General features: G+C 42.6%; 383 protein-coding genes, 2 tRNA genes, 1 other RNA gene and 5 pseudogenes (2 of these 391 cut by a window edge). 159 read left to right on the plus strand and 232 right to left on the minus strand.

The genetic code is table 11. The features are described from left to right. Both OKW21_RS20865 and OKW21_RS20870 read right to left on the minus strand, forming a co-directional pair. Positions 1-270 carry the start of a DUF5723 family protein gene (locus OKW21_RS20865; protein WP_277482963.1) on the minus strand. 1,038 nt of this gene lie to the left of the window's left edge, so 270 of the gene's 1,308 nt are visible here — the first part of the coding sequence; its start codon is at positions 268-270; its stop codon lies beyond the left edge, outside the window. Between the two features lie 9 nt (positions 271-279). Beyond that, positions 280-1,905, minus strand: a complete 1,626-nt coding sequence (locus OKW21_RS20870) for a hypothetical protein (protein ID WP_277482965.1) — start codon at positions 1,903-1,905, stop codon at positions 280-282. Between the two features lie 198 nt (positions 1,906-2,103). Between OKW21_RS20870 and OKW21_RS20875 the strand changes: the two genes are divergently transcribed. Further along, complete coding sequence (locus OKW21_RS20875) at positions 2,104-2,229, plus strand: hypothetical protein (RefSeq protein WP_277482968.1); 126 nt, start codon at positions 2,104-2,106, stop codon at positions 2,227-2,229. A gap of 655 nt (positions 2,230-2,884) precedes the next feature. On the opposite strand, the gene OKW21_RS20880 is transcribed toward OKW21_RS20875, so the two are convergent. Then, on the minus strand, positions 2,885-3,583 hold the full coding sequence (locus tag OKW21_RS20880) for a hypothetical protein (RefSeq protein WP_277482970.1): 699 nt from the start codon (positions 3,581-3,583) through the stop codon (positions 2,885-2,887). A 101-nt stretch (positions 3,584-3,684) separates the two neighbouring features. Between OKW21_RS20880 and OKW21_RS20885 the strand changes: the two genes are divergently transcribed. Next, entirely contained in the window at positions 3,685-4,653 is a 969-nt protein-coding gene (locus OKW21_RS20885) for an acyl transferase (protein WP_338130077.1), read from the plus strand. 97 nt (positions 4,654-4,750) lie between these two features. Further along, entirely contained in the window at positions 4,751-4,888 is a 138-nt protein-coding gene (locus OKW21_RS20890; RefSeq protein WP_277482974.1) for a hypothetical protein, read from the plus strand. A gap of 40 nt (positions 4,889-4,928) precedes the next feature. Here the strand turns inward: OKW21_RS20890 and OKW21_RS20895 are convergent, their stop codons facing one another. The 6 genes from OKW21_RS20895 to OKW21_RS20920 form a co-directional block, all read right to left on the minus strand. Continuing rightward, positions 4,929-6,080: a sigma-54-dependent transcriptional regulator gene (locus OKW21_RS20895; RefSeq protein WP_277482978.1), complete on the minus strand. Its 1,152-nt coding sequence runs from the start codon at positions 6,078-6,080 to the stop codon at positions 4,929-4,931. 14 nt (positions 6,081-6,094) lie between these two features. Continuing rightward, an RNA gene (gene rnpB, locus OKW21_RS20900) (RNase P RNA component class A) lies at positions 6,095-6,518 on the minus strand. Positions 6,519-6,547: 29 nt separating this feature from the next. Beyond that, the gene (locus OKW21_RS20905) at positions 6,548-6,955 is read right to left on the minus strand and encodes a hypothetical protein (RefSeq protein WP_277482981.1); all 408 of its coding nucleotides are present in this window, start codon (positions 6,953-6,955) and stop codon (positions 6,548-6,550) included. Positions 6,956-7,056: 101 nt separating this feature from the next. Further along, positions 7,057-8,235 (minus strand): acetyl-CoA C-acyltransferase, encoded by a 1,179-nt coding sequence (locus OKW21_RS20910; RefSeq protein WP_277482984.1) that lies wholly within the window; start codon positions 8,233-8,235, stop codon positions 7,057-7,059. A 51-nt stretch (positions 8,236-8,286) separates the two neighbouring features. Then, positions 8,287-9,165 (minus strand): hypothetical protein, encoded by an 879-nt coding sequence (locus OKW21_RS20915; RefSeq protein WP_277482988.1) that lies wholly within the window; start codon positions 9,163-9,165, stop codon positions 8,287-8,289. Next, positions 9,162-10,130 carry a VWA domain-containing protein gene (locus OKW21_RS20920; RefSeq protein WP_277482990.1) on the minus strand — a complete coding sequence of 323 codons (969 nt, stop codon included), beginning with the start codon at positions 10,128-10,130 and terminating at the stop codon, positions 9,162-9,164. The genes OKW21_RS20915 and OKW21_RS20920 overlap by 4 nt, the downstream gene beginning before the upstream one ends. Before the next feature lie 234 nt (positions 10,131-10,364). Between OKW21_RS20920 and OKW21_RS20925 the strand changes: the two genes are divergently transcribed. From OKW21_RS20925 to OKW21_RS20935, 3 genes are all read left to right on the plus strand, one after another. Next, positions 10,365-10,453, plus strand: a tRNA-Ser gene (locus OKW21_RS20925). 50 nt (positions 10,454-10,503) lie between these two features. Further along, a tRNA-Pro gene (locus tag OKW21_RS20930) sits at positions 10,504-10,578 on the plus strand. Positions 10,579-10,864: 286 nt separating this feature from the next. Beyond that, on the plus strand, positions 10,865-12,115 hold the full coding sequence (locus OKW21_RS20935; RefSeq protein ID WP_277482992.1) for a site-specific integrase: 1,251 nt from the start codon (positions 10,865-10,867) through the stop codon (positions 12,113-12,115). 35 nt (positions 12,116-12,150) lie between these two features. Here OKW21_RS20935 and OKW21_RS20940 read toward each other — a convergent pair whose 3' ends face one another. The 3 genes from OKW21_RS20940 to OKW21_RS20950 form a co-directional block, all read right to left on the minus strand. Beyond that, complete coding sequence (locus tag OKW21_RS20940; protein ID WP_277482997.1) at positions 12,151-13,464, minus strand: HlyD family secretion protein; 1,314 nt, start codon at positions 13,462-13,464, stop codon at positions 12,151-12,153. Beyond that, on the minus strand, positions 13,461-15,650 hold the full coding sequence (locus OKW21_RS20945) for a peptidase domain-containing ABC transporter (RefSeq protein WP_277483001.1): 2,190 nt from the start codon (positions 15,648-15,650) through the stop codon (positions 13,461-13,463). Before OKW21_RS20945 ends, OKW21_RS20940 begins: the two co-directional genes overlap by 4 nt. A gap of 187 nt (positions 15,651-15,837) precedes the next feature. Further along, positions 15,838-15,972 carry a hypothetical protein gene (locus OKW21_RS20950; protein WP_277483005.1) on the minus strand — a complete coding sequence of 45 codons (135 nt, stop codon included), beginning with the start codon at positions 15,970-15,972 and terminating at the stop codon, positions 15,838-15,840. A gap of 236 nt (positions 15,973-16,208) precedes the next feature. On the opposite strand from OKW21_RS20950, the gene OKW21_RS20955 reads away from it, so the two are divergent. From OKW21_RS20955 to OKW21_RS20975, 5 genes are all read left to right on the plus strand, one after another. After that, the gene (locus OKW21_RS20955) at positions 16,209-17,345 is read left to right on the plus strand and encodes a sensor histidine kinase (protein ID WP_277483007.1); all 1,137 of its coding nucleotides are present in this window, start codon (positions 16,209-16,211) and stop codon (positions 17,343-17,345) included. Between the two features lie 14 nt (positions 17,346-17,359). Then, a complete protein-coding gene (locus tag OKW21_RS20960) occupies positions 17,360-19,516 on the plus strand; it encodes a prolyl oligopeptidase family serine peptidase (protein ID WP_277483009.1) in 2,157 nt (718 codons plus the stop codon). Positions 19,517-19,576: 60 nt separating this feature from the next. Further along, positions 19,577-20,350 carry a LytR/AlgR family response regulator transcription factor gene (locus OKW21_RS20965; protein ID WP_277483011.1) on the plus strand — a complete coding sequence of 258 codons (774 nt, stop codon included), beginning with the start codon at positions 19,577-19,579 and terminating at the stop codon, positions 20,348-20,350. A 46-nt stretch (positions 20,351-20,396) separates the two neighbouring features. Continuing rightward, positions 20,397-21,149 (plus strand): LytR/AlgR family response regulator transcription factor, encoded by a 753-nt coding sequence (locus OKW21_RS20970; RefSeq protein ID WP_277483014.1) that lies wholly within the window; start codon positions 20,397-20,399, stop codon positions 21,147-21,149. 156 nt (positions 21,150-21,305) lie between these two features. Next, positions 21,306-21,527: a hypothetical protein gene (locus OKW21_RS20975; protein ID WP_277483017.1), complete on the plus strand. Its 222-nt coding sequence runs from the start codon at positions 21,306-21,308 to the stop codon at positions 21,525-21,527. Positions 21,528-21,634: 107 nt separating this feature from the next. Here OKW21_RS20975 and OKW21_RS20980 read toward each other — a convergent pair whose 3' ends face one another. The 16 genes from OKW21_RS20980 to OKW21_RS21055 all read right to left on the minus strand — a co-directional run bounded on the left by OKW21_RS20980 (position 21,635) and on the right by OKW21_RS21055 (position 35,922). Beyond that, positions 21,635-22,222: a hypothetical protein gene (locus OKW21_RS20980; RefSeq protein WP_277483022.1), complete on the minus strand. Its 588-nt coding sequence runs from the start codon at positions 22,220-22,222 to the stop codon at positions 21,635-21,637. A gap of 26 nt (positions 22,223-22,248) precedes the next feature. Continuing rightward, positions 22,249-24,117 carry a type IV secretory system conjugative DNA transfer family protein gene (locus tag OKW21_RS20985; protein WP_277483023.1) on the minus strand — a complete coding sequence of 623 codons (1,869 nt, stop codon included), beginning with the start codon at positions 24,115-24,117 and terminating at the stop codon, positions 22,249-22,251. Continuing rightward, entirely contained in the window at positions 24,114-25,109 is a 996-nt protein-coding gene (locus OKW21_RS20990; protein ID WP_277483025.1) for a DUF5712 family protein, read from the minus strand. The genes OKW21_RS20985 and OKW21_RS20990 overlap by 4 nt, the downstream gene beginning before the upstream one ends. 79 nt (positions 25,110-25,188) lie before the next feature. Continuing rightward, on the minus strand, positions 25,189-25,620 hold the full coding sequence (locus OKW21_RS20995) for a BfmA/BtgA family mobilization protein (protein ID WP_277483027.1): 432 nt from the start codon (positions 25,618-25,620) through the stop codon (positions 25,189-25,191). Positions 25,621-25,777: 157 nt separating this feature from the next. Beyond that, positions 25,778-26,461 carry a P-loop NTPase family protein gene (locus OKW21_RS21000; RefSeq protein WP_277483029.1) on the minus strand — a complete coding sequence of 228 codons (684 nt, stop codon included), beginning with the start codon at positions 26,459-26,461 and terminating at the stop codon, positions 25,778-25,780. Further along, a complete protein-coding gene (locus OKW21_RS21005) occupies positions 26,409-27,296 on the minus strand; it encodes a helix-turn-helix domain-containing protein (RefSeq protein ID WP_277483031.1) in 888 nt (295 codons plus the stop codon). Before OKW21_RS21005 ends, OKW21_RS21000 begins: the two co-directional genes overlap by 53 nt. Beyond that, a complete protein-coding gene (locus tag OKW21_RS21010; RefSeq protein WP_277483033.1) occupies positions 27,293-27,571 on the minus strand; it encodes a helix-turn-helix domain-containing protein in 279 nt (92 codons plus the stop codon). The genes OKW21_RS21005 and OKW21_RS21010 overlap by 4 nt, the downstream gene beginning before the upstream one ends. Positions 27,572-27,789: 218 nt before the next feature. Continuing rightward, on the minus strand, positions 27,790-29,298 hold the full coding sequence (locus OKW21_RS21015) for a hypothetical protein (protein ID WP_277483036.1): 1,509 nt from the start codon (positions 29,296-29,298) through the stop codon (positions 27,790-27,792). A 114-nt stretch (positions 29,299-29,412) separates the two neighbouring features. Continuing rightward, positions 29,413-30,198 (minus strand): hypothetical protein, encoded by a 786-nt coding sequence (locus OKW21_RS21020; protein ID WP_277483038.1) that lies wholly within the window; start codon positions 30,196-30,198, stop codon positions 29,413-29,415. Positions 30,199-30,255: 57 nt separating this feature from the next. Next, the gene (locus tag OKW21_RS21025) at positions 30,256-31,089 is read right to left on the minus strand and encodes a PD-(D/E)XK nuclease-like domain-containing protein (protein ID WP_277483041.1); all 834 of its coding nucleotides are present in this window, start codon (positions 31,087-31,089) and stop codon (positions 30,256-30,258) included. Continuing rightward, complete coding sequence (locus OKW21_RS21030) at positions 31,037-31,660, minus strand: hypothetical protein (protein WP_277483043.1); 624 nt, start codon at positions 31,658-31,660, stop codon at positions 31,037-31,039. Before OKW21_RS21030 ends, OKW21_RS21025 begins: the two co-directional genes overlap by 53 nt. Before the next feature lie 87 nt (positions 31,661-31,747). Next, positions 31,748-32,365 carry a hypothetical protein gene (locus tag OKW21_RS21035; RefSeq protein WP_277483046.1) on the minus strand — a complete coding sequence of 206 codons (618 nt, stop codon included), beginning with the start codon at positions 32,363-32,365 and terminating at the stop codon, positions 31,748-31,750. A gap of 524 nt (positions 32,366-32,889) precedes the next feature. Continuing rightward, positions 32,890-33,255 (minus strand): helix-turn-helix domain-containing protein, encoded by a 366-nt coding sequence (locus tag OKW21_RS21040; protein WP_277483049.1) that lies wholly within the window; start codon positions 33,253-33,255, stop codon positions 32,890-32,892. A gap of 541 nt (positions 33,256-33,796) precedes the next feature. Beyond that, entirely contained in the window at positions 33,797-33,973 is a 177-nt protein-coding gene (locus OKW21_RS21045) for a hypothetical protein (protein WP_277483052.1), read from the minus strand. 289 nt (positions 33,974-34,262) lie between these two features. Then, positions 34,263-34,733, minus strand: coding sequence for a JAB domain-containing protein (locus OKW21_RS21050; RefSeq protein ID WP_277483054.1), 471 nt, complete (start codon positions 34,731-34,733; stop codon positions 34,263-34,265). Positions 34,734-34,998: 265 nt separating this feature from the next. Continuing rightward, positions 34,999-35,922 (minus strand): ArdC family protein, encoded by a 924-nt coding sequence (locus OKW21_RS21055; RefSeq protein ID WP_277483057.1) that lies wholly within the window; start codon positions 35,920-35,922, stop codon positions 34,999-35,001. A 626-nt stretch (positions 35,923-36,548) separates the two neighbouring features. Here OKW21_RS21055 and OKW21_RS21060 point away from each other — a divergent pair. Further along, positions 36,549-39,899 (plus strand): Piwi domain-containing protein, encoded by a 3,351-nt coding sequence (locus OKW21_RS21060; RefSeq protein WP_277483060.1) that lies wholly within the window; start codon positions 36,549-36,551, stop codon positions 39,897-39,899. Positions 39,900-40,118: 219 nt separating this feature from the next. Here OKW21_RS21060 and OKW21_RS21065 read toward each other — a convergent pair whose 3' ends face one another. Together OKW21_RS21065 and OKW21_RS21070 are read right to left on the minus strand one after the other, a co-directional pair. After that, a complete protein-coding gene (locus tag OKW21_RS21065; RefSeq protein ID WP_277483065.1) occupies positions 40,119-40,934 on the minus strand; it encodes a nucleotidyl transferase AbiEii/AbiGii toxin family protein in 816 nt (271 codons plus the stop codon). Then, entirely contained in the window at positions 40,931-41,725 is a 795-nt protein-coding gene (locus OKW21_RS21070; protein WP_277483067.1) for a type IV toxin-antitoxin system AbiEi family antitoxin domain-containing protein, read from the minus strand. The genes OKW21_RS21065 and OKW21_RS21070 overlap by 4 nt, the downstream gene beginning before the upstream one ends. A 357-nt stretch (positions 41,726-42,082) precedes the next feature. Here OKW21_RS21070 and OKW21_RS21075 point away from each other — a divergent pair, with 357 nt between their 5' ends. The 12 genes from OKW21_RS21075 (at position 42,083) to OKW21_RS21130 (ending at position 52,248) form a co-directional block, all read left to right on the plus strand. Beyond that, positions 42,083-42,370, plus strand: coding sequence for a hypothetical protein (locus OKW21_RS21075; RefSeq protein WP_277483068.1), 288 nt, complete (start codon positions 42,083-42,085; stop codon positions 42,368-42,370). A gap of 50 nt (positions 42,371-42,420) precedes the next feature. After that, positions 42,421-42,795, plus strand: a complete 375-nt coding sequence (locus tag OKW21_RS21080) for a hypothetical protein (RefSeq protein WP_277483072.1) — start codon at positions 42,421-42,423, stop codon at positions 42,793-42,795. A gap of 13 nt (positions 42,796-42,808) precedes the next feature. Next, positions 42,809-43,114 (plus strand): hypothetical protein, encoded by a 306-nt coding sequence (locus OKW21_RS21085; RefSeq protein WP_277483075.1) that lies wholly within the window; start codon positions 42,809-42,811, stop codon positions 43,112-43,114. A 29-nt stretch (positions 43,115-43,143) separates the two neighbouring features. Then, positions 43,144-45,630, plus strand: coding sequence for a VirB4 family type IV secretion system protein (locus tag OKW21_RS21090; RefSeq protein ID WP_277483077.1), 2,487 nt, complete (start codon positions 43,144-43,146; stop codon positions 45,628-45,630). 75 nt (positions 45,631-45,705) lie between these two features. Next, complete coding sequence (locus OKW21_RS21095; RefSeq protein ID WP_277483079.1) at positions 45,706-46,671, plus strand: TraJ family protein; 966 nt, start codon at positions 45,706-45,708, stop codon at positions 46,669-46,671. Positions 46,672-46,707: 36 nt separating this feature from the next. Beyond that, positions 46,708-47,319, plus strand: coding sequence for a conjugal transfer protein TraK (locus tag OKW21_RS21100; protein ID WP_277483082.1), 612 nt, complete (start codon positions 46,708-46,710; stop codon positions 47,317-47,319). Continuing rightward, entirely contained in the window at positions 47,316-48,083 is a 768-nt protein-coding gene (locus OKW21_RS21105) for a hypothetical protein (protein ID WP_277483086.1), read from the plus strand. The genes OKW21_RS21100 and OKW21_RS21105 overlap by 4 nt, the downstream gene beginning before the upstream one ends. Before the next feature lie 84 nt (positions 48,084-48,167). Further along, positions 48,168-49,217, plus strand: coding sequence for a conjugative transposon protein TraM (traM, locus tag OKW21_RS21110; protein ID WP_277483088.1), 1,050 nt, complete (start codon positions 48,168-48,170; stop codon positions 49,215-49,217). A 17-nt stretch (positions 49,218-49,234) separates the two neighbouring features. Beyond that, the gene (locus OKW21_RS21115) at positions 49,235-50,059 is read left to right on the plus strand and encodes a hypothetical protein (RefSeq protein ID WP_277483090.1); all 825 of its coding nucleotides are present in this window, start codon (positions 49,235-49,237) and stop codon (positions 50,057-50,059) included. A 19-nt stretch (positions 50,060-50,078) separates the two neighbouring features. After that, entirely contained in the window at positions 50,079-50,894 is an 816-nt protein-coding gene (locus tag OKW21_RS21120; RefSeq protein WP_277483092.1) for a hypothetical protein, read from the plus strand. 15 nt (positions 50,895-50,909) lie between these two features. After that, on the plus strand, positions 50,910-51,710 hold the full coding sequence (locus OKW21_RS21125; protein ID WP_277483094.1) for a hypothetical protein: 801 nt from the start codon (positions 50,910-50,912) through the stop codon (positions 51,708-51,710). Positions 51,711-51,723: 13 nt separating this feature from the next. Beyond that, complete coding sequence (locus OKW21_RS21130; RefSeq protein WP_277483097.1) at positions 51,724-52,248, plus strand: hypothetical protein; 525 nt, start codon at positions 51,724-51,726, stop codon at positions 52,246-52,248. A 70-nt stretch (positions 52,249-52,318) separates the two neighbouring features. Here OKW21_RS21130 and OKW21_RS21135 read toward each other — a convergent pair whose 3' ends face one another. From OKW21_RS21135 to OKW21_RS21170, 8 genes are all read right to left on the minus strand, one after another. Beyond that, complete coding sequence (locus OKW21_RS21135) at positions 52,319-52,984, minus strand: methyltransferase family protein (protein WP_277483099.1); 666 nt, start codon at positions 52,982-52,984, stop codon at positions 52,319-52,321. A 41-nt stretch (positions 52,985-53,025) separates the two neighbouring features. Next, entirely contained in the window at positions 53,026-53,802 is a 777-nt protein-coding gene (gene cmoA, locus OKW21_RS21140) for a carboxy-S-adenosyl-L-methionine synthase CmoA (RefSeq protein ID WP_277483102.1), read from the minus strand. 50 nt (positions 53,803-53,852) lie between these two features. Beyond that, positions 53,853-56,273, minus strand: a complete 2,421-nt coding sequence (locus OKW21_RS21145; RefSeq protein WP_277483104.1) for a TonB-dependent receptor — start codon at positions 56,271-56,273, stop codon at positions 53,853-53,855. Between the two features lie 67 nt (positions 56,274-56,340). Beyond that, positions 56,341-57,591 (minus strand): ATP-binding protein, encoded by a 1,251-nt coding sequence (locus OKW21_RS21150; protein WP_277483106.1) that lies wholly within the window; start codon positions 57,589-57,591, stop codon positions 56,341-56,343. Next, on the minus strand, positions 57,588-58,265 hold the full coding sequence (locus OKW21_RS21155) for a response regulator transcription factor (RefSeq protein ID WP_277483108.1): 678 nt from the start codon (positions 58,263-58,265) through the stop codon (positions 57,588-57,590). Before OKW21_RS21155 ends, OKW21_RS21150 begins: the two co-directional genes overlap by 4 nt. Positions 58,266-58,416: 151 nt before the next feature. After that, the gene (locus OKW21_RS21160; protein ID WP_277483109.1) at positions 58,417-59,607 is read right to left on the minus strand and encodes a TolC family protein; all 1,191 of its coding nucleotides are present in this window, start codon (positions 59,605-59,607) and stop codon (positions 58,417-58,419) included. A gap of 17 nt (positions 59,608-59,624) precedes the next feature. Further along, positions 59,625-62,711 (minus strand): efflux RND transporter permease subunit, encoded by a 3,087-nt coding sequence (locus tag OKW21_RS21165; protein WP_277483114.1) that lies wholly within the window; start codon positions 62,709-62,711, stop codon positions 59,625-59,627. Positions 62,712-62,723: 12 nt separating this feature from the next. After that, positions 62,724-64,229, minus strand: a complete 1,506-nt coding sequence (locus tag OKW21_RS21170) for an efflux RND transporter periplasmic adaptor subunit (protein WP_277483116.1) — start codon at positions 64,227-64,229, stop codon at positions 62,724-62,726. Positions 64,230-64,262: 33 nt separating this feature from the next. On the opposite strand from OKW21_RS21170, the gene OKW21_RS21175 reads away from it, so the two are divergent. Next, positions 64,263-64,415 carry a hypothetical protein gene (locus tag OKW21_RS21175; RefSeq protein WP_277483118.1) on the plus strand — a complete coding sequence of 51 codons (153 nt, stop codon included), beginning with the start codon at positions 64,263-64,265 and terminating at the stop codon, positions 64,413-64,415. A 147-nt stretch (positions 64,416-64,562) separates the two neighbouring features. Here the strand turns inward: OKW21_RS21175 and OKW21_RS21180 are convergent, their stop codons facing one another. The 47 genes from OKW21_RS21180 to OKW21_RS21400 form a co-directional block, all read right to left on the minus strand. Then, complete coding sequence (locus tag OKW21_RS21180) at positions 64,563-65,003, minus strand: hypothetical protein (RefSeq protein ID WP_277483120.1); 441 nt, start codon at positions 65,001-65,003, stop codon at positions 64,563-64,565. A gap of 243 nt (positions 65,004-65,246) precedes the next feature. Then, positions 65,247-66,656, minus strand: coding sequence for a PQQ-dependent sugar dehydrogenase (locus OKW21_RS21185; protein WP_277483124.1), 1,410 nt, complete (start codon positions 66,654-66,656; stop codon positions 65,247-65,249). Positions 66,657-67,023: 367 nt separating this feature from the next. Beyond that, entirely contained in the window at positions 67,024-67,509 is a 486-nt protein-coding gene (locus OKW21_RS21190) for a heavy-metal-associated domain-containing protein (RefSeq protein WP_277483127.1), read from the minus strand. Positions 67,510-67,527: 18 nt separating this feature from the next. After that, complete coding sequence (locus OKW21_RS21195; protein WP_277483130.1) at positions 67,528-68,364, minus strand: hypothetical protein; 837 nt, start codon at positions 68,362-68,364, stop codon at positions 67,528-67,530. A gap of 10 nt (positions 68,365-68,374) precedes the next feature. Next, complete coding sequence (locus tag OKW21_RS21200; RefSeq protein WP_277483136.1) at positions 68,375-68,779, minus strand: hypothetical protein; 405 nt, start codon at positions 68,777-68,779, stop codon at positions 68,375-68,377. Positions 68,780-68,783: 4 nt separating this feature from the next. Beyond that, the gene (locus OKW21_RS32865; RefSeq protein ID WP_477099977.1) at positions 68,784-69,110 is read right to left on the minus strand and encodes a four-helix bundle copper-binding protein; all 327 of its coding nucleotides are present in this window, start codon (positions 69,108-69,110) and stop codon (positions 68,784-68,786) included. An 80-nt stretch (positions 69,111-69,190) separates the two neighbouring features. Next, positions 69,191-69,460: a thioredoxin family protein gene (locus OKW21_RS21205; protein ID WP_277483137.1), complete on the minus strand. Its 270-nt coding sequence runs from the start codon at positions 69,458-69,460 to the stop codon at positions 69,191-69,193. A 223-nt stretch (positions 69,461-69,683) separates the two neighbouring features. After that, on the minus strand, positions 69,684-70,055 hold the full coding sequence (locus tag OKW21_RS21210; RefSeq protein WP_277483141.1) for a metal-sensitive transcriptional regulator: 372 nt from the start codon (positions 70,053-70,055) through the stop codon (positions 69,684-69,686). A 77-nt stretch (positions 70,056-70,132) separates the two neighbouring features. Beyond that, complete coding sequence (locus OKW21_RS21215; RefSeq protein WP_277483144.1) at positions 70,133-71,476, minus strand: dihydrolipoyl dehydrogenase family protein; 1,344 nt, start codon at positions 71,474-71,476, stop codon at positions 70,133-70,135. After that, positions 71,473-71,694 carry a GDCCVxC domain-containing (seleno)protein gene (locus OKW21_RS21220; RefSeq protein ID WP_277483148.1) on the minus strand — a complete coding sequence of 74 codons (222 nt, stop codon included), beginning with the start codon at positions 71,692-71,694 and terminating at the stop codon, positions 71,473-71,475. The genes OKW21_RS21215 and OKW21_RS21220 overlap by 4 nt, the downstream gene beginning before the upstream one ends. 1 nt (position 71,695) lies before the next feature. Further along, on the minus strand, positions 71,696-72,340 hold the full coding sequence (merTP, locus tag OKW21_RS21225; RefSeq protein ID WP_277483149.1) for a mercuric transport protein MerTP: 645 nt from the start codon (positions 72,338-72,340) through the stop codon (positions 71,696-71,698). Beyond that, the gene (locus tag OKW21_RS21230) at positions 72,337-72,711 is read right to left on the minus strand and encodes an ArsR/SmtB family transcription factor (RefSeq protein WP_277483150.1); all 375 of its coding nucleotides are present in this window, start codon (positions 72,709-72,711) and stop codon (positions 72,337-72,339) included. The genes merTP (OKW21_RS21225) and OKW21_RS21230 overlap by 4 nt, the downstream gene beginning before the upstream one ends. A gap of 73 nt (positions 72,712-72,784) precedes the next feature. Continuing rightward, complete coding sequence (locus OKW21_RS21235; RefSeq protein ID WP_338130122.1) at positions 72,785-73,003, minus strand: YnfA family protein; 219 nt, start codon at positions 73,001-73,003, stop codon at positions 72,785-72,787. A gap of 431 nt (positions 73,004-73,434) precedes the next feature. Further along, a complete protein-coding gene (locus tag OKW21_RS21240) occupies positions 73,435-73,779 on the minus strand; it encodes a SpoIIAA family protein (RefSeq protein WP_277483155.1) in 345 nt (114 codons plus the stop codon). Positions 73,780-73,809: 30 nt separating this feature from the next. Further along, positions 73,810-73,983: a hypothetical protein gene (locus OKW21_RS21245; protein ID WP_277483157.1), complete on the minus strand. Its 174-nt coding sequence runs from the start codon at positions 73,981-73,983 to the stop codon at positions 73,810-73,812. Positions 73,984-74,049: 66 nt separating this feature from the next. Continuing rightward, entirely contained in the window at positions 74,050-74,691 is a 642-nt protein-coding gene (locus OKW21_RS21250; protein ID WP_277483159.1) for a cation diffusion facilitator family transporter, read from the minus strand. Positions 74,692-74,835: 144 nt separating this feature from the next. Beyond that, positions 74,836-75,630, minus strand: a complete 795-nt coding sequence (locus tag OKW21_RS21255) for a cation efflux transmembrane domain-containing protein (protein ID WP_277483161.1) — start codon at positions 75,628-75,630, stop codon at positions 74,836-74,838. Positions 75,631-75,635: 5 nt separating this feature from the next. Next, positions 75,636-76,016, minus strand: a complete 381-nt coding sequence (locus OKW21_RS21260; protein WP_277483163.1) for a DUF3703 domain-containing protein — start codon at positions 76,014-76,016, stop codon at positions 75,636-75,638. An 18-nt stretch (positions 76,017-76,034) separates the two neighbouring features. After that, positions 76,035-78,527, minus strand: coding sequence for a heavy metal translocating P-type ATPase (locus OKW21_RS21265; protein WP_277483166.1), 2,493 nt, complete (start codon positions 78,525-78,527; stop codon positions 76,035-76,037). Positions 78,528-78,534: 7 nt separating this feature from the next. Further along, positions 78,535-78,957: a Fur family transcriptional regulator gene (locus OKW21_RS21270; RefSeq protein WP_277483169.1), complete on the minus strand. Its 423-nt coding sequence runs from the start codon at positions 78,955-78,957 to the stop codon at positions 78,535-78,537. A 10-nt stretch (positions 78,958-78,967) separates the two neighbouring features. Beyond that, entirely contained in the window at positions 78,968-79,330 is a 363-nt protein-coding gene (locus OKW21_RS21275; protein ID WP_277483172.1) for a P-II family nitrogen regulator, read from the minus strand. A gap of 39 nt (positions 79,331-79,369) precedes the next feature. Next, entirely contained in the window at positions 79,370-80,599 is a 1,230-nt protein-coding gene (locus OKW21_RS21280; protein ID WP_277483174.1) for an efflux RND transporter periplasmic adaptor subunit, read from the minus strand. 48 nt (positions 80,600-80,647) lie between these two features. Next, positions 80,648-85,072, minus strand: a complete 4,425-nt coding sequence (locus OKW21_RS21285; protein ID WP_277483176.1) for a CusA/CzcA family heavy metal efflux RND transporter — start codon at positions 85,070-85,072, stop codon at positions 80,648-80,650. A gap of 327 nt (positions 85,073-85,399) precedes the next feature. After that, entirely contained in the window at positions 85,400-85,729 is a 330-nt protein-coding gene (locus OKW21_RS32615; protein WP_338130078.1) for a DUF6660 family protein, read from the minus strand. 101 nt (positions 85,730-85,830) lie between these two features. Further along, complete coding sequence (locus tag OKW21_RS21290) at positions 85,831-86,040, minus strand: heavy-metal-associated domain-containing protein (protein ID WP_277483178.1); 210 nt, start codon at positions 86,038-86,040, stop codon at positions 85,831-85,833. A gap of 33 nt (positions 86,041-86,073) precedes the next feature. Then, positions 86,074-88,338, minus strand: a complete 2,265-nt coding sequence (locus OKW21_RS21295; protein ID WP_277483180.1) for a heavy metal translocating P-type ATPase — start codon at positions 88,336-88,338, stop codon at positions 86,074-86,076. Positions 88,339-88,477: 139 nt separating this feature from the next. Continuing rightward, positions 88,478-89,050: a helix-turn-helix domain-containing protein gene (locus OKW21_RS21300; protein ID WP_277483182.1), complete on the minus strand. Its 573-nt coding sequence runs from the start codon at positions 89,048-89,050 to the stop codon at positions 88,478-88,480. Between the two features lie 132 nt (positions 89,051-89,182). Next, the gene (locus tag OKW21_RS21305; protein WP_277483184.1) at positions 89,183-89,623 is read right to left on the minus strand and encodes a hypothetical protein; all 441 of its coding nucleotides are present in this window, start codon (positions 89,621-89,623) and stop codon (positions 89,183-89,185) included. Between the two features lie 52 nt (positions 89,624-89,675). Then, positions 89,676-89,921: a DUF2911 domain-containing protein gene (locus OKW21_RS21310; RefSeq protein ID WP_277483186.1), complete on the minus strand. Its 246-nt coding sequence runs from the start codon at positions 89,919-89,921 to the stop codon at positions 89,676-89,678. Further along, positions 89,896-90,630 (minus strand): DUF2911 domain-containing protein, encoded by a 735-nt coding sequence (locus OKW21_RS21315; protein WP_277483188.1) that lies wholly within the window; start codon positions 90,628-90,630, stop codon positions 89,896-89,898. The genes OKW21_RS21310 and OKW21_RS21315 overlap by 26 nt, the downstream gene beginning before the upstream one ends. Before the next feature lie 25 nt (positions 90,631-90,655). Next, a complete protein-coding gene (locus OKW21_RS21320) occupies positions 90,656-91,708 on the minus strand; it encodes a class I fructose-bisphosphate aldolase (RefSeq protein WP_277483191.1) in 1,053 nt (350 codons plus the stop codon). Between the two features lie 24 nt (positions 91,709-91,732). After that, a complete protein-coding gene (locus tag OKW21_RS21325) occupies positions 91,733-92,968 on the minus strand; it encodes an MFS transporter (protein ID WP_277483193.1) in 1,236 nt (411 codons plus the stop codon). Then, positions 92,968-95,055 carry a copper-translocating P-type ATPase gene (locus OKW21_RS21330; protein WP_277483194.1) on the minus strand — a complete coding sequence of 696 codons (2,088 nt, stop codon included), beginning with the start codon at positions 95,053-95,055 and terminating at the stop codon, positions 92,968-92,970. Before OKW21_RS21330 ends, OKW21_RS21325 begins: the two co-directional genes overlap by 1 nt. 12 nt (positions 95,056-95,067) lie before the next feature. Further along, on the minus strand, positions 95,068-95,799 hold the full coding sequence (locus OKW21_RS21335) for a PPK2 family polyphosphate kinase (RefSeq protein ID WP_277483196.1): 732 nt from the start codon (positions 95,797-95,799) through the stop codon (positions 95,068-95,070). Between the two features lie 6 nt (positions 95,800-95,805). After that, the gene (locus OKW21_RS21340; protein WP_277483199.1) at positions 95,806-96,495 is read right to left on the minus strand and encodes a hypothetical protein; all 690 of its coding nucleotides are present in this window, start codon (positions 96,493-96,495) and stop codon (positions 95,806-95,808) included. After that, a complete protein-coding gene (locus OKW21_RS21345; protein ID WP_062303416.1) occupies positions 96,488-97,384 on the minus strand; it encodes a ribose-phosphate pyrophosphokinase in 897 nt (298 codons plus the stop codon). Before OKW21_RS21345 ends, OKW21_RS21340 begins: the two co-directional genes overlap by 8 nt. A gap of 3 nt (positions 97,385-97,387) precedes the next feature. Next, positions 97,388-98,908, minus strand: a complete 1,521-nt coding sequence (locus OKW21_RS21350) for a thymidine phosphorylase family protein (RefSeq protein ID WP_277483204.1) — start codon at positions 98,906-98,908, stop codon at positions 97,388-97,390. Beyond that, entirely contained in the window at positions 98,908-100,266 is a 1,359-nt protein-coding gene (locus tag OKW21_RS21355; protein ID WP_277483207.1) for an MBL fold metallo-hydrolase RNA specificity domain-containing protein, read from the minus strand. Before OKW21_RS21355 ends, OKW21_RS21350 begins: the two co-directional genes overlap by 1 nt. A 20-nt stretch (positions 100,267-100,286) precedes the next feature. Continuing rightward, the gene (locus tag OKW21_RS21360) at positions 100,287-101,135 is read right to left on the minus strand and encodes a restriction endonuclease (protein WP_277483210.1); all 849 of its coding nucleotides are present in this window, start codon (positions 101,133-101,135) and stop codon (positions 100,287-100,289) included. A 123-nt stretch (positions 101,136-101,258) separates the two neighbouring features. Continuing rightward, entirely contained in the window at positions 101,259-102,377 is a 1,119-nt protein-coding gene (locus OKW21_RS21365; RefSeq protein WP_277483212.1) for a site-2 protease family protein, read from the minus strand. A 48-nt stretch (positions 102,378-102,425) separates the two neighbouring features. Then, positions 102,426-103,442 carry a type II glyceraldehyde-3-phosphate dehydrogenase gene (locus OKW21_RS21370; protein ID WP_277483214.1) on the minus strand — a complete coding sequence of 339 codons (1,017 nt, stop codon included), beginning with the start codon at positions 103,440-103,442 and terminating at the stop codon, positions 102,426-102,428. An 88-nt stretch (positions 103,443-103,530) separates the two neighbouring features. Then, a complete protein-coding gene (locus OKW21_RS21375) occupies positions 103,531-103,872 on the minus strand; it encodes a DUF5676 family membrane protein (protein WP_277483215.1) in 342 nt (113 codons plus the stop codon). Between the two features lie 155 nt (positions 103,873-104,027). Further along, the gene (locus OKW21_RS21380) at positions 104,028-104,861 is read right to left on the minus strand and encodes a universal stress protein (RefSeq protein WP_277483217.1); all 834 of its coding nucleotides are present in this window, start codon (positions 104,859-104,861) and stop codon (positions 104,028-104,030) included. Next, positions 104,858-105,202, minus strand: a complete 345-nt coding sequence (locus OKW21_RS21385) for a P-II family nitrogen regulator (protein ID WP_277483219.1) — start codon at positions 105,200-105,202, stop codon at positions 104,858-104,860. Before OKW21_RS21385 ends, OKW21_RS21380 begins: the two co-directional genes overlap by 4 nt. Further along, a complete protein-coding gene (locus OKW21_RS21390) occupies positions 105,199-105,411 on the minus strand; it encodes an SHOCT domain-containing protein (protein ID WP_277483221.1) in 213 nt (70 codons plus the stop codon). The genes OKW21_RS21385 and OKW21_RS21390 overlap by 4 nt, the downstream gene beginning before the upstream one ends. 132 nt (positions 105,412-105,543) lie before the next feature. Then, a complete protein-coding gene (locus OKW21_RS21395) occupies positions 105,544-106,404 on the minus strand; it encodes a helix-turn-helix domain-containing protein (protein WP_277483223.1) in 861 nt (286 codons plus the stop codon). A 240-nt stretch (positions 106,405-106,644) separates the two neighbouring features. Then, on the minus strand, positions 106,645-107,112 hold the full coding sequence (locus OKW21_RS21400; protein ID WP_277483224.1) for a hypothetical protein: 468 nt from the start codon (positions 107,110-107,112) through the stop codon (positions 106,645-106,647). A gap of 215 nt (positions 107,113-107,327) precedes the next feature. Here OKW21_RS21400 and OKW21_RS21405 point away from each other — a divergent pair, with 215 nt between their 5' ends. Further along, complete coding sequence (locus OKW21_RS21405) at positions 107,328-108,341, plus strand: IS701 family transposase (RefSeq protein WP_277483227.1); 1,014 nt, start codon at positions 107,328-107,330, stop codon at positions 108,339-108,341. Between the two features lie 92 nt (positions 108,342-108,433). Here OKW21_RS21405 and OKW21_RS21410 read toward each other — a convergent pair whose 3' ends face one another. Further along, the gene (locus OKW21_RS21410; RefSeq protein WP_277483230.1) at positions 108,434-109,480 is read right to left on the minus strand and encodes a hypothetical protein; all 1,047 of its coding nucleotides are present in this window, start codon (positions 109,478-109,480) and stop codon (positions 108,434-108,436) included. A 157-nt stretch (positions 109,481-109,637) separates the two neighbouring features. On the opposite strand from OKW21_RS21410, the gene OKW21_RS21415 reads away from it, so the two are divergent. From OKW21_RS21415 to OKW21_RS32870, 22 genes are all read left to right on the plus strand, one after another. Next, positions 109,638-109,775 (plus strand): hypothetical protein, encoded by a 138-nt coding sequence (locus tag OKW21_RS21415; protein ID WP_277483231.1) that lies wholly within the window; start codon positions 109,638-109,640, stop codon positions 109,773-109,775. A gap of 274 nt (positions 109,776-110,049) precedes the next feature. Continuing rightward, positions 110,050-110,628 (plus strand): YceI family protein, encoded by a 579-nt coding sequence (locus tag OKW21_RS21420; RefSeq protein ID WP_277483234.1) that lies wholly within the window; start codon positions 110,050-110,052, stop codon positions 110,626-110,628. A gap of 13 nt (positions 110,629-110,641) precedes the next feature. Beyond that, a complete protein-coding gene (locus tag OKW21_RS21425) occupies positions 110,642-111,910 on the plus strand; it encodes a hypothetical protein (protein ID WP_277483236.1) in 1,269 nt (422 codons plus the stop codon). A gap of 58 nt (positions 111,911-111,968) precedes the next feature. Next, positions 111,969-112,163 (plus strand): hypothetical protein, encoded by a 195-nt coding sequence (locus OKW21_RS21430; RefSeq protein ID WP_277483239.1) that lies wholly within the window; start codon positions 111,969-111,971, stop codon positions 112,161-112,163. Then, positions 112,163-112,753: a YceI family protein gene (locus OKW21_RS21435; RefSeq protein ID WP_277483241.1), complete on the plus strand. Its 591-nt coding sequence runs from the start codon at positions 112,163-112,165 to the stop codon at positions 112,751-112,753. The genes OKW21_RS21430 and OKW21_RS21435 overlap by 1 nt, the downstream gene beginning before the upstream one ends. A gap of 164 nt (positions 112,754-112,917) precedes the next feature. Beyond that, positions 112,918-113,337 (plus strand): HYC_CC_PP family protein, encoded by a 420-nt coding sequence (locus tag OKW21_RS21440; RefSeq protein WP_277483244.1) that lies wholly within the window; start codon positions 112,918-112,920, stop codon positions 113,335-113,337. A 102-nt stretch (positions 113,338-113,439) separates the two neighbouring features. Continuing rightward, positions 113,440-117,264: an efflux RND transporter permease subunit gene (locus OKW21_RS21445; RefSeq protein ID WP_277483247.1), complete on the plus strand. Its 3,825-nt coding sequence runs from the start codon at positions 113,440-113,442 to the stop codon at positions 117,262-117,264. Then, the gene (locus OKW21_RS21450) at positions 117,261-118,508 is read left to right on the plus strand and encodes a TolC family protein (RefSeq protein ID WP_277483251.1); all 1,248 of its coding nucleotides are present in this window, start codon (positions 117,261-117,263) and stop codon (positions 118,506-118,508) included. Before OKW21_RS21445 ends, OKW21_RS21450 begins: the two co-directional genes overlap by 4 nt. A 1-nt stretch (position 118,509) precedes the next feature. After that, positions 118,510-120,300, plus strand: coding sequence for an efflux RND transporter periplasmic adaptor subunit (locus OKW21_RS21455; protein WP_277483253.1), 1,791 nt, complete (start codon positions 118,510-118,512; stop codon positions 120,298-120,300). 144 nt (positions 120,301-120,444) lie between these two features. Next, positions 120,445-121,017 (plus strand): DUF3347 domain-containing protein, encoded by a 573-nt coding sequence (locus OKW21_RS21460; RefSeq protein WP_277483255.1) that lies wholly within the window; start codon positions 120,445-120,447, stop codon positions 121,015-121,017. A 66-nt stretch (positions 121,018-121,083) separates the two neighbouring features. Then, positions 121,084-121,533, plus strand: coding sequence for a hypothetical protein (locus tag OKW21_RS21465; protein WP_277483258.1), 450 nt, complete (start codon positions 121,084-121,086; stop codon positions 121,531-121,533). A gap of 198 nt (positions 121,534-121,731) precedes the next feature. Beyond that, the gene (locus OKW21_RS21470; RefSeq protein WP_277483259.1) at positions 121,732-122,175 is read left to right on the plus strand and encodes a hypothetical protein; all 444 of its coding nucleotides are present in this window, start codon (positions 121,732-121,734) and stop codon (positions 122,173-122,175) included. Positions 122,176-122,574: 399 nt separating this feature from the next. Continuing rightward, positions 122,575-122,835 (plus strand): hypothetical protein, encoded by a 261-nt coding sequence (locus tag OKW21_RS21475; RefSeq protein ID WP_277483262.1) that lies wholly within the window; start codon positions 122,575-122,577, stop codon positions 122,833-122,835. A gap of 247 nt (positions 122,836-123,082) precedes the next feature. Then, on the plus strand, positions 123,083-123,667 hold the full coding sequence (locus OKW21_RS21480; protein WP_277483264.1) for an AraC family transcriptional regulator: 585 nt from the start codon (positions 123,083-123,085) through the stop codon (positions 123,665-123,667). Positions 123,668-123,772: 105 nt separating this feature from the next. Next, the gene (locus OKW21_RS21485; protein WP_277483266.1) at positions 123,773-126,100 is read left to right on the plus strand and encodes a multicopper oxidase domain-containing protein; all 2,328 of its coding nucleotides are present in this window, start codon (positions 123,773-123,775) and stop codon (positions 126,098-126,100) included. Positions 126,101-126,147: 47 nt separating this feature from the next. Beyond that, positions 126,148-126,711, plus strand: coding sequence for a DUF305 domain-containing protein (locus tag OKW21_RS21490; protein ID WP_277483269.1), 564 nt, complete (start codon positions 126,148-126,150; stop codon positions 126,709-126,711). Between the two features lie 158 nt (positions 126,712-126,869). Beyond that, entirely contained in the window at positions 126,870-127,256 is a 387-nt protein-coding gene (locus tag OKW21_RS21495; protein WP_277483272.1) for a DUF302 domain-containing protein, read from the plus strand. A gap of 11 nt (positions 127,257-127,267) precedes the next feature. After that, positions 127,268-127,732, plus strand: a complete 465-nt coding sequence (locus tag OKW21_RS21500; RefSeq protein ID WP_277483274.1) for a DUF302 domain-containing protein — start codon at positions 127,268-127,270, stop codon at positions 127,730-127,732. Then, entirely contained in the window at positions 127,729-127,968 is a 240-nt protein-coding gene (locus tag OKW21_RS21505; protein ID WP_277483276.1) for a hypothetical protein, read from the plus strand. The genes OKW21_RS21500 and OKW21_RS21505 overlap by 4 nt, the downstream gene beginning before the upstream one ends. Positions 127,969-128,030: 62 nt before the next feature. After that, a complete protein-coding gene (locus OKW21_RS21510; protein ID WP_277483277.1) occupies positions 128,031-128,627 on the plus strand; it encodes a hypothetical protein in 597 nt (198 codons plus the stop codon). A 75-nt stretch (positions 128,628-128,702) separates the two neighbouring features. Further along, positions 128,703-128,906 (plus strand): SHOCT domain-containing protein, encoded by a 204-nt coding sequence (locus OKW21_RS21515; protein WP_073094060.1) that lies wholly within the window; start codon positions 128,703-128,705, stop codon positions 128,904-128,906. 3 nt (positions 128,907-128,909) lie between these two features. Beyond that, entirely contained in the window at positions 128,910-129,344 is a 435-nt protein-coding gene (locus OKW21_RS32870; RefSeq protein ID WP_338130079.1) for an amino acid permease, read from the plus strand. A 301-nt stretch (positions 129,345-129,645) separates the two neighbouring features. Here the strand turns inward: OKW21_RS32870 and OKW21_RS21525 are convergent, their stop codons facing one another. Next, positions 129,646-130,554: a transposase gene (locus OKW21_RS21525; RefSeq protein ID WP_277483283.1), complete on the minus strand. Its 909-nt coding sequence runs from the start codon at positions 130,552-130,554 to the stop codon at positions 129,646-129,648. Between the two features lie 61 nt (positions 130,555-130,615). Here OKW21_RS21525 and OKW21_RS21530 point away from each other — a divergent pair. Then, positions 130,616-130,992, plus strand: a pseudogene (locus tag OKW21_RS21530) (amino acid permease); the annotation flags it as partial. A gap of 3 nt (positions 130,993-130,995) precedes the next feature. On the opposite strand, the gene OKW21_RS21535 reads toward OKW21_RS21530, so the two are convergent. After that, a complete protein-coding gene (locus OKW21_RS21535; RefSeq protein WP_277483285.1) occupies positions 130,996-131,988 on the minus strand; it encodes an IS4 family transposase in 993 nt (330 codons plus the stop codon). Between the two features lie 581 nt (positions 131,989-132,569). Between OKW21_RS21535 and OKW21_RS21540 the strand changes: the two genes are divergently transcribed. From OKW21_RS21540 to OKW21_RS21645, 23 genes and pseudogenes are all read left to right on the plus strand, one after another. Continuing rightward, positions 132,570-132,887 carry a cupredoxin domain-containing protein gene (locus tag OKW21_RS21540; protein ID WP_277483289.1) on the plus strand — a complete coding sequence of 106 codons (318 nt, stop codon included), beginning with the start codon at positions 132,570-132,572 and terminating at the stop codon, positions 132,885-132,887. Positions 132,888-133,109: 222 nt separating this feature from the next. After that, on the plus strand, positions 133,110-133,337 hold the full coding sequence (locus OKW21_RS32795; protein WP_420870118.1) for a GDCCVxC domain-containing (seleno)protein: 228 nt from the start codon (positions 133,110-133,112) through the stop codon (positions 133,335-133,337). A gap of 40 nt (positions 133,338-133,377) precedes the next feature. After that, a complete protein-coding gene (locus OKW21_RS21545) occupies positions 133,378-133,812 on the plus strand; it encodes a DUF2231 domain-containing protein (protein ID WP_277483292.1) in 435 nt (144 codons plus the stop codon). A gap of 45 nt (positions 133,813-133,857) precedes the next feature. Beyond that, positions 133,858-134,046, plus strand: coding sequence for a hypothetical protein (locus OKW21_RS21550; RefSeq protein ID WP_277483295.1), 189 nt, complete (start codon positions 133,858-133,860; stop codon positions 134,044-134,046). Positions 134,047-134,246: 200 nt separating this feature from the next. Next, complete coding sequence (locus tag OKW21_RS21555) at positions 134,247-134,627, plus strand: hypothetical protein (RefSeq protein WP_277483300.1); 381 nt, start codon at positions 134,247-134,249, stop codon at positions 134,625-134,627. A 17-nt stretch (positions 134,628-134,644) separates the two neighbouring features. Beyond that, a complete protein-coding gene (locus tag OKW21_RS21560) occupies positions 134,645-135,271 on the plus strand; it encodes a hypothetical protein (protein ID WP_277483303.1) in 627 nt (208 codons plus the stop codon). Between the two features lie 202 nt (positions 135,272-135,473). Next, positions 135,474-137,009, plus strand: a complete 1,536-nt coding sequence (locus OKW21_RS21565) for a vitamin K epoxide reductase family protein (protein WP_277483305.1) — start codon at positions 135,474-135,476, stop codon at positions 137,007-137,009. Between the two features lie 75 nt (positions 137,010-137,084). Then, a complete protein-coding gene (locus OKW21_RS21570) occupies positions 137,085-137,741 on the plus strand; it encodes a class I SAM-dependent DNA methyltransferase (protein WP_277483314.1) in 657 nt (218 codons plus the stop codon). Beyond that, the gene (locus tag OKW21_RS21575; protein WP_277483317.1) at positions 137,738-138,763 is read left to right on the plus strand and encodes a potassium channel family protein; all 1,026 of its coding nucleotides are present in this window, start codon (positions 137,738-137,740) and stop codon (positions 138,761-138,763) included. Before OKW21_RS21570 ends, OKW21_RS21575 begins: the two co-directional genes overlap by 4 nt. A gap of 1 nt (position 138,764) precedes the next feature. Next, positions 138,765-139,160 carry a hypothetical protein gene (locus OKW21_RS21580; RefSeq protein ID WP_277483320.1) on the plus strand — a complete coding sequence of 132 codons (396 nt, stop codon included), beginning with the start codon at positions 138,765-138,767 and terminating at the stop codon, positions 139,158-139,160. A gap of 25 nt (positions 139,161-139,185) precedes the next feature. Next, positions 139,186-140,052 (plus strand): annotated as a pseudogene (locus tag OKW21_RS21585) (MGH1-like glycoside hydrolase domain-containing protein); the annotation flags it as partial. A gap of 134 nt (positions 140,053-140,186) precedes the next feature. Next, positions 140,187-140,510 carry a four-helix bundle copper-binding protein gene (locus OKW21_RS21590; protein ID WP_277483323.1) on the plus strand — a complete coding sequence of 108 codons (324 nt, stop codon included), beginning with the start codon at positions 140,187-140,189 and terminating at the stop codon, positions 140,508-140,510. A 176-nt stretch (positions 140,511-140,686) separates the two neighbouring features. Continuing rightward, positions 140,687-141,049 carry an NADH-quinone oxidoreductase subunit A gene (locus OKW21_RS21595; RefSeq protein WP_277483328.1) on the plus strand — a complete coding sequence of 121 codons (363 nt, stop codon included), beginning with the start codon at positions 140,687-140,689 and terminating at the stop codon, positions 141,047-141,049. 6 nt (positions 141,050-141,055) lie between these two features. Further along, positions 141,056-142,678, plus strand: coding sequence for an NADH-quinone oxidoreductase subunit D-related protein (locus OKW21_RS21600; RefSeq protein ID WP_277483330.1), 1,623 nt, complete (start codon positions 141,056-141,058; stop codon positions 142,676-142,678). 10 nt (positions 142,679-142,688) lie between these two features. Continuing rightward, positions 142,689-143,591 carry a complex I subunit 1 family protein gene (locus tag OKW21_RS21605; RefSeq protein ID WP_277483332.1) on the plus strand — a complete coding sequence of 301 codons (903 nt, stop codon included), beginning with the start codon at positions 142,689-142,691 and terminating at the stop codon, positions 143,589-143,591. Further along, positions 143,588-144,103 carry an NADH-quinone oxidoreductase subunit J family protein gene (locus tag OKW21_RS21610; protein ID WP_277483335.1) on the plus strand — a complete coding sequence of 172 codons (516 nt, stop codon included), beginning with the start codon at positions 143,588-143,590 and terminating at the stop codon, positions 144,101-144,103. The genes OKW21_RS21605 and OKW21_RS21610 overlap by 4 nt, the downstream gene beginning before the upstream one ends. Before the next feature lie 4 nt (positions 144,104-144,107). Further along, a complete protein-coding gene (nuoK, locus tag OKW21_RS21615) occupies positions 144,108-144,413 on the plus strand; it encodes an NADH-quinone oxidoreductase subunit NuoK (protein ID WP_277483338.1) in 306 nt (101 codons plus the stop codon). 2 nt (positions 144,414-144,415) lie between these two features. After that, positions 144,416-146,302, plus strand: coding sequence for an NADH-quinone oxidoreductase subunit 5 family protein (locus OKW21_RS21620; protein ID WP_277483340.1), 1,887 nt, complete (start codon positions 144,416-144,418; stop codon positions 146,300-146,302). A gap of 3 nt (positions 146,303-146,305) precedes the next feature. Continuing rightward, a complete protein-coding gene (locus OKW21_RS21625; RefSeq protein WP_277483342.1) occupies positions 146,306-147,784 on the plus strand; it encodes a complex I subunit 4 family protein in 1,479 nt (492 codons plus the stop codon). Beyond that, the gene (locus tag OKW21_RS21630) at positions 147,781-149,145 is read left to right on the plus strand and encodes an NADH-quinone oxidoreductase subunit N (RefSeq protein ID WP_277483345.1); all 1,365 of its coding nucleotides are present in this window, start codon (positions 147,781-147,783) and stop codon (positions 149,143-149,145) included. Before OKW21_RS21625 ends, OKW21_RS21630 begins: the two co-directional genes overlap by 4 nt. 1,230 nt (positions 149,146-150,375) lie before the next feature. Further along, positions 150,376-150,615, plus strand: coding sequence for a hypothetical protein (locus tag OKW21_RS21635; protein WP_277483348.1), 240 nt, complete (start codon positions 150,376-150,378; stop codon positions 150,613-150,615). A 174-nt stretch (positions 150,616-150,789) separates the two neighbouring features. After that, entirely contained in the window at positions 150,790-151,083 is a 294-nt protein-coding gene (locus OKW21_RS21640) for a recombinase family protein (protein ID WP_277483351.1), read from the plus strand. Then, a complete protein-coding gene (locus OKW21_RS21645) occupies positions 151,084-151,362 on the plus strand; it encodes a hypothetical protein (RefSeq protein WP_277483353.1) in 279 nt (92 codons plus the stop codon). Positions 151,363-151,382: 20 nt separating this feature from the next. Here OKW21_RS21645 and OKW21_RS21650 read toward each other — a convergent pair whose 3' ends face one another. Genes OKW21_RS21650 through OKW21_RS21665 form a run of 4 tightly spaced genes read right to left on the minus strand, consistent with a single transcriptional unit; the run spans position 151,383 to position 153,961 of the window. Then, positions 151,383-152,729: a dihydrolipoyl dehydrogenase family protein gene (locus OKW21_RS21650; protein WP_277483356.1), complete on the minus strand. Its 1,347-nt coding sequence runs from the start codon at positions 152,727-152,729 to the stop codon at positions 151,383-151,385. Between the two features lie 31 nt (positions 152,730-152,760). Then, complete coding sequence (locus tag OKW21_RS21655; RefSeq protein WP_277483359.1) at positions 152,761-152,982, minus strand: GDCCVxC domain-containing (seleno)protein; 222 nt, start codon at positions 152,980-152,982, stop codon at positions 152,761-152,763. Positions 152,983-152,984: 2 nt separating this feature from the next. After that, positions 152,985-153,590: a mercuric transport protein MerTP gene (gene merTP / locus OKW21_RS21660; protein ID WP_277483360.1), complete on the minus strand. Its 606-nt coding sequence runs from the start codon at positions 153,588-153,590 to the stop codon at positions 152,985-152,987. Beyond that, complete coding sequence (locus tag OKW21_RS21665; RefSeq protein ID WP_277483362.1) at positions 153,587-153,961, minus strand: ArsR/SmtB family transcription factor; 375 nt, start codon at positions 153,959-153,961, stop codon at positions 153,587-153,589. Before OKW21_RS21665 ends, merTP (OKW21_RS21660) begins: the two co-directional genes overlap by 4 nt. Positions 153,962-154,468: 507 nt before the next feature. Here OKW21_RS21665 and OKW21_RS21670 point away from each other — a divergent pair. The 6 genes from OKW21_RS21670 (at position 154,469) to OKW21_RS21690 (ending at position 158,049) form a co-directional block, all read left to right on the plus strand. Continuing rightward, positions 154,469-155,095 (plus strand): recombinase family protein, encoded by a 627-nt coding sequence (locus tag OKW21_RS21670; protein WP_277483366.1) that lies wholly within the window; start codon positions 154,469-154,471, stop codon positions 155,093-155,095. An 85-nt stretch (positions 155,096-155,180) separates the two neighbouring features. Further along, the gene (locus OKW21_RS21675) at positions 155,181-155,480 is read left to right on the plus strand and encodes a recombinase family protein (protein ID WP_477099978.1); all 300 of its coding nucleotides are present in this window, start codon (positions 155,181-155,183) and stop codon (positions 155,478-155,480) included. Between the two features lie 19 nt (positions 155,481-155,499). Further along, positions 155,500-155,616: an IS66 family insertion sequence element accessory protein TnpA gene (tnpA, locus tag OKW21_RS32800; protein WP_420870119.1), complete on the plus strand. Its 117-nt coding sequence runs from the start codon at positions 155,500-155,502 to the stop codon at positions 155,614-155,616. A gap of 184 nt (positions 155,617-155,800) precedes the next feature. Beyond that, positions 155,801-156,157: an IS66 family insertion sequence element accessory protein TnpB gene (gene tnpB / locus OKW21_RS21680; protein WP_277483369.1), complete on the plus strand. Its 357-nt coding sequence runs from the start codon at positions 155,801-155,803 to the stop codon at positions 156,155-156,157. 41 nt (positions 156,158-156,198) lie between these two features. Beyond that, a complete protein-coding gene (tnpC, locus tag OKW21_RS21685; RefSeq protein WP_277483376.1) occupies positions 156,199-157,695 on the plus strand; it encodes an IS66 family transposase in 1,497 nt (498 codons plus the stop codon). A gap of 48 nt (positions 157,696-157,743) precedes the next feature. Then, the gene (locus tag OKW21_RS21690) at positions 157,744-158,049 is read left to right on the plus strand and encodes a recombinase family protein (protein WP_420870120.1); all 306 of its coding nucleotides are present in this window, start codon (positions 157,744-157,746) and stop codon (positions 158,047-158,049) included. Positions 158,050-158,090: 41 nt separating this feature from the next. Here OKW21_RS21690 and OKW21_RS21695 read toward each other — a convergent pair whose 3' ends face one another. The 6 genes from OKW21_RS21695 to OKW21_RS21720 form a co-directional block, all read right to left on the minus strand. Next, positions 158,091-158,651 carry a GNAT family N-acetyltransferase gene (locus tag OKW21_RS21695; protein WP_277483380.1) on the minus strand — a complete coding sequence of 187 codons (561 nt, stop codon included), beginning with the start codon at positions 158,649-158,651 and terminating at the stop codon, positions 158,091-158,093. 103 nt (positions 158,652-158,754) lie between these two features. Next, entirely contained in the window at positions 158,755-159,288 is a 534-nt protein-coding gene (locus tag OKW21_RS21700) for a GNAT family N-acetyltransferase (RefSeq protein WP_277483383.1), read from the minus strand. Further along, on the minus strand, positions 159,285-159,644 hold the full coding sequence (panD, locus tag OKW21_RS21705) for an aspartate 1-decarboxylase (RefSeq protein ID WP_277483386.1): 360 nt from the start codon (positions 159,642-159,644) through the stop codon (positions 159,285-159,287). Before panD ends, OKW21_RS21700 begins: the two co-directional genes overlap by 4 nt. A gap of 188 nt (positions 159,645-159,832) precedes the next feature. Further along, a complete protein-coding gene (locus OKW21_RS21710; RefSeq protein WP_277483388.1) occupies positions 159,833-160,684 on the minus strand; it encodes an ATP-grasp domain-containing protein in 852 nt (283 codons plus the stop codon). Positions 160,685-160,945: 261 nt separating this feature from the next. After that, a complete protein-coding gene (locus OKW21_RS21715) occupies positions 160,946-161,479 on the minus strand; it encodes a hypothetical protein (RefSeq protein WP_277483390.1) in 534 nt (177 codons plus the stop codon). 256 nt (positions 161,480-161,735) lie between these two features. Continuing rightward, positions 161,736-161,933 carry a hypothetical protein gene (locus tag OKW21_RS21720; RefSeq protein WP_277483392.1) on the minus strand — a complete coding sequence of 66 codons (198 nt, stop codon included), beginning with the start codon at positions 161,931-161,933 and terminating at the stop codon, positions 161,736-161,738. A 215-nt stretch (positions 161,934-162,148) separates the two neighbouring features. Here OKW21_RS21720 and ltrA point away from each other — a divergent pair, with 215 nt between their 5' ends. After that, positions 162,149-163,522 carry a group II intron reverse transcriptase/maturase gene (ltrA, locus tag OKW21_RS21725; protein WP_277483394.1) on the plus strand — a complete coding sequence of 458 codons (1,374 nt, stop codon included), beginning with the start codon at positions 162,149-162,151 and terminating at the stop codon, positions 163,520-163,522. Between the two features lie 7 nt (positions 163,523-163,529). Here the strand turns inward: ltrA and OKW21_RS21730 are convergent, their stop codons facing one another. Together OKW21_RS21730 and OKW21_RS21735 are read right to left on the minus strand one after the other, a co-directional pair. Next, complete coding sequence (locus tag OKW21_RS21730; RefSeq protein ID WP_277483397.1) at positions 163,530-163,961, minus strand: hypothetical protein; 432 nt, start codon at positions 163,959-163,961, stop codon at positions 163,530-163,532. 39 nt (positions 163,962-164,000) lie between these two features. Further along, positions 164,001-165,374 carry an IS110 family RNA-guided transposase gene (locus tag OKW21_RS21735; protein ID WP_277483401.1) on the minus strand — a complete coding sequence of 458 codons (1,374 nt, stop codon included), beginning with the start codon at positions 165,372-165,374 and terminating at the stop codon, positions 164,001-164,003. Positions 165,375-165,921: 547 nt separating this feature from the next. On the opposite strand from OKW21_RS21735, the pseudogene OKW21_RS21740 reads away from it, so the two are divergent. The 3 genes and pseudogenes from OKW21_RS21740 to OKW21_RS21750 form a co-directional block, all read left to right on the plus strand. Continuing rightward, a pseudogene (locus tag OKW21_RS21740) lies at positions 165,922-166,125 on the plus strand (phage integrase N-terminal SAM-like domain-containing protein); the annotation flags it as partial. Positions 166,126-166,137: 12 nt separating this feature from the next. Next, positions 166,138-166,752: a tyrosine-type recombinase/integrase gene (locus tag OKW21_RS21745; protein WP_277487759.1), complete on the plus strand. Its 615-nt coding sequence runs from the start codon at positions 166,138-166,140 to the stop codon at positions 166,750-166,752. Continuing rightward, on the plus strand, positions 166,752-167,876 hold the full coding sequence (locus tag OKW21_RS21750) for an IS91 family transposase (RefSeq protein WP_277483403.1): 1,125 nt from the start codon (positions 166,752-166,754) through the stop codon (positions 167,874-167,876). The genes OKW21_RS21745 and OKW21_RS21750 overlap by 1 nt, the downstream gene beginning before the upstream one ends. 262 nt (positions 167,877-168,138) lie before the next feature. On the opposite strand, the gene OKW21_RS21755 is transcribed toward OKW21_RS21750, so the two are convergent. Then, a complete protein-coding gene (locus OKW21_RS21755; protein ID WP_277483406.1) occupies positions 168,139-168,732 on the minus strand; it encodes a toxin-antitoxin system YwqK family antitoxin in 594 nt (197 codons plus the stop codon). 208 nt (positions 168,733-168,940) lie between these two features. Here OKW21_RS21755 and OKW21_RS21760 point away from each other — a divergent pair, with 208 nt between their 5' ends. Beyond that, the gene (locus tag OKW21_RS21760) at positions 168,941-170,476 is read left to right on the plus strand and encodes an IS1182 family transposase (RefSeq protein WP_277483408.1); all 1,536 of its coding nucleotides are present in this window, start codon (positions 168,941-168,943) and stop codon (positions 170,474-170,476) included. Positions 170,477-170,562: 86 nt separating this feature from the next. Here the strand turns inward: OKW21_RS21760 and OKW21_RS21765 are convergent, their stop codons facing one another. From OKW21_RS21765 to OKW21_RS21795, 7 genes are all read right to left on the minus strand, one after another. Then, positions 170,563-171,036 (minus strand): hypothetical protein, encoded by a 474-nt coding sequence (locus tag OKW21_RS21765; RefSeq protein WP_277483411.1) that lies wholly within the window; start codon positions 171,034-171,036, stop codon positions 170,563-170,565. 74 nt (positions 171,037-171,110) lie between these two features. Further along, positions 171,111-171,758: a hypothetical protein gene (locus OKW21_RS21770; protein WP_277483413.1), complete on the minus strand. Its 648-nt coding sequence runs from the start codon at positions 171,756-171,758 to the stop codon at positions 171,111-171,113. A gap of 76 nt (positions 171,759-171,834) precedes the next feature. Beyond that, on the minus strand, positions 171,835-172,185 hold the full coding sequence (locus tag OKW21_RS21775) for a hypothetical protein (RefSeq protein ID WP_277483414.1): 351 nt from the start codon (positions 172,183-172,185) through the stop codon (positions 171,835-171,837). Positions 172,186-172,334: 149 nt separating this feature from the next. Next, entirely contained in the window at positions 172,335-172,685 is a 351-nt protein-coding gene (locus OKW21_RS21780) for a hypothetical protein (RefSeq protein WP_277483414.1), read from the minus strand. 150 nt (positions 172,686-172,835) lie between these two features. After that, entirely contained in the window at positions 172,836-173,279 is a 444-nt protein-coding gene (locus OKW21_RS21785) for a hypothetical protein (protein ID WP_277483415.1), read from the minus strand. 761 nt (positions 173,280-174,040) lie between these two features. Continuing rightward, positions 174,041-174,688 carry a hypothetical protein gene (locus tag OKW21_RS21790; protein ID WP_277477158.1) on the minus strand — a complete coding sequence of 216 codons (648 nt, stop codon included), beginning with the start codon at positions 174,686-174,688 and terminating at the stop codon, positions 174,041-174,043. Positions 174,689-175,283: 595 nt separating this feature from the next. After that, on the minus strand, positions 175,284-176,144 hold the full coding sequence (locus OKW21_RS21795; RefSeq protein ID WP_277483418.1) for a tyrosine-type recombinase/integrase: 861 nt from the start codon (positions 176,142-176,144) through the stop codon (positions 175,284-175,286). Between the two features lie 137 nt (positions 176,145-176,281). On the opposite strand from OKW21_RS21795, the gene OKW21_RS21800 reads away from it, so the two are divergent. Then, positions 176,282-176,704 carry a DUF2116 family Zn-ribbon domain-containing protein gene (locus tag OKW21_RS21800; protein ID WP_277483420.1) on the plus strand — a complete coding sequence of 141 codons (423 nt, stop codon included), beginning with the start codon at positions 176,282-176,284 and terminating at the stop codon, positions 176,702-176,704. Positions 176,705-177,418: 714 nt separating this feature from the next. After that, complete coding sequence (locus OKW21_RS32805; protein ID WP_420870121.1) at positions 177,419-177,571, plus strand: hypothetical protein; 153 nt, start codon at positions 177,419-177,421, stop codon at positions 177,569-177,571. 301 nt (positions 177,572-177,872) lie between these two features. On the opposite strand, the gene OKW21_RS21805 is transcribed toward OKW21_RS32805, so the two are convergent. The 11 genes from OKW21_RS21805 to OKW21_RS21855 form a co-directional block, all read right to left on the minus strand. After that, a complete protein-coding gene (locus tag OKW21_RS21805) occupies positions 177,873-179,405 on the minus strand; it encodes a sialate O-acetylesterase (RefSeq protein ID WP_277483421.1) in 1,533 nt (510 codons plus the stop codon). A 39-nt stretch (positions 179,406-179,444) separates the two neighbouring features. Then, positions 179,445-180,869 carry a sulfatase family protein gene (locus OKW21_RS21810; protein WP_277483423.1) on the minus strand — a complete coding sequence of 475 codons (1,425 nt, stop codon included), beginning with the start codon at positions 180,867-180,869 and terminating at the stop codon, positions 179,445-179,447. Between the two features lie 443 nt (positions 180,870-181,312). Beyond that, on the minus strand, positions 181,313-181,507 hold the full coding sequence (locus OKW21_RS21815) for a sulfatase-like hydrolase/transferase (RefSeq protein WP_277483425.1): 195 nt from the start codon (positions 181,505-181,507) through the stop codon (positions 181,313-181,315). 573 nt (positions 181,508-182,080) lie between these two features. Continuing rightward, the gene (locus tag OKW21_RS21820; protein ID WP_277483428.1) at positions 182,081-183,079 is read right to left on the minus strand and encodes a family 43 glycosylhydrolase; all 999 of its coding nucleotides are present in this window, start codon (positions 183,077-183,079) and stop codon (positions 182,081-182,083) included. Positions 183,080-183,217: 138 nt separating this feature from the next. Next, entirely contained in the window at positions 183,218-184,717 is a 1,500-nt protein-coding gene (locus OKW21_RS21825; RefSeq protein ID WP_277483431.1) for a glycoside hydrolase family protein, read from the minus strand. 129 nt (positions 184,718-184,846) lie between these two features. After that, complete coding sequence (locus OKW21_RS21830; protein ID WP_420870122.1) at positions 184,847-186,328, minus strand: sulfatase; 1,482 nt, start codon at positions 186,326-186,328, stop codon at positions 184,847-184,849. A gap of 67 nt (positions 186,329-186,395) precedes the next feature. Then, entirely contained in the window at positions 186,396-188,795 is a 2,400-nt protein-coding gene (locus OKW21_RS21835) for a right-handed parallel beta-helix repeat-containing protein (protein WP_277483434.1), read from the minus strand. Between the two features lie 349 nt (positions 188,796-189,144). After that, positions 189,145-189,375 (minus strand): hypothetical protein, encoded by a 231-nt coding sequence (locus tag OKW21_RS21840; protein ID WP_277483436.1) that lies wholly within the window; start codon positions 189,373-189,375, stop codon positions 189,145-189,147. A gap of 64 nt (positions 189,376-189,439) precedes the next feature. Further along, positions 189,440-191,041 carry an alpha-L-fucosidase gene (locus tag OKW21_RS21845; RefSeq protein ID WP_277483438.1) on the minus strand — a complete coding sequence of 534 codons (1,602 nt, stop codon included), beginning with the start codon at positions 191,039-191,041 and terminating at the stop codon, positions 189,440-189,442. Positions 191,042-191,101: 60 nt separating this feature from the next. Continuing rightward, complete coding sequence (locus OKW21_RS21850; protein ID WP_277483440.1) at positions 191,102-193,003, minus strand: glycoside hydrolase family 97 protein; 1,902 nt, start codon at positions 193,001-193,003, stop codon at positions 191,102-191,104. Positions 193,004-193,040: 37 nt separating this feature from the next. After that, positions 193,041-194,414: a sulfatase gene (locus tag OKW21_RS21855; RefSeq protein WP_277483442.1), complete on the minus strand. Its 1,374-nt coding sequence runs from the start codon at positions 194,412-194,414 to the stop codon at positions 193,041-193,043. A gap of 685 nt (positions 194,415-195,099) precedes the next feature. On the opposite strand from OKW21_RS21855, the gene OKW21_RS21860 reads away from it, so the two are divergent. The 5 genes from OKW21_RS21860 (at position 195,100) to OKW21_RS21880 (ending at position 203,441) form a co-directional block, all read left to right on the plus strand. Then, the gene (locus OKW21_RS21860; protein WP_277483445.1) at positions 195,100-198,252 is read left to right on the plus strand and encodes a SusC/RagA family TonB-linked outer membrane protein; all 3,153 of its coding nucleotides are present in this window, start codon (positions 195,100-195,102) and stop codon (positions 198,250-198,252) included. 40 nt (positions 198,253-198,292) lie between these two features. Continuing rightward, a complete protein-coding gene (locus tag OKW21_RS21865) occupies positions 198,293-199,786 on the plus strand; it encodes a SusD/RagB family nutrient-binding outer membrane lipoprotein (RefSeq protein ID WP_277483447.1) in 1,494 nt (497 codons plus the stop codon). Between the two features lie 47 nt (positions 199,787-199,833). Then, the gene (locus tag OKW21_RS21870) at positions 199,834-200,295 is read left to right on the plus strand and encodes a hypothetical protein (protein ID WP_277483453.1); all 462 of its coding nucleotides are present in this window, start codon (positions 199,834-199,836) and stop codon (positions 200,293-200,295) included. A 57-nt stretch (positions 200,296-200,352) separates the two neighbouring features. Then, positions 200,353-201,642, plus strand: a complete 1,290-nt coding sequence (locus tag OKW21_RS21875) for an NAD(P)/FAD-dependent oxidoreductase (protein WP_277483457.1) — start codon at positions 200,353-200,355, stop codon at positions 201,640-201,642. Positions 201,643-202,706: 1,064 nt separating this feature from the next. Continuing rightward, entirely contained in the window at positions 202,707-203,441 is a 735-nt protein-coding gene (locus OKW21_RS21880) for a hypothetical protein (RefSeq protein ID WP_277483459.1), read from the plus strand. A gap of 968 nt (positions 203,442-204,409) precedes the next feature. Here OKW21_RS21880 and OKW21_RS21885 read toward each other — a convergent pair. From OKW21_RS21885 to OKW21_RS21895, 3 genes are all read right to left on the minus strand, one after another. After that, on the minus strand, positions 204,410-208,387 hold the full coding sequence (locus OKW21_RS21885; RefSeq protein ID WP_277483461.1) for a PAS domain S-box protein: 3,978 nt from the start codon (positions 208,385-208,387) through the stop codon (positions 204,410-204,412). A 179-nt stretch (positions 208,388-208,566) separates the two neighbouring features. Then, the gene (locus OKW21_RS21890) at positions 208,567-209,805 is read right to left on the minus strand and encodes a T9SS type A sorting domain-containing protein (protein ID WP_277483463.1); all 1,239 of its coding nucleotides are present in this window, start codon (positions 209,803-209,805) and stop codon (positions 208,567-208,569) included. Between the two features lie 27 nt (positions 209,806-209,832). Then, entirely contained in the window at positions 209,833-211,017 is a 1,185-nt protein-coding gene (locus OKW21_RS21895; protein ID WP_277483465.1) for a sigma-54-dependent transcriptional regulator, read from the minus strand. A gap of 937 nt (positions 211,018-211,954) precedes the next feature. On the opposite strand from OKW21_RS21895, the gene OKW21_RS21900 reads away from it, so the two are divergent. From OKW21_RS21900 to OKW21_RS21995, 20 genes are all read left to right on the plus strand, one after another. Beyond that, entirely contained in the window at positions 211,955-212,698 is a 744-nt protein-coding gene (locus OKW21_RS21900) for a FadR/GntR family transcriptional regulator (RefSeq protein WP_277483468.1), read from the plus strand. 541 nt (positions 212,699-213,239) lie between these two features. After that, positions 213,240-215,486 carry a polysaccharide lyase 6 family protein gene (locus OKW21_RS21905; protein ID WP_277483470.1) on the plus strand — a complete coding sequence of 749 codons (2,247 nt, stop codon included), beginning with the start codon at positions 213,240-213,242 and terminating at the stop codon, positions 215,484-215,486. Positions 215,487-215,489: 3 nt separating this feature from the next. Next, the gene (locus OKW21_RS21910; RefSeq protein ID WP_277483472.1) at positions 215,490-217,736 is read left to right on the plus strand and encodes a heparinase II/III domain-containing protein; all 2,247 of its coding nucleotides are present in this window, start codon (positions 215,490-215,492) and stop codon (positions 217,734-217,736) included. Then, positions 217,723-218,091: a cupin domain-containing protein gene (locus tag OKW21_RS21915; protein WP_277483475.1), complete on the plus strand. Its 369-nt coding sequence runs from the start codon at positions 217,723-217,725 to the stop codon at positions 218,089-218,091. Before OKW21_RS21910 ends, OKW21_RS21915 begins: the two co-directional genes overlap by 14 nt. Next, positions 218,081-219,373 carry an MFS transporter gene (locus OKW21_RS21920; protein WP_277483478.1) on the plus strand — a complete coding sequence of 431 codons (1,293 nt, stop codon included), beginning with the start codon at positions 218,081-218,083 and terminating at the stop codon, positions 219,371-219,373. Before OKW21_RS21915 ends, OKW21_RS21920 begins: the two co-directional genes overlap by 11 nt. Before the next feature lie 26 nt (positions 219,374-219,399). After that, positions 219,400-220,167, plus strand: coding sequence for an SDR family NAD(P)-dependent oxidoreductase (locus tag OKW21_RS21925; RefSeq protein WP_277483480.1), 768 nt, complete (start codon positions 219,400-219,402; stop codon positions 220,165-220,167). 21 nt (positions 220,168-220,188) lie between these two features. Further along, entirely contained in the window at positions 220,189-220,941 is a 753-nt protein-coding gene (locus OKW21_RS21930) for an SDR family NAD(P)-dependent oxidoreductase (protein ID WP_277483482.1), read from the plus strand. A 231-nt stretch (positions 220,942-221,172) separates the two neighbouring features. After that, positions 221,173-222,210 (plus strand): sugar kinase, encoded by a 1,038-nt coding sequence (locus tag OKW21_RS21935; RefSeq protein ID WP_277483484.1) that lies wholly within the window; start codon positions 221,173-221,175, stop codon positions 222,208-222,210. A gap of 513 nt (positions 222,211-222,723) precedes the next feature. After that, complete coding sequence (locus tag OKW21_RS21940) at positions 222,724-223,941, plus strand: 6-phosphofructokinase (RefSeq protein ID WP_277483486.1); 1,218 nt, start codon at positions 222,724-222,726, stop codon at positions 223,939-223,941. Next, a complete protein-coding gene (locus OKW21_RS21945; protein WP_277483488.1) occupies positions 223,938-224,948 on the plus strand; it encodes a sugar kinase in 1,011 nt (336 codons plus the stop codon). Before OKW21_RS21940 ends, OKW21_RS21945 begins: the two co-directional genes overlap by 4 nt. 13 nt (positions 224,949-224,961) lie before the next feature. Beyond that, entirely contained in the window at positions 224,962-225,633 is a 672-nt protein-coding gene (locus tag OKW21_RS21950) for a bifunctional 4-hydroxy-2-oxoglutarate aldolase/2-dehydro-3-deoxy-phosphogluconate aldolase (RefSeq protein WP_277483490.1), read from the plus strand. A 217-nt stretch (positions 225,634-225,850) separates the two neighbouring features. Then, positions 225,851-226,570: a FadR/GntR family transcriptional regulator gene (locus OKW21_RS21955; RefSeq protein WP_277483492.1), complete on the plus strand. Its 720-nt coding sequence runs from the start codon at positions 225,851-225,853 to the stop codon at positions 226,568-226,570. Positions 226,571-226,820: 250 nt separating this feature from the next. After that, positions 226,821-229,907, plus strand: a complete 3,087-nt coding sequence (locus OKW21_RS21960) for a SusC/RagA family TonB-linked outer membrane protein (protein ID WP_277483494.1) — start codon at positions 226,821-226,823, stop codon at positions 229,905-229,907. Between the two features lie 14 nt (positions 229,908-229,921). Next, a complete protein-coding gene (locus OKW21_RS21965; RefSeq protein WP_277483496.1) occupies positions 229,922-231,307 on the plus strand; it encodes a RagB/SusD family nutrient uptake outer membrane protein in 1,386 nt (461 codons plus the stop codon). A gap of 111 nt (positions 231,308-231,418) precedes the next feature. Continuing rightward, complete coding sequence (locus OKW21_RS21970; RefSeq protein ID WP_277483501.1) at positions 231,419-232,186, plus strand: SDR family oxidoreductase; 768 nt, start codon at positions 231,419-231,421, stop codon at positions 232,184-232,186. Between the two features lie 91 nt (positions 232,187-232,277). Next, positions 232,278-234,602 carry a chondroitinase-B domain-containing protein gene (locus OKW21_RS21975; protein WP_277483503.1) on the plus strand — a complete coding sequence of 775 codons (2,325 nt, stop codon included), beginning with the start codon at positions 232,278-232,280 and terminating at the stop codon, positions 234,600-234,602. A gap of 5 nt (positions 234,603-234,607) precedes the next feature. Next, positions 234,608-236,272 (plus strand): PQQ-dependent sugar dehydrogenase, encoded by a 1,665-nt coding sequence (locus OKW21_RS21980; protein WP_277483505.1) that lies wholly within the window; start codon positions 234,608-234,610, stop codon positions 236,270-236,272. 13 nt (positions 236,273-236,285) lie between these two features. Then, positions 236,286-238,643, plus strand: a complete 2,358-nt coding sequence (locus tag OKW21_RS21985) for a heparinase II/III family protein (RefSeq protein ID WP_277483507.1) — start codon at positions 236,286-236,288, stop codon at positions 238,641-238,643. 28 nt (positions 238,644-238,671) lie between these two features. Next, the gene (locus OKW21_RS21990; protein ID WP_277483508.1) at positions 238,672-240,984 is read left to right on the plus strand and encodes a chondroitinase-B domain-containing protein; all 2,313 of its coding nucleotides are present in this window, start codon (positions 238,672-238,674) and stop codon (positions 240,982-240,984) included. A 156-nt stretch (positions 240,985-241,140) separates the two neighbouring features. Beyond that, positions 241,141-241,890 (plus strand): hypothetical protein, encoded by a 750-nt coding sequence (locus OKW21_RS21995; protein ID WP_277483510.1) that lies wholly within the window; start codon positions 241,141-241,143, stop codon positions 241,888-241,890. 322 nt (positions 241,891-242,212) lie between these two features. On the opposite strand, the gene OKW21_RS22000 is transcribed toward OKW21_RS21995, so the two are convergent. Further along, a complete protein-coding gene (locus OKW21_RS22000; RefSeq protein WP_338130080.1) occupies positions 242,213-242,956 on the minus strand; it encodes a ribonuclease activity regulator RraA in 744 nt (247 codons plus the stop codon). Positions 242,957-243,334: 378 nt separating this feature from the next. Here OKW21_RS22000 and OKW21_RS22005 point away from each other — a divergent pair, with 378 nt between their 5' ends. The 10 genes from OKW21_RS22005 (at position 243,335) to OKW21_RS22050 (ending at position 254,940) form a co-directional block, all read left to right on the plus strand. After that, on the plus strand, positions 243,335-244,600 hold the full coding sequence (locus OKW21_RS22005) for an NRAMP family divalent metal transporter (RefSeq protein ID WP_277483513.1): 1,266 nt from the start codon (positions 243,335-243,337) through the stop codon (positions 244,598-244,600). Positions 244,601-244,811: 211 nt separating this feature from the next. Beyond that, positions 244,812-246,059: an alginate lyase family protein gene (locus tag OKW21_RS22010; protein WP_277483516.1), complete on the plus strand. Its 1,248-nt coding sequence runs from the start codon at positions 244,812-244,814 to the stop codon at positions 246,057-246,059. 192 nt (positions 246,060-246,251) lie between these two features. Then, positions 246,252-246,383: a hypothetical protein gene (locus tag OKW21_RS22015; RefSeq protein WP_277483519.1), complete on the plus strand. Its 132-nt coding sequence runs from the start codon at positions 246,252-246,254 to the stop codon at positions 246,381-246,383. Between the two features lie 217 nt (positions 246,384-246,600). Continuing rightward, complete coding sequence (locus OKW21_RS22020; RefSeq protein ID WP_277483520.1) at positions 246,601-247,455, plus strand: hypothetical protein; 855 nt, start codon at positions 246,601-246,603, stop codon at positions 247,453-247,455. Positions 247,456-247,543: 88 nt separating this feature from the next. Further along, positions 247,544-248,047: a hypothetical protein gene (locus OKW21_RS22025; RefSeq protein WP_277483522.1), complete on the plus strand. Its 504-nt coding sequence runs from the start codon at positions 247,544-247,546 to the stop codon at positions 248,045-248,047. A 180-nt stretch (positions 248,048-248,227) separates the two neighbouring features. Next, positions 248,228-249,268: a sensor histidine kinase gene (locus OKW21_RS22030; protein WP_277483527.1), complete on the plus strand. Its 1,041-nt coding sequence runs from the start codon at positions 248,228-248,230 to the stop codon at positions 249,266-249,268. Positions 249,269-249,271: 3 nt separating this feature from the next. Then, entirely contained in the window at positions 249,272-249,988 is a 717-nt protein-coding gene (locus OKW21_RS22035) for a LytR/AlgR family response regulator transcription factor (protein ID WP_277483529.1), read from the plus strand. A 252-nt stretch (positions 249,989-250,240) separates the two neighbouring features. Then, complete coding sequence (locus tag OKW21_RS22040; protein WP_277483532.1) at positions 250,241-251,641, plus strand: S41 family peptidase; 1,401 nt, start codon at positions 250,241-250,243, stop codon at positions 251,639-251,641. Positions 251,642-251,787: 146 nt separating this feature from the next. Beyond that, positions 251,788-252,198 carry a hypothetical protein gene (locus OKW21_RS22045; RefSeq protein WP_277483534.1) on the plus strand — a complete coding sequence of 137 codons (411 nt, stop codon included), beginning with the start codon at positions 251,788-251,790 and terminating at the stop codon, positions 252,196-252,198. Beyond that, positions 252,199-254,940 carry a TonB-dependent receptor gene (locus OKW21_RS22050; protein ID WP_277483536.1) on the plus strand — a complete coding sequence of 914 codons (2,742 nt, stop codon included), beginning with the start codon at positions 252,199-252,201 and terminating at the stop codon, positions 254,938-254,940. Positions 254,941-255,692: 752 nt separating this feature from the next. Here the strand turns inward: OKW21_RS22050 and OKW21_RS22055 are convergent. The 28 genes from OKW21_RS22055 to OKW21_RS22190 form a co-directional block, all read right to left on the minus strand. Further along, on the minus strand, positions 255,693-255,995 hold the full coding sequence (locus OKW21_RS22055; protein WP_277483539.1) for a CREC-EF hand family protein: 303 nt from the start codon (positions 255,993-255,995) through the stop codon (positions 255,693-255,695). 202 nt (positions 255,996-256,197) lie between these two features. Further along, positions 256,198-257,418 carry a TolC family protein gene (locus OKW21_RS22060; RefSeq protein ID WP_277483540.1) on the minus strand — a complete coding sequence of 407 codons (1,221 nt, stop codon included), beginning with the start codon at positions 257,416-257,418 and terminating at the stop codon, positions 256,198-256,200. A gap of 4 nt (positions 257,419-257,422) precedes the next feature. Continuing rightward, positions 257,423-258,409, minus strand: a complete 987-nt coding sequence (locus OKW21_RS22065; protein ID WP_277483542.1) for an HlyD family secretion protein — start codon at positions 258,407-258,409, stop codon at positions 257,423-257,425. After that, complete coding sequence (locus OKW21_RS22070; RefSeq protein WP_277483545.1) at positions 258,409-259,080, minus strand: DUF4956 domain-containing protein; 672 nt, start codon at positions 259,078-259,080, stop codon at positions 258,409-258,411. Before OKW21_RS22070 ends, OKW21_RS22065 begins: the two co-directional genes overlap by 1 nt. 11 nt (positions 259,081-259,091) lie before the next feature. Further along, positions 259,092-260,303 (minus strand): lamin tail domain-containing protein, encoded by a 1,212-nt coding sequence (locus OKW21_RS22075; protein ID WP_277483547.1) that lies wholly within the window; start codon positions 260,301-260,303, stop codon positions 259,092-259,094. Positions 260,304-260,413: 110 nt separating this feature from the next. Continuing rightward, the gene (locus tag OKW21_RS22080; protein WP_277483551.1) at positions 260,414-261,823 is read right to left on the minus strand and encodes a CotH kinase family protein; all 1,410 of its coding nucleotides are present in this window, start codon (positions 261,821-261,823) and stop codon (positions 260,414-260,416) included. Positions 261,824-262,102: 279 nt separating this feature from the next. Further along, a complete protein-coding gene (locus OKW21_RS22085; protein WP_277483554.1) occupies positions 262,103-262,717 on the minus strand; it encodes a hypothetical protein in 615 nt (204 codons plus the stop codon). Positions 262,718-262,739: 22 nt separating this feature from the next. Then, a complete protein-coding gene (locus OKW21_RS22090) occupies positions 262,740-263,384 on the minus strand; it encodes a hypothetical protein (protein ID WP_277483556.1) in 645 nt (214 codons plus the stop codon). A gap of 7 nt (positions 263,385-263,391) precedes the next feature. After that, positions 263,392-264,384: a YHYH protein gene (locus tag OKW21_RS22095; RefSeq protein ID WP_277483558.1), complete on the minus strand. Its 993-nt coding sequence runs from the start codon at positions 264,382-264,384 to the stop codon at positions 263,392-263,394. A 286-nt stretch (positions 264,385-264,670) separates the two neighbouring features. Next, positions 264,671-265,708, minus strand: coding sequence for a YHYH protein (locus OKW21_RS22100; RefSeq protein ID WP_277483562.1), 1,038 nt, complete (start codon positions 265,706-265,708; stop codon positions 264,671-264,673). Between the two features lie 271 nt (positions 265,709-265,979). Beyond that, on the minus strand, positions 265,980-266,633 hold the full coding sequence (locus OKW21_RS22105; protein ID WP_277483566.1) for an SCO family protein: 654 nt from the start codon (positions 266,631-266,633) through the stop codon (positions 265,980-265,982). Then, positions 266,575-267,174, minus strand: coding sequence for a toxin-antitoxin system YwqK family antitoxin (locus tag OKW21_RS22110; protein ID WP_277483568.1), 600 nt, complete (start codon positions 267,172-267,174; stop codon positions 266,575-266,577). The genes OKW21_RS22105 and OKW21_RS22110 overlap by 59 nt, the downstream gene beginning before the upstream one ends. Positions 267,175-267,193: 19 nt before the next feature. Next, the gene (locus OKW21_RS22115) at positions 267,194-267,940 is read right to left on the minus strand and encodes a YHYH protein (RefSeq protein WP_277483570.1); all 747 of its coding nucleotides are present in this window, start codon (positions 267,938-267,940) and stop codon (positions 267,194-267,196) included. A 156-nt stretch (positions 267,941-268,096) separates the two neighbouring features. Beyond that, on the minus strand, positions 268,097-268,480 hold the full coding sequence (locus OKW21_RS22120; protein WP_277483572.1) for a hypothetical protein: 384 nt from the start codon (positions 268,478-268,480) through the stop codon (positions 268,097-268,099). A 79-nt stretch (positions 268,481-268,559) separates the two neighbouring features. Beyond that, entirely contained in the window at positions 268,560-268,862 is a 303-nt protein-coding gene (locus OKW21_RS22125) for a hypothetical protein (protein WP_277483574.1), read from the minus strand. A gap of 2 nt (positions 268,863-268,864) precedes the next feature. After that, on the minus strand, positions 268,865-269,467 hold the full coding sequence (locus OKW21_RS22130; protein ID WP_277483576.1) for an RNA polymerase sigma factor: 603 nt from the start codon (positions 269,465-269,467) through the stop codon (positions 268,865-268,867). Positions 269,468-270,068: 601 nt separating this feature from the next. After that, positions 270,069-270,866, minus strand: coding sequence for a haloacid dehalogenase type II (locus tag OKW21_RS22135; protein WP_277483578.1), 798 nt, complete (start codon positions 270,864-270,866; stop codon positions 270,069-270,071). 80 nt (positions 270,867-270,946) lie between these two features. Then, positions 270,947-271,510 (minus strand): carboxymuconolactone decarboxylase family protein, encoded by a 564-nt coding sequence (locus OKW21_RS22140; protein WP_277483579.1) that lies wholly within the window; start codon positions 271,508-271,510, stop codon positions 270,947-270,949. Between the two features lie 73 nt (positions 271,511-271,583). Further along, the gene (locus OKW21_RS22145; RefSeq protein WP_277483580.1) at positions 271,584-272,099 is read right to left on the minus strand and encodes a TetR/AcrR family transcriptional regulator; all 516 of its coding nucleotides are present in this window, start codon (positions 272,097-272,099) and stop codon (positions 271,584-271,586) included. Positions 272,100-272,599: 500 nt separating this feature from the next. Then, positions 272,600-273,577 carry a sugar phosphate isomerase/epimerase family protein gene (locus OKW21_RS22150; protein ID WP_277483582.1) on the minus strand — a complete coding sequence of 326 codons (978 nt, stop codon included), beginning with the start codon at positions 273,575-273,577 and terminating at the stop codon, positions 272,600-272,602. Positions 273,578-274,087: 510 nt separating this feature from the next. After that, positions 274,088-275,566: a sulfatase family protein gene (locus OKW21_RS22155; protein ID WP_277483584.1), complete on the minus strand. Its 1,479-nt coding sequence runs from the start codon at positions 275,564-275,566 to the stop codon at positions 274,088-274,090. Positions 275,567-275,569: 3 nt separating this feature from the next. Then, a complete protein-coding gene (locus OKW21_RS22160) occupies positions 275,570-277,144 on the minus strand; it encodes a sulfatase family protein (RefSeq protein ID WP_277483586.1) in 1,575 nt (524 codons plus the stop codon). A gap of 13 nt (positions 277,145-277,157) precedes the next feature. Beyond that, the gene (locus OKW21_RS22165; protein WP_277483588.1) at positions 277,158-278,495 is read right to left on the minus strand and encodes a sulfatase-like hydrolase/transferase; all 1,338 of its coding nucleotides are present in this window, start codon (positions 278,493-278,495) and stop codon (positions 277,158-277,160) included. Beyond that, complete coding sequence (locus tag OKW21_RS22170) at positions 278,495-279,997, minus strand: RagB/SusD family nutrient uptake outer membrane protein (protein ID WP_277483590.1); 1,503 nt, start codon at positions 279,995-279,997, stop codon at positions 278,495-278,497. Before OKW21_RS22170 ends, OKW21_RS22165 begins: the two co-directional genes overlap by 1 nt. A gap of 33 nt (positions 279,998-280,030) precedes the next feature. Continuing rightward, positions 280,031-281,386 carry a SusC/RagA family TonB-linked outer membrane protein gene (locus tag OKW21_RS22175; protein ID WP_277483594.1) on the minus strand — a complete coding sequence of 452 codons (1,356 nt, stop codon included), beginning with the start codon at positions 281,384-281,386 and terminating at the stop codon, positions 280,031-280,033. Then, positions 281,364-283,460, minus strand: a complete 2,097-nt coding sequence (locus OKW21_RS22180; RefSeq protein ID WP_277483596.1) for a SusC/RagA family TonB-linked outer membrane protein — start codon at positions 283,458-283,460, stop codon at positions 281,364-281,366. Before OKW21_RS22180 ends, OKW21_RS22175 begins: the two co-directional genes overlap by 23 nt. A gap of 75 nt (positions 283,461-283,535) precedes the next feature. Next, positions 283,536-284,567, minus strand: coding sequence for a FecR family protein (locus OKW21_RS22185; RefSeq protein ID WP_277483598.1), 1,032 nt, complete (start codon positions 284,565-284,567; stop codon positions 283,536-283,538). 130 nt (positions 284,568-284,697) lie between these two features. Next, the gene (locus OKW21_RS22190; RefSeq protein WP_277483601.1) at positions 284,698-285,339 is read right to left on the minus strand and encodes an RNA polymerase sigma factor; all 642 of its coding nucleotides are present in this window, start codon (positions 285,337-285,339) and stop codon (positions 284,698-284,700) included. Positions 285,340-286,014: 675 nt separating this feature from the next. On the opposite strand from OKW21_RS22190, the gene OKW21_RS22195 reads away from it, so the two are divergent. The 8 genes from OKW21_RS22195 to OKW21_RS22230 all read left to right on the plus strand — a co-directional run bounded on the left by OKW21_RS22195 (position 286,015) and on the right by OKW21_RS22230 (position 305,514). Then, positions 286,015-290,160, plus strand: a complete 4,146-nt coding sequence (locus OKW21_RS22195) for a hybrid sensor histidine kinase/response regulator transcription factor (RefSeq protein ID WP_277483602.1) — start codon at positions 286,015-286,017, stop codon at positions 290,158-290,160. A 334-nt stretch (positions 290,161-290,494) separates the two neighbouring features. Further along, positions 290,495-293,746, plus strand: a complete 3,252-nt coding sequence (locus OKW21_RS22200; protein WP_277483604.1) for a SusC/RagA family TonB-linked outer membrane protein — start codon at positions 290,495-290,497, stop codon at positions 293,744-293,746. Between the two features lie 8 nt (positions 293,747-293,754). Further along, positions 293,755-295,656, plus strand: coding sequence for a RagB/SusD family nutrient uptake outer membrane protein (locus OKW21_RS22205; protein WP_277483606.1), 1,902 nt, complete (start codon positions 293,755-293,757; stop codon positions 295,654-295,656). 237 nt (positions 295,657-295,893) lie between these two features. Further along, positions 295,894-298,197, plus strand: coding sequence for a heparinase II/III domain-containing protein (locus OKW21_RS22210; protein ID WP_277483608.1), 2,304 nt, complete (start codon positions 295,894-295,896; stop codon positions 298,195-298,197). Positions 298,198-298,380: 183 nt separating this feature from the next. Further along, the gene (locus tag OKW21_RS22215; RefSeq protein ID WP_277483610.1) at positions 298,381-300,267 is read left to right on the plus strand and encodes a heparinase II/III domain-containing protein; all 1,887 of its coding nucleotides are present in this window, start codon (positions 298,381-298,383) and stop codon (positions 300,265-300,267) included. A 134-nt stretch (positions 300,268-300,401) separates the two neighbouring features. After that, a complete protein-coding gene (locus tag OKW21_RS22220) occupies positions 300,402-301,151 on the plus strand; it encodes a DUF1961 family protein (RefSeq protein WP_277483612.1) in 750 nt (249 codons plus the stop codon). Between the two features lie 13 nt (positions 301,152-301,164). After that, the gene (locus OKW21_RS22225; RefSeq protein ID WP_277483614.1) at positions 301,165-302,547 is read left to right on the plus strand and encodes an alpha-L-fucosidase; all 1,383 of its coding nucleotides are present in this window, start codon (positions 301,165-301,167) and stop codon (positions 302,545-302,547) included. A gap of 162 nt (positions 302,548-302,709) precedes the next feature. Further along, a complete protein-coding gene (locus tag OKW21_RS22230; protein ID WP_277483617.1) occupies positions 302,710-305,514 on the plus strand; it encodes a heparinase II/III domain-containing protein in 2,805 nt (934 codons plus the stop codon). 67 nt (positions 305,515-305,581) lie between these two features. Here OKW21_RS22230 and OKW21_RS22235 read toward each other — a convergent pair whose 3' ends face one another. The 11 genes from OKW21_RS22235 to OKW21_RS22285 form a co-directional block, all read right to left on the minus strand. Continuing rightward, positions 305,582-307,444, minus strand: coding sequence for a beta-N-acetylhexosaminidase (locus OKW21_RS22235; protein ID WP_277483619.1), 1,863 nt, complete (start codon positions 307,442-307,444; stop codon positions 305,582-305,584). A 113-nt stretch (positions 307,445-307,557) separates the two neighbouring features. Then, positions 307,558-309,141: a sulfatase family protein gene (locus OKW21_RS22240; protein ID WP_277483620.1), complete on the minus strand. Its 1,584-nt coding sequence runs from the start codon at positions 309,139-309,141 to the stop codon at positions 307,558-307,560. A gap of 117 nt (positions 309,142-309,258) precedes the next feature. Continuing rightward, entirely contained in the window at positions 309,259-310,800 is a 1,542-nt protein-coding gene (locus OKW21_RS22245; RefSeq protein ID WP_277483623.1) for a sulfatase family protein, read from the minus strand. Between the two features lie 96 nt (positions 310,801-310,896). Then, positions 310,897-312,363, minus strand: a complete 1,467-nt coding sequence (locus tag OKW21_RS22250) for a sulfatase family protein (protein ID WP_277483626.1) — start codon at positions 312,361-312,363, stop codon at positions 310,897-310,899. A 420-nt stretch (positions 312,364-312,783) separates the two neighbouring features. Continuing rightward, positions 312,784-314,361 carry a sulfatase-like hydrolase/transferase gene (locus tag OKW21_RS22255; RefSeq protein WP_277483628.1) on the minus strand — a complete coding sequence of 526 codons (1,578 nt, stop codon included), beginning with the start codon at positions 314,359-314,361 and terminating at the stop codon, positions 312,784-312,786. Further along, entirely contained in the window at positions 314,354-314,896 is a 543-nt protein-coding gene (locus tag OKW21_RS22260; protein WP_277483629.1) for a hypothetical protein, read from the minus strand. The genes OKW21_RS22255 and OKW21_RS22260 overlap by 8 nt, the downstream gene beginning before the upstream one ends. A 10-nt stretch (positions 314,897-314,906) precedes the next feature. Then, positions 314,907-316,184 (minus strand): arylsulfatase, encoded by a 1,278-nt coding sequence (locus OKW21_RS22265; protein WP_277483631.1) that lies wholly within the window; start codon positions 316,182-316,184, stop codon positions 314,907-314,909. 33 nt (positions 316,185-316,217) lie between these two features. After that, the gene (locus OKW21_RS22270; protein WP_277483634.1) at positions 316,218-317,717 is read right to left on the minus strand and encodes a RagB/SusD family nutrient uptake outer membrane protein; all 1,500 of its coding nucleotides are present in this window, start codon (positions 317,715-317,717) and stop codon (positions 316,218-316,220) included. Between the two features lie 29 nt (positions 317,718-317,746). After that, positions 317,747-321,244 carry a SusC/RagA family TonB-linked outer membrane protein gene (locus tag OKW21_RS22275; protein WP_277483636.1) on the minus strand — a complete coding sequence of 1,166 codons (3,498 nt, stop codon included), beginning with the start codon at positions 321,242-321,244 and terminating at the stop codon, positions 317,747-317,749. A gap of 28 nt (positions 321,245-321,272) precedes the next feature. Beyond that, positions 321,273-322,265, minus strand: a complete 993-nt coding sequence (locus OKW21_RS22280) for a FecR family protein (protein ID WP_277483639.1) — start codon at positions 322,263-322,265, stop codon at positions 321,273-321,275. A 191-nt stretch (positions 322,266-322,456) separates the two neighbouring features. After that, the gene (locus OKW21_RS22285) at positions 322,457-323,032 is read right to left on the minus strand and encodes an RNA polymerase sigma factor (RefSeq protein ID WP_277483641.1); all 576 of its coding nucleotides are present in this window, start codon (positions 323,030-323,032) and stop codon (positions 322,457-322,459) included. Between the two features lie 227 nt (positions 323,033-323,259). On the opposite strand from OKW21_RS22285, the gene OKW21_RS22290 reads away from it, so the two are divergent. Both OKW21_RS22290 and OKW21_RS22295 read left to right on the plus strand, forming a co-directional pair. Further along, the gene (locus OKW21_RS22290) at positions 323,260-323,517 is read left to right on the plus strand and encodes a hypothetical protein (protein ID WP_277483643.1); all 258 of its coding nucleotides are present in this window, start codon (positions 323,260-323,262) and stop codon (positions 323,515-323,517) included. A gap of 82 nt (positions 323,518-323,599) precedes the next feature. Next, the gene (locus tag OKW21_RS22295) at positions 323,600-324,508 is read left to right on the plus strand and encodes a homocysteine S-methyltransferase family protein (RefSeq protein ID WP_277483645.1); all 909 of its coding nucleotides are present in this window, start codon (positions 323,600-323,602) and stop codon (positions 324,506-324,508) included. Positions 324,509-324,640: 132 nt separating this feature from the next. Here OKW21_RS22295 and OKW21_RS22300 read toward each other — a convergent pair whose 3' ends face one another. The 14 genes and pseudogenes from OKW21_RS22300 to OKW21_RS22370 form a co-directional block, all read right to left on the minus strand. Beyond that, positions 324,641-325,819: a hypothetical protein gene (locus OKW21_RS22300; protein ID WP_277483648.1), complete on the minus strand. Its 1,179-nt coding sequence runs from the start codon at positions 325,817-325,819 to the stop codon at positions 324,641-324,643. Between the two features lie 11 nt (positions 325,820-325,830). After that, positions 325,831-328,791, minus strand: coding sequence for a hypothetical protein (locus OKW21_RS22305; RefSeq protein WP_277483650.1), 2,961 nt, complete (start codon positions 328,789-328,791; stop codon positions 325,831-325,833). Positions 328,792-329,056: 265 nt separating this feature from the next. Further along, positions 329,057-329,998: an RraA family protein gene (locus OKW21_RS22310; protein WP_277483652.1), complete on the minus strand. Its 942-nt coding sequence runs from the start codon at positions 329,996-329,998 to the stop codon at positions 329,057-329,059. 375 nt (positions 329,999-330,373) lie between these two features. Then, complete coding sequence (locus OKW21_RS22315) at positions 330,374-331,408, minus strand: cellulase family glycosylhydrolase (RefSeq protein WP_277483655.1); 1,035 nt, start codon at positions 331,406-331,408, stop codon at positions 330,374-330,376. Between the two features lie 443 nt (positions 331,409-331,851). Further along, positions 331,852-333,240, minus strand: a complete 1,389-nt coding sequence (locus OKW21_RS22320) for a sulfatase family protein (RefSeq protein WP_277483657.1) — start codon at positions 333,238-333,240, stop codon at positions 331,852-331,854. Positions 333,241-333,281: 41 nt separating this feature from the next. Continuing rightward, the gene (locus OKW21_RS22325) at positions 333,282-334,790 is read right to left on the minus strand and encodes a sulfatase (protein WP_277483660.1); all 1,509 of its coding nucleotides are present in this window, start codon (positions 334,788-334,790) and stop codon (positions 333,282-333,284) included. A gap of 11 nt (positions 334,791-334,801) precedes the next feature. Next, complete coding sequence (locus tag OKW21_RS22330) at positions 334,802-335,629, minus strand: RagB/SusD family nutrient uptake outer membrane protein (protein WP_277483662.1); 828 nt, start codon at positions 335,627-335,629, stop codon at positions 334,802-334,804. A 109-nt stretch (positions 335,630-335,738) separates the two neighbouring features. Then, complete coding sequence (locus OKW21_RS22335; protein ID WP_277483664.1) at positions 335,739-336,467, minus strand: SGNH/GDSL hydrolase family protein; 729 nt, start codon at positions 336,465-336,467, stop codon at positions 335,739-335,741. Beyond that, positions 336,455-337,870: pseudogene (locus OKW21_RS22345) on the minus strand (sulfatase family protein). The gene OKW21_RS22335 and the pseudogene OKW21_RS22345 overlap by 13 nt, the downstream one beginning before the upstream one ends. Beyond that, on the minus strand, positions 337,857-340,826 hold the full coding sequence (locus tag OKW21_RS22350) for a glycosyl hydrolase (RefSeq protein WP_277483666.1): 2,970 nt from the start codon (positions 340,824-340,826) through the stop codon (positions 337,857-337,859). The pseudogene OKW21_RS22345 and the gene OKW21_RS22350 overlap by 14 nt, the downstream one beginning before the upstream one ends. Positions 340,827-340,838: 12 nt before the next feature. Beyond that, positions 340,839-342,347, minus strand: a complete 1,509-nt coding sequence (locus tag OKW21_RS22355) for a glycoside hydrolase family 88 protein (protein WP_277483668.1) — start codon at positions 342,345-342,347, stop codon at positions 340,839-340,841. Between the two features lie 44 nt (positions 342,348-342,391). Further along, positions 342,392-342,592, minus strand: a complete 201-nt coding sequence (locus tag OKW21_RS22360) for a hypothetical protein (protein WP_277483671.1) — start codon at positions 342,590-342,592, stop codon at positions 342,392-342,394. Positions 342,593-342,631: 39 nt separating this feature from the next. Continuing rightward, the gene (locus tag OKW21_RS22365) at positions 342,632-344,110 is read right to left on the minus strand and encodes an L-fucose/L-arabinose isomerase family protein (protein WP_277483674.1); all 1,479 of its coding nucleotides are present in this window, start codon (positions 344,108-344,110) and stop codon (positions 342,632-342,634) included. Positions 344,111-344,230: 120 nt separating this feature from the next. Further along, a complete protein-coding gene (locus OKW21_RS22370; RefSeq protein ID WP_277483676.1) occupies positions 344,231-345,481 on the minus strand; it encodes an MFS transporter in 1,251 nt (416 codons plus the stop codon). 283 nt (positions 345,482-345,764) lie between these two features. Between OKW21_RS22370 and OKW21_RS22375 the strand changes: the two genes are divergently transcribed. After that, positions 345,765-346,520 carry a GntR family transcriptional regulator gene (locus OKW21_RS22375; RefSeq protein ID WP_277483679.1) on the plus strand — a complete coding sequence of 252 codons (756 nt, stop codon included), beginning with the start codon at positions 345,765-345,767 and terminating at the stop codon, positions 346,518-346,520. Between the two features lie 19 nt (positions 346,521-346,539). Here OKW21_RS22375 and OKW21_RS22380 read toward each other — a convergent pair whose 3' ends face one another. The 12 genes from OKW21_RS22380 to OKW21_RS22435 all read right to left on the minus strand — a co-directional run bounded on the left by OKW21_RS22380 (position 346,540) and on the right by OKW21_RS22435 (position 363,285). Continuing rightward, positions 346,540-348,039 carry a TolC family protein gene (locus OKW21_RS22380; RefSeq protein ID WP_277483682.1) on the minus strand — a complete coding sequence of 500 codons (1,500 nt, stop codon included), beginning with the start codon at positions 348,037-348,039 and terminating at the stop codon, positions 346,540-346,542. A gap of 69 nt (positions 348,040-348,108) precedes the next feature. After that, positions 348,109-349,116, minus strand: coding sequence for a thiopeptide-type bacteriocin biosynthesis protein (locus OKW21_RS22385; RefSeq protein ID WP_277483684.1), 1,008 nt, complete (start codon positions 349,114-349,116; stop codon positions 348,109-348,111). A gap of 26 nt (positions 349,117-349,142) precedes the next feature. After that, positions 349,143-351,965, minus strand: coding sequence for a lantibiotic dehydratase (locus OKW21_RS22390; RefSeq protein WP_277483687.1), 2,823 nt, complete (start codon positions 351,963-351,965; stop codon positions 349,143-349,145). Positions 351,966-352,009: 44 nt separating this feature from the next. Beyond that, complete coding sequence (locus tag OKW21_RS22395) at positions 352,010-353,773, minus strand: lantibiotic dehydratase C-terminal domain-containing protein (RefSeq protein WP_277483693.1); 1,764 nt, start codon at positions 353,771-353,773, stop codon at positions 352,010-352,012. 11 nt (positions 353,774-353,784) lie between these two features. Next, complete coding sequence (locus OKW21_RS22400) at positions 353,785-355,482, minus strand: lantibiotic dehydratase C-terminal domain-containing protein (protein WP_277483695.1); 1,698 nt, start codon at positions 355,480-355,482, stop codon at positions 353,785-353,787. Between the two features lie 126 nt (positions 355,483-355,608). Continuing rightward, entirely contained in the window at positions 355,609-355,836 is a 228-nt protein-coding gene (locus OKW21_RS22405; protein ID WP_277483697.1) for a pinensin family lanthipeptide, read from the minus strand. 104 nt (positions 355,837-355,940) lie between these two features. Next, positions 355,941-357,077, minus strand: a complete 1,137-nt coding sequence (locus tag OKW21_RS22410; protein ID WP_277483699.1) for a quinone oxidoreductase family protein — start codon at positions 357,075-357,077, stop codon at positions 355,941-355,943. Positions 357,078-357,081: 4 nt separating this feature from the next. Then, positions 357,082-358,407, minus strand: a complete 1,326-nt coding sequence (locus OKW21_RS22415; protein WP_277483701.1) for a putative HlyD family type I secretion protein — start codon at positions 358,405-358,407, stop codon at positions 357,082-357,084. Then, positions 358,407-360,599: a peptidase domain-containing ABC transporter gene (locus OKW21_RS22420; RefSeq protein ID WP_277483703.1), complete on the minus strand. Its 2,193-nt coding sequence runs from the start codon at positions 360,597-360,599 to the stop codon at positions 358,407-358,409. The genes OKW21_RS22415 and OKW21_RS22420 overlap by 1 nt, the downstream gene beginning before the upstream one ends. A 569-nt stretch (positions 360,600-361,168) precedes the next feature. Beyond that, the gene (locus tag OKW21_RS22425; RefSeq protein WP_277483705.1) at positions 361,169-361,933 is read right to left on the minus strand and encodes a DUF2262 domain-containing protein; all 765 of its coding nucleotides are present in this window, start codon (positions 361,931-361,933) and stop codon (positions 361,169-361,171) included. 108 nt (positions 361,934-362,041) lie between these two features. After that, positions 362,042-362,344, minus strand: a complete 303-nt coding sequence (locus OKW21_RS22430) for a hypothetical protein (RefSeq protein WP_277483706.1) — start codon at positions 362,342-362,344, stop codon at positions 362,042-362,044. A 200-nt stretch (positions 362,345-362,544) separates the two neighbouring features. Continuing rightward, a complete protein-coding gene (locus OKW21_RS22435) occupies positions 362,545-363,285 on the minus strand; it encodes a hypothetical protein (RefSeq protein WP_277483708.1) in 741 nt (246 codons plus the stop codon). A gap of 925 nt (positions 363,286-364,210) precedes the next feature. On the opposite strand from OKW21_RS22435, the gene OKW21_RS22440 reads away from it, so the two are divergent. Beyond that, entirely contained in the window at positions 364,211-364,420 is a 210-nt protein-coding gene (locus tag OKW21_RS22440; RefSeq protein ID WP_277483710.1) for a hypothetical protein, read from the plus strand. Next, a complete protein-coding gene (locus OKW21_RS22445; protein ID WP_277483712.1) occupies positions 364,404-364,862 on the plus strand; it encodes a PQLLE family protein in 459 nt (152 codons plus the stop codon). The genes OKW21_RS22440 and OKW21_RS22445 overlap by 17 nt, the downstream gene beginning before the upstream one ends. A gap of 317 nt (positions 364,863-365,179) precedes the next feature. Here the strand turns inward: OKW21_RS22445 and OKW21_RS22450 are convergent, their stop codons facing one another. The 7 genes from OKW21_RS22450 to OKW21_RS22480 all read right to left on the minus strand — a co-directional run bounded on the left by OKW21_RS22450 (position 365,180) and on the right by OKW21_RS22480 (position 370,744). Continuing rightward, a complete protein-coding gene (locus OKW21_RS22450) occupies positions 365,180-366,925 on the minus strand; it encodes a TonB family protein (RefSeq protein WP_277483714.1) in 1,746 nt (581 codons plus the stop codon). Further along, entirely contained in the window at positions 366,922-367,284 is a 363-nt protein-coding gene (locus tag OKW21_RS22455; protein ID WP_277483718.1) for a BlaI/MecI/CopY family transcriptional regulator, read from the minus strand. Before OKW21_RS22455 ends, OKW21_RS22450 begins: the two co-directional genes overlap by 4 nt. Before the next feature lie 254 nt (positions 367,285-367,538). After that, positions 367,539-368,264, minus strand: coding sequence for a DoxX family protein (locus OKW21_RS22460; RefSeq protein ID WP_277483720.1), 726 nt, complete (start codon positions 368,262-368,264; stop codon positions 367,539-367,541). A gap of 176 nt (positions 368,265-368,440) precedes the next feature. Next, a complete protein-coding gene (locus OKW21_RS22465) occupies positions 368,441-369,199 on the minus strand; it encodes a hypothetical protein (RefSeq protein WP_277483723.1) in 759 nt (252 codons plus the stop codon). After that, positions 369,180-369,371, minus strand: a complete 192-nt coding sequence (locus tag OKW21_RS22470) for a hypothetical protein (protein WP_277483724.1) — start codon at positions 369,369-369,371, stop codon at positions 369,180-369,182. The genes OKW21_RS22465 and OKW21_RS22470 overlap by 20 nt, the downstream gene beginning before the upstream one ends. Before the next feature lie 356 nt (positions 369,372-369,727). Then, the gene (locus OKW21_RS22475) at positions 369,728-370,378 is read right to left on the minus strand and encodes a DNA alkylation repair protein (protein WP_277483726.1); all 651 of its coding nucleotides are present in this window, start codon (positions 370,376-370,378) and stop codon (positions 369,728-369,730) included. A 231-nt stretch (positions 370,379-370,609) separates the two neighbouring features. After that, positions 370,610-370,744: a hypothetical protein gene (locus tag OKW21_RS22480; RefSeq protein ID WP_277483728.1), complete on the minus strand. Its 135-nt coding sequence runs from the start codon at positions 370,742-370,744 to the stop codon at positions 370,610-370,612. 7 nt (positions 370,745-370,751) lie between these two features. Between OKW21_RS22480 and OKW21_RS22485 the strand changes: the two genes are divergently transcribed. The 6 genes from OKW21_RS22485 to OKW21_RS22510 all read left to right on the plus strand — a co-directional run bounded on the left by OKW21_RS22485 (position 370,752) and on the right by OKW21_RS22510 (position 380,103). Then, complete coding sequence (locus OKW21_RS22485; protein WP_277483731.1) at positions 370,752-371,069, plus strand: hypothetical protein; 318 nt, start codon at positions 370,752-370,754, stop codon at positions 371,067-371,069. 705 nt (positions 371,070-371,774) lie between these two features. Next, on the plus strand, positions 371,775-372,380 hold the full coding sequence (locus OKW21_RS22490) for an RNA polymerase sigma factor (protein WP_277483733.1): 606 nt from the start codon (positions 371,775-371,777) through the stop codon (positions 372,378-372,380). Between the two features lie 106 nt (positions 372,381-372,486). After that, positions 372,487-373,521 carry a FecR family protein gene (locus OKW21_RS22495; protein WP_277483735.1) on the plus strand — a complete coding sequence of 345 codons (1,035 nt, stop codon included), beginning with the start codon at positions 372,487-372,489 and terminating at the stop codon, positions 373,519-373,521. Positions 373,522-373,597: 76 nt separating this feature from the next. Beyond that, positions 373,598-376,996: a SusC/RagA family TonB-linked outer membrane protein gene (locus OKW21_RS22500; RefSeq protein WP_277483736.1), complete on the plus strand. Its 3,399-nt coding sequence runs from the start codon at positions 373,598-373,600 to the stop codon at positions 376,994-376,996. A gap of 13 nt (positions 376,997-377,009) precedes the next feature. Further along, on the plus strand, positions 377,010-378,491 hold the full coding sequence (locus OKW21_RS22505) for a RagB/SusD family nutrient uptake outer membrane protein (RefSeq protein ID WP_277483738.1): 1,482 nt from the start codon (positions 377,010-377,012) through the stop codon (positions 378,489-378,491). Between the two features lie 10 nt (positions 378,492-378,501). After that, positions 378,502-380,103 (plus strand): sulfatase, encoded by a 1,602-nt coding sequence (locus OKW21_RS22510; protein ID WP_277483741.1) that lies wholly within the window; start codon positions 378,502-378,504, stop codon positions 380,101-380,103. Positions 380,104-380,340: 237 nt separating this feature from the next. Here the strand turns inward: OKW21_RS22510 and OKW21_RS22515 are convergent, their stop codons facing one another. The 7 genes from OKW21_RS22515 to OKW21_RS22545 form a co-directional block, all read right to left on the minus strand. Continuing rightward, positions 380,341-382,179 (minus strand): glycoside hydrolase family 2 protein, encoded by a 1,839-nt coding sequence (locus tag OKW21_RS22515; RefSeq protein WP_277483744.1) that lies wholly within the window; start codon positions 382,177-382,179, stop codon positions 380,341-380,343. A gap of 320 nt (positions 382,180-382,499) precedes the next feature. Then, positions 382,500-383,234: an NAD(P)-dependent oxidoreductase gene (locus OKW21_RS22520; protein ID WP_277483746.1), complete on the minus strand. Its 735-nt coding sequence runs from the start codon at positions 383,232-383,234 to the stop codon at positions 382,500-382,502. A 230-nt stretch (positions 383,235-383,464) separates the two neighbouring features. After that, positions 383,465-385,519, minus strand: a complete 2,055-nt coding sequence (locus OKW21_RS22525) for a PAS domain-containing sensor histidine kinase (protein ID WP_277483749.1) — start codon at positions 385,517-385,519, stop codon at positions 383,465-383,467. Between the two features lie 443 nt (positions 385,520-385,962). Then, complete coding sequence (locus OKW21_RS22530; RefSeq protein ID WP_277483752.1) at positions 385,963-386,364, minus strand: hypothetical protein; 402 nt, start codon at positions 386,362-386,364, stop codon at positions 385,963-385,965. Between the two features lie 49 nt (positions 386,365-386,413). Then, complete coding sequence (locus tag OKW21_RS22535) at positions 386,414-387,283, minus strand: SMP-30/gluconolactonase/LRE family protein (protein ID WP_277483754.1); 870 nt, start codon at positions 387,281-387,283, stop codon at positions 386,414-386,416. A gap of 97 nt (positions 387,284-387,380) precedes the next feature. Continuing rightward, entirely contained in the window at positions 387,381-387,773 is a 393-nt protein-coding gene (locus OKW21_RS22540; RefSeq protein ID WP_277483756.1) for an iron chaperone, read from the minus strand. Positions 387,774-388,228: 455 nt separating this feature from the next. Next, positions 388,229-388,633, minus strand: a complete 405-nt coding sequence (locus tag OKW21_RS22545; protein WP_277483760.1) for a DoxX family protein — start codon at positions 388,631-388,633, stop codon at positions 388,229-388,231. Between the two features lie 100 nt (positions 388,634-388,733). Between OKW21_RS22545 and OKW21_RS22550 the strand changes: the two genes are divergently transcribed. Next, a complete protein-coding gene (locus tag OKW21_RS22550; protein ID WP_277483762.1) occupies positions 388,734-389,078 on the plus strand; it encodes a winged helix-turn-helix transcriptional regulator in 345 nt (114 codons plus the stop codon). Between the two features lie 167 nt (positions 389,079-389,245). Here the strand turns inward: OKW21_RS22550 and OKW21_RS22555 are convergent, their stop codons facing one another. Then, on the minus strand, positions 389,246-389,653 hold the full coding sequence (locus tag OKW21_RS22555) for a cupin domain-containing protein (protein WP_277483765.1): 408 nt from the start codon (positions 389,651-389,653) through the stop codon (positions 389,246-389,248). A 664-nt stretch (positions 389,654-390,317) separates the two neighbouring features. Between OKW21_RS22555 and OKW21_RS22560 the strand changes: the two genes are divergently transcribed. The 7 genes from OKW21_RS22560 (at position 390,318) to OKW21_RS22590 (ending at position 401,534) form a co-directional block, all read left to right on the plus strand. Beyond that, positions 390,318-390,665, plus strand: coding sequence for a hypothetical protein (locus OKW21_RS22560; RefSeq protein WP_277483770.1), 348 nt, complete (start codon positions 390,318-390,320; stop codon positions 390,663-390,665). A gap of 634 nt (positions 390,666-391,299) precedes the next feature. Continuing rightward, complete coding sequence (locus OKW21_RS22565; protein ID WP_277483773.1) at positions 391,300-392,187, plus strand: DMT family transporter; 888 nt, start codon at positions 391,300-391,302, stop codon at positions 392,185-392,187. Between the two features lie 325 nt (positions 392,188-392,512). Beyond that, on the plus strand, positions 392,513-393,139 hold the full coding sequence (locus OKW21_RS22570; protein WP_277483776.1) for an RNA polymerase sigma factor: 627 nt from the start codon (positions 392,513-392,515) through the stop codon (positions 393,137-393,139). Positions 393,140-393,242: 103 nt separating this feature from the next. After that, entirely contained in the window at positions 393,243-394,352 is a 1,110-nt protein-coding gene (locus OKW21_RS22575) for a FecR family protein (protein WP_277483778.1), read from the plus strand. Positions 394,353-394,438: 86 nt separating this feature from the next. Next, the gene (locus tag OKW21_RS22580) at positions 394,439-397,783 is read left to right on the plus strand and encodes a SusC/RagA family TonB-linked outer membrane protein (protein ID WP_277483779.1); all 3,345 of its coding nucleotides are present in this window, start codon (positions 394,439-394,441) and stop codon (positions 397,781-397,783) included. 10 nt (positions 397,784-397,793) lie between these two features. Then, a complete protein-coding gene (locus tag OKW21_RS22585; RefSeq protein WP_277483780.1) occupies positions 397,794-399,506 on the plus strand; it encodes a RagB/SusD family nutrient uptake outer membrane protein in 1,713 nt (570 codons plus the stop codon). Positions 399,507-399,605: 99 nt separating this feature from the next. Next, positions 399,606-401,534 carry a glycoside hydrolase family 97 protein gene (locus tag OKW21_RS22590; protein ID WP_277483784.1) on the plus strand — a complete coding sequence of 643 codons (1,929 nt, stop codon included), beginning with the start codon at positions 399,606-399,608 and terminating at the stop codon, positions 401,532-401,534. 265 nt (positions 401,535-401,799) lie between these two features. Here the strand turns inward: OKW21_RS22590 and OKW21_RS22595 are convergent, their stop codons facing one another. After that, entirely contained in the window at positions 401,800-402,675 is an 876-nt protein-coding gene (locus OKW21_RS22595) for an isochorismatase family protein (RefSeq protein ID WP_277483787.1), read from the minus strand. Positions 402,676-403,030: 355 nt separating this feature from the next. Between OKW21_RS22595 and OKW21_RS22600 the strand changes: the two genes are divergently transcribed. Next, positions 403,031-403,825, plus strand: a complete 795-nt coding sequence (locus tag OKW21_RS22600; protein WP_277483789.1) for a 3-keto-disaccharide hydrolase — start codon at positions 403,031-403,033, stop codon at positions 403,823-403,825. Between the two features lie 40 nt (positions 403,826-403,865). Continuing rightward, on the plus strand, positions 403,866-405,167 hold the full coding sequence (locus OKW21_RS22605) for a Gfo/Idh/MocA family protein (protein WP_277483792.1): 1,302 nt from the start codon (positions 403,866-403,868) through the stop codon (positions 405,165-405,167). 922 nt (positions 405,168-406,089) lie between these two features. Here OKW21_RS22605 and OKW21_RS22610 read toward each other — a convergent pair. Both OKW21_RS22610 and OKW21_RS22615 read right to left on the minus strand, forming a co-directional pair. Beyond that, complete coding sequence (locus OKW21_RS22610; RefSeq protein WP_277483794.1) at positions 406,090-407,709, minus strand: GAF domain-containing protein; 1,620 nt, start codon at positions 407,707-407,709, stop codon at positions 406,090-406,092. 344 nt (positions 407,710-408,053) lie between these two features. Then, positions 408,054-408,422 (minus strand): hypothetical protein, encoded by a 369-nt coding sequence (locus OKW21_RS22615; protein ID WP_277487849.1) that lies wholly within the window; start codon positions 408,420-408,422, stop codon positions 408,054-408,056. A gap of 1,199 nt (positions 408,423-409,621) precedes the next feature. Here OKW21_RS22615 and OKW21_RS22620 point away from each other — a divergent pair. The 4 genes from OKW21_RS22620 (at position 409,622) to OKW21_RS22635 (ending at position 415,213) form a co-directional block, all read left to right on the plus strand. After that, positions 409,622-412,786 (plus strand): SusC/RagA family TonB-linked outer membrane protein, encoded by a 3,165-nt coding sequence (locus OKW21_RS22620; RefSeq protein WP_277483796.1) that lies wholly within the window; start codon positions 409,622-409,624, stop codon positions 412,784-412,786. Between the two features lie 29 nt (positions 412,787-412,815). Further along, positions 412,816-414,378 carry a RagB/SusD family nutrient uptake outer membrane protein gene (locus OKW21_RS22625; RefSeq protein WP_277483802.1) on the plus strand — a complete coding sequence of 521 codons (1,563 nt, stop codon included), beginning with the start codon at positions 412,816-412,818 and terminating at the stop codon, positions 414,376-414,378. 411 nt (positions 414,379-414,789) lie between these two features. Then, positions 414,790-415,044: a recombinase family protein gene (locus OKW21_RS22630; RefSeq protein ID WP_277487764.1), complete on the plus strand. Its 255-nt coding sequence runs from the start codon at positions 414,790-414,792 to the stop codon at positions 415,042-415,044. Beyond that, positions 414,947-415,213 carry a hypothetical protein gene (locus OKW21_RS22635; protein WP_277483805.1) on the plus strand — a complete coding sequence of 89 codons (267 nt, stop codon included), beginning with the start codon at positions 414,947-414,949 and terminating at the stop codon, positions 415,211-415,213. The genes OKW21_RS22630 and OKW21_RS22635 overlap by 98 nt, the downstream gene beginning before the upstream one ends. A 112-nt stretch (positions 415,214-415,325) precedes the next feature. Here OKW21_RS22635 and OKW21_RS22645 read toward each other — a convergent pair whose 3' ends face one another. The 8 genes and pseudogenes from OKW21_RS22645 to OKW21_RS22675 form a co-directional block, all read right to left on the minus strand. After that, a complete protein-coding gene (locus OKW21_RS22645) occupies positions 415,326-415,949 on the minus strand; it encodes a class I SAM-dependent methyltransferase (protein ID WP_277483808.1) in 624 nt (207 codons plus the stop codon). A 165-nt stretch (positions 415,950-416,114) separates the two neighbouring features. Next, complete coding sequence (locus OKW21_RS22650) at positions 416,115-416,585, minus strand: GyrI-like domain-containing protein (protein ID WP_277483809.1); 471 nt, start codon at positions 416,583-416,585, stop codon at positions 416,115-416,117. 22 nt (positions 416,586-416,607) lie between these two features. Then, positions 416,608-417,582, minus strand: a complete 975-nt coding sequence (locus OKW21_RS22655; RefSeq protein ID WP_277483812.1) for an SRPBCC domain-containing protein — start codon at positions 417,580-417,582, stop codon at positions 416,608-416,610. Further along, entirely contained in the window at positions 417,579-417,905 is a 327-nt protein-coding gene (locus tag OKW21_RS22660; RefSeq protein ID WP_277483814.1) for an ArsR/SmtB family transcription factor, read from the minus strand. The genes OKW21_RS22655 and OKW21_RS22660 overlap by 4 nt, the downstream gene beginning before the upstream one ends. 306 nt (positions 417,906-418,211) lie before the next feature. Further along, positions 418,212-418,868, minus strand: a complete 657-nt coding sequence (locus tag OKW21_RS22665; RefSeq protein WP_277483816.1) for an ATP-binding protein — start codon at positions 418,866-418,868, stop codon at positions 418,212-418,214. Next, a pseudogene (locus OKW21_RS32810) lies at positions 418,832-419,280 on the minus strand (AAA family ATPase). Before OKW21_RS32810 ends, OKW21_RS22665 begins: the two are co-directional and overlap by 37 nt. 573 nt (positions 419,281-419,853) lie before the next feature. Continuing rightward, positions 419,854-420,336 (minus strand): YybH family protein, encoded by a 483-nt coding sequence (locus tag OKW21_RS22670; protein WP_277483818.1) that lies wholly within the window; start codon positions 420,334-420,336, stop codon positions 419,854-419,856. Between the two features lie 131 nt (positions 420,337-420,467). Next, positions 420,468-421,802: a sensor histidine kinase gene (locus tag OKW21_RS22675; RefSeq protein WP_277483819.1), complete on the minus strand. Its 1,335-nt coding sequence runs from the start codon at positions 421,800-421,802 to the stop codon at positions 420,468-420,470. 339 nt (positions 421,803-422,141) lie between these two features. On the opposite strand from OKW21_RS22675, the gene OKW21_RS22680 reads away from it, so the two are divergent. After that, a complete protein-coding gene (locus OKW21_RS22680; protein ID WP_277483822.1) occupies positions 422,142-424,778 on the plus strand; it encodes a M14 family metallopeptidase in 2,637 nt (878 codons plus the stop codon). A gap of 90 nt (positions 424,779-424,868) precedes the next feature. Beyond that, entirely contained in the window at positions 424,869-426,563 is a 1,695-nt protein-coding gene (locus OKW21_RS22685) for an amidase (protein WP_277483823.1), read from the plus strand. Between the two features lie 39 nt (positions 426,564-426,602). Here OKW21_RS22685 and OKW21_RS22690 read toward each other — a convergent pair whose 3' ends face one another. From OKW21_RS22690 to OKW21_RS22700, 3 genes are all read right to left on the minus strand, one after another. After that, positions 426,603-427,976, minus strand: coding sequence for a SusD/RagB family nutrient-binding outer membrane lipoprotein (locus OKW21_RS22690; RefSeq protein ID WP_277483824.1), 1,374 nt, complete (start codon positions 427,974-427,976; stop codon positions 426,603-426,605). A 29-nt stretch (positions 427,977-428,005) separates the two neighbouring features. After that, positions 428,006-431,257 carry a SusC/RagA family TonB-linked outer membrane protein gene (locus tag OKW21_RS22695; protein ID WP_277483825.1) on the minus strand — a complete coding sequence of 1,084 codons (3,252 nt, stop codon included), beginning with the start codon at positions 431,255-431,257 and terminating at the stop codon, positions 428,006-428,008. A gap of 512 nt (positions 431,258-431,769) precedes the next feature. Beyond that, positions 431,770-432,384 (minus strand): redoxin domain-containing protein, encoded by a 615-nt coding sequence (locus tag OKW21_RS22700; RefSeq protein ID WP_277483827.1) that lies wholly within the window; start codon positions 432,382-432,384, stop codon positions 431,770-431,772. Positions 432,385-432,510: 126 nt separating this feature from the next. Here OKW21_RS22700 and OKW21_RS22705 point away from each other — a divergent pair, with 126 nt between their 5' ends. Continuing rightward, on the plus strand, positions 432,511-433,773 hold the full coding sequence (locus OKW21_RS22705; RefSeq protein ID WP_277483829.1) for a monooxygenase: 1,263 nt from the start codon (positions 432,511-432,513) through the stop codon (positions 433,771-433,773). Between the two features lie 142 nt (positions 433,774-433,915). Here the strand turns inward: OKW21_RS22705 and OKW21_RS22710 are convergent, their stop codons facing one another. The 8 genes from OKW21_RS22710 to OKW21_RS22745 all read right to left on the minus strand — a co-directional run bounded on the left by OKW21_RS22710 (position 433,916) and on the right by OKW21_RS22745 (position 451,968). After that, positions 433,916-434,872 (minus strand): hypothetical protein, encoded by a 957-nt coding sequence (locus OKW21_RS22710; protein WP_277483831.1) that lies wholly within the window; start codon positions 434,870-434,872, stop codon positions 433,916-433,918. A gap of 12 nt (positions 434,873-434,884) precedes the next feature. Next, positions 434,885-436,627 (minus strand): SusD/RagB family nutrient-binding outer membrane lipoprotein, encoded by a 1,743-nt coding sequence (locus tag OKW21_RS22715; protein ID WP_277483833.1) that lies wholly within the window; start codon positions 436,625-436,627, stop codon positions 434,885-434,887. A gap of 60 nt (positions 436,628-436,687) precedes the next feature. Then, positions 436,688-440,128, minus strand: a complete 3,441-nt coding sequence (locus OKW21_RS22720) for a SusC/RagA family TonB-linked outer membrane protein (RefSeq protein ID WP_277483837.1) — start codon at positions 440,126-440,128, stop codon at positions 436,688-436,690. 1,720 nt (positions 440,129-441,848) lie between these two features. Next, entirely contained in the window at positions 441,849-443,285 is a 1,437-nt protein-coding gene (locus OKW21_RS22725) for a RagB/SusD family nutrient uptake outer membrane protein (protein WP_277483839.1), read from the minus strand. 13 nt (positions 443,286-443,298) lie between these two features. Then, positions 443,299-446,334, minus strand: coding sequence for a SusC/RagA family TonB-linked outer membrane protein (locus OKW21_RS22730; RefSeq protein ID WP_277483840.1), 3,036 nt, complete (start codon positions 446,332-446,334; stop codon positions 443,299-443,301). Positions 446,335-446,894: 560 nt separating this feature from the next. After that, the gene (locus OKW21_RS22735) at positions 446,895-447,227 is read right to left on the minus strand and encodes a hypothetical protein (protein WP_277483843.1); all 333 of its coding nucleotides are present in this window, start codon (positions 447,225-447,227) and stop codon (positions 446,895-446,897) included. Between the two features lie 29 nt (positions 447,228-447,256). Next, a complete protein-coding gene (locus OKW21_RS22740) occupies positions 447,257-448,771 on the minus strand; it encodes a SusD/RagB family nutrient-binding outer membrane lipoprotein (RefSeq protein ID WP_277483845.1) in 1,515 nt (504 codons plus the stop codon). Between the two features lie 14 nt (positions 448,772-448,785). Then, positions 448,786-451,968: a SusC/RagA family TonB-linked outer membrane protein gene (locus tag OKW21_RS22745; RefSeq protein ID WP_277483847.1), complete on the minus strand. Its 3,183-nt coding sequence runs from the start codon at positions 451,966-451,968 to the stop codon at positions 448,786-448,788. Positions 451,969-452,054: 86 nt separating this feature from the next. Between OKW21_RS22745 and OKW21_RS22750 the strand changes: the two genes are divergently transcribed. Beyond that, the gene (locus tag OKW21_RS22750) at positions 452,055-452,189 is read left to right on the plus strand and encodes a hypothetical protein (protein ID WP_277483849.1); all 135 of its coding nucleotides are present in this window, start codon (positions 452,055-452,057) and stop codon (positions 452,187-452,189) included. Between the two features lie 357 nt (positions 452,190-452,546). Here the strand turns inward: OKW21_RS22750 and OKW21_RS22755 are convergent, their stop codons facing one another. The 3 genes from OKW21_RS22755 to hemE form a co-directional block, all read right to left on the minus strand. Further along, entirely contained in the window at positions 452,547-452,852 is a 306-nt protein-coding gene (locus OKW21_RS22755; protein ID WP_277483851.1) for a carboxypeptidase-like regulatory domain-containing protein, read from the minus strand. 109 nt (positions 452,853-452,961) lie between these two features. Further along, on the minus strand, positions 452,962-453,990 hold the full coding sequence (locus OKW21_RS22760; protein ID WP_277483853.1) for a glycoside hydrolase family 113: 1,029 nt from the start codon (positions 453,988-453,990) through the stop codon (positions 452,962-452,964). Continuing rightward, positions 453,990-455,036 (minus strand): uroporphyrinogen decarboxylase, encoded by a 1,047-nt coding sequence (gene hemE, locus OKW21_RS22765; protein WP_277483854.1) that lies wholly within the window; start codon positions 455,034-455,036, stop codon positions 453,990-453,992. The genes OKW21_RS22760 and hemE overlap by 1 nt, the downstream gene beginning before the upstream one ends. 262 nt (positions 455,037-455,298) lie before the next feature. Between hemE and OKW21_RS22770 the strand changes: the two genes are divergently transcribed. After that, a complete protein-coding gene (locus OKW21_RS22770; RefSeq protein ID WP_277483860.1) occupies positions 455,299-456,666 on the plus strand; it encodes an NAD-dependent succinate-semialdehyde dehydrogenase in 1,368 nt (455 codons plus the stop codon). A gap of 413 nt (positions 456,667-457,079) precedes the next feature. Here OKW21_RS22770 and OKW21_RS22775 read toward each other — a convergent pair whose 3' ends face one another. The 3 genes from OKW21_RS22775 to kdsB form a co-directional block, all read right to left on the minus strand. Further along, positions 457,080-457,793 (minus strand): hypothetical protein, encoded by a 714-nt coding sequence (locus OKW21_RS22775; RefSeq protein ID WP_277483862.1) that lies wholly within the window; start codon positions 457,791-457,793, stop codon positions 457,080-457,082. 27 nt (positions 457,794-457,820) lie between these two features. Then, positions 457,821-458,300 carry a DinB family protein gene (locus tag OKW21_RS22780; protein WP_277483867.1) on the minus strand — a complete coding sequence of 160 codons (480 nt, stop codon included), beginning with the start codon at positions 458,298-458,300 and terminating at the stop codon, positions 457,821-457,823. A 113-nt stretch (positions 458,301-458,413) separates the two neighbouring features. Continuing rightward, entirely contained in the window at positions 458,414-459,157 is a 744-nt protein-coding gene (gene kdsB, locus OKW21_RS22785; RefSeq protein ID WP_277483868.1) for a 3-deoxy-manno-octulosonate cytidylyltransferase, read from the minus strand. A gap of 116 nt (positions 459,158-459,273) precedes the next feature. On the opposite strand from kdsB, the gene OKW21_RS22790 reads away from it, so the two are divergent. Next, a complete protein-coding gene (locus tag OKW21_RS22790; RefSeq protein ID WP_277483870.1) occupies positions 459,274-459,876 on the plus strand; it encodes a hypothetical protein in 603 nt (200 codons plus the stop codon). On the opposite strand, the gene OKW21_RS22795 is transcribed toward OKW21_RS22790, so the two are convergent. After that, positions 459,873-461,373, minus strand: partial view of a polysaccharide biosynthesis tyrosine autokinase gene (locus OKW21_RS22795; RefSeq protein ID WP_277483872.1) — the 3' portion only. Its footprint extends 890 nt past the window's final position; the window shows 1,501 of its 2,391 coding nt (coding positions 891-2,391); its start codon lies off the right edge, out of view; its stop codon occupies positions 459,873-459,875. The genes OKW21_RS22790 and OKW21_RS22795 overlap by 4 nt on opposite strands.

Here is a 461,373-nt window from a genome sequence, read left to right on the forward strand (position 1 = left end):
ATTTGCCAGTCTTCCAATATCCAATACTCGCTGACCTGTTTCAGTAGTTTCTACCTGCGCAAGGAATTGATTGTAAGTGAAACCTGTATTTTTCACATTGACATGATAAGATGACCCAAGCGTCAGGATCATTTTATGCATAGGTACTGATGAAGGGTTTGTATGCGCAGACTGAACTACTCCATTCATATTACGCAAGGTAAGCTCCTGCTGAGCCTGTACTCCATGTACAGATATTATGAGAAAGCTTAATAAGTATATATATTTCATTACAGCTAATTAGTTTGAAAGATTAAGAGAAGACTTAATTTGCATAGCCAGACTAAAGCGTATATTGTAGTTATCATACAGCTTTATCATTCCATCATCCTCACTTTGGCTTTGCAAACTTGCTTGTACTAACATACTGCCAGCCTGTTTTATCAGTTCATACTTCTCCGCATCAATAGTGGCCGATATAGGCATATCAATTGTGGTTGAATTTGTTTCTCCTGTGGCAGAATTAATAATCTGTGCAGCTTTGAGCAATTGGGCATCTTCCCCAAATAAGCTCACCACTTTACCACTATTATCATATATTTTTTCACCCTCTTCATCTAAAAAGAAAACCTGAAGTCCGGCATTAATAGGAAACCCATTTTCAGTTTTGATAAGCACCTTAAACTCTTCCACCTCTTGTTCAAAGCCCAAGTCTACAGCAATGGTATCTTCCAAAATGATATCAAACCTTCCTTCCAGGGGTAGTTCTACTTCCATATCTATACCCACTGAGCTATTTTCAGATACGAAGCTAGTATCTCCTTCAGTACTATTTAGTTCAAAGCCAAAGAGATAAGCAATCCCTCGCGGAAGCTCAGCGAATGCATCTTCCAGGTTTGAGTTTGTCCGGTCTACTTTTTGGGTCTTCATTGCAGGCAACTCATTACGGTCCAGCAGATAAGGAAAACCATATTCACCGCTGAAGAACTGGCTTTCACCTTCATCTTCAAGTTTTACTACCATACCACTTTTCCGCTTTACGTATATGTTGCTAAAATCAGTTACTATGGGGACTCCAAAGCTATTGATAAATTCAAATGTAATATTAGGGTTCAGCGCTACTTCACCATTTACGGCATTTGCCAAAAACGGAACTTCAAGTGTGTCCGCATTTACCGGAACAGTAATTCCCTTAAAATTTCCTTCCAGATAAGAAAAGTCTATATCTTCTATGCTCAGGTCAAAAGAAATTTCATCAGTAGCGTCAATAGCATTTCCTGTTCCTTCTATGGAAACCTCCATAATGTAGCTTATCTTTTCCTGGTCAATATTAAGACTATAGCCTGTGAGGTCTTTGGTTTTGAAGCTATAATCGCTGGCCCAACTAGGAAGGTTGAATTCCAGTACCAATGGTTCATCGTTTGCATCCAGGACCTCAGGCAGGGTGAGACTGACATACAGATCATGGTCATAATCCGAAGTGAGTCCGACCTTCAATTCACCTTGTTTACACTCCACTTTGTATAGCGTAAGCTCTCCAAGATCAAGAGGTATTTCACCATCAAAAGAAACAGGTTCAGGAGATAAGGTAAAGGCGGGAGCGCTTATTCCCAACGATATACTTTCACTGAATTGTTGACTCGGAATAGGAGGAAAATATTCTCCCAACCTTTTACTCTGAACATTCTGACGATAGAAAAGACTATAACTTCCATCTGAATTTTTTTCCAGCAAACCTCCATCATCCGTTCTGATAAGATCACTTACTTTGAGATTTGTATTCAAAATGGGAAGAGAAATTGATGGAGAAGGAGCCAGCACTTCTATATCCTGGAAGTCGTCTTCCGGCATACAAGCGGCTGTGAAAATTACAGCAGTGGCTAATGCGGTATGCTTTAATTTATTAGTAAAAAATTGTTTATTCATACAACTGGTGAATCTGTTAATACATTTGAGCCTCATACAAATGCAATATCACCACTAATAAATGATAAAAATAACACTACTAATGGGTTTCTATACTTGCGTGATAAATTGGGTGGAATTTGTACTTCTTTTAAATCAAAGGGTTGAATACCACATAAGCTAGGTTGACAAATGGGTTAAATGCTTTTAACCCAGTAAATGAACAGGTACATAATAGAGGTGAGAGAACGGAGCAAATTCTTTGATGGTAAGCCTACCGTTGACCATGTCTCCCTTCAGTTTGATGAAGGTCAAACCATAGTTCTATTGGGTACTTGTCGCTGAGATAAAAATACTAATGTGAAAATGATCAACTGACTGATTGGATTTACATTGTATGTCAATCATCTGACTTATTGAGAAGGTTTTCTTAAAAATAAGTAGACCCAGCCACAAAGGGTGGTGCTCGTCAGTACTTTGTCAATCAACTCTCAGCTTATTTTACTTGACGAAACTTTTGCAGTCCCCAACCCAACTCGTAAGCAGCAAATACGAAAAGAATTTCTCATGGCAAAAACACTAAAAGAAATGTCAATGGTAACACATAATGTTTTTGAAGCAGTAAGCCAGGGAGACATCATTTATCGGACGGACCAGGGAAAATTCAACAAAAGGGGACTCCCGATGAGCTCGTTTTTTTAAGCTGCATATAAGTTTTCCGATACCCAAAGCTTCGCTTCAGACCTGAACTACAGATCATAATACTCAGCGATATCATATAACCCATACTCCTAAAGAATTACTCGCTGAAGCTACAGGAGTAAATATGAGCCCTGATACCAGCCTGCTGAATACCATGGAAATATTAGAGAGGAAAGAAACACCCTGGTTCAGCGTGAATTACGAGGATAATAAACAAAAAAAGCCGAGTATTTTACTCAGCTCAGCCGTTAAAGCTCATCTATAGTTCTATCCGATTAAAATTGAAATCGGCTAACTTTTATTCATCCACATAAATACTTCCTTCACTTACCAGTACAAAAGGCCTGCTTTCAATCACATTACTCACATTTAGGGATCTATCCTTTATCTGTACCGTCAATTTAAGTGTGTCATTTCGGAAAAGGCTCTGTAGACCTGCGGATGCTATTCCGTACTGAATTACACCTTCCAGAGGCTTGGTATTATTAAAATCATCTTTTAATGGAGGGAAGCGTCCACCCAGGCGAGACCTGCAAAGTTCTTTCAGCAGATCATATTCCTGAAAAGTACCATCCTCTTTCACATAAATGCCTATATCAAAATTAGAATAATATGGATTACGCTCCACCAGCACTGTATCCCTGATAGTATCCCTGCCATACACATTGACAAAAGCATAAGTAGTACAGTCATATTCTCCTACTTCAGGGCTGTAATAAAAGTAGTCTCCATTATCATCCAGGGGGATAAAAAATGGCTCTCGCAAAATAGGGCTTGGTTCGTCACTAACTAATCCTAAGTCACCATTACCGTCCTGAAATTGCACCCGAATAATAAGTGAGTCAGCTACGGTATTAGGGACATCTACAAACCTAATCCCATTATCACCGTCAAAGCCTACCAGATGAGGCTCCAAAGCAAAATCAGGCTCCTCATAACAGCTACTTAGCCCCATTAGAAAAACAAAGCCTAACAATAAGAAAGAATAATACTTCATATGACTAGTCAAGTAATATCATCTTTATAACGCACTTACTATCATTTTGATATATTTACATCATGCAAAATGCACAATTTTTTAAAGATAAACTTTTCAGCTTGGATGCTCAAAATTTTGAAGAGCATGCCTTATCGCTTTTCTACTGGCAAGCAAAGCACAATGTTGTTTACCGACAGTACCTTTCACACTTGGATGTAAAAGCTGAAGATATACAGAGAACAACTGAAATTCCCTTTTTACCCATAGCTTTCTTTAAGCATCACAAAGTAATCACGCAGGAAAATGTCAAAGATGCAAGCGCTTATACCTATTTTGAAAGCAGTGGCACAACTGGTCAGCAAAAAAGCAGGCACTATCTGAATGATGCAGACTTTTATCTGCAAGTGTGTAAGAAGATATTTGAGGAGCAATATGGCGAGCTTAGCCAGTTTCATATATTTGCACTTTTACCCTCCTATCTAGAACGACAACATGCTTCTCTGGTAGCTATGGCTGATTATTTTATCGAACAAAGCCAATCTAACTTATCAGGCTTTTACCTTCATAATTACGACGATTTATTAGAAAATATGCGCAAGGCAAAGCAAAGTGGCTGTAAAGTGCTTTTGTTAGGTGTCACTTTTGCCCTCTTAGAGCTCGCAGAGAAACATAGACCTAATCTTGAAGGTATAATAGTGATGGAAACTGGAGGAATGAAAGGAAGAAGAAAAGAGTTGATCCGTGAGGAACTTCATCAGATATTAAAAGAAAACCTTCAGGTTGATTATATACATGCTGAATACGGAATGACTGAATTGCTTTCCCAAGCTTATGCAAAACAGGATGGAGTGTTCCGATCCCCTCCCTGGATGCGTATCCTGATACGTGATATCAATGACCCTTTCTCAATAGATCAGCACCTGCGGTATGGTGGAATTAATGTGATTGATCTGGCTAATATAAGCTCATGTGCATTCATAGAAACTCAGGACTTGGGTAAGTACAATACTAAGAATGACACTTTTGAAGTATTGGGACGCTTTGACCATTCTGATGTCAGAGGATGCAACCTTATGATTTCTTTATAACAGGCTTACAAAAATTAAACTTTTCTCATTTCAAATTTGACATATGTAATATTTATTGTATTTTTACATTAAATATTTAAATAAAAAAAGCTTTGATATGAGATTCAGAATATTATTTATTGCAATGATTTTAGCTTCTATGTCTGCCTGTGCTCCACGAGTACTCTGTCCTGCATATGCTATTGATGATGCGCAGGCTCCAAAAGAAAAAGTTGAAATACAAGAAGGCATGTAAGAAAAGTACAAAAGAGCAGAGGTTTCTGCTCTTTCGTTGTCTAAGCATATTTAGATACGTCTTGACCGGTGATCTCTGTATCACACATGATGACAAGGCGCTCAACTACATTACGAAGTTCCCGGATATTTCCGGTCCATTCAAACCCTTTTAGCTGTTCAAAGGCATCTTCAGTGATCTCTTTCTTTGGTGCTCCATATTCTTCGGCAATATCATTCAGAAACTTATCCACCAGCAGAGGGATATCATCTTTTCGCTCTTTCAAAGGTGGCACATGAATTAAAATTACACTAAGACGATGGTATAAGTCTTCCCTGAAGTTTCCTTCTTCAATTTCCTTTTTCAGGTCTTTATTGGTTGCAGCCACTACCCTTACATCTACATTAATAGCTTTATCACCTCCTACTCTGGTAATCTTATGTTCCTGCAGAGCTCTTAATACTTTAGCTTGAGCAGAAAGGCTCATGTCACCGATTTCATCCAGGAAAAGAGTTCCTCCAGTAGCCTGTTCAAAACGCCCTTTTTTCTGTTTTATCGCTGAGGTAAATGAACCTTTTTCATGGCCAAACAACTCGCTCTCAATAAGTTCTGAAGGAATAGCAGCACAGTTTACTTCTACCAATGGTCCGGAGGCACGATTACTCATAGCATGCAACCACTTAGCTACCAGTTCTTTACCTGTACCGTTAGGCCCTGTGATAAGTACTCTAGCTTCTGTAGGAGCTACGCGTTCAATGGTGTTTTTCACCTCTTCAATTGGACCTGACTCCCCTACAATATCTACTACACCAGAGATTTTCTTTCTCAAAACTTTGGTCTCAGCCACCAGATCAGATTTATCTAGCGCATTTTTTATGGTCACCAGTAACCTGTTTAGATCCGGTGGTTTCTCAATAAAATCGTAGGCGCCAATTTTTGTAGCTTCAACTGCAGTTTCAATGCTTCCGTGTGCCGAGATCATAATAAATTGAGCAGCATTACCAGCATCTATCGCTTTCTGAAGTACTTCAATGCCATCCATATTAGGCATTTTGATATCCAAAAGTACGATATCGTACTGCTCCTTGTGCAGCATTTTCAACCCTTCTTCGCCATCTTCGGCTTCATCTACTTTATATTTCTCGTATTCAAGGATCTCTTTCAGAGAACCCCGGATCGCTTTTTCATCGTCGATGATCAGAATTTTTGCCATACTAGGTTTATGTAAAAAAAAGCAAGCCGATAAGCCGGGTCCTGTACCAGTAATTGCTGGGCAGTTACTGGTTCTTGCCATTTATCTAGGACGTCTGTCACCAGCCGCCTCCATCGGTCTACCCGTACTGTGTCTTTAAAAAAGAATAGGGCGAGCAGCCATACATTCCGGCATAGCCGGTCTCACAGCACTTATTTGACCTTTCAGCCCGTAAGGTTTACCATGCCTCCACTGTCACCAGCAGAGCGGTGAGCTCTTACCTCACCATTTCACCCTTACCCCGACCTTCATCGGGGCGGTATATTTTCTGCTGCACTTTCTGTAAACTGACCGTCACCAGTCAGCCTCCTTCCTGTTAGGAAGTACGGTGCTCTATGCTGCCCGGACTTTCCTCATGCAAAGTATTGCTACGCTACATGCGGCAAGATGGCTTGCTATAAGTTCGTGTAACAATTGTACGACTTTTTTTAGAAAACGTCTAACCCGGTAAGCTTATACTCCCATTTATCAGCCATTTCAGCTACCTCTCGGATCATATTCTTTAAAAAGTCCTTATTTTGTTCGTTGACAAACTCCAGAAAGACCGAAGCTTCAATTTTAATGAAATTTTGATTTACGGTAAATTTTGAGAAGACCATCTTCTTGTTTTCAAACATAAAATCTACCAAATCCATTTGGTGGTAGTAAGGACACACCTTGGAAGTAAAGGTAATAGTTTTTGTATCCTGATCGTCCAGCGTGTGAACATGACCCTGAACAGACTGAAATCGACCGTCACCCAGAGGAACGGTAATGACGGAGGTTAATTCATCATACTCTGAGAAACGCCCTTGAAGCTCCTCCGCTAAATTTTGCATGAATAGTACTAAGTCCATGGATTTTTTGCCATTTTAGATTAAGCAACGAATCTAAGGAACAATAGTAAAAGTAAGCACCCAACCTGCTCCACACTCTTACATTGTACTATTTCACAGATTTATATCATTTCAATAACCAGTGCTGAAGCACCACCTCCTCCATTGCAGATACCAGCGACTCCAATCTCTCTCTTTTTCTGGTGCAAAACATTGCACAGGGTGGTTATGATACGTGCACCTGAACAGCCCAGTGGATGACCTAAGGCTACAGCTCCTCCAAAGACATTCACTGTTTCAGGATTCAGATTCAATTGTCGGTTATTGGCAATGGCTACTGCTGAGAAAGCCTCATTAATTTCATAAAAATCTACATCAGAGTGGCCTACACCAGCCAGTTTCATAGCTTTGGGTATGGCTAATGAAGGAGCGGTAGTAAACCAAAGCGGGTCCTGGGCAGCGTCTGCAAAGCCCCGGATTTTGGCGATAGGATTAAGTCCTAACTCTTCTGCCTTCTTTTTGCTAACAAGTACCAATGCAGAAGCGCCATCATTAATTGTGGAAGCATTGGCAGCAGTGACTGTGCCTTCACTGGAGAAAACAGGGCGAAGTGAAGGTATCTTGTCAAAATTTACTTTCTTAAATTCTTCGTCCTCTTCTATCGTGAGTGGATCACCTTTTCTTTGAGCTACTTTTACCGGCACTATTTCGTGACGAAAAAATCCTGATTCTGTAGCTACTGCTGCTCTTTTATAAGAATTAATCGCATACTCATCCTGCTCCTCACGACTGATGTTCATCTCTTTGGCTGTATTGTCAGCACAATTGCCCATAGCAAACTTATTGTAGACTTCATATAAGCCATCTTTTTCCAAGCCATCAATCAATTCACCTCCCCCATATTTATAGCCAAAGCGTGCTTTTGGTAAGTAGTAAGGAATATTAGACATACTCTCCATTCCTCCTGCTACGATAATATCTTGCTGACCCAGCATAATAGACTGGGAAGCAAACATCACAGATTTCATTCCTGATGAGCAAACTTTATTGATGGTGGTACAGGGTACTTCATAAGGAATGCCTGAAGCGATAGCTGCCTGCCTCGCTGGGGCCTGCCCTAAGTTCGCTGAAACGACATTCCCCATCAAAACTTCCTGCACCTGCTCCTGTGCTACATTGGCTTTTTGTAATGCTCCTTTGATTGCTGCGGCTCCCAAATCAATAGCACTTAGTGAAGCAAGGCTACCTCCAAAAGAACCAATAGGAGTTCTAACAGCGGACACAATATATACCTCTTCCATTTTTTGGTTGATTTAAGATAAAAAAATCATTACTACTTCATACGGCTTAGATTACCAGTCGGGCTTTGTTCTATCCCGAGGTTTCTCAGGGCGACGACGATTCTGCTGAATATACTGCATTTCGTTATTTCGCATTGCTTCCAGGATCATGCGTGCTTTTTCTTCGCTGATATTCATCTCTTCCAACCTCTCACTCATAGGAGAAGTGGATTGTTCTTCATCAGACTTTTCTCCTTCCTGCTGCTGTTCTCCTTGCTGTGCATTTTGCTCATTAGGATCCTGAGGGCTTTCTTCACTCTCACCCTGTTGCTTTTGCTCCTGCTCTTGCTTTTGTCCTTCTTGGTTATCTTCAGACTGTTCACCCTCTTCTCCCTGCTGCTGCTGTTGTTGCTGGTCTTGGTTTTGCTGCTGGTCCTGTTGGTTTTGTTGATCTTGCTGTTCCTGTTGGTCCTGCTGCTGATCCTGATTCTGCTGGTTTTGCTGTTGCTCTTCCTGCTGCTTTTTTAATAGTTCTTTTACTAACTCATAATTGTAGCGAGCCTCTTCGTTGGCAGGATCAGCTTTCAAAGATTCTTTAAAAATTCCAAGTGCTTCTTCATATTTTTTCTGATCGCTGGCAATGACACCCATCTGCTGATAGGCTACAGACTTGACATTACTGTCCTCTACACTTACCAGCCGATTGTAGTTTCTTTGTGCAGAAATGGTATCACCTGCCTGAATCAGAGAATGTGCAAGATTAAGCCGGACATTTGGGTCTTCTACATTCAGTGAATCTACTAAGGTCTGGTAGTGAGCTATTGCTGTTTCGTAGTTGCCATTTTGATAAGCCTGTGCCGCCTCCTTTTTCAACCTGTTAATAGTAGCTATGTTATCTATTACGCCAAGTACTGTAAAAGCTGCTACTACGATCCCTATGAGTAACTTCATATTTTTACTGTTTTAAATTTAAACAAGTGGTCAACCGCAAAGAGGACTGCCCCTACTACTAAAAAATAAAGATACTTATTAGATGATGTATCTACCTGACGAGAATCTCTCAACTCCCCTTCAATCTGACTGATAGCATTGATGAGCCGGGAAGAATCATCTCTTCTGTCATTCACTTCAAAATATTGACCACCAGTTTCATCAGCCAGTTGTTTAAGTGAAGAACTTTCTAATTTCGTAACAACTACATTACCATCGCTATCTGTTTTGGGAACCCCTCTGACCAGAATTTGGCTTCCGTCTTGTGTTCCTACTCCCAATGTAAATAATTTAATTCCAGCGTTCTTGATTTCCTGAGAAACATCGGACGTTTCATCTCCAAAATCCTCACCATCACTAATAAGAATGATCACTTTGGATTTTTGTTGAGAGGGAATACTTTCGTCACTATCTAACTTAGACAATGCCATACGTAAAGGTGGACCAAAATCTGTACCGGTATTGGGTACTAATCCCGTATTAAGCGTTTCTATAAAAAGGTTTAATGCACTTTGATCATAAGTGAGTGGACACTGTACAAAAGCTTCAGAAGAAAATATAATTAAGCCAATACGGTCAGAACTAAAAGCTTTTACTAAATCTCGTAGTTCATATTTTACCTTTTCAAGACGGCTGGGTTGCACATCCGTTGCGTTCATAGACTGAGAAAGATCTACTGCAACAAAAATATCTTTTCCCACTGCCTGCACTTCTTTTGTAGCATTTCCCATAAGCGGGCCGAGCAAAGCCACCATAAATAGTAAAAAATACAAGGTACGCAATACCACTTTTGCTACGATAGCAGGAAATCCGGTATTAAGTATACGGCTGATCCTGATCATACGACTGATGTATAAGACATAACCTAAAATAAAAAGTCCTATGAATACAAATTCAGTCTTTCCAAATTGATGATACCATTCCATAAATTATAGCTCCTCCAAAACGAAATTACTCTGTATAACGAAAAAAGTCATGGCAAAGTGCAAAAATTAAGCTCCTCCTACAATGGACGGTATGAAAATATAAAAACAAAGGGGAAATAGCTTGGCATGTAGGTAGAAATTTCTTGCCTAATACTTTGGTGATGTAAAAAATCTTATGCTATATTTGCACTTCCAAAAACAGGGGAGTATTACTTGTTTTTGTTAATAAGCTACGGAGAGATGGGTGAGTGGCTTAAACCAGCAGTTTGCTAAACTGTCGTACGTGTCAAAACGTACCGGGGGTTCGAATCCCCCTCTCTCCGCACCGAAGATAAGATTTCGTTTTCAGCAGCGAAATTGAAAAGTAATGATTCGGGGCGTAGCGCAGTCCGGTTAGCGTACCTGCTTTGGGAGCAGGGGGTCGCAGGTTCGAATCCTGCCGCCCCGACATTTTAAAGTTCATAATTCATTAAAACCCTTTAAATCGTATGATTTGGAGGGTTTTTTATTTTTTTACCCTCCAATTTATACATACAGTTTCAATAAAAATGTGTCCATTTCGTGGTCCATTTTTTATTACTACATTTTGGACACAGAAATAGAGATAAGTAACTGATTTACAGTTTACTGTGATTATAAAAATTGTCTCAATTTGTGCTCATTTGAACTACTATCTGTGTCCAATTTTAAATGGACACATCAAATCAATGTAAAACCATTTAAAAGAAACTGTCATGAGAGCATCCAACACTTTTAGCATTCTCTTCTTTGTGAAGAAACATCGTATCTCAAATGGAAAAGTTCCTATTTATTTAAGGATTACCGCAAATGGTAAACGACTTGATTTATCCGTCAAACGCAGGATTGATGCAGATAAATGGGATGAAGCTCGTGGGGTTGCAAGGGGATCGAGACAAGAAATTAAAGCTTTAAATATGTATCTCGATCAAGTCAAGAATCATCTTTACGAATGTCATCATCAGTTAGAAAAAGAGAAAAAGTTAGTTACAGCAGAAGCTATTAAGCATCGCTATTTAGGAAAAGATGATCGTGGAAAAACTCTAAGTGAGCTTATGGAATACCACAATGAAGAAATGAAAGATGAATTAGCCTGGGGTACTCAGAAGAATTATTTCACAACACAGAAATATGTATGTGAATTTCTACATAAAAAACTTAAGACCTCAAATATTTTCCTAGAAGAATTAAACTATAAGTTTGTCAAGGATTTCGAGAAGTATCTTAAGCATCGCACTCCAGATGGTCATCAAAAGCCCTGCGGTCAAAATGGAGCAATGAAACATATTCAGAGGCTAAAAAAGATGATTAACCTTGCTATCAAAGAAGAATGGTTAGTAAAAGACCCCTTCCAGAAATTCAAACTCAAATTAGAGAAGAAAGACAGAGGTTACTTAACCAAAGAGGAATTAAAACGAATTGCAGAAAAAGTCTTTCCTATTGATAGGTTAGATCAAACTCGAGATATTTTTATTTTCAGCTGCTATACAGGGCTATCTTACGCTGAAGTTTTTGATCTAACATCCAATAATATTGTTGTAGGTTTAGATGGTAATCATTGGATTCAAGGACAACGCCGTAAGTCAAAAGAGTGGTTCAAAGTACCAATACTACCGCAAGCAAAAGCTATAATAAAAAAATATCAGGATCATCCACTTAGCAAGACCCATGGGAAAGTGCTTCCAGTTTATACTAATCAGAAGACAAATGCTTATCTGAAGGAGATAGCTATATTATGTAAAATTAGTAAGAATCTCACATTTCACCTTGCACGACATACCTTTGCCACTACAATTACCCTTTCCAATGGAGTGCCTATAGAAAGTGTAAGTAAAATGCTAGGCCATACCAACCTGAGAACTACCCAGCTCTATGCCAAAGTAGTAGAACAGAAGCTTAGTGAGGATATGAAAATGTTGAAAGGAAAACTGACTGAAAGTACATATGAAAAGAAAATGACCAGTTAAAGGTCATTTTCTTCAGTCCAAAGATCATAGGCTGATTAGAGCGCACTTTCAATAAGAGCTTTGGCTTTCAGCATATCAAATAGACGCTCTAGCAACCTACGTTCTTCAGTAATAATTTCAGCCCTGCCCTGTAAATGATGCTGGGCGGGAATCTGATTTCCATAATGTGTTTTCAGCCCTTCAGGAAAGCTAATAATGACACGATAGTATCCATGCTGGGGCAAATCAGAAATATCTTCTACTGTAGCAGGGAGTGTTCCATATTCTTCAAAAGGATAATTGTCCAGATAGACCTGTACTTTTTGCCCGACCTTTACCTTACCAAAATTCTGTATAGGAACCAACAAACGACCCAACACTGGCTGATTATTATCAGGCACTATTCGCATCACCGTATCCTGGATATGCACATATTGATTTGCGTTTTCAACATCAAAAAGTGACACCTGACCCGATAGTGGAGCTTTCAATACATATAGTTCTTCCCATTGAGAAAGAGCTGCAATCTGGTTGTCTAAAGCGCTATGTAATGTGCTATGTAACTGTACTTGGGTCTGATCCTGCTTAAGCGCTAATTGCTGCTGCTTTTGTATCAATTGACTCATATTCAATTGAATTTGAGTAAGCTCACTGGCAATTTCTTGGGCAGCGTATTTTGCATCTATCCATTCCCGTTCACTTATCTCTAAAGCTTTTTCGGCAATGGACTGAGTTGCATAAAGCTGTTTGTTACGAAGAAAGTCCTTCTCAACCAAATCGGATTTACGATTGAGTAACTTATGTTCCGTCTGCTTTTGAACAATTAGTTGTTGATACTGAACTAACTGGCGTTCCAAAGATAAACTTTCCTGGTAGTGAGGGTTAAGTTTTTGATATTGCTCATAGGCTGACCAGGCAGACTGCAATTGGCTGTAATACTGCTGCATATTACCAAGTTGATATGTAGGAAATACCAATGAATCAGCTAAAGTCCAAATAAGATTGCGGGGATTGAGTTGTCGCAAAGTCTTCTCTATTCGAACTACATCTTCATAACGGGCCGGGTTTTGAATAATAGCCAGAATTTCTCCTGCCTCAACAGTGTCATGGTCTGTCACGAGTAAGTCCATAATATACCCATCTGTTTGGGCAATGATCCCGATGGGGGGATTGGCAGTGGTAATGACAAGTTTCCCGGAAATGCGATCAGGATAACGAATGAACCATGCCAATATCAGCAGAACTATCACCAGCACAAATACACCTACCTGCCCCCATCGGAATATCCAGCGTGGTGGAGTGGCAAGCACTTCTTGCAAATATTCAGAAGGCTCACTAAGCTCAGTAACAGGTTCAGGAAAGACCGTCATGCGCCTAGCTCTAATTGGTTTTTGACTAAGTTGTAATAGTACCCCTGGAGACGGGCAAGTTCTGAATGAGTGCCTTGTTCTACGACTCTTCCCTCTTCCAGTACCAAAATCTTGTCAGCATGTTTGACTGTGCTGAGGCGATGGGCTACAATAACAACTGTTCTGTCCTGGAAGAAGTTTTCCAGGTTATTGACAATAAAGCTTTCGGTTTCGGCATCCAGGGCACTGGTGGCCTCATCAAAAAACAAGTATTTGGGATCTTTATAGATTGCCCTTGCTATCAGTATACGTTGGCGCTGTCCACCTGAAAGCCCCATCCCGTTTTGACCAATATGTGTATGGTAACCGTTGGGTAATGATTGGATAAAAGATTCCAGATGGGCAATATGCACTGCATGGGCTAGTCTAGACTTATCCAAAGGATTTCTACTGTCCGATTCCGTGATGTTAGCAAGAATCGTATCGTCAAAGATATATCCATCCTGCATAACCACCCCGCACTGGGAGAGCCAAGTAGTTGCAGGCAGTTTATCCAATGAGTTATTGCCTGCATAAATGTTACCTTCCGTTGGCTCATAGAATTTGAGCAACAGCTTCAATAAGGTAGTTTTTCCGCTGCCACTTGTGCCTACTATAGCCGTCACTTGCCCTTGAGGAATAGAACAGCTTATATTTTGTAGCACGGCAGCTGAGTCAGGGCCTTCATAGCGGAAAGTGACTTTATCCAGGTGAATTGTATGATTGTCTTCAGTATTCAGCAAGATATCAGGTCCTGTATGCTCACTGGGTTTTTGAAATACTTCGTTCAACCTGGCCAGACTAAGTTTGGCATCTTGCGCAGACTGCATAAATCCAATCAATCCCAACAAAGGGGCATTGAGCTGTCCCAGTATGTATTGTACTGCTATTAACATCCCTAAAGTCATCTCTCCTTTAATTACAAGAAAAGCCGAAAGGAAAGAAATGCCAATGTTTTTGAGTTCGTGGATGAAGGCCCCGCCACGGGTTTGAAGTTGGTCTACCGAAAGGGTTTGGACAGTAACCTGATGCTGTTTGATACGCACCGCTTCCCAACGCCAGCGCCGCCTTTGCTGGGAGCCATTAAGCCTGATTTCCGGCATACCATATAGTAAATCCTGTAGCTGGCTTTGGTGTTCTGCTGATACATCAAAACGCTGGTACTCGAGCATAGCCCGCCGTTTGGATAGTAGCAGAATCCAGCCTATGTAGAGCGATGCCCCAAACAAAAACACCAAAAAAATGAAAATACTGTAGAAAGCTAGGATAATACTAAAAATGCCAACCGTAAGTAGGGAGAACAGCACCGTGAGGGACTGTGCTGTAAGAAAGTTTTCAATGCGTTCATTATCTATAATGCGTTGAAACAAATCACCCAAATTCTTTTTCTCAAAAAAAGGATGCGGTAACTGCATCAACTTTTGCAAGAAGCTGGAAAGCAGCGATATACTCACCCGGTTGCCCACATATAGTAGCAGATAACTACGGACAACCTCCCCTACAGTTTGTGATACAAACAAAACCAATTGAGCAATCAGGATGATATAAACAAATTGTAAATTTTGATGACGAATCCCCTCGTCTACCAATGATTGGGCAAGGAAAGGAAAAATAAACTGAAGGATACTGATCACCAGCACACTCAGAAGTAATTGGTATAAATAACGCTTGTATGGGCGAAAGAAAGGTGCTAAGAAATGCCAACCTGTACGAGTGTTTACCCCGTGTGTCAGTTGTTGTTGAAAGTTAGGGGTAGGTTCCAGTAGCAATAAGATTCCGGACTTTTCCTCTACTGATTGCCAACCTTGCAGGAATTCTTTCTTGCGATAACGCAGTTTACCGGCTGCCGGATCAGCGACATAAACATGTTTGGAGGTAATCCGGTAAATCACGATGTAGTGCTGATCTTTCCAATGCGCAATGCAGGGAAATACTACATCTTTACTCAGGGTTTCCATGTCGGTCACTACCGCTTCGGTACGAAAACCAAGCTGCTCAGCTGCTTGTGAAAGGTTTAGTAGAGAGGTTCCCTGATTAGAAGTAAATGTTTTCTCCCGTAATTCTTCCAATGAATAATGCTTCCCATAATGTCGGGCGACCATGCGCAGACAAGTCGGGCCACAGTCCATAAAATCAAGCTGACGGTAAGCTGTAAAACGATCTATCATAACTTATTATCAACTTGGAAAATTACTATTAAAAAAGTTATAGTAAAAATTAAATAGTTTAAATTTATTTGACTGTATACAAGATTTTCCAACTCGTCTTATTGAGGGAAAGCGATCAATGGATATGGAGGAGATATAAAAAAAGAAAGCCATGATTGGCTTTCTTTCAATTTAATGTAGTTAAAAGTTAATGTTCGCTTCGGTTTACCAATTTTTCCAACCACTTGGGAAACTCCTTACCTCCTCTGATTTTAGCTTGGGCTTCAGTACTCAAAACTTTCATTTTTACCTGTTTCTTACCAGTTTTTGTTAAATTTGACATAGTGAAATGGTTAATTTGTATAATTATTTACATTTGCAATTTATGTCTCACAGGAAATGTACCAAACCAAAATCCACTAAATTTCATGAACTTCACCAAAAAGGACATGAACTAGGCAGAAAAGAACACCAGTAAGACTTTAGCATACATGAACTGTTCTCAACCAAAAAATGAATTGCAAAATATTTTATACTATTGAGCTTGGATGAACAATCGCCACTTTAAATTATACATAATTGAAGCTAAATATTCAGAACGATAAGTCAGGCATTTTACTATCGTTAAGTAAAACTGAAAAAATTACCCATTTGGTCAGTTGGATAGGTTTTTTGATTGTGATGCTTATCTCTTCAATGATTATTGAAGATAAACCTATCTGGCTGGTGCTCCCTGTAAATCTATTTTTGGAATTACTCTACGCTCTCTTTTTCTATCTACTTATATTTCATATCTATTCCCTGTGGTATACTAACAAATTGGGGTTTTACTTCCGGGCATTTGTTACCACTGCTTTTTTTACTTTTTTATTCTTTAGTTATGATTACTGGCTTGAGCCATGGTCGGGATTTGATACGACGTATTCCTTTTCGGATAGCCTCGTAGGCGCTGTGCTCAGTGCTTTTATCTTCATCGTTGTATCAATAGCCGTTTTTGCGTATAAATATAGTATAGCAAAGATACGTTACCTGAGCCAAAAAGAAGTTCAACTGGCCTGTAGCAGACAACAGCTTACACAAAGGGAGTTGGAACTCACCAAACTGGAACTACATTCCTACCGCAACATCTTCAATACACACCTTACCTTTAATACGCTTTCACATATCCATGCCAAAGTAGCAGAAGACCAATCAGTGGCCATACCGCTTTTATTGCTATCGGAAAACCTACGCTATAACCTAAAGACCAAAGGCCACCAGTTGGTCAGCCTCTCAGAAGAGATCCACTATATCCAGGACTATTTTGAATTGTATCACCATATTTTCCCGGGCTTACAAGTGAGCTTCACTGTTGAAGGGGATACACAGTCTATTGCGGTACTTCCCAGGGTATTTTTGAATTACGTGGAGAATGCCTTGAAACACGGAAAACGTAATGACCAAAACCATCCTATCAAAGTGAGATTCTGGGTGGATGATAAAGTACGGTTTAGTGTAAGCAACGCCAAGAAACTGAACTATACTGGTGTGAGTACCGGAGTAGGCTTAGAAAATACGTATCAGATACTGAAAGCTTACTATGGAGAAGAATTCACTTTGGATATACAAGATCAAGATTCATCCTTTGAAGTAAAGCTAAGTTTGCCCAAAGTCGCCTACCACGGTGATTTACAATACTATAGTCCTTTAAGTATCAATAAAGCATCATCCATTTAATAATAAGTACTACCATGAGGTTTTTAATTACGCTACACACTTTTTCACTATGCCTGTTGCTTTTGCATGCCAAAGCGCAACCAACACCGGATTCATTAGGCGCTGTTACTGAAGTTAAGTTTGGTATTCAATTGCATGATCCTTACCGGGGGATGGAGGAAATGGAAGATCCATTGGTAAAGCAATGGATGAACTGGAAAAACAATCAATCCAAGCAAACACTTTCTAATATCACTGGGTACAAAGAGCTACATAGCGAGATTGAGAAATTAATGACCTCCTCGGATGTGCGTGCCCAGGTGCCCAAAGTAAACCAGGATTATATTTATATACTGCAGTTCGTATCCTCAAGTAACAGTAATCAGATTGTCCGCTATCAAAATCCTTTAAAGGAAGGAGAGGTCGTTTTTTCTACCCAGGAAATCAACCGTCGGGACAGCGCAACTTATGGAATTTATTCTTTCTATCCTTCACCGGATAATCGTTACCTGGCCCTTCAGATGGATAAAGATGGAAACGACTGGATGGAAATTTATTTGTTTGACATGAAGGAACAGCGCATTACTGACCGGATTGATGCTACCATGTCTTTTTTTCCAAGCTGGATTGATAACAACAGCCTGTTTTATACCCAAATCAATATCACTGATGACCCCAATGAGTTTTTCAGCAATATTAAAGTAAAGTATCACCTACTTGGCACCGATCAGTCTGAAGATAAGATTATGCTATCCCAGGAGACCAACTCTAAAATTGATTATCAGGCGGGCGATTTTCCTTCCTTTACCGTATTACCCGGTAGAGAATATGTACAGTGTGCCATTGCCCGAGGCGTTTCTCCTTACCCGAAATCATATCTTGCCCCCTTGAAACAAGTACTGAAGGATAGTGAGTCACCTGGCTGGCAATTAGTGTATGATTTTGATGACCATATTGCCCAGGATGCAGCTGACAACGAGTATTTCTATATGTTGAATGATAAGGTAGGTGAAATCCTGAAAGCTCCCTTGGCAGGGCCAACAAAAAGAAGTGTTGTACTTTCTTCCCAAAGTGAAGGCTATCTACAGGATATGAAAGTGACCAGCAAAACAGTTTATGCCGAAATTGTCCAGAATGGTATTTCTTCTTTATGGGATGTCAATAATGATCAACTGATACCCACACCGTTCAAGGGAAATATAGACCTACACGAATCCGGCTCAAGTGCTATCAGCGATGGAGAACATCTTCTTTTTAGTCTTACAAATTGGTCACATGGCTACGGTATTTATTATTATGACCCTCAAAAAAACAAAGTGGTAAGGACCAATATGCGTCCTGCCGGACCCTATGACATTCCTGAAAACCTCATGGTGGAAGAAGTTGAAGTTATTGCCAAAGATGATGATAAAGTACCTTTATCTATTATTTATGATAAGTCTATTGTCAAAGACGGAAATAATCCCACAATCATAGAAGTGTATGGCGCTTATGGCACTTCATTAGAACCCTATTTTTCAGTAGAAATGCTCTCCTGGTACGAAAGGGGTGGCATTCTGGCAGTCGCCCATGTGAGAGGTGGTGGGGAAAAAGGCCCAGACTGGCACAAAGCTGGGATGAAGGGAAAAAAACCAAACTCCTGGAATGATTTAATTTCTTCTGCTCAGTACCTGATTGATCAGCGGTTTACCGGTCCTGAAAAATTAGGGGTGATGGGAGGAAGTGCCGGGGGCATTACCGTTGGCCGTGCCATCACTGAACAACCCGGGCTTTTTGCCGCAGCAGTCTTGGAGTTTCCATTGCTGAATACTATCCGGATTGACCAACAGGCGGGAGGATATGTGCAAAGCGAAGAATTTGGTTCACCAGAGGACTCTATTGAGTTTGGTTATCTTTATGAGATGGATGTGTACCATCATATTCAAGAAGGAGCAGATTATCCGGCGCTTTTGTTTACTGCGGGCAAGAACGATCAGCGTACTTTAGCCTGGGAACCAGCTAAGGTAGCCGCAAAATTTGAGACCCGACGGGGAAATAATCACCCTACCTTATTCAGGTTATACGAAGGTGGCCATGGAAGCAGTAGCACCGAAGAAAGTGTAGAAATGCTCACTGATAAGTTTTCTTTCTTTAGCTGGCAGTTAGATAATCATGATACCAACAAATCATCCAGTGCCTCAGGACAGGAATAAGCTTAATACTTAATAACTTTAATGGCATTGATTTAACTTTGGTGATCCTTCTTAAACGATATGGAAAGAATATTACGTGCTATTGCAGTTGACGATAATCCTGCTGCACTCATAACGATTCAAAGCTACGCTAAAAAGATAGATTGGCTTTACCTGGATCAGTGCTTTACTGAGGCTTTACCGGGGGTTAGTTACCTGAAAAACCATCCGGTGGATGTGGTTTTACTGGATATAGAAATGGACGATATTTCCGGCTTAGACTTTATTAATATTGTCAAGGATAAGGGTATCAGTCATCCGCAATTTGTCATCATCTCAGCCCATGAGCAGTATGCCTTAAAAGGATTTGAACTCAATGTGGTCGATTATCTTCATAAACCAATTTCCTATAATCGCTTTGTGCATGCTTTGGAGCGGGTCAATGACCGCTTATCCCTTACCCGCAATCAAAAGGAGGATAATATTCCAACATCAAATAACCACGGACATCCCTTTTCGGATTATCTCTTTATTCATCATCACAAAAAGCTGATCAAAATACTTAAAGACAATATCACTTACATTCAATCCGATGGACACTATTGTTATCTGTACCTGACAGATCAATCACGCAAGCATATTTCCTATAGCTTAGCTGATATGGAAAAATTATTGTTAGAAAGTAGTTTCTTGAGGGTTCACAAAAGCTTTCTTGTCAACGTGAGGCATATTCACGAAATAGACTCCCGATCTGAAGCAAGCAATTTACTCTTAGACGATGGAGAGGAAATACCTATTGGTATTACCTACCGTCCCCTGGTACAACAGCTTTGTCGTAATCTTTCAGGCTTTTGATTTCTTAGCATAACAAACAACTACTTCTTTTTCAAATACTGTATACATGATTTGTTTGGTCATTGATGATAATCCCTCTGACCGGGAATTACTATGCGCTCGTATTGATCAAACAGCAGGTTTATCATTGATAGCCTCGTTTGACCTTGGACTTCCTGCCCTGGAATTTATACAGCATAATAAACAAGTTTACCTCATTTTTCTGGACATTGAGATGCCAGACATTTCTGGCTTATATTTTTTGGAATTGTTACCCCCAGTGCATTCTCACCTTATTGTTTTTACTTCGGGGCATACAAGTTCTGCCATTTTGGGCATCAACCTACATGATCAAGTCATAGGCTTTTTAAAAAAAATCTATTCGTATCAAGAGTTCTTTCAAGTTATTCAGAAGGCACGTCGCCTACTACCGAAAAAAAATGTTAATAATACCCTCCATAATAAGCTATTGGAAAACAGTACCACAGTTTTTATCAAAACCAGCTTTAACCGTAAGGAACGATATGAGCGAATTGATCTGAATGAACTCCTATTCATCAAAAGTGACCGCAATTATATTCACCTGGTAACTGACAAAAATGAATATCTAGTGAAGAACTCACTCACTGATATTGAAAAGCAACTTTTTAGAAAAAGCTTTATCCGGGTTCATAAGTCATACCTTGTTAATCTTGCCCGTATCCGGCGAGTTGAGGTGAAACAACTTATCATGGATGATGGAAAGACAGTACCTATCAGCGAGACCTATCGGTCAAATTTAATCGGTAGACTCAGCGAATTATCTATTGAGGACAAGTAAACAAATCCTTTTGTCCCTCTCTAACCCCTGTTCATCCCCTTCAGATGGTGCCTGGGAAGGAAGTGAATCAATCGCTTGGCTCACCTGATCATCGTCCCTACTTTTAGCTTAAATCATAAGTCAAATAAGCAGCTAAAAGATAACATACCTTTCCTCATGGGAGATCAAATGAGCCAAGCAGAAGATACGAACCATCAGCATTCCTTCTTTGCTACCGGTAGTTCTGGGGATCATCTCCATCATTTATCCTCAAGTCAATTTCTAGCAGAAGATCAACAGCTCTGGAAAGCTTATCAAAGTGTAAAGCAAGAACGTGATATGCTCAATAAAGCGCTCCATGCTTACTTTGCAGGACTGACTTTGCCTAAAACTCTCTAAATCGTCACCATCTTATTTTCTTATTCTTTCTAACATTTTTTAAGAGGTAAAATATTCCCCCTCAAGCACATACAAATGATCCTGATGGTGAATAGATGAAGCTACTCTCAAAAATAGAACAGCTGAAAATTTCCTCTCTTTCCATCCTCATCAACTACTGAAGCCGCTGCTGAGACTTTTCTACGATCATAGTAAAAGTCAAAATCAGCTGCATTGGCACGTGAAAGCAAGAGAAACTTCCCTTGAGAATCAATGACAAAACCTTGTGCATCGTATATCCTTTCCGTGCCCTGATACCATCTTGAGCTGATGGTCAATAGACGAGTTGTATTTCTAAAGCTTACATTATAGTTCTGGTTCCACAGGTAGGTCTTGCCTGCATACTCATACTTGAAAGCTTCATTGCCTACGACATAAATCCTGCCTCCTGAGTAGAGACGAAAAACAGTCCGAACCTTAGGGATTGTTGGAAAAAGATAGCGGGCATTTTCAGCTATCCCTAATTCTTCCATGAGATACTGTTCAAACTCCTCCTTATCCTTGTCGGTAAGTATCACTACTTCATCGGTCAAATCAATGGTTTCTATTGGATTATGATAATGATTATCAGGAAGCACTTCATTCTTCTCACAAGAGGAGAAAAAGGTAAAGAGCATCATGGCTAAGACCAGCCTGAATTTTTGAGACAACTGCATAACGATAAGTGGTTTATGGTGAATAATTAGTGATAGAGATTTGGGTATTGCTCAATGATCTGCTCAGCTTCCTTTCTGATCTGTCGGAAATTGAGCAGCAAGATTTTTTCCTTCTCTTCAATGCTTGCAAAGGGTGCGATTGGATGTTGATTACTTACCTGGCTTTTCTTGACCCTGGTCCAGAAGTAAGGCATGGTAGATTCTACAGTCTGCCCCACAAACTCTCCTGGCTGGAATTGCATGATCTCCTGGGATTTGATGATATACCTTTCCTGCTGAGAAATGCTAGTGTTGTAAGAGAGATTTCGCCCACCTTTACTTCCTCTACTGCTTCCCCTGGAATGGTTGGTGATGAGCCTTTCTTCCTTTCCTATCATCTCAGAAACTGCTTTGGCCGTTTGTACTGAGCTTATTTTTCCATAGAACTGGTTAGATAAGTTGGCAATGATAACTTCCGCTTTTTCTTTTCCATACATATCAATCATCTGGGCGTAGTCCTGGGCCATGTAGACACTGGCAATTTTATTACTCCTGGCAGTGGCCGGAATCATCTCAAATTTGGGGATGTAGAGTGTGGGTGCTTCGTCCAACAGAACAAAGCTCTTGTGTTTTCCATGCAGGTTCATCTGCTTTAGAGCTACTGTAATGATCAAAGATATTACCGGACTGAAGGTATCCACTAGACTCGGATCAGAGCCCAAGCATAAGAGCTTGGGATGAGCAGGATCATTGATATTCATGTTCAGATCATCACCGGTCAAGGTCCAGACCATTTCAGGACTGTTGATCTTGCTGACCATGATTTGTAATGATGCAATCACGCCTGCTATCTGTTTCTCCGCTTTGTTTTCAATGGCAGTGGCAATACTGCGGCTCATATCTGCACTTTGAGTATTGGTTTGCAACATGCTAATGACATGGGTATAGTCTTTATAAAGTGCGGTATTGATCACATGAGGCAGGGTACAATGTTGAGGATGTTCACAGCGAAAGAACCAAATGAGAGAAGAAAGCCAGGCTATGGCAGAGTTAGAAAAGAAGTCTCTCTGTTTGATGGTGCTGGTATCCAGGTTGTTGACAATTGCCCGGGCATATTCTTCAGCATGTGCCACAGTGGGTATATTTTCAGGTGAAAGAGGATTACAGCGATGAGATAGCTTAGGATCTTGAAAGTTGATGATGTAGTACTTTAAGTCAGTGTTTTTCCCATACAGGTACAGGGCTGTATTGACTTCAGTGGCCAGGGTAGGAAACTTGAAGTCATAAAGAACGCCGCAATATCCTTTTTGTATGAACTGATGAATGAAGGCATTACCAATGCTCTCTGACTTGCCAGATCCAGAGGAGCCTATCACCAGGGTTCCCCTAAAAGGATTAGTAACATTGATCCATCCTCTTTGGGTTTGGAGGTGGATGCTATCTTCACTTTCTAGTTTGCGATGCTCATACTGTTCTTTTCTTCTGCTATTCCTAGAATAGACACTTTGCAATACCACCGGTACACTGATCAGCATTCCTGCTAAAGAAGAAGGATAGAGCCAGTAAATGGTAAATGATGGATAATTATCTGCTTTGAAGAGCAGCACAAAAGATAATACCGCTACTAAGCTTCCTGCCACAGTTATCCAGAAAGGCAATGGTTTTCTTTTCTGTTGGGCTGGATCAGGGCTTAGAAAAAGTACTACTACGCTCAGGTAGTTCAGCAGAGAAATAAACCTGATCCCTTTCCCAAAAAACAGAAGTAGCTGAACCACTCTTTGCAGCAGGGGATGCAGCTCTTCTGTTGCTAAGCTATTAGCATGAATCAGCAGATAGTACTCGGCTCCCATCAGGGCAAGTAGAAAAAGAAAGCACAGCAGGAGCAATTCTAAAGTTGTGGTATGCTGGCTCATCATCTTTCTTGCTCTATGTCAATATGTCTTCTCTTTTTCTTTCGCTCAGCAAAGAGTTCCTCATCCTCTCCTGTTTCCTGGCCTAGCTTCTGGATACCTTTGGCAAAGCTGCTTATTGACCTTTCCGGATATGTGATCTTATCCTCTTTTCCTTTTTCAAGCACCTGGTATGGATCATGGACAAGCTTTCCCTGCTGGTAATGCTGGGTTAATCGGTACAGGTTAAAGAAGAATCCTTTTCCGTATTGCTTCTCTTCAGCAATGGACAAAGCTTTGTCTACCTCTACCTTCTGGTTTCCCACAAAGTACTGGTTCAGGTATTCCACCCTATACCGGATACGTTCCCGATGCCTCTCTACCTGCTCCTGAGGCATGCCTTGTGTAAGCTTTTCTGAGATTGTCGCTTTCTCATAGCCAAACATTTGCTGAAAGGTCTTTCCATTCTGCACCTGCCAGTCTTTGAAAGTGAAGTGGCTTTTTCTTCCTCTGGGATTGAGTCTGTGCTCTCCAGATTTGTCCTTTGCACTCACCAGAATATGAATGTGGGTATGGTTACCGTTTTTGGTTTGTCCTTTTTGCTCACCTTCTTTTTCCTTCCGCTCCTCATGAAAGGTAGCAAACCAGATGATGTCAGAAGATCTTAATCTCTTCTTATTGGGTAAGTTAAAATTCCCGGCATAGTTCTCCATCACTTGCTGAGTATAACTTTTTAGCTTTTGTGGATCATTTCCAATATGTTCCAATTCTGAAGGAGAGGGAGAAAGCACCAGGGAATAGAACTTTTCCTGATGTTTTCTCAAGCCTTTGGTATTACCATCAATGACCTCTTTCACCTGCCCTGCCCTGATATCTGATTTTTCATCGTTGAAGAAGCTGGCCTCCTTATCCTGTTCTCTTGCTTCGTGTCCCAAATAGCTAACGGTCTTACTACTGGAAGTGCGATTGGCAAACACAAATCGTCCATCCCTTCTGGGGTTAATGATTTTACTGTGCATTGGCTAAAGTTTGGAGTTTAGGGTTTACCTCGGATTTGATCCTGAAATATATTCAGGACCTGATCCGGAGTTTAAGTGCTTATGGTTTTGAAGATTGATTACTAGCATCCAACTGATCAGCCACCTGGCGTAAGCGTTCTGACAAGTATTGCTGATCCTGTTGCTGTAATTGCTTGTAAGTAGCCTGATCTTCTGTAATGAGAGTAAGCAAATGGTTGACTGCCAATTCACCCATGATTCGTGCCTTACTGGCTTCGGTATGCATGGCCCTCAAGATATGCTGTTCCTGAAAAACCAGGTAAGAGAAAATACGGTCCACAGCATGGCGCAACAACTGGGCAAACTCATCACTCTGTCCTGCCTGATAACTTCGTGGGTCAATCTTGCGGGAAAGGAAGAACTCTCCTGCTGCTTCCAGGTACTCTTTGTAAGAGAGTTTGAGCCGCTGAGACTCCGCTTCCAACCGCTTGTGAAAAGCGCTGGATACGTTTACTTTTTTAGAGGTACTCATGTATAGGTACTTGTTTGATGTTGATAATGAGAGGGTTAAAGGGCAAAAGTACTTTCCATAAAAACCATGTTTTTACAACTATTTGAAATACAAGTATTTACAAAGAACTTGCACTTACCCATCTTGCTGTGAAAAACTCTGGATTTATTCATTAGCACTACTTCCTTCTGTCCGGTGCTTCCACTGGAAAGCTGATCAAATTGAACATTTCCCTCAGCCGGGAGCGTACCCGGTCGCCGTACAATCGTTCCAGTGTGTCGGCGCTCAGATTGGTGGTCATATGGGTAAGCATGCCGTAACGGACGAACTGATCGTAACGGTCCAGTAAAATCTCAGCCATGACATTGCAGCCGTTTCCATAGACTTTCGTGTTGGGTTCCACCCCCAGGTCATCAAAGCAGTAGGTAATCGGCTGGTCGTACTGCAATATCGGACCATGCCCTAAATGCTTCTTTCGGAAGGACTGTGTTCCGTAGCGTTCCAAGACTGAATGACCATCCTTGATAAAATTTTTGGCGATATCCCGGGTAGCTACCAGATGGAAACGTTGATGGGCAAACAACTGCATGATGGTTGTTTTACCACAGCCTACCGGACCGAGCAAAAATAAGCCCTTTTCCGGATTGATGCCCAGTTTCTGATGCCAAGTCTCATTACTAGTAAAATAAGCCAGTACAGCCTCTAAAACCGGGCGATTTGTGGCGTCCACAGTGAAGTTGGGTATCGTGCTTTGCGCGTGCTCTACAAAACACTCCCACAGGCTTTCAAATTTCATAGGATTAGGTTCGTTAGAGCGGAATGCTGTAGTCTTGCCTTCCACCGGTGTGTAATCTGCTTGCATAGGGGTCAAAGTTTGGAGATGAGATATCGTTTCTTGAAAGTTTACTTGCTTGATTAGCATAGTCTTTGGCATTGAGTAGCCAGTTGTTGGCCGCTGCCTGCCAGTCCTGCATATCGTTACGGCCTACTTTCCAGCCATTGGCTTCGTAGTAGTTGACAAAGCGAAGGGCCTGTCCTCGGGCAGTGAGGCTATCCGGGCAGAGTTCTGACTGGCTTTTCATGTACTCCTCCACCTCACTCACCGAAGGCTTGACAAACTTCTGGGTTGGTTCTTTTTTTCTTGGAGGGGGGGACGCCGCAACCGGGGGGGAGGTTGAAGTTTGGCGCTTTACCTCGCCAGTAATAGATCTCCTTTCTTCTGGTTTTTTTTCTCCTTGCTCCCTCCACTTTAAAGTAGATGAATCAAGGGTAGATACACTATGTATTCGATCATTATAATCGATAAAATTATTAATAAGGTGTAACTGCCCATCCGATCTATTATTCAGTAGACCGGCCTCTACTTTTGAGTTGCCCCCATCTACTGAAGAAGGGGGTGGGGCACCCTTTTCCGGTAGATCGCTGTTGATAAAAATTTTACGTTGATTTCCGTGACAAACTTCAACCTTTATATACCCTTGTTCAGCAAGCTGGTTGATCCAACGAGAGGCCACTTTAGCTTGCACATTGTAGAGAAATGCCAGGTGGTTGTTACCCGCCCAGCAGTAGCCTTGCTGATCACAGAGGGCTTTGATTTCACCGTACAAGAGCTTGGCGTGGGCGGACAGATTAGGATCAAAACGTACCTGCGCTGGCAGATTGATCTGGTAAGTGGGTAATGAGTGCTCCTTTCTCATAGCTGATGGGCGTTTACCAGGTTCTCCTCTATGACTTTCATAATGCCGTCGTAAGGGTAGTAAATCACTCCACCTACTTTGCTGTAGGGTAAGGTGCCGTTGATGCGAAGGTTTTGTAGTGTTCCCGCTGAGATGGCCAGCATCTTCCTGACTTCCGGGGAGCGCAGCCATCGCTTTGGTTCATGATGGGACTTAGAAAGAACCACTTTAAGTTCTTCTACCAGCTCCTGCTTGAAAAGAAACAGGTCATCGGTGGTGATAATTTGTGCAGACATAATTTCAATTTTTGTTGATGAATAATATGTCTGCAAGTAGAAAAAAAGAGGAATACCAAAACAGTTAACGGGGTTAATCAACCCCCTGTAAACCCCTTGACAATCAGAAGATTATAAATTTATTTTTTTTGATTCCCCTTACTTTTGTATAGTGAAAAGTAGCAAGATTTTAACTGCTTTACTCCAGAATGAAGACTGTTTTGGCCTATGTTTACCTGCTACGATATTTTGTTTAAGTAATTCAGCATGGCAATGACTTTGTCCTTCAATATGGATATGGTATGCTGGTCATGCTGATAGAATTTAGCTTTCAGGCTTTTGGCCGACACTTCCTCTTGTTGAGTAGAGCTTAAGATCTCACTAAAGCGCCGGTAGATATTATTTTGATTCTGCTCTGGAAAAAGATCTACCTCCAAAAATAATTTTATCAAAAGTGAGACTTGTGCCACTGAAAGGTTGGTCTTGACCTTTTCATCATTGATAGTAAGCAAGGGTTCAGACACTAGTGAAGGATACTTTTCCAGGTAAGCAATCTCTTCCCTGAGCCAGCCTAAAATTCGTTCATTTGCTGATATGTTTTCTGTTTGTAAGCTGTACTGAACAGGCAACTGCTTGCAGAATTTTTGGTAGTAGTACAAAATTCCTAGCTTTTCACTTTTTGTTTGCTGTATGTCTAATTTTACTTTCAATCGGTCAATAAACCACCCTACAAATGATTCGTCGTCAAAATTGTGGGAAATCAATACCGTAGTCAGTTCTTCTTCATTGAAATGTCTTTCATTTACTATTTTTTCAAGTCCCTGCAAAAGCTGTTGGTACTTTCTTAATTGAAGATAACTGGCTTTCTGATGGGCAAGCCCCTTGATTTTGACAAAAAAGCCTGATAGAATGCCGTGTAGGGATGGATCTACCTCAGACTGTGCTAAAGCATTTTGAACTGTGTTAAGCTGCCCCGACAAGTGGTTAAGGATCTGTATATGATCGTGATAAGGAACTGCTGCATGGATGTCTATATACTGGGCAAATTGCTTTTCAATAAAGCCAATGAGTTCTTGTAACCCCAGGAAAATGTGCTTAGAAATGTCCGGGAGGCTATATTCACCTGAGAAAGTATACATCAGCAAATCTGTGTCCCCCAATTGTTCCATGAGGTGTCTGGCATAAGTGATTAATGTTTGCTGATGGTCCTGCACATACTTTTGGGCTACATCCTTTGAAGCAGCCTGAAAGGTGTAGTTAAGCATTTTCTGCTGTACCAATGCTACCTGCTCAATCAAAAGCTTTTGGTAAAAGTGGTAACGTCTTTCCTCAAAGCTTAAGGAATCCAATGGATAATAAGCATACAGTTCCAAGTGAACGCTACCGCTTTCATCTTGCCAGTGGTACCATTCAATGATTGATTCAGAGGCAAGGGAAAGCCGTTGTAGTACCATGTCTAAAAGTACTTCACCTGCTTGCTGTTCGTAGACTTGTACTTTATGGTTTAAAGCTACAAATACTGGAGGGCGATAGCGGTCTAAAAGTTTTATGTCAAGGGATTCAACTGAAAGTGACTGATCTTCAGATTGCCCAAACCGAGCATGAATTTGTCTGGCGCAAGTCTTTGGCACTTCTGAAAGGTGCTTATAAAACCGGGCTTGCTCTGAAGGTTCAGTAGGAAAATACAAAGGTGACAGGCTTCCCTGTACTACTTGGTGAATGATGTTGAGTTCGTAGGACACAATCATTGGTTTTTAGGATACCATATCGCAGTAAAAACCAAATTTATATATAATTATTTATATTTTATATACTTTAAATTATATCCCCATCGTCTTCTGGTAATATTACCCTTACAACATCTACTTTTCAGCGACTACTTTTCCATTACTACTCGTCTGCTTCTGTGCTTTTCTTTTTAGCTGACACTGCTCACAGTCTCTTTTGTAGCGGGAGAGTTGTTGATAGGTATCGGCTTGAAAACCACAGCTAACACACATCCGGTTCTCAGCCACCATTTGTAGTTCCTCCTGGTGCTCTCGTTGTTGCTTAGTTAAGGTTTGTTGTAATTTCGTTAAAGCCTGCTTGCCTTCGGAAAGCTCTTCGTTACGTTTGGTGAGTTGTGCTTGCAAATTGGTTAGGGATTGGTGAGCAGTGGTAACTTCTTCCTTGAGTCTGGTAGCTGCTTGCTGAGCCTGTTGTAAAGCCTGCTGATCAGCTTGTTGGCCTTTCAACTCTTTCCACTTGCCTACGAAGAGGTATACAAACAGGTAGTTGATCACTGCGATCAACAGGCTAAAAAGTTGGCTTATGAAAATATCCTGAGTAGATTTACTAAAGTCCCAGGCATCAAAAAAAAGAGTAGTAATGAAGTAACCGGCAAAAGCAAAGAGTACCGGAAATGCCTGATGGACAAGTTTACTGTTGGCTGCAGTGGTAAGAATTGTCAAGTGAATAGCTACGGAGAGAAACCATGCTGCCCCTTTTCTTTGCCAGCCGATGATCGTATCCGGTAATTGGTTAATTAACAGTGCCTGGCTTTCATACACCAGATAAGCATACATGGCAAACATGCCAATCATGATGGGAGGCAGGGTAAACAGACTCTCGGCAATCTTTTCAAAAAACTGATGTATTCTTCTTTCCATTGGGTTTGGGAGTTTACCTCGGACTTGATCCGGGGTCTTAGGGTTTAGAATAAAAAATCAGAGATAAGCTGTAGTAGGTTCATGCAGGTGAAAACTACCGTTTTTGCGTTCGTAGTAAATCGTTTCAAACAGGTCTAGCTCTTTGACTCTTTGTAGCAGGTGTTGGTATTTCCTTCTTCCTTCGGCGATAAACTGGCTGTTGCTAAACTTTTGGACAAAGAATAGCCGTTTGGCTTTTTTGCTTACCCCAATCAGGCATACCTGCTTGGCATCAATACTATCAGCATAAAAAGCCATCTGCCGGTCGTAATGATACTCCTGACAACTTTGAATAAATGCGGCAAGGCTGGTAGTAGAAGTCGTCTTAAAATCTATCACTGATGGGTTATCTGTCTCAGTGTTAACAATCAAATCAAGTTTACACTTACACAAAATACCGCTGGTTGGCTCCTGCCAGAGAATGACTTTTTCCTTCTCTGAATCTTGAAGCAATCCTTTGCAGAATTGGTTACTGATGACAGTGCGGTACATGCGATAAAGCATTTTGATGTCTAAATCAATGCAGCTTTCAGTTCGGAATTTCTCCGGCTCTAAAAGCAGTTCGTGAAAAGCCCCTCCCAAACGAAAAGCTGCTTCCGGCTTCTGGTAAGGTGTATTGCTTAGGATATGCTCAGCAATACTTAAATCGCTGTTGCTGATCCGCTGTAGTTGGTAGTAAGACATGACAATGAACAATGTAGAATGCCGCCGTGGAGCGGAACAATGAGCTATGATGAAAGAGGAAGCCGGAAACGGAAAACTGTCTCCGCTCTTCTGTCTCCCTTTTCCATCCTTACTGCTACCGATAAACCGTTTGTTGCTTCTGGAAGATGGACAGTCCGGCAATATCACGTTTTCCCTCGCGGATAGCCTGTCTGACTTTCTGCTCGTCAAGCATAAGGTAGTGGCGGGGCACTTGGGAAAGGTCTTTGACCTCAAACGTCCAGACTTTTCTCACTCCATCGATACTATGCTGGGCTACTGCAATCTGTCGCTTGAACTGGCTTTCCTGGCGTACCTGTTCAGCGTTACCGCCTTCTTCTTTCGAACGTTGCTGTTCTTCCCGGGCAATTTTGTCCAGCATCGCTTGTTGCTCAGCTGCGATCCGGGCGTTGAACTGTTGAATCAGATTATCGGCTTTCTGGATGGCTTCTTCAATAGGAGTAATCAATTCTTTTTCCCTGGCGATCCAGTTCTTGATTTCATCCTGCATAGGGGTGGTGATGGCCTTACGTGCTGCACCTACCTGTTTAATCAGCTGCTTACCTTCACGGATGGCGGCAGCCACTATGGCCTTATCCCCTTCGTCATTGACGACTTCAACCATCTTCATCACCCGGACCAGGTTGTTGATTTTCTTGTTGGTTTCAGTTTGAAATTTGATGATCGCAGAGGATTTAATTTGGGTATATTTAGCTAACATGATTCGGTTTGGTTTGATCGTAAAATGAAAATGAATGGTAGGGAGAGAAAGGTAAATCTCTCTCCCTTTTAGAATTCAAATAACAGCTTACCCTAATGGGTATTCCCCTTCAAAGATTTTTTCCAGGTCACAGGAGACTTCCCCTAAAGCGGTTTCAATCTCTGCGGACAAAGGTTTGGGAGGGCTGACTACTACTGTGTAATCAGTATTCAGGCCCTCACCTTTCTTTTCTACGGTCAGGTCATAACCGCTAGGGTGGCCGTACTCCTCGCTTTCAACATAGCTTTTCAAAGCTTTCAAGACAGACTTTTGTGTGATCTCTAGGACCTGTAGCTTTTCTTTCTGGTAGTTGTACACCAGACTGGCAATGAAATATTTTTGGCGTTCCATCTCACCGTCTTTCTTCAACTTAGCATTACGGTTGATCATTTCCTCTACGGAGAATTCACCGTCTACTTCCCGTCTGCGGTAGGGCTTGGTAGTTTCTGTACCGTCCTCCCGTTCCATCGTGCCGTAAAAGATAAAACCTGATACCGGGCCTCCTACAAAGCGGAAACGGTTCTTCCCGTATTCCATCTTCATAAACTGGTTACGTTTTTCGGGTATCTCATGCCCTCTGTCAAAAAAGTTGGGCGTTGCTAATACAGCAGCATTGTCGTTACCTGCTTCGTTGCTAACCTCTGAAATGTCTTTTACTTTTGCCATGATCTTTTAAAATTTTGTGTTAGAAAATAAGGTTAATTCATACCTCAACCCGGGGTGCACCTTGCTGATTGATTATACTTCAATATACAACTATTATGCGTATAAAACCAATATTCAATAGCAAATACAATATGAATAAATCAAGTAAATTAGCCTCTACAAGCTGATTTTATGGTATTATATGTAGATAATTTCGGAGTAATTATCAAAAAGCATGAAATAAATACGTATTTTATGACAAGTTGGTATGGAAAATGCACTGTAGTTAACCTCTCCCCCACAAAAAATCAGGAATTGGCAAGAGGACCGGACACCGCTGCCAGCCTTCCCCCACATGGGACAGATAAGCAGCCGGGTTTCTCTGTCAAGGACAGGCGAGGAACGAGGCTGATTCATTTTGCCTTGACAGAGAAAATTAGAGGCTGCTTAACTTACAAAGGATGGAAGGTGGACGGTCCGGGGCGTAAGATGGCGCGAAGGGCGTTTTGCTACCTAAAAAATCGATTATTACAAAACGCTCTTGATCATTTGTTTTGAGTGTTTTCCAGTCGTTGGATGAGTTCCTGGTTCTGGGCTTCCAGCATGGCTATTTTTTGCTCCAGGTGTTTGATACGGAGGTTTTGGACATCAGAAGCTTGGGAAAATAAGTTCATTTCTTCTTCAAACATGGGCACGTCATCTTTGAAGTAGTAGTTGACGTTGACCTGGGGATAGAGTTGAATGATTTCTGAGAGCGTTTCAAAGCTGGGTTTGGCCTGGCCTTTTTCTATCTTGTAGTATTTATCAGGACGGCTTAAACCTAAGCGTTTGCTTACCTGATAGGCATTGGTGCCTAGGGCTTTGAACACCGCATTAAACTTCTCATGAACACTTTTTTGATCTTCCGACATAGTATTACGTATTGTTTTCCGCTAATTACGAACTTTACAGTAAGCTTTCATACTATTTGTTTTTAATTGTTGGAAGATATAACACGGTATACGAAATAAAAAAGAAAAACTGAATATCCTTCCCCTTCTTTATTGGGATCAGTTTTCCCGAGTTGTGTGGGATAGACACAGCTTTCAAAGTGGCAGGCAAAACACAATGCAAACAGTAGAGCATTGCGCTGGCCATGGAGCTTCTTGGAATGGCAGGACTGCGGAGGCTGGTGGGTTAGCTTTGTACTGCGTTTTAAAGAAGCGGAATGAGTGGCAAAGGGCTAGCCTGGTTTGGGTTGTGGTGGGCGACCAAGAGAGGTCACTGCAGCGATAAATGTGCAGGCATGATTTCTCTTGGGCGAGGGGCTAATTAACACATTCTAACCCATACAGCTCCTCCGCTAAAAGGGTGGGTGGGATTAGTAGTTAAGTTTGTTTCAATTTTGAAGAGATCGTTTTTATAGTGAGCAGGTACCTCTTAAAAAACTTAGGTACCTGCAAACTCTGGTTTTCACAAGTCATACAATTGAGGATGAAAACCCATTGGAAAGTCATCGGGGTCTGCGAGCCTCTGGATAGTTTCATGTTGGCTTGCATCATTCTCAGACACTTCTGTGATAGCTTGGCCGCAATCCGGGCAGTAATTCCAGTCAGCTTGCGTGTTTCGTTGGCATTGTGTGCAGTTCATAGCGTAAAAGTTTTAAGTGAAAAATTAATGATGACCGCAACCAGGGTTTTGGGACATTAGTGCAAATATGGGTATGAGGAGAAGCTAAATAGCAAAGCGGTTTACGGTGCCTGGATTTGCACTATTGGCTCCAACCAACCCTAACTTTGTTACCATTCATTTTGAGCTTGTGCGTTTGGAGTGTGTTTGGCAAGTGAGTTTTAAAGCGTTTTCACCTTTCAATTTTTTTTACGTCTTCATTAAAAGATTGGTCTCCACGGTGGGTGGGTTATCAAATAAAAGGAATGCTCTAAAGCACCCCTTCATCAGCAAATGAATAATAACTTGGGTCAGGTGTAATAATAATATGATCCAGTACTGGTAAATCCAGAAAGCTTCCTGCTTCTTTGAGTTTGCGTGTAAGCTGCAAATCCGCCTGGCTGGGCGTCAGATTCCCGCTCGGATGATTATGTGATAAAATAAGGGAACTAGCAGAACTTTTTAAAGCAGCAGCAAATATCAGCTTGGGATCAGCTACGGTCCCGGCAATGCCACCCGAAGAAATGTTGACAATACCCAGCACTTTGTTGGCACGGTTGAGCAGCAGGATTTTAAATTCTTCCAGCAGTTCCAATTTGTTTTTGTCCCAATGTAGATGGAGGATACGATAGGCATCTTCTGAAGAGGTAACCTTGGGACGTAGGGAAGCTTTTACTTTGCTTTGGTAGTGAAGCGTGATTTCTGAGACTTGGTAAAGTGGTGAAGCAGGTGATGGTTTCATAGCATTTTTTCTTTAGGTGACACATCATGTTTGCCTCACCTTAGCTTTGCTCCACTTGTGGGTTGTGGGTATCTGTGTCAAGAGGAAAAGGCTTATACTCGCTGAGCCTGAGCACCTGGCTTTATGACGGAAGCTCTTGACACAGATGAAGGCAGGAAAGCTATTTTTGCAAACCATGAATGTGCCACCGAGAGAAAGTAGATGCTATATCATCTCCAGCTCTCACTTGGAGTATTCTGTAATGGTTTTAGCAAAAAAAGGAAGGTCAATCTCCCCCCTCGTTATTACCTAGTATATAATCTACTGCTTTCTGGGCGTGTTGGGCTGCTTCTACGACGAAACGCTTGTCATCATGCAGTACTTTGAGCCATCCCTGGATATAGGCAGCTGAATCGGTAAGTTCTTCTTCGGTTTGCAATCCCATCAGGTTGGAAAGGAAGCTTGCTCCCATCTCGGCAATAAGTTCCTCTTGGCCATACGTCCATGAGCCAAAACGTTGGGGTTCAGTGACACTGGTACGGTTCAGGCGCTTTTGGTGGCCAGTAGCATGCGTAAGTTCGTGGTAAAGTACCTGAAAATACGCTTCGGTGCTATAAAATGCTGTCATGGGTGGCATATTGATGTAGTCCCTTTTTGGGTGGTAGAAGGGCGTATTGCTCTCGGTCTTGACAGCTACCGGATGCGGCATGGTGTTAAGAGGTTGTAAGCCTTGCATCAGTTTGTCTTCATCATTTAAAATTAAGGTGTTTTCAGACGGTAAATCAAAGGCAATACCTTCGGTATCCTGGATATTAAATACTGAATAGTAGCGCAGGAAGGCTTTGCGTTCCACTTCAGTATTAGGCAGAGCTTTGGCTTCTTCTTCAGTGAGCTTGCGGCCGGTAAGCTTGCGGTAAAAATTCCACTGCCAGTAGATCACCGGAAGCGATTTGGAACCCTTCTTTATTCTTCCTCCCAGTTGTTGGGCTTGCCGGAAAGTGAGGAAGTAAGGCTGGGCAAAGTTAAAGCAGTTGAGCAATAATGCATTGATGCCACGATAGGGTTTCTTGGTGAGATAATTGGCAGCTGGGCCTTGAGCGTTCCAGCGTTGTTTCCAGGGGATGACACCTTGGTCTAATTTGTCAAGGATAATGTCAGTGATTATCTGGTAGACATCCTGACGTACCGGGGATTTTCCGTGCTTTTTCATACGTGTAATGGGTTTGTGTCCCGGGGTGGGACGGTGAAAAAAATTGATGAGCAGACTATCAGGCTTGAGGCTGGAATTCGGGCAACGAAGCAACGGAATAAACTAGCGGAGGGATTGAGGGATAGCTTTATGCCGGAATTTCTTGCTTATTTTCCAGCAACCAAGCCTAAATTGCTCTATCCATTTGCATGAACCTTGTGCGGTGGGTATTTGTATTTTTTGTAATACTTGAGAGTGTATTTAAAAAAAAAGACCAGTAGTAGAAGGATTGGGCGGCTATAGAATTGACTAATCCGTTTACTTGAGGAGCTTGAGTCTAGGAAAAGCTTTAGTAGACAATTTTACTTGGCTAAATAAGTCAGTTCGTAGAGCAATGTTTTGAAAACCCCACCAATGGCGAATTACTATGTGATGATAAAAATGAAGCACTAATTAAAATCTGGCTACCAGAAAACAATAAATATATTCTCGAGAGCACATTTCAGTTGTACTTCCCTACTGAAAAGCAATGACTGGATTAGTTGAAAAAGCTTGATAAATAGCGACAAATAAAATTTTTTGTTTAATTGCACATGTACTATTATTATTTGTTTTATACAAAGACTTCAATTTAATACCTAAACTTAATGTCGAACAACTACTTACCAAAAGAAGTATATGATAATCCAGGAAGGTATTGGGATTTTCTAACCGTCAGCGATGACAGGAGTTTTGAGGGGCAGCACTTTGATAGAAAAGAAGTTTGCAGAGCAGGATCAAATGGACAAGTAAGTAGAGGCGACCTTAAAAACTTTCGGAACAGTCAGATAGCTGAAACAATATCTGCATTTGCTAATGAAAACAAGGAAGGTGGATTGTTAGTATTGGGCATAGCTTCTGATGGAAGTGTACCGGGTTTAAATCATCTATCTGAGGAACAAGTAAATTCACTATGTAGCATAGACTATTTGGTGGGTCATAATTATCAAGCAAAAGTTCATAAACAAACAGTAGTAGGAAACGACGTAGAAATAGTTTTGATCTATACCTCCTGCTCCGTTAACACTATTTGCGCTACTGTAGGTCAGTCCCGCAAAGCTTTCCGAAGAGGTGGCATACAGAATTTGGAACTAAATGATCAAGACGTCGAAAGGCTAAAAAGAGAAAAAGGAATTGTAGATTATGAGAATACTAATTGCTCAAGGTTTAGCGAAGATGAAGTAGATCAAGGTGTTTACAGAGAATTTGTCAAAGGCTTTTTGAGTAATACTTCCTACGAATGGGCTACTATTGATTGTTTAAAGCGCGCTGGTGGCATTGATATCACCGGAGAATGGTTCACTAACGCTGGAAAATTGTTTTTCTCTCAGTTTCCGGGAAACAGTATCGCACACGCGTATATCCGATTGCTGCGTTTTGATAGTTCCTATGAAGAACGTGACAACCGCCCCACTCCCACATATGATAAAAAATTCAAGGGACCCTTAACAAAGCAAATCCGCGACTTCAGGACATTCATAAGCGAATCAGCTTTCTTCGAAACCTATCAGAAACGAAAAGAAGGTGGTGGATTTACCGACGAGCCGGAATACCCCCTTATCGCTATTGATGAGGCTGTTGTTAATGCTGTAGCGCATAGAGATTATGCTATCACTCGCCCTATCCAATGTGAAAAATATACAGATGCTTTCGTAGTAATCAATCCTGGTAATATTATTCAAGATCACAGCGTCCCTGATCATTTCTCTCTGGATGATACAAGGCTACAGCACTACAGCAGAAATCCTAAGATTATGGAATGGTTGGGTCAAATGAAGGATGTGCAGGGTAGAGCCTTTGTGTTAGCCTTACAAGAAGGAACCCGAAGGATGCGTGAAGAGACGGCTAAGCTTGGTTTACCCGCGCCTGAATACAAGACGACAGCCGTCGAAACTACATTGGTACTTAGAAACAATGCTTCGCTTCGTAAAGACGTACCAAATCTTAACGCAGCCGAAGGTTACCCTGAGTACACTAATCTGTATCGGCTAACCGGATTCTCTGATAATATTGAAGAAAACAGACAACGCCGTCGTGAGATATTATCAACTTTTAAAAATAAGCTAGCAGCCAACGGTTGGTTTATTGACAAAGACAGATATGGACTCCTAGTAGCACATAGAAAAGGATTATCTAACCCAGCACCTGATAAGGTATCAGAGATTGTTCGGTTGTTCCCAGCTTATTCTTTTCAAATTAGGCAATACTTCGGAAAGCAATATTTGATAGTAGACTATACAGTAGAACTACAAAGCGTAATCAATCTAGCTACGTGCCTCGAGTGCTTTTCAACGCAAGTTTTAAATGGTTATAGTTTAAGATGTATGGCTAACCTTCAAGGATGGTCTAAAGGCAAGATAACTACCGTTGAAAGCGAATACAGCGAAGTATTTGTCTTTAATACTGATTTGGTAGAGAAGATACCTAACAGTAAAATAATTCCAAGGTTACCTTTGGCACTTATTGAAAAGGTGTTGGAAAGGAAGAATGTCCGCTACGATTTAACCAAAGAAATTAAAAAAGCTTCTCTGATGCAGGGTAGAGATGCTTCAAGACTGCGGGCTGAGCGCACCCAAAATCTAGTTGATGATCTGCTACGAAATATTTTTCCACTTAGCTTTTCTAATCAAGCAATCTCTCTAGCAAGTACACCTCTGCTTATATCTTCTCGTGGCGATGGACTCCATCAATTGAAAGCAGATAGCCTAAAAGAGCCGCAAGTTGAATTTTCTAGACACCATGCTGAAGCAGATATAAGGCAAGGGATTACCGCTTTTGGCTCTTACGAGAACAATCCTAAAGATGTAGAGATCATCCCTCTGTGTAGCCGGGCTCTCACATCGCAGATGGAAGATTTGATTAGTAGACTAAGAAATGGAAAATTTAAATTCAAGGGAAGCGAAAGAACGTTCGGAACCAAATTTCTCTATAGTACCATCATCAATGCAGACCAAGAGCATCTGGAGAAAGAGGTAAAGAGACTATTAGAACAACACCCAAACTGGTACGGTAATACTAATCTACCAAGAATATTTCTGGTTCATTGTCCAAATGAGGGATATGCGAAGGATGATGAGAACTCTCCTTACTACAAAGTCAAGAGAATACTATTTGAAGCAGGGATACCTTGCCAAATGATCAGTTCAGCCACTCTATCAAATCCCGATTTCAAAGACTTGAATCTAGCCTTGAATATCGTTGCCAAATGCGGACAGACACCTTGGGTGCTTCCAGAATCTATTCCTGATTGTGACTTTTTCGTTGGCTTATCGTATACCCAAAGCTCTAGAGCGCAAAACAGTCGCCTGATGGCATTCGCTAACGTATTTAATCAATACGGAAGATGGGAATTTTATTCAGGAGGTAGTGACGCTTTTTCTTTCGAAGAAAAAGCTAAGCATTACGATCAACTTGTAAAAACTACACTGGCCAGACTTGACCTTTCAGAAGAGCCTACGGTTTGTTTTCACTACTCAGCTAAGTTCTCCAAAGAAGACCGAAAGGTAATTTTACAAGCTGCTAGAAGTATCCGCCCCAGAGGAAACTATGTGTTTGTCTGGATTAATACAGATCACAAACTACGTTTCTACGACAGCCGCGCTGAAACTAACGGAAGTTTAGCCAGAGGTAGATATGTTGTCGGTAGTAGTAATCAAATCTATCTCTCTACTTCCGGTCATAACCCTTATCGGAATGCTTTGGGAACGCCCAAAGCTTTAGAAATTAACGTCTACAGTGAGGATGCAAACGGAAGAGTTATTGAACCGGACATGCGAATTTTCGCCTCTCATGTGTTAAGCTTAACTAAGCTAAACTGGGCATCTACAGATTCTTGGTGTGCTGAACCGATCACTACTAAGTACGCAGGAAATATAGCCTATCTAACGGCGGCCTTCCTCCGGCAAGGAGGTAATTTTAAACTTCATTCAGCTTTGGAAAGAACTCCTTGGTTTATTTAATCCCTATTTACTATCTCTTTTCTGCCTAAATTTTCTAAAAAAATCTAAACATCTCTTAGTGCCATCTTTATATGCTCTCAAACTTTACTAATAACTCTTCCAATCCTCAGAAGGTAACATTCCTACTGCTTCCGTCAAGCCAAAGATCCTGAGCAGTAGTCCGGTGAGGTACAGGTGGGATTGAAAAAGATTGGTCTATATTTGTTAATAGGCGTTTCGTTATCTGAGGTTCAATCCATCTTCCACCAAAGATTTTACCCAATCAAAAGCTTTGTCCGCATCGTAAGTTATACCAGGTCGTAAAAGTCCTTCCAGATCTCCTGTAAAATCAGGGTTTGCTTGTTTCTCTTCCAGGTTAAGCAGGAATTGTTTCGCGGTGGGGGACTTACCTACTACAAATGCCATATACTCCTGATAACAATGTATGAGCTGATCTCTATCAAAGGCTATATGCTGATCTGCATAGAATAAGTCAAAGAGATCTCTGCCTTTGCTGCGCTGGTATAATGCCCTGAGTTTGGTGCCTAATAATTCGTTGATATGATAGGTGGTAATTTCAGCTTTGCCGGAGAACCAATCATTGCTGACTTTAAAAGGAAAAGATTGCCACTCCAATACATTAAAATGTTCCCTGCAATTGATCTCTATTTTTAAGCGCAGCCGTATGTCCGGTGCATACTCAGAATAAAAGCGGTAAAGCAAAGTATTGTTATTGGCCTTAACTTTCACCACTCTTTCTTCTTCAAAAAAGTTGATAACCTCTCCAATCTGCTTCAAGATAGGCTTGATGGGGCCTTCTTTGATCTGTACCAGATCAATATCTTCGGAATACCTTGGAGGCGGAATGTCGCCCACAGGTTTCAGGTAGAGTTTGTGCAGTGCGGTACCTCCTCTGAAGGCCAGATTTTCCCTAAGGAAATCATCTGAAAACAAAGCGACCAGTGTTCGGGAGATGATCAGGTCTTGCTCTACCTGTTCGTTTGTATTCCAGGGAGCATGATCTTTCCATTGGGCTATGTATGGTTTAGGAATCATAAATCACTTTCAAGTACTATGTTGGCATCTATTTTCCAGCGGTTACCTGTGCTGCCGGCTTTCTGTCCTTTATGTGGGCTTAGCAGAGTAGAAAAAAAATTCTCTTTGCTGAGGTGACCGTAAATGACCTGAGCTAAGTTATTATTCAGTTCTATTTCCTCCAACAGGAAACCCATGCGCTGTAACACACTTTTATTATGATACCAGGTAAGCAGGTCTTCTACATCCTTTTTCTCTAAAGATTCTGAAAGTTCTTCTAAAATAGCCAGCATCCGGTTTAAGCCGCCTAACTGATGTTGGTTTTCAATTAAGTCCGCAAAGGTGAGTGCCGGAGAGGAAAGTTTGAAATATCCTGCATCCGATTTTTTTTGTATGATGTTTTTATCCGGCCAGTTCTGGCTGTTGAAGAACCTGATTTTGATATTTCCTTTAGTAATATTTCTCAATGCCGGTGGCACGGTGATCATATAATCCTGCTGAACCCTTTGGTGTGCTGCACCTAAATAGGCTGCTGCTGAATAGAAGCCGATATAATAGGGTTTCTTTAAAAATTTGAAGAGCTTCTCTACATATAGTTCAAGGGGTAATTTGCCGTAATGCTGATAACGCGGAGGAATGATAAGATAAAATCCTTTCCGGAGGTTGATGACCTGCCGGTCAGAGGAAAGCCTGGCGAGCTCTTTTCTGACCGATGACTCTGGGGCAGCCGTCTTTTGCAGCAACTCCTCTGTGGAGAAAGCAAATTCCTCGTAAGATTGTAGTTCTCTGACAAATGCTGCTACAGTGCCCATAGTTTGGTTTTTCGTTGCGGAATATACCTATTTTTGGTGCATTTCGCAACGCAAAACTAATAATATTTATTTAGCATAACAGACCTATGCGTTTTCAGATGATGTTTAAGTATACTTCACATCAACTAATAATTGAACTTTTACAATATTGTTCTACAAAATTGCTTAGAAAGGAAAGTAATTTTTTGCCCCATTAATTGCCATGCAAAAGAATATTTTTACTATAATCACCTAACAATCAATAATTTATAAATAATCATTTTACGTTATTTATCCATATTTATAGCTATTTGATACTTTGGTAATAATTATATTTTTAAGAGAAACATCAAAATGACACAAAGTCTATCAAACTTAATGAACTCACCCCTAGCCTTGGTTGCCCTGCTGTTGTGGGTATTGCTGATCTTTTTGGTTGTCCGGCAGTGTAAAAGGTGGGCAAAAGCCAGTCAGCATGAAAAAATTTTCTGTCAAAATCATCCTGCTATTCCGGTTAAAGAATATAAACTTTCTGAGTTTGTGGTACATGATGAAGTAGAGGAAAAGTCAAAGCTCATCTTAGCCAGTAAACTCAAGCAGCCTAAGCTCAACCCGGAAAAGCAGGTAGAACGACTGGAAATGCTAAAGCATAGCTGGGATGTCTGATGCAGAAAGTATTTATTAACTCAATTTTGTACACCAAACCCTTTTTACTTATGCAAAACTTATATGTTTTTGTCAAAGCTCGTGTCTTGCACCTTGCCACACACTTATTCCAGAGCAGGCCGCTGATGCTACTCACATTATTTGTTGTGCTGTCCATGCAGCAATCCTTTGGACAGGCTATGGTAGAGAATGCTATGAACAGCATCAAAAGCTGGATCGTCATCATCCTGAATGTAGCATTTCTGATTGGCATTGCTATCGGCATATTCAAAGCCGCCATGAAGTTCTTCACCGGGGCACCTGACAAAGTAGAGTTCATGATCGGAATCGTGATTGCTATTGCGCTTTTCGGAGGCTTTCAGTTCATCGTGGATGACCTTGCCGCATTCTTGGGAGGAGATATCCTTTTAGACGATACCAACTAGAAAAGACTTCAGAATGAAATCATTTAAATCCATTGAAAGAAAAGCACAGCTGCTGGGACTGCCCATGCAGGATTTGTTTGCTCTGCTCTTTGGTTTGGCGCTGGCCATGGTGCTGGGCATTGTGATCAACTTCTTTTTGCCGGTAAGCAAGTATTATTTCTTTGCGGTGCTGGCAGCAACCGTTATTGCTTTCTTTCTTTTGAAGCGCGTCAATCTGCGTCGGCATCCCAGTTTTCTTTTCTCTTTGCTTTCCTATCGTTTCTTTCAGCCTAAGTGTTTGGAAGTCTGGGGAAATAGGAGAAATGATCTATCAAAATGACTACTATTAAATCCACATTAAACCAAACCATGTTGATCAAACCAGTTAAGAAAAAATCTGCCTACTTGCGTGACCGGCTTCCCATCTTTGCTTTGGAAGAAGATAAAGTCATCTTCAAAGACGGAAGGGTAGGCATAGGCTTTCGTGTGTCTGGGGCTCCATTAGAGTCCTGGACGGAAAGCCAGTACAGTCAGGCCAATGATGTGCTCAGCCAGCAGCTCAAGATGCTGCCGGTGGGCACCGTAGTGCAAAAGACGGATGTCTATTTTGACAAAGAATACAAAGCAGAAAACATAAAGAGCTCAGCTTACTATGAATCTAAACTGCATGAGCATTTCTTTGCCCGATTAACGCTTTTGCATGAGAGTTATCTGTTTCTTTCTTTTCCCAGCAGGGCCAAAGGAAGAATGGACAACACATCTATTCACCGGATCAACCCAGTGAGCAGCATGTTTGCTTATGGAGGATCAATCTTAAAAAATCCATTTGATGGCATAGAGGACTTACTCAAAGAAGCTGAAAATCTGGCATCCTCCTTTATCAAAGGACTCTACAGTTTAAAAGATGTGTCATTTAGCAGACTTAAAGAAGAGGAGTTGAATCACCTGTACCTGCGCTACCTCAATCTTTCTTTTGATGAGTCGTGTACAAGTCTCAACCGGGTGATCTACAATGATCTTTCAGGTCTTGCAGTGGGAGAAAAGAAAGCCAATGTCATTACTATGACCGGTCAAGGCAGTGAAGTCTTTGCCAGTGTCAAAAATCACTATGGAGTGAGTAGTCCCTATACCTATCAGCTATCCCAGTACATGCAATTTCCTCATGTGGTAACCCAGAGTTTGCTGGTGGAAGACACTGAAAAAGAGCTGAAAAACCTGGACTTCGAGAGAAAATTGAACGATTCACTAGAGTGGCTCACCACCCAGGATCATGAGTTGAAATCTCGGGAATTAGAAGAGTTCACCGCTTATGTCAGATCAGGTAACACTGGCCTTGTGAGCCTTCATCAGTCAGTGATGGTCTTTGAGAGTGATGAGCCCTTAAGGAAATCCTATGTTGAAAGGACCATCTCAGCCATTCGTCAGTTCTATGGAGCAGAGGCTATTGTGGAGAGTTTTGATACGGCTAATCTATTCTTTGCTTCTTTGCCGGGCAACGGTTTTCAGCACTACCGCTGGCTCATCACCTCCGCTGACCTTGCTGCCTGTTACCTGCACTTTATGACTTCTTGGCATGGAGAACGAGTAGGCGACTACCTTTGTGACAGGTTTGGCAATCTTTTGCTGGTAAATCTCTTTAACACCCGGCAAGCCAATCAGAACTGTGTAGTCATTGGCCCTTCAGGTTCTGGCAAGTCTTACACTATGGGTAACTTCATTGCCCAGAGGTTAGAGCGAGGTGCCCGGCAGATCATCATTGACAAAGGAGGTACATACAGGAATGTGATCTATGCCCTGAATGGTAAACGGTTTGATGAGACCTATTTTGAATACAGTGCGGAAAAGCCCCTGGCTTTTAATCCATTCTTGTTAGAGAAAGATAAGCAAGGAAAGTATGTGCTTACGGCAGAGAAGAGTAACTTCTTGATTGCAGTGCTAAGCACCATTTGGAAAGGAGGTAAATCAGAAGGATCAACTAGCCAGGACTTGAAGCCTGCTGAAAGGGCAATCTTCAAATTGATCCTTCCACGATACTACCAACATCTGGATGAGAACCCTTCATCCTATCCGGGGGTTAACTCTTTCTTTCATTTCCTTCGGCAGTACCACAGGATTCACCACACAGAAGAAGAATACCGCTCTGAGATCAGGTACTTTGATATGGAGCAGTTCTTAACGGTGCTGAGGCCTTTTGTCTCGGGAGAATATCGGCAAGTGCTCAATGCAGTACAGGAGATTAGCATCAGTGAGCATAGACTTGTTTGTTTTGACATGGACAAGATCAATACTGATCCGGTTTTGTATCCACTGGTAACACTTCTAATCACTGAACTTGCCCTGGACCAGATCAGAAAGTATCCTGATGAAATCAAGTACCTCTATCTGGATGAAGCCTGGACTATGCTTTCAGGAAGCTTGCAGGAGTTTATCAATGAGCTTTTTAGAACGATTAGAAAAAATAACGGTGCTGTTTGCATCATCACACAAGGCTTGGGAGAGATCAAAAAGTCCAGTGTAGGCGAAGCAGTACTGGTCAATGCTGATACTAAGATCATCTTAAAGCATCAGGACAAAAGGCTGGTAAGTGAACTGGCGGCCCATCTTGGCTTTACCGATCATGAAGTAGACCTGATCCACTCCATGAGGGTAGAGAAGTCATTTAGAGAACTCTTCATTAAGCAGGGAGAAGAAGCAAGAGTCTTCAGACTGGAAACCTCTCCTCATATGGATGCGGTGCTTTCTTCCAAACCCGAAGAGCGAAACTATCTCAAGAAGCTCATTGAGCGCTATCAGGGCAATCTGCCTTTTGCTGTCAACCAATTTGTTCAAAATTCCAGATTGAAGATTACAAATTGAAAATTATTGAGACTGTATATATTCTTGAGGGCCTACTATTCCAAGCAATTTTTAATCTTCAATTTTTAATTTGTAATGAACAACGTTGCTGCGAGTGCTGAGTTTTTAGCGGCTGTCAATACCTTGCTGGAAAGGACATTAGGGATTGGACTGGCGATGATTCCGGTCTTTCTGTTGATCGTGATGTTCAACCAGGTCTTTGCGGCACTGGTCTTCTCCCAGCGCTTCCGCCTGGACTTTCAGCCTATGGTGAGAGGCGTGGTGCTGTGGATTGGACTTACTTTCTACACAGACTTTCTGGATGTAATCAGTGCAACCATTCAATCTATCTCAGATTATATAGGCCCTGACAGAACTTTCATGCAGAAGCTTGCTGAAATGTGGAACCTGCTCTTGCCGGGAAGTCAGAACGGAGAGTTGCCCAGCAATATGGAAGAGCTGTATGCATCCTTTACTCGCCTGATGCAGTTTGACCTGGTCAACTGGCTATTGGCTTTGCTGGAAGGATCTTTCGTGCATATCGTAAGAAAAGGCATTGAGCTGATCCGTCTGGTGCTGCTGGCGTTTCTCTACATCGTAGGACCACTGGCCATTGGATTGTCTGTGATTCCTGGCTTGAATAACCTGGCTATGAAGTGGCTGCAAAGCTATCTGACGGTGCAGTTCTGGAGCGTTACGCTCATTATTCTGGATACCCTGGTATCAGAGTTCAACAGCCTCTACTTCAATGGTTATCTATTCCCTGATGAGCTAAGCACCACCAACTTTGTGCTGGTTAGTCTGGTCATTGTCATTCTCTACTTTATGGTACCCCATCTGACCAGTTATATCATCGGCCATTCGCATGCAGCTGTTTTTCAGAGCAGGGTGTTTAGTACGGCAATGCTTGGTGCAGGGATAGCATACCAAAAGGGAAAGGCGGCCATGCAGGCCAGTAAAGTAGTCGTCGGTACCGGAGCAGCAGGTAGTTCATCAGCCAATGCTGGTGTTCAGGCAGCTAGATACGCTCATAGACAACGACCCCAGGGAGGATCATCCTAATGTTCACTTTATTCAAACCATACATTTAAACGAACCATGTCAAACGTAAAAGACTTTAACAAGACCTTCAAGACCATGCAGATGCTGGCAGCTGTCAGCATCCTGGGTTTTATCACTGCTACTGTGATCTACATCATACAGTACAGAAAAGTAGCAGAGTATTATCAGCAACAGACCTATGTCATTACCTCCTGGGGCACCTTTCCTGCCAGCTACTATGATGGAAGAAAAGTATCACGCATTGAGACCCAGAACCATGTGGAGACTTTTGTCAAGCATATGTTTGCCCATAGTGCTGAGACGTATTATGAGCATATCAACTATGCGCTGAACCTCATTGATGAAGAATCAGGTAAAAGAATATACCATGACTTTGAGGAAGGGGAAGTGCAGAAAAACTATGTCCGTTATGGCTCTCATACTGAAGTCAAATTAGACTCTGTGGTACTGGATATGAACACTTTGCCCATAGAAGGTAAATTCTATGCTTTACAGGAGGTACATATCGGAGACAATGTCCGCAGTCTTCCCATTGCAGCAAGCTTTAAAGTGGTTCAAGCCTACCGGCATGAAAAGAATCCTTATGGTCTTTTGCTCACTGATTTTGATTTTATCGCCTACCCTCGTAAAGAAGACAAGAAACTATGATCAGATTCAGTGTATTACTCGTTTTATTGTTCTTATTATCTACTCACAGTTTTGGCCAAGATACCATTTATGTGTCCGATCAGGCGAAGTCTTACCTACTCTTTGATGAGGTGGTGAGTTTAGCAGACATAGGAAATCCTATGCTTTTTCAAGCCAGCATTGAAGGCAAAAGTGTCATGGTGATTGCAAAAGCTGATACTGTCCCTCCTACGCCATTTTATGCTGTGGTAGGTGGTAAACCTTTTCAAGGGGTGCTTGTCTTTCATTCTCATCCTAAAGCCTTCTATGACTTTAGGAAAAATATTTGGGAGCAGGAAGAGTCAATGATTAGTGAAGTTGAAAAGAGATTCAAAGTACTTGAGAGCCCAACAGATCTTCATTATGTCGGCAACAAGGAAAATGGCATCACTTTCAGGCTGGTAGGCATACTGCATGATCATCAGGCTACCTATCTCAAGTTCAGGGTGAAGAACCATACTTCCGTAGTCTATCAAACTGAGTTTGTAGGTTTTGAAAGACTCAAAAAGTACAAGAAAGGGTTCTTTGCCAAAACGCAGGTGGCTCACTTTCCGATAACAGAGACTGAAAATCTGCAGATCAATGATATCTTACCTTATTCAACTGACTATCTCTACTATATACTACCACTGCAGGCACTGGAAAGAAAGGAGTCTGTTATTGCTACGCTTAGAGAAAAAGGAGCACGTCGCAGTGTCTCGCTTAAGCTTCCTTATCAATTGATCAAACGGGCGAATTTGTATTAGTTCACTGTTCACAGTTCAGATTCAGACTGGGAGATTAAGACAACTTTGAACTCTGAACATTGAACTTATAAACTTCAAAAAAGGATGGATTTTAAAGATAATATTGATGAGGAGCATATAAACGCTGAAAAGCTTCGCTTTGAAGCCCCGGTGGCAGCCAAAAGCTGGAAAGAGAAACTCCTGAAAAACTTATCCAGATACAGTCTCTTACTCATTGTAGGTGTAGCAGCGGTGTTTATTACATTGCTACACTTCAAGGGTCAAGGACTTTTACAGGCACTAAAAGGTACACCTCTGCCAAGCTTTGGCTGGGAAGAGAATATTCATCCTAAAAGCCTTCCGGATAAGACAGCCGTCTATGAGGAAGTGCTCAAAAAAGAAGCAAAGGAAAGAAGAAAAGAGATGTCTAGTAAAGCCTCAGCGAAACTAAAAGTGACAAATCCTGATTGGCAGATGATGCATCAAAAAGTGAATCCTAAAGCTGTATCGGTAGATGACTCTGTTTATATAGTCGCCGATACATTGAAAACAGTAGTGGTTCAGGCTGCACCTCAGCACGAAATTAGGTATAGAAAGAATACTGCAAAACCAATAAAAAGAAAACCCCAGCTTGCCCAAAAAGCAGCAGCAGTGATCCAACAAGAAATTGAGGTGAAAAGCACAGATTTCTTTCAGCCGGTGAGAGTAGCTGCTACTGCTTCTCAACAAAGCTTTACAGCCTGTGTAGTGCATGAAGATCAGCTGTTGAGCAACAACAGCATGCTGAGCCTGCGGTTAACGGAAGATTTGTCTTTTGATGGACAAAGCTTTCCTGTGGGAACCATCTTGTATGGAACAGCAAGAATAGCCCAGAACCGTATCCTGGTTATGGTTTCAAGGATTCTTCAGACTCCGGTACAATTGCAGGTCCATCATCATACCTATCATGAAGGTATTTTGCTGGATGAATCTAAAAATGTACTGGAAGAAGCCACAAGGCAAACGGTTTACCGTCAGGGACAGCGGTCTGTGCAGGATCTTCCTTTAGATGTCGCTACTGAACTGGGACGCAATATCCTGCAAGGCTCCAGAAGAAAGAAGATCACGATCTTTTTACCGGACGGCTTTCCCCTGTATTTATCTAAAGAAAATTAACCTTGAAAGTATTAATCATGAAACAATCAATCGTCATTATCTTAGTTATGATTACTCTTTTTGGATTTACCTGTGCCCAAGGAATACCGGTAGTAGATCCTGCCCATATTGCCATCACCATTGCCAATGGAGTAACGTTGGATGACCAACTAGACAAACTGGAGGATCAGCTTGCGGTTTCCTTTTTGATCAGAGATAAAGTTTCAGATATCTATGAACTACAGTATGACTACAAGGAATTTCTAAAGCAAGCTGAAACGGTTCAGGAACTGCAATGGGCAGACCTGGTGGAAAGCGAAGCCCATGCTTTAGCCTTACAAACTTCTATGGATGTTTATGTACCGGCTTATGAAGAAATTGGTATGCTCAAAGAGGCATACCAAACCCTTGAAGGCATAGAAGGTGGTCTGAGACTTTACCAGGAGTTGGATGGCTTTGGATCAGATAGTCCACTACCTCCTAACTTTACTGCTTTGCAAATGACGCTGGAGAAACTCTCAGTTAATCGGGCGGCCTTTGATGAGATGGCTTATAAAAAGAAGTTACAGGTAGCGCTTTCTTACAATCAGGTAGCAGCAGACTTGCTGGAAAAAGCCCAAGAACTTAGCCAGGCCCTGCTTGTCAATGAACGTTTTTCTATGACAGAAGGAGAAAGGCTTTCCAGCATCAAACAGGCTCATGATTATATCTTAAAAAGCATGGATCTCAAGCTGCAATCCGATCAACTGGTGCTGGATGTGATGAAGGAAGCAGAAAAAAGTCAATCAGGGCCACTCAAGCATTACGAGCAACAACTTGAAAGAGAAGTGCTCTCTGCTACTCCTTTGTATGTATATGATTAATCAAACTTTTCTCTTCCCCATGAAAAAAGCATTTATTCTTCCACTAACCATTGTATTGATATTCAGCTTTCAGGTGCAGGCCCAGCAAATGATTCCTGTAATGGATAATCTGCTCAAAGAAAGCCTGGATGACCACATGAAAACCAACCTCAAACAGGCAGCGCTGCTGGAAGTGATCCGGGAAGCAACTGAAGATACCAAAGAAAATGTGGAAGCTACTGACCAGCTTCAGTATGACTACCGGGAATTCCTCAAGCAAACTACCAGCACCGCAGGACTTAGGATTTCAGAGGCTGGACAAGAACAACAGGCTATAGGTCAGGCAGTAGGTTCTTCTCATCATCTGGATGACTATACTTTTGCTGCTCAACTTCATGAGCTGTATCATGAGCAGACTGAACCTATAGAAAAAAGCCAGATGCTACATGACCTTATCATACCATATCGGGATGATATCATCTTTACCCAGCTTGCTCCCTTTGAAGCTTATCAACAACAGATAAATCTCAATGTCACTGCCTTAGAAGAGATGAGTCAGAGACGAAAGCTACAGCTTGCCATAGCCTGGCAGGTCTTAGCACAGACGAAGACAGAACAGGCAGAGGAGCTACGTACATTGCTCAATACGGATCAGGTATTTTCCATGACTGAAGCAGAACGACTGGAAATGATTAGCCGGATGCAGGATCATTTACTTGCAGCGAAGCAGTTGAAGGAGAAAGCCGATCAGTTGATTAGGCAGGCTTCAACACCTTCCTTTCAAAAGCAACAGGTGGTGAATACATACAAGCTTAAACAGGAAAGGGAAGTACTCTCAGCAACTCCATTGTATTGAATTAATAACATGCTTATGATCTGGAAATACCTCTTGATGCTCATGCTTTTGCTATCATTTTCAGCAAAAGCCCAGCCCTATGTCATCTTTGTCATAGACAAACAAGCCATTGCCAAAAGCAGTGAAAACCTGGCACTAAACATCATCAAACAACAGCAGTACAAGAAAACTCTGGACTTGACTGAAGATATCTTTGCCAGCTATACCCGTATTGAAATGCTACAGCAACAGGTACTGGATGATCTCAAGCAGGCAGAGAGCATACGGGATCTGCACTGGGCAGATTTGTCTAAGTCAATTTATCTGGCCAATGAGTTGGTCAATGGAGTAGTACAGCCAGGATTGGAGATAGATTTTGTTGTGGAGCATCCTCTCTTTGAAGACTCTCCGGATAGGATTTATCGGGATGTATTCCTTACAAGCTCTGCTGATCCTTTGCCTGATGATCTGTCTTCTTTTCGGGAAGCGAAACAAAGATCTCATGCGCTTTCCAACAGCTTTCAAAGCATAGCCAATGAACGAAAGGCCTATGCCGCCGTGGCTTTTCAATATTTAGCAGAAGACCTGATCTTAAAGTCTACGGAAATGGATGAAGTCCTAAAACAACCAACTCGTTTTTCCATGACAGAAACTGAAAGGATGCGACTGCAATCTTTCTCTGAAGACTATCTGCAATTAGCCAGTGAGATGCTAGAAAGATCAGATAAGTTTTTGTTAGAAGTGGCTCATTGCCGATCTTTACAGACTCAAAGAGATCAGCAACAAAAAAGACTGGAAAGAACCACTATTGCCAATACCATAGTACTGGATTATTAAATTTTTATACCCCATGAAAAACTATTTTGCTTTTTTCTGGCTAGCCATGCTATGCCTTGTTTCCTGTAATTCTCAGGTTGAAGTTACACCCAAGTATCCTCTCAAAGAATTACTGCATGAGAAAAGCTGGAAGGTAGTCTCCATACAGGCAGAGAGAAAAAGTGATGGTGAAGTGCTGGACTGGTACGAACAACTACCTGCCTGTATCAAAGACAATATCTTCTTCACAGAAGCTCCCGGTACCGGTGCTGTAGGCGAACTGCATGCTGAAGAAGGTAGTACACTTTGCAAGGAGAATGACCTATCCTACATCCCCCACATTGCCGGATGGAAGCTCAATGATGACCACAGTATCTTTTCAGTCTCTCTTTTTGACTCCGGCCACAGCATGCTCTATGGCTATGAAACAGAAGAATCCTACACTTTTGAAAACTGGATGGTGGATGAACTGAATGAAAAATACATGCAGATCAAGGTAGATAAAATTTTTGAAGAGCACGCTTATACTTTTACGATTAGGTTTGAGGTTACTAACTAATAATTCTATCCCCCTAGTACAAATCGAAATTAAGCAACTTTTTGGCACATCCGAAAATTAGTCAAACTACTCAGGCACTGGTAAATCTTTTGATTTTTTTCAGGTACTTAATGGTACCATAGGTCAATGTAATCAAGGCAATCACCCCGATAAGAATGTGCAAAGCATTATCAAACGCTGCTGTAGGTTCATGCTCATAGGTCTGTTTCAGGATCAAGAGCATGCAGCCCAGCAACCAGATATACGAGGTGTTGTACTCTTTAAGAATGACCCGCTTCCACTGAAAAGTCATGCTGTTTAAAGTCGTACCCAGCCCTTTGAATTTAGGAATCCAACGTCCGGTAGTGGCTTTGTAGGCTTCAAACTCAGCGCCAAATTTGTTATGCAGAAAATTTTCTTCTGCCATGATGATTGCCTGATACACAAAGATAAAGAAAGGCCCTCCGATCAGTAGAAAGTATAAACTATTGGCCAGTACTCCGGTACCAATCAGCATCAGCACATTTCCTACATACATGGGGTTCCGGCAGTGAGCGAAAATACCGTCAGTAACCAGCTTCTCAGCATATACCTGTCGGTTTTTGCCACCACGGATAATATACACCAATCCTATGGTTGTCCAGCGTATACTTTGTCCCGTAAGGGCTATGATTCCTCCCAATATGATGGCTGTTACATAATGTCCAAAGATGGGAGGAGAGGGAAGAAAAAGTGCCAGATAAAATACCGGAAACATGAAGTTCCGGTAGTGAAAGATGAAATTACCTATTTTAACCATTATTTTACAGCTACGAGTCCACAGAAGTTATACCATTTGAAAAAGACCTCAAAGTACCGGAATTTATGGTTGAGCAGCATTTCCCGGTTCTCCATCAGTTTGTAAGGGATCAGCACATTTTCCAGCGCCTCACGCTTCTGCGATATTTCCATTTCACTATAGCTATTCCTTCGTTTATAATTATAATAGTAGTTGATAAACAGGCGGTTGAAAATAGAATCTTCACCCAGCACTTTCTCCACCAGGATTAATGCGCCATTGGGGTTCATCTGCTCATAAATCTCGGTGATCAGTTTGTCCCGGTAAAGGGGACGCACAAACTGAAGGGTAAGGCAAAGCACCACCACGGAAGCATTCTCTAATTGTATACCTTGGTGCAGATTCGTATTCCTTAATTCGTACGCTCTGGTGAAATTTGCTTCTTTGAGCTTCTCATCACACTTGCTGAGCATATCATCCGACTCATCTATGCCCACAAATTTAATACTGTTGTCCAGCATGCTGTCCATACCAATCATAGTGGTACCGGTAGAGCAGCCCAGGTCGTAAACCACTGAGCCGGGCATAGCAAAATCAGCGGCGATTTCAGCCACCATGCGCTGCATTTCCCCGTAGAAGGGAACAGAACGGCTCACCATGTCATCAAAGACGGTAGCTACTTTTTTGCTGAATTTAAAGTCATCTACCCGGTTGGTAGGTTCTTTAAACACCTCATCTTTAATATCAATAGTCTTTTCGGAGATATCTTTCACTCCTTCGTTTACTGAATCTTTCATAAAATTAAAGTCAATTACATGCTCTACTTAAATAATTTGCATTGCTTAAATCAAAACTTATAGTTAAAGTCTAGTCGCATTACCTGCGTCTCGTAATTGTTCTCATAACGAGCTGTAAAGGCTTCCTCCACAATATCCTGTCGGATACCAAAATTGTAAAACATATCGCTGATAGAGAAGGTGAGTTCTCCTTTGCCATTCATCATGCCTTTTTTGATACCTAAATCCACTGAGGAACGGGAAAGCTGCTCTCCCTGGGGAATATTTTTCGGTGCGTAATAGATTCCTGTCAGTTGAAGCTGAATATCTCTAGGCAAGTTGAACAGGCCATTGAGTTTGAAATCCCAGGTATTATCATCAGACTCATTGATGTTAAATGGACGTTCATAAGGAAAAAGTATTGTGCCCGTATAGGCATCAATATGATTGTTGTACCAGTTGAAACTACCCGATAGCTTGGCAAATTCATTGATATCCTGGGTAAGGATAAGTTCAACCCCAGTATTGGTAGCCCCCCCGGTGTTTTGATAAGTTTTGTTGATGATATTATAATCAGTATTACTGCTGTCAATGGCAAAAATACGCATGAAAGGATCTTCAATAATACGATGAAAGCCCGCCACATACATAGAACCAGTGGCCCAGAGGTATTTATAGGCCAGCTCAAAAGTCTGGGTAAATTGAGGGCGAAGGTAAGGATTACCTACTTTGAGCAGTTCAGGATCATCAAATTTGGGGAAGACCCGCAGTTCGGGCTCGCCGGTTCTGTCTACCCGGTTATTGTAAAAAGCTGAAAGGCGGTTGCTTTCATTGATTTTGTAGGTGAAGCGGATATTAGGAAACAGCCGGAAATAATCATAAGCATCATTGGTGGGATAATAAGCATTAGCCGGGTCCAGATTATAAAACACTTCGGTCTGCTCTGCCCTTATACCGCCCTCAATATCATAGAAGGGCTGCTCCAAGATATAGTTAAGGTAAGCAGCATAGAGATCTTCTCCCCATCTGGACCAATCGCCCAGATCAGGATAAATGATAGAATTTTCTCCGGGAGTGATGGCATACTCTACCGGCAGTCTTCTGATTCTTACTTTGGCACCGGCTTCCAGCCTGCCGCTCATCAGCGGTTTCACATAGTCAATACTGGCGGTGGTGGTATGTTCAATCGCCAGGATATTGGTCTTGTCTTTACCTTGTCGCACAGCTGAGCTATCGTTGAGGGAATAGGTTTCGTCTTCCCAGCCCCGGGTGTACTGAAGCCCAGCGTCCAGCGTATGCCCGGCGGATTCAAATTTATGTTTGTACTGTGCTGAGAGATTGATATAGCCGGTTACCTCTTCCTCATTCCAGGCGTAGTAGCGGTAGCGCCTTTCTGCATTCTGATCAATGTAGGCCACCTGTGCTGTATCCACGTGTCTTTCAAAGTCATAAATACCAGAGAAGGTAAGGGTGTTATTGTCATCCAGGTTCCAGTCTACGCCTCCGTTCAGGATATAGTGTACCTGTCGGCGGTTTTCAGGTACCTGTGAAATGGTATTCCGCCCATCACTATAGTTACGGATGGTAAATTCATTGTTGGGAAGCGCCTCCTGCAAAATGACTTGCGATTGCAGAAAATAATTGAGCTTGGGTGTACGATAGTTCAGGTTGAGGCTGGGGATAGCCTTAGGGTTATTTTGGAAGCTGCCAAGTTCGGTGGGCAGATCTTCCCTGGGTGGTGCTGAAAACGCGCCTAAACCAAGACTTAATCCCACATCACCGCTGAAACCGGATTCTTTTTCTTTCTTATAAATGATATTGATGATACCGGCCATGCCTGAGGCATCGTACTTAGCAGATGGGTTGTTGATGATCTCAATGCGTTCAATATTGGCAGCGGGAATATTATCCAGGGCTTTCTGGTTGCCAAAACCGGTAAGGCTGGACTGCTTACCATCTATCAGGACTGCCACTTTATCGCTCCCCCGGAGGATTACTTTTCCCTCCTGATCTACCGTTACGCCGGGCATGGTTTTCATCACATCCAGTACTGAGCCGCCAGACTGGGAAAGGATATTGTCTACATTAAAGGATTTTTGATCAAGGCCGGAGGATACAATTTCCCTTTGCCCTTCCACCACTACCTCATCCAGTTGAGCGCTAACTGCCTCCAGCGCAATAGTACCTACATCAAAATACGTATTGAGTTCACCTAACAAAACATCCACATTCCTGGGCTGATAACCGACAAAAGAAAAATGCAGGCTATATTTACCTTTCCTTAAACCTTCAATAGAAAACAGCCCCTCTTCATCAGTAATCACTCCGCTCACCAAGGTACTGTCCGGGACAGAAAAAACAGAGACGGACGAATAGGGAAGCGGTTCATTAGCACTGGCCTCCGATACTTTTCCGGAAATCGTATTGTCTCCCTGAGCCGTCAATGATGCTGAAAGTAACATCAGTGCGAGTAAAAAAATGTAGTGCTTCATTTGCCTGCTTTGAGTTATGCAAATGAATGAAGTAATTCTGTAGAAATTCTGGATATTGAGGTGGCTTTCAAAAAAGAATATGAATGGTATGGGTTTGCTCCTTTTGTTGATAAGTGACTTTCCAGTGATAAGTCTCACAAATCTTTTGCACCAGTGAAAGCCCCAGGCCCGATGATTCATGACTGGGATTTTCTTTGACGAAACGCTCAAAAAGTTTTTCCGGTGGATTCGTCAAAGCCAGTCCGGTATTACTGAATTCTAGTCCTTGGTTATCCAGGTAAATATTGATCTCCCCTTCTGCTATATTATGTTTGATAGCGTTGCTCATCAGGTTATTGATGAGTATGCCTGCAAGGGCTGGATTTATAGGAAATGTCCGCGTATATTCCTCCGAAATAAACTTGATGCTCAGCTGTTTATCGGCAAGCATCTCCTTAAAGTCTTTCAGGGTGTTGCTGATGACCTCCTTTAAATTGATCTTTTCCAGATGCTTAAACTGCCGGTTTTCAATTTTAGAAAGCAACAGCAGGCTTTGGTTGATTTTAGAAATGCGGTGAAGCCCCTGGCTGATTTTAGTTACAATTTTAGCGGCTTTCTCCTGCTGAATCTCTTCCTGTAAAAGGTCCAGGTTACTTTTGATGACCGCCAGCGGTGTTTGTATTTCATGGGAGGCATTTTCAGTAAATTCTTTTAACCTCAAATAATCTCCGTGGATCTTATCAGTCATTTTTCTGATGGCTGCATTAAGCTCCTGAAACTCCTGGATATCGGATTGGGTCTCTTTAACGGCCTGGGGATTATCTAGTTCGTAGCTGCGCAAGAGTTGAATATTTTCATAAAAACCTGCCCAAAGTTTTCGTATCTGAAAGTAGTTCACCAGCAAAAGTGCCAAGACCATGAGCATAAACAACAATACCAGAGACACTGTGACTGCAAGCAGTAATTTATCAGATTCTATCAAAGACTCCCTAAAAGTGAGCTGAAAAGGCTGACCTTCAAAAGTTTCGTATACGGTGATCTGCCGATAGGGTATCCATTGCCCCCGGTAGTGGTCCCATAGTACGGTATCCTGGAATGTGCGGGTATCCTGATAAGTATCAACTTGTTTGATTTCAAACTCTACTTCAGCAATATTTTCCAGCGGTATATCTTGCGCTCTAAGTTCTTCTATCTTCTTTTCTATCTCAAAATCCAGGATTTCAGAGATTTCCTCCCTAATGGCTGCCTGTATCATAAAATAAAACATCAGGCCTGCTGTCAGAAATACAGGCGTAGCGAGCAGCAGATAATAGCGGTTGGCCTTAGAGAGCAGCTTCAATCTTTGACGAATTTATACCCCATTCCATAAACAGCATGAAGGTAGTGGTTCTGACTATACTGATTCAGCTTTTTCCTCAGGTTTTTGACTTGGGAATAGATGAAATCATAAGAATCGGCTACATCCATATGGTCACCCCATAAGTGTTCGGCAATAGCCTCTTTGGAAATGACCCGCTGCGCATTGGCCATAAAAAACTCTAACAGTAAATATTCTTTTGGCGTCAGGTCTACAGCATGGCCATTGACATAAACTTCTTTGCGCTCAGGGATAACCAGTATATCCTGAAAGTTAATTTCATTGTTGCCCTGAAAGTTTCGCCTTCTAATCAAAGATTTGATGCGGGCGTTTAATTCTGCCAGGTGAAAGGGTTTGGTTAAGTAATCATCAGCACCAATATCTAGTCCTGTGATTTTATCATCCAGGGAATGTTTTGCCGAAATGATGATGATCCCTGCCAACGAGTAAATTTTCTTTAGCGTGCGGATAATCTCCAATCCATTTCCACCCGGCAAAGTGATATCTACCAGAATACAATCATACTCGTACATATTGACTTTCTCCTCGGCGGCCTTATAATCACTTGCAATCTCACAGAGATATTTTTCCTTGCTAAGAAAACTAACAATCGCTTCTGATAGTGTAGAGTCATCTTCAATGAGTAGAACCTTCATAAACAAATATGATTCCTGTTAATATAGTAAGAAAGTGATTTGATCTTGTTGTTGATTTGATTTTCTTAAAACGATCGTGGCTGTTACACAAATAAAATTTCAGTTCGTATTTAATAATAGTCCATCAATAAGAGAACTCATTTACGTGAGTTCATAGCTGATACTTCAGCAATTCTGCCACAGCCTGCTGATACTCATTTTCCAGTCTCAGATACTTGTCTTCTGCTTCATAGAAATACATGATTTCCATAAAGAATTCTATGGATGAGATTTCTCCCAAGCGCAAAGCCTTTTCCAGCAATGCGGTATTGTTTAGTTCTGAAAGCAATCCCTCATATTCCTGCAAAGTGTTCTGTAAAGTCTGCTGTTTCTCATACAATCTGCGAATTGTATAGAGATGCTCAGTCCTTTCTCTTGCCACTGCCTGATTACTCCAATTGATTTGCGCTTGCGCTAGCTTAATTTTGTTTTTATCTTCCCAAAGTGGAATGGAAATGCCAGCCATAAAGCCATTGTATTGCTGACCTAAGATAGCCTGGTACCGATAACCTGCCTGAAAAGAAGGTAAAACTAATGCCCGGTTTACTGACAACTGTTCCTGACTGACCTCTTGCTGCTGCTCATAATAATTAAGTGTCGGATCATTGGCTTCGGTGAGAGGCTCCAGTACCTCAAACTCAGGAATGTTATCCATCTCAGGATAGTTATCGGCAGTAAACAACATTTCTTCCCCTCCATTCAGGGCTGTAAGCTTTTCTGTCATTTGCACAATCTGACTTTCCAATACTATGAGTTCATTATTCAAATTGAGCCTCAGCAATTTGGCTTTGTTGACTTCCAAGATATTGGCATTCCCTTGCGCTAATCTGCGCCCATAATCCCGTACCAATTGCTCAGCATTGCTAAGGCGTTGGTTGAATACAGCCTGTTGTTTACGAGCATAAATTAACTCCAGGCAAAGCAGTTTGGCTTCCAAAAGCACTTGCTGACGCAATGAATCCAATACAAAAGAGAGTTGGTTGATCTGTGCTTCTGCTAAGTCTTTTTTTCTGAAATAAACAGAAGGAAAGTCAAAAGCCTGGGATACGGTCAAGTCTTTCTGCGTTCCTGCCTCAGCAGGTGTGCCGGGCAGGTATTCAAAAGCAAGCATTGGGTTGGGCAGGTAAATATCTGTCTTAAAGGACAAAGCCTGCGCTTCAACGTACTGTCTTCTGGCTTGTAGTGTAGGATTATTTTGCTCCACAGCACGTAATACTTCCTCCACGGTGTTTTGTGCCTCTACTTTCCGATTCAAGCCAAAGATTATAGTCAGCAGGATGATAAAAAAACAATATTTTTTCATAGCATAGGATGCGTTAATCATGCGTATTTTTTGCGGTAGAGCAGAAAGAACACTGCCGGAATGACGGCCAGGTTAAGCAGGGTAGCACTGAGTAAACCTCCCAATATCACCACTGCCATAGGGCTTTGTATTTCATTGCCTGCTTCTGCCCCGGATAAGGCCAGAGGAATCAGGGCCAGCCCCGTAGTAAAAGCAGTCATTAGAATGGGATTCAGCCTGTCCAGAGAACCTTCAATCAGGGTTTCATACAGGTTTTTTCCTTCAATGAGCAGACTTTGGTAATGCGAAATAAGCAATATGCCATTACGGGTGGCAATGCCAAACAAACTGATAAAACCAATGGTGGAAGCAATGGATACGATACCGGAAGTAAAAAAGACAATGATCACCCCACCAATGAGTGCTAGTGGCAGATTAAGCAGTACAATCCCGGATAACGTCAGATCATTAAACTCTAGATAGAGTAAGAGAAAGATAATGATCATAGCAGCAATAGAAGCCAGGAGAAGTAAACGGGAAGCATTGGCCTCACTTTCAAACTGTCCACCATATTCTATCCTGTATTCCTGAGGTAGTTCTACATTTTCAGCAATGCGCTGCTGAATCTCATTGACTACTCCTCTTAAATCTCTTCCTGAGACATTGGCGGATACTACCACTTTACGCTGTACATCTTCCCGGTTGACGTTATACGGACTACCGGCTACACTGACATCAGCTACATAATAGAGGGGTATTTTTTTACCTTCATAAGTATCCAGTGGGGCATTGCGGATACTTTCCAAATCACCACGGCTCTCCTCTTCATAGCGCAGGACCAGATCAAAGCTTTGCTGTCCTTCATACACTTGAGAAACTGTTTCTCCCGCAAAAGCCACGTCTACAAAGTCCATGAGTTCCTGCATACGGATACCATATTTGGCCAGCAGTGCACGTTTGGGTTTAATCCTGAGTTGAGGCACTTCTATCTGCTGCTCTACATTCAGGTCTACCAATCCTTCCACCCCTTCAATTTGCGTTTGAATTTCATTACCCAGGTTGAATAAGCGAGAAAGGTCAGGACCGAAGATTTTGATGGCGATATTGGCTCTTGTGCCGGAGAGCATATGGTCAATGCGGTGGGCAATAGGCTGGCCTATGGTAATATTAGCCCCCGGCACTACACTGAGCTTTTCCCTTAAGTCTGATAGAAAGGCTTCTTCTGAGCGATCCTGCAAAACAAAGGGTGCATCCACTTCAGAGGCATTGACCCCTTGCGCATGTTCATCCAGTTCTGCCCGGCCCGTACGGCGTGAAGTGACCTCAATCTCAGGCATGGAAAGCAGTATCTCTTCCACCAGTGTACCGGTTTTATCTGATTCTTCTAATGAAATTCCAGGAGGCGTCACTACGCTGATCACTAACGAGCCTTCGTTAAATTCAGGCAGGAAACTTCTGCCCAGCTGCGTCATCATCACCAGTGCTACTGCAAAAAGCACTAGCGTACCCGCCAGCACTGCTTTGGGCAATTTCAGTACGCGTTCCAGCACCCAGCGGTAACGGTGAGATAACCAGCGTTCTACTTTACTACCTTCCGCCTGTTTGAGGAGGCGGTCCCTATTCTTGAGCAGATAGCTGCTCAGTACCGGAGTAAGGGTTACGGCTACCAGCAAAGAAGTCAGTACGGCGGTGATAAAAGAGATTCCTAAAGGACGCAGCAGTCGCCCTTCCATCCCGGAAAGGAAAAACAAAGGAATGAAGGCTACAATGATGATCAGCGTAGCAATCATGATGGAGTTTCTGATCTCTTTGGATGCCTGATAGACAATTTGTACGACTGGCATACGCTCAGCTTCAGACTTTCGGGCATTCTCCCGCAGTCGTTTATAGATATTCTCCACATCTATGATGGCGTCATCTACCAGCACCCCAATGGCAATGGCCATCCCTCCCAGACTCATGGTATTGATGGTCAATCCCAATAGCTTAAGTACAATGATGGTCACAAACAAAGAGAGCGGAATAGCCAGCAGAGAAATGATGGTAGTCCGAAAGTTGAGCAGAAACAGAAAGAGCACCAGCGTTACAAAAAAGGCTCCTTCCAGCAGGGTTCTTTGTAGATTGTCAATGGAAGCCTGGATGAAGTTGGCCTGCCGGAAGATGTGGGTATTGATGTTAACCCCTTCAGGAAGTTGCGTCTGCATATCCGCCAGTTCTGAGTCTATGCGCTCGGTGAGTTCCAGCGTATTGGTTTCAGGTTGTTTGAGCACGGTCAAAATCACCGCATCTTCTCCTTTCATGGAACCATCCCCGATCTTGGGAGCAGCGCCGATGGTGAGTTCAGCCACATCAGCGATGGTGACTGGCGTTTGGTCTACTACTTTGATGACAGATTGCCCCATCTCAGGAAGCGCAGTGGTTTTCCCTTCTCCACGGATGATGTATTGATTACCGTATTCATTCAAAAAGCCCCCGGAAGCATTCACATTGGCTCCGGCCACTGCTTCTTCCAGTTCTGAGAAAGTGACACCATAATACTTCATCCGTTCCGGTGAGGCCAGTACCTGATACTGCTTATAATCTCCTCCAATGACAACTACTTGAGAAACTCCACCTACCGATAACAAACGTTTCCGGATGGTCCAGTCAGAAAGGGTGCGCAGTTCCATGGGGGAAACTTCATCAGAACTCACACTAATAAGCATAATCTCTCCCATGATAGAAGATACCGGTGCCAGCACCGGACTTCCGATACCCGGGGGCAGGTTTTCTTCTACCTGAGTAAGCTTTTCGCTGACAATCTGCCTGGCTCGGTAGATTTCCGTTCCCCATTCAAATTCTGCCCATACGATGGAAATCCCCATCGCAGAAGAAGAGCGTATCCTGCGTACATTGGGAGCCCCATTGAGTGCAGATTCTATCTGATAACTCACCAAACGTTCCACTTCTTCAGTAGCCATACCATGTGCTTCGGTAAGCACGGTTACGGTGGGAGCAGTGAGGTCAGGAAAGACATCCACATCCATTTCAAGGGCAATGACCGTACCGGCTACAGAAACTGCCAGTGCCAGAAAAAGGACCAGCAGGCGGTTTTGTAAAGATGCATTGATAATTCTATTCAGCATAGCTGTTCTGCTTTAGTGGGAATGACCATGCGCCGGTACAGAAGAAGACATAGAAGCCATTTTGACCTGATAGGCCCCTTGTGTAACCACCATAGCCCCCGGAGCTATGCCTTTTAACACTTGTACCTGCAATCCATCATCAGCACCCAACCGAACTTCTCTTTTGGCAAAAGACTCACCGCTGATCTGTTCATAGACATAATAGGTGCCGTAGTCTTCCATCAGTGCTGATTTGGGGATGACCAGTACATTCTCCAGGGTTTGGGTTTTGAGGTAAAGCTCCAGAAATGAACCGGAAAGCAGATTTCCCTGATTATCAAGCTCAAAGTAGACTGGCAGATAATGCGCATCTCCTCCGGCACTCTTTCCATAGGATAGCAGCTTACCATTAAAGCTGTCCAGATCATGTACCTGCTCCTGATAAGAAGTCTTGAAATTGGCTGAACGTATCTGGGGAAGCTTCTGAAAGTACTTTTGGGATACTTCTCCTTTGATCATCAGCCGCTGATCTTGTGAAATAGTAGCCAATGGAGCACCGCTGTTGACATAAGCTCCTTCTTCTACCAGTATATTTTTGATAAACCCCAGGATAGGTGACTGTATCTGTTGGCCTTGAGTGCCGTAATTATTCGCCAGATTATTATAATTGGCCTGGGCGACTTCAAAATCTGCTTTGATCTCCTGAAAGTTTTTTCTTGAAATGATCTGATCTTCTACCAGTGCCTGTGCTCTTTCATAATCGGCCTGTGCCCGTTCATATTCAGCCCTTGCCTGTTGCAGGCGGGTGCCAAGGTTGTTTTCGGTAAAACCCGCAGACTGAATATTGAAAATTCTTTCCCCATTTTGCACAGGCTTACCTACTACGATCTGAGAACCTGCAAAAGTAACATTACCGCTGGTCCGGGCATTAATCACTCTTTCTTCCCCTGGCACGGGCATGATCTGCCCGGAAGTTTTGATTACTTCATGGATGTCTCTTTTCTCGACAGCCTTTACCTGAAAATTTACTTTCCAGGCTTGCTCTTTCAAGAAAGTGACTTCTCCTTCCTCCTGTTCGGGGGCATGCTCCACAGCCTCTTCGGTAGTGGCATATACTTCCAGTGAATCAATGATAATACGCTCCTGCATACCAGGCGCATTCAATTCAAAAATAAGCCGGGCTTGCCCTGCCTGTTTGGGCTGTAAGGCAGGGTTGAAGATCCCGGGTGAAGAAGGCGCATCCACCTTTTGACGTATGCCCTTATCTCCCTGCACCAGGCTCACGGTTACTGAACCTTCAGTGACCGGTTTATAATCTTCTAATCGGGTAAAGTGCGCGGCAAAAGAGCTGAGCTGTCCCACTATCAAAGGCTGGAATTCTACAAACAGCTCCAAACTATCGGTCCATACGGTATAGGATAAAGCCTCAGCACCATGTTCGTGCCCGCCTTCTCCATGCGTATGTTCCTCATCTGGGCTGAGCTGGCAACCATAACCCAAAAGGGCTATGGCCACCAGAAACCATATTGGCTTATACATGATAAAAATAATTTTTAGGTGCGCTTAATGATCATGATCCTCTCCGTCCTCATGCATCTGTTCGTGATGCGTAGAGTCGGATACACTGAACTCTTCCTGCTCATGATCTTCATGATCGGCATGGGTAGAACCATCTTCGTGAGTATGGGTGCCTTCATCATGGCTATGTCCATGATCATCAAGTAGATGTACCAGTGCAGGCAGATAGGTATAGAATTGATAGTAAAGCGATATATAAGAAGCTTTTCATTTTCTTAAAAATTTGAATGTTAAAACAAGGGAATAGAAAAGACAGACCTTTACCTGTAATGTGATAAAGATCCCATGCAACATTTAAGAAAATGAAGGAGGGCCACGGCGGGAAGTAGTGTTGAGATATAAAAGTTGAAGTGCTTTATGGTGTTGCCATTCGGGAGGCTTGGGAATCTTGAATAAAAGAAAGAGGCTCCAGGCAATGCTATAGAGCAGGAATAACAGGACCGCTACCAGAGGAACAAACAAGCTTTTGTTACTGGTAAAGTCGGTAAAATGGTTTACTCCCAGATTGGCATGCGCCAGTAAGCTGGTTAGACCCAGAAGCGAATCTGTATCTTCTGAAGAATTATTCTCTGAACTTTCGCCGTGATGATGATGTGATCCATCACTATGATGATGCGTTACGGAATGATCCACCTCTTCTGCTTCAATATGTACATGAGGTATAGCATTATGCAACAATACACCTGCATAAAGAATAAGCATCAAAGTACTTGCTATGGTAGATCGCCAGTTCATTAAGCCAAAGATAAAATAATTTTCCTGACTTAAGGACATTTCATGCTCTTCTTTCTCTTACAGTAAAAGCTAACTGATATGGATAAATTTGATTTGGGAGCTTAAGTAAGAAAAGTATATTAATTTTTATCGTACAGCAAAGAGGCCAAAGACCACAAAAGCTGACAGCCCAAATGATCAGTATGATTACTTTCCATTAATGACTAAGGCTATCAGCACGCTGAGGGCTGGAAGAACCTGGCCTTATTTATCTTTTTCAACCATCATATATACCTTACCTGAATGGCCGCTTGGACCTTCCGTATCAGAAGTTAATATGTAGACTTCCCCTTTGGAATTTTGTCCAAAGCCTAACAAGTAAGAGTTCAAATCACCAGTGGGTGTGTTAGTAAATTCTATCTGATGGAAATCCCATAGCCCTGCACTCCCTTTGGGTTTTGCTATGAACACCAATCCATTAGGTGCTTCATGAGTGGCACTCCAGGTACCAAAAATATACTGGCCGTTCCATTTTGGTAATTCATCTCCCCTGTAAACATATCCCGCCACTACCACAAGACCTAAACCACCAGGTTGTTTAGAATTTTTAAATTCAATGACAGGATCAATCAGCGGATCTCCTTCCGGATCGGTATCCGGGCAATCAGCAGGAACATGTTCAGGGTTTTCTGCATCAAAGCAGTGGGAGCCTTCTTTTACATTCCAACCATAGTTGCCTCCTTTTCTTACAATGCTTACTTCCTCCCATAGTTCCTGCCCTGCATCACCTGCAAATAGTTGGTGGCGGCCTTCCATGTCAAAGGAAAAGCGATACGGATTCCGGAAGCCATAGGCATAAATCTCATCCAGTCCTTCCTTATCTACAAAAGGATTATCAGCCGGTATGCCATAAGGATCACCACCATCCACATCAATCCTCAGGATATTACCCAGCAGGTTTTCTGTGATATCCTGTCCATTACCACCAGCATTATCTTCGTACCAGTCATCTACATGGCCCATGCCCTCATCATCCCGATTGCCACCATCGCCTACAGAGATGTAGAGATAGCCATCCATAGGCCCGAAGACCAGTGTGCCGGCGTTATGATTTGAGTAAGGGAAGTCAAAATGTAAGAGGGTCTTCTCCGAATTAGGATCAGCCATCAAAGGTGCTGCCGAGGCGGTGAACTCAGATACATAATTGGTATGGTCCCAATCATCAGGAGCCTCTGCCCGCAGCGGTGCGCTGTAGTAAACATATAATTTACCGTTGCTGAGATGGTCGGGATGCAGGGCTAATCCCAGCAGCCCTCTCTCATCGTAATGCTCATTGAGCTCTACTAATTTGTCGCGGATATCTAAGAAAGGCTCTTCCCGGAGTGTCCCATCCGGCATCACTACCCGAATCAGGCCAATTTGATCCACAACAAGTAATCTTCCGCTGCCATCAGGTACCTCAGTGACCATAACTGGCGCGGTGAGTCCTTCAGCAACCAGTTCAAGAGCTGGTTTTTTTGCCTTGTCTTTTTTGTCATCCAGCACATCTTCCAAGTCATCTATAAAGCGACAGCCTGATATACAAGCAAAGACAGCAAAAATGACAAATAGTTTGGTAGCTGTTGATCGATAAGTAATAGCCCCGGGTTCGTTGTTTAGTGCATAGTTCCTCATGATTATTCATTTTATAGTGAAAAAGTATTTAAAAGCACAAAAAGAGTTTGTACTTTTCTATTATTTAATTATAAAAAAATGTTCTTCATTCGAAGTGGAACCAGGCTATTGGAAGGCTTATATTACTGAAAGAACCTAAGTATGAATTGTGAAGAGTTCTATCAATTTTAGCCTTAGCTTAAGAATTATTGCTAACAAAGTTACTAATTAAATGCAGCAAATGAATGAGCATATCTTTACCTATTGCATAAGTAAGCTTGCTTATTATGCCCTAAAACAAAGGAGCGATAAACACATATTAAGCTTTTAAATCCGTATTGGAAATTTTTACTTTTATTCACAGTCTTGGTAACAAGTCATCATCACTCTAATAGATTTCTGTTACCTCAATTTTCCATAAATTTTCCACATTGTCTTCTTCTTCATCGTGAACTAATCCTTTTAGCTTTACCGTTCCAGGTTTCATAGCTGTAGTAATCCTGCCCTCAGTATCTGAATCTATCTGAAAGGTCTCGTTGTTTACATTGACCTGCCAGTGATTTCCTTTTTGCTGTAACTCGCCTTGCAAAATTACTTCCGCACTTTTGGCTGAAAATCCATTATTCTTCACTTCTTTCTGGATTTTTTGCAAGGTAAGTTCATTGTCGGTAGCAAGCGTAAGATAAGCTTTGCCGTCATTGAGGCTTACTTTTACACTTTCCAGCCCATCCATTTTCTTGAGCCCACGCTCCAGACCATAGGCACACGGAGCACAGTCCATTCCAAATACCTCCTGATCTACTTTGATCAACTGAGCCATTGAACTACTGAAGCTGAAAATGGTTAATGCTACTATTATTCCTATCTTTTTCATATTTTTGTTTATTTAATGTTATAACCAATAACTGATATTCATTGAAAGTCTGTATCGCTCTTTGGGGCTTTGCACTACATCCTGATAGACCGGAAATAAAGCTCCGAAGGATATACCCCAGGCTCCATAAAGCCCGAGGAATGAAGGCCCAATCATTACTTTTTTCCCTCTTTGGTCAACGGGAGTAAGCTGACCTTCAAGGGTATTAGCTCCCGGAAACTCCGCTAGTGATTCAACAAACATTCTCCAGTCCGGCTTTGGATAATCACCCATAAATATATTCGGCCGATAACCGACTACCAGACTTGCATAAGGAAGGTCACCCAACTGATCATTAGACTCTTTGAAGTAATACTGATAACCACCGCCTATCCAGGCGTACCAGATACGGGAAGCATAGCCGGTAGAGATCGCTCCGTGAATGGAGTTGCTTACATTGATCTCTCCTCGGGTTTTCTCCGTTGGTGCCGAAACACTTAAAATGGCGGTGGATTCAAAGCGTTTGCCAACGCCAAATGCATTAGAAAAGAAACGATACCAGACAGATGCTTCTATGTCCCCATTCGCTGGCATATTGCTGTTACCTCTTGTTCTGGGGGCTTCAGACAGTCTGTTGATCATGGTGGGTGTTGTAATGTTGAGTTGCAGATCTTCAGTCACCCCATACGACCAGATGTATCTAAGCATAAAGGATTGATCATCTTCGGTGGCTAAGCTCATGGCTGCTGCATTAAAATCTACCCCTCCTTTCACCAATGTGGGGGTTTGTAAACCATAAAGCGGTCCGTGTCCCTGAGCTTTTACCTGAGAAATGACTATAATTGTTAGTAATGTTATAAAGATTGTTCTTTTCATCGTATGCATTTCACATTCCTAAAAGTTGTTGAAGCGGAAGCAATAGATAAGCAGAGAATAATCCGAGTATGTATAGCCCAAATGAAACCCAAAGAATCACTTTGCTCCATCGGGCGGCTGTATCACATGGTGTTTCATTGCCATATTCGTCAATTTTACATACCTGATTATTCTTACGTCCATAAAACAGCCAAAAGTTAAATCCGATCAATATTCCGGCTCCTAGAAAAGTCCATTCCTTGTACTTGCTCAGCCAAATCAATGCCGGAAAGTCCGAAACTAATCCTGCCACTACCGCTCCCATACCAACAGCCACCAGTAATGATGGAAGGGCACAGCACAGCAAGGTAGATACTGATGTAAATAAGGAAGCTATGCTGACGAAATCCTGCTTTAATGATTTTAAGACTTCCATAAGATTATGCCGCCATTTTAGCACAACTTTCTGCGCAGGCTGCACATTTTTCTGCACACTGCTTGCACACTTCACTGTCAAATTTGCCGCACTCTTCTGCACACGCCTTGCAAAGATCCGCGCAAATAGCACATACCCTGCGGGCGTAATCGGACTGGGAGGCCAACATCTGTGTACATGCCGTACAAAGGGCAATACAATCCAGGCAAAGCTGGTGGCACTTTTTCATGTCCGGCTCGCCTAAGTGCTGATCCAGACAGATGCGTGCTGCGGTGATACATTCGTTACAATTGTCAATGCATTGTTGTAAATCATTACTCAATGGTTTCATAATTTTTGTGATTTAAATGAATTCCCTTGCCTGCACGGCAGCAAGGGGAAAATATAATGTAAGCCGTGCCTTACTTGTTTTTACCCTTGTCCTATACCCGCTTTGATCAGCTCTTCTTTAGAAATCCCCTGATTTTCACAGCAGGATAAAAGTGAGCCATTCACAGCAATAGCAGGTACTTTTTTGATTCCATATTCTTCCAGCTTGCTCAGACAGGTTTTGTCCTCACACTGTTTTACCAAATCATAAATTGTGATCTCACATTGCTCACATGCCAAATCTTTCACTATTTGAACTACCGGATCGCAAACAGGGCAGTTTGCTGTAAATATTTCTACTTGTCTTTTCATCTTTACCTCCTTTTAAAATGTACAGTTTTATATGTTTGAGGGTCTCTCTGGATAAGAACAATTCAAAGGTAAGTTCAGGGAGGGGGTGGTAGCCAAGTGAATAAGGCTAGAAAATTTGATTTATTTTTTTTGTAAGGATAAAGGTTAGTATAGGAAGCACGGAAATGGCTAAAAATGGAGAAAGATCGATATTTGTGAAGGGTTCATGAATAAGAAAACTGAATTATTCCTTCTCTTGGCCATTATCTGAGCCTATGCGCTGTTTTAATTTAGCAATCTCATTCATCATAGTGGTAAGATTGTCCAATTCTAGATTAGGAAATTGTTGACGGATAAATTCTATACGGTCTTCATTACCACAATTGCCCGGACAGGCTTCTACGGTTTCGGATATTTTAATGGCTAATGCTTTGCGGTAGGCTTCATCCAGTAATAAATAATGGGCTTTGTCCAACCCTTTTTGGGCTGCTTTGAACTGTATCAAAATTTTTTCCGGATCTTTTCCTTCATCCAGCATTTTTATCAGACCATCTACCTGGCCTTTGATACTTTGCAGGCGGGTTTTTATATCCTTTGTTAGGTCTTTGGGTATCATAATACTTCGCTTTTTGTTAAAGGTACGTTTCCTTCCGGGGTGGTAAACAACAAATTTTGTGGTTTTTCTAATTTCAATTAAACCATTGACCCGATATCCGATCCCATGGAGGGATAGGAATAAACCATGTTTCGTATATCAGATACTTTAAGTTTTCCACGAATGGCCATCGCAAAAAGGTTGATCATTTCCTCTGCATGAGGCCCGATGATGTGTGCTCCTAAAATGTATCCTTCTTTGTCAGAAATGACTTTATAAGCATAGGTTGATTCATTGATCCGTTTGGCATTGTACCACTTTGATGCAGAGCCGCCTTTTACCTGATATTCAACGCCTGACTCTTTTGCCTGTTCTTCCGTCATGCCAACCGCAGCAAGTGTGGGTAAGGTAAAGACTGCGCTCGGCATTTCCGTATAGTCAGGCTTTTTGGAATTTCCCCGGATAATATTGGCTGCCACTGCATGACCTTCCAATACGGCCACTGGGGTTAGATTAAGCCCCTTGCTAGCAGCCGCATCACCTGCTGCGTACACCCGCTCATTTATTACACTTTGTAGGTATTCATTTACTTCAATTCCTTTCTTTCCGTAGGAAATATTAGCTTTTTCCAGATTAAGGCTATCCAGTTCCGGTACTCTACCGGCTGCATTCACTACCAAATCCGTTTGTATGGTTTTTTCACCATCTTTTGCTTGAGCCTTTACCGTATACCCTTTATCTACTTTTTCAATGGCTACCACTTCTGACTCTAGATGCAAGGCAATCCCCAATTCTTCGGTAGCTTTCACAAGGTGTTTCACAATATCGGGTTCAAAGTTTTCCAAAGGCAGCTTCCCTCTATGCAGGATAGTAACCTTGCTACCTGCTCTGGCAGCCAGATGGGCAAATTCCATAGCTATATATCCACCTCCGATAAACGTAATATATTTGGGAAGTCGTTCTAAATCTAAAAAGCAAGTGCTGTCTATCGAAAGATCACCTCCGGGAATGCCTGGTATTGCAGGTCTTGCTCCCGTTGCAATGACTATTTTCTCAGCTTGAAGCAAATCTTCCCCGATGCGTACCGTGTTTTCCGACTCAAAGCTGGCTGATCCATGATACATTTCTACACCCGCTTTTTCATAGCCCTTCTCCACGCCTTTAGGCATTTTGGAGACAAACTCATTTTTGTAAGCTATCAAATCCTTCCAATTGATGGAGATATCCCCTTCAATACCGATTCCTTTCATTTTATTGGCCCGGTCAATGATCTCAGCAGTTCCTACCAATATTTTCTTGGGGTCACAGCCACGCAAAGCACAGGTGCCTCCATAAGGGCGGGAATCGGTTATGGCAGTTTTTAGTCCTTTTTTGGCGCATTTATTGGCAATGGTCATCCCCGCCATGCCTGATCCGATTATTATTACATCGTATTTTTTCATCCGCAACAATTGTTTTTACTGCCTTCCTGAATAGGTGGGCAAGCGATTGTACCATAGGAACAGTAAACACAGCAATCTCCATCTTCAGGCCTGATTACTTCTTTACAATTTTCACATTCGTAGAAATACTGACATGCATCTGTGGGCATGGTTTCCTCTTTCTCGTGTCCACAGTAGGGACAGGTAATAATGGATTGTAAAATGATTTCTTTCTCCATGCTAATTCTCGTTAGGTTTGTCAACTACTTTGTATCCGGTCTTATTAATTGCTTCTACAATCTGTTCCTCTTTTACTTTTTCAGGGTCATACTTAACTACTGCATTCTCATTTTCATAAGAGGCTTTTACTTCCTGAACTCCTTCTAATTTGCCAACCTCATTGTTGACATGAGACTCGCATCCCGAGCAAGTCATTCCTTTTATCTTGAAAGCTGCTTGTTTGACATCTGACGGCTGTTCGTCAACTACTGAACTTGAACTATCCGAATCAGGATAAAAAATTTGTGAGTAACTAGGAAAGGCGAGCATTAACCCTACAAAAACGGTGACAATGCCAAGAAATCTCTTTGATTGCCAAAATGAAGGTTTCTCATCTTCCTCACAGGCACATTCAATGCCTTCTTTTGTCCATGGTTTTAATTTCTGATACCAGGCAAAAGCCAAAACCCCAATTGTCAGTGCTATTAAATAGGGTCTGAATGGCTCCATCCATGAAAAGGTGGCGGCAATACCGCTGATACCTGCTAGCAATGAAAAAACAGGAGTAATGCAACATAATGAAGCTATAATTGCTGCGAATAATCCAGCACCAGCGCTTTTAGTTGATAAATCTGTCTGTTTGGAATGTTGGTTACTTGTATTCATGATGCAGTAGATTTTTGTTCACTTAGAGCAAGACTTTTTAAAATTGGGTTGATTACCTTCAGGTTTTCTTCATGAAGTGAATAGAAAACCGTTTGCCCCACCTTCTCACTGGTTACAAGACCTCCTTCTCTCAATTTCTTTAAATGTTGGGAAATGGCAGGCACGGTCATTTCCAAAATGTCACTCAGGTCACAGGGACATAGCTTTAATTCCCTGCTGAGTAGGTAAAGGATTTTAAGCCTGACCTCATTGCCCGATAAGCTCAAGGCATTGGCAACACTTGCGATTGATGGCTTCACACGGTCTATTTCGATTTTACATTGCTGGATCTGCTCAACATCTGCAAAAACACGAATACACGATTTACTCATATCTCTTAATATTTAAGCAACTACTTAAATAACGAAGATAAGAGATTAAAGTTTAAGCAAATGCTTAAATACTTTAATGCGCTCTCGGTGCGTACATAATGATTAACATACCAAGAAGGGCGATTATCCCACCAATAATGTCATACCGATCCGGAATAATACCATCTACTTTCCATCCCCACAGTATGGCCATGATTATGAAGATTCCACCATAAGCCGCATAAACACGGCCGAAATTAGCAGGTTGCCAGGTAGCAACTACACCATAACCAATGAGGATTAGGCTTCCAATAGCACCAACCCACCACGATTTGTTTTCCCTTAAGGCAGATCAAATAGCCCCCGCCTATCTCACAAAGTCCTGCCAGAATAAATAAGAAAATAGACTTTAAGATTGCAATCATAAAGAAATATAGTAACCTGAACTTAAAAACAAAAAGTGTAAGAAGCGTAAAAATATCCTAGCGGGCTTTCCTAAAAGCCTCGTATAAGCATCTAGCAATACACTTTCTTCCACGACTTTGGAGGCTTTCTCCACATTGTATGAGAGTTTGCGATGGTAGAGCTTGTGGGTATGCCCAAATAGAGTGATGGATTTTGAGTTTGGTGGTGATACCTTGTGAGTATCAATTGCTAGTAGCGAGAAAGTGAAGCATAATTCAAGTCAAGCCGAAGGATTGCTTTGGCCTGACTCTTTTCTAAAACCTCCTCCTATATTATTTTCTACTGCCCAATCCATTCCTTTGCTTCTTCTTTTTCTTCCAGATCAAAGTAACGGATCTCTGCATCGGTAAACGGTTTCATGAATTGAGTGATCCAATCCTGCCATTTCTTTTCGCCTACCATTGCAATTTTTTCATAATCACTGGCATGGGACATATCCATTTTTAAATCCTTCCAGAACGCATTGAATTTCCATCCGGAAAAATTCTCCATCTCAAAGTACCACCGTACTTTTTGTTCACGATTCACAATATTATGAATCAGCGGATGTATTTTCTGGATATCCGTTTTTGTCAGGTTATCCTCAGCCCTGGTGGCTATTATATTGTTTTTTGGTGAATTCAAGTATCTGTAGCATAGTGGTCAATAGTTAAGTTATAATTTTCTTTTTTTCATTTCAGCTTTCGCAATTGCCCGGTCTATGGCTTCTGCCTTTGTGCATTTATCATGGACGTAGAATTCTTCGGCATATTTTAAAGCCAGCTTCCTGATATCCTCATCCAATGCATTGAGACGGTGCTTATAGTCGTTGAATAAGTGCTCTGTCATTTTTATTACTTCAAATTTAAAATGCCCGACTTGCTACTCTATTGTCTTGCTTTACCGCAAACTTTCTTATTTGCTTGGATCATATGAAATCTTTCTTCCATTCTGGAAAGCTTCCCATCCTTCTTTAAGAGCATAGGGTACAATTAGAAAGGCCGCAACGGGATCGGCCCACCACCAATCTAAATAGCGAACAACAAGCAAACCACTCAATACCGCAATGGTTTGATAAAGGCATACAAAGGTATCCTTGGAATCTGCAATAAGCTCTTTGCTATCCAGCTTTTTGCCATAGCGGTATTTGTACCAAATGAGAATAGGATTTACTACAAGGGAAATGACAAGTATAATTACTCCTGTTGTACTCCATGAAGGAGTTTTCTGAGCTAATAGCTTTGAAATAGAATCGTAGGTAATAAACAAACTCACCAGTAAAAAGGAAGAGGCAATAACAAAAAAGGTTATCTTTTCCCGCTTCCGCACCTGTTGTTCCTTAATGTCTTTTATTTCTCCGTGCAAGCGCCACCACAATGTACTTGCCGATACCACTTCAATTACACTGTCTAATCCCCAACCGATTAAAGCAGCACTGCCAGAAGTGAAACCTGCGATCAGAGATACTATTACTTCAATCGTATCATAAATGATATTGTAAACCTGAACTTTACGAGCTTTTTTGAGGTATTTTTCCCTTTGCTTCTCCATATACATTTAGTTGATATTATTTCATTTTCTTATTTTTCCAGAATTTATCAAAACACCGAATCTCAGTATCGCTCATAAAGTCTTGCCATCTTTTTCGCCAACAATAGCAGCTTCTTTAAGGTAAAGTTTTCCTTTAACAGGCATGCATTTTCATTTAGCTAATTTCAAAATCCTTACTGCCCCCCTCATCACAAAGGCGAAAACTATCCCACCAATCGCCAGATCAGGCCATTTACTTTCCAGAAAATAAACCAACACACCGGCCAGGATCACTCCGCCATTAACAATAATATCATTAGAGGTAAAAATGGCGCTGGCCTGCATATGCGCTTCATCGCTTTTGGCTTTATTGATCAGCCAGAGTGAAACCAGGTTGCCGATGAGGGCCAGTACTGATATGATGATCATCCACTGAAACAGAGGTGTTTCGCTTTCGCTGAAAAACCTGCGCAATACTTCTGAAAAGCCTAATAGTGCCAGACCCATTTGAAAATACCCACTGATTTTGGCTACTTTTTTCTTGCGAGACATAGCTGCACCTACAGCAAATAAGCTCAGGCCGTAGACGATGGAATCCGCTAGCATATCCAGAGAGTCGGCTATTAAGCCCATAGAACGGGAAATCCATCCGGTAGTCATCTCTACAACAAAGAACCCGAAATTGATGCCCAGTACCCACCACAGGATTTTGCGCTGGTGAGAATCGTCAGCAGCTAATGGCAACTCAGCTTCATCTTCTGTGTTTTCCAGCCGGTCGTTGAGTTTGAGTTCGCTAATGGCCTGATGGATCTTGTCTACTTCTTCCGTGTGATATACCTCCAGTTTACGGTTTGAGATATCAAAAGAAAGCTGCTTTACCTCTTTATAAGGTTCCAGCTTCATACGGATCATCTGCTCCTCTGAGGGGCAGTCCATTTTGCTGATATGGAATGTGGTTTTTTTCATTCTATTTATGCGAGCGGCTTTACACCGGATCTTTTAAAAATATCCATAATTTCATCGGGAATCGTCATTGGCTTAAGAGGCGGAACATTCGCCCCTCCGGTATTGCCAACCGGAATATGACCCACAAATGATTTTACACCTCCAACTAAAAGCCGAGGAATCTGTCCAATAATTTCTTTGGTGTTCTTAATATGGATTCCAAACAGGAGCATTTTCCAGTGAACATAACTGTGGTGCCAGGGATAAGTCTGGCCTAAAATGTGCGCCCTTTCCAGATGATACCATGCAGTACGTAGATCGTTTTGATTTTTATAAAACCTATACTGATTCAGCTCTTCTTCAAAGTAGGGTTTGAGCGAATTGGGCATTCTTGTATTTAGTTTCATCCTTTTAATTTTTATATGCTACTTCTTATAAGCTAACAATCTCAACGCATTAAAGACTACCAGCAAAGTGGAACCTTCATGGATCAACACAGCAGGCCCGATGGTCGCAATGCCTGAAATCGTCAGAGGAATTAAAATACCTACAATACCCAGGCTGACCCAAAGGTTTTGTTTGATAATGCCTTTGGCTTGTCTACTTAAACCGATAGCAAAAGGCAGTGTTTCCAGCTTGTCGGCCATCAGGGCAATATCAGCTGTTTCCAGGGCTACATCACTGCCTGCTGCTCCCATTGCAATACCCACAGTACTATTGGCCATGGCCGGAGCATCATTTACGCCATCACCGACCATCGCCACTTTGGATTCTTTTTCTCTGAGTTCTTTAATGGCTTCTACTTTTTCTTCCGGCAGCAGGCTGCCCCAAGCATCCGTGAGTCCAATCTCTTTGGCCACTGCATCGGCTACTTTCTGATTATCACCCGTAAGCATAATCATACGCTTGATACCGATTTCTTTCAGTCGTTCCAATGTGTTTTTAGCTTCTTCCCTCGGGGTATCCATCAGGGCAATTATGCCAATGTATTTGTCATTTTGACGGATCAGCATGGTGGTATTGCCATCTGACTCCAGTGACTTTACTTTTTCTTCTGTTTCCTTCTCCGGCTTATTATCATCCAGGGATTCAAACAGGTCCAGGTTGCCGATGTACACTTTGTCATCACCCAAGGAGGCTTTGATCCCCTTACCAAGCACCGCTTCCAGATCTTTCGCATCAGGTATATCAGTACCATCCAATCGCTCTTTACCATCCCGCACTACAGCTTTGGCCAGTGGATGGTCACTGAGGTTTTCTACGGCTACTGCTATTTTTAACAGTTCTTGCTCGTTTACATCACCTAAAGGAGTTATTTCGGTGAGCTTGGGCTTACCTTCTGTTAGTGTTCCGGTTTTGTCAAAAGCCAGGGCGGTGAGTACACCCAGATCTTCCAACGGACGGCCACCTTTGATAAGCACCCCGCTTTTGGCTGCCCTGGCTACTCCGCTTAGCACTGCACTTGGTGTGGCAATGGCCAAAGCGCAAGGGCTGGCTGCCACCAATACGGCCATTGCACGGTAGAAACTTTCGCTAAACGTTTCGTCCAGTACCAAAAAAGCGAAATTGAGTATGACCACCAAGACCAATACAGAAGGCACAAAATACTTCTCAAATTTGTCGGTGAGCCGCTGTGTAGGTGATTTCTGGGTCTGGGCTTCATTCACCAGTTTCACCAATCGGGAAAGTGTAGAGTCTTTGGCTTCTTTGATCACTTTGATTTCCAGCGTATTGTTGCCATTGATAGTACCCGAAAAAGCACGGTTCTCGTCTTTGATGTCTTTTTCCTCCGACCAGTCTTTATCAGGATTATCCACCGGTTCTTTATCTACCGGCACACTTTCCCCGGTGATAGGAGCCTGATTGACACTACTGGTACCGCTGACAACCACCCCATCGGCCGAAATTTTGCTATTGGGCTTCACCACGATGATATCACCGATGCTCAATTCCTCAATACCGACTTCTTTGGTCTTACCATTTCTCTTAAGCAATGCCGTTTTAGGAGCGAGCTCTGCCAAAGCAGCAATGGATTTACGGGCTTTGTTCATGGCATAGTGTTCCAACGCATGCCCCATGCTAAATAGGAACAATAACAAAGCACCTTCGGCCCATTCGCCTAAAATTGCTGCACCAATGGCCGCTACCAGCATCAGGAAATCAATTTCAAAGCCGCCTTTTGCCACTGTTTGAATGGCCTCTTTGGCCGTGAAATATCCGCCAAAGAAATAGGCTCCGATATACAATGCGAGGCTCACCCAGGAAGGCACAGCCTCTACATAAGACAATCCAAAGCCAATTCCGAGCAATGCTCCACAGATAATGGAAAAAATCAGCTCGGTGTTTTTACCGAAAATGCCCCCATGCGAATGAGAATGTTCCTCACCTGCTCCATGACTATCACCTTCTTGGTGGTCATGCTCTTTTTCAGTTTTTTCTACCTGCTCAAGAAATCGTTCGGCACTTACCTGGGTATCCGGTATATCAAGCCCCTCTTTTCTCATCGCTTTCAAGATTTCCGCCTCATCCACCTTGGCCGTATCATACTCTACCCGCACCATACCGGATGCCGATACTGAGGCTTCCATAATACCCGCTATATCCCGAAGGTCACGCTCAATGTGACGGGCATGACGGGTATGGCGAATGCCTTCTACCTCTATGAGTTTATGTCCAAATTTCTGAGTGATTTCCGCCCCGGTTTGCTCTGCCATCGACTGAATGCGGTCAATAGAAATGACTTCAGGATCATAATGAAAGCAAAGCTGAGGCACACCATTGTCTGTTTCGTCAGCCACATGCACTTTTTCCAGGCCTTCTTTGTCTTGAAGCTGTTGAATAAGTTTTTGCACACATTGATCCTTCTCATCCGGTACTTCGGGCAGGAGCAATGGTATATTTATTTGTAATTTTTTCATAATTTCTCTATTTATCTTCTGAGCAATTATCACAAACACCTTTTACCACTAAGTTGGCCTCTTCAGGAACATACTTCGGAGGCAAATCCACTTCGGGAATTTTATAACTGGTCAGACATTTGGTTTGTCCACATATTCTGCAGTGAAAGTGCAGATGTAAGTCCCTTTCAATTTCGCATTTACAACCTTCTTCACACAAGGCGTATTTAGGAACACCTGTACCATCATCAATGCTGTGTGCCAAGCCATTATCCTCAAAAGCCTTCAGCGTTCTGTAGATAGTCGTCCGGTCCGATTTCTCAAAGTCTTTATACAGATCGGTCAGGCTTACTGCGGCTTCCCTACCCATGAGGTACTCTAATACCAACAACCGCATAGCTGTAGGTTTGATATTGTGAGCCTTTAAGTTTTGTTCTAAATCCTTGATCATTTGCTTGAGATTATTCTTTTAAAGAATCACATGTCTTTATTCTATACGCATCATCTATTTCAGAGACGTAAATGATCCCATCGCCTGGTTCAGGGGTTTGTGCCTTGCCACATATTAATTGTACTGCTTTTTCCAATTCTTCATTTTGGCAGACCAGCTCTAATTTGACAATCGCGCTATCGGTAAAGTGAAAGTCAAGGGAAGGAGATGCATCGGGATCTTTATGAGCTCCTGTTCCCTCTCCTTTAGATAAGGTCACACTTTCAAACCCTGCATCGCGCAGAGACTTTACCACTACTTGTACTTTTTTCGGCTTTATAAGTGCTTTGATTTCTTTCATCTTGCTATTTTTTTCAGTTTTTAATCTTTTCAAAGTTTGGCAGTTGACATGTTTTCTTGTCAACTGCTTTATTTAGTGACTATGTGAAGTCTGGCTTTTCTGCATCTCTGAAATCAGGTAATAGGCATTATTCCAAGCTACCAAAGTGCCATTAGGAAGCGGCTCTAGCAGGTTGATCTCGGTCCAGCCCTCGTCAGTAATACCGGTTCGCACTTCAACAGGGGTAAATGCCCATTCCGTTTTTCCCTCTTCCTCATGGGCTTCCGCCATAAAAATGTAGGGTTTGCCTTCTTCTTCAATGATCGCTGCTTCTGGCAGTGCTTTTACCTCCTCATTTTCTGTGTGGATTTTACCATTGATATACATTCCCGGGATCAGAAAATCTTCCTTGTTCTCGATCTCTGCATGCACATGCACCGCTTTCGGATTTTGCTCAAACTGCTTACCCACTGAATAAATTTTGGCAGTCAGCGTATTTCCCGGAACAGACTCCACAGTAAAGGACACTTTCTGCCCTTTCTTCACTTTATATACATCCTTTTCAAACACCATCAGGTCGGCATGAATGTGGTCGGTATTGACAATCATAAACATCTCGGTCTGAGGGTCTACATATTGACCGACCTGAACTTTTACTTTTTCAATATATCCATCTATGGGACTCACTACGGGTACGTATTGATAAATATCACCGCTTTGCACCTTATTCTCATTCAGGCTGAGTTGCCTGAGCTGAGCTTCATAGCCTTTTACTTCCCCTTTCATGGCTTGGTAGTCCGCCTGTATTTGCTGGTAGGTTTTTCCGGAACCTACTTCCTCTTCGTACAACCTTTTTTGTCGTTGGTTTTCTTTTTCCAGAAACTGTAGTTGGCTGTAAGCTCGTATATAATCCGTCTGCAATTTAGACAGGTTGGGATGGGAGAGATATGCCAATACCTGCCCTTTGCTCACCTGGTCTCCCTCTATCACTTTTATGGAAGTAACATTGGCTCCCAGAATAGCCGTAACGGTAGCCTCATGCTGAGGAGGCACTTCTAACTGGCCATTGGCTTCTACCACACCCGATAGTGGGCGGGTGGGTAGTGTGTCAACTTTGATGCCCAAGCTTTCAAATTTGAGGTCCGAAAGGTGGAGCTCGGCCATTCCTTCTTCACTATGACCTTCCCCTTCCTGCCCCTCTTTACCCTCATTATGCGCTTCATGGGAAGCTTCATCCTGGTTATCAGCCGACTTGCTTCCGCAACCCGTAAATACCGATACAATCAGTACCAGGGTCAGTATATATATAATTTGCTTTTTCATTTTGCTTATATTTTTAATCTGATTATCCATTCAGATTTTATTAAATGCTTAATTTGATGTTTTTAAGTAGTATTCCAGTTGGTAGCGGCTATCCAGGTAGTTGCCAAACGCATTCCAAGCATCTATCTCTATTTGGATAGCATCCCGGATATTTTGCAGGAAAGAAACATAATCAATAGCGCCTTCCCGGTAAGCTGTAAGGGCACCTGCTCGCTGTTCTTGTGCCAAGGGCAAGGCTTCTTCCTGGTAATAATTCCAGGAATTGAGCCATTTCAGGTACTGCTCTCGCATACTTTGATAGGCTGTATTTAATTCCAATTGAGTTTGTTGCAAATCTTGGTTGGCAATTTCCCGGTTAATTTTTGCCGCTTGAGTCCTACCTAATTCTGGTCCAAAAAACAAGGGAATCCGCACCCCAAGCTGATAGGTATAAAAACCACTTTGTCCGTCTACTGTTTGTTTTCCGTACTGGCCTTGTAGTTGGGGATAAAACTGAGAACGCCTTTCCTTTATGGTTGCGTCGGCCACGTTCACTCTTTGGCGAAAAACATTGAGTACAGGATGACTACCGAGAGAGTCGGCTACATAGTTTAAGGGTTCATCCAACTGATTTGCGGGAATGTCCGGTACAGTGAACAAGGTGTCATTGACAAACCATAAATTGAGGCGCTGTAAAGCACTCAAATAGTCACGATAATACTGCTCTTTTTGAATCTTCACCTGATTGGCCTGGTTAGAAGTTGCCAAGTATTCTAGCTTGGAGGTAGCCTCAACTTCAAGCCTAATTCTGGCTGCCCGCTCAATATCCGTAAAGACAGAATCCAACTGCTCATAGACCTGATAATTATTTTTGGCTGCATATACCATTGCCCATGCCTGGCTTACTTCCCTTTCCAACTCTATCACGGACAGGTCAAGGGCGGATTCGGCCAGTGCCACCCGTTCTTTTTGCAATTTCAAACGGGGTGCTATCCCAAAAATGTCAATCTGTTGTTGTTGAATGCCTATTTGGGTGTACACTCCTTCAGCACTCACCTCCGAACCATTGCCTACCTCTTCTCTCCCGGTGAATATTTGGGTATTGCCAAAATCCCAGGCAGTTTTCTTCAGGGCTTGTTGGCTTTCAATTTCCAGACGTGCCGATTGAATTTTAGGATAACTCTCTACCGCCCGCTTCCTGGCCTGTTTTAATGTGACTGTAGGCAGGCTGTCTTGCTCTTGTTCCTGCTGTTGGGCATTGGACACAGCCGGTAATCCTAGCAATCCACCGCAAACGATCAGGACAACAATCACGTTGGCATTCGGTGCTTTCAGGCTTTTTCTTCTGTCACTTCTGCCTTCTACAAAAGTGTATAGCACGGGCAGCACTACCAGCGTAAGCAAAGTTGCGGTAAGCATACCACCAATCACTACAGTAGCCAAAGGCCGCTGCACTTCAGCTCCTGCAGATGCTGAAAAAGCCATGGGCAGAAATCCGAAAATATCTGTTGTTGCGGTAAGCATAATGGGTCTGATTCGTTCTTTTGTTCCTGTAAAAATGCGGTCTCTGATGCTGGTGACTCCTTCCTCTTTTAGGGAATTAAAGCGGTTAATCAAGACCAGGCCATTTAACACAGCCACTCCAAAAAGCACAATAAAACCAACGCCCGCTGAAATACTAAATGGCATATCTCTAATCCATAGAGCAAATACACCCCCAATAGCTGCCAGGGGTATAGCGATATAAATCATGATGGATTGTGAAAATGACTGTAGAGCAAAATAGAGTAAAACGAAAATCAGAAACAGTGCTATTGGAACAACAATGGCTAATCTGCTCTTAGCCCGTTCAAGGTTTTCAAATTCACCGCCATAGGTAATGTAATAGCCTGGAGGTAAATCTAGTTGTGTATCCAGTTTCTCCTGTATTTCATTCACCACTGACTCTACGTCACGTCCCCTGGTATTGACTCCAACATAAGTTCTTCTATAGGTGTTGTCACGCGATATCTGCATAGGACCCGGTACATAGCTAATATCAGCGACTTCTTTGATGGGTACTTGTGTGCCATCGGGCAGATCAATATAGAGTGTGCGCAGGTCATCTATACTTTGACGGTGCGCCTCATCAAAGCGGATGACTAAGTCAAACCTTTTTTCTCCCTCAAAAATTACCCCGGCCACACCACCGGCAAAAGCAGAGCTTACATACTCATTGAGCTTTTGAATATCCAGGCCGTATTGTGCAATTTTATCCCGGTTGTAACGAACGGTCATTTGGGGAAGTCCTGATGTCCGTTCGGGGTTTACATCACCAGCTCCTGGCACGGTAGAAATGATATCGGCCATCTCCTGCACTTTTTCGGAAAGCACTTCCAGGTCTTCACCATAGAGTTTAACGGCAATATCCTCCCGTACCCCTTCCAGCAACTCATTAAAACGCAGCTCTACCGGCTGGGTAAATACCAGGTTTACTCCTGTAAGATGCGTCTCAAGCTTATCCTTGATTTGCTCAATTAGTTCATCTTTAGTCTCTGCAGACACCCATTGGTCTTTATCTTTTTCTAAGATGAGGTACATATCGGCTATATCCATCGGCATAGGGTCGGTAGGGATGTCCGCCACCCCGATCCGGGCAGTTACTGTTTTTATTTCGGGGAAACTTTCCAGCAACAGGTTCTCAATCCTGATAGATACCTCTTTTGATTCGCTTAGGGAACTTCCAGGCCTGATGAGTGCCTGCATGGCGATATCTCCTTCATCAAGCTGAGGCACAAACTCACCTCCCATCCGTGAAAAAATGAACCCGGCTGTTCCCAGCAGCACAATAGCTACGATAATCATTATTGCTTTAAAACGCAGGGCGCTTTTTAGCAAGGGCAGGTAAGCCTTTTGAATACCACCAATAATTTTATCACTTAGCCTTTCCAGCCAGCGTTCAAACTGGCCAAACCAGTTTTTCTTATTTTGAATGGGTTTCATAAAGAGAGCAGACATCATCGGTACATAGGTAAGGCACAGGATAATGGCACCAATCATGGCAAAGCCAAAGGTGTAGGCCATGGGCTGGAACATTTTACCTTCCACACCGGTGAGGAATAGGATAGGAGCAAAAACAATAAGGATGATAATCTGTCCGAAAAATGCCGAACTCATCATGGTACTACCGGCATCATAAGCCACCTCGTCCATCACACCCTGATTGAACTTAATTTTCCCTGATCGGATGCGTTTCTGGATATCGTAGACCGTACCTTCAATGATGATCACCGCCCCGTCAATGATGATCCCAAAGTCAATAGCCCCCAGACTCATGAGGTTGGCCCACACATTAAACTGCTTCATCAAGATGAAAGCAAACAACAAAGAAAGTGGAATGGTGGTAGCTGTGATGATGCCGCCTCGAAGGCTACCCAATAAGATAACTAGGGCAAAGATTACGATAAGTGCTCCTTCCAGCAGGTTGGTCTTCACAGTATCGGTAGTCCGGGATATCAATTCACTCCGGTCAATGATCGTATTTATGGCCAGTCCCTCGGGAAGTGATTTTTCTACTTCTTCCATGCGTTCTTTTACATTCTGAATCACGGCATTCGGATTGGAGCCTTTCAGCATCATAATGATACCCCCTACAGCTTCCTTTCCATCCTGTGTGAAAGCTCCGTAGCGAACCTGATTGCCAAAGTGAACTTTAGAGGCGACATCACCTATCGTAACCGGGATTCCGTTTTCCGTTTTTATGACGATTTTTCTGATATCGTCCAGGGAGCGCACTAGTCCTTCTCCTCGGATAAAATTGGACATGCGGTTCTTTTCAATATAAGCACCTCCCGTATTGACGTTATTTCTGACCAAGGCCTCATAGACCTGAGAGATGCTAACATTCATAGCATTGAGCTTCTCGGGGTTTATAGCCACTTCATACTGTTTGATATAACCGCCAAAAGAATTGACTTCAACTACACCATCAAGTAGTGTAAGCTGCCTTTTTACGATCCAGTCCTGAATAGTAAGCAGCTCCATGGGTGAATACTGCGCCTCATAACCTTCTTGGGGTTGAATGGTGTATTCGTAAATCTGGCCTAAACCTGTAGAAATCGGGCCCATTGTAGGGCTGCCAAATTTCTCCGGAATGGCTTCTTTTAATTCGTTCAGTTTTTCCTGCACCAGTTGACGGGGCAGGTAAGTACCCATATCGTCTTCAAAAACAATGGTGACTACCGATAGGCCAAACCTGGAAATAGAGCGGATTTCGTCTACCCCTGGCAAATTACCCATGGCCAGCTCCACCGGATAGGTCACAAATTGTTCTATATCTTCTGTGGCAAGGTTGGGCGATACGGTCATTACCTGTACCTGGTTATTGGTGATATCAGGTACAGAACCCAGATTGACCGTGTACATGGAGTGTATTCCAACTCCAATGAGGGCCAGGGTAAGCAGGCCCACTATGAATTTATTCTTTATGGAAAAAGAAATGATTTTATTGATCATACGACTTTTAATTATTTGAAATGGACAGAGAAGAAGTGATAAACTATGGCAACCATAGCTACTATCAGTATGATGCAGACCAACACAATAAAAAACCACTTAGAATCTGTTTGACGGTGATTTTCTTCCTTCTCTTTTTCCTTTTTTTGGTTTTGTTTTTATTCAATTTTTTCAACTTTCTGAATAAGATTGAACACAATGAAAGGATGCCTTTGAAGATTAAAGGTTCATTAAAGAAAATGCCTGAGTGGTAAGTAAAATGCCTGATCAGTCCTGATAAAGGGGACTTTAACGACAGCGCATACTTATCCTATCAGGCAGGAAGGATTATGATCTTGGGGGCTTGAGAAATCCAGAGATTTCAATGCTTCTGAAATCCTGAAAATAAGAAGTGTAAATAGCAGGTAATTTCACAACAATCTGTGTGAAGTCAACTCCCGAAGTAAATAAGAAATGTACATGGCAACAATGACAAACGCACAGTGGGGAGCAACCGTCCCAACCCTGATTGTGGTCATGGTCATGATTGTTATTAGCAGTATTAACTACCGTGATGTTTTCTGAAGTATCCCTCTGAGGTACTGTATCGGCACAGGCAACCCCTGCCAGGGCCATGAAGTAGAAGCTCAATATGTAGCACGCGATTTTCACTATCACAAATATACGGATTAATGCAATGCAAGGATATTGCAAAGTTGGATCAGACTACTAAAAAAGAAGGACTTCTGATATCTATTCGGATATCAGAAGTCTTTGAATTACAACGAATCAGCATTAAAACCCGCTTTCTGTACCGTTTTCTTTACTTCTTCTTCAGTCAGATCAGAAGTTTCTACAGTAAGTATGCGGTCATCACTTTCAAGGTTGACATCCCATTTTTTTATGTTCTTTTCCTCGTTCAAGAAGGGAGTCACTTTTGAAAGGCATCCGCCACAATTGATATTGGTTTTGAATTTTAAAGTGTTCATTATTTAGTCTATTTAAAGTTTATAATTTGATTCTTAAATTTTTGCTGCTTTCAACCGCAGACTATTGGCTACTACCGATACCGAACTGAAGGCCATCGCCATGCCCGCAATCATCGGATCAAGTAAAAAGCCGTTTACCGGGTATAAAAGCCCGGCTGCTATCGGGATACCGATAATGTTGTAAATGAATGCCCAAAAGAGGTTCTGACGAATACCCAATACGGTTTTCTTAGATAGCTTAAGTGCTTTGGGTATGGACTGCAGGTCTGAAGTTATCAACGTCATCTTCGCCACATCCATTGCTATGTCAGAACCTTTGCCCATCGCAATACTCACATCGGCTTGTGCCAGAGCGTGTGAGTCGTTGATGCCATCTCCAACCATCGCCACAATTTTTCCTTTGACTTGTAGCCCTTTTACAAAATCTGCTTTGTCGGAAGGCAATACTTCTGCTTTAAACTCCTTAAGGCCTACCTGTTCGGCAACTGCATGGGCTGTTTGCTGATTATCACCGGTGAGCATGTACACGTTAATGTTTCTTTCCTGAAGGGTTTCAATAGCTTTTTTAGATGTTTCCTTAATCTTATCGGCAATTGCCAGCACAGCTAAAGCCTGATCTTGATTGGCAAAAAAGATGACTGTTTTAGCTTCCTCCCGAAGTGTTTTGGCTTTTTTGTCAAGTTGATTACTCACACTGATATTATGTTCGGCAAGCAATCTTTGGTTACCGATATAGAAGCTCGTGCCATTTTTATACTTTGCTTCAACCCCCCGCCCCGTAATGCTGTTAAACTGTGAAATGGTTGCAGATTTAATGCCTTCCTCTTTTAGCTTTTGAACCACCGCTTCTGCCAAAGGATGTTCCGATTGCGACTCCATGGCCAGTACCATGGGCTTGAGCTTTTCGGATTGCTCCTCATCTTCCCAAAAGATATCCGTAACGACCGGCTTCCCTTCGGTGATGGTGCCCGTTTTGTCTAAAACAACAGCATTTACCTGATATCCTAATTCCAGGCTTTCAGCGTCTTTGATCAGAATATTGTTTTCAGCGCCCTTTCCGACACCAACCATAATAGCCGTTGGGGTAGCTAGCCCCAAAGCACAGGGGCAGGCGATCACCAATACAGCTACCGAGGTAAGCAATGCATGCGTGAAGGCATCATCTCCACCTACCAACATCCAGGTAATAAAAGTCACGATGGAAATAACCATTACTATCGGCACGAATATTCCGGCTATCTTATCCACCAGCTTTTGAACCGGGGCTTTACTCCCCTGGGCTTCTTGCACCATTTTGATTATTTGGGCAAGTAAGGTCTCCCCGGCTACTTTCTCAGCCGTAAAGCGAAAGCTACCTTTCTGGTTGACCGTCCCTGCAAACACTTTTTCACCTTTGCTTTTCTCCACCGGTATGGGTTCTCCTGTAATCATGCTTTCATCCACAAAAGAATTTCCCTCGGCCACTTCACCATCTACAGGTATCTTCTCCCCCGGACGAACCAAAATGGTATAACCCACCTCAACCGAGGCAATGGGCATTTCCACTTCCTCTCCATCCACAATCACTCTCAATGTTTTCGGCTGTAAACCCATTAGTTTTTTGATGGCAGAAGAGGTATTGGATTTCGCTTTTTCCTCCAATACTTTTCCCAGTGAGATGAAAGTGATGATTACGGTAGCCGCTTCATAATACACATGTGGATGTATGCCCCTATTGTGCCAAAACTCAGGAAATAAGGTATTGAACAAGCTGAAAATGAATGCAATCCCCGTACTCAGGGCCACCAACGTATCCATGTTGGCCTTCCCGTGCCTGGCTTGTTTATAGGCATTAATGAAAAAACTTCTGCCAAACCAGAATAAAACCGGAATGGTAAATGCCAGAGAAATCCATCTGCCCGGCACCCAGTCCATGTAGAACATGCCCAGAATGAATACCGGTAGCGTTAAGATAGCAGACCAAATGGTTCGTCTTTTTACTTCCTGATAATGCTTTTCCTGAAGCTCCTGCTGCGCTTCTGATGGGTTTTCAGCGTCAACAATCAAATCATAACCAACTGACTGTAGCGCCTTACGCAAATCCTCTGAGGTGAGTGAATCGTTATATTCTACTAATACCGAACTATTAGCGAAATTGACACTTGCCTTGGCCACACCTTCAGTATGGGCAAGGATGGACTCCACGCTGGAGGCACAGGAGGCGCAAGTCATCCCCGTTACCGGAAAGGATTTTTTTAGTGTCTTGCCCATCTTTTGAGATGGTTTTCTGTTTGGTTCAATAATATCTATGGCTTCCATATATCATTTTTTAATCTATATGTTCTGAGATGAACAATACAAAATTCGGAAGTGCAGAAGGAATAAGTACTATAGGATTTGCTTAAGGTTTTACAAAATTGTCAGTATGCCGAAGCATCTGGATTTGAATATTGAATAATTATATGTTATCCAATGTGTTTCTTTTTCTATCAATGGTACTTTTAAACTGAGAAGGTGTCATACCAGTGACTTTTTTAAATTGACTACTTAAATGTGCCGCACTGCTGTATCCTAACTGAAAGGCTATTTGGCTCAGTGTAAGTTCATCATAGATCAGCAATTCCTTAATGCGCTCAATTTTCTGGCGGATGATATATTGCTCAAGGGTGATGCTTTCTACCGAAGAAAAAAGCATGCCGAGATATTTATAGTCATAGTTGAGTTGGTCAGCGATCAAATCAGCCCACTTCACATCTAAAACCTCCTGTGAATGATGAATCTTTTGAACAATCAAATTTTTCATCTGCTCTATCAGTCTGCTTTTGCGATCATCTATAAGCGAAAAACCCACTGTTTCCAGCCCTTCATTTAACCTGCTTTTTTCCTCATCCCCTAATCCTTTTTTGAGTTCAATCTTACCCAGTTCCACATTTTGAAAGGGTATCTCTAATTCTTCCATGAGTTGCTTAACCGCTGTTATACAGCGCGGGCAAACCATATTTTTAATATGTAGAATTTTACTGTCTGTCATTTAGATATGGCATTTATCATCATTTAAATAAACACTTTTTAGTGCGTTATGATTTATAAAATTCGGTGTTTGATGTACGAAATTATTGGCTTATACGGTTTGATGGTTCACTATTTTTATTCAATGAAAATACTACGAAAAAACAATTTTACGAGCGCATATAAAACTCAGTATTGGATTGACTATAATAGCCAGGAATGGTGACAGTCCTATATCTAAGAAAGGTACAACAGGCATTTGCTCATTGTAGCTCCAAAAGTCTAGTTCTACAGCCACCCACTCTGCTGTTAACGAAACTAAGCTGGCCATTATGAGGACGATTAGCAATATTTTAAAATTAAAATTTCTAATCCAGTACTTGTCTTTGAGGACAACAGCAACAAGGCCGTATATGATGAATGTGAGTACAACATCTCCAATCGTGCATCCGAGGAAGTAGATGCTTTTCATAAAGAGATTGTACTCATTATATAAACCGGCATGAAGGTTTTCCCAGATAAAGTTCAGAACGAAAGCTATCAGCGCCATCCATGTTAATAAACTTTTAGCTTTAATTGTCTTAGACTCCTCCATGTTTAAAGTTCAGGAATGGCTTTAATGCAATACCATTCCTGCTATTCTGATTTTACAGTGATTTCACCTCAAAAGAAACCTTCAGCTTTTCCCATACGATAGTTACTTCTGCTGTTGAATTGCCCGTTTCATTCACCGCATAGGTAAGCGCTTCCTGGTTTTCTGATAGTTTCTCAGGGTTCACTTTTATTCTTACTACATCAAGGGATGGATCATAGTCATCACTCATGTGCTGATCCCAGTTTTTATTGATGATCAACGTCCATTCGTTTTCACCAGGAATAGTGAAAAAAACCATATTTTCCTGCTGGAACTTTGGTGTTATTAATCTCTACATCTTCTGAAAAATTGATGGCTGTTGCCCTGTGTGCGCCAGTGGCCCATACTTTGTCATATTCTACCAGGCCTCCCCAGATTGTTCTACCCCGCACACTTGGGGAAGAATAATCAATGTGTATGTGTGTATCTCCTGCATTTCCCATAGCTGCCGTCTTTGGACTCTTGGGTTTAGACTTATCATCATTATCTGCACCATGGGCAGCATGATCGTTTGCAGGCTTGTTACAACCTCTGGAGAACTGAAGGTGAACAATCTTCCACATACCTTCCTCTACCTGCATGGAAAGGGTTACCAATCCGGCAGAATTAATCTGCTGGCCTTGCATCTCGCCCTTAATCAAATAATTGCCTCGCAATAATGTCATCTCTTTGTTGACCAGAGATTCGGCAACTTCAACAGAGAATGTCATCTCCTGCATCTCCTCAATTTCTTTTCCCAAATGACCGTCTCTGTAGTGCTCCCAGGAATCATCAACCGATCCCTGTTCGTATATTTTTGCTTTTGGAGAGAAAACTGCATTCAACGGCTCCAGATTTTTATCATTTACTGAACTGACAAATAAGTCCAGCACTTCGTTGGCTGTATTTTTGGGTTTGACTGAATCATTGCAAGAAATCATTAGTACTGATAAAGCCAAAATAGCGGTGGGAAATAATTTTTTCATCATAGATTATTGGGTTAGTTATAAATATTTAAGCAATCGTAATTTCTTCATCCAGATACACCTGCTGGATTAAATTAAGTAGTTCAATCCCTTCCTTTCTTGGTCGCTGAAATGCTTTCCTTCCTGAAATCAATCCCATACCTCCGGCCCTTTTATTGATCACAGCCGTCTTTACAGCTTCTGCATAGTCCGAATCACCGGATGATGCCCCTCCCGAGTTGATCAGGCCTATCTTGCCCATGTAACAGTTGGCTACCTGGTAGCGGCACAGATCAATTGGATGATCCGAAGTATATTTCTCATACATTTCTTTAGAAGTCTTACCAAAATCCAAAGCCTTGAAACCGCCATTTGTTTCAGGCAGCTTTTGTTTGATAATATCTGCCTGAATGGTGACTCCCAGATGGTTGGCCTGGCCTGTGAGGTCAGCGGCTGTATGGTAATCCTTGTCCTTGGTTTTGAAGGCTTCATTTCGGGTATAACACCACAAGATAGTGGCCATCCCTAATTCATGGGCATAAGCGAAGGCTTCTGAAATTTCACGGATCTGCCGGTTTGACTCTGCCGACCCAAAGTATACGGTAGCCCCAATGGCGCAAGCCCCCATATTCCAGGCATCCTTTACCGTTCCGAATAAGATCTGGTCATGTTTGTTGGGATAGGTAAGCAGCTCATTATGGTTGATTTTTACGATATAAGGAATTTTATGCGCATACTTTCGGGCGTTAAGCCCTAATACACCAAAGGTAGAGGCTACACCGTTACAACCTGCTTCCAAACCAAGCTGTACAATATTCTCCGGGTCAAAGTAGTCCGGATTGGGGCCAAAAGCGCTCCCAGCGGAATGTTCAATACCCTGATCTACCGGAAGAATTGACAAGTAGCCCGTGCCTGCCAGGTTACCACTATTATACAATCTTGATAGTGAATTAAGCACCTGCGGATTTCTGTTTGTATTCAGAAAAACCTGATCCAGATAATCCGGTCCGGGTATGGTAAGCCTTGTTTTGTCAAAGGTTTTGCAGCTGTACTCTAACAGGTATTCAGCCTGATCTCCTAAATATTCATTTATCTTTTTCATATCCATTCTATTTACAGTTGACAATTATTGACGTTTTTTACTTGTTGATTTTAACCTCGGGACGACCAGAACGGTTACAAGTAGTAATACTGTTCCGATGATCGGGTATGGCCAGGATTTGCCAAAGGTGTACAACCAAATACCCAAAATAGGCCCCAGTACCTGACCGATGCTATTAACAGATGTTTGTAGCGAAAGATTAGCTCCGGTATGATTTTTATCAATGAAAGAAATCATAGCGATAAGATTTGGCGTAACCATGGCTCCTCCTACCGCAAAAACGATGATCATAGCGTAGACAAACAAGTTGTGTGTCCAGAAAGAAAAAGCGAACATGGCCAATGAGGCTATTGCAAAGCCGATAAATAGTTGTGTGTTTATAGACAATTTTTTCTCATCAAGACTGGCAAAGAGGGGCTGTAGTGCCGCCATGATCAAACCACAAAGCATAAAGCCCAGGCCTATCTGTGAAGTAGTAAAAGTAAGGACATCCTTAGCGTATACGGAAAAGACCGTTTCAAATAAGGTAACTGCTAATTGAATAACCAATGACATCAGTAACAGTAATATAAAATCTAATCTGATGCTCAATCTTGATTGCTGTACTTCTTGTAGAATATCAAGGTTACGTCTTTCGGGATTTTTCAACCATCCGATGGTTAGAAACAAAATCAATACCCCTAATAATGCCACCGCAAGGAAAGGAACGCTGAATTTATCTAGCAGTAAATGCCCGAAGCTGGTATTAAAATGCAGGTTGGTTTGAGCGAGATAACCACCGATCATCGGCCCGGCTATCACTCCCGTACTTACAGCCACCCCGGACCATGCCAAGACTTTCCTTCGCTGCATGCTGTTGGTAATGTCACTGAGGTAAGCATTACCAACGGGGATAACCGAAGATGAGAAGATCCCTCCAAGGATACGGGCCATGTACAGCATGGTTAAAGAAGTAGCCAGGCCGGTTAATGCCTGCATAACAACAAAACCTGTCAGCCCCATAATGATGAGTAGTTTACGACCGAAACGGTCAGATAACTTACCCCAAACTACCGCAAATAATAGTTGAAAAAATGGGTATATGCTGGTAAGGATACCAATGTGATAGTTGATATCCTCATCCGCCACTACACCGGACTTTAAAGCAAGTCTTTCCGTATAGTAGGGTAAAACGGGCAGCAGTACGCCATACCCGCTCATAACCACAAAAATACTCAACAGGACAATTATTATCCTGCCAAGGATTTCTCTATTACCCATTACTTGCTACCAATTTTTTTCTTTAAAAGTTGGGCATTGATTGCCACTATAATGGTACTCAAACTCATAAATACCGCACCTACAGCAGGCCCTAATACAAAGCCGGATGTGTAAAGCACCCCTGCCGCAAGAGGAATGGCAACCGCGTTGTATCCCGTAGCCCATATCAGGTTTTGGATCATCTTATTGTAAGTAGCTTTTCCAAACAGGATCAGATTGGCAATGTCTTGCGGGTTGCTATTGACCAAAATAATGTCGGCTGTTTCGGCTGCCACATCGGTTCCTGAGCCCACGGCAATACCTACGTTGGCCTGTGCCAGTGCAGGCGCATCGTTCACCCCATCACCGGTCATAGCGACAAATTCATTCTTAGCTTGTAGGTCTTTTACGATTTCAACCTTCTGGTGTGGCAATACCTCTGAGTAGTATCCGTCCAGGCCTAGTTCTTCACTTACTGCTTTGGCGACTGTTTCATTGTCACCGGTAGCCATCATCACTTTAATGTTATTGTTTTTGAACACTTTAATTGCCTGGGCACTTTCCGGCCTGATCTCATCGGCCAGGGCGATGTACCCGGCCAGTTTATTATCCACCAGCACAAATACAACTGTCTCCGCAGCACTGCTGTAGGCACCATCAGGTAGGGAAATATTCTCATCTTTCAGATAACCCGGGCTCACTACTTTTACATCTTTTCCTTCCACTTTTGCTTCTACCCCTTTACCGGTAATGGCATTGAAGTTTTCCGGTTTGGGTACGGCTATGTCTTTCTCTTTTACTTTTTTGATAATACCAACGGCAATAGGATGTTCCGAACTTTGCTCCAAAGCACTGGAAAGCCGAAGTAGTTCGTCTGCCTCAAATTGCTGATCTACCGCTTCTACACGGGTAACGCCAAAATCGCCTTTGGTCAGGGTTCCGGTTTTATCAAAAACGAGGGCCGAGATCTTTCTTGATTCCTCAAAAGCAGTCCTGTTTCTAATCAGCAGACCATTCTGTGCCGAAACCGCAGTGGATATGGCTACCACTAATGGTATGGCTAAGCCAAGCGCATGCGGACAAGCAATGACCATGACGGTAACCATTCTTTCCAGGGCATATACGAAAGGAAAGCCTAAAAACAACCAGGTAGCCAGCGTACCAAAACCAATGGCCAATGCAATATAGGTAAGCCACTTGGCGGCACGGTCTGACAAATTCTGCATTTTTGACTTAGACTTTTGCGCCTCTTGTACCAGCGTAATTACCTTATTGAGGTAGCTGTCTTTACCTGTATGCTCTACTTTTACTTTTAGTGAGCCATTGCCATTGAGTGACCCTCCGATTACTTTATTCTCAAGGCCTTTTTTTACCGGTTTGGATTCCCCGGTCAGCATAGACTCATTCAGGTAACTTTCCCCCTCTACGATAATGCCATCAGCCGGAACTTTTTCACCGGGTTTAATCAAAATAATATCATCTTTTTGCAAGTCTTCCAGCTTCACATCTTCTACCGTGTCACCTTTGACCCGATGCGCTTCTGAGGGCATCATGCTTACCAATAACTGCAGGGCTTTTGAAGCTCCCAGTACGGATTTCATTTCCAGCCAGTGGCCGAGTAGCATGATATCAATCAGGGTGGCCAGTTCCCAAAAAAAGTCTTCTCCTTCAAGGCCGAACACTGTTGCGGAACTATAAAAATAGGCAACACTAATGGCCATGGATATTAAAGTCATCATGCCCGGGGCACCTTCCTTCAGCTCATCCTTCAATCCTTTCAGAAAAGGCCAGCCTCCGTAAAAATAAACGATGGTAGAAAGCCCGAACAGAATGTAAGCATTGCCCGGCAGCAGCCACTCATAACCGAAAAATCCCTGGATCATTGGCGAAAAAACAAGTATAGGGACAGTGAGTACCAGCGATATCCAGAATCGCTTTTTGAAGTCCTCTATCATCATTTTATGATGATCATGTCCCATTTCACCATGCCCGGGGTTGTGACCCGAATGACTACTATGCCCATGTCCTTCATGTCCGGAATGATCTTCATGCTTTTTACTTTCTTCGTGCTTATGGTGTGTGTGATTATGCTCTTTATGATTTTCCATAATGACTATTTTTTATTTGTTCGGGTATTTCAGATTTAGTTTTTCAAGCTGTTCGGCTAAAATTTTAGCTGCTGTATAATTACGAAACCAGCGCTTATCTGCTGGGATGATGTGCCAGGGCAGATGGTCGCAGGCATTCAATATGGTATGATACGTTTTCCTGTAGTCATCCCATTTTTTTGGGATAAGTTCATCTTCTTTGGCATATTTCCATCGTTTGTGCGGTTTTGTCTTACGCTCCTCAATACGCTTTACCTGCTCGTTAGCCGATAGGTGTAGATAAAACTTTAAAATCAATGTACCATTCGCCATCAGATGATGTTCCAGTTCATTGATCAGGTTGATGCGGTGCTGCAAGACATCTTCTGAAAGGCTCTTGTTTGTAGCCGGAACCAGAATGTCTTCAAAGTATGACCTGTTAAATACCCTGATCATACCTTTCTTGGGAAAATGTGGATAAACGCGCCATAAAAAGTCATGTTTGAGCTCATCAATTGTGGGTTTCTTAAACGATGTTACCTGCACGCCCTGCGGGTTCATGCCGCTAAAAGCGTGACGGATCGTACCATCCTTTCCGGAGGTATCAAGCCCCTGCAAGACAATGAGCATGCTGTATCTTCCATCGGCATAGAACTTATTCTGCAACTGAAAAAGCTCCTTTCGGAGTTTTTTCAAGGCTTTCTTTGTTTCCGCCTTATCGGCATCTTCCGGTGGCAGTGTTGATATGTGTTCTAACTCAACCATCTGATTTTATTCAATTTCTTTTGCGTTCTGTTCATATTTCATGGTAAACCAGGCCCCATCATCCTCTGTAAACTGCTGACGTTGCAATACGAAATCGTTAGTCAGGTATTCTTCCACGACATAGTTTATCGTTTTAATACGGATTCCCATCATGTATGCTTCAATAACAGCCTCACTACTTATTTTTACTGATTGGTTCACTAACTCCTTTTTCCTGTTTTTTATGGTGACCAGGCTTTTGGATCCGAAAAAACTTAACACCCCCGATTCAACACTCATCTTCAAATGAATATCTTTTAATTCTTCTCCTTTACCCAGTTCATACAGTTGCTGAAAGTCTTCTGAAGTGACATCCACTTTTATCTTCTCGTCATCCGGATCAGTAAAAGGAAATACATTCAATAGCACATCAAACTCATTGGGATTGCACTTATATGTGGTCGTGTACTTTTCCGTAAGCCGGCCGCTTTCGTCATAGAGCTCGGTTATTACCTTTATCCGATAAGTTTTACCCTGCTGCTCTAACTCACCCGTTAAAAATATCTGCTTGCCCTGCAGGTCTCCATTTTGATCATAGTTTTCACGTACTATTCTTTTTTGCGCTATTTGCTGAATGAACATTTCTTTCTCCTGACCATACAAAATTGCAGGGGCAAGTTGCAGACACGCTATTAAGGTGAGTAGCGCACTACGCATGATGCTTCATCAGTTGGTTAATCTCTTTTGCCAGAATATCTGAAAGGTCAATCTGATTACTTTCATGAGGGATGGTGTTGCACGTGACGACCTGTTGTACCCCTGCATTTTTTAGATCCGCATAGGCTGAGCCAGCAAATACGGCATGTACCCCAACACAAACCGGTGGGTGCATTCCGGCTTTTTTTAAATGGCCGACTGTCTCTATCATCGTTCTGGCGGTGGAAATTATATCATCCACCAGTACCGGGGTGTGGTCTTTGTATTTTGCTACATCGGGGACGGACACTTCCACATCCCTGTCACCGTGCCTCACCTTCTCTAACACCGTAAAAGGTGCTCCGGCTTCTTCTGCTACCTGAGAAACCCATTGCTCACTTTCACTATCCGGGCCGATGAATACCGGCTTTTCAATATTATCGCTCACCCATTTTGAAATGTGTGATGCCGCATGGATCAGTTTATTAGGTACGGTGTAAATCTCACTTAACGAACTTCTACGGTGAAGGTGTGGGTCAACGGTGGTCAACGTTTCTGCAAAGCCTGATATTAATTCAGCAAAATACGTAGAGGTAATACCTTCTCCCGGATTAAACTGCTTATCCTGACGCATGTAGGCCAGATAAGGCGCTACCAGGCACGTACAGGCAGCACCAAGTTCTTTGGCCGTCTTACTTAAAAAGTACAGGGGCAGCAATTTGGCATCCGGCTCGTGTAATGTGCATACCATTACCACGCATTTATCTTTAACCTCAGAGTGAATCTGCACATAGCTTTCCCCATCGGGAAACTGCCGGATGGTTGCCTCTCCCTTTTCAGCCTTAAGGTGTCCTGCTATTTTTTTTGTAAGTTCTTCGTTGCCCGGTAAGGCAAAAACTATCATTTCCATATTTTAAGTCGCTTTGATTTTAATAATTTGTTTTTGTGCATCCAGGTAAGAAAGGGCGTATTCAAGCTCTCCTTGTGACTCAGCATGGATTTCAAACAGAGTATCGTTCTCTTCCACATGAGTACCCAATGGTGTAAGCAGCAAAATGCCTGCTGTCATCGCACCTGGAGCACCGGCCAGCTTAGCCACTTTGGCCAGTCTGCGATTATCAATTTCTGAAACTACTCCACTTGCTGCGGATCTAATCCTATGCTTATGGGGCGCTACCTCAGGTTCCCTGAAAAAACCTTGTGCCTCGCAGATAGCAGTGAATTTTTTGTAGGCGGCTCCACTTTTCAAAACTCTCAAAGCTTCAAGAGTACCTGACCCTTCGGCTGCTTTTCCTCCCATTTCAAGTAACCTGCCTGCCAATATTATTGCTCTTTCTCGCAGGTCATCAGGTGCATTGTTTTCATTTCTCAAGACGGATAAAACATCCTTAGCTTCCAAGGCAGGCCCTATACCCCTCCCCACAGGTTGTGACCCATCGGTTAATACAATATCAATATTCAGCCCGATGGCTTTGCCTACCGCAACCATCTTTTCTGACAGATGCACAGCAGCCTCCTGCGACCGCACCTTAGCCGTAGCTCCAACAGGAATATCAATCACCACATCGGTAGAACCTGCTGCCGCCTTTTTAGAAAGCACGGAAGCGATCATCTGCCCTTCGCTATCAATATCCAAAGCTTTTTCTACACGGATGAGTATATCATCTGCCGGACTTAGCTGTACTGATCCGCCCCAGGCAAGGCAACCGCCTTCCTGTTCCACGACATTTTTCATTTGCCCGGTGGTGAGATTTACGTTGGTGACTATGTCCATGGTGTCAGCAGTACCGGCAGGAGAAGTAATGGCACGGGAAGAAGTTTTAGGGATGGTCAACCCAGCTGCGGCAACAATAGACACTACTAATGGAGTAGTTCTGTTACCAGGCAAGCCTCCTATGCAGTGTTTATCATAAACTTTATCCTTGCCCCAGTCCAGTTTGAAACCCACATTGATCATAGAACGGGTCAGGGCAATCACTTCGTCCTGATTTAATGAGTTCCCTGTGCTGGAAGCCAGAAAAGCCGACAATTGAATATTAGATAAGTTACGATTGACGATATCGCCAATGATCCTGTCAAACTCGGCCTGGTTCAGTCGGTGTCCATAAATTTTCTTACGGACATCACTCATGGAATCAAGCGCATCTAAATGGCTCAGCCTAAGTAAGTCACCTTCTTTAGTTTCCAAGGCTTCAATAGCGGCATCAGAAAGGCCCAATTGGTCATGACTTAATTGTGACTCATCATCCCAAACGATAAGAGACGCTACAATGGTTTTTTCTCCTTTTGAAACTTTTATACGATTTAAAGCCTCAAACCCTTCCGATATACAAACCGGGCAGTCCTTACTCATAAATACCATATATTCGTTTCGGGCATCTATGCCTAATCTTACTAGTTTTAATACGTTATGCCGGGTATCCTTTGCTTCCATCACAATTCTACCTTTTGATTAAGTTGTGGGATATCTGTTTGCCATCCTTTATTATCTTCCAGGGCTTTTGACAAAGCTTCTGCCTGCTCTGCTTCCCCATGAATAATAAACACCTTTTCGGGTTGTTTTTTAATTTCAGAGAGCCAATCAATCAAATCGTTTTGATCACCATGTGCACTCAGTCCTTCAATGTGTTCCATCTGCATGTTGAATGGCAGCCATTTGCCATACACTTTAATTTCTTTTGCACCTTCAAGTAGCTTTCTTCCTCTTGTTCCTTCTGCCTGATAGCCTACAAAAAGTAGGGTGTCGTTACTATTGCCTGATCTTGTTTCCATGTAGTTGAGTATTCGTCCGCCCGTCATCATACCGCTACCTGCAATGATGATCTTGGATTTATTGTCTTCCCGCAGTGTCAGTGTTTCCCGATAGTTGCTCACTTCCTGAAAATGAGAACACATTTCATCACATTCTTCCGGCTTAAGCTTGTGCCAGTCCCTGGAAGCATGAAATAGATGGAGTACATTAGCACCCATAGGGCTATCCATGATCATTGGTATTTTTGGAATCCTTTTCTCCTTCAAAAGCCTCCAAAGCATTAGCATCATGAGCTGAGTGCGCTCTACGGCAAAACTGGGAATGAACAGGCTTCCTCCACGCTCTACCGTTTCGTTGACTATACGTTCCAGTTCAGGGACAATACTTTCTTCTTCAGGATGAATCCTTCCTCCATAGGTGGATTCAATAAGCAGGACATCCGCTTTTTCAGGCTTTTTTGGCGTATACAAAAGCAAATCTTTTTTTCTGCCAATATCACCTGAAAACACCAGGCGGCTATCGTTGGTCTCTACTTCAATAAAAGTTGATCCAATGATATGGCCATTGTATTGCCACCTTACTTTAAAGGCACCTTCAATTACATGCCATTTACCTTCTGAAACAGGGTTGAAAAGTGGAAGGGTATTTTCAACGTCTTTTAAGTCATAGAAAGCCTCTGCCGGACTGTGCTTACTGTAACCCTCTTTATTTGCCCTGGCTGCCTCTTCTTCCTGAATTTTGGCGCTATCCTTTAAGATAATTTCTGCGATTTTTAAGGTAGGCGCACTACCATATATTTTTCCTCTAAAACCAAGCTTTACCAAACGAGCCAGGTAGCCGGTATGATCAAGATGTCCGTGCGTAAGCACAACAGCATCAATGGCTTTCGGATCATATTCAGGTTGTTCCCAATTGAGTAAACGTAATTCTTTTAATCCTTGAAACACACCGCAATCCACCATCAGTTTTTTATTTCCTGATTCAAGTAAATATTTGGAGCCTGTAACCGTACCAGCGGCTCCTAAAAAGTTTATGGTCATTTTATCATTCATTTGTTGTGTTACGTACTACCTGAGCAAATTTCCTCTCCCTCTTTGATGATTCTTTTGACTCGTGTATGAGAAATGCCCATTTCTTCAAGTAATTCGGGTTTATTGCATAACTCCTTACAAAGCACGATCATCTTATCAATCAGCTTTTGCTTCTCAGCCTTTGTAAGGCTGGTAAGACATGTAACAGGGTGCAGACCAGACATATTTATCCGGTCGCTAATGCTTCCTTGCTGTGGATAATCCCAACCTATCAGTATTAGACCTGAACATTTGCCATATTGGATGGCATCTTCGGTAAACCGGGTATTGGTCACCACCCAGCCTTCATGAAATTTTGTCGCGTGTCCTTTGCGCTTTTCCCATTGCTTTTTCACATCCTCAAACCGGGATTTGATATAAAGTGGAATTTTCACATCACACTTATAACCTTGGCGGTTATGAAATTTGCACTCCACCATGAAGTGCTGATTATCTTTCTCAGCCTCCACATCTATTTCGTGAGAGACGCAATGACCCTGAATGATTACCCCGACTTTAGTACGGTACCCCTGATGTTTTAAAATTTCACCTACAAACTTTTCAAAGGGATAACCAGAGGGACCCAGCTCCAGAATCGCCTGCTTGATCTTATACCTACCTGCTACAGGTTTTGAGTGCTTCCGTAGCATGGAGAATGCCTGGCTGTAGATTTTCTTTGTGGACATACCATCAACAAGCTGCGCTTCAATCTCACTCACAATCCGATCAATAACGGCAGAAACTGCCCCTGCCTTTTCAAGGGATTGCCTGAGTTTGGTTGGTGAAAATGGAGCTTTTTCACCGGAAGCCTTGGTTATTAAAACGGTCTTTTCTGGCATTCAATCTACTTTAACAATTGGATGTTAAAGTTAGAATTTTACACTCGGAGGTTTTTATGATATCTCACTTTCGATGTACGAAATTACGTCTCTGATTTCAGCCAACCTTAAGCTACAAATTTTCTACTTATTGAGTAGCATTTCGGTCTTTATAGCCTCATTTACCATAAGCAACTCATTGATATTTTCTTTATCCACAATGCCAATAAGTTGACCATTGTCCAGTACTGGGGCCACCGAGCAGTGGCTAGCCATCAGTTTTTGATAGACCTCCTGTAGTGCCATAGTCGGGTGCAGTGTCAAATAATCATTTCGCACCATACGAGACACCGGTGACGCCTTCCCGTATTCGGACAATCCTTTTATCAGTTCTTTTCGCGTTAAAACACCATGAATATGATTGTTTTTAGTAACTATAAATTCTTGTTCCTGGCTATCAAGTAGCACCTGTACTACCTTTTCCAAATTGTCTTCCGGTACTAAACGGGTAAACTTTCTCATCAGTACATCTTTTGCCGTATATCCGGATAAAGCGGATTTTGTTGATTCGTACACCGCTTCTGAACCGGCTCCCAGGTAGATGAACAACCCTATGAATACCAGCCAGAAATTGTAGAAGAACCCGAAAAACACGAAGGCTATGGCGAGAAATTGTCCCACGGTTGCCGCAATGCGTGTTGCCCGTGGGCGATCCATAGTAAAGGCTAGCACGGCCCGTAATATCCGGCCTCCATCCATAGGAAAAGCCGGAATAAGGTTGAATACCGCCAGGATTAGATTAGCGGCAAAAAGATTAAAACCAAAGGGCCGACCGAGCATATGCGCGTTTTGATTTTCCACTTCCAGCATTGAGAGATCGGGCACCTTTCCAGTGTACTGTAGGTAGATCAACAGTATTGCTGCAATTCCCAAGTTTACGGCTGGCCCCGCAATGGCAACCAATAATTCCTGCCGCGGCTTCTCCGGCATCGCCTCCAGGCTGGCTACGCCACCAATGGGATAAATAGTGATGTCGCGGGTTAGGATATGATAACGTTTGGCGGTGAGGGCATGCCCAAACTCATGTAATACTACGCAGCCAAACAATGCCAAAATAAACAGTACCCCCCATAACCCTTCGTAGATACCATGTCCCATATTGTAGTGCATCAGAAAAATCCATCCAATAATTATCCAGAAGGTCCAGTGAATGAAGACTTTAATGCTGGCATAACTGCCTATGTACAGTGACCATTTTTTCATTTTAGGTATATGTTTTTCGTTCGCTTGATTAAACCTAAATATCCTATCTTACTTAATCCCTAAACTTTCATTCGTCTTTTTAATAGAGCTTTCTGCACTTTTCTCTATTCCCGTCAATGCCCTTATAGCATCAATTGTTTCCGGTATAACAATAGCCTGGTTATCGACCACATACGCATAATAGAGCTCATCTCCCTCGACTTTAAGCATATCTTGCCAAAGGGCTACTTCATACATATCGCCCCAGGGCCGTCCCATATCCAGGTACTTTTCTTTGATCGTATTATTGGAAACCAGACCATCGCTGTAGTTAATCAATTTGATTCGCGTAGATGTCTGAAATGCTTCTATCACCTCTTTTTTATCTGCTTTCCGGGTAAGACGGACATTCCAGTAGTGCAGGTGGCTAAGGGTTTGAGGTACTTTCACAGCCATGGTTACTACATCCAGTTCAGAGTCCACGCTCTGTGCGTCCGGCCCCTGGTGGCTGGGAATATCTTTCTCTGGCACGAGCGTATTCATGATGCCCCCTAAATGGCTTTCCCAGGGGTCTGTTGCCCTGCGCAGCAAAGTTCCCCGGGCACTCTGTAACAGATCCGCCTTTTTAAGAGCGGTAAGCGTACGCAAAATGGAGGTGGTGTTGCAGGAGACCACACGGGTACTGTCCCGCTTCAGGGCGGAGGCATAGTTATTTTCCGCACTAAAGGAGTGGCCGGTAGTTTTGTGTTTTTCTCCACCTTGCAGGATAAATTTTATTCCCCGCTCTTTATAAATTTTTACATTTTGTGCGGCTATCTTCTTTGGCGTACAATCTACCACCAGGTGAGCAACCCCTAATAGGTCTGCCATATTACCAGCCAGGGGAATACCGGCCTTTTGCATGTAACCACTGGCATCTTCGGTAGCTGCATAAACAGGGTATCCTTTATTTACTGCAGCTTGAATGCGCCAGTCGCTGATCACATCACATACCCCGGCTAATTCCATATCGTCTTGTAAAGCAATTGCATCGGCTACTCTTTTGCCGATTACGCCATATCCTATAAGTGCTATTTTCTTTTTCATGATATCATTGGTTTTTAATTGAGGTGTGAATATTATTAACATGGAAAAGCCCGAATACGACCAGCACAAAGCTTTACCGGGTCTCCAATCAGCGGTACTTTTTATTAAACGAGATGTTATAGACGGATGCTACCAGGGCACCAAACAACCAGCCTAATATAAACATTTCTACCAGACCTATTAAGGCTTCAGTCCAGGGCACGTCCATTCTAATTACAGCACTTGTATCCAGCCCGTGTAACAGGCTATTAAAAAACAAGATGGTCCCCTCACGGCCTACTGTTGCCATTAAAATAATACAACCCAGGTAAAATATGGCCCCTGCCACTCCCCAGGCTAATGCGAATTTCTTAATGTTGATGTGTTGCATGACCGCTTTCTTTTTTTGATTGTTTATCTTCATGACTTCTGTGCCCGCCATGTCCCCCATGGCTGCCCATTATAAAGAGGTGAGCCACAAAAAAAATGATCATAAAAACAAACAGTGAATTGGTTCCATTGAACCCAAAGACAGGCAATAGGAATAGTAGAAGGAATATTCCCAAGCACCCTATTAACATCCATAGCATGTGATTTTTCATATCGTTATCGGTTAAGGTTAATACTTAGTATAGGTATATCGGCATGGTTTGCCAGGTTTTCGGTAATGCTCTTTCCTATCAGGTTAAAAAAGCCGGACCTCCCATGTGTAGTTAATGCAATAAGGTCAGCATTTACAGATTCGGAAAACTTTAGAATGCCACGTTCTTCATTTAGCGAATTGTAGATGTTGGTGGTGCAGGTTCCTCCGCGAGGACAGGTTTCATGAAAAGCATGCATTTTCTCAAGGCTCCTGTCCGTCTCCTCAAATGAAAACGGCACATTGACATAAAGAAGGTGAATATTGGATTCGTTGAGATCAGCGAACTTCACCACGGTCTTAAAGGGTTCTTTGACATCTTCTTCAAAATTGGATGCAAAAACCACATTTTTAACGGGCCACTTAGACTTTTCTTTGATGATCAATACCGGAACCGAAGCGTCTCTTAGTACCTTTTGGGCATTGGACCCTACAAACAATTCTTTTGCACCAGAGGCGCCATGGGAACCCATGACCACAAAATCATGATGATGAAAGGGAATATGTTTGAGGATTTCCTCTCTACCCACATCAAACACTAGAAACTGTACAGCTTTCAAACCTTTGTTTTCCGCTTCCTTTACCAGCTTATTAAGCTCGCTCTTCGCATGCCCGATTTCCTTTAATGTTTCGGGAAATCGCTGCTCCTTCTCCTTATTAAGTTTAACCCACTGCACTGGCGTGATCTGTAAGTGCAAAAAATGAATCTCCGCACCTGATTTCTCGGCTATGGCAATGGCAATATCCGCAGCCCGGTTAGCTGTTTCTGAAAAGTCGGTTGGAACTAAAATATTTTTCATAAGTCTCTGTTCTCCAAGTCGGGTTCTAATGTTTTTACTTTGACCATCTCACTAACCTCTGTGATATAAATAATACCGTCCCCGGAGTGAGCTGTTTTTCCGTTTTGATGTATAATCTCTAGTGCTTTCTTCACCTTCTTTTCGGGTAAAACAACTTCCAGTTTTGCTATTTTAGCGTGAGAAAATGGGTGTCTCAAAGACGGAAAATCCTTACGCTCATCGGTATAGTGACCGGTTCCCTCTCCTTCGAAGACAGTTAAGCAACAAACTCCTTCTTCGCGCAGATGATTTACAATATCAGGTAATCGATCCGGTCTGACGAAAGCCTTTATTTCTTTCATTTTTGTAACGTCTTTTTTATGTCTTCATACTCTTCTTTGCTGATTTCACCTTTGGCATACCTTTTTTTCAAAAGGTCTAATGGTGTTTCTTTTATCGTTCTTTGTCCGGGTATATCCCAAGGGGTTGCAAAAATCCAAATGATGAAAATCACCCAGATCACCCACCAGATGATGTGCATACCCCAATAGTGTCCTTCAAACCAATGCATGATATTTAATTTTATGGTTTCAAATAATTTATCAACCCTTGATCACTGATTGTTATTCAAAATTACGAGAAAGTACGGCTCTCTATTTTCGAAATCTTGTCTTTGATGTACGATATATTGTTCATAAAGTGGTTACCTTTTTTTTGTATTTTCTTTTTCATTCAACTTGTTAGAACTCCTGAATAATGCCTTGTTTTGTTGATTGCTATTGTCAATGAGTAGTCCTTTCAGGCCATCTTTTGTTTCTATACCATAAATAACAGACTTGCCTGCTGCATCTTCATTTTCATCAAACCGGTAGAACTCTGAAATATTCAATTCCTCAATTTGAAAGCTGGCACACAGATCCTTACATTCCAGACAATCTTCCTTCCTGTTGAAATTATAGGTGTAGCCTTTTTCCCTTAAGTCGCCCAGTGCTTCAGATAAGTTCTTGTAATACCGGTTCTCGTTTCTCATTACTTCTTTATAATCAGATACAGACAGACCGGTAACACGCTTAAATTGACTGGATAGGTAATGGACGGAACTGTATCCGAGCTTAACCGCAATCTCACTTAAGTTCAGTTCATCATACTTTATCAGCTCTTTTACCCTGTCCACTCTTTTGTTTATGTAGTAGGTCTCTATCGTAAGCCCCTCAATTTTTGAAAAGAGCTTGCTAAGAAAATTGTAATTTTTACCAATTTCGTGTGCCAGAAAATCAGACAACATCACCTCTTTGGTAGATTTTTCAAGGATTTCTATATAGTGTTGAATTCCAAGCTTAATCTTTTCCATCAGGATTTCTTCTTTGTCTTCAAGAAGTTCAAACCCATAAGTATTTAACCTGGACGCGATTTTGTCCTTGTTCAGGGCCTCAGGCACTTGTATTGTAGCATGCCCAAGCCGGATCGTTGAAATAATTGCTCCGAGTTCCTCTAATTCATTTCGTACAACCAGAATGCATCTCGGGCACACCATATTTTTAATATTCAGATTTAATGTTTTCATCTGTTATAGGGGTTAAACTTTTTCTGATCCTGGATTAAATCCAGTGATTGCGAAGGAGTATCAGCCGATCTAAATCTTATTGCTCATTACCAAATGAATGATTTCAACAATAATTTAAGGTCGGCAATACATTGCCCTCGCAGAAAAAGTGATTAAGAATTATTGAAAAGAATAGAATAAGGCTGATAAGCTTGCGGAGTAGAACATGGCAAACTTCACGATCAGCCTAACAGATGAATGCTAATTGAGGAAGGATTGAATAAAAATACGAATATGGTTACCACTAACCGGTGGTGGCAGATTGGTATATAAAAACGGGAGTAATTGCTGATTAAAAGTTTCAACCTCAAAATCTATGGCGTACACCTGATAAAGCACGTGAAAGATGGGAGTCTCAGCCGCTATTTGCTTTAGCTCATATTTGATTAATGAGGCATAGAGGTTATTCACTACTTCATCACAACACTCATCTTCCTCGCTATCATCATGGCTATGCTTATCATCGTGATGATGATCAGTAGCGGCTTTGTTATGATTATGGTCATGTGTTTTTTTTGGGTGAGGATCAGCTTCTTTAACCATAGCAGGATAATTCCCCCACGATATTAATCCTAAATCACATAGCGCATCGCATACAAATACACTGATAAACCCTGTAAGGAGCAGGGTTACTATGTATTGTTTGATGTTATGCAATTTTCTTATCATGACCATTGGCAGTGATACTCTACTATAACATAAGTACATGGTTTAGGGTGGTATTTAAATGACATAAATCATTTTTTTCAATGATTTATGTCATTTTGCCCCCTAACACTGCACTAATAAACAAGATTCTTCTTACAAAAATGAGAATCAAAAATAAATCAACTTGTTTTATTTAGGACTTTCGCTTTGCATTAAAGATAGCTTACATTATTTGGATGATAAAGAAAGAAGACTATATCCGCTACCTGATTAGTACTCACACTAATTATACAGCTACGCATCTTGCAGAGCATAGTGCTAAACTAAGTCATGATGCGGTAAGTGATTTTTTGCGGCGTGAGCATTTCTCACCCTCTCAGCTTTGGGAAGTAGTTAGTTCTCATATTGATGATCATGCAAAGTCGGCCATTATCGTAGATGATAGTGTTCAAGATAAGAGGTACTCCCGCTTCATAGAGTTAGTCAAATGCCAGTATTCAGGCAATGAGCATGGCACTGTGCGCGGTATTGGCTTAGTGAATTTTGTACATTCAGGTGGGAATGATGGGGATTTTTGGCCAATTGACTACCGTATCTATCATCCAGATACGGATGGCAAGACCAAGAATGATCATTTTCAAGAGATGTTTGCCAGACTTATTACTCACAAACACTTTAAAGCCAGAACCATCCTATTTGATACCTGGTATGGCTCAGTGGATAACCTAAAGCTAATTCATCGCAGTAGTTGGACATTCTTTACTACCCTAAAGAGCAACCGTAAGGTGAGTGTAAGCCGAGACATCGGTTATCAACATCTGGATGAATTGATATTTAATGAGCAGGCTTTAGTGCAGGGATTAGTGGTCAAACTACAAAAATTGCCCTTTCAAGTGAAACTTTTCAAGATAGTGGCCACAGACGGCCGCATTGAATGGATTGTTACAAATGATCTAGACCAGAATGTTAACTGCTTTGTTGCTGAATTAAAGAATGAAAACCGTTGGCAGGTGGAAGATTTTCACAGTCATGCCCGACCGGGAGGGTTCAAACAGTTAACTGGTTCAGAAAAATGTCAATCACGCAAAGCACGTGCCCAGCGAAATCATCTAGCCTGTTGCTACCACGCATGGATCTCCTTAAAGGTAAAAGCCAAGCAACTAGGTACAACGATCTATCAAATTAAGCATGGGCAACTTACTGATTATTTGGTGAATCAGCTTTATAACACAACTATTCAAGTTATATAAATCATTGAAGCGAAAGTCCTATTATTTTACAGCATATTTAAGAAATTGTTGAGAAGAATTGACTGTAGCCTGACTGTAAAATTAACTTTACACTATTCTCTTTTGGAATAAATTTCACTCTCGTTTTCCCATACACAGAAGGTACTATTATCTTTCAAAGATACTACCTCAATAAAAGCGCCTTCTCCTACCTGAATTTCTTTGCCTGAATCCAGAGACTTGATTTTTAATGTACCGCCATCTTGCCAGGCAACCACCGGGTTTTTCTGCCCTCTGATGCTACTGGCTCTTCCCTCTCCAACTTGCATTTCCTTTTTTCCAGGTTGGGCATAGAATATTTTGCCCTCCCGCTGCCAGCTCGTATGCACTTCATTTTGATCATCAATCAAAACTCCACCACCATCCATAGGGCAACCTTTTAACGGCCAGGTCTCTTCCCCCAATTTTTTTGGGAGAGCAAATGAAAGTTTATCAGCCTCAGATTGCATCACATACATATCTCTGGAGCCATCCAACCAATTTCTAAACATCACATAAACTTTAGAGTCGCCCAAAGCAATGTTAGGTTTACAGCACTCACAGACGGTTCCATCAGGGGATTGATAAGCCAATACATTTTTTGACCATTGCTCTCCTGCTTTTCTCTTAGCTACATAAACCTTGTTATTTTTGTCTAATCGGACGTCAAGCCAGACCGCAAAAAAATTATCCTGATCATCAGCAGCAATACTCATCAGACCTTCAGGAGCAGATGCGGGAACATCATTTACATTGGCGATCTTTTTCCATTGATTAATTTCATGATTAAGCTGAAAGGTATGAATATTTCCATCATTACTCATAGCAGTGACAAGCGAATAGTTAGCAGAACTGGCTATCTGAGGACCTCTTGACATACCCAGATGCATTCCTTTTAGCTGGGCTATAAGTTCAGGTTTTGAGAAAGTTTTGCCTTGATCTGAAGAGTTCATTACCATGATTGAATCATTGGTTCCAAACACGATACGCATTACTCCTTGTGGATCTACAGATATTTGAGGTTGCCTGCCCTTGGCCAGTTGATTTTGTGCATTCGCATGAGAAAACACTTGCAGGTAGAGAGCTACACTCAGAAACAAGAAAGGTAAGAAGAGTTTCATAAGTTATTGGTTACAATATGATGGCAATCTAATACACATAAAATTAATATTTATGGCAAGCTTAATTCTTTTTTAACTTTTTACATCTCCATGATTATAAGGGTTTCAATTAACCTTCTTATTCTTCATAAGAATAAAGGTTTTTAACATGAGGACTGTGATCACTTTATATATCAAAAACATGGTTTGTGACCGTTGTATCATGATGGTAGAACAGCTTTTCCATCAAGCAGGATTGCCCCCCCTGTCTGTTAGCCTTAGTGAGGTAAAAATTGAAGGAGAAGCATTGACATAAGATCAAAAAGCGCAACCTCATGACTTAATGACAAAAAAAAGGTTTTGAAAGAACATAAGCATTCGTCCGGAATCACTGTAGCAGGAAGCGCAAATCAATGTTTTTCATTCAGCTCTTTCAAAACAAGAATTCATACATAATAGACATAATACTATACAGCTTACTCAAGCTTGTCTAAATACTTTTGAAGGAAATTTCTAAAGAGATAATAATCATGCATTTCAATCTCAAAAAGACCTATATGACATGATTATAAGGCTAAAATGAGTAAGTGATGAGATACATTAAAAAATATGGTTGGGTTCTGGTGCTGGCTATTTCGCTAATGGCAGGCAGACAGTCAATAGCGCAACAAAGCTATGTACTTTCTTCTGATCAGCAGTTGAAGGTAGAAGGCACTTCTACCATTCATGATTGGGACATGATATCTGATAAAGCCACGGGCAATGCAAAGATTGAATTGAATGCCGACAATATCACAGATATCAACTCATTTGCTGTCAACCTGCCTGTTATTTCCTTAAAAAGTGGCAAAGGAAGCATGGACGACAATGCTTATGAGGCACTCCTGGCAAAGCAATATCCGCAAATACAATTTGAACTGACGAAGGTAGAAAACATTACAGGTCAAATGATCAAGGCAGAAGGTAAAATCACTATTGCCGGAACCGCTCGCGTGATTCTGCTTCAAGTCAATTACAAGGTTTCGGAGGGGGAGATTCTTTTTAGCGGGGGATTTCCCATCACTTTCACACAATATAAAATTGACCCTCCAAAAGCCATGTTTGGAACAATCAAAACTGGCGATGAACTACAAATTTCTTTTGAAGCAACTTTTAAGTTAATAAACTAAAATTCAGATAATTATGAAAACGAGTAACAATTGGTATAGAGCCACCATACTTTCACTGGTGCTTCTTACATCAGGTGCAGTGTATGCGCAGCAGCCTGCCCTACAGTATTTCCGGCCTAATGATAAAGCCGGGCTTAATGTATTTGAACCTTCCAAGCAAGATACCGTGGAGTTTGATGGAGTTAAAGTACGTATAGGAGGTGATTTTGCCATGCAGTTCCAAAGTATAAACCAAACAAACTCATTGGACAGCCTGGTAGAATTGGGGACAAATTTTAACCTTCCTACAGCCAACCTCAACATTGATGTCCAGCTATATGATGGATTGAGAATGCATTTGAGAACTTATCTATCTTCTCAAAACCATCGCGAAGCATGGGTAAAAGGAGGTTATCTTCAAATTGACAAATTGGACTTTATAAAACCGGATTTTTTGCAAGGTTTTATGGATGTAGCCCGTATAACCATTGGCTTGGACGAGTTCAATTATGGAGATGCCCACTTCAGAAGAAGTGATAATGCACGGGCCATTTTTAATCCATTTGTAGGCAATTATATCATGGATGCTTTTTCTACCGAGGCTTTCGGTGAGCTTACTATTATGAAAAATGGTTTTTTGGGAGTCATTGGAATAACAAATGGTAAATTGAATCAAAATGTAGTAGTCAATGACAACTCTGACAACAAAGCTTCCTTTTTCGGAAAACTGGGTTATGATAACCAGTTGAGTGATGATTTCAGATTGCGTTTGACAGGCTCCTGGTATATTAACAAAGGAACCACTACAGGAACCTGGATCTATGGTGGAGACCGTGCCGGGAGCAGATATTATAGCGTAATGGAGACCTTAGATGGAGATGGAGGGCCTTTTGAAGGGAGGTTCAACCCAAGATTCAGAGAATTAACTGCTATTCAGATCAACCCGTATATCAAATACAAAGGGTTGGAATTTTTTGGTATATACGAGGTAGCCTCAAACAGTGACGATCAAGGCGGAGGAGCTTTTACACAGTTAGCAGGAGAACTCCTTTATCGTTTTGGAAATACAGAACAGTTTTACCTGGGAGGACGATACAATACCGTTTCCGGAGAAATGGTAGAAAATGCTCTAACACAAGAAATAAATCGCCTGAATATAGGAGGTGGCTGGTATATGACCAAAAACGTAATGGCCAAGCTGGAATATGTAAATCAAAAATATGAAGGTGAAGGCTGGACAGGTACCAAATATAATGGAGGCGAATTTGATGGTATCAACATTGAGGCAGTAATTAGCTTTTAAACAGGGGAAGATGTGCCGGATACTAATTCCGGCACTTTTCTGAATACTGATTTACAAAATGGACAAGCTTGAATACTGTAAAGAGATTCTTGAAAAAGTGAGTTTTGATAAAGAGCTTTTAAGGAAGGAGTATGAAAAAGCCTTGATATCTCTTACTGATGAGAAAGCGGATTTACTAGATCAATGGTATAAAGAAAAGTTTGAGAATAGTTACCGCGAGTCATCAGATGACAACAGGACCGATAAAAACTAATGTTGTTTAATTTACTTGTAGCAATAATAAATATTAACACACTTCTTTCCTGTAATAATGGAGATTGTCAGGAAACAAGCTGGCAGGTTAGAGGAAATAGTCGGCTGGAAATATCGGGTACAACCAATATCAATGAGTTTCATTGTCTTTCTGTAAGCTATGGAGGCGAAGACATTATGAAGGAGGACTATTCCCAAGCTTCTGAAAGTTCGTCTCTCAGTGGTGAAATCGTTATGAAATCATCTGGTTTTGATTGCCATAATTCCATGATGACCCGTGATTTTTCCAAAGCTGTCAAAGCAAGTGAGTTTCCGGAGATAAGCATCAGGTTTATTGGGTTAAAAGAGAACCCTTCCCGCAAAAACGTACTGTTTGGGAAAGTAGAAATTACGTTGGCAGGAGAGGCTAGAATCTATACGGTTTCTTGTATAGTTAAAGAGGAAAGCGAGAAGAGTAAACATCTCAAAGGTACCCGGACATTCTATTTCTCTGATTTTGGCTTACAACCTCCACAAAAATTATTTGGAGCTGTAAAAGTAAAAGATGCAGTTTCAGTAGATTTTCATCTCAAATTGCAAAAATTATTGTAAAGGTGTTAGTTGAATGAATTGCTTAAAGGCGGTATTACCTTTGAGAGGAAGGTATGTCGGAGTGAAATTTCATACATTTAAAACAAGATATTGAACAGAATCTGGAATCATTTAATCTTAATTTTACGTTTCACAAACTATTAACAAGGACGAAGATCAACTTCTTGAAAAAATTAATCTCCATATCGCTACTATTCATCTTGCTTATCGGTAATTCCGGTTTGGCAGTAGCTACTCATTATTGTGGAGGATTGGCCGTGGAATCACAATTTGTTCTCGGTCATACCAAATTAAACTGCGGAATGTCCGATATGGACAAGAGTTGTGAAACCGGTTCGTCAAAAGAAGAGCATACCAAGAAAAAACCTTGTTGTGAAAATGAGTATCAATCTCTTGAGCTGGAAGATGAATTTAAACCTCAGGTTATTGGTAGTTCTTTGAATTTAGAATTCGTAGCTGCTTTTGTTATAACTTTTACAAGCAGTGCAAATGCTTCTAAAGCTGATAAAGCAAAGTATAAAAATTACTCCCCTCCGCTGATTGAACGTGATATACCAGTGTTCGTTCAATCCTTCCTTATTTAAGCATTTCATTCAATTGATCGTGATCAAGGCTTAGCTCTTTAGAGCCTTGGGGCATTATTACTATGCCTTTTTAAATCAATTCAAAAGTTGAATGTAAATAACATGCTTAATAAAATCATTAAATACTTTCTTGAGAACAAGTTAGTTACCGTTCTCATCTTAATTGGCTTCATTGCCTGGGGCATTGTGACCGCCCCTTTCGGTTGGCAGATAGGTGCGTTACCTTCTGATCCCGTTCCGGTAGATGCTATTCCGGATATAGGAGAAAACCAACAGATTGTCTTTACCCAGTGGCAGGGCCGATCACCACAAGACATAGAAGACCAAATTTCCTATCCGCTGACTACCTATTTATTAGGTATTCCGGGCGTAAAATCTATACGGAGTTCTTCTATATTTGGCTTTTCCAGTATCTTCATCATTTTCAGTGAAGATGTAGAGTTTTACTGGTCACGTTCCCGTATCCTTGAGAAACTAAGTTCCTTGCCTTCCGGCTTATTACCGGAAGGGGTTCAGCCCGCACTCGGCCCTGATGCCACTGCGCTGGGCCAGGTGTATTGGTATACGATTGAGGGCAGAGATAAGGACGGAAACCCTTCCGGAGGATGGGATCTCCACGAAATCCGTACCGTACAGGACTTCTATGTTAAATATGGATTAAATGCAACAGAAGGCGTTTCGGAAGTGGCTTCTATTGGTGGCTTTGTACAGGAATATCAGATTGATGTTAACCCTGATGCCCTAAAAGCCTATGATATTCCCTTGCATAAAGTAATGCAGGCGGTACAGAAATCAAACAAAGACGTGGGGGCTAAAACCATTGAGATCAACCAGGCAGAATACCTGGTGCGTGGTTTGGGATACATCAAAAAAGTAGAAGACATTGAAAAGGCCGTGGTGGCCGTTCAGGAAAATGTTCCCGTTCGTATTAAAGATATAGGTGTAGTTACCCTGGGGCCATCCACCCGTAGAGGCCTGCTGGATAAAGACGGTGCTGAGGTGGTAGGTGGCGTAGTGGTGGCCCGCTATGGTGCCAATCCCTTGCAGGTCATTAACAACGTCAAGGATAAGATCAAAGAAATAGCCCCGGGACTGCCTAAAAAAACGTTGGCAGATGGAAGGGAAAGCCAGTTGACTATCGTTCCGTTTTATGACCGCTCCGAGCTAATTTATGAAACATTGGGAACCCTGGAAGAAGCCATTTCGCTTCAAGTGCTCATTACCATTTTAGTAGTGATCGTGATGGTGTATAATCTCAGGGCTTCATTTCTCATTTCAAGTATCCTGCCGATTGCGGTATTGATGGTGTTTATCGCCATGCGCTATTTTGGTGTGGATGCCAATATAGTGGCCTTGTCTGGAATTGCCATTGCCATTGGTACAATGGTGGACTTGGGAGTTATCCTTTCTGAAAATATTATCAAGCATATAGATGAAGCTCCTCCCGGTCAAAAACTGATAGATACCATTTACAATGGAGCTTCAGAAGTGGGTACCGCTATTCTCACCGCTGTTTCCACCACCATTGTCAGCTTCATTCCGGTATTTACCATGCAAGCTGCCGAAGGTAAATTATTTGGCCCTCTGGCCTTTACTAAAACCTTTGCCTTGATAGCTGCCCTGTTGGTGAGTCTGTTGATCATGCCTACTTTGGCACATTGGTTCTTTGGGTTCAAAATCAAGAATAGGTTTCTTAAGAAATATGGCGGCTACGCATTAGTGCTATTTGGAATTATAGGGCTCTTTATTGGGCAGATATGGGGGGGTGTATTGCTGGTACTATTTGGTGCAATCGGAATTGTAAAGAATTTTTTTGACACTAAAAAGGAACGCTTTTCCAGGCCTGTATTATTTCTCTTTAATTATGCCGAGCTGATCATTGTACTCATTGGCGTAATCTGGCTTTTAGCTAAATATTGGCTACCACTGGGAGCCTCAAAGTCTCTGTTACTCAACTTTATTTTCGTGACCTTATTGGTAGGATTTATCCTGGGGTCGTTTACGCTTTTAGAATATTACTACAAATCTATATTAAAATGGTGCCTGGATAATAAAGTAACTTTTTTATTGATACCTACTTTCTTGATTTTGCTTGGTGCTAATGTTTGGTTGGGTTTTAATACCATTTTCGGGTTTATCCCTAAAGCATTGGACAATCTCGGATGGGATGTACGGACAACTACAGTTTGGTCAGGCTTGACCCATACCTTCCCGGGTGTAGGAAAAGAATTTATGCCTTCTCTGGACGAAGGAAGTTTCCTGCTGATGCCAACGTCCATGCCGCATTCCGGTATTGAGTTCAACCGTAAAGTAGTTGGTCAGTTGGATATGCTCCTGACCAACATTCCAGAAGTAGAATTAACGGTAGGCAAACTAGGCCGGGTAGAATCTGCACTGGACCCGGCACCTATTTCCATGTACGAAAATATCATCAACTATAAAACGGAGTACATGCTCAGTGAAAAAGGGCACAGGCTAAGGTTCAAAGTTGATAAGGAAGATCGCTTCATACTCAATAGCGGTGATAGCCTTTCTAATGAAGAAGCCATTAACCGAGGGGTTACAATAGCGGAACTCATCCCTGATGATAATGGGAATTATTTCCGTAACTGGCGGCCGCAGATAAAATCCCCGGATGATATCTGGAATGAAATTGTAAAGGTCACCAAAATTCCTGGAGTTACTTCTGCACCAAAGCTGCAGCCTATTGAAACCAGGCTGGTCATGCTCCAAACAGGCATGAGGGCTCCCATGGGTATCAAAGTCTATGGTCCTAATCTTAAAACTATTGAGGATTTTGGCCTTCAACTAGAGGAAGTACTAAAAAATGTTCCTTCTGTAAAAGAGGAAGCGGTGTTTGCTGATCGTATTGTGGGCAAACCTTATCTCCATCTCAACATCAACCGGGATGAGATTTCGCGCTATGGGCTGAATGTGGAAGATGTACAGCAGACCATTGAAACTGCCATTGGAGGAATGAAAATTACTTCTACCGTGGAAGGACGCGAACGTTTTCCGGTGAGGGTACGCTACCCGCGCGAACTCAGGGACGATCCCGAATCATTGGGTAAAATTCTTTTGCCTACACCTACAGGAGCACAGATACCAATTAGCCAGGTGGTGGACTTTGAGTATGTGAGGGGGCCACAGGCGATCAAAAGTGAGGAAACCTTTTTGGTGGGTTATGTACTATTTGACAAAAGGGACGGATACTCGGAAGTTGGAGTGGTCAATGATGCCCAGGCAGCTATTCAGGAAAGAATAGATACAGGTGATTTAGTCGTTCCTGCCGGGGTCAGCTACAAGTTCTCAGGAAGCTATGAAAATCAGGTAAGGGCTGAAAAGAGGCTTTCAATCATTGTTCCGTTGGTATTGGGTATCGTCTTCCTCATCCTTTACTTCCAATTTAAGTCTGTAGCGACTTCATTAATGGTGTTTACTGGTATTGCCATGGCATTTAGTGGAGGCTTTATCATGCTATGGTTGTATGGCCAGACCTGGTTTGCGGACTTCTCCCTTTTCGGTACGAATTTCCGAGACTTGTTCCAAATACATACTATCAATTTGAGCGTGGCTGTTTGGGTCGGGTTTATTGCCTTGTTTGGTATAGCCACTGATGATGGGGTATTAATGGCTACTTATTTAGATCAAAGTTTTAATCGTAATAAAACAGACAGTCTGAAAGGAATAAGAGCGGCAACAGTGGAAGCTGGTCAACGAAGAATAAAACCTGCCGTGATGACCTCCGCCACCACCATCATTGCCTTGCTGCCTATACTTACCTCAACGGGTCGCGGAGCAGACATCATGATCCCAATGGCTATTCCAGCATTCGGAGGTATGTTCTTCGCAGCCGTCACCTACTTCATCGTGCCGGTTTTATACGCTATGAGGGAAGAAAGAAAATTTAAAAAGACACAACCATGAAGATTATTGTAAATATTGTAATACTTGTTTTCCTCGGAACCAGCGTAAGTCAGGCGCAGGTCCTGGATGACTATTTTAAAATAGCAGCGGAAAACAATCCGGGATTACAGGCGAAATATCGGGAATTTGAAGCGGCCATACAGAAGGTGGAGCAGGTAAATACTTTACCGGACCCTAATTTCTCTTTTGGTTATTTCATTTCACCGGTGGAAACGAGGGTAGGGCCACAAAAGGCAAGGTTTTCCCTGACCCAGATGTTTCCCTGGTTTGGGACGCTACGGGCACAGGGAAATGCCGCAGCTTTAATGGCAGAGGCACAATATCAAGCCTTCTTAGACGCTCGTAACAGGTTATACTACCAGGTGGCAGCAGCCTATTATCCGCTTTATGAACTTAATCAATGGAAAGAGATTGAGCGGGAGAATATTGAAATACTGGAGTCTTATAAAACCATTGGTACTAAAAAGTTTGAAAATGGAGAGGGACCGATGGTGGATGTACTTCGGGTGGATATTATGCTCAAAGAGGCGCAGACCAATCTGGAAATTCTTTCTAAAAAAGAAAAGCCCCTGCGAGTCACTTTTAATAACCTGCTCAACCGAAACGAATCCGAAGAGGTAGAGGTATCTGAGATATTGCCCACCCCTGTGTTAGAATCAGATTATAGAAAAGATTCTTTATTTGATAGTAATCCGGTATTGGAAGAACTGGACTTAAAAACAGCCTCCAGTGAGGCAAGTGAAGAGGTAGCTTACAAACAAGGACTTCCAAAGTTTGGCCTGGGTCTGGACTATGTGTTGGTTGGAGACCGCACAGACTTGGCCTCCGATATGGCTGCTCCGCAAGACAATGGCAAAAATGCTTTGATGCCTATGGTTTCTGTCAGTATTCCCATTTTCAGGAATAAATACAAAGCCGCTGTTAAAGAAGCACAGCTCATGCAGGAAAGCTATTCACTCCAAAAAGAGGATTTTGCCAATGCCCTTACGTCAAGCTACGAAATGACCTGGTTTGAAATTCAACAACAGCAGGAATTGCTTGAGTTATATGATCAACAAATTCAGGAATCCAATCAGGCTTTAAATCTATTGTTTACGGCTTATGGGAATTCAGGAAATGAATTTGAAGAAGTACTACGTATGCAGCAACAGTTGCTAAAGTATGAAAAGATGAAGGCAACGGCCGAAACACAATATCAAATTGCCCTGGCCAGACTCAATTACTTAACTGCAAAAACATATTAAGATGAACGCAAATAAAAAAATAATAATCATAGCACTGTCAACACTGGCAATAGGTTTAATGCTGGGTTGGTTGATTTTTGGTGGTTCATCATCCGAAAGTAAAATGGATGATGAGCACCAGCACACTACAGAAATAGCAGGAGAGACCGTGTGGACTTGCTCCATGCATCCTCAGATCCGTCAGGGTGAACCTGGAGACTGCCCTATCTGTGGCATGAACCTTATTCCTTTGGAGGATGATCAGAATGAAGTACTTGATCCCATGGCAGTAAGTATGTCGCCTACCGCCATGCAACTGGCTGATATCAGAACGGCTGCTGTAGGTACCATGGATCCTGTAAAGTCGGTCAGATTGAACGGAAAGGTACAGGAAGATGAACGATTGGTTTTTTCTCAGTCTTCCCATATACCGGGCAGGATAGAAAAGCTGATGGTCAATTTCACCGGTGAGTTCGTAAGAAAAGGGCAGGCCATTGCGTATATATACTCTCCGGATTTGGTTACTGCTCAGGAAGAATTATTTGAAGCGCAAAAAATTAAAGAGACACAGCCACAATTATTTAAATCAGCACGGGTAAAACTCAAAAACTGGAAGCTTTCAGACAGCCAGATAGATAAAATATTAGAAAGGGGCACCCCTTCTGATGAATTTCCAATCACGGCAGATATTTCAGGCTATGTGTTGAGCAAAAATGTAAATGTGGGTGACTACATTAAGCGAGGAGAGCCCATTTATGAGATTGCGAATTTATCCCGCGTATGGGTGATGTTTGATGTGTATGAGTCGGATATGCCCTGGATAAATAAAGGAGACCAGGTGCAGTTCACAGTTCAATCACTGCCGGGACAAACATTTGAAAGCAAGATAAGCTTTTTAGATCCGGTAATTGATCCAAAAACCAGGGTAGCCAAAGCACGGGTAGAAATGCCCAACAAAGACAATCAGCTAAAACCTGAAATGTTTGCATCCGGTACGGTAGAAGCTATATTGCCCAAAAAATCAAACAACATAGTAGTTCCCAAAACTGCTGTTATGTGGACAGGCAAGCGTTCGGTAGTTTATGTAAAAAACACTACCGCTAGTGGAGTAAGTTTCATGATGCGTGATGTGACGCTTGGGCCAGGTTTGGGTGACAGCTTTATCGTGGAGAGTGGCCTTGAAGAAGGGGAAGAGATAGCAGTCAATGGTACCTTTAGCATTGATGCGGCAGCACAGTTGGCTGGTAAGCCAAGCATGATGAATCCGGAAGGAGGCCCGGCTATGACAGGGCATAACCACGGGGGTATGGACATGCCAGCTTCATCAGACCAGGTCATGAAAAAAGAGACCAAGCCAGTGTCAATTAGTCAGAAGGCGAAAGAAGCATTGCGGCCCCTTTATACTGAATACCTCAAATTTAAGGATGCCTTAACGACCGATGAATTTGATCAGGCTCAAAAAGCCGCTTCCGATCTCAAAACAACACTGGATAAGGTGAATATGTCTGCTTTTACCGGTGAGTCACACAATGCCTGGATGAGCTATAGCAGTGACCTGAAAAATGCATTGCAACATGTTCAGCACCTTAAAACGATAGCCGAACTACGAACTACATTTCAGCAGGTATCTGAAGGAATGATTGCCATGACCAAAACCTTTAACCCATTGGATCAGACACTGTACGTTCAGTTTTGCCCAATGGCAGATGATAATAAGGGGGCGAATTGGTTGAGTACCGAAGAGGAAATCCGCAATCCCTACTTCGGGGAATCTATGCTCACTTGTGGGGAGGTACAGGAAAATATCAAGTAAAATGAAAGAATGCTGTAAAGCGGGGGATGAACAAAAGCCCTCAAAAATAAAGAAAACTGTAAGTCGGACCTTATGGTCTGTACTATTCATCATCATCATTACTTTATCTATTATTCAAATTTTGAACCTATAAATTTTAACATCATGAAAAAGCAAATTTTAAGTGTAGCACTCGGATTAAGTCTGTTGGCAGTTGGTGCAAAGGCACAAAGCCATGATCATAGTAAGATGACCGAAGGAAATCATCACAGCACAAGTGCAACTTATCAAACGCCTGAAGCTTTTCAGCAGCAGCTTGCTGAAGTTTACCAGGCAAGTCTGGATTTAAAAGAAGCTTTTGTAGCTTCCAGCAAGACCCAGGTGAAAGAGGCTGTAAATCCCGTGCAGGAAGCTTTATCTAAAGTGGACATGAAGCTTCTGAAGGACCATGCACACATGGACTGGATGGATCACCTCAAAACAATTAAAAGTAATTTGGAAACCGTAGAAAAATCCAATGCTATAGATGAGCAGAGAAAAGGCTTCACCCATTTTAGCGAAGCACTCTATCAAAGCATTAAAGCCTTTGGTATAGGTGATGAAGAAGCCTATTATCAGTACTGCCCAATGGCTAATAACAACAAAGGTGCTTACTGGCTCAGCGACAATAAGGAAATCCGCAATCCTTACTTCGGTGATAAGATGCTGAAGTGTGGAACAGTCAAAGAAAGCCTGTAAGGCTGAGTATTTCAAAGAGGCACTCTTTTTTGTGCCTCTTAATCCACCCTATAAAATCCTGTTATCATGAAAAAAAGCAAAAAGAACAACACAAGCGGTGTAATTACTACCATTGCAGCTTTATCCGTTTTGGTTATTGCTTTATTTGGCTTCACCTATTTCAATTTCACTAAGCTGAATGAAGATAATCAGATCCTACCTGTACAACAGGCACAGGATATAGAGCAGGAGGGGATTTCTCCTGAACTGGTATGCATGGTCAATGATGCCTATATGGGAGGTAAGAAGCAAATTCCTGTCGCCTATGAAGAAAAAACATACTATGGCTGCTGTCAGATGTGTGTAGGCAGAATTCAGAATGATGCTCAGGTAAGATACGCCACTGATCCTTATTCGGGAGAGGTAATAGATAAATCAGAGGCTTTTATTGTACTCCAATCCGGCAGTGACAATCAAGTCTCTTATTATAAATCAGAAGCCACTTTTCATCTTCATCACCAGTCCCTGACAAAATAAGGATACTTTTTTATCAACTGAAGATATATAATATGGTTTATCAACCAGCAATGCATCCATAAATTATTATTATAATATTTGTAATGTCTATAACACAATAAAGTCTATTACATGGATAGCTTGGAACCTAACATATTCATCGTACCAGTAGCTGCTCTGGTCCTGTTAGTAACAGGTTATGTGTATTTCTTAAGGAAAGTGTCTGATCAAACAACATATAAGAAGTTGGTAATCCATATACTGATTTTGGCTTTTCTGTTTAATCTGGTTTGGGAAGTTCTACAAGGACCTCTTTATGAAGGTTTCCAATACAATATTAAGCATATTTCAATTTGTGCACTAGCCTCAGTGGCTGATGCTATGTGGGTGATGCTACTTTACTATATTTTTGCCCTGATTTACAGAGATTTTTTTTGGATTCAGAAGTTAAAAAAAAAACGTATTGTATTAGTAATTTTGGTTGGTGGAATGGGGGCAATTCTATCTGAAATGAGTCATGTCTCTGCTGACCATTGGGCTTACGCTGAAAGCATGCCCATCATTCCTGTTATTGAAGTTGGCCTTTCCCCATTCTTACAGTTTTTAGTTTTACCCATTTTGATTTACCTGATAAGTAAATACTTTTTGAAAGCCTATGGATAGGCTCAGTTAGTCTGACAGGGAATGACAATACTAGAGTGGAATTTTAGATATTATGTTTATTTGTTGTAAGTCAGCTCCATATTTTGTGTAGAAAGTAGTAATTAAGGTTAAAGGGGTTTCTAATTGAAATGTAGATTAGTTTACCTTAACTTAATTATATAACTTTTATCACCCTCTTTAGTTTTATAATAATCAATTGTACAGAGGTTGCGAAGAAAAAATAACATATCACGAATAAATATTGCCAGTTCTTTACTGGTTCTTTATGCTTGCTTTGGGAGCATTAGTTTTAACTGTGTTATTGGTATATGTTTTTGTCATAGTGAGATATTTAATAAGTCCGATACTCATTCAAGCGTTTCTCATGAGATTCATGATGCCACTCATGCTCATGGAGATATGGACGATAAGCTTCCGTATGATCATGCTGAAAAATGTTGTAATGAGTTTTCAGAATCACTGATCGGAAAGGAACTGGTACTTAAAGACAATTCATCTGAAAGAACAAAAACCTCTCAGGCATTTCTTCCTCTTTTCATTTTGTCCTATCGGATAATGCGTAATAGTAGTTTGGAATCTGATATTCCAAACATCAGGTACAAATATCCCCCTCCTAAAGTGCCTGACATACGGATATTTATCCAATCTTTTCTCAATTAGCCATCGCTATATCATTTCTTGGATAGCCTGGGACTGCTATATCTCATAGCGAAGTAAATTTATATTGCTAACCACAGATGCATTATACAGTGTGAGCGTGCGGGTTTTTTCGCGGCTCTTATGCTGTTAATAAGATAGTTGGTTACAAAGCATCCTAATATTTTCTTCCATATCCCGTCTGGCTATCACATTGTCTTTTTTAAACTACAAAAGCCTAAGCAGAAAGCACTGGTTAAATGATACCGTTATGAAGAAAACGAAGCTGCATATAAAGAATATGATCTGTCCACGTTGCGAAACAGTCATCCGCATTGAGATGAAATCTTTAGGAATCAAAGTGATAGACTTCAGACCCGGTTATGCTACAGTCGTAATCCCTGATTCAGTTAACCTCACTACTTTGGAGAAAAAACTTGACAACCATGGATTTGAACTGTTAAACGACCCGGAGAGCAAGTTGGTTGAGCAACTGAAATCTGCTGTCCTGGATTACTTGCTGCTTCAGGAAACTGTGGCAGGGCAAAAAAAAGAAATACCAATTTTTTCTGCCTTTCTCATCGCTCAGGTAGGAAAGAACTATGCACATCTAAGCAAGTTTTTTTCAAAGCACGAAGGCAGGACATTGGAAAGTTACTACATCCATTTGCGAATAGAACGGGTAAAAGAACTTTTGGATTATGGCGAACTCAATGTAAGTGAAATTGCCAGAAAACTGGGTTATAGTAGCGTACATTATCTATCCGCCCAATTTAAGAAAGTTACCGGCATGTCAATTTCTGATTATAAGAAGAACGCAGAAAAGATAGGCAGGACTTATCTCAACAGGATTTGAATTTATTTCATAAAAAAAATACAGAATTTCTAACATTTATTTCAAGCTCACTTTAAACAGCACCTTATCTGAGGGATTGTTATACTAGACATATCAGTTAGCATAATGAAATTACATATTTACTTTTTATCCTTATCGTTTTTATTACTTTTCACTTCACATATTGTCTATAGCCAGGATACACAAGATACAGTAGTGTATAACCTTACCATCAGACAAGAGATGGTTAAGAAGGCTGGAAAAGAATCTATGGGTATGACGGTCAATGGAGGTATTCCGGGGCCTACAATTCGCTTTAAAGAAGGAAATTATGCTGTTATTTATGTGAAAAATGAGATGGATGTAGAAACATCTGTCCACTGGCATGGGCTATTGTTGCCCAACTTCTATGATGGTGTACCTTACTTGACTACTCCTCCTATTGAACCCGGTCAGACGCAGAAATACGAGTTTCCGTTGATACAATCGGGCACTTATTGGTACCATTCTCATACCATGTTGCAGGAGCAGAGTGGGGTCTATGGTTCTATCGTGATTGAACCTAAGGAGGGAGAAATCCTGGATTATGACAAGGAGTTAGTGATGATACTGTCTGACTGGACTCACCAGAAGCCAATGAATGTATTGCGGAACCTAAAACGTGGCAATGAGTGGTACAATATCAAGAAAGGGACGGCCACACCGCTGAACCAGGTGATCGCCCGGGGTGCTTTCGGTGCCCAGCTGAACTTCTGGAGACAGAGGATGGAAAGCGCAGATATAGCAGATATTTATTACCCGGCTTTTCTCAATAACGGCCAGGAAGTACAGGAATACCCCCAGTTTGAGCCGGGAGATAAGGTTCGTCTGCGGATTATCAATGGTGCAGCCTCCTCGCAATTTTGGATGACCTTTGGTGGAGAAGACCCATTGTTGGTAGCAGCAGATGGTTTAAACGTGGTACCGGTGAAACGCAACAAAACCTTTATTGGCATTGCTGAGACTTATGATTTTATCGTCACAATTCCTGATGAAGGGAAGATAGAGTTTAGAGCCACTGCACAAGATGGTTCCGGCTACTCTGTGGCTTACCTTGGGACCGGTGACATTATTCCTGCTTCGGAAGTTCCACGTCCTGATAAAATCAAAATGATGCAACAGATGGCAAAAATGGATATGCGGATGGGAGCTCCGGCTATGAAGTATAACCCAAGTGAAGAAGAACCACAGGAAATGATGAAGAATTGGGGCATGCAGATGGATAGCGAAATGAACATGGAGGGTATGGATCATGCTGACATGGACCACCATATTTATAAAAATGGAGACATGGACATGCCTGATGAGGATGCATCCAAACAAATAGATCATGAAAATAGTATGGAGATGAACGAGTCGACATCAGGTGATCAGATGGCAGGTATGAATATGTTCGCAGAATACAACTATAACTATTTGAAAGCTCCTACAAGTACCACTATAAGCGAAGATCAACCGGTAAGAAATATCCTCCTTAACCTTACAGGTAATATGTGGCGCTACATATGGAGCATGAACGGTGTCCCTTTGTCTGAAGCTGACATGATCAAGATTTCCCAGGGAGAAAAGGTGCGCATCACCTTTAACAATTTGACGATGATGCACCATCCCATGCACTTACACGGGCACTTTTTTAGAGTGGTAAATAAGCACGGAGAATACTCTCCTTTAAAACATACCGTCAATGTACCCCCTATGCAAAAAACGGCGATTGAATTTGATGCCACTGAAGACAGCGACTGGTTTTTGCACTGCCACGTACTCTATCACATGATAGGAGGTATGGCCAGAGCCGTAAGCTACGATACAGAGCGCGATCCACGAATGGAAGAATTTCCAGCCAAAATTTTATTTGGAGAAGGTAACCACTTTTATAGTTGGGGATTGGCTGATGTCGCCTCTCATATGTCAGAGTTGAACCTCGTTTCTTCCAACATCAGAAACCAATTTAATTTGAATGCCGAGTATGGATACAACCAAAATATGGAAGCCGAACTTACCTATGAGTACTATCTGTATGATTACTTTAGGATATTTGCTGGGATGAACGTAGAAAACGAGATAGAAAATAGCCTGGATGAAATTTCAGCAACCGCTATTGCCGGTATCCGATTCTTTACACCCTACATGTTCAATCTGGATGTAAGAGTCGATAATAAATTACGACCTGAAATCCGAATAAGCCGAGAGATCATGATATTTCCCCGTACCGCTATTTTCGGGAACTATGAGTATCAGGCAGACTTTGGTTGGGTAAACACTTTAACTGAAGAAGGAACTGATGTGCCGCTAGATTATAAGGAAGAGACCACCTGGTCAGCTGGTGTGGAATATTTCCTGAACAGAAATTTTTCACTTATGGGGAGCTACGATAATCGCTTCGGCGCGGGAGGAGGTTTATCCTTAAGATTTTGACCAAACTATAAACTTTTAAAACAATTAAATTATAAAAACTCAAAAAGATGCAAAGCGAACAGAAACACGGCAACAATTACACTAAATTTTTCGCAATGATTGCAACCGCTATGGTAGCAATGTTTTTTTTAATGTATACCCATTCTTATCAGATTATTGATCATTTCTGGTTCAGTGAAACGAGGCTTTTTATGACGCTGATCATGACTGGTTCCATGATCATCATAATGCTCCTGTTTATGCTGAATATGTATCAAAATCGAGGGGCAAACATAGCGACCATCGGATTGGGTATAGTATTGATTGCCGGTGGTATAGGTTTGGTAAGAAGCCAGGTCACTGTTACGGGTATTGACTACATGGAAGGCATGATTCCACATCATTCAATTGCTATTTTGACGAGTGAGCGTGCTCAAATTGAGGATATAAGGGTAAGGGAACTCGCTGATGAGATCATCGAAGCCCAGCGTAGGGAAATCATGGAAATGCAATGGTTGATCAATGACATCAGAGAAAATGGTGTGGTAGAAACAGAAGAGGAAGAGAAAAACAGGCCCTTGCCTGAGTTTGAAGGTTTGCTTGAAGAAGAAACACGAAACCTGACTGAATAGCAGGCTGACCTAAGCTTGTAAGGTAATCATTGATCGTCTCAAAGTGATAGGGATCATTTACTAAGGGTTAGCTATACAGATGTGTAACAATTGTTACATCGTTTTACAATTCAAATCACTATAATCTCTTAAGACGAAACAGAAAAAAATATAAACACATGAAATACTACCACGAAAAAATATTAAAAGACGCAAGCTTCGAGGAAGCTATTCAAAAAGTAATGGATGCCCTGAAAGATGAAGGCTTTGGTATCCTTACCGAAATTGATGTAAAAGAAACGCTTAAGAAAAAGCTGGATGAAGATTTTCGGCCTTACAAGATTCTGGGTGCCTGCAATCCGCCTTTTGCGTATAAAGCATTGTTAGCCGAAGATAAAATTGGCGCGATGCTGCCCTGCAATGTAATTGTACAGCAAGTTGATGATGGCGTTGAGGTCGCGGCAGTGGATCCGGTGGCCTCCATGCAGGCGGTTGACAGCCCAAAGTTGAACGACCTCGCCAAAGAAATTAGCATCAAACTCAAAGCCGTTATTGAGAAACTATAAATCAAACTTTTATGAAGAATAAAGATCCACTTCCTCAGCCCGATTACAAAGAAAGTAAAGAGACCTCATACTGTTTGAGCAGGAGGTTCTCGAACTTAACTTTTGATGAAACAGTGGCAAATACCAGGCAAGCTTTACATGATATAGGCTTTGAGATAATCAGTGAAATGAAGATGCATGAGTACTTTAAGCAACGACTGAGCAAAGATATTAATCGTTATACCCTTATTGGTGTGTGCAAAGCAGAACTAGCTTATGAGTTGCTTCAGACAGAAAACAAGCTTGGGGTACTATTACCTTGCAATATTGTGATACAGGATGTAAAGGATGGGCAACTAATAGAGGTATCGCTAATTGATGCTGCTGTCTCCTGGGGACTTTCCAAAAATACAATAGTAAGCCAGAAAGCTAAAGAAGTAAAAGAAAAATTTAAATCCATATTGGATAAAGTTGAACAATCTAATACAAGCATATGAAAGCTAGATATAAAATCAGAGCGCTCATTTTGATGATCAGTTTAGGTTTTATCATGTTGAGTTGTGGCCGCGCTGAAAATGAGCAGCAACAAAATGATCACGGTGATATGATGGATGATGAACAGACTGAAATGATGGAAGGTGATAATGATCACATGTACGAGGACGGGCAGTCTAACGAACACCTGATGAACGATACCACTTCAATGGATACTAACGAAGAAATGGAACAATAGTACCAACTCAGGCACAACTCGTACCAGATTAAATTAATTAACCTAACCAATAAACAATAGAAATGATGAATACTAAAAAACTAACAATTGCTACCCTGCTCTTCTTTTCATTAAGCTCCGCTTTACAGGCGCAAAACGTGGAGAAAATGATGAAAAAAGAAAACAAGCAGGAAGAGGTCTTTGCTACCATCATGAATGATGAGCAAATGATGAACAAATTCATGCAACAGTTCTCAAGCAACCCTGAAGCGATGAAGGCCGTGCATCAGCAAATGATGCAAAATCCGGAGCACCGAAAGATGATGATGAAAGATATGATGGGAAATAAGGAGGAAGGCCAGATGATGATGCAACAGATGATGGCTGACAAAGAAAAGAAGCATATGATGATGGAAAAAATGATGGGTGACAAGGAGGCTAAAAAGCAAATGATGGAGCAGATGATGGAAGACCAGTCCATGAAAAAGATGATGATGAAGGAAATGATGGAAAAACATCACGACCAGATGATGGAGAAAATGACGGATAACCCTGATATGATGAAGAAGATGATGCAAAAGATGCACGACAAAGGCATGATGGACAAGAACTCCATGATGAAGGGACACGAAATGATGGATAAAAAGAAAAAAGGAAAGGGCAGTCAGGATCAGAACTAATAGCTCTTCTTTTTCAATATTCAAGCCTGTCAGGAATTTAAGATTTGACAGGCTTAAAATTTAAACACTCAAATTATGATGTACGGATGGATTATCGGGGTAATACTCGTCATCGTTCTGATTGTTGCGCTGGGTAGAGGTGGTATCTTTCAAAAAGGAGCCAGTCAATCCACCAGTAAAAGCTCAGCGATGGAGACGCTAAAAAACCGCTATGCCAAAGGAGAAATTGACAAAGCGGAGTTTGAAGAAAGAAAAGCAGAACTGGAAAAGACCAAATAGACGGTGGGTAAATATAAGAAGAACAGCCTTTCACTCACAGGAGCTATTTCTTTGGGAACCGGGGTAATGATTGGTGCAGCTATTTTTGCCTTGCTGGGACAGGTGGCTGAATTTTCTGGTTCATTGTTTCCGATAGCCTTTCTGGTCGGAGCAATAATAGCAGGGTTTAGTGCATATGCCTACATAAAAATGTCAAATGCTTATCCATCTTCCGGAGGTATAGCCATGTACTTAAAGAAAGCTTATGGTAAAGGTATCATAACAGCTGTAGCTGCGCTATTGATGGCTTTCGCCATGGTCATTAACCAGAGTTTGGTAGCACGTACATTCGGATCTTATACCATGCAGTTATTTGATGGAAATCAAAACGATTTCTGGATACCCCTACTGGGCGTGATTTTATTGGTCATCACTTTTTTTGATCAACATTGCTGGTAATAAGGTCATTGACAGGGTTTCCTTCGTCATGGCAATTGTCAAGGTTGGCGGTATAGCCATTTTTGCCGTAGGAGGACTTTGAGCGGCTGGTTTTTCATTTGGAGAAGCTATCCCTTCTGAAATTTCAGGCGACTATTCCGTAGGGAGTTACTTAGGCGCCCTCGCGCTTGCTATCCTGGCTTATGCAGGATTTACCACCATCACTAATAGTGGTGAGGAAATTGTAACGCCTCACAAAAATGTAGTAAGAGCGATATGAATATCACTCCTTATCTGTACTAGACATTATTCTGATAATTTGTTAAGAGGTTCTAGCAGCAGTTCTCATGTTATGTAAACCACAGGCGATGAGTATGACTTGATCACGAGCATCTTTGAAACGTAACCTCACCTTTTCTCTGACAATATTGAGCCTCTTCACTCCTGCCATTACATGTTCTACTGGCACTCTGATTCGGCTTATATCTGTATTTTCCTGTTTCTGCTGTTGTGTTAATTCACCATTTTTGGTTTTTTTATGAGGCATCAACACGCTAATGTTTTCTAGATCATAACCCTGATAGCCTAAATCCTTTATAAGCACAGTATTATCCGGATAACAATGCCCCGCTTCATCAGCTAGCCTCTTGTCATGTACACTCCCTGGATAGGTACTACTGAGAAACAAGATTTGGTCTTGCTGATCAACAATTAGATTGTTGGTAACGGTATGGGCTTTCTTCTTACCGCTGTATTCATGCTTTTGCCGCTCATAGTCCACTGAGCGGGGTATAGGGCGTTCTGTTGCATCCATAAGTAGCACATAACGAGTAAAGGTCTGTAAAAACGCATACAAGGCACTGCCGAAGCGTTTGGGTAATACTTTTAACTGACCTAATGCTCTTTCAAGCAGGGGTAGTAGCACTTTGATCCATTTGCTCACACGGGGTTGTTGCACCCTGAAAAGTTGGCCATGAAAGTGTTGGCGTGGATTTTCCTTCATATAAATCAGAATAAAAAGTAGTTTCTGTCCGCTGCCTGGCAGACTGCACCGTGTATCGTCTTTGAACTTAGGGATACGCCGGGGATTCCCCTCCAAATCATAATGCTGGAAGTAGTTGCGGCACAAGGGGGCAAAGACGGAAAGCAAATCCATAAACTCAGCGGGATGTAAACTCGTTAGTTGTAATAAATTAGGGTGATCTGTTAGGTTATTTTTGTTAGTTTGCATATTAAAAATAGCCAGCAAATTGCCCTTTTTGTTCCTATATTAATTTATCAGAATATCCTCTACTATTGTCTATTTGCTGGTCGCATTCGCGGTATCGGTCAATCTTTCTGTTCCAAAGATTATAGAAGCAAAAGATTACTCCCTGTCTGAAGCGGCCAGGCCTACTTTCGGAAAATATGGCCTATGGTTCACCGTTGGAATCGCCATCATTGCTACCGTATCCAGTGTTTTGGCCAATGTATTTGCTATGTCCAGAATGACAACGATGCTTACCGAAATGAAGCTGATACCTCATAAGCATTTTGGAATGCCGGGTAACCTGCAACAGCATATGTTGACTTATACCATAGTCATCGCCATCACCTTAACCATAATTTTTTTGATCTCAGCAGGATTGCATCTTTAGGAGCAATCTTTTATCTGATTATGGACATCATTACTCTACCCGATGATATTTATCAGTTGATAATCGCAGGCCCCAGTTCGCTCTACTCTTCGCAGAAATAGTTGAAGCAGCCTATCAAAGTCAGCTTGATGCTTGCCTTTTAAATACTGCCGGAACCAATCTAACCCTCTGCGGAAAGTACTCTTGGCTGGATAGCCGTGCTTTTTGATCGCTACTTTTTGTGTTTTATCCAAGAACTCTCTGCCTAAGGACAGGCAAATAGCAAAAGCAATACACACTAAAGCAAATAGTTTTTTCCACTTGTCTAGACTTCGTAAATGTGAACCTTCCAATTTGAAACCGCGTCCTTTCAAACTTTGAAAGAAAACCTCTATGGTCCAGCGTTTGCGATATATGTGCGGAAGCTGCTTAGCAAAGTGAGTACCGATGACATACAACATTTCTCGGTTAGCCAGTCTTCTAATAGCTACATTAACTCTTACTCCATCCACAATAGCATTTTGAAAGTACCGTGTAGACTGGTGAGCCATTAATTCTTCGGCTTGGTAGGTTTCACCGTTACGCAAGGTGATAGTATGATGTTTAGGAACGCGGACACAGAAGGGAATTTCAGCCTTCTGAAGCCAAGTCAGCCACTGATGGCCGATAAATTCTCTATCCATAATGACTGAAGCGATGCGTGCTTTACCTAGCAGCCTTACACACTGCTTCAGTAGATCGATCCGATCTTGATAGTTGCTATTCCCACTTTTATTATCCAACATCTCAAAGTATAAAGGCAAGCCCACTTTACCTACACAAGCGGTGATACATAAAATATTAACCTGGCACTGGCCAAAATCCCATTCCGTACGGTCAAGACTCAGACTCACTTCTCCGGGGGGTAGAAACCTAGATAGAAGGGCCGCTACTTGTTGATAATCAAGAAGAGCATCTTTGAAAAAAGCTTGGATGCGCCGTTCATTTGAAGTCTCTCGTACTTCATCATTCAGTTCCGTAGCTAACTCACAGAATTGCACAGTGCGCATTTTGATAACTGTTTTTACAAACTGCCAGACAAATTTCTGTCGTGACAAATGGCGGACAACAGGAAAGGCATTCAAAGTTTTTTTATCTTTGATTCTAATAAATATTTCATGGTAAAGCTGAGTTTAGAGTGTATGGTAACCTCAAAATTCAGCTTTTCTTTTTCTTACTCAAAATCATCGGGTAGAGTAGGACATCATTATACAATGGGGCATTTTTAAACATTTACGGAAAGAAATCAAGGCAAACGGAGCAATATTATTGGCCACTATTGTCCTTGATGTAGTTGTTTTGGGGGCCTTCATTTGGATGAAAGAGCAAAGTGACATGCTCCTCATTATTGTTTCGGCAGTTCTATTACTACTAATTTTCATAGGGGAAAAGTGGTTTTTGAAAATGAGGAAAGACAAGGTGGAATTAAGTAAAAACTAAGACAAAAAATTATGATGGATCAAGGAACAGATTTTGGAATGCATGGTGGAGGCTGGATGTGGCTTTTTTGAGGGCTGTTGCTGGTAGTCCTGATGCTTTTGATTGTCTGGTTGGTAAAGCAAATACGGAAATAATTTAAACCTAAAGAGATATGAAAGAACTTTTCGGAATAAACAGAAGAAAATTTTTGGCAAAGGTTGGAGCAGGCGCTGCGGTAACCATGATATGGCCTTTCTTTTCTTCTTGCGACAGTCAATCTTCTACTACAGCAAAGCCTGAACTCAGCAAGGATTTTCAGCCCGATGTAGATTTGGAACTGAAAGCGGTGCAACGTGACTTATCCATTTTATCCGGGCCAAAAACGAAGGTGTGGGTGTATGAGGGGAAATTAATTAAGGGCAACAAAGAGGCGTTTAAACCCTTAGAAGGGAGTTATCTGGGGCCGGTCATCAAAGTACGTAAAGGATAGAAAGTCCGTATTCGCTTTACAAATGACTTACCAGAAGAGAGTATTATCCACTGGGATGGTATGAAGTACTAGATTCCGGCTACACTTAAAGGCTTTTGTGCACCCCTTCTTAGAGGCAAAATAATATACAACAAAACCATATTACCATACAATATTTTATGCTTTAAACTACTGATTCCACTGCTAATCACTTAGCTTAATTCAGGCGTATTTTGTCAGATTATGAAGGTACAAAAACTCTCCACCCTTAGATGTCCGATTTGTAAACATCAAATTTTGAAAAGGATGCCCCTGGAAAAAACAATTTCGGAGTTTGTGTGCATGAATTGCTCCTCAATCATTAAAACAAAAAGGCATGAATGCTGTGTATTCTGTACTTATGGTTCTGTAAAGTGTCCAAGAGCACAAGCATGGAGACTTTTGGAAAATATCCTGGATGGAAACCTTTAAAATATAATAATCATATAAAATCTTTATTAGAAAGCTCAAAATGAAGACACAAACTATTTTGACATTTTCTTTTTTTATTCTATTTCAATGTACCTATCCACTTCATGCACACGAAGGTGAGAATCATCAACAAACTCAGCAAGAAACTACTGTACATGAGGAAAACAATCATTCTGAAGATGAAGAAGATATTGAAGCATTAGAAGAGGAAACTGCGCACGCTAGTTCTAAAGAGATTAGTGCTGATTTTGATGATTTCCCTAACCTGGACCCTCTCCTTGTGCATTTCCCGATTGTACTGCTAATATTGGTAGCTATCTTGGGAATATTTAATATTTTCTTCTTAAAGCAAGAGTTAAATTGGGTTTTGACCATCGTAATTTTTGTAGTTGCTCTGGGTGCTTACGCAGCAGGACGTTGGTATCATCCTCACACACATGCCCTCACAGAACAAGCAAAACTGGTGCTGGAGTAACATGATTTGTATGCTGATTGGACAATTTATCTGTCAATTGCTGCTTTGATAGCACAGCTAACCCACCTTTTTGTAATCAAAGGAAAACGTTGGTCTATGGTAGCAGTAGCCCTTATTCTTATCGGAGGTGCATATACTGTGAGTCAAGCAGCACATTATGGCTCACAATTAGTCTACATTGAAGGAGGCGGGCCTCAGGGAGATTTTTTAGAAACAGAAGCACACAGCCGCTAAGCATGGCAATTGACTTTAAGTCTCCTAGATTTAGGGTCTAAAATAATTTCATACAAAAAATACAGAATTCTGAACATTTCTAGAAGCAACTTACCAAACAATTAAGTAACTATTATTTTATTATGCTCTGAGATAATGGCTTTAGACATCAATAAAGAAGCCATTCCATTCCATTCCATCACGCTGAACTAAGCATTTTTATGGAATACAATCATTGTATAAACAAAAGATACAATAACCTTTACTTTGATGAAGCGATACGCAACATCAAATATGGGCTTATACAAGCAGAGTTTGATACCATTAATGAATATGTTCTGGATGAATACTTTTATCAGTTAATTGAGGAGAAAGTAGGTCGCTCCCTTGTATTGGCAGCAGATAAGTCAAAATTATCTGAAATAAGTGATTTAACGCCTTCGTCATGCAATGTTATCCTCATAGAGGTAGTAAACATGCAATTCATTGATATAACATTAATTGACCTAACAGCTCTGGCAAGCATGAGTGATCCAAAAGCTACTATGCCAAAAAATGACATGAGAAAAAGACAATTTAAGACTATTTTGAATTATGTATAACAATTAAATATTAGCCTATGAAACTCTCAAATACAGCTACTTACATTGCTTTAGTTATTAGTTTTACCTTTCTCATAACCAATTGTGTTGGAACAGAAAAAGAGCAGGAGCAGAAAGAGAGTGAAATGATGGGAGATGATCATGAAAACATGATGGGGGAAGGGATGATGGGGAATAATGAAATGAGGGATGAAGAAATGCGAAAGGCCATGATGTCTGGCGAGATGGGCGAGAGTATGATGGGTGATATGCGCAACATTCATCAGCTGTTAACAAATCATGAGAAAATCCAACGCCGTGTTGAAACCCTGGACAATGGCGTCAAAACCTGGACAGAATCCAATGATCCTGAGTTGGTCCCTGTGATACAAACGCATGTACGACAAATGAAAGAAAGAGTAGAGAACAATCGCCCGATCCGGCAGATGGACCCGCTTTTCAGGGAAATTTTTGAACATGCTGATGAGATTGAGATGCAAATTGAAAATACAGAAAAAGGCATATTTGTACTGGAAACCTCCGATAATGCCCAGGTAGTAAAGCTGATACAACAACACGCCCAACGGGCGGTAAGTGAATTTGTGGAACAGGGGATGTCTCGGGCTATGGAACCTACTCCTTTACCTGATGGATACGAGCAATAAGATGTTAAAACAAAAATTTCATAAATAATGATGAATCAAAACGGAATGGGCTTGGGAGGTGGAATCTGGATGTGGGTATTTGGCATCTTGGTATTTATCGTACTTGTTTTGCTGATTATGTGGATGATAAAGCAAATCAGGAAATAGTGTTTATCTTATAATAGGCATTTAATTTTTTAACCTTACATAAACTAACTTTTTTATGGCTAGCAAAGATGATAAGCACTCTACAGGCATGGGTTCCCGCGGTGTGGTCCGCCCTATGGATATGCATCAAAATAATAGCAACGACCATCAGGACCATGAAGGGGGCGGCCATGAACATCATAAGATGGATCACCAACAACGTCTGCAAATGTTGCACATGCACCATCAGCAAACTTTATGGATCTATTGGATGCTTGTGCTTTTAGGCTTCTGGCTGGTTTTGTCACCCTTGACTTTTAGCTATGGGATAGGAACAGTAGAACCTAGTGGGGGTCGGGAAGTTTGGCTTTCATTATCCCAAAGAATTACTGTACTCAAATGGAGCGATATCATCAGTGGGCTGCTGCTGATCTTCTTCGGTTGGCGGTCGCTGACACCCAACCGGCCTGTGAGTCTTTGGATATGCTGCTTTATTGGTGTATGGCTCAACATAGCGCCGGTGTTGTTCTGGGCACCAACTGCGGTGGCCTACTACAACGATACGCTGGTAGGTGCGCTGATTATTGCCCTGACCATCCTGATACCCGGTATGCCCAACATGATTATGTACATGAAGATGGGTTCAAAAGTACCTTCGGGTTGGAGCTATAACCCTTCCAGTTGGCCTCAGCGCTGGATCATGATTGTCTTAGCCTTTGCCGGATGGATAGTATCCCGCTACCTAGGGGCTTTTCAATTGGGTTACATAGATCAGATATGGGACCCTTTCTTTGGAGAAGGGAGCCGTTTGGTACTCAACTCTGATATGTCCCACTCCCTTCCGGTGTCTGATGGAATGCTTGGAGCCCTGGCTTATACTTTTGAATTTCTGATGGGTTGGATGGGAAGCCCTTCCCGCTGGCGCACTATGCCCTGGATGGTAGCACTATTTGGTATTCTAGTAATTCCCCTTGGTCTTGTACATATCTTCCTGGTGATTTCCCAGCCTGTAATTGTAGGGTATTGGTGTACACCCTGCTTGCTGGCCGCAGCTATTATGCTGCCCATGATTCCGCTGGAGTTTGATGAGGTAATAGCGATGGGGCAGCACATGGTACAGGCTAAACGGAGAGGAGACAATTTCTGGAAAGTATTCTGGAAAGGTGGAGAACCGTTCGAGCACAATGAAGATGAACGTTCTCCTAAGTTGATGGAGCTTTCGAAAAGTCCCGGAAAAGTAATCAAAGCCTCCATCTGGGGGATGAGCATTCCCTGGACGCTCGCTGTGTCTACGCTATTAGGCATTTGGCTGATGTTTGCTCCCGCTGCATTTGGGGTTAGTATAGAAGCTTCGGCAGCCGACATCAACCATCTGGGAGGTTCACTAATAGTAGTGGTATCGGTGATAAGCATGGGAGAAGTAGTGAGAAGAGGGCGTTATCTCAATATTTTGTTAGGATTATTAGTAGCTGTAGTCCCCTGGTTTTTACAGGATAGTAACTTTGTATTAAACCTAAGCAGTGCGATTACAGGGCTGCTAGTAGCCGGACTTGCTATACCACGAGGCCCTAAAAAAGAAAGCTATGGCCTATGGGATAAGTATGTAAAATAGTTTTGGTGTTTAGCTGCAAGCTTTCTGTTTATCATCATACTGAAGCTTGCAGCTATTTAGCACAAAAGACATCTGATGAAAATGTCAGTCAACTACTACAAAAATATAGCAGACTCGTATGATAAGAAATGGAAGAGCTATACAGACAATACATTAGAAATAGCCATACAGCATTTCCCTGAATCATTGGAAGGAAAAACAATGCTTGATTTTGGCTGTGGTACTGGGGAACTAATCAGAAGGATATTGGAAAAACATCCTAATCTGGATCATATTACGGGTTATGATCCTGTAGAAGAAATGTTACACCAGGCCAGGAAGAAAATTCAACATCTCCCTGGGTACTTAAGAGATAAGGTAAAAATGCAAAATCAGAAAAACTTTGAGAATAAATATGACCTCATAGTATCTACAAGTGTCTTCCATTATCTTCAGCACCCTGATTCAGAGATGGTCAATCTTAAAGCACACTTGCAAAAAGACGGTATGTTGATTTTGTTAGATTATATAAAGAGCGGATTTCTAGCAAAGTACTTTGAATGGGCTATCAAACGCATAGACAACATGCTCATCAAGTGTATAGCCTCTATCAAATTCAAGAAATTCTTGGAAGAGCAGGTTTTAAAATTATCAATAGTGAAAAATTTACGATTACTTTTTTCTGGAAAGGCGTTGTGGTTTGCGCTACCCATAAAGAGTAAATTTCCGGATAAAAAGATTCTATGCCAATGAATGTAATCGTATTTTTAGTGGGTTTATGCATCATATTGATAACCGCACATGACTTTTTCTATACTACCCTTTCTTCCAATGGAGCTGGAATAATCACGCATAAGGTCACTAAAGCTATTTGGAGCCTGTTCCTAAACGTAAGCAAGCTGAGGAGTAACAGAAGCGTATTGAAATTCTCTGGAATTACCATCATGCTATTTCTTTTTAGCATGTGGATTATGCTGCTCTGGATAGGTTTGTTTGTCATGCTGGTCAGTGAAGAAATTTCCGTAGTCACCTCTAGCAAAGGACTATCAGCTAGCCTACTTGATAAGTTTTATTATAGCGGTTATGTTTTGTCAACCATGGGAAATGGTGACTTCAAACCGGGAGCTGAATTTTGGCAGGTCATTACTGCTATTTTTTCGTTTGCAGGTTTCATTTTTATCACCACCGGTATCAGCTACATCATTTCTGTTTCTTCTGCTATTATCAACAAGCGAACGCTGAGCCTCACCATCAGTAACCTGGGTAACACCCCCCAGCAAATATTGCTTAGGACCTGGAATGGAAATGATTTCTCTCGGCTGCTCAACTATGTTCCTCAACTTCAGCAGCAGATCAACAGGCATGTTCAGAATCACATGGCCTTTCCGATTTTACATTTTTTTCATACAGGCCGGAAGAAAGATGCTATAGCTGTCAATATCACTAATCTGGATGAAGCACTCAGTATAGTTTTATTATTTGGTGAACCTGACAAAACCAATCAAGGGCTTACTGATGGTCTACATCCTTTGAGAGATGCCTTGTACTTTTATCTTGCTTCATTAAAAGGCCCTTTCATTCAAGCCACTGATGGTGAACAGGATTTTCCCAACCTTTCTTCATTAGAGGGAATGCCCATAAAACCGTCTATATCCGGGGATGAGATAAAAAATAATTATGATCCTTTAAAACAAAGAAGAATGTTGCTTTCCGGTTTATTACAAAATGGCGGATGGAATTGGAAAGACATTTACCCTTCAGAAAAAGTGCATTAAAATGACGGAAAATGAAATTCGTAAGAAAGCCAGTGAAGTGATATATAAAAATATGGTCACTGGTTATTCCAAGTCAACCAATACTCATTTTCATTATACCAAACCTTCACCGGACACATATCCTTATCAGTTTTTTTGGGATACATGCCTTCATATTTTCATCCTTACTACTTTAGGCGAGCATGATATGGCTAAAAAGCACCTTGTTAGTCTCTTTGCTTTGCAGGAAGAAAATGGGTTTGTGGGCCATATGAACTATTGGAACAACATCTCACCCGGTAGATTTACCGATATCTTTCAGTCTCACCCCGGCCTGAAATGGAAGTTGTTCAAAACCCATATGAGTGCTTTAATCCAGCCTTTTAGTAGCTCAGGCAGTAGCGAAAGTTTATCATGACACTGGCGATCGCGAATTTCTTGAACTTATGCTGCCCAAACTAAAGAAATATTATCACTGGCTGGCTATTAATAGAGATTTTGAGGGCGATGGATTGCTCTCTATTATTTCTCCTTTTGAGTCAGGAATAGATTGGAAACCAACTTTTGATGTAGTGGTAGGTTTTCCGCAGAAAAAAGCAGACTGGAGGCTATTTTGGAGAGTGATATGGGTAGATGTGCGTAATTTCTGGCATCGCTACAATAATGAAACAATCTACAAAAAAGATTATTTCATCGTCAAAGATGCAGGATTCAATACAATCTATGCTCAAAATCTAAGGGCATTAGCTGAGCTATGCCAGGAGCTTGATGATCCGGATGTTGATACCTTCAGATCCAGGGCTGGCCAAAACATACAAAGTATGATCAGTATTATGTATGATGACAATACAGCAGCTTTTTATGATGTATATGGCAGAGAAAATACAAAAATCCGGATATTGACTCCCACAATTTTTTTTCCAGTAGTAATCAAAGGTGTGCCTGATGAAATTTGCGAAAAAGTAATAGATACTTATTTTTTAAACAAAACAGAATTTGACGTACCCTTTCCAATTCCTTCAGTGTCTAAAAACCATCCTTCTTTCAATCCTACAGAGTCCCTATATATCTGGAGAGGGCCTACCTGGATTTTATTTAGCTGGTTTATACACCAATTCTTACTAGAAAAAAATCATAAAGAAGAAGCTCACCGCTTGGTAGAAAGTATCCAAAAACTGATCAAAAAAAGCGGTTTCAGGGAGTATTATCACCCTTTTACAGGTGAAGGCTATGGTGCAAATGATTTCACATGGGCTGGCTTAATAATAGATATGATGAATATGGAAGAAGGATATAAAAGAAAAGAATAATTAACCTCGTAGGTCTGTATAAAATCAATATTTCTAAACATAAAACCATAATTTTATACAGCTTATCAATAACAAGTCTTTAAATTAGTAGTCTATTTTTTATCAACTTTTTTACCATTTAATAATTTTTTAACATGAGACAACATCAGGATTTTATCCAAAAATTAGCCGAGTGTGCCGCAGCCTGCGAGTACTGTTCTGACCAATGTTTAAATGAAGATGATATTGCTAAAATGGCTGACTGTATCCGTACAGACCATGACTGTGCAGACTCTTGCCATGTAGCGATTAATTTCGTTGCCAGAGGAAGTAGTCATGCAAAAGAAGCAGTTCGCTTTTGCCAAACCCTCTGTAAAGCTTGCGCTGATGAATGTGACAAGCATGAAGCTCAACATTGCAAAGCGTGCGCCGAAGCTTGTCGGGCTTGTGAAGAGGCTTGCAAACAGTTCTTAGGCTAATCTATTTCAATCAATACAACTACCTCATTATCCAGATAGCTCTAGATTTGGGTGATGGGGATTGTTTAATTTAAAACATGCTAGCGTGTTGTCCTGTGAGATGGAGGAAAAACCCATGATAAGTAAAAAAGAAGTTTTGATGCACTAAAACTTTTCACTAAGCTTAACCTATACCCATGTCGCCACTTATACAGTACCTGATTCTATTTGGCATGCTGGTATTTACAACCGGCTTGGTAGGCATGATCTACCTGATCAAAAAATCATTGGAAAAAACGCTGGAAGAGCCAGGAAAGAAAGTGCCTGCTGAAAGTGGAAACTTATCGCCCAAGCCTGCCTGGGGACGCTATCATGTCCATTATTATAGCTTCGCCCTACTATTCCTGGCCTTTGATATGGAAATGGCTTATATGTACCCATGGGCAGTAGTGTATAAGGAGTTGGGCATTATGGCTCTGCTGGACATGGGTGTATTTCTGATGATTTTATTTCTGGGATTGATTTACACCTGGAATCAGGGAGGTTTAAAACGCCAATAACATTTGATGATGGAACACCCGATGAAATACGGTGCCAGAAAAGGCGTTTGGAATTTTTTAAGGCGATGGGCTGCCAAAGCGATGGCTCATGAGCAATATGTATTTCCTGTGCCCGGGGCAGATGTATTGAGGAGCTATGGCCTTCATCTCGAGAAAAGAGGTATTAACATAGCAGCTACGCCCCGTGAAGCCAATGTGCTCCTTCTCGTGGGTCCTGTTTCTGAAATGCTGGCAGAAAAGGCAGCTGTGGTTTATGCTCAAATTCCCCGGCCCAGAGTATTGGTATTTGCCGGACTTGATAAAGCCCATCCTCTTCCAGAACCGGATATAAAGCTTTCTTTAAAAGCAGAAAACTTACAGGAAGAAATCAAAAAGCTATTGACCCAACATGGCTGGAAAAAAGAGACAGAGCCATTTGCTACAGAAAAAATAAAAGAAGCGGTAGAAGATAAAGATGAAGACCACGGCCACATGCATCATGGACATGAAGGAGAGCAGGATGGGGAGCATGGAGAGGAAAAAGAACCTCAGGAGAGCCATCAAAACCAAGGAGAGCATGAAGAGCATGAGCATCAGCATGACGGGGGCGGCGGACATAATCATGGTGGTGGAGGCTTCATGTCTATGGTAGCCATGACCAAAGATATGCCTCGCAGTATGGATGGTCTGGCTATGGAAATGAACCCCGTCCATTTCGGTCCTTTCTTCCCCGGATTTCCGGGAGGCTTAAGTATTTCCATGATGCTGGATGGTGATACGGTGATGCAGGTAGAAATAGAAAAAGGGCTTCTGTGCAGGAATTTGATGGAGACTTTCCCCTCAGAACCCAAGGCATTTGTGGGACATATTGCTACGATCAACCCTTTAGCCCCGGTAGCCTTCCGTATACTGGCAGAAAAAGCGGTTGCCAACGCCTTAAAAATGGAAGATGATGAGCAGAAAGGTATAAATGATCTTGTTCTGCTGGAAAAGGAAAGAATTTTAAGTCACCTGAACTGGCTGGCAGTTTTCAGTCAAACAATAGGTAGCCCTGTCATGCACTTGAAAGCTATAGACTTACACCGGCAGTATCAAAGAGGAAAGGATAATGAACAGGCTATCCTAAAGCTCATAGAACAAATTAGAAAAGCTCCCTATCTGAAAATGAGATTGAAAACGGTAGGTATGATCCCTAAAAATCTACTGCACCATGCCAGCGGAAGCATTGCCAGAGCTGGAGGAATGCCCCAGGATGCCAGAATACAGGATAAAACTTACGAGAACTTTTCCTTTTCACCCTTGCAAGGTCAGCACAACAATGCCTGGGGAAGATTATTAATGAGGTTGGCTGAGATGGAACAAAGTCTTAAGCTAATTCAAACAAATGAAAAACTATCTGTCACCGGACATGAAAAGGCAATACCCTATAATGAAAGTTCGGGCGAAGGTAGGGCAAGAGTAGAGACATCTAGAGGCATAGCCGAACTGGGCGTTCATATCAGTGCAGGACAAGTAAAAAAATTTCATCTAACCACTCCTTCTGCCTCCCATGCGGCATTTATTCCGGAAGTAGCAGAAGGCCAGGAATTGGGTGATGCATTGATAGGCATAGCTTCCCTGGACATTTCCCCCTGGGAAATAGATTTATAAATGTACCACTATGAGCCAAACTATTTACTGGATAACAACCATATTTTTATTTGTAGCAGGTGTATACCTGCTGGCTGTGATGGAACGTTGGATAACCTACGGCAGATTTGACCTGCTGGCTCCTTTCAAAAGATCCTTGGCGCTACTGGGACAAGAATCTGTTACTCCTCGCAAAATGGATAAAGTATTTTATGAAACGGCCCCACTGCTGTTTATTGTAGCTACCTTGATGGCAGCTATGGTATTACCTTTTGGCAAAGGAAGCCCGGCAATAGATTTAGCTACTGGTGCTTTATTTATCAATGCAGCCCTGGCTTACATTATGGTATCTATATTGATGGCTGGCTGGGCACCTAACGGAGTATATGCTATGATTGGTGGATGGCGGTTTCTGGGACAACTTATTGCGTACTCTATGCCTATCGTGATGGCGATCACCGCCACGGTGATGCGGGCTGAATCTATGGCTTTGACTGAAATAGTAAATTCCCAACAAAGTTTATGGAACATCATCTATCAACCAGTGGGATTTTTGTTGTTCTATCTGTCAGCAATGGCTATGGCCTTTCTACCCCCTTTTGACTTGCCTACAGCTCCAGGAACCTTAGCCGGGGGAGTATGGGCTGAGTTTACAGCCGAACGCTTATTGGTTTTTCGCATAGGCAGGCTCGCTTTGATCATGACCTTATCTTTGGCTACTAATGTACTTTTTTTAGGCGGCTGGTATGGCCCCTGGCTGCCGGATTATCTCTGGACTTTTCTAAAAACATTAGCAGTAGCTGCTAGCTTTTTCGGGGTCAGCCGCTTTGCCGTACGCATCCGATACGATAGCCTGCTGGAATGGAGCTGGAAATTTGCCACTCCGGCCGCTTTATTTAATATTCTTTGGGTAGGTATACTTTTATTGTTATGAATGAAACACGTTTCATATTCCTGATATTTTTTGGCTTAGTGGCTATCTGGTTCGGCTGGCGTGTATTTATGACCAGCTCTATGGTACGCTCTGCCCTTTCCCTGCTGGCTTCTATGGTAGCCATCGGTGCGATGTTTTTTGCGATGGAAGCGGAGTTTCTGGGCGTACTCCAAATCATGATGATGGCTACGGAAATGAGCATCATGGCAATCTTTATGATGATGTATATGATGGACCCCGGTGGCCTGATGGGCATGGACATGAGCCATCAGAAATCAGCTTCCATCAGCGGTGGCATATTGGTAGGGGCATTTGCGATCGGGGTAGCAATGCTGACCAGTTGGGGAGGAATGGCTTTGGAAGCTCCCTTGCCTTCAAAGCAGAATCACGATTTGGGCATTGAAGTTATGAAGAGGTCAATGATGATTTTTGAATCAGCCGGAGTAAGCATATTGGTCGCTATGATTGCTGCCACAGCCACCGCTTTGCCTTACAAAAATAATCAATTGTAGGACTATGGAACTAAGCATTACATTAATTATAAGTGCCATATTGTTTGGCATAGGTCTATACGGAGCCTTGGGGCAGACCAACCTGGTCATGATCATGATGGGTGTAGAACTGATGCTGGGAGCAAGCATGCTCAATCTGGTGGCTTTCTGGCGATTCCTGCATCCTGAAACCTTCTCCCTACAAATGTTTGTGCTGGTGGTGATGACTGTCATGGCCCTGGAAGCAGCGGTAGGATTTGGGATTGCCACCCAGCGATTTCGTACTAAGGGTTCAATAGAATCTGAGGAAGCCAGCGACTTAAAAGGATAGCTATGATAGCAACACTAGTTTTAACTCCCTTCATCGCCTGCATAGGCATCTACCTGTTCAAAAGAAAAGCAGATGTAATCGCTTTGACAGGTGCACTACTAAGTCTGGTGGCAGCCTTCCTGCTGGTATTCAGGGTAAAGGGCGATAGTAGGGTCAAAGTAGAAATAGCCGGTTTGCCTGAGATGCCTTTTCTGCTGGAAGCTGACCAAAGTTCTGCTACACTTGCGGTGGTAGTCGCTGTCGTGGTTTTCTTCATTTTCCTCTACGCCAGAGGGTATATGGCAGCAGAAAAAGGAAAAGTGTGGTTCTGGGCAGGCATGTCTTTGTTTGTGGCTGCCATGCAACTGCTGGTGATGGCCGCTGACTGGATCTTGTTCATCACCGGCTGGGAAATCATGGGCTTTGCTTCCTATCTGTTAATAGGCACCTGGCACTGGGAAAAGCATGCACAAAAGAGTGCCAATAAAGCTTTTTTACTTACCCGCTTCACAGATCTGGGATTATACATAGGTATTTTTATTATCATTATCGACCAGGAAACTAGTCAGATTTCGGCAACACCCACACAGGGAATTTCTATACTAGGCGCTTTGGCCGTACTGCTGGCTGTAATGGGAAAGTCTGCCCAGGTACCTTTTCAGAGTTGGCTTTCCGGAGCCATGGCCGGCCCTACCCCTGTATCTGCTCTTCTGCACTCTGCCACTATGGTCGCTGCGGGAGCCATCCTGTTGCTCAGAGTTTATCCTCTGTTGCCAGAAAGTTCACTCATCTGGATAGGCTTCGTCGGTGGTATCACCATCCTATTGACCGGAATGACAGCTATTGTCTCAAGAGATGTTAAACAAATGCTGGCAGCCTCTACATCCAGTCAGTTAGGGTTCATGCTATTAGCGGTAGGCGCCGGATTTCCTGGCGCTGCTTTTGCACACCTGCTGGCACATGCTTTTATGAAAAGCAGCCTGTTTCTTGGATCTGGCATTTACCAGCATGCAAAAGATTCCACTTCTTTTGCCGATATCGCCGGTCTGGGGAAGAAACTTAAAATTTCATTTTTCGCCTTTGCTATAGCTGGAATTGCCCTGGCAGGTATTCCTCCTTTCATCGGCTACTGGTCCAAGGATGGTATACTAGCTGCAGGACTTCAAGCCTCAGTAACCGGATGGTATTTTCCGGTAGCCCTTATCGGGGCTTTCTTTACTGCCATCTATATGGGAAGAGCCATCCGAATTTTATGGGGAGATGCTCCTGAGCACGAAAAGAATGAACATTTTATTGAAAAGGTTAACTGGATGCGGGCGGGTTTGCTCGTGCTGGTATTGGTAGTGGCTATCGGAGGATTCTGGCTGGAGCCTTTGGTAAAATTTGCTGAATACAAAATTCCTAAAAATGAAATAGCCAAATATAGTGGATTAGCAGTGGCAATTGCTGGTTTGGCAGCAGGCTGGTTTTTGCATATGCACTCTCTTTTCGGGAAGTCAAGTAATTTTCTGGCCAGCCACTACCCATTGGCAGGGGGTTACCAGTCTATCATTGTAAAGCCTGTTCTCAAATTAGCATTCTGGACAGACCGGCTTGATCAGGTGATTCATGCTGCGGTGCTTAAGGCAGGAACTTCTTTTGCTACTATCTCCCACTTTACCCAGGAGATTGACCAGTTCTTTAGCAACCTCACAAACAAGGCCGGCAGCTTCAGCCTAAAATTGGGCGGCCTATCCCGTAAGCTGGAAGAAAGTGGCATAGAGCTCTGGATAGCTTCTCTTACCTCATCAGTTCAAGAACTGGGTAAGTACAGCAAACAAACCCAATCTGGTAGGGTGCACAAAGAGCTGGTGTGGTCAGTAGGCGGCATGTTGGTACTTATGATAATTCTCATTTTTTCAATGATATAAACTATGGAAGATTTTTCTTTTCCTATACTTTCTATCATCATCTTTCTCCCTCTTATCGGGGCACTGGTGGTGCTTTTTACCAAACCTGATCAGTCTAAACCTGCCTATGGAATCGGGATCACTTCTTCCGCACTTTCATTGCTAAGCGCTATCCTGTTATGGATCAGAGGTGTGGAAGGTAGCTTTTCACAAGTGGAAGAGCTTACCTGGATTCCTTCCCTGGGAGCAGCCTATCGGGTGGGCGTGGATGGCATCAGCTTTCCACTGGTGTTACTTACCACATTGCTGTTCTTAACCTCCCTTATTTTCTCCACCAAGATCAAAGAAAAGGCTCAAACCTATGTAGCCCTGGTATTACTGCTGGAAACTGCCTGTCTGGGCGTATTTTTATCGCTGGACCTGCTCCTTTTTTATGTTTTCTTTGAAATTACGCTGGTAGGTATGTACTTCATCATCGCAGGCTGGGGACATGAACATGCCAAGAAAGCGGCCCTGACCTTCTTTATTTATACCTTGGTAGGAAGCCTCTTCCTGCTACTGGCGCTGCTCTCCCTATACTTGCATGCTGATCCGCATACTTTTGACATGCGGGAGTTTATAGCTGCACCTGTGCTTAAGGGACTGGCGGCAGCGCTTACTTTCTGGGGATTTTTCCTGGCTTTTGCCATCAAAACACCGCTTTTCCCTTTTCATACCTGGTTGCCTACCGCCCACACTGAAGCCCCTGCTCCCGGTAGTGCTATCCTGGCCGGAGTTTTACTGAAGTTGGGGGCATATGGCTTTATCCGTTTCGCCCTACAAATGATGCCCGAAGCCTTTCGTGAATTTGCCCCCTTTGTGATGGTGATAGCAGTTATTTCAGCACTCTATGGTGCTTTTGTGGCCCTGGCACAGACAGACATCAAGCGGATGGTAGCTTATACGAGTGTAAATCACATGGGGTATCTTGTATTTGGAGTGGCGGTAGCGGCGGTGGCAGGAAACACTGCCCGAACACAAGCATTGGATGGTGCTGTGCTGCAAATGGTTAGTCATGGCGTAGTGACAGGAGCCCTTTTTCTCTTAGTGGGGTCTTTACAGGATAGGGTACAAACCCGTGAAATGGCTAATATCAGTGGCTTACTCCATACTGCCCCCGTACTGGGTGGGCTTTTTATTCTAGCCTCTTTTGCCTCACTTGGTCTTCCCGGACTGGCACACTTTCCAGCCGAGTTTCAGATTTTTCTGGGTGGATTTAGCGTATACCCCGTAGCTGTAGGTTTTATCGTCATCGGGCTGCTCATTACCTCCGGGCTTTACCTAAGGGCGATTCAAAAAGTATTTATGGGCAAAAAGCCTGAAGGGCTAACAAGTCGGGATGATTTACATGCTTATGAACTATGGGCACTTATCCCCCTAATACTATCTATTTTGACCCTTGGTCTTTTTCCTGAAATTCTGCTCTCAGTGATTCATGAAACCACAAAAATGCTTGGAATATGAGCCAGATGGCCAGAGACTTAATCCTGATCATGCCCCAGATCATCGTCCTGCTCACCGCAGTGGTAGCTTTGATATGGGAAATGTTCAGAAAACCTTTGGGCAGTCTCCTTGCTTTGGCGATTGGCATGTTAGCTGCTGCCGGTCTGAGCATTAGTAGGTTAGGGTTAGACACTACAGCTTTCTCCCAAACTTTCAGGATAGATGTGCTCAATCACTGGTCAGTCATCATCCTCTGCCCTGCCTCTGTTCTTTTCGCTTTGCTGGCTCGGAGAGAACTCCGAGGCACAGACCGTGAAGGAACCGTCTATAGTCTGCTGGGATTTTCTACGCTGGGTTCTCTCTTACTGGCAGGAAGCGGAGATGTGATGTTTATTGTACTAGGAATACTGATGAACAGCCTGAGCGGTTTTGCCCTGGCTGCCTATCCCAAAACCGACAAGGCTACCGAAGGCGCCATGAAATACTTTGTATACGGATCAGTGACGGGGGCGCTTATGATCTTTGGCTTAACTTACTGGGTTGGCATAAGTGGCAGCACTTTGCTTTCCGCTTTAAATGATTCAACTTTGCCTCCTTTGCCAATGATTTTTGGGTTGGTAACGCTAGTGGTAGGCATCAGCTATGCAGCCTCAATCTTTCCCTTTCATTTCTGGACTCCGGATACTTTTGAAGGAGCACCCGTTTCCATCGCAGCTTTTCTTTCTGTGATACCTAAAATAGGTGCCATTTATGCACTAGCTCAGGTAGCTCGTGAGATTCCGACAGAACTGTTGGACTGGCCTCTTATGCTTGCTATTCTTGCTGTGCTCTCCATGACATTTGGTAATGTGGTGGCTCTGTGGCAGCAAAATATCATCAGACTGCTTGCTTACTCTACTGTTGCCCAGGCAGGATATTTTTTGTTAGGCGTTGTAGCCATGCAGCAAAGCAGCTTGGCAGAACAGTCGCTGGTTATCTTTGGAATTGCCTATGCGGTGATGAATACCGGAGCTTTTGCCATTGTCTTAGCCAATGGTAATAAGATGGAAGACTTCAAGGGAGTTGGCAAATCATCTCCCTGGACTGGCGTAGCCATGACCATCTTTTTGTTTTCGCTGGTAGGTATTCCTCCCTTAGCAGGGTTTGCCGGTAAATTCCTGTTGTTTGGCGCAGCCATTGACAGCCAGTTTACCTGGCTCGCCATTGCTGCTATCCTGAATAGCGTAATCTCTTTGACAGTGTATCTGCGCATCATTGTGCCTATGTACTTTCAGCAGGATGCCTCCGATAAACATACAAATTCTCGGTTAGTGTCTTTTGTGTGGCTCTGTTGTCTGTTTTTTACTGTGGCAGTAGGACTTGGAATGCAGTTCTTCTTGTGAACTTTCAGAAAATGATCAGCATTACTAAAGTAGTATATTTTGTCGGCTTGAGGAAAATTTCGGAGAGGAATACACTTGGTTTTAGTACATAAAGGGTATCAATTCAAATACTTCTGACACTGTTCCATATTGTGTTATTTTATTTTTGTATAGGTTTAAATAAATAAACTCGGCAAGCAGATTAAGAAAAGCTCAAACTTTATGATAAAAATTAATGTCTAAAACATTTTCTAGGGGAGAGTGTCCCCCAACCAAATGCCATAATATCCGCTTTTATGATCAGTAATTGCACAGAATGTTCATCCAAATCCAAAGTATCTTGATATTTTCAACGGTTGGCATCATGGAGAACAACAACTCCTTTTTCACTTGGAATTTCTTTACATTTCTTCACACAATGAGTTCTGGCTCTCCCATCAATAATAATTGCAGATTAAAGTAGATAAGGTATTTGAAGAGCAAGCATACACTTTTAGGTTAGGTTTGAAGTTATTCGTTGATAATACTTGAGTTTCTTAACATAAACGGTAATTAAGTAACTTCAAAGATTTTACATCCATCTACTATACATTACACCGTAATATTGTCACGCATTTGCAGCGGTATTTTATCGCACTAATAGCGTACTTGGTATTTCAAAACTGACGATAAATAAATAAAAGCCCGGCATCCCATCGCATAAAGAGCCGGGCTTTTGCTTTTGATAACAGTATGGTAACCCTGCCTTAACTTTTCCTCTAATCTTTCTTTGTAGTATTGCAGTGTTGTATAACCATTATCAACAGCTCAAAGACCAAGAAGAGCAGCCGCATTGTGGCAACTCCGTTGTGGCTACCTTACTTTTTTCTTACCAGGTAAGTTTACCCAAGAACTGCGTAATGAAAAGTCCGCTATACTTGCGTTATTTACAGTATTATTCAATCTCGTAAGTTATACCATGATGAGCCTGGGGCCTGATTCTCTCCAGGCTTTTCTTTTACCCTATTATGGAAAAGAAACAATGACCTTGGAGGAATTCATGACCCTATCCATTGAATACCGTGCTCAGTCCCTCTAGGCTACTGGAAGTCACTCTTATAACACCCTTTGTATATCCTAAGGGTCATGAAACTTTTCTAAAAGCTGGTATGGAATGCGTTAAATTGTAGGTGTCTTCAGTAGAGAACATTTAAAATTTACCGTTATGAACCCTCAAGAACTCACCCAGAAGATTACTCAGAGGCTGGAACAATGGCAAAAAAGCACAGGAAAACCAGACTAGTGGATATCAATACGAAAAGAGCTTTACAGAACTGTGGCAGCAGTTGGGACAAGAGGTTTTTCAGCCATCTATGGGTGAAGCGGCATATGACAAGAACTAAAAAAATCAGGACAAGCTGGGGAGAGGTAGTAATAGACAAAGCACATCCTTTGGCTCAATGTCCTAACGGTTTTCGTATCTCGAGTCATTTACAAGAAATTATCGCTTGAGTCCGCTCATCGGGAGGTAATCCAGCATAGACTCAAAAGATCCGGACAGAGATGGTCTAAATCGGGTGCTCAGCAGATCGCTCAACTTCGGGTTGCCAAAAAAAGCAATCAATGGCAAAAGGTTATTAATATTGCTCAATTTGGCAGAATAGCAACCTGACTTAGAAAAGTTTCATGCACCCGGACAATCAGCGCTATGAAATCCTTAAATATGCTGATGTCAAAAAACTTTCCATTGATACCTGGATAGAGGAAACTGTCAGTGGCTCCAAAAAAGTAGAGCAAAGAAAATTGGGTCCTTATTTGAACAAGATGCAAAGTGCTTACTTACTGATTGTTTCTGAGCTTTCCCGTCTAGGCCGTAACCTTATGGAAGTCATGAGTATCCTTCATACCTGTATGGAGAAAGAAATCAAAGTTTTTACAGTGAAGGAGAAATATGAGTTGGGCAACAACATCAATTCCTAAGTGCTGGCTTTTGCCTTCAGTTTATCACCTGATATTGAAAGCCAACTCATCAGTCAACGCACCAAAGAGGCTTTAGCACGAAAAAAAAGCGAAGGTAAAAAACTAGGCCTTCCTATGAGTGGCCTGTCAAAAGAAACCAAACTTACTGGTAAAGAGCAGCAAATAATAAAGCTCCTGGATAAAAAGTTCATCTACAGTGCGGTTGGACGAATCTTTGGAGTACACCGAGTGACTGTTAAAAACTTCATAGATGGTCGGGAATTGGACAAAGTCATTTAGCATTGACAACAGCCTAAAAGCTACACCATATGCGAAATATCGGAGGCAAAAGTGGGATAAGCATAGACCATGTTTTTTACATCCTTCGTGGTCATCTTTGCTTTGATAACCATCGCAAACAAATTGATGACTTCCTCCACTTGTGGCCCCACCAGATGCGCCCCTAAGAGCGTGTCGTTGTCTTGATCTACGATTGTTTTAAACGCATAGGTCTTTTCGTTCAAACGCCGGGCATTATACCAATTAGGCACGATATTTTTATTGACCTTGTAGTTCTTACCCTGCTGTTGGGCCTGCTCTTCGGTCAATCCCACTGAGGCCATGGCCGGAATGGTGAAAACCACGGTTGGCATTTCTCTATAATCTGGGGTTTTAGTATTCCCTCGCAAAATGTTGCTAGCAACAATATGCCCTTCCATGACGGCCACCGGCGTTAAAGGCAACCCGCTCGTATCGGCTGTATCCCCTGCCGCATAGACATGAGGATTGGATACACTTTGCAAATACTCATTGACCTCTACGCCTTTTTTACTAAATGCCACGTTACCTTTGGCAAGATCAAGCGCATCTATCTCAGGTACCCGCCCAGCCGCTTTGATCACTAAACCAGATGGTACTGCCACCTTTCCTTCCGAATTGCTGCCATGTACAACGAAGCCTTGTCCGCTCTGAGTGATTTCCTGCGCTTCTGTTTCTAATAACAAATTGATACCTAAATCTTTGGATGCTTTGACAATCTCAGAAACCATCCCTTGTTCAAAATTCTCTAAAGGATATTCTCCCCGGTGCAAAATGTTCACTTTCGCCCCGGCTATAACTGCTAAGTGGGCAAACTCAAAGGCGATATACCCCCCACCGATAAATGTGATTTCGTCGGGTAGCTCAGAGAGGTTCAAAAAATCTGTACTGGTCAGCGCATGTTCTTCCCCCGGAATGTTGAGCGTTAAGGGTTTGGCACCCGTAGAAATAACGAACTTTTCAGCCTGTACTTCTTGATCACCAATTCGCAGGGTTTGTTCACCCGTGAATTGCGCCGGGGCATGAAAGGTATCAATGCCCATCTTCCGGTAATTCTTTTCTATGTTTTCCGGCACTGGCTCCGTGAAGGTTTCTTTGAACTTCATCAGCTCCGCCCACTGAATGCCAAGATCACCCGACAATCCCTTTCCCGAAAGCTTTTGGGCATAGTCTACAATTTCAGCGACTCCTAACAATACCTTTTTGGGGTCACAGCCCCGTAGGGCACAGGTGCCCCCGTAAGGACGGGAATCCGTTACGGCCACACGCTTATTTTTACTGGCGCATTTTTGGGCAATCGTCATTCCGGCCATACCGGAACCAATCACCATTACATCATAGGTTTTCATAGGGTAAGTTCCTTTAAAAGATTAAAAAAAATTAACGGCAACAATCCGTATTCCCGCCTTCCTGTATAGGGGGGCAGGCAACCGTTCCATAAGAACAATACACGCAGCAATCTCCCTCTTTGGGCTTCACGACTTTTCCGCAGGCTTCACACTCATAAAAATACTGACAAGCATCGGTGGGCATCGTTTCTTCTTTCTGATACCCACAGTGGGGACAGGTAAGGGTCGATTGTAAGATAATCTCTTGTTCCATGCTTATTGCGGTTGACTTACTTTATATCCGGTTTCTTCTTCAATGGCTTGTCCTATCTCTTCAATATCGACTAGACTCGGATCAAATTTGACTTGGGCAATGCCTTGCTCATAATAGGCATTCGCTTCTATTACTCCATTCAGTTGTAGGGCCGTATGCTTTACATGCTCCTCGCAGCCGGTACAGGTCATACCCTGCACTGCGAATTGCGTTTCTTGTAAATCAGATGGCTGAACGATCACGGCTTGATGTTCCGTCTGAGGAAAAAAGACATCGGCATAAGAAGGAAAGAAGAGCAGTGCCCCGGCTACGACGGTAACGATAGCCAGAAACTTTTTGGATTGCCAAAAACTCGGTGGCTCATCATCTTCGCAGGCACAAGCAATTTCTTCGGCGCTCCGGGGCTTGAGTTGTTGATACCAGGCAAACCCCAATACAAGAACAGTAAGCCCAATCAGATACGGGCGAAAAGGTTCAAGCCACGAAAAGGTGGCCGCTACGCCACTGGCTCCAGCTACAAAAGCCAGTACCGGGGTGATACAGCAAAGCGAAGCAGTAATGGCAGTCAATATCCCTAAACTCGCGGCAGAATTTTTAGACGTCTTCATGATACAGTGATAGTTTTATTGTCGGTAATCATGGCAAAAAAGGGACGAAAGAGTTGCGCGTATTCCGGGGCAAGACGATAGAAAATAGTTTGTCCTATTTTCTTGGTTTGGACGATGTTCCCATCTTTAAGCTTTCGAAGGTGCTGAGAGACGGCAGATATCTTCATACCCAAAATATCGCTCAAGTCACAAACGCATAGCTCAGCTTCCTCATCTAATAGAAACAAGATTTTCAATCGCACTTCGTTACCAGCTAGGCCTAAAGCGTTGGATAAGCCAGCCACCGAAGGGCTAACTTGTTCTACGCGTTGCTGACAACGCGCAATTTGCTGTTGATCAGCAAATACCCGGATACATTGATTTTCTTTCATATCACCAATATAGCTAACTTTAATACTTTAGCAAATACTTAAATACACAACACATAATTTGCTGAAAGGTTTCTTCACCATTTAGATCAGTGTCTTGTAGCGGTTCAACTTGACAACAAATCTATAATCCTATTGAGAATTCTGTCCCTTTATGTAGAGCAACCCATTATTGTGTGTGTCTTGCCTCTCCTAAAAAGGTCTCTTTCTAACACCTCCCCTCCTACTCTATTTCATGCCTGTTCATTGGATCTCTTTTTAATATTCTAGTACCAAAATCCGGTACGACATTCATAGTGCTAAAAGGTAGATATGATTTTGGCTTTTGATTCACTTAAAGTTTGAAGTGGTGGAAATTAATTTTTTCATTGCTGCCAAATTGACTTGAAAAAATTATAGAAAAAACCTCCGTTTAATTGGTAATGATAATTTAATGAAAATCACTTACTTTAAAGTGTTTATTATTATAAATAAATATTCATCTTTGGGTTTTCTTCTAATTACTAAGAAATGAGCCAAAATATCGCATCAAGAACTGTTGCTTACCTTCGCGTCTCTACTATAGATCAGGATTTGGAAAAAAACAAAGCTGATATCCTTCACCTGGCCAATGAGAAAAATTTGGGAAGGGTAGAATTTATGCAGGAGAAGGTTTCCGGTAAAGTCTCCTGGAAGTTGAGAAGAATTGGTCAACTCATTGAAGAGCTCGATAAGGGTGATGTTATTCTGCTAAGTGAATTTTCCCGTTTAGGACGGAGCATGCTGGAATGCATGGAGATCATCTCTATTGCCATGCAAAAAGGAATCAAGATTTACACCGTCAAAGGTAACTGGCAATTGGATAATACTATTCAAAGTAAAGTCATGGCAATGGTCTTTTCTATGGCTTCCGAAATAGAGCGGGACCTCATTAGTAAGCGTACTCGTGAATCACTCAAAGCCAAAAGACTAGCCGGCGTAAAGCTCGGCAGACCTAAGGGACCAGGGAAAAGTAAACTGGATGCCTACCGTCCTGAAATTGAAGCCCTTCTATCCAATGGCTCTACCCAAAAGTTTATCGCTAATCGCTACAAGGTCACCGAAGCCACTTTGTCCAATTGGATCAAAAAGAACAACATTAAGAAAGCTAGCCAATAGGCAAATTAGCGATGAAAAAAAGCGGCAATATAATTCTGAAATTCACAGGTTAATGAAGAATTAAACTTTAAGACCCCAATATTATATGCTTATTGGATATGCCAGAATCTCTACTCATGACCAGAACCTCAACCTGCAAAAAGATGCTTTACAAAAAGCAGGATGCGAACGCATCTTTGAAGATACCATTTACGGTGCCATAGCTGAACGGCCAGGTCTTGCTAAATTGAAAGAGCAGCTCAGATCAGGAGATACTTTGGTAGTCTGGAGACTAGATCGTTTAGGAAGGACCTTGAGGAATCTCATTGAGTGGGTTACCTGGTTAGAGAGTGAAGGGTATCCGTCCGGTAAAGTAGCCTTGCTTACAGACAGGTGTTCTTTCTAATATAGCAGGAAAAAGATTTATGCGTACATCAGCAGAAATGTTTCCTGTGGTAGAGGAGTGGCTACAGAGTGGATTGACCCAAAAAGAATATAGTCAGCGTCATCAACTAGCCCTTCATATCCTGCCTTACTGGTAGGTAGATATCGGAAAGAAAAAGCAGGCCTATCAGAGCAAGTCTCTCTACCCTCATCTGGTCACTTTATACCGGTATCTAGTGATAAGGAGATGATCAGCGGTATGGAGGTCGTCTTACCTACCGGAGTGGTAATCCGTTTTGCCAGTCCGGTACCGGTAAGCTATCTTCAGCAAGTGCTCAAGGTATGTTCGGCCTGAGCCAACGGCAGCAATTCTTTTTGTTTAGCCAGGCTGTGGACATGCGGAAAGGGTTTGACGGGCTAAGTGGCATAGTGCAGCAGCAGATGGGCAGAGATGTCTGCTCAGGTGACGTATACATATTCTTAGGTAAGCGGCTGGACAGGATGAAGCTTTTGGTCTGGGAGTCTAGTGGTTTTGTGCTGTATTATAAAAGATTAGAGGCCGGAACCTTCAAGCTGCCAAAGGTACAGGATCACTCCATTAGCCTTACCTACAGTGAATTATCTCTACTACTTGAGGGATTAGAAGTGGAAGTAAAGTACAGACGGAAACGCTACTCTAAAACATTTGAAAAAGTATAATACAAGCTTGCTGGTGAAAGATTCTGTCGATATATTTCGGTATGTCAAGCTCTTCACTCCAGGATGAACTAGCCCTACTTCAGCAGGAAAAGCAGCGTCTGTTAGCAGAGAATCAACTGCTCAAAGATGAGCTTGCTGAACTCAAACGGCTCATATTTGGCAGTAAAAGAGAACGCTTTGTGCCTGCCCAAAAAGATGATGCTCAACTGAGTCTGGAATTAGCCACAGAGACTACTGATGAAGAGCAGGCAGTAGTCAAACAGACTGTAAGCTACCAACGTGCTGTAAAGCAGGCGGGCAAGAAGCCAGTACGTCAGAGTTTCCCGGATCATCTGCCTCGCATAGATGTAGTGTTGGAGCCTGAGGAGGATGTCTCCACTATGCGTAAGATTGGCGAAGAAGTAACGGAAGAGTTAGATCTTGAGCCTGCCCGTCTGTTTGTGCGCAGGTACATCCGCCCCAGATATGTATGTGCAGAGGAGAGTTTTCATATAGCTGAGCTACCAGCCAGGCCCATAGAGAAAGGCATACCAGGACCTGGACTGCTGGCACAGATCATTGTAGATAAGTTCGTCTATCACCTACCTTTCTATCGCCAAGCACAGAGATACGAAAGAATGGGCATGAAGATTCCGTCCAGCACTTTGAATAGCTGGCTACCTGCTGCCTGTAATCTATTAGAACCTCTTTATCTGGCACTCAAGTTTGAGGTACTCAAATCTACCTACTTACAGGCTGACGAGACTCCGATTCCGGTGCTGGATAAACAGAAAAAGAAGACCCACCAAGGCTACCATTGGGTGTACCATGCTCCAGAAAAGAAGCTGGTACTCTTTGATTACCAGAAAGGTAGAAACAGAGAGGGACCTAAGCAAATGCTCAAAGATTATCAGGGGTACCTTCAAACTGACGGATACCAGGCTTACGAGCAGTTCGAGGACAGAGAGAATATTATCCTGGTGGGATGTCTTGCTCATGCTCGCAGGTATTTTGAGCATGCTAAGGACAGTGATCCGGTAAGATCAGAGCAGGTACTGCTTTTGATCCAGCAACTATATGCAGTTGAGAGAGAAGCCAGGGAGCAAAATCTTGATCCAGAAGATCGCTACTCTCTGAGACAAGAAAAATCTGTCCCTGTCATGGATGCCTTAGGTCAGTGGTTGGTCAATGAGTATCCTACAGTATTACCCAAGAGTAAAATTGGAAAGGCCTTCTACTACCTCATTGCTCGCTACAACAAAATTTACATCTACCTTCAGGATGGCAGGTTGGAAGTAGATAACAACCTCATCGAGAATAGTATTAGACCAGTGGCGCTAGGTCGCAAGAACTACCTCTTTGCTGGCAGTCATTCCGGTGCAGAAAAAGCTGCTATAGTGTATAGCCTGCTTGGTAGTTGCAAACTCCAGAACATTAATCCTTATGATTATCTCCAGGATGTGCTGAAAAGATTACCAGAGCATCCCGTCAACCAGCTCCATGAATTACTACCACCAAACTGGAAACCTGCTAAGGTAAATACCGAGGTGAAAATTTAATAGGCTACTTCACGGGACGGATACAGTGAAGGTATCTCTTTTAAGAGTTTGCAGGAATCTATTGATACCACGACTTCCGAAGGAAAGTTGATTTTTCATATGTTCGGAGCTTTGGCAGAATTTGAAAGGAACCTGATCCGGGAAAGAACTCAAGCTGGCTTATTGTCAGCCAGAGCCCGTGGCAGACTGGGTGGCCGCCCTCCTGCCCTGGATAAAAAGAAACAGAAGCTAATTGTCAAACTTTACCACGATAAAGACCATACCATTGCTGAAATCCTGGAGATGTTCCACATCTCTAAACCTACGCTTTACAAGATCGTTCGTGAGAATCCTCCTGAAAAGGAGAATTCTTAAAAGCTTGAATGTATCTTGATCCCTTTTTATCACACAGAATCTTAGTTGTTGTGCCTAGTACTATTTCTTTTATTCAACAGGATGAGTAAATAGTTTTTTCCACTAAAGTCATATGTTGAATCCATTTCATTTGAAATTTTTAGTATCGTTTTCCATCCTTTCTTTACCAAACTCTCTAACCTGTTTTGATTTGCAGTGCCAGTTCCAAATTTAATATCATTGTCATACTGGAAAGCAATTCTTGTCCAATCTAGTTTATTTCCAATTCCATTTCCTTGAAAGGATGGGTGTACAACTTGTCTTGAATATAAAAGAAATGGTCTTTCAAGAGGCCATTCATTATATGCGCTAAAAATTTTTGGGTATATAATATTTTCAAATGATTGAAGTATTGTTAAACGTGCAGCTCCAATTATTTTTTTCTTTGGGTCAATGCACACAAAATGAATACTCTCGTCATCCAAACTGTCGGAGTAACCTTCTGGATATTTATTAAAGTTAATAGTTTTAACCTCATCATTATTCTCCCACGCCAAACATCTTAACTCAAAGATTTCTTTAAGTCTTTGCCGGTCGTTAAGAATTTTGATTTCATAGTCCATAAATTAATGCCAACGGTCTCGGGTATGAAATGTAGAACATTTAGGAGATGCGTACTTATCCTATTAAGTCAAAGCTTGCTAAAAATCCGATAGAACTAGTCTTTCAAATATGCTTATAAATAATTTCACCGTTACCCAGTTCCCAATTTCCTGTATAATTCTCTGAATTTATTAAGCCTGAACTTTTGAATCCATCAGAATTCAATTTATGCCAAAGTCTTTTTGATTGAATATGAGTCCATCCCAAAATCATTTTAGCTCCTAGTTCTTTGCTTTTCTTATATCTAATTTTATCAAATTCTTGGCTAAATCCCTGACCATGATATTTAGGAAGAACGATTAATTTCCCTAAATGTCCAACAGGCCACTTAAAAGAAATATTTCTGCTCTCATAAACTTCGTAATCAGGTATTTCTTTTAACTCATGACAAATTTTTAGCCTAGCTCCACCAATAATTTCGTTTTCATTTCTCATGATATAATGATATGCATCTGGACTATAGTCATGCGTTTCTATCATGCCATGTGGGTAATTTCTTGAATCGACTTTACTTATATTTTCCCAGCAGAGAACACGCATTTTGAATATTTGAATCAATTCTTTGAAGTTATCTGTCTGGTATAGTTTAGTATTCACAATAGTACTGGATTATCATTGCTTCCATTGAATTTGAGAATTTGTGGACTATAATACTCTAACTCACTGTTTTCTACATTGTGGAAGGCGCATATAATGACTTTATCGCCCTTTTGAAATTGTCGGGCAGACGGTCCGTTTAGACAAATAGTTTGACTATTTTCTTCTCCCCTAATAACATAGGTTTCTATTCGAACGGCATTACTTTGGTTTATTACCAATACCTTTTCCCATTCATTCAAACCAACTTTCTTCATAAATTCTGAATCAATCGTTATTGAACCTTCATATAGTAAATTGGCATCTGTTACGATAGCATTGTGAAGTTTACATTTTAGTACAGTTGTCTCTTTCATTTTGATTTTTATTAATAATTAACTCTAACAACCGAAGCTAGCTGCTGGACTGAGTTGTGGGCGATTTTCTTTCAAATAATCAATTTTACCGCTTGGCGTAACTAGCTTTTCGACTCAATTTTAGAGGTCTTACATCCGCTTTTTGTTAAACTAAACCTGCGGTATTCTCTTGCGGTTACCTGCAGTTTTTATTTATTAAACATCCAACCTATCATTTCACGGCTGTATTTTTCTCCAGTAATTTTCTCATGTTGTACAAAATTATGCGGAAGATTTACCTCTAAAACATAGGCTTCCTTATTTTTTCTATCAACGATTATGTCTATTCCTGCAAAATTTAAATTTGAGGCGTGGGCTGCTTTAATGGCAATTTCGTTAATCTTGCTTCCTAGCTCAACCTTTCGTACCGACTTACTGTACCCATCACTTCTGAATTCTTGCTCTTTTATTGGTCTTGTAATTGAATACAGGACTTTATCTCCTAGAACAGTTACTCTCTCGCAAGAATTTGATTTAATAAATTGCTTTATTTGAAAATCTTCATTTTTCTTAACCAGAAAATCTGTTATACTAAACAAGCTAGAATAACTATCAATTCTAATTACACCCACTCCGCTTACACCACCATAAGTTTTTACTATCAACGGGAATCCATCCAAAAAATCAACATACTTATTTAGGAGATTTCTATTATTTGTCCCCTTATATATGGTTTTAGGAGTGGGAATGTTTTTCTTTTGTAATTCAATAGTAAGAATATTACTATCATCTTTTTGACTAAGCACCTCATAGTTCCGATAGAAAGTTTTAACGTTTTCATTTAGCATTAATCTTTCTGTAATGAAACTTCCCCTTGCACAATTATATAAACCGTCATTAGAATTAGGAATAGGTAAAGTTGAAAAATCTACGAAATCCTCATCAATTTCAACAAACTCTATGGAGTGGAAATTGCACCCCCCCTTTAAACTGTCTAATCTTTCTTTTAAATCAAGACTATCTGTATAAACACTGTTATATATACAAAAAAACCTACTCATTTCCTTTGCTATATTTCAATATAAAGATAACTATCAAGCCCGATGTAACAATTCCTAGACCTTGGCCTAAGATAATTGTGTAGTCTATTACTGGGAACCCATGAATAATCCAAAGGACATAAGTTGTAAATACCAAAAGCCATTGAGTTAAGGAAACACTTATTGAGTTTTGTTCTCTATAAATTCGTTTAATCTGGCTAGGTGCTCCTATCAGTTTGAATGCAAGATCTTGAAATGACAGTTAGGGTAGATATTATTGCTTCAAAACTCATTTTTTAAAGTTTTTATTATAATGTCTACTGGATGCTTTTTAGATAATTCATGATATTTTATTTCAGTTTTTCCGTACACTCTAAAACCTAATTTATTTGTCATTAACTCCGTCCTAGTATTTGATAATCCGATTATCCAATTGATACTTTTGATTTTACAGTAGTTAATGACAAACTCATCAATTTTCTTTGAGATGCCATACCCTTTCTCATTAACAACTAAACGACTATAATATCCCAAAGGGCCTTCCCTAGGTAATTGTACATGATTAATTAGAGAGAAAAATGGAAGACTTTTAGTTTTTTCATAAAAGTTAAGTCTTGCAGAAGCTATTATTTTCTTCTTTCCATCGTGAACTATAATATGGTGTCCTGATGAATCCAAATTATCTGACCAGCCATTAGGAAATAGGTTTTTATTTACTATTTCATGAAATGGAGATTTTTCCCAAACCTCGACCCGTAAATCGAATATTTCCTGAAGTTGATTAATGTCATTTGTTATAATTGGTTCAAAGTCCATTTTTGGTTGTCTAAATTCTATGTAACGTCAAGGGTGAGCCGATCGGCCGGGCTTGTTTAAGTTGATTTTTCAATTTACAATTTTCGTGCTTGGCGAAACTAACGCTCATGCTAAATAATGCTAGGCTGTCGGCTGCAATTTGTGTGTGCCTTGAATGGTAAATATAGTTCTTTAAAAGGATGTCCCAAAGGGTGAAAGTTCTGGTGTAATATTCATCAGGAAATAGTACAGTAGGCGGGGGAGTCATTTCCCCAAGCTAAGCAAGTGGCAAGGTGGTTTGGAGTAATCCATGCACTGAAGTAAGCCAGACTGCGGTGTCTGTACTGAAGAACATGAACCACATAAGGAGGCTATTAGGTCGGATGAGGTAGCACATCATACTGAAGTCCAACACCTCGTAAGAGGACAGCACCAAAATAGTAGATGTGGCAGCGATAGACATAAGGATATTCATCTTACCAAGGGAGGCCTTAACTGCCTAATTTAGGTAGTTGAGGAGTCAGCAGAGGTCATAGTAGTCACTGGGAACGAGCTGTAAGAGCTACAGAGGTCTCACAAGGTGATGAAGGACTGAACGTTAAATTCGTCCCAAATGCTACCGGGAGGTTCACAGATTAAGAGTCTGCCAGCCCGGTGATAGGTGGGACAGGAAAAGTTAAGTAGTAAAGGATGATTGAAAAGGTTATTGACCGCAAGAACATACGGAAAGCATACCTCCAAGTCAGAGCTAATAAAGGCTCCGCAGGCGTGGATGGCATGACTGTGAATGATCTTACTGAGTTCCTAAGGGAACATCGAGACAGAATATCCACAGCCATATGTAGCGGTAAATACCTTCCTCAACCTATCCTGGGGGTAGAAATTCCCAAAAGCAACGGAAAACGTCTCTTAGGCGTGCCAACTGTCGTCGACCGCGTGCTACAACAGGCGGTTAGCCAGGTGATAAGTCCGAAGTTCGAGCTACAGTTCAAAGAACATAGCTATGGATTCAGGCCTAATCGTAACGCCTTACAGGCGGTAAAGCAATCGCAGAAGTACATCAATGAAGGTCACCAGCATATTGTTGATATAGACCTCAAAAGCTTCTTTGACGAGGTTGATCATTGTCTGCTTCTACAGCTTGTTTATCGCAAGGTAAAATGTCCACTCACGATGCGCCTGATCCGCAAGTGGCTAAGGGCTCCCATTCAAATTAATGGAAGATTAGTCAAGCGCAGAAAAGGCGTTCCACAGGGCAGCCCGCTCTCTCCAATCCTATCCAACATCATGCTTCATGAATTGGACAAGGAAACGGAGAAAAGAGGGCTTAAGTATGTCCGCTATGCAGATGACTTTAGTATTTATACAAAAAGTCAGTCGGAAGCTCGGCAAGTAGGAAACAGTATTTTCTTGTTCCTCAGGGACAAGCTAAAACTGCCTATCAACCGGCAGAAAAGTGGCATACGCAGACATGTGAACTTTGAGATACTAGGCTACAAGTTTGTACCAGTATTTGAGAAAGGAGTGAAAGGACAATACCAACTTACGGTAAGTGATAAAAGTTGGAAGTCTCTGAAAAGAGAACTGAAAGCTATCACCAAGAAAACCATTCCGAGTTCTCTATCCGAACGCTTAGCCAAAATCAAACAAGTACAGAGAGGCTGGCTCAATTATTTCCGATTGGGAAATATTCACGGTCGTCTCAAGTACCTAGATGGCTGGCTAAGGAGTAGAATCAGGTGTTGTATCTGGCATGATTGGAAGAAGCCTGAAAGGAAAAGGAAGAACCTAATCCGACTGGGACTCCGATATGGTCAAGCATACTCCTGGAGCAGAACAAGAATGGGAAGTTGGGCAGTAGCATTAAGCCCTATCTTGAGTACTACGGTCACAAAGGCCAGGCTCAAAAGAAGAGGCTTTGAACCTTTGCTGGATTATTACCTAAAGATTACCCAGAAATTTAACGAACCGTCCGGCGTGGAGCGCTCAGTACGAGACCCGTACGCTGAGTGGTGTGAGAGGCGCACTGGCAGTCAATTGACTGTCAGCCGTCTACTCGATTAGCAAGTGTTTAATGATTTTTGAATTCTACTTCTCCTTCCCAAAAGCACGCTACTAAATAGTCTTGATACGGATCACCCCCAGATTTATTGAAACACCATTGCCAATCCACTATATCTTCATTAGTCGGAATCAATAAATTACTTCCATTTTCAAATTCAATGGTCAAGTTGTATCGGTCATCAAGCTTCAATCCTATTACAACTTTTCTCATATTAGCGGCTACAATAGCACTCTTAGCAATATTTTCTTTGTCAACAGTATCTTTTGAATATTCATAGTTATTCAAAATCCATTGATTTAAAATTTCTTCATCTTCAGAAATTATATTCTGTGCAACTAGCCAGTACTTTCCGAAATATATTTCCCAAGTATCGCCTACACTAAAGCGAGAAATAAATGCTCCCAATAGTTCTTTTTCTAAAATTTCTTTTGGATTCATTTTTCAATTCTGACTAACGTAAATTCACCATGTTGAAAATCAGGTAGTTACTAATCCTAATTCTTCATTAGTCAAACCGAATTTATCAATTTGTTTTCTAATTCTCTTGACCAACCCCAGCTTTCTTTTTTGATCCAGATAAAGATATCCTTCCGGATTGACATAAGGCACCCCCTTAACCACCATATTCCAGATAATTACTGCTAGTTTCCTGGCTGTAGCACTAATAGCTGAAACTCGTCCTTTTCTGAAGTTAATGCGCTGAAAAAAGTCTCTCAATGGTGTGGAGTCTTTCAGGTTTCCTATGGCATTAGCTGCATTCCGCAGGGCTATTTTCAGTCTGTTACTTCCTTTAGGTACTTTGCTGGATAGCAACTTGCCTCCGCTTACTTTATTATTGGGTGCTAACCGAAGCCATGATGCGAAGTGCTTGGCCGTTTTGAATTTTTTGATCCCTTCAACGCCCACTTCGCTCATCAGGGACAGTACAGTAGAAAAGCTCATACCTTCTATAGCCAGTAAATCCGTACCCTCAAACATCTGGTAGGATTTTAGATTCAAGTCAATGTCCTTCGGGGTGTTTTTGTTAATCCTTTTGTGAGGTTTGGGTTCTATGTAGTGCTGTCTTTTGTTGTTATCATTGCCTATGATCTCTTCCAACTTCGCTGCTATCTTTTTATCACATTCTTCAATCTTAAGTTGAAGATGATCATACATGTCCAATTCCTGCTGAAGTGCAAAAAGATAGTCCTGTCTGCCATTGGACTGGAGTGCCCTGGCAATTTCCTCTTCACTTTTCCTGCAATTACCATGACGTAAGGAGGAAAGCTTTGCAGGATCTGTTTCTCCAGCACAGACGGAGCGGATAATCAGCAGACCTGTAAGACCGCATATATCCTTCACTACCACATCAAGTCTGAGATTGAGCAATCTCAAGTACTTCTGCATCTTCTTGGAGGTAGATGCTGCTGAATGAAGTAAATTGGAACGATGGCGACAATAGGTTCTGAGTTCTTCAGTCTGACCATCTGGAAGAAAACTGCTGGTGAGTAACCCCAATGTATGAAGCTTCTGTATCCATCGCCGGGCGACCCCGTGGCAGTCTTTGATATCAGTTTTTTTTCCTTTGATGTTCTTTGTGAATTTTCCGTTGCATAGAATGACATGAAAACCTTTTGAAATGAGCACTGCATACAGATTTTGCCAATACGTGCCGGTGCTTTCCATAGCGACAGTGCTAATGTGTCTTTCATTTAACCAATCTACCATAGCGAAAAGATCTTGATTATAGACCCCAAATTCCCGAACATCTTGCTCGGATTGACCAACAGCCACCCAGTGAGATCGGCTGCCCACGTCAATGCCCGCAGCCTGGGGATTGACGACTTCCATTGAAATTGATTCCTGTTCCATGATATAGTATTTTTTTAGCTCTAAGGAGATGTGCTTTTGGCAAAGAAAATATTCTGAACGGGGTTCCCGAATACTCAGGACCGCCACTGGAGTCATCGCATACACCTCAACCAGAATGCACCTCGTGCTTAATTGCAACACTTAGAAAATCGGCCTTACATAGAGCTTCATTAAATTTAATAAAAGCTAAGGAAATGTAGCCCATCGTTAGCTTGAGGAGTCAATCTTTTTAATATAGGAGGAATGCCTGCTAACGACAAGGCTAGCCATCATACCGGGCCTTATGGGCGCATTTATTTCAAATTACAATTTCCTACCGCTTGAGCAACCAAACGATCATGCTATCATTTCCGCCCGGTTGGGGCTAGGTGATGTTGAACTAAACCTACGGTAGCCTTTAGCAGCAGGGTTTTTCATGATATTCTTATCTTGATGAAGGTAATTTAAACCATTTATATCATGAAAAAAAACACATCGCGCCAAGGGTGAAACCCTTGTAGAAAGAACATGCCGTGAGGTTCCTGATTTTCTCCCATTCTATCAGAAACTAGAAAGAAGTCTCTCAGTTGCTGGCTACAGCCAGAGTACATTGACAAATTACTCGCGTTGTCTGGCCCAGATGGCCCAGTATTACAACACTAATCCAGTTCTGCTGGATGAAGAACAAGTGTTAGACTATTTGCATTACCTTAAACAGCAGAAGAAAACACCATCTGAGAGTTTTTTTAAGCATACCGTCTATGGCCTGAGGTATGTTTACCGGATGGAAGGTCTCAAAGAAAAGCGTGTTGTACTTCCTTCCATTGAACAACCTAAAGATTTACCGGTCATCCTGAGTAAGGAGGAGATGCGAAGGTTGCTACTGGCACCCAACCTGATGCGCCACCGGCTCATCATCGGTATGCTTTACAGTTGTGGGCTACGCTGCTTTGAGCTTTGTGGACTCCATATCAAAGATGTAGACTTTGATCGGCTGGCAGTACATGTCAGACGTGGGAAAGGGCGCAAGGATCGCTACCTGCCTTTGAGTAAGCACCTGGCCAGAGGACTGCAGATTTATCTCAAAAATGAGAATCCTCATCAGTGGCTCTTCAACGGTAAAGAAGAAGACGGTCAGAAAATGCCCCTTTCCCAGAAAGGAATATGGTGGGTAGTAAGCCATGCCCGTAAAAAAGCTGGATTGGCAAAAGAAGTCACCACCCATATGCTTCGGCATACTTATGCCACACACCTACTTGAAGACGGATTAGACATCCTGAGCATCAAAGAACTACTGGGACATGCACACATAGAGACGACATTGATATACCTGCACGTCTCTCAAATGGGAAGGCGAAAGCCATTCAGTCCTATGGATACGCTTTATCCGGATAAGTAGTGCGTCCCAGGCATGAAGTAGCCGATGTGCTGAACAGGAACAGGCATCGGCTCGGTAGCTACTGTAGTAACAGTTGGCAGGTAAGGACACTGCATGCCCTAAGAAAATGTAGGACTGCTGATCTTGGAGGACATATAGATCAGTGCGATAGCTGTGGCAATCTGTCTATCAGCTACAACAGTTGCAGAAACAGGCATTGCCCTAAATGCCAGGGGGAACAGAGAGAAGCATGGATACAGGCTAGAGAATCCGAGCTTCTGCCTGTGCCTTACTTCCATCTGGTCTTTACCCTGCCTGAACAGGTCAATCCTCTGTGTCTGTATGCTCCTGCCAAGGTATATGCTTTGCTGTTCAGTACAGCCTGGTCAGTGATGCAAAGCTTTGCCAAAGATGCCAAGCACCTGGGGGCCAAGCCAGCTATGATTGCTGTACTCCACACCTGGGGCCAGAACCTCTCTCTTCACCCGCACTTACATTGCATCGTTCCTGGAGGTGGCGTGACCAAGCAAGGTAAATGGAAACCTGCTCGGAATAAAGGTAAGTTCCTTTTCCCAGTGAAGGCTATGAGCAAGGTCTTCCGGGCCAGGTTCGTGGCTGGCTTGAGAAGAGAGTTTCCAGAGCAGGAAAAGACCTTCTTTGCCAATTTATTTAAAAAAGAGTGGGTGGTGTATGCTAAGCGCCCTTTCCAACATCCTAAAGCCGTGGTAGAATATCTGGGGCGCTACACTCATAAGATCGCCATTAGCAATCATAGACTTATCGGCCTGGATAACGGCCAGGTTACTTTCAGCTATAAGGACTACCGGAAAGGAGCGCAGAAAATGCAGATGAGCCTTACTGACAAAGAGTTCATCAGAAGGTTCAGCCAGCATATCCTGCCCAGAGGCTTTGTGAGAATCAGGCACTACGGCTTCCTATCCAGTAGTTGGAAACCTGAAAAGCTATCTAGTCTCCAGCAGATGCTTGGTCTAAGCGTTGCTCCTGATGATCAGAAGGAATTGGTATCTCACCGTAAGTGCTGTGCCTGTGGCAACGGTACACTGCAAACGGTGAGCATGTTCTATGGCAGAGCGCCTCCAAAAATATGGCTGGAACGGATCGCAAACCAGAAGAGCAGTCAGTAAAAAAACTCCATTCTAGGGCGTAATGGGAGAGCTATGCCCTATCCGGTATAAAGTGCTGCTTTTTCCTGACTTTGGATAGTCGATTTTCTAGTTTGGCCGATAGAGATGGCGCTCCACTAACTCGGAAACAAAAAAGGAGGTTTACTACCTTCTCAATACACTCCTCGCAAACCCTACCTAATCCCCATAATAACATCCTCGAGCAGGTTCAGTCAACATAGGATTCATGTTGGGCCGTTCCGGCCACACGAATCCTTAATTGTTAGGGCACGTGTTTATTTTTCCATTCTAAAGCGATCTTATCCTCACTCTCAGATGGAAACATAATCAAATATCCATCCTGTTCTTCAATTTCAATAGTATTAAGTTGGTGTCGCACTGAATCTACTATCACATTTTTTTCTTCTATTAATCCGTAGGTTAAATTATCTCCACCTTCGCAGCTTGTATCAATATGTAAGCTCTTGGGTTCATATTTAACCTCATAGGAAAGTTTACCATGCTCATCAAAGTATTGCCATTCACCAATCTTGTAATGGTAAAACTGTGTGCAGGGACCTCCCATACAACAATTTACATACTCACCCATTTTATATCCACCAATTCCCTTAAGCGATCCATTTGAATTATACTCAGTCCAAGTACCAGTTTTATAATTACTTATCTGTCCTTGTGAATCAATGGCAAATTGTCCAATTCCTTTAATTGATCCATCGGAATAAAATATAGTATCTACTTGAGTCTTTTTTGGATAACCATGCTTCAAATCCCCAAAATCATGTTCATTAAAAACGAATGCCCGTTTAGTAGTGCAGCCAATGCTTAAAAGCACTATGAGGATAAGATTTAGTTTCATTTTTTCAATGTGCCCTAACGGGCCGCATGCAGCGGATGGCCCGGCTTTGTTTGCGTTTATCTTTCAATTATCAATTTTTGTGCTTGGAGCATAAAGCATCAAAGTGCTATTCAAACAGGGCTGACCGCTGCATGATGTGCTTGTTGCACAACTATTCCAAGATAGCGGAAAAAGGTTTATCTTAATAGTATAAATCACTCCTTATTGTATGCTGGGTAAGAAATACTATCAACCAAAATTATTTACCGAGTTTAATTTAGCCGACCGGGTACCGGATTATAATTTTTATCGCAGATTAAAGTCCGTCCTAAACCTGGATTTCCTACACGCAAAGACCAAAGCCTACTATGGTAGCTGTGGTCAAAAGTCCATTGATCCTGCTGTGTTCTTTAAAATTATGCTCGTTGGCTATCTGGAAAATATAATCTCCGATAGACAACTGATGCAGCATTGCTCTATGAGACTAGATATTCTCTACTTTTTGGAGTATGATATAGACGAAGAACTACCCTGGCATAGCACGATATCCAGAACTAGACAACGATTACCTCAGGCTCTATTCGAGGAAGTTTTTGATCGTGTTCTTTCTTTATGTGTAAATGCCGGAATGGTATCGGGAAGCACACAAGCAGTAGATTCTGCTTATGTTAAAGCGAACGCTTCACTGGATAGCTTAGAGCAAAAGCTACCCACTGATACTGCCAAGAATCATCTTAAAAAGGTGTTGGAGCAGGACCAGAACCAAGAGCAAGATTCATCAGAAAATGCAGGTGATTATGAGCAAGAAAACGATGAGGATTACAAGTACATCTCTGTCAATGAGCGGAAGTTGAAAGACATTGCTGCTAGAGAAAAGCTGTGGGCGGCACGTCATAAAAGAAAACCAGGCACACATGACCCTAGAAGTAAATTCTTGAGTAACAAATTACATTATAGCCCTACTGATCCTGAGGCCAGAGTTGCTGTTAAACCAGGTAAACGTCGCCAACTTTGTTATGCTGCTCAAGTGGCTGTTGACACCTCTCATCATGTTATCTCACATATTCAAGCTGATTTCTCAGACCGTAAAGATTGCCAGATATTACCCTCTCTTCTACAGAACCTCATACACAGATTCAAAAAGCATGATCTGAAAGTAGATAGACTGTTGGCCGATACCGGATACAGTAATGGGGAAAATTACGCCTTACTAGAAAAGCATGGCATAGAAGGTTACATTCCTGCACATGGTACTTATAAGCAGGAAAAAGAAGGCTTTACCTATGATGAAAAAGAGGATGTCTGGATCTGTTCTCAAGGTAAGAAAGCTACTTTCAGAAGATTCTATATGGAAAGAGGTAATCTAGTGAAGCGTTACTACACCAAGAGAAAAGACTGTAAGGATTGTCCTATAAAAATAGCATGCATCGGAAAGCAACATGAAAAGAAGATTTCAAAAACCGCTTATCAAGCTGAGTATGAAAGAATGATTGCAAGAGTAGAAAGTAGCAAAGGCCAGTATCTTAAAAAGCGAAGGCAAGCCACGGTGGAGCCAGTCTTAGGCACACTAATCAACTTCATGGGTATGAGAAAAGTCAATACCCGAGGCCTTGCTTTGGCTCACAAGAATTTTGTCTTAGCCGCAGCCAGTTACAACCTCAAAAAGTACCTCAATTTCACTAAAAAAAGGGTATTAGCCCAGGTAAATGCTCTGGAAGGGCAAATATCAGCTATTTTCAATATACCTTCTTTTTGCTTGAGCTGAGGTGAAAAGATTCCGAATAGGTTCCGCTTTTACTCAAAAAGAAATCTGTCATAGTAGAAAATGGGGTTGCGCATCAGCCACAAATGTTAGTGGGCGTTTTCAATCATATCCATTGAAATCACTTCTCCGTATGTTTTAGAATCCCAATACTCAATTTGATCAACCTCAGTCGCCGATAGTTCTGTTAAATCCTCATCAGAAAATTCTGTAGTAAGCAATTCAGGATTCAAATAAGTAAATTTCTCATCGAGACACATTCTTATTTCTTGTGGTAAATCAACAAATTGAAGTTGCATCCACTTACTATCCGATGAAATTCCAGCATAAAATGGATACTGATTATTGATGACTATATCAATCCGCTGTTTTGTTATTTTGTGTTTACAAATCAATCTAAAGTAATTGGATGAAGCATCAGGGCACAAGATTTCTTTCAGTCTAAATTCAGTTAAATTACCACAGTGATAAGCATGTTTTTTTAATTCATTTTCATCAATCTGGGCGTAATCTTGATCTCCATTAGCCTTTCTAAATCCGGTAATTCCTTTCTGTAATTTCATTTTAATTCAATGCCCACTAACGGTTAAGTGCTAGGCATGGCCCGCAGCGAAGCAAGGGTCTGGCCTGCACGGTGTTAGCCGTTTGTTATTTTTCTAATTGAGATTTTATCTGCTTTTTTTCCAGTATTAATCAATATCTCTGTCTCATATTGATCGTTTGAATACTTTCCTATTCTACTTTGTGGATTTGTTAAAAACTCAACTATGTATTCAAAATTATCTTTGATAATGAAGTATTCACTATTCTCATCTAGTGCATTCAAATATAATTTAGAATCAGGATAGTGATTAATAAATTCTTCAACAGACATACCTACATGGATATTAGATTTTAATTCCACTTTTTCGCTCAGTACTTGAATCTCATACAATGAATCACTATCCCATTTTGACCATGCAAAAACCATTGGATCAAATTCTGTTGAAACCAAAATACCCTTTGATTCTGAGTCCACTCCATATTCGTGTAAAAATGGATGCGAAATATTATATTCCTCACTAAAAGATGTTAAAAAGGTATTTTTATCCATCTCATTCAGAATTTTCTCAACATTGATTGGTAATGATTTTTGAATTTCACCTTTCTCTTTTGCTTGATTAGATGAGGCATCACACGCCAGTAAGAACACTACTATTAAGTAAATTTTTCTCATTAGAATAACGGCTAACGAGCCCGCTAGCTGACGGGCTGCGCTTGTTTGATTATATCTTTTATTTCGCAAAAATGGTGCTTGGTGAAGCTAACTTTCAAGTACAGGATTCCGCAGCCTGACAGATAGCTTTTGTTACCCAGCGTGTTCAATCCTTTTTTCTGATTATCAAGTCAAAGCAATTCAACCGAATTTCTTTCCCCCCATTTCTCGCTACTGCCCATTCAGAAATATTATTTAATTCCTGCTCATCTACCATGACATACTCTGTAAAATAAGAATCACTGCCGTCTTCAGGAATTTTAATTACTTCTATTTGAGCAGCATTTAATCCATGTTCCGAGCAAAAGTCCAGATTTTTAATCGCAGCAATCATCTGAGATTTTAAGTCTATTTTATCGGCAGAGTTTCCTTCTTCAACTTTGATTTCTTCATCTAGCCTTTTGATCTCTTTATTCAGAAATTCTACTACCAGATTTAAGCTCTTCTCTTTTTTCATCTATTTACATGCTGGGTAACGAGCCCGCTAGCTGACGGGCTGCGCTTGTTTGATTATATCTTTTATTTCGCAAAAATGGTGCTTGGTGAAGCTAACTTTCAAGTACAGGATTCCGCAGCCTGACAGATAGCTTTTGTTACCCAGCGTGTTCAATCCTTTTTTCTGATTATCAAGTCAAAGCAATTCAACCGAATTTCTTTCCCCCCATTTCTCGCTACTGCCCATTCAGAAATATTATTTAATTCCTGCTCATCTACCATGACATACTCTGTAAAATAAGAATCACTGCCGTCTTCAGGAATTTTAATTACTTCTATTTGAGCAGCATTTAATCCATGTTCCGAGCAAAAGTCCAGATTTTTAATCGCAGCAATCATCTGAGATTTTAAGTCTATTTTATCGGCAGAGTTTCCTTCTTCAACTTTGATTTCTTCATCTAGCCTTTTGATCTCTTTATTCAGAAATTCTACTACCAGATTTAAGCTCTTCTCTTTTTTCATCTATTTACATGCTGGGTAACGCCAAGGGCGAGCCGTCGCCCGGCTTGTTGGCATTTATATTACGATTATCATTTTCAATACTTGGAGCAACTAACGTGCAAGTAGCTATTTTGCCAGGGTGAGGGCTGCCTGATGTTATGCCTAGGCTTCTCATCCTATCAAATCATTATTTATCCAAACATGCCAGTCTTTACTGACCTCCCAACTCTCTATAAATCCTTCTTCACTATGCTTTCCAGTCGGAAAATCTCCTTCCCGACAAGGTTCATATTGTAAGTGCCAATTTCCGTTGAAAATAATCTCAATTTCCATCTCATTTGCTTCCTGACATCGGATACCGCCTAAAATAACATAATTAATTTCTGGCAAATCCAGTTTTCGCAGAGCTTCTTTTGTCTGATCATGTAATTCATCGAAGCCTACGAGCTTATTTTTCTGATCAATTAAAGTTGCATCATCATACGCGGCACTTACAAAATTATCGAAGTGCTGCGGGTAATTCTGATAATGGTCAACAATTTTCTTTTCTTCTGAATGACATGCAGTCAATACCCAAATAAAAAGGATCAATGTACCAGTTATCAATCTTTTCATTTTAACTTAGGCATAACGTTATAGCTACCGGTCGTAGAGGCAAGATGTGACTTTTTGATGAGATATTCTGCTTCATCTTGCTGGCTTTATTACGTCCTGATAGTTGTATGACCGGTAGCGGGATGTTGTAGGCAGTGCCTCCCCTTTTATCTTTATCATGTAGGGCACGGTGTTCTATCATTTTCTCCGCTCCTTCCCTTTTCCTGATTTTAAATTTAGACTATGATGTTTATGTCTGCATAGACGTTCGTGGTCTAAATTGGGCCAGTAAGAAGCCTAAAGAGCTTTATCTTGTATCATTATTTCCTTCTGACCCCCTCCAATGTATGTTTCCGATAAAGTCTATCCAGCAATTTTGATCTAAATTCTTTATCTTCAAGTCTTCATTGACGTCTTAGCGTCATCAAACACGGTTTGAACGGCAAAGCCGACAGAAGACTTGGGCCAAAATCAAAGATTTTCTCCCTACATACATCCCGCTCCTACAGAAGGAAATCTCCATCTTCTTACTGGCAAAATTAGGAAAAATGATCCCCGAAAATGATTGAATTGCCTATCAACGTTCTGTGTATGGACAGTAGGGCAGGTTCAAAGCAAATCACTTTCGGTTTACCACAAAGCCAAAACAAACGTTTTTACTTTTAATTTTCTTTTTTGTTAAACGTCAAAACTTTGTTTTGGCGCTGCCTGCTCAAAGAACGGGACTTTCAATTTATCTCTAAATGCACTATTGGCTATACACCTTGTTGTGGTGTCGTTTTTTATTTTTCTCCAAGCCAAACAACTCCTTTCTTAAATGAATATGATTCTGTGGCTTCTCCAATCGGTTCTTTAAATTTCGTTGTCCTGTGCGGTTTCTTTAGCATTTTTTTAAAATACATTTTGCTTTCTTCATAGTCCGCCATCGTTGCGTATAAGTCCGGAGCACCTGGCTCACTATTATCAAAGTGATCTTCGTCAAGCCTATATTCCCAATTAAACTTTTCAATTTCATTTTTCAATGCTCCATAATTCTCGGGATTCATTTTCTTCGAATCTTCTGGTTTGAAAAATGTGTTTTCATAAAAGTCTAAATAGTCTCCAATCGCGCAAACAACTTGAGAATTAGCAAACCTTGGTTCAAAGAGCCATATTCTCAAATAATAATTTTCGCCAAGTTTGTCCAATTCCCTTTTCCAAGAATCATAAATTTCAATAAGTCCACTTATAATTTTGGTCTTTGTTTGTCCTTTTGGTTCGGGTGTTTGGCTATTAGTCAAAGAAATTCCGCTCCAAGGGTGAACTCGAATTTTCGCATAATCTCTTTGGTATTCTTTCAAATAGTCCAAGTCGAGATTCTTATGAGTTTCAACCCAATGGTCAATATCATTCCATCTTCTTTTATGTCCGCGGATTTTCTTTGTTTTCACTGTTTCATTTTAATGCACCACAACGTTATAGCTACCGGTCGTAGAGGCAAGATGTGACTTTTTGATGAGATATTCTGCTTCATCTTGCTGGCTTTATTACGTCCTGATAGTTGTATGACCGGTAGCGGGATGTTGTAGGCAGTGCCTCCCCTTTTATCTTTATCATGTAGGGCACGGTGTTCTATCATTTTCTCCGCTCCTTCCCTTTTCCTGATTTTAAATTTAGACTATGATGTTTATGTCTGCATAGACGTTCGTGGTCTAAATTGGGCCAGTAAGAAGCCTAAAGAGCTTTATCTTGTATCATTATTTCCTTCTGACCCCCTCCAATGTATGTTTCCGATAAAGTCTATCCAGCAATTTTGATCTAAATTCTTTATCTTCAAGTCTTCATTGACGTCTTAGCGTCATCAAACACGGTTTGAACGGCAAAGCCGACAGAAGACTTGGGCCAAAATCAAAGATTTTCTCCCTACATACATCCCGCTCCTACAGAAGGAAATCTCCATCTTCTTACTGGCAAAATTAGGAAAAATGATCCCCGAAAATGATTGAATTGCCTATCAACATCCGAATAAACACACCGGAGTTGTGTTTATTTACAATATAGGTTTTCCTCTTTTGCCCCACAAGATAGGGTATCAAAGGGGCTCACTACTGACTGAATGTATCTATGACTTACGTGCGTATAGATTTCCGTAGTTTTAACGCTGTTATGGCCCAACAATACCTGAATCATCCTCAAATCTGTTCCCGACTCTAGTAAATGCGTAGCATAACTGTGACGAAGCGTATGAACAGTAGCTTTTTTCTGGATACCCACTGCTTTTTTGGCTCTTCTGAAGATATGCTGGATACTACTTTTACTGTAGGCCCCTCCTGTTTCTCCCTCAAACAAGTAATCTTTGGGCTGATACTCCAGATAGTAGGAACGAAGTTCTTGAAGAAGCTGCTTGGAAAGCGGTACCTGGCGGTCCTTTTTACCTTTGCCTTGTCTTACTACCAACACCATCCGCTTGGAGTCTACATCCTTGATTTTAAGTCTTATTACTTCTGAGATTCTTAAGCCAGAGGCATAAATGGTGGACAGAATCGCATGATGTTTTCTATTCCTTACCTGCTTCAGTATGGCCCCTACTTCCCGCTTGGATAAGACTACGGGTAAGCGGTATTCCTTTCTGGGGCGATCTATCTGATAATAGGTCCGGGGACGTTTTAGAATTTGCTCGTAGAAATACTTGATGGAATTGATGAGCTGGTTCTGATAGGAAAGGGATTTGCCCTGGCAGGCTTCTACCAAAAATGCCCTGATCTGCTCTTCTTCCAAGCTTCTTAAGTCCTGGCTTGGAAAGTGTCCCAGAAATAGCCTTAGCATACCTACATAGGTCTTCTTTGTACTTGGGCTATAGTTCATTTGCTCCAATCTTAAAGCTACTTGAGAGAGTATCTGATCCATAACCACTAAAATAAGCACTTAAACCCATGGCCGAATCATACCTTTCGATTAGATACGACTATAAATGTTTGTAAACGTTTGTAAGCGTATAGCCTTTTAAACGTATATTTCGCTATACGTTTACAAACGACTAATACATGACCGTATCCAAGACTTGTGCCATCTGCCACACTCCTATCCACGGCAGAGCGGATAAGAAATTCTGCTCTGATGCCTGTAGAGCCTCTTTTCATAATCATCAGAAAGTCGCTAGAAATGCTTTGATCAGAAAAGTCAACCAACAGCTGCTCATTAATCATAGAGTGCTGCTTGCTTTCATAAAAGATGATCCTCAAACTTTTCCGGTGATAGATAAGCAAATGCTGCTGCAAAAAGGATTTGATGCGCAGTGGCATACCTCCCGAAGGGTTATCTCAGGAAAGGCTTTCTATTTTTGTTATGATGTGGGTTATACAGTGCTCAATGCTGAGCAGGTAATGCTGAGGCTACTCCCCTCCTATCCAATGAATGATGGGCTTAACTCACAAGTAGAAGAAGAGGTAGTAGAGTATGGCTTTTGACATTTTGGCTGATAGGGTAAATAAGCCTGATGAGCTGAGTACTTCTGCTTGAAAGTGTAATAATCGCTTATATGTTAAGGAGCTTGAATTAACTATAGCGTTGTAGGAAAGTGTATAATAAAACTGATTAGAGCTTTGATAAATAGTCGTCCCACAGTGGCAAAATTCTCAGTATAGTAGAGATACAAGGTTCAAATACTTCTAACCCTACAATTGATATGAATTCGCTGATTTTAGTATTCTTCATTGTATTCTAGGCTGGTATTCCTTATTTTTAATTTACGTTCTTTCAATCATACGGATTGTTCCTACTCGTTATTCATTAAAAGGTGAACTATTCGGTGAACTGATGAAAAAAGTTCTTACAAAGTATTGATAATTAGAGAGTTATAAACAGGATTTTCGTCCTGCCGCCCCGACTTAGTAAGAATCAAAAGTCGGTAAAACCCCTTAAATCATACGATTTAAGGGGTTTTTTATTTTTCTACCCCTCAATTCATACATACAATCTCAATAAAAATGTGCCTATTTCCTGGCCACCCCAGCGGGGTCTATTTTTTATAACTACCTTTTAGGCACGGAAATGAATGTACAATATTGAAGGTCAATTCATTACGCTCATAAAAATTGTCTTTTTAGCTCCGTTTGAACACTCTTCTGTGCCTAAGTAGGATTTAGTCACACCAAACGTATCTAAAACTTTTTAACACGAAGTTGTATGCGCAGTCACAAAACCTTGGAATCTCATTCTTTGCCAAAAAGTATCAGAAGGACAAAAACAAACAAGTACCTATCTATGTCCGTGTCTCGGCCGATGGAAAGAGATTAGATATTTCCGTTCAGCGAAAAATATCTCCGGACCGATGAGGTGATGTTCGGGAGGCTGTTTGTGGTACTAAAGAGGAGGTCAAACGCCATCAACTTGATTTGATCAGGTGAAATGCCATCTAAATGGATTGTAAAGATGAATTGGTGAAAGAACAGAAAATTGTAACAGTAGCCTCTATCAAAAGCAGGTATTTGGGTGAGGATAAGTGAAGAAAACGCTGCTTGAAGTAGTCAACCATCAAAATGAAGAATGATTGAACTCAACAACTTTTCGTCTGAACAATGGCTATTTCACTATCAGCAAAACCAAAAGATAAACTTAAACATAAGGTAGCTTTACTTACTTTTTCCAATTATCTGTTCTAAATGGATAGGCAGGCAGCTCACTTGCATTGACCAGATTGACGGTGGGCTTGCCCGCAAAGGCATAGCGGATGTATTTAGGTCGCTCTATATTGGGAGAGCTTAAGATCACACTTTCTCCTTCAATTCTGGCATCGGCATATTCCCACTTTTTTGAATCATCGGTTATCCAGAAACCGGATGGAGTTTTACCATCTATGGTTTTGAGGCCGTATGCGTAATCAAAATGAACGACCAATTGATCACCCTCTACATCCACCCTTTTCAGCATGGGCCCCATGGCTAACATATCTTGTCCGGGCATATTTTTAGCAGCCAGAAGCGCTCCTCTTTGACCAATGGGAAGCTTGTCTTTTGGATGTACATTATCTATATCGCCCAGGTCAATGGTATTGACCACCGAAGTGTGGGGAAGTTCAAGCGATGTTAATTGTGATTCTCGCATCCAGGCCCAGGAAGGTTCAGCAGGGCTTTCTGGATCAATCTTACTGTGGTTCATTGTGCCTTTACCATAGCCAGGGAGCATAATTACCATAAAATTCATTTCATCATTTTGCCATTGTTTACGATAATGAAGCATCCATTCTTTGAGAACTTCTCCGTATTCTTTCATACCACTTACGCGATGAAACCAGTTGGACTCGTCTACCTCGGGCATACCGGCTAAATAACGGGTATGCCTTTCCCCCTGATACCAAACCAGCCCTCTACAGGCGAAAGGGACGAGTGGATGCATGATGGCATTGTATAATATGTTGGGTTGCCTTCTTAAGAAAATATCCTCTTCCCTGTTCCACCCATCAGGTGAAGCAAGAATTTTCCGGATACGCGCTATCCTTGCGGTGTCAGAGTCAAACTCATCCATGATTGTCTTAAAGTGGGGTAGTATCTGTGTCATACCTCTTGGCATCCAGGCTTCAATGGAGGAGCTCCCCCAGGAAGTATGGATGATTCCCACCGGTATATCAGTCAGATCATTGAGAAAATAAGCAAAGGAAAAAGCGATAGCACTCTTAGGATGGGTTGCCTTCCACTGTCCCGAAACTGATTCTTGCTCCTCCAGGGCTACTCTATGTGCTACTTCAAAACTGCGAATGTTTTTTGCAAACGGTACCAGTCCTCTCACTTCCGGAACATTTGATACACCGTATTGCATATTGGACTGACCCGAACATATCCACACTTCGCCAATCACCACATCCGCAATATTGATCTCGGTTTTTCCCGCTATTTTCATTGTACGCCCTTCCTGGGAGGCTGGTAGTGGATCAAGCGTAATCCGCCATTTCCCATCTTGGCCGGATATCGTTGACTTGCTCTGCCCGGCAAAGCTTACCGTAACCTTTTGATTGGGTGAGGCATCTCCCCACACAGGCACCGACACATCCCTTTGCAATACCATGTGATCACAAAAAAGACCAGCCGGTTTAAGGCTTTGAGCTATGCTATTACCAACACTATAGCAAAAAGCATTCAGGGAAACTAAGAGGACAAATAGATGCTTATTCATTACGTTTTTTGCCTTTTAACTTTAATGATTGTCTGGACCTCACAGTCTGTTTCTCTCCTCGGAAAATAGTTTATTATCTGGTTTATCGGGCAGGCTGGATTGCCATTCTTCTATTTGATGGACCAGTCGTTCGACCACTTCTGTATTTTCTTCCTTTAGATCATGCTGTTCATATACATCCTTAGTGATATCATAAAGTTCAACATAAGACAAATCACTGTTACCCACCAATTTCCAGTTTTGGTCAACTATGGCGTATGAAACCCAATGATAAGGTTTATTTTTGTTGATGGGCCAACTACCATCCATCTTCCAAAAGAGGGGTTTCGTTCGGGAAGGGTAAGGGGTCCCCTTTAGAGTACCTAGCTGGCTGATTCCGTCAGGGCTATATGAATCTGGTAATTGCACGCCGGCAATCTCACAGAATGTAGGAAGCAAATCTACTGCAGATATTAAAGAGACTGAATCCACTGCACCTGCCTTTATTTTTCCGGGCCATCGGGCAATAAACGGTACGCCTATTCCTCCTTCAAAAAGGGCCGCTTTATAGCCTTTTCTTCCGCCGGTAATTCCTTTTGAGCCCGCTATATTATAACCCACCCCTGTAGCTGTATCATGATAGGTTTCCAAGGCAGTTGGCGTAGCCGCCCGGGCCGGGCCATTATCAGAGCTAAATACAACAAGCGTGTTTTCTGTCAGATTTAATCGGTCCAATGCATCCAATACTTTACCAATTCTTTCGTCCGCATGGGACAATACAGAAGCATAAATATTATCGGTTTCCTCCAGTTCACGGAACCCCCACTGGTATTTCGGGATCACATGATGAGGGGTATGCGGTTCATGTATCCATAAATTGATAAAAAATGGTTGGTTCTCCCGCCTGGCATTTTCCATGAATTCAATGGTTTTATCGGCATCCTCATAAAAGGGCATTTGTTCCCCCGAGCAATTAAAAGCGCCGTAGGTATCATATCCATACCTTGCAGGAGTGGGTGAGTCCGGAATCATATTATTAGAAAGGTGCCATTTTCCAAAATGAGCGGTAACATACCCACTTTGTTGCAATAAGCTGGGCAAAAGGGTTGCTTCATTATCGAGCCAGTCAGGCATATTCCGCTGTGCATTCTGTGGTACCCAGGCAAAGTGACCATTAATATTAAATCTGGCTGGAAAATGCCCGCTAAGTACAGCTGCTCGGCTCGGTGAACATACACCACTCGCCACGGTAAAACGGTGAAAGTCGGTTCCCTCTGCTACTAAGCGATCAATATTCGGGGTCTTGACATAAGGATGGCCATGAGCACTCAGATCGCCCCAGCCCCAATCGTCAGCAAATATGAAAAGGATATTGGGTCGGGATGGTTCTCCCTCTTTAGCCGACTGCTTTCCAGTTCTTTCCGTGCAGGCCAATAAGCTCCCAACAAAGAAGCTCATCGCAAGAATTCTTAAAAATCTATCCATATCATATTAGTTATGTATCCAGGTTAGCATGCTTCAAACTCAGTAATGTATGCCCCCCCTAAGGTCTTGAAGGCAGCTGTTCTTCATTGAACTCACCTACTTTCTCAATGGCCTGGCTAATTCTACATATCCTGCCGGCCGACATTGCTCACTAAAGTCAACGCCTACTCCAAGTAATTTTCAAATGTTGTTAAATAAGCCTTCAGCGCTTTGACTATTTCGGGGTATTGATTTATCATATTCCGGGTCTCTACCCTATCTTCTTTCAGGTTGAACAACATGCTATTTACACCCCGCTCATGATATTTGCTTTCTCCAGATCTTACGGCTGGTAGTTGATTGCCCTGATAATAGTAAAATTGCTGATGCGGTGAGCTTGCTCCGACATTAAGCTTCGGCCAGATGTCTTTCCCATCTATTACTCTATCCTGAGGAGTTTCAGCTCAGCATAGTTTAACAAAAGAGGATAGCAAGTCCATGACAGTCAGTATTTCATCAGCAACAACGCTCCGGGAAATTTTTCCCAGCCACCAGGCAATTGCTGGTACAAACATACCTCCTTCAAAGATATCACTTTTTCTCCCTCTCAACCCTCCTGTACTCCCCAGCCCTCCTTGGTGAGGACCATTATCAGACATTAAAAAACTAATGTATTCTCTTCCAACTTATTAGCAAGGAGCACAACCAATATTACCCCAATTGAAGCATCTATGGCACTGGAGGCCTAAGGGTATAGTGGGTCACGAAGCTTAAAATTTACCGTTCCATTTTCCTGAGCAAGAACGTTTTGTACGGAATCCATTGCCTGCTTTTCAAATTCCGGGAAAGCATAAACCGGCCGGTACGGTAGCGGACGAGAGGCATAAAAAAAAAGGGTTTCCCCTATTATATTCTATGAAAGCCCCTACCCAGGTCATCGGCATAAATAAAAACTACATTGGGCTTAACCTTCTTTTCCTTATAAGATGTTTGTCCTCTGACTCCACAGGGTATTGAAATAAGCAAAATGATTAAAAAGTATAAATGATTGTTAGCTGTTCTCATTGAGTTTATTTATTAAAGTAAGCGCAATTTCAAATGGAGTTTTCCTACACCTGTTTTGTTGATTTTTAGCTATAATCTGTGGCTCTTGGCGAGATAGTATTAATAGCGTACCACTTTACAATGCAGCTAATTATGCTGTCTTATATTTTCTCAGAAACACTATTCGTTTATTGCTTTTCTATCTCATATCTAAGCAAATAGGCTTCACCTTCATTTTGAATCATTGAAATCCCCCAACCCGGAATTTCTTCTGCAGTATTTCCATCTTCCAGATGTGGGCGGTATAAGCCTGGTGCTTTGGGGATATCTTTTAAATTGTTATACATATTAGAAAAATTAATACCATCGGGAGCCAGGTTGATAGAGGAACTTATAGATGCCAAAGAAGCCACCCCTCCCTCTTCTAACCAAACCAGCACTTCGTGACTTTCATCCAGAATTGGCCCGTCATGTTTTTGGTAAGGCCCCTCAGGCTGGTCGGCAAAGGCTACTCCCATATTTGTAAGACGTGGACCTTCCTTTCCATGGCTTAATGAGCGACCTTTGTAGTACAGCCATATCTTATCATCTCTCACCATCAAACTGGCATCATCAATGCGGTAGCTATCAAACGCTTTCGGCTCCTCGCTCACTTTCAGGATTGGATTGTTTTCTACCCTGACAAACGGACCATCGGGGCTTTCGGCCACCGCTAATCCTATTGCTGTGAAATCGTTGGTTGCATTGTTTTCAAACTCATTATCTGGATTGTCTGGGGTAGGTTTCACCCCGGTGTAATAAAGGTAATACTTGCCACTATAAGCCAGAATATTTGGTGTAAAAACGGAGTGGCTGTCAAAACCTCCTTTCTCTCCCAGTCCCAGCGCCATGCCCTGTTCTTCCCAACTATGTCCATTGTCTTCAGAGGTTGCATACCAGATTGTGCCCCAGTAGCCAGACCTGATCGGGCTATTCATGCGGGTATACCACACATAATGTTTATCGCCCACCTTGATTACATCGCTGGGATCCCTTCTGTTGTACAAAGAATCCTGCCCTATTCCTTCAACTTCTGAATAGGAAAAGCTTAAAGTTCCTGCTTTTTCTTCTTCTTTATTTTCAGCTTTTTGAGAGTTTCCTGAAATACAGGCACTTAACAGTAAAACGGATATTGCAAATATAGCCATCCTGGTGTGTATAAGCGGATATTTGACTTTTGCTTTCAGTATCATTTATATATCATTATTTGAAGTATTTTCTATTCGCTTTTATCCTGTGGTTCCTTACTATTCAACTGAATGTTTACCCACATGAACTATTAATCACTACTCAAACTCTACCACAACTTTATCAAGAATCGGTTTTGACTTGTTTTCAGTGTCATCTATAAGCTGAACTTCAAATTGAAAACCATATCCTTCAGGAAGCTCTGAAAGTTCTAACTTTGCCGGGATTCTTCTAATCTGCCTGGCAAAACCTTCCATATCTTCATATTCTTCTTTAACAACCCCCCAATCGCTCCAATGGTCAATGACACCGTCCTTGGAAGTATCTACCCCCATCCGTACTTTTACTGTTTCTACCCAGGGTCCGGGGCTTATATAATCAGTATCCATCTGAGTCAGTAAATAAAACTGTCCTTCGGCAAATACGATATCAGGATCTGGGTGCCCCTGACCGATGTTACCGCAAAAAGTGAAAGGTTTATTGATGTCGTCGGAAGTAAACCAGGCCACACTCATATCTTTTCTACCATGGCCCCCAGCCGGGTCAAAATCAGCAAATAAATAGTACTGTCCACCGATTGAGATGGCGGCCCAGTCGCCATAGGCATTCTGCGCTGGTTCGTGGATTTCGTATTCAGCAAAAGCCCGTGTATCTCCTGCTTTGATTCTGTGCTGGGGTACATCTTCGGCTACTGTTCTTCCAGGAAATCTATCAGGAGCTTCCGCATGCCAGTGTGGATGGGCATACTCTGCAAATTTTCCGGTAGCTTGAGTACGTTCATCCACTGGTGGATCCAGAATTTCAAAATTATTAAATCCGTCAGGACTCACAGCATGCACGGCCAGAGGTGAATCCCAGGCGTGCGTTGAAGCATCAATAGGTGACCAGTCTTCTGCGATAATATGAAAATTTCCTTCTAGATCCCGGATTACGGCGCAGTCGGAACCATGAGATGGGTCGTGGAAAGCCATTCCCATATTTTTTCCCGGAACACCATCGGTAAGGTCTTCGTCAATGTACAGGTGAGGATCCTGATCGTTGGGGAAGTCATAATAGAAATAGAACTTTCCATCAGCATATTCTGCGGTAGTCATCCAGCGAGAAAAGTGCTCAGACACAGCACCATGATGCACCCAGTTTTTCATATCCCTGCTTTGCCAGGCATGATAACCTCCTTTACCGGGCTTCAGGCCCCCGGGGGCATCAAACTGATTTTCAAAAGGGGTAGTTTTTAATTCAACATCAAACCCCTCCAGCTTTGCAGTTCCACCCTGGAACGTTCCGTCTTTTTGACCTCTACTTTTATTATAGCGGCCAAACATCCAATAGTTGCCATCTCCTAATTGCAGTGCTATCGGCGCATCGCCCAGGTTGGAGGGACCCACATTGGAAACCGGCTTCCAGTTCAGCCATTCTGTTGACTGTGAAAAAGTGATTGACTTTACAGATCGCTTGTCAGTAAACTGTTTTATGGAACTTTGAAAAGTTGCTACCATAGCTGCCGGCACTGCTTTTCCTTCGCTAATTTCCAAATCTGAATACCGGTCTATGCTCGCCTGCCAATCCTGCTGAGATTCAATGATCCAGGCATTATTCATTGATGAATCAACTTGCTGTATATTTTGAGATTGAACATCATGAGTTTTCCCGAAAAAACTTATGCATACCGCTAATAAAGTGTACAGTTCTATTCTTGTATTCATTATCAATTATTATGTCCATTTCACTTAAAACTTCAGTATAGAAGCATTGGGAAGCGGGACCTTATTTTCCTTTCTCCAGCTAATAAGTTCTGCTAATAATTCCTGGGTGATCTGCGCCTGCTCTTCTGCAAGGTTTTTACTTTCTTGAAGATCTTCATCAAGATTATACAATTCAACGCTGCCGTCATTCAGGAACTGTATAAGTTTCCATTTCCCTCTTCGGATAATAGAGCAAGGAGGGTTTTTATAAGTGCTCGCTATGTGCCAGAAAAGTGGGCGTTCAGGAAATTCTTCACGTTTATAAATAGTCATCAGGCTTTGACCATCCAGCACTCCCTGATAATCCCCAATGCCCGCTACGGCTAGGAAAGTGGGGAAATAATCCAGGCCACAGATCGGAATATCCGTTGTTCCCGGGCTAATGACTCCCTCCCAATGGGCAAGGGCTGGAACTCGCAAGCCTCCCTCATAAACCTGACCTTTTGCCCCTCGCAAGCGCTTATTAGTACTTTGTAGTCCGTTGAATCCGTTATCAGAAGTAAAGATGATCAGCGTATTTTCACGCAACCCCTGTTCATCCAGGTAATCAATGATACGCCCGACATTCTCATCCAGCGACTGGATCATGGTGGCGTAGCCCACGATTTCTTTAAGATTTTCAGTACCTTGTCCCGTTACAGAATCAGGCATTTTGTTGAGATACTTCTCCATCCACTGCTGATCTCTAACCACCGTAGGCCGGTGCGGAGCATAATAATGAAGGTTCACAAAAAAGGGCTGGTCTTTGTTTTTATCCATAAAGCTGATGGCTTCATCTGTGAGCCGGTCGGTGAGCCATTCATCAGTTACTATGTCGAGGATAAAAGGATTTTTAAAAGGAGCTTTATACCCTCCACTTTCGGACTTATAGCCTTCCTTATACCCCCGGGCCGGATCACCCCACCAGCTACCTCCAATGTTTTCATGAAACCCTCTACCTGTCGGGTAATAGGCCTGAATCTCCTCTGACTGATGGCTGGCCAGCCAGGAAAGCTCACCATTGGGCGGCTGTGATAGCGGCTCATCAAAAGGGTAGTCAGTTGCCAGTTCCATCTCCGGATCGGGACCAACAATATGCCATTTACCCAGATGAACAAGTCGATAACCAGCTTCTCGCAGCGGTTGCGAAAATAGCGTATGTTCCTTTCCGACTGTCCAGCGGGAATAGATGTTTTGATCGGCTGCATGCTTCTTTTCCAAGACAGGTACATTATACACCTGGGTTCGGAAAGACTGTTTGCCGGTAAGTAGCGCCGCCCGGGAAGGCGAACAGGTGGGGTACATATAAGCCTGATTGAAGACCAGACTTTGAGTAGCTAAAGCATTAAGGTTTGGGGTCTCAAACCACTCGCTACCCATAAAGCCTACATCCTGCCAGCCCAGATCATCCGCCATGATAAAAATGATGTTGGGCTTATCCTCTTTCCTTTCCGAATACCCAGAAAGCCTTGTAGTTGCCAAAATCATTATTAAACAAAATACCCTTCTCATTGCGCTTCTATGCACTTTATTCATTAGGATGATTGTTTTTCCTTTACGGTATAAATCTGATTGTTGCTTTTGCCTGATTTCTTACGATGGTAAGTTCCAAATCCCCTTCCTTTTGATTAGCTGTTACTGACTGGAACATTTTTCTGTTTTTAGTAGGCTGTTTATTTACTGCCAAAATCAAGTCCCCGGCTTTAAGCCCTGCCTTTTGCAAAGGGGAGTCATGTTGAACTTCTTTTACTGCTAAACCACCATCACTTTTGGCTACCCCAAAAGCCGAGAACTCTTCCCCTTCCAGCGCTTTCAACTTTGCACCCCACCAGTTGAAGGTAACAAAATCATTCTTTTTCTTTTGTCCGAATGCCAATCCACCTCCATCATTTCTTACTTCCGGAATTTCTGGCGTTTCCGCTATCGCCTTTAAACTCGGTTTCTTGACACCAAACTGATCCATTGGAAAGTTTTTAAACCCAATTTCAAAAGCTGGGGATCCTTCTTTTACTCTAAAATCACCATTTTCAGGATCCACAAATAAGGGATCTCCATTGATGGAATTGAGATCCCAGTTAAACTCCCTGAAAGCATCTTTTGCATCGGTAACATTTCCGTAAAACAGATTTTCGTCTATTCTTTTACCATTGGATAACTTCTCAGGCACCCCTATCGCCCGGTGCTTACCTGTAATGATATTTCCGTAAAACTCATCTTCGCTATGATTGTACCACACATGCGGATGGAAGCCATTGTTGATGATGACGTTGTTCCAGGCTCTCCTTTTAAAGCCTTCTCTAAACTTCAAGCCGCCGTGTAAGAGTAGGTTATTGTAAATTTCATAGTTGCTGGATCCATCGTCCAGATCTATATCCCATCCGTGCTCGCACTTCCAGCGACTGTTTCGTATCGTTGTAGTTGCCATAGCGTCCAGGTAGGGCAGCTCAGGATTTTTGTCAACGAATTTCTGGGAGGTAGGCCTGTCCTTTCTCCAAAACCTGTCCCTTCCCCATGAGTTAAACGAGCCATGGTCATGTGTTTCCAATACGGTATTGAACACGTCACATCTTTCGATCAGGTGACCGCCCCATGCACCATCTCCAATGTTAATTCCCGCACGAGCACAATCGTAGATGGACACATCCTTCACAGTAATGTATTGCGCCATTTCTATCTGTACCCCTGCCGGTTGTCTCTCTGTTCTGCCAATTCCGTGTATCAGGCAATCCTCCACAGTAGAATTCGCCGGGTAATTGTTTGTTTTGGGGCCTGGCCTCAGGTCAATTTTTGAGAGGTCGTTTATTTCATTATATTCAAAAAGTGGATTTCTTACGGCATTAGTGTCTCCCACGAAACAAACCCCACTAGCTCCAACATCATGAATATGACACCCTTTGACCAATCCATCCCTGTTGTAATTGTTAAAGAAAATGGCATTACCGCCCACCTGATCAAACTCAGAATCTAAAATGCTAATATGCTCCGTACCAGTAAGCTTGATGGCTCCACCCCGATAAATCGTCCAATCGGATCGTAACATGGGTTCTTTGGTATCCATGAAGGTCCTTGCTGCATGCCTGAATACAAATCCTTTTAAGTTAATATAAGATACAGGCTCACTTTCAGTACCTTCAAATTCTATCAGGTGTCTTAGACGAACGATTTCTACTTTTGCATTTTTTAAATTCAAGCCTTCAGGAGGATAGTAATACAGCATATTGGTTTTAGCATTGTGATACCACTCTCCGGACGCATCCAGTTCTTCAAAAATGTTCTCGACCATGCGAAATTCTTCATGCATGCCCATTTGTCGATTATTTTGCCAACCTCCCTCATATGTCACCTCACCTTCTTCATTTTTTCCTGTAATCCGGTAATGATAGCCCCCCCACCTATTTCTATGCATGGCATGGATGTAGCCACCTGTCGGATCTGCCCAGCCCTCTGCTCTCTCTTTAGAAAAAGCATCCGCCGCAAATCCCTGGTATGCTGCTGTTTTCCTGCTTGCATCATAGTTGGGATAGCGCGCCATACGCTGGTTCTTTTCATTGATAAATACCTGATCAATGTTTAGACCTTCAGGTGTTTCTGCCTGATAAATACCGTCTTTGTACGGTTTCCAGTTGAGTTTTAATAATGAGCCTCCGCTGATGATAGCCTTTCCTTCATTTACGGCCTGATAAGTAATTTCTTTACCTTCGGCACCAGAGTCTTCTGGTCCAAACACCAGTGTATTGGGCAGATAATAAATCCCATCTTTTACATAAATATTAACCTCCTGTTCCCCTGCTTTCTCCCGGGCAAGTTCCTGAGCTTTTTGCAATGTGGCCACAGGCTTGTTTTCGGAACCATCATTCTGGTCGCTTCCCTCATTGCTTACATAGATCTCCACTCCAGAACAGGAAATAAGTATTACAGATAAAAGGGCATATAGTATTGAGTTTAGGTTTTTCATTTTTAAATCATCAGGTTACATGTTTTCCAGATTATTTTATTTGCCTCAGACCGCCGTGCCGGAAATCTGGATGCCTAAATATTGCACGGACTTTGTACCTGCCCCCCCTATTAGGGACTGCTGCAGACGCTGGTGCATTAAGTTTCTTTAGCTAAAATTCAGAAGCCTCAATGAGTACTTTTCCTGCCTGAAAAAACGCTTCTGCATCAGCGAATTTTTATAGTTCACACCATCATCTACATACTGAATGATGTTGACGAGGTCTTTGATTCATCTGTAGATGTAGCATGTCAAACAAATGCCTTGTATCCCGTATGTAATTTTGAATACCAGACACCATACAATTCAGCTACTTTGATATTATCACTGAGATCACTGCGCATAACTTCATCTTCCTGACCGAAGTCAGGGATTTGGAATAGCTTACTTTGACCGTTTTTGCACCTGCCGGCCTATCAAAGGAGGAATCTGATACTACGATCGTTATTCCTGCATTTTTAGATGAGATGAACGAAGCAGAAAGCAAGCCCAGAAGCAGGAGCAATATTTTACCTCCTGAGATGTCGTTTCGCTTTATCATTACTGGTCTTTTTCATTTTCCATCCACCCTGGCCATATGGCATACACGACCTTTGACTCACACCTTAGTGATCCCCATCCAGGTTTACTTTTTTAGTTCCCTGTAAGGCTTCTTCAACATCTGTTTGCATGGCATCGGGAGAATACTGCTTTGTGCTCGTTTTGATCTCAAAAGCCCAGGCAAGCCTGCTTTTTCCAAGGTCAGCCGGCGGTTTTATCACCAAACCTTCAGGGCTCATGCGCCAATCTATTGCAGCATTTGAGCCAAGTAGCCTTACTGATTGCACCTCATGCTTACTCCAGTCTTTGGTAGCTTCTAGAGTGATGTCCCCCCTTGGTTTTTCAAGTGCGATAGCGAACAGTGTTTTTTCTTTTGCTGTGAAGGCCAGCTTCCCTGCTTCTTGGTGGTTGACTTTCCAGTAGCGGGTTCCGTAAATAGCCTCACCATTAACTTTCAGCCAGTCACCCATAACATGCAATAATGCCAGTTGCTCTTCAGGTATAGTACCATCGGCTCGCGGGCCGATATTCACTAAGAAATTTCCATTTCTGGAGATAACCTCCACCATTTCAGTAATGATCTCCTGAGGTGATTTGTACTGATCGTTTTCAAGATAGCCGAAGGAAGTTCCGAAGGTCGTACAGCTTTGCCACTTGGGCCCAATCTCTTTAAGCTTCAGATTGTCTTTTTCTAAACAACCTACACCATCGGGCCAGTTACGATTTCCCCCTTTGTTGTTGACATAAACCTCCTGACCTCTGCTTATTCCATCATTCATAAAGTCTGTGATCATAAGACGGCACTGATCGTACAGATATTTAATTTCCGGCTTAAAAAGTCCCTGAGCCGCATTATTTCCGTCACGTGTGAATATGGGGATATCATCTATCCATAAAAAATCAGGTTTGTATTTCGTTTGTATTTCCTTCCAGCGAGCTACGTATTCATCCACAGCTTTTTTGCTAAAACCAAACGGACCGTAGAGTGACTCTGCTTCCGGAACTCGCCTGATTTCCTCAAGAATATCTGGACGTGGCTCGGCCTTAACCACGTACTTTTCTGTGGTAAAAAAACTGGTATGTCTTTCTCTATGGTAAGAAGGGGCATACTTAAGGCCATATTTATGAACAGCTTTACCCAAATCACCCACCAAATCTCTTTTGGGTCCCATGTCCATGGCATTCCAGGGCGTAAGTTCTGAATCCCAGTTGGCCCAGCCATCATGATGCTCTGCTGTAAACACCACATATTTAGCCCCTACCTCAGCAAAGAGTTTCGCCCAGGCTTCAGGCTTCCATTTCTCTGCTTTGAATTCGGGAATAATATCTTTGTATCCAAACTCAGGTGGAGCAGCCCCCCAGCGCTTCCTCAGATAGTCATAATAATGAGCAGAATCTTCGTAAATAAGTTTCGGAACATGTTCGGCATAGCCTCTTCCCCCCTTACGATACCCTATGGCGCTGTAAGGCCCCCAGTGAATAAAGATTCCTATTTTACCATCATTAAACCAATCAGGAACCGGCATTTTTTGAAGTGATTCCCAGCTTCCATCATAGAGTGGCGTCTCGTCATTGCTATTTGCTTTTTGTTGGCCATAGGCGGTGTAGCCCGATAGAATACTGCTGAATATGAGTAAAAAAAATAGGGTCGTTGTATTAGTTTTCATTAAATAAAATTCGGTTGTCGTGAATCTTTTTACATGAAGATTAAAGCTTTATCTGTCGGTTTACTTTTGCCTTATCCACATGCAGTGCCCTCCTCCCGGCGCCATTTTTGCCTTTACTATATCTCCTTTTCGTACAGTACCCTTGCGAATCTGGTAAGCCTCAGGATTGGACTTGCCATGAGTTTCATAAGTATCTTCATAATAGGTTACCTGGTATTCTTTTCCGGGCTCCAGAAAGTCTAATACAATATTCAATGTACCTCCCTGCTGATCATGTACTGAACCTACAAACCATTCATCGCCATGCCTTCGGGCGGTGGTAATGTACTCGCCTATTTTGGCATGGAGGACATGGCTTTCGTCCCATTTACCCACTGGTAGTTTCTGAATGAATTCAAATAAGTCGGCCTTCTCACTGTAGGCTTCGGGTGCATCGGGGATACAGACCAGTCCGCTGTAAATAATGAGCGTTCTGGCTGCTTCTGAAACCACCGTGGATACGTAAGAGTGGGTCTTTCTAGGACCTTTTTCCCGATCTCCCCTATTGATTCCCGTTAAATCAAAATTGCCATTGTTCATATCCAGCGGTCCCTGGATCGCATTGATAAGCGCCATCTTGATAAAAGTTTCCGGGGTAAACGCCCTGCGAGAATCTTGCTGGGCATGGCAATATTCTTTGGTAATAGCATTCGGATATGTTCTTTCGATGCCCGTTAGAGGTACCGGGCCATCATGAAAATCAATAAGCAGATGATTTTCAGCACTTTGTACAATTGCTGATCTAGTAAAAGATACATCACTTCCCATAAAGCCATATTTTATCCCTTTCATTCCCAGAGATGCATAGTAATTGAATAATTCTTCATCCCCATATTCACCATGCCGCCGATCATAGTAAAGTAGAAGCTCTACCTCCTTCTTGGCAGCGTAGGCAATCACTTCCTGTAAATCTAATTGATCTGAAAGTTCAAAGTGTCCTGCTGATACATGGGTATACCATGCGTCATCAATTAAAAAATACTCGATACCTTTTTCTGCTGCAAAGTCGATAAAGCGCTTGTAACTCTCGGTATTGATGCCATAGGTAAATCCATCCGGCGCAGTATAGCCGTGTACCCGCCAGTCCCAAAGTGTTTTTCCGGGTTTGATCCATGAAGAGTCTTTTATTTGTAGTGGTGCGGCAAGGTTAAGTGGAACCGTATTGGTCACGAGGTCTCCCACCTTATCATCAATCAAAATCACTCGCCAGGGCGTAATCGTTTTATCTCCGGTCAAATTAACATCATTGGAAGAAAACAAGGAATTCTCTTCAACATTGTAATCGAGTTTCATCACTTCAAAACCTGGAGCAGAATACAAATCGGATTCAAGAATGGACAAATACGGATCGTTTGTCTTTTCTACTACAAGAGGCACACGGAGTGTGGGTTTCTCTTCAAAACTATTTAATGCTTTGATAGTAGCTGGCCCCAGTGGCTCTCCTTCTCCACTGGGAGAATAAATCGCATGCTCCTCTGTCAGTTTATATTGACAGTATAATGTAGCCTCAGCCCCTTCCTCATAGTTTTCCAAAGCAAACCTAAAGCCGAGCCCATGATCATACAATCGTACATAAAGCTTTGTTTCTGTTTCTTGATACTTAATATCTACTATCAGTTCATTGTAACGATCCTGTACTTCACTGAACTGTCCCCAGCTGGGTTTCCATTTCTTATTCTCCGAATGTTCCTTAGATGAAGTGATTACACCCTCTGAGCCCGGAAAAATGGATAGCTCGGAGGAGTTTATCAATACCTTGTCTTTCCAAAAAACAGTGTAATGGATCTTCCCTTCCTTGTTCTCAAGGCGAACGGAAACGTTCTTATCAGGAGAAGTGATTGTTAAGGGGCTTTCCCTTTGATTGTATGCAGAAAGTAAGGTAGTTACTACCCATATAATTAAGGTTGTGGTGATAAATCTCATGCCCTTTTATCTTTTAAATCTTTTATTCCTACTTAATTTACTGTCTGGGCATCTCTGCCTTCACTTCAACTTGCCAACGCTTCAGCTTTGCTAGCATCTCACTCCCTCTGTCAGGATGTTTTACCATCAGGTTATTGACTTCTTCCAGGTCTTCCTGAAGATTGTAGAGATAGGTACTATCCGTTTCAAACTCCCAGATAAGTTTCCAATCTCCTTCCCGGATGGCTGCCCCCATAGCTAATCCTTCACTTCTAAAGTGTGGGAAATGCCAATAAAGGGGTCGTTCATCCAATGCACCTTGCCCCATTAAAAGCGGCTTTAAACTCACCCCTTCAAATTCATAAGCAGGTTCATCAGCAATACCCAGCATGTCTAAAACGGTAGGAAACAAATCAATGCTTGTTACCGGAGTATCATTTTTACCAGCCTCAATTTTGTCTGGACAGCTAATTACCAGGGGAACTCTGATACCTCCCTCGTGTAATGACCCCTTCTTGCCTCTCAATGGAGGATTGCCCCACAACCCACCATTGTCAGAGTAAAAGACAACTATGGTATTTGCTAAAAGACCTGAGCGCTCTAACTGATCCATCACCTTACCTACATTCTGATCAAGCTTTTCAATCATGGCGAAATAGGTGTTGCCATTATTCTTATCGACTACCTCTTGGGGGGCCTTCAGGGGTGTATGAACGGTATAGGTGGAAAAATAAAGCAGAAATGGCTTTTCTTCGTTCTGGGCTATAAAATTGACGGCTTCATCTCCCAGCCGGTCAGTCAGGTATTGCTCCTCTTCTTTTTCAGGAATTGTGGCGTTGTGATAAGGCGCAAACCAGCTCTTTGGCTGACCGTAAGCACAACCTCCAATATTTACATCAAAGCCCTGGTGTTCCGGATGAAAGCGGGCTTGTATTACTCCCTCGCTGTTACTACGCGCAGAACCCGATCCTGCGAGATGCCACTTCCCAAAAAAGCCTGTGGTATATCCATGCTCCTGGAGCACCTCGGACAGGGTCACTTCTGCCAGGGATAGATGGTCAAGAAAATAAGCTTCTCTGAGTGATTTACCTTTATGTTGGCGCTCCAGGTAACCTTCCATGGGCAGGCCAGGAATATGACAGGTAAGTTGTAATGAGGCTGGGGATTTGCCCGTTAAGATACTGGCTCTGGTGGGAGAACATACCGGTGCGGCAGCATAGGCTTGCGTAAATATTTTTCCCTTTTCAGCAAGCCTATCTATATTTGGTGTACGTAAACCAGCTTTATGCTTCATGTAGCCGACATCCGAATATCCCAGGTCGTCCACCAGGATAAAAACAATGTTGGGTCGCTCAACGAGATTAGAAAAAGCATGGTCCCCACTGCCCATCACCAGGGTTACGCACCACAGTATTAAGTTGCATTTTTTCACATTCATTAGTTTTGATTATTCAACACCCTCCGAGTATACCACTGCTTCTTTTGTTTCTCTAATAATTCGCTAAAAATTTTTACCATCCCTGCGTATAGGTCATAAAGATTGTTTTGCTCCTGCTAGTCATTTTCCATACCATACAATGACAAGCGGACCTGCCTCCCTTTGGCTCATCGGTGGAAGGCTTACAAAACCCTTAACCACGGATTTGGTGTGTATTTCCATTTGTCTTTTCGGAGAGCAAATACACTATGATTTGTACCTAGCCGTATGCTATTCCACTTTTTTAGTAATAAACCAAAACCTCATAAAGAGGCATCCTGAATCCACTTCCCTATCATATTTAAACAGAATATAATTTTACATTTTTATATATTTTTAGATTTTAATATCAATTTATTAAATTATTTTGATTTTAAATTTTATATAAATATTAAACAAAGAATAAAATTTTGTTTTTGAAAATATATTTTATAGGTTTGGAAAACATATGCATTAAAGAATATTATTCCGATTATATATTAATATAAAAAATTAAATATTGATTAAATTAATTTTAAATATTTAATTTTAAAATTTTGCAATTTACACAATTACTTATCCTATGGGAAGAACATCTATCAATAAGCTATCCTCATATTATTTGTGGAAAATTAAAATCAGACTTAAATGTTTTTGTGTAATGTGTCTCATTAGTTTTTCTGCATTGGCACAAGAGCATATTGTAACTGGTACAATTATCTCTGCAGAAGACAACTCACCTATTCCAGGTGTGAACGTACTTGTACGGGGATCTACTACTGGTACAATATCAAATATTAATGGAGAGTACAGCATAGAAGCCTCCTCAGATACTACTACCCTGGTATTTTCATTCATAGGTTTCCAAACAAAGGAGGTTGCTGTGGAGAATCAAAGTGTTATAGATATCAAAATGCAGGCCGATGTCGCTGAGCTCTCAGAGGTAGTGGTAACTGCTTTTGGTCTCGAAAGAGAAAAGAAAGCCCTGGGCTACACTGTTCAGGAAATAAGTGGGAAAGAGTTAGCTGAAGCCAGACAAGCCAATGTGGCAAATAGTCTATCTGGTAAAGTAGCTGGGGTTCAGGTGATTAGCAATGCTGGCCCGGGGAGCGGCTCTACCATTACCATTAGAGGTCAATCGTCGATATCAGGAAATAATCAACCTTTAATTGTAGTTGATGGGGTCCCCATAGAGAACTATAGTAATCCTTTTGGTAGTGATGAAAACCAATATGGGGGCGGGCTTTCGGAAGTTAGTCCAGACAATATTGAAGATATTAGCGTATTAAAAGGGCCGAATGCCGCTGCGCTTTATGGTTCAAGAGCAGCTAACGGAGTAATACTTATTACTACCAAAGACGGTTCAGGCACGAATGGCATTGGCATCTCTGTTAACTCAAATGTAACCTGGGATAGCCCTTTAGTGGTTCCTGATTTTCAGGATATCTATGGCGGGGGCACCGGAGGTATCACCTGGTATGCAGATGGCAGAAATGGTCCAATTACTGACCCAGCTGCTATCAACCAATTCCAATCTTTATATCCCAATGCGCCATTAAATGGAACAGCGGGAGTCGATGAAAGTTGGGGAGCGCCAATGGATGGAAGACTGGTGCAAAAATGGTGGTCTAATGGTGAGCTTGTTCCTTTGACACCAAATCCTGATAATTTTACTGAGTTTTTTCAAACAGGCCACACCCTAACAAACAATGTTGCTATTGCGGGATCTAATGACAAGGGAAATTTTAGGCTTTCTCTCGGAAGATTAGACCAAGAAGGGATGGTACATAATAATGACTACTACAGAAACAACTTTAGGATTAACACTGGCTATAATTTTACCGATAAGTTAAATATAACACTTTCAGCAGAATACATCAAGTCAGGATCCAATAACAGACGCTATACAAGTGGAAGTGAGTTTATCTGGCATCAACGCCACTTAGACTTTAGCAAGTTAAAGGAATTTGATAAGTACAAGCCTGAAACTGTCATCCAACCTGATGGCGAATACTATCCTTACGCAAATTGGCAATATGAATATTTCACAAACCCCTATTATACCCAGGAGTTCTGGACGTATGCTAATGAAAAAGACAGGTTGCTTGGCAATATTACTTTAAATTATCAGCTTACAGATCATTTATCTGTAATGGCACGTTCTGGTACAGACTTTTGGACCGATAGCAGAGAAAACATCATCGCTGAAAAAGAATCAAGATACTACCCTAATGGCGCATACGAAGAAAGTGTACTCCGACGCCAAGAAACTAATTCTGATTTCTTGATTACATACGACAATTCGTTTGGGGACTTCTTAGTTACGGCCAATGTTGGTGGAAATAATCGGGCTAATTTTTATAAAAGAAGCTTTACCCGTCTTAATGACCTTACAGTAAATAAGCTTTATAATCTGGGTAATAACGCTTCACCACCAATTACCGAAAGCGCTATAGAAGAATATGAAGTAAACAGTTTGTATGGAGCTGCAACATTGGGTTTTAAAAATTATTTATTCCTTGATATTACAGGACGTAATGATTGGTCTAGTACACTCCCTGTTGACAACAACTCTTACTTTTATCCCTCTGCTTCGTTGAGTGCGGTAGTTACTGATATGTTGGATATTCAATCAGGTATTTTTTCTTTTGCCAAGCTGAGAGCCAGCTGGGCACAGGTTGGAAATTCAGCTGATCCCTATCAATTACAACAAGTATATAACCCAGAAGCATTATGGGATGGAAATACTCCGAGTTTTTCAGAAAGTACTGAAATTGCGAATTCAGAACTTAAACCCGAAATTACTACAGGAATTGAGTTAGGCGCAGATTTACGGTTTTTGAATGGAAGGTTAGGCCTGGACTTTACCTACTACAATCAATCAACCAAAGATCAAATTTTAGCTGTTGAAATATCTAAAGCAACCAGTTATAACAGTAGAATCCTAAATGCTGGCGAAGTTACCAATAAGGGGGTTGAGGTAATGCTTTCCGGTACTCCTTTACAACTTAATAATGGGTTGCGTTGGGATGTTTCATTTAACTTTTCAAGAAATAGAAATATAGTTGTTGAATTGGCTGAGGGGCTAGATGTTTACACTTTAAATACTTATTACATTTCTTCAGAGGCCAGAGTAGGTCAACCTTACGGAACTTTATACGGCAGACCTTTTGAACGGGTGCAGGAAGGTCCTTATGCTGGAGAACTCATCATGAGAGACGGACTGCCTGTAACCTCAACCGAAACAGCTATTCTGGGAAATATTCAACCTGACTGGTTAGGTGGGTTTTCAAATAGCATCACATATAAAGGACTTACTGTAAGTGCACTGATAGATGTACGCAAAGGAGGAGATATGTTTATGCTGGAAACAGGTATTGGAAGGCGTACAGGAGTTTATGAAGAAACAGCCGTAGGCAGAGAAGAAGGTGTAATCGGAAAAGGAGTTAGAGAAGTTTTCGATAATGAAGGAGAGCTTATAGGGTATGAATCTAATAATGTTATTGTTTCTGCACGGGACTACTATTACGAAAATATACCTAGAAGTAGGCATGAGGCGGGGATATTTGATGGTAGCTATGTAAAGTTAAGGGAGGCAACGATTAGTTATCAATTGCCGGGTCGTTGGTTCAACAATAATTTCTTAGAATCTGCCCGAGTATCTCTGGTTGGCAGAAACGTCGCAATTTTATTCAAAAACACACCTCACCATGACCCTGAAGCTGATCGTTACGGAGGTAACCGGCAGGGATTTTCATATTCACAACTTCCCACAACGCGCAATTTAGGGTTTAATGTGAATGTCAATTTTTAGTAAGGGTCAGTCAGGTAGAATTCTATAAATAGTAAAAAATATGAAATCAGGTATTTATACTAGAATCAAGAAAACAGTATTTATCCTAATTATAGGCAGCATCATTGTTAGTGCCTGTACAGATGGGTTTGAAGAAATGAATACAAACCCTAATAATCCAACTTTAGTAACCCAAGATATTTTACTTCCTTTTGCAATAGAATCAGCCATAGATAGATACTGGGGCCATCAAAACAGGTTTGAGCGTTTAGGGTTAGATGGAGGTGTATGCTGGGTACAGTACTTTGCCAGGAGAAATTTCCCTTCTGAAGGGGATAATTATGAAGTTCCCATTACAGTAACAAGCAGTATATGGCAAGGGTTTTTCAATGATGTTATGCTCAATTTCGAGCGCATAAGAAAACTTTCGGTTGAAGGAGGTGAATTTACTAATTCCAACTATGAGGGGGTGGCTTTAGTCATGCGTTCCTGGGTATTTTCATTACTTACAGATATCTACGGCCCCATTCCGTATACTGAAGCTCTAAAAGGAACTTTGGATGGAGGGGATCCAAATTACATTCCAACATACGATTCCGGTGAAGAAGTATATTCCGGAATTTTAGCAGATCTTGAACAGGCCAACGATTTACTTGACCCCGATGGGCCAGCCATCTTTGGAGATATTATGTTCTCTGGAGACATTCTAAAGTGGAAAAAAATGGCAAATTCTCTGCGTCTCCGTTTGCTCAACAGGCAGGCTGAACATGTGGATAACTCTGGTTCTCAGATGCAAGCCATACTGGCTGATCCAGCTGCTTACCCTGTATTTACCAGTAATGATGATTATGCACAATTGATCCACTCTAGCGCCAGACCAAGTAACAATGAGTGGCACGAGGTGATGGTACAAGGTGGACGCACTGATTGGCGGGTAAGCGAGACCCTTGTCTCCAGGCTTAAGGAAAGAAATGATCCCAGGTTGACAGTTTATGCTCAGCCTGTCGGAGGGGAAGGCGATATTTATACAGGTCTTCCCAATGCTCTACCCGAATCAATTGCTTTAGGACTAGGGGGGGAAACCTCTTTTCCTGGCACAAAATTTATGGAAGCAGGAACACCCAGTGTGATTATGTCTTATGCTGAGCTAATGTTTGTATTAGCTGAAGCTGCATTTGATGGTGATGTATCAGGTGATCCACAATCTTACTTTGTGGAGGGGATTAAAGCTTCATTTGAGCAACATGGAGTAGAAATGCCGGCTGAATACATTGAAAGCATAGGCGTCTTAACGAAAGAAAAAATCATGATGCAAAAGTGGATTGCCCTCTTTGGCCAGGGGATTGAAGCTTGGGCTGAGCTACGTCGTACAGGTATGCCTTCATTACCTGCTCCTGATCCTCGGGCAGTCTTCCGTAACAATGGCGTAGTGCCAACAAGACTTGAATATCCCCCTTCGGAGTATTCTTTGAATAGTGAGAATGTCCGTGAAGCTATTCAACTTCTGGATGGTGAAGATAATATGCAGACAGAACTGTGGTGGGTGGAGAATTGATCTCAGAGTACGCCTAATAGCATAATCAGAAACTAAATTGATAGAAAATGAAAAGAATTAAATATGTAAACATTGTAATTGCTACTGTAATAGGCATAGCTTTCCTTGCCTGTGAGGAAGACCCTATGCTTTTAGACCGCATTGCAGCTCCTGCATTAATTACGCTAGAAACAGCAGACAATGATTTTTCCTTTCCGGCAGACACACCGGTTGAATTTACGCTGGGCTTCAGGAAACTTGAAAAAAACGGTGTATACATTGACACTCTAGACTATGGATCAGCAGATATCAATTCGGTAGATATATATTCATTTGTCAACTCACGATATAATCAGGTGATCACCGATCTGCCTGTAACCCAGGGTAAAGCCGATGTAAGTTTATCATGGGGAGAGATATTACAAGGTGTAGATCCTGAAGATGCATCATCTATTAGATTAGATATTACAGGGGAGATTGATGGACAGGAATTTAACTGGACAGAAAACCTGACGATATCTATTGAGTAAGAGTACATCATCCATAGGATTGACCTACCTATTTCTTGAATGAATTTAAATATAAAAATGAAAAAGAATCACGAAAAAATTAGAAAAGGAATCAACCGTAGACAAGCTATTAAATATAGCATTAAAGGTGCTACTATCGGAACAATGGGTAGCTTATTGCCGCACTCTACTAAAGCCGACTTTCCTAATCTAATAAGAAAAAGAAGCAAAGATAGTAAGGTAGCTGTTGTTGGAGCGGGAGCATTCGGGGGTTGGACAGCACTTCATTTGTTACGTATGGGATATGATGTAACGCTGATTGACCAATTTGGCCCTGGGAATAGTCAAGCCAGTTCCGGGGGGGAAACAAGACTTATAAGACCATTTTATGGCGATCAGGAGGTTTACTTCAATATGGTTCTTCGCTCTCTGGAATTATGGACGGAGAACGAAGAAAAAATGAATGAGAAAATTTTATATCAGAATGGACTGGTCATTTTTAATCAGGCAGCCAGTAATCCTAGGGTTGAGGACGCATTACCCATGTATAAAAAAGCAGGGCTTAGGTTTGAAAAGATTAGCCCGGATGAGGCAGCAAAGAGATGGCCGCAAATCAAAACATCAGACCTTGATCATGTGATGTATGATCCAGTAGCAGGTTTTCTCAAAGCCAGAGAAGGCTGTAAAGCCGTTCGTGATTTATTTGTAAAAGAAGGGGGTAATTTTATTCAGGATCAGGTAGCAAAAGAAAATATAGCAGGCGGCAAAGCTAACTCATTAAGTCTTACCAGTGGTACTACAATTGAAGCCGATAGTTTCGTATTTGCCTGCGGCCCCTGGTTAACCCGCCTGTTTCCCGAAATGCTTAATAAGCTCAATGTTACACGCCAGGCATGTTTCTTCTTTGCTTCCCCGCCTGGCCAGTCAGATCTTATGGAAAATAAATTACCTACCTGGTTTAATCGTGACCTAGATGGGGTGTTTGGTGCATATGGCGTTCCAGGGAGTGACTACAGAGGCTTTAAGATCGCCTTTGAACTTGAAGATATTATTACAGATAAGTTTGATACTTACCATCGTTATGTTAAACCCGAAGAACAAGAGCATGCAAAAAAAATACTTGCATTGCGCTTTCCTAAAATGGCGGGACGCCCCCTTCTGGATCAGCGGGTATGTCAGTATACCGAGACACCTGATCGGAATTTTATACTAGACAAACATCCGTTGGCACCCAATCTTTGGATCATGGGTGGGGGTTCAGGCCATGGCTATAAGCATGGTGCTTCATTTGGAGAAATGGCCGCTCAAAGTGTCAGCGGAGAAAGAGAAGTAATGGATATGTTTGCCTTAAACCGTCTGTTAACATAATACAAAAATGGTCCTATATTAAGTGATTTGTATCATAGAAAGCTCTTATATGAAGAAGCCTCTGTCCTACCCAGAAAGCGATAAATTAAGTGATATTGTCATTTAAGCAGACTGAATACAACATTGTACACGGCTATTTCATAAGATGTCGCTATACTTAAAAAGAGCCGCTCTGACCCGTTTTACACTGCAAAAGAGAACAAACCGCTTTAAATCTTATGATTTTTGGTGGTTTTTCTTTTTTCTACTCCTTATTTCCTGCATCTACTCACAATAAAATGGAATAGAGCGCTCATGTTTAACTTATCAATCGTCCGTTTTATCCACATATGTATAAGGGGCGAAAAGGAACAGGTAAAATTAGTTCTTCCCCCCTTGTCTTCCCAAAAAACAGTGTCGTTCAACTTATTTTAAATGCCCTTTTTTTATAGTTATTCAGACATCTCTGTAGAATATCTGTTCAGTCAAAAACTTATATCTTCATAAAGAAAAACATGTCAACCTGTTATATCAATTTGGGCGGTCTGATGCTTGTAAAACTAAATTCTAAAAGTGAGGGTGTAAGACTGTATTAGCATAGCAAACTCCCCGCTTATGTTAAAGGCAATATTTTTCCGGAAGTTCCCTGCACCCAAACTATAAGTGAATTACATGCTGAAAATGGTGAGCTGCTTTGTCAAGAATTGGCATGTTAACATAAGTCAAAATAAGTAATCTTAATCATATCAAGTATTTTTAGTAAGAATAATGACATATCATTTCAAAGAAAATGTAAAGAAACATACATTGATAGCAATTCTTTGCTAACACAAAATAAGATAATATCAAACAGACATTTGATAACTATCCCCTTTTTATTAGTACTGATGAAGCAATTTAAGTTTTTATTTTATAGTTATCTAAATGACTTTAACGAAATTAGGCAACAGTACAAAAAACCTTACCTTTATTTTGCGAGTATTAATACTTAAGTACTAGGATGGAGTACATGCAATTGATATGTTTGTGATATGAAAAATCAGATATCAATTTATTACTGTTTTAAAAATCAATCCTAGTTTATTATGCTTTCTGCTTTTGCAAAGTTTGGAATATTGGTAATAAGTATATTTTCAACATTTATATTCAATTCAGTTAATGCACAAATAACCCATGGGCAAAAATATTTCAATTATCAAATTATTAGTTCAATTCCCATTAATTATTTATATCCAGGCAAGATTCTAGGACTATGCAGTACAGAAGATGAAGTGAGTATGGTATCTACTCAAATTTTAAAAGGTGATCTACCAGAAGGTATTTCCATTTTTGATGATGGTACAATTGGTGTAAAAAATGTCAACCAGATAAAACCTGGGAAATTCAAAATCAAAGCTGAATTCATTGATGTTCATGGTAATAGCTTTACGGAGAAAATTAAGTTTGAAATCCTGGAAGCGATCAGTTCTGTTGATATTGAAACTTCCATTCATATAATGAAGCCCAAGTTCATCAATCCCAAACTTACCAATCATTACAAAACAGGAGACGTCATTGCTCAATTTCATGACCCTGATGGAATGATTATCGAGGCTAAGCTTATTAGAGGTGTTATTCCTCCAGGGGTTAAGCTAGTACAAAACAAAAAATTTATTGTTACTGATCCGGAAGTTTTAAAAGAAGGTGAATATTTCTGTCTGTTCTTTCTAAAAGATGAAAAAGAAGGCAATACTTTTATAGCAACTTCTTTGGCCATAGGCATCGATATGGATAATATTAATGATCTAAGTGAGTCTAGCAATAAAAGTGTTGAGAAATAAAGCTCACCTCCATACCTTTTAAGCGCAAGGAAATTTGCTAAGCAGTGTTTTAGGCTTACGAAAGAGCATAACTTTATCATGATATGCTGTAAACCATTTTTTGTTATTGCCTAGCGTGTAAACCTTCAAACTCTTTATTTTTGCTATTGTTGAAATCAGCTCTATCTCTGTATCCTAAAGACAATATAAAGTATATTGATGACACTGAGCATGTCTCATAAACTATGTTCTCTTTTAGGCCCCCATTCTTGAGTATCAAACATCAGCACGGCAGCCGCCTGTCAGTTAAGTTGCTTGAGTGATTTTTCATCTCTAAAATTTGATTCTTTCCTGAAGATACTGGCACCTGTCTTTCTTTAGGAGAATTTCCAAACTTGCTCTCAGTTTATATTACCTCTCTTATTGAGTAGGCTACTGGTGCTTAAGCTGTTTTGTGTAGGTTAGGTACTAGCTGCAGTTGGTACGACCTACTTATGAAAAGCTTTGTGGCAGGAAACCGTTCATCTAAAAGAAAACATATACTATTTCAACCACTGGACTGGCGGCCGGTGAAGCAACGAATGTGTAGCAATTACTTATCAGGTAAGGAAAAAGGCAATACGACCAACTCCCTTTAATATACTGACAAACTGGGGTTAAATATTGTACTTGCCCAGAAGCATATCAGTCAAAAAGAATGCAAGAGGGCTAATTGTCAACTTTTGGAAAAAATCTCATCAAGAGGCATTTACAGTGCCCTGCCGGTAAGTCTGATCTGGCTCATGAACTATACGCAAAGCATAGAAAACTGTCCAAGATTATGAACTGTTATTTTTCAAATAAGAACCTATCTGAAAGTTAACTAGTACTTCCAGACCCTGTTATGGTATCAGGAAACCAGGCATCATGACTACTGCTCCGGTTTACAGAAAGGAGGTCAATGGCTAGAAGATGAAACGAGTTATAAAACACAAAATGGTTTTAGAAAGCTATTCATTGAATGTAATAGAATGTCCTTCCTTCAAAATATCGTTAATTAAGTCCAGTACTATATGTATCTCTTCGTCAAGAGATGCGATAAGCCCCTTAATTTTTTGGTGATCAAATACATTTTGTGCTTCCAGTGTTTTAGCAATCTCAGCAATAACGTACATATTTGCTGAAGAAGTTGTTCCTTTCAATCTGTGGCCCAACTCTTTTATTGACTGCAAATTTTCATTTTCAAGAGCTTCATAAAGTTTTAATTGAGTGTCTTTTATTTGTAGAGATAATTCGCGCAAAAGTTCTAACAGGACTGATTCTTCAAAGCCAGTTTTTTCTTTAAAAGCCTGAAAGTCAAAATGATTTTTTGATACAGCTGTATTTTCTTCTATCGTAAGAACTTCAGTTTCCAGACTGAGCCACTTTTTTAGAACTGAACACAATTTATCATAAACAATAGGTTTGCTTAAATACTCATCCATCCCTGCCTGAATACAACGCTCATCCTCCCCTTTTGCAATCCCCGCAGTAAAGGCTATAATTGGAACATGAACATTCTTTTCTATTTCCCGGATTTTTTGAGTTGCTTCAAGTCCACTCATTTTGGGCATTTGAACATCCATCAGAATTATATCAGGGGTATTGTGATCACAGTATTCAATAGCCTCCTCTCCATTTTTAGCTTCAGCAATTAATGCACATGGTAGAATTTTATTTACCATGCTTTTAGCAAGTAATATATTATAAGGCACATCATCTACTATCAAAACCTTAAATGGATAGGTAAAACTATTATTTGCTCCATCTTCTAGTGTAGAGGTGATAATTTGTTCATCGTTTTTCTGATTGCTAATATTACTTAAAGTTGCAAATAACTGTTCCAGCGAGATTGGCTTACTTATTCTACTTTGAACATCAAGTGTCTCACAGTCCTGCTGGATTGTAGAATCCGCTTGTGAGCTATGTAATAAAATGATGGGTAGTCGATCTGAAGGTATCTTAAGATCGCCCCTAATTTTACCGATCAGTTCAATACCATTCATTGTAGGCATGACATAATCAACAACTGCAAGGTCATAATTATTACCACTAGAAATCTGATCAAGAGCATTAATTCCGCTAGCGGCTATATCTGAATCAATGTTTTTGAGAGAAAGCATATCCTGAATGATCACACAATTGTGCATATTATCATCAACAATCAATATTTTTTTATAATTTTCTAAACCTTTCCATTGTGTCAAATCATCCTCCGAAGTTTTTACTGAGATCGTGAAATAGAAACGGCTTCCTTCCCCAACCTGACTTTCTAACTCTAATTTGGAATTCATCATTAAGAGCAACTTATTTGAAATGGTAAGTCCTAAGCCTGTCCCTCCATATTTCTTAGTAACCGAATGATCTTCTTGTGCAAATGCTTCAAATATTTTTTGCTGGTTCTGCTGACTTATGCCAATTCCAGTATCTCTTACAGAAAATTCTATTTTTGTTTCTTCCTTATTTTCATTGGGTAAACATCTAATGGAAAGCTCAATTTCTCCATTTTCCGTAAATTTAGTTGCATTTCCCAGGAGGTTGATCAACACCTGTCTTATACGAACAGAGTCCACCCAGGCATATCTTGGAGGCAGGTCGTTAGAAATATTCAGTAATAATTCTACTCCTTTTTGACTGGCATTGTATTTAACAATTTCAGTAACGTGAGAGACAAGCTCCCACAGATCGGTCTTCTCAATTGATAGCTCTAACTTTCCAGCTTCTATTTTTGAAAAATCGAGAATATCATTTATCAAATCTAAAAGTGAATTCGCAGAATGATGAACTGCGTTCATGTATTGGTATTGTGATTCATCCAAGTCAGTATTGATCAGTAACTCACTGAAGCCAATAACACTATTTAAGGGAGTGCGAATTTCGTGACTCATGCTTGCTAGAAACTCTGACTTAAATTTATTTGCAGCTTCAGCTTGATCTTTGGCTTCAAGCAAAGTTTTTTCAGCTTCTTTTCTTTTTGTGATACCATTAATTTGAGACACAAAATGAAGTGGTTCTCCTAAATCATTTTTAACCAACGAAACCGAAAGCAAGCCCCAGATAACATTTCCATCCTTACGGATATACCTTTTTTCCATTTGATAGCTGGAAGATTTTCCAGCAAGCAAATCTTTTACATGACTAATATCTTTCTTTAAGTCTTCCGGATGAGTAATTTCCTGAAAGGTCTTTTTCAGTAATTCTTCATTGGAATACCCTATCATTTCACATAGGCTCGAATTTACTTTTAGCCATTTACCTTCTAAACCTACCAAGGCCATTCCATTTGCGGAATTGTTAAACGCTCCCTTGAATCTTTCCTCACTTATCTGTAATTGGATTTCTTTTCTTTTCTCAGTATCAATATCCTGAAATAAGCCATAGAGCTTTTTACATTGACCATTCTCAAACTCAGTAATCCCAATTGCGCGTACCCATTTTAGGTTATTTTTAGCGGTATTAATCTGTAGTTCTATATCATATGAAACGCCCTCTTCAATCGCCTTCTTTATTAATTCTATTAGCTTATCTTTATCTTTTTCTGGGAAAAATTGAATCGCTGATTCCATGTCTGGAATGAAATTTTCATCTACTTCATGGATTTCTCTGGTTACTTCATTCCATATTGGTATGTTTTTTTCTAAATCAACTTCCCATGTTCCAATACGGGCGACGCTATTAGTTTTATCCAGTAGATTTCTATACTGCGTTAATCTCGTTTCGTAATTCTTCCTTTCGGTAAATTCCAAATGTGAGCCTGCCATCCAGAGAGGTTTTCCATCTCCGGTCCAACTAATTACTTTTCCTCTGATTAATACCCAGATCCAATGACCATTTTTATGCTGCATACGAGCTTCACATTCGTAAAACTCACTATCGCCATTAAAATGTTTTTCCAAATGTTCGTCTGATATTTTCAGATCATCCGGATGTGTGTATTTAAGCCAGGTTTCAATTGAAACAGGTTGAATTTCATCTAAGGTATACCCTATAATCTCAGCCCACCGTTCGTTAAAAATTGTTTCTCCTGTCTGTATATTCCATTCCCAGGTTCCTGCATTTGTAGCTTTAATAATCTGGTCAAATCTCTCTCCCTCAAATCTAAGTATTTCATTTGCTTTTTTCTTATCTGTGATATCTCTCGCAATTGCATACAACTCACCAGTAGAAAGATCGGGAGTAGTTACCCAATGCAGTTCTCTATATTCGCCTGTTTTTGTCAAAAACCGACTAAAAAAAGACAAAGTAGTTATGCCACGAGATAATTTTTCTAATTCTTCTGTATTAGCCTGTAAATCATCAGCATGAACGAAATCAAAAAAAGGTCTTTCAAGAAGTTCTTTTTCGCTCCATCCTAATAGCTTACTGAAAGCAGGGTTGACCTTTTTAAAGTAACCATCCGTGTCCGCTACGCAAATCATGTCCATTGAAAGCTGGAAAAGTTTGTCGAGGCTTCCTAGGCGCTTTCTTTCTTTCCTGGCTTCAATATGGTCAGTAACTTCTTGGGCTAAGGACTTCAATATATTCTTTTGGGTGCCAGTTAGTTTTTTTGATTTATTATCCATGATACATAAAGCCCCCAAGGTATATCCTTCAGAAGAAATGAGAGGATATCCTGCATAAAAACTTATTTTTGGTTCTTCTTTTACCCATGGGTTATTCTTAAAACGACTATCCTGGGAAGCATCCTCAACCTCAGTATAGGTGTTATTAAGTATCGTTTGTTGACAAAATGACACTTCTTTTGAGATTTGATCTATTTTAGTACCTAGCTTTGCTTTATTCCATTGTCTTTCATGGTCTATAATACTTATCAATGCGACTGGTACTTCAAAAATCATAGCGAGCAAATGCACAATTCGATCAAAACATTCCTCTGGAGGAGTATCAATAATATGATAATTGCTTAAAGCTTTTATTCTTTGATCTTCTTCTTCTCTAAAAATGCTCATAATCTTTGATTTATCCTGCATATTGAGGCTGTATGTTCAGGATCAGGTGTCTGATCTATTCTTATTTGAATAATCAATATACGGGTCTACATCTTAAAACTCTTGACTCTGTTTTGAAGTAATGTTGATTTCAAAACGCAGAACAGCTTATTGATTTTGTATATGAAAAATTTACTCTTTTAGTTTTTAATTAATTTGAAAGACTTAGACTTATAATTAGCATGAGTCAGTGTCATCAGATAAATTCCTTGTTTTAAGCCATCGGTATGCTGATATTTATATTGATTTCTTCCCTGATATGCCTCAATCCGCTCACTTGCTACTATCATCCCACTCTGGTTCATCAACTGTAATGATACCTCACCGTACTCAGGCAGATTAAATGCTACTGTAAATGAATCATTAAAAGGATTTGGGCCTACACTTATGATCTCAAGGGATTGTTCACTGGTGAGTTTTGAGTCTTGAGAATTGACCGTAATAATGTCAAAGTATTCAAATTTACCATCAAAATCGGTTTGTTTGAGCCTATAAAAGCTTTGGCCTGACAAAGGTTGCTTGTCAATAAATTGATAGTTCAATGCTTTATCGCTATTACCAGCACCTTCCATTGTACCGATCACATAGAACTTTTTTCCATCGGCACTACGCTCAAAAGTAAAAAAATCGTTATTGATCTCCTGAGCTGTTTGCCAGTATAGCACCACCCTCCCATCTTCTGCTATAGCTCTAAAATATGTTAAGGTAATGGGCAATGCAGTCACACCATTTTCTGATAATATTGTATAAATGCCATTTTCCTCACTCTGAAGCTCTGAGGCATCTTTCTGTGCGTCTGTAGCAGTGTCATTACCCGATATTTCTCCTACTACAAAAAGTTCCCCCCCACCACTTCCGTCATAGGTATCCTGGTTATTGGAAGGAAAATTCAGGTCTCCTCCTACTGCAATTACCCCTCCATTGCCTACTACAATCTTATTGTCAGCATTGAAATTACCAGTAATGATTAGCACCCCACCCTCGTTTACAGTTACATCATTTTTATTACCCATTGTTAAATCTCCAACAATGAGAAGTGTATCATTAACAGTCAAAGTTTTTTTCGCGCCGCTTGCATAACTTAAATCACCATATCGGGTAACATATTCGTATATCTCAATATCAGCATTGATGTTATTGGTAGGAGGTGCTGACCCGCTGTACCAGGTAGTACCGCTCTCCCACTCCCCATCCGCTACGGAATAATAGTCGGGTGATGCCGCCTCACTATCTGTATTTGAGCCTAAATTGAAATAAATAAATACAGCACAACCCACCAGAAGAGTAGCAAATAAGCTTCCTACTATTGTGTAAATAAGTGCCTGTTTCTGCTTTAGCCCAGTTGAAGGCTTAAGGTTTTGTTTTCTTCTAGTTTTCATATTTTCAAAGAATATGTATTGGTTTGCTTAGACAATTGAAGGAGAAAACAACATATCCTCGCAGCTGATCTTATCATTTTCACTGATCAGTGCTGTTCTTTCAACAAATGATTTTAATTCCCTGATATTTCCCGGCCATGAATGTGAAATTATTGCTTCAATCGCTTCTTTACTGAAAGTTTTCGTTCCCAGTTTGTTCTGTATACAAAAAGCATTTAAAAAATGATTAGCAAGAAGGATAACATCATTCTCCCTTTCTCTGAGCGGTGGTAAATTGATGATAAATCCCTGCAATCGGTAATAAAGGTCTTCACGGAATTTTCCTTCTTTCACCCGTTGCGCAAGATTCTTATTGGTGGCTGCCAGTACTCTGGTATCAATTGGTATTTCCTTGTTACTCCCAATTCTGCAAACAGTATTTTCCTGCAAAACGCGCAAAAGCTTGGTTTGAAGATTGATATCCATTTCACCCACTTCATCCAAAAGAATAGTACCTCCATCTGCTTCTTCAAATTTGCCTATCCTTTTACTGTTAGCCCCTGTAAAAGCTCCTTTCTCATGGCCAAAAAGTTCACTTTCTATTAAATCTTCCGGAATAGCGGCTACATTAAACGCTATAAATGGCTTTCTTTTACGTTTGGAATTATAATGAATGGAGTTGGCCACTACCTCTTTGCCAGTACCACTTTCTCCTGTTATGAGGACCTGAATATTATTATTTTCAACTTTTTGCAGCAATCCTATAACTTTTAGTATTGCCTGGCTTTCTCCAATGATAGATGAATATTTGTGCCGGTCAATTATCTTGTCTTTTAAATGGTTAAGTTCTGTTTTAATTCCAATTTGACGGATAATTTTACTGATACATTGCTCGAGCTCTGAAAATGTATCAGGGTTTTTTACTATATAGTAGTCAGCGCCATTTTTATAAGACTCCACTGCCACACTTACATTTTCTTGACCTGATATAATAATCTTCGCGATATCACAGTTGTGATCATTCACTTTCTTAAGAATCTCCAAACCACTTAAACCGGGGAGGTTAAAATCAATTGTGACTAAGTCTGGGTTTTGGTATAAATGACTGATAAGCTCCTCTCCACTAGTAAAAACAGATACTTCTATGTTACTATTTTTTTCTAGTGTTAGCTTTATCATCTGACCATAAAATGGATCATCCTCAACACAAAAAGCTTTGATAATTTTTTTCATGGTAAATACTATCTATTTCAAAGGCACAATATTAATATTTTAATCAATGGAGAATTTTTAATTCTCTAATGATAAGCTTGTATGTAAGAGATTTCTTAAAAAATATTATTCAGGCATAAGCTGCCCTAACCATCATTGCACATCAGAGCATAATCAAGGATTTAATGGAACTATTTGCCTCAGCAAGTGAGCATAATTTGAGAGTAAGTTGGCCTTACTGCTTAGGTAAGAATGGAGTGAGATAAAGCATGACTGGCCCCCGGACCATAATCAGCAGACCAAAGGCCGGTATAAATGCAAATATAGCCTTAAACAATATGTAGAAAGCGGTAAAGTCGATATCAATTTGCTTAAGTCATAAAATCAGTCCTATTGAGTGTCTTTCTTTGCCGGGCATCTGTAGTGCGGCAATAGTTACCTTCTGTTGGTGGGAGCTATGTCAAAAGTTTATTCAGCCTGAAGACTTGCGTTTGTGTCCATCATAATAATTGAAGCAAAGCAGGTACTATATACCTCTGATGAAGGCCAAACTGGATAAAATATGGCTGCCGTGCGTGAGCTTTGTGAGAAAAAAACGAATAAGCAGTAGATAGGGGTTGCGCAGTGTCAGAATACATACCAAACTATTGCTGCCCCGGTAGTCTGATTTTCATATCGCTAGTAGAGGAAGAGAGGCAGCCCGCGCATTGTGGAAAAAGTGCCAAATCTGTTAGATTACACCATTTGCCGCAATCGTGCCTCTGGCCCTGTTTATTACATGTAATTACCAATTCGCCATATAGTTAAATACTTCACTCAACTTACTATCATTATTTATTGATAAGATTATATTTTTTAGTGTAAATATTTATTTTTATACAAAAATCATGATAAAGCTTGCTAATCAAGAACAAACAATGTAAATTGGTTGACCAGTTGTTGGTATACTAGTTACATTATGAAAGAAAAATACTTAAATACTTTTAAAGAGATCATTCTGGAAAAGCCTGTTGATAAAATTATTCAGCAGATCAAAGAATTGATCTCAAGTGGCCAGTTAAAGCCAGGTGACAAATTGCCATCTGAACGAGCGCTGAGCGAGCTCTTGGGGGTAGGGCGCTCTCATGTGCGGGATGCAATACGAAAACTTGAATTCTATGGTATACTCAAGACCTTACCCCAGAGCGGAACCGTAGTGGCGGGGCTTGGTATTACTGCCTTGGAGGGGTTAATTACCGATGTCCTACAGATGGAAGGCAGAGACTTTTATGCCTTGGTAGAAACCAGAGTATTGCTGGAAACAAATGCTGCAAGATTTGCTGCCCTTAGAAGATCAGATGATGACATTGTAGCAATATCTAATTCACTTTCTGACTACGAGAAGGCTGTATCATCAGGAGGGGATTCAGTAGAATATGACTTATTATTTCACCTTAAAATAGCTGAAGCAAGTAAAAATCCGGTGTTAAAGTCTTTGATGCTTATCATTACCCCAGACATACTAACTCATTTTAAAAAGAACAATGTTTGTGCCGGCAACAGGCCTGTTTCAGCATTAGAAGAACACTACAAAATTTTGGATCATATTAAAAAGAAAAATAGTGAAAAGGCTGCCGAATCAATGAGAAGCCATTTACAAGAGATACTAAACTTTTCTACTAACGAAAACCCATTGGAAAAAAACAATGGCAAACGGAAATAAAAAATGGATTAGCTACTAAATTAGACTAATCCATTCGGACAGAATCACAAGAAAGTACCTCACAATCGCCAAATTGAAACAGTATTTTCGAGTGAGAGTAATCTGCTCTTCAAATATAGCCAAATTCTTTTTGGCTTGTCAAGCAGTTTCATGTCCTTTCCCTGATCTATCAATACTGACACCTAATTGATTACTCATGAAACAAAATCTATCCCCCCCGAAGAACCGGACGTAAATATTGTATCCCGATTGCGCTAATCGAATAATTCAAATTACACCATTCGGTCAGGACAGGCAAGCTTGAGCTGCAGTTAACACTGAATGCTAGAAGTATGCTTAATTGACAACGAAATACTGATACACTATTGCATACCCATAGAATAACAGGGTGTATTTGAAAATTACTTTAAAGCCGAAAAACACCTCGCTACCAAAGACGAATGTGCTTTGACATCGTGAAATGCTACGGACTTAATGTAAATCAAAATAAACTCTTTGAGAAAAGTAACTCCTGCATGCAGGAGTTCTTGAACTAAAAGCTATGATAAAACATCGCACAACCTATCTACTGATAATTATTCTGGTTTCCAGCCTTTTGAACTCTTGCAAAAGTACAGGTCCATCATTAGTGAAAGACGAAGAGGAGCTGGAAAAAGCCATTGCTGATGCCCGCCCGGGAAGCACAATAACGCTGGCCAATGGTATTTGGAAAGACACAGAAATTGAGTTTGTAGGAGAAGGAAAGAAAGACTCATTAATCACACTCAAAGCAGAAGAAGCGGGAAAAGTATTTATTGAAGGACAGTCCAATTTGAGTTTGTCTGGAAACTATCTGGAAGTGTCTGGCTTGGTGTTTAGAAATGGCTACTCACCCACCAATTCGGTAATTGCTTTTCGTACCAGTGAAGATAAGCTGGCCAATCACTCAAGAGTGACCAATTGCGTCATCGATAACTTTAGTAAACCCGAACGATTTGAGTCAGATATATGGGTGACCATGTATGGCAAAAACAATAGGTTTGACCATAATAGCCTGATCGGGAAGAGAAACCTGGGGGTAACGATGGCCGTCAGGCTCAATACTGAAGCGAGCAGAGAAAACAGTCATCTGATAGAGTATAACTACTTTGGCCCGCGTCAAAACATGGCAGCGAATGGAGGAGAAACCCTACGCATCGGCACCAGCCATTATTCATTGACCGATAGTAAAACCACTGTCAGCAATAACTATTTTGACCGCTGCGACGGTGAGCATGAAATCATCTCCAATAAGTCAGGTAGAAATGTATTTAAGAACAATGTGTTTGACCAATGTCGGGGTACCCTAACCATGCGCCACGGTCAGCATACGCTGGTAGAGAACAACTATTTTCTTGGCAGAAGAAAGCCAAATACCGGTGGTATACGAGTGATCAACGAGTATCAAAAGGTGATCAATAATTATATGAGTGGACTTACCGGTTATCGCTTCAGAGGGGCCTTGGTGATCATGAATGGTGTACCCAACTCACCCATCAATCGCTACAACCAGGTAGTAGATTCCAAAGTAGAAGGCAACATCATGATCGATTGTGACCATGTACAGCTATGTGCCGGAAGTGATGAAGAGCGCTCGGCAGTACCGGTAGGGACTACTTTTACTAACAATATAATTTTGAGTAAAACCAACACGGAGCCTTTTACGGTTTACGATGAAATTTCAGGCATTACATTTTCTCAAAACCTGATTAACCGGGAAGCTAAACCTCCCCTGCAGAACGGCTTCAAACCGGTAGATTATCAGGTAGAAGAAACAGCGCAGGGCCTTATTGTGCCATCAAAAAATTTGCTGGAACAGATTGGTTTTACCGAGCCTAAACTACCGGTGCAGAAAAGTGAAACGGGAGCTGATTATTACGCACAAGAGTTTAAGGAACCTGCATTTAGAACGGGTAAGCGCATCAAAGTGCCTTCCGGTACCAATACCCTGCTGGAAGCTTTAGAAAAAAGTGAATCAGGGGATGTGCTGGTCTTGGAAAGTGCAGGTGAATACCTGTTGACTAAAGATTTTCCCATCCATCACCTCATTACAATACAGGCAGATGCCTGCGATAAGCCAGTCATTCGTTCAGAAAAAAACACCTTTTTTAGAATTGAAAATGAAGGTGGCCTGGAGCTGGTAAATTTAAAGCTGGACGGCTCAAAGTCTCCAGATATGGCAGGGAATAGTGTAGTCAGTACCAGCAAGTATTCCATGAATAGAAACTATAAACTATTTGTCCGCAGCTGTGAGGTGAGCGACCTGGATGTCAATCACACTTTTGATTTTCTGAAAATCTACCCCAGTACGATGGCTGACACAGTGCTGATAGAAAACTCCAGTTTCAGAAATGTCAGCGGCTCAATCGTTTCTATGGCTGAAGAAGTGGATGATCTGGGCATGTATAATGTGGAGCATGTAATCATTAAGGATAGCCATTTCAATCAGGTAGAAGGTTCGGTTGCAAATGTCTATCGTGGAGGAACAGATGAGAGTACCTTTGGTCCCATCGTAAGCATTACGAACTCAAAGTTTACTGAGGTAGGTAAAGGCCCGCGTAATAAAACAGAGGCCTCGCTTAAGTTTCATGGTGTACAAAACCTGATGATCTCCGACTCTCAATGGCAATCAAGTGCCCCGCTGACGCTGTATCTGACAAACGGAGAACCCATTACTCAAATCGAGAATATTACACTTGCCAACTCTGGAAACATTGTAAGTAACAGCCCGGAGTACAGTAAAAGTGAAGTTAAAATTATAAGCCAATAAGCCTTGAAAAGCAACCTATCTATACTAATCTACATTTTACTGCTCATTCTTCCTGATGTGTATGGACAGGAGCATCCAAACCTTATTCTAACAGAGGAAGGGGTTATCAACATGAGAGCAAATCTGGGAAAGATCCCCCTTTTTGATCAGTCATTTGAAACTGTTCGCCAGCAGGTAGACGCAGAAATTGAAGCAGGCATTGCTGTTCCCATTCCTAAGGATCTGGCCGGAGGATATACCCATGAGAAACATAAGGCCAACTTCTTCACCATACAAAAAGCAGGAGTGATATTTCAAATTACCGGTGAGGAAAAATACGCCATTTATATACGAGATATGCTTCTCGAGTACGCAGGAATGTTCCCAAAACTGGGTAAACATCCAGCCACACGATCTTATGCACGAGGAAAGCTTTTCTGGCAATGCCTCAATGATGCGAACTGGCTGGTGTATACCAGTCAGGGCTATGACTGCATTTACGACTGGTTGGATGAGGAAACCAAAACAAGGCTGAATACTGAGCTTTTCAGGCCATATGCTGATTACATCTCACTTGAAAACCCTCGGTTCTTCAACCGTTTACATAACCATAGCACCTGGGGAAATGCGGCGGTAGGGATGATTGGTTTGGTGATGGACGATGAAGAACTCATTGACCGGGCGCTTTATGCATTTGACATCGAGGATTCTGTTAAGCTGAAATCTGATAACGATGGGGGCACAATAGATTTGCAAGGGTATAAAGCAGGCGGGTTTCTGGCACAAATTGATCACTCCTTTTCCCCAGATGGTTATTACACGGAAGGGCCTTATTACCAACGCTACGCCATATATCCGTTCCTGGTTTTTGCACAGGCTTTAGCGAACAAAAAACCTGAACTAGAAATTCTGAACTATCGGGATCGTTTGTTACTTAAAGCAATTTATGCCCTGATTAATCAAACGAATGCCCAGGGGGAGTTCTTTCCAATCAATGATGCACAGAAAGGAATGTCCCTGGCCTCCCGCGAGCTTGCCTTTGCAGTGACTATGGCCTATCATTATGGTGGAAACGACCCACAATTGCTTTCCATTATCAAGGATCAGGCTAGGGTTCCGTTAAATGATTCCGGCCTGGCTGCTGCAAAAGCAATCGCTGAAGGTAAAACGAAACCATATCAATACAAAAGCCTGGAACTTACCGATGGTGCGAGGGGTGATGAAGGCGCTATAGGAATTATCCGCGCTGATGGTCTGACCCTGGTTATGAAATATGCTAAACACGGTATGGGGCACGGCCATTTCGACCGATTGGGATTCTTGCTGTACGATGAACTTGGTGAAGTAATCCAGGATTATGGTTCGGCACGTTGGGTCAACATAGAGCATAAAGATGGTGGAGGATACCTGAAAGAGAATCATAGCTGGGCGAAGGAGACAGTTGCGCACAATACGCTTGTAATCAATAAAGATTCGCACTTTGATCATAATGTTAAAGCGGCTGACAAATCCGCGGGTACACCCTATTGCTTTTTGCCGGGTGATACGGTCCAGATCATGAGCGCTAAAGAATTGAATGCTTATGAGGACATTGAGATGCAGCGGACTATGGCGGTCCTGAACATTGAGGAATTAGAAAACCCCATCATCATTGATCTTTTCTCAGTACAGGCTCCTGAAGGAACGAGATACGATTTGCCGCTTTACTATTTAGGTGGGCTCATGTCAACGAATCAGGAAATTGAAACGAACAACAACCTGATGCCCATGGGTACCAATGATGGCTACCAGCATTTATGGCAGGAAGGTCAAGCTGCGCTTGAAGGGAATGTATTAAGGTTTACCTGGTTCAATCATGGAAAATTTTTCACCATGAACGCTGACATTCGTGAAGGAGATGAGTTGCTGTTGACCAGGATAGGGGCCAATGATCCCAATTTCAACCTGCGAAGAGATCCCGGCTTAATTCGTAGGAGAACAGAAGGTAATACCACTTTTGCCAGCCTCTATGAGATGCATGGTTCTTATGATTACGCCAGTGAGATTCCCATTAACGCATTTACTTCTGTCACTGATCTGGAAGTACTTCATGAATCAGCGGATTATGTCGCTATTCAATTTCAACTCAAGAGCGGTGAGCATTATCAGTTTGCATTCTCGCTCAATGATAAGCAGGAGAACAGTGAACATTCAATAGAAACCACAACTGGTCAATTAAAATGGAAAGGAATTTATAATCTAAAAAAACACAAAAACTATGGAGAGAAATAGTGAAAAGTACATTTTAACAGAAGGTATGAACTGGGAAGAACTTGGAGGGGGCGTTTCCAGGAAAATGCTCGGCTATGATAACCAGATCATGATGGTACTGGTCAAGTTTGAGAAAGGTGCTTTGGGCACACCTCACAGTCATTTTCATACGCAGGCTACTTATTGTGTGTCAGGAAAATTTGAATTTGATATTGATGGGGTTAAGCAAATCGTAAGTGGAGGAGATGGTGTATATATCGAGCCAAACCTATTACACAGTGCCGTCTGCCTTGAGGCCGGAATGTTAATTGATACTTTCAGCCCGGTGAGAGAAGATTTTCTAACAGGTAATAAACCATCATATTTTGGAGACTAAGACTAAAAAACCCAAACTGCTGAAAATTAATGGACTACGCTGGTGGATCATCGGGCTGGTCTGCCTGGCAACCATTATCAACTACATAGACCGTTCAGCACTGGCTATCATGTGGCCCGACATTTCCAATGACCTGGGAATGGATAAGAACGATTACGCGCTGATCCTTAATGTTTTCCTGGTAGCCTATGCTATCGGGCAATCGGTTTCAGGGAAGATGTTTGACAAGATCGGAACCCGTTTAGGGTTTGTCGTTTCAATTACAGTCTGGGGGCTGGCAACAGCCTTGCATGCCCTGGCAAGAGGAGTGCTTACCTTCAGTTTTTTCAGGGTACTCTTAGGATTAGGCGAAGCAGGAAACTGGCCGGGTGCGGTTAAGAGTAACGCAGAATGGTTTCCGGTGAAAGAACGGGCGTTGGCACAGGGTATCTTTAATTCCGGAGCGGCCATGGGTTCAATTGTTGCCCCACCACTCATCGCAGTTGTGTGGGTTGCCATAGGATGGAAAATGACCTTCTTGTTGCTGGGGATACTAGGGTTAATATGGGTAATCCCCTGGTTGATTTTTAATAAAGCACTACCATCAAAACATAACTGGATCACCGACGAGGAAAGAGACCATATTTTGTCCGGGATGCAACAAAAAGAAGAAGCATCTGACAAACCGGGCCTCAGTATGTCGGCTATTCTTGCCCATCGTGAATCATGGGCCGTGCTGGCTTCCCGGTTTTTTATTGAGCCGATCTGGTGGCTTTTTGTCGGATGGATGCCAATATACCTCGCTGATGTTTATGGGTTCAATGTAAAAGAAATTGGTCTCATGGCATGGGTTCCTTATGTGGGAGCAGCGCTCGGAAGTCTTTCCGGAGGGTATTACTCAGGCAGATTAATGATTAATGGAGCATCAATAGATAAAGCAAGAAAGCAAACCATACTCATTGGTTGTATCATCATGTTCCTGGGAATGGCGGCAACCATTTTGTATGGTAACACCCCCATAAAATTTGTGGCAATCGTAGCAGTAGTGCTCTTTGGCTTTCAGTTTGTTATTTCTAACATCCAAACGATTCCGAGCGACTTGTTTAGTGGTAAGTCTGTAGGCTCGTTGGCCGGATTAGGAGGCACTGTTGGTATCTTTTCAGTGATCATCATGAACTTTCTGGTCCCGGTAATTACCGAAAACTATTCCTATACCCCAATCTTTATCATGATTGCTGCTTTTGTGCCATTAGGCTACCTGTCCATCAGTTTTTTTGCTAAAGAAATTAAATCAGTTGACTAAAATTTAAATTATAAAAACAATAAAATATGAACACTAAACCTGAACATAAAATAGCGATCGTTACCGGTGCAACCGGAGGTATTGGTTTTGAGGTGGCAAAGCGCCTGGGAAAAGATGGGTACAGGGTGATATTAAATGGCATTGATGATGAGATGGGAGCGCAAAGAGTGGAAGAGCTTACCCAGGAAGATATTAAAGCAGAGTATTATGGTTTTGATGTTACCAACGAAGAAGAGGTAAAGGCTAACATTAAGGCCATCGGTGAAAAATATGGTAGAATAGATGTGCTGGTCAATAATGCCGGTGGACTTGGGGGCCGGTCGAGGTTTGAGGAAATGACGACCGAGTTTTACCGGAAAGTAATGGCACTTAACCTGGACTCCGTTTTTTTTACTTCAAGGGCAGCCATTCCTTACCTCAAAAAAGGTGAAAATGCCACGATCATTAATTACACTTCTAACGCTGGTTGGAACGCGGGAGGGCCCGGAGCCGGTATCTATGGTACATCCAAGGCGGGCGTACACGCCATCACCAGAGCATTGGCAAAAGACCTGGCCGAGTATGGCATCCGGGTAAATGCCGTATCCCCGGGCACCATTGATACGCCATTTCACGCGCAAATCAAAGAGACCAAGCCGGAAGTGTTTGCTTCCTGGAAAAACAATATCCTGTTGGGAAGATTAGGCGAACCGCAAGAAGTAGCTTCCGTGGTTTCTTTTCTTGCCAGCCAGGATGCGTCTTTTATCACTGCCGAGACCATACAGATAGGTGGTGGACAGGCACTGGGTATTTAGTGACCATCAAAACCAGATAACATGAAACTAGAAGGTAAAGTAGCTGTGGTTACTGGCGGAGCCCGTGACATTGGGCGGGCAATCTGTATCAAATTAGCCCAAGAAGGCGCCAGGGTCGTGGTTAATTATTTTGGCAGTGAAAAGGATAGTAAGGATACTGTTGCTTCCATTACTGCCGAAGGTGGAGAAGCCATTGCTGTGTATGGGGATGTAAGCAAGCAGAAAGATATTGACAACCTGCTGGCTGAAACCAAAGCAGCCTTTGGTGACCGGGTGGATATCCTGGTAAATAACGCGGGAGGTCTTTTTGCCAGAAAAACCATTGAGGAAATTGATGAGCAGTACTACAAGCTGGTCATGGATGTGAACTTCAAAGGAACTGTGTTTGTCACGAAGGCATTTAAGCCGCTCATGCTTGAAGGGGCATCTATTGTAAATGTGGCATCACAGGCAGGACGTGACGGAGGCGGCCCGGGTTCAGCAATTTATGCTGCCTCTAAAGCCGCGGTGATGACGTTGACACGCAACTGGGCTAAAGAAGTTGGTCCCCAGGGAATCCGGGTAAATGCAGTCTGTCCGGGAATGATCGCTACGAAATTTCACGATGAGTTCACCAAAGATGAGGTAAGAAAGATGGTAGCCGACAAAACCCCGCTGAAGCGCGAAGGAGAGGCAGAGGAAGTAGCGGACTTAGTGGTCTATCTGGCTAGTGAGCAGTCATCTTACATGACAGGGAATAGTGTTGATATAAACGGAGGTTTAGCATTTTCTTAGAAGTATCCGGCTTACTATCCGTTGGCAATAACCTTCTGACGCCCGGCGTTCGGCCTTCCAAGAAAAGTTTTTGAGGCTACTGCAATACTAGCGTTTAGTAACATTACAGCCAAAAAAGCTGAATGCTGGCAGATGCCAAGCAGTCAATGTGAGGATGAACTGTTACCGGAAGTATAAAATTTATAAGTGTTTTAATTAATAACTGACTAAACCAATTAATAATAATATCAGATGAAAAAAGTAGTAACCTTTGGAGAGATCATGCTTCGCTTAGCTCCTCCTGACTTTCTGCGCTTTTCTCAGACCACCTCATTTGATGTGGTGTATGGCGGAGGAGAATCAAACGTGGCCGTTTCATTAGCCAACTATGGGATTCCGGTAGACTTCGTCACCCGCCTTCCTGATAATGATATCGGAGAGTGCGCCCTTATGGAAATGAGAAAAAGAGGCGTGGGCACCGGCAATATCATCTGGGGAGGCGATCGTCTGGGCATCTATTTCCTGGAGACCGGAGCCGTATCGCGGGGTAGTAAGGTGGTCTATGACCGCGCTCATTCAGCCATCGCTGAAATAGAAAAGGGAATGATTGACTGGGAAAAGGTCTTTGACGGCGCTCAATGGTTTCACTGGACAGGGATTACTCCGGCTATTTCTCAAGGCGCGGCCGACGTTTGTCTTGAGGCGGTAAAAGCAGCGAGCGAACTTGGCATTACTATCTCTACCGACCTTAACTATCGTAAAAAGCTTTGGAAATATGGTGTGGAACCAGAAGTGATCATGACTCCGCTGGTTGAACATTGCGACATCATTCTGGGCAATGAGGAGGATGCCGAAAAGCATTTCGGTATTCATCCGCAGGGAGTGGACGTAACCCAGGGCGACTCAATTAGTGGTCAGGCTTTTGAGTCAGTCTGTAAGCAGATGATGGAAAAATTTCCGAAAGCAAAAAAAGCAATCACCACCCTGAGAGGTTCTATCAGTGCCAGTCACAACAGCTGGGCAGGTGTTTTATATGACGGTACGATCTTATTTGAGTCACCTACTTATCAGATTACTCATATTGTAGACAGAGTGGGTGGCGGAGATTCATTTATGGGTGGGTTGATCTATGGATTACTACAATATCCGGATGACGATCAAAACGCACTGAATTTTGCCGTTGCAGCTTCTTGCCTGAAGCATACCATCAAAGGTGATGCTAATCTGGTAAAGGTAGATGAAGTAGAAAAACTTATGGCAGGAGACGCTTCAGGGCGAGTATCACGCTAATGTTAGGGCGAGGGTAAGGGACTTCCCAGTTTATGTAAGTATTCATAAGCTAGACTTGCCCTCCTTCTTTCTAATTACTTCCAGTACCTTAATATCAGTTAGGACTCATTCGTAAGCGATGTAATACCCGATTTTGAGTTTCCATCGGTCAGATACTGATTTCAATTATAGTTTGTTTCTTTTCGTACCAACAGCAATAGTAATATGACAGGCACCTACGTAAAAGTTAAAACCCCTGACCTGAAAAGCTAGCGTAACCAAGCTTTCGGAAAGCACTACCAACCACCAAATGATTAGTGGGGCGTTCTCGAAATATGCTAATCAGTATTTCTAAAAAAAATAACAGAAAGTGAGAATTATATTCCTGTAAATCAGTAGGGTTGACTGAGCACCCCATGCCGTTGGCGAGATCGTTCACGTAGTAAGCAAGCTGAGAGAGGCTCCCCTACTCTTCTCCAGTTGCTAATAGAAAATCTTTAAACGCAGTTTAGCAAGCAAATAAAACATAACATTATGAAACCAGCCGTAGCAATCATATGTGGTGGTGGCCCTGCCCCGGGTATTAATACAGTCATAAGCACTGTGGCAAAAATATTTCTGAAAGATGGTTACCGGGTGTTGGGCATACAGGAAGGTTATAAGGGCTTGTTTGCCGATAAGCCTGAAATAAAAGAGTTTGACTTTGATCATGCGGACCGCATATTCAGCCGGGGTGGATCTACGCTGATCATGAGTAGGTTCAAGCCTAAAGACGAAGACTTTAATACCAGGCTCTTTTCCCGAGAGAATATAAACCTACTGGTGACCATCGGGGGGGATGATACAGCCTCAACCGCTAACCGAGTCACCAAGTTTCTGGCCAGCAAGCATATTATTATTTCCAATATCCATGTTCCTAAAACTATCGACAACGACTTACCCCTGCCAGATCGCAATCCTACGTTTGGGTTCCACTCGGCCAAAGACGAAGGCGTACGCATCGGTAATACCATCTACGAGGATGCACGCACCAGCCGTAACTGGTTTGTCGTTACCACGATGGGCCGATCTGCCGGTCATCTGGCATTTGGTATCGCTACCGGCTGCCACTTTCCCATGATGATCATTCCTGAGATGTTCAACAAAACCACACCAACACTGAGTAAAATCATCAACCTCATTATCTCTTCTATTGTCAAGCGCAAGCTATTAGGCATTGAGTACGGGGTGGCATTGGTAAGCGAAGGGGTATTTCATATCCTTGAGGATAAGGAGCTGCGAAAGTCGGGCGTTGAGTTTACGTACGATGCTCACGGACATCCGGAACTAGGCAACGTCAGCAAGTCACACATCTTCAATATACTGTTGCAGAAAGAATTGAAGCGGCTAGGCATACAGCTAAAAAGCCGTCCGGTAGAACTTGGCTATGAGCTCCGCTGCTGTCGTCCTATAGGGTTTGACCTTACGCTCTGTACCCTGCTCGGAATAGGGGTCAAAAAACTTTACGACGAAGGAACAAGCGGTTGCATCGTAAGCGCCAATTCACGCGGTGAAATTACCCCGCTTTATCTATCTGAATTTGAAAATGAAGATGGCAAAATACCACCCCGCCTGGTAGATACAGAGTCTGAGATAGCAAAGCTTTGTTTTCAGAACATGCACTATATCTTGGAAAAAGATTATGAAAGTGCATCTACCATGCTTTCTGAGCCAAGTGTTTACAACTTCAATAAAATACTGAATTGGAAATGAAAAGGATAGTCACCTTTGGAGAAGTAATGATGCGCTTGTCACCTCCCGCATATGCTAAGTTTTCACAAGCTACCAGCCTTGACCTTGCCTACGGAGGCGGAGAAGCAAACGTAGCCATTTCATTAGCCTACATGGGTATGGATGCGGTACATGTTACCCGTTTTCCCGATAACCTGATTGGAAAGTCTGCTACTCAGTTTTTGAGACACCACTGGGTAGATACTTCCAGTATCCTTTACGGAGGTGATTTAATGGGTAAGTACTTTCTGGAGAAGGGCGCTGTACACCGTTCCAGCAAAGTGGTTTATGAAAGAGAGAAATCTTCGTTTGCACAAGTAGAGCCAGCGATGTTCAACTGGAATACCATATTTCAGGATGCTGACTGGTTTCACTGGACAGGTATTACCCCCGCCATTTCGGTAGGAGCAGCCGAATGCTGCAAAGAAGCTATACAGTTTGCCAGAAGCAAAGGTATTATAGTATCGGCTGATATTAATTCTCGGAAAAACCTGTGGAACTATGGTAAAAAACAACAGGATGTCATGCCTGAATTGATCGCCGGATGTGATGTGGTCATAGCGGGCAGTCGGGATATCCGGGAGATTTTTGGGTTTGATGTAGAGGGGAACAAAGAAGAAGAGTTTATCAACGCTGCCATTCAGCTGTCAGAAGCCTGTGAGGGAGTGAAGAAAGTTTTTGATAAAGAACGAGAGATGCTTAGCGCCTCCCACAACCGAATACAAGGCAAAGTGTGGAATGGAAAGCGCTTTATCAAGGCCAAAAAGCTGGACGTTACGCACATCGTCGACCGGGTAGGAACTGGTGATGCTTATGCTGCGGGCGTCATTTATGGACTGCTGCACTACCAAAAGGATGAAGAAGCTCTTTCGTTTGCCACGGCTGCTTGCGCGCTGAAGCATACGGTGGAGGGGGATGCGAATATCATTGCTCTCGAAGATGTACAGGAGTTAATGCATGGAAATACAAGCGGAAAAATTAAACGATAACCTTAAATAATTCATGGCACAATTTACAAGAATAGAGGTCGCACTAACAATGAAAGAAACAGGGATAGTGCCTGTTTTCTACCACAGCGATTTGGAAGTATGCAAGCAGGTAGCTAAGGCTTGCTACGAAGGCGGCGTGAGGGTTTTTGAATTTACCAACCGGGGTGATTTTGCGCACGAAGTTTTTCGTGAACTAAATCGATACGTGTCTGACGCGCTCCCGGAAATGATCATGGGAGTAGGCTCAGTAGTAGATGGTGGCACCACCTCACTTTACTTGCAGCTAGGAGCAAACTTTATCGTATCGCCTATACTAAACCCTGAAATGGCGAAGGTTTGCAATCGAAGAAAAGTGGCCTGGTCACCAGGGTGCGGCTCTTTGAGTGAGATTTCTTATGCCGAAGAACTGGGGGCCGAGGTAGTTAAGATATTTCCCGGTTCACAGGTCGGAGGACCCAGTTTTATCAAAGCCGTAAAGGGACCTTTTCCCTGGACCAGTATAATGCCTACCGGCGGTGTAACTCCTGCTGAAGAAAACCTGAAAGCCTGGTTCGAAGCGGGAGCACATTGTGTAGGCATGGGATCGCAACTTATCACCAAAGAAATTCTGGCTGAAAACAAATACTCAGCGCTTGCTGAAAAAGTTTCCGAAGCCATTGCGATTGCAAAAAAATATAAAACCTGATGATACCCTGTGCTACAACTCTGATTACCAAGCATTTATTTGGTTTATGATGTTAGTACTTCCAGCGATTTTTCATATTGATACTTTTTAAATTCTCTATCTCGTAAACTGTTGAATTAAAGCTGCATTTGTTTGGATGGTAAATTTTAAATCACGATATTGGTTTACCAATTAATTGGATCACCAATATCTGGTAAACCAATTGAAAGCTTAGCTTATGGACAATTTGACGACCGTAAAGATTGAGAAGCCCTCTGACAAAATTATAGAACAGATACGGGCGTTGATCCACTCCGGTCAGTTAAAGTCAGGCACTAAGCTCCCTTCTGAACGGAAGCTGTCGGAAAAATTTGGATTAGGCCGAGGACATGTTCGGGAAGCTATCCAGAAACTGGAATTTTACGGCGTCTTAAAAACTTTGCCCCAAAGCGGGACCATTGTAGCCGGACTGGGAGTACATGCATTGGTAGGGCTGATTAATAATATACTGGAGCTGCATCAGGACGATTTTCACTCCCTTATAGAGGCACGAATCGTACTTGAGGTAGAGTCCGCCGGAATGGCGGCAAAAAAAGCGACCAAGCACGACATCCGGGCGATTGAAAATACACTGGGGGCGTTCAAAAAAAAGGTGGAAACGGGTAAGCCTGGTGTAGAGGAAGATCATATGTTTCACTTAGCTGTTGCCGAAGCTGCTAAGAATACAATTCTAAAGTCCCTGCTCTTACTCCTCATTTCTAATATAATCAGATATACGCAGGCCTATAACATCTACCGGGATCAGCGTTTTGCCCAGGCCTATCAGGAACACAAAACTATTTTTCATCAGATACAAAATAAAAACAGCGTAAGAGCTGGTGAAGAGATGAGGCAACACCTCATACAGGTATTTGATTACATTCCTCACAAAGGGGAAAATGGTAAAAGCAATTTTTAATATTTAACTTATCACTATGAAAGCAACAACAAACGACTCGAGTTAAGCCTAGCTGCTAAGCTTAAAAAGATACTGTATTGGCTCGGAGCTAAACTAATCTCAGATTGTCATCAGAAGTTTCTTCAAAGGACCTTCTGAAGGTGTCATTTTTTTACGATCTGTAGAGACTGTATTCTATCAAAAACATATCAACTTTTTTAGCGCCTGCCATTCAGAAACAAAGTATTACAACATCCTAAACTATATTAAAATGAACGGAAATGTACCAAAAAGGAGCAAATCTCTGTGGATAACAGCTATCCTGATTTTGTTCAGTTGGGCAGTATTGTATGCTCAAGAAACGCAAAGAACTGTCTCAGGGACAGTAACTGATGCAGATAATAATGAACCTTTGCCAGGCGTAAATGTGCTGGTTAAAGGGACCACCACCGGAACCATAACTGACATAGACGGCAACTACCAATTACAGGTGGGCGATGCAGCGACCTTGGTATTTTCTTCGGTTGGTTATATGTCTGAAGAAGTGAGTATCAGTGGCCAGTCTACGATCAACCTGTCCATGACGCCCGATATTCAATCACTGTCCGAAGTGGTGGTGGTCGGTTATGGGGAAAAGAAAAAATCGCATTCCATTGGGGCGGTAGCCAGCGTGGATGGTGCTGAAATTGACAAAATCCCTACTGCTACCGCTGATCAGGCACTCCTGGGAAAGTTGGCCGGTGTGAATATCAAGACTAACAGTGGCAACTCAGGAGAGCCTGCCCGAATTCAAATTAGAGGGCTGTCTTCCATTTCCGCATCAAATTCTCCACTTATTGTCGTAGACGGCTATCCCATTCAGGGAGATCTTTCCAGCATCAATATGCAGGATGTGGAATCCATCAACGTCCTGAAAGATGCGGCCTCAGCATCCATTTACGGATCCAGGGCGGGCTCAGGTGTTATTTTGGTGACTACCAAAAAGGGCCAGGCGGGCAAGGTAGTGATGGAGTATAACTTTTACGGAGGTATCAAAAACGGTATTCGAGACAATCTGAGTAAGAACCCTTTGTCCGATAACCTCGATAAATTTCCTTCACTCGCCCAATGGAAGGCTTATGTCACTGCACAGGGGGGGAGCGATTTCGACGAGATCAACCTGGCCGAAAGCTTCGGCACACACACTGACTGGTACGATGAAGTATACAAAACCGGGTCAATCATGAATCACCAGCTTAGCGCCAGAGGAGGCACCGAAAATGTTAAGTACTTTTTCTCAGGAAACTATGTAGATGATAAAGGCATTGTTTTGACCAACGAATATTCTAAGTATAGCTTCCGAGCCAATGTGGATGTGAAGGCCAATGACTGGCTGGAATTTGGCTTAAACTTAAACCCTACTTATAGCACGCGCCGTGACCCGGCAGTGGAAAATCATTCTCTGTTTAGGACAGCTCCCTGGGTACCACTTCGCCATAATGCGGCCACTGCCGCCATTACCGGAAAAGAAATTGGCTCCTTTGCCAATGAAAACGACTTTGACATCGGGAGGAACCCTGACTACACCGGAATCAGGCTCAGAGTGCAAAGTGATTATAACCCAACCGTCTTGCTGAACGACCATTACCTTACTAAAAACAGATTGGAGGGCTTTGCCAACACCTATCTGAAATTTAAAATTGCAGAAAGCCTGTCGTTCAAAACGAGTTTTGGCGGCTATCTCAATCAATTGGAAGACCAGCGATTTCAGGCCTCAACCACGAGCAGAACAGGTATCGAGTCCACATTTGCACACTATCAAACTGCGAAAGTCGCCGATTGGTTAAATGAAAATGTTCTGTCTTTTAACAAATCCATTGGCAGCCATACATTGAATGCAATTGCCGGTTTGTCCACCCAGGTTACGAATATTACCCTTTCGGGTGTTGAAGCCAGATACTTTGTCATTGACTATATCCAAACAGTGAATGGAGGTCAGCTTTCAGGAGGGCTCGGTTCTACGAGAAGCAAAAGCGCACTGAACTCTATGTTTTTTCGCTTAGACTATGATATGAGCGATAAATACCTCGTTTCAATTAGTTCACGATGGGATGGTAGTTCCAGATTTGGAGCAAATAATCAATACGGATACTTTCCTTCGGCATCAGTGGGTTGGAGAATCTCCGAAGAGGGCTTCCTAAGTAATTCCTCTTTTATCGATAACCTCAAACTCAGGGCAAGTATTGGTACTACCGGAAACAATACTATCGGTGATTTCAGCCATATCGGCCTTCTGGGGATCAACAACAGCATCCTCGGAGGTAATATAGCTACCGGATTTGCTCCAAGTAACATTTCTAATCCGAACCTCGGCTGGGAAAAAACGCGTGAACTCAATTTTGGTCTGGACCTGGGGGTAATAGACAGCAGAGTGCAGCTACAATTTGACTTTTTCAAGACCTCTACCGAAGACCTTTTGCTGGAGGTGCCGCTGTCCATGGTTACCGGATATGAGTTTTTCTTAGACAATCAGGGTAAAGTGGAAAACACGGGCTATGAACTCAACCTTACCACCATCAATACCACCGGTGCTTTATCCTGGTCAAGCAATATTAACTTGTCTCATTATCAAAATGAGCTGGTTGACTTTGGGGGCACAGAAAGACTTATCAACGTGCCGGATCCCAAACGTCCCAATGAATTCCTGGCTGAGGTAGGCAGTCCTTTGGTGCAGTACTACGGCTATGTTTCCGATGGCGAAATTCCGTATAGCGCCCATAATACTACCTGGCCAGTGAACGGAAGCACCGATTTTGTCTTTGCCAAAGATCTAAATGATGATGGTGTGATTGATGAAAATGATAAAACCGTGCTGGGTAGCCCCTACCCTGATCTGACCTGGGGCTTTACCAATACCCTACAGTACAGGGGACTGGATTTAAGCGTTACCCTGCAGGGCTCTCATGGTGCCGAGATATTTAACATTGATTCGTACTACGAAAATTCCCAATATGTCAATGAAGACATCAGTGGGTTTGAGCTTACAGACGCTGACAAAAGCCGCTTGGTAGTCAGATCTCAATCTGATTTCAATGTGATGGATGCCTCGTATTTTAGTGTAAGGAACTTAACATTGGGGTATAACCTTCCCCTCAGTTTTTCTGAGCGACTGGGCCTATCGGATTTAAGAGTGTATTTCACCGGAACCAATCTGTTGTTTATTACTGCAGATGATTATACTGGATTTAATCCGGAAGCCACGACTGAGGCAACCACATTTTCAGGAACCTTTACGAATAACCCATTGGTAACCGGTTATCAGAGAGGAGCGCATCCGGTTCAGCGTGCCCTGGCTATAGGAATCAATGTAAAGTTCTAAAAAGATAGTTAACGATGAGAAATTCATATAAAAATACCGTACTAATTTGGGGATCTATCATCCTGATGATCGTAGCCCCAGGCTGTAGCGATTTAGATATTCTTCCTGAGTCTCAAGTGCCCAGCGATGGCTTTTACACTACTGAAGCGGAGATAGGAACCATTGTCGCAGGGATGTATGATGGGCTGCAACGCGTCTATTCAAGAACTGCCGGGCAACCCGGAGGATTATGGAGTTTAACGGATCTGCGCAGCGATGACATGGGTATAATACTATCCGAAGGCGAGTGGGGCAGGATGGAAAACCTGGGAATACTGCCATCCAGTGATGTTACCCTAGACTTCTGGAATAGTTCATATGTAACAATTACGAGAGCCAACAATTTGTTGGCAAACCTTGAAGTCGTAACGGATGCGGAATTGAAAGACCAGTTCGAAGGAGAAGGGAAGTTCGTCAGAGCGTTGACGTATTTTAACCTGGTAAGATTATTTGGGGAGGTTCCGTTAACGACTACGGCAACTACCTCCACCGATGACCTTCCCGAACTTTCACGGCAATCCATTGATGCAGTGTATGTCCAGATTGAAAATGACCTCAGCGATGCGGTTAACCTGCTGCCGTCAACTAATGAGGTAGGAAGAGCCACGGCGGGAGCCGCCAAGGGACTGCTGGCCAAGGTATATCTTAACCGGGGTGAACGGACATCAGCGAAAACACTCTTGGAAGACCTTATGGACGATGGATATGCACTTGAACCCACTGTAGCTGATGTATTCTCCATTGACAATGAGAGCAATAACGAGATTTTGTTTTCGGTAGGTTACAAGGCAGCATCCAATGGAGAAGGCAATAATTTTGCCTATGATTTCAAAGTCAACTCTATTGGCTTTGTTCCAACCCAGGAGCATATGGACCTATCTCCTGCCGGAGCCCGTTATGATGCTACCCTGGCCGTAGTTGGGGTTGAAAATAGAACGATTAAATATGATCCTTCAAATGCGGGTCAGGAAGACGGCGAGAACGATTGGATTGTGCTGCGGTTCGCTGATATCATTTTAATGTACGCTGAGATATTAAACATTGAAAATGGCTCGGCAAATATGCAACCGGCTATTGACCAGCTAAACAGAGTGCATGCCAGAGAAGATCTGGAGCCTTATACAGTTGAGGATTTCGCTGATGCAGATGCTTTGGCTGAGGCTATCCGAGATGAAAGGCGTTTTGAACTCGCGTTTGAAGGGCATCGGTGGTTTGATTTACAGCGTTATGGTGCAGAAGGCATACAAATTCTATCCGATCATTTGGGCCTCCAGGTATCGGCAGATGATATGTTACTGCCCATTCCCCAACGGGAGATTGATGTTAGCCAGGGAGCCATCACGCAGAACTCAGGTTACTAAAGCATTTTTGAGTAGCTAGAGCGGAAAACAGTACCCTTTGATAGTATGTCAAGGGTACTGTTGTATGTTTCTTTATTACCTAATTTCAAATGAAATAATTTATGGCATATAATGGGGGTAACTGATAAGTTCCGACTAGATGGTAAGCTGGCTTTGGTGACCGGCTGCAAAAGGGGAATTGGAAAAGCAATGGCCACCGCCCTTGCAGAGGCAGGTGCCGATATTATTGGCGTAAGTACCTCACTGGAAAAAAGGGGGAGTGACATTGAAAAAGCCGTCACGGAGCTGGGGCGGAAGTTTAAGGCTTATACTTGCGATTTTAGTGACCGTAGATCTTTGTATGCTTTCATTAAAGAAGTAAAAGAGGACTTTCAGACCATTGATATCCTGGTGAATAATGCGGGAACCATAAAACGGGCTCCTGCCGCCGAACACAGCGATGAGCTGTGGGATCAGGTGATTGAAGTCAATCAAAGCGCTCAATTTATCCTCACCAGAGAAATAGGCAAAGATATGGTGGCAAGAGGCAGTGGAAAAATAGTATTTACCGCCTCTCTACTAACCTTCCGTGGTATCACCGTACCGGGATATGCCGCAAGCAAGGGCGCCATTGGCCAGATGACCATGGCTTTCGCCAACGAATGGGCAGCCAGAGGGGTGAACGTAAACGCCATAGCCCCGGGCTATATAAGCACGGATAATACCGAAGCTTTGAGAAAGGATCCCGCTCGTGCTGATGCAATCCTTTCCAGAATCCCCGCCGGACGTTGGGGAAAGCCCGAAGATTTTGCCGGTCCGATTGTATTTCTGTGTTCGGATGCTTCCAGCTATATGCATGGTAGCATTCTACTGGTAGACGGAGGCTGGATGGGCCGTTGACCCCGGAGTGTCATCCCGACCTTAGCCACTCGATAAAAGCTACGCTGGCGTAGCATGTATTATGGCTAAATTTTGTAAAATTATAACTGAAATGAAAAACAACCTACTACTCACTATCACAATTCTGCTACTACTATTTTCCTGTAACAAAAAGTCAAATACGGAAAGCATCTATGTAAAGAACACTCAAGAACTGAATCAGGCCATTAGCCAGGCAACTGCCGGTGATGAAATCGTACTGGCCAATGGAGTCTGGCAGAACGTCCAGCTCAAATTTTTTGGTAGGGGCACTAAGAAAAAACCCATCACCCTTCGCGCCGAAACGCTGGGAGAGGTCTATATAGAAGGACAGTCATATCTGCATTTAGGAGGAGAAAATCTGGTGGTTAGTGGCTTGTACTTCCGAAATGGCTATACCCCCTCCAATGGAATTATACGATATAAGATAGGGGCAGACAGTGTTGCCAATCATTGCCGGGTGACCAGTTGCGTCATTGAAAATTTTACACAACCGAACAGATCGGTTAATGACCAATGGATTGAGTTCTATGGCAGGCATAATCAGATGGATCACTGTTACATCGCCGGAAAATCAAACGATGGCACCACCCTGATGGTGTATCATGATGGTAATGAGAATACCAACAATCACCATCAAATAGTCAACAATTATTTTGGTCCGCGTCCCCCAAAAGGCGGACCCAGGGCGGAAACAATACGGCTTGGAGGGAGCGAAACACAAATGACACCCGGGCGGGTAAATATTTCAAATAACTATTTTGAAGCTTGCAACGGGGAGGTTGAAATCATTTCAGATAAAACGAATTACAATTCTTATAAGCACAATATCTTCTATAAGTGTGAAGGCTCCCTGGTACTAAGACATGGTAATTATGCCACCGTTGATGGTAATATTTTCATTGGTGGAGATGAATCCGATTTCTACGGCGGCATCAGGCTGGTGAACACCGGCCACTGGATTACCAATAATTATTTCTACAAAATAAAGGGAGCAGAATTCAGGAGCCCCCTTGCCATCATGAACGGAATTCCAATGACTCCCTTAAACAGATATAAACAAGTGACCGATGCGGTTATCGCCTACAATAGCTGGGTGGACTGTAAATCACCCTGGCAGATAGGCATTGGACAGAACAGGGAAAGTGTGAATGTGCTGCCTGCAAGTGAGATCCGCTCAGCCCCTCCTATCCGGACTACCATGGCCAACAACCTGATTTATAATACAAAAGCAGATGAAGCTCCGCTGGTCAATCATGATGATATGGATGGCATACTGTTTAAGAATAATATCATTGACAATAATGGCAGTGAATATACAGCGTTTGACGTGCTCCAAAACAAACGGATAAGAATGAAGCAGGTCAATGAATGGTTGTATGTTCCCGAAGACGTACAAAATGAATTCCTGAACGAGGTGTACGAAGGCTATGACTTCGGTAGAATACAACAGGACCTCTTTGGTGCATCAAGAGCGGAAAAAAGCAGGGTTGGCGCCATCAAGCAGCTGGCAGCCGCTGAAGCATTCCGCATCGACAAGAAACAGTACGGACCGCAATGGTTCTCTCCTGACAAAGCTGTCAATGGGCCCAATGTTCTTACCGCTTCATCGGCAGAGGGCGAACTGGCCAACATCATTGCTCAGGCCCATCCCGGAGATATAATTGAGCTGAGCGATGAGCTGTATACTATTGACTCTCCCCTCAAAATTGACAAGGAAATTAGCATCCGCGCTGCGGGAGAAAACAAAGTACAGCTGGTATTCAAGGGTGAGGAAAATACACCCGCATTTGAAATGCATCCTAAAGGTCAGCTAACCTTAAGCTCGGTTAAGCTAAGTGGAAATGGCAAGAATTACGCTTTTGCCAGCCTGAAAGATAACATGTCCAGCCTTTACAATTTAAGCGTGAAGAATTCTGAAATATCGGACTTTGATTATGTGCTCAAAGCTTACAAATACTCATTTTCCGAGTACATCAGTTTTAAGTCTACTGTGATCAAAAACTGCCACAACGGACTGGAGCTCTCCGCTGAAGATGATGATCAAGGCGAGTACAACGCTGAAAACATGTATATTGTAGACTGTGAATTTGAGAAGGTCGGCCAGAATGTTATCGACTACTACCGTGGGGGCTATGATGAATCTACTGTCGGCGGGAAGCTGGTGATCAAGGGGAGCACTTTCACCAGGAGCGGCGGCCAGGAGAAAAGTGGTGTATTGATCAACACCTATGGTATTATCAATGTGGATATATCAAACAACACCTTTATTGACAACCCTGTAGAACTCGTAGCTCGTTTGTGGGGCGCTAAGAACAATACTGCAGTTGACAATACCATTGAAAATTCTGGTAGAATAATAAGCGAGCATAATCTGCCATTGAAATTAATTTACTAAAAAATATGACTGAAGCACTCCACCGGACCACTCCTCTGCTGAGCATCGCTTCGATGCTGCTCATTAGCCTATTGACCCGTTGTGAAAGCCCAAAACCATCCGAACGACCACCCTTTGAAAAGCCAAAATTTATCATACAACTGGACAATACCCGGCTGCTGGTCAGCGAAGTGGCGCGGGATTTGGACCAGCCCTGGGAAGTTGCCTGGGGAGCGGATGATCATCTGTGGTTCACCGAAAAGAAAGGCAATGTCATGCGCATGAATCCCACCACCGGCCAGGTCAAGAAGGTGCTGAATATACCGGAAGTTTATGCCGGAGGAAATACGCCTGGCCTGCTAGGCCTGGCCCTGCACCCGGATTTTAACAATGAGCCCTATGTGTATATGCACTACAACTACCTTGACTCAGCCATGGTAAATGAGTTCGACCGCAGGGGAAACCCCAATTACGTAGGAGCCAGGCTGGTGCGGTACAAATATTCTTTTCAGGAAGATACCCTGATCAATCCTGAACCGATTTTGCCGAAAATACCGGCGCGTATGGCTCACAACGGATCCCGGCTCACGATAAGTGATGACAGCAAACTCTTTTTTGCCATAGGAGATGTGACCAATGACCGATATGCGCAGACAGCACTCGGCTTGCCGGGGAAAGTCCTCAGGATGAACCTCGATGGAAGCGTTCCGGACGACAACCCGATCCCCGGCAGTTATTTCTACTCGATGGGACATCGGAATCCTCAGGGTCTGGTGGCAGCCAATGGGAAAATTTATTCGTCCGAGCATGGTCCCAATAACGATGATGAGATAAACCTGATAGTGCCGGGAGGCAACTATGGATGGCCCTTTGTTGAAGGATATTGTGACAAAGAAAATGAAATGGCTTTCTGTGATTCAATAAGCGTCAACGAGCCCATCTACACTTGGACCCCCACCATTGCCCCTGCCGGTCTGGACTTTTACCATCACTCAGCCATTCCTGAATGGAAAAACCACCTCATGCTCACCACCCTGAAGGGAAGAGCCCTGTGGTTATTTGAACTGAATGACTCAGGAGAGAAAATTATCAACGAAAGAATTTATCTGCAGAAGCAGTTCGGTCGCTTGCGGGATTTGTGTGTATCTCCTGGCGGCGATGTTTATGTGATTACCAGCAACTCCGACTGGCACATACCCCGCTACGAATGGATGTATGACAACGTCCCTGAGGAAGGAAATGATCGGGTGCTGAAAATTTCGGTGCTCAGGAAACATGAAGAGGAAAGCTTTAACCACCTGACGGTCTTCACTGAAGCCAGTGAACCCATCCCGGTGTTTGTGCAGGATAACACGATCCCGGACATCACCGGAGCCCTCCCCTACCGGACCAACTGCGCATCCTGCCACTTGCCCGAAGGAGAAGGAATATCCAATTTCACACCACCGCTGCTGGAAACAGAGACCGTAGCTGACAAGACCAAACTGATAGAGACTACCCTTTTCGGCATGTCGGGAGAAATAGAAGTGAAAGGAAAAAAATACAATGACGTAATGCCAGGATTTGGCGCCAGTCTCAGCAATCAGGAATTGAAAGAAATACTAAACTATGTACGTACCAGCCTTAATAATTACAGCGATTCCATAAGCATTGCAGAAATTGAGAAGATAAGAAATAGCCGTACTTTCTGATACTTTCCTGACTATGAAAATAAAACATGAACTAAAATTTTATGACCTCAAATCAAAACTACGCAAGCTTTGGCGGCTCTCCCAGGATTCAGATTCGCAGCTCTTTGCTCCTAGATCGCTGGATGGTAAAAATGCCTTAAGGGTAGCGATTCCGGTCATTTTTTTCACCTTTTCCCTTTTCAGCGTAGAGAGTATGGCTCAATCAATTCCTGCAAATTCGGTCATACCGATAGAAAATTTAGCCGACTATTTGTCGGAGGATGCTCGAGATGAATTGAAAGAAACTGATAGTAAATCACTGGCTGAGTATTTCCGGGAAAAATTCTCAGAGCGATTTTTCTACGATTACCAAACCTTCTATGATCGGCTGTCCCATTACAACCGCGTCTTTAACAATCAGGAGGATCATAAAGAGAGGGCGTTAGACCATTTGGGCAAATACGCCGATTCGACCCAGTGGGTGCTCCCCTTTAATTACCTGACTGGAGATCCGGTGGATGCCTATGCCATCAGGCATCTGGCCCGACAGCATAAGATGGTGGATATTGCCCTTTACTATTTCAATGGGAAAAAAGACCCTGAGCTGATCAAGTATTTTGAAAACCAGCTGCGTTCGCTGAATGCCGCACTCCATGCGGAGAAGTATGAGACCATTGAAGATGGAAATGGAATTTACGAAGTGTTCAGGTCGGGCTATCGTATCCTAAACTGGCTTTGGATTCACAATATGTTTTTGAATGAAGCGGAGTACTCGGATGAAGATCAGCTGCTCACTATTGCCACCTTGCTTCAGCATGGTCAGCACCTCTACGAACGAAATGATCAGTTTCACTCCGGAAACCATCAGACCCGGGGGATGTCGGCGCTAGCCATGCTCGCCATTTTGTTTCGCGATTTTGAAGGAACAGCGCTGTGGCTGGAGCGGGCCATGCTCAGGCTCAGCGAACACCTGGACAAGGAAATTAATGATGACGGCTTTCAGTTCGAGCGATCGGTGCACTACCACATGAGCGACATCAATAACTATTTCTATGTCTACCAATTGGCCAAACTGAATGGAATTGAAATAGACAAGGCCTGGAAAGAAAAACTCAGAGGCCTTTTTACCACCCTGGTCAAGGTGGCTTACCCTGATCGATCAGCCCCCGTTCTTCAGGACGATACAGAAATACCCTGGGCCGAGCAAAATGACATATCGGGTGCGATGACACTGGGTTATCTGCTCTTTGAAGATCCGGAATTCGGATATTTCGCCACCAATAAGGTCGACGACCGGGTGTATTGGTTTTTGAGTAATGAGCAGGTAAAAATGCTCGAAAACATAGAGCGAAAAAGACCGTCTTACGGGTCGCTCGCCTTCACTGATACTCACTACTATATCATGCGAGAAGGTTGGGAAGCCGATGACAAAATGATGGTCATCTCAGCCGGTCTGGATGCCGAAAAACCCGACCATCAGCATGGGGACATGTTAGGGATTCAGGCCATGGCCCATGGGCATGCTATACTGCCCAACTACCAGGTACGCTACTCGCTCCAGGATTTTGATTTTTTCAAAAATTCCATGGTCAAGAATGTTGCCCTGGTGGATGATGAAGTACAGGGAAAGAAATGGACCTCCAACCAGGGAGGAAGTGGGTTTGGAAAGTTTGGAGAGTTGCCCAAGCCGGAAGTGCTTGCCTGGGAAGTCAATGACGATTTTGACCTGTTCGCCGGCCGACATGATGGATTTGAAAATGTGGGCGTGAAATATACCCGGCAGGTCATCTATGTGAAGAATGAATTTTGGATAGTGAAGGATGACTTCAAATCTGCTGAGGGGCACGACTACAAACAGGTATGGCAAGGCCATTACACTGACGAAAACGGACCCGATCTGTTAAGGGCAAGCGCAGCGGATGCCTGCGGTCATGACATCTTACAACTCAATAAAACCGATTCGGTGTTTAGTTCCGGCACCAGGGGCAAACAGTGGAGTGTAGTCTCCAAATTCAAGCAAAAGAACTTTAATTTTATTACCGCCATTTTCCCTTATCGTGGATATGACAAGCGGTTGGATGAAGATGCCAAAGAGATGACCATCAATGATTGGGAAGTAAACCAGTCGGAATGGGAAATAGGAGGAGGAAATTCCGTAAGCCTTGCATCTGATAGCGGAACCTTTCTATTCAATGTAAAGGCGCTGAAACGTCAAAACCTGACCATACAGTCATCAGAAGAAACGGATCTTTTTATAAAAACTCAGGACAAGCAACTTTTCATTCGTTTAATCGGCACCCAAAAACAAACGATTACTGTAATACCTGAAAGGAAAAGCATGAGGGTGAGCAGGGACTTAGAACCGGGACAGCTTTGGGTTGTGGACCTGTAAGAACGATCAAATAAATCAATATACTGAAATGCAAAACAACCTACTACTCACTATCACAATTCTGCTACTACTGTTTTCATGTAACAAAAAGTCAAATACGGAAAGCATTTACGTAAAGAACATTGATGAACTGAATCAGGCCATTAGCCAGGCAACTGCCGGTGATGAAATCGTTCTGGCCAATGGAGTGTGGCAGAACGTCCAGCTCAAATTTTTTGGTAGGGGTACTAAGGAAGAACCCATCACCCTTCGCGCCGAAACGCCGGGAGAGGTCTATATAGAAGGACAGTCATACCTGCATTTAGGAGGAGAACATCTGAATGTTAGTGGACTATACTTCCGAAATGGCTATACCCCCTCCAGTGGAATTATACGATTCAAGATAGGGGCAGACAGCGTGGCCAATCATTGTCGGGTAACCAGCTGTGTCATTGAAGATTTTACCCAGCCAAGTCGTTTGATGAGCGATAGATGGATTGAATTTTACGGCAGGCACAATCAAATGGACCACTGTTACATCGCCGGAAAATCAAATGATGGCAACACCTTAATGGTGTATCATGATGGTAATGAGAATATCAATAATCACCATCAAATTGTATACAATTATTTTGGTCCGCGCCCCAGAAAAGGTGGTCCCAGGGCAGAAACCGTACGCATAGGAAATCCGCAGATGACACCCGGTTATGTAAATGTTTCAAACAACTATTTTGAAGCGTGCAACGGGGAGGTTGAAATCATCTCTGATAAAGCTGATTACAATATTTTTAAGAACAATATTTTCTATAAGTGTGAAGGATCTCTGGTATTGAGGCATGCCAATTATGCCACCGTTGATGGTAATATTTTCATTGGTGGAGATGAATCCGATTTCTATGGCGGCATCAGGCTGGTGAACACCGGCCACTGGATTACCAATAATTATTTCTACAAAATAAAAGGAGAAGAATTCAGAAGTCCTTTAGCTGTGATGAACGGAATTCCTAATTCCATATTAAACAGATATAAACAAGTGACCGACGCGGTTATCGCCTACAATAGCTGGGTGGACTGTAAATCACCCTGGCAGATAGGCATTGGACAGAACAGGGAAAGTGTGAACGTGCTGCCTGCAAGTGAGATCCGCTCTTTAGCGCCTATACGAACTACCATAGCGAATAACCTGATATATAATACTCAAGAAGATTATGCGCCCATTGTGGACCATGATAGCATTAACGGCATACTGTTTAAGAATAATATCATTGACAATAATGGTAGTAAATATACAGCGTTTGACGTACTTCAAAACGAGCGGATAAAAATGAAGCAGGTCAACGAATGGTTGTATGTTCCCGAAGACGCGCAACACGAAATTATGGACGAGGTGTACGAAGGCTATGACTTCGGTAGAATACAGCAGGACCTCTTTGGTGCATCAAGAGCGGAAAAAAGCAGGGTTGGCGCCATCAAGCAGCTAGCGGACGCTGAAGCATTTCGCATCGACAAGGAACAGTACGGACCGCAATGGTTCTCCCCTGATAAAGCTGCCACTGAGCCTAACATGCTTACCGCTTCTTCGGCAGAAGGTGAACTGGCCAACATCATTGCTCAGGCCCATCCCGGAGATATTATTGAGCTGAGCGATGAGCTGTATACTATTGACTCTCCCCTCAAAATTGACAAGGAAATTAGCATCCGCGCTGCGGGAGAAAACAAAGTACAGCTGGTATACAGGGGTGAGGAAAATACACCCGCCTTTGAAATGAATCCCAAGGGAAGTATCAGATTGAAGAACCTTTCCATAAAAAGTGAGAACGGTCAGTTAGCCTTTGCTCCCCTGGAAGAAAATATGTCTTCGGCCTACAAGCTGTTCCTTGACCATTGTGTTGTTGAGGATTTTGCCTACGTGCTGAAAGCTTCCAAGGGGTCCTTTGCTGATTCCATCAGGGTCAGCAATACTACCATCCGCAACTGTGAAAATGGGATAGTACTGGCCGCGGACGAAAAGGGCGACTACAATGCTGAGATGGTCACATTTGACCAATGCGAGTTCATCAATGTAGGGCGCAATGTGGTTCATTTCTACCGGGGCGGATATGATGAATCCACCATTGGAGGGTATCTAACTCTGTCCAACAACAGCTTTACTGCTTGTGGTGAGCAGGAAGACAGTGGCATGTTGATCAAGACACCAGGCATTATTAACGTACACATTTTGGACAATACTTTCCGAAACAACCCGGTAGCGTTGGTAGCCTTATTATGGGGCGAAAAGAACAATAAACATTCGGGAAATCATATTTCAAACTCAGGCAAAATTGAGGTTCAGCAAAATATAAAACTGAAGTTATTGTATTGATAAAACATTATGAAAGTAAATTAAATGAGCCAAATTATGAATATATTACGGTTTTCAAGGAAGCTGATAGTTGTATTTAATTTTACCTTAGGAATAGTTGTAATGTCATGTACTTCAGACTCAAAATCGCCTGAAATTGTTGTTCAGAATTTGCAGATGCAAATACCATCGGGCTCGCAAACATTTACCGAAGAATTACTGGTAGATGAAATTGCCGACACTAAGATTGAACACCTGGCTTACGTTGGGCCAAACGAGCAAACCGTCACACTGTCGGACGGCTATGTTAGCATGTTTTTGTTTGTTAGCGGCCATGGAAGCATTTATGCTGACTCGGTAACGCACAAGCTCACGCCGGAATCCATCGCCATTCCCATGAATGAAATAAGCCGTGTGCAGTTTGAGGTTCCTGAAGGCGAAGAACTGCATTTCCTGCGGTTTACCAAAAAACTTTCGGCACAGGACCTTGAGGACTTAAAGAGTTTTCCGGAAGAGAACAAATACAAGCTCTTTTTTACCCGCTTTGAAGATTGCGAGCCCTATACCGAAAAAATTAAAAGTCCGAATACAATCAGCAGGACGGTGCTGCCCGCCGATATTGTCCCCCGCGTTTCGCTTGGAACAGTTGAAGCCATGGGCCCAGACGAAGTTGGAGCTCATGAGCATCCCATGCTTGATCAACTTTTCTTAGGCCTTTCTGATAATGATATAGTAGTACATGCCGATAATGCTTCAACCCAATTAAAGCAGTATGCATTGTTGCATATTCCTATTGGCTCTAGTCATTGGGTGAGTGTCGGTGAAAACAAAAAGATGAACTATATGTGGATGGACTTTTTCCTGACCAAAGAAGGGCAGGAATGGCTAAAGACACACAAGCCTGTGAGTAACGACAAAAGTGATTAACCGCAAGCTGGGGTTGCACAGTAAAATACTTGTAATTGTTCCGTTCTCAGCCTTTTTCCTGTAGTCATTCATGCGCGATACTTTTGGAAAATTTTGGGTGCCGGATGCGAATGGAGATGCTGATGAGAATTTCCAACAATGAGTTGATTTCAGGAATGGCGAACGGAGGGTGAATAACTCCCATTCATAATAACTATCATCCTTAGACAAAAGCTGGTCTGTATGGCTATTTGAAGCAGGCAGGATTGAATTTACTGTTCTGGGGACTCAAAAAGAATTGTAACAGTCTAGCTAAACGAATAATATAGCAGGTGTCCACCGCTCACCTTTTATTGGCTCGCTTCCATTCATCAAACTCTTGGCGGACTTCCTCGGAAGTCGGGGGATAAAGTCCAATAATGCCATGGCCTTTAAGCACTTTCCCGATCACGAATTCTTCGAACAAGGTCATTCTTACTGCTTCCTCGGTTACTTCTTCAACCAGATGTGCCGGGATAACCATTATTCCATCATCATCCCCTACAATTACATCTTTAGGAAATACTGCCACGTCACCACAGCCAATGGGGACATTAATGTCAATGGCCTGATGTAGCGTCAGATTTGTTGGGGCGGAGGGTCTATTGTGGTAAGCAGGTATATCCAACTGAGCGATTTCCGCGGAGTCCCTGAATCCCCCATCCGTGACAATCCCGGCTGCGCCACGCACCATTAAGCGGGAGACCAGTATAGACCCGGCAGAAGCGGCCCGGGGGTCCTTTCGACTATCTATAACCATAACAGCCCCGGGCGGACAAGTCTCTACCGCCACCCGCTGTGGATGCGCTGGATCCTGGAAAACCGAAATAGGGTTCAGGTCCTTCCGGGCGGGAATGTATCGAAGCGTGAAGGCCTCTCCCACCATGGTCGGTCTACCAGCAACCAGCGGTTGTACTCCCTGAATAAATTGATTTTTCAGTCCTAATTTGAAAAGGCAGGTGGCTATGGTGGCTGTGCTAACTGTCTTTAGCTGGTTTCTTATGGAATCAGTCATGTTATGAGCGCTGTGATCATCTGCTTCATGCATGATAATAACGGCAATAAAACTTGGATGACAAAGCTTGAGTCTTAAAAATAGCTAAAGCAGGCGTTGGTAACCCAAATAGACAGTACAGGCAAAACAGATGCTTTTGAAAGCCTGAAATAAAATAATGGGGAGTGCCTCCGTGGTAACGGCTACCGTGGTAACGGAATTTTATTTACCGTAGTAAGTTAACCCATTTTTAACGATCTTAGGGTGGGGCGGTATTCCGTTTTTGCAATGCGGACAAGCGATCGTGACACGCTGTTCATATCATGTAGATTTTGGCCATCATGGCACAACGAATCCAATAATACGGACTAGGCTTCCATTGCCGAACACAGAATCTTTTCGTCCTTATGTACTACACACTACCCACAAGCGATGGTCGAACAAAAAAAGACAAATTTGGTAAAAAAAGTGTTAACCTTCCTATTATCCTTCGGGCCCGGTATTTTTGCCATTGGCTATACCATTGGAACCGGCAGTGTCACTTCTATGATCGTAGCAGGTAATTCTTTTGGGATGGATCTGCTTTGGGTGCTATTTTTTAGTTGTCTTTTTTCGGGAGTATTAATTTACGTTTCCGGAAGTTATTACCTGACTACCGGAGAAACTGCCCTTTTCGCTGTTCGAAACCATTTGCCCTGGGGAAAATTCCTGGCCATCGCCATTATCATCACCGTGGGAATCGGTCAGTGGAATTCGCTGATAGGGATTTTAGGCATTACTTCCAATGTGATTTTCGAGATCCTGGCGATCAACTTCCCGAGACTGGCAAGTGAAAAGTATTTCGTAGTTCTCGGCCTGGCCATATTGGTCATAGGGATTTTCTATTTCCTTTTGATTAAGGGTAACTATTCCATGTTTGAAAAAGTACTTGCCCTTTTTGTTTCCTTAATGGGGCTGTCATTCGTTTTTACGCTCCTGTTTGTTTTTCCGCTACCCATGGAAATAATCCGGGGCTTGGTCCCTAAAATTCCGGAAGTAAAAGGAGCCGGCATTCTCATTGCCGCATTCGTAGGGACTACGATGGCAGCGGCTACCTTCGTATCACGCCCCTTGTTTATTCAGGGAAAAGGCTGGACTAAGGATGATCTTAATGTACAGAAAAACGATTCGATAGTGGCTGCATTTTTGATATTCACCATTAGCGGCTCAATCATGGCCGTTGCCAGCGGAAGTTTATATGGAAAAGGAAACGAAATAACTACCGTACTGGACATGTCGGGTGCATTGGAACCTTCCGTTGGAAAATTTGCCGTCAGCATATTTTTTGCCGGGACACTGAGTGCGGGACTTTCCTCTATCTTCCCTTGCCTGATGATTGTTCCTCTGATGCTGGGAGATTTTAACTCCGGTAAACTGGATGTAACTTCAAGTCGCTTCAAGCTGATCACGGGAGTGGCGAGTGTACTTGCTCTGAGCGTTCCTGTTTTTGGATTTAATCCCATTCAGGGTCAGATTTTCACGCAGGTGTTTAATGTTTTCGCACTGCCGCTGGTAGTCCTCAGTTTCCTGGTCCTTTGGAACCGAAAAAATGCCGGACTACCATCCAATCGCCTGCTTACCAATGTCGTGATGGTGGCGGCTTTCGCCTTCTCTTTAATCATCTTATGGAATGGGTTATCGGATATCTTCAACTGGTAAATGAATATGCATACTACACTCCTTTTATTTATCGAATGGTGGCATGAGTGATCAAAAATGTAGTTCTTCCCCCACCAAACACTATTATGATCAAGCTAATTTGTGTATTTTTCCTATTCGTACCGAGTTAGGTCCTGTGCGTTATGTCTCAAATGAAACAAGCCAGAGTGAAATTTAGACCTCTGTGTTTCTACTTAATATGCTATTCATTATGATAAGAATTAACCGTTTCGTGTTTGTACTATTCGTACTGGCTTTACTGGGAGGAGAAGGGTACGCGACTCATTTTATTCGGCTGGATTCAAGCCGCCTGGCCAGAGTCAAGCAGTCGCTTCAAAATGGCACCGCATCAGCAAGAACGCGCCTGGCTTATGAAGAACTGATAAAGGACGCGGATCACTTACTTACTATAGAAAACCCCAGCGTGGTGGACAAATCCATAGCTCCCCCCACAGGCGATAAACACGACTATCTGAGCATCAGTCGCTATTGGTGGCCAGACCCGGAAAGTCCGGACGGATTGCCCTGGATAAGGAAAGATGGAGAAACCAATCCGGATACGCAAACTGATGCAGTGGATAGAAAGAGGTTGAGTCTTATGACCAACGGAGTGCAGCGCCTGAGTCTTGCTTATTATTTTTCGGGCAATGAGCAGTATGCAAAGAAGGCTACCAATATGATCAAAACGTGGTTCCTTGACGATGACACTCGAATGAATCCACATCTGGAATTTGCACAAAGTGTTCCCGGCAATCCCAGGCGACGACCTTTCGGCATTCTGGATGGCAGATCCATCATTATGAATGTTCCGGACGCCATTGAGATTCTTTCCGATTCTCCGCACTGGACAAATTCTCACCATAGGAAAATGTCAAAATGGTTCAATGATTACCTGGCATGGTTGACCGAAAGTGATTTGGGTAAGCAGGGCATGGAGTTGGATAACAATCACGGTTCATGGTATAAATATCAGGTAGCAGCACTCGCACTATACTTAGGAAAAGAACCATTAGTGAGAAGGATGGTGGAAATGGCGCAGCAAAGTCTGGAGCAGCAACTGAATGAGCAAGGGGGACAGATCCATGAACTCGAACGCACGAGATCATTTTTCTATAGCTGCTTCAATCTTGAGGCATTAACCAGTATCGCTACTCTCGCCGATCAGGTTGGCATAAACATGTGGCATTTTACCACGAGTGAAGGAAAGAGTCTGAAATTAGCTATCAATTACCTAACGCCTGTTGTTAGCGGTGAAGATTGGCCTTATCCAAGCAAACAAGGGGTAAACTTGTCTTACTTGGTACCTCTTCTGATCCGCGTTCCTGAAAAAGAAACTTCAAATGAATTTGACCAGCTGTTGTTCAGCGCCATAAGCATACTTGAAGAACAGGAGCGTACAACTGGAGAAAAAAACGAAGTCCTTCAGGAATTGAGCTTACTAAAAGGCATCAATGATTGAATCCGAAATAAAGCGGTTGAGTTCTGGTATGATGATCATCGAGCCTGACAAAGATATTAAGTCGTTAAGGCATACGTTTCCGGTAGCCTCCACTTGGCGGGTCTATCCGTACCAGTAACTCTACTCAAAGGGAGTTGGGATATTGTTCCATACTCCTTCCCCTTTTATGTGTCAAAGCCTGCTATTTCCTTCATGGATTGGCTAATCCGCCCTTCCCCATTCAGTGAAGATGCCGGAAAACAGATTCCTTTGACCATATGTGCCGCATCCACCTCTTCAAAAGATAATGGAGAGATGCGCAGACAAGCTCTGTTATCAGCATAGAACACAGCGTCGGTCAAAAAAATTGGTCGGCAAAATAGTCCTTTTTGCCCCTACAATCTTCCCATACTTCTAGTATTGCCAACCCCTAACCTATCCTCCAGTACACTATACTAATCGGTAGAAATGAAATACCATAGCCCCATTGCGCTAGCGGCATCAAATCAAAATACTGATTTCAAATAGTATTTATCATTAACCCTTTTAAACAGTAAAAATCATGAAAATATCAGCATCATTCATCAATTTCAGCAAGAGAACACTACTCTTTTCCTTAATAATTATTGCCATATGTACAGGTATATCCTGGGGAAAGCCTTCCTTTTTTGAGAAAGGGCCGAAGGAAGAGATAAAATCGTACATTGAGACCAATGTGTTACCGGTAATACGGGGACAACGCCAGAAGTTGGAAGATGAATTAAGTGCCGAAGAAAAGCAGAAGCTTAGCACGTTGCGAGCGCAAATGCAAAAGTTGAAAGACCAACATAAAGAGGGATTCAGCAAAGCTTCAATGCGAGAGGAACCTACCAAAGAGGAATGGGAAGCGCAGAAATCCCTACGAGAGGAGAGAAAACAGCTCATGGATGAGCTCATGCCCATCGCAAAGCAGCATGAGTCTACAATCAATCAGCTAACTGCCGAGATCGAAGGGCAACAACTGCAGTGGAAGAGTGACATTCAAGCAATTGTTACCTTGCTAGAAGATGCAGATGAATCCAATTCTATCTTTTCTCCACCACGCAAAGCTTACGAGGAGTTGGTGTTTGGCCACCCCGCCCTTTTTCTACTGTTGGATCCTGATGCTACCCCTTCGGAAGGAAGCAGCCAGTCCCATCTGTACCCTAACCCAGTGAATGAGGCCAGTATTTTTGAATACCAACTAGCGAAAAAAGGACCGGTCATCATTTCATTATTTGATGCTGAAGGGATATCCGTTAAAACCTTAGTATACGAAATTCAGGACCCGGGAAATTACCGGATTTCTATGGAGAGTGATAAGCTGGCACCCGGCACTTATGAATATTCTTTCTCCACAGCTGAAAAGACTGAAACAGGCCATTTTATGAAGCTTTAGGGTCAGTATTTTTTAATATTTCTTACTCTTTAGGGATGTAAATGTTCCCAGGAGTAAGACCGATTTACTCATTAACTTACATTTGCTCATGTACAATATCATTAGTGAAATAGCCACCATCCGCTACGAAACCGAGTTGGAGGCAGTGGCCGTTGATTTCCAGGGAAAAGGTCATATTGAAAAGTACAAACAGGCCTTAGAGCTTGCGCTCTTATTAGCGATCAACCAAAATACCAACAAATGGCTTTTCATAAAAAATGATTTCTCTGACCTGAATACGGATCAATTCCTGTTATTTATCAATGCCTCTTATCAGCGCTTCTACCGCCTTTTGCCAGCATGCAAATTTGCGGTGTATAGCAAACCTCAGGCATTTGAAAAGTTGCTTGTAAAATATGCCTGTCTCAACAAGAAAGAGGAAGATTTGAACCTGGGATTTTTCAAAAGTAAAACCAACGCTTATCTCTATTTATCGGAAACATCCTCTACCGGCACCTACAGTTACCTACAAGTATCGCCGGAGGGGTATGTCGATGCAGAGCCTGAGAAAAACCATATGAACGATAGAGAAAAAGCCGCTATTCTTCGGTAAAATAAGGGTGTTAGTCTAGTACACTGGACAAAGAATTCGTAAGCCTTTACTTTTATAAGCCATCTTTTAACTATAATTGATGAACCAATAAAATTAGTGTTCGCCCTGAAGAAGCAAGTGTCCGGGGGAAGGGGCGGAAGAAGTTACGGAGGCAGCTGGTCTTAGTCACGATTAACATCCATGATATACATTGAAGAAAAGAAGGGGAAGCAGATTGTACAGTGGGCACTACACCTCCTCCTGTGGGGCTTCTTGTTTTGTTTCCCCCTTTTCTTTTCTGAGAACAACCCAAAGTGGCAGGAGATGTTGCAAAGACACTGGCAGGCACTAACCTTCTCCGCCGTCATTTTTTACACTAACTACTTTTTTCTGGTCGACCGGTTTTTAATGAAGAGAAAAGTGAGTGCCTTCGTTATTTTCAATATTTTGCTAATACTTGTTTGTCTTATTGCGTTAGAAAGTATCCATGAGGTAAGGGAACCTCAACCGCCCTTGCAGACCGGTCCTCCCCCTCCGTTCTCAAGAGGAATGAACTGGTTCCGTCAAGGTTCTTTCCTGCTGCTGGCAGTATGCATCTGTGTGGCGGTCAAGCTGACTATCCGGTGGTACAGAGCGGAAGCTCAGCGAAAGAAAACGGAAAACGAACATCTGAAGTCCGAACTTACGTACTTGAGGTATCAGCTTCAACCACACTTTTTTTTCAATACGCTCAACAACATTTATTCACTGGTGGACCAGGATCCTTCCCTGGCCCAAAAATCCATTCATCATCTAAGCAAACTTATGCGCTACCTGCTGTATGAGTCCAGCATTATGGAGGTACCCCTCACCAAAGAGGTAACTTTCATCAAAGACTATGTCTACCTCATGCAGCTTCGGGTGCCTAGGCAAACGGATATTCAACTGCATTTTCCAGCCACTATTCCCGACCTGCTCATCGCTCCGCTGCTGTTTGTCTCACTGGTTGAAAACGCGTTTAAACATGGCGTTCAAATTTCTACTCCCAGCTTTGTTCATATGTATCTGGAAACGGATGAGCAACAAATCAGGTTTATGGTAGAAAACAGCAACTACCCTAAAACAGGGGAAGATAGAAGTGGCTCCGGTATCGGACTTAAAAATCTGAAGAAACGGCTGAAAATCATATACCCTAACCGCTATGCATTGAACATAGAGACCGACGAGAAAAAATATATTACGCAACTCACTATTATTTCCTAAAATATGAAGATAAAGTGCCTGATCGTCGATGATGAATATTTAGCCTTGGACCTGCTGGAAGGGTACATCAAAAAGACCCCTTTCCTGCAATTGGTGGGCCGCTGCCCCAGTGCTATCGATGCGCTGGCTATCATGGAAGACCAAACGATTGACCTGCTGTTCCTGGATATACAGATGTCAGAGCTGAATGGTATCGAGCTCTCCCGGACGCTCATCCACGGGCCTAAAGTAATTTTTACCACTGCTTTTGAAGAGTACGCATTAGAAGGGTTTAAAGTGAGTGCCCTGGATTACCTGCTGAAGCCCATTAACTACGAGGAATTTTTAACCGCGGCCCATAAAGCCAAGCAGTGGTTCGAGAGACAAAGTGCACCTATGCCACCAAGCCCGGATGAAGCTTTTATTTTTGTTAAATCAGAATACAAGATCAAGAAAATCCCGCTTGATCAACTGTTGTACGTAGAGGGGTTGAAAGACTATGTAAAAATCTTTATGGCTGATCAAAGCAGCCCGATCATGAGCCTGATCAGTATGAAAGCCATTGAAGAAAAATTACCCTCGCATCAGTTTCTGCGCGTTCATCGCTCATTTATCGTAAACATGAACCAGGTGCACACCGTAGAACGGAGCCGCATTGTGTTTGGTACCATCTACATACCAGTTTCGGAAAAATACAAAGCTCCCTTTCAGGACTTCATCACCCGACGATTTCTCTCGTAGACGGATTACTTCTCAACGTCCTGGAAAAAAGCTCATTCGTCTAATCGTTTTTTTACACTTGCTACTTTTACTGAGATTAGCCCTATTATCAAGCCTCATGTAGTAACTAAGCGTCCATCCTGCTTAGACCATATGTGGGTATTTCATCCAAATGAAAAGTACGATTAAACCTTTTGAGGTAGAATTGATCAAATCTCTAAAAAAATAACCATGGAAGATGCTGTTAAATTTTCTCGGCTGTTCATCAGTTGTATGCTAGTACTATTCCTCACGTCCTGCCAGCAAGATGATGATGAAGTGATGGCGCCTATAGTCGAGGAATCTGAGGAAATTTCGCAGAATGCGTTTATTAACAGTTGGGTGTACGAAGCAATGAATACCTACTATTATTGGAATGAGGATATGGTACTGCCTAGCTCGGTAGAACAGGATCCGAAGGACTATTTTTATTCATTGCTCAATGAAGAAGATAGATTTTCTTATATCACTGATGATTATCAGGGATTGATGGAGGAGCTTAGTGGAGTATATACCAGCATGGGCTACTCTCCCACCTTCGGCCTGCTTTCCAGCACCAATGAAGTATTTATTGCCGTGGAGTACGTATATCCCAATTCTCCGGCCCAGCAAGCTGGTTTACAGCGAGGAGATATTATATTAGCTATCGATGGACAGCGCCTTACTACAGAGAACTATTTTGATCTATACATCCAGAATCAGTACTCTGTTACTCTGGCAGAATACGAGGAAGATAGCGGTTTTACTATAAACAACGAGACACTTGCGCTATCAGCGGAGGTAATTGCAGCCGATCCGGTACTTCATAAAGAGGTCATCAGCACTGCCGATAAAAGGGTAGGCTATTTAGTGTACGCTGAGTTTATCTCCGGCGACAACCAAGCCTGGCTTAGCAGTCTGGACGTTGCCCTGGATGAGTTTGCTCAGGAAAGCGTCACTGATGTAGTAATAGACTTAAGGTATAACCCAGGCGGAGAGATAGAAGTAGCGCAGTATCTTGCTAGTGCATTAGCGTCTTCTTCGGCGGTAAGCAGCAATGAAGTGCTGGTTCGTTATGACTATAATGAACCCCTGGAGTCTTCCATTATCCTTTACGAGGGAGAAGCGTCCGAAAGCTTGGTCTCTACTTTTATCGCTACGGGTCATAATCTCAATTTGAGCCAAATCTATTTTTTGACCGCCAGCAGCACCGCCTCAGCCAGTGAACTGCTCATCAGTGGGCTGGACCCTTATATGGATGTTATTGTCATTGGTGAAACTACGGTAGGAAAGTTTTACGGTTCATGGGTCATCCCGGACCTGGCGGAACCGGCGCGCCATGCTTGGGCAGTGATGCCGATTGTTCTCAAATATACCAATGCCGTGGGGGCCACTGATTTTACAGGAGGGCTTACACCAGATTATTCGGTAGAGGATGACTTGCTGTATGCCAGGCCCTTCGGTGATCCATCTGACCCCTTGCTGGGTACAGCTTTGAACTTAATTTCTGGCGGACAGCATGCTCGATCCCTGACCAATAGTGCCCATAAATCCTACATAGATCTCGAGAATCCGGTAAAGAGCCAGAAGAACAAATTACTTTTACCTAATGCAGAACAGACGAATCAGAGTAATGTATACAGTTCCAACGAATAGCACCTCTTTGCCATACCTGCTTCTGTACAGCTCATAGTAAGTCAATATCCACCTTCCCAAATTAGGTGGCTAAAAAAAACATCAACCCAAGCGAAGGATTTTTCTGATTTCAGCATCTAATAAACGAAACATAAACAGTTAACATCATGCAGATTTTTAAAGGCGTATTATTCAGTGTCTTTGTATTACTTATTTCCCTTTCTTCCCTGAAGGCTCAACGCCCGGGCGGAGGAGGCCCTCCCGGAGGTGGGCCGGAAGAGATGGTCAGCCGGGAAAAGCAGGCACTCTATGAACAGATAACCGATTTAAGCGATGACCAAACGGCTCTCCTGGATGGCATCTACGATGAATTCGCAACGACGCTAAAGGAAGCTTTTGAGGAATCGCGCGGAAGCAATGATCGGGAAGCCCGTAGGGAACAGATGCAGGCTTTACGTCAGGAAAAAGACGAACTGATCGCCGATGTGCTTAACGAAGAGCAGTATGCTATCTACGAAAAACTAGCCATCAGAAGAAATAGGAGAGATAGAGAGTCCGAAGAAAACCAGCCCGAATAGATGAAGACGATGAAAGCAGTTATCAGTGGAGTATTCCTCCTGTTCCTAATCTCCACAGCAGTTGCTCAGGATATGCCCTGGCGCCTGACTGGCCGTATAATCGACGCTTCGGATACCTCAGGAGTAATCGGGGCTACCGTGATGATGATCAACGTTAAAGACTCAACCCGATCCCGGTTTGTTGCTACTGAAAGCGACGGTAATTTCACGATCAACAATCTGGAGAAAGCCTTTTACCGACTGCAAATTTCCAGTGTTGGTTATAAGCCTTACCGCCGCATTTTCAGACTTACCCAGGCTGAAACAGACTTAGGAGTAATCCAACTGGAGCCGGATGTGAAATTGCTGGATGAAATTTCGGTAGAAGGGGAAGTAGTACCCGTAGAGCAGCTGGGCGATACCACCCAGTATAATGCCGATGCCTTTAAAACCAACCCGGATGCCAGCGCTCGTGATCTGGTTAGTAAAATGCCGGGGATTATCGTAGATAGTGATGGGGTAACCGCCAATGGTGAAAGCATTGAGCAGGTATTGCTCGATGGCAAACGTTTTTTCGGACAAGACCCGCTATTGTCGCTGAATACGATCCCGGCCGATATTGTAGACAAAATCCAGGTATACGATGAAGAAAGCGAGCAATCCCAGCTTACCGGATTTGACGATGGCAATACGACCAAAACCATGAATGTGGTGACCAAAGCAGACAAGCGAAACGGGCAGTTTGGCCGGGCATATGCCGGCTATGGTACCGATAACCTATATGAAGCAGGAGCCACTATCAATTCATTCAACCAGGATAGTAGAACTACCATTCTGGGAATGACCAACAACATCAATCAGCAAAACTTTGGTAGCGAAGACCTGGCGGAGGTAAGCGGAGGGCGCGGTGGATTCAGACGAGGAGGCGGAAATAATAACTTCATCACGGGTGTTCAGGACGGCATTACTCAAACGAATGCACTTGGCGTTAACTTTACGAATGACTGGGGAGAAAAAACCACTTTTGAAGGAAGCTATTTTTTCAACCAGACCAGTAACAGCAACAATCAACAGCTTACCAGGGAATCGTTTTTACCCAGCGGCAGTCAGTACTACCAGGAAGATCAGCAATCGTTCACGGATAACCTGAACCATCGGCTGAATATGAGGATAGGTTACAAGATCAATGATAACAATAACCTTATGCTCAGGTCAGCCATTAGTTATCAGGATAACCAACAAAATGAAAGCACCCTCGGACAAACCGAGTATACTGATGGTGAACTGCTGAGCGAAACCCATAACAATTTCTCGAGCTTAAACCAGGCGTTTAGTGTAAGAAATGATCTGATCTTCCAGCATAAATTTACGAAAATTGGTCGGACACTTTCCCTGGAGGTTAATTCCCAGATCAACCCGACGACAAGAGAAAATTACCTGGAGGATCTGACGTTGGACTCGCTGACAGAGTATCTTACCGATGAGCAGCAGTACACACTGGGTTCTTCCGTAGTGTATACCGAGCCGATTGGCTCCACCGCCCAACTAGCCCTTAAATATCAGGTCAATCACAGCTCGCGAGAATCCGATCGGGATACCTATACCTTGCAGGAAGGAGACGAAAAAAAATCGTTCAGTGAGGCATTGTCTAACCATTTGAAAAGTGGCTACACGACCCATGCTCCATCCATCCGTTTCTCCAACCGTCAGTTCGGTAATTTCTTTGATGTTGGGCTTACCTACCAGTACGCCACGCTAAATAATCTTGAGTTTTCCCCTACTTCTACTCAGCTGACCAACCGTTTCAGTAATATTTTACCATCCGTGTCGGGGCGGTTTGAACTTTCTGATGATGCTAATTTGCTGATACGCTATACTACGTCAACTACAGAACCCACCATTAACCAACTACAAGGCGTATTAGACAATAGTAACCCGCTGTTTCTGTCTGTAGGAAACCCTGAACTGGACCAGACTTACACGCATGCGCTTAACATGCGTTTTCAAAAAGTGAATGCTGACAAAAATACTTCTTTCTCGAATTTTACCCGGGTATCCACAAGTTCGGATTACATTACCACCAGCACTTCCATCATTGGCGCTGACTCGGTATCAGCAGATGGGATCACGTATCAGGCGGGAGCGCAGGTAAGCACCCCCCTCAATGTAGACGGGTATTGGAACGCACAAAATAATACTACCTACGGTGTTTTGATTTCACCGCTAAAAAGTAGTTTTAATACCTCTCTTGGTCTGGGGTACCAACGCCTGCCCGGTCTGCTTGACGGAGTTCAAAACATAGCCAATACCTATTCGGCCAACATTAAATTAGGACTGGCTAGTAATATCAGCGAAAAAATTGATTATAACCTTTACTATCAGATTAACGGAAGCCGCGTGCTCAACTCAATACAGTCAGGAAGTAATAGTCAGTACTATACCCAGACGCTGGGGGCGAAACTTAACCTGATCTTCGGCAAAGGCTTTGTGTTTAGAAATGAAACGTATTTTCAAAAGTACACTGGGGCTAATAGCCAGTTTGATACTAACTATACCCTCTGGAATATGGGAATTGCTAAGAAATTTCTCAAGGATGACCGCGGAGAGCTGGAACTTTCTGTCTTTGACCTGTTAGGTCAAAACCAGAGTTTTAGTCAGACAGTTAGTGCTCAGTATCTCGAGGAAACGCAGACAGAGGTACTGCAACGCTACTTCATGCTCACCTTCACATATCAGTTGAGGCATTTTAAGAAAAGTAGTTAACAACTAACGATTCGCTATTTTCACTAAGTACCAGTCACCATTTGCTAGTCTACCCAAGTAGCTCAAAAAAAGATTCTCCTGAGGAGTTCTGATTTTTTTGTAGTCTGTTAAGACATTCGACGCTTTGGTGATTTACCTGATATGACGCAGCTTAGCACAGAAATAGAATGACTTTTTGATAGGAATGGGCTATGCTGAATCAGTACCTCATGTTGATATGTAAAGCTTCAACAAATTTTTAAGAAGCTGTTTGAGTTAGTTTTTGCGAATTGAGAAAGTTCAAGCTTGTGTCTAAACATTTTTTTGGGTAATAGCAGTGCTATTGGCTGTGAAAAATGTGACTTCAGGTTTTTAAAATGCCTCCAGCTCAGAGGATTAACTCAAACAGCTTCAAAACGTGCCGGCTAAAGCCAGTTATTTTCTGGCACATTTCAAAGCAGTAAAATCCCAACACCATTAGCGTTCAGAACGATTTGTCCCTTCAGTGACCCTGCCTCCCCAGTTAGCCAATACAGCAACCAGTATGGGCTGATTTGTAGAAGGAGGGCTCTGTAGTGGAGTAAAGAGCCTCCCCTTATTCTTATCTTTTTCACGCCAGTGTCAGGCGGCTTTCTCAATTGAAACCTACAAGCAGGAAATGCCGCATCTAAGCAAATGCACCAACAAGAAAAAATACCGAGAAAACCCCGGTACTGAATATTTAACTTTACCTTAACTGTATCGTTTGTTGATAACGATTAACTGTATAAGACCTATGGTCTTGGACCATTTCTCTGAGGTCGCGGCGCATTTTCAAGCTCGCTTTCTATAAGAAAGCCATCACTGTCAGCATCAATTTTTGAGAAATCATTTACCAGGGGGCCTTTTACTTCACTTTTTGCCAGCTTACCGTCTTTGTTGACATCCATCTCTGATAAAAGCTGTGCAAAACTCGGTCCCCCTCCCTGCCGACCTGAAGGTCTTTGCGGGTTATTCGCCTGATTATTCTGTGATGCGCAGGCAAGCACCATGAAAGCGATTGCGCCTAATGCGATTGTTTTTACTGTTTTTTTCATGTTCTTTGTACTTTACTCTTTAGACGCGATTCTTCCCTTAATCCCTCAAACAAACGATAGCAATTAACTTTTTTTGTGTCCCAGTAAGAAGGGAATGATTGCTTACTGGCTAACCACACGGATTACTACATTTGCTTTTCAAAAAAGAGTAGAAGCTCAGGGTTTTGTCAATAACATATAAACGGCTGCCACAAAGTTGTACCTAATTTAAATCGGGGCTAAGATGATTTCTAAGAGGCTGCTGTTGCAGCATTTCTGCATACCATAAATACTCAATGTAAGCCTGGTAGATTTCCTTTCGTAAAAGGGTCGCAATACTTCTTGATTTGATCAGGCTGCTTTTCAACCTAATAACGGTAATCGGATTACTGCTTTTAATTTCCTGAAGATTGGATGCTAATACGTCTACGTTTAAACTGTCCAATTGATTTTGTAAGCTATTGTAACGTGTCGTTAGCGTTTTTACTTTTTTCTTCATCAACGCTAGCATTGCATGCTGTTCGTTCTTTGCATCGGCCAGGTCACCCTCTGCTTTTATCATTTCCAGCTTACGCTTGGTCATGTCAACTTTGTTTGGATTGAAAATAGGTATGGTCACTCCCATCCCTATACTCCATGGACTTCTGTCTTGCTCGATTCGGTATTGCTGGTACTGTGCCTGCAGAAACCCTACATTGATGTTTGCTTTCTCCAATGCCCATTCTGACTTGGAAAGCTCAACCTGCTTTTGCCGATAAGCCACTTCGCCAAATTCAGTCACACTTGAATAGTATTCGATCACTTGTTGTACTTTGTCAATGGAAATTAACTCACTCAAAGACCATGAAATCACTTGGTTTTGCGCTGGTGGATATAGTGCTTCAATATTACTACGCAGCGCTTCTTCCTCGAAAAATAATTCTTCCAGTGCTACGAGCTTTTCTACCTGTTCAATTTTTAAATCAGTATACTCATTGGCATCAAAGAAATCGGAAAAACGTTGTGCTTCCAGAATTTTTATCAATGTTTTTACCAGCTCATGTTCTTCTTCCTTCAGCTTTTTTTGTTCCTCGAGATAGACCCAGTCGATGATTGCTTCGTAATGGGTTTTCAAGAGCTTTTTCAGTTCACGTTGACGATCAAGCTGCAACACCTCCTGATAGGTTTGAAAGTATTGTTTATTACGTTTCTCTTCCCAGGGGTTGGCTGGTTGCAATCGTAAGGCATAATCCTGACGTTCAGTATCTATTTGATTACTCTCGGTTCTAAATTCCAATTCGCGAAACACAGAAAGCCGGTAAGGATTTGACTTCAGATAAATATCCTGATGGTCAAATACCTGAATAGCAGGCGCCTCCAAGGCTGACCATAAGAAATCCTCCATTGAGACCTGGGCACTGAGAACGGTAGGTAGGAGCAAGAAAAAATTAAGAAGTGTACGCATAAGCTTATCGAATCAATACTTTTTCACCATTGAAAAAAGTGTTTTCCACAGGAATCTCTATAAATACCTGTTGACCAAATGCTTTTGTGGCGGTAGACTTTTGCAAAATCTCAGGAAGTTCACTGACAGACCCATAGCCAATTACTTTACCTTCTACCGAATTTCTTTGTTGGTCATAAGATGACACACTGACTATTTTTCCAACACCCAACTCTGTTGGTTTCTTTCCAACCAGGTAAGCGACTACCGTAGTAGGATGCAAGGGGTTGATTTCCAGCAAGGGGGTAAAGGAATCCACCTGCTCCCCGGGCTTCACGTAAACATTTTTTACAACACCTGAAGCGGTGGCATATTTGTTCAACTTACTCTTTTCTGCTTCCAGTAATTTCAATTCACTTTCAAGCAGAGAAATTTGATTTTCAACCAAATGCTGCTCCGTCGTGCTCTCTTGCAAAACATCTTCAACTTTAATGTTCATTGCTTCCAGATGCTTTTGCTTTTGTTGTCTGAGCGATCTGACTTTTATTGATATTGGTGAATTTTCACTGGTTTTCTTATCAGAAGTAAATGCTTTTGTAAGCGCCTCATTCATCCTGATCTCACTTTCCAGCTCCATTATCTCGGCATCAAGTTCTTCTATTTCAATCCCTTTTTGGGCTTTGAGATAGGAGATTTCCGCATTGGCGAGCTTCGCTTTTTCGTCACGTTCGGATTTATAAACAGCAATGCGATTGGTGAGCTTAGCGATGTCTACCTCCAGCGCATCGCTGCTGAGCTCGACCAAAAGATCGCCCTTTTTCACTTGCATTCCGGGGACAATATTTACAGACTTTACCAGTGCGGATTTTTCTGTATTTACTTTGTATTCTGAAGTTTGTGCTATCCCTATGGAAGCTTCACCACTTCCTTTAAAATATTTGCCGCTGATAAACAGCATGGCAACCAACATCAAGGCAATTAATATGTAAAACCAATTCGTTCTTTTTTCCATCAGTTTGATACAATTTCATTGGACATCAGCTTAAGCTGAGATATTCCTTCTATAGTTTTGAGCGCATACATCAGATCCCCTTTTGTTATCGTAGATTTTAACGTTACTGCAAACTGATACCGAACTGCCATGTCTTTGGTCACCTGAATGCTAAGGATGCGAGCGTCCTTACAATGATTCTGAATGAGACTGGTAATCCTTTCCATTTTGTTAGCGTCCTGAACTGTAAAAAACAAATGGCTGTGATTTGAATAAGACCGGAAAGGGGATGAGTGTAGTAAAAATGCGGCCAGGCAAAACAGGATAGATCCCACAAACGAAATGGTGAAGCCAAAAACGCCAATAGCCAGGCCTGTACTTAAAGCCGCGAACAAAAACAACACATCCCTCGGGTCATCAATACGGGTGCGAAAGCGAATAATGGCCATGGCTCCAAATACCCCTAATCCGCGTGCCAGACTATCTCCGATCGCCATCATAACCAAAGTGGTTACCAATGCTCCCAGAATCAATGACTGAAAGAAGTTTTTGGGATAATAACTACCGGTAAAGGTGAGTCTATGTGTGATGGCAATCAAAGAAGACAGCACAAAAGCCCATAGAAAAGAATAGGTAATGTTGACCAGCTGTGGGTATTCGTAAACCGGTTGATCGGGAAATAATTCAAACATGGGTTAGCTGGTTAATTATTAGATTGACCCGGTGTAGGAGTATCCAAAGCCCCCCAGTTCGTGCTACCATCTGATGTTCGTCCCCAGGATATATTTTCGTTTTGCGCCTCAAAGGTGTATGTATCCATGGTTCTGCCATCGATGTAGAACAAGCCTACATCCTCGCCATCTGCACTCAAACTAAAGTTCAGGTGCAGTGGCCCCTGACTGCTAGATCCATCGGCCCACAGCACAAGGTATCCTCCGGCCGGAATCGTGGTCGCATCGGCATCATCACTGGATATTTGATCACCAAAGGGGTCTTCCTTGTTGTCAGAGAGATACATCCCTCCTATATTTACCGGGGTGGTGCCAGCGTTATAAATTTCAATCCAATCATCAAACTCTTCTGCACCGCTATCGGTATCCGGACAACAGGAAGTATTGCTGGCCATAAACTCATTGATAAGCAGTTGTGGCAATGGATCGGTGTTCAATAAATAACCATCGGTATTATCCGGTGCGGAAGCGGGCTTCAATGAAGACAGGCCATCAGTGCCTACCGCTTCAACATAATACTCCACTAATCCTTCCGTAGCAATACCTGGAATCGTGCCGGTATACGAGCCTCCACTTTGATAGGTCATATCAACTTCCGAAAAGGAACCACCATCAAAACGGTGATATAGTTTTACCGATGCAACACCTGAGGTTGAAATCAGCTCAGCCCTTACCACCACACTTTCATTAAGTGCAGGAACCATCGGATCACGTGATATTGAATTGATGGCGGGTGCACTGTCATCACCATTGGATTCACCCGCTGTGGTGACGCCGGTTATTTCCCAAAAATCAGAACCATCGGGAAACCTGGCGTAGGATTGACCATTGTCGAGAGCTGGAAATTCAACTTCATCAACGAGCACACCCTCTGCATTCTCCAATGACACTGTTTCTCCCTCTGCAGAGAGTTTGAAATTGGTATTCAGTTCTGTTCCTACATCATTACAGAGCAACACCAGGAATCCATAGGCGGGAATAGTAGTCCCAGAGGGAAGACTGTATTGGTTAGCATCATCTGAAATGGTATAACCGCCAATATCTTTACTGCTTTCCAATGCGTTATATAGCTCGACCCAGTCTTCACCCGAGGCAAAAATTTCATTAATATAGATGCCTTCTATGGTCGGCTCAATTTCATCCTCATCATCACATGAAATGAGCAGTAATAGCGGAGAGAGCATGAAGAAATATGAAAACCAATTGAATTTTAAACACGATAACATGACCTAATCTTTAATTAATTTGTAATGGTGCGATACAGATGTATCAAAAGGACGCCACCTGCTTTCCATTAGTCCAAATAGGCTTCCACTGCTGCGGCCCGTTGTGTCGCGTGCGTTTTAAGCGTATTGACGGCTGACTGGAATTCAGCGCTACTGTTCAAAAATGTATATCCATCGGTTTCACTGGTGGCATACGGTTCAATGAGGGCGGCATAGGTGGTGTAGGTGGCTTGTATTGTACTGGGATCAAACACTCCGCTTATCACCTCTTCCACGTACGTATCATATTGCGCTTTGTAAGATGTGTCTGCATACAAATACCCGATCAACGGCCATTGTGTTGATGACAAGCCTGAGAAATTTAGTGGTAGCGCCCCCTCCCTATTACCGTTTTGTAAAGCTTCATTATTATCCCAGGGAATCCAGGTGAGCAAGTTGTTGTCCGGATTATTATATAAATAATAATTGTGCGTCATCCTTCCGTAGGTATCCCAGTTTTGAATCACCGTATTTACTGCCAGGTACTTCAGGAATACATCCGTATCAAAGACAGTTTCCAGGCCCGCCCTCCAGGCAGCCGCATCCGTGGTTCGGTTGTCAGCATGCAAAGCGACGAACAGGTTCTGGATGTCGGACCAGTCGGCAGCCTCTTCATTGGTTTGTTTTACAAAAACAGATTCACTGAATGTGCCGGCGGCAAAGCTTGCCCCATTACCATCCGGTTTATACAAGTTCCCGTCATTATCAGAAAACTGGGTATCGATGACGGTATCGTCTACTTCTTCAACGAGTGTATATAATCCAAAGTAAATGGGGCCATCACCATGATCTACATACAGGGTATAAAAGGCCGTATGCGAGCCAGCCAGTCCGGCATTTCTGAAAATATCACCGGCCACTTTTTCACGAAGAAAGGATTTATCGTTGTAGTTGTTTTTAAGACTCAGCTGCTTGAACCCAAAAAAACGTTGGTTCTCTATTTGTGGATAGTCATCTTCAAACTCATCAAAGTCCAGTTTGAAAGACAACTTCATATTTCCGGTCTGCCAGGTGGATGCCAAACTAGAGTTTCCTTTAAATCGGACTCCTACCCTATACCACGCTTTGCCTTCGTAAAACACTTCTGCCGGTACGAAGATGGGATTCTCATCGGAAAATGAATTACCTCCCCAACCTCTGAATCCAGTGGTGCCGTAAAGGCTGGTCAAATTTGCCAGCATTTCAGCCCAACGCTCTGACGAAATTACAATGTCTAAACGCTTTACTTCATTATCCGGAAATACCTCATCAAAATTTGGTTCAGCATCATTGCTGTGCGTTTCAGTAGTCCAGTCGGTTGCTTCAAAATCAGCATCCTCAATCTCTGTTGTGGTTTCATCGTCTATTGTTGCGATGTCATCTTCTGAGCATCCTGTAATAAGCGTTATCACCATTAATACAGGCATCAATGAAGTTGAAAGCTTAATTATCAGTTTCATGGTATTGTTTCATTTTTGTGGGTTGTTTTAGATAAGTCTTTATAAGGGGTATTTTGAATGTATAGACGTAGAACCTGTGTAATTCCCTCGGAAAAAAGATAAAATTCTACTTTTTCAATGGCTTGCTATATGTATTCGGTTGATGAGATTTGTAAAAGAAAAACAGGTGTATCAAACCCTTTAAAACAGGCCATAACCAACCATTTGTATGTTTTGCCATTTTCCTTTAACTGAACTTTTTCTTCACCAACAAATAAATTGAAAGATTGACACTTCAAGTTATTCGCAGCTATAATCTGGACCGCTTTCTATGGTTCCCTGGGGAGTTAGATCATAGAAAGCAAGGCCGGGAAAATCTGCATTGTACCGCTCTGGTCTGAAGATTCTATTTCCGTTCATTGCCTCATATTGATCAGCGATGCCATTGCTGCCTACCGGCTTGATATACTCCCAGACCGTTTCGCCATCGTAGCTCACCTCCTTCATCGTTCCGCTAGCTCCTACGCCAATCAGTGTATTGCCATTTAGCAGACGCACCACCCCTCCTACATAAGCGGAATACATATCCGTTTCCGTTACATCTGAATAGGTCCAGTAAAATCCGGATGGACCGTAAATGCCATCGGTAAGGCTGTACGAACCATCGGTATCTGAATTATCGTCAACATAGCTATCGGGTTGTTCGCAGGCATCCAAAGAAACGTCGGAGTCACCCAAACCGTCGCCGTTTACCTGCACACTGACGCCCTCCGTGTACTCATTTTTGAAATTAGCCAGTACTACACTTGTGATATCTACCGAACCCTGGGTACTATCTATTTCCTCTGCAATATCATCACTCTGACATGATAGCAAGATCATGAGCATGATAGGTAAGAGTATTTCTTTCATCATTGATCGTTTAAAGTTCATTCGTTCAGGCACGAGTCAGGCGCTTTGGAGCTAAAAACGTTTTCCTAAACCTGGACCTGTAAAAAAGAAATCCCAACAGACCAGCTACTACTATAGAGATGGCCCCAAACGCCCACTTACTATTCCATGAGGTCTCTGCCAACAGGATTTGATTATCCTCAAGGGATAGGCTGATTTGGAAATTGTTTTCTTCATTGAGAATGAATTGAAATTTATCCAATTCTTCTTTTACGATGCTGAAAATAATCTGACTATGATGGATGTTCTCAAACCCTCTGTTTTCAACAAATACTTCCTCCACTGCTTCAGGCACTCCGGATAACTCAAAGGCGACAGTGGTGGCGTGCCCTAGCCTTACCAATCCATTTTCCAGTGTCACATTTTCTTTATTTAGCTGTAGGGCTATATGCTCTTTCAGATGATTCACCAGCAATTGATTAAACTCTTCAGGAGAGGCATAGGAATCGTCACCGTACGCATTCCTTACTTCATACTGGAAAGCTGTCATGGAGGCGTTCAGTTGTAGCGTCCACTTCCCGGATTCGTGCTCAAGCAGTGTCAGTGAAGAAATATCTGGCTGGTGAGCGCTTGCAGACATTGCTATCAAAACCAGAACAGCTGCAATGATTGATTTTAATATCTTTTTCATAGCATTATTAGTTGACATATGCCCCATACAGGCAGTTGATAAAATTGTTTGAACCCGCAGCATCTACGTGATAGTGATATCCTCTTAAATCATCGTAGTGCCCACGGCAGGCATCAAGATCATCCGGCTCACTGCCATCTTCATTAAGTTGCTCATAAATACCGTGTCCGTCGGCGGCATAGCCGATCATGGCGGCATGGCCGTCATCCTGGGCCACCTTGGTAGAAATACCGGTGGCGGCATGATAATGATAGCCCTGATTAACATTGATATGACCACCCGCATCATCAAAGGGGGCCAGTGTATATGCCCCTAAAATGTTATCCACCGGCGCCGATGCAGAAAATTCCACACCATTAAAGGCAATTCCTCTTATTGAGGGGCCGGAAGTTCCCTGCCCAGGTCGCCCCCCACCAGCTCCTGCAAAAGCGGCAGATGAAGCTTGCAGTACCGGCTCAGTTGGAATCAACCATGTTCGCGTGAGCTCAGATATGTATTCTGGAATACATTCTACACAGTAGTTTTGGTAGGCTTCACCCACATTGGGGTTAGCCGCATTGATACAGTCTTCTTCCGTTTCTGTCACGTAGATGTCACCATTGGCATCATACATCATCCAGGTATCATCGTTGTAAAACGTGGCTAGATTCTCAATAAAAGCACCATCAACATCGTACACTTCCCCGTTTTCCAGCCAGATACCTCCGGCCTCTTCTCCATCTGAGATATTTTCAGGACACCAGGGCCCCATGTCATGGTCGGTAGGTGTACTGGCCACGATTTGGTAGCAGGTGGTTGCCGTACCATCGGAAAGAGTACAATCAACTATGCTAACCGTGGTGCCATCAATAAAAAGGTCGGGATCTACGTCAACAACGGTACCTACGATTACATCTGAATTATCGTCATCATCCATGATATCATCTTCCGTGCTACATGAAGTGAAGATAACGGTAGAGGCGAGCAACAGTGTCAAGAGTTTTACTAAAGGCGTTTTCATTCTTATTTTATTTTAAGGAGGTGTAATTGTTTGTTTTGACTGCTACTACTTACATAGTGTATTGTCATTTAGCCTCTTAGACGCAGGTTGATATGGTATCCCTCGCAGATTCAAAAAATTTTTAGATTTTTTCCCTTTAGAGTATTTGGCTTTCATACACGATCTTTAAAAACCTACCTATAGGATATAGTACAGACTGCTCGTTTGCGTATGACCTATCGTAATAAAGAAGGCACTAGCTCCTTCTTTAATGCACAACAATTACTCATAAAATCACTGGCAGATATTAGTTTACATAAGCTCCTGCCAGACAATTGATAAAATTGTTGGAACCTGGTGCATCCACATGGTAGTGATAGCCTCTTGTGTCATCATAGTGTCCTCTACAGTCGTCCAGGTCACTCGGCTCCTTTCCATCTTCGTTTAGCTGGGCATAGATGCCGTGCCCGTCCATGGCATAGCCAATCATGGGCGCATGACCATCCTCCTGCTTGATTTGTGCGGATATGCCTGTGGCAGCATGGTAATGATAGCCCTGATGAACATTGATGTGGCCACCCGCATCATCAAAGGGGGCCAGGGTATAAGCCCCTAATATGTTATCCACTGGCGCGGATGCTGAAAATTCTACGCCATTGAAAGCAATACCACGGGTTTGAGGCCCAAAGCCCTTTGCTTCTGGTCTTGCTTCTGGTTCAGATCTGTTGCCTGGCTGTGGCCTTCCTCCAGGTTCGCCACCGCCACCTCGGGCAAAATAGGCAGATGTCGTTAGCTTGACGGGTTGCGCTGGGATCAACCATGTTCGCGTGAGCTCAGCTATGTATTCAGGAACACATTCTACACAGTAGTTTTTGTATTCCTCACCCACATTGGGGTTGGCCGCATTGATACAGTCTTCTTCGGTATCCGTGACGTAAATGTCACCATTGGCATCATACATCAGCCAGGTATTGTCATCGTAAAAGGTAGCCAGATTTTTAATGAATTCACCATCTACATCGTACACCTCTCCGTTTTCCAGCCAGATACCTCCGGCCTCTGCTCCATCCGAAATATTTTCAGGACACCATGGCCCCATGTCATGGTCGGTAGGTGTACTGGCCACGATTTGGTAGCAGGTAGTTTCAGTGCCATCGGAAAGGGTGCAGGGGACTGTGATAACTTCTGTGCCTTCAAGAAAGAGGTCTGGGTCAACACCCACAACGGCACCTACTTCTGAGGCATGAGTGGCATCCTCAGAAGATTTATTTTTATTGCAGCTATTGGAGGTGAACAAAATAGCGAGCATCAAAAGAGGAAAAATAAATGAATGAAATTTCTGCATGCTGAATATGTTTTAGATATACAGACGTACATTTCTTAAAAATCCCTCGCGCCGACTCTACATATTTTTTGTGCACAAAAAAATCCTCCACTGAGGGAGGATTTTTTTATTAGTATTAGAATAAAAAAGGGTTTTTAAAGAAGTTTATCAGGGTGCATCGGCCTTCCCGATGAATTGGTCAACATAGGTACTATCTGTTTCACTATACTGCCTAGTTAGATCAGCTATTATTTGTTGAAAATTCCCTTCGGCTCTTTAAAGTGGTTTTCTTTTATAAGGTACTTTCTAATGTTTTAATATCTGCAATCAATTGATTTATCGCAGTTTTATTCAAGCCGTTATAAATACCCCTTATATGTCTATTGGCATCTACTAAAATAAAATTTTCAGTATGCAAAAAATCATCAGGACTTTTAACTAAGCCCAAGTCTTCTTCAACAAAATACTCACTTCTACCTAGCATATAGATTTCTTTCCGATCACCTGTAAGTAGGTGCCACTTTCCATCTACTACACCTTTCTCAATAGCATAATCTTTCAGTACAGACACACTATCATGTTCAGGAGTAACTGAGTGAGAAAGAATCATAATATGATCGTCATTTAAAAATTCCTCTTGCACCAGCGTCATATTACCAGTCATCTTTGGACAAATGCCTGGGCATGAAGTGAAGAAAAAATCAACTATCGTGATTTTTCCATCCAACAATTTTTCTGAAACACTATCGCCTAGCTGATTGATCAAAGAAAACTCAGGAATTTTATGAAAATCCTGAGGCACCAAACCTTCACTATCATACCATTTTGGGGTGAAGGTAGCCTCATCATAATAAGGTAGAACATCTACGCTGCTGGTTTCTTGTTTACTAGAATTGTTGCAAGATGCCAGCACCACTATTATCATCAATATTACTAACTGTCTCATCTGTTATTTTTTCTTCTGTTAATGAATAGCATAAGTTTGATCGTTTCATACCAAAAATTCTGTCATTTTTGACTTCATAGTTGGCGTAAATCTTCCCATTCTCTAACCATGCCTGTTGTAGGCCTTCTGGTTTCCCATCTTTCACAGTTGTCAATCTGGCCAATTGGCCATTGATATACCATGTTTTTTGTATGCCGATTACTACCCCCTTTTCAAAATAGGCTTCACTGCTGATTTCTCCATTGGGCCACCATGTCTTTTTGTATCCATTGATCTTGTTAGCGGAATAGTACATTTCACTACCCAATATTCCGTTATCAAACCACTTTTGAGCAAGACCTTCTTTTTTGCCATTGTAAAACCCAATTTTCTCTGCTATTACACCATTGTCATAATAGGAAATGGCAAAGCCATTATAGGGTTCGTTTTTGTAATACCATTTACCCTCATTGGGGTTAAGTTTTAGCTCACCCTTTAAAGCATAGGTTTCAGTAATGGAGTGCTGATCAATGTCTTTGCTACAGCTAACTGCAAATAACATTAACCCAACAAACCAAACTTTAATTAATCCTGCTCGGAGTACCCTGGTATTTTCCTGCAAAAAGCAGATAATATTGATTGAGGTATAATTCATTTTCAATGTGGTAATGATATTCTTCTTCATTCGTGTGTTGAGTTATACTTGTATGGCCACCTGATTCATCAAGATCAGTAGGACGATCACCCGTGGAATAGCATTTTCTTCCATAAAGGAAAAACCCGTCAGCCATGATTCCCACTAAATTTTCATCATCATTCGTCCATGCCTTTGGTTCCAGATGATAATGATATTGTCCTGGCCCAATATGCGCCCCGGTAAAGTCCAGAGACACTGAAGCCTGATCTAATGCACCATTGCCCTCTTGATCATTGAAAATATAAGCTCCACTAATGGCAATGCCTATTGCACCCAGACTGGTTGATGTGGTTGAACTCGCTTTTTGTGGGTTTGCAGATACAGTCAAGGAGGCTGCCCCGTTAAAATTTGGAATGATGGATGGAGTCAATTGTACATCAGGCTCTTCCTGATACAACTCATGACCAACACCCCAGTAAACAGTTTTGTGGTTCGGGAGCCCATTAGTCTCAATTACCACATCAGGACCGTCCAGGTAGATGTCCGTATTTTCAGTATCAAATTCTGCGAAGGCAGCGTGTAGCTCTTTGACTACTTCATTCTCAGGAGTTGCCTCTTCTTTGCAGCCATTGACAGATACGAGCATGGCTACAATCATTATAGGTAAAATTGCTAAACGAAATTTTTGCATGTCTTATTTTATTGTTTGTATTTATAGACGTGCATTATTTCTTAATCCCTCGCAGTGGCACTAATTAAAAAAAAATTCCTCCAACAAGAGAGGTTGATTTTGTATCGATAGTGAAATCGATCAGACCTTAAGGTGCAAAGAGTAGAGAAGTAGAGTTTAAAAAGGAGGTCTTTCCGGCTTCATAGGCCTGTCCGATGAATTAATCAAAACAGGTAGTATTCGTTCCATTACCCTGTCAAACCGCTTCAGTTGTTCCTCGTTACACATCTCCTTCAGCTCTTCGAAATGATTGTAGGTAACGATGATTTTATCTTTTTCTAACTGCAAAATATGCTCAAGCTGGGCTTCCTTATTTTCCTTGGAGTAATCCAATGAGAGTTGTTGAAAAAATGATCTAAGCAGTTCCTGTTCCTGCTTTTCAAGCTCACGGATGGCTTCATGATGATTTTCTGCCATTTCATCAAATATCGCTTTTTGTTCTTCAGTGAAGTTTAGCTCCCGGCTAATTTCATCCTTTAATCCTCTTTGTTGCATCGGCATCTCTGGCCTCATTGTGAAAATCACAAGTAGCGCAATATTGATTACTAATAAGACAAAAAATCCAATCCTATAAGTATTGCTATTCATTTTCATACAGATTAAAATCAGTAACAATTTGAGAGTAGTCTCCCCTCTCTTCTGCAGTCATGCTTTCAGAAGCCAGATAATTGGTCACTGCCCAAATATTGGAGCAAAGCACCATAGCAATAACGGCAGCGACTTTCACCCACGCAAAACGGGATGGCTGATGTCTTGCCGCCTTTTCCTTGCGCTGATCCGCCAGCTTTTTTTGAATTTTAGCAAAGGTTTGCTCGGGGGCTTTTGCCCTTTGTATACCGTCAAGGCTATCCATAGCCTTTTTGACACGATCCTCCTGTTTCATACTTATTTTGACGTATTATTTTTTGTTTTCCTTCGGTCCGGGAAATATTTTTCCAATGCTTGTTTCAAATTTGCTTTTGCCCGCTGTACCAGTGACTCTACTGCTTTCCGGCTTTGATTCATAATTTCAGCTACTTCCTTCTGCGGTAGTCCTTCAATCTGAGTAAGGATGAAAGCCGTCTTCTGGTTTTCAGAAAGTGTATCAATGGCCTGAAAAAGCAGTTTAGCGTTTTCTTTGTTTTCTAATTTTACCCCTGGGTGTACAAAATCTATAGATTCGTACTTTATCTCAGCTGAGTCCCTGACGTACAGTGAAGTAAAGATGCCAAAACGCTTTTGACTCTTCTTTTTTCTCAGAAAATCCAACGATTTATTTACAGCAATCCGATAGATCCAGGTACTGACAGACGAATTGAACTGAAAGCTGGAAGCCGTGTTAAAAATGGTGACAAATACATCCTGCAACAGTTCGTCGGCATCTTCCGCATTCTTGGTATAGCTGATGAGCGTATTGAAAACCCGATCGCTATAATGAAGGTAAAGCTGCTCTAATGCCTCTTCACTGCCATGCGCTATTGCCTGTAAACAGCTTTTTTCGTCAATCATTGAACTGATTTTCGTGATGGTCTTGCCGTCAAGTGTATGCTAAAGCTTGTTCTTTCCACTAAAGTAGGAGGTCAAAAACTCAAAGCCTCATATTTTCCTTTGAAAATAGAAAGAATGGTGCATAAATACTTTAGTTAAAGTTGCAGCATGTTTTTTAAAGCCTTGCATTAAGGGTAGTAAAAACTAAAATTTTCATCCACAGCCTCCAGGGCTGAATAAATTCACTTTATTAAAACTGTTGCTGATTTAAACCAGATCAAGCCTTTCAGCATGTAAATTTAAAGTTCTTCTGTTTTTTCAAAATGTCTGTGCAAAATAATCAAACAACGCTGGTGTCTAAATTTCCATCAGAGCAATTTATAGTAAAAAGCCAGCTCTCTGGAAGCTGGCTTTTTATGGCTACTCAATTTCACCCATTAATTTCTATTTTTTGAAATAGTGAATTATTGGGTCTTTCTGGGTTTCTCCGATATCTAAGGAGGTTTACAACAAAGCCACTTTATTTAAAAAATATGGCTTTTATCAATCGCTTTCCTCCGTGGGTCAGCATATGACGCATGTCGGGTAGTTTCGTCCAAGCGAATCTTTTATACTTTTTTATTTACTTATAAGTCAATAAAATATCTGACACCTTTTGCAAGTCTGAAACTACTATTTCGGCTTCCGGGGCCAACGGGAAGAGTTGCTTGCCTGGCCTGCTAATAAATGCCGCTCGCCATCCTGCCCATAAGGCGCCTGCCACATCCCATCCGTGAGCCGCAATCAGCATCGCTTCATTCGGGTTAATCCCCATTTTCCTGGCCCCCCAATCATAAGTCTCTTTGAAAGGTTTAAATTTACCAATTTCTTCTACACTTAACCTTTCTTCAAAATATTCAGTCAAGCCCGCGCTTTCAAACTGTTTTTTTACACCCTCGTTTGAGGAATTAGTAAACGACACCAATTTGTATCCATCTTCTTTTAATTGCCTCAATGCGAGTTTTACTTCAGGATGAGCAGGCAGACCTCTTAAAGCATTCACTATTACTTCTCTTGCCTCACTTTCTGAAATAGCAATATTGTTATTTGCCGCAACCATCTGTAGTGCAGCGGCACCTATATAACCAAAATGATGGTACTGACCACTAGCAGTGGTGACCAGAGAATATTGCAGCATGGTGGTAAACCAAAGTGAAAGCAGGTCTTCTCTGCCATGTAAAGCTTTACCAACTTGTTGCTTCATTTGTGTCAGGTCCAGTAATGTTTCGTTTACATCAAAAAACAAAACTTTTGGCCTTGGTAAATCTTTCGTGTTCATATGCTCAGTTTTTTTAAAGCTGTTAGCCATAGCAGGTGAAATAAATCCCGACAGGCCAATGATACCCAGGTTTTTAAGATACTTCCTTCTCTTATAATTCATATAAGTTTCCCCTTTGATAGAGAGCTTGTTTAATCATAAGTGTCAGCAGATACCGCTGACACCTATATAAATATTTGTTATCAGTTCCATGCATATTTTTCAGCTCCCTTATCTAAAGGTGTTTCAGCAATATGATTGGTATAATTACTGATTGTTTTTTGAGCAAGTCCGAGAATGATTTCCAGTAATTGTCTTTGGTTAAAACCCGCATCATAAAACATAGCCATTTCGTCTTGGCTTACATTGCCTCTATTCCTGACCATCGCTAAGGTCATGGTTCGCAATGCTTCCAGTTTTTCAGAAGGCAGCTTTGTGTTGTTTCTTAATGCTTCTGTAATGGCGTCATCCACTTTCATTGCTTTGGCAATTGCTGTGTGTGCCGGTACACAATAGTGACATTCGTGTTCTACATTGATGGTTTGCCACACTACTGTAAGCTCATCCTTGTCAAAAGAGGAATTTGCGAATAACTCGTGTATATTTTGGTAAGCTTCCAATAATCCTGGCGCTTCTGCCAAAACACCGTGCAAATTGGGCACATAACCATAAGCATTATTTGATTTCTGTAGTAATGCTTTACTTTTTTCGGGTGCTGATTCTATGCTATGAATTGTCAATGATTCACTTTTTTGTGTCGTACTCATAATTTGAACTTTTATTTACTACTATAATTATTAAATAACTAAACGATCATTTAGTTATCGCTTAAAAAAAAGCTTATAAACTTTTAAAAATGTTTTCTATATAATTTTCCAATTGCGATGGGTTGAATGTTCTGCTTGCTGATGCTAGTCCAAACATGGCTATTATCAGATAGTCAGCTTGTTGTTCAATTATCTCATTATCTTTGGATTGATCCCGTCTCAAAATTTCCGCAAAATGCGCTCTCACATTTTCTGTGAATTGTGAAAGTGCGTCTTTAATTTTTTTATCAGCATCTTGCCCGATTTCGTTTGCGGTATTCGTCACCAAACAGCCCTTTCCATATCCATTATCTTTAGAGAATTCAACAAAATTGTAGAAGTATTCTTTGATGCTTTCAACACCATTGGTAGATGACTTTAAATTACTGAGCAATCTGTTAAGCTTCTGCCTGTAACACTTTATGCTTTCAAGGAAAACCCCGTTTTTATTTTCAAAACTGGAGTAGATAGAAAATTTGTTAATGCCCATTTCCTTCTCAAGCATTTGCATAGAAGTGGATTCGTAACCGTTACGCCAGAATAAGTTCATAGCTTTCTCGATTACTTCCTGCTCAATATAATTCTTTGTCCTTGGCATATTACGTTTATATATAACGAGATAACTAAACAATCGTTTAGATAAAACAAGAATTTTTGAATTTTTTATGTAAACAGCATTTATTTAGTGAGAATCCTATTTTTATAAATTCCGATTATTTCTCGTACTAATGATTGTTTATCAGGTAGTTACAATTGACTCTTTTTCAATTTGATAGTAGTTCAGGATGTAACTAAAGAAAATTGAGAGGGTACTTTACCGGCTATAAATTGCAAGCTAAAGCATCCTAATAGAGCACTATGCTGATACACTCGTCGGCATGACCCAGAGAGGACGCCAAAGCCAGAGTTCAGCACGCTGGGCTGCCCATACAATACCAAATGGAAAACCCGGAGCTCCAGGGGGAATGAACCTCATTTTTTTACTACTAACAGAAGGCCGTGAGAAAATAAGCTGTCACTATCAAAGAGTTATCTTCCTTCGGACCGCTCTCATCCTTCATGTTGCCACCACTCTCTGACAGTTTTTAAATCTTTCTTCATGGCATCAAAAACTATTTGTTTGTCAACTGACAGTTTGGTATCTCCGTGTTCAGCGCCCCCAATCGGATATTCCAGATGAAGAGATATCGGAGCTTGAATGCGGTATTTTTTCAATAGCTGGAAATAGGTTTTAAAATCTACCATGCCTTCTCCCAAAGGAGTATTTCGGGGATACCATTTTCCATTTTTCTTTTCCCATATAAAATCCTTAATGGCTAAAGTTTTGATATGGGGTTGTATCAATCGCAGGCTGTTGGGCCAGGACATACCACCCTCAACCACGGCATGCCGGATATCGTACTGAGCGCCCATCGACTGCGAATCGGCCTTCTTCAGAAGTTCCCACAGTTCCCAGATAGAAGCGCCCACATAGTTTCCAGCATGATTCTGATAACATCCGGTTAACCCCAACTCACTGTTTAGCTGACTTAAGGCTTCCATCCTTTGTTGAAAGTATCGCAGTGACTCGGGTATACTCTTATCATCCTGATAGCGAAAATAGCTCATGCGGTAATACTGCATCCCAAGCTTAGCCGCTGTTTCCAACACCTGTCTATCGGTTGGGTTATCGGGGTCCTGTACAGCGGTGGTCATCATACTGGGAGCAAAACCCACTTTGCGCATAGCTTCTACCGCACCTGGCAACTCTTCTTCCACTCTCTCCGGCTGCACATGTCCCTTAGGACGTACCGTTAGGTCAATGCCATCAAATCCAATTTCGGCAGCAGCCTCAGCCATATCCTGCTCATTCAAAAACTGTAAGTGTTTGGAGAATATGTGAACTTTCAAAGGAGTAGCCGCAGGATCATGCCCACCCCAAGATAGATCTCCAGGGAATAAGGGTAAAGCCGCTCCTCCCAGGATGGATTTTTTGATAAAGGTTCTTCTTGACTGGCTGTTTGTAGCTGCTTTTAATCGCTTGTTCATGGTAGACTTTTTTTGATAATTTATCTATTTTTTATCATATCTCCGATTGTCATTTGCTTCACATTAATTTTTACCGAAGTAATAACCTGCCCGATGCTTCTCTATTCTACAATTTCAAACCTCTATGTTCTTCCGCATCATGTGGGTGAATCTATTGTCTTTGCTGGAACCCTAAGTCATGCCCACCCACCTTTTTTTTCTGCCATAGAACAATAAGGACGACAGCCTGACCGAGTCTTCATAGTAAAAGCTGCTGCCGTGACCCTTTTCAGGTTTACGTCGTATGATAATTTCAAAAAGAACCTATTACCTTAAATGGGTGGTAATGTAGGTGAGCTGATAAAGTTATCCATATCAGCACAATTCAACAAAAACTGCTCTCTCTAAAAATATATGTATGACTGCTCAATGGACGCATAAAATAGCGCTGAGCAAATCAGCAAGAAAGCCGCCACAAAATATACTATCAAAGTTTTTGCATCTGCCAAAATAGTTAGTTTGTATAAGAAACTACTGCTGAGCTTTATCAAGTAAGTTGAGCAAGCTATTCACTATATCCGGTCGTCTGTCGTAAAGATTTTCTTTTTCGCTGATGTCTTCATCCAGATTGTACAACTGTCCCGGCGTTTCTATTCCATAACCATCCGGATGACTATGATCACTAAAGCCACCAGAAACATCCGAAAGAATGAGCTTCCATGGTCCTTTTCTGATTGCGAAAACTCCTGCGCCGGAATGGTGTATCAGACTTCTGTTTCTCAGCGTATCATCCTCATTACCTTGGAGAAGAGGTAATAAGCTGTAGCTATCTTTACCTGCTTTTTCATCTCCGGAAAATGGCTTCTCCAACAGGTCAGCAATAGTAGGGAACAAGTCGATACTCGACACTGGATAATTATTGACCGTTCCTTCACCAATATGACCTTTCCAGTTTACGAGGAATGGCACCCTGTGCCCCCCTTCCCATATGTCTGCCTTTAGCCCTCTCAGCTTCCCGTTTGGATGATGCCCGAAGTTGGCGATTACCGAGCCAATCGGTCCCGAATGACTGGTACCATCCCGTGCCGGAGAGCCGTTGTCGCTGGTAAAAAAAATAATTGTATTCTCCCTTTGTCCACTTTGCTCTAATGCTTCTACGATTTGGCCCACTGACCAATCAACTTCTAACACAAAATCACCGTAAGGACCGACATTGCTTTTATCTTTAAAATCAGCTGTAGGTACGATCGGTGTATGAGGTGCAGTTAAAGCAAAATATAAGAAGAAAGGCTGGTCAGTTTCAGTTTTTTTATCATGAATATATTCTACAGCTTTTCTGGTAATCTCCGGCATCACATGCTCAAGTTTCCAGCCGGCAGCCATTTTACCTGCTTTGCCAAACATGGTGCCAGGCTTATCCTCAGTAGGTAAAGCCATGACTTTATTATTTTCTATAAAAGTATAGGGAGGAAAGTTGGGTACGTCATCACCAAAATAATAGTCAAACCCATAGCTAAGGGGACCACCTGATATAGCTTGCCCGTAATCTACATTTTTGCCATTTGTCTCTTTGGCTGATATAGTGTCTGTAGTAGGCCAGTTCCAGCCCAGGTGCCACTTGCCAATAGCAGAAGTATGGTAACTCTGATGCTTCAAAAACGCGGGAAGCGTAGTAAGTTCAGGCGCAATGAGGGGAGGATCCCATTCCCATAGTACCCATTCTTTCAGGCGGCTTCTCCACGCATATCTGCCAGTCAGTATACTATATCGCGTCGGTGTGCATACCGCAGAAGGAGAATGGGCATCTGTGAACAACATGCCTTCGCTTGCCAGCTTATCAATATTTGGCGTTTGAAACTTTGCTTCCTGGTTATAACATGACAAATCTCCATAGCCCATGTCATCAGCCAATATGATGATGATATTTGGCTTTTCTACTGCGGAAGTGCAAGCAGAAATAATAAGAGCAAGTAGCATATGACCCCTGAAAACTTTAGTGATGGAATTCATCACCTATTCATTTGAATTTTCAGCTCCCATCCAGTCTAACTCCTCCCATACAGCAGGCCCGTCATTGCGCTGCTCTTTACCAGGGGTGCTTCTCCCTTTTTTGATATAGTCGTTTAACAATGCTGTTAAAGACTTCACTACCTCAGGATGTTTATGATACAAATTCTCCTGCTCGGCAGGGTCTTCCGCCAGATTATAGAGTTGCATAGGTTCCAGCCCCTCCAAAGCTTCTCCGCTCTTGGGCGCACTCCATCCTCCCGAACCGGGCCAGAGTATCAGTTTCCACTCATCTTTTCTGATAGCAAAACGTCCTTCTATAGAATGATGTACAGTGGCTTCTCTCAAAGGTTTTGTGTAGCTCTTCTGCTGTAATACCGGCAAAAAGCTATAACTATCCTCTGCGGCATCATCAGGTAAATCGGTGTCTAAGATATCCGCACAGGTAGCCATTAAGTCGGTGGTACAGATCACCTCATCGGAAACCAAAGGATTCTTTATTCCACCGGTCCAGTTTACGATGAAAGGAACCCTATGTCCTCCTTCATAAATGTCTGCTTTATGACCTCTGTAGATATAACTTGGATCATGCCCCACCTTAGCCAACTCCCCAAAATCCGCTTTCGGTGAGCAGCCATTATCGCTCGTAAAAATGATCATGGTGTTCTCACGTACACCCTGCTTTTCCAGTGCCTCTACCACCCTTCTTACAACATCATCCACCTGAAGAACAAAGTCACCATAAAAGTTGGTATTACTTTTCCCCAGAAATTCGGTGGTAGGTAAGATAGGGGTATGCGGGGCGGGAAGGGCAAAATACATGAAAAAAGGTGCAGGTTGTTTTGCCTGTTCACTGATGTAAGCTACTGCTTTTTCAGTCAGATCGTCCAGGGTCAAGGTATGGTTAAAATCCTGGGCGGTAGGCCCTTTCCTCCAGAAGCCTTTGGTATCCACATTTTGTGTGGTATCAATAATGGAGGAAGTGGCATTTGCATTCTCAATGTAAACATAAGGAGGCATGTCCAGGGAGCCGTTAAAGCCAAATGAATAATCAAAACCTTGAGCGTTAGGGCCATTTGTGATGGGTTGGGTAAAATCAACCTCAGGATTGTTGTTCAGGTTATAGGAATTGATATCATCAGCTTCATGCTTAAAGCTCCAGTCCCATCCCAGATGCCATTTTCCCACAAAAGACGTATGATACCCATGCTGCTGCAACAGATCTGCTACCGTCATTCGCTCTGGTTCAATCAGTGCTTTTGAATATCCGCTTAACACGGATTTTTTTAATGTTGAGCGCCAGTTGTACCTGCCCGTAAGGATACTGTATCGGGTAGGCGTACAGACAGAAGAACTGGTATGTGCGTCGGTAAATGCGACTCCTCCTTTTGCTAATTCATCTATAGCAGGTGTATGGAGTTTTGAGTTCTCATTGAAAAATGAAATATCGCCATACCCCAAATCATCCGCCAGGATATAAACAATATTGGGCTGGCCCGATGAGCTTGCATTCTGGGCAAACAAAGGATTAAACACTATATGAAACAATAAGCAATTTACTACGAATAGACACTTAAGCATAGGTGATATTGTGTTAGTTTGAGATTAATTCTTCTGTAAGACCTTCTTCCCAGTTTTTCAAAGATTCGTTCAATTCTACAAAAATTTCAGGGAAACTGTCTTTGAGGTTTGTGGTTTCCGACGGATCATTGGCCAGGTTAAAAAGCTCAGCACTATCGGGTGTCAGCACCACTTTCCACGGTGCTTTGGTGGCAGCTTTTTGGTTTTTAAACCTCCAGAAAACCGTACGTTCATTGTTGGTCAGCCCGGCTTGATTGCCGAGCAGAAGTTCGGCGACACTGATCCCGGAGGTTTTCTCCGTATTTACCGGGTCTTCTGCTACCAAATCTGCAATGGTGGGAAAGATATCCATAGACAGCACTAACTCATCGCTTACAGATTGACTGATTTTACCTTTCCAATAGAAGATAGCTGGCACTCTATGGCCACCTTCGTATACCTGGCTTTTGTACCCCCGATAAGGAGCATTGGAGCCTACATTCGGGGTAGCACCATTGTCCGAACAAAAAATGATGAGGGTGTTATTCATGCGTCCCTCTTCTTCCAAAGTCTGTACAATCCTTCCCACATTTTTATCCAGTGATTCAATCATTTCTTTGTACGCCACATCTTTATCTTCTCTTTTTCCACCTACTACGAAATCACCAGCGATGCTTCGTTCGGCTTCATCTTCAGGCCCCTGGTAGGGGTAGTGAGGAGCACCATGTGGCAAGTACAAAAAGAAGGAAGAGTCCTGATGAGCCCTGATAAAATCAATCCCGTGATCGGTGATGAGTTCGGTTAAGTAGCCTTCTTCAGGATTGAGTTCTGTGCCCTGCCACCAGTCTTCATATCCTTCCTGGTCAATATGACTAAAATAATCTATGTTACCGCTGACAAAGCCCTTAAAATGGTCAAAACCCTGGGAAAGAGGACCATACTTAGCCTGATAACCTAAATGCCACTTACCAAAGGCAGCGGTAGCATAACCTGCGTCTTTTAAATATTCAGCTAAGGTGTAATGATCAAGATTCATCCCTACATCCCGATGGCTTTTGGCCGTTACCACGCCTTCTACTCCCGCTTCCTGCGGATACAAGCCTGTCAGCAAAGCAGCCCGGGTGGGGCTGCACACTACTCCGTTGGAATGAAAATTGGTTAACCGTAAGCCCGCTTCAGCCAGAGCATCAATATTTGGTGTATTGATTTTTGTATTACCATAGCAGGCCAGGTCATGATAACCAAGGTCATCAGCCATAATTAATACAATGTTGGGCCTGTCCGCATCAGGCGGCCCATCCGCTTTGCTGCTACAGTAGCAGCAAGCGAATGATAAAAACAGTATCAATACATTACTTAGTGGTATCCTCATCAATAGCCGGGGTTTTGTTCACCTAAATTGGCGTTATTTACAAACTCAATACTTGGTATGGGATAAAGATAATACTGTTTTCCAGTAATCGGATGACTTATATTTCTACTACTGGGAAAAGTAAGCCCCAGAAAATCCATCTGCTCCTGGATTGTCTCCTCCAGAATCCCCCAGCGGTTCAGATCATAATATCTTTTGGCTTCAAATGCAAGTTCTTTCCTTCTTTCCTCCCTCAGCGCCTTTCTAAAAGCAGCCTGATCGGGTAGGTCAGCAGCCGTCAAAGCAGATAAGCCGGCATTGGTCCGGGTACTGTTTAAGAGGGAAAAAGCCTCACCATCAGGCACATAGCCCTGTTCATTCAGAGCTTCGGCCCGCACCAACAAAATTTCAGCATAGCGAATCAAAGGGAAGTTCCACGTACTTAGCCCTATCGGATCATTGGTATTATAGTATTTGTTGACATAATAGAGGCTCCCATCAGGCATAGAAGGATCAATAAAATTTACCAGTCCGTAGGTTTGTACGATGACATCTTTGCGTAAATCTCCCGGCTCAAAAATTTGGATAAAACTATTGCCTGAAGATAAGCTTCCCCCCTGCCCGTTTAAGTTGTCATCGGTAGGTAAAATAAAGGCTGCACCATTGAAATCCGGCGGAGCAAAGCCATTACTTTGCGAACTGGCCGTCTGGCCTGTTACTCCCCCATATTGTACCTCAAGCAGCACCCCGGGGCCATTTTCCTGAGAGCCGTTAAAATTATCCGCGTAATTCTCCAACAAACTACCCTTTCCGATCACCGCACTAGCAGCCTCAGCGGCTTCATTCCACTCCTCCAGCTCCAGATGCACCAACGCCTTCAGGGCACTTGCCGCATAGGTAGTGGGCCTACCCGCCTCCATCCCGGCGCCCCCCTGATAAGAAGGAGGTAAAAGCGTAATTGCATCTGCTATATCAGTTTTGATCTGTGCGTATACCTGTTCAATACTGGCCCGGGCCTGTTCTGAATCTTCACGACTTTCTATTTCCTCCAGGATCAAAGGCACGCCCCCAAATAGCCGTACCATATTAAAGTAATAAAAGGCCCGCATAAATTTGGCCTGCCCTTCCAGGGCATTTCTCATCTCCTGACTGGAATACTCTTCTATGCCCGATAAATTTGCCAATACGGTATTGGCGCGGGTAATGCCTGTATAATGGCTGGACCAAACATTTTGGGTTATGTTAAAAGTTTGTTCCACAATATAAATATCTGGCTCTGTTTCTTTTCTCCAGGTCCATCCGTCATCACTGGCCATGTCGGTTATTCTCAGCATATTGCCTTCATACAATCCTTGAAGGGGCTGATAAACACCATTTACTGCCGTGATCATTCCACTTTCGGTAGTAAGCAGGTCTTCAAGTGCTACCTGTCCCTGCGGTGCGGGTTCCAATATATCTTCGCAACCTGCTAGTAAGAAGGTGCCAAGCATGAAGGTTAAAATTATTATTTTTGCACGTTTCATGACTTAAATATTTTTGATGATCAAGTATATCTGTTAAAAGGTGAATTGTGCTCCCAATGATATCAGCCTGGTAAGGGGATAGGGGGTATAATCTATACCCGCCGAAAGCAGACTTGTGCGACTGGAAGCCTCAGGATCTAAGCCTGAATATTTGGTAAAAGTAAACAGATTGGTTGCCGTCAAACTAAGCTGTGCTCCCCGGACAATTCTTCCACTGAAAAATGATGCAGGGAAATTGTAGGATAATCTGACGTTTTTCACCCGCAGAAAATCCGCATCTTCCAGAAAACGATCAGAGACCAAGGTTGTCAGCGTAGTTGTATTTCCTCCCTGAGAAGGTCTGGGGACAGTGTTGCTAGGGTTTTCCGGCGTCCAGAAGCCATTTACCTCAGCGAAATTCTGGACAAAAGGAACTCCTCTGGAAAACAGGTTCCGAGCTGTATTATATACCTGATAGCCGGTAGCGAAATTGAGAAATACGGACAATGAAAGGTTTTTGTAGGCAAAGGTGTTATCCATACCTCCAAAGAATTTGGGATGAGGGTTGCCTACAAATGTTTTGTCTTCTACATCCAACACCCCATTTCCGTTCAAGTCCGCATAACGGGGATCTCCAGGCACAGCGCTGGACCACCGTAATGCTTCATCTTCCTGCCCCTGCTGCCAGACGCCATCATACTGGTACATATAGAAAGCGCCTACGGGATGGCCAGCCCGCGTCAGGTTGGCTTGCTGGTTAGATAGCGGAATCAACTGGCCGGGAATCTCCAAAGGCTCCCCGATAGAGTTGGTACCAATATCAATTACCTCATTTTTGTTATATGATATGTTAAAATCCGTTGTCCAGGAAAAAGCACCTATTATGTTTCTGGACAAAACAGAGAATTCAACACCGGTATTTTTTACTGAGCCGAGGTTTACAATAGGATCCTGACTTACGCCTGAGGTGAGAGGGATGGGCGTAGATATCAGCAGGTCTTCCGACTGTTTATCATAGTAATCCAGGGTTGAATAGATTCTTCCTTCAAACAATGAAAGGTCTATCCCTATGTCAAATTGCTTGGTAGCTTCCCATTGCAGGTTAGGATTACCAATATTTTGTGGCGCATTACCTACTACTACACTGTTTCCAAACACATAAGGGGCTGCACCTGCGCGGGTGATAAAAGCGAAATCTCCAATGTTCTGATTCCCTGTCAGGCCGTAGCTTACCCTAAACTTCAGGTCATCAATGAGTTGAGAAGACTGTAAAAAGTCTTCCTGAGAAACTCTCCATGCCACTGAAGCTGAAGGGAACAGACCATATCGTTTGTCCGGCCCAAATTTGGAAGAACCGTCCCGACGCACAGTAGCGGTCAGCAGATATTTATCCTGAAAACCATAATTCACCCGCAGGAAAGTAGATACCAGGCCGCGCACTTATATCAGCCCCGCTGGCATTGAAGTTGGTTTGGTTAGAAAGCTGGTTGAGAGCGTTATCAATGGTTCCTGTACCTGTGGTAGTGTTATTTTTGGTAAGGAACTGCTGAGCAGAAAACCCTAGCAGGGTCTTGATATTATGTTGGTTAATTTGCTTGTCATAATTCAAAGTAAGATCAGATACCCAGTTAATCTGCTTGCTGGTGGGTACCGTAACACTTCCTTCAGGACGGCTGAATCTACCAATTTGATAGACAGGTAAGTAGGTATATCCATCCCCCAGGACGATATCTCCACCCAGATTCCCTGATAGTACTAGTTCATCTGTCAGCTTTACATCTAACTTGGTGTTACCCAGGATTCTGGTCACATTATCTTCTCTGGTAGGCAATACCATGTCAATAAGTGGGTTGTCATTCGCCCCAAAATAGGGCGCTGCGGTTGTATTCACAGCGGTTAAATTACCCTCCTCGTCATAGGCTGGCGTAAAAGAGTGTTGATAGACGAGGCTTCTGAAACCACTGCTACCCCAGGAGTCATTGTTCTGGACATTTTGTACCTGATGGCTTCCGGTCAGATTCGTAGTAATTTTAAGCCAATCGTTCAGCTCTGAGTTCATGTTCACCCTCAATGACCAGGACTTAAGGTCAGAGTTCAGCAAGGTACCCTCCCGGTTTAGGTAAGAAGCGGAGCCTGAAAACTGTGTTTTTTCAGAACCGCCACTGAAGCCTAAGTTATAGTTTTGTCTGAATGCGGTCCTGGTGCCCAGCTCTTGCCAATCTGTATCTACCTGCCAGGCGGGGTTGGTTGGATCATCATAAACTGAAATATCACGGTTTGAATTTTTGAAAGCTTCCACAAACAAGAGGCGTTGCTCTTCAGTGCTCATGACATCAAAGGATTCGGTAATTTCTTCAAACCCCAGGTCAGTGCTGAAGGTAAATTGTGTGGCCCCGGCTTTGCCTTTTTTTGTGGTGACGATGACTACGCCATTAGCTGCCCTGGAGCCATAAATGGCAGTGGCAGAGGCGTCTTTTAATATGTCAATTGAGGCAATATCTTTAGGGTTGATGGTAGAAAAGTCACCACTGAAGAGCGGAACGCCATCTACCACAACTAATGGGTCGTTGCTCCCGGTGACCGATCCTACTCCTCTGATATTGATGGTAAATTTACCACTCAGGTCTCCTCCTGCCTGCCTTACCTGTACGCCACTAGACCTGCCCTGTAAAGCATCTTCAAAATTGGCCATCGGTCTGCTTTGTAAGGCCTCTTCAGAGACGGAGGCAACAGAACCCGTAACATCCGCTTTCTTCTGGGTACCATAGCCTACTACTACTACCTCTGAAAGGGATTGCACATCTGGCAGGAGAGATATATTAATGCTATTTCTATCATTAATTGGTACTTCCTGAGAAACATAGCCTATAGAAGAAAATACAAGCGTACTAACATCATCTCCAACAGTCAGGCGGTACTGACCTTCAACGTCAGTAACTGTACCAATTGTGGTTCCTTTCGCTAGCACATTGACTCCCGGTAATGGTTGCCCAGAATCTTCGTCAGATACAATGCCACTAATAGTTTGTTCCAAAGGTTTAATGCCAGAACGCAAAGAACCGATCGCCAAAGGCTTTTCCTTAGAGTTATCTTTATCATCAGGAGCTTTATCAAGCTTTCGGAGTTCTTTCTGCTCCTGGCGTTTGATGACATAGAGTTTTTCTCCAAGCTTTTGATATTGCAGTGCATGCATATTGAGCACGATATTGAGTATGGCTTCCAGACTTTGTCCTTCTTCTATGCTGACGTTGACTTTCTGGCCATTGATTAACTCTCCGTCATAGGCAAACTGTACTTCGTAGTCATTTTCTAATTGCATCAGAAAGTTTTGCAGTAATTCCCCTTCACCCTGATAGCTTTGGTATACCAAGGGCTGGCTGTCTCCTACTGAGGCTAAATTTTGAGCCTGCAGCGTGCAGAAACTGAACATCAAAAGCAATGACCCTAACATTACTCTGGTTTTTTGTGTAGTTTTAAGTTGCATAAGTATTAGGTATTTATGTAAATGATGGAAACTCTGTCGGTGTATGCTGGCAGGTGAAATGCCGACAGGCTTCTTTTAATGACTTATCTGAATCTTACTTCCTTGTCTGTTTACCTTTACATTGAATGAGGCCTCTATGGCTTGTAGCAAAATAGGCAGATCACTTCTATAGACTTTGGCAGTAAAGATTTTATCCCTCAACCTAACATCTATTATCTCTACCTGCACCCCATAATAATCTTCCATTATTTTTGCCACCTCTTTCAGAGGCGTATTTTGAAAAACAAAGAAGTTCTCTCGCCATGGCAGTTCTACATCCCTCTCCATTTTTTTTATATGAAAGTCTTTATCCTCTACTGATAGTGCCAACAGATCTCCCGGTTTTAATATTTGTGTTTGCTCAACCTGTTCACTCGCTACCTTTATGCTGCCTTCTTTCAGGAGGACCTCACTCTTTCTTGAACGGCTGGAGACATTGAAGGTGGTACCCAATACTTCTATGTCAAGATTAGCAGTATGTACTACAAACTTATTCAGATTGGGCCTCGATACTGCCATCTTTTCATCCAGATGCTTTACTTCAAAATACGCTTCTCCCTCCAGCCACACTTCCCGCGGCTGATTTTCCTCAGTATCGATCACAACCTTGATCTTAGAGTTTGCATTGAGCGTTACTTCACTACCGTCAGAAAGCACGACTGTTTTTGTCTCCTGGAAGGTGGTTTCGTATGTTTCATTAAAAAGTGGCACTAACCAAAATAGGGTAGAGAGTATCACCAAAGATAAGGAGGCCGCTACAGCGAAGTACTTTTTCTGATAAAATGGAGCGCTTCTCTCATAATTCAGCGCAGAAGCATGTGTATTTATCCTTTGAAGCATCTCATCCTGCTTTTCTTTGGATAAAGAATATGGGGTGTAGCGGAGACCTTCAAACAGTTTACGTGCTTCTTCTACTTTCTCTTTCTGGAGGGGGAAGCGTAGCACATATTCTTTCCAATAGGCCTCTTTTTCCTCATCAGGACTTACTATCCACTCCTGAAAGTATTCATCGTTGAGGAAGTCTTCTACCTGAAAATCAGCATACTTGTAAAACTTAGCGTGCTTCATACCCTTTGTTCTTTATTAATAGGATACAAAGAGGGTTAATTTTACCCCATGCACTGCAACACTTTTTTAATAATTAGATAGCATTCAAAAAAAACACCTCTTCATTAAACCAGTTATATAGATTGTTCAATTATGATGCTAAAATGGCAATTAGAAGATGGGTAATGATAGGTTGGTTCATAGTAGCCCGAAGTACTTTCAATGCTCTTGCCATCAGCTTATAGACTGCCTTCACCTGTACTTCCATTACTTCGGCTATTTCTTCATAGGAAAGCAGGTTATAGAACCGTAGATAAATGGCTTCTTTCTGTTTATTACTAAGATGAGTTAAGGCTTGGGTAAGGGCAATCCTACTGTCTTCAGCATGGCCCACATCAAAATCAGGGTCAAACCCAGCCATTCTTGGTTCCAAAGCTTCATAAACTTTGAGTACATCTTTTTTTTGATGCGCCAGTTTTCTGAACAACCTTCTTTTTAGCGAAACCAGCAGATAAGATTTAACCGCTTTAACCTGAGGTAGCTTATTCCTTTTCACCCAAAGATCAGTAAAGAAATCCTGTATGCAGTCTTCCACTAATTGAGGCTCCCCACTCAATCTAAATCCATAGTCGTATAGTAGGTTTACATATCGATAGTAAATCTGCTCAAAAGCATTATGGCTTCCTTTAATAAGTTCACTCCAAAGATCCGTATCAGAAAACAGATCAAAACCTTCACTTTCAGCATGAAGCTTAGCAGCAGAATTTCTAATATGTTGCTTAATGAATTTCATCCAGCTGAATTAAAGACCTTTTCTGAAGGAAATCATTTTTTAGCTAAAGACCAACATCTGCTAACAGGTTGGAACAAAATGCTAAAAATTAACCACTGCCTTTACTATTTGTAATGACAATCTAAGTTTTTTCCTGCTGCATCAATTGCTACCATCCGGAATAAATATACAGATGCGAAGCCCTCCTAAAAGTTCTGATTCACAAACAAGCTTCCGCTGCGTGATAGTCAAAATCACTTATATGCATGCTGTTCAGCATCCTATGAAGCCACTTAGAAGAATTATATTCATTGGATATTGGTCAGCATCGCTCTACACTCCATCAGGATTAGCAAGCGCTCTATTCGTAGAGACTGTGTCAAGCAAAACCTGCCTGGTTCTACTTCCTGTGAGGGGAACTTATATTATTGGTACATTTCTGTAAAAGAAATATGAAACCAACAAACTACCACGCTCGCCTTGCCCTCAATAGCAATTTATACTCTTGCATATTTCATATCTGGCAAGTTAAGCGTAGAAACTTTAACCGGCTTCACTATCACAGCAAGTCAAAAAGTATTTTATTGTGCCAATTAAATATCTAGCTAAAATCAACTTATGCCCCAAGTACAAATAATTATTTTCTAATTTGTAACTGTATGATATGAAGCAGCTTCCTAACTGATGACTGAGAACATGAATAGCAAGAGAGCAAGTGTGTATGTATTGGAATTTTTATTTTGTTTGGTATCATTTTACGCGCATGCCCAATATTCAAACCTAAAATTTGAGGAGTTTTCTACCATGGAGGGACTATCCAGTAGTACGTGTCTGGAAGTTTTTCAGGATAGCGAGGGTTTTATATGGGTGGGTACTATAGATGGCCTCAACAAATATGATGGTTACGGATTTGAGATTTTCCGGCCAGAAATAGGTAACCCAAAGTCCATCAGCAGCAACCGGGTCAGTTCTATTGCCGAAGATTCAGCCGGCAATCTCTGGATTGGCACCACCAATGGACTGAATGTATTTGATAAAGAACATAAGTCTTTTTACCGTATTAATTTACAGGATGCACCCAAAGGACGATATCTCATCAATACAGTCTTCTATGATAGTGCGAAAAACAAGCTGTGGGTAGGCACCAAAAATGGCCTCTATATGGCCACCCTTGTAAACTATGATACCCAGCGTGGAGAGTGGCCCGACTTCAGGCATTTTACCCACAGCAGTAAGAATGAGCAAACCATAGATCATAATGATATCTCCAGCATATTTGCTGACGCAGAAGGAAATATCTGGGTAGGCAGCGCCGGAGAACACCTTAACCGTTATGTGGAGGAAAGCGAGACTTTTGAGCGTGTACTCATAGATGTAGGGGAAGCTTTTGAACTAGGTCATCTACCTAAAAGCGTATTGGTTGACGAAAATGATGATTTCTGGATTGGCAATGATCTGTCTAAACTGGTGTATTGGGATAGGGACCGCAATACATTTGAACTGATTTCTCCGGTAAAGCACCGCATCCCTATTTTTGATCTCTACCTTGATAAAAACAACAATAAATGGGTCGCTACTGATGGCTTCGGACTATATCTGCTGGATGAAAAAGGAAATGTCTTGCAGCATATTGAAAACGATCCGGAGGTACCCTTTTCTTTGCCTAATAACCAACCTTCAAAAATCCTTCAGGATGATGAAGGTATCTTTTGGTTTGCTACTTACAATAAAGGCTTCGCTAAACTAGCACTGGCTAAATCTGAATTTGGTCATTATTTTTATAAATCAGGAACTACCGAAGGACTTAGTGCCAGAATCGCTCAATCCGTCATGCAGGATAAGAAGGGTAGGATCTGGATAGGTACTGATGGTGGAGGATTGAACTTATTTGAGGAAGACTCTTTTACGTTCAGGCATTACCGTCACCAGCCTGCTGAGCGCAATACTTTAAGCTCAGACAAAATTCTTTTTCTTAAACAAAGTTATGATGGCTCTATCTGGGTATGTACCTGGGATGGTGGACTCAATAGGTTTTACCCGCAGACTAATAGCGTAAAACAGTTTAAACATAATCCCAACAGGCCAAATGGCATAGGACAGAATACGGTTTGGTGCGCGGTAGAAGACAAACAGCACCGTTTGTGGGTGGGAACACAGACGGCTGGCTTAAACGTAAGAATACCTGAAACCGGAGAGTTTAAGCACTTCACACATCAAGCGCATGAAGCTGGCAGCATTTTAAGTAATTTTGTTTTTTCTCTGTTTATAGATACACAGCAACGACTGCTGATAGGAACCTCTGTAGGAGTCAGCGTTCTTGACCTTAAACAGCTGGAGGACAGAAAACCTGAGGATGTAGTATTTGAGACTGTAGATGAGACCGCAATACTAGGAAAGCGGATTAACTTTATTACTGAAGATCATGAACACAATATCTGGCTGGGTACAGATCTGGGCTTACATAAACTGAACGCTGACCTTCAGCTAATAAGGACATATTCAGTCAAAGACGGACTCCCCAGCAATCTGATAATAGGAATACAGGAGGACAATCAGCATGATCTGTGGCTTACCACCAAAAGTGGCATATCTCGGCTGGATGTAAGTGAGAATAGCTTTGAAAATTTTAACGTAAACGATGGACTGCAGGGGATGGAGTTCCAGAGTAAATCCATCACCAAAACAGAGGATGGCCGTATCATCGCAGGGGGCATCAATGGCTTCAATATATTTGACCCTACTGAAGTCGGGGACAACTATGAAAGCGTCCAGCCGGTAATCACCACGCTAAAGTTGTTTAACGAAGTGGTAAACGTGGGTGATACTATTGGAGATGAGGTCTTACTCAAAAAGAGTATAAATCAAACCAATGAACTGCTACTCAGGCATGATCAGGGTTACATCACTTTTGAGTATGTGGCATTGCATCTGCAAAACCCTGAGCGGGTCAAGTATGCGTACAGAATGGCAGGCCTGGAGAATGAGTTTGTTCATGATGGTAAATCCAGAGCAGCCAGTTATTCCGGTCTTGCTCCGGGAAGCTACACCTTTGAAGTAAAAGCCTACCTGGACGGAGACCTGAAAAATGCCAAAGAGGCCAGTATTAATATTCGTGTGTTGCCGCCCCTATGGAAAACATGGTGGGCCTATGTACTTTATGTCCTTGGCTTTTTCATACTTGCCTGGCTAGCCATCAGGTTCTATGTAAAAATTGTCAGAGAAGAAAAAGAGCATGAATTGGATCAGCTTAAACTTAAGTTCTTTATCAATGTTTCTCATGAGTTTAAAACTCCCCTGACGCTGATTCTTAATCCTGTGGATAAGATTCTCTCTGCCTACAATGATCCGGAAGAAGTACGGGACTCAGCCCTGAGAATCCAAAGAAGTGCCAGAAGGCTACTCAGCCTGATGAATCAACTTCTGGATTTCAGAAAGATGGATCTTGGAAAAACACCTTTAGAACTGGTAAAAGGCGACATCGCTAAATTTAGCAAAGACACTTTCCTCCTGTTTGAAGATCTGGCCCGAAGTAAGGCACTGGACTTTTGTTTTAAAAGTGCTTCAGAACCCATCATCGGGTATTTTGACCCGGATAAGGTGGAGAAAATATTGACCAACCTCTTGTCTAATGCCGTGAAGTTTACCGAGAGTGGAGGAAGCATCTCCATGATGGTAGGATCTAAAGTTAAAGGCAGAAAGGAGTATGCGGAAATAATCGTGAGCGATACCGGTATAGGATTTAAAAAAGAACAGTTGAAAGAAGTGTTCAACAGGTTTTTTCATGTGGATAGCTCTAAGACCGGTACGGGTATTGGCCTTAATTTTACTAAGGGGCTGGTAGAAATTCATCATGGACAGATCATGGTGGAGAGCGAATACCAAAAAGGCAGTTCATTTATTGTGCTTTTGCCCTTAAACAAAGGTGCTTATAAAGGAGTCCCTTTCAAAGAAATGCTAAGCACCGACCTGCAAGCAACAAATGCAATACGCTCTACAGAATATGAGCTGGCGATTACCGACGGACAATACCATATAGACGAAGAGCTGGAAAATCAGGGCGACGCTAAAAGACCTACTGTGCTGATTGTAGACGACAACAAAGAACTGCGGATGCACCTCCGAAAAGAGTTGCGGTCGCAGTACAAAGTCAGGGAAGCTGCCAACGGAAAAGAAGGCTTAGAGAAAATCCATAAGTTCTATCCGGACATAGTAATCAGTGATGTGATGATGCCCAGCATGGAAATGCCGGAGATGGATGGCTTTGAAATGTGCCGCCAGGTAAAAACCAGGCTGGAGACTTGTCACATTCCGGTAATTCTGCTCACCGCCCGAAGCCTGGAGGAAGATCGTATTGAAGGCTATGACACTGGTGCTGATGAGTATCTTCCCAAACCCTTTAACATAGGGGTGCTTAAAGCCCGGATAAACAATCTGCTAGAGAGTAAAAAGCGACTTAGAGAGAAGTTTTCGGCCTTAGGTGAGATGCTGCCCTCCAGTGAAGTAGCTAACAACACCCTTGACGAAGCCTTTCTGGATAAAGTCACTAAAGTCATTCTGGACAATATCAGTGATCAGGATTTCAGGCTGGAACAACTTCTGCAGGAAGTCGGTATGAGCCGCTCCCAATTTTACAGAAAAATCAACTCCCTTACCGGCAAAAACCCAAGTCATTTTATCAGGATCATCCGACTCAGATATGCTTTAGACTTACTCAAAAAAAATCAATATTCCATCAAGGAGATTGCTTACCTGTCGGGCTTCAATTCCTCAGCTTATTTTACCAAATCCTTCAGGGAGCACTTTGGCAAAGCACCCAATCAGTATTATTCTGAAATTCAATAATTGGTAGCAAAACTCTCCTAAAATGCGTTTTTAGCATTATCAAAAGCAAAATGAAACATGGTTTATCAGTTTTGAATCATAATTCATACTCCCGTTTGATTCTTTCCTGTACATTGCCAGTATGCTTTTACCCGGGAAACACAAGCAATTTTTTCTTTGAAAATGATGTCAAACAAAACCTAAACCTATGTCTGTGAATCTATCACCCACAATTCATTTTGCCAATCTGGCTGAAATTTTTACTGCTCGGTGAGCAAGCCCTCTGCCTTTACAAGCGCAGGAGATGAGCTAATATTTTTGCTTTATTGAATTTACAACTAATCTAAAACTACATATGAGATTACGATATTTACAAAATAAGCACTGGAAGATAGTGCTTACTGCAACCGCTATGCTCTTACTGGTGAATATGCATGCCTTTGCCCAGGAACAAACAATATCAGGAAAAGTAAATGATGAAAATGGTGATGGCCTGCCGGGAGTAAACATACTGGTAAAAGGAACTACCGTAGGCACCGTAACTGACATTGATGGTAATTATAAACTTACCGTCAGTGAGAATGCGAGCACATTGGTATTTTCATCCATCGGGTTCACTTCAGAAGAAACAGCCATAGATGGCCGGTCTGTTATCAATGTAGAATTGCTTCCCGATGTACAGTCGCTATCTGAAGTCGTGGTGGTAGGTTACGGTACCCAAAAGAAAACCACACTTACCGGCTCCATCTCCCAGGTATCGGGAGAAGTACTGCAGACAAAAGGGACTTCCAGTGCTGCCCAGTCCTTGCAGGGGGAAGTGCCGGGCGTAGTAGTAACCCGTACTTCTTCTCGTCCGGGGCAGGAAGGCCTGGATATCAAGATTCGTGGTGATATTTCCGTTAATGGTGTTTCTCCACTCGTCGTATTAGATGGGCTGATCATACCCGAATGGCAGCTTTCTACGATTAACCCCAACGATATTGAATCAATCTCAGTATTGAAGGATGCAGCGGCCGCCATTTATGGAACCCGTGCTGCCGGAGGGGTGATCCTGGTAACTACCAAAAAAGGAAAACAAGGTAAGGTTCAAGTAGACTACAGTGGCCAGTATCAGTTGAACTTTGCCAACGATTATCCTCTTGCAAATCTGAACGAGTGGGCTCAGTTATGGCTGGAAGCGGGTGATAATGACAATATATTTTACCGGGATGCAGATGGCAATGAGGTAGAGGCCGCTTCTAATTACCGTTTCTTTACGCGTGACGAACTGGTATCCATCATTGATGGTAGCATGCCTATGGCCCCTGAGTCCTATTTCTGGCTTGGGCAGGATCGTCATTTAGCCGATGTTAACCAATATGATGCCGTATATGGTACTACATCATCTCAAAGACATAACCTTTCTCTTTCGGGAGGAAATGAAAGCGTAGTATACAGAACTTCTTTTGGCTATAATAATGAGCGCTCACCTATTGATTTCGTGTACGATGGTGCTAAAAGGTTTAATTTCCGCACCAATCTGTCGTATCAAGTAAATGATATGCTAAGCTCTGATTTTAGCGTTTCTTATGACGACCGATTAATTGATGGCCCGTTGCAGGGCGTTGGTGAAGGCGTACAGGACATGTACATATTCCCGATGTACAACCCTCTGGGACAGTATTATGATACCTTTGGAGGCAACAATATGCTGGCGAAACTGGATGAAGGTGGCCGGGTCAACACCAGAGATAAAATATTGCGTTTAGGAGGTAAATTAAATCTGGATTTAGACAAACATGTCAAAGGCCTCTCTTTTAGTTATGATGTCAATGTAGGACTGCGCAACACTGAAAGAAAGGAAAGAAAGACCTCTGTCACCATGTACGATTGGGAAGGAAACGTTTCTTATACTCCCACCACTTTATTAAATTCCTTCGTCAAGCTCTACCAAACAGAAGATGTAACCCTCATGCATGCTCTACAGGGCAACTACCGTTTTTCATTGGGTAAAAATAATTTTGGCCTGACAGTAGGAGCTACCGCGCAAAAGGATGAAGATACGAGAAACTTCATGTCTCGTTCCAATATGGCATCTGACGAACTTGACCATATCAATACAGGAGATATCACCACGGCGGTAAATGGAGGGTCCGTAACGAACTCCAATGGAAACAGATTCAATACAGGAAGTTCAACAATTGGTTTGGTTTCTTACCTGGGTAGATTGAACTATGATTATAATGGCATCTACCTCTTTGAGGCATTAGCTCGCCGGGATGGTTCTTCACGATTGCACCCTGACTTCAGATGGAAGAATTTCTACGGCGCTTCCGCCGGTATCCGTCTTTCAGAAATGCGCTTTATGCAGGAGGGCTTCTTCGATAATTTGAAATTGAGGGCCTCTTATGGTGAAACCGGCTCGGTTACGGGTATTGGTGCCTATGACTATATTTCTAATATGGGCGCGGGTTCTACTATATTTGGTGCCCCTCCTTCATTGGTAAATACGGCATGGATTTCCGGTATCACCACTACAAACCGTACCTGGGAACGGGTGAGCACCATCAACACTGCCATTGACTTTACCATCTTAAACAACCGCTTGAACGGTACAGCAGAGTATTTTATTCGCGAAAATAACGATATGCTGGTGAATATCACTTACCCGCTGGTACTAGGGGCTAATGCCCCCAAAACCAATAGTGGTGACTTTACCACCAAAGGCTGGGAAGTCTCATTGAACTGGAATGATCGGGTGGGTTCCTTTAACTACAACATTGGATTAATGGCCTGGGACAGCCGCAGTGAAGTGAGCCGTATGGAAGGCGCAAATACGATATTGAGGGGGTTAAACTCAGTAAGTGATGGTGAGATTATCGAGGGAAAACCACTCAATCCCATTTATACTTACGTAACCGATGGAATTCTTACGACTGAGGAAGAGGTGCTTGACTACTATAATCAATATGGTTTTGCGAGCTTAGATGATCAGAATAGCATGAAGTCCGGAACCATCCTTCCTCAGTACAGGAGTCCTGACCGTCTTGTGCCCGGAACAGTAAAGCGTGTAGATGTAAACGAAGATGGTGTGATCAACGAAGACGATCTGGTTTATTTTGGTGATGCCAATCCTCACTATAGCTTTGGCATCCGGCTGGGAGCTCAATGGAAGGGCTTTGATTTTAGCGCGTTCTTCCAGGGAGTAGCCCGGCAAAATATATTGCGCGAAGGAGGACTGGCTTTCCCTTTCAGCAGATGGTGGATGAACCAAAATAGTGCTTTCCTCGGGCAAACCTGGTCGGAAGACAATCGTGATGCCCCCTGGCCGGCCATCTTCTATAATGGCCATAGAAAAAACTGGAACTACGGACATCCCAATGATATCAATGTTGTCAAAGCTTCTTACCTGAGGGCCAAAGTGCTATCGCTGGGGTATACACTTCCTCAGGACCTGATTTCCCGAGCAGGTATAGACAGGGTACGCTTTTCGCTAACGGCTAACGATTTGTTCGTGATCTCCAATGTAAAAGACGGAATGGATCCCGAGCAAAAAAGTAGTGCCCACCAGGGTGACACCGTCCCTTACGTTTCAACACTGATTTTTGGATTTGAACTTACATTTTAATTGTGGCTATGAATATCTTAGATACGAAATACAGAAACATACTGACTAAAGTATTTTGTCTGACTATACTATCATGCTTTACGCTGAGTAGCTGCGAAGATTACCTGGACCAGCTACCACAGGATGTGGTAAGTGAAGTGATCTACTACCAGACGCCTGAGCAGTTTACGACCGCTTCCAATTACTTCTACACCCGCTTAGGTTTTTTTGATGGTGATGAACAGTCAGACTTATCAAATAACATGGGAGATGAAAATAATTATGCCCATGGTAACACCATTGTGCCTACTACAGATCCCGTTTGGAATGATAACTACTCGAGCCTCAGGCCCATCAATCAACTGATTGAAAAAGCAGAAGAATATAGCGGCGAACCCGCAGATATTGAGGTGCCTGTTGCTACTGCACATTTTTTCAGAGCCTGGCATTATTATCTGCTGCTGAGGCGCTATGGCGGAGTGCCTATCGTTACCCGCGCCCTGGAAGTAACTTCTGAAGAGCTGTATGGTTCCCGGAACAGTCGCTATGAGGTCGTAGATCAGATGCTCAAAGACCTGGACGTAGCCATCAGTGGCTTGCCATCGCACAACGCGCTTAGTGCTGAGGATCAGGGCAAACTTACGCTGGAAGCAGCCAAATCTTTCAAAGCAAGGGTATTGCTGTACGAAGCCACCTGGGAAAAGTATGTGGGCAGCGCTACCGATGGGGATGGCACTACCGTAGGAGCGGGCTCTGCCAAGCCTTCAGGCTACCCTGGCGTTACGGAGATGTTAACAGAAGCCAAACAGCAGGCGCTGGAGGTGATGAACAGTGGCGCTTATGAGCTATGGGATTATCGCGAAGAAATAGGCGAAGACCATCTTTTCTATCTGTTTAACCTGGAAGAAGGCGGGTCAAACCCAGCCGGACTCACCAAGGCAGATAACAAAGAGTTTATTTTTCAGACGGTATATGACTTTAACTACAGGAAAATCAACCAAAACTTAACGCATGCCAAGCCGCATACTCCTACCAGGAAGCTGATGGATATGTATCTATGCACTGACGGCCTTCCTGTACAGTTTTCGGCAGATTTTGAGGGCTATTCTACCATGACTTCAGAGTTTCAGAATCGTGACCTTCGCCTGAAAGGTCTGGTAAAAGAACCTTTGGAGGAATATTGGGGCTGGGGTGCTGCTACCCAGGGTGGCGGTGCTCAATACGGTACTGATTTTGATGAAAGCGGGATAGAGTTTGACTATCGCTATGTACCCCAACTGGTATCTCCGGGTAACCCACGAAATATCGGGTATCAGGGCCGTAAATTTACCACCGAACACCGATTACGAGAAACGAGAGAGGAGTCATACAACTACCCCCTCCTCCGCTACGCAGAAGTGCTGCTGATATACGCGGAAGCTACTTGCGAATTAGGAGAAGGAAGCATTTCAGATGCTGATCTGGATATGTCGATCAACAAAATCCGGGAGCGGTCTGGGGTTGCCCCCCTGACCAATGCCTTGATCGCGCCCTACGGAGATTTGAGCATGCTGGGTGAAATCCACCGGGAACGTGCTATTGAGCTTTTTGGTGAAGATTTCCGCTTTGATGACCTGAAGCGCTGGAATATTGCTCCCGAAGAACTGAATAATAACGTATGTGTTAATTATATTGAAGGCACGGAATTTGAAACTGCTGAAAATCCCTTAAATCCCGGCACAAAAATCTTTGCTGAGGGTGTCTGGCCTTACGGGCTCACCACCACAGAACAAAGTGTCTCAAGTTATGCAGGCATTGCCAACCATAAGCCCGGTGCTTTGATTATTGATGCGGCAGGGAACCGCAGTTTCAAACTGCAGAATTACCTGGATCCAATTCCTAAAAATCAATTAGATATCAATGAAAACTTGCTGCAAAATCCTGGCTGGTAAAATAATCGCAAGCTTTAGTGAGATGTACTTGTCACGGTAGGGCCAAGTGAATCCTAACCCCATAACTTAAATAAAATAGCGCATAGGAAATGCCCTTATGTTTTTAATAATGGCCGGCAGTATTATTTTACAGTACTGCCGGCCTTTGCTTTAATGAATTATCATGAGATATTCCGGTAATCGTTGTAGCAATACAGCAAAGTGATTTATCAACCTAAAGATGTACTCAAAGAGAAAATGAAGAAGGCAATTGTACTCAGCTTATGCTTTATGGTCGCGTTTCAGACACTGGCCGAAGCACGAGACTATTTTTTGTATACTGATGAGAATATTACCTACCTGAAAAATCAGATCAATACTGACCCTCAGATCAAACGTTTGTGGGACAAAAACTACAAAGAGGCGCGTGAACTGCTGAAGAAGGAGCGGCTTGGTGCGAATGACTGCAAGCTCCTGGGTCTGGTGTACCGGATGACCGACGAAACAAAATATGCCGAAGCGATAAAAAAAATACTGCAAGACTATGTCAGCAGGGAGACCTGGGAAAGCGAACAGCTACTCAGCAGAACGCCATCCTGGCAGGGCGGGCTAAAAACCTCGCATACCAGTTTTTACATCGCGATCGGGTATGACTGCATTTATGACTATCTCTCTGCGGAAGAACGTCAGCAGATCGCTGCTGAATTTGTGCGGGTGGGTATAGATCCTGCGCGTGAAGACTGGCTGCTGCCGGCCAGCAGCTTTCATACTTTTGACACCATGGGCCACAACTGGTGGAGTGCCTGTGTGTATATGGCCGGTATTAGTGCCCTGGCAGTTCGTGAAGAGATACCCGAGGCCACGGAGTGGGTCAGAGAAATTGCGGCTACCGCGAGTGAGTGGGTCAATTTTGCGGGTAGCGTGCTACAAAACAAACCGCCTACTTTTGATCAGGACGGAGGTTTTTATGAAAGCGTAAACTATGCGAACTACGGAGTCTCACAATACCTTTTGTTTCGTTATGCCCTGCAGGAGGTTTGGCCGGAGGAGCCTCAGCTGGAGCTGCCTGTGCTGGACAAAATTGGTGACTTCTTTATTGACGTCTGCTATTACGTAAAAGATGGGTCGGTACTTTCTTTACCTTTTGGTGATACCGGAATACTGATCAGCGGGCAGGAGACAGTAAACTTACTATGGAAACTGGGGTATCAGAAAGAGCGCTACGCATGGTATCTTAAAAAAGTGAGCCAGAGAGACGGAAATCAAAAGTTGCCAAAACTAGATTCACCCGAAGACCTGGCATTGTTGCCGGACCTGCCAGCCCTTCCCGCTGACTATGTACCTGACATGCCTACTTCTCACCTGTACGAAGACATGGGCTGGGCAAGCTTAAGGAACTCCTGGGAGGATAACGCCAGCCTGCTGGCCATAAAGTCCGGCTTTACCTGGAACCATGCGCATGCTGATGCAGGCTCTTTTGTCATCTTTCATAAGGGGAAGTACATCATCACCGAGTCAGGAAAATCCTCTTACGGCAATCCCCTCTATACGGAATATTACTGCCAGAGCGAAGCGCACAATGTGGTGCTATTCAAGGGTCAAGGACAGAACAGAAGGGACCCTTACTATGGTGTGGTGAATTCCGGCTCTCTGCATAATCTGCTAGAGGGACAAAACTTTAAATATGTGATGGCCAATGCTAGCGGGCCATATGCTCATATTCTGGCCCGAAATTACCGCCATTTTATCTGGGTGGGAGATGTCATTCTGGTTATTGATGACCTCCTGGCGCACGAATCAGGCAAGTTTGAGCACTTGATTCATTACAATGGAGAATCCGAGAGAAACGGCAGAGATTTATCCATAAAAGATGGTGAGAGTGAGGTGCTTGTTCGTCCATTGTTCCCGGAAACCTTTCCTGTAGGAGGCTTGCCGCATGACTTTCCTGAGCAGATACGCCTGGAAGAAAAGCTGGGCTATAAAGACCATCATCCGGAAGAGCGCCAGCCTTATTGGTCAATCAGCCCGGCAGAAGAAACGCAAAGAACCAAGTTCATAACCGCCATCCTCTTAAAAACTGATGACAATCAGGATCAGCTACCGGAAATTGAACGTTTTCAGGGTGATAATTTTATCGGAGTGTCTATCACCCAGGATAATGAGACCACAGAACTTTATTTTAACCTGAAGGCAGATGGCCGGCTTAAGCATCGCAACAGTGTAAATGATATGAATGGCTGGGAAACGGATGCTTACCTGACCGTGCTGAAGTTTGACGAAGGGGCTGATAAATCAAATCCTGACCACCTCAAAGAAGTATTCATAGGACACGGCAGCTATTTGCGTCGCGATAGTCAGGTGCTCATGCATGCCCTCTCTAAGTATACAGCGCTGGTAGAGGATATTAATGGCAAAGCAGAAGTCATTTTTCAGGGACAAGATGAGGCCACTTTCCGCCTGCGTTCAATTCAGCCTGTCTCTGATGTCAAGCTCAATAACAGAGTAGTGCCAGGTGTGTACGATGAGGATTCGCAGATGGTAAAATTAGTGGTGGAAAACTAAGGCTTTGTGAGCGCTGAATGTTTCTATAAGCCAAAATTATTTAGCAGGAAGTAAATTCAAAGTGTAAATTAAAGGCTTATAACTGCAAATTGCCTTGGAGCAAGTATTGCTTACAGGCGCTTTAAGCCTACTGCTGCATAACATGTACTTCAAGATCAATATACAATGAATAAAGTCAGTATAATGAAACATCGTTTTTTAGTCTTGTGGCTGCTGTCTTGCCTGATTTTTACATCCAGCCTAAATGCCCAGGAATCCACTTACAAGCTGGAAAACCCTTTTTCAGCTGCCTATCTCCAAAGGAACTTAAGCAAACAGTTACCCCGCCTGGTACTGAATCACAAACTGGAGAAAAACCTCAGGCAAAAGTTAAAAACAGATTCAGTAGTACAGAACCTTTATCAGGCTATCAAACTGAATGCAGAAAGTGTGCTTGAGCTACCCATCATCAACCTGGATATTCCAATGGAAGAGAGGTCGCAAAACAACCAACTGGACATATCGCGAGACATGCTGTACCGGGTCAATATGCTGGCGATGGTCTATCGGATGGAGAAAGACCAGCGCATGCTTGACCGGATCAACGAAGAAGTCATTGCCGCCTGTAATTTTCCCTCCTGGAATCCCAAACACTTTCTGGATGTCGGTGAAATGGCATTGGCCATCGCCATAGCGATTGACTGGACCGCCGGTGACCTTCCCCAATCTACTATTGAGCTGGCTAAAAAATCCCTGATAGAAAAAGGCATTAAACCTAGCTGGCCGGAAGGGGGTGATCACTCCCATTGGGCGTATGGAACGAGTAACTGGAATCAGGTGTGCAATGGTGGAATGGTCGCCGCTTCCATCGCCATCGCGGAAGTTGAGCCTGAATTAGCCGCAAAAACTATCCACAGGGCCATTGAAGGCATGCAGCATGCGCTGGATTCCTACGGCCCGGACGGCGTCTATCCTGAGGGGGCTACCTACTGGCGCTACGGAACTTCATTTACAGTAGTAAGCGCAGCGATGTTTGAGAGTGCCTTCGGTACTGACTTTGGCATTTATGCATACCCCGCCTTCAAGGAAAGTGCGATCTTCAAAAAATTATGTATGGCTCCATCAGGCATGTTTTACAATTTCGGAGATTGCGGAGAAAGCGGCAGCGCCAATGGAGATATGACGCTGGCCTGGTTTGCCTCCAAGACTGGCAATAAGTCTTTTTTTGACGCCCACCTGTTTATGAATGAGCCGGAGACGATGGGAGAATTATCCCGCTTGGCAGGCATTTCTTTGGTGTGGATCGCCCAGTATGAAGAAAAAGGGGAGTTAGCTCTACCTACCGAATGGAAGGGCGACGGCCCAAATCCGGTGGTATTTTTTAGCGGTGGGGAGGATGACCCTAACCAATATTACTTTGGCGGTAAAGGAGGAAAAGGCGATATGAGTCACGGAAATCTGGACGCCGGCTCTTTTGTTTTTGAGCTGTATGGTGAGCGCTGGAGCATTGACCTGGGAAAATTTCATCATTATGGTGTGGTAGAGAGAACGGGCTTTGATCTTTGGTCTCGTTGTCAGGATTGTGACCGATGGAAACTGATCAATACCAATAATTTAGGGCATAGCACCATCTCTGTTGATAATAAACTTCACGCGGTTGATGGAAAAAGCAGTATTATAGACTTTAAGGCCGGCGAAAGGCCGGAAGCTACGCTGGATATGTCGCCTACTTTTGAAGGTCAACTAAAAAGCGCCTATCGTAAGTTTGTAAAAGATGGTCCCCTATCGCTGCTGATTGAAGATAATATTGAGGTACTGGAAGAAACGGAATGGGTCACCTGGCAATTGATGACGCAGGCGGATATTGAGTTATTTGCCGGTGGAGCTATTTTAAGGCAAGGGGGTAAAAAACTAAAACTTGAGATTCTTTCCCATCCTGAATTTACCCCCTCAGTGGTCTCCCTTAACCCGCCGCCCTTGTCTCTGGATTTAAAGAAGGAGGGGTTAAAAAAGCTGGAAATCAAATTCCCGGCCTGGGCCATAAAAGATGATGAATTAAACATAAGCGTTAGATTATCAGGGATGGATTGATAGAACCACAAAGGAGATTCCGGAGGGTTGGAGTCCGTTAAATATAAAATATATTGATTCCCGAAAAGTAAATATTCATGGATGCTGTAAAGTTAAGTTTATGCCTGATAATAAGTATTTTAATGATAGCGCTAATGCCCGCTCTTGTAAAAGGTCAGGAGGAGTTCGTTGTACACGGCGATTCTTCAGACTGGAATCTGGTATTCTCTGATCCGGGCACTGAAAACTGGCAGGAGCACTGGTTTTTGGATGGGGAGCTAGCCACAGTAGAGAACTCAGATCAGGGTATGCACTTCAGTGCCGGCCCCGTCAACAGAAATGATGCGCATCATGCGGTACTCTGGACAAAATCTTCTTTTCAGGGAGACCTCAAAATTGAATACAACTATACTCGCACCGATGATCAAAGTGTCAATGTCAACATTCTCTATATTCAGGCTACAGGTACCGGTGAAGGGCAGTTTGATAAGGACATTGCTGCGTGGCGTGACTACCGGAAGGTGCCGACTATGAGTAAGTATTATAACAATATGAACGCCATCCACATCAGCTATGCTGCCTTTCCGATGGTAAACTCAGAGCCAGAAAATGATTATATCAGGGTAAGGCGCTATCCCGCTACTGAAAAAATTAAGTTTGCGGATACTGAAGTACCTCCTGCTTATTTTAAGACAGGCTTGTTTAAGCCCGGCCTTACCTATCATCTTAGCTGGCTTAAGACCGAAGATCAACTTACACTGGAGGTATCAGGGCCGGAAGAAAGCATTCAATATCAATGGGACTTAAGCGATTTTCCTCCCATCAGCGAAGGGCGAATTGGCCTGCGGCATATGTTCACCAGGGCGGCTCGCTACAGTGATTTTAAAGTATATACAAAAAAGTAAATCAGAATAGAATATGAAAAGATTAGCTACCCTATCATTAATCACACTATTAATTATCAATCTATCCTGTCAGAAAAAAGCTGAGCAAGAAACCAGAGAAGAAAGCACTGAGGCTGAAATAAAGTCACCGGCTGACGATGAGCGCATGGGCTGGTGGAGAGATGCCGGCTTTGGCATGTTCATCCACTGGGGATTATATGCTATTCCGGGAGGCATATACAAAGGAGATACCGTACGGGGCAATGCCGAATGGATTATGGACAAGCTTGATATTCCGGTAAGCGAGTATGAGCAATTTGCCAGTCAGTTCAATCCGCAGAAATTTGATGCGGATGAATGGGTGAGCATCGCAAAAAACGCAGGCATGAAGTACATTGTGATCACTTCCAAACACCATGAAGGCTTTGCCCTCTGGGACTCTGAAGTGACTGACTATGATGTCATGGACGCTACGCCCTACAAGCGGGATATTCTGGCCGAGCTGGCCGATGCATGCCGAAAGCAGGACATCAAACTGTGTTTTTACTACTCAATTGTGGACTGGCACCATCCTCAGGCGCAGGCACCTTTGTATCCCGACTATAATGCCGGGCAGAGTGACTCTACAGTGTACAACCCTGACTTTCCCAAGTACTTTGAAAACTACCTGAAACCGCAAGTCAGAGAGCTGCTGACAAAATACGGGGATGTAGGAGTAGTTTGGTTTGATGGAGACTGGATTCCCGATTATACCACCGAAATGGGTAAAGAGCTGTACACTTTTATCCGTGAAATACAGCCCGATGCTATTGTAAACAACCGGGTAGACAAAGGTCGTATGGGCATGTCAGGGATGAACAAAGAAGGAAGCTTTGTGGGCGATTTTGGCACGCCCGAAAAAGAAATTCCCGATACCGGTATAGAGGGTGTAGACTGGGAGTCTTGCCTGACTATGAACAATAGCTGGGGCTTTAAGTCGGTAGATCACAACTGGAAGAGTGAAGAGAACCTGATCCAAAGCCTGGTGGAGATTGTATCCAAAGGCGGCAATCTTCTACTTAATGTAGGTCCCACTGCCGAAGGGGAAATTCCGCAGCCTAGTGTAGAACGTTTACAGGCGATGGGGACATGGCTTGAGATAAATGGCGAAGCTATCTATGGAGCAGCGGCCAGCCCGTATAAAAAGCCGGACTGGGGCAGATACACCGCCAAAGAAGGGGCGATTTATGCGCATGTATTTGACTGGCCTGCTGAGGGAGAACTGAAGCTTCATCCCGAGATTAAAGCCAGAATCGCCTCTTTCCTCTCCGACACCTCCCAGCCATTGGAGTATGAATCAGCTGAGACAGTAATTCAGCTACCCGACACACCCCTGGACGAGGCTGTATCTGTCATTAAAATTGAGTTGGATCAATAAGCTTGCAGTCAAAAAAATGTTTCACCTCATAGGTCTGCTGATCATCACTGCTTGCTTTTTCTGCCTGCCAACCTATTCAGCTTATTGCTGAGCAGACCTTTGTATATTGAAACGTACTATATTTTCCATATACTACGAGCGTGAATCATGTATAACATTAGTATGGAAACAAGAAAAATGATAAAGCCTTATTGCCTATGGGGGGCGTTGGTCATCGCTATTATAACAAGTTATGACGCCATAAGTGCACCACAGCAAGACGTTCCGCATCCCAGAATTTATACCACGGATCAAAATAAGGAGGATTTTCTGAAGTCTATTGCTGCCACAGGCTGGAAGCATGAACTGGTAGAAAGAAAAAAGGCAAAGCTGGAAAAATACATCAAGCTGGTACAAGAGGATTCTAGCTGGCTGGTTTCACGCTTACAAATGAACTGGAAAACCAAACATGATGAGGTGTATCTGCGGGGAGGAAATTTTTCACATTCAGCAGGACAGGCACCGGTGCCCACCGTACGATACTCAGGCACACGAGACTGGGCCACTGATTACCGTTCGCCCAGCTTGGAAGAAGTTCAACCCTACTTTGACGATGAGCGGGGGATGTATTTACAGCGGAAGGACGATCAGACGAGGGAGTGGGTAAAGCCATCGGAGACAGGTCATATCATTGAAGGTATTAACGATCGGATTATGGCGCTGGCGGCGGATGCCGCTTTCCTGTATTGGCTGACGGACGAGGAAAAGTATGCGGAGCTGGCCGCGCCGGTGTTCTTTCAGTACATTGAGGGCATGTACTACCGTAACCCTCCGGTGGTGATTGATGAGTCTAGTCAGAAAGGTCTTTCCGGACTTGCTACTTTTGAGGTGATTCATGAAAGGATAGTAGTATCTCTGGCAGTGACCTATGATTTCCTTTATGATTATTTCCAAAAGCAGGAGCGGAACCTGGCGCATACCCAGGCGGTATTTCAAAAGTGGGGAGATCAGATTATTACCTATGGTGTGCCCGACAACAACTGGAATTTGTTTCAAGCCCGCTTTCTGACATATATCGCTCTTGTGCTGGAAGATGATCTTACTTATGAAAACGGAAAAGGCCGTCAGTATTACCTGAAAAACACCTTTGATCAGTCTTCGGAACGCCAGATTGCCCTAAAGGAGTCGATGCTTATCTATGATCAGGAGAATGGAATATGGCCGGAGTCTCCTTCTTACTCCATGCACGTTACCACGACACTGCTTGAGATATTAACCCTGCTCGATAATTTTACCCATGCCAATGAGTTAGCCAATTTTCCGATTGTAGAAAAGGCGGCATTAGCGGCATTCCAATACCTGTTCCCTAACGGATATACGGTCGGATTTGGCGATTCGGGACATAAAACAGTACCTCCCGAAAACCTGGAGCTGCTCATCTCCAACTACCGCAAGTATGGGCAAAGCCACAAAGAAAAACACCTGGCGGGCTTGCTCAGTCAGCAGATAGAAAAAGGACTTTATGAGCGGGAGGCTGATAATTTGTTTGAACTGTTCTTTTATGTGGATGAACTGCCTGAGCTATCCGAACCGCTAACCGACGATGGGCTCATTACCCCTACCTTTTATGCGCCCAATGTGAGCCTTTTTATTCAACGCCAGGGTAGCGGCAACAATGCCATGATGATTTCTACAGTTGGTTCTTTTGGCAATCATGCCCACGCCAATGGTATTGCCATGGAGCTCTTTGCCAACAATTATGCTTTAGGGCCTGACATGGGGCGTGGAACAAGCTATTGGCACCCCGACTTTCGGGAATATTACTCCCAGTTTCCGGCCCATAATACAGTAGTGGTGGATGGTGCTTCTACCTATAGGTCTATGAGAAGCTATCAGCCCTTTACGCTGGAGCACAGCTTCCCCCTCTCAGGAAGCAAGCCGCTTTTTGAGAAGGTCAGCTTCGTTGATGTATCCTTCTTTGAACCAAAAACACGTTCCGATCAACAGCGGCTTACCGCCCTGATCCGCACTCCCTCCAACCAGAGTTATGCCCTGGATATCTTTCGTTCGGGCAAAGTTGAAGGGGGAGCTCAGCAACATGACTATTTCTACCATAACATTGGTCAGTCGCTAACGATCACTGATTGGGATAACTCACCGCTTGACCTAAAGCAGACCACCGAGCTGGGGTCAGAACATGGGGAACTGAAGGCATATGACTATTTCACCGATAAGAAAAAGGTAAGCACAGATGAGGATTTGAAGGCATTGTTTACCGTCCGGAGCGAAAATCAACCTGATCAGTTTATGCAGTTATGGGTGAAAGGAGAATCCGGTCAGCAAGTATTCAGCGTTAATGGTCCTGAGAGTAATGCGCTTTCAAGGGGTACTGCGCCACCGGAATTGATTGGGAAAGAGATACCAGCCCTGATGCTTAGGCGTCAGAAGTCAGCCTGGGAGAATCCGTTTGTCGTGCTGTTTAATCCTTACCGGAAGAGTGACCGCAATCCTATAGCCAGCGTGCATTTTGGTGGGGATGCGCTTGGGTCGCAACGTATCACCGTAGATTTGATGGATGAACAGCAGGACATCATTACCGTATGCAAGTCATCCGCAGCAATTATTGAAGATGAACAGCACTACCAGAAAGGCTTACTTTCGCTGGTACGAACAGCTAATGATACTGCTTTTGAATTTGTCTTTGTGGCAGGCATGAATGTTTTTAAGTGGAATGGCCTGGAGATCATTGCCACCGGCCAACCGGCCACGGTGAGTATTGAGCGTATAGGCAGTGAACTGTTAATACAAAATGACCAGCCAATTGTGCTTCGCTTGATGAAAAGCAGAGAATTTGAACCAAAAAGCCTGGTCGTATACGACAATGAGCAGGCATCGGAAACAAAGCAGGGAGTCGTGAGCAGAGACCATCCGGAGCAGCTTGAATTCAGACTGGCTCAGCCTTACGAAAAAGTCAAGATCGTAAAGTAAGTACCTCCCTATGGTGCGTGTTTGCAATTGAGCTGCTTGAAAAAAAGGGGCGGGCTGTAAAATCAGCTTACCTCAGCCTAAACTCGCTTACTTTACCCAGCAGCTTGCCATTTTTGTCAAATAAGCCTGCTTTGACAAGTGTTCCGGCTGCCGCCTTGAAGTTTCCTTCATACTTGCTTGAAGTAGGCTGAGGCTCACTTCCGTCAATGCTATAATAGATGGGGTAGCCCTCAGCTTCGGTATACAGATACACCTGAGCTTCTTCCTTTAAAGGATTTAGTGCAAAAGATGGATATACTGTATATATGCTTTTAGCATAATTGACATCAGCTCTGTCCAGCCTCTCAAAATGCGATTCTATAGCATGTTGAAAACGCTGCCAACTTTTTTGCTCAGGCAGACTCCATGATACTTCCGCACTGGCAATAGCTCTAGGGTACAGCATATACTCGCAATGCTCCTGGGTAGGCGTAAACTCTCCCCACAGGCAGGCTTCATTCCCGAGAATGCTGGATGCTTCTTCATCAGATAATTCTTCGGGGACAGGCTCATGACTATATACTTTGGACAAGGGTAGCACGACTTTGGGGCCTTCCGGTTCCATGCCTATCGGTCCCTGTACCTGGCTGATGTAGGAGTGCTGGTAAGAACTCATGATTGTAGGATAGCCTTCTCGTGGCGCTGTAATTTCGGGGGTAAACTTCCCTCGCCGCCAGGCCATAATGGTAGCCCCCTTAGCTCCTTTGCCGCTCAGAATTTCGTCCCAGCCGATCATAGTTTTGTGCTGGGCCTTCACCAGTTTATGTATCCTTTGTATAAAATGACTCTGTAGTTCTTCCTCATCTTGTAGCTTGTACTCAGATTTTACCTTTTGACAATACGGACACTTTTTCCAATTGGTCTTATTACATTCATCTCCGCCAATATGAAGGTATTCGGAAGGAAACAGCGCTGCTACTTCTTCTATTACCCCTGCTAAAAATTCGTAAGTGCTTTCTTTTCCCGCGCATACTGCATTATCAGGCGCTTTACCGCCAACAGCTACTTCAAAATTTGCGTCCGGATCATCATAACAAAACAAATGTGGGTAAGAGGCTACCAACGCTTTGCTATGGCCAGGCACATCAATTTCAGGTATGATTTCTACATTTCTAATCTTCGCATACGCAATAACTTCTTTGATGTCTTCCTGGGTATAATACCCTCCCACAGTTTTGGGTTCTTCTGCGGTGGCCGCCTGTCGCTTCCACCAGGGCACATCTTTTCTATCTGCCCTCCATGCTCCTTTCTTAACCAGCCTGGGGTACTTTTTGATCTCAACTCTCCAGCCCTGGTCGTCAGTCAGGTGCCAGTGAAACTTATTGATTTTATAGGATGATAGAACATCTATCTGCTTGAGGATAAATTCTTTGGGTTGAAAATGTCTGGCTACATCCAGCATAACACCCCTCCACTCAAACCTGGGGGCATCTTCTATCAGTAAAGATGGGATCTCAATAACTTTATCGGAAGTGCGGGGAAGCAGTTGCTTTAAGGTCTGAAAGCCGTTAAAAAGCCCCCCATAGTGAGCTGCTTTTATCTCTATCCTGGAGGGTGAGACCTCTAGTGTATATCCATCCTTATCTAAGGCAGACTCATCATCCAGGGTAAACTGAATATAATCTGAAGTACGTTTAGACACCCCTTTTTTAATGGCCGGTTCCAAACCAATGGCTTCCGTAAACTCGACAGACAGATATGGCTCAAAGTCATGACTTACCTTCCTGGGCACATACACTTCAGTAGACTCTGACAACTTAAAGACTCCCTCTTTCATCATCACTGACCGGGGCTGAGGTATCAGGTGTAAAGTATCAATTTCTGAAGCCTGTACGACCCCAAGACTTACCAAAAATACAATACTGGTAAAGAAAATTTTTATCAATTGCATATGCATAGTCGTGCTTTTCCTATACGAACTCTTAGTGCAGGTTTGCTTTAAAGTGGTTTCTAAAGACGGAGAGCAATACATAAGAGAAGTAGTACTTTTATCATGTTTCTCAATTAGCTATCCCAATGATGAGCAATAATCTCCTGTATTTCTTCATTGTCTTCATCCAGGTCACCGAGCATCTCTCTTTGCCTGAGAATTTCATCTTTCATCTCAGAAATGATGTCCTGATACTGAGGGTCATCGTATGCATTATGCAGTTCATGAGGGTCTTGCTGCAGGTCAAAAAACTCCCAGAATTTTTTAGGCTGACCTTCTTCAGTACTTTCGTTGCCCTCCAGGCCGTTACCGTAGTAAAAAGCCAGTTTGTAGCGCTTTCCTCTGATGCCAAAATGGCCCGGACGGTCTTCAGAATGATCCCAATATCGGTAGTAGCCATACGCTCGCCAGTCTGCAGGAGTATTTCCCTTCAAGTTTTCACGAAAGCTATGTCCCTGCATACTTTCAGGGTAATCAATTCCGGCATAATCAGCTAGCAGTGCGGAAAAGTCTACGTTTTCTATGATATCAGCATTGCGGCTGCCCGCCGGTATCTCTTTCGGATACCTGATGACAAAGGGCATATGTATGGACTCTTCGTAAATCATCCGCTTATCAAACCAGCCGTGCTCCCCTAGAAAGTAGCCCTGGTCGGCGGTATAGATCACGATTGTATTTTCTGCCAGGCCTGCTTCCTCGAGGTAGTCCAGAAGCTTTCCGATGTTGTCATCCACAGCAGCTCCTGATCGCATAAAATCCTTGACAAACTTCTGATAGGTTTTCATTCTGGCTTCATCCGGACTAAGACCATCCACGCTAAATGGCAATTCAGGATAAGCCATATAGTCATTGCGAAGCTCAGGATTGGCAGTAGCTTTAAGGTAGCGCGCTTGTAAGTTATCAATAGACTGCCCTCTGAACACTCTGGCAGTCGTGGCTGCCCCTCTGTCATAAAAGCTTTCCGGAACAGGAAGCTCATCGTCGCGATACAGATGGCTGAAACGCTCGGGATAATCAAAAGGCTCATGGGTAGCTTTGAAATGACAGAAAGCCATGAACGGCTTAGAGGTATCCCGATGGTCTATCCACTCAATAGTTTTGTCAGCGATGATATCTGTGCTGAAGCCCTCCACTACTTTGCCACCTCCATAATAATCCTCCCAATTGTCGGCGGTCTTCAATCGTGGATTCCAATAGTCGCCCTGCCCAGGCAATACTGCATAATAATCAAAGCCTGCCGGCTCCTGTTTGAGGTGCCACTTGCCGATGATAGAAGTTGAATAGCCCGCTTTCTGAAATTCTTTGGCAATATTGGGATAGGCTGGCGACAAGCCTGCCCCTAAGGTAGTCACTCCATTCACATGACTGTACTGCCCGGTAAGTATGGTAGCTCTGCTGGGGGTACATATAGAGTTAGACACTAAACAGTTTTCTAGTACGCAGCCTTCTGCTGCCAGCCGCTTGATATTTGGTGTATGTACGTAGTCCTCTAATATACCTCCATAAATCCCCCAGGCCTGTGCAGTATGGTCATCAGACATGATGAACAATATATTAGGCTTGGCAGACTCTGCTTCTGCAGCAGGTGTTTCCTTATCGTCCGCATGGTTCAGGAACAAGGCAGAAAATAATATGAGCAAATAGTGTTTAATAATCATCAATTTATGTTAGGCTTTTTTCAATTTTTCCTTTGCATTTTCCATTTAGCAACGTTTTCAGCAATGGCATAACTAAGTAATATTTTTTTTGAACAAAATAGTTATGCTTACCTCCTTTTAAGTTTCGTCAGTTACGGCCTTATAAGTCTCCTGCAAATTCAATGAGTCATTCATTTCTTTCTGTAACTCAATCAGCTCATCAAATAGTGATCGCACTTTTTCGGCATGACGTGGATCCGCTGCCAAATCATTCATTTCGTGGGGGTCATTTTCCAGGTCATACAACAGCACCTTATTGATTTTTGGATAAACCAGGAGTTTGAACCCATCTTTTCTGATCATGCGTTGAAAATCTATGTAGGCGCCGTAGATGGCATCATAATGTCCCGCTTCAGCATCACCATTGAGCATATCCACAAAGCTTTTGAACTCTACATAAGAAGGTTTTTCTACCCCTGCCAGTTGCAGACTGCTTGGCATAATATCCTGCAGATATACATCCTGATGGATTTTTTTACCTTCAGGCACATCAGGCCCCATCACCATCAGCGGCACGCGAATGCTATGATCGTACAGACTTTGTTTGCCCAGTAACCCATGATGCCCTACTGAAAGTCCATGATCGGAGGTCATGAATAGGTAGGTATTTTGCAGCTCACCTGATGCTTCCAGCGCATCCAGAATTTTACCGATCTGATCGTCCAGATGAGTAATGATGGCATAATACTCCTGGCGATGTTTCTTTACCGCATACTCTGTCCTGGGAAATGGAGCCAGCGCCTCATCGCGCAAACCGGGAGGGTTGCCAATAGCCTCTTTCCAGGGATACTCCGGCAAGAAGCTTTTAGGTAAAGCTATGTCTTCTAATGGGTACATATCCTGGTATTTCTGAGGAGCCTGACGGGGGTCATGCGGAGCATTAAAGGCCAGGTACATGAAAAAAGGATTTTCACGCTGGCTGGCATCATCAATAAACTCCAGTGCATCGTCACGCACCACTTCACTCCAGTGTTTACCGCCATCCCAGAATCCTCCATGGGTGGTATCTGTCGGCAGCCAGTCCGTATCTTGGGGGCTTAAAGGACGGCCATAGCCAAGCGGCATATAATCATTCCAGTCTTTCATATCCCCAGACTCCTGTTTCCACTTTTTCATTGCCGCACCAAGTTCACCTGCGTAGTCTTTGGGCATGCCCGGACGCACATGCTTAGCCGTGTCAAAAATTTCTTCGGCGGGAGCGGCTACATGCCATTTGCCGGTCATATACGTCTGATATCCCTGCTCACTCAGCAGCTGAGGCCAGGTCTGCTGAAGGGCTGCACTGTCTTTTGCACTCCATGCCCGGGCTTTTTCCTGCGCATTCCATATGTAAGCACCTGAAACCATCATTGACCTGGAAGCCACACAGACCGCTCCGTTCCATCCACCCATGTTATAGGCATGTGTAAAGGTGGTCCCCTTATTGACCAGCCTATCCAGGTTGGGCGTATGAATTTCGTCATGACCTAAAGCCTCTATAGAAGCATAGGTTTGATCATCAGTGAATAAAAGGACGATATTGGGTTTTTCTACTGGTTTCTGAGTAGTATCACCAGGCAGCTGGTTGCAGGCTGCTGCAAATAGAATAAGTAAAAGTAAAGATGAATTTATGATTTTCATGCTAGTTTGTTTTTAGTTTAGGTGACTGACTATTTTTTCTGTGCGACTGGTTCATGGGGGCCAAATTTTGCTTTTAGGTTTCAGACAAATCAATATTTAGTAATCATTACCATTAGCGCTGTTTAGCTGAGAGTCTTTCCACTTTCGCCAGTATTCTGTCATCTCCTTTAACTTATCGGGATGCTTCTCAGCCAAATCGTTTTGCTCGGCAGGGTCTTTCTGAATGTTGTAAAGCTCAAAATTTTCACCCTTATCTTTACTGTAAATTTTGTATTCATCACCAATCAGCGCCGCCTGAGCAAGATACTCAAAAGCCAGAGGTAGCTCACGTTGTTTTTTTTCACCCATCACATAGGGAAGTATGTCCTCTCCATCATAAGGACGCTCGTTTTCAGCAATATCCACTCCCAATATCTGAGCAATAGTAGGAAAATAGTCAGAGCTGAAACATGGGGTTTCTACTTGGGTTCCCGGCTTAACTTTACCGGGCCATTCCATGATCCCCGGCACCCTGATGCCTCCTTCATGCAAACTTCTTTTTCTTCCCCTCAAGCCATTCGTCAAACCCTGTGTCCTGCCTTCTACTGACCTGCCTTCGGGGCCATTATCACTCGTATAGAATAAAATAGTGTTATCCGCTACCCCCAGGTCTTTTAACTTTTTTCGCAGGCGGCCAAGCTGTTCGTCCAGAGCTGTCAATACACCATAATAATGCTGTTGGTCTTCTGAGAGATGAGCATAGGGCTTTCTAAACTCATCACCCGTCAGTACTGGCAGATGAGGGGTATGGAACCAGACGATACTCAGGAAGGGCTGCTCTTTTTCTACAGCACTTTCTATGAAAGGAATCACTCTATCCATAATCACCCTGGAATCGTCACCTCCCAGATTTTCGTTTGCTATCTGACCCGGTCCGGTCCAGTAGAAAGTGTTGAAATGTTCTCCCTCTACCAGCCTTCCATTCACATCTCCTGAAGACCTTGGCGGAGTGACCATCGGATTCCAGGTGGGGACTTTAGACTCCGTTACAAAACTCCGGTCAAAGCCATGCTCCCAGGGCGGGGCATAGTCACCATCAAACTTGGGTCTTCCTCCCCTATTTGCTTCAACGGTATCTCTCGTCAAAGTGCCAAGATGCCATTTCCCGAAATGTCCGGTGGTATATCCCTGCTCCTTCAACATTTCTCCCAAAGTGATCTCTTCCGCCTTAATATGGCCGCAGTTAGCATTGCAGATACCATATCGTAAGGGGTGCCTGCCGGTCATTATACTCCCTCTGGTAGGCGAGCATACAGCTGAAGCAGCGTAAAAACGTTCAAACACTGCTCCATTGGCAGCCATGGCATCCAGATTTGGTGTTTTAAGGTGTGGATGTCCATTATAGCCTACATCTCCCCAACCCTGGTCATCTGCCATGAGCAATATGATATTGGGTCTAGCTGAAGAAGCTGCTTCTTCCTGCTCTGATGACTGAGCTTCTCTACAGGCAAAGAGGGCATTGGCCATGAGTGTAGCCATCGCAATCATTCTAACACCTTTTTTTATCCAAAGCGTCTTTTTCAATAGCATTATGTTTTGGTCTATATAAATTCAGTTACGTTAGTTTCGGTTTTCAATTAAATGAGTTGAGACAAACATAAGCATTATTCAACATGTAGCCGTCCATTACCTGCCTGGATTCTGTTAAAAATCCGGATTGGCATCAATCATTGGGTTGCCAGTAGTGCCCCAACTAATCTAAGGAAAGCCAATATGTACGTACCCGGGCATCGCTAGCCTTTCAGCTAAAGTGAGTCCATTTATCAGGAAAATCCGGAATAGCAATTTTGCATGAAATTGCCTGTATGTTCAGCGGTAGATCAAAAATAGTTATTCGGCCTAGCCGATACTTTACTTCTTCCTTTTCGGCTATCCTTTCATCCAGGCCTACGCCCTTCACCCCTGTATCAGTAAAGGTATACCAGGGGTTTTCAATATTCTATTTTATTTCAGTTTGACGTACTCTTTTTCAAAGTCATTTAACTTAGCTCTCAGTTCACTGGCTATATCTTCATAATCCGGATCATCTATGACATTATTCTCCTCAAGGGAGTCTGCTCCTAACTTATAGAGCTGTTCAACCACCGGATGATTTTCGTGATACCTGATGAACTTATAACCCTGTGTTATGACAAATTTTGAGCGTATGGACTGATACTGCTCCGGATGCTCTACTTCGGAAGAAACCGGATAGTAGTCATCATAGTTATTTTCACCGTATACCGCTTCGTGTATTGTTTCCTGTTTTTGGTGAACGATAGGCATGAAACTGGTGCCGGGATAACTTTCAGGAGCTCTGATTCCGGCCATATCCAATATTGTCGGAGCAATATCAACATGAGAGATAAGTCCTTTTTCTTTTCTTAGCGCATCATTTTTTGGCAGAGCAGGGTCAAATACAATCATGGGGGCCTTTACAGATTCTTCGTAAAGGAGGGCTTTTCCCGTCAGTTGCCTGGAACCGGCAAAAAAACCGTTGTCAGAAGTGTAGATGATGATGGTATTTTGGTCCAAGCCTAGTTGCCTGAGTTCAGTGCGCAACCTACCCACTGTATGATCAATACCTGAGATGAGCGCGTAATAGTTTTTAATAAATTCCTGGTATATGCTGTCTACTTCTATGTGCCAGTCGTGCCGGTAGCCTATCTCCTGACCATAATAGTCTTCGGTTCTCCCAAAATACCAGCGGGCATTACGGCTTTTTTCTTTCACTACTTCGGGCAGTTTTGCATGGTACTCAGGCGCATCATTCCCCATTCGGGGAATTTCCTTGGCATCGTACTTTGCTCTGAATGCTTCAGCCGGACTAAAGGGAGCATGCGGAGCTTTGAAGCTTATGGATAGGCAGAAAGGCTTGTCCGATGCTTTGGCTTTTCGGAAGAACTCAATGGCCTGATATCCCATAAACTCAGTCAGATGGGAAGCATTCCACTGGTTTTCATACCCATTAAACTTTCCCTCTTTAGGGTGATAGCTTCCCTGTCCCGGAAAGCCGTTCCAGACATCAAAGTGATGAGTAGGCATATACTCAGCTTCATCCTGAAAATTCTGATTTCTTACCTTCTCCCCTTTTCCTACCGCGAAACCAAATTTTCCGATAAATCCGGTAAAATATCCATGCTCACCTAAAACTACTGGATAAGTGCTTCTGAATTCATCTTCTGTGATGATATAGTTGGTGGGGCGATTAAACCCAGACCGGTGAGTACCTAAATATTGCCCCGTCATCACAGAAGAACGGCTGGGCATGCAGATGGGAGCCACATGGTAGGCATTTTCAAATACCACTCCATCGGATGCCAGGCTATCTAAATTTGGGGTAATAATATGCGGGTTACCCATAAACCCAAAAGCATCAGCCCGTTGGTCATCCGCCATCAAAAAAATAATATTTGGCCTTTTATTATTTTCCGCAGTCTCGGACTGACAAGCATAAAAGAAAAGGGACAAGACAAATGGTAAAAAAAGCGGAAAACTTCGCCACGACAAAGCACTGCGTGATCCAAAAAAACTATTATTCATCAATTCTCTCAATGTAAACGTAATATGAAGGATACAATCTACCTACATCATCTTTTAACATGGCTGTCATATCGTATTTTCCGGCAGGTATATACTTTTCAAAAGTGACTTCTTCTTCCTGCCCCTCAATCGGTTTACTTTCACTAATATCGGCCAGATAAAAGATAGCTTCCTGTATGTTAATCTCATTATTACTGGCAGGCATCGGCTGATTGACTTCAAGAGAGCCTTCTTTTGCCGGAACGTTTTCGTTGATAGCCAAACCACTTTCGCGAGGATACCGCCGAAGGCTGATTCTATATGTACCTTCATGAGCTATCTCCACTTTCAGGATTCCAGTGCCGCTTACAGCTTCCAGCGCTCCATGTTGATGCCAGGCATTTTTAAAAGGATAGATGTGCATGTCGTGAGCACTAATACGGAGCGGGTTCTCATAAGGAGTTCCGGCCTTGATGTATGCATAGCGTTGATTGACTTTTTGCTCCTGCAATGAGGTCCACCATGCGTTGTAACTTTCCCGCAGGCGGGCTACCACTTCAGGGTTTTCAGGCGGCTACATTATTTTTTTGCCCTAAGTCCTCATTAATATTATAAAGTTCTTCTCCGTTAACCAATCGCCAGCGATCATCCATCACTGCAGATTTTCTCCACTTCACAAGGTTCAGGGTTCGCTGAGAGTCCACAATCAATGTACGCGCTTTCCAGTCCTCTGCCTGCCCACGCAGTAAAGGAGCAAAGCTTTTACCATCAATTTTTTTTGTTTCAGTCCAGGAAAGGTCAGCCAGATCCACAAGGGTAGGTAAAAGATCTATATGAGCAAGCAATTGATCAATTTCTTTATTGCCTTCAATGCCTCCTCCTTTCCAACGGATGGCAAAAGGCACTCTATGGCCACCCTCATATTCGCTATTTTTGGTGCCCCGGAGACCGGCATTATAACCGTATTCCTGCCCATCTCTTGTTGAATAACCTGCCGCAGTACCATTGTCGGTCATGAAGATCAGAATTGTATTCTCGTCCAATTCCAGTTCTTTAAGCTTTTGTTCTAAACGCTTAAGGTTATCATCAATATTGGTGATCATGCCATAAAAGCGTTTTTGCCTTTCCAGAAGCTGCTCTTCATCTTTATACATATTGTAATACTCCTCAGGTACATGGAAAGGGCCATGCGCAGCATTGAGGGCGATATATGTGAAAAATGGTTGCTCCTGATTAGCCTCAATAAACTTCATGCTCTCATCAAAAAACACATCGGTACAGTAGCCTTCATACCCCTGTAGCTCACCATTATGCCAGTAGGTATCATCAAAGTAGTCATTGCCCCAGTAATCCGGCCCCTGGGTGATCCCTCCTCCCCCATGCCTTACCACTTCCTGGAACCCCCGGTCTTCAGGTCTGAATGGATAATTATCTCCTAGATGCCATTTTCCAAACATGCCGGTTGCATAGCCATTTTCAGCGAAAATCTGTGGCAGTATTTTTTCATCTTCAAAAAGAAAACTTCTGCCGGCAATGGTGTGCCAGGACCCTACCCGGTTGGTATAGCGTCCGGTCATGAGGGCTCCGCGCGTGGGTGAGCAGGTAGGTGATACATGAAAGTTACTCGCATGGACGGATTCCTGAAAAAACTGATCTATTGTAGGTGTTTTAATGGTATTATTGCCATGAAAGCCAATATCACCATAGCCCTGATCATCCGTGATGATTACAATCACATTAGGTTTGGCAGAAGATTGGGGAGGGGTATGCCCCCCTCCTAATGTTATATTTGTGCTAAAAAAAAGTATCGCTAAAGTAGTGAATACCGCGCTTTGTAATTTCATAGGCTTTGAGAATTGATTAGCATAAAGATGCTGTTAATATCCAAGGTTTTGTTCTAGATTAGGGTTATTTCTTATTTCAGGTGTTGGAATCGGAAACAAAAGGTGGTGTTCTTCCAGTGTTTTTCCATCTACAAAAGTATGTCCTACGTAGTCGTTAAACTGTCCGTTGACATAATCAAAGGCTTTTTGGGTTCGTACCATGTCAAACCATATCTCCCCTTCAAAATACTGTTCGTGCCAGCGTTCTTTCCATATCGCCTCTCTGAAGCTGGCTTGATCCAGCCCTTCAAGTGCGGGAATGCCAGCCCTTCTCCTGATTTGGTTCACTGCCTCATAGGCTTCGGGTGTAGGACCGGATAACTCATTGGAAGCCTCTGCATAATCCAGCAGCACATCGGCATAGCGAATGATTTGCCAGTTAAGTCCGGACTGGGCCGTGTTGAGATGAGCATTCTCGTCAAAGAACTTATAGTTGTAGTAGTTTCCAAACTCTACTGTATCCGTTCGGCTAGACTCTGATGTGTATTTTGTAAAGAAGAACACACCTTCTTCAGCTCGCTTATCTCCGTTTTCATATGACGCCACAAATTCCCGTTGCGCATACGTAAAACCCTGCTCTGAAGAATAGGCAGACACGCCCAGCTTAAAGGGAGGCAGGCCAATCTGAAGCGCGTCAGAAGGCTGATCCAGTTCGTCAAATTGCACCATAAAAATATACTCCCCGGTATTGTCATAAGCTTTCTGTCGGAAAGCGTCGTATGAATCAAATAAAGAGTATTCCTGAGCGTCTATGACTTCTTGTGCTTTATCTCTGGCCAGTGTATAGTATTCTGCTCCCATCTGAAGGGGATAACCTGCCATCGTCATATACACATCTGCTAAAAGCGATTTGACTGCGCCAAGGGTTACCCTGCCACTTTCATCATTGAAAGGTAAGCCCGATGCTTCAGCTTTGGTCAGGTCTTCCAGTATCAGGTCATACACCTCATCTACGGGTGCACGGGCGGGATTCAGATCAGGGCTGCTGAGATCAACCGGTTGTAGAATAACAGGTACGTCACCAAAAATTCTTACCAGGTTAAAATAAAAGTAGGCTCGTAAAAAGTGTGCTTCCCCTAATAACCTGCTTTTCTGAGCTTCATCCATCGTAATGTCAGGTATGCGAAGTAAGGCCATATTGGCATTGCCAATGCCCTGATAATGGCTGTCCCATATATTTTCTACCGAAGGGTGGTCCGCACTCATATCCAGGTTCCTTACGATCTGAAAACTTGGAAAGCCGCCGTTCGCTGAAAAAGAAGAATTGGCTGCCCCGGTACGTAATTCGGTGATTAGCCAGGATTGCCCCGTATGCACCGGATACAGGCTCTGGTAGGTAGCATAGACGATAGACTCCGCATGTGAAGCTTTGGTGAAATAATTATCAGTATTAAAATTAGAGGGGTCGTTTTCGCTGAGAAAACTTTCACAGGCTGTCCCCGTAAGCAGCATTCCGCACAGTAGCCACAGATTTGTAAACTTTGTTATATCCATGATTGTATCGCTTTAGTTTGAGTAAAAAATTATAGGCCTATATTAAGCCCCAGTTGAAAAACTCTCGGCTTAGGATAGCTGTATAAATCTACCCCCTGAGCAAAATTCTCAGTTAAAGACGAAACTTCCGGATCATAGCCGGGATAGTCAGTGATCACGAAGAAGTTCTGTAGGGAAGCCTGAACCCTTACACTGCTTAGCCCCCATCTGTTTATCGTATTGGATGGGACACTATAGGCCAGCATCAGATTGCGGCCTCTGATAAAGGATCCGTCGTAAATCCTTCCTGTGGAGGTCTGCCGATCACGATAGGCGGCAGTGGGCCTGATTTCAGGTACGAAAGTATCCTGGTTTTCCGGTGTCCAGGCATTCAGTACGTCCGAGAATACGTTGGTAATACCTGTTCTGTCCTGAGAGGTGGCTTTCGTTCCGTAAGAAACATCATTTCCGTACATGAACTGTATATCCAGCATCAGCTCCAGGTTTTTGTAATTGAGGGTATTGATCAAGGCGCCATATCCATCGGGCAACCCGTTACCAATGATGACCCTATCCTGCTCGTTGATTGCCCCATCATCGTTCATATCCTGGTATCTGATATCTCCCGGAAGGCGATTATAAGTAGCCGCCTCATCAGCCTGATCGGTATTCCAGGTGCCTAGCTGCACAAAGCCATAAAAAGAGTTGATTGGCTCCCCTTCCCGGATAATTCGGTTACCTGTCACCGGATTACCGCCCTGAACAATGTCCTGGCCTCCGGTCAGGTGCAATACTTTATTTCGGTTCATTGAAATATTGAAGGAAGTGCTCCAGCTAAAATCGTTCTTTACAATATTGGATGTTCTCAAAGCAAACTCTACCCCACGATTTTCCATGCTTCCAATATTGCGGATGACGGTACTATAGGCGCTCGTTGCCGGCACAGGAGCGTTCAGCAACATATCATCAGCCCGTTTGTAATAAATATCCCCCTCAAACGATATTCTGCCATTGAACAAGCCTACTTCAATACCGAAATCAAACTGGCTGTTTTTTTCCCATTTGAGATCCGGATTGGCCATTCTATCCAAACCGATGCCCGATACGCGTTCTCCGTTGATGATATAGGCATAGTTGCCCAATCCGGCCACCGTACGGTAATTAGGGATTTCTGAGTTTCCGGTAATCCCATAACTTGAGCGCAGCTTCAGGTTAGAGATAAAGGAAACGCTTTGCATAAAATTCTCCTCCGATATTCTCCACCCTATGGCGCCAGAGGGAAAAAAAGCATATTGGTTATCTTGCGAGAAGCGGGAAGAACCGTCCATGCGACCGGTGAGGGTGAACAGGTACTTGCTATCGAGGGTATAGTTTAGTCTGGCAAAATAAGAGTTTAAGCTGTAGCCACTCGCATTGGAAGCTGGGGGCCTGGGGTTGGAGGCTATCCCTAAATTATTAAACTCGAAGTAGTCATCAATAAAGTTCTCCGCAGATGCAGAAGTGGAGAAGGTATTGACGCGCTGCCAGGATGTACCTAACAAGCCCGTTAGAGCATGCTTTTCTGCTAAAGTAGTAGTATAGGTCAAATAATTTTCAAATTGCCAGGAAGTATGTCGTTCATCTGAAGTTGAGGCTACGCCATTTTCTGAAATAAACTGAAGATCATGGCCCGCGTAATAGTTCACCTCCTGGTCAATAAGGCTTATCCCTACAGTAGACCTTAATTCTAAGCCATCTGCCAGCCTGATGTTAGTATATGCGTTACCAACGGTGTTGACACCATTCAATAGACGTTTGGTTTCATTGACCAGCCGTACCGGCTGGGCTCCTCCTTCCATTCCTGGGTAATCCAATGTTCTTCCAAAACTTCCATCAGGATATCTTACCGGAGTGATTGGAAGGGCCTGTAATATTGATCTGGTAGGCGTAATCCCTCCTGCGCCTACTGCTCTGGGCTGGCTCTCATTCTGCACACTATAATTGATGGATGCTCCGGTGGTCAACCATTCTTTAATCTGAGTATCAACCATCAAACGCCCTGAGAAACGTTCCAATGAAGATGTTAGCAGTATGCCCTCCTGGTTACGGTAGCCTAGACTCACCGCAAATGTATTGGTCTCATCTCCACCCGAATAGGATAAGTTATGGCTATTGCTAATGGCTGTACGAAAACCTTCTTCCTGCCAGTCTGTATCATATAGGGGGTTGCCGGCGGCATCAAAAAGGCGTGGGTCTGTTCTTTTGGTAGCAGGGTCTACGGCGCTGGCTCCCAATCCATACTTTTCAGCATTCTGGTAAGCAATGTCCTCAACCATTAAGAATTCCTTCGCGTTCAACAAGTCTACTTTAGAACGTAGTGTCCCCACGCTAAACGAACCATCATAGCTAAGCCTGCTGGCACTCCGATTCGCTGATTTAGTAGTTACCAATACCACTCCATTGGCAGCACGTGCTCCATAAATAGCTGTTGCCGAAGCATCTTTAAGCACTTCAACAGATTCAATATTACCAGGATCTAAAAAATCTATAGGGGAAGTGCCATTGGATAGGTTGGTAACCGGCAAGATTACCCCATCTATTACATAAAGGGGATCGTTTGAACCTGTGATAGAGGAGTTTCCACGGATTCTAATCGTAGGTCTGCCTCCCGGACGACCAGAATTCTGCGTAACATTAACACCAGACACTCTCCCCGCCAGTCCTTGCTGGAGGTTGGTCGGAGAGAGCTTCTGAAATACTTCTTTATCAACAGACCCCACAGATCCGGTCATATCAGATTTCTGTTGAGTACCGTATCCAACGACTACAATCTCGTCTAACGATTGTACATCGGGCAGTAAAGATATGCTGATGGTCGTCCGCCCATTAATCTCTTCCTCTTTTGACACATAGCCGATGGACGAAAAAACCAGGGTAGTCACATCATCACCTACTGTAAGCCTATAGTTTCCTTCAATGTCGGTGACGGTCCCCGAAGTAGTACCTTTGGCAAGTACATTGACTCCGGGCAGCGGCTCCCCGCTCTCTCCATCTTCCACTTTACCACTTATGGTCTGTTCCATAACTTTTAATGATTTAAGCATGGATAGCCGCTTTCTACCTATTGATTCCAGAACCTCAGAATTTCCTGGTTCTTTGGTTTTCATTTTTGGTAGTATGCTTTCTTCTTTTTTTTGCCTAATGACATAAGAGGCATCATCTATTTTTTTGAATACCAGTTCCAATGGCGTTAAAAGTGAGCTAAGCTTTGTTTCCAGCCCTTCCTTTCCCAACTGTGCATTTGCTATTTTACCTTCAAGAAGCGTTGGATCAAAGTAAAAACGAACTTCATATTCATGCTCAAGTTCTTTGAGCACAAGCTTAAGCTCTTGTTTTTTTCCCTGTTCAGGAGCAAAAGCAAAGACCCTTGTGACCGAAAGCTCATTTGGGTTAGCCTGTGAATCCTGAGCTTGTACAAATCCTCCTTCAAAAATCAAGAGGCAAAGAAGTATCATCATGCCAAGAAGATGTAGCTTTCCTCTGGCACCCCGAGTAATAAGGTGAATCATAGTTTTAGGTTTTTAGATTAAAAAAGCATTATTTTTTAAATATCAATGTATCATCTTGTTGAGTAATTTGGATTTGATGTGTTTCAGATAATGCTTCTAACAATAGTTTGATTTTTTGGGCACTGATCGTGCCACTAAACAGCAGGGCTTCTATGGTTTCTTCTTCAAATATGACTTGATAACCATAATTGTCTTCCAACAAAATTGCTATTTCTGATAAGGGTGCTGCCTCAAAAATCAGTTCATTATTTCTCCAGGAGGTAAGCAGTTCAGGATTTACTATCTTCTTCTCAATTTGCTTGGAATTTGTATCATAGCTGACCTGCTCACCCGGTTCCATCAAGACTTTCTCTTCTTGTACATGCAGCGCTACTTTTCCTGAACTCAATATCACTTCAGTACTACCCCTTCTTTCAGAAACATTGAAGCTGGTTCCCAATACTTCCACTGCCGCCTGCGAGGTATGTACAATAAACTTTTGACCATTACGGTGAGAGACTTCAAAGAAGCCTTCACCTTCCATCCAAACATTTCTATCTCCCCCAGCCTCTTGCCATCCGGAAAGGTAGGAGAGCCTGGAGTTGGCATTCAGCGTAACTAAAGTGCTATCCGGAAGCATGAGAGTGCGTGTTTCTCCAAAACCTGTGGAGAAATAGACTTTATCCTCTTGTTGACCTAATGTCCAATATCCCAATGCAGCAAGGATGATCAGCGCAATGCTTGCCGCTGCGTAGTACCACCTGAATGTAAGCTGTTTGTTTTCCATGCTTTCAGCTTGTGATACCGAGTGTTGGATCTTTTCCCAAACTTCTGCTTGTTCTTGATGACCGGCGATATTTTTCTCGCTGGAAAGCATACGGAGAATTTCAACTGCTTTCTCTATCTCTTCCTGTTTCTCCGGATGTGTAAGCCTCCATTCCTCCCAAAACTGAATCACCGCAGGATCCTTTTTGTGAACCCAGCTTTGGAATAATTCATCCATCACAAAATCCTTAGCTTCGTAATGCTGATAATTGTTCATGCTTTTAAGTGCTGTAAAAGGTGATCCTTTCTCTTTTATGATCAATACTGGAGAAGCTCTCTTTTCTCACCATTATTTTTCAACTATTTTTTCACTTTTTCAATCATTACAAGAAAATGAATCAATAGTTGAAAAATATCCAAAATTAAGAGACCTATATTAACAATAAGCGACAGGAGCCAGGAAGAGAATCAGCTCATCAGCGCAATGAGCAGCATTAGATTTACATAAGGAGTGTTCTTTCTCAACACTTCAATAGCCTTTGAGATCAGATTATAGACTGAGTTTACTGTCAATGACATTGCAGACGAGACTTCATCGTAAGAAAGGTTTTCAAAAAATTTGAGATAAATGGCTTCCCGCTGCCTTTTTGTTAAAGTATTGATCGCTTTCCTGAGGTGCTGATGTTGTTCGGCTGAGATATCCTCCTGAATCAGCAAAAATTCACTGGCTGGTTCTGAGAAATTAGTATCCCCAGCATCTAAAGCCCTATGGCGATCATCAGTCTTAAAGTGATCCAGTAGAATATTCCTCAAAGACTTGATAAGATAGTGACGAACCGATACTGGTGTACTTAATTTTTCTTTATGATCCCAGAGTTTAACAAACAGCTGATGTACTGCATCTTTAGCCTGTGATGCGTTTCCACAAAACCGGAAGCCATAGTTGTAGAGCGAAGAAAAATGAGTATTGTAAATCTGCGCAAACGCTCTTCTGTCACCTTCTTTGAAGCGGTCCCATATTACATGCTCGGCGTTTGACAACATATCCATTTTAAAATTTAATAAAAATATGTCTTGATACAGCATGCAGTTTACAATCTGTTTGGAAAAATAGCAATATGAGCCCGCAAATATGAAATCGCTTAGAAAAGTATCGGGGCTTCGCTATTGTAGATGAGTTATTTTCTTCCTGTGCTTACTTTGCAGGAAAGTGAGAGAGGTCATGCGCCTGTTTAAGTTAAACTTAACCTCTTTTTCTAATTGCACAGGATTTGGAGCTTCGTTGCTGGCGTCCCGGACTTGTGCCCCACTTCATTACAGAGCGGAATATTAGGGTTATCAAGCCGGAAGGCAGCGACACGCTATTTGCTGCTGAAAGCGCTGTCCTTGTGATAGCAGTTCATGCTCAGGCTGTCGACTATTTTCAAGCCCTTGCCTGCCTGCTGGTCAGGTTCATCTGTGCACTCCTGCAGTCAGCGCCCTGGATGATGATGGTAGCTTGCGGATTAAAAAAAACACAAAGTATGTAAGCGGGTTAGGTAAAAAGTAGACATGATGATAACAAATCAGAATACAGCATGATGTGTCTATGCGTCAATTAACAAATTACCTATGCGAGACATACTTCTTTTAGACGGGGGACTGGGTCAGGAAATATTTCAGCGTGCGGGAAAACCTGCTCACCCCTTATGGTCGGCCAGGGTCATGATGGACAATCCGGAAATTGTAAAAGAAGTCCATCAGGATTTTATTAAGGCAGGAGCCAAGATAATTACTGTCAACAGCTACTCCTGCACCCCAACTCGTTTGCTACGTGATGGTCAGCTTCAATGGTTTGAGAGATTGCAGCAGCTGGCACTGAAGATGGCATCGGAGGCCAGAGATGAACTAGGAGCCTTGGCAGAAAATGTACAAATCGCAGGATGTTTGCCGCCTTTGATAGGCAGCTACACTACAGATGAACGTTCTTTTCAAGAGCTTAAGGAGGAATACCGACAAATATCAACGATACAGGCAGCTGAAGTTGATATATTTATCATTGAAACCATCTCAAATATCAAAGAGGCAAGGGCGGCAACAGAAGCCGCGCTGGAATCCCGCAAACCTGTGATTTTAAGCTTCACCCTTTCTGATAAAATTCCCCATGTCCTGCGGTCGGGAGAGACCATTGAAGAGGCGCTTGACGCGATATCGGATTATCCTCTGAGTGGCCTGTCGTTCAATTGTTCATTCCCAGAAACAATATCTCAGGGGATGAAAGCCGTTCAACATCTGAAAATACCTTACGGAGGGTATGCGAATGGCTTTACTTCTGTAGAAGAATTGAAGCCCGGAGGGACGGTAAATGTACTAAGCGCAAGGGAAGATCTGGATGAAAAAAAATACGCGCATTATGCTATGGATTGGGTGCGGTCAGGAGCAGCTATCGTGGGGGGATGCTGTGAAGTAGGACCATCTTATATTAAGTACCTGCAAAATGAATTGCTGAAGCAAAATTATCATATAGTATCTCTCAAATAAGCGGTTGTTTCAGAAAAGCGATATATAATCAGGTAAGCACAAATAATAAATATCTTTATACTCCTGCTCTCACTTTACCTGCAATTAAATACTAAAATGTAAATACCGCCAAGAAAGCAATCACTTTCATTTTTAGTGTGCAAAAGCAGGTAGTGGCTTTATAGATTCTATCACTTTTTCTCCGATGGTGATCATTCGGGGAAAAGCTGCGGATGCCGCTCCTACGGCCGCTATGGTTTCTGCTGAAAGGGTAGCAGACACTGCGCCCGTATAAGCTGCCGCAGCAGCGGAGGCAGTTGCGATTTCCGGAAGTAGTAAAATAGCCAGCACCACTACCAGGGCTATACCCAAACCTGCTGAAATACAGAGCATTAGTTCTTGTTGTTCAGCCCTGTTGGATTTCCAGTAATTATTTAAAAAGGGGGTTAAGGTAAGTTCAAAAGTATATTGGCGCATTTGCTTTCTTAACTCACCAGCCACTTTTTCCAATACTCTTTTAGGAACCATTTCCGGAGTGCCTACCGAATGAATCTCATAAAGGATCAAGCCATCCTGCCCTTTGCCCTCATTGTATCTGAGGGTAGGTTTATAACAAATCCATTCAAACTTAACAGGTTTTGAAGCACCTACATTGGTGAGTAGCGGAATAATTAACTGATTTTTATTAGGCTTCCATTTAGAGTAAACAATATCGATACCCGCAGGCCCAATTGAGGTTCCTGTTCTGATCTGTGCATCATGAATCTCTTTCTCTATATTGGGCTTGACCGCATTCTCCAGTATTTCTTTTTTTGATTCAAGGTCGCCAATAATGGTTGATGAAGCCTGATCTGCTGAAGTTACTTCCAGCAGCTCAAAGACAATTTTATGATTACTAAAGCGTATTCCCAGCACATCTGGCTTGCGTAATCCTCCTTTCAGGGCATCTAAATTTTTCAGTTTTCTCTTCTGACTCTCTGAATACATATTTCTGAAGTCAGTACGAAGCCATTTGAGGATGATATTAAAAACTTTGCTATTGGGAACGCCCTTCAGGTAGTATTCAGTATACTTTCTCACGCCTTCGTACACACTACTACTAAGCTCTTCTACGCCTTTGAAAGCTGTGTTTCCTACATAGTCTTGTGTCAGGTAACTTAATCCTGTAATCACAAAGGTGTTGGAGTCGCCATACTGACTTTTGTAGTACTCCCTGAAAAATGTCCATATCCACATTTCTGCCTGAACGGCTTCCAGGTTTGGACGCTTATTATTCACAGCCCGGGTAGGAAGCAGGCAATAATCTTCAAAAAAATCAATAGCATTGCTCATAAGTATGCGGCTTAGTTGAAGGTAGGCAATTCAGCATTTTCTTGCAGATATACCAAAGTAGTAGGTAAAATGACCTCCCAGGGATCACCTTCCGGTTTAGCATTGGCTAAATCATCGGTTTGGTTCCTGAGTTCATCCGCGATGGAAATAAACATTTGATCATTCAGCCGGGGAGGCTCCCCTCCTTTCCAAATAGCACCATTACTCTCTAAAAAATACATGATAGCATCATTATATGCAGGATGTACCGGTAAAACTACTCTTGCCGAACCTGCCTGTAAGAATTGAGTAAAGAGGGGATCTGTATCGTAAGTATTGAGTTTACGTATCCACTCACTTCTTCTTGCCCAGAAATATGGATAAAAGAGATAGGTGAGATTCTCCCACTCAAAAGCCTGCTCAAAGAACTGAATCGTTTTGCCTTCTTCAAAGGCATCAAAAATATCATAGTCAGGAGGACTTGCAATACCGGTGGTTTTCATAGCATCAAAGGTCCCGTAGAGGTAGGTGTCCATAAGGCTTTTGATACACTGCTTTTTCAATTCTAATTTTTCTATACTTCGGTTGATGCGCGGGTTCTGTCCCTGGATTAAAATCCCTGCCTGTACCTCCTGTGCTGCTGATTTTTGCGCATACTCTACCTGCATAGCTTTATATGCCGTCATAATTTTTTCATAGGTTTGAATTTGCCAGAGCTCATACAATTCGGGAGTGCGTTCTACCAAGGCGTAGGCATTCATGGCAAAAGAGCCAATGTCGTATAGGTTAACTGAAATCTGAATAGGGTTAGCCGGCCAAAACCAGTGAAAAGGTACGGCAGCATTATCATGATTATTCGCCATCACACCTACTCCACCACCGCCTATTTCCAGGGGGCGGAATATTTTATTACCTATGATCACTTCTAATTTAGGGTAGTTCACAAAATAGGCAGAGCAATCAAACCAAACACCGACTTTAGAAATATAACCTTCTGGTACAAGCAGTTCTTTGATATTGACAACATGCGGGTTTCCGTCTATCGGCATACCCTCTTTGGCAATTGAGGCAGATATGGTTTTATAGGGTAAAGGGGGAGGCGTTATTCCCTGGGCATTATAATCTCTGATGTAAAGCTGATAATTTAATTCATTAATATCTTTATGGGTAATAATGCCATCGGCCATCCACTTTCCTTTTGTATCCAGTATCCATCTGTAAGGAGTTATTGGAGGTATAATATTTTTCTTGGGTTTATTTTGCTGGGCAAACTCATAAAAAGCGGAGGGCTCAGGAATGATAAACTCAAACATCAACCGCTTACCATAATTATATACCTGCGCTTCGTAATATTTATCTACCCAGCGATAAATGCCTACAGCATGACCCGCCTTATCTTTATTATCAATGCCATGGGTATTAATTTCTTCTACTTCATGTAATTTTTTGGTGCTACGCTCCTCTTTGGTCTTCTTCTGAATTTTAGAGACAGATTTATCAATCACTTCTCTGGCAAAGTTGGAGGCGTTCTTACTGGATTCTTTGCTGGACGTACTGTATGCAAAATCCCCATGTGCCCCAAAGGTCACCATACCGTAAGAACCTGAAACAGTAACCCCCGCCTGAATGCTCATCTTTTCTTCCAGGGTCTTCTCACTTTCTTTCTTAAGCTCAAAGCGCTCAGTGGTTTGGGTATCTTTGGTCGTTTCTTCATCAGTTTCATTGGTGACCGTAAAAATGTCTTCGGTTCTATCCAATACCCGATGTTTTCTTTCCTTGTACTCACCTCTCAGTACATTCTCTATATGGGCTACCTCGCCAGCTACATATTTTTTTAGCTTTTGTTTGACGACTTTCAAATCACCAATTCCCAGGGGGCGGATAAGTTTCCGAATATTAGTGGGTGGGTAATACGGTAAAAAAGGTATATCGATATACTTTTCAAACTTGCTCACAACAGCCGAAAGTCCGGGAAGAGATTTTGCCTCAAGTGGCATTTGTGTCAAAAAGAGTGGGTCATTAATGTTTGTAATGCTGGATATCGTATTGTTCAGATGAGTTTGTAACTGGGTATAAGCATCAGATTGATGTAAATTATTTTCTGATAAATTTAGCTGTTTGAACACTGATAAGGTGCTGGCATGCAAGCTTGCGAAACTCTTTTTGTTAACCATAAGATCATTTTTCACAGACGTCACCTTACCTTTTGCTTCTACCCCTGTTTCTTTGTTGGGCATGATTACGTTTTTCGTTACCGTACTAAGTTGGGTATCAAATCGTAAGTTTTTAACCTCTTCAACTGCCCGGTACGCATCTATCCACTGTGCCCAGAGCTTTTGATAAGCAGGTATATTTTCGGCACCAGAAGGATCATGCTCGGTAGGCTCAATACTGAGTAAAGGTTTGGGTAAATCTGTAAATAACTTAGCAATAAGCGGCTGTGCTGAGAGCACTGCCTGCCAGTTTTCATAGCTATTGAGAGGTGATTTGTAAGCGATAGATTGTAATAGATGAAAAGTCCTTAAGTGTTGGGTGAGCCCTTCCAGGCTGATGCTTTCAGTTTTGTTCAAGAGGTAGAAGGCATAGTATCTATCCCATATGCCATCCAACAGATTTTGTGTCTCTTTTATTTTCAGAAACTCAAGAGCCGTACTGGCCAGTGTATTCTCTATTTCTTCTGTCAACCGGTCTATGCTAAAATCATCTTTATTTACATGAGACGCGATAGTATGAATGATAAATAGTGTAGGCTCAGAAGCTATATCCGGATAAGCTATTTCATATTTATTGCTATCAATAAATCTTACCACTCGCTCAGGTATTTGAGTAGCCTCCTCGGACGTAAAGGATTTTACCAATTTACCTACCGGCGTGTCTTCCGCATTTCTCTGATCAGCAATGAAATTTAATTTTTCACTTGCTTTGTCTGCGGGTACGGGAGGCCGTAGCGCAACGAATTTAAAAACATCCGAGGATTGAGCTAGGGTGGCCATAATAGAAAGGTATTTAGTATTAGACGCTAGCTCACTTAGATAGTCACTTCACTGTAAAATAAATTTATGCAGAAGAACTAGGGCTCTCACTTCAGTGAGATATATATCCTGGATGAATTGTACGATTAGCTTGGGAAAACAGGCTCGCAGAAGGCTCATATTTCCGTGCACTTAGTCTGAAAAAAACTGACGGTCACAGGATATGCTAAAATCAGCTAAAGGTGTGATGTTTCGAAAGATTCATCACACCAATAACATGAGCTTGCTAATGATCATGCTCTCTTTTAGATAAATATGCATCTACATCCTTACTTGTAATAGCTGTTTTTCCTGGATATTGATCAACCCAAGCCCTAAAGTCATCTTTAATTTTTTCTGACCAGTCTCCATGTATCTCTCCGGTTAAGTATATATTCTCTTGCAATCTTACCCTCTCAAACTCATCGCGCAAAGCTGTCATTTCAGATGAGGTGACCAGATCTACTACCAGGTGTGCAGGAATAAATACTGTTCCGTATTTATTTGCCAGTACCACATCGCCGGGAAAAACTGTTACTGATCCTATTCTAATGGGTGCGTTTATCGAGGTGGGTGTCATATCTTTTATAGCGGAAGGGTGCTGCCCTTTTACCCAGCCGTTGAATCCTTTTGTATCGGTGAGTTCTTCCATATCCCTGACTGAGCCGTAGAATATTACCCCTTTGCCTGTTTTACCATATATAGCGTTACCCAGACTTGAACCTATCAAGGTACCATCTTTCACTTTGCCATACCCATCAGCAACATACACGTCGCCTTCTGACAGCACATCGATGGGCCAGGTATTGATTCCCCCTTTCTGGGAACGTCCCTCATCCTTACCCTGAGCTCTTACCAGACTATCTAAATCTGGTCTTGTAGGCATAAATTGAGCGGTTACTACACGGCCAGTCATGACCTGATCAGGCTGTATGATTATCCAATCTCCCTCAACCTGATTTTTATACCCTTTTCTTTGGAGGTACCCCCATGCTTGTTCAAGAGTGACATTTTGTAAACGTTCCAGGATTTCGTCAGAAACATTTGGACGTCCATCCGCTAGCCTTTCTCCCTTCCAGTGCGATGTTAATGCTTTAACATACTCAGGAGAAGAACCAATTTGCTGTGCTTGTACACAATAGCTTGTAATTAAAATGATGAAGATTAAAGGCAGGACTGTGTTTTTCATGGTTTCAGGTTTTGTATTAGTTTAATAGTATGACTCATTCTTATCCCATTGAAACCAAAATGATTTCAGTAGAAATGCTCAACTAACTGGTCTGATTTAAATGCCTGCCTGCTTTACTACCTCATGCCCTTCCCCTTTGATACCAGGTCGGTGAACGTCTTCTCAGAAAATATAAAGAATGTTTCAGGATCTGGCAAGTAGCATTGGCCTTCTGTATCATAATAGTGCTGAACCTGTAAATTTAATAATTGAGATATTTTCGTAATTCATAAAGATGAGACAAAATATTTTAAACAATTAAGAGTCAGATATCGCAGAAGTAAGAAGTTGTAGTCACCACTTATAAGCACTGATATCTATCCTATTTGTCTTCAACTACTCTTTTGTTAAGGAATTCTTCAAGTGATCAAACCACCATCGGATTCCAGGGTCTTCTTCAGTTCCACGGCCTGCCAGGTCATAGCGGGTTGGGTAGCCTTCGGAAGGGCCTTGCATCCAAACATTGGAATGCAGATGTACATGCAGACCAGGCCTTTTAAGAGCCTCCTCTATTTCCTGCGTATGAAGTTTCTTCCCTTCTTCCGTATAAACGCCTGGCGGGACAAACTGCCCGGTCCATCCACCAAACATCTCAACATTGATCATGGGTTTGTCAGGAACACCCATTTTTCTGAAGTAATCGTAGTGCCATCCACTATGCTGATTTTTTTCAACATCACCGCTGTAGGTGTCGAAGAGCAGAACATCAACATGTCTGGATTTACCGATGAGAACGTTCAGCGAATCATTATAACCACCGGCTCCAACAATTCTGTTTTTATCAAATCTTTTGACCCGCTTACAGAGCTTTATGATGTTCTTTGCTTCATTAAAGCTAAAGGGGGTAAACTTTTGATAGTAAAAAGAATTTTGCTCGTTCGCAATGTTGATGATTACGTTTTCATGCCCCTTCAGCGCCTTGGTTAACGTTTTAACCGCATTAAAGATATCTCTTTTGCTATGGAGGTTTCTTATAGAATCGGAAGCCAAGGTTCGTTGATAAAATATACCAACGATCACAACCATTGAGTGGTTTTGGCATTGTTCTATGATCCGCTCCAGCCTTTTCAAATGATCTTCACTGAGCTGTTTTCCTCCATGTTGGAAAGGGTCAGAATACCCTCCACTTGACCCTTGAAGGTAAACGCTTACGGCATTCAATCCGTGCTTTTTATATTCATCCAGGACAGAGATAAGCTGATCGGTATTACGCTCATTTTGCGTTGCACTGGCAGCCCTCAGACCCCACATTGGAAAGACTTTCCCATCTGCGTAGAATTGGTTGCCGTGAATGCTCAGGTTTTGTCCGGATGTGGCGCCTATTGATACAATAAAGAGAATGACAGAAAGCAAAATTTTTATTCGTTTCATGCTTGATGTTATGGGTATCTTATGGCTTGTTCGACCCTAAAAGTACATTTTTTTGCGTTGAGACCATACTGAGTTTCGCATTAAGTTAGGAAAGAACAGATTTTAACTATTCCAGCTAAGTAGTTTATCAATGGTTACCTTAGCGGTTTAAGTAACTGAGCCTACCTCATAAGATTTTTATTTGCTGTAAAAAGGTGGAAGTACAAAATTTTAGGTTTGGAATAAAATAGCAGCCAGAATAGCGATTTCCGGAATGGCGATTCCCCGAATGGCAATTCCCGGAATGGCAATTCCCGGCAGGGGTCGCTGGTGCTTAATCTTATCCTCTGTTTATCATAATTTTATATTACTAAGGGCTGGATCAGCCTCGTTGCCCCCGGTCCGTTGAAGCTCAGCCTTCATGGAGTTTTGTCCTGATAGCCTCCGGGCAGCTCCTACAAACTCTACTTTATTTTTCTATCTATGTGCTTCAGCAAATGATTTTTTAAAGTGTCCTGCACTAGTCTATATACTGACTTCCCGGCCATGTTGATCATTTCTCCGGGATCATTCTGAAGGTCAATCAGCATTTCTTCTCCATTGTCATACAGGGCATACTTATAGTGTTCATCTCTGGCCATATAGCCAAGCTCATTTTCCATATAGAGATACTTCCTGCCCGGGTAGGCTTCAGCATCCCCTTGCAGCAGAGGGGCAAAGGAAATACCCGGCAGCTCTGTGGGAACCTCGATTCCCGCCAACTCACAAAGCGTAGGATACAAGTCCAGTCCGTTAGAGATCAGATGTTCTTTGTCTACTTCTCCTCCCTGACGCATACCTTCATACCATACGATCAATGGCACATTAGAAGACTCCTCATAAAAAACTGTTTTATGCTCCAGCCGATGCGATCCATTCATTTCACCGTGGTCAGAAGTAAATATGACGATTGTGTTCTCCCCGACATCTGACTTTTTTAAAGCGTCCAGCACCTGACCAATTTGTTGATCAACTCTTTCTGTCAGGCGGTGATAAGCCCAGCGATGCATGCGCCACTCTTTTTCTGACCAGTTTTTACGGGCATCTATTGTAAAAGAATGCAGCGCTTTCAATTGCATAATGGCTTCCGGTTCATCATGCGTAGGCTCAAAATTAGCAGGCAAAGGAGGGCAGTAGCGAGAGAAGAAAACTTCTTCTGGTATAGAATCAGGTATGGTCATCGCCTCTGCCAAGGGTGAAGGCACCTGGGCTGGCGGTCGGTTTTGCGGAGGAAAGTCCCGGATGGCGGCATAACAAATGTCATGAGGGTTAATAAGATTTACTGCCGCAAAAAAAGGAGTAGCTGATTTCCTGTTTAACAAAAAGGCCGCAGTTTCTTCCGCCAGTTCATCACGCTCATCAAGGGAGATATGATGACCAAAGCCATAGCCACTAGCATCTTTCCCTCCCGCGGGTAAATGAGACTTTCCCCCATAGAAAGTTTCATAGCCTGCTTTTTTGAAGGTAAAGCCGACAGCCTCAGGAATAATCTCCTTTAGCATTTCCTGATCTAGCACACTGGCATTGTGCCTCATATCAATGGCGCTTGGGTACCTCCCGGTAAACATGCTGAACCTTGAAGGCGAGCAGACGGGATTGGTCACATAGGCTTTGGTAAACCTCATACCTTTTTCTGCCAGCCGGTCAATATTAGGCGTTTCCAGCCATCTGTTACCTGCGGAGCTCATCATATCAGCATGCTGCTGGTCTGTAATAATGAGTAAGATGTTGGGCTGTTCTGCCTGAGCAGAAAGCTGTGTGGGTATCCACCACCACATCAAAACCACTATGCCTGTAATAATAACTTTGTTCATACTTAGCTTTACAATAAAATTTACATGCTTCAGTGAGAAGTTTATCTGATTAGTTTGTTAAAATCAATCGCTTCGCCTTCCCAGTACCAGCTGCCCTCTTTGTTTTCCAGCACACGATGCTTACTTCCCGGGGCCAGCGGAGCATCCTTTTCTGGCAGCCAGTTGATTAGTTCTTTTTTGATATCTGCGTATTCAGTATGATCAGCCAGATTAGACCACTCTTCTTTATCCTGCCTATGGTCATATAGCTCTTCAGACCCATCAGCATAACGTATATAACGCCAATGTTCGGTGCGCACCGTATGGTTCCCGGGGTTATGCGTGGTTATGGCCGGGCGTTCCCGTACTGCATCAGCATTCTTAAGCTGAGGCATCAGGGACAGCCCTTCAACCTCATCTTTTTCAGGCAGGCCAGCCAGTGCTACCAAAGTCGGATACATATCCAGCAGTTCAGCGGGTTGTGATGACCTAGCGCCGGCAGTGACGCCTGGGCCTGCGAAGATAAGCGGTACACGGGTAGAACGTTCCCACAAGGTATTTTTTCCGGTAATGCCTTTTTCTCCCAGATGATATCCATGATCCGACCAGAACACAACGATGGTATTGTCATCCAGCCCCTGGGCTTCCAGGGCATCCAGCACTCTACCTACCTGCGCATCCATAAAGCTTATGGTCGCTAAATAGGCTCGTACTTTAGCACGCCACTGATGACTTTCTATCACCCAGGAGAGCCTGGGCTCCGGCAGGTACCAATGCAGATACCAGGCAAAATCTGGTATATCGTTGCGATCACCTTCCGGAGCAAGAGGTAAGAATACCTCCTCCTCAGGATATAGGTCAAACCATTGCTGTGTGGCATATAGGGGCACATGAGGTTTGTTGAAGCCCACAGCCATAAAAAATGGTTTTTCATCATCACCTTCTCCAAGTTCCTCCAGTTTATCTACCGCCCAGGAGGCTACTTTATAATCATCCATCAGAGAGTCTTCATGTTCAGGAAAAACTCCCCAATCTATCAACGGATGCTCTACCATATCCAAAGGTGTTTTTACGATCTTCTCCTCAGGAAATGGTTTATGCCCACCATCCGGCCCCCACTCCTGGAATTCAACTTCTCGCTCTTCCGGGCTGATCCCTCCATGAAAGACTTTGCCTGCCGACATGCTTCGGTAACCGTGGGCTGCAAAATACTGCGGCAAGGTGACGACATCCTGGGTTCGCTCCACCTGACGATGTCGTGGGGCAAGTCCGTAAATCCCTGTGGTAGAAGGGCGCAGCCCCGTCATGATGCTGACCCGGGAAGGGTTGCAGAGTGGAGCCTGCGTATGGGCATTGGTAAAGAGCGTTCCCCTTTTGGCAAGCCGGTCAATATTTGGGGTCAGCACCTGTGGATGCCCATTGAGCGCCCCCACCCAATCGTTGAGGTCGTCACTGGCGATGAACAGCACATTGGGTCGTCTGGCTTGCTGCTGGGCCTGTAAAAATGCCGTTGGCAAGCTGCAGAAGAGCAAGAATAAGATCGTACGATTGATATTCAGTTTATTTTTCACGTTCAATATTACTAATATTCAGAATTTTGTTTCAGCTTTGGATCAGTCTGGATGGCACTGGCCGGAATAGGGTATAAGACTTTGATGTCCCTGAATGCAGCATCACCAACATGTACCTCCGACCTGTTCTGTCTTTCGTTTTCACCATGCGCTTCCATGACTTCCAGAACTTTATCTGTTCTTACCAGTACGTCCCAGCGGTCAGCTTCTCCATAGAACTCCACCCTTCGCTGATGAATAATATCTTCCAGAGTTACAACGGAAGCTGCCGGTAAGCCGGCCCGAGCGCGTACCTGATTTACTAACATGAGAGGATCTCCACCACCAACTCTCAGATAACATTCAGCAAGCATAAGCAGTACATGCGGATAGCGGAAGAGCGGGAAATTGGCACCGGTCTGGAATTGTATGGCATGCTCCTGAGAGAGATTAATTTCAAAATTGTAACCATCCATCAGCTGTTCGCTTAGCGGCAACATTTTTTTCCTGCTCAGCTTGCGCAACAATCTGTTACGAAGTGCCTTGAACAGGTAAAACTTTATAGAATTGGTGTATTTAAGTTTTTCTCTCTTGACTCTTAGCGCTATAAACAGTTCCTGAATACAGTCTTCTACCATATTAGTGTCGACTGTAAACTGATGGCCGTATGCGTATAGGAGCTGAAAATAGCTGCGGTAGATAGCTATAAATACTTCTTCACTTCCTTCCTTAAATCGCTGCCAAAGGTCAGTATCCTGGGTAGCTTGAGCATTGCTTTCATGATGGGTTTTACCTAGAAACGCTTCAACATCCTTCTCGCTAACAGCTACATTTTGACTATCTTTTTTATCCAGATTCATATCCCAATTTTTAGTACATTTCCCGAATATAGGAATCCTAAGAGGGAATATATTACCTCGCGGGGGAATTAAAACATATTGAGGATGAAATGACTAGGTATTACTTTTTTCACTTTTCAGCATGTATAAACCAGGGCAACAATGTTTGAACGATAACTTCATGTCCCTTCTCATTAGGGTGATTGACGTGTGACATATAGGTTTCAAGCGTTTCTCCATTCTCCAGCAGCTTCTGAAACTGCGTAAAGGGATCAGCCAGCCCGATATGATATTGCTCTGCCAGTTCCCTGATCTGCTCCGCATGTTGAGCCAATGGGTTACCTATTTCCAGAATATCCACCCTTTGGTCAGGCGAAGGTGTGAGTAAGATGACTTTGACCTCCTGCTGCATCGCAGACTGTATCATCTTTTCCCAGGCTTCACGGGCTTTCTCCAGGCCCACACTGCGGTCGTTCAGGGCATAGTCTATCATCAACACATCCGGATTGTGTGTGAGTACTTCTCCTTCAAAGCGCATTTGCCCTTGTACGGAATTCTCACCGCCTATGGCCGTTACAATCACATTGATCACCGCATAGGGATATTGTGCTTTGAGTTGCTTCAATACCCTATTTGGATAGGATTCCAGGGTATGTACTTCATGATCGTGCCAGTAGCCAGCAGGAACAGAGTGGCCGTGAAAGACCAGATTGATTGTACGGTTATCCGGCCATACTTTATTTAACTCTTTTTTGACATCAGACAGATAGGTTGCAGTATCCGCAACAGCGGCAGACTGCGCCTCTGCAACGAAGTTTAGGGTGAACAATAGTGCTATCGAAAGTATTACTTTTTCCATGTATAAAAATCGTCATTGGTTTGATCAATCCAGTTGTCCAATTCTTTTTTAAACTCAGCTTTCAGTTCCTGATAGTTGGGTTCATAAGCCAGGTTTTGTGTTTCTCCCGGATCTTTCCAGAGGTCAAACAACTGCTCATTTCTCTCTCCCTGATTGTAAAGATTATACTTATACCTTCTGTTGCGGATCATTCTTCCGTGGCGGGTAGAGTCTTCTTTATCATCCGCCAGTTGTACCACCAGGTATTCACGGAGTCTGTCGTGGGCATTGTCCAGTATCGGCTTGATGCTTTTTCCTGTAAAAGCAGGTGGATTTTCAATCGCTGCGTAATCGCATATAGTAGGTGCCAGGTCAACGCCCGAAACCAGCTGCTCTCTGTCTATGACGCCTTGCGGGATGTGACCTTTCCAGCTGATAAGAAAAGGTACGGTAGCCGCTTCTTCGTACAAGCTCAGCTTGGCCGCCCAGCGATGTGCCGCTGCCCCATCCCCATGATCGCTGGTGAGTAAAATGATCGTGTTTTCGTCAAATCCATTCACTTCCAAAGCCTTTGTCACCCTGCCAATTTCAACATCCACCATTTCCATAAAGCGGTAATAGTGGTAGAGATAAGCCTGCCAGTCCTCTTCACTGTAATTTCTGGTCAATAACAGCTCATCGCCATAATGGTCCATCAAACGCTTTTCCTGCAGAAACTGTGGTTCGTTTGCCGCAATTTCAAAATTGGGCGGCAGAGGTGGCAGGGTATCTAGCTGATCCGCTTTGGCATACTCATCCGGCCTTCTGGGCACATGGCAGATGTCGTGAGGATTATGGAACTGTACCGTAAGCAGGAAGGGATTCTCCTCCTCATAGGTGTTTAAATAATTTACCGCAGCATCTGCTATGGGCGCATCGGTATCCTCTCCCAAAGCCCAGGATTCGTCTAACGAACGAAAGGGCAGGACTTTAAAGCCGGGAATAGAGTCTGCATCCTGCTGTTACGGATAGGATTCCGGCAGATGCCATTTCCCTGCCCAGGCAGTATTATATCCGGCTTTCTGAAAAATCTGACCCACGGTAGGATATTCAGGGTTGATATCGGTTGAATTCCAGACTACACCTGTCTCATGCGGCATACGCCCTGTGATGATACTGCTTCGGGCCGGGCCACATACGGGTGAGGTGCAGTAAGATTGTGTGAAATACACGCCACCAGCTGCCAACGCATCCATCGCCGGAGTATTCAGATTAGGGTTTCCCAGGTAGCTAAGCCCATCATTGATATGCTGATCGGTAAGAATGATCAGGATATTGGGCCGCTGCGCTTCCTCCTCAGTTTTGGCCTTAGTCTGGCAGCCTGCAGTCTGCAGTATCATCAATGATACGAAAAGCAGATTCTGCAGAGTACTATTCTTCATCATAAGCAATGGTGGTTGTAAAATTAAGTTGTACCGGCCCTAACAAACCGGATTCCAGCAAAGGAGCCTCCTCCCAGGGTATGCCTCTGTAAGCAGTGGAGATATTCGTTTTGGTATAATTTTCTCCGGTTTCGGTATCGCCAACAATGCGGTTAGACCAGGTGTTGGCTACCTCTATGGTAAGCTGATTTTCACCTTCACGGAGCAGATCAGTGACCTCAAAGGTATGGGGTTCAGACCAACTGATGCCTAATGACTGGCCATTCAACCATAGCTCTCCTACTTCGGATATTTTGCCCAAACCCAGCGTGATTCTGTCAAAGTCTTCGGCATCTTCGGGATTAAACTGAAAGCTTTTTTCGTAAGTAGCTGTTCCGGAGAAATAGCGGATACCTTCATCCTCGGCTTCCGTCCAGGATATGAGTGATGGAAACTCTGCCGAAGCAGGAGCACCCCAGTTTTGAGGAAAAGTAATTTGCCAGGCACCTTCAATAGGCTTTGTTTTCAACTGGCTCTTGACGCTTCTCGTATTGCCTCCTTGTACTAAGGTAAACTCACCTTCTTCTAAAAAGCTGATACCTTCATCTAGGTAAGCCAAACGAGGCGGATGTGGGCCAGCGCCAGTAATCTGTTCGTAATGAGATGATGAGCTTTGCGGCTTAAACACCAGCAGATAAGCACCATAAGGCGGCAGCGACAGTGGAACTTGTATACCCTGCTCTGTCTGTTGATAGACGCCTACCGGAATTACTTCACCAGTGACCGGATCCCATATCTCCGCTGTTTTATCCTGCTGGCGGAAAGTACATGTTCTGGACACCCACTGATCAGTAGTATTGCTAATCAGGTAAAAATCAAGTCCTTCACTTTGGTAGTGGGTGTAATCCAGTTGCCCTGAACTTTGGTCAGCATAGCTGAAGTCGGCAGGAATACTAAGTTTTTCCAGCATTTGACCGGGAGAAACATCAGAAAAAACACCTCCACTTTTAAGCTGTTCTGTCGTAAGATCCGCAGAAAAGGACTGCCAGAGGCTATCTGCCAGAGATGCTACTTTTTGCGAAGCCTCCGGTTGATTGCTCAGCCCAACGGACTTTTCGGGTTCCGGACCAACAATAATAGTTCCTTCCTCAGCCAGTTGCTCCAGTTTTTCCATCACCTCCGGATTGACTTTGCTATCTTCTCCCAGCGCCAGCATTCTGAAGCTTGCCCCATTGGATAAGGTCAGCTCTCCGTCTTCTACGGAAAGCTCATTGAGCAGAATTTCGGTATTGACCACTTCATACTCATGACCCGCTCCCGCGGAAAATCGCTGGTTCTTGGGTACTACAAAATTAGGTACCTGATCACCATAATAATACAGCACATCCGCCACAAAATCTGTTTCCTGCAGGATGTAGGAGATACGCGACAGATAATCGTTAAAGGGTTTGATTTTAGGCCACCACACCCTTTTGTCATTGTAGTGTGTACCCGCATGATATACGATGCCCGGATAGCCCATGCCCTCGGGATTATGCGAAAAGCCATGTACCACCACCCGGTTCATGCCCTCAGAAAATGCTTTGTTAGCCAAAGGCTTCAGGTCAAAAGGCCCTTCCTGCCAGTGCTGAAAACTGGTAAAAGACTCTTCCTCTACAATACCTCTCTGGTAAATGTGAGAAGCCGCAGCCACTTCTTTCACCAGCCAGAGTACATCCACGCTGTCTTCTGTATAAAAGTGGTGATTGACCCAGAACTCTCCGCGTGGCACATCCAGCGCACCCAGGGCTTTTAAAGCATCTACCGGAACATTGTGCAAAGGCGCTCCCGGCCCTCCCGACTCGGAAGTAATCTGTAAACCGTACTGATTGCAGATTTCTCTGGCTTTGCCGTAGTGATTTTGCGTGATGAGGTGCGACAAGGTCTTGTTAAAATCCTGCTGAAACTTCTGAGCGGTTGCTTCTGCTAAAAACTGTTCATCAAACAGGGCCGGAATGAATTTATCAATGGAGTAGCCATGGATCGCTTCAAAAGTAGCCGGTAAGGAGGAAGTCCAGACCGAGCCGGTCGCTTCATAGCTGGCGAGGTAGAAATTTTTTAAAGCCGTATTTTCAAAATCACCCAGGAGCGCTTGCAGTTTGTTGATGAAGTGCATGAAATGCGCACGGGTGGCTGCCGAATCATAATGATCTATGATAGGCGCCATGGAGTTGGGACTGGGCAGCTTGAGTTGCTCACCCGAGTTAGAACATACATAACGGTAGACCTCCCACTCCCCTGCTGGCGCCTCCCATTCCAGTTTTCCTCTCGCTGCATCAAAGTTGGCGCTCAGGCTAATGATTTCTGTAGTATCTGAAAAGCCGGTTTTATTGGCAGGAACGGCCAGCACCGCCACTTCTTCATAATAGAGCGGTTTACCGTCCTCACCAAACTCAATCAAACGCTGCTTGCCGCGATCGTCTGTCTTTGAAATTTCGGGGAAGGGCAAACTAATTTCCTGCGTAGAAGGCCCTTCTACTGAAGTTTTGGTAAAGTAAAGCGATTTGGCAGCATGTTCCGGCTTGATCCATGTACCCCCTGCATTCCAGCTGCTGGCCAGGTTGAGGCCGACTGCCAGGTCTAGTTTGGTAGCTTCTTCAATGGCCAGGCGGATGGTGTTCAATGACTCCTCTCCCATAAAAGCTGGTCCTGCCGGAACCATATTGCCCGGATTGCTGTATCGGGCAGTACCGATCTCAAAAATATCTACGCCACCAATGCCCGCCTCTTTGACAGCACGAAGCTCTTCTTTCAGGCGCACGGTATCTACATAGCCATTGAGCCACCACCAGTACACTTTTGGTTTCGCTCTGTTGGGCGGGTTCTGAAAACCTTCTTTCAGGCTTTCGTAAGTGCTGCTTCCCTCTTCTACAGCATCACTATCACAGGCGTAGAGCAGTAGTAAAAAACAGGTGCTAAAAAAAAATGAGATGGATTTCACGATAAACAGGTTTTATAAATATGCATACAATTGACCCATCAGGCCCATACCCATCTGAGATATGACCCGATAATCGCTGCGCTGCAACTCCTCTCCTCCTCTGTTACTCTGAGCTACACCGGAGAGCAGGCCGTCGGGCGTAAGAAATGGAAGTAGTCCCTTCCAGGTGGCTTTCGCTTTAGAAACAGGGACATTCAGCAACCCTTCCCTAATCCCTGTAGCAATAGCCGCACTAATTCCCGCTGAACCCGAAGTATCAACTGTGGTATCAGGATTGTCAAGAAAACAATTCCACAAGCCATTTTTCTGCTGATGGAGCAGCACAAATTGCGTTACCCGATCCAATTCTTCCAGCAGATCATCTACCTCGGCTGTATCTTTTAAAATAGAAAGTGTACGTACCAAGCCCAGCATATACCAGGCTAACCCTCTTGCCCAGTTTTTATAGGTTCTACTATCTTTTTCAGGATAATAACGGAGATAATTGTCTCCTTCAAAAACCAGTTTTTTTCGCAATCTCAGCTGATGCAGGGCCGCCTCAGCTAAATCTTTTCTATTCCAGGCTTCTGCCAGTACTGCCATAGGATAGGCAATGGTATAAGCACCTTCAGCCGTGATGGTAGCATTTATGTTTTGCTGATGCTTTTCCCAAAACTGTTCTACTTTTTTCAGGATAGGATGCTCAGGATACAGGCGGGCAAGTACAGCAAAAGGTAGTGTCGCTTCTATATTGTTTACTATATTATCAGCGATTCTACTTTTGGGGTCTTCCACAATGAGTCTGCCTTGATCATCAAAATACAAATCAAGATGCACCTTGATCGTATCCAGCGCCTTGGCATCCTTCTTACGGCTATATATTTGCCATAGGCCATCCAACACACATCCTTCCATCCAGTCGAAAGGTTGTAAAGCACCTAATGATTTCAGCTGGCCGAGGAATACATCCTGTGGTTTGTTATTTTGCTTATTGACCACCAACAGGTGAGGAAAGAGAAAATCATTCCCTCGCTCTTTCGCATTGGTATCAGAAAAAAAATAAGCAGGCAGATTACCTTTTACAAGCTTAATTTGCAGCCCCTTTTCTTCTATCTGCTCCAGATACTGCGTATCAATGACCAGTTCTGTAAGCTGCAATACCGGAGCGTACTTGCAGTCCAATATACCCAGTACTATGTCTGTATCAGGAATACTGACCTCTATCTCTTTTTCTTCCCGACTATCCAATGCGGTGGTCAGTCTTAACCTCAGCTCTTTGGTAGAACGTCCTACTTTGGCTTTCAAGCTTAGTTTAGTCATTCCTCCTTCCATTCCTAAACCAAAATAATTCCACGCAAAAGGCACTCTCAGTTGGGAAGGCAATGCTGTAGGGAAAGATGAACTCACTTCCAGTTCAACATAGGTGTAAGCCGCTTTTAAATTTACCATGCCCTGCAATGATATATCTGGGCTTACAAAAGGCAGAGCGCACCCTAACGACAGATATGTGATACTTTCTCTTCGGTTCATCTTACTTTTCATCCTGAGTTTTAAGTGTTGTATTTGCTATCTCTTAAGTTAGTATTTTACCAGGCAAACACCAGATCTAAACTACACTCTCCCACTAAATTAACGCCGGGCAATGCCTCTCCATCCTCTGAGGAGCTCACTGCCCCTCTTAGCTGAACCGTTTCTCCTGTCTGTGCATAAACGCCATTGACAGAGAAGACATAGCTCAGTATGACCAAAACAATCGTTGGGTTTAGGTATTTGACTGAATGTCTCATAGTGGTTGTTGTGTTTAGTAATGAATACTCGCTTGAGTTTTATTGAATAATGACTGACTCTATATTCAGATAATCAGCAATTTTCCGGATGGTGCGGGCATGATGCCCTACTCCTAACGCAAAGTGATGGGTAGGACCTGCCTTGATCCAGCGTTGCAAAAAAGTTCTCACATCCGGCTTAAAAAATCCCCGGGTATTGGTGTTGCCAGTGGGTGGTATCGGACCCTGTACTGATTCTCCTTCTGCAATGACGAACCTGAACTTACCTTCATAATCAGAGCTAATGCTCAGCATCGTAATTGGCCCTTCTTTGATCTTGAACTCCACACCGGCACCAAATCCAGGCTTTCCATGATACTTTTTCAGACTACGCAATACCGGCCTGCCTTCAGCGATGGCGATGTTATGCGGGCCATCATGGCCTACCAGCACAAAACCTTCGTTAAAATCTACCGGATGGAATTCCGCAAAGCTTCCTCCGATGTCCAGACGGTCCATGATCAGCATGGCAATGCAGGTCTTCATATCGGATTCCCCACACATAGGAAAACCGGAAGCCGTGAGCAAAGAATTTCCGACGATAAGGTTGGACATCACCAGTTGCGTCAGACTGTCGGGTTCGCCTTCATAGTAGTAGGCCAGTCCGTCCAGGTTTTTCTCTTCTTTAAATTTTTCCAGTGCTACACTTACCCGGGCCGCTACTTCCAGGTCTTCGTCTTTTAGTTTTTCAGAAATAGGATCGGATACCGGATCTGGCGTATCAAAAAAGTGCAGAATCCTGTTCCGGGCATGTTGAATCTCCTCTTCACTCACATTGCCATATTGGGTAACAATCTCGTTTTCCTCGCACTGAACCACGTGCAGACCAAAATGCGCGGTAAACATGCTCGCGTCAAAATGCATGTCCAGCATGGCTTCAATGGGGTGACCAATATGGCCGATGCGGGAATTTTTCAGATCATGCAGTACAGTGGCAATCCGACAGTATTCTTCAATTTCCGCCTCGGCCTGAGGGTCATCATGCAGCGTACCGATGATCATATCCGGTACTTTTTTGCCCATCCTTATGGCTACTCCGGCAAATTCGGGCAGAGAGCAGATGTCATCATTGTACAATTGCAGATAGGTAGAGGCTTTTTCGTAGTTCAAAGCCTTGTGGGGCTGTAAAGCTACCAGCACAATTGGGACATCCAGACTCTTAATGATTACGCCAAAGGTGCTGGAAGTGGCATAGGTAAGCATATCGCAGAAAATCAGATCCAGATTGGCCGCTTTCAGTTTACCTACCATTTCATAGGCATCTGAAGCTTTATCTACCATGCCAAAGTCGGTAACGTCTACCTCATATTTATTAAGCATTTCAATAAAGACGGTCTGCTTCTTCAGCATCTCATCCAACAGCCCCTCAAACTGCCCCCAGTATTTATGATAACCTACGCCAAAGACCCCAATTTTGGGGACGGTGGATTTTCGTCTTACAATTCCGTACTGCTCCTGATTTTCAAGTTCTTTTTTCATGAATATTATAATTTGTGCATGAATACTTTTTCTTTACGCACTAAGATTTCAAAGGCAAATTTTTTTGTTGATCTCATTTTTCAGATTCCATGATCATTCAGCAACATTATTTTTGTCTTTTCAGCTAGAGTGAGCTGTCATCTGAGTATGCATTGGCCTGATCTGCCGGACAAATAGTATAAAAATGATAAATGCCAGAGGGTACATCAAGCCGGAAGCAATCCACAGGGGCTGGTAGGAATAATTTTGGATGATCAGCCCAATCAAAGGATTGAGCAGCAAGCCTGAAACCGCTCCTGCTGTTCCTGACAAGCCCACCACGGTAGAAGTGGCCTGCTTTCCGAAAATATCTGAGATGGCTGTAATATAATTGGTAATCCAGAAACCGTGGGCAAACATGATCAGTGCCATCAGAGCAATAGCCACTTCCACTGTACTCACCCACTCTACAAAGGGAGCCACAATGGTCAGCAGGGCAGCAATGCCCATGACTACCTTTCTGGCCTTATTGACCGACATCTTCCTTGCCACCAGCTTATCGGAAAGCCAGCCGCCCATCACATTGGAAATTCCTAATGCCAGAAAAGGAATCCAGAATATATTGCCTACACTGTCAAAAGAAAGCCCTCTCTGTTCATTCAGGTATTTGGGTATCCAGAACATAAAGAAGTAAAAGACAGGGTCCAGCATAAAGCGGATCAGAATAAATATCCAGGCTTCTTTATTTTTGAGAATGGTCTTGAAAGGAAGTACTTCCTCTTTTTCGGGTTCAGTTAATCGTTCAGGAATAGCCTCAGCAGCCATACGTTTCTTCCAGGGGATCATCAGCCAGATCACAACCCATAGTAATCCCACCAGGCCGGGAATGACGAAGCCCCCTCTCCAGCCAAAATAATTGGCTACCCAGATGGTAAGCGGTGGAGCGATTACGGCACCTATGGCTGCACCACCAATCGCGATGCCATTGGCCAGGGCTCTTTCTTTTTCGCCAAACCACTCATAAACGGTGCGGGCAGCGCCCGGAAAACAACCGCCTTCTCCCATCCCCAGCAAAAAACGAAAAGCTACCAGCTGATAAAAACCCGTCATAAAGCCATGCAGCGTGTTGGCGACAGACCATAGCGCCACTGAAGCCCCCAGCCCTATTCTTGCCCCAACTACGTCAATCAGTCGCCCACCGAGGGTAAACATGATGGCGTAGCTGATCAGAAAGCTGGTATTGACTATACCGTACTGCACATCGGTGATATTGAACTCATCCTGAATTTTGATGATGGCAATAGAGAGCACCTGTCTGTCCAGAAAACTCAGACCAGTTGCGATAAATACCAGACTGACTACCAACCAACGTAAACAAGATTTTTTCATCATATCTTAACGCACTAAGTTAGGTTTTCAAATATAAAAACAAAGCAGACAGCAAAGCAAGCCATATGGCTCAAATAATATATTTTTATTATAATGAAAATATTATATCCGTTATTATCATCATTTATTCAATTTATTACATAAAATTTTCTCAATTTCGCATAAATACTCTAAGCAAAGCTTATTTATAGAACCCATACATCTTAGTGCGTTAAATCTGATTTTAGCAGATAATTTATCATCTTTAACAATTCTAGCTTATACTCGTGACAATCAATTTTACAGGATGAAGCCAAAATTTATTACCATCAGCGAAGAGATCATTGAAAGAATCAAGTCGGGAGAATTGCAGCCGGGTGATAAAATTCCTTCCGAGAATGAGCTGATCAAAACATATCAGGTCAGTAATACTACTGCCAGAAAAAGTCTGCTGGAAATTGAGCTGAAAGGATGGGGCAGAAGGATTAAAGGCAAAGGTACTTTTGTACTAAACCGTACGCCTGATCACCATCTGTTGCGAACGCTGGGCTCAATTACAGATACCCGTATAGGTTTTGATGAAAAGTTAAAAGCGGAGGGTTTCACTCCTAAACATATTATTCTGGAGAAAGTCATCTTGCCTGATGGTATCTCATCGGAGATCGGAGGCAAGCATTATATCATAGAAGGACCGGTAGTGAAAATTCACCAGCTCCGCTATGCTGATGAAACCATTATGAAAGATGAGGTAAAATACATTTCTCTGGACTTATGTCCTAAAATCAATCTTATGCCCACGGAAACCTCTTACTTCAGCATCTATGAAAACAAGTATCAGCAGAAGATTACTGATGTCAACCAAACACTGAGCGCTGACATTTTAAAACCCGGAGATGTGGAGAACAACTTTGAGATCACAGCTCCAATTCCGGTATTTCTTCTTGACAGCGCTGTCCTTAACAGTGCAAGTCAAACTATTGAAATTGAACGCTCGTACTACCGGGGAGATAAATATAAGTTCGCCATTCTGGCCCACCCTCATTTTAACGACATAAGCCACTGATTTTTTTGACCACTGTTAATTATTCAAATCCCAAAGTACCGGAACGATAAAATTTTAGGAGTTTAATACCAAAAAAGTATTCGTATTTGACGCGTGTTAAGTCCGAAGTGGCTTGCTCAAGCAGCCTTTTTGTTTGTATGAGATCCAGTGCACTGATCCTTCCCGCACGGAAGCTTGTTTTAGCCTTTGTATATACTTCTGTCAGTGAGCCTACCCGGCGCTGAGCTGCTGCATGGCTATCAGCAGCCGCCTTCGTTTTAAGATAGGCGAGCTCTATCGCTTGTCTGACTTCCTGCCTTAGCTGCATCGCATTGAGCCGGGCCTGATCCAGCCTGATGGAGGCATAGGAAGTCCTGGTCTTGGTCAGGGTGTTATTAAAAATAGGAATGCTCAGGTTGATGCTTATGTATCGCCTCAGGTTAAAGTCAAGCTGATTGATGTAATTGTTATCAGTATACTTAGCAGGGATTTCTGTTTCGGTGTATACCGGTATTTTTGTACCTTCTGTCAGGCCAGGTAGGTCAGCAGGAGACAGTACGAAACTGCCCGTTGGAATGATACGGCTCACATTGGCTATACCGGCCACGGGAATTTGCTCAGGCGCTATACTTGAGTACTGAGAATACAAACCTGCCCTCAAGGATAAATACGGGAAAAAGCCCGCTTTGGAAATTGAGATATCGTACTGAGCACTACGTAGCAGCATATCAGCGCTTAGGATCGCTGCCTGCTGTTCCAGTGCTGAGAGGTATACCTCTGCTGTAGAAAAAAGAGTTTCTGCTTTATCAGGGATTACCTTCTCCGGTGCTTCAATAGCAATAGACTGGTTGGCAGGTAGCTGCAAAATCTGCTTAAGGTGTAGCTGAGATATGGCGAGCTCACGCTTTGTTTCAATGACAGACTGTTGATCCTGAAATAGTTGTGCCTCTAACTGGGTTTCATCAGTGGGGACCAAGCTGCCAGCTCGTACTAGTTTTCTGGCACTGTTAAGCTGAGACTGTGTTGCCTGCCACTGTGTTTCTTTTAACGCGACTATCTCCTGGGCAAAAAGCACCTGCATATAAGCCTGAATTACCTCCAGCGTAATTTCCTGTTCAACTGCCTGCAAATCGTACTGACTAATACGCAGATACAGTTTATTTTTTCTGACCGTATTGATTTTTTTGAAGCCATCAAAAAGTGCTACTTCTGCGCTGATGCTCATGTTTTGTTGGCGCACAGGCCGGTCTACATATTCATTGGTAAACTGGTTGATGGTACGCCCAACGCTATAGCTCATCCCTGTATTGGCATTTACGGTAGGTAAAAGGTCCATGTAAGCGTGTTTTAGTGCTACCTTTTCTGAGCTGATGTTGAGTCGTTGGTGTCTGAGATTGAGATTTTGCTTCAGGGCATGAGCGATACAGTCATCCAGACTAAGGCTCAAACTACGCTTATCAGCGGTGGGCGCCTGCGCCTGTGTTTGTAAGCTGACGAACAGGCAGAAGCAAATGAGTAATTTTAAGATCGTAGAATTCATGATGTTTAATTTTTAGCTCCCTGATTTGAAGTATTGATCAGCGTGTTCTTTCCCGGAAGCGCATACCGCTCAGGCATGTGTGTTTGCCATGGGGCGTTCATGCATGTTAAGACTGGATAGTGCTTTCTGAATCACAAAGGCGATATAGGCTTCATCTCTGTTTAGTACCCCCAAGCGGTTATTTGTCATATGTACCAGGCTGCCTAATATATTCCAAAGCGTAGCCTCTTTTGGGTTTGACGCTTTAAGAAGATTTTTGTGCGGTGGAATGAGCTTAGCTTGTGCTTGCGCATCTTTTATCCTGCGGCGGAAATTACGCATCTCACTGACCCATAGGTTAAGCCAAGCCTGCTTAAAGGTTGAAGAAGTCTGTAAACCTTGCCAGAGACTGGCACAAACGGATACAATATGCTGTTCCTGTTGCTCATAAGCTGAGGAAAAGCAATGCATTACCTTTTGCTCCATCGCATATCTTTCTTCAGAAGAATAGTCCTTATCAGAAGCATAAGCCATAGAAAACCAGCTGCGACCCAGATAAGAAAAGAAACGTATCATTTCTGCGGGCGACATATGCAGTTCGTGAGCAAAGCTCAGGTGCATTTGTATGGCTACTCCCAGAGCACATGCCGCATGCCAGCCAGGCTTTTGGCTCATTGCCTCCAATACCACATGAGAAGAAGCCTCAAACTGTTTTTCCGCGATAGACAAACCATATGTACCTCCGTACCTTCGGGTTTCGGGGATATAATCAATAGTTTGTACGGAGTTATTTGGATATAGCTTTTGGGATCCCCGGGCTAGATGTACCTGATCTAAAGCCGAGCGGCAAGAAGGATAAGCGGTAGCAAACTGCCTGAAACGCTGCCTTATGTAAGGAGCTACATAGCTTTCCAGTGTTTTGGCTTCCCCTTTGACCCTTAGCCTAATATGTGGCCCATGCTCCCAGTACCTGATAAAGAAGTACTGACTGATGTGTTGCTTTTGATAAAGCGCTTCACAAACGGGCTTAACTAGCTGGAGGAGTAGAGGCTCCCAGGGCTCATTATAAAACATATGAAGTGATAACCACCTTTCCATACCTATTGAGTTTTTTGATTGAACTATTATGAATGGTACCACTGTAGCAGAAATTCTGTCACATATTTCTGCTCACCGATCCTGAGCATTTGGTCAGGCCTGGGGTACATCTCTTCTATGATCATGTGCTTTTTGACTCTCCCTATTGCTTTCTGAAAAAGGTTGATCAGCAAAGGGTTTCTGAAGTCTATGTATTGAGGTTTATAATCATCATTGGCAAATGCGGCTGCATCCTGATTGTTGGCTAGCGGGCTGATATCACTCACTTTCACAAACACTTCTTCCGGTAGCGATAATGATTGCTGCCACTGTCGTATTTTGCGATAATACTGCCAATCGGTTTCCTGCCCCTTCCTGTGCGGAAGTAGTTCCTGCGGTATTAACCAGCTTTTTCTTCTAATGATAATGTTGTCTTCATACATAATCCTGGGGCTTAGCCTGACATAAGGGTAGATCGCATCCGACGGTATATTTAAGCGGTCAACGACCTGCTTTAAGGGAGAGAGCATAATGGTATCACTATCGGAGAATTGACTCAACAGCTTGAAAAGCTCCGAGCGAAAGAAGTTAGCCTGAAAGCCCATATCAAAAGGAAGCACTTTCTTATTGCTTTTTTGGTGCCGGAGCTCCAAACATGCATGCTCCTGATGATAACAAACTTCAAGCTCTCCTAGCGGGATTTGCTGATCAGATGCCAGGCTATTATGGCTTCCGGGAGCGCTGATTTCATAAGGCATCAGGCTGGGGTGAATATTGGCGTTAAAATATGAACCATCACAATTTTCGGCCAGCAGTTCATCACTAGTAGCAGTATTTTCATTCCAACGTTTGGTGTCCTGATGCACCTGATCGGGAAAAATATGCATATACCTGCTCATAAATTTCCCATAGCCGGTAAGGTAGTTATTGAGCACACCTTTGAGTTCGGTTTTACCTTCAGCATTGGTCTCCTTAAACAGCTGAATAAAAGCCGCATTTGATGCTGGTTTTTCTGTAGCTTCAAAGCCTATAGTCTGGTTAATTTCTTCCAGCAGCTTGCCATCTAAACGTACATGCTTTTTTGTGTCATCCCGATCTCTCAACCTGATAAACAATTCCTGCCGCCACCTTTTGGTGAGCAGGTGCCTTCTTCTCAATTGCTCAGGCAACTGCTGTAGCGTAGCTTGTTTGTGCTTCGGATCAGATTCTAAAGTTTTTACTTCGCGGTAATAATCTTCGTAAAAGTTCAGTAAGTTGATGCGGGCTTTTTCATCGTATTTATTCAGGAAAAACTCCTGCATCTTTTGCTTCTCCAGTACTTCTATGTCAAACAGCCTAAGCTGATCCAGCAACTGACTGAGCTTTTGGGTCAGTGTGTGAAGGGCAGTATGATCTATGCTGATCTGAACATGCTTCCGGGTGTCCTCATAAAAGATGTTTTCTGCCCGGAAAGGAAAGTCTTCTGTAGGCAACTGTTTTTCCTGCAGGTCGCCCGGAGCTGCTTGCCTGGTCTTTTGCAGGGGTGAAGATAGACTATGCGCTGAACTTGCACCCGCCCCTATGGCCACCGGCTCAGCAAAGTCAGTCTCTTGCAGACTACTACAAATGCTTTGGTAGATTTGCAGGGTACTTTCCTGAATAGTCTTTCTATCAGTAGTACTGGCGGTGTTAGCGTATTTATCCGCATTATACCGCATCTGCCTCAGTTGAGTGAAGAGCGGTATTAACCCATGCTGATGAGCCAGGATGGGCTGTAGTTTTTCAATCAGCTTTTTGTCCCAATAAGGGTCTGTACCGGAAATGCCCAGGTGAAATTCCAGAAATCCCAACTGTATTATTTTAAAAAGGTAGGCTTTGATTTCATCTTCACCGGCATTCACATGCTGTTGCAGGTAGCTACATAAGCTTAGGGGGGTGATAGCAGCCGATGTATGAGATTGCAAATACTGATGGATACATGTAAGTACCTGGTTCTGCTGAAGATATTGAAATACATCTATCTGATTTTTATTGATCAGAAAGTTGTACTGCTTTTCTTTCAATGAAATAGTAGGGTTCAGGCGCAGGGTCAGATGCTGAGCGAGTGGCTCGTTGGCAAAAATAAGCTCCTTCAAATATTTGAAAAGATAGTTGTTGAAACGAATATGTGAGCTGAAAACAGCATCTGTTTTATTACAGAACACTCCTTTGATCAGCGCTTGCTCGGCACAGGCTTGCGCTATTGAAAGCTGGGTAAACGTACTGAAAGGGGATGTTTTGGTACAGGTACGTGTCAGGTACTTGAGCAAGCTCAGTTCTGCTTTAAGTGCTTTCTTACCCAGCTTCCCCTGCTTTTGAGCTATGTATTTTTCCACGTTTATCAGCAATGATTTACTGGAGAGTAGTAGTCCATGTTGTAAAGTGCTGTCAGTAGCCAGTGACTGCATCGCTGTTCTTAGCTTTTTTAGTGCTTTTGTATATTGCTCCTCCCCTTCCCGCTCAATTTTATCAATGGCGCTATGCGTAGATATGTATCGCTCCAGCATAGTATAGGTAGCCTGGGGTAGTAATGTCAGGCTGTGCTGTAGCACCTTATTTTTTACAGAACGGTTATTAAACACGTCTCTTCGCAGGTTAAGGAGAAAGTTTTGTGCGGCAGGATCGTCAGTGCGACCAATTAACGAATACAGATGATCACTCAACTCCTGCTTCAATTTCGCAGCGACGCTTTCCAACGCTATGACTTTCTTAGCAATATCCGGAAGCTTATCAGTCTGCATCTGCTCAAGACATTCGTATGGCTTTCCGCCTATTCGGGCGAGTATGTGAGGGAAAATCTCCATCGTAAAAAGGATTCTATAAAACTGATAAAAGAAAATGGATGAGCGCAACTTGCCCAGGTCAGTATAGCTTTTACACTGACCTGAGCCTTATGCTATAGCTGAACCTGCTCTTCCTGCAGCTTAAGGCTCAGATGTTGCGCGCAAGCCTGCAACAGAAACATGAGGTATCTTTCATTTTCGTGCAATACACCCAGCCGGTTATTCGTAGCATGAATGATTTCTTTATAAAAGAACCATAAGGGGTATCGCTCCAGTATCTTCACTTCACTTGATTCATCCTGAATGGGATCGGGCAGAAACAGTTTTTCTTCGGTATGGAAGAGGGTGATTTTCTCCCTGCTCATTTTCAGTTCACCAAGGTAAGTTGCTAAGGCTTCTTCCAAGTTACGTTGCCCTTCCGTTTCGGATTTCTCCCACAGGCTCCCCAGAAAGCCAAGCATTTGCTCTTGTTGCTGCTCAAACTTATCCTCAAACTTCTGGTACAGTTTATCCTCCACTTCCTGCTTTAATAAGGGCATAGGGCTGACCTTATCGTTGAAGATAAAAGGACCCGGTATAGTCGAGAACTGATAAGCTCCCCAATCTTTCCAGTAGTTTTCACAGAATAAGTTGATTTCCTGCAGACTCAGCCCAAGGGTGTGCAATACCAGCCAGTTAATTTTTATTACCTCGCCCAGCTTTTCATTGTAGTTAATTCCTGGCTTTTGAGAGATCAGGTCAAGCACAAATTTTGATGAGGAATGAAACTGCTCCTCTAAAAATTTTAACCCTTCTGACCCCATGTATTTCATCAGCTCTACTTCAAACTCATAGTACTGAAATGAATTATTGGGGAAAAGCTGAAACTTCTTGGGAAGGCGCTTGTACAGATCGGGAGTAACCCTCAGCGAAGGGTTCATGGATAGGTAGCTACCAAAAGTATTTTCTATATAGGGAAGAATATGTTCCTCAAAAATAGTTTTGTCTGTCACCAGGTAAAGGCTGATATGAGCACCATTCTTGTAGTTGCGCGTGAAAAAGACATTTTCTGCCCAGCCCATCTCGCTGAGGTTTTCAATGGATGGCTTGATCAATTCAATAAGCATTTCTTCCTGCGGTTCGGCATAGTACATGTCTACCATGAACCACTTTTTCACCTTATTATATTGCGGAGGTATCCCTGCCTCATAGGCTGCTGCTCTGTCATCAAGCTGCAATAGTACATTTTTCGTGAGGGTGATGACTTTATCTTTTCGCTGGTGCTGACAGAAATCGTCTATGGCTTTTTTGAGCTGCTCTCCCAGCTGCTTATCGTACTCCTCTACAGCCCTGAACTGCCACTTGCCCTGCCCCTTATTGGTCCACTGTCCATTGATGATCAGCATGACTTTGGTAAGAAAATAAAATAAGTTTGACAGGATAAAATAGCTTTCATGATAGTCGTCATTATCTACAAAATCTTCCAGCCGGTTATTGATAATGTAGTGATAAAGCGCTTTTTCATAAGGGGTATAGGGAAGAGGCCCCTGATCGTAAATTTCACCTGCTTCAGTTTGAAGGCTGGCAATCACCTGATCCGTATCTTTAATGATCACTCCTTTTACGATCAGGTCCAGGAATGCCTTATTTCTTCTTTTTCTGTCGTACGCCATGTTATCTCTGGACTGGCTGATCCGATGAACCATCGCTTCTATTTTCTGCCCTTCAAAATGGTATAGCTTACGGTAATGTGAATGAATGTCTTCATAGAATACCAGTAAATCCAGGTCGGAGTGTGGCTTCATTTCTCCAGTCACCGCACTGCCGCTCAATATGGCTCCCTGAGCATCCGGAAATTGCTGATCTATAAACCTTCTGGCAATTATTGTATAATCCATGATTTTCATATTTAGGTTGAAATAGTATTTGCGCATTGGTGAATGATGTAGAACAGATAGCACTCATCAGCATACCTGAGGCCGAGCTGATTGTTGAGCATGTGGGTGATATGCTTATAATTCATAAAGCTGTACTGGGTGAACTTATCCATCTCAATATGCCAGTTGGGACTTACCTCCGATAGCAGGAGCTGCTCCTGCTGATTTAACGCTGAAATGTTTTGCGTAAAGCCATTCATTTTATGATGCCATTCAGACTCTAGCTCTCCGGTAAATTCATGCTCCTGCAATTTCTGCCATATGCTCTGAATTGTAGCTTTGGTATTAGGCGCAGTGTGCTGATAATTAGCCTCCATTTTTTCGATAAAGTTTTTCCCTGTCTGTGCGTTGACTGTAGCACCGCAGGCATAGGGAATCAGCTCCTGTAGCTGAAACCAGGCAGAAACCTTCAGCTTATCTGTATCAATAGCAAGGGCATGAAAACTAAGCAGTGCCAGCTTCAGCGCTGCTCCCATGGCTTTGCGCTCTGACCAGCCTGAGTCCTGCTGAATGAGCCTGCCTATCCGCGATGAGGAAAAATCAAACAAATCTTCCATCAGTTTGGTGGCCGCGTTTCCACCGAACAATGCGGGTAAGATCTCTTTACGCTGGTATTGCAGGCTATTATCAGGAAACCACTGCTGCTCCTTAGGAAGATCCGCTACCCATGCGGGCGTTACTCTTACTGAAGGTGCCTTTTTGAAATAAGCCTCAAAACACTGATTCGCGAAGGGTTTGATAAGTGTATCAAATGTTTCTTCTTCAGTGATCAGAAAGAGGCTGAGGTGCGGGCCGTTTTCAGTATAACGGTTAAAGAAGCATCGCTCCACCCAGTTTTTTTGCCGCAGAAACTGAACAAAGGGGGGCACGGCTTCTGTGATCAGCCTGTTCTGGTCGCTTGCGTAGTAAATTTCAATTGAAAACCATTTCCTGCTCTGGTTCAACTCGGGAGGTACGCCATTTTTAAACCCACTCTTGAGGCGTCCGCCACTATAGCTAAGCTGCTCATGGACAAGCGTAGCAATGGCTTCTTTATCGGCTTGCTGATAAAACCCTTCCATGGCTGATATCAATGTGTGATAAATATCTTCATCGTATTGCTGTAGTGCTTTGATTTGCCATTTTCCGCTACCTTTATACGGCCATTTGCCGTGGGTGATCAGGATAAAGTCTAACAGATTAGTGAGCAGGTCGTTCAGGATAAAGCAGCTTATCGCGAAGCTTTCTGAGGTCATAAAATCATCCAGGCGATTGGTGATCACATACCTTTGCTTTTGAAGCTCACTATCCGATAATGGAGCGGGGCCCGCTTGGTATATTTTTTTTACTTCGCATCTTATCCTGGCTAAATGCCCCTCGGTATCTTTCAGTATTTTGCTTTTCAGACATAATTCTTTCAGGGCGTTTTTCCTTTTTTCTCCTTCAGCTACTATTTCATTCAAAAAAGTATGTGTAGGATATACCATAGCCTCAATTTCGTAACCTGCATAGGTGAACACCTCCCGATAACTGGACTGAATGCGGTCATAAAAGATCAGCAGGTCTATATCTGAGCGCTCATTAAAACTACCGTTTACCGCACTACCACATATGAGTAGCCCATCACTATCCGGAAACCTGGAATTTGTAGCGTTCAGTGCTATCTGGTCTATATTTTTTGTCTGATACATGGTTTGTTTTAGGTAATGTAGGTGTTGTAAAAGTGGAGAAAGAATGCTTTCACTGCCTTGGTCTGCGAACTGCTGTTGTAAAGCAGGCTGGTAATAAGCTGATGCAGCTATTACCAGCCAATGCAATCAACCTCCTGCGTACTGATCATCCTCTTTGCAATTCCACCAGCTTGAATCTTTGGTGATATCGTATGAGAGGGCACTAACTGCGGTTGCAGAGGCAACAGTAGCTGATACAGCAGACACACAAGGCACTGATGTTCCTCCTTTTTGGGCAGCCTGCTCCTCAGGGCTCAAAGAAGTCACGAAGCTTTCTACCTGGAGCTCTTCCAAATTGATTTTCTCGTTTGTCATGATAATAAAATTTAAAAGGTTAGAAAAAATGAAAGTTGTTCTTTAGTTTCCATAAGGAAGAGCCGCGTAACCTGAAAATAGCTGAGCATGAATGATCAGAGCGCTTAGTTGTCGTAGAGGTACACCACTTTCCCAAAGCGCTCCTGCTGATTGAAGGTCCTGTCAAAAAACGCTCTGATTTCTGTGCCTTTATACACACTGTCTATCACTACATGGGTTTTAATACTTTGGTAGTCATCTATGGCCCGAACCAGATCCTCATTACAACCCAGGCAATTGCCCACAATGCTTATATTATTCGTAAGTATGGTGTTCATCACGCTTTGGTAGTTATTCTGTTCATCGGAAAAAGGTTGGCCAATGTCTTCCAGATACTGATCATACAAGCCACAGGTGACATAACTACCTCCTGTTTTAATCAGAGGAACCACCTTCTCAAGGTACAGATCATAAAAGGGGTCAATCACATAATCAAACCCTTTCAGCATATGGATAGCTTCATGAAGACGCTGGCTTCCAATACTATTATGCTTTCTATCTACTATAAAAACATCACTGGCACCCAGAGCAGTTAACTGATCCGCGAAGCAGGCGGAAGTGGTGAGCGCATACACATTGGCTCCCTTTGATTTCAGGGTATTTAAGGCAAATAATGAAGTATTGGATGTAGCGGCAGTAAGCAACACATTGTTTCCTTCCTGAATCTTGAGCCGCCTGACGATACTGCCGATCGTTTGTCCGCCAATTGTGAACCCGGCGGCTACTTCATCCGACATGTTTTCAGGTATTCTGGCCAGCTTGCCATAATGGAATACTTCGTACTCTTTGGAAGCATTGTTGGTAGGCAGACCGGGAGTGGCACCCTCAAATCCTGAATCAGGATATGCTCCGTTGCCAATGACCCTGTCGCCTATTGCTAAACCTTTCACCGAAGTGCCGGCAGCCACTACTTCGCCTACGAACTCTGAGCCTATAGGAAAGTAGTAGTGCTTGTCCTGCCGGCTGTTACAGTACTTCAGCGACTTAAAGATGAGCGACTTGTCACGGTAGTTGAGCGAAAAGCCTTTTTTCTTCACCAGCACCTTCTGACTGTTAGCCGGGTCCTGACCGTCAAATATGATGTTTTCTGTCTCCAGTAGACCGATAGTAACTTCTACGCCATCCATTATCAGGGAAGTCACCAGCTGTTTATCTGATACTGCCTCTTTTAAATTGGGACTACATATAGCGACCTGCTTCATAATTTTATTGGTTAAAAATGTAGACGATATTTTCAAAAATCCGCTCCAGTAGATTACGTTCGTTGGTGACGACCTCGCCCATACCCACCATGTCATGCTTAAATTCCAGACTTTTGTTAAAGTTTGTTTTGAGTCCGTTAGGTAGACTTATGGTTATCAGGTAATAATTTTCTTTGCCCAGCAGGGTTACTTCCTCTTTGGTAAGAGGGGAGATGCTCTCCACTACGCCATGCACCGTACCAAACTCTTTATAAGGATAGTCTTCCAGGTTAATCATCACTCTCTGCCCCAGTTCTACCTTTCCCGCGCCATGGGTTGGCATTTCGGCATGACCCGTCAGCCCGGCATTATCCGGTATGATGCTGAACACTTCCTCTCCGCTTTTCACAAACTCATTGTCTTTCCAGAAATCCAAAAATTCAAGCGTACCATCTATGGGTGCTTTAAGCACATAAGTCTGTTCCCAGTCGGTGATGGCAGACATCAGATTGTTGTAGTGCTCCCATAAAGCCAACTCCAGCCTGATGAGGGTCTCAGTATCATCAAACTGTATTTCGTGGGTTTGATTGCTGAGTTCCAGAATTTGAGACTCTACCCTGATCATATCGGCTCTGAAGTTTTCAAAGTCTTCTGTTTTGTTCAAAAAAATAATTTTAGAGTCTTCATAGTCTTCCTCAGAAATTACCTTTTCCATAAACAGCTGTGAGTCTCTTTCCCATTTTTTCTTGAAAATAGACAGCTCTTCTTTTTTCACCCGTATGAGGGTTTCTTTCTTGTTTAGCAGCTTTTTGTAGTTACTGATCTGCTGATGAAGAAATGTCAACTGGCTGCCGTTGCGGTTTAGTTTATCCACCAGAATAATTTCCTGATAAGTTTTGAGGAAGTCGCTGAATAGAATCTGTAGGCTCCCCAGTGACAGGCTTTCAGGGAAAAAGTCCAGTCCAGCACTGTTGACTTCTTCATAATTGGCCTTGAAAGCAATGAGTTTTTCTCTAAGCGCAACGACATCCCGGGCATTGGCGGAATTTTCAATGACAGCGATGTACTGCCCCCTGCTGACCTTTTGACCGGGAGAAATCTGCTCTAACCTCAGATTACCGGGAGATTTGGCTACAATTTTCAAAGGCGGGTTGGTGGTGGTAATGCTTACTTCAGAGAGCACAACTTCCGGATACCTGATGAGCCAGGAAAAGGCAAACACCAGCAGAATGAGCATCAGTATTATGATCGTTCCCCACCTGATAAACCAATTGGGCATTCTGTCCATTACATCCTGAGTTTTTTCACTCCTCAGGCTGAGTTCACTGCTGTCTTGTAGTTGAGTTGCCATTACGCGCACATATTTAGTTGGTTTCTTACCAGGTTGAAGTATATGCCTTTCCTCTGGATGAGGCTATGGTGGTTGCCTACCTCCACTATTCTTCCCTGATTGAGTACCACGATCTGATCCGCGTTTTGTACAGTGCTCAGCCTATGGGCCACGATAAGTACCGTTTTACCTTCAAAAACAGAAGACAGGTTATGCATAATGCTCCTTTCGTTATATGCGTCAAGCGCATTGGTAGCTTCATCCAGAAACAGGTATTCCGGATCTTTGTAGAGGGCACGAGCTATCAGGATTCTCTGCTTCTGTCCCTGACTGAGACCTCTCCCCCCCTCACCCATCCTGGTATAAAATCCCAGGGGCAAAGCATCAATAAACTCCCGGGCATTGGCAATATTCACGCAGGCGTTCAGGCGATCTTTGTCAATACGCTCACTGTCCAGCACAATATTATTAAGGATGGTATCATTAAATATTTTGCTGTCCTGTAACACAATGCCACACTTTCGCCTCAAAAGCCTCAGACTGATGTTTTCAATATTAGCATTGCCTATGAAGATATTGCCGCCATGGTTGGGCTCATAAAAGCGCAGCAGGAGTTTCAGCAAGGTAGTCTTACCACTGCCGCTGCCCCCCACGATGGCCGTAACTTTACCTTCGGGAATTTCAAGTCTGATGTTATTCAGGATGTTAGGCTCGTTTCTCTGATACCGAAAGGATACATTCTGTAACTTCAGGCTTTTTTCTTCCGGGAAAAAATTATTGTTAAGGCTGCTTTCATTCTCCTCATCATCCATTTCGTTGATTTCATTGAGCCGGCGGAAACTGATCCCTGCCAGCTGGGCTGATTTGATAAAGCTGATCAATTGAACGATTGGCCCGTTTAGCTGCCCTACAATGTACTGGGCAGACATCATCATCCCCAGGGTCATCTCGCCATGTATGACTGATTTGACCGCATAAAAGGTGATAAGCATATTTTTGAGGGTATTGATCAGTTGCGCGCCAATATCCTGGGCCTGGTTTAACTTGAGGGTGCGTATGCTGAGCTTATACAAATCGGTCTGTATACCTTCCCAGGTCCACCTTTTCTGCTTCTCACAGTTGTTTACCTTGATATCCGGCATAGCCTGCAAGGTTTCTATCCACTGGCTCTGGTTTCTGGACTGCATCTCAAAGTGCATATAGTCCAGCTTGCGCCTCACCCTCAGGAAAAGCACAATCCACACTGCGTACAGTATGCTGCCCACGATAAAGATGACAAACAGAATGGTATTGTAGTACAGCAGGATAGCCCCGAACACCACTACATTGAGCATCGCAAAAACCAGGGTGAGCGAAGAAGACATGATGAAATTTTGTATCCGGTCGTGGTCTTTGGCCCTCTGCAGTATATCCCCGATCATTTTTTTCTCAAAAAAGGATACGGGCAGCTTCATGAGTTTGATGATGTAATCCGATAACAAGGCGATATTAACCCGCGCCGAGATGTGGAGTAACAACCAGTTGCGTATGTACTCCACCACAGTGGAACTGATGGTAAGCACGATAGTGGCGATCAGTAGTATGTTGACAAACTCCATATCCTGATTGCCTATGCCTACATCTACAATGGCCTGGGTAATGAAAGGAAAAAGCAGTTGTAGTAGTGTGGCTACCACCATACCGGCAAAAAGCTGAAGCAGAAAGCTTTTGTACTTGATGATATAGGAATAAAAATAGCGAAGCGTTCTTCCACTTTTCCTTTTGCTTTCATTCTGCTCATAAAAATGAGGGGTGCTTTCCAGGGCAAGCACTACCCCTTCATCCGTATCGGGATGTGTAGTGTCAAGCCAGCTCTCCACAAACTCTTTCTCTGTGTACTGCAGCAGCCCCCTTGCCGGGTCTGATGCATAGACCTTCCCCTTTCTGAATTTGTAGACGACAATGAAGTGGGTGTGATTCCAGTGCACGATGCAGGGCAGAGGAAGCTTGTCCCTGAGGTTGCAAAAGCTGGTTTTCAGGGCCAGGCTTTTAAAGCCTATGCTTTCCGCTGCCTGACTGATATCCAGAATGGAGACGCCCTCTCTGCCACCGTCACAGCGGTCACGCAGGAGTTGTAATGAAAAATATTTGCCATAGTACTTTGAGATAATCTGCAGACAAGTAGGCCCGCAATCCATCAAATCAAGCTGTTTGTAATGAGGAAATTTTTTCATCTGATCTCATAGGTAAAAAATAGCAATTCGTCTAAAACTTTAGACTATGTTTACCTGGGAGCAAGATTCGTAACCCTGTAATGATAATTTTTCTAAAAAAAAGACTATACAGACCTTCTTATTCCTCTTTCGCCTATGTTTTTAAGGGTTCTCTCTTTTCAGAAATGGCGATTCCTTGCAGATTCAAATTTTCGGAAGAGGGATATTTTATGTCTTTATCTAGTACCTTTTTTCTGTGCCGGTATAGATGGGGGGAAACTGACATCCATACTTCAAAGACAGGTTTTTAGCTTTCAAAGATCAGCTATGAAAAATATAAAATTAGATAATACAGCTTCGGTCTTTTTCATCTGAGGGAAGTTGCGAATCCATATTTTACATCTTTGCCTGATGACCGCTACTTAACGCTCTGTGAGACCATGCCTCGGGAAACTTACTACACTATCTGGTTCATTTTGAGTGAAACGGTAACTTGAACCTTTATTGTCTTTTATATTGAGGCTTTGTTGGAACATCACGGTTTGCCGGGGCGGCCCTAGCCGTGCGATTAATGATGTTCTTACACCTGCTCATCCCACTAAATCTGCGCTTTCAACGCCATCAGATAAATTACCATTTACATTAATTCCATGTCCCCAAAACAAATCTCCATCATCAAACCAGCTTTCAAAAGCCCCATCATCCCAGACACTTATGGAAGTTATCTTGATTCTTTTTTCAAACTCACTTTCAGTGAATGGCTCATCGTGTTCTTCTAACCAACTTTCATTCTTTAGAGGCAATAGCTCTTCAATGATGATTTGAATAAATTTCTTATTCCAATCTCGCTGCTTTTCAAATAAAGAAATGGCTACTTCTTCTGAGCGGATGGGCGGCGTATCTTCATCCATCAACATCAATTCTATTTCATGATCACACCATATCTGGGTTGAAACAAACCAGTTCGGACCTCTTTCTAAAGTGAATACCCCTAATCGCTCACTATGAAAGATGATGGGTTGCTTCCTCTTATTTCTTATAAGCTCAAACCTTTTGTCCTCTATATTAACTTGCTCAATGGATGAAAGTAGAATGCGCTGCTGACCATAATGCTCTATCTGTACTCCCTTAATGGTAATGATATCCAGTTGATTGATATTGCTCACATCATATTGAAAAGAAGGAATTTCTTTAGTAACGTATATATCTTCTTCAATAATCTCTGAATCATTCTTAGCATAGGCAAAAAAGCTAAACCCCAATGATACAGCATCGTCTGTACCCACTTTTGCGACACCATCTTCATCTACAATGCCTGTGAATGTATCAAGTTCTTCTTTCTTAAATATGCTCATAAGTTGCCGTAGCCTCATTAAAATATCTTATGCCTGTGATCAAAACGGTACTAATGCTTACCACATTTACGCTGCGCTAAACTTGCGGGAGAGTGAGGAGTAGTTTAATTAAGTGTTATCAACAAATACCCCAATTTGACAATTAAAGTTTGATGGACTTGTTGGTGAATATATATTTGTGCCATAATTATTGTCCACTTCAAATAATTGTTTTTCCATTTTAAAATTTATTTTTCTCACAACATATTCTTCACCTTCATATTCTAAAGTATTCCCAATTTCTATAAATTGAGATTCGTCATATGTATGCTTTTTAATATTAAGCAAGTCAAACGATTCTCGATTGTAGAAGTATGCAATTGTTGCCCCTTGAACATGTTGAAGTAAAATTCTCACTTGTAATTGTTCCATACAATATATTATTGTTAAAATTTTCAATTGTTTGTAAAGAAAAGGACAGCATATCCTATTGCAGATAACGGATTTGTATGAACTACTATCCTGGTGAAACATCATTAATGAGCTTCTTTGCTTACCACAAGTTACACTGCGCTAAACTTGCGATAGAGGTATAGAGGGGATATGACATATATACAATTTTAGGCAACGTTTTATTTTTTCTTTTGCTCTCTTAATATTCGGTTTATCAGTTGAATCTTATCAAGATTTTCCATCACAGAATTGGAGTCAGTCAAATCAATTGATTCTTTGCCTTCTATTTTAAAATTAGGTATTAATGAATAGCTCATTATTTCATAATCATCGTTACTTAAGTCTAATTCTTTTAGTTCAATTGGCATATAATCAATTCTACTCACATTCTCATTTTCGTCAAAACTTACCGCTCCTATTAATCGTTCCTCTTCCGCAACTGCGCCATATTTGGTTAGATAACTTAATTTTAATATCAGAACTAAATTATCAAAAACGGTAATTGATGAATATTCAAACTCAGTCTCGTTAATATATTGAATTGTTCCAAACATATAATCTCTATAGTTGCCAGCAATTCTTATTGTTTTATAATCACCTGGTGAGAGGATGACATATGCTTCTTTATTGTTCATGGGACTAATTCTTTTGAAGAAGCCTCCGCTAGTATCTTTTACTTCCAGATGTAACTCTGCATTCAACAACACTTCTGTTTGATTGCCTGTATTTTTAATTAAAAGTGGTATAACTATTTCATCCTTTTTTAATTCAGGAGTCAGGGTGGTGTAGAATAAAGAATGTTTTATGTTAAAGAATTGAAAATAAAAACTAAATCCTGAAATTAATAATGCTATAATACTAATCAGTAAACTGGGTGTTCTAATGATTTTTGTTGCCTTTTTCCAATACTTACTGTTCAATGCTTTTTATGATTAGTGTGTTTTTTTAATGTTGCTTAACAACAAGTCGCCGCAAATTTACGGCTATCTACAATCTATCATCTTAAAAGTAATACTACAATTTAACTTTTATCAGTTTAACTATCAATAAAACCTCTTTTTTGAGTATTTCCCAATAATAATTAGTAAATATTTTTTACTTACCTTGTGAAATCACACCTAATTTAAAGGCAATCTCCAATATATACCTACTCAAAATCATCCTATGATTCTGGCACTAAGTGTTGATATTCAGTCCGTAAGGCTTAAGCTGTAGGTAAGGCTTACCATAAGGGTAATGCAGTGTTTTATTCATGTTTTTTATATTTTCCTCTGGAAACCATTCCTTTTCCTCTAAAGCTTACCTGCTGTGTTCGCTGCTGCTAACTTGGGTTGGCTGGCTTAAGCTTTCTAGGCGGGCTTTCCCTTACATTTCGCACTCAGGCAAAACTGTTTGTGCAGGCCGGCAGAAAAGCTTTTTTGTGTCAATGATTGCTTGTGCGGCTGGTACACAGTCCTGTATTCCCGGTCAAAGCTCATTGTGCAGCCTTGCACAATGACATCTGCCAGGGCAAATATTACATTGCAGCACCAAAATATCAGTTTTGACCAGGTCGGAAAGACTGTGCAGCCCGGAAAAATCGTTGCTGCCACCCAAAAAGTCTTTGGGATGTAAGTGCAATGTAAGTTCTGCCCGGCAGGAATCTTTGTGCAGCAGCACGCACTCATTCCTGCCACCTCCTGAGTGTTTGTGCAACCCGACAGAGGCAGTCCAAAATTGTGCGAATATTTACACTTCCTTGCATGCTCTATGAAAAGTCTCATCATCTCACTTTTGCGGCGCTTCCTGCGCCCAAATTTGTTGAGAGATGCTAAAAATATGTAAAACCCTAATAATCTGATTGTTATGCAAAAACGAACAGTTTCCGCCGAAGTAGCGCAGGCAAACATCGCCATTGAGAACGCTCTGAACAATGAACATATCATGAAAAAGCTGGCGGCTTTTAATTACAACCTGAAGCGTATGCAGGAAGGTAAAGTTTTGAAGGAAGAGCTGGAAATGCTGGAGTCGGTCAAGCAGGATAAATACGGTCAGCAGTTTGGCAAGGACCGATAGTATTTACGCGCAGCAAAAGGAGATCATGCAACGCTATACGCGGCATTGCAAAAAGGCACGCCTGGCCTTTGAAGGGCAGCGCGGTATACTGGAACAATTACAACTCCCGGGTAAGCGTAAGGGCGATATACATGGTCTGATGAGCCAGATCAATGCCTTCTATAGCAAAATAGAGCAGTATGCGGAGCAAATCAGCAAATTTGATATCAGCCAGGAAGAAGTAGCCCAGACCAAAGCCATGCTGGAAGCCCTGGCTGCCGCCCGGCTGCAACAGATAGAGAGCAAAGGTGAAGCGCAGCATGCCACGCACCAACGGGATGCCAGCCGCAAGGAGCTGAGAAAGTGGATGGCACAGTTCCGAAAAGTAGCCCGCATCGCCCTGGCCGATGAACCGCAACTGCTGGAAAGCCTGGGCATTGTAGTGCCTACGCAGAAGGTGTAAAATTGGAGATTACAAATTGCAGATTTAAAATTGATAACCTGCTAACCTTCAGGTCATCCCGCAGCAAAGCGGCCTCCATGAATGGAGGGAGCTTTACCATATCCCAAAGCTTCTGAAATTCAGGATGGTTAAGATTCCTGGTCCCCAGCGGCTCCGCTGCGCTACGGAATGACCCACCCTCGCTTCAGTCCGGGACGCGTAGTCCGGGACTTGCCAGTCCGGGACTGAAGCTAGTAATTACGTTTGTAGCGTACGGCGTGTAACGTACGGCGTGTGACGCAGGGCGTGAAACATGTATACTTTTTACTTTGGAGGCTTTACTCCCCTTCCAGTCTCACACTTTCGTAGCCGACACAACTGATGTGCAGGTCCTGGGATGCATCGGCTTTCAGTTTGAAAGTCCCATCCAGATCAGATACGGTTCCGCTGGTAGTACCGGCTACCAGAATATTGACTCCGGGAAGCGCACCGCCCTCTTCATCGTAGACCGTACCGGACCACATACCCCCGGCATAGTGGGCATCTACTTTGAGCTTGTTGTTTTTTTGCTCCACTTCCTCAACAATAACCATCCCCTGTGTGCTGTTGTCAGGATTTGTCTTGCCTTCATTCAGCTTAAAGACAATGGGCATCACCATCCTCACCCTTACCGGCTTCCCTCTCTGTTTTCCGGGTTTGAAGGCAGGAGCATTCCGGATGACTCTTACCGCTTCAGCATCACAGTCTTCACTAATGCCTCTGACTGCTTTTACCTCTGTGAGAGAGCCATCTCTCTCCACCACAAACTGCACGAATACGCGTCCTTCAATACCCTGCTGCCGTGCCTGCAAGGGATAGCTGATCTCATTTCCAATATAACGGTAGAAAGCGTCCATCCCTCCTACAAATTCAGGCTGCTCCTCCACTACGGTAAAGAGCTCTCCTTCCATTTTGGACTGCTCAGAAAGATAGTCAAAGTTGGCTCCGTCCTTTTTGAGGGCGATGTAAATGGCTCGGTTCGCCTTATCCACATTGATCAAATGGATCAGTTCAGGGTCAAGGTTTTGCAGTTCTTCTATATCGGACATTTCATCATCCTCAGGCACATCTACTTTCATAAAGGATAATTCATCCCTGAGCTCTACAAGCCCCTGCTGCATGGAGGCAGGTAGCTGATCAAAGGGAATCGCGTTGCTCTGGCTGCCCATCTCTTTGATTTCCTGGTCCATCTCTTCGGTACAGGCAAATACGATGAAGAGTAATGCGCATAGTGCTGCCAGTGTCCCCAGTTTCCAGGGGCTCACATTTTTTGCTTTTTGTTTCATTGCTGTTAGTCGTTTAAAAATTAAACCATCATGAAACGAGCTGGCCAGGCTCAGTCCATTGGATTTCAGAGTAGAACTGATCAGTATAGACGAATACTGGTCAATGTGATATGACTCAAGGGCATACGCATCAGCCTGATATTCGTGTATTTTTTTCATTTCCTTTATGATAAACCATGCCGTAGGCAGCCACCAGAAACATATTTTGAACAGCTCAAAGAATAGTATGTCGTAGGTATGTCCCAAAGAAGCGTGTGCCCTCTCATGCGTCAGCAACACCTCATAATCCTGCTGGTTTTTATCAATATCATCACTTATAAAAATCCAGTTAAAAAAGGTAAAGCTGCCTTCAATATCCCGGATTTTACGGATGTACAGTTCATTAAATTTCTCATAGCTACTCTTGCGTTCCAAGCAGATAAGGTAGCACACACTGTTCAGGAATTTTAGCAGAAAGCATAGGCTGATGGCCAGGTACAGCCAGATCAACAGTTCGTAATTCCAGATTGAGGTATCAGCCGGAGAGGAAACGGTCATCGCTTCCAGGGGAATGGCTTCCATAGCAACGGCAGTAGTGGGTTCGCTGGCGGAAAAGAACAGTTTTGGTAGTTTGAGTAATGGAATGCTCAAAGCGAGAAATGTAGCGCCTAAAAGATAAAATCTCATTTTGGCATACTGTCGCTCTTTGCTGAGGAAGCACCAATACCCCAGCAGTAGTGCGATATGGATCAGCGAAAGTTCTACTAGATAATTGCTCATGCGTCTTTGTCTTTAAGTTCTTTGATAAGTTGCTCCAGTTCATTGAGGCTGAGTTTTTCCTCTTTGGTAAAGAAGGAAACCATTTGCTGATAGGACCCGCTGAAATATCTTTTTACAAATCCTTTCATAAAGGACCTGGTATAGGCCTCTTTGGTAATCACAGGATAATATTTATGAGACTTACCATGTATCTCATGGCCTACAAATCCTTTCTGTTGCAGAATTCTTACGATGGTAGAAACAGTATTGTAGGCAGGTTTGGGTTCGGGCAGCTTTTCAATCATGTCCTTTACAAATGCTGCGTCCAACGCCCAGAGTACCTGCATGATTTCTTCTTCGGCTTTCGTTAATTCTTTCATTGATGAGACTGTTCTATCCGGGTATAAACTAAATGCTTAGTTAAAACTAAAGAATTAGTTTATGATCTCCTAATCTTTGAACTAAAAAATTAGTTAGTGAATGATTGGGAGTTCATGCAGAGGAATGTATTCAGCTTGTCAGCATAGCTGACGCTTAAGTTTGCTGTTCTGTTTTGAGCTAAAAAATTATGAACTGAGGAAGAGGAATTTATCAAACGACAGGTCTGCCTGGCCTCAGCTGTATTTGTTATTTTTTAATTGCCCAAAGCTGTCTCATATTCCTCCAGACATTCATTGAGCGGATTTCCATCTGTGTGGATGCATTGGCAGAACGCATTTCCTGCCTCTGCATCATGGGTACCTTCAAATTGTTTTACGCAATCCTTGAGTGAATTTCTGGGCATTACCGCATACATATTGAAGGTTACTACCGCAGCAATCACAATAACAACGGTCGCGGCAAAAGCGATAAAATACTTAAACGGAAATTCTTTTTGGTATGCGCTGGTTTCTTTGTGCCCCTGCTGAAAAGGGTAGTTCTTAACGGGAAGAATAAATTTCAACTTATCATAGTTCCAAGCAAGCAGGTACAGGTTCGCCAGCACCATCAATGGTGCGGTAAGCAGTGAGCCATCAAAGCGGACGGCGAAGGAAAGGATACAGATATTCAGAATGATCGGAAAGTAGATCAAAGCGCCCAGCGTCACGCTACGCGGTATGAGTAAAAGAATGCCTGCTGCGATTTGAGCAATGCCGATAAAAGTATAATAGTAAGCCGTAAAATGTAGTGCTTCCAGATAATGTCCCATAGGATGCACCACAGACAGGCCGCTGGCAAAGCGCTCCCCTATTACTTTAGTGATCCCTGCGGGTATAAAACCTGCTGCCAGCACTATCCGGTTGAATACAGAGAAGTAATACAACCATAAATTTTGTCTGGCTTGTGAGTGTGCCTTGTCAAGTCTATCTAAAATATCCAAGCTGGTTTTTTTTACTACTGTTACTCAGCCGCAAAAGCAGGCTCTGTATAAATTTAGTATTTCTACCAATAGTATTATGTCTCTCTTTCCATCTCCAAAAATTTACAAAATATATTTTTTCTTGGGATAGTAAAGTAGATAAAAGCCTGGCTATCTCAAGTTGTATGTGCGTTTCATTATAATCGTCTGAATAGCACAATGGATGAAGCAATCATCCAGCTCATGCCTACCGGTATGATTAAAAATCCATAAGTCGTCAGCCCGCCTGCATACATAGCTAAGGCATTGAGTATGCCCGTAAACAAGCAAATAATACTCCAGATGAGTAGCCATTTGGGAACCCAGTCGTCTTTTCCGGCAAATGAAATTAAAAGCGGCCCGGTACCCAATATAAGGATGGTTGCTATCCAATCAGCTCTTGTGGCAAACCATCCTACCGCCTCGGCTATTGCTGCCACAGATGGTGAGTTATTCGGTGCAAGCCTAACGACAACCGCCAGCCAGGCTACATAAGACACAACTACTATGGGAATAGCGATCCAATAGTTATACTGTGCTATTTTTGCGATGATCAAACGTTTGGTGCTAATGCTTAGCATCATCGTTGCCCCGACACCGAGGAGCATAACGCCACAAATCCAAACAGATAAGTTAGCGATAAGTAGAGTGCTTTTTTCATGGGCTGTTGTCAGGTAGTTTTCTAATTCAGCGGTATCAAGTGCTGCGTCAAGGTCGGCACCCGAGCTGCCCCATAGGGCAGCTCCGCATAGCATACACAAAGATCCAATCAGGGTAGTATATGCCCCTATTTTAGTAGCTGTAAGTATGTTTTGTTTTTCCATCTGACCGGTAATTTTAGTTGATAGTTCTTTATCTGATCCTGCTACCCGGATGGGATTATCGCAGGCCGGATTTTTAAACAGGAGTACCTCCACCACTTGCCTTCAGAGAACAGTACTTTGCCAGTTTTATAAGATTTTCTCCGGCGTAATTCCAGTATTGTTCGTTGAGCCTTAGCGGTCTATCGCCATTCTTAAGCAGCAGCGCCCCCCGGCAGGGAATTGCCATTCCGGGAATTACCATTCCGGGAGCTATTTTATTCAGCAATTAAAATACTACATATCAACCTTTTACAGCAAACAAATATCTTATAACGTATGCTCAGCTACTTAACTAATGCTATTGGATTCCCATTTTGCCCGAACATCAGGTTGAAACCTGTTTTTACATGATTCAGTTGAGCAGATCTAAGAATGTCATAAAGCTTTATTCCATCCTTAGCATGAAATACTTTTGTGCTTAGGTTTTCCTCCCTTTCTTCCTGAGGGTGAGTACCAAGGTAGTGCGAGAGTAGAAGCACTTCACTTTCAATTGGGCCTTATGTTTGTTAATGTTTGATCAATATAACTTGAGTCGTTTAAAACATATTACGTTTGTACATACAATACTGTGTGAAGTATTGATTACAGGTTTCGTTTATTAGCTTCAATCGTGATGAATTCCGGTAAATAATTAGGTGTACATCCTTTAGATACCATTTCACCTTTGTAAAGCCCCGTTTTCTCCCCAAGTTTTATACAACGGCTACGATATTTTTCATCAAAAACACCAATCCACCCGGCTACAAAGTTCATCGCCCACTGAACTTCAGGTTCTTCATCTGTAATTTCAGCTTCTATTTTAGAAAGCAAGACCGCGGTATTGTCAGGGGGTGTCTGGCCGGTCCACCTTAGTCGTCCCTGATAATACCAATAAGCTCGTCTTTGGAGGGAAGAAGGACTATTTTCCCACGATTCCATCAGTTCAATTTTCTCTCTGGATTTGGTAAGCTGATTAGCCATTAACCAATCCATTAATTGGTTTCGTTTGTCGGATGTGTGGGTCTGAATATCTTGATCAAGCTTATTAAGCAAATCTGATGACAGAAGTTTGTTATCGAAAACTAAAATTGCCAAAAGTCTCGGCAAAACTTCTCCTGTCGACCACAATTCCATCGCTAGCGCATGGTCCTTTTTAATTTCTTTTGCAATTTTACGCAGGTCTCCTAGTTTGGTATCGTGATTAATTTGTCCTAGAATATGCGCTGCTTTCGAGGAAAGTTTCATATTTGCCATCAGGATTTTACTTTTAATTTTCACACAAAAACCTACTGAAATTGTGCTTTTTTACAATATAGGTTTTCCTCTTAAACCTCGCAAGAGAGTATTTCAGTGGCGTTTAAGCAGCAGCGCCCCCTCGCCAGGAATCACCATTCCGGGAATTACCATTCCGGGAATCGCTATTCCAGATGCTTTTCAAATTTGACATTAGAACCTGCCACCAGAAAACCATAGGAGAGCTGGTGCTTATGCACCGCCCGCATCAGCCGATCTATATCCTCTCGCTGCAGTGCCACCCGCCTCTAGCCCATCATACCCGCTGCATTTAGCTCTGGCGCAGGATGCCTCCCGGCTTTCCTGAAAGCCCCAATTTGTCGCCATGACCTTGATGGAAAGATCCGCAGGAACAGGAAAATCCAGCAGAGAGTTTTCTTCCGGGAGTGTGGTATTGAATCATAATCCGCCACCCAGCGCACCCCTTAAGGGATGCGAAATATCCCCCAGCTTTACGATACGAAAGCAAAGAGATGCATGGACTGATTACTGTGTACATTTTGATGGTACCAAAACCGAACTTTTAAAAAACCACTTTGACAAGAAAACAAGGATTCCGGCACATCATACGAGGGATGAAGATTTTCGCATGGCTCTTGTTAAGGCACTTAATCCACGCTTTATGTATGGGCTAAGTCAAATCACATCTTGAATATGCAAGTATGAGTTTTCAGCGATTGCTCGCCTCTTGCTTATACCCTGCTCAGTTTATGCATTATCAAAATGTACAGGATACCGATGTGATTTCTAATAATATCACTTTCATGAAAGAATATGCAGGTGAAGTTTTAACCTTCTGAAAACTGGCTGAACAGAGTAGTTTGCCCGTAGCCCGCCATTCTAAATTATTTACGCAAAAGACAGTTTTCTCACCCGTTGATCATTTTATTCAATTAAAGATTCAGTATGCCGGTCCATGGCTTGGCTATATCTCGATTTTATGAGAAAGAGGTAGCTCATATGGCAGGTTATCAGGACGCTCTTATTATTTTTCCAGGATATTTGAAAAGCCAATGCAGATGTCGCCCATTGAATTTAGAAAAGAGATAGGCAAAAAACTAATACTACAGGCAAGCAAATAGATTGAAATAATGCAGCATAGACGAACTGAAAAAGCATTTCGAGCAACATTATCCACGCTGATTTAGCATTTATTGGCTTTTAATAGAATCCATATTAGTAATGCTATGAGCTTAGAGATGGCTGAGGTTAAGAATTTATAAAATATTGTCGTATAATTTGGAGATTTCACTATTTAAGTAAAATGATACCTTATCAATCTTATGGTATTTCCCCAAACAATAAGTATTATTTGATTTTTGTCTCAGAGCAGTAATAAGTAAGTATGTAGGATAAGATGGATAGCACATCAAAAAAATTAATTCAGGATTGGCTAGATGAATTTGCCCAGGGCAATGAAAACGCCTACAAGCTGTTATTTCATCAATATTACAACCCATTATTACTGTATGGGATCACAATTACCAAACACCAGCACATTGTTGAAGATCAGATTCAGGAAATATTCATATGGTTATATCAGCACCCTCAAAAGTGTCGTTCTATTCAAAACCTAGAAACATATCTCTTTATAGCGCTCAAAAAAAACATTCTTTCATCGCTCCGGAAGGAAACTAACTTGCAAAATCGCGAGCGTGAATATACTTATGATCAAAATCGTGAATCCAATGGCGTTGAGGAAAAATGGATTCATTCAGATAGTCAAAAACAGCAGTATCATTGGTTAGCAAAGCAAATAGACCAACTTCCACCTCGTATGAGAGAAGTTGTATTTCTGCGTTATTATCAAAGTTTAGGCTTTAATGAAATCGCACATATCATGTCGGTTACTCCTCAGGTTGCGCAGAACTTTGCTTTACGCGCGCTGAAGAAAATGCGCAAGTCTTTACCTCTCCTTCAACGTTTACTCTCTTTTACTCTCACTGTATTGATCGCTAATTAGCGCATTAGCTATCCAGCGAATAAAAAAAAATAGTTTTCAAAGGTTATATCCGTAAGGTGGCGTCATCCTTAATACAAACAGTAAACTTTGCCTCAACACTTTATCAATGACAATGAACGAAAGCAACTACCTTCACTATACAGTTGATGATTATGCAGTAGATCCTTCCTTCAGAAAATGGTGTCTGTCAGAGGGTGAGACAGGAAGCGCATTTTGGGAAACTTTTTTACTCCGTCACCCTGAGAAAGCAGAAGAGATAGAAGCAGCCCGTAGAATTGTATTGGGAGTAGATCAGCATTTTGCCAGCCGGGAAGCTAGCCCCGCTAGCATTGAAAGCCATTATCTACAAACTTTAAAAACAGCACAACAAAGAGAACGTACTATTAAGCTAAAGCGACAAAAATTACAATTTGCGGCTGCCATTACTTTGCTTATCGCTGCAGCTATTTCATTTACTTATTACACCTTCTCCTCATCGGATGAATCCAGCCTCCTTGTATATCGCACCGATTACGGAGAGCAAAAGACGATTCAGCTGCCTGACAGTTCCCTCGTCAGGCTTAACGCCAATTCTAAACTCATTATAAATCCCACATGGGAGATAGATTCACTACGTGAGGTCTGGCTGGAAGGAGAGGCATACTTCTCCGTAGCAAAGAAGCCTGCGCATCATACAAAATTTGTAGTGCATGCGCAAGAATTGAATGTGGAAGTACTCGGCACTCAATTTAACGTAAATACCATGGAAGGAGCTACCGAGGTGGTATTGGATGAAGGAAAAATCAAACTGTCTAAAAGTGATAATACGGAAACAATAACCATGTCACCTGGAGAAATGGCGACCTTTTCCGTAAGTACCCGCAGAATAACAAAAAAACAAGTCAACCCACAGTTATACAGAAGCTGGAAGGAAGGATACCTAACCTATGAAGAAGCAAGATTGTCCGAAGTTTTGAAGGACGTACAGCAAACATTTGGGTATACCATAGTGGTAAAAGACTCGCTTTTGCTGGAAGAAACCATTAGCGGAGCATTATCCTCCAATGACCTGGATTCATTGCTTATCGTGCTGAAAGATATCATACCGAAGATTTCTTTTACACAAAATGATCAGCAGCTGATTGTGACTAAGAAAAAATAAAAAATCAAGCGAACATCTTTTGCCCAGCAAAGGGTAATGAGGGTTCATTATACTTTTTCTACTAATCCACATAATTATGAGAAAACTTAAACAATCTATTACACTCACGGTGATACTTTGCTGCTGGAGCATTATTCCACTAGCAGCTCAAAATTTTGCTACAAGTCAACAACTAACTACCTTTTCTTCAGGTGAAAAAAACGAAAGCAGTCAGGGTGAAGAGAAAATTTATATCATTCAAGCATTGGATGAATTAAGCAAAACGTATCAGGTATTTTTCACTTATAATACCGCTCTCCTGAAGACTTATCGGGTCAGCACTGAATATCGTCAGGTTAAAAATGTAAAGGCTAGTCTGGAGACTTTGTTGAAGCAAACCCACTTCAGCTTTAAGAAGCGAGGTAGAGATAACTTCGTGATTGTTGAGAAAGAAAAAGAACGAATAGGGAATATAGCACCTGACCTTATCTCGCCAAAAAACTCTTCTAACATCTCTGTTCGGCAGGTAAGGGTTGTCTTAGCTAACATTTCTGGTAAGGTAACAGCCATATCTGACAATTCAGCTCTACCCGGCGTCAATGTGCTGGTTAAAGGCACCAATAATGGTACTGTTACCGATGTCGAGGGCAACTATACGCTTAACGTACCTAATCAAAACGATACGCTCATTTTTTCTTCTATCGGTTATGTTTCCGAAGAAATACCTGTCAACGGACGTACAAGCATCAATGTGGCTATGGCAGAAGATATACAGAGCCTCAATGAGGTAGTGGTGGTAGGTTATGGCACCCAGAAAAAAAGCGACCTGACCGGAGCCATAGCGACAGTGACAGCCGAAGATTTTGCGCCAGGTACCAATTCTGATGCTGTTCAATTGTTGAATGGCTCAGCACCCGGTGTAAAGGTGAGCCAGGTAAGCTCAGCACCTGGAGGAGGCATCAAGATTCAAATCCGAGGAGCGGGCTCAATCAACAGTTCAAATGAGGTCCTTTTTGTGGTGGACGGATTGCCCGGGGTTGACCCATCATCGCTTAGCCCCCAGGATATTGAGTCTATTGATGTGCTGAAAGATGCATCAGCAGCAGCCATTTATGGTACCCGAGCAGCCAATGGCGTAGTGCTTATTACCACTAAAAAAGGGAAGGCGGGGCAAACCACATTTAGTTACGATGCTTATTATGGTACACAATCGGTTTCCAAACAGCTGGATGTCTTGGGAGGAGCTGATTATATGCAACTCATTAATCTTAGAAGTACTAATCCGGTGTATACTGATGAAGAAATCGCTAGTATAGGAGAAGGCACCAACTGGCAAGATGAGATATTTACACGCGCTCCCATACAAAACCATCAGCTTTCTATGTCAGGAGGAAATGATAATGGCAATTACTATATCGGACTCAATTACTTTGATCAGGAGGGCATTGTAAAAACATCGTCTAATAAAAAATATAATGCCAGGATTAACGCCCAGACCAGCCCCTTGGAAAACCTGCTTATTTCGGCTAATATGAATTTTACCCGGGAGAATACCCAGGAAATATTGTTTTCTAATGCTGCCAACGATTTTGCCGGACCTATCAATACAGCAATACAGTTTGACCCTAGCTTACCTCCGAGCCTCAATGATCAGGGCAGGTATTACCTTAATCCGACCATCGCCCTGGACAATCCAGTCGCCCTTATTGAAGGTATTGACGAACAGAACCTTTCTACACGGTTCTATGGTTCCCTCTCAGCAGATTATGAGGTGGTAAATAATCTTACAGCCACGGTGCGACTAGGGGCAGAGATAAGAAATGCAAGGAATGATTTTTATCGTAGCCGGGTAGCTGATCTGGGTAGAGCCAATGGCGGCATTGGTAATGTTGGCTCTACTGAATTTACCCACTGGGTTACCGACTATTTGTTAAAATACGAAAACACTTTCAATGGCATTCACGATTTTTCAATTTTGGGTGGGGCTACTTTTGAAGAATTTATCACACGTGGTGTATCTGCTAGTTCCGCGGGCTTTCTATCTGACGTTACCCAAACCAATCTGCTGCAGAGTGGTGATGGTGAGTTGCGGGATAATGTATCCAGTTCTCAATTCAAAAACCAGCTCAATGGATTTTTAGGAAGAATGACCTATGGGTATGAAGGTAAATATTTATTGACGGCATCGTTTCGTGTGGATGGTTCTTCCAGATTTTCAGAAGATAATAAGTATGCTTTTTTCCCTTCAGCATCTGTGGGCTGGCGGATAAGTGAGGAGGCTTTTATGGAAGGTATTCAGTGGGTAGACAACCTGAAACTCAGAGCAGGATATGGTGAGTTGGGGAACCAGGGCATCAATAATTTTGAAACGATACAGACATTAGTGGCAGGTGGAAACTCTGTCTTTGGAGGTGCTATTTACCAAGGTGTGGTTCCTGCCCGGCTGCCTAATCCTGATTTGAAGTGGGAAACTACCGCTGAAGTAAACTTAGGACTTGACTTCGCTTTTGTAAACGGAAGAATTTCTGGTAGTATAGACTACTTCAACCGCAAAACTACTGATCAGTTATTTGTAAAGCCCTTACCCTCAGTCGTAGGCTTCTCATCAGTAAGAACTAACCTGGGAGAAGTAAAGAACAGCGGAGTGGATTTTGGACTGCAAACTGTGAATGTTACCGGTAAGTTTAGCTGGAACAGCTCACTCAATATGTCCTTCCTGAAAAATGAAGTGACTAAATTGCCAGAATTCACTCAGGAGATTATCGGTGGCCAAATTGGCACCTTTATAAGTAATTATACCATAGTACAGGAAGGAGCTCCTTTACTTTCTTACTATGGTTATGAAATCAATGGTATATTTCAGGAAGGTGACGATATTGAAAGTGCCCCCACTCCCGATGTGAGTGGCTATGCTGCCGGGATGCCACGCTTTGTAGACCAAAACGAGGACGGAGTGATAGATGATGATGACCGGGTTATTCTGGGCGATCCCTTTCCCGACTTTAGTTTCGGCTTCAACAATAGATTCAGATATCAGGGTATTTCATTAGATGTGTATATTTTAGGGGTACAAGGCATCGAGACACTGGACGCTAATGTGACTGAGTCTTTATACCCTACCAACGATGCGAGAAACTCAATCTCCCGATACTATCTGAACCGCTGGACTCCTGAGAACCCTTCCAACGAATTACCGTCGGGCATCAATCCCAGTTTGTACGGAGGGGCCCGCATTGTCAATACACTGACAGTGGCAGATGCATCTTTTGTCAGGTTAAAAAATATTACGCTTGGCTATGATATTCCTCTGGAAACAAGTGGAGCGCTCTCTTCTCTGAGAGTTTATCTGGCTGCCGAAAATTTGTTGACGATTACCGATTTTGAAGGTTATGATCCGGACGCCAGTGCAGCTGGTGAAAATAACGTAACCAAAGTAAATTACAACAGCTACCCTCTGGCTCGTACTTTTCGTGTGGGTGTAAATGTTCAATTTTAAAAATTAAACGGAAATGAAAATATATAGCAATAGAACCAGCCTTTTTGTAGCATTCCTGATGGTAATATGGGGGACGGCCTGCAAAGATTTTTTAGAAGAGGAAACATTTACCGAATATGATCCCAATGAGTTTTTGCAGGATGAATCCGGTGTAGATGCACTACTGACTGGAGCTTATTCTGCCATTAACATTACAGGCTATAATATGCGAAATAACTACTTTATCCTGGGAGAATTCCCTACCGACATGACCTGGGAGACTGGTGGGGGGCTTAACAGACTGGTAGTTCCGATGATACAATTTAACTGGGATGCCTCCATAGGTTTTTTCAATGGGGAGTACAATGGATATTATAGCGCCATTTCCAGAGCAAATAATGTGCTTCTGGTTTCCCGCTCATTATCCGATATCCCCCAAGAAACCATTAACAAAATTGAAGGTGAAGCAAGGTTTATCAGGGCGTTCTCATATTATATGTTGCATAACTTGTTTGGCCCTACTCCTATTATTGAAATCCCTGAAGGCGCCAGTCTGGACGAAATTGAGGCGATAGGTAAAGAGACACCACGGGCGACTGAAGAAGAGTATAGGGCATATGTAGAAGCAGACCTCTTGTTTGCTGCTGATAATCTGGAAGCCGGAGGTTTTTCAAGCAGAGGAAATAAAGGAAATGCACTGGCCCTCTTAACCAAGTTTTACCTGAATAATAAGGAGTGGCAAAAGGCGGCCGATGTTGCTCAACAAGTCTTAGGTATGGATTACACACTGTACGAAGATTATACCCAGCTATTTTCCATAGAAGGGGAAGATAATAATGAATTTATCTTTAGATTTGAGTGCTTGTTAGGAAGTAATCAGATAAATGTATATATGCCACACGCGTTTCCCCCTAATTATCCTATTCAAAACAATTGGATAAACTTTGGCGCCATGTTCAGGACTTATACAGCATTTTACGAAACCTTTGAAGAGCAAGATATCAGACGACAGCTTTTTGTATCTGAATATGTAGAGATAGGAAATACTGAGCCAACCCAACTCAACAGGGATAGCGAAGGCAACCCACTGGACGACGTGAGAAGCTTCAAGTATTTGCCAGATCCCAATGCTATCGGTCAGGAAAATGGCAACGATATTCCTTATATCAGACTTGCTGATATTATTCTCACCAGGGCTGAAGCACTGAATGAAATCAGCGGTCCTACTCCCGAGGCTATTGACTTGATCAACCAGGTTCGGAATCGTGCCAATGCTACGCCTATCACATTGGCTCAGTATCCTGATAAAGAAAGCCTGCGCGATTTTATATTAGCGGAAAGAGGAAGGGAATTCTACTCAGAAGGTCTGCGTAGGGAAGATCTTATCCGTCATGGAAAGTTCATCCAACAAGCCCTGGACAGAGGCATAGCTGCTGAAGACTATCAGGTACTCTATCCGCTTCCTCAACCTCAGCTTGATAACAATCCTAATCTAGAACAAAACCCCGGATATTGATTAAAACTTTATGAAACGACACACTAATACATTGATTATAACCTCTTTATCTCTTTTAAGCTTTGTATTTGTTGCCTGTAACAATCAAAGTGAAAACGAAAATGAAGCGGTAAAGCCTAATGTTGTATTTATTTTAGTAGATGATCTTGGCGTACATGATTTAAGCTTTACCGGCAGCGAATATTACGAAACCCCCAATGTAGACCGCATTGCCCGGGAAGGCAGCGTTTTTACCCAGGGCTACGCTGCCAGCAGGGTTTGTAGCCCCTCAAGGGCAAGTATTATGCTAGGGGAGTTCACTGCCAGGCACGGCATCACGGATTGGATAGGGGCAAAATCCGGGACTGAGTGGCGAGCTCTGGGCAGGAATGACAAGCTGCTGCCCGCAGCATATGTACACAATCTTCCTCAGGCAGACACTACCCTGGCTGAGGCAATGCGTGCGCATGGTTATAAAACTTTTTTTGCCGGTAAATGGCATCTGGGCAGTGATGGTTCTCATCCTGAAGATCATGGATTTGATATCAATAAGGGGGGCTGGGATGTAGGCAGCCCTATAGGCGGCTATTTTTCGCCCTGGGAAAATCCCAAGCTGGACAATACCACCCAAGGCGAAAACCTGTCAATGCGGCTGGCTAAGGAGACCGCTAATTTTATAGAGGAAAATAAGGACTCCACCTTTTTTGCTTATCTGTCTTTTTATGCTGTACATGGCCCCATACAAACCACAGAAATAAAGTGGGAAAAGTACCGGGACAAAGCTGAACAGATGGGCATACAGGATCATGGTTACGAAATGGAACGCGTCCTGCCGATAAGAACTGTACAGGACAATCCAATTTATGGGGGACTGGTAGAACAGATGGATGATGCCGTCGGGCTGGTGCTGGATAAGCTTGACTCCCTGGGCCTGGAAGATAATACTATTGTCGTTTTTACCTCTGACAATGGGGGTGTAGCTTCAGGTGACGCTTTCTCTACTACCAACCTGCCCCTTCGTGGTGGTAAAGGATATCAGTGGGAAGGCGGCATTCGGGAGCCTTATTTTATCAAGGTACCCTGGTTGGAAAACAGCAGCAAAACCATTGACTATCCGGTGACCGGAACTGATTTTTTTCCTACCATACTTGATCTGGCCAATCTGCCTTTGATGCCCGGTCAACATGTGGATGGCGTTAGTCTTAAACCTTTACTGGAAGGGAAAACAGTAGCAGAGCGTCCATTATTCTGGCATTACCCGCACTACGGGAACCAGGGGGGTGAGCCGGCCTCAATCATCAGAGACAAGGCCTGGAAGCTGATTCATTATTGGGAAGATGATAGAAACGAACTGTATAATCTGGAGGAAGATCCGGGAGAGAAGCAAAATGTAGCTGATGCATATCCTGAGGTCACCGAAAGGCTTCATGAACAGTTGCAGGCTTTTCTGAAGAGTGTTGACGCGAACCTACCGGCCCGTGACACTACCTTCAGCGCTGAACTTGCCGTAGAAAAACATAGAGAAAAAGTAGAAGTGCTTATGCCCAGGCTTGAGCAGCAAAGAAAACAGTTTTTGCAGAAAGACTTTACCCCCAATGAAGACTGGTGGGGCAGTAAAGTAACGAAAGATTAAGCAGCAGGGCTTTTTAATGAAAGAAATCGGGCTGTGTACAAAACGTATACAGCCCGATTGATGATGTAAGACAGCCTGGCAAAGCAGTTAAGATCGGTAAAGCCTGCATGCTCATCTGGCATTCAACTATCATGTTCAAGACCATCCTGATGTGCTCAGCAGCTTCAGGCCCAGCTTTCTGATAAAGCACTCATGCTGAACCCGCCATTCACCAGTATCTCTGCCATTAGGCCCTTACTAGTCATGAGCATTGATAAGTTGGTTATGCAGTTGTTTCATCTGTGCTTCATCAAACTTGATTACTTTTCGGTCGTAGGTCATCAGGCCGTTGGTTTCCACTTCCACATCGGTGGTCTGGGTGTAGATGGCTGCTGACAGTCCTTTGGAAATCAGAGGCATAAGATCGTTCATCAGCTTTTTGTAACGTGCTCCCAGCTCCTGCTGGTTTTTGAAGCTCTGATAACCCCAGTTGTCTTTCTCCTGCCAGGTATGTCCCTCTTCGGGTAAGCCTAAGCCTCCAAACTCTCCCAGCACTATGATCCTGTCTTCACCAAAAAACGCTGGATCGGGCATAGCTGGGTCAGGGTAGTTATGCAGATCTATGATGTGCCCTACGGGAAAGAAGTTCCCCCCGCTGGCTGAGTTAACCAGACGGCTGGGATCATGTTCCATGGTCCAGTTGGTGATTTCTTCGGTCTTGAACTGCCCCCAGGCTTCGTTGAAAGGAACCCAAACTACGATGGATGGAAAGTTGTGAAAGTCATCCATGATCTCCTGCCATTCGGTACGGAAGATCGCTTCTGATTCAGGGGTTCTTTCTCTTTCGGTTTCTATACCCATCACTACACCGGGGCGCTGGTTCCAGAAGTTGCCCATATCTCCACTGGGCATATCCTGCCAGACCAGCATGCCCAGCTGATCGCAGTGGTAGTACCAGCGGGCAGGCTCTACTTTTACATGCTTTCTGATCATGTTAAAGCCCAGGTCCTGTGTCTTCTCAATGTCAAACTTCAGTGCTTCATCAGTGGGGGCAGTATATAAGCCATCCGGCCACCAGCCCTGATCCAGAGGACCGTACTGGAAAACAAATTCATTGTTGAGCATCATGCGCTGTATGCCGTTTTCATCAGCTTCAATGCTGATCTTACGCATAGCGCTATAGGTTTCTACTTCGTCTACTACCCTTCCATTATGCAAGAGGGCTACTTCTATGTCGTAGAGGTGAGGACTTCCCGGCTCCCAAAGCGTAGGATTGTCAATGGATAGAACTGCTTCTTCACTGGCGCCTACGGTTCGTTCGGCCACTGTATTTCCTCCATCCATCACACGCACTCTGATTTGATCACCGTTATGGGCATTGGCGACTTCAGCGCTTACTTTGAATGCATTATTGTCCAGATCAGGCGTGTTTTTGGTAGACTGGATATAGCTGTCGGGCACCGCTTCCAGCCAAACGGTTTGCCAGATACCCGTCACTGGGGTGTACCAGATCCCTCGCGGGTCTTTGACCTGCTTTCCTCTGGGCTGGGGGCCATCATTGGTGGGATCCCAGACTCTAAGGGCCAGCTCCTGTGCTCCCCTGCCCTGCAAGGCTTCACTGATGTCAAAAGCAAAAGGATCATAGCCTCCCCGGTGGATGCCTACACTCTGACCGTTGACAAAGACTTCTGCTTCCCAGTCAACCGCACCAAAGTGTAGCAGCACAGTTTTTCTTCGCATGCTGCGGGGCAGCTCAAAAGTAGTGTGGTACCAGAGTTCATGCGCTTCTCCTACTCTTTTGCCCACGCCTGACAGAGCGGATTCTATGGCAAAGGGCACCAGGATTTTTCCTTCATAGGAAGAGGGGGCTTCACTGCCTTTACTTTGGACGGCATAGTCCCAGAGGCCATTGAGATTATGCCAGTCTTCCCGAACCATTTGCGGACGGGGGTATTCCGGCAATGGATTTTCAGGCTCTACTGCTGCAGCCCAGTCGGTCATTATTTTACCTTGTACCGCTTCCCATTCCGCATTCTGGGCTTGTAAGACAGTACATATACAAAAAATAAAGAGTGTAGTAATTAGTTGTTGTTTCATAGTTATAATAGTGTAGCAAAAACAAATGGGTTAATAATATTGCACAGATAAAATAAAGACTGAAACCAATGTCATAATTTATTATTAAAAATGCATACATCTGTCTCTGCCTGCCTATCAATATTTGTGGTTTTGCATTCCCACTGGCAAAACAGGGCAAGGGTCATAATTACTTAAACAGAATTGATATACATTTTCCTCGCTGAAAACGAAATAAAATAATAGGGTTTAGCATCTTAGATTGGTGTATTCATTTCTTGGGCATGAGATAGTTTTTTATAAATTCCTACATACTGAGGCAGCTATTTCCACTTGTTCATTCATGCTATCTCATTATAAATAACTGGCATTTTTCCTTTCCACTGCTTCCAGATATTATCATCCGTTATTAAGCTGGCCATGAAATGCCCCACATTAATACGGCTAGTTTTACCCGGATCAAAGATGGCACTTCTTGTAGGAGAAGCGTAAAGCTCGTACTTCGTCACTTTGTCATTGTCTATTAAGGAATCAGGACGAACGACTACCCATTCTACTGAAGAGTCCTTCTGGCCTACCTCTACGCTTAGGTAGTCTGCGGCTTTTTCATTATCCTGATGAGGAGGCAACAGTATCCTAAGCAGGCCAATAACCAGCCTTTGCCAAAAAGAGATAGGCTCGTCAAGATCCCTGTTTCTGTTGCCTGCGGTATTCATCAGCACAAATTTTACGGGAGCTTTCGGGGAGTTCATTTGGATGGCGTGACAAAGCAAACTAACAGCATCCGTCACTAATTTTTTGGGCTTGCCATAGATTCCTTTCAAAGTAGGACTATGACCGAGGCAAGAAGCCACAGCATGACAGTCTTTAACATAATTGACCCTATCTTGCTCACTGACATCCAATATACTGGCTTCAATTATTGAAATTTGGGAATTGTTTTTCCATGCGTCAGGCAGTTTTTCAGGAGAGCGCACAATTACTTTAACCTGCTCTCCCTTGTTCAAAAGTTGAGTAACCAAATGTTTCCCCGTTGAGCCGCTTGCACCCACTACCAAAGTTGTATCCTTGTTCATCTATTATGTTAGGTATATATCCGTGTTTTTAACTTGCCTTGCCTAAACGCTATATAGGGTATGAGATTCAAACCTGCGATTAGCGATATGCATGGGTCTTTTGGTTTCCCCGCTGTGGTAGGCAGTAAGAGCGAATTCAGTATACAGGCTTCGCTTCAACAGTTCATGCCTGTCCGTAGATGCACTTTTTTGTGCGGCTGCCTTACATTGCAGCCCACAAGCTATTGTCATTAGGGCTTACCTTTACGCTCCAACTCCTTATCAATAATTTCAGGTAGCTGTACCTTAAATGTAGTACCTTCACCATAAGTAGACTCCACTTCGATATTGCCACCCAGCTTATCAAGGGTTTCTTTTACTAAATACAAGCCCAGGCCTGTACCTGATTTGCGGTCTGTCGCTCGGTAGAACATTTCAAAAATTTTGGGCAGATGTACCTCTTGTATACCAATACCATTGTCGCTTACACTCATGGTAAGTGTAGCGTTCTCAACGCTAACTTTCACCTGGGCGAAAGGCCTTTCACGTCGTAAAAAACTATATTTCAAGGCATTGGAAACAAGGTTATTCAAAATAATCTTAAGGCGCCTTCGGTCAGAATAAAACTTCTCATCTTGTCTGACCTCTACGTCAATGTCTATCTTCTCCGCCTCCGTACCATACTTTTGAGATTCTATCACCTCATGTATGACTTCTTTGAAATCAATTTCGCTGACTTCTAAATCCGTACGTACGTTCTTGGAGAGCAGAATAATATCCTGGATAAAGGCATCCAGCTTTCGAAGATTATCATTTATGATTCGGATATACTCTTCTTGCTGCAGGGGCTGTTTTTCCATTTGCAGCAATGTTAATAAACCCATAGCTGATGTAAGGGGGGCTCTTAGGTCGTGGGAGACACTATAGGCAAAATGATCCAGTTCCGCATTGACCTTTCTCAAATGTTGGTTTTGATGTTCTAACTGTTCTTCATACTTCTTTTTGGTACTTATATCCAGAATCACGCCTTCCAGTACAATGCCATTCTCCTGTTCGATAGCCACCCCATGCTCTTTCACCCAGGTATAATGCCCCTGCTTATGCTTGAGGCGGTAGACAAAATGGTAAGCGCTTTGCTTTTGCTGTGCCTCTATAAAATCCTGCCTTACCCCTTCTATATCCTCAGGGTGTATTAAATCTTTGATACTTCGTTCCTCCCTCAAAAATACTTCAGCGGGGTAACCCGTGAAAAACTCAACCTTATTACTGATAAAAAGGGACTTATACTTGGGCCTCAAGCGAGTGATATATACTATTCCGGGGATATTTTCAGCCAGGGCTTTAAATTTCACTTCCTGCTTCTGTGCATAACTTAAGGCTTTCCGAAAGTCAGTTACATCGTGAACAAAGAAAGTGATGCCGATCACTTTTTTATCAGTGTCAAACACCGGGTTCAAAGAGACCCGGATAGATATATCCTTAAACCTGAAAGGATAATGGATCTCAGTGGTAACTTTTTCACCCTGCAAAGCACGCTCCTGGCACTTCTGCCACTGCTGTAAATACAGAATAGGCTGGGCATCCCTGCGATAGGGAAGCATAAAATTTTCGTAAGTGACCTGCTCATGAATTTTTTGCCCAGCTTTAATATCGGTTTTGTAAAGACGCTTGATAGCCTGATAAAAAGCTGAATTAGCCATCATGAGCGTATTTTCAGTATCTACTGACCAAATGGCGTCGTCCACATTCTCTATCAGTGATTCCAGCTGAGCCTTTTGATATTGTACTTCCCTCAGGGCTTTTTTCTGATCCGTGATGTTTTGTAAAAAAACCAGTATTTGTTCAACCTTCCCATGCCGATAAATAAGCGGTAGGGTGTGGATGATGTAGGCATTCGTATTGAATGAAATTTCCAGCTTACAGCTCTTACCTTGCAGTGTGGCATGCAGTGTCTGATGTAGTTTCTTTTCAACTTCAGCACTTACAGGAAGTACCACTATTGCTTTTCCCAAAAAATCCTCAGGGGTCTTCCCTAATTTTTGCAGCTCCTTTCCGGCAACAAATTGATACCGTCCTTTTCTATCTACTATGGCAATGGCACCATTAGGAAAGTTTTCTGCTACCAGCTGATAAAAATAAGCCTGATCCGCTGTATCTATATGTGTTTGCCTGTGTTGACCTTCATGTGCTGACGCCGAATCATTACGATTGGCAGATGCATGCTCATGTTTATCCAGCAATAGTTTGATCAGTTCCTGCTTGGATAGCTTTTCAAGTGCTTCACGAGAGTAAGAATCTACTTCCATAACTAGGGCTACTACGAAAAGGGCAGCAGTGGTTGGTTAAGTAAAGTAATGGAGTTGTACGTTTAATATAGTAAAATAATACTTATATAACATTTAAAATATTCCTGCACATTGCAGCAGATGATACGGTTTAAAGTTAACGGCCATGTTAAATGCAATGAATACGTACGAAAATGAGCAGAATTCAGCACAAGCGCTACTAGTCCGTGATCGGTCGCCTGGTATTTTTCCTTTCTTGAGAAGTAAATAAAAAATGCATGCTTCAAGTTTTTCACCTAAAACAGATGGTTCTTATGGAGAATGAACAAAAGTCTGTGTAGGACTACTTTATGCTTTTCCTATTATCACTCCACCAGCATAGCAGTACTGGATACCTGTAAAATAACAAAAGGAAGATGGTGCCAGCTAATATTATTAGCCAATAGAAAAAGCATGCTCATACTCTATATGGATGCATACTTGCTCTTTTTTGACCTAAGTATTACCCAAATCAATAGGGATAGCATGAGCGTTACTAAAGCAAATGATTTCTCAAAATTCGTTTTTGCCAGCATGTTCCCAACAGTGTTCAATACGAACAGGGCAAAAAACACCCATAAGCTAATGTTCACGATGCTTGAAGCAAGGTACTGTCTGATAAACTTGCCTCTGATCAAAAGAATAAAACCCAGGTAGAGATTAATTAGCAGTGAAACGGTTTCAAAAACATACATTTCAGTATCGTTGGTTAACCGTCCTCCCCATGTTATTTCGTAGGGAATGATTTTTAAAAGAATGCACAGGTGAAAAATGATCAGGGCAAAAACGATTGACAGAAGAATTTTCAGGGCTACTCTAGGACTCATCTTTTTGTTTTTTACAATATATTCATTCAAGCGATTTTTGTGCTGCTGTTTAAGTTTGAAAAATCAGAATTTTACCGTCAGGACTCACCTTTCGGACTCTCGCTTTATTTTGTCGGGAAAACTCCAAAACCCACAGGCTGCTATCTGAAGCTACTAATCCCCCTGTGGGTGACCAGTTTTCGGGCGCTTCTAATACAGTTTCTACCTTACCCTCTGGTGTAATTCTTTTAACTTTTCTTGCTCCAAAAACAGCTACATAAATATACGCTTCAGCATCTGTCCAGACCCCCATCAGGTAGTGATGATCACTTACTGAAAAAAACGGTGGGGAAGATTCTTTTAGGTTGTCCGTAATGTTGACTACCTGCCCCTTTGCGCTTACTTTTTTCAGTGTCAGATGGTCAATCACATAGAGGTCCTTCCCTTCCCGGGATGTACATATCCAGCGAATGTCCTGAAACCTATGATCCGTATGTAAATCTATTTCACCATTTGCTGTTTTCTTCTTTATCACTTCATGCGTACCGAACTTTTCAGTCCAGTATTCATTACTTTCATGGTCTCTTATCAGGGTATTATTGACGGGCAGGCCTTCTGTCCGGGGCACAGTATACTCCAACTCACCATCATTGTTCAGCCGCCATATGTAATGCCCCCATTGGTCAGTTGCTTCTCCCTCATACCAGCTATGTTCTCCGTAGAGATTATCCTCTTTGTCAAGGTATAATTGATGGGTATGCACATTCTTTACAGCAATGGTATGCGACCCATCGGGGGATATTTTCCAGACATGGAGCAGATCAGTGTAATATACCACGCCCTTACTGTCCATAACAATCCCGATAGCAGGATGTGCTGATGCCAGCTTTACCAACAGCAGAAAGTAGCATAAAATGAGTGTTACAGCCTTAGCTTTCATATCTCCTTATCGTAAAAGTGGTTAAAGTTCCCGGCATCAGGAACCAAAGAAATCCCAGCCTTAAGCTTTTCACATGTCGCACCGCTTATGCGCCTGACTATCGTTTATTCATCAGCAATCTGTATCTCCCACCTGCTCTCCAATGCTCGATTGCTGTATTGATAAATTCACTTAAGCGTGTTTCAGAGAGCTTAGTAGTCTTCTTTATTCTAATGCAGCCTTTGCCCCTGTCAAATCCTTGCAGTAATTCATGAGCATTTTCAATCTTACTGATATTTCCCACATACAGGCTCACGTATCCCTTTTGCGCATTCAGGTGAAACAGGGTTTTCTTTGCGTTACCATAGCTCAACATCTTGTATTCTATGCCTTCATGAAGCGTTGAACCACTTTGTAGAATCATGTTGCGTACCTGCAGAAGCTTATCTTTTCTCCAGTCTTTTTCTAGTTCTTCTACATATGCCGCGGGTGTGTCTGCCTTATATTGCATTTCGGCTGTATCTGTTTTTATTGCTCAGGATTGATATTGCGCATCACAATATTTGCGTAAAGCCATTGCTTTTACTAGCCAGTTCTTACCATCTGCCTATGCGCTACATATCCTGATTAAGATACAGAAACTGTCAACCCTTAGCAATCTGTATGCAAGGAATGAGTCTAGCTGTTGATCCGCTACGCTAAACCTGACCTGCCGCATTTGGAGCGCACAAGCCCTGGAAGAGCAACTTTCAACTCTTGTAAACCTGTTTTCTTTTTGCCGGAGGTAAAGTGAAAAAGCGCTGCACAGCTACCAAATTCACTCAACAGAAAGTCTGTCAAGTTAGCATGAGAGTTGCGTAGCAATCGCCTTCCTTGGCAGTATGTGCTTTTTGAGCTTATAATATGAAAACCCAATGTCGTGCTTGTCCACACAATAATGGGCCAAATCCTATTTGTTTGCCAGTGTTACTTTGCCTGAATTGGGGCTTTCTTAAACCTTCCCCAGGCAACAAAAACAGCAAGCGCAAACAGAATAATATTTGGGAGAAACGTTTCGCTATGCATCACGTGGTAAGTCGTAGCCAATACCATAATGATGGCAACTCCAACTGCTGCAATGGGTGTCAAAACCGGTTTGATACGCAATGCGGCAGGAAGGATCAGCCCTAAAGCTCCAAGCACTTCGCTGATACCAATGAAGCGTACCATGCCAGCTTCAAATGAGTTTACGAAAGACATACCCCCTTCTGCCAATTGATCAATTGGTGTTGCTATTTTCATAAATCCGGCAAATCCGAATGCCGCTGCTAATAATACCTGTGCAACCCACAGCCCTATGTGAAGTCCTTTTGATTTTTTCTGTTCGGCCATTTTACTTTTTGTTTTCATTTGTTCGAATAGTGATGCAAATTACATAATATTGCTTACCTATTGTAATCAGCTACCTTTTGGTAATCAAAAAAAATTAACAATGAAAAAGAAAGAGCATAAAGAATGTCTTTCGGCACTGGTGCCTGTAAGAGACACACTGGATGTCATTGGCGGCAAATGGAAAATATTAATACTGATTTCTGTATGGGAAGGCAATAAACACTTTAGGGAAATCGAGCGAAGTATTCCAAAGTTAAGTACCAAAGTACTGTCAAAAGAGCTGAAGGAACTGGAAGCCAATCAGTTAGTAACCCGCACTGTCGTCAATGGTTTTCCTGTCAGAACAGAATACACACCAACGGAATATTCCAAAACTTTGAAAAAGGTCATTTTAGAATTACAGCATTGGGGGATCAACCACAGAAAAAAGATTTTTGGCAAATAGTCGTCCTTTGTTGTCTTGTCAGATGAATGCTGTTTCGAGGGGAGCATTTTAGCGATACTGCCAATGGTCTCGGGTATGAAACGCAGGGCATTTCGGAGCTGCCTACCTGTCCACCGAGCCTAAGGCTGCCAAGAACCGAAACTTACGTAAACCACTGAAAGTAGTTTTTATTCATTTTCCTCAAACCATTTTACTATTGAGGGCATATTTCGTTCAAATCCTCCTGGAATAAAAAAGTTTAAGACTCCTGTTTTCCGGTCGGTTTTGTTTTTAAAGTCGTGCATGGTTCTGGACGGAATTCTCAAAAAGGTTCCTTTTTCAGCGTCAATCCATTCATCCCCCACGAGTATTGAGGTTGTGCCCTCCAAAACATAAAACACTTCATCATTGTCCTCGTGTTGGTGAGCACCCGGACCATCAGACTTAGGTTCAAGCCACCATTCGGAGATGCTATATTTTTCATTTGTTTCGTTTTCGTCAGCCTTAAATATAGCTGTCATGGTTCCACAGTTGTAAACCCGCCCTTTCCCGTATGGAAGAATCAAAGCGTCGGTATGATTGTCTTGATGTTTCATTACTCGTTTTGTTTTTTTAGATATTGCCAACTTTAATAATAAAAATATGTAGCCGGAAGCTCTTTCCTCTCAGGTCGCAATAAAGATGAAACAGGCTAAGCTGTTTAGTTCAGTACTTCCCCTACCACAAGTTTGAGTACAGGGGAAACTTATGGTATATTACAAACTCATTTCCCAACTTACGCTTCGCTAAACTTGAGAGAGAGATGTCTTTTGTTTTAATTTTATTCATTTAAAACGTAAAAGTGGAGTTTTGGCAGATCAGATTCACCGATCTTTCGGTTTTCCCTTCAGCCCACATTGCGTATAAATTTATTAGGCACTGGCTTTTTCTTATATCAGTTATTTTGAATTTAGTTTTGAGATTCAATTAATTAAGTGTCTGAACTTTTAACTCCTTCTTTTTTCAGAATATCCAAAATAAAATCTGTTTTCCCGTCAACATAAGCATCTATATCATAAAGAAATTTCCATAAGGTACTTTTTTAAAGCAAGGTGATTAGCCAATCCAATACTTTCTTTTTTACCGATGATCACATGATTTTCTCCCCAGTGCCAGTAACCTAAATGGTAAGGTATTTCTATAGCTTCTCACGCTCATCTTTCTTTATTTGGACTAAAAAAGCATAGTAGACCCGATGTTCAGGTAATATCATTTCATAGCTTGAAAACATCAGCTTGTTATGTTGGGCAACTGTGGTTAATGAATCTAGTAGCTTGGCAGGGAAAAGCGCTAGCTGCTCTGGTTCCTGTTCTTGCCTTAGATGTGTTTGCTCTATTTTTAGTGAAGTATTTAATAGCCCCAATCAAGGAGTCTTTTAGTAAAAATAAGCGCTTGTCAATAGCCCCTCGAAAGCCTGTAGAATTGTCCCCGGCAAAGGTTGAGGACAATGCTTCTTTTCAGAAATGTATTTTTGCCCCTAAAGACATACTTTTTTCAATTAGAAACGCTACGCCTTTGAGTTCAAATGGAACCGAAGGCCAAAGTACAGTTTTGCAAGACCTTCCTTAAAGCTTATCCCGAACATGAAACGTACAGCATTCATCAGGAAAAGGTAGGTGAGCTTCTTATTCAATAGAAAGTTTAGCCAGGAAGTGCTAACTGGCTCAAACAAAACTCCTGAGAGAAGCGTTAAAAGAACATGAAAAAAGCCTGGCGAGATGCCAGGCCTTTGTTCATTTCCATCAAGTAAACAGCCCGATTGTTTTTCCAGTGGCCGCCGAAGCGGTAATTGTAGTTTAAAAAATAATAATGCTCTAGTTCAAAAAATCTGGAATCACAATTCTATCCAAACAGTTTCCAATACCGTGCCTAATGGCACAAGTGCCAGAAATGAGCCTTTTTCTAATATTTTAAAGAGATAATTCCCCATAGCTGTGGAAAATCCCCATCAATTCCCCAATAAAAATACCTTGAAATAGGATAGAGAAACCTTATGGACTGTAAGTCTTTCTGAAACTTGTAATTATGTAAAAAAGGAAGGGCTTTTTTATAACTTTTCATTAACAAAAACAGGAACTCAAAGGAAACGTAAGGCTTTCCATGAAGGGAAGCGGTTTTATCTGACTAACCCGTAAAGAAAGCAGTTAGACTGAATTCCAAAGCACAGAGTATAACTCTCTGCCATTAATGGAGTTAACTCCTCATGCAAAAAGACAATCAAATTTTGGGTACAGGTACAGTATTAGTGGCACTCGCAGCACTATGCTGGGGGGTATCAGGTGGCATTGGCGGCATTCTCTTATCTAACGGATGGAATGCATTCGTGGTATCACTATACCGGGGGGCTATCGGGCTAGTGTTCGTGCTTATCTGGTTGCTACTGCGTTCGCAGGCTAGCGGAATAATAAATCGCCGATTATGGTTTTGGGCTACAGTTGCCGGTCTTGGAGTAGCCGGCAACTTCGCATTTTACTTTGTAAGTATCTCGGAGGGCAGCGTAGCGGTGGCTGCCACGTTGATGTACTGCGCACCTGTGTTCGTTTATCTCGTCTCGTTTGCACTTAAACTTGAGCGTTCCACTCCGCTTAAGTGGGGTGGGATCGGAGTAGTGATCCTCGGCATTATATTACTTACTGGTATTTACAAGGTCGGCGAAAGTGGTGTCACGCCAATTGGCATTGGCTCAGGGCTACTTGCGGGACTTTCCTATGCAGTATTCATTTTTGGCTTTAAGTACGCAGCAAAATACGGCAGCCCGCAGGCAATTCTTGTCATAGCGTTTGCTGTACTGGTTATTATCCTGATCTGGCCGAGTGATGTCAGCCAGGCTATTGAAGTCTTTAGCACGCCAGATTGGCTACTTTTTACGACCCTGGGGGTACTGGGTGCGGGTTTGTCGTTTATTCTTTATGTTGCAGGCCTCAATAATACTGCACCAACTGTAGCCTCTATCGTGGCGATGATTGAGCCGGTCACCGCATCTCTGTTTGGCGTATTGGTTCTGAATGAAAGTCTGGAGAGCTTACAGCTTGTAGGCATGGGACTGATTTTGATCACCGTAACCGCACTAAGCGTATACTCAAATAACTAACGCTATATTCCTGATTAAGCTACTCGCAAAATTCTTTTAGGTCTATGCATCCTGTCGGTTATTGGTACCAACTTGCTAAACATATTGCCTAAAGAATTAAAAAATTGGATAGGAGGTGAAGTATAAGAAAGAGAGTTATTTTGATACAGGATAATACAGCATTAAGGGAGCTGGTGTGAAGATGAAAGGCCTTAGTCTCACCGACCTTATGTAAAATACTATGTGGCTATTTTGGTAAAATTTTAAAAACTCAATAATAAGTAGCTTTATATTGTATTTCATTTTACAATTTCTTAAAATGAAATAACACTTAATCCAATATCTGATGAGCCACTCCTCAAGTCAATGGGAAGATTATTCTAATCTTAGTGATGAGGAAGTTTGGAAGCGATTAAGAGGAGGGCACCATGCTGCTCTCGAGTATCTGTATCGCACCTATGCAATGGCGCTGTTCAATTACGGAATGAAGCTATACGGTAAAAACGAATGGGTGCAGGATACATTACAGGACTTGTTTGTAGACCTTTGGAAGCAACATCAGAGCTTGACGGCAGTCAAAGCAGTAAAGACCTATCTTTTTAAAGCCTTCACTTATAAACTGCACCGATACTGTAAAAAAGAAAAGCGCTGGTTGTATCAAATGAATTATGACAGGCTTCCCGAAATGGATGTTGCCTTGCCGGTAGAACATACAATGATTGCAGAACAACTTTCCCGGGAACAGAAACTCAGGCTTGCAAGCGCTATGGAAAAACTGCCTCCCCGACAAAAGGAAGTTCTTCATCTGCTTTTTGAAGAAGAAATGCAGTATGAAGAAGTTTCCCAGATTATGCAGATCAATGTCAGGTCGGTATACACATTGGCATGGAAAGGAATTAGTTCTTTGCGAAAACTTGTCATTGACTTTCTTTTTGTGGTTGTATCCTCTTATATAAGTTGTTTTTTGGTTTAAGTTATTGATCATGAGACCATAACAATTTTTCATAAAAATTTTTCTTAAAAAGAAGAGTAACTTTTACCATTTGATGTCACTGTAATATTGAAATGGCATCAATATGGACTATAGCCGATTTACCGTAGAAGACTTTGTGCTGGATAAGCCCTTCAGGCAGTGGATAATTTCTCCTGACCAGGAAAGCAATCTTTTTTGGCAGGATTGGATACAACAACATCCAAAACAAAAATCCACTTTGCAGGAGGCAAGGGCGATCATTCTCAGATACCCTCACATTCATTATGGATGGAATAAAAAAATTGAGAATGATTTGTGGCAATCCATTGCCCGGAAAACACTGATAAACTCTCATGAACCTATGTTTTCCTCAGCTGATAGTCCAACAAAAATAATCCCTTTGAATGCCCGGGCAGTTTTGGGGCACAGTTATGAAAAGCATGAAAAAATGCTTTGGACTTATCAAAAGATGAGTAGAGCCATAGCCATTCTGCTTTTAGGGCTTTGTGTAGGACTTGCTGCCTATTTTGGAAACAAAGATAAGGTCCAAGGACCTACCGAAATGGCTTATGTCAGCAAAGTAACTCCTCTTGGAACAAAATTGCATTTTAAGCTTCCTGATGGGACAAAAGTAAATTTAAATGCTGGTAGTGTCCTCCATTATCCCGAGCAATTCTCTGCTCAGCAAAGACTTGTGAAGCTGCAGGGAGAAGCCTTTTTTGAAGTTGTAAAAGACAGCAAAAGACCTTTTAGGGTAAAAACAGATGCCGTAATGACAGAAGCATTGGGTACAGCTTTTAATATCAAACATGAAGATGGAATATTGGAAATTGCACTGATGGAAGGTAAAGTCAGTGTAAGTAATGAGGCAGGGGATACTAATAAGGATAAACTCATTCTTTTACCTGGAGAGCAGGCTACCCTTCATCGTAATAATCAACTCATCAAGGAAAAAGTCAATATAGATGAAGTAACTGCCTGGAAAAACGAGGTGATACTTTTTCAGGGGGCCACAGAGGGTGAAGTGATCCATACACTGGAAAAGTGGTATGGAGTAAAGATTTTGGTGGAAGGCAACTCCCCTAAAGACTGGCGCTTTTCCGGAAGATTTGAGCGTAAAAATCTTGAAAATGTGCTTAGGTCCATAGGCTATAGTATGGACTTTCAGTATAGCATGGAGGAAAAAGAAGTGAAGATCATTTATGTAAACTAATGCATATGTAATCAGGCTCTGTTACTCTCTGCTCTTTAAAGACTAACTAATATACAATCAGACTAACACAACAAAACCTTTGAAACATGTTTACTATTTTTCAACAACCGGACGGGTATTGGCGTATCTGCCTCACCCTGCTGCTCATCGGAGTCTTACCCTCAGGCACCTTATCTGCTTCCGAACACTTGGGCCAGGCAGGTAAAAGCGTTAAAGACGTATATACAACATTGAAACTGAAGAATGAAGATGTCATACTGGCATTCGAGCGAATAGAAAATGCTACTGGCTTTAGTTTTACTTACAATTTGAATGATGTAGAAAAAAAGAAGGTAAGTGGAAATTATGAAAATCAATCACTCTTCAATATTCTTCTGGATTTTTCCCGACAGGCGGACCTGAAATTTCGCCAGTACAATGATGTTATCAATGTAAAGCCCAAAGAAAAAGATGAAAAGACTGAAGATGTGGAGGTTGCTCCGGCAGGGTTTATGGTGGAAGGCAGCGTGATAGATCAGAAAAGTGGTGAGGCATTACCGGGAGTCAATGTGCTGGTCAAAGAAACCACTATTGGTACTGTAACCGATATAGAAGGTAAGTACCAAATTGAAGTGCCCGATGCAGAAAGCACCTTGATTTATAGTTCTATCGGATATGTCCCCCAGGAGATAGCTGTCAATGGTCAATCGGTGATAGATGTATCCCTGGCTACGGATGTTACATCCTTAGAAGAAATTGTTGTGATTGGTTATGGCACCAATAAAAAGCAGGCGATCACCGGAGCAGTAGCAGAAGCTGACCTGGAGACCTTCAGAAATGTGCCAGTGAACAATGTGTTGGAAAGTGTAAAGGGAAGTGTGCCCGGGCTAAACGTTGGAGGCACCAATTCTGCCGGACAGGTGGCTGGTTTGAGTGTAAGGGGACAAAACTCTACCGCTGCGAGTAACTCTCCCCTCATCGTTGTGGATGGTGCTATTTTCCGAGGCTCACTGGCAGATATTCCTGCTAATGATATAGCAAGCCTTACCGTCTTGAAAGATGCCAGCGCTGCAGCAGTTTATGGTTCTCGTTCAGCCAATGGTGTAATTCTGATAGAAACCAAAAGGGGCAGTGGTATAAACGGCAAACCTAAATTTGAAATAAAGGTCAGCAGTGGAATTAGTAATCAGTTGGAGCCATTAAGAGTATATGATGCCGACGGCTATATCCAGCGATTGCTTGATATCCGGAGCTTAGAGGGTATGGATGCTGATCCAAATAACATTAGTATTTATCTGCAGGCCGAAGAGCAAAAAAATTATGAAGCCACTTCAGATCACCGACCTACTTTAGAAGACCCTTATGACCTGATCAGTCAGCAGGGGAGAAACCTGAATGCCAATTTCAGCATCTCTAATAGTACGGAAAAAACAGATTTTTATATTTCTACTTCATTGATCAATCAGCAGGGCGTAGTATTGAATGACAAGTACAAAAGCATTTCAGGAAGGCTTAATATTAATAGTGATCTGACCGACTGGCTTAATTTGGGAATCAATAGCATGTATACGCTAAGGGATTATTCCGGTGATTCTCCCAGTATGTACCGGGCAACGCACTTCAGCCCCTACGCTTCGGTGTATAATGAAGACGGTACTTACAAGCAGTTTCCGCAGACTACCACTTCTTTTAACAGTCCGTTCTGGGAAATAGCCACTGAAGATATTGACCTTAACAATAATCTTAATGCTACGCTCAGGAGCATCATTAAGGTGCCCTGGATAGAGGGTTTGACTTATCAGACGACTTTTTCAAACTCTATCATCTGGAACGAACGCAACTGGTACTTTAATGAATTTACCATTGATGGAAAAGGTAAGAATGGTATTGGTCAGCGAGAGTACCACCGCAACAATTATATGTTGTTTGATAACCTGATTAAGTATAACCATACCTTTGCCACTAAGCACAATGTAGATGTGACCTTACTATATTCTCGGGAGCAAACCCGTTGGGAAGACCTGGTAGGGTATGCAGAAAACTTTGACAACACAGTGTTAGGTACTTATAAACTTGAGAATGGGAAAGTGCAGACCGTAGAAACAGGAGGGGGAGAAACCCATGCTATCGGCCTGATGGCTCGTACCACTTATACTTTTGATGAAAAGTATTCAATTACAGGTACGATTCGTCGTGATGGCTATTCTGCGTTTAGCAAAAACAAAAAATGGGGCATGTTTCCTTCCCTGGGAGTCAACTGGAATATCTCAGAGGAAGATTTTATGAATAACATTGAGCCGCTGGATGTACTTTCAATAAGAGCATCTTACGGTACCAATGGGAATCAGTCCATTTCTGCCTATAGTACCCTGGCCAAGATGGGTACCGACAAATATGTATTTGCCAGGGACCCCTCATACGCGGTAACACAGTACATTTCCACTTTAGCCAATAATGATTTAGGCTGGGAGACAACTACTGGTCTTAATGTAGGGCTTGATTTTGCATTGCTTGGAAATCGTATTGGTGGTTCCATTGATGCTTATCATACCAAAACCAGTGATTTGATGTTTAGTCTCGCGCTGCCCCGTACCTCAGGGCATAGTAGTATCACTTCAAACATTGGAGAGATAGAAAATAAAGGTATTGAGCTTAACCTGCATACGATTAATATCAGCCGTCAGAATTTTAGTTGGACCTCTGGTGTGGCGTTTTCTCTAAACCGAAATAAAGTAGTGACCATCTTCGGTGAAGATAATGATGGAGATGGCAAGGAAGATGATCTGATCAGTTCAGGATATTTTATCGGCAGGCCATTGGGGACTATTTATAACTACAAAGTGAATGGTATGTGGCAGGAGGCTGACGGAGAAACTATTATGGAAGGCATGAGGCCGGGCGATTATAAGCTGGAAGATGTAGATGGTGATGGAGCCATCACATCAGAAAATGACCGACAGTTTTTGGGCAATAGCAAAGAAAATTTTCGCTGGAGCTGGACCAACACTTTTGATTACAAAGATTTGTCGCTCATGGTCTACCTTTATTCCATATGGGGTGGCGACGGATGGTATATGTCTGGTAATAATACCCCTTACCATGATGGGTATGTGAGTGCGCCTCATATCAACCGACCGGTATATGATTACTGGACCCCTTCAAACACTAGTGCCATGTTCCCTCGCCCTGATTATAGAAATGCAGCTTATAAGGGCACAATGTTTATAGACAGGAGCTTTATCAAACTACAAAAAATATCCTTATCCTATAATGCCTCCCGCCTGGTAGAGCCCTGGGGAATCAATAATTTAAATCTGGCAGTGAGTGCGGATAATTTACTCACCTATGCCCCTCACTGGGTAGGCTTGGATCCCGAGACAGACAGTGGTCTGAAAGACAATGCTTTGCCCTCCCTGCGTACCTACATGCTCACCTTATCATTTAATTTTTAATGCGATCGTCATGAAAAAAACACTTTATATCACCATCATACTGACTTCTTCAATATGGTCATCATGCGATTTTGATGATGTACTTACTGAAATTCCCAAAGACTTTCAAAGCCCCGAAAACTCCTTTTCTAACATCAGGGATTTTGAATCCTCACTAGCCAATATTTACCTCACCATCCGGACCGATATGTATGCAAATTCTGATAGCTGGCAAAATTTTGATATGCTGGGGGTGGATATTGACTATGCAGCCAGCAGAGTTGATAATGATACCTATAATGAATATTTCTATTGGAACACACTCAATGCAGATAATGGTTTTGTGAGCAAATGGTGGGAACGTCTGTATGATTGGGTTTATCAGGCTAATGTCATCATAGCCCGGGCCGAAGGGGAAGAGGTACAGTGGGATACAGAGGAGGACAAAAATAAAATTATAGCCGAAGCCAGATTTCTGAGAGCTTTTGCCTACCATTTCCTGGCAAATCTATGGGGTGGGGTTCCTTTGATTTTGGAAGAAACTTCAGGGCCCAAGTTTGATTACCAGCGGGCAAGCCAGACTCAAGTGTATGAACAGTGCAAAACGGACCTGGAATATGCAGTGCAATGGATGAAAACGGTTGACGAAATCAAAGGAGGCATGGCTCCTCGTGCAGCGGCCTATCACCTGCTCTCAGAGGTCCTGATCAGCTTGGGAGATTACAATGGAGCTGTAGAAGCTGCATCTATGGTCATTGACGACCCTAATTTTAAGCTGATGACCGAACGCTTTGGACGATTTGCTGATTTTAGCTTTAATGGATATGATTACCAGGGCTCCTACGACTCCTGGGGTGATGTGTATTGGGACCTTTTTAGAGAAGGTAATTTTAACTGGCAGGATGGAAACAGCGAAGCCATCTGGAATGTACAATTTGACCAGGCCATGCTGGGCGGTGGCAATGTAGGTCAGTGGGGAGGTAATTTCGGCCTGGAACGCTGGTGGGCTCCCGGATGGTGGGGCATCAAAGATATTGATGGCGTAAGTAACTGGCTGAAAGATACTCTTAGTGGCAGGCCGGTAGGCGCGCTCTCTGCTACCGAATATGCCAGTCAGACGCTATGGGAGTTCAAAGATGACTGGGACAATGATATCAGAAATTCTGAATACAATATTCAAAGGACTTACTACTGGACAAATCCTGAAAGTGCCTTTTATGGACAGCCCGTAACTTTAGAAAATATTGGTGATCCTTCCAGTTTCTATAGCAGAACAGCTCCCTATTTCAAAAAGGCGGCAGGGTGTCTTCATTACAATCAGTTTCAAGATTCACAAAGTGGTCAGGGACATGATAATGGTAGAATCTACAAAGACTGGTACCTCATGAGGTTAGCAGAAACCTATTTGCTGCGGGGAGAAGCACATCTGTTGAATGGAAATATTACGGCAGCAGCAGAAGACATCAATGTAATACGCAACAGAGCCCAGGCGAGTCTGGTTGCTCCCGATGAAGTCAACATTGATTTGATACTTGACGAAAGGGCCAGGGAATTGTATATGGAGGAGTTTCGCATGAGCACTTTGACGCGCCTCAACAAACTGTCTGAATATCTTATGAAGTATAATCCCGCAGTGATACAAAATGGATATGTGCTAGATGAGCATTTGAACAAATTGCCGATTCCTCGTTCTGAAATTGAAGCTAATAAAGAAGTTATGATGGAGCAGAATCCAGGTTACTGATCATCATTGAATCAACCCAATAAAATTTTATAACTTGTTGGGTTGGTTCTGCTTGCTTTATACAACTGTTATATTTTTCTAATCCAGTCTCAAATAATAATGAAAGTATTATTAAGCCTCATTGTAAATCTGAGCATCTGCATCAGTGCTCTTAGTCAAAGCATTAGCGTAAGCTCTCCTAATAATCAGCTAAGCTTTTATTTTGATGTTCAAAACCCCAAGGATGGACGAAAAGGAGTGATGTATTACCATATAAAATATAATGAGCAAACAGTCATTTTACCTTCCGAACTGGGCATCGTCATGAAGGAAGGTATTGACTGGACAGAAAATATTAAGTTCAAAGATTCACATACATCATCTGTGGATACAGTTTGGCATCCAATTTATGGAGAGCGAAGCGAAATTCCGGATCAATACAATGAACTCATATTAAACCTGAGCCGCGCTGACGCAAATGCTTATGAATTACAGCTTATAGTCAGGGCTTATAATGAAGGTATCGCTTTTCAATATCATTGGCCGGAAAAGCATAATAGCCAGCATATTTGGATAGAAGAAGAGAATACACAGTTTAATTTTCCGAACAAAACGCAGGCATGGTATACGCCCCGGGCTCAGGCAACCTATGATCCTGTACTTATCAAAGAATGGGAAAGGCCTGCGGAAATGCCGCTTACCCTTAGTCTGCCTGATGATTTGTATGCCTGTGTAGCAGAGGCGCATATGGTGAATTATGCACGCTCCAGACTAATGACTGTTAATAAAAAAGAAAACGCTCTGGTTACCACTTTGGCTGGAGAAATACTGGAAACTTCTCCTTTTAGTACTCCCTGGCGAGTAGTGATGGTGGCTGAGGAAGTGGGTAAACTACTGGAGCATAACTACCTGATATTGAACTTAAACCCACCCAATGCAATTGAAAATCCCTGGTGGATCAAACCGGGAAAGGCCATCCGTGAGACTACGCTTTCAACAGAAGGAGCCAAAAATCTGGTAGACTTTGCAAAAGCACATGGACTGGACTATATACATTTTGACGCCGGATGGTATGGCTATGAGTATGTGGTGAGTTCAGATGCTACTACTGTCACAGTAGATCCCCGCCGGAATCCAAAAGGTGATTTAGATCTCAAAGAGGCAATCAGATATGCAAAAAGCAAGGGTTTGGGAGTAACAGTATACGTAAACCATCGTGCGCTGGAAAAACAGCTGGACGAAATTTTACCATTGTATAAAGCGTGGGGAGTAGATGGTGTCAAATACGGATTTGTTCATGTAGGTACACATCGTTGGACGAACTGGCTCTATGATGCTGTAAGGAAAGCTGCTGAAAATCAGTTGATGGTAAATATTCATGATGAATTTCGGCCTACAGGTTATTCACGTACTTACCCTAATCTTATGACACAGGAGGGAATACTGGGTAATGAAGGCATGCCTGATGCAAGACATAATACCATACTTCCTTTTACCCGTTTTGTTGCTGGAGCTGCGGATTATACACCAGCATACTACCATAGAAAAGGCTTTAAAAATATTGATAGATATATTCAGAATACTCCAGCGCACCAACTGGCACTACCCGTGATATATTACAGCCCCCTGCAGTGGTTATATTGGTACGATGTGCCATCCAGAGATTATCAGGGAGAGCCTGAAGTAGAGTTCTGGGCGAACTGTCCTACCGTATGGGATGAAACCAAAGTACTACAAGGGGAAATAGGTGAATACATTGTGACCGCCAGAAAAAAAGACGATGATTGGTATCTGGGAGCCATCACCAACACTCAAAGCAGAGAAGTTGACCTTTCTTTTGATTTTCTGCCTGAAAAAACATCATTCGTTGCCCATATTTACAGTGACGGGGGAGAAACGATCAAAACACGTACTCATGTAAAAATTGAAAGAAAGATTGTCAATGCCAAGACCAACATCCAGCTAAAGTTAAAAGAAAGTGGTGGCCTGGCGATACGCATGGTTCCTGCTACTCCTAATGATATGGAAAAATATGCTGCTCTTGATTAAATTAAAGTCTTCCCATTTCTAGGACAGTCACTTTTGAACTGTCCTGTTTTTTTGGGAGAAGTTCAGGTCAAAAATAAAGCAGTAGAATAGGAGAATGCGATACAAGACAATGCATTTATGCTTTGAATATTCAATGGATAGTGTAAAAAGAGTGATTGCAAAATCTCTCCTTGTTTTTGGCGCTGTATGAGAAGTTTGCGCGAACATGTTTGTAGAAGCTTGTGCAAGTTGAAAATTCGGTAATCTTCATGCGACTAAGCCTACCTCACTTAAAGCTAAAAGCTGGTTTGCCAGTTAAATCTGAACTGGCAAAACTCGGACACCAGTATTTTTCTATATGCGCAATGACCAACTCGGTACCTTCAACATGGCTGACCTGTGGCTCCATCTCAGGATTGTACATGGTATCTGTCATGTCACGCATCAGTACTACGTTTTTTCCCTGTTGTACCATTTGCCGGATACCAAAGGGGCGGCCCAGTACACACATATTCAGATGCACGCCCAGCAGTACTACATTCTCAATTTCATGCTGTGCCAGTAGGTTAAATGTTTCTTGTCCGTTATCTGTAATGGCGTCATCTGGGGCGATTTCAATGCTGGCTATTTGTCGGGTCCAGGCATCACGAATCTCACATTTTACAGCACAATCGCAGCCCATATCAGAGTCATCTATGGGCAAAGCTTCCTCTCTGGTCTCATCCGGCCAACACCAGGCTGTACCCCATCGTTGAGAAGTAGATAGTGGCTTAGGCGTTTTAACAAATGCTGCCTGTCTGGCTTTCTGGCGTTGAGGGGTGTCCTCATAAAAAGATGTCACGCTGCTGGGAGCATGGATGATCAAAGACCCCTGCTTACGTACCTCCTTGATGATTTCATTCATTGGTCCTGCCAATTCTCCCACTCTCCGGTTGGCTGATTTACACCAATGCTTATCCCACATATCACAGATGATAAATGCGGTTTTTCTTGGCTCCCAAATGACTTCTTTTTCCTCAAGATTGAAGGTACCATCTTCAGCTTCGGTTCTTGAGCGCAAATTCAAGTGATATTTTTCCTCTTCCTTATCAATCCATCCGGAGTCAGTCATTTCCGTGGCAGTTAACATGATTAGCGTAAAATGCAGGACGAGTTGTAACATGCTCATATTCATTTTATTGAAGTATACTCAGTGAGAGTAACCTTTATCAAAAGATATTAACATCACATGGCAAATCCACATAAATCCATCAAAAATTAATGATCCAAATAACGATGGAAAAGTTCTCAGTAAGAGAAAGGTTCCTTCTGAGGGACAGAACAATGAATCAATGTCTATTGACAAAAAGGGTACTACTTTTTGATGGCTTAGCTGTTGTGCTTTCTGGCAGTTATAGCTTATCTTCTTTCGTTAGTGCGTTTTTGATGAAGATGAATAAAGTTTTACTTTAGGGCTGAAATACAGCAGTCATGATCAAAACACACCTTCACTAACTATTTATCTATACACTGTAAACATGAATAAGAAAATTCTGAGTTTGCCTCTGCTACTGTTGGTAATCTTTGCCTGTACGACAGAGAATAATGCAGATCAATCGGAAACAACTACTGGAAACGCTCCCAATCCTGATGATTGGATTTACCTCTTTGATGGTAGCAGTACTGAAGGTTGGCGTGCATACAATGGCGATGCGCTCCCGCCCGGCTGGATTGTCAGAAATGGAGAACTTACTTTCGACCCAAAGATAGCTTTAGAACAAGACTATGAAGGGGGGAAAGATATCATCTATGGCGCAGCGGAGTTTGATAACTTTGAGCTTTACCTGGAGTGGAAACTTCCTGAGGGAGGCAACAGTGGTATATTCTATCACCTCAAAGAAGGCTATGATAGTCCACCCCAGGTGGCACCCGAATACCAGCTTATTGATGATGAAAATTACGCAAAACTACACGATCTGACTGCCTATAACTTGAGTCTGGGCTATACTGAAAAACCTGAAGAACTGAAACCTCTGCAACGCACCGGATCAGACTACGCCATGCATCCCGCCGATTCTACCGAAAAGCTCCTACACCCCACCGGCGAGTGGAATTCATCCAGGATTGTTTTTACTCCCGAAAAAGTAGAACACTGGCTCAATGGAAAAAAACTACTATCTTTTGTACCCTGGGACGAAGCCTGGAAGGAGAAAAAAAACTCAGATAAATGGAAGAATAGCCCTGATTACGGAAAATTTAAAACAGGATATATCGGTCTGCAAGACCACTCCAGCCCCATTTGGTTTAGAAATATTAAAATTAAAAAACTTTAACGGATACCTGTCAAGATGAATAAAAGAGAATTTCTAAAAAGTGCTTCAGCTTTATCTTCAATCGCTTTCTTGCCTTCAGGAGCCTGGGGCTTTTGCCAGGGAAAAAAGACTTCGTACCGCCCACATCGGGGTTGGCAATATGGGGGCCGCAGACCTAAAAGCTATTTCTTCTCACAGCCTGGTAGATGTTGTTGCCCTCTGTGATGTTGATGCCAACAATCTGGCAGCGGCGCATAAAGCACACCCAAAGGCCAGCACCTATACCGATTACCGGGTATTATTTGAAGAAATGGGAAAAAAGATTGATGCTGTGATCGTATCAACGCCCGACCATACGCATGCTCCCGCCTCCATGATGGCCATGCAAATGGATAAGCCTGTCTACTGTCAAAAGCCATTGACCCATCACGTAAGCGAAGCGAGAGCCATGAAGAAGCTGGCTGCAGACAAGAAGCTGGTCACCCAAATGGGCATTCAGGTACATTCCTTCTACGACTATAAGCTGGCGACAAAGATGATACAGTCGGGCATTGTGGGTAAAGTACATACTGTGCGGGCCTGGTCTCCAAAGAATTGGGGATACGACGGGCCATTGCCCCAGGGGAAAGATCCCGTACCCGAAGACTTAAACTGGAACTTGTGGCTGGGAACCTCGGCGGAAAGACCCTACAAAGAAGGTGTTTATCATCCGGGCAACTGGCGTAAGCTGTTAGATTACGGTTGTGGAACGCTGGGCGATATGGGGGTGCATATCTTTGATACACCCTACAATGCATTGGCGCTGGATGTGCCCAAAACTATTACAAACAACTGCAGGAAACCTAACGGCTTTGGCTATCCCGAAAAAAACATGGTCACCTATGAGTTCCCAGGCACAAAATATACCACCGATACGCTAAAATGGGTTTGGTATGATGGTGCCGGTGCCGACCAGCAGCGAGAAGACCTTATGCTACCCGGAGGTGAGGCATTACACAATCAGGGGGCTATGTTTGTTGGAGAGAAAGGAAGGTTGTACCTACCCCATTTTCAGATACTTCCTCGGCTGATTGTTGATGGAGAATATCAGGATGTGGACGTTTCCAGGTATAACATGGGTGAACCGCTGCGTGATTACGAAAGTGAAGGTAAAAAGCACTATCATCAGTTTGTAGATGCCTGTTTGGGCAAAGCTGATACCAGTGCGCCGTTTTCTTATGCTGCTAAATTAACTGAAACAATTCTTTTAGGCGTTATAGCCGGTCGTTTTCCCAATCAGACACTGCACTGGGATGCCAGCTCCGCTAAGTTTGCTGAAGAAAAGGCTAACAAATATCTGGAGGGAGAATACCGTTCGTTTTAACGCTTGCGGGATCTTCTACATAAATGTTAGCTGACGCTCGGTAGGACAGTAGGATAATGAAGTATAGTGTCATATTGAAATGATGAGACATGTAAAGACTCAAATAAAGATCTTATTTAGAAGTACTTTCCGTTTCTCAAACCAATCACTTGAATATGACATGAGGTAAGCTAAGGGAGGAATGCTTTGAGTGATACCAGAAAGCTCTTTCATTACTGGAAATACAATCAAAAAAGTAACCTCTGATCTAAATCGTAAGCTTCAGCATCTACAATTTTTACGGAATTGACTTCCTGATGTAATGGATTGATCAGGAAGTTACTGCCTTTGAGCGTTACAGTTGAAGGAATACTGATGAAGAGCTTGCTCTTAAAAATGTCAGTAGCCTCTATTTCTTCAAAAAATGAGTTATAGGGAGGGAGTTTGTGCCATTGCTCTTTGAGGTTAAAGCGGATTTACAAAACGATTTTGAGCTTAGCTTCAGGATGTGGAGCTAAGGCAAGTCTCACAAAAGCAGTTGAGCCTAGTGGAGCACCACCTATATTTCCAGGGACATATTTTATTATTAATGGATGAAAAATAATCTATACCACCTGTTCAATAGAGGCAGCAAATTACAGACACAAAAAAAGGCTTGATCAGAAACAAGATCGTCTGCTGGAGAAATAACCTTACTCCAGCAGTCAGCGCTAGCCTTGTCATTGCATGATGTCGTATCTATTTCCCTGAGCTCTGCGAATTTGGGTTCAAATATCAACGGATTCTCTACAGGTAGCCATCACCCAAAACCATCATTTCGGATTAAATATACATTTTGCGAAAATCCGATGTACGGTAATCAACAGATGATCAGGGTCCTCAGCCATAAGCCATGAAACATTTTTCTTAAATTGAGCTAAAACATAAAATTGTTTTGCTCTGCCTAATCGCTGGTATTTCGGACTTCCTCCAGTTCTTCCAACTTCCTTTTCAATAGCTTTTCCTTTTCCAGGCTCTCATGCTGAAGGCGCTCGTAATGCTCCTGCGTTGCCTGTAGTTCTTCCATATTCTGACGCATCTCTTCCTCCTGGGCCCGCATCTCTTCGGCCTGCTCCCTTGACTGGGTAAGCAGTATTTGTGTCTGTTCATTGGTACGAACAATAGAGATGGAGGAAGCGATGATTTCTCCAACGCTTTCCAGAAAACTTATTTCAAAGGTGGCCAACTCACGGAAAGAGGCAATTTCCAGCACTCCTAACACCACATCATTGAATTTCAAGGGAATAATGACCAGGTAGGAAGGAGTAGCTTCGCCAAGCCCGGAAGTGATCCGCACATAATCAGAAGGCACCTGATTGAGGCAGGTAGTCTTTTTTTCAAGATACACCTGTCCTACCAGTCCCTGACCAGGCTTCACAGCTTTTTGTACAAATTTTTTCTTATCATAAGCATAACAGGCCGCTAAGGATAGATAGATTTCATCCGGTTCATCGTCATTCAAAATGAATAAGCCTCCCTGATTCGCTTGTATGTACTTGACAATATAGGCTATCAATTGATCACCTAAAGTGCTCAGGTTGTTTTGATGGGTTCGGGCTATCTCTGCCACTTTGCCCTCTCCTTCGGTCATCCACAGACGTTGCTCGTCTTCCTGCTTCATCTGCTTCATTTTATCCTGCATCTGTAGCAGTTCACCTACTAAAGTTCCCTTATTTAAAGTACGCTGTTCCATGTTGATTTCTTCCCACTGAGCATGCTTCTCGTCCTGCGTAATGCTTCGGATAAAACCCATTATTTTTTCCAAATTGTTCGTCAGTCTTTTTACAACCTGGGCTTGATCCTGACTATCGTGGACATGTCCGTCGTTATAGACAAACTCTCGGTTGCTATCGTCTAGTTGCTGCAACAGTTGATGACGAAACTTCTTCTCACGTCGCAGGCGAACCAGCACCAACCCCAATACGGGAATACCGATTAAGAATAGGATGCCTTGCACTAGATTAGAAAAGTGCAAGGCATCCTCATATCTTTGCTGAGCTTCTTGTTCCAACTGATTAACATAAGCCAGCACATCCTGATTGAATTTATCATAAACAAGCCACACCTCGTAACCCGGATCGCCCTTAAAGATCGTAAGTGCTTCTTCTTCTTTGCCCTGGCGTGCCAATTCTACCATATGCCCTACCAGATTAATATAGTTATGAATAGAGCTTGCATTGGCTTGAATGAGCTCTTTGTCAGGATAAGCCTGTTCCTCGAGATATTGAGCCAATGAATCTAAATGCGAATGATAGTGAGTGGTAGCTTTTAGATAAGGTTCTAAAAACTGCTCCTCCTTCATCAGCGCATATCCCCGGTAGCCCATATCCGCAGTATTCACCCAGCGCCAGACCTGGTCCAGACAGGCAGGTATCTTGGATAATTCATTCTTTTTTTGTTGGTACTGATCAATGACATGATTGTTGTAAAATGCTGTAACTGAGCTGCAAAAGATGATAAGGATAATAAATCCGATAAATAGCTGAATGCTTTTTTTTCTTATAAGACTGAGTGGTGAGGTCATATTGACATAGATTTTGTGCTAAATGAAACTGCCATTATCATGCTTGACCAGGACTTAGATAATAGATTTCTGAAAAAAAAAGCACGTAGTACAGTTTTGAAGTTAGTATTTCGGCATTTGCTGTCTCAATGTAAGGTGTTGATATTGAGACGCTGAGTTCGTATGCATAAATAGTTTGCCCCATTGCGGCAAAAATCCCGGCCTCTAAAACTCGGCAGCATCAAACTTTTTCTGTCATCTAAGAATGAATGCTATAAGCTTCAAAAGCCAGGGTGTATGAAACTTTTCTAAATCAGGCTGCTATCCTTCCAAATTGAGCAATATTGATGACTTTATGCCAGCGGTTACTTTTTTTTGGTAAGCCGGAGTTGGGCTATCTGTTGTGCTCCTGTTTTAGACCATCTTTGTCCAGATCTTTTAAGTCTATGCTGGATTACCTCACGGTGAGCAGACTTAATAACACCGCTTCCTATGCGTAGTTTTCTTTCTTTGTAAAAGCCATAGTACATCCGATGCTGATTTCTTTTGTAGTAGCGGATTAGGCGCTCCAGCATCAACAGTGCCTCATCTTTAACGCTACCTTTTAGCATCTCAAAATGCCTCAGGAGGTATTCAATTCTATTATCCAGCAGCATTGAGCCTCGGAGGTCACCCCATCTGAACATAGGTATAAACTGGTTACTCTCTAATTGGCTTACCTTATGTTCCCCCATTTTGCTCTACAAAAGCTTCTTCCTTTAATTGAGAACTTTATGAAGTTGCCCGGCTGATATATCCTTATCTAATAACTTCTTTAGCAGTTTACTGCCTTATCCAAAAAAGTAATTACTATCATTTCTTATTAATGGCTTGAGATACGAAAATCGTTAGGGCATTGCATCCGGGAACGGGCATTATCAATAAAAACTTCTCTCCTCTGACATTTTACCGGTCAGGAATTTTTTTACTGTTCTTAGCATACTTTTTTTCTTTCAGGCTAGCTTGAAATGCTTCTCTACCTGATTTTGCCATAGATAAGAAACTTTATTTATATCGGTCCAGCACGCAGTCGTAACCACTAGGCGGCTTCGCTAATTCACCAGACTTTTAATGCTAGAGAAATTTTCTGAGAGAGTGCACCTGAAGTATTCATCGCTGAAAATGGGTGGCTTCGCTCAGCGCGTGAAATGTTATGCTCAAAAGAAATCCATAGAACGAAAAAGTCTCATGCACCCATTATTTGCACAAATACATGAAATATATTTTAGTATTTCGCAATAACCCCTTATTTTCCAGTACAAATTATAGGCATCACAGACAATTAAAATAATATTATATAAATTTTGGAAGCTAATTTTTATACTCAATTAAAAAAGCAGCGTCACAACTTTGCCCGTAAAGTAATTTTCTATGCACTTTCTTAAAGAAAAACCGAAATAATATTTCGGTTTGAATTTATAAATTAAAATAAAATTTTATGTTTGCAATATCCATTTGATGAGACAGCATTTAGTTAACAGCTTCTGGATCATTTCATACAATTTTTTAATCAGGCGAATAATCTATAAAAGCCAGCAGCCTAATAATCAGAAACATAAAGCCATTTAATTTAGAAAGCATATTTTCATAAATGGCGTATGTCATTCTCACTAAAGATTGAAAGGTCAAAATAAAATAACAGCGCTATATAATGTGAATACTTTAATAGTCTGGTTCCACAATCCACTCAACTTTGAGTAAATGCCAAAAAAGGGAATTAGACTTTTACTTTTTAGACGCAGTATTAAAATGAAAGTCAAACCAAAAAAAAAATGCAAAAAAAACACCTCAACTCAAGTTAATGCGCAGCACGCTAATCCTGCTAATCAGATTTTAGGTTTTGTCAAATTAAATCTCAGTTAAAATCTATGTTAAATAATGAGTATTAATAATCATGAATAAAAAACCAAACTATACATTACTAACGAATCACAAGTTATTGCTATATGGCATACTACTACATTTCTTTGTGCTAGACGCCGTGTACGCACACGCTCTGAATGAAAAGGACACTTATAAGAGTGGAGCTTCACTTAGCAAACACAGGTATAAAGCAGAAGCCCACCTTCCTGCTTCTCTTATGATAATGGTAACAGGACAGGTAATTTCATCTTCTGATGAAACAGGTTTACCAGGTGTAAACGTGGTGGTAAAAGGCACCAGTACAGGTACAGTCACAGATGTGGAGGGTAATTTTAGTGTCAATACCCCCAATGAGAATGATACACTCGTGTTTTCTTCTATAGGTTATATCACGCAGGAAGTGCCTTTAAATGGACGGTCTGAAATTAATGTGACTATGGCGGAAGATGTGCAAAGTTTGAATGAGATCGTAGTAGTGGGCTACGGTACTCAGGAGAGAGAAGAGGTTACAGGTGCCATCAGTACGGTAACAGGCCAGGAACTCACATCACGTCCTGTAACGAATACTTCAGCTGCATTGGCAGGTAGATCTCCTGGCTTAACCGTAATGAACCAGGGAGCAGCACCCGGTGCAGAAGATGTAGAGATCCGAATTCGTGGTGTTGGTACTTTGAACAACTCAAATCCGCTGGTCCTGGTAGATGGTATTGAGCAGTCTCTAGCTACTGTTGAACCTCAAAATATTGAATCTATTTCTGTATTGAAAGATGCAGCCTCCTCTGCCATTTATGGTTCACGTGCAGCCAATGGCGTAATCCTGGTAACGACCAAACGAGGTGCCGAGACTGGTACTACTGTTTCTTATAATACTTTTTTTGGGATTCAGAATCCCAGTTATTTTCCTGAAGGAGCAGATCCGGTAGCTTGGATGCAACTGGAAAACGAAGCGCAGGTAAACGCAGGTGGTACCCCTACCTATAGCGATGAGTATATTGAGAATGTGGCCGCAGGCACTAACCCTTTGGAATTTCCTTTTGCCAACTGGGAAAAAGTATTGAACCCGGATGCTTTTATGCAACAGCATAATTTATCAGTATCCAGTGGTGGTGAAGCCGGAAAAATCTTTGCTTCAGTAAATTTCACTGATGCAGATGGTATTATTGATAACTTCAATAACCTTCAAACCACCATGCGTATCAATGCCGATTTGTATGCTTCTGATAAGCTGACTTTTAAGACTAACCTTTTGTATAGGAACGGTAATTTTAGTGGCCCGGGGCATGCCCTAAATTCAAGTGGAATAGCAGGTCAGCAAATCATTCAGGGACTTCTTCATATCAACAGGAACGTAGTGATGGAGTACCCTGACGGTACCTATGATTTGGTTTCCGGATATTGGAACCCCTGGGCGATGGCCAATGAGGGAGAAACCAATAGGCTAAACGATGACATGCTGGCGCAGGTAGGCTTAGAATATACCATCAACGATGCGCTCTCTCTCCGTGGTAATGTTGCCTATAATGTGGAGAGTTCTAACCTGTCTGTTTTCATGAACAGCCTTGCAGGTATGACAAACTATTTGACCGGCGAGCCTCAGGCAGTAGCAGGTTGGTTTGCGACTAATCAACTTACAGAAACTCAAAACACGGAAAGGGAACTGAGCCAAAGGTTATATTTAAATTATGATGAAAGCTTTGGCAAGCACTCAATAGAAGGATTGGTGGGATACGAAGAAATACATAACCGATTCAAAAATGTATCAGCCCGCAGACAGAACTTTTTCAACAATGAACTTCGGGATTTGAATTCTGGTACCGTAGAAAATCAAAGTATTAGCGGTTATAATGAAGAATGGCGTCTGCGTTCATTCTTTGGAAGACTCAATTATGAGTTTGAAGACAGGTATATGATTCAGGCCAATATGCGATTTGACGGATCTTCCAGATTTGGTGAAGGTAACAGGTGGGGGTTCTTTCCTTCGGTATCCGCAGGATGGAACCTGACTAACGAAGCCTTCATGGCAGATGTAGTAGATAATAATGTGATCAGTACGGTTAAGCTTAGAGGATCTTGGGGCCAGTTAGGAAATCAGAACATTGGTCTAAATAGATTCAGAAGCACATACAACCTTAACCAGGGTTATCAATTTGGAGGTGTAGTAGTTCCTGGTGCTGCCATCACACAAGCCGGTAATCCCAATATCACCTGGGAAACCTCAACCATGACGAATATAGGGCTGGATATGACGTTTTTGGATGGAAGGATTGGCGTGATTGCTGAATACTTCTGGAAATATACCGACGATATTCTACTGGACTTGCCTATTTCCAGCACCATTGGTGTAGAACCTCCGGTACAAAATGCAGCAGCAGTATCTAACAACGGTTGGGAACTAGCTATAACGTATCAGAATGCTTTCAAATCAGACGATGGATTTAACTATTCAGTAGGACTGAATTTATCTGATGTACAGAATAAAATTGAAGATCTGAAAGGCGCGGGTCCGTTCTTCCCTGATAACTTCTCCATTTGGACTGAGGGCGAATCTATGAACACACTAAGAGGCTTAACCTCACCTGGGCTATACCTGTCTCAGGATGATTTAGATCAGTATCCTGCTACTCTTAATCCAAGTGTGGGCATTGGAGATATTATTTATGAAGATGTAAATGGCGATGGGGTAATCTCTCAGTCAATTTATCCCGGAGGCGATCAGGTGATCATCGCCAATGAAGACCCAAGATATGAATTTGGCATTAACTTCAGCGCTTCTTACAAAGGTTTTGACTTTTCCATGTTCTGGCAGGGCGTAATGCAAAAATGGCATTTACTGGATGGAGCTATACCGGAAGGCCCCGCTTTTAGTAATTTTATACATGAAGTAATGGCTGAAGAAGCTTATCACCCGGTAAGAAATCCAAACGGTACCTGGCCGTTGGTAACTGCGGGTAACTCCTGGAACATTGTGAAGTCAGATTTCTGGTTGACTGATAGTAGATATGCCAGATTGAAAAACTTCCAGTTGGGATACACAGTACCCCAGAATCTGATTCAATCTTTGCGGGTCTATGTATCGGGTGAGAATATGATTACTATCACTCCCAATGACCTGTTTGACCCTGAAACACCCAGAGGAAGGAGCCAATTTTTCCCTCAGACCAAAACAATGAGTGTAGGTTTAAATGTCGTGTTTTAGCATTAAAAAATTAGTGAGAGAATATAATTATGAAAAAAATTAATAAGATCAGAAGTATATTATTCTTTGCTGCCTGCCTTCTTATGGGCTGTGAAGATGGTTTTGATACAGGTTTGGATTTACAACCCACCGGGGCAGTATCCGAAGATATTTTTTGGAATGACGAAAGTGATGCTCGATTGGCAGTCAATGCTATTTACAATGAGTTAGATAACACACAAATGGTGATTGAGCTTGACGGTATTACAGATATAGGATTCCGTTCTGCATCCAATGTTCCTACCTTCAATGATGTACGTTTGGGAGAAATAGATCCATCAAACGGTACCATCACTAATATCTGGAACAGATACTACAGAGGAATACGGAAAGCAAATGATGCCATTCTCAATATCGGCTTGCTCGAAGATGGTGATGCTGAGGAATTGGCAAGACTAGAGGCTGAGGCAAGGTTCCTTCGTGCCTATTACTATACTCAGCTCACCAGTCTGTGGGGTGATGTACCATTGATATTGGAACCCCTTGAGATAAACGACCAAAGGCCTGCCAATGATAAAGCGGAGATTGTGGACTTTATTATCGAGGAATTAGATGACATTATCAATGCTAATGCGCTTCCTTTGAGCTATTCAGAGGGTAACATCGGCAGAGCTACCCATGGTGCGGCACTAACTTTGAAAGCAAGAGTAGCCCTACGCAACGATATGTATGATATGGTAGTGGACGCTACAACAGCGGTAATGGATTTAGGCATTTATGCATTGTATCCCCACTATGGTGAGCTTTTTCAATTTTCAGGACAAAATTCTCAGGAAGTTATTTTTGACAGGCAGTATGCGGTAGGGGGCAGTACATATAATGCTTTTGGTTATTCAGCTGCGTCTATAGGTGGAGGTTCGGCGGTAGAACCTATGCACGGTTTGTTTGAGAAATATGAGTACAACGGACCAGTGAATCCTGATAACCCTTTTGAGAATATAGATCCACGCTGGGATTTTACGGCTTATTACACTGGAGAGCCTATTGGTAACTCAACTTTTAATTCCTGGCCAAGCAGTAACACACCTGATAGAATTTCCAGTACCGAATTTTCTACCATATATGGCTATAATCTGAAGAAATGGATTGATTATGAGACCTATGCTGCCAATCCGGATATTGGATCTATCAATATGATTCTGATGCGCTATGCTGATGTTCTTTTAATGTATGCCGAGGCAAAAATAGAATTAGGCGATATTGATGCATCTGTGTACGATGCCATCAACCAAATTCGTCAACGTCCTACAGTGGAAATGCCTGCCATTACGCCTGGGAAATCTCAGGAAGAGCTAAGAGAAATAGTACGAAATGAACGTGCTGTTGAATTAGCTTTTGAAGGGCTACGCATTTATGACATCAACCGCTGGCAAATTGGTGAAGTGAAAGCCGGACTTTTACAAGGAATGTATTATATCAATGAGAGTAGCGGAGAATGGGAAATTTTGGACCTAGGTGTTCAAGCAAATTTTGAAGAGAGAGATTATCTATGGCCTATTCCCCAATCTGAAATGGATATAAACGATGTATTAGAGCAAAATACCGGATATTAATCTAAAGGTGAGTTCAGAGGTATGGTTTAAATTATACTTCTGAACTCATTATCATTACAGTTTTTTTGAGCTATTTATTAGTGCTAAAAAGTCCTTTTTCGTCCCCCCTCTCCCACCCTTTTGCTGCTTATTCTAAAAGTGCCTACACGCTCTTCAAAGCCAATGTTTGCTTTTACCCCCTTGTGCAACAACTCGGTTTGTAAATCAAAGTACTGAAAGCTGCATATAGAACAGACTTTTCGTACTTTTCAGATCTATTCTTTGTAACCTGCCAGGGTAAACAAGTAAAAACTTAAGATCTCAATATTATTTGCTTATTGGATATGCCCGTGTCTCTACCCATGATCAGAACCTCAACCTTAAAAAGATGCTTTAGAAAAAGCGGGGAGCGACCGCATCTTTGAAGATACCATCTCAGGAGCCCGAGCCGAACACTCTGGCCTTGCTAAGCTAAAAGAGCAACTCCGTGCTGGAGATACTTTTGGTGGTTTGGAGATTGGATTGATCCGTCATGGAATGATGGGTAGGACTTTGCAGAATCTGATTGAATGGGTAACCTGGCTGGAAAGTGAAGGTATCGCATTTAAGACCCTACAGGAATCCATTGATACTAGGGGTCGCCCAGACTACGTCCGGAGGGAAACTCATCTTTCAGGAAACGCCTAGTCCATGTTCGGAGCGCTGGCAGAATTTGAGCGTAGTCCTCCAGACCGGACCTGATCCGGGAAAGGACTCAGGCTGGCTTATTGTCTGCAAGAGCTCAGGGCAGAATGGGTGGTCGCCCTCCTGCCTTAGACAAGAAAAAGCAGAAGCTACTGGTCAAACTCTACCATGAAAAGATCATAGTATTGAAGAAATTCTGGAAATGTTACATATCTCCAGGTCTACGTTTTACAAGATCGTACGTAAAAACCCACCTGACAAGAAAACTTCATGAGAGGTAGTTATTATTTTTTTCGTCCGACAAACCTTGTGACAGAACCTTTTCCTCTGTGGTAAATCCCCTCGCTTAGTTCAACTTCTTTTTCCACCAGTTCAAGAATCTCATAACCTTCAAAGTCTGATTTCAATTCCTCGGTTGAAAATAGTGAATCCAGGTCTGGTGGTCCTCCAACTTTAGGATTCTTATCGCGATATTCAAGGTGGGCTTTGCCGAATGCCTCAATGATTACCATTCCTCCTTTTTTTAACTTTTTATCAAGTAGTTTGTGGTATTCAGATTTTAAGTTTGGCGGAAAATGAGCATATATAAGCGCTATTGCATCAAATTGCTCATTGGTATAGTCCAAATCAGGTAATTGTCCAACTTGATAGTCAATCGTGACATTATTTTCTTTTGCAAGTTCCTGCGCCTTGCTTTTTCCTTCAACGCTTATATCAAATGCAGAGACAATCCAACCCAGTTTTGCGGCATAGACAGCATTTCTACCTTCACCTTCTGCGCCAAAAAGAATTTTCCCAGGTTCCAGTTTTTGGATTTGTTCTTTCAGAAATTCATTCGGTTTGGTTCCATAGGCAAATTCTTTTTTACCATACCTATCATTCCATTTTTTGAGCCAAGTGTCTGTCATTTTTCTCGCGTTTGTTTTAACTATCGCTGACGGATTGCAGCTACGAGTCCTTGTGGGATTCAGACACTAAAGTTAGCAAATACAAACTAAACTTTGCCTTATCCAAGTATTTTCCTAGCAGGTATTTGCTCCGCAATAGATTCCGCTGTTAGTAGTTCATTATTTTCAAGTGTTACCCTCAGGGGTAGAAATATAAATATCTACTTCTGCATCACTCCAATCCTGGCTTCTTTCATCATAGATTTCAAAGTCAAAAGAAAATTTTCGCCTGAGGTTTGAATTCCAAATTTCTTTCCAGGTGTCGGTGATACAAGCGGTCATTTTGCCTTTAGCGACAAACTTTTTATAGCTTTGGCCTGGAATTGTAAGTACCTCAAGTCCTGCTGGAATGACTGCACTATCAGGCACTTTGCATCCAATGAAATATGAAAAAGGCATGGTTTCATCCTTTTCATAATCAAAATAAACAGCATATATTTCATTGGATAATTTTTCTGGAATCAGCTCGTAAACTTTATTCTTTTCAAACTTTTGCCATAAGTCGCCACAGTCCTGGCTTGATTGGTTATTTTTATTTGTGGTTTTGTGAGGAAGTTTTAGCCCAATCAGTCTGAAATTTTCTTTTTTGTTTTCCATTATTATGTATTAAATAGTTTTGTCATTGACCCGTTCTGCCTTCCTGATAGTTAACCATCCAATTGATGCCATACTTATCGGTAAAACTCCCAAAGTAAGCCCCCCAAAACATATCCTGAATGGGCATTTCAATTTTTCCTTCTTTTGAGAGCTCATTAAACAGACGCTCAGCTTCTGCTCTTGACTCGGGCTCAAGGTTGATGTGCATATTGTTGCCGTAGTTTACAGACATCCCAAATTCTTTGGGAGCATCTGTCCCCATCAAGATATGTCCGCCAAGAATAGGGAGTTCCACGTGCAAAACCATCTTCTTGACATTTTCTGCTACTGGAGGTTGTTGCGAGGCTGGAGGAATATCATCAAATCGCTGAATACCGTTTATGAAATCGGTTTTGAAGACAGATTTGTAAAAATGAAACGCTTCTTCTGTTTTGCCGGGGAAATTAAGATAGGTTGAAACCTTTGCTTTGTTATTGGGTTTGTTCTGTTTTCTAAGATAAAACTGAGAAGCTATATATTGGTCTAGGTTTTCAAGTCCTGCCGCAAAACCTTCTTTGAAGCCCATTGCAATGATTTTTTCCAGGTCTTCCAAGGTGTCAAAACTGAGTACAACATTAACTAATGTTTCATCAATTCTATCGGTAAAATTATTTTCCCATTTGTTACGTGGAAGTGAGGAATTAGGGTTGCCTTCGGCATCACAAAAGCTATCATAGGCAGAAAAATATTTTTCGGGAATTATTTTTATGTAGTCCACTCTTGCCCAATGTTTTTCTTTTTCAGGCCCTACCATTGCATAAAGCCAATGTCCATCTTCTCTGAAATCCATAGATTTGGTCTGTGCAACCCAGGGTTTTGGTGCCCACCATTGGTCGAGAATATCTGCTTCTGTCCAGGCAGCCCAAACCAAGTCGATAGGTGCGTTGAAAGAACGCTCAACTTTGATTTGATTGTTTTCCTTGTCAACATTAAAGTTGAATAAAATTGCTTTGTTCATTTTCTGTTTAATTTAAGTTGTTCCAATACATTATCAAGTTGGTCAAATCGTTGGGCAAGCAATTGCTTAAATTGTTCCAGCCATTTTTCTATCTCCTCCATTTTTTCAGCGTTTAATTCATAGTGAATTTCCCTTCCCTGTTGTTCTTGTTTCACTATTTCGCATTCAGAAAGAATTTGTAAATGCTTAGATACCGCCTGTCTGCTTGTGTTGAAATGCTCGGCAATGGCATTGGGCGTCAAAGTCCCTACAGTCAACAGCATGATAATTGCCCGCCTTGTGGGGTCCGCTACTGCTTGAAATACATCACGTCTCGTTTTCATAGTCAATCATTTGCAACCACTCAGTTGCAAATATATGCAATCATTTAGTTGTGCAAAATTTTCGCTTATTTTTTTTTGTCCCTCATTAGGAGATTGCTCTTCTTCATTAATGATGGGCTTTCACAAACAGAAGAAGAGGTAGCAGAGCATGGCTTTTGACATTATGGCTTATAGGGTAAAAAAGTCTGATGAGCTAAATACTTTTTCCCGAAAGCTTAACAATCGTTTATATGTTAAACCACCTTCCCTCCTACCCCTGAAAGTGTTAATATTAGTTTATTTAACGTTTTTATGTCAACTATCCATTCAGGAGTGCCACAATGCAGGAACAGGTACGGCATATAGATTGTCTCCGAAACCCAGCACCTGGTCTCCACTGTAAAGCACTATCCCTTTTTGAAATTTATCTCCTGTCAATTCTGCCAATCGCTTGAATCCCTTAAAATCCTTTTCCTTTAAGGAAGCTGCTGATTTTATTTCTATTCCAAACACTTGCTTTTTCCGGCTCTCCAAAACTAAATCAACTTCGGCTCCTTTATGCATACTAAAGTGATAAGGCTTCAGATATTGATCTGACCAGCTTAGTTGCTTGAGAGTTTCCATCACCACATAGTTTTCTAACAATGGTCCTACTCCACTTCTGTTAGTCAATAAACTCTCTTTATTCTCTCCCCTTAAATGGCATAATAAACCCGTATCATTTAGGTATACTTTAGAGGATTTCACGAACGAACCTTCTAAATTTGGTGTCCAGGCTTGCACCTTTACCAGCAAAAAGCCATGTTCTAATAGAGCCATGTACCTCTGTATCGTAGTATTTTTGATTCCTGAAAGCCGACCTATATCTGCCATATTCAATGTGCTACCCACTCTTGTACTTAGCAACTGTAAGACATTTGGAATTTGAGTTAAACTTTCAATATTTGCTAAGTCTCTAATATCTTTTTGTAGTACGGATGCCATATAAGACTCAAACCATTTAGATCTTCTTGAGATAAAGGCCAAAGATTATGGATCTCTATACGTCCTGCCAGTGAGTCTGATACTTTAGGCAAAATCATTACATCAGTCGAACCGGTTAGTATATACCTTCTGGTCTTTCGGTCCTGGTCTATTAACTTTTTAATACTGAGAAACAGCTCCGGGACTCTTTGTTTTCATCCAGGACAACATGTTCACTAAGTTCTTTCAGAAACCCAAGTGGATCTAAATTTGCAGCTGCTAAAGTTGTAGGATCATCAAAAGTTACCACCTGAGCTTTCACCACGCCTTGTGCCCAAAGTTGTTGACATAAGGGACTCTTACCCGTTTGTCTCGCTCCATTCAATATAATGACTGGAGTATCTTCTAATACCTCAATGACGGACTCCGTAATATAGCGCTAATACATAGCTTGTTCTCAACTCATTTTTCCAAATTTAACCATTGTGTGGGTAAATTTGGAAAGTAATCCGGATAAGAGTCTGCTTATTATTAGGTATTAGGCCTGATATTTAGAGGAATAGCGTTTCTATGGTGGGACTGAATTATTCTTCTGTTTATCTTGAACAAACACTAACAGTATGCGCCAAATGTAAACTCTTGATGAACAACTTTGTAAATCAGAATGCAAACAGTATTGTTCACAAAGACTGTTGCTGATCTTGTTTGACTACGTCATCAAAGTATTTACGTAATTTAAAGTGCTCGTCCCTTGCTTTACACGCAGCTACTCTACGATTTATATCTGTTCTTTTAAGTGAAGATTTGATGATTCCTATCAAAACTCTCTTCCTAATTTCTTTCCAGGAATTATGCTTCTTACCTAAACCTAGCCAAGCTCTTAGCTCGACTTCAGCCTTTAGGAGAGATGAAATCTCAGTATCGTTTTTCCTCAGGTCCGGTAGAAAAAATGGCAAAACAGCGCTGCATGCCTGATAAGTGGATACGCAGATTTACACTTTCCTTATTATTCGTTGGCATTCCAGACGTCGTGGGTGGTTTTCCAGCTTCCGTCGGGCTGCCGCTTAAGGATATTCAGGTATTTGGAGGCAGCAGTAGTAGTTTCTCCTCCGCCTTTGGGCGTCAGCCTGACGATGGCCTCTCCCCTGCCATAAGCCATATCTCCGCTGACTTCTACTTCTTCGTAATGACTATCCAGCGTCACTTCGTAGGCATCAAAAATAGTTTGGTAGTAGTCCTGCACTGCTGCCCTTCCCTGTCGGGCGGGCTCTGCCGGAGCCATGAGTATTGCATCTTCGGTAAAGTGCTCAGCAATGCCCGCGGCATCGCTGTTATTAAAAGCTTCTGCCCGGGCGGCACTTGCTGCGGTGATGGCCTCTACATCTTCACCTGAATTTACGGTAGCATTCTGCTTTTCGGTAGTACAGGCAGCACTGGATAAGATCAAACAGAATACAAACAGTTTATACTTAAATGATAAGGTGCGCATGAGAATAATCATTAAAAAATTTCTCCTAAAGGTATAAAACTTAACTGAAGGAATATGCTTCGGCAGGGTGGATATGCATTCGATATTAGCCTAATCAGAAAAGCAACAAAGGGGAATGATTTATCAATGCCCTAAGCTTCTGACTTGGGAAAATACATACGGCTGGTAGCTCCTGCCCTGGGTTTATTGGATTCAATGGTCAGGTCGCCTCCTATTTTTTCCATAAACTCTTTACTTAAGCTCAGGCCCAGTCCGGTACCTTTTTCCCCCCTTGTACCCAGCGAGGGCTGCTGAATGACACTAAAAATATGTTCTACCTGCTCCTCGGATATTCCTACCCCCTCATCTATCACGCTGATCACGATATGATGATCATTCACCTCCGCGGCCAGTACAATGGTTTTGGTCCTGGGGGTAAACTTAATCGCATTATTGAGCAGGTTTCTGGCTACGATATATGCCATCTCTTCATCTGCCTCCATGCAAAGGCTATCAGCACAATCAATTTCCACCTCAATTTCTTTTTCCTTTAGATGGTGTTCATACAGATTTACCGTTTTCTGTAGCAAATCTTTGACATTCATAGGGGTTAGCTTAGGCGTAAAGCCACCGATCTGGTTTTTCGTCCAGAGCAGCGTATGTCCCACAAACTCGGTGGTACGGCTTAGTTTAGCCTTCAGGCTGGGCAGTAGTTCATCCACCTCCTCCTTATTCAAAAGCTTGTTTTCCAGCAGATGCACAAAGCCCTGCAGGGAATCCAGGGGAGAGCGCACATCATGAGACAAAATAGACAACAGACGATCCTTTACCGTATTCAGTTTTTGGTATTCATCATGTTCTTTGCGTATCTCCTCATACTGCCGCTCAATGATCAGCGATTGCTGGTAACGGTCATACTTGTTTTTTTGTACTAGGTAGCCAAAGAAAGCCGCAAACAATGAAATACTAACCAGGTCGGGCAGTTCTATGATAAGCTGCTCATTGGATTGTCCCAGTGTAAAGGCATAGGCAGTATAAATTAGTAAAATAATCGCATTAAGCACCACGCTTTTTCTAAGGTACAACCCACTCAGTACATGCAAAAAGAAAATTGCCCCGGTCAGGAAATTGGACAGGAAAAGGTCATGCATGTCTGAAAAAAAATCGTTCGTGATACCCGCAAGCGTCACCACCAACATAAGAGACCACGAAATCCACTGAAAACTCTGGGCGGAACCACGATAGTTTTTGATTCCCAGATATACTGATATAAATAAAAGCGTAATAGATACCCTTATCCAGAAAGTGACTCCATATTCGGTCATTTTCATAAACTCAATGGGTAACATGCACAGGTTGATCAGGGCAGCTACCAAAGCCCCTCTGCTAAAATTATACTTATCTTCTGTATAATTATATTGCAAAAACTTTTGTCTCTCTTCTTTGCTTAGGTTAAGAAATGAAAATCCTTGACGTCTCTTCTCCAATAGAAAATTATTTGTTGTATGGACACCAAATTTTATACCAGTGTATATTAAAAAGGTTCCTTCACTTTTATATCAATGTTTTAACTTAATACACTTCTAATTATAAGTTTGGTAGAAAATGAAGCTTTTTTTTATGGTAACATGTAGCCGGAATAAAAAAACTTTCATCCTTACTATATGTAGCTACAGTTTAAACGCATATAACATAGTACTATTGCATGATTTAACACAACAAAAACTGATAAAACACCATCGCTACACATATATATTTTCAACTATATTAAGAATTTACTTAATTCATGTTTTCTACTAAAAAGAAAAATAATACACTCTTAACTTATGAAGAAACAGATACAATATTTCACTGTTCTATGCATTTGGCTTACATCCTTATTTCCAGCCTATGCACAAAATATTCCTTCCCCCGAAGAAGTGATTGGTTTTCAGATGGGGGCTGATTATAAGATAGCCGATTATACGCAAATTACGGACTATCTCAAACTATTAGATGAGCGCAGTGAGCGTGCCATGATGCAGGAGATTGGCACCTCTGTGCTGGGTAAGCCTATGTATGTGATGTTTATCTCCAGTGAAGAGAACCTTAAGCAACTGGACCGCTGGAAAGAGATCAGCACTAAAATGGCGCGTGCACGCATTTCTGACGAAGAGGCGCAAGAGCTTGCTCAGGAAGGTAAGGCGATCGTCTGGATAGATGGAGGTATACATTCTACCGAAAAAGCCGCTACCCAGTTTCCTCCTGAGCTAGCCTATATGGTCGTAACCGAAGAGACTCCCGAAATGCAGAAGATCAGAGATAATGTAATCTTCATGCTCATGCCCAACATCAATCCCGACGGTCTGGATATCGTAGCCGACTGGTACAAGAAAAACCTGGGCACTCCTTACGAAACCACTAATCCACCAGTGCTCTATCATTATTATGTAGGCCATGACGATAACCGTGACTGGTTTATGAATACGCAGCCTGAGACCCGGGCGGTCACGAATATGCTTTTCCGTGAGTGGTATCCTCAGATCGTTCATAACCAGCATCAAAGCTCACCTCGCTGGGCACGTATCTTTATCCCCCCTTTTTCCAAGCCGGTCAACCCTAATATTCATCCGGGTGTAGTGCATGGTGTCAATATGGTCGGTAACGAAATGGCTTCCCGCTTTGCCATTAAAAAAATGCCCGGTGTAGTATCTGATGTAACCTTTACCATGTGGTGGAATGGTGGCTTGCGTACAGCCCCCTATTACCATAACCAGATCGGTATACTTACCGAAACTGCGCATACTACCCCCACACCTCGCTTTTACCCTCCGGACTCTTTACCCAAAACTATTGGTAATGGTATCCCTACCGATGGTACGGCCATCAATTATCCGGACCCCTGGAAAGGAGGAGAATCACACTTTCGCGATGCGGTAGAGTATATGCTAACCGCGGGCATGGCGACCCTGAGCATCGGCGCCGACCGCAAATCAAAATGGCTGTACGATATGTACAAAATGGGAAGAGATGCTATTGAGCGTGAAGAGGAAACTTTCGCTTATGTTATTCCTGCTGAACAGTGGGATAGTGGCGAAGCCTATAATCTGGTGAACATCCTGATGCAAGGGGGTATTGAAGTACATCAGGCAAGCCGTGACTTTGAAGCCAGCGGCCAGTCGTTTAAAGAAGGGGACTTCGTACTCTACGGATCACAGCCGTTTCGCCCATTTCTGAAAGACCTCCTGGAGAAGCAGGAATACCCTGACTTGCGGCTTTATCCCGGCGGTCCTCCCAAAACTCCTTACGACCTGGCGGGCTGGACGCTTCCGCTACAGATGGGCGTAAAAGTTCTGAAAGTAAAAGAAGAGTTTAAAGCCAAAACTGATGAGTTAGACGAATTTTTGAGCCTGGCTGAGGGTGAGGTGAATAGCGGGAGCTACGGCTACGCCCTATCCCATCGTGATAACAGCAGCACCCTCGCTGTAAACAAGTTGCTGGCTGAGGGTGAGAAAGTGTACTGGCTGAGCGAAGCTTCCGATGATATGGAAGCAGGTACGATCATAATAGAAAAACAAGGCACTACCGAAGCGCAAATTAACAGCCTGGCCGATGAGCTTGGCTTAGATTTTATGGCTGTCAATGGTGAGCCAGCTGTTGATCTTTATGCACTACAAAAGCCAAAAATAGGTTTGTACAAATCCTGGGACGCCAATATGGATGAGGGCTGGACCCGCTGGTTACTTGATCAGTATGTATTTGATTACGACACGCTGCATGATGCGGAAATGCGTAATGGAGATTTATCCCAATACCATGCGATCATCATTCCTGACCAAAGCCCAAGAGAGATTTTACACGGCCATGCGCCTAATACCATGCCCGAAGAATACACGGGCGGTATGGGACTTGCCGGTGCCCTTGCTTTACAAAACTATGTGGAAGAGGGCGGCACACTCATCACTTTTGATGAAGCCAGTGACTTTGCCATTCAACAATTTGGGCTGCCTGTGAAAAATGTAGTTTCCGGCTTAGCCAGCAAAGATTTCTTCATTCCTGGCTCGCTGATCAAAGCTGTGGTCAAAACCGGTCATCCGCTTACCTATGGGATGCAGGACACTGTGGCAGCATCTTTCTCTCGAAGCAGGGCTTTTGAAATTGTAAAACAGTCTCGTGAAGGTGAGGGAGGCAAGGAAGACATTGAAAAAGCACCCGAACCTCTGGTAGAAACTCTGGTAAGTTATGCCAAAGATGATCTGCTAATGAGTGGCTGGGCTTTGGGTGAGAAGAAAGCCATCGGAGGCAAAGGCGCTGCACTCAGAGTTCAGCATGGAGATGGTAATGTGGTACTTTTCGGCTTCCGCCCCCAGTTCAGAGGACAGCCCAGAGGAACATACAAGCTGATTTTCAATGCCATCTACAGCGGTACGATTGATAGTATGCCTACCGTACAAGTAGAAGCGGAAGTTTCAGAAAGCGAATAAGTTATCCCAAATTTATGGGTGAATGGCTGCACGGCAGAATTTATTCAAACTGTGCAGTCACTTATTCATACAGCCATTTAGATTCCACCTATGAAATATTTTATCACTACCCTTCTTACCGCTGCTATCACAGCTACCCTTTGTTATATCATTATGGTTCCTGAAGAGACTGAAGAGGTAACGGCAACTGACATAAGAGCTGCGCAAAAGCTTATTGCAATGGATTTTGATGCTCAGGAGATTGACACCATGCTTCAGGATCTGAACAATAATGTAGAGCGCTATCAGTTCATGCATGCGTACCGTTTGAAAAATGAAGTACTCCCCGCGCTAGTCTTCGATCCTCTTCCTCAGGGATTTGTACCTGACAGCAACTACATAACCCTTCAGTGGAATATACCTGATGATGTGGCCCTACCGGCAAATCGTGAAGAAATTGCCTTTTACAATATCAGGCAGCTGGCTTCACTCATCAAAAACCAGAAAATCACTTCTACCGAGCTTACCAAACTCTACATTGATCGTATCAGGCAATATGATGATACGCTGCACAGCGTAATTACGATTACTGAAGACCTGGCGATGCGGCAGGCAGCCAAAGCAGATGAGGAAATCAGCCGGGGTAATTACCGGGGGCCATTACACGGCATTCCCTATGGGGTAAAAGATCTGCTGGCAGTAGAAGGGTATAAAACCACCTGGGGTTCAGCTACACATAAAGATCAGACGCTGGACTATACAGCGACCGTCGTAAAAAAGCTGGAAGTTGCCGGGGCGGTATTGATTGCCAAAACTACTTCAGGAGCATTGGCCAGAGGAGACGTATGGTTTGGAGGAACTACCAAAAATCCCTGGGATCTGGAGCAAGGTGCCAGTGGTTCTTCCGCAGGCTCAGCTTCCGCAACAGCCGCGGGATTAGTAGGTTTTTCTATCGGTACCGAAACCATGGGCTCTATCGTTTCTCCCTCTACCCGTTGCGGTGCATCCGGTCTACGCCCTACCTTCGGACGAGTTAGCCGAAATGGCGTCATGACTTTGAGCTGGAGTTTGGATAAAGTCGGTCCAATCTGTCGCTCTGCCGAAGACTGTGCCATTGTATTTGATGCGATCAATGGATTAGATGAAGCGGATAAGAGTACGCGCACTCTACCTTTTAACTATGATGGAGAAGTTGATTTCTCAGCAATCAGGTTTGGCTTCCTGGAAGATTATTTTGAGGAAGATACTGTCAATATTAATAATGATGCCAGCCTGGAAAAACTGCGTGCCTTAGGCGCGGATATGCAGGCGGTAAGCATGCCTGATAGTAGCGCACTACCTGTAAAAGTACTTTCTCTCATCATGTACGCAGAGGCCGGGGCAGCCTTTGACGACCTTACCCGCTACAACCTGGATGACGCCATGGTAAGGCAAGGCGAAGGTGCCAGACCAAATGCCCTGAGGCAGTCACGTTTTATACCGGCAGTGGAGTATATCATGGCCAATCGCTACCGCTATCAGTTGATTCAGGAAATGGAAAAGCTCATGGAAGAGGTAGATGTGATAGTAGCTCCTACCCGAGGTTTCAGACAACTGCTGATCACGAATATGACGGGGCACCCGGTTGTAGTTGTACCCAATGGTTTTGACGATGAAGGTCACCCGCAAAGCATTACTTTTGTTGGTAAGCTGTACGATGAGGCTACTATACTGGAAGTGGCAAAAGCTTATCAGGAAGCTACCGAACATGATGAGCAACATCCTGAGTACTTTATCAATGAAGCTAATCTGACTGCCAGCAAATAAAAAAAGAGGCTGACAATGATCAGCCTCTCTTCTTTTCGTCTATTGCTGATCCCACCAAAAGCGGGTTTGTAAATTAGGCGTCTTGATGGGCAAATTCTCCAGGTTCAACAGACGCTCTTCCTGCGGATAGGGTAAGCGACGAGGAATTTCTCCATTGGCATTAAAAGCATTCGTACCTCCTTCTATAAATTCCAGCGCAGGATAGCCGGTCCTCCGGTAATTATTCCAGGTCGTGATCCCTTGTGAATAGCAAGCAATATATTTTTCATCAATCAGCACCTGCAGCTTATCTGCCGCAACATTCCAGCGTTCATCCAGATTCGCCTGATAAGCAGCGGATGTAGCCACACCCGTAATTTTGCTGAATGAGGCCGATACTGCTTCATCCAACGCTGCTTTAGCTGCCGCTATATCAGGAGTAGCTTTCATCAGCTGCGATTCCGCTTCTATAAACTTTACTTCCACATAACTCATCAGTACCACCGGAGAATTGATAGAAGTGTAATAACCGTTGAACTCAAAATCATTGATTCCTCCCACGAATAAGGGCTTACGCGTATCATTTTCAGTAAACGCATTGACAAAATAATCGTCCATACGCATATTACCCGAACGACTCTGAGTAAACTGGTACTGGGGGTTGGGTTCGTTGGCCAGCGTACCAAAATACATTTCAAAATCATCTTCATTAGAAGAAATTACATCGGGTAGCATCGCTAATGCCTCTTCATACGCATTAGGGTTCTGCTTGGCTGCCTGAAATGTATAGCGCAGCTTAAGGGATTGGGCAGCGGCTATCCACAGATCAAGATCGCCGCCGAAGATAAGGTCGTCAGCACCGGGGCTTCCTCCTGCACTCTCTTCAGCACTTAGCCTGGCAATGGCATCATCCAAAAGCTGCGGAATGGTTGTGTTGTACAATTCCTGCTGGCTATCGTAGGCTATGGTAAACTCCCCCTCATCACCCTGAAAAGCTCCTGAATAAGGAATATCTCCGAAGGCATCTGTAAATGTACCGATACCTGCTGCCATCAGCACTTTGGCTGCACCTTCATAATGGGGCGCGTTTTGCTCTTGTGCTTTCTCAATCACAATGTTGATGGTATTCAATGAATTGTGGTACATCCGCTGCCATACTCCATCAGTATCAGCTTCACGAATGAGGTATTTCCAGTTGTCCAGTTGCTGCGCGTTGATACCACGAAACTGCTGGGTGAGCAGTCCGCTGAAACGCACGACCTCCCCTCCTATTACCCAGGAGATCGCCGTCTGTCCGGAAGGTAAGAGCGCTGCCATGGATACATCGGTAGGCACGGAAGGGTCAACATTTGTGTCACCAAACTCACAAGAGCTTACCGAGAAACTCAGTGCCAGGCAGCACATCAAACATCTTTTATATATAGTATTTTTCATTGTATTCAGCATTTAATTTCAAGTGTTGATCAGAAAGAAAGATTGACACTTACACCATAGCTCCGGGTGTTAGGGTTATTGAAATAATCATACCCAATCACATTGCTGGAATCCCCGGTAAGATTGGTTTCCGGATCTATACCTGTGTAATCGGTGAATAGGAACAGGTTGCGGGCGGTAAGTCCAATATTAATTTCTCTGAAGAAGGTGTTGTCCAATAGGCTGCCGGGCAAGTCATAACTCAGCGTAACATCCCGCAGCCGTAGCCAGGAGCCATCTTCAATGGTCAACTCAGTCAGGTTTACAAAGCCGTAGTTTTCATAGTAGTTGGCCCCGCCATCAGTACCCCCTTTTACTACTTCAATATTGTTTTGCTCGGAAGTAGGACTTACGCTTCCATCATCTGCCACTTCGCCCAGCACTCCAGGAAATACGACCACCTCATTGCGGTCCAGGGTTTCAGCGCCCACACCAAAATTATTCAGCACTCCTTTGGTACCATTATAAACGTCTCCCCCTTTGCGGATATCCAGCAAGAAGCTGATGCTGACTCCCTTAAAATTGAAGGAATTTCTAAACCCTAAGAGGAAATCAGGATTGGGATCACCGACAATGCCTTCGGTAGGATCTTCAAAAGGCAAACCATTGGCAGGGTTGATCACTACATTACCTTCATCATCACGCAGGAAGCGCGTACCGTAGAAGATACCGAAAGGCTCGCCTTCGGCGATGCGCTGTGTGCCAAAGGGATCAATGGTGATGAAAGGAATACCTTCTGCTAATTTGATGACCTCATTGCGGATGCGGGTAAAGTTCAGGTTTACATCGTAGGTAAAATTTTCCCTATTAACAATATTCGCGCTAAGGGCAGCTTCTATGCCTTTGTTACTTAACTCAGCGGAGTTTACCGCCCGCTGCTGCCAGCCACTGGCGCTGGGAATATCTACATTCAGAATAGCATCGGTAGTTCTCGCATCAAAGTAGGTGATATCCAAGCCGATTTTGCCATCAAAAAACTGGAAGTCTCCACCAAATTCAATGGTGGTGGTGGTCTCTGCTTTTAGCTGATCATTACCCAATAAGAAGCTGGCATTAAAAGCATTCAATCCTAAAGCCGGGAATATGACACCCTGCGGTGTGGTCCATCCATCCCTTACACGGGATTGTACGAAGCCATTGTTTGTAACAGCAAAAGGCGCGTCATTTCCTACCTGTCCCCAGGAAGCTCTTAACTTACCATAAGAGAAGATGCTACTGTTGATGTCAAAGGTCTGGGAAAAATCCCACCCTATGCTGGTAGCCGGATAGAAGAATGAATTGTTTTCTTCGGGCAAGGTAGAAGACCAGTCATTACGTCCGCTCAGATTGATAAACAGCTCATCCAGATAATTTAACGTGATTGTACCAAATACCCCTACCAGCTTTCTTCGGCTTACTCCTTCCGACACATTGACTGAAGTGGCACTCGCCATATTGAAAAAGCCCGGCGAGGCCAGCCCCTGCCCATCAATCCGGTTAATATGAACTTCTTTATTAAAGTAATTATGACCAACGGTAGCACTCAGGCTCAAAGCCTCAAAATCCTTATTGACTGTAAGCAGCAGATCTGAGTTAAGGTCTTTGCTCTGAATGGTCTGGTTGATCACCTGTCCTACCTGTACACTGGAAGAATTGATGTCGTTTCTGAAAACACGGTCATCTCCATAGGTATCCACTCCGAGGCGGTAAGTGATGTTGAGCCAGGGCAGTACATCATAAGCCAGTTGGGTATACCCAATGATACGATTTACATCGTCGGTAGAATAATTTTTGTTAACAGTGAAGAAAGGGTTATCGTAAATGCTTCCTCCACGATAAGCCCGCTGGGTACCGTCTTCAAACAGATAGCCTGCACTATTATCAAAAGAAGGAGCTGTACGCAGTAAGCCCAGCATCACTCCTGAAGTGTTAGAACCATTTTGCACCCTCTTACCTCCTGAGTTGATGTAGTTAGCTGAAAAGGTAGCGGTGAAATTCTCAAAAATCTCCGCGCTGGTGGTCGCCCTGAAACTGGTTCTGTCAAAGAAGCTATTGGGCATAACACCTGTCTGATCCAGCCTACCCATAGAAAAGAAATAGCTTGTTTTTTCAGTGCCTCCTGATACACTCAGGTTATGGGAAGCATTTGAGCCATTCTCAAAAAACAACTCAGCGTTGTTGTAGGCACGTGCTACCCTGTTTGTAGCCATTGGGTCACCGGCAGGTACAATCAACCCATAAGGGTCCCAGATGGAAGCTTCATCGGCATAACGCAAGTCATTTATCCTTGGTCCCCAACTCTTAGACTGCGTAGAGCCAGACATCGGCGACTGAAAGGTAGGAACACCATCCACTACTGAGCCCTGAGCATAAGTAGTTTGCAGGTCGGGCAGTTTGTTTACCTGATCAATGGTATAGCCAAAAGAATAGTCAATTTTAGCCCCGGTATTCCTTTGCCCTTTTTTGGTGGTAATCACTACCGCTCCGTTGGCAGCCCTGATGCCATACAAAACCGTAGCTGCCGGCCCTTTCAGAACAGTGATGTTAGCTACATCATCGGGGTTAATATCTATTGCCCGGTTTGAGTTAGTTACACCTCCTGATCCCAAATTAGATACCGCATCCTCCGGTGAATCCGCGGTATTGAAAGTAGAGTTGTCAATGGGTATGCCATCAATCACAAAGAGTGGACTGTTACTCCCCTGAACAGATTTATTTCCTCTGATCCTGATCTGAGCGGCTGAGCCTGGTGCTCCACCCGAACTGGTTACTTGTACGCCAGCTACTTTACCGCTGAGTGCCGAGACAAAGTTGGTCTCCCGGGACTTGGTGATTTCTTCAGCGTCTACATTCTGGATAGAGTAGCCCAGTTCCCGTTTATTGGCCTCAATACCCGCCGCAGTTACCACTACCTCAGAAAGCTGGCGCGTATCAGATTCCAGGCCGACATCAATTGTGCTTTGTCCACTGATTTCTATTTCTTTACTGATATAACCAATGAAACTAAAGGTAAGCACTTCCCCACCTTCTGGTACGTTGATTCTGTAATTTCCATCAATATCAGTCACTGTACCTGTAGTGGTTCCCTTTACGATCACGTTTACACCGGGAAGTGGTGCACCGTCTTCTGCTTCGGTCACCTGACCAGAAACAGTTTGGCTCTGAGCGAAAGCATTCAAACAGCATATCATAATGAATAGTAGGCTGCCTAAGTACTTGCCCGACTTATCCCCAAAGGATAGATGAGTAAAGTTCCATCTCATAGATGTAGAATTTAGGTGAAAGATGCCTTGAAGAAGTGAGCAGCAGAAAGTGTAAGCCCTTTGGTAGGTATACTAAGAATTGAATGGCCTGAGACGAATAGACTTAGCTTTTACAGATGCTTAATCCTTCATATTGGGGGATAAATGTAGTTTTAAATATGACAATTTCAACTAATTTTTATTACCACATTTACAATAAAAGGCAATTTTTTATGATAAAAACTCAACTTTTAACCTCATCCTCTCTTTATACTTATCGGGGATTTTCTGGTTGAATGATACATCAATTAACTAAAAAGGGCAAAAACGATACGATTATAGAAAGAAAAAACTTCTAATGTTAAAAAAATATGAACCGACAATAAGTAAAAAACTTTCAGCTAAATCTTGCTTATTTTTACTATCAATTTTTTTTTCAAATTGAGGGTATTTACCCTAACATTTTAGAAGATTGCTGTAAATTAAATGAATTATGCCAACAGACAATAGGCCAATTTCCAGTAATTGATGGCTTAATGATGCATGTTTTTGCTCCTTCCTTTCATACCGGTACCTATCATACACCCGATGGCTTTGGTTTCTTTTTGAGCTATTGGTTCACGCGCCAAGTGTAAGCTTGCTGCATCCTTCAAGAAGTGCTGGGTAACCACTCTTCTGTAACGACCCAGTTCATAGTACCAATTATCAATAGCCCCATGATAAATTATTTCTCCTTCACTGTTTAGTAAATACGTTTCAGGCGTGACACTGGCTCCTATGCTTTTGGTTAATTCCATACGTGGGTCCAGAAGATGAGCAAAATCATATTGATAGGCTGAGGCAAAAGTATTTACACTCTCTTCATCAATATTAACCACCGGATAGATCGCGATGGTTTGAATCCCCTTTTCTTTAAACTGCCGCGCCAACCTTCTGATGGTAGCACCATACTTCTGAGAAACCGGACAATCTGGATCTAGAAAAAGCAAAACTGCCCCTTGCTCTCCTAACAATTCTCCTACTGAGATTTGCCCCCCCTCTGCGGACTGCAAAGGGAGCTCAAGCCAGGACTCAGTTTGAGCCCGAATCGCAGATGACAATACCGTACAAAGCGCGATCAAAACGATAGTAGAAATACTTTTATACATATGTTTATGGCTCTTCAGGGTATCCTTCATTTTTTTTAATATATTACAAATTAATATTGGTGTCAAACCACTGATTACCAAATATTTCACCTAAGTTTTAAGACCGACAAAAAGTCAACATTTGACATGAAAAGGGTAAGTTTTTTCAGCTTGTTATTTTGTCTTTCGTATGCAAGCTTAGCTCAGGACCTCACTTTCAACAAAGATATTGCTCCCATAATCCATACCAATTGTACACCATGCCATCGGCCGCGGGAAGTAGGACCGTTCAGCCTGATTACTTATGAGGACGTAGCCAAACGTTCTAAGTTTATCAGGCATGTAACACAAACGCGCTATATGCCGCCCTGGAAGGCTGACCCGGAGTTTCAGCATTATCAAAATGAGCGCCTGCTCACACAACAGGAAATAGACCTGATTGCCCGCTGGATTGACTCCGGGGTTCCCGAAGGCAAGAAAAGAAATAAGCCTTCCTCTCCTGAGTTTCAGCAAAATTCTCAGATGAGAGCCGACCCGGATTTGGTACTCACCATGCGTGAACCCTTTGATATTCCACCAACGGCTACTGAAGAGTTTCGCTTCTTTTCACTGCCCACCAAGCTGCCGGAAGATGTGTATCTGAAAGCTATTGAATTTCGCCCGGGTAATCGGCAGTATGTACACCACAGCCGGGTCATGCTGGATACCACTAATCTTATCAGAGGTATTGATGGCCTCTCTGAACTTGACCCTAAAGTTCAGGAATTTTACAAGATTCCTCTTGCCGAAGAGTTTTTATATGGCTGGGTGCCGGGAAATATGCCTTTCATTTATCCTGAAAATACAGGGAAACTGCTCAAAAAAAATAGCGACCTGATTCTTAACATTCATTATGCTCCTTCCGGGAACAAAGCACAGGATCAGTCTGGTATCAACTTATATTTTACTGATGAACTGGTTGAGCAAGAAGTACAGATCATGACGCTGCGAGAGAATGACATTACCAATCAGCCTTTTTTCTTAGAAGCGGAAAGCCAGCCTACGTTTTATATGCGCTCCGCGCCATTAGCACAATCCATAGATGTGATTTCTGTACTGCCGCATATGCATACATTGGGCAAAACCTTTCGTGCCTTCGCTATTACGCCTGCCGGTGACCTGGTACCTTTCGTTAAGATTGATGATTGGGATTTCAACTGGCAGTCTACCTATGTTTTTGAAGAATTGCTGAACGTGCCCGCAGGCTCAGTGATCTATGCGGAAGCCACTTATGACAACACCATTAACAATCCTGAAAACCCCAACTATCCACCTGAAGATGTCACTTACGGTTGGAATACTACCGATGAAATGATGAATTTTATTATTTACTATGTAGATGCAGAGGACAAGGGTACAGTAAAGAAATAAGCTCAGCATTCGTTGTGATAATTTTCTCTCTCAACCAATGGGAAGCCCTCCGTCCTTTTGGCAAGCACCTGAAATACAGCATACAAAAAAAAGAGGTATCCTTTTGGGACACCTCTTTTGTTAATTTATTTGTGCTTACTATTTATTCATTTTCTACGCACAAGTCTAAAGTTATTGCTCCTACTGAAGGAGAAGGGCCTCCAGCAGCTATAGAGTTACCTTTCTCGGTTACGATAGAATAACTAACTTCAGAGTCATAATCACCAGAGATAAACTCAAATGATAATGAAGTAGTACCCTCAGGAACAGTGACTACCTCTGTACCTGTTGAGCCATCAGCTAAAGTATATTCAGTAGCCTCTCCATCAACAATGACGCTAATGGCAGCTCCATTCCAGCCATCACCATAGGAGTCATTAAAGGTAATGGTATAATCCTGGGCGGGTTCTTTGATGACCTGACCACATTCCAGAATCCAGTCTACTGAGCAGTTAGCTCCGGGAAGCTCAGTACATACTGAAGGAGACCATGAGTCAAATACTAAGCCATCAGTAGTATAAAGCACCCAGCGAATTGAGAAGTTATCTCCTGAAATAAAAGGTGCGTCATTGCTTCTGGATGGCTTAAAATCATTATCAAATACATCTTCAGCAGTACCATCCTCATCATAATCGTAGGTGGTTCCATTGTAAAGGTTTAATACATCTTCCTGAGAAATGGAAATTGTTGTATTCTCGCGGTTGGCGGGTAATTCTCCACCCTCTATAGTGGTATAAAATATACCTTCATCACCACCGTGCTCGGCAACCAATGGGTTATTATCTACATCTCTGTAGCTTTCATTGAAAAGCACGAATACATCTATTTTTTCCACTTCTAACTCCCTGTCAACAGAAATCCATTGCAGGTTGATATTAAGGTCCTCACCAGTTTGTTCAATGATGAAATTTGTAGGCGAGTCTGCAGCAAACTGCCCGAAAGCATGCACTCCCGGTAGCGGCTCAACATAGGGGTTAAGCTCCTCATCCTCACAGGCGGTGCTAAATAGCATCAGGCCGGTAAGAACCATTGAAATATATAATATTGAATTTTTCTTCATAGTAATCATTGTTTATTCTCCCTCACCATCAACTTCGTCCAAGAATATTTTATCAAGATCAAATACTACACCCTCCTGCTCAGCGGTAACACTCTGGTTGAAGTTCAAATCATCCTGAGCGTAAGGCAGTCTAAGGGCGAAGTCACGCTGTGGCTGTAGCGGAATCTGTAAATCATTAGGAAAACCGGTTCTACGGTAAGCATTGTAAACTTCTATACCACTACCAAAGTTGGTAAACCAGGCCTGCTTGATTACTGCATTCAACTTAGCATTGGTAGTAGGGGCATTATCATATCTTGCTAACCACAAATCTACATATGCATCAGTAGCTTCATCAATAGGCTTGTCAATGTAAGAGTCAAGCGCGGCATCAGGAGCAGGTACGCCACTAGGATCATTTTCCACGCCAAAAGCATACACTTTGTCAATGTGTTCACGAATTACTTCTTCCAGCATGTCACGTACTTCTGCCTCGGTACCGGCATAGTTTCCGGTGAGTATAGCTTCCATGATGTAGAATTTAACCATCTCACTGGTAATCATCGGGAAGAGGCCAGCACCTGTTCCTTTATTTCCAGAAGCACCTTCAGGGCTATCATCATATAAACCCGCTGCAGGGTATACACCAATAGCCGATCTGATGGCTCCATCCAAAGGAATCCCGGATGGATCAGAGCGGTCACGCCCAAAGATACCCGCCAAAAAGTCTTCGGCATCGCCATCAAATAATTTCCCTTTATCAGTATACAGCCTGTCTATCATAGTAGGATTGAGTACCAGGTAGCCATAGACACAACCGGTAATCTGAGAGCAGGGTGTAGTCTGACGGTCAGATGCGTCATTTTGATCCAGGATAGTGGTAGTCTGACGTTTAATATAGAAAGGACGACGAGGGTCTTCAAAGTCCAGCATCTCTACCATAAACTGATGGCCCAAGTAAGTGAAGTTATACGTACTGGTAGTATAGCCATCCACATACCAGGGGTGACGGTTTTCGTTCTCAGGATTGTTAATGCTACTGAACTGGAAAGTAAAGTCATCAGAACCATCCAGGATCAAATCACCTTCATCAATCAGTGCAGTAATGGCCGCACTGTTATCCTGCACCAGGCGGGTATTCATCAGCAAACGAAGTTTCAACGATTTGCCCATTTTGATCCAGCTATCTATGTCACCATTATAGATGGGGTCTCCACTAACTTCTACCACACTATTTTCATTCAGGTTAGCGATTCCCGCGTCTACAAGCTCCATCAGATTCTGATAAATCGCCGCGTCATCATCATAGCCAGGATATTTGATTACCTCAGCGGCATCAGCACGTAAGGCTTCTGAGTAAGGAATATCTCCCCAAAGTTCTACCATCAGGCTAAAATAATAAGCCTTCAGTAGCTGGCCTACACCCAGGTAATATGGGTTATTTCCTTGCTCTTCAGCAATATTCACAATCTGCTGCACATCCTTGAGAGGTCCATAATACAGCTCCTGCCATTCCAGATTATAGGTGTTATTGGTTAAATCAAAACCATCATCACCTTGCTCAGCTAAGATCCCTACAAAACTATGCAGGTTAGAATTGATATCGTGACTAAACTCTTCCGACCCCCTCAATAATGAATTGGCCAGCAACAAATCCAAAGAGGCCTGGGTAGGATTATTAGGATCTTCGTTGATGTTCAGGTCCGTCAGTTCGCAGCTAGCGATCCCTAAAGACAACACCAACAAGAGTGTGTATTTTATATAATTTATTTTCATAGAAAAGAAATTTTTATATCGCTGGCAGCTTTCACTGCCAGCATTGAATTATGTCGGTTATTAGAATGTAACAGTCAAGTTAACACCATAACGCTGTGTGGTAGGATAAGCACCGTAGTCAAAACCCTGAACGTTAGAACCAGCAGGCTCCGCCAGTATTTCAGGGTCAAAGTTCAGACCTTCCAGGAAGTTAGGTGCTCTAAACCAGAGGTTACGTCCGGTAAACATCACTCTTACTGAGCCAAAAGGAGTAGTCTCCAATACACTGGCAGGGAGTGTATAACCCAGACCAACTTCTCTCAGGCGAATGGTAGTAGCGTCGTATACGTTTACTTCATCCTGTCCGTAAGCACCCCATCCATTGGTGAAGTGATAGTCAAAGGCGGTAACCGGTGTTGTGTTCACGATTTTTTCTCCATTTTCGTCAAGCACAGCCTCAAAAGTTTGAGGACTACCATAAACGCCAGGCACTACTCTCAGTCCCTCACGATCTTCTGAGATTTTCAGCTGACCTCTCAGCAGCAAAGACGCGGCTGTTGCAGAGTAAATATCTCCGCCCTGTCTCCAGTCTAATAAGGCTCTCAGCGTGACCCCTTTGTACGTAAAGGTATTGGTAATCCCTAAGAGGAAATCCGGGTTAGGGTCGCCAATAACATCGTTGGTAGGAAGAGGGAAAGGCAAGCCGGTATTTTTGTTAATCAGCAGATTACCTTCATCATCACGCGCGTTCACACTACCATAAATCTGACCATAAGGTAAGCCTGCTCTATGCAGTGTCCCCAAAGTAGTTAGAGGTCCACCCACGAATATCTCGCCGGCAGGTCCGGCATCAATAACTTCTGTCTTGATTTTGGTGAATGCAGAATAGACATTCCAGGTAAACCCACTGGCAGTACGTACAGGAGTCAGGTCCAAACCAATCTCCCATCCACGGTTTTGTAGTTCACCAATGTTTACCCATTCCGTATCAAAACCGCTGGTAGCAGGTAACTTAGCCTGCGCGATCTGATCGGTAGAACTACGGTTAAACCAGGTCACATCTACGCCAACACGACCGTCAAAAAGTTGGGCTTCTACCCCTACTTCTGTTTCGGTAGTAAACTCTGGCTTCAGGTTAACATTGCCAAGCGCATCCTGCAAGGTTGCCCGGTTGTAGTCAGTAGAACCAATGGTAGCGGGCTGCAGTATGCTGTAGTAAGTAGCCGTCAGATATGGATTAGGCTCATTACCTACCTGGGTTCTGGCAGCACGTACTTTAGCGAAGTTCAGGATATTTCCCCCTATGTCAAAGGCATCAGTTACTACAAATGAGGCACTAACACCCGGATAGAAGTAGCTCCTATTGTTTACCGGTAGTGTAGATGACCAGTCATTTCTTCCCACTACGTTCAGGTACAGGTAGTCATTATAAGAGAATTGCAGGTCAGCGTAGGCTGCATAGTAGCGGCGTAATTCGCTATAGTCCCAGTTTACAGTAGTCTGGGTAGTAGCATCCACTCTGTACAGGCCTTCTAAACCATCAGAGATGATACCAGAACCGGTTACCTTTCTACGGCCTCTTTCCCTTTGGTTGACGTTGAAACCTACTATACCACGGAAACCAAAGGACTCATTAATATCTTTAGTAACTGTAGCGATGAAGTTATAATCCTGCTCGGTATAAGTTACATCTTCAGTATAAATTCTACCCGCAGGCAGGGAAGCGCCACCACTTCTTACAACATCTCTACGGGCGTCACCATAGGTATTGATACCACCTTTGGCTGTCAGGTTAAGCCAGTCACCGATATCATAAGATAAAGTCATGTTACCATAGATACGGTTTACATCACTGCTGTAGCTGTTATACTTCGCAATCCAAAGTGGGTTATCCAGGGCACGATAGAATACGTTTGAACCGTCAATAGGGCTTTCAAAAGGATATCCGTTCAGGTTGTAGTTACGAGGAAGGTAGTACAACCTCTGGAACAATGAAGTAGAAGTAGCCGTAGTATAGTCAGCGTAAAAACTACCTCCGGACTGTGGAGTTTGCTGGGTAGTGTTTACGTAGGTCACATTACCAGAAATAAATAGCCCGTTCTCCAACTGCCCGTTACCGCCAAAGCTCAAACTGGTACGTGTAGCCTCAGAATTAGGTACGATACCCTGATTGGTCATGTGCGAAACGTTTCCTGTAAGGCTGGCATTTTCTCCTCCTGAAGTAATGTTAATACTATTTTCAATTACACTTCCCTGATCGAAGAAGCCTCCCACGATATCATAAGGCTGAAAAGGCACATCTATACCTACCGGCGTACCTGTTCCCCACAGAGGATCGTTGGGGTCAGTGATAAAACCGCCACCAACAATATAGCCTTTCACGAGCTCAGGGAAAAGCAAGTCATAACCCTCACTTCTTCCAACAGAAGTCATTACTAAGGGATGAGGAACAAAACCGGCAGGTGTAGCAGGCACAATTACACTACCATCCTCTGCGGTTTCCCCTCCATAGATAATCTGAGAATAGTTGGTGCCGTACTGCTCGTTCAGACGGTCCACATGATTAGGGAAAGGGGCTCCCCAGTTACCGATAAAGCCTGCATTGTATAACTGGTTGGAACCCTGTGAATATACATCCTGATAATCAGGTAAGTTAGAAACGTTTTCTATGTTATAAGAACCGCTATACGTTACTTCCAGTCCTTTCTTGGTATTTTTCTTGGCAGCCTTGGTCGTGATTACCACCACACCATTAGTAGCTCTTGATCCATAAAGGGCAGCAGCAGCAGCACCTTTCAGTACAGTCATAGACTCTATGTTGTTAGGGTCAAGGTCAAAAGCCCTGTTAGAGAAAGCAGAGTTATCTACTGCTGCACTCGCGCCCGGATCCGTAGGGTCAAATGCGTTGGTAGAGTTATCAAAAGGAATACCATCTACTACAAAGAGCGGCTGGGTATTACCAGTAAGGGATGAGATACCTCGAATGTTGATTTTGGTAGACTGACCGGGAGCGCCACCACCACCGGTAATATTTACACCGGGGAGCTTTCCCTGTACCGCTCTTAAGGGATCAGGCTCAGAAACCTGGGCGATCTGCTCGTTGTCTACACTGGCTACTGAGTACCCTAAGGCTTTCTTCTCACGCTCAATACCAATGGCAGTAACCACCACTTCAGAAAGCTGCTGGGCATCTGACTCCATTACTACATCGATTACTGAGCGACCATTGATCTCAATTTCCTGTTGAAGCAGACCAATGAAGCTGAATGCCAAAACATTTGCATCGCTTGGTACGCTAATACGATAGTTACCATCAATGTCTGTTACAGTACCTTTAGTAGTACCTTTCACGATCACGTTCACACCGGGTAGCGGTGTTCCATCTTCAGCAGAAGTTACGGTTCCTGAAACTGCATTTTCCTGCGCATATACACTCTGCGCGATCACCAATGCAAGCATCAGGCTTCCCAACTTTCTGATGAGGTTTCCCCATGCGGGGAGGCTAGTAGAATTACCTCTCATAAAACTGACAATTAGTTAAAATTAAACATACCACGAAACTCAGATGACTTACGACATGTAAACTATGTTGCTTTAGATTAAACTATTATACTTACCGATTTATACTCTACTGCTTTATTTAAATATTGAGTATAGATTGAGCAAGAAATAAATAAATCTTACATGCCTAAGAAAAAAAACACCGTAAAAGTAAATTTTAAATTTTAAAATTCAATCTTACTCACTGATAATTTTAGTATTTAATTTTACTTTTACTACAAAAGATAAAATTATTGATAAGGGAATAAATAATGACATTTATCAAAATATTGATTATTCTTTATTTTCATTGATAATAGCAAACCTTTATCATTATATTTTTTGTAAAACTAATGCTTATTTTAAGCAATTATTAAAAATAAAATAAATTTAAATATTATTTTAAAAATTTTAGCAATGTCATTTACTCAATCTGGACTTTTATAAAGCCAATTTCAGAATAAAAATACCCTCCTCACTCCCTCTTACTTCTTAAAATTATTAAAAATGTTACCTGGAAGTATTTTAAATTTCGAGCCTTACAAATCCCAGGTCAATAGTAAATATTACTCAAAAGATTTCTTACTAAGAAGTAAGTATTTTTGAGTGCACTTAATAAAGCATGTAACAGAGGATAGCTTTTAAAAGCTGGAGACTTTTATGCTCATGAAAAAGAGGAATTGCCATGGTTTACAGAGAGAAAAAACTAATCGCTTTGAACGTTTAACATACCTTATCCGATCCACAGGCTCGCTGCATTACTTAAAGCACATCATATCGCTTACTTCTGAGTGATAACGGCCGAATACTCTCTGTTTTGGTATCTTGTGCCAAAGGTCAATTTATTGGAAGCCCGCTACAATTATGATGAAAAGCCGGTAGGCGCAAGCGTGTGTATTTCAAGGTGCATTAACGGCCGTTATTTCTAACTCTTTTACTAAAGTCTGTGCTTGTTAAGTCAAAAGGCTATTCATTTTACACTATTCCGTAAAATTACGATCCTCGTACGGATCATTGATATCGTTCTGATTTTGAAGAGAAAGCCTTGCAGCTTTTCAATGGCAGTGCTCAAAGGGTATAGACAAGCAAAAGAAGGTAAAAAAAGCTTAAGCCAGGCTTTATCGGACCTGCCTTAGGGTGAGCAGATGCTAATGTAGAACCTAAACTAGAGCCCACAGCTCCTAAGCTAGGGAGAGCAGACCCTAAGTTAGGGGCTGTGGGCTCTTTTTTTGCCTTCTTCAGGCTTTATGTCATGCTACTGATGCCTAACTTAACTTCATAAATTATGGTGAAGCCTAAGGAGGGGCCAAATTTTACTCATGATATCTAAAACAAAGCTTAATGGAAGCTGGCCAAACAAATAAAACTGGGGAAAGCACCGGCCGGTATTATTGCAAGCTTTACTGCAATCTGTCTAACATAAAAATAAAATAGCTCTATCGTGTTACTTAGTTTCTTATCTATAAAATCAAAAGAGGTACTTTATAGCAAGAATTACGTACATATTACACCAAGTAAAAACAGTAAGTTTTAAAAGAGCCAGATAAGTTTTGGGCTTAGGGTTCTTTGCGCCGATAACACTGAGGAAATAAAAAAAAGCACTTTACTCATAAAAAAGAGCAAAGTGCTTTGATAAAAATCAACCGTATGAGCTAATACCAGAATAAGCGGCATTTTGACTCAAACTAGGCTTCAAATCCGTTTATGGATTAGGTTCAAGCATTGGATTTATATTTAACTGAGACTGAGGGATAGGCCAAACGGCCTTAGGATCTCCAGCCACTACTCCAACACCCGCATCCGTAATTGCAACACTTGAGGGCGCTTCTGTTCTCAAAGGCTTACCAGTCCTTAATAAATCCATTCTCCGGTGTCCTTCAAAAGCAAGTTCTTTACGTCGCTCGGTATAAATAGCCTCAAGCAATTCAGTAGCAGAGGCAAAGTCTCCTACAGTCCAGGCTGTAGTTAATCCTGCTCTGTTCCGGATCTCATTGACCAGGCCAATAGCTTCTTCATTTATTCCATTCAACTCTACTAATGCCTCTGCTCTATTTAGCATTATTTCTGCAAGTCTGATAGCAGCATAGTCGCTTGAGTTATCGTTACCATTGTCATATTTCAATGTGTAAATGGCAGGTTCACCACTGAAATTCACATCTTCAACATAAAAATCGCCTCTCAAATCCTCAGGTTCTTCCTCAAAAAGCGCTAACAAATCAGGAGAGAATTCACCATCACCTCTACCACCTTGATCTCTTCCTGTATAATAGCTATCCCAGGAACCGCTGCTGGTTTCTGCATCGCTATCACTTTGAGGGTCAGTGGCATTATTTTCAATAGAGAAAATGATCTCATCGCTGATCGTATTATAAAATGATAGATCATTGCTTAAAGAATAATTTTCAGATGATATCACTTCTTCAGCTTTCTGTGCAGCCGCTGTCCAATCTTCCATATATAGATACAACCTTGACAACAGTGCAGTTGCGCTATAAGAGGAAGCAAAGCCCTGCTCAGCTGTAGGAGACAAATTTTCCTCAGCAAATAGCAAGTCCGCTTCTATTTGACTATAAACTTCAGCCAGTGTATTTCTGGGCAAATTAATTACCTCACCGGTAAAGGGCTCTAAATAAAGGGGGACACTCAAGTTTGACCCTTGACTAACCCCATAAGGCTGAGAATACAAGTTGGCAATCATAAAATAAGTAATTGCTCTTACAAACCTAGCCTCACCTTCCAGCGCTAACTTTTCTTCATCGGTGGCATCCTCAATAAGAGGGGCATTTGCAATGATGGCATTGGTACCTAATATTACCTGATATGAATCTCTCCATACTTCATCTACAGTACTATTGCTATTGTTAACAGCATAATTATTAAAATCCTGAAGTGAAGGAAACGATCCGGTAAAATTCACATTGTCAGTAATGAAATCGGAAATAAACTGAGGCTGACTTCCGAATACATGCAAATCCTGCATCAAGTCATACGTACCAATCAGCACACCATTTGCATTGTTGTAGTTAGCAAAAGCTTGATCTTCAGATAAAGATTGCTCCGGTGTGATTTCATCCAAGCTATCGTCACATGCACTAAACGCTAATGTGCACGATAAAAAAATTATATATATTCTTTTCATGTTTCGTCTCATTTTAAAAACCAAGGGTTACACCCACTGTTACTTGTCTGGCATTAGGCGAGGTAAAGAAACTTTCTCCATACATGCTACCAGCCGTTGTTCCAGAATTATTGACTTCAGGATCAGATCCATTGTCATAAACATCACTGGCAAATGTAGCCAGGTTTTGCCCCATCACATATACTCTCGCAGCGCGTAATATATTTGTATTTTCCAGTAGTGATCCTGGAAGCTGATAGGAAAGCGTGATGTTCTTTAACCTGATATAACTCGCATCAAATAAGTGCCTGGTAGATTCATTGTCCCAGAAAGACATGGTAGGACTGGAATATGCAGGTGCAAAAGCATCACGATTATCTTCTGTCCATGAATCTAATACACGAACGGTATTATTAAAAGCGCCGCTTGCGGCAATATTTTCAGCAAATTCATTATCCGCAATATATGCATGTCCTCCGCTTACAAAGTTGAAAAATACGTTTAGTGATAAGCCTTTGTACGAAAGTGTATTGGTAAAGCCTCCAGTAGCCTTTGGCAAAGCCGATCCGGCATATGCATATGGCGCTGCATTATAATCAGTAGTAGGATTTCCGTCCTCACCTACCCATTCCGCATCACCAGTCTCTGGATTGATACCAACATACTCCTTCAAATAAAACTCGTTAGCAGACTTACCTTCTGTAGCTCTAGCCTCATCTGTAAAAGAAGCAACTGACACATATAAGTTGCCCTCTGGGTCTACCTGAGCAGTCTCAGGCAGCTTGGTTACTTCATTGTGTAGAAAACCGACATTAAATACTGCAGTCCACCTAAGGTCACCTGCATTAAGAATGTCTCCGGAAATAGATAAGTCTACCCCTGTATTTTCCATTTCACCGAAGTTTTGAGTTCGGCTAGGGAATCCGGTTGTATACGGCAGAGGGACATCAAGCAGGATACCGTCCGTAGCTTTGATCCAGTAGCTCGCATCAACACGTAATCTACTATCCAGAAAATGAGCATTGATGTTAACATCAAATTGGGAAGTTGTTTCCCAGGTCAGGATTGGATTAGCAGGTTGTGAGTAATACAAACCTGGAAGGCCATTATAGTTAACTCCTCCGTAAAGACCTAACGCTCCAAAGTTGTCAATTCTATCATTTCCACTAGAGCCATAGCTTGATGACAGCTTAAGGAAATTTACCACATCATTTTCAGGAAAAAATTCTTCTTCGCTTATTAACCATGAAGCAGAAACAGCACCAAAATTTCCATATCTTTTGTCAGCACCAAATCTGGATGAGCCATCCCGTCTAAAATTTCCTTCGATAATATATCTATCAGCAAAGTTGTAGTTCAATCTTGCAAACAATGAAGATATAGCCCATCCGGTTCCGGTATTTGAGGCAGTAACAGGTTCGGATCCTGAGCCTGTATTAGGTAAATCATCAGAAATATAGCCGTTAGCTTCCACCAAGATATTATCTCTGGTGGATTCTTCATAACTCTGTCCAAGCAGTACGTTAATGGTATGCCTCCCAAAAGGTTTAACATAATTCAAGGTGTTGGTGGTCAACCATTTACTATCCTGAACAATTTCTTTGGAGCCATAACCATCCGGAGTAAGTACATCAGCTTCACGTACCTCTTCTTCCACCTGAACATAATCCATGCCCCAGTCTGTTTTAAATGTAAGCCCTTCTAAGATATCAAGTTCAGCAAATGCATTTCCAGTATTTCTTCTGGAAGTTAAATCAAATCTGAAAGCACCATCTTCTAAAAGCAATGGATTGTTAAACCCTGCTTGTTGAAGATTTCCCTCTGCATCATATGCCTGCGCAAAAGGCGTATTGAGATACTGAAGTGTCCAGGGAGAGTAGGTAGAGTTTTCTGCTGAAATACGGTCATTTTTAAGATTGGATGTTGCAAAATTAACTCCCAGCTTTAGCCGATCATTTGCCTGATGTGTCAGGTTCAATCTACCATTCAGTTTATCAACTTCATTTCCTATAACATAGGATTCACTGTTGAAATAAGTTCCTCCCACATAAAAGGTGGTTTTTTCACTACCACCACTTGCATTAAGCGAGTATGAACTCAATTTTCCAGTTTGGCGTACAATGTCCACCCAATCAGTTCCACTCGCCGGGAAAGTACCAGGATCAACACCTAAACCTTCTCTTAGTTGAGCGTATTGATCATAATTTAAAACTTCTTTTTCCACGGTAGGCTGGTTTATTCCCGTGAAATAATCAAAGTTGATTTGAGTCTTTTCGCCCGCCTTACCTTTTCTAGTAGTGATCAGAATCACCCCGTTTGCTCCACGTGAGCCATATAAAGAAGTGGCAGCCGCATCTTTCAATACAGTCATGCTCTCTATGTCATTGGGGTTCAAGTTGATTAATGGATTAAGCGGAGTAGCCCCGGAAGCACTGGAGTATGCATCAGTACCCGATGCATCATTTAGTGGCACTCCATCTATTACATAGAGCGGGCTGTTTCCTGAAGTAAAAGAGGTAATACCTCTAACCCTCACTGTTTGTGCCGAACCAATGATTCCGGAAGATGATGTAGACTGTACTCCGGCGGCCTGTCCCTGTAGGGCTTCCTGAGGAGACAATATGGGGAAATTCTCAAATGCACTGGCATCAACAGTTTCAACCTGCTGTGTATTTAATGCTTCAGAGGAGGCGCCATATGCCTGTACGACAATCTCACTCAGCTGCCTTGCATCTTCAGCCATTTCCACATCAATTGTTGAGCGTCCTTCAATAGTTACTTCCTGTTCTTTTAAACCAATAAATGAGAAAACAAGAATGGTAGCATCCTGAGGAATGTTCAGTCTGTAGTTTCCGTCAATGTCGGTGACAGTACCTACGGTAGTACCTTTAACGATAACATTCACGCCTGGTAAGGCTTCACCTGTTTCTGCTGAGCTCACTGTACCTGAGACAGTGTTTTGCGCCCATGCAGTATTCAGGCTAAAAAGGGCGATCATCAAGCTCAAAAGACCGACCATAATTGGGCGGTATCCGAACGATGATACGTGTTTTGTAGTGTTTACACGCATATTTGTATGATTTATGTTGAAAGAAAAAAAAGCAAAATCGATCTACCTTATTCAAAACTCATCTGTGAAAATCCAGGCTAAATGAACAGATGGTATTAATAAAGTAGCTTGTTTATATCATTATACTATTGAGTGAATGTTAATAGCCTACTTTACTTATGTAAATGACGAAATAAAAGTTAAAATTTTAGATAAAATATTTGCAAACTTATAGTTATGATTTAAAAAAACAAGTATGCATGCAGAATAATTATTTTTTAAATAATTATAAAAACTATTAGTATTATTGATGATTACATAAAATACCTAGGAAAAAGTAAACTTTTTTTCATGAACCTGAAGCTTAATGGAATGCCTGCACTTAGAATAACGCCCTTCTTCGTATTACCAAAGTTTAATTTTTACAATATATATTTTAAAAGCTCTTTGATTTGAAGTTTTAACCTTAACCCTCTTGGAATGTTTTGCGGGAGTTGAAATCTAGGAAACGCATTATGTCGCTTCATAAAAAAACCTCCACAACGAATGCGGAGGCTTTTCATCAAAGTAATTTTTGTGATTTATTCAACCATGACGGTCATCTCACCTTCATATGTTCCATCTGTCACCATAATGGTATAGGTTCCAGCCGTAGGAAAATCTACATATACATACTGTCCTTCATCGGCTGACTCTATCGGATCCCCATTTAGTGTCCAGTTGTAAGATTTATCAATTGTAAAGCCTTCCACATAATAGGGTTCTTCTGAGGCACCTATTACTACCTCATCACTTCCTTGTATGATCAGCGTATCGCCTGCCCTCCAATCAATATTCTCCTCCGGTTCTTCACAGGAAGTAAATACAAACAGACTACCGAGCAATATGACTAAGCATATTTTATACATTTTCATAATCTAATATTTTTCAGTTTCAACAGTTATTAGTTTACGTCCCACCAAAGTCGGGTGCCCAGCAAATCAGGACCTTGTCTGTCAATGGCTTCCTGGTAGCTTTCCCGGTTAAGGTTTTGCTCGTCTACTGGGTAAGTAACCCTGAGCGGGATGCCGTCTCCTACCAAAGCTCCGGCAGCAGGGGGTTCAAGCACACCAGTAAAATCCAGTCGTCTCCATTCGGTCCAGCCCTGTATACCCTGCATATAGAGTGCAAGCCACTTTTGCTCACCGATAGACTGTTTCCAGTTCGCAGGATCATAAGGAGCCTGGTTGGAATAGTAGTTTTCTATGGTAGCTGCATCAAGTACATCGCCACCTTGCGCTGCCCAATACTCCATAGAGGCAGTAATGGCCTGATTGTAATAAGTTGCGGCATCACCCCCTATGAACCCTCTGGCAGCGGCTTCGGCCATAGTAAACAGTACTTCGGCATAATCCATGTACACCCCGGGAGCCTCAGCACTCAGTACTTCTTCACTGGGCTGAGACACCGCGCTGTTAGGAATGGCCCCTGCCTGTGCCTGGCTAAGGCCATAGGTAAGGCCCACGTACTCACCACTGGCATTAGGCGCAGCATAGTAATCAATGCGAGGGTCATTGTTTTCTTTTAAATAATCAATGAGGGGCTCACTTGCAGCAAAATCCGCTCTTGTTTTACGGTCCTCATTCAGTGGATTGTTATTGGGTACGGAGGTCATGTAACGCAGCAGTGCGTTATCATCATTGCTACTGAAAACACCGGCTTGCACAGCTTCTTCAATTGCTGCTGAAGCCATATCAGGAGCTACATCGGCCATCCTGATCGCTACCCTCATTTTTAAGGAATTGGCAAACTTTTTCCATTTTTCCATATCCCCATCGTAGATCAGGTCACCGGTTACGAAGCCCGGCTCGCTTACGTTGATCATACTGTTCGCCTCTGTCAGTTCTGCCAGCAGGTCGGTATAAATTTCTTCCTGAGGCGTATAAGCAGGGCTTACCTGATCTGCCCCCTGAAGGGCTTCTTCGTAAGGTACATCCCCCCATATATCCGTGATAATCTGAAACATCCAGGCTTTCATGATTTTGGCTACTGCAATCTGGTTTTCAGTACCACCGTAAGCTGAAAAGTCGGTAGGGCGCTCCTGATTAAGGCGGATAATTTCCTGTAGATCGCGGATACCGCCGCCATTAGGATCTCCCGCCAGGGCAGCATCTCTGCCGGCATAGTAGTATAACCAATAGTTATTATTGACCCCCTGACGAAGCTGATAGCGGCTCTCATCCGTGTATTCATTGGCAGCCCAGTACTGAGCGTACAACATACCGAAACGTCCATTATGCCACTCATCCCAAATGTGGTCCATCAACTGCTTTTGCGCAGAAGTCAGCAGCGAAGTAGTGGGTACTACCGGTGGCTGGTTGGGATCAGTATTCATTTCCTCAAAATCCTCGCAGGCGCTCACACTAAACATGAGCGTAGCCAGGACCAATATTTTGATAGGATTTACTATATATTTCATCGTTGTGAGCATTATTAAAGGTCAAAGCTTAAGTTGAATCCCCAGGATCTGATGGAAGGTAGCTGAGCGCCTTCTATGCCCTGAATATTGTTTGAACTAAGGGTAGACTCAGGGTCCAGATGGGGTAAGTTTTTGTACAGAATTGCCAGGTTACGCCCTACCAAAGAAAGTGTTATGTTTTTGAAAGGACTGTTTTCCAATACACTATTGGGTAAGGTATAGCCTAAAGTAACTTCGCGAAGCTTAATAAAGCTTCCGTCATATACATGCGCCGCATCTCTTCCATATAGTCCCTGGAAATAGTTAATGGCTGGCAGGCGGGTTGTATTGGTTTCGTACTCGGGGTTTTCCGCAGTACCTACATTGACTACGCCTTCTGCAACCACTCCCAATTCTCTGACATTTCCATCTACTGTTTCCTGCAGCATGCCGCTGTATTTTCCAAACATATTGGTAATAGAGAATATATCGGAGCCTTTTCTTCCGTCTACCAGTACACTGGCACTGATGCCTTTGAAACTAAAACTATTGGTAATACCGCCTGTCCAGTCGGGCATGGCATTACCTAAAGGCACCTGCTCACTGGTTACAGCATAAGTTCCACTGGGATTTATAATCTTGTTTCCTTCATCATCATACATAAAGTCAAAACCCATAATAGCTCCGTAAGGCTCGCCCTCACGTGCTACTACACTTACAGAAAAAGGAGCATTGGCCAGCGTATAGGTATCTATTCCTTCAGCCAGTTCCACAATTTTGTTTCTGTTCCTGGCCCAGTTTACAATGATATCCCACTGAAAGTTTTCAGTCTCCACCGGCGTAGCTCTCAGTTGTAATTCAACGCCTTTATTAGTAACCTCACCAGCGTTAATAATCTGTGAGCCGTAACCGGTAGCTCCAGAAACATCCACAGTAAAGATCTGGTCGGTACTGACTGAACTGTAGTAGGTTACGTCAAGCCCTATCCGGTTACTGAAGAAACGCAGATCGGTTCCTACCTCCCAGGAGCGGGTGATTTCAGGTTTCAGTAGCGGATTATTAAGCGCATTAGGCACGGTAAACCTGGGGTCCGTCCCGAAACTTTCTTTAGGCGCGTAAGTCAAGGCCAGGCGATAAGGGTCAGTATCATTACCCACCTGTGCCCAACCAGCTCTCAATTTACCGTAAGAAAGGATGCTGCTATTTACCAGAGGTTCAAGCTCAGAGAATACAAAGCTACCTGATACCGACGGGTAGAGGTAAGAATTGTTATCTACCGGTAAAGTAGATGACCAGTCATTACGCAGTGTAAAATCCGCGTATAGCATATCTCTGAAACCTATTGAGGCGTTCCCAAACACACTGTTGATCTGTCTTTCTTCGTAGTAGTCATCTATCAGTACTGAACCTACGGAGTTGATCAGGCTATAAAAGTCAGGCACGTTGAGCCCCCCCTGGGTGGTTCCTACATTACGGTTATAAGAATTATACCGGATATTTCCTCCTACAAAGGCATTCAGGGTAAACTCTTCGTTGATTCTTTTGTCAAATGTCAGAATCAGGTCCGCATTGGTTTCTTTCACCTCACGTATACCTTCTGAATATTCGGGTATCGCCTGTGACCCTACCGCTATTCGCTCTTCTCTTCTGTCAGTGTAGTAGTCTGTCATCAGCCTACCTGTAAGATTAAGCCAGTCTGTGAAGTCGTAGCTCATTGAAAAGTTTCCAAAAAGACGCTCGCGGTTGTCATTCTGGTAGTTTTCGTAACGCGTCCAGTATGGATTATCAGAATATTTGGGGGTAAGGTCAGTGGGGCTGGTAATGTTCCAGGTCCTTTGAATACCTTCAGATGTTTTGTAGGTACGCAACTTATCCATGCTCATCTGGCGGTGACTCCACTGGTTGAACTGTTGCATTACGTTGTTTCCGTCATAACCAGTCCCTGGTCTACCCATCGCGCTATTTACTACATAATTGGCAGATACAGATGTGGTTAGTTTATCGGTAAGCTTGGCAGAACCGGAAAAGCTTAGGGTATTCCTTTTCAACTCACTGTTGGGCAATACAAAATTCTGGTTCACATTTGTGTAAGATAGCCTGAAGGTAGCTACATCATTACCACCGGAGAAAGCGATGTTGTTATTAAGTGTAACCCCGGTATCAAAAAAGTTTTCAATATTATCAGGATGTGCTACCCAGGGTGTCCTTAAACCATAGTCAGGATCACCTTCGTAAAAGCTATACCACTGCCTCACGGGACGTCCATCCAGACGAGGCCCCCAGCTTTCGTCAAAGGCAAAATAGGCTACATCTTCTCCTTCATACTGGGTAAAAGGGCCATTACCTCCACCATATTCATTCTGGTAGTTGGGCAACACAAAAACTTCGTCTAAGGTGACGCTTGAGTTTACACTTACACCTATACCTTGCTGGTTTTCACCTTTTTTGGTAGTAATCAGAATTACACCATTGGCAGCACGGGTACCATATAGCGCTGCTGCACTGGGGCCTTTCAGCACTGAGATAGACTTAATATCGTCAGGATTTATGTCCTGTGCCATGTTACCGTAATCATATCCACCACTACCTCTGGCCTGGTCGGTAGAGGTAAAGTTTGAGTTATCTATCGGAACACCATCTACTACAAATAAGGGTTGGTTATTTCCCGCTACTGAATTGATTCCACGGATCAGGATACGAGATGAACCACCCATGTTACCGGAAGCACCATTGACCTGTACTCCGGCGACACGACCTGAAAGAGAATTCACAACGTTAAGCTCTCGGGCTTTGGTAATACTTTCTCCTTCAATTTCCTGTACTGAGTAACCCAGCGCCCGCTCATCACGCTCAATGCCTAATGCAGTAACCACTACTTCGGAAAGCTGCTGCGTATCCGGTGCAAGCTGTACATCAATATTGGAGCGATTGCCAATAGCGACTGTCTGGGTACGATATCCAATAAAAGAAAAAGATAGTGAATCAGCGGCTGTCGAAGCGTTGACCCGGTAGTTTCCATCCAGATCCGTCACTGTTCCCTGAGTAGTTCCTTTTACGATCACATTAACCCCTGGTAAGGGCTCACCTTCTTCCGAACTCACTTGTCCGGTAATCACCTGCTGTGCCTGCGCTGACGAGCACAAAAATAAAAATGCCACTACTAGCACGAAAATTTTCTGGACGTGTGTAGTGACAAAACTGGTACAATTAATTCCCATAGCAACACAATTTATCTGTAAAAAAATAGAAATGAATGCAAGCTTGAAGGGCAGCAAAAAAATTATTGAACTACAAAAAAATTGTCATGGCAGATCAAAAATTAGCAAAAACTACTGCGCCATTATCATCAATAAAAATTAAAGGATTACTTTATAATCAATATTTATTAATTTTTCAAGTTTTTGAAAAGAAAAATGGAGTTCCATACTTTATGATTTGATGACCGATTGCAAAACATATATTCTTTGTATCTATTGATCTGATCAAATTGTTATGAATTAGCTTGATTTTTTTTTGACACTTAAAAAAACACAAGTCATTTCTTTTCATATGGTACAAACTGTATGTGAAGCGACTTTTGAGAAAAGACCATATTTCACCTTAAATACTTACTTTTTCAGATGAAAATTAGTAAGATATTTTCGCTGCCATTGGAACTATAGAAATCCAAATATTTTAAAGTTGCTGCTTAATTTTCTTGAGGTCTTATATTTAGCATTGCGGAGCAGGCAAAAAAAGTGAAGTAGAATATGCTCCACTTCACTGCTATTTATCGTATTGAATTTACAATACACTATTATTCTTCCTGTAACTGAACATTGATTGTACTTCGCCCTCCAATCGCAACTTTTTGGGTCTTATATCCTAAACTGGAGAAAACAAGGGTATCAGCTTCACCTCCTACTTCCAGGCTATAATTACCCTGCATATTGGTAACAGTCCCCTGGTTAGAGCTTTGCACGCTCACATCTACCCCTGGCAAAGGATCTCCACCTGAAGTTACTTTACCGCTAATCGTAGCCTCCGGTACCATCGTAAAAGCAAAAATGGCCATTAGCATTGCGATAAATGTTACTGAAAAAAAACCTACTGACTTCTTCATACTATCTCCCTGGGTTAAGTTCAAAAAGTAAATTGTACTGGTAACATAAGGGCATGAATCGCTTAAATGTTCAATTGATTACAGAAAAAGCAATTTTAGGTAGATAAGGCTATCGGGAGTAATAATGTTTTATCACTTCCTCAGTTGACTTCTCCTGGGGGGTGAAATCTGTCTCCCAACGATTCCAGCGGCTCTCACGGTTCACGAATGGGTACCATTTCCAAAGAAAGCCTCCGGCAAACCAGGGCTGATGCCAAAAAGCCTGATAAAGTGCTTCGTAAGCAGTTTCCTGCGCTTTCATATTTTTTACCAGCCCTTTCTCTTCATTGTGCCAGTGTCCGCGCGAGGCAAAATCAGCGCTACGATATCCGTATTCGGTAAGTAAGATAGGCTTATTATATTCTTCTCTTACTTCATCAATGAGTTCCATGGGCGCTTCCCAGTGGTCCAGAAGTTCTTTTACGGAAGGATTTTTCTTATCAGAAAGCGGAAAATAAGCGTCTATGCCTATATAATCCAGTTCATCCCAAAAAGCCACGTGCTCAAAATTATCCCAATTGGCTGCATATGTCAGCTGACCGGAGTAGCGTTCCCTGATTCGCCTGCTTAAGTTTCGCCAGAAGTCAGGGCGCTCACGAGCAGGTATACGATACTCTGTGCCTATACATATCATCTCTACATTTTCACTCACAGCTATATCGGTCATGATATCCAGATATTCGGTATAGGATTGCTCCCACTGCTGCCACTCTTCTTCGGTCTTTAGGTCAAAATCACCGGGCCAGCCCTGACGTCTGATCCATACGTGTGGTTTGAGCATCACCTTCAAGCCCAGATTTTTGGCATATCGTACAGTGTGCTCTACGCCCGCTTTGGTTTCACCCCACCATTGCCGTGAGGTATCGTAGTTTATTTTAGGATCATTCTCATAAGAAAAGGCATAAGGCACAATGGCAATCCAATCCGCATTGATGTTGTTCACGCTTACCATTGCCTCCTGAGGAATAGAATCACGGGGTGCAACAAAGCACACACCATTAATTTTCTCCCCCTGGTACTGTTGGGATACACTCTCACAGGCCATTGCCCAAAAGGAAATAAGCAAAATAAGCAAAAATGTATGAGCAGGTTTAGTCATTATGCCAGGGTTCGCATTTCTGCGCTGTACTCTTTTACTACCTCTATAAAGCGTTTCACCTTTTCAGGATTGATATCAGGATATACCCCATGTCCCAGGTTTGCGATATGACGATAAGGACCAAAAGCTTCCAGCATCCTCTTTGTTTCTTGCTCAATTACTGAGTAATCCGCATAGAGCGTAGCCGGATCGAGATTACCCTGTAACACTTTTGTTTCGCCAAAAAGAGAACGCATTTGTGGTATATCCACATTCCAGTCCAGCCCTATGGTCTCACAAGATAGCCTGGGCATCGCAGGCATACTGGTAAATGCTCCTTTGGCAAATACCGTTACCGGCACTTCTGTAATCGCGTCACAAATCCTGGAGATATAATATAGTGAAAAGTCAGCATATTGCTTTGTAGAAAGTATACCTGCCCAGGAATCAAACACCTGTACCAGATCAGCACCTGCTTCAATCTGGGCTTTAAGGTAGGCAATGGTACTATCGGTAATCATTTGTAAAAGGCGATGCGCCAGTTCCGGCTCTTTGTACAGCATGGCACGAGGTTTTGAAAAAGTCTTACTGCCTGCGCCTTCCACCATATAGGCAAAGATGGTCCAGGGTGCTCCGGCAAAGCCAATGATGGGTACCCTGCCATTTAGCTCACGCTTGGTAACTTTGATGGCTTCCGGGGTGTAGGCAAGGTCGCCGGAAATATCAGCTACTTTTAATTGGTTAATATCCGAAGCTGAATTTACAGTTTTGGGAAAATAGGGACCTTTTTTCTCCACCATTTCATAAGGAAGGCCCATAGCCTCAGGAATGACCAATATGTCAGAGAAAATAATGGCAGCGTCTACCCCCAAAAGATCTACCGGTTGAATAGTCACCTCCGCGGCCCGCTCAGGATCTTTGACCAGCTCTACAAATCCCTTCATCTTTTCTCTAACCGCTCTGTATTCCGGCAGTATTCTGCCTGCCTGCCGCATCAGCCACACTGGCGTTCGCTCCGTTTTCTCTCCCCGAATTGTTCTGAGTAATAAGTCGTTCTTTAATTGCATGCTCAAAAATAGAAGTTTAAGCCCATTGGAAAATAGTTTGAGAGTAAAAGTTTAAAGTTCGTCGTGCTAAAATTTTAGGGTTCTTGGTGTTGTAGTATTAGGGTGTTATGGTTTTTTATAATAAGCCTTTATACTAACACCCTAACACTATCGTACTATAACATCAAGAACCATAACAATCCCCCCCCTGTTCATTGTTCTTTGTACATTGTATATTGCTCGTTGTATAGCGTCTCATTTTTAAACAACAAAATTATTTTTTATGTCAATACAAAGTATCAATCCTCTTACTAATAAAGTGCTCAAGGAATTTGAAGCACATACCGACGCACAGATAGAAGAAATACTACAGACTGCTGACAGTACCTATCGTAAATGGCGAAAGTTTAGCTTTGAAGAAAGAAGTAAACTAATGCACAAAGCGGCCAATGTGCTGCGCTCTAATAAAAACAAGTATGCCCAGATCATGACGGATGAAATGGGAAAAACAAAAAAAGAAGCCGTCGCCGAAGTTGACAAGTGCGCGCTGTGCTGCGATTACTATGCTAACAATGCGGCCCGGTTTCTGGCGGATGAACCTTTGGAAATTGATCAGGGGGAAGCTTATATCGCTTACGACCCTATCGGTACCGTGCTGGCCATTATGCCCTGGAATTTTCCTTACTGGCAGGTCATCCGCTTTGCCGTTCCTACCCTGATGGCAGGCAATGTAGGCATACTAAAACATGCTTCTAACGTTCCACAATGCGCATTAGCGCTGGAAGAAGTCTTCCGTGAAGCAGGCTTCCCCCAGGGCTGTTTTCAGTCACTGCTGATCCCTAGCAAAAAAGTGGACAATTTACTGGCTGACAAGCGCATCAAAGCGGCTACGCTGACGGGTAGCGAAGGTGCCGGTAGCAAGGTTGCTGCCAAAGCAGGTAAGGAACTCAAGAAAACTGTACTGGAACTGGGAGGTAGTGATCCGTTTATCGTGCTGGCTGATGCAGATATTGATAAAGCTGCTAGCACTGCTGCCAAAGCCCGTATGCTCAACTGCGGACAAAGCTGTATCGCTGCCAAACGCTTTATTGTGGTGCAGGAAGTCTATGAGCAGTTCATCAAAAAGTTCAAGCAGCAGATGTCATCTCTGAAGCAGGGTGACCCTAATGCAGATGGTGTGGATTATGGTCCAATGGCCAGAGAAGATCTGGCTGAAGAATTGTTAGAGCAGACCCAAAAATCAATTGACAAAGGAGCGGAAGTACTATTGGGAGGTGACAGACCGGATAAGGAGGGCGCTTTTTTTAATGCTACAATTTTGGCCAATGTAAAACCAGGCATGCCTGCTTATGAAGAAGAGCTGTTTGGCCCGGTAGCTTCGGTATTTAAAGTAAAAGATGAGGAGGAAGCCATACTCATTGCCAATGATTCTCCTTATGGGCTGGGCGGCTGTGTATGGACGCAGGACATTGAGAAAGGGAAAAATTTTGTAAGGCAGGTAGAATCCGGAGCGGTATACATCAACAAAATGACTGCTTCTCACCCTGCACTGCCTTTTGGCGGAGTCAAGATGTCGGGCTACGGCAGAGAGCTATCCCATTTGGGCATACGTGAGTTTGTGAACCAGAAGACCGTATGGATGGAGAAATGATTTAATGTTTAATGATGAATGAGTGATATGATATTGACGGCTCATTCATCATTATTCACTACTCATCAACAAGCTATACCTGCATAGTTTCCTTACGCTTTTTTTTTGCTGCCGGGCATCACTATTCCAAAACCCTCCGGCACCTACAGGTCATCACCAAAAGCAATACGTGCCCGTCTGCGAAACTCTCATACCACGCCCCTTCTGGCGCACGTTTGAGTACAATGGAAACGCATGCTTCAGACACGAATCCGCCCACTGGCTTCAGTATGCTACTGCCGCCATGGAATTGAAGCTTTTGAATCCATTCAGATTTTAAACCTGACAGTATCTGTAAGCTTAAGTTGAAAAAAACTTAAGTTTGTGACGAGCTTATTAAATCTATTTGGGGCACTTCTCCCTGTACAGGGGGCTCAGCTGTCTTTATCACGAGCCATGAGTTGTTTGAAGGAAATGGCATGCAGATAATACGCCATTGGAACGAGTATGCCCGGCAGGAAGACAATAGGAAACCAGCTTACCGCCACATTAGCTGGCTCATTCATAAACTGCCTGAAAGGGGTAGGCAGGGACAAAATCGCGATTGTGACAATGTTGATCAGTAAAAGCAAACCGAGCAGATTAAAGCTAAAAGCAAGGGGTCTGCTGAGTTTAGGTTTTTTGTAGATAGCATAAGCTACTATAGGTGCCAACAGCCCGGTAACAATATCCCAGTTCCGACCTTCAAAGGTCATTTGTACCGGAGTGATATTAGCAGTAAACAGCAGCCATAAAAAGTACTCTACCGGAACACGAAACACCTGTAAGAAAATGATTTTATGTGCCGGAATCTCCTTGATATAATTGTTAAAACTTTTACTCCTAAGTAACAAGATCAGCACAAGCAGGGGTACAATGAGCACAATAAACATGCGCGGAGGCAAAGCTGAATAATCACTCAGGAATCCACTCAATGACATGACAGAAAGAGCAACAAGCCAAACGCCTATGCCTAGCCGGTACCTGAGTCTGTATTTCTTTTTTTGCTCATGATGAAGAGGGGAGCCAAAGAAGATCCTGTCTATACCTATCAGGCATAGCAGCGTAAGTATTATAAAGCCAATTTTTACCCCTACTAATGTGCTCATTGTACGCAATGGCAGTAAGCCATAAAACTAATGTATTGGTTTCATTTCTTTCATGATTACCCTTCTTAAAGCCATTGCATAGCCCAGGTGCAGAGCTTCGTGCATGGCGTTGAAGTGAATGCCCTCATGAATATCTGTCAAAGTAACGCCAAAACTGGTAGTGTACTCATGATACTCCTGAAAGCGCTGCTCGTCAAAATCTTTTTGAAGCTGATCTATGGTAGTGACCGCGAACTCCCTTAGTCTTTTTATTTCATCCCCCGTCACCATACCTTCAGGTTTGGTGCCTTTTCTGTAAGCTTCTATCACCGCCTTATCTACGTGCATATCTAACCCGGAAAGTTTATAACATAGAATTTGTTGCGTAGCGATCATATGTCCAAAATTCCAGATGATATTATTGTTAAAGCCCTGAGGGATATGGTTAAGGCCTTTTTCATCTACTGCGTCCAGTATCATCATAAAGTTCTTTCTGGCCTTGAGAGTATTTGCTATTTCTTTCATCATCGTAGGTTAAATAAAATTTGATAAGTGTATGCTTACTTTTTAAATGGTAATAAAATCAGCTAAGGGGTATTTGTATGAGGTAAAATGAGTTAGAGAAACAGGCATCCCCTTTTTTATGTTAAGCCCATCACATCCAATGCTCTTTCCAGGTCCTGTGGCGTATCTATACTGATACTTTCGTGTTCGGTAATCCCTATCTTGATGGGATAGCCATTTTCTAACCATCGCAATTGCTCCAGCGATTCGGCTTTCTCCAGGCTGGAGAGAGGAAGCTGGGTAACTTCGCGCAAAATATCTGCTCGATAAGCGTAAATGCAGACATGTTTGTAATAGGTATGATGCTTCAGCCATTCGCTTTTATCAAAACCTCTTAGGTAGGGGATACACTCCCGGCTAAAATAAATGGCATCATTGTTTTTGTTGAAGATCACCTTCATGATACTGGGGTTAAAGAGCAGCGGAGCTTCTTTAACCTCATTAACCAGCGTAGCCAGTTGTGTTTCACCATCCAGCAGGCTTGCTAACTCATCAATGGTATCAGGGTGGATAAAGGGCTCATCACCCTGTATATTGATTACATAATCAAATTCACTTGCCTGTTTGTCCAAAGCTTCGCGACAGCGGTCAGTACCTGAAGGGTGCTCTTCAGAAGTCATTACAGCTTCACCACCAAACTCTTTTACATGTTGATAAATATCTTCATGATCGGTAGCGACAATTACTTTCTCCAGTTTTTTAGCTGCTGAAGCCTGCTCAAAGGTCCGCTGCACCATGCTTTTCCCTTTGATATCTACTAATGCTTTAGTAGGAAAACGAGTAGAGGCCAATCGGGCCGGAATAATGCCTAGTATCTTCAAATCCTTATTATTTAGCTTTTTTACTGTTTATTTGTAACCCTAACCGCTATGGTTAGTACTTGATATATATCACATGGTTTTTTGTACGAAAACTACGGTCAATTAGCTTCAGCAATATGCATAAATTAAAGTTCAAGCTCGGAATACTTCTTTTATTGATCACAGTGGGATGCCAGTCTGAAGAGAGCAATATAGAAAATATGCTTGAGGACACTCCTTATTTTGACTTAAAGGGAGTTATCAATCAGCAAATTACACAGCTGTATCACCGGAACCCTCAGGTTGAAGTGACTGCTAGAATCGGTGATAGTACAGAAACCGAAACCATGCAAAAAGACAGCACTGCCTGGGCCGAAGCCCTAAAGTTATATGCTGATGCAGACCTTAATAAGCCTGTCTTACTTGACCAATATACAGTTAAAGACAGTACCTTGGAAGATCAGAATTTGCTGGCGAAGATTTATCGGGCAAAAAATGATAATGAGGCTGAAATACCTTATATGAAAGTTGTTTTTAAAGATTCTACTTCCAATCCTCGCTATGTAGAAGCTCTTTTTCAGGAAGTGAATCCTCTTTATAGTACTTACAGAAGCATGTCATTACACTTTGACCAACTGGAAGGAGACTTAAGGCTTACAGCATATGAAACTACGGGAAGGCAAAAGATGATTTTTAAAGATAGTGTGATTTACTCTACCAAAGGCATTCTAAAGTACTAAGCTTTCTGCCTGGTAAAAAAACTTTGTACCTTCTTCAGAAATCCTTTTTCCTCCTCTTCTTCACTGAAATATCCATAACCATATCTGGAGTACGTATAGCTTCTATCTCCGGTAGAGGAAAGGCCGTTCAGGATAATGGCCAGCTTGGAGAACTTCTTAGTGTTATGAAGTTTTTTAAAAGTTCTCACAAAGTTTCTTCTTGAATAATCGGCCCGAAACACATAGAGAGGAATATCCGCCTTTTCCATAACCAGGACACCATCTGTCACTAACCCTACAGGCGGGCTATCCAGAATAATTACATCGTATCTTTCTTTAAGTTGCTGCAGCATCTGCTCAAAAGCCTGACTTACAATTAATTCCGACGGATTGGGGGGAATTGCTCCTGCAGAAATAATATCTAAACGTCCTTCCTCAATTTTGGTTATGCACTCATCCAGCGCATATTTACCAATCAAATGGGTGCTTACCCCTTTTTCTCCATTTTTAACAGAGAATACTCTATGGACTTTAGGCTTACGAAGATCTAAGTCCACAATGAGCACTTTCTGGCCCGACAAAGCGATCACATTGCCCAGATTACAGGCCACAAATGTTTTCCCTTCGGCTCCCACTGTTGAGGTTACAGAAATGACTTTCTTTTCATTTCTTAGCCCCATAAACTGCATATTGGTACGCACCGAACGGAAAGCTTCACTGATAGCGGACTTAGGCATTTTGCTCACTACCAGCCCCTCCGAAGCGACATTTTTCTTACCACTGTTTAAGGGGATGGTACCAAGGATTGAAGCCTGGGTGAGTTTTTCCAATTCACTTTGGCTGCTAATCTTATCATTCAGCACATAACCCAGCGCTAAGAACATCAGGCTAAGGATAATACCGCTTACCGCTCCTATCCCAAGGATAGTAAGTTTCTGGGGCGCTACCGGGCTAGCTGGCATCGTGGCAGGTAGCAATACCACAAAATCAGTAACAGTACCTGCCTTGGCGATTTCCAGCTCATTCTTCTTCTGAATCAGTGAAAGAAAAATACTTTCGTATAAATTGTAATAACGCTCATTCTTACCATACTGCGTTCCTTTAGATGGCAGTTGCACAAACTCGTTTTCAATTTCTTTTTTCTTTTCTTCAATTTCCTCCAACTGCAAATGGAGCTGCGTATCATAGGTTTGTATAAGGCCAAGAATGTCCTTTTTGATAAGGTCAATTTTCTGGTCTTTCAGCTTCACGGCAATAGAAGACTCTTTATAGGAAGCTAAAGTCAATTCTTTATCATTGAGCAGCGCGTTGAGTTGTTGTACATATGTTAAAATATCCTCCGGATAGCTAACAAAGCTGGTAGGCTCAGTGAGTACCAATTCTTCATTCTCTACTTTTTGACGTAACTTTTCAATAGATTCTAATGTGTTCTGGATCTGAAACTTTCTTGCGTCCAGCTCTTCCATTTTCACTATAGCCTTTCCTATCTCAGACTGAAGATTATTCGTTTTATTGTCA

This window comes from Catalinimonas alkaloidigena (assembly GCF_029504655.1).
GTDB lineage: Bacteria > Bacteroidota > Bacteroidia > Cytophagales > Cyclobacteriaceae > Catalinimonas > Catalinimonas alkaloidigena.

Coding starts and splice junctions, on each gene's coding strand:
- OKW21_RS22510 (WP_277483741.1), top strand. CDS start 378,502: ATGAAACGACACACTAATACATTGATTATAACCTCTTTATCTCTTTTA.
- OKW21_RS22005 (WP_277483513.1), top strand. CDS start 243,335: ATGGTCGAACAAAAAAAGACAAATTTGGTAAAAAAAGTGTTAACCTTC.
- OKW21_RS21490 (WP_277483269.1), top strand. CDS start 126,148: ATGCAAAGCGAACAGAAACACGGCAACAATTACACTAAATTTTTCGCA.
- OKW21_RS22055 (WP_277483539.1), bottom strand. CDS start 255,995: ATGAAAAAAACAGTAAAAACAATCGCATTAGGCGCAATCGCTTTCATG.
- OKW21_RS22000 (WP_338130080.1), bottom strand. CDS start 242,956: ATGCATGAAGCAGATGATCACAGCGCTCATAACATGACTGATTCCATA.
- OKW21_RS21610 (WP_277483335.1), top strand. CDS start 143,588: ATGAATGAAACACGTTTCATATTCCTGATATTTTTTGGCTTAGTGGCT.
- OKW21_RS21825 (WP_277483431.1), bottom strand. CDS start 184,717: ATGAATAATGCCTGGATCATTGAATCTCAGCAGGATTGGCAGGCGAGC.
- OKW21_RS21555 (WP_277483300.1), top strand. CDS start 134,247: ATGGAATACAATCATTGTATAAACAAAAGATACAATAACCTTTACTTT.
- OKW21_RS20940 (WP_277482997.1), bottom strand. CDS start 13,464: ATGACGGTCTTTCCTGAACCTGTTACTGAGCTTAGTGAGCCTTCTGAA.
- OKW21_RS21295 (WP_277483180.1), bottom strand. CDS start 88,338: ATGGAAGCCATAGATATTATTGAACCAAACAGAAAACCATCTCAAAAG.
- OKW21_RS22595 (WP_277483787.1), bottom strand. CDS start 402,675: ATGTTACAACTCGTCCTGCATTTTACGCTAATCATGTTAACTGCCACG.
- OKW21_RS22255 (WP_277483628.1), bottom strand. CDS start 314,361: ATGAATAATAGTTTTTTTGGATCACGCAGTGCTTTGTCGTGGCGAAGT.
- OKW21_RS22740 (WP_277483845.1), bottom strand. CDS start 448,771: ATGAAATATATAGTAAATCCTATCAAAATATTGGTCCTGGCTACGCTC.
- OKW21_RS21330 (WP_277483194.1), bottom strand. CDS start 95,055: ATGGAAAATCATAAAGAGCATAATCACACACACCATAAGCACGAAGAA.
- OKW21_RS21600 (WP_277483330.1), top strand. CDS start 141,056: ATGATGGAACACCCGATGAAATACGGTGCCAGAAAAGGCGTTTGGAAT.
- OKW21_RS21375 (WP_277483215.1), bottom strand. CDS start 103,872: ATGGGGGACATGGCGGGCACAGAAGTCATGAAGATAAACAATCAAAAA.
- OKW21_RS20915 (WP_277482988.1), bottom strand. CDS start 9,165: ATGAAGTTACTCATAGGGATCGTAGTAGCAGCTTTTACAGTACTTGGC.
- OKW21_RS22210 (WP_277483608.1), top strand. CDS start 295,894: ATGAAGAAGGCAATTGTACTCAGCTTATGCTTTATGGTCGCGTTTCAG.
- OKW21_RS21340 (WP_277483199.1), bottom strand. CDS start 96,495: ATGCGTAGTGCGCTACTCACCTTAATAGCGTGTCTGCAACTTGCCCCT.
- OKW21_RS21010 (WP_277483033.1), bottom strand. CDS start 27,571: ATGTCTGCACAAATTATCACCACCGATGACCTGTTTCTTTTCAAGCAG.
- OKW21_RS22490 (WP_277483733.1), top strand. CDS start 371,775: ATGGATAGCACATCAAAAAAATTAATTCAGGATTGGCTAGATGAATTT.
- OKW21_RS21190 (WP_277483127.1), bottom strand. CDS start 67,509: ATGAAAAAGATAGGAATAATAGTAGCATTAACCATTTTCAGCTTCAGT.
- OKW21_RS22620 (WP_277483796.1), top strand. CDS start 409,622: ATGAATAAAAAACCAAACTATACATTACTAACGAATCACAAGTTATTG.
- OKW21_RS21300 (WP_277483182.1), bottom strand. CDS start 89,050: ATGACAGACAGTAAAATTCTACATATTAAAAATATGGTTTGCCCGCGC.
- OKW21_RS21730 (WP_277483397.1), bottom strand. CDS start 163,961: ATGAATCCAAAAGAAATTTTAGAAAAAGAACTATTGGGAGCATTTATT.
- OKW21_RS22065 (WP_277483542.1), bottom strand. CDS start 258,409: ATGGAAAAAAGAACGAATTGGTTTTACATATTAATTGCCTTGATGTTG.
- OKW21_RS22105 (WP_277483566.1), bottom strand. CDS start 266,633: ATGAGACAGTTAGTAATATTGATGATAATAGTGGTGCTGGCATCTTGC.
- OKW21_RS22705 (WP_277483829.1), top strand. CDS start 432,511: ATGAAAAGGGTAAGTTTTTTCAGCTTGTTATTTTGTCTTTCGTATGCA.
- OKW21_RS22220 (WP_277483612.1), top strand. CDS start 300,402: ATGCCCGCTCTTGTAAAAGGTCAGGAGGAGTTCGTTGTACACGGCGAT.
- OKW21_RS20980 (WP_277483022.1), bottom strand. CDS start 22,222: ATGCAGTTGTCTCAAAAATTCAGGCTGGTCTTAGCCATGATGCTCTTT.
- OKW21_RS21135 (WP_277483099.1), bottom strand. CDS start 52,984: ATGTTTCCGGTATTTTATCTGGCACTTTTTCTTCCCTCTCCTCCCATC.
- OKW21_RS21655 (WP_277483359.1), bottom strand. CDS start 152,982: ATGGAACAAGAGATTATCTTACAATCGACCCTTACCTGTCCCCACTGT.
- OKW21_RS22685 (WP_277483823.1), top strand. CDS start 424,869: ATGAAATATTTTATCACTACCCTTCTTACCGCTGCTATCACAGCTACC.
- OKW21_RS21940 (WP_277483486.1), top strand. CDS start 222,724: ATGAAACCAGCCGTAGCAATCATATGTGGTGGTGGCCCTGCCCCGGGT.
- OKW21_RS21420 (WP_277483234.1), top strand. CDS start 110,050: ATGAGATACATTAAAAAATATGGTTGGGTTCTGGTGCTGGCTATTTCG.
- OKW21_RS22205 (WP_277483606.1), top strand. CDS start 293,755: ATGAATATCTTAGATACGAAATACAGAAACATACTGACTAAAGTATTT.
- OKW21_RS22450 (WP_277483714.1), bottom strand. CDS start 366,925: ATGAGCAATTATCTAGTAGAACTTTCGCTGATCCATATCGCACTACTG.
- OKW21_RS22570 (WP_277483776.1), top strand. CDS start 392,513: ATGAGCCACTCCTCAAGTCAATGGGAAGATTATTCTAATCTTAGTGAT.
- OKW21_RS21735 (WP_277483401.1), bottom strand. CDS start 165,374: ATGGAACAGGAATCAATTTCAATGGAAGTCGTCAATCCCCAGGCTGCG.
- OKW21_RS22750 (WP_277483849.1), top strand. CDS start 452,055: ATGGCAGATCAAAAATTAGCAAAAACTACTGCGCCATTATCATCAATA.
- OKW21_RS20905 (WP_277482981.1), bottom strand. CDS start 6,955: ATGGACTTAGTACTATTCATGCAAAATTTAGCGGAGGAGCTTCAAGGG.
- OKW21_RS21835 (WP_277483434.1), bottom strand. CDS start 188,795: ATGAAAAACCTAAACTCAATACTATATGCCCTTTTATCTGTAATACTT.
- OKW21_RS22275 (WP_277483636.1), bottom strand. CDS start 321,244: ATGATTCACCTTATTACTCGGGGTGCCAGAGGAAAGCTACATCTTCTT.
- OKW21_RS21270 (WP_277483169.1), bottom strand. CDS start 78,957: ATGATCAAGGATTTAGAACAAAACTTAAAGGCTCACAATATCAAACCT.
- OKW21_RS22235 (WP_277483619.1), bottom strand. CDS start 307,444: ATGCAATTGATAAAAATTTTCTTTACCAGTATTGTATTTTTGGTAAGT.
- OKW21_RS22720 (WP_277483837.1), bottom strand. CDS start 440,128: ATGAGAGGTAATTCTACTAGCCTCCCCGCATGGGGAAACCTCATCAGA.
- OKW21_RS22520 (WP_277483746.1), bottom strand. CDS start 383,234: ATGAACAAGGATACAACTTTGGTAGTGGGTGCAAGCGGCTCAACGGGG.
- OKW21_RS21100 (WP_277483082.1), top strand. CDS start 46,708: ATGTCAAACGTAAAAGACTTTAACAAGACCTTCAAGACCATGCAGATG.
- OKW21_RS21130 (WP_277483097.1), top strand. CDS start 51,724: ATGAAAAACTATTTTGCTTTTTTCTGGCTAGCCATGCTATGCCTTGTT.
- OKW21_RS22315 (WP_277483655.1), bottom strand. CDS start 331,408: ATGAAACGAATAAAAATTTTGCTTTCTGTCATTCTCTTTATTGTATCA.
- OKW21_RS22365 (WP_277483674.1), bottom strand. CDS start 344,110: ATGAAAAAAGAACTTGAAAATCAGGAGCAGTACGGAATTGTAAGACGA.
- OKW21_RS21065 (WP_277483065.1), bottom strand. CDS start 40,934: ATGATTCCTAAACCATACATAGCCCAATGGAAAGATCATGCTCCCTGG.
- OKW21_RS21955 (WP_277483492.1), top strand. CDS start 225,851: ATGGACAATTTGACGACCGTAAAGATTGAGAAGCCCTCTGACAAAATT.
- ltrA (WP_277483394.1), top strand. CDS start 162,149: ATGATTGAAAAGGTTATTGACCGCAAGAACATACGGAAAGCATACCTC.
- OKW21_RS21860 (WP_277483445.1), top strand. CDS start 195,100: ATGTGTCTCATTAGTTTTTCTGCATTGGCACAAGAGCATATTGTAACT.
- OKW21_RS21765 (WP_277483411.1), bottom strand. CDS start 171,036: ATGAAATTACAGAAAGGAATTACCGGATTTAGAAAGGCTAATGGAGAT.
- OKW21_RS22430 (WP_277483706.1), bottom strand. CDS start 362,344: ATGGAACAATTACAAGTGAGAATTTTACTTCAACATGTTCAAGGGGCA.
- OKW21_RS22320 (WP_277483657.1), bottom strand. CDS start 333,240: ATGAACAAAGTTATTATTACAGGCATAGTGGTTTTGATGTGGTGGTGG.
- OKW21_RS21625 (WP_277483342.1), top strand. CDS start 146,306: ATGGAAGATTTTTCTTTTCCTATACTTTCTATCATCATCTTTCTCCCT.
- OKW21_RS21630 (WP_277483345.1), top strand. CDS start 147,781: ATGAGCCAGATGGCCAGAGACTTAATCCTGATCATGCCCCAGATCATC.
- OKW21_RS21710 (WP_277483388.1), bottom strand. CDS start 160,684: ATGAGTAGGTTTTTTTGTATATATAACAGTGTTTATACAGATAGTCTT.
- OKW21_RS21535 (WP_277483285.1), bottom strand. CDS start 131,988: ATGCGCACTGTGCAATTCTGTGAGTTAGCTACGGAACTGAATGATGAA.
- OKW21_RS21985 (WP_277483507.1), top strand. CDS start 236,286: ATGAAAATAAAACATGAACTAAAATTTTATGACCTCAAATCAAAACTA.
- OKW21_RS22125 (WP_277483574.1), bottom strand. CDS start 268,862: ATGAAACAGGAGGATCGTGTCAAAAAGGCTATGGATAGCCTTGACGGT.
- OKW21_RS21160 (WP_277483109.1), bottom strand. CDS start 59,607: ATGAAAAAATATTGTTTTTTTATCATCCTGCTGACTATAATCTTTGGC.
- OKW21_RS22625 (WP_277483802.1), top strand. CDS start 412,816: ATGAAAAAAATTAATAAGATCAGAAGTATATTATTCTTTGCTGCCTGC.
- OKW21_RS21830 (WP_420870122.1), bottom strand. CDS start 186,328: ATGATTTTGGCAACTACAAGGCTTTCTGGGTATTCGGAAAGGAAAGAG.
- OKW21_RS21085 (WP_277483075.1), top strand. CDS start 42,809: ATGAAATCATTTAAATCCATTGAAAGAAAAGCACAGCTGCTGGGACTG.
- OKW21_RS21810 (WP_277483423.1), bottom strand. CDS start 180,869: ATGGATAGATTTTTAAGAATTCTTGCGATGAGCTTCTTTGTTGGGAGC.
- OKW21_RS22745 (WP_277483847.1), bottom strand. CDS start 451,968: ATGGGAATTAATTGTACCAGTTTTGTCACTACACACGTCCAGAAAATT.
- OKW21_RS22405 (WP_277483697.1), bottom strand. CDS start 355,836: ATGACAAACGAGAAAATCAATTTGGAAGAGCTCCAGGTAGAAAGCTTC.
- OKW21_RS22245 (WP_277483623.1), bottom strand. CDS start 310,800: ATGAAAATCATAAATTCATCTTTACTTTTACTTATTCTATTTGCAGCA.
- OKW21_RS21845 (WP_277483438.1), bottom strand. CDS start 191,041: ATGAAAACTAATACAACGACCCTATTTTTTTTACTCATATTCAGCAGT.
- OKW21_RS21345 (WP_062303416.1), bottom strand. CDS start 97,384: ATGGAAATGATAGTTTTTGCCTTACCGGGCAACGAAGAACTTACAAAA.
- OKW21_RS22715 (WP_277483833.1), bottom strand. CDS start 436,627: ATGAAAATAAATTATATAAAATACACACTCTTGTTGGTGTTGTCTTTA.
- OKW21_RS21155 (WP_277483108.1), bottom strand. CDS start 58,265: ATGAAGGTTCTACTCATTGAAGATGACTCTACACTATCAGAAGCGATT.
- OKW21_RS22575 (WP_277483778.1), top strand. CDS start 393,243: ATGGACTATAGCCGATTTACCGTAGAAGACTTTGTGCTGGATAAGCCC.
- OKW21_RS22165 (WP_277483588.1), bottom strand. CDS start 278,495: ATGAGGATACCACTAAGTAATGTATTGATACTGTTTTTATCATTCGCT.
- OKW21_RS21410 (WP_277483230.1), bottom strand. CDS start 109,480: ATGAAACTCTTCTTACCTTTCTTGTTTCTGAGTGTAGCTCTCTACCTG.
- OKW21_RS21890 (WP_277483463.1), bottom strand. CDS start 209,805: ATGAAAACTAGAAGAAAACAAAACCTTAAGCCTTCAACTGGGCTAAAG.
- panD (WP_277483386.1), bottom strand. CDS start 159,644: ATGAAAGAGACAACTGTACTAAAATGTAAACTTCACAATGCTATCGTA.
- OKW21_RS22020 (WP_277483520.1), top strand. CDS start 246,601: ATGAAAATATCAGCATCATTCATCAATTTCAGCAAGAGAACACTACTC.
- OKW21_RS21200 (WP_277483136.1), bottom strand. CDS start 68,779: ATGGAAGTCTTAAAATCATTAAAGCAGGATTTCGTCAGCATAGCTTCC.
- OKW21_RS22590 (WP_277483784.1), top strand. CDS start 399,606: ATGAAAGTATTATTAAGCCTCATTGTAAATCTGAGCATCTGCATCAGT.
- OKW21_RS21205 (WP_277483137.1), bottom strand. CDS start 69,460: ATGAAAAGACAAGTAGAAATATTTACAGCAAACTGCCCTGTTTGCGAT.
- OKW21_RS21895 (WP_277483465.1), bottom strand. CDS start 211,017: ATGAAAAAAATTATCAAAGCTTTTTGTGTTGAGGATGATCCATTTTAT.
- OKW21_RS22400 (WP_277483695.1), bottom strand. CDS start 355,482: ATGTATCAGACAAAAAATATAGACCAGATAGCACTGAACGCTACAAAT.
- OKW21_RS22010 (WP_277483516.1), top strand. CDS start 244,812: ATGATAAGAATTAACCGTTTCGTGTTTGTACTATTCGTACTGGCTTTA.
- OKW21_RS22265 (WP_277483631.1), bottom strand. CDS start 316,184: ATGAAATTACAAAGCGCGGTATTCACTACTTTAGCGATACTTTTTTTT.
- OKW21_RS22085 (WP_277483554.1), bottom strand. CDS start 262,717: ATGATGAAAGAAATACTCTTACCTATCATGCTCATGATCTTGCTATCA.
- OKW21_RS20870 (WP_277482965.1), bottom strand. CDS start 1,905: ATGAATAAACAATTTTTTACTAATAAATTAAAGCATACCGCATTAGCC.
- OKW21_RS21720 (WP_277483392.1), bottom strand. CDS start 161,933: ATGAATATCCTTATGTCTATCGCTGCCACATCTACTATTTTGGTGCTG.
- OKW21_RS21060 (WP_277483060.1), top strand. CDS start 36,549: ATGTCGAACAACTACTTACCAAAAGAAGTATATGATAATCCAGGAAGG.
- OKW21_RS21900 (WP_277483468.1), top strand. CDS start 211,955: ATGAAAGAAAAATACTTAAATACTTTTAAAGAGATCATTCTGGAAAAG.
- OKW21_RS21960 (WP_277483494.1), top strand. CDS start 226,821: ATGAACGGAAATGTACCAAAAAGGAGCAAATCTCTGTGGATAACAGCT.
- OKW21_RS22215 (WP_277483610.1), top strand. CDS start 298,381: ATGAAACATCGTTTTTTAGTCTTGTGGCTGCTGTCTTGCCTGATTTTT.
- OKW21_RS22180 (WP_277483596.1), bottom strand. CDS start 283,460: ATGCAACTTAAAACTACACAAAAAACCAGAGTAATGTTAGGGTCATTG.
- OKW21_RS21580 (WP_277483320.1), top strand. CDS start 138,765: ATGACGGAAAATGAAATTCGTAAGAAAGCCAGTGAAGTGATATATAAA.
- OKW21_RS22670 (WP_277483818.1), bottom strand. CDS start 420,336: ATGCGCACCTTATCATTTAAGTATAAACTGTTTGTATTCTGTTTGATC.
- OKW21_RS21040 (WP_277483049.1), bottom strand. CDS start 33,255: ATGTCGGAAGATCAAAAAAGTGTTCATGAGAAGTTTAATGCGGTGTTC.
- OKW21_RS21880 (WP_277483459.1), top strand. CDS start 202,707: ATGCTTTCTGCTTTTGCAAAGTTTGGAATATTGGTAATAAGTATATTT.
- OKW21_RS22060 (WP_277483540.1), bottom strand. CDS start 257,418: ATGCGTACACTTCTTAATTTTTTCTTGCTCCTACCTACCGTTCTCAGT.
- OKW21_RS21175 (WP_277483118.1), top strand. CDS start 64,263: ATGATCCTCTCCGTCCTCATGCATCTGTTCGTGATGCGTAGAGTCGGA.
- OKW21_RS20890 (WP_277482974.1), top strand. CDS start 4,751: ATGAGATTCAGAATATTATTTATTGCAATGATTTTAGCTTCTATGTCT.
- OKW21_RS22070 (WP_277483545.1), bottom strand. CDS start 259,080: ATGTTTGAATTATTTCCCGATCAACCGGTTTACGAATACCCACAGCTG.
- OKW21_RS21395 (WP_277483223.1), bottom strand. CDS start 106,404: ATGAAAACATTAAATCTGAATATTAAAAATATGGTGTGCCCGAGATGC.
- OKW21_RS22455 (WP_277483718.1), bottom strand. CDS start 367,284: ATGAAAGAATTAACGAAAGCCGAAGAAGAAATCATGCAGGTACTCTGG.
- OKW21_RS21115 (WP_277483090.1), top strand. CDS start 49,235: ATGAAACAATCAATCGTCATTATCTTAGTTATGATTACTCTTTTTGGA.
- OKW21_RS21080 (WP_277483072.1), top strand. CDS start 42,421: ATGCAAAACTTATATGTTTTTGTCAAAGCTCGTGTCTTGCACCTTGCC.
- OKW21_RS21565 (WP_277483305.1), top strand. CDS start 135,474: ATGGCTAGCAAAGATGATAAGCACTCTACAGGCATGGGTTCCCGCGGT.
- OKW21_RS21015 (WP_277483036.1), bottom strand. CDS start 29,298: ATGATTGTGTCCTACGAACTCAACATCATTCACCAAGTAGTACAGGGA.
- OKW21_RS21980 (WP_277483505.1), top strand. CDS start 234,608: ATGACTGAAGCACTCCACCGGACCACTCCTCTGCTGAGCATCGCTTCG.
- OKW21_RS22370 (WP_277483676.1), bottom strand. CDS start 345,481: ATGATGAAAAAATCTTGTTTACGTTGGTTGGTAGTCAGTCTGGTATTT.
- OKW21_RS21305 (WP_277483184.1), bottom strand. CDS start 89,623: ATGGAGGAGTCTAAGACAATTAAAGCTAAAAGTTTATTAACATGGATG.
- OKW21_RS21165 (WP_277483114.1), bottom strand. CDS start 62,711: ATGCTGAATAGAATTATCAATGCATCTTTACAAAACCGCCTGCTGGTC.
- OKW21_RS22195 (WP_277483602.1), top strand. CDS start 286,015: ATGAATAGCAAGAGAGCAAGTGTGTATGTATTGGAATTTTTATTTTGT.
- OKW21_RS22050 (WP_277483536.1), top strand. CDS start 252,199: ATGAAGACGATGAAAGCAGTTATCAGTGGAGTATTCCTCCTGTTCCTA.
- OKW21_RS22585 (WP_277483780.1), top strand. CDS start 397,794: ATGAAAAAAACACTTTATATCACCATCATACTGACTTCTTCAATATGG.
- OKW21_RS21540 (WP_277483289.1), top strand. CDS start 132,570: ATGAAAGAACTTTTCGGAATAAACAGAAGAAAATTTTTGGCAAAGGTT.
- OKW21_RS21695 (WP_277483380.1), bottom strand. CDS start 158,651: ATGGACTATGAAATCAAAATTCTTAACGACCGGCAAAGACTTAAAGAA.
- OKW21_RS21815 (WP_277483425.1), bottom strand. CDS start 181,507: ATGTCTGATAATGGTCCTCACCAAGGAGGGCTGGGGAGTACAGGAGGG.
- OKW21_RS21105 (WP_277483086.1), top strand. CDS start 47,316: ATGATCAGATTCAGTGTATTACTCGTTTTATTGTTCTTATTATCTACT.
- OKW21_RS22770 (WP_277483860.1), top strand. CDS start 455,299: ATGTCAATACAAAGTATCAATCCTCTTACTAATAAAGTGCTCAAGGAA.
- OKW21_RS22015 (WP_277483519.1), top strand. CDS start 246,252: ATGGATTGGCTAATCCGCCCTTCCCCATTCAGTGAAGATGCCGGAAAA.
- OKW21_RS21965 (WP_277483496.1), top strand. CDS start 229,922: ATGAGAAATTCATATAAAAATACCGTACTAATTTGGGGATCTATCATC.
- OKW21_RS22385 (WP_277483684.1), bottom strand. CDS start 349,116: ATGGAAAGGTGGTTATCACTTCATATGTTTTATAATGAGCCCTGGGAG.
- OKW21_RS22645 (WP_277483808.1), bottom strand. CDS start 415,949: ATGACAGACACTTGGCTCAAAAAATGGAATGATAGGTATGGTAAAAAA.
- OKW21_RS21350 (WP_277483204.1), bottom strand. CDS start 98,908: ATGGAAGCAAAGGATACCCGGCATAACGTATTAAAACTAGTAAGATTA.
- OKW21_RS22185 (WP_277483598.1), bottom strand. CDS start 284,567: ATGAAGCACGCTAAGTTTTACAAGTATGCTGATTTTCAGGTAGAAGAC.
- OKW21_RS21370 (WP_277483214.1), bottom strand. CDS start 103,442: ATGAAAAAGAAAATAGCACTTATAGGATATGGCGTAATCGGCAAAAGA.
- OKW21_RS22190 (WP_277483601.1), bottom strand. CDS start 285,339: ATGAAATTCATTAAGCAACATATTAGAAATTCTGCTGCTAAGCTTCAT.
- OKW21_RS21635 (WP_277483348.1), top strand. CDS start 150,376: ATGGCAAAAAAGCACAGGAAAACCAGACTAGTGGATATCAATACGAAA.
- OKW21_RS22710 (WP_277483831.1), bottom strand. CDS start 434,872: ATGAAGAAAAATTCAATATTATATATTTCAATGGTTCTTACCGGCCTG.
- OKW21_RS20965 (WP_277483011.1), top strand. CDS start 19,577: ATGGAAAGAATATTACGTGCTATTGCAGTTGACGATAATCCTGCTGCA.
- OKW21_RS21220 (WP_277483148.1), bottom strand. CDS start 71,694: ATGGAGAAAGAAATCATTTTACAATCCATTATTACCTGTCCCTACTGT.
- OKW21_RS22120 (WP_277483572.1), bottom strand. CDS start 268,480: ATGCCGATGCAACAAAGAGGATTAAAGGATGAAATTAGCCGGGAGCTA.
- OKW21_RS22230 (WP_277483617.1), top strand. CDS start 302,710: ATGGAAACAAGAAAAATGATAAAGCCTTATTGCCTATGGGGGGCGTTG.
- OKW21_RS21095 (WP_277483079.1), top strand. CDS start 45,706: ATGAACAACGTTGCTGCGAGTGCTGAGTTTTTAGCGGCTGTCAATACC.
- OKW21_RS22360 (WP_277483671.1), bottom strand. CDS start 342,592: ATGAGACATTCAGTCAAATACCTAAACCCAACGATTGTTTTGGTCATA.
- OKW21_RS22150 (WP_277483582.1), bottom strand. CDS start 273,577: ATGAACAAGCGATTAAAAGCAGCTACAAACAGCCAGTCAAGAAGAACC.
- OKW21_RS22335 (WP_277483664.1), bottom strand. CDS start 336,467: ATGGAAAAAGTAATACTTTCGATAGCACTATTGTTCACCCTAAACTTC.
- OKW21_RS21000 (WP_277483029.1), bottom strand. CDS start 26,461: ATGCAAGCAGATTACACACCGGTGGAAGGCAAGACTACAGCATTCCGC.
- OKW21_RS21215 (WP_277483144.1), bottom strand. CDS start 71,476: ATGAAAAAATACGATGTAATAATAATCGGATCAGGCATGGCGGGGATG.
- OKW21_RS21935 (WP_277483484.1), top strand. CDS start 221,173: ATGAAAAAAGTAGTAACCTTTGGAGAGATCATGCTTCGCTTAGCTCCT.
- OKW21_RS22610 (WP_277483794.1), bottom strand. CDS start 407,709: ATGACCTCACCACTCAGTCTTATAAGAAAAAAAAGCATTCAGCTATTT.
- OKW21_RS21945 (WP_277483488.1), top strand. CDS start 223,938: ATGAAAAGGATAGTCACCTTTGGAGAAGTAATGATGCGCTTGTCACCT.
- OKW21_RS21450 (WP_277483251.1), top strand. CDS start 117,261: ATGAAGATTATTGTAAATATTGTAATACTTGTTTTCCTCGGAACCAGC.
- OKW21_RS20920 (WP_277482990.1), bottom strand. CDS start 10,130: ATGGAATGGTATCATCAATTTGGAAAGACTGAATTTGTATTCATAGGA.
- OKW21_RS21755 (WP_277483406.1), bottom strand. CDS start 168,732: ATGAAACTAAATCTTATCCTCATAGTGCTTTTAAGCATTGGCTGCACT.
- OKW21_RS21460 (WP_277483255.1), top strand. CDS start 120,445: ATGAAAAAGCAAATTTTAAGTGTAGCACTCGGATTAAGTCTGTTGGCA.
- OKW21_RS20935 (WP_277482992.1), top strand. CDS start 10,865: ATGAGAGCATCCAACACTTTTAGCATTCTCTTCTTTGTGAAGAAACAT.
- OKW21_RS20970 (WP_277483014.1), top strand. CDS start 20,397: ATGATTTGTTTGGTCATTGATGATAATCCCTCTGACCGGGAATTACTA.
- OKW21_RS22280 (WP_277483639.1), bottom strand. CDS start 322,265: ATGAACAATTATCAGCATTACGAAGCTAAGGATTTTGTGATGGATGAA.
- tnpC (WP_277483376.1), top strand. CDS start 156,199: ATGTCAAGCTCTTCACTCCAGGATGAACTAGCCCTACTTCAGCAGGAA.
- OKW21_RS21120 (WP_277483092.1), top strand. CDS start 50,079: ATGAAAAAAGCATTTATTCTTCCACTAACCATTGTATTGATATTCAGC.
- OKW21_RS22330 (WP_277483662.1), bottom strand. CDS start 335,629: ATGAATCTGGATAAAAAAGATAGTCAAAATGTAGCTGTTAGCGAGAAG.
- OKW21_RS21230 (WP_277483150.1), bottom strand. CDS start 72,711: ATGAGTAAATCGTGTATTCGTGTTTTTGCAGATGTTGAGCAGATCCAG.
- OKW21_RS21640 (WP_277483351.1), top strand. CDS start 150,790: ATGCACCCGGACAATCAGCGCTATGAAATCCTTAAATATGCTGATGTC.
- OKW21_RS21195 (WP_277483130.1), bottom strand. CDS start 68,364: ATGAAAAGAACAATCTTTATAACATTACTAACAATTATAGTCATTTCT.
- OKW21_RS21325 (WP_277483193.1), bottom strand. CDS start 92,968: ATGGGTAATAGAGAAATCCTTGGCAGGATAATAATTGTCCTGTTGAGT.
- OKW21_RS22040 (WP_277483532.1), top strand. CDS start 250,241: ATGCTAGTACTATTCCTCACGTCCTGCCAGCAAGATGATGATGAAGTG.
- OKW21_RS21545 (WP_277483292.1), top strand. CDS start 133,378: ATGAAGACACAAACTATTTTGACATTTTCTTTTTTTATTCTATTTCAA.
- hemE (WP_277483854.1), bottom strand. CDS start 455,036: ATGCAATTAAAGAACGACTTATTACTCAGAACAATTCGGGGAGAGAAA.
- OKW21_RS22300 (WP_277483648.1), bottom strand. CDS start 325,819: ATGAGCAATGCTATTGATTTTTTTGAAGATTATTGCCTGCTTCCTACC.
- OKW21_RS22140 (WP_277483579.1), bottom strand. CDS start 271,510: ATGAGTACGACACAAAAAAGTGAATCATTGACAATTCATAGCATAGAA.
- OKW21_RS21875 (WP_277483457.1), top strand. CDS start 200,353: ATGAAAAAGAATCACGAAAAAATTAGAAAAGGAATCAACCGTAGACAA.
- tnpB (WP_277483369.1), top strand. CDS start 155,801: ATGTTCGGCCTGAGCCAACGGCAGCAATTCTTTTTGTTTAGCCAGGCT.
- OKW21_RS21480 (WP_277483264.1), top strand. CDS start 123,083: ATGAAGAAAACGAAGCTGCATATAAAGAATATGATCTGTCCACGTTGC.
- OKW21_RS21775 (WP_277483414.1), bottom strand. CDS start 172,185: ATGAAAAAAGAGAAGAGCTTAAATCTGGTAGTAGAATTTCTGAATAAA.
- OKW21_RS22680 (WP_277483822.1), top strand. CDS start 422,142: ATGAAGAAACAGATACAATATTTCACTGTTCTATGCATTTGGCTTACA.
- OKW21_RS21590 (WP_277483323.1), top strand. CDS start 140,187: ATGAGACAACATCAGGATTTTATCCAAAAATTAGCCGAGTGTGCCGCA.
- OKW21_RS21485 (WP_277483266.1), top strand. CDS start 123,773: ATGAAATTACATATTTACTTTTTATCCTTATCGTTTTTATTACTTTTC.
- OKW21_RS21280 (WP_277483174.1), bottom strand. CDS start 80,599: ATGAAAAAGCAAATTATATATATACTGACCCTGGTACTGATTGTATCG.
- OKW21_RS22655 (WP_277483812.1), bottom strand. CDS start 417,582: ATGAACAAAGCAATTTTATTCAACTTTAATGTTGACAAGGAAAACAAT.
- OKW21_RS21570 (WP_277483314.1), top strand. CDS start 137,085: ATGAAAATGTCAGTCAACTACTACAAAAATATAGCAGACTCGTATGAT.
- OKW21_RS20960 (WP_277483009.1), top strand. CDS start 17,360: ATGAGGTTTTTAATTACGCTACACACTTTTTCACTATGCCTGTTGCTT.
- OKW21_RS21455 (WP_277483253.1), top strand. CDS start 118,510: ATGAACGCAAATAAAAAAATAATAATCATAGCACTGTCAACACTGGCA.
- OKW21_RS22730 (WP_277483840.1), bottom strand. CDS start 446,334: ATGCGTGTAAACACTACAAAACACGTATCATCGTTCGGATACCGCCCA.
- OKW21_RS21885 (WP_277483461.1), bottom strand. CDS start 208,387: ATGAGCATTTTTAGAGAAGAAGAAGATCAAAGAATAAAAGCTTTAAGC.
- OKW21_RS22135 (WP_277483578.1), bottom strand. CDS start 270,866: ATGAATTATAAGAGAAGGAAGTATCTTAAAAACCTGGGTATCATTGGC.
- OKW21_RS21525 (WP_277483283.1), bottom strand. CDS start 130,554: ATGCAAACTAACAAAAATAACCTAACAGATCACCCTAATTTATTACAA.
- OKW21_RS21510 (WP_277483277.1), top strand. CDS start 128,031: ATGATGAATACTAAAAAACTAACAATTGCTACCCTGCTCTTCTTTTCA.
- OKW21_RS22115 (WP_277483570.1), bottom strand. CDS start 267,940: ATGCAAAAATTTCGTTTAGCAATTTTACCTATAATGATTGTAGCCATG.
- OKW21_RS21995 (WP_277483510.1), top strand. CDS start 241,141: ATGCAAATACCATCGGGCTCGCAAACATTTACCGAAGAATTACTGGTA.
- OKW21_RS32865 (WP_477099977.1), bottom strand. CDS start 69,110: ATGAAACCATTGAGTAATGATTTACAACAATGCATTGACAATTGTAAC.
- OKW21_RS21575 (WP_277483317.1), top strand. CDS start 137,738: ATGAATGTAATCGTATTTTTAGTGGGTTTATGCATCATATTGATAACC.
- OKW21_RS21495 (WP_277483272.1), top strand. CDS start 126,870: ATGAAATACTACCACGAAAAAATATTAAAAGACGCAAGCTTCGAGGAA.
- OKW21_RS22515 (WP_277483744.1), bottom strand. CDS start 382,179: ATGAAACAACAACTAATTACTACACTCTTTATTTTTTGTATATGTACT.
- OKW21_RS22025 (WP_277483522.1), top strand. CDS start 247,544: ATGTACAATATCATTAGTGAAATAGCCACCATCCGCTACGAAACCGAG.
- OKW21_RS21125 (WP_277483094.1), top strand. CDS start 50,910: ATGATCTGGAAATACCTCTTGATGCTCATGCTTTTGCTATCATTTTCA.
- OKW21_RS21675 (WP_477099978.1), top strand. CDS start 155,181: ATGCTTATTGGATATGCCAGAATCTCTACTCATGACCAGAACCTCAAC.
- OKW21_RS21170 (WP_277483116.1), bottom strand. CDS start 64,229: ATGTATAAGCCAATATGGTTTCTGGTGGCCATAGCCCTTTTGGGTTAT.
- OKW21_RS20975 (WP_277483017.1), top strand. CDS start 21,306: ATGGGAGATCAAATGAGCCAAGCAGAAGATACGAACCATCAGCATTCC.
- OKW21_RS22565 (WP_277483773.1), top strand. CDS start 391,300: ATGCAAAAAGACAATCAAATTTTGGGTACAGGTACAGTATTAGTGGCA.
- OKW21_RS22550 (WP_277483762.1), top strand. CDS start 388,734: ATGAAAAAGAAAGAGCATAAAGAATGTCTTTCGGCACTGGTGCCTGTA.
- OKW21_RS21265 (WP_277483166.1), bottom strand. CDS start 78,527: ATGAAAAAATTACAAATAAATATACCATTGCTCCTGCCCGAAGTACCG.
- OKW21_RS22380 (WP_277483682.1), bottom strand. CDS start 348,039: ATGAATTCTACGATCTTAAAATTACTCATTTGCTTCTGCCTGTTCGTC.
- OKW21_RS20945 (WP_277483001.1), bottom strand. CDS start 15,650: ATGATAGATCGTTTTACAGCTTACCGTCAGCTTGATTTTATGGACTGT.
- OKW21_RS21185 (WP_277483124.1), bottom strand. CDS start 66,656: ATGAGGAACTATGCACTAAACAACGAACCCGGGGCTATTACTTATCGA.
- tnpA (WP_420870119.1), top strand. CDS start 155,500: ATGCGTACATCAGCAGAAATGTTTCCTGTGGTAGAGGAGTGGCTACAG.
- OKW21_RS21070 (WP_277483067.1), bottom strand. CDS start 41,725: ATGGGCACTGTAGCAGCATTTGTCAGAGAACTACAATCTTACGAGGAA.
- OKW21_RS21925 (WP_277483480.1), top strand. CDS start 219,400: ATGAACACTAAACCTGAACATAAAATAGCGATCGTTACCGGTGCAACC.
- OKW21_RS22090 (WP_277483556.1), bottom strand. CDS start 263,384: ATGAAAAAGATATTAAAATCAATCATTGCAGCTGTTCTGGTTTTGATA.
- OKW21_RS21850 (WP_277483440.1), bottom strand. CDS start 193,003: ATGAGATTTATCACCACAACCTTAATTATATGGGTAGTAACTACCTTA.
- OKW21_RS21290 (WP_277483178.1), bottom strand. CDS start 86,040: ATGAACACTTTAAAATTCAAAACCAATATCAATTGTGGCGGATGCCTT.
- OKW21_RS21400 (WP_277483224.1), bottom strand. CDS start 107,112: ATGATAAGAAAATTGCATAACATCAAACAATACATAGTAACCCTGCTC.
- OKW21_RS22030 (WP_277483527.1), top strand. CDS start 248,228: ATGATATACATTGAAGAAAAGAAGGGGAAGCAGATTGTACAGTGGGCA.
- OKW21_RS20985 (WP_277483023.1), bottom strand. CDS start 24,117: ATGATGAGCCAGCATACCACAACTTTAGAATTGCTCCTGCTGTGCTTT.
- OKW21_RS21425 (WP_277483236.1), top strand. CDS start 110,642: ATGAAAACGAGTAACAATTGGTATAGAGCCACCATACTTTCACTGGTG.
- OKW21_RS22780 (WP_277483867.1), bottom strand. CDS start 458,300: ATGATGAAAGAAATAGCAAATACTCTCAAGGCCAGAAAGAACTTTATG.
- OKW21_RS21500 (WP_277483274.1), top strand. CDS start 127,268: ATGAAGAATAAAGATCCACTTCCTCAGCCCGATTACAAAGAAAGTAAA.
- OKW21_RS22160 (WP_277483586.1), bottom strand. CDS start 277,144: ATGCTTAAGTGTCTATTCGTAGTAAATTGCTTATTGTTTCATATAGTG.
- OKW21_RS21435 (WP_277483241.1), top strand. CDS start 112,163: ATGTTGTTTAATTTACTTGTAGCAATAATAAATATTAACACACTTCTT.
- OKW21_RS22690 (WP_277483824.1), bottom strand. CDS start 427,976: ATGAAAAATACTATATATAAAAGATGTTTGATGTGCTGCCTGGCACTG.
- OKW21_RS22170 (WP_277483590.1), bottom strand. CDS start 279,997: ATGAAACGTGCAAAAATAATAATTTTAACCTTCATGCTTGGCACCTTC.
- OKW21_RS21360 (WP_277483210.1), bottom strand. CDS start 101,135: ATGCCAGAAAAGACCGTTTTAATAACCAAGGCTTCCGGTGAAAAAGCT.
- OKW21_RS21380 (WP_277483217.1), bottom strand. CDS start 104,861: ATGAAAAATATTTTAGTTCCAACCGACTTTTCAGAAACAGCTAACCGG.
- OKW21_RS21335 (WP_277483196.1), bottom strand. CDS start 95,799: ATGGTTGAGTTAGAACACATATCAACACTGCCACCGGAAGATGCCGAT.
- OKW21_RS21820 (WP_277483428.1), bottom strand. CDS start 183,079: ATGGCTATATTTGCAATATCCGTTTTACTGTTAAGTGCCTGTATTTCA.
- OKW21_RS21800 (WP_277483420.1), top strand. CDS start 176,282: ATGACCGTATCCAAGACTTGTGCCATCTGCCACACTCCTATCCACGGC.
- OKW21_RS22540 (WP_277483756.1), bottom strand. CDS start 387,773: ATGCAATATAAGGCAGACACACCCGCGGCATATGTAGAAGAACTAGAA.
- OKW21_RS21620 (WP_277483340.1), top strand. CDS start 144,416: ATGATAGCAACACTAGTTTTAACTCCCTTCATCGCCTGCATAGGCATC.
- OKW21_RS22225 (WP_277483614.1), top strand. CDS start 301,165: ATGAAAAGATTAGCTACCCTATCATTAATCACACTATTAATTATCAAT.
- cmoA (WP_277483102.1), bottom strand. CDS start 53,802: ATGAAAGATTCAGTAAACGAAGGAGTGAAAGATATCTCCGAAAAGACT.
- nuoK (WP_277483338.1), top strand. CDS start 144,108: ATGGAACTAAGCATTACATTAATTATAAGTGCCATATTGTTTGGCATA.
- OKW21_RS21145 (WP_277483104.1), bottom strand. CDS start 56,273: ATGAAGCACTACATTTTTTTACTCGCACTGATGTTACTTTCAGCATCA.
- OKW21_RS21405 (WP_277483227.1), top strand. CDS start 107,328: ATGATAAAGAAAGAAGACTATATCCGCTACCTGATTAGTACTCACACT.
- OKW21_RS21515 (WP_073094060.1), top strand. CDS start 128,703: ATGATGTACGGATGGATTATCGGGGTAATACTCGTCATCGTTCTGATT.
- OKW21_RS22580 (WP_277483779.1), top strand. CDS start 394,439: ATGTTTACTATTTTTCAACAACCGGACGGGTATTGGCGTATCTGCCTC.
- OKW21_RS20950 (WP_277483005.1), bottom strand. CDS start 15,972: ATGTCAAATTTAACAAAAACTGGTAAGAAACAGGTAAAAATGAAAGTT.
- OKW21_RS22700 (WP_277483827.1), bottom strand. CDS start 432,384: ATGTATAAAAGTATTTCTACTATCGTTTTGATCGCGCTTTGTACGGTA.
- OKW21_RS20875 (WP_277482968.1), top strand. CDS start 2,104: ATGAACAGGTACATAATAGAGGTGAGAGAACGGAGCAAATTCTTTGAT.
- OKW21_RS21560 (WP_277483303.1), top strand. CDS start 134,645: ATGAAACTCTCAAATACAGCTACTTACATTGCTTTAGTTATTAGTTTT.
- OKW21_RS22310 (WP_277483652.1), bottom strand. CDS start 329,998: ATGAAAAACACAGTCCTGCCTTTAATCTTCATCATTTTAATTACAAGC.
- OKW21_RS22395 (WP_277483693.1), bottom strand. CDS start 353,773: ATGGATTATACAATAATTGCCAGAAGGTTTATAGATCAGCAATTTCCG.
- OKW21_RS21990 (WP_277483508.1), top strand. CDS start 238,672: ATGCAAAACAACCTACTACTCACTATCACAATTCTGCTACTACTGTTT.
- OKW21_RS21905 (WP_277483470.1), top strand. CDS start 213,240: ATGATAAAACATCGCACAACCTATCTACTGATAATTATTCTGGTTTCC.
- OKW21_RS21785 (WP_277483415.1), bottom strand. CDS start 173,279: ATGAAAAGATTGATAACTGGTACATTGATCCTTTTTATTTGGGTATTG.
- OKW21_RS21970 (WP_277483501.1), top strand. CDS start 231,419: ATGGGGGTAACTGATAAGTTCCGACTAGATGGTAAGCTGGCTTTGGTG.
- OKW21_RS21430 (WP_277483239.1), top strand. CDS start 111,969: ATGGACAAGCTTGAATACTGTAAAGAGATTCTTGAAAAAGTGAGTTTT.
- OKW21_RS22200 (WP_277483604.1), top strand. CDS start 290,495: ATGAGATTACGATATTTACAAAATAAGCACTGGAAGATAGTGCTTACT.
- OKW21_RS22600 (WP_277483789.1), top strand. CDS start 403,031: ATGAATAAGAAAATTCTGAGTTTGCCTCTGCTACTGTTGGTAATCTTT.
- OKW21_RS21665 (WP_277483362.1), bottom strand. CDS start 153,961: ATGAAAGAAAATCAATGTATCCGGGTATTTGCTGATCAACAGCAAATT.
- OKW21_RS22535 (WP_277483754.1), bottom strand. CDS start 387,283: ATGAAAGCTAAGGCTGTAACACTCATTTTATGCTACTTTCTGCTGTTG.
- OKW21_RS21030 (WP_277483043.1), bottom strand. CDS start 31,660: ATGTTAGCTAAATATACCCAAATTAAATCCTCTGCGATCATCAAATTT.
- OKW21_RS22615 (WP_277487849.1), bottom strand. CDS start 408,422: ATGGGGGAACATAAGGTAAGCCAATTAGAGAGTAACCAGTTTATACCT.
- OKW21_RS22355 (WP_277483668.1), bottom strand. CDS start 342,347: ATGAAAAGTAAGATGAACCGAAGAGAAAGTATCACATATCTGTCGTTA.
- OKW21_RS21320 (WP_277483191.1), bottom strand. CDS start 91,708: ATGAAAAAGATAAATGAATATTTAGGAGATCAGGCTGAATACCTGTTA.
- OKW21_RS21975 (WP_277483503.1), top strand. CDS start 232,278: ATGAAAAACAACCTACTACTCACTATCACAATTCTGCTACTACTATTT.
- OKW21_RS22555 (WP_277483765.1), bottom strand. CDS start 389,653: ATGAAACATCAAGACAATCATACCGACGCTTTGATTCTTCCATACGGG.
- OKW21_RS20995 (WP_277483027.1), bottom strand. CDS start 25,620: ATGAGTACCTCTAAAAAAGTAAACGTATCCAGCGCTTTTCACAAGCGG.
- OKW21_RS22415 (WP_277483701.1), bottom strand. CDS start 358,407: ATGGCAACTCAACTACAAGACAGCAGTGAACTCAGCCTGAGGAGTGAA.
- OKW21_RS22080 (WP_277483551.1), bottom strand. CDS start 261,823: ATGAAACTGATAATTAAGCTTTCAACTTCATTGATGCCTGTATTAATG.
- OKW21_RS22505 (WP_277483738.1), top strand. CDS start 377,010: ATGAAAATATATAGCAATAGAACCAGCCTTTTTGTAGCATTCCTGATG.
- OKW21_RS21805 (WP_277483421.1), bottom strand. CDS start 179,405: ATGAATAAGCATCTATTTGTCCTCTTAGTTTCCCTGAATGCTTTTTGC.
- OKW21_RS21795 (WP_277483418.1), bottom strand. CDS start 176,144: ATGGATCAGATACTCTCTCAAGTAGCTTTAAGATTGGAGCAAATGAAC.
- OKW21_RS22525 (WP_277483749.1), bottom strand. CDS start 385,519: ATGGAAGTAGATTCTTACTCTCGTGAAGCACTTGAAAAGCTATCCAAG.
- OKW21_RS22545 (WP_277483760.1), bottom strand. CDS start 388,633: ATGGCCGAACAGAAAAAATCAAAAGGACTTCACATAGGGCTGTGGGTT.
- OKW21_RS22480 (WP_277483728.1), bottom strand. CDS start 370,744: ATGGCGACAAATTGGGGCTTTCAGGAAAGCCGGGAGGCATCCTGCGCC.
- OKW21_RS22665 (WP_277483816.1), bottom strand. CDS start 418,868: ATGGCATCCGTACTACAAAAAGATATTAGAGACTTAGCAAATATTGAA.
- OKW21_RS21365 (WP_277483212.1), bottom strand. CDS start 102,377: ATGAAAAAATGGTCACTGTACATAGGCAGTTATGCCAGCATTAAAGTC.
- OKW21_RS21605 (WP_277483332.1), top strand. CDS start 142,689: ATGAGCCAAACTATTTACTGGATAACAACCATATTTTTATTTGTAGCA.
- OKW21_RS22485 (WP_277483731.1), top strand. CDS start 370,752: ATGGAAAGATCCGCAGGAACAGGAAAATCCAGCAGAGAGTTTTCTTCC.
- OKW21_RS21035 (WP_277483046.1), bottom strand. CDS start 32,365: ATGGCAAAAGTAAAAGACATTTCAGAGGTTAGCAACGAAGCAGGTAAC.
- OKW21_RS21930 (WP_277483482.1), top strand. CDS start 220,189: ATGAAACTAGAAGGTAAAGTAGCTGTGGTTACTGGCGGAGCCCGTGAC.
- OKW21_RS21865 (WP_277483447.1), top strand. CDS start 198,293: ATGAAATCAGGTATTTATACTAGAATCAAGAAAACAGTATTTATCCTA.
- OKW21_RS22035 (WP_277483529.1), top strand. CDS start 249,272: ATGAAGATAAAGTGCCTGATCGTCGATGATGAATATTTAGCCTTGGAC.
- OKW21_RS22530 (WP_277483752.1), bottom strand. CDS start 386,364: ATGAGTCCTAGAGTAGCCCTGAAAATTCTTCTGTCAATCGTTTTTGCC.
- OKW21_RS20880 (WP_277482970.1), bottom strand. CDS start 3,583: ATGAAGTATTATTCTTTCTTATTGTTAGGCTTTGTTTTTCTAATGGGG.
- OKW21_RS21475 (WP_277483262.1), top strand. CDS start 122,575: ATGGACGATAAGCTTCCGTATGATCATGCTGAAAAATGTTGTAATGAG.
- OKW21_RS22155 (WP_277483584.1), bottom strand. CDS start 275,566: ATGAATTCCATCACTAAAGTTTTCAGGGGTCATATGCTACTTGCTCTT.
- OKW21_RS21390 (WP_277483221.1), bottom strand. CDS start 105,411: ATGCATTGGTTTGAAGGACACTATTGGGGTATGCACATCATCTGGTGG.
- OKW21_RS20895 (WP_277482978.1), bottom strand. CDS start 6,080: ATGGCAAAAATTCTGATCATCGACGATGAAAAAGCGATCCGGGGTTCT.
- OKW21_RS22500 (WP_277483736.1), top strand. CDS start 373,598: ATGAGAAAACTTAAACAATCTATTACACTCACGGTGATACTTTGCTGC.
- OKW21_RS22130 (WP_277483576.1), bottom strand. CDS start 269,467: ATGATTGACGAAAAAAGCTGTTTACAGGCAATAGCGCATGGCAGTGAA.
- OKW21_RS32795 (WP_420870118.1), top strand. CDS start 133,110: ATGAAGGTACAAAAACTCTCCACCCTTAGATGTCCGATTTGTAAACAT.
- OKW21_RS22650 (WP_277483809.1), bottom strand. CDS start 416,585: ATGGAAAACAAAAAAGAAAATTTCAGACTGATTGGGCTAAAACTTCCT.
- OKW21_RS21670 (WP_277483366.1), top strand. CDS start 154,469: ATGAGCCAAAATATCGCATCAAGAACTGTTGCTTACCTTCGCGTCTCT.
- OKW21_RS21915 (WP_277483475.1), top strand. CDS start 217,723: ATGGAGAGAAATAGTGAAAAGTACATTTTAACAGAAGGTATGAACTGG.
- OKW21_RS21260 (WP_277483163.1), bottom strand. CDS start 76,016: ATGAAACTAAATACAAGAATGCCCAATTCGCTCAAACCCTACTTTGAA.
- OKW21_RS22110 (WP_277483568.1), bottom strand. CDS start 267,174: ATGTTATTTGCAGTTAGCTGTAGCAAAGACATTGATCAGCACTCCATT.
- OKW21_RS21840 (WP_277483436.1), bottom strand. CDS start 189,375: ATGATAAAGCGAAACGACATCTCAGGAGGTAAAATATTGCTCCTGCTT.
- OKW21_RS22420 (WP_277483703.1), bottom strand. CDS start 360,599: ATGAAAAAATTTCCTCATTACAAACAGCTTGATTTGATGGATTGCGGG.
- OKW21_RS22295 (WP_277483645.1), top strand. CDS start 323,600: ATGCGAGACATACTTCTTTTAGACGGGGGACTGGGTCAGGAAATATTT.
- OKW21_RS22410 (WP_277483699.1), bottom strand. CDS start 357,077: ATGAAGCAGGTCGCTATATGTAGTCCCAATTTAAAAGAGGCAGTATCA.
- OKW21_RS22495 (WP_277483735.1), top strand. CDS start 372,487: ATGACAATGAACGAAAGCAACTACCTTCACTATACAGTTGATGATTAT.
- OKW21_RS21210 (WP_277483141.1), bottom strand. CDS start 70,055: ATGATACCCAAAGACCTAACAAAGGATATAAAAACCCGCCTGCAAAGT.
- OKW21_RS21285 (WP_277483176.1), bottom strand. CDS start 85,072: ATGATCAATAAAATCATTTCTTTTTCCATAAAGAATAAATTCATAGTG.
- OKW21_RS21020 (WP_277483038.1), bottom strand. CDS start 30,198: ATGGAAAGAAGAATACATCAGTTTTTTGAAAAGATTGCCGAGAGTCTG.
- OKW21_RS22095 (WP_277483558.1), bottom strand. CDS start 264,384: ATGAAAACGCCTTTAGTAAAACTCTTGACACTGTTGCTCGCCTCTACC.
- OKW21_RS22100 (WP_277483562.1), bottom strand. CDS start 265,708: ATGCAGAAATTTCATTCATTTATTTTTCCTCTTTTGATGCTCGCTATT.
- OKW21_RS22425 (WP_277483705.1), bottom strand. CDS start 361,933: ATGAGCATATTTAAGAAAGAAGAACTTGATACATTCACAGGCATTGTA.
- OKW21_RS21005 (WP_277483031.1), bottom strand. CDS start 27,296: ATGAGAAAGGAGCACTCATTACCCACTTACCAGATCAATCTGCCAGCG.
- traM (WP_277483088.1), top strand. CDS start 48,168: ATGGATTTTAAAGATAATATTGATGAGGAGCATATAAACGCTGAAAAG.
- OKW21_RS21780 (WP_277483414.1), bottom strand. CDS start 172,685: ATGAAAAAAGAGAAGAGCTTAAATCTGGTAGTAGAATTTCTGAATAAA.
- OKW21_RS22440 (WP_277483710.1), top strand. CDS start 364,211: ATGCAAAAACGAACAGTTTCCGCCGAAGTAGCGCAGGCAAACATCGCC.
- OKW21_RS21050 (WP_277483054.1), bottom strand. CDS start 34,733: ATGAAACCATCACCTGCTTCACCACTTTACCAAGTCTCAGAAATCACG.
- OKW21_RS22375 (WP_277483679.1), top strand. CDS start 345,765: ATGAAGCCAAAATTTATTACCATCAGCGAAGAGATCATTGAAAGAATC.
- merTP (WP_277483149.1), bottom strand. CDS start 72,340: ATGAATACAAGTAACCAACATTCCAAACAGACAGATTTATCAACTAAA.
- OKW21_RS21950 (WP_277483490.1), top strand. CDS start 224,962: ATGGCACAATTTACAAGAATAGAGGTCGCACTAACAATGAAAGAAACA.
- OKW21_RS21055 (WP_277483057.1), bottom strand. CDS start 35,922: ATGAAAAAGCACGGAAAATCCCCGGTACGTCAGGATGTCTACCAGATA.
- OKW21_RS22305 (WP_277483650.1), bottom strand. CDS start 328,791: ATGGCCACCCTAGCTCAATCCTCGGATGTTTTTAAATTCGTTGCGCTA.
- OKW21_RS21355 (WP_277483207.1), bottom strand. CDS start 100,266: ATGACCATAAACTTTTTAGGAGCCGCTGGTACGGTTACAGGCTCCAAA.
- OKW21_RS21075 (WP_277483068.1), top strand. CDS start 42,083: ATGAACTCACCCCTAGCCTTGGTTGCCCTGCTGTTGTGGGTATTGCTG.
- OKW21_RS22760 (WP_277483853.1), bottom strand. CDS start 453,990: ATGACTAAACCTGCTCATACATTTTTGCTTATTTTGCTTATTTCCTTT.
- OKW21_RS22735 (WP_277483843.1), bottom strand. CDS start 447,227: ATGAAAATGTATAAAATATGCTTAGTCATATTGCTCGGTAGTCTGTTT.
- OKW21_RS22270 (WP_277483634.1), bottom strand. CDS start 317,717: ATGGATATAACAAAGTTTACAAATCTGTGGCTACTGTGCGGAATGCTG.
- OKW21_RS21505 (WP_277483276.1), top strand. CDS start 127,729: ATGAAAGCTAGATATAAAATCAGAGCGCTCATTTTGATGATCAGTTTA.
- OKW21_RS21315 (WP_277483188.1), bottom strand. CDS start 90,630: ATGATGAAAAAATTATTTCCCACCGCTATTTTGGCTTTATCAGTACTA.
- OKW21_RS22240 (WP_277483620.1), bottom strand. CDS start 309,141: ATGATTATTAAACACTATTTGCTCATATTATTTTCTGCCTTGTTCCTG.
- OKW21_RS22695 (WP_277483825.1), bottom strand. CDS start 431,257: ATGAGATGGAACTTTACTCATCTATCCTTTGGGGATAAGTCGGGCAAG.
- OKW21_RS22790 (WP_277483870.1), top strand. CDS start 459,274: ATGCATAAATTAAAGTTCAAGCTCGGAATACTTCTTTTATTGATCACA.
- OKW21_RS22145 (WP_277483580.1), bottom strand. CDS start 272,099: ATGAACTTATTCTGGCGTAACGGTTACGAATCCACTTCTATGCAAATG.
- OKW21_RS21310 (WP_277483186.1), bottom strand. CDS start 89,921: ATGGTTTTTTTCACTATTCCTGGTGAAAACGAATGGACGTTGATCATC.
- OKW21_RS21245 (WP_277483157.1), bottom strand. CDS start 73,983: ATGACAGAGCACTTATTCAACGACTATAAGCACCGTCTCAATGCATTG.
- OKW21_RS21090 (WP_277483077.1), top strand. CDS start 43,144: ATGTTGATCAAACCAGTTAAGAAAAAATCTGCCTACTTGCGTGACCGG.
- OKW21_RS21255 (WP_277483161.1), bottom strand. CDS start 75,630: ATGAAAAAAACCACATTCCATATCAGCAAAATGGACTGCCCCTCAGAG.
- OKW21_RS20910 (WP_277482984.1), bottom strand. CDS start 8,235: ATGGAAGAGGTATATATTGTGTCCGCTGTTAGAACTCCTATTGGTTCT.
- OKW21_RS21250 (WP_277483159.1), bottom strand. CDS start 74,691: ATGTATATGGAGAAGCAAAGGGAAAAATACCTCAAAAAAGCTCGTAAA.
- OKW21_RS21870 (WP_277483453.1), top strand. CDS start 199,834: ATGAAAAGAATTAAATATGTAAACATTGTAATTGCTACTGTAATAGGC.
- OKW21_RS21650 (WP_277483356.1), bottom strand. CDS start 152,729: ATGAAAACCTATGATGTAATGGTGATTGGTTCCGGTATGGCCGGAATG.
- OKW21_RS21715 (WP_277483390.1), bottom strand. CDS start 161,479: ATGGACTTTGAACCAATTATAACAAATGACATTAATCAACTTCAGGAA.
- OKW21_RS22775 (WP_277483862.1), bottom strand. CDS start 457,793: ATGAGCACATTAGTAGGGGTAAAAATTGGCTTTATAATACTTACGCTG.
- OKW21_RS21385 (WP_277483219.1), bottom strand. CDS start 105,202: ATGAAAGAAATAAAGGCTTTCGTCAGACCGGATCGATTACCTGATATT.
- OKW21_RS21045 (WP_277483052.1), bottom strand. CDS start 33,973: ATGAACTGCACACAATGCCAACGAAACACGCAAGCTGACTGGAATTAC.
- OKW21_RS21595 (WP_277483328.1), top strand. CDS start 140,687: ATGTCGCCACTTATACAGTACCTGATTCTATTTGGCATGCTGGTATTT.
- OKW21_RS20990 (WP_277483025.1), bottom strand. CDS start 25,109: ATGCACAGTAAAATCATTAACCCCAGAAGGGATGGACGATTTGTGTTT.
- OKW21_RS22660 (WP_277483814.1), bottom strand. CDS start 417,905: ATGAAAACGAGACGTGATGTATTTCAAGCAGTAGCGGACCCCACAAGG.
- OKW21_RS21180 (WP_277483120.1), bottom strand. CDS start 65,003: ATGAACTGGCGATCTACCATAGCAAGTACTTTGATGCTTATTCTTTAT.
- OKW21_RS22725 (WP_277483839.1), bottom strand. CDS start 443,285: ATGAAAAGAATATATATAATTTTTTTATCGTGCACATTAGCGTTTAGT.
- OKW21_RS22475 (WP_277483726.1), bottom strand. CDS start 370,378: ATGGCAAATATGAAACTTTCCTCGAAAGCAGCGCATATTCTAGGACAA.
- OKW21_RS22285 (WP_277483641.1), bottom strand. CDS start 323,032: ATGTTGTCAAACGCCGAGCATGTAATATGGGACCGCTTCAAAGAAGGT.
- OKW21_RS21445 (WP_277483247.1), top strand. CDS start 113,440: ATGCTTAATAAAATCATTAAATACTTTCTTGAGAACAAGTTAGTTACC.
- merTP (WP_277483360.1), bottom strand. CDS start 153,590: ATGAAGACGTCTAAAAATTCTGCCGCGAGTTTAGGGATATTGACTGCC.
- OKW21_RS21760 (WP_277483408.1), top strand. CDS start 168,941: ATGCTGGGTAAGAAATACTATCAACCAAAATTATTTACCGAGTTTAAT.
- OKW21_RS22075 (WP_277483547.1), bottom strand. CDS start 260,303: ATGCTCTCTCCGCTATTACTGCTCATTTCATGTGATGATGAGGATGAA.
- OKW21_RS21465 (WP_277483258.1), top strand. CDS start 121,084: ATGAAAAAAAGCAAAAAGAACAACACAAGCGGTGTAATTACTACCATT.
- OKW21_RS22755 (WP_277483851.1), bottom strand. CDS start 452,852: ATGAAGAAGTCAGTAGGTTTTTTTTCAGTAACATTTATCGCAATGCTA.
- OKW21_RS22045 (WP_277483534.1), top strand. CDS start 251,788: ATGCAGATTTTTAAAGGCGTATTATTCAGTGTCTTTGTATTACTTATT.
- OKW21_RS21745 (WP_277487759.1), top strand. CDS start 166,138: ATGGAAGGTCTCAAAGAAAAGCGTGTTGTACTTCCTTCCATTGAACAA.